The following is a 450,179-nucleotide window of genomic DNA, read 5'->3' as shown; positions in this document are numbered from 1 at the left end:
ACGTTCATCGCGGCCTCCTACCACTGACTGTTTGGATAGGCGCGCTGCAGGAACTGCATCTCCGCCAGCAGCGGGCCGAGGTGTTCACTGTGTCGGCCTTGTTTGCCGCCGTGCCGGAACGCCTGCTCGGCGGGCAGCGTCAACGTCGCCTGGCGCAGCGTCTCCTCCACCTGCGCTTGCCAGGGAGCCTGCAGCTGGCGCGGATCGACGGCGATGCCCTGTTCCGCCAGCTCAAGCTCCAGCGCGTCGGCGTGGAACAGCTCAGCGGTGAAGCGCCACAGGTTATCCAGCGACTGCTGGATCTTGCGGTGGCTGATGTCGTTGCCGTCGCCGAGGCGGATCATCCAGCCGCGGCTGAAGCGCAGGTGGTAATCGGCCTCCTTCAATGACTTGGCGGCGATGGCGGCGATCTGCGCATCGCGGCTGCGGCTCAACGCCTGATGCAGCTGCACGTGGTAGACGTCGAGCAGGAACTGGCGCACCAACGTGTCGTTGAAACCGCCGTTCGGCTGTTCCGCCAGCAACAGGTTATGAAACTGGCGTTCGTCGCGGCCGAAGGCCAGGCTGTCTTCGCTGCAGGGCGGCCCGGCCAGTTCGGCGGCGTAGCTCAGGAAGTGGCGCGCCTGGCCGAGCAGATCGAGCCCGATGTTGGCCAACGCCAGATCGATTTCCAGCTCGGGCGCGTGGCCGCACCAGGCGCACAGACGCTGGGCGAGGATCAAAGGCGTGTCGCCCTGGCGGAGCAAATAGCTGATGCGCGGATCGTTAACCGTCATGGTCGCCTCTACATGTTCTTGATGCCGTCGGGAATGGTGTAAAACGTCGGATGACGGTAGATCTTGTCTTCGGACGGATCGAAGAACGCGCCGCGATCTTCCGGCTGCGAGGCGATCAGATGGCGGGATTGCACCACCCAAATCGAGCAGCCTTCGTTGCGGCGCGTGTAGGCGTCGCGGGCGTTTTCCAGCGCCATTTGGTCGTCTGCGGCGTGCAGGCTGCCGACGTGGCGATGCGCCAACCCTTGTTTGCTGCGGATAAACACTTCATACAGCGGCCATTCAACGTGGCTCATGATCTCGGTTCCTTATGTTGGCTATGCGGCGGAAGCGGCGTTTTTCGCGGCGTGGGCCATGGCGCCGTCGCGCACCCAGGCGCCGTCTTCCCAGGCGCGGCGTTTGGCCTGCAGGCGTTCGTGGTTGCATTGGCCGCGTCCTTTGATCACTTCATGCAGTTCGCTCCAGTCGATCTCGCCGAAGCGATAGTGGCCGGCGGCCTCGTCCCAGGTAAGACTCGGGTCCGGCGCCGTCATGCCCAGCGCCTCAAGCTGCGGCACGGTGTTGTCGACGAACTTTTGCCGCAGTTCATCGTTGCTGTGGCGTTTGATTTTCCAGGCCATGCTCTGGGCGCTGTGAGGGGAGTCGGCGTCGCTCGGGCCGAACATCATCAGCACCGGCCACCAGAAGCGATCGATGGCGTCCTGCAACATCGCGCGCTGCGCATCGCTGCCGTGGGCCATCGCCATCACCGCCTCGTAGCCCTGGCGCTGGTGGAAGCTTTCCTCTTTGCAGATTTTCACCATCGCCCGCGCGTAGGGGCCGAAGGACGCGCGGCACAGCGCCACCTGGTTGACGATGGCGGCGCCGTCGACCAGCCAGCCGATCACGCCGATATCCGCCCAGTTGAGCGTGGGGTAATTGAAGATCGAGGAGTACTTCATTTTGCCGTCGAGCATCTTTTGGTAGATGTCCTGGCGCGAACAGCCGAGGGTTTCGGCGGCGCTGTAGAGGTACAGGCCGTGGCCGGCCTCATCCTGCACTTTGGCCAGCAGCACCGCTTTGCGGCGCAGCGTGGGGGCGCGCGTCAACCAGTTGGCTTCCGGCAGCATGCCGATGACTTCCGAATGGGCGTGTTGGCCAATCTGCCGAATCAGGTTCTGACGGTAAGCGTCCGGCATCCAGTCTTTGGCTTCGATAGCGATATCCGCCGCGATCTTGGCGTCGAAATGCTGCTGATACTGTGCTTCAGTTGTCATGCTCGCCTCTTGGTGATTCGTATTTTTCACATTGAATATAAAAATGTGAATCACTTTAACTAACCATAAGGCTACAAACTGATAACAAAAAGATCAAACGAGATTCATGTGGTTTTGCGAGCGCACTCACAAGTGAATTGTTTATATTATTGATTTAATTTGATAAATAAAATCAATGACTCTGTGTTAACGACAGGGAAAGCGGCTTGAACGCGCTTCTTGTTCTCTTTTTGTTAAAATTGAGTTTGGCGTAAACTGGCATTTATGTGATACGTAATTAAGCTGTAGGGTGAAAATTTATGAATTTTGGAGGGTACATGCAGCAGTTACACAGTTATCTTTCTGGCGCCTGGGTGTATGGGCAGGGAGAGAGCCGCGAGATCCGCCACGCCGTGACCGGCGAGGCGCTGTACCAGGTCTGCTCCGACGGCCTGCCGTTAGCGGCGAGCCTGAGCTATGCCCGCCGCCACGGGGGGCCGGCGCTGGCGCAAATGACGTTCCAGCAGCGCGCCCAGATGCTCAAAGCGGTGGCGAAACACCTGCTGGCGCACAAAGAGGCGCTGTATCAGATTTCCTATCAAACCGGGGCGACGCGCAGCGACGGCTGGGTCGATATCGAAGGCGGCATCGCCACGCTGTTCGCCTATGCCGGCATGGCCGGCCGCGATCTGCCGGATGATACCCTGTGGCCGGAGGATGAGCTGATCCCGTTGTCGAAACAGGCGCAGTTCGCCGCTCGCCACGTATTGACCTCGCGCCCGGGCGTGGCGCTGCATATCAACGCCTTCAACTTCCCTTGCTGGGGCATGCTGGAAAAACTGGCGCCGACCTGGCTGGCGGGCATGCCGGCCATCATCAAGCCGGCCACCGCCACCGCGCAGCTGACGCAGGCGATGGTCAGGCTGATCGTCGACAGCGGGCTGGTGCCGGAAGGGGCGCTGCAGTTGGTATGCGGTGGCGTCGGCGACATGTTTGCGCACCTGGATTATCAGGATGCGGTGACGTTCACCGGTTCGGCGCAGACCGGGCAGCGGCTGCGCGCGCACCCGCGGCTGTTGGAGAAATCGATCGCCTTCACCATGGAGGCGGATTCGCTCAACTGCTGCGTGCTGGCGGAAGACGTAACGCCGGAGATGCCGGAGTTTGCGCTGTTTATCAAAGAGGTGTGCCGTGAAATGACCGCCAAGGCGGGGCAGAAATGCACGGCGATCCGCCGCATCATCGTGCCGGCGGCGCAGGTGGTTGCGGTGCGTCAGGCCTTGTTGCAGCGCCTGGCTGGGGTGACGGTGGGCGACCCGCAGCTGGAGCAGGTGCGCATGGGGGCGTTGGTCAGCCACGAGCAGCGTGATGATGTGCAAAGCAAGGTGGAGTTCCTGCTGCGCAACGGCTGCGAACCGCTGTGCGGCGCGTCGCTGGATAAGCTGGAAATCCTGGGCGACGGCGCGCGCGGCGGGGCGTTTTATCCGCCGACCCTGCTGTATTGCGCCGATCCGTTCACCCATCAGGCGGTGCACGGCACCGAGGCCTTTGGCCCGGTGGCGACGCTGATGCCGTATGCGGATACCGAGCAGGCGATCGCGTTGGCGTTGCTGGGGCAGGGCAGCCTGGCGGGGTCGCTGGTGACCGCCGATCCGGCATTGGCCAAGCGATTCATTCGCGCGGCGGCGTGCGCCCACGGCCGCATGTTGATTCTGGATGAACAGGCGGCGGCGGAGTCCACCGGCCACGGGTCGCCGCTGCCGATGTTGGTGCACGGCGGCCCGGGGCGCGCGGGCGGCGGTGAAGAGCTGGGTGGACTGCGCGCGGTGAAGCACTATATGCAGCGCACGGCGATCCAGGGCAGCCCGGCGATGCTGGCGGCCATCGGCGGCGAATGGGTGCGCGGCGCGCCGGTCGCCGAGCACCCGGTACATCCGTTCCGGAAATACTTCGAGCAGCTGCAGTTGGGCGACAGCCTGTTGACCGCGCGCCGTACCGTGACCGAAGCGGATATCGTCAACTTCGCTTGCCTGAGCGGCGATCATTTCTACGCGCACATGGACAAGATCGGCGCCGCCGATTCGCTGTTCGGCGAGCGGGTGGCTCACGGTTACTTTGTGGTGTCCGCTGCGGCCGGGCTGTTTGTCGATGCCGCCGTCGGGCCGGTGATCGCCAACTACGGCATGGAGAATCTGCGCTTTATCGAACCGGTGAAGATCGGCGACACCATTCAGGTGCGGTTGACCTGCAAGAAGAAGATCCGCAAGCCGCAGAAAACCGCCGAAGATCGGCCGCACGGCGTGGTGGTGTGGGATGTGCAAGTATTGAATCAGGAACAGCAGCCGGTGGCGCTGTACAGCATCCTGACGTTGGTGGCGCGCCAACAGGGGGACTTCGAGGCGTGATGCGCGCTTGCCGCCGCCGGAGCTGCCGGCGGCGGCAATCTATTCAGATCAGCGGCTGACCGCGCAGCTGTTCCAGCACTTTCAGCGGCGAGCGCTGCGGATCCTGCATCTTGTTCACCGGCAGCAAGAAGGTCTGTTCCAGCATAAACTGGCCGCCCATTGCGGCGTGCGGCGTTTGATCCGAGAAGCAAATCCAGCTGCTGCCCGGCGGAAACGTCAGCGCCAGCTGCGGCCCCTGTTGTTGATAATCGCCGTCGGCCTTCATGGCGTCATGCAACTGCAGCATCAGGTGGTCATAATGGCTGCGGCGGGTTTTGGTGATGCGTACCCGGTGCTGCAGCCAGCTGCTGAAGGCGGAGTAGCGCGCCAGACGCGGCATAAAGCGTTGCGCCAGCTCAGGGAACGGTTCGCCGACGCGCCATTGGCGATGTTCACCGTGCGGATTGATGTTGGTGAAAATGCGCAGAATGCGTTCGCCGTAGTTCGGGCGCGACGGGAAAGCGTCGACGTGCAGCCGGCTGTCGTCTTTGCGCCAGGAGCTGCTTGCGCGCCAGGCCGAAACCGGATGCAAACGCAGGCTGCCGGTCGGATGGTGCAGCGCCTCCTGATACTCGGGCAACAGCCCGGCGATCAGCTGGCGGCAAGATTGGTAATAACGTTCCAGCAGTTGCTGAACCTGCTGCCGGCGCTCCGCGACGGCGACGCCGGTCAGCTTGCCGGACAGCGGTTGATAGCTGATGTTTTTGCGCTTCGGATCGACCAGCGCCGGATCCAGCAGCGGCATTTCCTGCTCAGACAGGGTGAAGGCCAGTTCGGGCAGAAACAGCACCTTGCCCTGTTCCAGTTCGCTGACCGCGCTGGATGCTTCCGCTGCCGCCCATTGTCGCAACGGCAGCGTCAGGACGGCCTGTTCACGCATAATATCGCCAGTAGGCATGAGATCTCCTCGCAAATCTATATCGCTTTATTCCCGCCTTTCAGGTTGCCGCGTGGTTGGCTGCACTGGCTTGCGCCGTGGCTGGCTGGAGCGACGCCAAAAGTCTTTGCGTCGGTCGCCCAAATGCAACGTGAAATTTATGGGTTCTATTATGGATGTATCAGCAGGGCGCAGTGCGCCGAAGCGTGCGATGGCTTCCTGATATATAGAATAGTCTTGATAAGGGTATCACCGGCAATGCCAATGAAAAGTAAACGGAGGCTAAACGAGGCTCGGCGTAGGCACGAATAATCAAAAATGGCACGAATTGTTCGCTGAATAGCGCATTTTTTATCTTATTGAATTGTAATGGAAATAAATATGCTGCTTATTTATTGGCGTTATTTCATTCCGAGAACGGGGCAAATTGGGGAAATAATGTTTCGGCGGGAAATTATTTCATTTTTGTCGTGGGAATAAATCGGGCCGCCCAATTTTGGTGGCCCGATGAGTGATTAAGCGCCGTAAATGCAGTTTTTGCCTTTTTTCTTGGCCTGATACAGCGCGCTGTCCGCCTCATTGATAAAGCTGATCGGCGTATCGTTATACATATGCGGCACTTTGGCGCAGATGCCGATGCTGATGGTGACGATGCCGTGCGGGTTACCCTGATGCGGGATCTTCAGATCGCGCACCGCCTGGATGACGCGTTCGGCGAAAATCAGCGCGCCCTGCACGTCGGTATCCGGCAGGATAATCCCCATCTCTTCACCGCCGTAGCGCGCCAGAATATCGTTGCTGCGGCACGCCAACCCTTTCAGCGTCTGGCCGATCTGCTGCAGGCACTGGTCGCCGGCGACGTGGCCGTAGCTGTCGTTGTACTGCTTGAAGTAGTCGATATCCAGCATCAGCAGCGCCACGCTGCGGTAGTTGCGCGAGGCGCGCGCCAGCTCGTTCTTCAGCGCGATGTCAAACTGGCGGCGGTTGGCCAGGCCGGTCAGGCTGTCCAGCAGCGCCAGTTCTTCCAGCATCTGGTTGATGCTGGTCAGCTGATCGCGGGTGCGCATCAGCTCGGCTTCGGTTTGCATGCTGTGCTTGATTTGCCGCAGCAGCACCGCGCCCATCGCCAGCAGGATCATCAGCAGAGAGAGGCCGCCGGCGGCGAACAGGCCGGCGTCGGTGCGCCAGTCCGCCAGCGCGTCGCGTTTCGACAGCCCGGCGGCGATCACCAGCGGAAAGCGGTTGACCCGCGAATAGCCGTAGATGCGCTCCACTTTGTCGTACAGCGAGGTGATGGTGGCGTTGCCGAATTCCGAATGCGGCAATATTTCGCTGAACAACACGCCCTTGGCGATATTTTTACCGATCGAGGCCGCCGAGTAAGGGCGGCGGTAGAGGATGGTGCCGTCCGCCAGCAGCAGATTTAGCGAGGCGTCGGTGTTGAGGGCGAAACTGTCGTAAAACTGGCGAAAATAATCGACGTACAACGTCGCCAGCACCACGCCGCCAAAGCTGCCGTCCGGGTTGTTGAAGCGCCGCGAAACGGGGATGATCAGATCGCCGGTGGTGCGGCTGCGGATCACCTCGCCGATGTACAGACCGCCGCCATCGCGGTTTTGGTGATATTTGAAGTAATCGCGATCGGCGTTGTTGGCGTTCTTGATGAATTTGCCCGAGGAGGTCGCCAGCCAGCGGCCGCTCGCATCGTAGATAAACATCCCGTGCAGCTGCGGCAGGTTGCCGACCTGGGTTTGCATCACCCGTTGCAGCCGGGTCAATTGCGAGGGCCCCAGTCCGTCGTTCTGGAGACGTTCGGTCAGATCGAGCAGATTGCCGTCTACCTGCATGAAGGTATCGTCGGCATGCTGCGCCAGCGAACGGGCGAGGTTGGCGGATTCATGCTCGGCGCTGCGCAGATCGCGCTGGTGCGCGTTCCAGATTTGCCAGCTGTTAAAGAGGATCAGCGTGGCGGCAACGATGATGACAAACACGCCGGCCTGAAATAATAATGGGGAGCTTTTAACGCTGCGCGGCGGCACGGCATCCTGTATGGGTTGCTGCTGAGTCATGTCACCCTTGTTGTTTGATTACTATTCAATTTGAGTTAAGAGCAATCTTATATTTTATGCATAAATGCGCCAGACCTCTAGCCCTTAACGTGGCGATAGGGAGAAAGGCGCCTCGCACCCCGCATTTGCGGCGGCGTGAACGCGAAGGAGTAAAAGAGCCATGTCGGATTACATCATTATCGCTTTACTGACGCTGGCGGTGTATTACCCCCTCACGCTGGGGGCGCTGGCGGTGATGATGTTTTTCGCCTGGCGGCGGCGACGGTCGCCTTACTGGCGGTTGGGGCTGGCGCTGTTGACGGTGTTGTTCGCGCTGTTCGCCAAAGCGGCGTATGACTGGCACCGCTACAGCTAGCGGCGCCATGCGGGGTTATTCGACGTTGATCATCCAGTTGACGCCGAATTTGTCGGTCAGCATGCCGAAGCCTTTGGCCCAGAAGGTGGCTTGATAAGGCATCGTCACCTGGCCGCCCTGCGCCAGATTATCGAACAGTTTGCGTCCTTGTTCCGCGTCGCTGGGGTTCAGCGACAGCGAGAAGCCTTTGTGGGAAGCGCCGCCGCTGTCATCCTGCGGACAGCCGTCGGAGGCCATCAGCACGCCGTCGCCAATCAGCAGACGCGCATGCATGATCGCTTCAGGATTGACATCCTGCGGCCCGCCTTGGCGGGCTTCTTCGGGCATGTCTTTAAAGCGCATGACCATTTCAATTTTGGCATTCAACTGCTGTACATAGAAGTTAATCGCTTGCTCACAGTTACCGCTGAAGAACAAATAGGGTTGTACCAGCATGACATTGACCTCGGTTGTGGCCCGACAGGCAACGACCGGCCCTCGGGCGGGAAGAAATGATTGCTGGCGGCAATAATTGCCGTCGGTGACTTATTAGTGTAGTCCCCCTGACGTAGAATGCTCGTGCGAGGTGAGCGCCTTCGCCGCCGGCAGGGCGGGCGAAGGCGCGAAGGCGATTAATACAGCGAAGGTTCGCCGGGTGGGCGGGTTTTAAAGCGGCGGTGCAACCACATGTATTGATCGGGCGCCAGCAGCACCTGTTCTTCCACCACGCGGTTCATCATGGCCGCCGCGCGCGTTTCATCGTCCAGCGGGAAGTCCGTCAGCGGCGGCTGCACGATCAGCTCGTAGCCGCGGGCATTCGGCAGACGGCGCGGCACGAATGGCACGATCGACGGCCGCCCCATACGCGCCAGGATATAGGTGCCGGTCGTCGTGGCGGCGTTTTCCACGGCGAAGAACGGCGCGAACACGCTGCTTTGCGGGCCGTAATCGTGGTCCGGCGCGTACCACAGGATTTCACCCTGCTTCAGGTTGCGGATCATGCCTTTGATATCTTTACGATCGATCATGAATTTATTCGAGCGCAGCCGGCCCCAGGTCTGCACCCATTCCATCAGCTTGTTATTGTGCGGGCGGTGTACGCCGATGCCGGGGTTTTGCATGCCGAAGATGCGCGCGCCCAGCTCCAGAGTGAGGAAATGCAGGCCGATCAGCAGCACGCCTTTCCCGTCCTGACGCGCCAACTGCATGTTTTCCATGCCGCTCACCTTAAACCAACGGGCGATGCGCCAGTCAGGCCAGAACCAGGCCATGCCGACTTCGAACAGGCCCATGCCGACGGACTCAAAATTTTTGACAATCAGCGCCTCTCGTTCGGCGGCGGGCATCTCAGGGAAACAGAGTTCTAAATTACGGCGCGCTATTTTTACCCGGCGTTTCATCAGGGGCATGGCGATTCTGCCAAGGCCGTGTCCAAGCCGATAAATGAGCGGGTAGGGCAATAACACCAATAGATAGAGTATTCCCAGCCCTATCCACAGCAACCAATAACGAGGGCGCAAGAATTCGCGCTCAAAGCGTTGGTTTGAAATCATTTTTTCTGTTCTTCCTTTAATTTCGCAATGGGACCTTAACCCAAATTGTTATGTGCGAAATGATAGAGCATTTTTTGTGAGACCGGGTTTTCCATTCATGCTTTTTTTTACGCTTTATTTAAGCGCAGACGGGAAACGGAACGAAATGAGATTTTTACCGAGGGAAGGGCGGATATTCACCGCTATGTAACCTTAGAGAAACAGCAGCGCGGCGGAACCGTCCCAAACGGCAGCCAGCGCATACAGCAGCGCGAGAATCAGGACAAAAGGGGCATTGAACATCGGCGTTTCCTCCAGGAGGCTGTGTTTAAAGTTTAGCCTGCCCAGATGACAATGGGATGAAATGCGATCGCTTTTGAAGCGGTGAAATTCAGACGGACGGAAATGGGTAAACCGCTGATTTTTTACTATAGTCATAGTGTGATGTTGTGCGTTTGTCGCCGTACGCCCCGTCTTGAACGGCTGTGGGCAGAGTGTCCAGAGCAAGATCGCGGAACGGGCGGCGCCGGACGTGAAACAGGTGACGAAGTTCTCAGAGGGCGGGTCTGTAAGGATTTGACATGTCATATGAAAATGACGATCTAAGCGGTGTTGAGCAACCGAGCGACTACGTTAAAACCACCGCCTGCGAAGTGCGCAGCGGCGTAAAGGCAGCGCTCGAGCAATCATGTGCCTGCATCAAGGATAACCCTTGGGCAGGGGTAGGCGCCGGCGCCGTCGTGGGCCTGGTAATAGGATTTCTGTTAGGCAAAAGGCAATAGGGAGAGTAAAAATGGGCATCATTTCCTGGATCATTTTTGGTTTAATCGCCGGTATCCTGGCTAAATGGATTATGCCGGGCAAAGACGGCGGCGGCTTTATTGTTACCGTTATACTGGGGATCGTGGGCGCCGTCGTCGGCGGCTATATCAGCACCTTCTTCGGTATGGGGCGCGTTGACGGTTTTAACCTGGGCAGCTTCGTGGTGGCGGTCATCGGTGCCCTGGTGGTGCTTTTTGTCTACAGGAAGATCAAAGGCTAAGCAGCCGTTGCTCAACAGGGTCGCCGCGGCGGCCCTTTTTCGTGAAATCAATCCGGCTGTGCGGCACGGGCCGCAGCGGCTGAAAGGGGAATATCATGGGTCTGTTCGATAGCGTATTGGGTAACATTCTGGGCGGCGGCGCCAACGGCAAAGGCATCGACTACATCGCCATTATGCAGTGGGTCGAGCAACAAGGCGGCCTGCAGGCCATTTTGGACAAGTTCCGCCAGGGGCAGTTCGGCGATATCGTCGGTTCCTGGCTCGGTAACGGCGAAAACCAGCCGATTACCGGCGATCATGTGCAGCAGGCGTTGGGCAGCGATGCGATCAATCAATTGGCTGAAAAGCTGGGCGTCGATCCGGCCCAGGCGTCCAGCACCATTGCACAGTTCTTGCCGACGGTAGCGGATGCCGCTTCGCCAAACGGTGAAGTGCAGCAAGACAGCAATGAACTGGGCGACATGGTCGGCAAACTGTTCAAATAATGATTATGCTCCCGGCGTCTGGCCGGGGGCATTCACTCCGCTAATTCCCTCGATCGCCGTCAACGCCTGTTGCAAATGCGCCACCCAGGCGCGCACTTTCTGCGGAATAAAACGTAAAGCGGGATAGACCGCATGCAGCGCCATGGGCGGGTAGCGGTATTCCGGCAAGACGGGAACCAGCGCCCCCGTCGCCAGCTGTTCGCCGATCAGCGGCCGCTGAGCGCCACCGATGCCGGCCCCGGCCTCGATGGCCGCCAGCAGCGATAAGGTATTGTTGGCGCGAAACGTGGGTCGCAGCGCGACCATCTCGGCGCCGTGGGGGCCGAGCAGGGTGAGCGTATCGCCATCGTTTAGGCCGCTGTAGCGAATGTGCGCATGTTTCACCAGATCCGCCGGCGAACGAGGGGCGCCATGCCTGGCCAGATAGGCCGGCGACGCGACCAGCAGGCGTTGCAGCTCACCCAACCGTTTCGCCACCATGCCGGGCGCGTGCAATTCGCCGAAGCGCAGCGCCACGTCGATGCCTTCGCCGATGACGTCGGCGCGGCGATCGTCCAGCAGCAGCTCGATGGTGAGATCCGGATGACGTTTTTGGAACGCGATGGCCAAAGGGGTGATATGCCGTTGTCCGAATCCGGTCGGCGCATGCAGGCGCAAATTGCCCTGCAGCTGGTGGTGCTGGCCGTGCAACGCCTCTTCCGCTTCGTCGACCGCCGCCATAATCGGTTTGAGGCGCTGATAGTAATCATTGCCGGCCTCCGTCAGGGTGACCGCACGCGTGCTGCGAAACAGCAGCTGCACCCCCAACTGCTGTTCCAGACCGGCGATTTGCTGACTGACCGCCGGCTGCGTCAAACGCAGATCGCGCGCGGCGGCCGACAGGCTGCCCAGCTCCGCCACCCGCATAAAGGTTTTCATTGCGTTCAGCTTATCCATGTCGATTTTGCCTATAGATATTTCTTATTAGTGTTAGTGGAAACCCTCCTCTACCGCAAGCATCGCTAATCAATAACACTCAGGGTATCGATAATCCGAGGGGTGACAAAATGAACGCAAAGCGACAGGCGCTGGTGATCGGCGCCAATGGCGTGATTGGGCGCCGATTGATTGAGGAGCTGATTGACCAAGGTTGGCAAGTGGTGGGCGTTTCGCGCCGGGGCGGCGAAACGGCGCCTGGGGTGCGCCACCTGCAGGTTGACCTGCTGGATGCGGCGGCGACGCGGGACGCGCTGCGGCCGCTGAGCGCGATTAGCCACGTTTTCTATGCCGCCTATCAAGATGCTCCGGATTGGGCGGGGCTGGTGGCGCCGAACCTGCAAATGTTGCAACACGTTGTCGAAGGGCTGGAGCCGATTGCGCCGGCATTGGAACATATCAGCCTGATGCAGGGCTATAAAGTTTATGGCGCGCATTTGGGGCCGTTTAAAACGCCGGCGCGTGAAAGCGATGCCGGGCATATGCCGCCGGAGTTTAACGTGGCGCAGCAGCAGTATCTGGAGCAGCGCCAAACAGGCAAGCGCTGGCGTTGGAGCGCCATTCGCCCGAGCGTCGTGGGGGGCTTCTCGCTCGGCAACCCGATGAATCTGGCGTTAAGCATCGCGGTTTACGCCTCGATCAGTAAAGCGCTCGGGCTGCCGCTGCGCTTTCCCGGGAAGCCGGGCGCTTACCACAGCCTGTTGGAAATGACCGACGCCGGACTGCTGGCACGCGCCACGCTCTGGGCGGCGACCGAACCTGCGGCAGCCAATCAGGCGTTTAACATCAACAACGGCGATCTGTTTCGCTGGAGCGAAATGTGGCCGAAAATCGCCGCGTACTTCGGGCTGGAATGTGCGCCGCCGTTGCCGATGATGCTGGAAAACATGATGGCGGACAAAGCGCCGCTGTGGCGCGAGCTGGCGCAACGGCACTCCTTGACAGAGCCCGATTACCGGGCGGTGGCCGGCTGGCGTTTCGCCGATTTCGTCTTTTCCTGGGACTACGACATGTTCGCGGACGGCAGCAAGGCGCGGCGTTTCGGTTTCCATCAGTTTGTCGAAACCGAAGCCATGTTTTTCTCGCTGTTCGATGCATTTCGCCGTCGCCGCATCATTCCCTGAATGCGGCATAAATGTCCCCGCAGCCCCGCTGCGGGGAAAGGTCTCAGAACGTCAGCATGATTTTGCCGATGTGCTCGCTGGATTCCATCAGCGCATGCGCGGCGGCCGCTTCTTCAAGCGGGAAAGTTTTAAAGATTTGCGGTTTCAGCACGCCGCGCTCCAGCAGCGGCCAAACTTTCTCGTGCAGCTCGGCGGCAATCTGCGCTTTGTCCGCGACGCTGCGCGAACGCAGCGTCGAACCGGTATGGGTCAAGCGTTTCAAGAGCAGCGGCATCAGGTTGAGCTCTTTTACCACGCCGTTTTGCGTGCCGATTTGCACGATACGGCCTTCCATCGCTGCGGCCTGATAGTTCTTGGCCACATAGTCGCCGGCGATCAGATCGACGATCACGTCGGCGCCTTTGCCGTTAGTGGCGTCTTTGGTGCGGGCGACAAAGTCTTCGTTGCGGTAATTAATCGCCACGTCGGCGCCCAGCGCCAGGCTCGCCTGACGCTTCTCTTCTGAACCGACGGTGGTGATCACCTGGGCGCAGAAGGCTTTCGCCAGCATGGTGGCGACCGTGCCGATACCCGAGGTGCCGCCGTGGATCAACACGGTCTCGCCGGCTTTGAGGTGACCGCGCTGGAACACGTTGACCCAGACGGTAAAGAAGGTTTCCGGCAGCGCGGCGGCCTCGGTCAGGCTCAGGCCCGCCGGAACCGGCAGCGCATTGCTTTCATGCACGGCGCAGTATTGCGCATAGCCACCGCCGGCGATGAGGGCGCAAACCCGATCGCCGATCGCGAAGCGGGTCACGCCTTCACCGATGGCCACCACTTCGCCGGCAATTTCGAGGCCGGGAATATCCGAGGCGCCGGGCGGTGGCGCATAGTTCCCCTGACGTTGCAGCACGTCGGGGCGGTTAACGCCGGCGGCGGCGATTTTCACCAGAAGTTGGCCCGCTTGCGGAACCGGCACCGGACGTTCGGCGACGACCAGAACCTCGGGGGCGCCGGGTTGGCTGATCTCAATCGCTTTCATCGTGTCGGGCAGCGGTGCATTCGTTGACATGGTTACTCTCCTCATCGTGGCGGACGCGGTTATCAGGTGGCGCGTCCACAATAAAGTCTGCTGTTAGCTTAGCGAAATCGAATGAGGTGCGCGTGGTCGAATAGAGCGGTTTTGCGAGGAATGAGGAGGAGACGCCGCCGCGATGGGCGGCTGGGTATCAATCGTTAGGGGGGATGCGGAACCCTTTCAATGAAACGATAAAGTGTTCTTTTCCCTTGGAGATCTTGGCGCCTTTATCGCACCACAGGCTGGCAAGCTGGAAGAAATCGTCGCTGCCGATGTCGTAAGCCAGTTCAATTTTCTTGGCTGTGCCGGCGCGGATGAGCTTTTCTGCTTCCTGGTGGTTTGCAGCTTTAATTATGGTCATGGGCGAAATCCTTGGTGTTAAGCCAGAACGGATAATCGCTAATCATCATATGGCCATATTGTGACAGTTTTGTGATGAAAGGATGACGATAACCGCAGGCGCGGCGTGCGGCGTGCCGCGCCTTTGCGGTGAAAATGCGTTGTCGGTTACCGATCGTGCGGGCGAACGAATGCGCTTTTCTTCTGAGATTTGAAGTGTTTATAGAGCGCATAGCCCGCAATGCCGGCCAAGACGGCCAGGAGGGCAAGAGATCCTGTGGCCATGAACATCACCTCCGAATAAGAATGGCAAGGAGGCGTATTTGTGACATTCATCACTTTGCAGGGCAATGAGACCAATCTGTAATCGGGAAGGCGTGATGCGAGAAGGGCAAAAAAAAAGCGCCTATAGGGAGGCGCATAAAGATTTGCAACACAGCTTGTCATGTTCAACACCAGGAGGAGTGGTGAACTGACGCCATTCTAAGCGGCTGTGATTGCGGGAGGTATAGGCATTACTCCGAAAGCGTCATTACCACTCATAGCCTAACTGAATGTTGTAATCGGGATCCTGGTTGGTGGAATAAGGATCGGATTGGCGGCGGCGATCGGTTTTCTTCACCGGGCCGTCATACGCGGGATAAGGTTTGGTGCGCGGCTTGCTGCAGCCCGGATGATCGCACTCGATGTCGACGCGAAAACCGTTTTTATCTCGCGCCTCTGCCCAGGTGATCGGCGGTTTCTCGGCCTTGGGCGCGGGCCCAGGCGACGCCGGCGGCTTGGGCGCGGGGGCGACGCTGGGATCGGGGGCTTGATAATTCAGCTCCAGCGCGCCAAGCGGGGCGCTGTAAGCGGCAAAGGCCAGCAGGGCGGCGGCGCTGGCGGCCGGTAATGTGAGCCATCTCGGCATGGTGGGTCTCCCTGGATGATTACGCCGGGCAACTATAAAACAGTAAAACGAGAATTACTATCATTTGACTGCGGCGTAATGGGGATTCAGCTGGCGATCCCGTAGGCAGACGGGGTCAAATCCTGTGCGTTTAGCCGAGATTAACGCCCCTGCACGGCGAAAAAGGTTGCTATTGCCGCTCGCTCGTGAGTTAATGATGTCGGCCTGTGGTACAGACCTATTTATGCACGACATTTTGAGTAAAGTAGTTCAAATTTAAAGCGTTATCCCGGATAGCCCTTCTCTGACGAATTTCCTTTCCAGTGCCTCCATAAGTAACTGATGACCGGCTATCTCGCCCATGGCGGCTAACATTATTATTGAAGGAAATTAGACATGTCCAACATGATCAAAGGTCAAGTGAAGTGGTTCAACGAAGCTAAAGGTTTTGGTTTCATCACCCCAGCAGACGGCAGCAAAGACGTATTCGTACACTTCTCTGCTATCCAGGATCAAGGCTTCAAGACCCTGGCTGAAGGCCAGAACGTACAGTTCTCTATCGAGAACGGTGCGAAAGGTCCATCTGCGGCTAACGTTACCGCTATCTAATTGGCGTCTACCGCTGATTGAATAAAACCCGCCGAGGCGGGTTTTTTTATGCCTGCAATTTGACGGCGCATAAAAAAAGCCCGCAAGTCTGCGGGCAAAAGTTCCTTGTTACTTCTTCATTTGCAAGCGCTTCTCTGGGGGGGAAACGCCTGAAGACAGGTTACGCGAGGACGGCTTAAGATTCTGCGGTCAAACCGTTAAGAAAGTGAAAATCCAGGCGGCTGCTACGCTGATAGCAGAGACCGGCAGGGCTGGGGCGGTGTCCTTCACCCGGGGTTTTGTAATACACTGATGCCAATCGCAAAGAATGGGGAAGGGTATGCAGGTTAACGATCGAGTGACGGTAAAAACAGATGGCGGCCCACGGCGCGAAGGCGTCATTCTGGCCGTAGAGGTCTTCAACGAAGGTACCATGTATCTGGTGTCTCTTGAGGACTACCCGGCGGGCGTGTGGTTTTTTAATGAAATCGACAGCCGTGACGGCACTTTTGTGGAGCCTTGCGGCGCGCCCGGACAGTAACTTCGAATAATCTCATTAATTTGCTAACGAAACTGTCTATTTTGAGATTATTTCAATGCGGTAAGAATTTTTTTATCGACGACATAAAAATACCCGTTGCGCTAGCGGGGGATAACGCAGCAGGTATTCTTTTGGTTATCCCAGCGTTTGAGAACCGGATTACGTTATCACCGGATATTTAACGATGGGTAAACAAAGTGGGGGCGTTCTCTACGGTTCAGCGGCTATTGACGAATATTCCACTAGTCAATGTGTCGGTCAAACGGACAACGTGGTAAATGATCTGCTTGTTGTGCGTTTTTATTTTCCGCTTGATGTTTCCCTTGTGGGAAGAGACCGTTTTGGCCTTTATTTGCATCTGGTCTGATATCTGGATGGTGCCTTGCCCTGACATCCACATGCGTAACATGTTCGATTCAGTTTGGCTCAGCGTCACCGGCGTTTGATCCAGAGAGGATTTCTCCACCCGTAGGGATTTTTTCTCGAGATAATGACTAAGTAGCTGATTCATAGTCTCTGGTTTGATGGATTTTGACGATATGATGACGTTCTTGCGAACATATAAATAATCGTCGAAATGTACATTGGTAATAGCCATGAAGATGAAGAATAACGTATCCGGGTGCAGTGAAATCACCCGTTTTATTCGCTCCGTGGCGTTTGCTTCATGGATGAAGCAGTCCTCGTTAATAAACACCAGGCTAGGATTCAACTTACTGCATTTTTCATGCAGGCTGTCAATGTCCTCGATGGCATTAATATGGCGCTTCTTCACGCCATGCGAAGTCAGATAGTCGGTTAACCCCAATCTGGTATAGCTACATGAATCCATGATAATCGTTGGCATATCGCACCCCCACTTAAATCCGTTTTACTGCGGTAATATGAGAAAAAGCCTAAAAAGCCGAAAGGCAAAATGGAACAATAATTCAGTGTAGCGAGTGTTCTATCAATAAACACGACGGCACTCAATGATATTTTCATACTAAACTTATTAATCGCATGAATCTATAAGTTTGGCTTAAGTCAGAGCGATCCGCTACTCGCCCGGCGTCGGCATGATGGGCCTGATTCGCGCTTGGCGCCCGCGCCTGCCGGCATTGTCTGCTGATAATCTGTTCATCATGTCACGAAACAAAATTTTAGTTTGCTAGGAAAAGTCTTAAAAAAAATTCATGTGTCTTTTTTTTGAAGTCTTTTAGCGTGCTTTTTAAGTGCTCAAAAAGCACTCACTCCTGGGTTATTCTATTTTTAATCATAAAAATCATTGCGTTATGATTGTCTTGGCACCTTTCGCTAATGATAAGCGCTTCTGTTTTTATCATAACAACAAACAAAAGTTAACATTATTGCTGGAATGTGTAGCTTAATTGTTGCCATAAATCACCATTTTACAATAGGTTATGTGGATATTTATTTCATATGAAATCATTTGTGTGAATGTTTATCGGTGATTGAGTGATTTTTCTAAACTATCGTCTTGCCAGCCGGTCGGCAGGGGCGGCGGCAGGTCGGAGTTGTTTCTGACCCGTGCCGGTTTTAATTTGCTCTTGCACCTTTCAAAAACAGGATGTCGCGGTGAGACAAAATCAATATGGGCAGCCGATAGGCGATGCCCTCCCTCATTGGCAGCCGGCAGGCATGCCCGGGCAAGCGTTACTGTCAGGGCGGTTTTGCCGCCTGGAACCGCTGAACCTCGAACGCTGGGGCGACGAGCTTTATCAGGCTTATCAAACCGCCGAGGACGACCGCGACTGGACCTATCTGTTTTGGGCGCGGCCGCAGACGCGCGAGGATTTTCAGCATTACCTGCAGGCCCTGGCGTCCAGCGCCGACAGGCGCACGATGGTGGTGATCGATCAGGCGAACGGGCGCGCGGTAGGAACCTGCGCTTTTTTGCGCATCGATCCCGCCAACGGTGCGGCTGAACTGGGCACCATCAACTGGTCCCCGCTGATGAAGCGCAGTGCGCTCGGCAGCGAGGCCATTTTCCTGATGCTGCGCCATTTGTTTGACGATCTGGGTTACCGGCGCTGCGAATGGAAATGCGATAGCCTCAATCTGCCTTCGCGTCAGGCCGCCGAGCGTTTTGGCTTTCGCTATGAGGGCACGTTCCGTCAGGCGGTCGTCGTCAAAGGACGCACGCGCGACACCGACTGGCTGTCGATCATCGATGGAGAATGGCCGGCGCTGCGCTCGGCGTTTGCCGCCTGGCTGTCGCCGGATAACATCGGCGACGACGGGCGGCAAGAACGGCGTTTGCAGGCCTTCCAGCCCGGGTGACGCGCCAGGCGTTTAGGCCGTCTCCGCCAGGCAATGGCGCAGCGAGTCCAGCGTCAGGCGAATGTCCTGTTCCTCCGTCATCCAGTTGACCAGCGCGGCGCGGATCCCCGGCTGGCCGTTATAACGCGTAGGGGTGCAACGCGCCACCCCATGCCGGCTAAGGCGTTCGAGAAAGCGATCGCGCGCCGCTTCGCTGTCGCCCTGTGGATGACTGAGGGCAAAGCACACCACGTTCATATTCACGGGCGCCAACAGATGGAAACCGTCCTCGGCCGCTAACGCCGCTCCCAGCGCCTGCGCCAGTTCGACATTGCGCTCGACGATATCTCGTATGCCGCTGCGGCCATAGGCTTTCAGCGTCAGCCAAAGCGGCAGGGCGCGGAAGCGGCGCGAATTTTCCGGCGTCAGATGCAGATAGTTGTCTGGCCGCAGCGTCGGTGCTTCCAGGTAGGCCGAATGGTTCTGAAATACCTGCATCTGCAGATCCAGATGGCGGGTAAATTGGATCGCGCTGTCATAAGGCACGTTCAGCCATTTGTGCGCATCGACGGTGATGGAATCGGCATGCTGCCAGCCCTCGAGCCTTGGGGCGTAGAGCGGCGAGCAGGCCGCCACGCCGCCGAATGCCGCATCGACATGCAGCCAAAATGGATAACGCTCTCGCAGCGCCAGCAGTTGCGGCAGATCGTCGAAAGCGACGGTATTGACCGTGCCGGCACTGGCCAGTACCAACGTTGGCTGGCCTGCGCTAGCGGCCAGCTGCCGCTCCAGCGCCGCCATATCCATGGCTTCAGACTCCGGCAGGCTGGCGACGATCGTCAATGCCTCGCGGCCGATACCGAGCATGCTGAGCGCCTTCACGCTGCTGGAATGCGGATTGGCTCCAAGAACCCGGATCGGGCCCAGCGCCGCCAGGCCTTGTTGGGCGATATCCACGCCGCGCTGTTGCCCCAGCCACTGCCGACCAATGGCCAGCCCGGTGAAATTGGCCATGGTCGCGCCGCTGACCAGGCTGCCGCTGAACGTTTCCGGCAGGCCCAGCAGGGATTTCAATTGCGTCACGGCCGCCAGCTCGATCGTGGCTGCGATGGTATCATGGCTGAGCAGGCTATTTTGGTCTGTCACGCTAACCAGCCAGTCCGCTGCGACCGCCGCCGGGGTGCCGCCGCCGGTGACGAAGCCGAAATAACGCGGGCCGGCGCTGGCGGAAATGCCGGCCTGATAACGTTGCCAAAAGCGCTCCAGCGCCGCCAGGGCGCCTTCGCCGTTTTCGTCGAGCCGATCGTCGCCCGGTTGCAGCTGCTGATGCTCGAGCGGTGGGCAGACCGAGCGTTGCTGCAGCCCAGCCAGGAAATCTTCCGCCAGTTGGCGGGTGTGATCGAGGATCTGCGGAAACTGTGCGAGGTCCTGTTGTAAACGTGGGTGCATGGCGGCTCCGAAAGCGTCAGGGATGATGGGGTAAACATAGAACATTTGCCTGCCGGTCAAAATCGATGAAAAATAACCTTTTTGGATAGCCTGGTTAACCAATGATGAGTGAACGCATTCCCTTGCATGTCTTGCCGACCTTTGCGATCGCCGCCAGGTTGGAAAATTTGCGCGCTGCGGCGCAACAGGTGCATTTGACGCACGGCGCGGTCAGCCAGCAAATTCAGCTGTTGGAGCAGGCGGTCGGCTCTCCGCTGTTTGAACGGCGCGGGCGCGGTGTGCGCTTGAATGCCGCCGGGCGAGAGTTGCTGGCGGCGGTAGAGCCGGCGCTGCAGGCGCTGCAGCAGGGCGTCGCCCGCGCCCGGCGAGCGGCGGCAAGCCAGACGCTCCGCATCAGCGTGTTGCCGTCTTTTGCCCATTACTGGCTGCTGCCGCGTCTGTCGGCTTTTCATGAGGCCTGTGCCGATATTGCGCTGGATATCGATGCGTCGCTGGCGCTGCAGGATCTGTCGCAGCGGGGGTTCGATGCGGCGATCCGCATCGGCAGCGGTCAATGGGCGGGGCTGCAGGCGCAGCGCATCGCCTCGGGGGACGTGTTGCCTGTCGCTTCGCCGGATATGGCGCGAGAATGGGGGGCGGCTTTCGAGAACGGTGGCGATATTCCGTTGCTCGAGCACGACGTCAGTCCCTGGCGCGACTGGTTCAACGCGCAGGGGCGCCCGTTATGCGGGCGGCAACAGGCGTTGTTCAACGATGCCGGATTATTGATTCGCGCGGCGGAGCAAGGGTTTGGCATCGCGTTGGCGAAAAAGCTGCTGGTGCAGGATGCTCTCGACGCGGGGAGGCTGGTGGCCTTGGCCGCGCCCTGTCGCCTGAGCGATGACGACGTTTATCTGGCATGGCCGCAGACCGCCGGGTTGACGCCGGCGGTCACCCGCTTGCTGCAGTGGCTTCAGCAGCAGTTGGCGGCGATTTAGCGGCGTAGCCATTCCGGTTGCGAGGTGCCGAGCGTGGTCGCCGGCAGCGCCCATTGCAGCGCCGTGCCCTGCAGACTCAACGGCGCGCGCAGGCGTTGCGCGGCCCCCCAGTGAGTCAGTTCCGTTTCAGGGTTCTCGTCGGCGCTTCCGGCCGGTGTCAGCGGTTCCGGCCGATAATGCGTCGGGTAGGGATGCGCCAGCAGCAGCTGCGCCGTCCGCGCCAGCGACAAGCGCGCGCGATAGCCGGTGCCGCGGTACAGGCGCTGCGTCATACCGGTCAGCACCGCCGCCGCCATCAAATAGCCGGTGGCGTGATCCAGCGCCTGTACCGGCAGCGGCACAGGCAAACTGGCGCTGCGCCAAACCATGCCCGCCTCCGCCAGCCCGCAGCTCATCTGCACCAGACTGTCGAAACCGCGCCGGGTGCGCCACGGCCCGCTCCAGCCGTAGGCATTCAGGCAGACGTCGATCAGGCCCGGCGCCAGCGCGTGCCTTTCCTCCGCGCCATAGCCCAGTTTCTCCAGCGCGCCGGCGCGGTAGCCGTGCACGATCACGTCGGCGTTTCTCAGCAGGTGCTCAAACGTATGGCGATCGCGCGCATTGGTCAGATTGAGGCGCGCGCTGCGCTTGCCCAACATCACTTCGTGTTCGACCCCGGGCTCATCCCACCCGTAAGGGTCGATACGCAGCACGTCGGCGCCCAAGCCGGCGAGAAAACGCGTGGCGATCGGCCCGGCGAGAATGCGCGTCAGGTCCAGCACCCGCACGCCGTGCAGCGGCCGGGCGACGGGCAGCGTCCAGCCGGGCGATGGCGCTTCCGGCTGCAATGCGGTGTGGATCAGCGGTTCGAGCGCCACGCTTTTACCCTGAATATGTTGTCGCCACGCGGCCGCCGAACGCATTTGGGCTGCGCAGCCGCCGGCCGCGATCACCGCTTCCTCCAGCTCGCTTTTTTTCCAGGCCAGCACACGTTCCGCCAGCGCGCCTTTCTTCGATGCCGGGCCCAGCACCTGTTCCACCGCTCGCCGATGGTGTGGCGCATTGGTATGCAGGCGTATCCAGCCGTCCGCCGTGGCGTAGTCGCCGGCCAGCGCGTCCCAGGCGGCGGGCAGCGTCCAACCCAGCGGGCGTAGCGTCCAGCCGAACCAAAGCGAGGCCAGGCGTTGATCGACCCAAACCTGCTGCGCGGCGGTACCCTCGCGCCGCAGCAGCTCGGCGCAGGCTAAACCTGCAGCGCTCCAGGCGGCGGTGGCCAATTCGGTCACGGGAAAAGCCGAAGGCAATGCGCCGGTGCCGCTTACGGTGAGGCGATCGGCGGGGGCAGGGCATTGCCCGAGGCTTTGCCAAATCTCGTCGAGCAGAGTGTGGATCAGGGGAGTCATCGGCCGCTCCTTGTGGGTAAACGGAAATATAGCCTAGCGTAGCCCACTGTCGGCGGCCTTGCTAAGGTGCGACGTCGAGAGTGCGGCCGTCGGCCAGTTTGGCGCGTACGCTGTGGGGCGCCACGCCGCCGAAAGGTTGCGCGCTGAAATTGGCGGTCAGGGTCGATCCGTCGCTGAACGTCGTCTGTTGCACCCAGCCGTCCCGATCGAGCCAGCGGAAGTCGGTTAACGCTTTATCCCACAAGGCCTGATGCAGCGGCCGGAAGGCGGCATCGGCGCGTTTTATCGCCGGTAAGCGCGCCGCCAGAGTGGTGCGGCTCAGGTGGAACATCGGCGCGGTGTTGTACAGCTGGCTGAGCAGGCTGCGGGTGGTCTGAACGTCGCTGAATTTCAGATTGTCGTAATTCCAGTGGTGGCTGCTGACGATAGCATCGTGGAAAACGGCCTGGTACAGCGGCAGGCGGTAACGCGGATCGAATTCGACGGTACGGTAGGGCTGTTTCACTTTGGCGGGGCGGAAGAAAAACGCCGGTTGGGCGTTGGGCCACCAAGCGCCGAGATAATAGGGCGAGGATTTATCCTGATTCATCTGTTTATCTCCCCAGCCGAATCCCCAGGTTTCCATGCCGTGGGCGAACATCAGGCTGCGCGCGGTCACTGCGTTACCATCCTCTGAGCCCAGCGGTAACTTAAGGGTGGCGCTGAACCAGGCGAGCCGGGCGTTGCGGGCTTCGGCCATCTGCGCCGCGCCGGTTGGGTGGTCGGGCTGATAGTCGTCGGACACCATGCCGGTGCCGTCCACATCGAGAAACAGGCTGTTCAACCCGGCCAATTGCACCAGTTCGCGCATGCGCTGTTGAGAATAGGGCAGGACACAGCCTGGATTGAGGTAATAACCCTGTTTACCGAAGCCGGGTTTCCTGCTGCCGTCTGCACGCACGATGGCGCAGGATTCCCGCAGCGTCGTCGGCAACTGCGCGGTGAGCCAGCTGTCGTTGACGCCGCGCGCGATGGCGGTATCGTAGGAGTCGTAGCTGGCGATCAGATAACCGGCCGCTTTGGCGGCGGCTACCGCTTGCGGGTGCAGGAAGGCGGCGGTCCAGTTATCGGTGCCCAACCACAGGCGCGGCAAACCGGCCTGGCGCAGCGCGTCGATCAACGGTTTGGCCAACCCTTGCCCCCAACCGTCCGCTGGGGTTAACCAGCGTCCCAGCTCCCGTTGCGCCAGCGCCCGCACTGCGGCGGCCTGGCGCTGTTGCGCCTGCAGAAAGTTGGCGTCATCCGGCGTCGCGCCAAGCGCGAACTGCGCCGTCAACGCCCGGTTGATGCCGTCGATCAGGGGCTGTTGTTGCCAGCCCTCCGGCGTTTTTCCCGCCAGCCGCAGCAGCAAGCTTCTGCTCTCGGCGTCCATCTTCTGCCGCAGCGCTTCGGCGGCGGGAGAGGCGAAGTAGTGCAGTAATCCCGGCCAATCCTTGACATCTTCCGCCGCCAGCAATTGGTCGCCCCACAGATAGATATGGGTAGCGCCGATCAGCTTTTCGCCTTCGGGCGCCTGCTTGATCTTCTCGCGCAGGCTGCTGAACCGGCCGTTTTGTTGCAGATAGTCGCGGTAACGGCGGGCGCCGGACAGCGGGGCGTTGCCGACGTGCAGCAGCACCTCGAATGCCTGTTGTTGATTGAAGCGATTGAATTGGTGGCTGGCGCGCATCGCCAGCTTTTCCTGCGCGGTGGCGAAGGCTATCTGGTTACTGAACGGCGTCAACATCAGCCAGCTGTAGACCTTACCCTGGTGTTGCAGGCTCCACAGCGGCAGTTTCAGATCCCAGTTGGTATCCAGCGGCGTCATTTCCGTCGTCAGGTAATGACGCCAGACCGCGTTGTCCAGCGGGATGCGGCTGCCTTCGCCGATCGGCAACAGCAGCGTTTCCCCCTGCGGCATACGATACCAGTTCAGGGTTTGCGGCCGATCGCTGCTGAAGCTCAGGCGCAGATCGCCGCCTTCCAGACGGGCGCTGACGTTGATTGCGCGTTGCGGCCATCGCCAGCTGGCGCGTCGTGGCGTTGCGGTAAGATCCGTTACCTGCTGCGCAGGCTGCGCCAGATTGATCGGCACCGGGCCTGCGGCGATATGCAGCGTGGCAGGGTCGAGTTCAAATTGCACGTCGCCTTGCTGCAGCAGTAAGGCATCGGCGGGAAAACTGATGAGCAGCGCCAGCGCGAGCGGGGAAAACCGTTGTTTCATCAGGGGCGTCCTTGGAAGATGAAAGAGGGCAGTTTACCGATAAGCGCACTGTCGCCCAATGTCGCCATCTTCTATTTGTGACATCGAAATATAAACGCCGTATTCCAGTTTATTTTTCGTTTAATAAATTAGCCTTTACTTCATTACCCGACGTCACTATACTCAGCCAAAATTTCAGTGGAGAAACCCAATTGGACAGTTGTAGTTGTAATAAAACAAATAAGGCAAGCTGACCAATTCTCTTCTGATTTGTTGCTTGCCGTTATCGGCGGGCAGCACCCCTCTCCAGTTATTTCTGAGCTGTGCATACCCGAATAAGAAACGTTTCCTGATGCCTGACGGTTTCAGGTGAATTGAGTTGGACGTTATTATGGTATTCTGCAGCCACAGCCTTTTCCCTCCAGGCACAGCACGCTGATTCGCTGATTTATTTTCAGCGCGATTTCGCGTGTGCTAAACAGCACATGATTTTATCTCCTGCGGTTAATTAAGGGGACAGTCATGGCTATGACTCCTTTCGTTTTGAATTTATTGCTGGCGATGTGCCTGGGCGCGGTCATTGGCGCCGAACGCCAGTGGCGCCAACGCATGGCCGGCCTGCGCACCAATGCGCTGGTGGCGACCGGCGCGGCGGTCTTTATTCTCAGCTCCATGTCCACCGATCCGGCCAGCGCCGGCCGCGTGGCGGCGCAGATCGTATCCGGTATCGGCTTCCTCGGCGCCGGCGTGATCATGCGTGAAGGGCTTAATATTCGCGGCCTCAATACCGCCGCCACGCTGTGGTGTTCGGCGGGGATCGGCGTACTGTGCGGCCTGGGCCAGCATTGGGATGCGGTGGTCGCTACGCTGGTGATCCTGTGCGCCAATATCCTGCTGCGCGAAGCCGCGCAGCGCATCAATCTGCAGCCGCATCAGCAGGCGACCGATCTGGAACTGTGCTATCGCATTCAGGTGACCTGCGGCGAGCAGGACGAAATTCTGGTGCGCACCCTGATCCTGCAGGCGCTGAACGGCGTCGCCTTGCGGCTGCAATCCTTGCGCAGCGCCGATATTTCGAGCCCGGGGCAATTGGAAGTGTGCGCGGAAATTACCGCTACGCCGGCCGCGCAAAAAGAAATCGAAGGTATTGTCTGCCGCGTCAGTCTGGAAAAAAGCGTGAGTGCCGTTCGCTGGCGCGTCGCGTCCGAATTACCGGTCTGATTAATGATATAAATATTGATTAACTTGATTATATGTTCAGGTTTATTCATGCACGCCTTGAATAACGCTGAACATTAAGGAGGCGTTATGGACGATGACCCCGGAAGGAAAATGATCCCAGCGTGGCTGACAGGGTAATTCCGCCATTTAGTCACGCTAATAAAAAATTCCAAGCTGCGCATAGTCACCTGTTTATCGGGCGGGGCTTCGCTGTGCGCAGAACTAAAATAAGAGAATAGCGTTATGACTCAGATTAATGAAAGAACGCGTCGCCGTGATAAAGACGCGGTGACCTACGCCATTGCGCAAGAGGCCACCAACAGCATCGCTCAAACGCTGGCGAACCTGAAGTGCAACCGCAACGGCTTGACCCAGGACGACGCCGATGAGCGGCTGGAGCAGTTCGGCGCCAACCAGGTCGCCCATGACAAGGCGCCGCATGCCTTGATCCAGCTGATCAAGGCCTTCAACAACCCGTTTATCTTCGTGCTGATGGTGCTGGCTGCGATCAGTTTCTTTACCGATTATTGGCTGCCGCTCCAGAGCGGTGAAGAAACTGAACTCACCGGCGTCATTATCATCCTGACCATGGTCACGCTGAGCGGGCTGCTGCGTTTCTGGCAGGAATACCGCACCAACAAAGCGGCGGAAGCGCTGAAATCGATGGTGCGCACTACCGCCACGGTGCTGCGCCGCAGCAGCTACAGCGCGCATCCGCTGACGCTGGAAGTGCCGATCCGCGAACTGGTGCCGGGGGATATCATCCAGCTCTCCGCCGGTGACATGGTGCCGGCCGACGTGCGTCTTATCGCCTCGCGCGATCTGTTCATCAGCCAGGCGATTTTGACCGGCGAGGCGATCCCTATCGAGAAATACGATGCGATGGGCAACGTGGCGCAGAAGTCGAGCGAAGGGGAAGTGTCCAGCGAGAACGCGCTGCTTGAGCTCTCCAACATCTGTCTGATGGGCACCAACGTCGCCAGCGGTACCGCTACGGCGGTGGTGGTGGCGACCGGCGGGCGCACCTACTTCGGCTCGTTGGCCAAGTCGATCGTCGGGACACGGGCGCAGACTGCGTTCGATCGCGGGGTGAACAGCGTCAGCTGGCTGTTGATTCGCTTTATGCTGGTGATGGTGCCGGTGGTGTTGCTGATCAACGGCTTCACCAAAGGCGACTGGAGCGAAGCGGCGCTGTTCGCGCTGGCGGTGGCGGTCGGCCTGACGCCGGAAATGCTGCCGATGATCGTCAGCTCCAACCTGGCGAAAGGGGCGATCGCCATGTCGCGTCGTAAGGTGGTGGTGAAGCGTCTGAACGCCATTCAGAACTTTGGCGCCATGGACGTGCTTTGCACCGACAAGACCGGCACGCTGACCCAGGACCGCATCATTCTCGAGCATCACATCGACGTCAACGGCGCCAGAGATAACGAGGTGTTGCACCTGGCCTGGTTGAACAGCTTCCATCAGAGCGGCATGAAGAACCTGATGGATCAGGCGGTGATCCGCTTTGGCCGCGGCAAACCGGGGATTGAAGCCCTGGGGCGTTTCAGCAAGGTGGATGAGCTGCCGTTCGATTTCGTGCGCCGCCGTTTGTCGATCGTGGTGGCGGATGAGAATGGCTGCCAGCAGCTGATCTGTAAGGGCGCGGTGGAGGAGATGCTGGAGATCGCCACCCACGTGCGCGAAGGCGATCAGACGCTGGTGCTGGACGACGCGCGCCGTGCAGCGTTGCAGGCGCTGGCCCGAGAATATAACGAAGACGGTTTCCGCGTGCTGGTGCTGGCGACGCGCGAGCTGGATGCGCAGCGCCCGGCCGAACCGCTGAGCGTGGCCGACGAACGCGATATGGTGGTGCAAGGGCTGCTGACCTTCCTCGATCCGCCGAAGGAGAGCGCTCAGCAGGCGATCGCCGCGCTGCAGGAAAATGGCGTGACGGTGAAGGTGCTGACCGGCGACAACCCGGTGATCACCTGCAAGATTTGCCGCGACGTCGGGCTGGAGCCGGGCGAGCCGCTCTCCGGGCTGCGGATTGAACAGATGGATGACGAAGAACTGGCGCGCGAAGTGGAACAGCGCACGGTCTTCACCAAGCTGACGCCGCTGCAAAAATCGCGGGTGCTGAAAATGCTGCAGGCCAACGGCCATACCGTCGGTTTCCTCGGCGACGGCATCAACGATGCGCCGGCGCTGCGCGACGCCGACGTCGGCATCTCGGTCGACACCGGTACCGATATCGCCAAGGAGTCGGCGGACATCATCCTGTTGGAAAAGAACCTGATGGTGCTGGAAGAGGGGGTAATCAAAGGGCGCGAGACCTTCGGCAATATCATCAAGTACTTGAACATGACCGCCAGCTCCAACTTCGGCAACGTGTTCTCGGTGCTGGTGGCCAGCGCCTTCATCCCGTTCCTGCCGATGCTGGCGATCCACCTGTTGATTCAGAACCTGATGTACGACATTTCTCAGCTGTCGCTGCCGTGGGACAAGATGGACAAAGAGTTTCTGCGCAAACCGCGCAAGTGGGACTCCAAAAACATCGGGCGCTTTATGCTGTGGATTGGGCCGACCTCGTCAATCTTCGATATCACGACGTATGCGCTGATGTGGTACGTGTTCGCCGCCAACAGCGTGGAACACCAGGCGCTGTTCCAGTCCGGCTGGTTCATTGAGGGGCTGCTGTCGCAAACGCTGGTGGTGCATATGTTGCGCACCCAGAAGATCCCGTTCATTCAGAGCACGGCGGCGCTGCCGGTCTTGCTGACCACCGGGTTGGTGATGGCGCTCGGCATCTACATTCCGTTCTCGCCGCTCGGCGCCCTGGTTGGCTTGCAGCCGCTGCCGTGGGAATACTTCCCGTGGTTGGCCGCTACGCTGGTCAGCTACTGCGTGGTCGCACAGTTGATGAAGCGTTTCTATATCCGCCGCTTCGGCGAGTGGCTCTAAGCCGCCTCGGCGTTCACTTCGGGGGCGAAATTCTTCGCCCCCGCACCGCTACAGCAGTTTGTTGACCAGCAGGCCGAGCATGATGGTCAGCGTGAAGGAAAACAGCGTGCCGAGCAGCACATACTCGGTACGCATCTTATCGTCACTTTGGCGCAGATCGCCGAAACGGAAGATAGATTTGGCCGCCAGCAAAAAACCGATCGCCGGAATTTGCCCCAGCAGCACAAAGGTCAGGATCAGCGTTCTTTCCAGATAGCCAATCTGTTTGCCCGCGCGCAGCAGCGAATCGTTGTCGGCCTTGGCCGAAGGCGGCATTTGCGGCGTCCAGCGCGCCAGCAGTTGCCCAATCAGCAGGCTCATCGGCAGATAAATCAGGCTGTAGGCCACCAGCACCAGGCCGGTTTGCCAACTCCCCAGTTGCCGTCCCAACGCCGCGAGCAGTTCACCGGCATTCGGCGTCAGCCCCAGCCACAGCAAGGCGATCACCGCCAGATGCAATCCCTGATCGAGCAGAAAGCTGCGGGCCGGGCTCAGGCGGATCATGGCGGTGACTTTCAGCAAATCGATCAGGTAGTGGCTGACGGCGATAACCAGCAGGCTGACCAGCACCTGCAGTGAAGACAGTCCGCCGTGCAGCAGGCCGAAACCGGCCACCACCCAGGCGGCCAGCACCCCATGCAGCAACGCGTGCAACAGCAGAAAACGCGAACGCGCGCGATGTTGGATTTTATCTTCCACCCAACTCAGCGGCTGCAGCGGAAAATCCGCCAGCAGATGGACGATCAACAACCAGGCCAGTAAAGGCGCATAGGTCAGATCCATAGTCAGACGATCCTGTTAATGGCGTGAATAAACCGCATGATCTCCTCATAGGCCGCGCGTTTGAGCGTGGCGGAGACCGTGGAAGCGGCTTTTTGCAGCTGCTCGGCTACGGCCGCGCCGCTGTCGGCGAACATTCTCGCCTGGACGATGCGCGCTTCGGTCTGCGACAAGCGGCCAATGACATGATCTAACATCGGCAGCAGATCGCTGACAATGGCGTTTGTCCGATCCTTGTCGGTTTTCAGAGCCAGGCGGCAATTTTTCGTCATAGCGTCCAGCGCGCTGCCGGAGTTGATAAAGGCGCTGCCGTAACCGGCGGCGTCGGGCCGTTGGCTACCCAGCCCGACGGCGATGCGCGCATCCCAGTGAGCGGTGCCCATCGCCCGCAGCGCAGTGCGAATATACACTGCCAGCAACAGCCCGTCCTCCGGCGCGGCCTGCGCCTGGAAGGCATCGCCGCGAAAGATTTCCACCTGGCGCAGCCGCCCGTCGCGCTGCAGCCGATCGAGCAGGCTGTGCAGCCCGTTGAGGTAGTTGACGGTGTCTGACCGGCGAGAATCGACCAGATCGCCGCTGATTACGCTGATTGGCGTCGGCATGGTGTGATCCGTTGTGGATGGGGGATGACTATAAATTCGCACCTGAATACGAATATGTCAATAATTCGTCTCTAAAGGCGAATTTTTCGGGTGTTGGTCGGTGGAGGCGAAACGCCGGGGGCGAAGAGAAAGGGAGAGAGACGGCCGGGAATGCGCGGACCTGTCAGGCCCGCCACCGGCGGCGTAGACGGAAAGAGGCCGGCGACCGGCCGTTCAGAAGCTTTTGACCAGCACGTCACGCGGCATTTCACTGCCGTGTTTCAGCAGGTGCTCAAACGATCTTTCGCTGTTTTTCAGCTGCTGCAAAAACTCCTGCGGCGACAGATCGTGCTTTTTGCCGCTCATGTAAGCCAGCGCCAGTTCTTTTGCCTGATAGCGGGAGAAATTGTACATAGTGTCCTCGATGCGGTGAATGTCAGTGCTCACGATTGTAGCGAAAGAGCACATAATGAACAGCCGCTTTGGCGTATGGAATCGATAGCCGAAACTTAACTTGCCGGTTGCAACAGCTCATCGCACAGGCGTTTGATGACCTGGGTTTGCGGCAGGCCGTTGTGCAACATCTGGCGGATATGCTCCGCATCGCTGACGCCCCGGCGCACATGGCGCTCGACCGCCTGCAGCACGGCCCGATCCTCCTGCCGCTCGGCGAAGCCGCTCAGCGTGTCGAGGGTGTGCAGGATATGTGCAGTCAGGCTGCAGCGGCGCAGCGTGGCGGGATCGACGTATTCGGCGGCGAAACCGCTGCGATAGGCGTTGAGCTTGTTGTAGTTGGTGAAGGCATCGTACTCCGGCGCGATCGGCGTGCGGTGTTGCAACAGAAAATCGGCCAGCAGACGGCAGTAGCCGACCAGCAGCGTGGCGTGCGCGAGGCGCAGCGGCGTATCGCAGATGCGGATCTCTACCGTGCCCAGCTCCGGTTTCGGCCGCGCATCCCAGTAAATATCCTTGACGCTGTCGATGACGCCGGCGGCATGCAGCCGGTCATAGTAGGCGTTGAATTCGCGCCAGCTGTAGATGTGTTCCAGGCAGCCGTAATTGGGGAAAGAATTCTGTGCGCTGAAACGGGAGCTGGCAAAGCGCGTATCGACGCCCTGGTACAGCGGTGACGAAGCGCTGAGCGCGATCAGCTGCGGAAAATAGGGCGTCAGCGCATGGCACAGGTACATCGCCTCGTCTCCGTCGTTGACGCCGAGGTGGATGTGTTGGCCGAATACGCAGGCCAGCTTGGAGAGATAGCCAAAACGGCTGGCCAGCTGCCTGTAGCGCGCGTTGTCGCTGATGACCTGCTTGCGCCAGTCGTTGCTCAGGTGGCGGCCGCCGCCGCAGACGTCACAGCCCAGGCGCCGTGCGCTACGCCGGACGGTATCGGTCAGGGCGCGCAGCTCGGCGTGCAGCGCATCGAGATCGCGGTGCACCGAGCTGTTCAGTTCCACCATCGACTTGGTGAGCTCATGTTTGACGCGTCGGCGGTCACCGACCGCGCTGACCACCCGGTCAGCCCGATCCGTAAGATCGTAGTGCTCGTCATCGACCAGCTGCAGCTCTATTTCGGTGCCGATGGAGAGTCTTTCCGACGGTTTGAATGTGAGCGGCATGGCGCCTCCCCCTCAATAACGCAACGTTAATTCAGTATAAGTCGCGGGGGGAGGCATTGCCGCCGAAGAGGCGTTAGTGCAGTTCGGCGCCGCTGCGATCGGCCAGCGCTTCCAGCAGCGGGGCGGAAGGCACGAAGAACAGGGTGCCGGTCACCGCGTGGCTAAAATCGAGCAGCCGATCGTAGTTGCCGGCCGGGCGGCCGATAAACATGTTTTCCAGCATCTGCTCGATCGGCTGCGGGGAGCGCGCATAGCCGATAAAGTAGGTGCCGAACTCGCGCAGGCCGGGGCGGCCGAACGGCATGTTGTCGCGCAGAATTTTCACCTCGTTGCCTTGCTCGTCGGTGATGGTGGTCAACGAACTGTGCGACGACGACGGTTTGACCGCTTCATCCAGCTCGATGTTGGACTGTTTATGGCGGCCGATGATCTTCTCCTGCGTTTCCACGCTGAGCGAATTCCAGCCCTGCATATCGTGCAGGTATTTCTGCACCAGCACATAGCTGCCGCCGCTGAACGCCGCGTCTTCGTCGCCGATCACCGTGTAGTCGAAGGCTTCGTGCCCCTCCGGGTTCTCCGTACCGTCGACGAAGCCGATCATGGCGCGCTGATCGAAATAACGGAAGCCGTGCACCTCCTCGATCACCGTCACGGCGTCGCCGAGCTTGGCGGTCAACTGAGAGGCCAGTTCAAAACACAGATCCATTTCATCGGCGCGGATGTGCAGCAGGATGTCGCCAGGCGTGGCGACCGCAACGCGCTCCCCGCTGCCGATCGGGCTGAACGGATGCAGCTGGCGAGGGCGCGGCGCGCCGAACAGCGTATCCCAGGCCTCGGAGCCGAAGCCGCAGACGCAGGTGAGATTGCCCGCCGGCGCGCGTTTGCCGACCGAACGTACCACGGCGGCGATATCGCCGCACCAGGCGCGCACCGCCGCCAGATGGGCGGGAACGGGCGACAGGGTGGCGACGATGAAAATGGCATGGCGCGTGACCGGCGTGAATACGGCTTGCGGCGGGGTGTTATTTGCATTCATTGCATTCGGCTCCAGTGTGTTCGGGTGAAATAGATCAGATCAAATTAAAGTGCTCGTCGGGTTTCATCGGCGGTGGCAGCGGGCTTTGGTCGTTCATTTCCAGCAGGTTGCGCTCGATGGTGTTGCAAATGGCGTTTAACGGCAGATGGTTGGCCGACACGCCGAACGGATCCTCCAGCTCTTCGGCCAGTGAGTCCCAGGATAAGAAGGTATAGGAAATGAACACCGAAACAAACGGTGTCATGTAATGCAGATCGGTCACCAGGGCAAAAGGCAACAGGCTGCAGAACAGGTAAACGGTGCGCTGCAGGATCAGGGTATAGGCGAACGGCACCGGGGTGCTGGCGAGCCGTTCGCAGCCGCCGAGGGTGTGAGACAGTTCGCTCAGCTTATCGTCGATCAGCCCGAAGGTGATGTCGCTCAGCAGGCCCTGACGGCGCAATTTGCCGATTTCCTGGCCCAGCATCAGCAGGATGCGGTTGGTCGGCATCGGGCTGGCGATCACCTCGGCCAGCTCGTTGCCGGTGAGATTGTGGTACAGATCGGCGGTGGGGTCGGTGCCGCGCAGCTGATGCTTCAGGCTCCAGCTAAAGGCGATCAGCAGCTTGGCGACCTTTTGCTGCACCGCCGGTTCGTCCGGCAGCAGGCTTTTGATCTGGCGCAGCAGGGTGCGTTCGGTAATCAGCAGCGAGCCCCACAGGTTGCGCGCTTCGACAAAGCGGCTGTAGCCGGCGTTATTGCGAAAGCCGAGAAAAATGGCGATGGCGATGCCCAACAGGCTGAACGGCGCGATGGTCAAATGCACGCCGAGCTGTTCGTACCATTGGTAGCTGATCACCGCCACTATCGACATCAGCACGTTCAGCGACAGGCGAAAGGTAATTTTTGACAGCACGGAACCGTGCCAGGCGAACAGGCGAAAAAACCAGTTCTGGTGCGGGCGAATTATCATAACGTGGGTGCTTCCTGGTGTCCTGCTATTGAGAATAGTCGATTCTTATCCGGCGGCGCTATGCCGCCGTTGTCGATTGCCAGAGCCGTTGCGGGTGCGTATAGACGGTGGCGCGCCCCGGTTTGCTGAAGCCCACCAGCGTCAGGTTGCTGCGCTCGGCCACTTCCACCGCCAGACGGGTGGCGGCGGAGACGGCGAACAGGATCTCGACGCCGCACATGGCGGACTTTTGCACCATTTCATAGCTTGCGCGGCTCGAGACCAGCGCCGCCCCTTGCGACCAGGCCTGTTGGCTGCGGTAACCCAGCAGTTTGTCGAGCGCCACATGGCGGCCGACGTCTTCACATCCGCCGCTGAGTGCGCCGTCCGGCTGGATCCAGGCCGCCGCATGGGTGCAGCCGGTCAGTTTTCCCACCGTTTGCACTTCCTGCAGTTGAGCCAACGCCCGGTCGAGTTGGGCCAAATCGAAACGTTGGGTGAAGGGCAGCGGTGCGATGGGCTGAGCAACCTCCTGCAGCTGCTCGACCCCGCAGACGCCGCAGCCGGTGCGGCCGGCCAGGCTGCGGCGCTTCTCTTTCAGCTGCATAAAGCGGCGGCTCGAAAGCTCTACATGCACTTCAATGCCGTTGCAGGCCGGTTGTTGACGGATGTCGTAGATATCGTCGGGGGAGGTGATGATGCCTTCGGACAGCGAAAAACCGATGGCGAAGGCCGCCAGATCTTTTGGCGTCGCCATCATCACCACGTGGGAAATGCCGTTGTACACCAGGGCGACCGGCACTTCTTCCGCCAGCCAATCCTGCTGCGCCTGTGCCAGATCGTTGCGCTGCCAGACCGCGTGGCGCGACAGGCATTCCTGTTTGATATCGTCGGTTTCTGCGAAGAGCAGGTGCTTGTTCATAACGTTCTCGTGACCGTCGGTGACGAGGCGCCGACGAGGATGAATTCTTATTAGCAGGTGTGGGGATTATACAGGATTCTGATCCCGCTCGCGTAGGGAATCACGCCCTGCAGGTTATCCACAGTTTTGGTGGATAACGTGTGTGCAAGGGGCAGTGAAACACTTAGCAGGCGTAAAAAAAAATCGCTCAGAAAATTATTATATTACGCGACAAAGCGCGATCCGCAGGGGGATAGGGGGTTGCACGCGTTCGCGTTTTGTTTATGCTTTACTGTATAAATATACAGTTTGGTTATGATTATGCTGAGCAATTCAAGGTTGTATGCTTTTTCACCAGGTGAGCCCCTGACGTTACCGCTGTTTGCCGATCGCGTGGCCTGCGGTTTTCCCTCCTCGGCGCAGGACTATGTCGAGAGCCGGCTGGATATCGGCAAACTGCTGGTGCGGCATCCTAATGCCACTTATTCGTGCGCGCCAGCGGTGAGATGGAGCGAGCAGGATGGATCAGGCACTGAATTTTTCACTCAGCTATGCGCAGCTGATCCGGGAAGCAGAAGATGCGATTAAAAAATGCAATCTGAACCAGGGCGGGATGGGTTACACCCTAGAGTTGGGTAAGGCTTCTGTCATTCTGAGTTTCTGGTACGGTCTGGCGCTGCAGGGCTATCCGGGCACAATAATGGATGAACGTGTTGATGCCGACCGGCTGCGCCTGCATGTCCTCATCTATAAGAGAGAGGAGTGACATCGTGGCAACGGTTAACGTCCGCCGGCCGTCGCCGCTGTAGCGACGGATGCTGATTGTGCTGGCCGAACCTGCGCGCCCCCTGCCTGCTGCTGTGGCGCGCGGACGGAACGATCAAGTCGCCGCCAACGGCAAAAGCCGGGAATTGAACGGGCGCATACGTTGGGTAGATACCGGGGAAAGCAGGCAGATCAGGAACGACATCAGAAAGTCCTGTACTACCGACAGATTAAGAAACTGAGCATCCGAGAAACAGCAGACGCGACAGGCTACAGTACTTCCCAAGTTTGTCGCATTCAGGCCTTCTATAAAGAAGTTGAGACTGATTAAAAAGCAGCCTTAATGTACAATAATTTTCGATATCCAAACTGACCCCATGAACAATCAATGAGTTAGAGGTGAAAGATGATTTCATACAAAAAAATCATACCTGCTCTTGTCATATTCGCTTTATCTAATGCTGTGGCATATGCGAATGATTTCGACAAATCAAATGAAGCGATGGCAATTTCAGCAATAGGTTTTTCTGGCTCAAATGCTCGTGTTGCACATGATGTTTGTGGGGCAACCAATGAGAAAATTGATAAATATAAAAAACAAATAAAAGACTCATTAACTAGAACATTAAAGTATGAACAGTCAGGATTCGATACGCATTGGGATAATGGTTGGAAAAATGCTGATTTTTTGGTTAAGTCATTAAGTAATGATGAAGCCTATAAAAAAGAATATTGCCGAGAGGTTTTAGATGGAATTAATAATCCTGAAATGAATTAAGGATTATTCCTTATTCGGGGTTCTACGCCGGAACCCCAGATTTTTCCGTCCGCTAAAATTATCCCCGGTTGAGCAGCTTTATACCGTCAGCTCGCAGTGGACCATCAGGGGAAATGTGGCGGTACAGCGTTTGTCGGGTTATCCCAAGCTCCTGGCATAACGTACTGACTTTCGTCTCTGGCCGTCCCATTGATGCCATTGCCAGTCGCAATTTTATTGGCGTCATTTTGTAAGGCCGTCCGCCGTTCCTCCCGTGGGCTCTTGCTGAGGCAAGGCCTGCCGCTGTTCTTTGCGGCGCTGTACGCAGCAGAGACCGACGGCCGCGCGCGACTGGCTCGACACCCGCTTAGTCCCGCCCTCTGGTCAAATGCAGGCTGACGTGTACAGCCTGCAGGCAGAGGATTTCGTCTGGCAACCGGTATCGCCCGCCGTCGGCGCCGTTCGCAATGACAATCCCTCACTCATCCTGCCCATCGATACGCCAACGGTCTGAGTGCCGCATTATCCACAGTTTTGGTGGATATCATGTGTGCAAACACACGTGAAGAACGCCAAAAGCTGCAGGAAAAATCGCTCAGAAAATTATTATATTACGCGGGAAAGCGCGATCCGCAGGGGGATTGGGGGTTGCACGCGTTCGCGTTTTGTTTATGCTTAACTGTATAAATATACAGTTTGGTTATGATTATGCTGAGCAATTCAAGGTTGTATGCTTTTTCACCAGGTGAACCCCTAACGTTACCGCTGTTTGCCGATCGCGTGGCCTGCGGCTTTCCTTCCCCGGCGCAGGACTATGTCGAAGGCCGGCTGGACATCGGCAAGCTGCTGGTGCGGCACCCCAACGCCACCTATTTCGTGCGCGCCAGCGGCGAATCGATGATCGACGGCAACATTCGGGACGGCGATCTGCTGATTGTCGACAGCGCCCTGACGCCGGAGCATGGCAATATCGTGATCGCTGCGGTGGACGGTGAATTCACCGTCAAAAAGCTGCAGTGCCACCCCGACGTGCGGCTGTTGCCGATGAATCCCGCCTACGCGCCCATCGTGTTCGACGACGAAGCGCAGCTGGAGATTTTCGGCGTGGTGACCTTTATCGTCTACGCGGCGCTGTAGCCATGTTCGCCCTGGTAGACGTCAACAGCTTCTACGCTTCCTGCGAGACCATTTTCCGGCCCGACCTGCGGGGGCGGCCGGTGATTGTGTTGTCCAACAACGACGGCTGCGTGATCGCCCGCAGCGCCGAGGCGAAGGCGCTGGGCGTGCCGATGGGCGCGCCTTATTTCAAGATCAAAGAGGAGATGCGCCGTCGCAACGTCGCGGTGTTCTCCTCCAACTACGCGCTGTACGCCGATATGTCCCGCCGGGTGATGGACACGCTGGAGGAGATGGCGCCGGCGGTGGAGATCTATTCACTGGACGAAGCCTTTCTGCGGCTGGACGGCGTGGCGCGCTGCGAAGCGCTGGAACCGTTCGGCCAGCGGGTGCGCGATCGCATCCGGCGCGAGCTGCATTTGACGGTCGGGGTTGGCATTGCGCCGAGCAAAACGCTGGCCAAGCTGGCCAACTTCGCGGCCAAGAAATGGCGCGGCACCGGCGGCGTGGTGGATTTATCCGATCCGGCGCGCCAGCGCAAACTGCTGGCGTTGCTTCCGGTGGAAGAGGTGTGGGGCGTGGGGCGCCGCCTGACTCGCCAACTGCAGGCGATGGGTATTCACACCGCGCTGCAGCTGGCGGACTGCGATACCCGGCTGGCGCGTAAAACCTTCAGCGTGGTGCTGGAGCGCACGATACGTGAGCTGCGCGGCGAGTCATGCCTGCAATGGGAAGATGAGGCGGCGGCGAAAGAGCAGATCATCTGTTCCCGCTCGTTCGGCCAGCGGTTGACGCACTACCCGCACATGCGCGAGGCGATCTGCAGCTATGCCGAACGCGCCGCCGAAAAGCTGCGACAGGAAAAGCGCTATTGCCGCAACGTGTCGGTGTTTATCAAAACCAGCCCGCATTCGGCGGGCGAAGGCTATTACAGCAATATGGGCACCGCCCGGCTGCAAACGCCGAGCAACGACAGCCGCGACATCATCGCCATGGCGGTGCGCGCGCTGGAGAGCATTTGGCAGGAGGGGCGGCGTTATCTGAAGGGCGGCGTGATGCTGGGGGATTTCAGCGCCGCCGCCATGGCGCAGATCGACCTGTTCGACGACTGCCCGCCGCGCCGCAACAGCGAGCGCCTGATGGCGACCCTCGATCGCTTGAATCAGGAAGGGCGCGGGCGCGTGTGGTTCGCCGGGCAGGGGATCGTCAAGCCGTGGCAAATGAAGCGCGACATGCTGTCGCCGGCTTACACCACCCGGCTGGCGGACATTCCCGTGGTGCGGCTGGGGGAGCGGGCGCCGCGCGCTGCCGAATCGAAGGAAGAAAAACGCCGCGGGTGATAACCGGCGGCGTGGGTAGGCTATGCGTTACTTCGCCGCCGCCGGATCCGGCTTATTGGGGGCGATGCCGTACAGCGCCATGGCGCGGTTGACCTCGCTGCGGGCGATACGGCCTTCGTCTGCCAGCAGTTTCAACGCGGCGAGCGCGATGAAATGGCGGTTGACCTCGAAGAACTCACGCAGCGCCTCGCGGGTGTCCGAGCGGCCAAAGCCGTCGGTGCCCAAGGCGATAAAGGTGCGGTCGGGCAAGAACGGTTTGATCTGATCGCCGACGATCTTCATATAGTCCGTCGCTACCACCACCGGGCCGGGATGCGCCGCCAGCAGGCTTTGTATATAAGGGACTTTCGGCGGATCTTCCGGATGCAGCAGGTTCCAGCGTTCGGCCGCCATGCCGTTGCGGCGCAGCTCGCTCAGGCTGGTGGCGCTCCAGATATCGCTGGCGACGCCAAAGTCGACGGCCAACAGCTCCGCTGCCGCCAGCGCCTCGCGCATGATGGCGCCGCTGGCGACCAGCTGAGCGCGCGGGCTCTCTTGGGTTGTCGCTGCGCTCTGTTTGAGCAAATACGCCCCCTGGATAATCCCGTCCTCTACGCCCGCCGGCATCGGCGGCTGCGGGTATCCCTCATTGAGCAAGGTGATGTAGTAGTAAATATCCTCTTGCTCAACGAACATCCTGCGCATGCCGCTCTGAACGATCACTGCGAGTTCATAGGCATAGGTCGGATCGTAGGAGACGCAGCTGGGGATCACGGAAGACAGCACGTGGCTGTGGCCGTCGTCATGCTGCAAGCCTTCGCCCATCAGGGTGGTTCTGCCGGAGGTGGCGCCGAGCAGGAAACCCTTGGTGCGCGCGTCGGCCGCCGCCCAGGCGAGATCGCCCACCCGCTGCAGCCCGAACATGGAGTAGAAGATATAGAACGGGATCGTCGCGACATCGTGGTTGCTGTAGGCGGTGCCGGCGGCGATCCAGGTCGATATCGCGCCGGATTCGTTGATGCCTTCCTGCAAAATCTGGCCGTCTTTGGCCTCTTTATAGTAGCTGAGCTGCCCGGCATCCTGCGGGGTATACAGCTGGCCGAGCCAGGAATGGATGCCAATCTGGCGGAACAGGCCTTCCATGCCGAACGTGCGCGACTCGTCCGGCACGATGGGCACGATCAGTTTGCCGATGTTGGGGTCTTTGAGCAGCGCGCCGAGGATATTGACGAAGGCCATGGTGGTTGACATGTTGCGCTCGCCGCTGCCCTTAAGGAGACTGTCGAAGCGCGATAACGCCGGTATCGCCAGCGGGGCGGATTGGCCGAAGCGGGCGGGGATGTAGCCGCCCAGCGCGGTGCGCGTCGCGGTGATGTACTTCGCCGCCGCGCTGTCGGGCTCGGGCTTCAGATAAGGGATCGCTTCCAGCTGCGCATCGGGGAGCGTCAACCCCAAACGATCGCGGAAGGCTTTCACCGCATCCTGGCTCATTTTTTTCAGCTGATGGTTGATGTTCTGCCCTTCACCGGCTTCTCCCATGCCGAACCCTTTGACCGTTTTGGCCAATACCACCGTCGGCCTGCCCGGGGTATGCATCGCCTGATGGTAGGCGGCGTACACCTTTTGCGGATCGTGGCCGCCGCGGTGCAGCGCCCAGATCTCATCGTCGCTCAGATCGGCGACCAGCGCGAGCAACTCCGGGTACTTGCCGAAGAAATGCTCCCGCACATAGGCGCCGCTTTGCGACTTGAAGGTCTGGTAATCGCCGTCGACGCACTCCATCATGCGCTGCATCAGCAGCCCGGAGCGATCTTTTTGCAGGAGTTTGTCCCAGCCACTGCCCCAGATCACCTTGATCACCTGCCAGCCGGCGGCTTTGAAGGTGCCTTCCAGTTCCTGAATGATCTTGCCGTTGCCGCGCACGGGACCATCCAGCCGCTGCAGATTGCAGTTCACGACGAAGATCAGGTTATCGAGCTTTTCTCGCCCGCCCAGCGCAATTGCCGCCAGCGATTCCGGTTGATCCATCTCGCCGTCGCCGAGAAACGCCCACACCTTTCTCCCCTGATGCGGTTTCAACCCGCGGTATTCCAGATAGCGCATATAGCGTGCCTGATAGGCGGCGGTCAGCGGCCCCAGCCCCATCGAAACGGTGGGATATTGCCAGAAATCCGGCATCAGCCTGGGGTGCGGATAGGAAGAAAGGCCGCGGCGCGCGGATTCGCGGCGAAAGTTGTCGAGCAGCTCCTCGTCGATGCGGCCTTCGAGATAGGCGCGGCCGTAAATGCCGGGGGCGGAGTGACCCTGGATATACACCATGTCACCGGCAAACTCATCGGTGCGTCCGCGGAAAAAGTGCGTGAATCCCACGTCGTAAAGCACCGCGGCCGACTGGTAGGTGGCGATGTGTCCGCCGACGTTGGAATGTTTGCCGGCGCGCAGCACCATCGCCATGGCGTTCCAGCGAATAAACGCATTGATGCGCGCTTCCGCGGCCAGATCGCCGGGATACGTCGGCTGCTTATAGACCGGGATCGTATTCACGTACGGCGTGGTGACCATGCTGAAGAAATCGCCGTGTTTTCGCTGATCGGCTTCGGCCATTCTTTCCAACAAAAAATGCGCGCGTTCACGGCCGTCGATGTCGGCGACCCCTTCAAATGCCTCAAGCCATTCAGCCGTCTCTTGTGGGTCAAGATCTGCTTTTACCGCGGGTTGGTTCATAAAAGCTCCAAATGTACTTACCTGATAAGGCGCTGAGCGATACAGGAATTTATTGAATTGCATATGCAAGAGTTGCAAATGCAACAATGGCGAAAGCCACTCTATCCCTTTACAATTGCAATTGCAACTCACCGCTTTTGACGAGAAAACTGACATGACAGATAAACAACCCGACCTGTGGTTCTCCTTCGTGCGCGCGCACCGGGCAATCATCAAAAAGATAGAAACGCAATTGTCGGAGGCGGGGCTGCCGGCGTACGCCTGGTATGACGTGTTATGGGGATTGGAAAGCGGGGAAAACGGCACGCGCCGCATGCATGAACTGGCGGACGTGTTGGTGATTGAGCGTTATAACCTGACCCGCCTGATGGATCGCCTGGAAAAAGAGCGGCTGGTCACGCGTTTCCGTTCGGATGACGACCGTCGGGCCTCCTTCGCCACCATCACCGAGGAAGGTAAGGCCCTGCGGAAAAAAATGTGGGAGATCTACCGCGCGGTGGTCAAAACCCACTTTCTCAATCAGTTCAGCGAAGAAGAGATCGCACGCTTCTCCGACGCGTTGGACAACGCGATGCAGCTGGCCAGAGCGTGATCAGGCATCGGGCGTGATGTGCAGAACGCGCAGCGCATCGGCGATCAGCGTCGAGGGAATTTTCTGCTCGTCGGCCAGCAGTTTGAGGGCGCATAGCGCAATCCATTCCGCCTGCGGATAGTGAATTTCGCCCCGGGTGCGAGAATCCGAACCCACCGCGGCAAAGCGTGCGGGAATGAACCGCTTGAGCTGGTTGGCAATCAGGTGCGAGTAGTCGGTAACGGCGACGACGGGGGCATTCCCGGCGCCCAGACACGTTTTCAGATGGCATTCGCCGCCGCTGTCCTGGCGCTGCATGTCGGCGAGTTCAGCATCCTGCGCCAACCGCGTGTAGCTGGGGCAGCTCCAGATTTCGGCCGCGATGCCCCAATTTTTCAACACCTCAGCCGCCTGCTGAACGCGGGCGAGCGTTCTGCCTGCGCCGCACAGGCGAACCTGCAACGGCGAGTCCGCCGCCGCCGCGACACGATACATCCCCTTGAACGCCTGCTCTGCGACAAACGGCTCACCGGAAGCGGGGGCATCATTGTCTGCGTTGGTCGCGAGATACACCATCTTTCTCGTTCCCTCCAGATAGAGCGCGTGCAGGGCGTGATGGAGTATCGCGCCGGTTTCCCGGGCATTGGCCGGATCGAAAGGCAGCCAGTCCGGCATGGCGGTGAGCTGGAGCGGGAACCAGGCCTGCACGCCTTTCGGCAAGTCGGTACTGCCGGTATCCGCATCGCTGATGAAAATCCCCTTGCGATTGGTTTCCGGCTCAAGCCCGCGGAGCATGTCCACCGAAGGGGTGTTGACGACGTAAAACAACGGTTTCTCATAACGTTCTGATTGATGGCCAAACCAGAGCGGCCAGGCGGTGGCGTAGCGGGAGCTCGGCGGTTCGGCGCGCCTTCTGCCGTCGATGAGCCAGATGTTGCCACTGGCGTTTAGTTCGCTCAAGGCTTCCGCCGTCCAGGCGGTGGAAGAGGGAAGCGCCGCGCCGGCGTTCTGGCTGACGGAGGCCATCTTGCGGATACAGGCTTCGGCCAGGGTTCTGGTCCTGGCGGAGGCGGCAGGCATTGTTATACGTTGAGGCGACATGCGGAGCATTCCCTTTAAGTTGCAAGTGCGATGATTGTAATTGCAATTCATGGCGTGTGCCAATGACTTCTGAACAGGTCGCAGCCATCCAGGCGTGACCCGCGGCGATATATTCAGGTTATGCAGACGCGATCCTATTTGTTTCACCGACCAGACAGCCGCCATCCGTTGTCCTTATTTCTGCGGTTTTTTATAAATGACGGGCAGCTAAAAACGGTTTGCCGATAGGGATAATGCGCGTGTCAATCCGCGTTAAACGAGAATATCGGCATCTTAAAAATAAAACGAAATAAGGATGAAAGCATATGCCTGGATTTAATTATGGTGGTAAAGGAGATGGGACTAACTGGAGTTCTGAACGCGGTACGGGCCCTGAGCCGGGGGGCGGCGATAAAGGCCATTCCGGCGATCGCGATCGCGGCGGCGCCGGCGTTGGCAACAGCCCGGAACAGCAACAGATAGCGGCGATCCAAAACGATCCGGCGCTGCGCATGAAGCTGGAGGCGGTGATTAAGGCGGCGCGCAGAATTAACCCGGATGCGAAATTGCATATTGAAAGCGTCAGCCCATCCGGCACGCTGAGCCTTTCCGCCACCGGTTTGACGGCCGATCAGGCGAAGCACATTGGCCTGGGGGGGCTGGTGATGGGGGTCAACGCCAAGGGGGTGACAGTGGCGATCGGGGATATCGAAACCGGCCATGCGCGCAAACCCTCACCCCCTGGCAAAGGCGGCAACAATGGCCTGAATGCCGGGCAGATCGGCGCCTCTTCGTTAGGCAGTTTCGTGACAGACTCGCATCGCGATCGGCCCGTCAGCGGCTGGCATGGCAACGGCAAAACCGGCGAATTCTCGACGACCCGCACGACCGGGAGTTACTACGGTTTTCATCATTTGAAGGTGGAAAAGCAAGACGGAGTGGCGACCTACAACCTCTACTATAAGGCCAATAAGAACCGGCCCGCGTTTATCGCCGTGGTGAGAGGGGATAACCTGAATGCCATGGAGGTGAAATATGCCAACGGCAAGCCGGTAAAATCGCCCGGCTCGGTAAAAACGATCGTTAAGGAATTCGTCGAATATCAAAATGCGGAATTAAAAGCCATCAAGGATGGCGTCAGCCTGGCCGCAGGTATCAATAAAGATATCGCGGAAAAGATCGGCGCGAAATACGCCAAACTCGCCAAGGATTTGGAAGCGGGAATTCAAGGAAAATATATCCGCAACGTGCAAGATGCGGAGAAAACCTACGAGCAATTGACGAAGGGCCTGAATAAAAAGCTCAAGGCGCAGGACAAAGCGGCGATTGTCGCCTGGCTGAAAATGATCGATGCGGAACAGTATGCCCGCAATGCGCGGGTATTGGGCAAGGTCTTCACCGGGGTGGACTGGGCGCTCAAGGGCGCGGATCTGGTAAACGCCGCGATTGAAGGTTTCTCAACCGGCAACTGGAAAGCGTTCCGCAACCAGCTCGAAGCGCTCGGGTTGTCGATCGGTGCAGGGTATACGCTCTCCGCTATCGCCGCGTTTTTCGCGCCGACGCTGGTGTCGTCGACGGTGGGCATTTTCGCCTTCGCTTACCTGTTTGGCTGGGCCACCAGTTATATCGATGCGGAACGTGCGGGGGAGCTGGAGAAGTGGGTCGCTGACCTGTAACGGCATGAGGGGGCTGGCCCCCTCATTTTATCCCTCACACCCTCTACCTCTTTCACACCACCGGCGCCACCGTCAGCAGCAGATTGGCGAAGCGGCGCCGTTCGCCGGAGGCGATCACCAGCAGCGTCCGATCCGATTTGACCGCGGCGTAAAACGCCTCGCGCGGCAGGTGCTCGATCGGGCAATGTTCTGGCAGCAGTTGCCGGTATTCGGCTTCGATAGTGTTGGTGAAGTCCGGCGGGCAGGCTATCAGCGCCGCGCTTTCCACGTTGATGCAGGCCAGCAGTTTTTCCAGGATTGGCGGGGCGGCGAGCGTGCCGGGCGCCAGGTTCAGATAGACCACGGTGGCGTCTTTCGGCGCGTGCGTCACGCAGGCGTAATTGCCGTCGGCGATCAGCACCTGGGTTTTATGCCCGCATTGCGCCAGCGCGGCGAGCAGCGGCGGGTGAGTGATGGCGGATTTGATCATAAAGCGATTCCTGAATAGGGGGCGGCTGTGCCGCCCGCAGCTGAACTACATGCGGAAGATGCCGCCGTTGATGTCGAGAGTGGCGCCGGAGATGAAGCCGTCGTATTCCGCCGCCAGGAAGGCGATGGCGCGGGCCACGTCGTCCGGCGTGCCTGCGCGGCCCAGCGGGATGCTGCGAACGGTTTCCTCCGCCGATGCCTGGGTGGTATGGCGATTATGAAAGCGGGTGCCGAGGATCAGGCCGGGCGCCACCGCGTTCACCCGGATGCCGTGCTCGCCCAGCTCCGCCGCCAGCGAGCGCGTCCAGGTGAGCACCGCGCCCTTGGTGGCGGAATAGACCAGCGAGCCGGCGTGCCCGCCGGCGCGGCCGGCCAGCGAGGCCAGGTTGATGATGCTGGCGCCGTTCGGCGCCGCCTTCAGGTGCGGCAGCGCGCTCTGGGTCACGTTCAGCATGGTGGTCATGTTTACGTCGATCACGGTTTGCCAGAAGGCGCGATCGATCTCGCCCAGCCATTTGCGCCCGACGATGCCGCCGACGTTATTGATCAGAATATCGATGCCGCCGAGAAACTCGGCGCCGGCCGAGACGCAGCGCAGCGTTTCGTCGGTGTCGATGAGATCGGCGTAGCCGTAGGCGGCCTTTTGTCCGAGTGAATGGGCCAGTGCCACCAGCGCCTTGGGGCCGCTTTCGTCGCTGTGGTAGTGAAAATAGATGTCGCACCCGGCCTTGATCAGCCGCTCTGCGGTGGCGCGGCCGATGCCCTGTTCCGCCCCGGTGATAAAGACCTTTTTGCCCGCAAGATCGCCCATGATTGACTCCTTATTGGTTCGTTAAGAATTGATGACGCCTTCACGCTGTTTGGCGCAGTAAAAAATGCAGATCAAACCGGTCGCCAGCAGGCACGAGGCCAGGAAAAACAGCCCCGGCGCGCTGCTGCCGGTCAGATCGTTCAGCACGCCCACCGCATAGGGGGCGACAAAACCGCCGATATTGCCGATGCAGCTCACCACCGCCAGCCCGGCGGCCGCGGCCGCGCCGGTGGAGATATTGGCGGGCATGGATAAGAACGGCGGCACGGCGGTGTAGATGCCGATGGCGGCAATGCACAGGAATGACAGCGCGACGAACGGGTCGTATTTAAAAAATGTCACCGCGCCCATTAGGCCGATGGCGGCGATCACCATGCTGAGGCCGGCGAACACGCCGAGCTTTTTGGTTTTGCTGGCCCACAGGCTCCACGGATACACCAGCAGCGCGGCCAGGCCGTAGGGAATGAGCGCCAGCAGGCTGACGCGAAAGATATCGCTGCCGGAAATGGCGCTGATGATCGACGGCAGCCAGGTGCCGAAGCCGTAAATGCCGCATACCATGCCGAAGTTGAGCAGCGCGTAGAGCAGGTACTTTCTGTTTTTAATGCCCTTGAGGAAGTCGCCCAGCGTGATTTTTGAGCCGGATTTGGAGCGGCCGGCGTTGCTCATCAGCCAGGCTTTTTCCTCCACGTTCAGATAACCGACGTCCTTGGGCGAGTTCTTGATCAGGAAGGGGATCAGCAGGCCGATGACGATCGGCGGCAGCCCTTCGAGGATGAACAGCAGTTGCCAGGGGGCGAAGCCGAACCAGTCATGCTGAATATTGAGAATAAAGCCGGAAATCGGCGAGCCGACCGCGTTGGACAGCGGCTGGACGATGATGAACATGCCGAGAATTTTGGTGCGGTATTTTTCCGGGAAGAAGACCGTGAAATAATACACCACCGAGGGAAAGAAACCGGCTTCGCACACGCCCAGCATAAAACGGCAAATATACAGCTCCAGCGGCGTGCGCACAAAACCGAGCAGGGTTGCGAAGATGCCCCAGGAAATTAATATTCTGGCGAACCAGATGCGCGGACCGAATTTAATGGTGCCGGCGTTGCTGGGTATTTCAAACAGGAAATAGCCGATAAAGAAAATTCCGGAAGCGAAGCCGAAAGCCGAGGCGGTCAATCCCAGATTATCTTCCAACGCTTTGGCGGCGTAGGCCATATTGTTGCGGTCGAGAAAGGCCAGGAAATACAACAAGATCATGAGGGGGACAATATGCAGCGTCAATTTCCTGATGGCACTGCGTTCAATATCCTTTGGCATTGTTTTTTTCATCATGGTTTTTCCCATGTGGTTAATCGGAATAATAGCGGCCCGGCCCAAAGTCATGAGCGGCGTGCTGAATAACGACGTTGCGTGCATAAAGCGTCGCGCCGTTTATTTATTGCGACGACGCTGTTTTTTCTGATTTTGGCTGCGGCGAGCCGGACGATGCTATCTGCGCATCGCCTGGGTAAGCCGTTTTTACCGTATTAACCGGCGGTTTTGACGGAACGCCGGCTGATGACCGTCGGCGGGAAGAGAAACTCGCCGGGCGGTTGTGAATCATTGTTGATGCGGCCGATCAGGCGTTCGACCATCAGCTGCGCCATCTCGGCCAGCGGCGGGCCGATCGACGTCAACCCCGGTTCGGCCAGGCCGGCAAGCGCGATATTGTCGATGCCGACCACCGAAATCTCTGCTGGCACCTGGACGCCGGCGGCGCGCAGCCCCACCATCAGCCCGATGCCCAGCGCATCGTTAATCGCCACGATGCCGTCCGGGCGCGGCGTCAGCGCGAGGATGCGGGATGCCAGCGTCAGCCCCAATTCGAACATCTCCGTGTCGCCGTAGGCGCTGGTGGCTTTGCCTTCGATCACCCGTTGGCGTTCGCTCAAGTTGTGCCCCAGCGCACTCAGAAAACCGTCGATCTTGTGGCTGCGCCCCACGGTCAGCGCAGCTTCGGTGGCGAACACGATATGTCGGCAGCCGCGTTCGAGCAGGTGCTGCGCGGCCAGACGCCCGGCGGCGAGATTGTCCATCGACACGCTGTCGAACAACCGGCTGTCGGCGGCCATCGGCTCGGCGAACGGGCTGTCATAGCTGACGATCTTCATGCCCCGCTCGGCCGCCCGGACAAAATGGGTCTGGCGGATGTCGCTCGCCGCCACGATGATGCCGCGCACGCCATGCAGAAACATATCGTCGATAAACGCGGCTTCCTCCTGTTCCTGCCTGTAGGCGTTGCCGAGCAAGACGCGGTAGCGGTGAGCGCGCGCCGCGCTGTCGACGGCGTGCGCCAGCGCCGAAAAACTCGGGTTAACGATCGACGGCAGCAGCAGGCCGATGATCTTCGCCTGTGGCGCGAGGTTCACTGCGGTGCGCGCCGGACGATAGCCCAGGGTGTCCATCGCCTGTTCGATGCGCTGACGGGTCTGTGCACTCATCTGGTGGCTGCGATTATTCAGCAGGTTCGACACGCTGCTGATGGACACGCCGGCCAACCGCGCGACATCACGAATATTTGCCATTTGCCGATCCCTTGCTGCCTGCCGTTAGCCTGCAATCTATAAGGGAAGGCGGGCGCAGGCAAGCCGCAACCGGGGCGAAACCCGCACGGGATCGCGCATTTGTGAGAGTCGTCAGGCGCAGGGCTGGTTGTTTACTAAACAGCAAAGGGCGGCGGCCATGGGGTGACGCGGATGAGTGAGATCTGCGAAGCATCTCTCGTTTATCGCCCTTCGGGGCGGCGGGTTCTGTACTATTGTTTTCTCTTTGCGGCACGTTCCAGGCCGATGGGGCGCTGGGCGCAACGGAGATCACAGATGAACAAACGGGAATTAGAAAGCGCGATTGTCACCGATTTTTCCAAACGCATGAGCTATGGCGACTACCTGTGCCTGGACCAACTGCTGGACTGCCAGCACCCGCTCTCCAACCCGCCGCATCATGACGAAATGCTGTTCGTGATACAGCACCAAACCTCCGAACTGTGGATGAAGCTGATGCTGCACGAGCTACAGGCGGCGCTGCGGCTGGTGCAGCAGGACAAACTCAGCCACTGTTTTAAAATTCTCGCGCGCGTTAAACAGATCCAGCGGCTGCTGTTCGAACAGTGGGCGGTGCTGGAAACGCTGACGCCGTCGGAATACGTCGAGTTTCGCGATGTGTTGGGCAGTTCGTCGGGCTTCCAGTCGCATCAATACCGGTCGATCGAGTTTCTGCTCGGCAACAAGAACGCCGCCATGCTGGCGGTGTTCAGCAGCGATGCGGAAAAACACGCGGCGCTGAAGGCGATCCTCGAAGCGCCGAGCCTGTACGACGAATACTTGCTGTACCTGGCGCGCCACGGTTTGCCGATCCCGCAGGAGTGCCTCAAGCGCGACTGGACGCAGCCCTATCAGCGCAACCCGGATCTGCTGCCGGCGTTCAAAGTGATCTACGACAACCCGCAGACCTATTGGGAAGCGTATGAAATGGCGGAGAAGCTGGTGGATATCGAAGAGAGTTTCCATCTGTGGCGCTTCCGCCATATGAAAACGGTGGAGCGGATCATCGGCTTTAAGTCGGGCACCGGCGGTTCCAGCGGCGTCAGCTTCCTGAAAAAGGCGTTGGACCTGACCTTTTTCCCCGAACTGCTGGACGTGCGTACCGAAATCGGTGCCTGAGACACTGTGAGGGGGAAGGGCGATGAGCGTGAGGATTATCGATAAAGCGGCGGAGAAGGTGGTGGGTGTCAGAGTGGTGGGGCCGTATCCACAGACCATCCCGCAGGGCTCGCAGCAACTGCTGGCATGGCGGCAGCGCCACGACGTGCCGTTCGGCAAATGGCTGGTGTTGTACTGGGACGATCCGGCAGAAGTGGCGCCGGAAAAGCTGCGCGCCGACGTGGTGATGAGCGTGGCGGACGATTTCGCGCTGCCGACGGGCAGCGCGGGTATGACCGTGCAGACGCTGCCCGCTGGGCAGTACGCGGTTTACCGCGTACGCATCAGCGATGGCGATTTCGAACGGGTATGGGGCGAGTTTTACCAGAAGCTGCTGCCGGCCAGCGGCTATCAGCCGGTTGAGGGAGTGAGCTATGAACACTATCTCAACGACTGCGAGGCCGACGGCTATTTTGACCTCGAGATTTACCAGACGGTGAAGAAGTGGTGAAGGGGAAATGATAAAGAAGGCTGAATCGATAGGGGATATCGATTCAGCCTGTGATTGTCATTCCTGTTCGGTTTAGGAGCGGTGACAAGAGGAGGGAGTGTCACTCGCACTGACGTATAGGCCGTTTGATATCTATACAGTGTAGGTAGATAGGCCAAGTCTCACTTTAGCGCCTTGGAATCAAGTGCCTTGGAATCACTCGGTGGCGGTTGTGGTGGCTATTTCCCCCAAGTTCCTTTTTGATTCATTAATATCTTACCGTTCTTTATAACTGTCAGTGTGTTATCAATTTTACTGAGCATGTAGGTCGTCGATGCATTTTTAAACTCATAACTGATTATTGGGCATGGGGCTGTATTGCAATCAGCACGTGTCACTTTTCCCTGCAAAGTTACAGCAGCACCATCTTTTTTACGCTCTCCATAATAAGTAGCATCATTACAGTTTCCTTTACTGATGCAAACAGTCATGAGCTTGATAGAGAATGACTGTGTGTCAAAGTATTCTTCCTCAGTCCTCACCTTATTTCTTTTGCTGTCTGAGGAAAAATGCATGTCTTTGAAGCGTGCAGCCCAATGCAGAATATCATTATTAATAGGGGAATCTTTATCAGATGATTTGTAATTTATGATATCAGAATCAGGTACAACCCAGGCGGCATAAATTTTCCCATCGGGATTGATGACCAGAGCAGAGGCATTTTCCAGATAAAGATCTTTTAGCCACCCTTCAACAAATAACCCACCACCTGGGGTTGAATGAGGTTCACCGAACACATCAAAGTTGTTGATGTACTTTTCATAGTCTTGACCCAGTATGCTTTTAAGATTGTCAGTGACCGCTTTATCGTTGACCAGCCCGCTTACTGTGTTGGTTTTGTTATATTGTAACAGGTCTATCGCTGATGTGGATTCAATGGAGCCAAGCAAAGAAGCAGCAAACAATGTAGGTAATAAGATTTTTTTGAACATAAATCACTCGTTTGATAATTTTAAAAATTCTTCTGCTTCCCGGGCATACCGCTTTTGAAGGCCATTACCATAACGTGCCCACCAGTTGTACTGTTTACCACCCTGCGTCGTGATGGTATCTCCATATATTGCTCTATCGTATTCTACCCGAGCTTTAAGTAAATTATCCTGAAAGCTTTCCGCCGACATACTTTCAATTTTGGCTATTGCCTCCGACGTTAAGGTATCAGCCTTAACTATTCGTCCGGACTCCATGGAGTTCAGGATCGCTTGTGCGCCAGATGAGCCACGCATATGTGCCAATGAAGTTATTGCCCCTTGTTTTCCTGGATCAGAAAAGTTCAGTGCACCTGCAGACTTCGCTGATGCGCTCATTGCTTTGGATACTTCCTCAAACTCTTCAGCGCTGCCTTGGCCGTATTGGTTACGAGCAGCAAGGATTTTGTCATAAGCATTGCCATTTCCTTTTCTGAATCCGTATAACTCACGGCGCCCACCTTGTTCTCCAGCACTCCCTTCAGAGGCCATGACCGATTCAACAACCCGATTATCAATTCTGCCGGGTTTTGTTGTCGATTGAGCATTTTGCGTGATAGATGCCGGCGCCGCTGCCGCCGCCCGAGGGGCGGCGTTAACCGGCTTTCCCGGCGTACCACTCGCCTCCTCGTTCGGGAACAGCTGATCGACGGCGCTCTGGATTGCCGCCTGATGGCCACCGCCCGGTGCGGCGGTGCGCGCGGCGCCGCCAGGCTGGTTGAGATCCAGCTGGCCGCCGGTGTTGATCGCGCCATCCTCTTTTACCGTGATATTGAAACTGGTGCCGGTGATGTTGATTTGGCCGTCCGCCAGCAGTTCGATCACGCTTTCGCCGCACTCGAGCCGCAGCGATTCGCCGGAGCCGAGGGTAAAGGCATTGACCACGGCGTCGCTGCGCGTTTTGCCGGTCAGCGCGGAGGATTCACCTTTGACGCCGGTCGCCTGATTAAGCACCACCCGTTTGATCTGGTTACCGCCCACCAGATGCGTGTGGTCGTTAGCGATGGTGTGGCTTTCATCGTTTTTCACCTGGGTGTCCATGTTGCGCTCCGCCTGGATCCACACCTGTTCGGCGCCGGCCTTGTCTTCGAAACGCAGGGCGTTGGCGTTGTCGGCGGTGCCGTCCTTGGTGCGGCTCATAAAGCCCATCTGGGTGGCGGCGGCCGGCAGCGCCCACGGCGGCATGCTGGCTTCGTTATAGACGCGCCCGGTGACGATCGGCCGATCCGGATCGCCGTTGATAAAGTCCACCACCACTTCGTCGTTCACGCGCGGGATCTGCACGCCGCCGTAGCCTTGGCCGGCCCAGGCGCTGGAGACGCGCACCCAGCAGGAGCTGCCGTCGTCTTTCGGCCCGAAGCGATCCCAGTGGAACTTCACCTTGATGCGGCCGTATTTGTCGGTCCAAATCGATTCGCCGGCCGGGCCGACCACCCGGGCGGTCTGCGGTCCGTGGGTTTTCGGCCAGGTGGCCTGCTGCGGCGGGTGCCAGGGCACGTCCGCCGGCAGGACGATGAAGTCGATGCGGTGTTCGCTGCTCTGATCGTCGCCGCTGGCGTAGCGATTCTCTTTCAGATGGTAGCTGGCCTGCAGCGTCAGATATTCGCGATTGTCGTCGGCATGCGGGGCGTTATACAGCGTGAAGGTACTGCCGGGGGCGATGCCCATGGCGGTGGCGGTGCCTCGGATCTGCTGATGTTCGGCCTGCCAGGCTTCCTGGCGCACGCGGGCGTAGAACTCCCCCTGCTGATGCTCGGTATAGCGGCCCGGCCAGTCGTAAACGTCGATTTGCCCCGGCGTCGGCGAGACCGGGTTTTGCCGCGCCTGGAACAGCCAGGCGTTCGGTTTGCGGAAATCGTAGTCGTCCAGGCTGTAGATGCCCGGCGTGACGCGATCGGACAACGTCCACTGGCTGATGCCTTCCTCGCTGGTGCTGCCGCCCGACGGCGTCAGGTGGTAGGGGATCATCTCATAGCCGGGATAGGGCTGGTGATGGTGGGGGGCGTCCCCGAGCACCAGCGTGTGTTTGCCCATTTCGTGTTTGAAATAGTAATAGATGCCCTCCTGCTCCATCAGGCGGCTGATGAAGTTGAAGCTGCTTTCGTTGTACTGCACGCAGTAGCCCCACAGACGATAGTCGCCGGTCAGCTGATCTTCCAGCTGCACGTTGTGCTCCGCCAGCAGGGTCTTGACGATCTGCGGCACCGTCTGTTCCTGGAAGATGCGGAAATTACGGTCTTTGGTCATCGGCCACAGGTCCGGCTGCACGTGCAGGTTGTACACCGCGTAGCGCGTGCCGCCGATCTCTTCGCTGCTGACGGCGATGGCGGTGATCTTACCGTTCAGGTAACGCGGGGCGCTGAGAAAGCCCTGGGTCGGAATTTCCAGCGTCAGCGGTTGGCCGAGCAGCGCTTTGCGATCGAGGCGCGCGTCGGTGCTCAGCAATTCAATAGAGAAGTCGAAAGGAGTGGAAAGCGCTTCGATACCGTCCAGCGAGCGAAACAGCAGTTGCTCCTGGCCCAGCGGCGTGTGCGCAATAATGCGATCCAACATGAGAACGTCCTCTGTGATTGACGTCATGCCCTGCATACTCCGGCGTTGCAGCGGCCTTGCCGCGCGGCCAATGAGGGGGCAGTTGCTCGTCAGTCTCATGAAATAGGGGAAACCCCGCCGAGGCGGAGTTTCAGAACGGGATTAGCCGGCAGTGGCCGGGTTAACCAGCCAGGTGCCGGCGGTGTCGATGCTGAGCTGCTGGCGGCGGAGCCGATCGTTGTGACGGATCTCCAGCTGATAGCGGCCCGGCGCCAGGTTCAGGCTGGCGAAGCCGTTTTCGCCCGGCGTCACCTGCTGCGGCTTGCCGTCGAGGCTGACCTGCTCACCCGGTTGCAGTTTGAAGTACACCAACGCCACCGGTTGCGCCGGCGGCGCCGCTTTTTCAGGTTCCGCCGCCGCAGGCTGCGCGGTTTGCGGCGCGCTCGGCTGCTGCGTCAGGGTTTTCTGCGCCGGTGACGCCTCGCTGTTTTGAGCGACGGCCTGGGCATCGTCCTTGCCGCCGCTCAGCCAGGCGATCGCGCCGATCACCAGCAGCGCGGCGACGCCGGCGCCGGCCATCATCGGGCGCGAGAATTGGGTGCCGCGCGCGGTAACGGTGCCGGCTGCGGCCGCAGCGGCGGCCGGGTTGGCGGCGACCAGCAAGTTCTCCGGCGCGGCGGCCGGGGTGCTGATGATTTCGTTTTCATCGGCGATCGGCAGATGCAACAGCTCGGCCATTTCGTCGATGGTCTGCGGGCGGTCTTCCGGCTTCAGCGCCAGCGCGCGATCGACGGTGCGCAGCAGCTCCGGCGAGTAGCCGGCGGGGCGGCGCTCGGTCAGCGGCTGGTAGCTGTCTTCGATGCTGCGCACCACGCTGACCGGCGGCGGCGAACCGACGATCAGCGTGTGCAGCACGGCGCCGAGCGCGTAGATATCGGTCCACGGCCCTTGTTCGCCGTCGCTGTTCTCGGTGTACTGCTCGATCGGCGCGAAGCCCGGTTTGAGCATGATCTCCGTTTCGTCCGACAGGTTGCCGATCTCTTTGCGCGCCGACCCGAAGTCCAGCAGCACCGGCAGCTGGCTCTCCTGGATCTGGATGTTATCCAGCGAAATGTCGCGGTGCAGATAGCCTTCCTGATGGATGGTGTTGATGGCGCTGAACAGCGGCGGCAGCAGCCGACGGATCCACGCCTCGTCGATTTTCTCCGGCTGCTGCGCCTGCAGGTTTTTCAGCGTGGTCCCGCTGTAAAACTGGGTGCCCATATAGGCGGTGCCGTTCTCTTCCCAGAAGCGCAACACGTGCAGCAGACCGGGATGCGAGAAGCGCGCCAGCAGACGCGCCTCCTGGATAAAGCTGTTCAGCCCGGCCTGGAAAGTTTTGCCGAAGCGTTCGCCGCGCAGCCCGATGCTGAGATCGTCGTTGCGTTTCGCCAGCGAGGTTGGCATGTACTCCTTGATGGCGATGGTACGTTCCAGTTGGTGATCGTAGGCGCGGTAGACGATGCCGAAGCCGCCTTCGCCGATCGCTTCCTGGATCTCGAATTCATTGAATCGATAGCCGCTCGGCAGGCTGTTCGAATTCGGTTTGGTTATCCCGGTTCCCGACATAGTGATGACTCTCTGTGTTCAAAGGGCCGCCGTCTCGGCGGCCGCGGCGTTATGCCTGAAATTGACAAATGAATTCGTTGTTCTGCAGCGCGATATGCAACTGGCGATAGCGCTGGTCGTTGGCGCTGCCGGTCAGCAGGGTGTGGCTGATCTGCGGCAGCAGGGTGTTGGTCAGGATGGCGTCGACCATGCGGCCGCCGGACTCCACCTCGGTGCAGCGGCTGACGATCTGCTCGATGACCGCGTCGTCGAAGGTGCAGGCGATGTCGTGATTCTCCGCCAGGCGACGCTGGATGCGCCCCAGCTGCAGGCGCACGATGTTGCCCAGCGTGGCGTCGGTCAGCGGGTAATATGGCACCACCAGCAGGCGGCCGAGCAAGGCGGCCGGGAACACCGACAGCAGCGGTTGGCGCAGCGCGCCGCTCAGCGCCTCCGGCTCCGGCAGCAGCTCCGGATCGCTGCACAACCCGGCGATCAGATCGGTGCCGACGTTGGAGGTCAGGATGATGATGGTGTTGCGGAAATCGATATGACGGCCTTCGCCGTCCTCCATCCAGCCCTTGTCGAACACCTGGAAGAAGATTTCATGTACGTCCGGGTGCGCCTTTTCGATCTCGTCCAACAGCACCACGCTGTAAGGACGGCGGCGAACCGCCTCGGTCAACACGCCGCCCTCGCCGTAGCCGACATAGCCGGGCGGCGCGCCTTTCAGCGTCGAAACGGTGTGCGACTCCTGGAATTCGCTCATGTTGATGGTGATGACGTTCTGCTCGCCGCCGTACAGGGTTTCCGCCAGCGCCAGCGCGGTTTCGGTTTTGCCGACGCCGGAGGGCCCGGCCAGCAGGAATACCCCGACCGGTTTGTTCGGATCGTCCAGCCGCGCTCGTGAGGTGCGCACCCGGCGGGCGATCAGATCCAGCGCATGGCGTTGGCCGATGACGCGCTGATTCAGGGTGTCGGAGAGCTGCAGCACCGCTTCAATCTCGTTTTTCACCATGCGGCCCAGCGGGATGCCGGTCCAGTCGGCCACCACCGCCGCCACGATGTTGGCGTCGACGGCGGCGAAGATCAGCGGCGCTTCGCCCTGCAGCGCGCTCAGCTGCTGCTGCAGTTCGCCCAATTGGGCGCGCAGCGCGTCGGCATCAGGGCGCGTTTGCGTCTCTTCGTCGGTGCTCGCCTCTTCTTGGGCGTGCAGTTGGGCGCGCAGCGTGATGATCTGCTGGATCAGCGCCAGCTCCTGCTGCCAACGCTCGGTCAACTGTTCGAGTTCCTGGCGCAGCGCGGTCAATTGGGCTTCAATCTCCTGCGGGCGCAGGGGATCGCCGATGCCGACCTTGGCCTCGCGGCGGGCGATATCCAACTCTATCTGCAGCGCATCGATGCGGTGGCGGCAGTCTTCGACCTGGGCGGGCTCGGCATGTTGGCTGACCGCCACGCGCGCGCAGGCGGTATCCAGCAGCGCCACCGCCTTGTCCGGCAACTGGCGGGCCGGAATATAGCGATGGGACAGCCGCACCGCGGCGTCCACCGCTTCATCCAGCAGCAGCACGCGGTGGTGTTGCTCCAGCGGGCTGACGGTGCTGCGCAGCATCAGCAGCGCTTTGTCTTCGCTCGGTTCGTGCACCTGCACCACCTGGAAACGGCGGGTGAGCGCGGGATCCTTCTCGATGTATTTCTTGTATTCCGACCAGGTGGTGGCGCCGATGGTGCGCAGTTGGCCGCGCGCCAATGCCGGTTTCAGCAGGTTGGCGGCGTCGCCGGTGCCCTGGGCGCCGCCGGCGCCGATCAGGGTGTGAATTTCGTCGATAAACAGGATGATCGGCGTCGGGCTGGATTGCACTTCGTCGATCACCGCCTGCAGCCGTTTTTCAAACTCGCCCTTGACGCCGGCGCCGGCCTGCAGCATGCCGATGTCCAGCAGGCACAGCTTCACGTCGCGCAGCTGCGGCGGCACGTCGCCGGCCACGATGCGCAGCGCCAGGCCTTCCACCACGGCGGTTTTGCCGACGCCGGCCTCGCCGGTCAGCAGCGGGTTATTCTGGCGGCGGCGCATCAGAATATCGACGATTTGTCGGATCTCTTCATCGCGGCCGGCCACCGGGTCGATCTCGCCGTTGCGCGCTCTGGCGGTCAGATCCTGGGCATACTGCGCCAGCACGCTTTCACCGCTGCGCGCCGCGCCGGGCAGGGGCTCGGCGCTGCTTTGCGCCGCCGCGTCCTGGGCGTTTTCCGCCGAGTGAGCGGTAATGGCGGCGAACTGTTCCATCAGCAGATCGGCGTTGATGCGCTCGAACTGCGGGGAAATGGCCTTCAGCAGGTGGCGCAGGCTGTAGGTTTTCAGAATGCCGAGCAGCAGGTGGCCGCCGCGGATGCGCGCCGCGCCGAACTTCAATGAGCCATAGACCCAGGCGCGTTCTACCGCGCTGTCGATGTGCTCGGACAGATCGGAGATGGCGCTGGCGCCGCGCGGCAGGCGATCGAGCGCCTCGACGATGTCGCGCGCCAGCTGCGCCTCGTCCAGCGCGAAGTGGCGAACGATCTGCTGCAGATCGCCGTCCGGCGATTGCATCAGCTGATGCAGCCAGTGCGCCAGTTCGACGTAGGGGTTACCGCGCAGCTTGCAAAACGCCGTCGCACTTTCCAGAGAGGTGAATAACAGGCTATCCAGTTTGCCGAATAATACCGAGCGGCTGATTTCAGACATGGTTTTCCTCAGGTCTCAGAGTGGCCTAGCGCCGCAGGGCGCCGGCCGAAATAGGGTCAGAACGGGTTTTCCAGCGGTTCAGGGCTGAAGATCAGATCGTCGAGATCGCGCTGTCGCCGATGGTCGGCCAGCCAACTGCTCAGGCCCAATCGCTGCACGCCGCCGAGCTGGATGCCGTGCGCCTGTTCCTTCGCCAGGATCAGGCGCACTTCCCAGACGAACTCGATGCCCAGGTATTGGCGCACCCAGTCGCGCAGTTGCCGGCACAGATCGGCGCCGGGCAGAAAGCGGTCATAGTCCTGCTGCGGCATCGGCCCCAGTTCGATGCGGAACTTGTGCTGGATATCCCGCACCGCGATGCCGAGAAAGGCCGACTCGCCGAGCCGCGGCGCGCCGCGTCCGGCCTTGAGCCGCGCCTGCTCGCGCGGCTCCACCCGCAGCCAGTGCGGCACGTTTTCGACGATGCGCACCGGCACCTTGAAATACTGCTGCAAAATTTTGCTCAGGCCTTCCGGATCGCGGCTGTGGCGAATCAGATGACCGGCCATAAAATGTTTAGCGTGGGCGTTGATGCTGTCGCGCTCTTGCTGCGCCGGCTGGCCGATGCCGATCAGGCTCGACAGGTACTCGTCGAAGCGCCGGTTGTCCGGGCGATCCAGCGATACCGTCGGCTGCGCGTCGGCCCAGGCGCGGTAAAACAGCAGCGTCAGCCGGTGATGGAACAGATTGGTGAACGCCAGCAGGGTGGTGTCCTGATGGTGGTACACCCGTTCGCGCACGTATTCGGTCAGGTGCAGCGGCAGCGGTCCGTTGGGGCCGAACAGGCCGAAGCTGAAGATCGATACGTCGTGCAGCGGGCTGTTGGCGCGCGGCGTCACCTGCGCCAGCGTGGACGGCGCGAACGACAGCGAAGGTTCCTGGCCCAGGCGCAGCATCTCGTGGCGCGGCAGCGGCGCGCGCCCCAGCAGGTAGGGTTGGCCGCCCTGGGCGTCGATGCGCCGCAGCAGTTGAAACAGATCGTGCTTGTAAGGCGCGCTGCGCAGCCGCGGCCAGAAGTCGTCCGGCAGGCGATACAGCGCGTTGATCTGCGGCGGCGCCAGTTCGGTGGCGATCATCTCCGCGTTCATATCAGCGTCCTTTTGCCCATGCGCGCCTGCCAGTGGGCGATCTCGCCGCGCTGCTGGCTGGAGAGCGTCATCTCGGTGAAGGTGTTCATCGCCACCAGGCGCGAGAACAGGCGCTCCAGCACGCTGCCGAGCAGGTAAGGACTGTTGCCGGAGAACGCCTGCTCATCGACCGTCAGATCGATGGCGATGCCGCGCGCGAACACGATGGGGCCGGGTTCAGGCACTCGCCGATAGACCGGCCGCAGGTTGCAGTGGCGCACGCCCTGGATCTGTTTGGCGATCGCCGGCTCGCTCAGGTTGCCGTACAGCCCCAGCAGCTGGCGCAGGCTGGCAGCGCCCTGTTCCGGATCGCCGTCCATCATGCTGAGGTAATTCAGCTGCAGCTGACTGATCAACCGCCAGGTGATCATCCCTTCGGCCAGCGCCGGACGCGGCGGCGTAGGGCCTTTGCGCAGCGAGACCTGCTTGATCGGGATTGAATCGGGCATCACGAAATTGCCCTGATCCTGCTGCAACAGCATCAACGGCAGGTCGCGGCTGGTGCACAGCACGTCGGCGGTGAGGTATTTCAGATCGCTGTGCCACGGCGACTGCCGTTCGTCCACCAGCGATACGAACACTTCCGAACCGGCATAGCCGGTGCGGGTGCCGTAGCGGCGGGCGTGTTCCGACAGGGTGCGCTGTTCGCGCCGCAGCGAAAAGTAGGCGCCATAGTTGCCATCGTCCGCGCTCAGGGTGCTGTAAAACGGCCGAAACTCTTGCTCGTAGCGTTTTTCGCTGGCGCTGCCGCCGAGCCGCTGCACCGAAAACACTTCGTAATCCAGCGGCCGGATATTGTCGACCACCAGATGGTATTCGTGGTTCTTTTCGTTGATCGCGATGCGTTCGGCCACTTTCGGAAACAGGTTGATCACCGGCGTGCAGTGCAGCGCCAAATGGGCAACGTCGACCACCCGTTCCAGCGCGGCGTCGTGCCTATCGAGCAGCACCACGATTTCGAACTGGCGCAGCGCCTTTTTCCCTTCGCGCACGCTTTGCAACAGCGGGCGCAGGCCGTTGACGCTGAAGAACTGGAAGCGCGCCGGGAAGGCGAAATATTCTTGCAGCAGCCGGTAGCCTTCGAAGTTGCGCAGATCGTTGGGCAGCAGCGCCTGATCGGCGGCGAAGCCTTCCTGTCGCAGCCCATCCAACGCCAGCGCCCGCCGCTGCGGCTGAGCCTCCACCGTTTGGCAGACAAGCCCGACGCTGTGCTGCATCAGCAACTCCAGCAGCTGTTGCGCCTGCATGTCCGGCCCGGCCAGGTAAAACATCAATTGGTCCAGCTGCAGGTTGTTGAGCGTCACGCTTTCGTAGCACTCGAGCCGAATGCGCAGCGCGCTGACGCAGCCGCTGTGCTGCAGCCCCAGCGAGGCCAGCGGAATATCGGCCGGAATGCCGCCCAGCTCGACGCCGGCGATGCGCACCGGCTGCAGCGTGACGTCATGCGCCGTGGTGTAACTGCAGGTGATGCCGCTTTTCTTCAGCGTCTGGCTGTCCATCATGGTGCCGCGCGGCACCACGAAGCCGTTGCTGATATCGCCTTTACTGCTGTCCGGCTGCAGCTCGGCGATCGCCATCGACGGCGTCGGCGACAGGTAGTTGGGGTAGATGATCTCCAGCAAGCGCTGAGAAAAGCGCGGGAACTCGGCGTCCATTTTCAGCTGCACGCGCGAGGTGAGGAAGGCGAAGCCCTCCATCAGACGCTCGATATAAGGGTCCGCCACGTCGATGCCGCGCATGCCGAGACGGCCCGCGACCTTCGGGTACTGTTCGGCGAACTCGGCGCCCATCTCACGCAGATAGGCCAGTTCGCGGTTGTAATAATCTAACAGTTTACTGTCCATCGCCTTACCCTATGTCTTTCAGATCGAAGTGGCCGTTTTCCAGATCCACGTCGGTACGGAACAGAAACTCCAGCGGATAGGGCACGCACCACAGGCGGCCCTTGATTTCGATCGACAGCACGTTGTGCAGCTCCAGCGAGCCGGTGTCCGAAATGCAGCGCACCTGCAACCCGTCGGGCAGAATGCGCGGCTCGAAATGGAGGATGGAATCGGTCAGCGCGCGCTGAATGTCCAGCCATTCGATGTCCGACATGCGCTTGCCCGCCAGCGAGGCGATGCCGTAATTCAGGGTGGAACGCCGCACCTGCGGAAAATCGCCGAGATCCAGATTGGATTCGCTGTTGACGCAGTTGAACAGCCACTGCAAATCGCGCAATACCCGGCGGCGCAGCTCGCTGTGCGACACCAGGTTGCGCACCTGCGCCTCCTGCTTTTTCTGCGGTTCGTCGTCGGTCAGCATATCGAGCAGCACCGGCTGCATTTTGTCGCGTGAAGTCAGGCGTTCGCTGTCCTGACGAGAGCGATAGCCCTGGCGGCGCAGATCGCCGCCGTCATAGTGGGGGGGGCGCTTGTCGTTCATGGTCAGGCGCTCGCGTCGAAGCTCAACTGCCGCAGGCTGTGCAGCGGGAATTCGTCGCTTTCGCTGAGCCAGGTCTTCAGGCCCAGCCCCGCATAGTGGGCGCCGTCGCCCAGCGGTTGCCATTCGGTGCGTTTGCCGAGCAGCAGCGCGTCGTCGCTGCCTTCGGGCAGCGGGTAACGGGCGGGCAGTTGGCATACCTGTTCGCGGCCATCGGTCAGGCGCACCAGCGCATGGCTCCACACCAGATCGATGGCGCTCTGTGGCGCCTGGAACTGGATCGCGGCGATGTCGGCAAACGGCACCCAGTAGTAAACACCGTTGAGCGCCAGCTCGCACACCGGCCCGAGGCGGCCGTCACCGTCGGTCAGCCAGTCGAAACTCAGCTGCCGCTCTTGGTCGCCTTCGGCCAACATTAACCGCCCGGCGCCGGCCGGGGCGGCCTCCAGCGCCTCATCGCGCAGCGTCTGGGCCTGCTCGGCCGCCCCTTGCGCATCCTGATGCAGCGCCTGCACCATCAGTTTCAGCCAGGGATGCGCCTGCCGCAGCAGCGTCGGCGCGGCCGTGCCGGCGAATACTGCCTGGCGTTGCAGCTCGGCGTTGACCGACTGCATCAGCAGCAAGGTGGTTGGTTGGGCGATCGGTTTCAGCGCCTGCCAGGATTTCAACTGCGCGTTGGCGCGCGTCCAGTTGCCGCTCAGACACAGCAGTTGCACCAGCGCGGCGCGCAGGTCGGCATCCGCCGGTTTTGCCTTGATATCGTTCTCGACGGCGGTGATGGCCGCGGCGATCGACTGGCCTTGCAGCATGCTTGCTAATGATTTCACAGGCTTTCCTTATAATCAGTGAGTGGCGCCGTTAACCGACAGGTAGCTGCCGCTGGCGGGATCGACCCGGTCTGCGGCCAACTGTTCCACCAGCTTGAAGGTCAGCGGGGCGGCGGCGCTCAGCAGCGGCTGCCAGGCGGTTTGCGCCTGCTGCACGCGCTGTTTGATCTTGGTCTCGTCGGCGGCGTCGACACGCGGCATTTCAACGATCGCTTCACCGTTGAACGCCCAGGCGTGCAACTGCGGTTCGAAGGTCAGCAGCAGGAAGCTGCCCGGCGCCTGCGGGTTGCCGCCTAAAATGAGCCGTTGGGCGTTGGCGCTGACGACGGTCAGCGCACGATCGCCGTCGTTGATCTTCGCCAGCGGGTAACCTTGCAGGAACCACAGCGTCGGCGAGAGGGTTTGCCCGCCGTGTTGCAGCGTGACCGCGCCGCTGCCTTGCAGCCAGCCGTCCTCGCCGCAGCGCAGCGCGTCGCCGGCGGGAATGAACAGCGCGCCGCCGGTGGCTTCGTCACCCCAGAAGGTGCGGAAGTGGCAGCCCTGCGGCAGGCTAAAACGCTGTGGCGGTGCGGTGTCCGCCTGCGCAGAGGTGACGGCCACCGCCGCAGGAATGGTCGGCGGCGGCGGGGTTTGCGGCTGCTCGGCGGTCTCTTGTTTGACCACCGGTTTCCAGCCGCGCGCTTTGGCGGCTTCGCCGGTCGCCAGCTTCTCACCGCGCTTGTCGGTCAGCGTCCAGGGCAGATGACCGGCTTTTGGGCACTGCTTTTCCAGCAGATTGCCGACGCGGGGCAGAAAGTCGTTCAACACGGCCGGATCTTTGCCTTGCGCTGAGACGATGCGCAGCGGGATGCTTTTGCCGCACCAGCTTTCCGGATTGCTGTTCTTGACGTCATCAATAAACACTTCCAGCTTCTGGCTGGGGGAGTAAACCAGGCGATAGTTCATCGCCTGCGCGGTCGGTACCGCCATCAGGGCGACGAGCCCCGGCATCCAGTATTTCATAGTGAACCTTGCTGTGAATGTGCGCCGACTCAGTCGCGGATGAGAAACCGTTCCGCATCCGCCAGCGAATGCAGCAGGGTGGTTTCCTGCGGTGAGCCAATCCAGACGGCGATAGCGCTGTAGTTATCGCTGTTATTGTTTTTCTTCCATGCCTGCTGCATCAGGGCGATCCACTCGCTGGGGGAGTTGACCATGTGCAGCGACTGTTCCAGTTCGGCCTGGCTGAAGCTGTGCCAGAAGCCGTCGGTGCACAGCAGGAAAACGTCGCCGTCTTCCAGCTGCAGCACGTCGCTGTAGGTGGCGTCGCGCTCTTCGTTGAGCCCCAGCGCGAAATACAGCAGGTTGCTGTTGATGCCGTTGGTCTGATAACCGGCGTCCTGCATCTGTTGGATCAGGCTGTGGTCGGTGGTGACGGCATGCAGGTAGCCGCGGCGGAACAGGTACAGGCGGCTGTCGCCGGCGTGCGCCCAGTAGGCCAGCTGGTAATCGCGATCGATAAACAGACTGACCAGCGTGGTGCCCATCTTGCTGTATTCGTCCGACTGCCGCTGCTGCTGGTGGATGGCGGCATTGGCGCGCGTAATGTGCTGACGAATGCTCTGGGCGTTAAGGTGCTTTTCGCCGTCGAAGTTTTGCAAAATGGTGTCGCGCGCCAGTTTGGCGGCGATATCGCCGCCCGGAAAGCCGGCGATGCCGTCGCACACCACGAAGCAGGCGGCGCGGTTGCCGAGCACCTCGCCGGTCTGATCCTGGTTGGAGGCGCGGCCGCCCTGATTGGAGGTAGAGGCTATGGTGATATTCATTACGCGTCCGGTTTGGTCTGTGAGTCTTTGTATTGATTCACTTCAACGTCATAGGCGTGCAGGAAGGCTTCGCCGAACAGGGTGTGGAAATCGTCCTCGATCTCGCCGGAGGTTTGCTGATAGTTCTTCACAAAGTAGTCCCACAGCGCGGCCTTGCGGTTGGCGGGCAGCGACAGACGCGGCGCCACGCCTTCCTTGCGCGCTTCCTCTTCGAGGCGCTCCGGGTTGAACGACTGCAGCATGGCGGCGATGATGGCGCGAATGCCGGCGATCATCCCCAGCTGGTGCGCCTGCAGGTCGATCAGCGCATCGCGCACCGCCTGTTCCGGCGGCATAAAGCCCGGCATCTGGCTGCCGAACATCTGCATCAGCACCGTTTTCCCCGAAGGCAGCAGTTTGAACGGGTTGTTGGCCTCGTCGAGGATCATGGTCATCTCAGCCTTCACGCCGCGCTTGAGGATCGAGCGGGATGAGAGCAGGGCGACGGTGCCTTGCGAGAACAGGCTCAGCAGGCGGCCGGCCTGGCGGATCTGTTGTTCGTCGAAATGCGGCTGCGGCTGCAGATCGTCGAGACCGAGGCCTTGCAACAGCGCCGTCAGCAGCGGCCCCTCCAAGGTGTCGCCATTCGGCGCGGCGGCGTGCTGCCGCTGGGCGGACTGGTAGGCGACCGGATCGATGCCCAAGCGGTTGCCCTGGCGCGGGCGCGGAGGTTGCGCAGGCGGTTCCTGCTGGCTGAACTGCGGTGCGGGTTGGGGCTGCGGCTCGGGTCTCTGCACCGGCGGCGGCGTCGGTTGAGGGCGCGGCGCTTGCGGTTGTGCGGCGATCGGCGCCGGTGGTGGGGACGGCGGTTGTGCCGGTTCCTCCGGCTGAGCCAGCGGCACGGCGCCGCCCATCAACAGCCCCAGCGGGTCGTTGCTGTTTAACGTCTCTGGCGAAGCGGGCGCGGATGAACCGCCGAACAGCGCCAGCGGATCCAGCTCTTGTTCCGGTTGCTGCGCATTCTGGACGGGGGGAGCCGGGCGCGGTGGCGCAGCCTGCTCCGCCAGCAGCGCGCTGGGGGTGGTGTCGGCCAGGATATGCTCACGCTCAAAAGTGGAGTCGGTGTTGAATAGGGCGGCCGGATCGGTTTGCTGTTGCTGCAATTGGCGCAGATCGACATCGCCCGCCAGCTGCGCCAGCGGATCGGCCGGGTTCAGCTCGCGAGCGGGGGTATCCAGCAGCGGATGGCTGTCTGGATTGGCTACCGGCGGCGGTGTGACGGCGGCCGACGCATTCGGCGTAAATTCTTCCACCAGGCTGTCCCAGATTTCGTTGGGGATCGGCGCGGCGGATTTTTCTTTGGCGGCGGCTGCAGGGGCCGCAGCAGCGGCAACGGCCTTGGCCACCGGTTGAGCCTGCGGCGCGGCGTGCTGTTGCAGCGCGCTGACTTCAATCTGGTAATCGTCGATGCCGAGCACGTCGCCATCCTGCAGTTCAACCTGGCGGCCACGCTCCAGCGGAATATCGTTCAGCAGCACGCGGGTGACGTTGCCGCGATTGGTGATGCGGCATTCGCCGTCAGAGGAAATGTGCACGATCGCCTGCAGACGGGAAATGGCGCGCTCTTCGTCCGGCAGCACCAGGTTGTTGTCCACGCTACGGCCGATGGTGCCGCCCGGCGGCAGAAAATCGCAACTGCTTTGCGGCGGAACCTGGCCGCTTTTATTTTTTACAATGGAAAATCGCATAAGGCATTCCTGCTGATTAGATCTTATGGCCAGACAGTGAAACTCGATAACTGGATGAGTTTGACTTGATTTCTTTCCTAAGAGAGAGCTTTGAATGTGAGTGACTAAATTCTTTGGCTAACGCATTATATGGTCGAAAACTTCAATGTAATAACGTGAGGCTGTATATGTCAGGAGATGTCTTTGCTATTATTCGCATTATTCTTAGTCTTTCTTTTGTAATAGAGGTTAGTTGGTAATTGAGACAGGTAAGTAAGGGCGAATATAATACTGGCGTACCACACCTCATCATAGTCTTGAAATTTTATATTGAGAATTGGATCCAGTATCTCAGAACCATAGTTAAATACTAAACCTTGGATGATGCTTGCAAATAAATTTACTGTGGTAGCTATCACAAAAAGGGAATAGGATTTTCTATTGTTGGTTTTTTGTTTTAGGTGATAAAGCCCGACAAATACTAAGACTGACAGGAAAAAGTATAAAAACACAAATGAGTAAGAGTAGGTGGAAAGCGTGACGTCATCGATCACTGTTTTGTTTCCTCATCGATTAATTTGTAAATTCCATAGCCAGTTATGGCATTGGAAAAAACCTCTGCGCCTAATGGAACCGTGCCAAGTTTTTTCCATCCAATAATATAATCGCTGTTTATGTGTTTAAACAACCGCCAAGAGTCAGGTCTTAATGACTTGCTAAATATACCGTACCCGGATAGTGATATGTCAACGGAACTATAAACGATGTCAGCTTCATTTTTATTATAACCTAGATAGTTAGCCGCGTAGTGGTATGCCTCTCTTATACTGCCAACCTTATCTTTTCTGAAAAGTAAATAATAGCCACTTTCGTAAACATTATTTGCTCCTTGAGCCATTAACGGTACGCCAATGCCCCCGCAGGCCATGCCTGCAGAAAGTGCACAGGTTCCGATTCCGGCAAATATCTGAGAGCCGCCGCTGACAAAACCAACTTGTTTCATCACCAGGTTTGAAAATCTTTCTCTTTTTTCTTTTTTTATTGCGACAAAGAGCTTGGCTTTACCTGTATTAATGTTGAATTCTTGTTGTTTGAGGTTGTTGATTTCCTCTTCAATTATACTGATTGCCCCAGCGTAGGATGTGCAGTGTATACTGATATCCCTTTGTGCAAACTGAATAAGTTGGTCTATTTCCAGTGAGAAATTAGCTCTTGATTCGTTGGTGTATAGATACTGTCGTGAAAACGTTCTTGATAGTTTTTTTAGTTCATCGACAGATCTATCCAGATCTGCTTTTGTTTTGTATTGCATCAGGATTCCTTTCCTATTTTTCTAAACTAACATTTATTATATGTAAGGATGCGTATTTATTATCAGTTGTCGTCTTTCCCTTGGTACTTCTTGATGATGGCTTGCAACGCTTGGCTATGTACAAGATCGATGCACTTGGCCATCGTCATCGGCTCCCCAGACATGCTGTCATAGGGCTTTGCCAGAAATTCTTTTGCCAGCGCCCTGACGGCGGTATGCGCCTCCAGAGAATAATCGCCGAACTCCATGTAACCCCGAGCAGCGGCTGCGGCATCGTTTTTGACTTCTTTTGCTGAGTACCCCTCGGCGATACAGACGCTAAGCGCGTAGTTTTTGAGGTACTCAGCAGGGGAATAGTCAATTTCTGTCGCTGCATTGACGTTCAACGTTGCGGCGATGGCCACAGTCAGTGAGATTTTTTTCACTGGTTATTTCCGAGGAGGATTTTCATTTACTCTGTCCGGATTGTCTTTCACCCAATTATCATTAGGGCGCTGCACATAATCTTTCGCAAGTTTGTCAAGCTCTTTACTATGGTACATATCCATGCACTTCATTAAGTCTAAACGGCTTTTCCCATCCTTAGCATTGTAATTCTTTTGCAAATACTGCTTTGTCAGCTTGATGATAGGGGATTCTTCATCACGAATTGCATAGTATGACCAAGCATCGATACCATTCGATGAGGCAATTGCATCTTTGCTAGCCTCTGGTGATGTCTTATAAGCGACGGAAATGCAGTAGGTTAGAGCAATATCCTTGTAGTTTTGCAAATAGCTTCTGTATGCCGCTTGCGGCGGCCAATTTTCAATCGACTCTTCTTGATTTTTCTGCGCTATAGCACAAGTGGCATATAGACAAAAAAAGGAGATAAGGATTTTTTTCATCTCAACACTCCAAAATCCGTATGGTTTGTGCAGAGTAATACATAACCAGCGCATGAGTATCTCAATGCTTGATGGCTAATACCCAGTGAAAATAATTAATAAAACTCTAATTTTCTTAAGTTGATGGTTTTATAAAATTGCAACTTACAATATTAATTATTAATTAGAGTAACGTTCGAAGATGGCTTTAGCCTCACTGGAACTCTGCAGCGAAAGGCAATCTAAAGTATGATAACTTCCTTTAACTGATCCTTGACTATTTTTATTTGCGTACTGTTCAGCCAGTTTTTCGCCTTGTTCGAATGCATCCATGGGGAGTTTACTGAATTCTAAATAGGCGGAAGCGGAACGGAAGGCATCTTGCTTGGTTTTTTCTGAGTCAGTAGATTTCCCAATGCAGCGGCTAATCAGCCAATTTTCATAAATTTCGCTTTGAGGTAAGTTTTCTATTTTTATATCTTCCGCCAGCAACATAGGAGAAACGAGAAGAAGAGCAAGGGCGATGTGGGTAGTCTTCATTTTAATATCCAAAGTGATGCGACTTCAGGAACAAAAGATCCATTCTCAGGATCCCCCATGAAATGACAAGAGTCAGAGCAAATGTCACCGTTCCATAATGTGACATGTCCTCTGGCATTTCGCCAGCCATTTCCTTGTATAACCATTATCCCTTTTTTACCTGAGAATTTAGCTGGGGTAGGGGATTTCACCGTGATATCAGGCTTGCCGAAGTTCTTTTCTAAAAAGAGAATCATATCGTTAACACGATAAAGATACCATTTTTTATCTTTACCAGACACAGTCGCATAACCGGAGTTAGAGGGAATTGGTATGCCTGTATAGTTGAGTACATAACTCATTCGTATAGGACAAGCATTTTCAAAAATACCGTTTTCAATATTGCTTTCTACTTTTCCACCAATCAATGCACCCACTTTTTTTACATTGATATTGACTTCAGAAAAACGAATCCATGCGGGTCCAAATAGAGGTTTTTTCATCCTGACTCTCCATTGTATCCATGTTATGAACCCCCGGCCGTAGCCGGGGGCAGACAAATTAAGCTTCGCGGTTTTCCTTGATGTTCCAACCTGCGCTGCTTTCGGCGCCTTTGCCGCCTTTGTCGCTCTGCTCCCAGTACTGCTGTTTCACTTTCGCCGCCTGGAAGGAGTAGGTGACGCCCACGGTGTCTTCGCCGCCTGCACCGGTGTACTGCACGGCGGTGACCAGCACGTCTTCCAGGGTGATTTTTGCGTATTCAACCTGGGTGCCGCCCGCCTTGCAAACCGACAGCTCAATCTTGGTCAGGTGTTTGCCGCTTGAGCAGTGTTTCAGCAAGGCCGGGGTTGACTTGTCGATCAGCGCGTTGACGTGCAGATCGTTGAAGCACACTTTACCGGCGCCACCGCCGCCGCCAACGCCCATATTGCCTGGTTGAGAGGCGCCCCAGGAGAAAGAAGTAATGTCGGTCCAGCCTTTGTGATTCGAATCTTTGGATTCGCCGCTGGCACCTTCAACTTTCAGGAACATATCAATAGCCATAGTTTCTTCACTCTTTATTAAGGGTTAACAGTAGTATTAACGTTACGTTGAAAAACTCAGGTAATAGCAGCAGGAATTGCAAGTGTGGTAATGCATTACCAATTTATATCCTTGTGCCATGCACCTTCTTAAATACCGAAAACTATCGGTACGGGTTACCGAGCCACTATTAAGTGCTAATGGCTCAATGCTTAATTATTTCGCGTTATCTTGGTTCCACATGCGATCCGGGTTTTCTGCGATAGGCTGACGATGAGGTTAATGTATCAGCCAGGCCGCGCGATCGCGGCCTGACTCCAGTCCATCAGGACGCGTCGTTTTGCTTCAGCGAAGGCAGCTTCGACACCAGGCGCAGGGAGACGGTCAGGCCTTCCAGCTGGTAGTGCGGGCGCAGGAAGAACTTGGCGCTGTAGTAGCCCGGGTTGTCTTCGATCTCTTCCACCTGCACTTCCGCCGCGGCCAGCGGTTTGCGCGACTTGGTTTCCTGCGATGAGTTGGCCGGATCGCCGTCCACGTAGTTCATGATCCAGTCATTCAGCCAGCGCTCCATATCGTCGCGCTCGCGGAAGGAGCCAATTTTGTCACGCACGATGCACTTCAGATAGTGCGCGAAGCGGCAGCAGGCGAACAGGTATGGCAGGCGCGCGGAAAGCTGGGCGTTGGCAGAGGCGTCGGCGTCGTAGTATTCCGCCGGCTTCTGCAGCGACTGCGCGCCGATAAAGGCGGCGAAGTCGGAGTTTTTGCGGTGCACCAGCGGCATAAAGCCGTTTTTGGCCAGCTCGGCTTCGCGACGATCGCTGATGGCGATCTCGGTCGGGCACTTCATGTCCACGCCGCCGTCGTCGCTCGGGAAGGTATGGCACGGCAGGTTCTCCACCGCGCCGCCGGATTCCACTCCGCGAATGGCGGTGCACCAACCGAACTCTTTGAACGAACGGTTGATGTTGGCGGCCATGGCGTAGGCGGCGTTGGTCCAGGTGTAGTTGCCGTGGGTCGCGCCGTCGGTATCTTCTTCGAAGTCAAACTCGTCCACCGGATTGGTGCGGATGCCATACGGCAGGCGCGCCAGGAAGCGCGGCATCACCAGGCCCAGGTAGCGCGCGTCTTCCGATTCGCGCAGGCTGCGCCAGGCGGCGTATTCGGTGTTCTGGAAAATCTTGGTCAGATCGCGCGGGTTGGAGAGCTCCTGCCAGGACTCCATCTGCATCACGCTTGGCGCAGTGCCGGCGATGAACGGGCAGTGCGAGGCGGCGCCGATCTTGGCCATTTCACCCAGCAGCTCCACGTCCTGCGGGCTGTGATCGAAGTAGTAGTCGCCCACCAGGCAGCCGAAGGGCTCGCCGCCGAACTGGCCATACTCTTCTTCGTAGATTTTCTTGAAGATCGGGCTCTGATCCCAGCCGACGCCTTTATAACGCTTCAGCGTGCGGCCCAGCTCCTGCTTGGAAATGCTCATGAAACGGATCTTCAGCATCTCGTCGGTTTCAGAGTTGTTGACCAGGTAGTGCAGGCCGTGCCACGCGCCTTCCAGCTTCTGGAAATCGTCGTGGTGTATGATCTGGTTGATCTGCTGCGACAGCTTTTCGTCGATTTCCGCGATCAGCGCCTGGATGGTGCGGTAGGCGTCGGAAGAAACGGTGACGGTATTTTCCAGCGCCTGCTGCGCCAGAGTTTTCACCGCGTTCTCAACCGCTTCTTTGGCCTGATCGGTCTTCGGCCGGAACTCTTTGTTCAACAGCGCGCTGAACTCATCGCTGGAAAAAGTCTCGGTGGTTTGCAACGCATTCTGTTGCTGAGGCGAGTTGCTCATCGATTAATCCTCACGCTCGTTGTTGTCATCGTTAACCGCCGGCTTCGGCGCGTCGGTCAGGGATTTCAGCAGCGCCGGGTTTTGCAGGATCTTGGAGATCAGCTCCTCGGCGCCGTTTTTACCGTCCATGTAGGACAGCAGGTTGGAAAGCTGGGTGCGGGCGTCCAGCAGATTGTCCAGCGCGTCGACCTTGCGGGCGATAGCGGCGGGGGAGAAGTCTTCCATGCTTTCGAAGGTCAGATCGATGTTCAGCTTGCCTTCGCCGGTCAGGGTATTGTCAACCTGATAAGCGACGCGCGGCTTCAGCGATTTCATGCGCTCGTCGAAGTTGTCGACGTCGATTTCCATGAACTTGCGCTCCTCCACGCTGGCTTGCGGATCGACCGCTTTCCCCACCAGATCCGCCATCACGCCCATCACGAACGGCAGCTGGATTTTGCGCTCTGCGCCATAAATTTCGACATCGTATTCAATCTGTACGCGCGGCGCGCGGTTGCGGGCGATGAATTTCTGCCCGCTGCGGGATTTCGAGTTTGACATGATTTACTCCATCTAATGGCGATTGGGAACGCGCCTCGTCCGGCTGGGAGAGTCAGGTTCTGATTCGGGTCTGCGCAGGGGCAGACGGTATCGGGTGTCGTCAAGAGAACAAAAGTCGGCGGCTAGCTGTTCTCCTCGTTGTCGGGGCGACCGAGAATGGTCTCCAGTTGGTTAAGCCCATCGGGCGCCAAATCGCGGACGATTTGCATAAAGTCCAGCGTAATCAGTCGCTGTACCCGATCGATCATCAGCGGCGCCGGGTGGCTTGGCTCATGAAGACGAAAATAGTTTTTCACCTTGTCCAGCATCAGTTGGGCGTCATCGCGCGACTGGATCTGCGCGCTGCGCCAGTTGAGTGGGGCAGAGGCGCTTTGCACGGCGGCCGGTGGCTGCTCAGCGGCGGTTTCCTGTGTGGCGTCCGCTTCGGTGGCGGCCGGGGCCTCACTCTGGCCGGCAAGCGCCACCAGCGAAAAGACCTTGGTCAGCGCGCTCATTTCCGGCAGCGCGCTTTCACCCAGATGGCGGGTGACTTCGCTGCGAATGGCGGCCAGGGTGTTGGCGATATGCATCACCAGCGCGCCTTCGGGGCGATCCTGTTGCGCCAGCTCATCCTGCAGCCGTGCGCGGCCGCCGGGAAAGTTGGGGCACTCTTGCTTGCTGCCGTCGAGCAGGGCGCCGGCATCGCGCAGCGAGATTTCACCGGCGGCGCTTTTCAGCAGCGGCGCGGCGCGCACGCTGGCGGCCAGCGCGGCCTTGTCGCCAAGGTCGGCCAGCGCGTTGATGCGAAACAGCGGGTCGGCCTCACCGTCGAACTCCAGCGGCGGCTGCAGGGCATCCCAGTAGCGGAGTATCGCCTGGTGGATCAGCGTCAGCCCGTCGGCATAGCCCGGCAATCCGCGCAGCTGGGTCCAGGCGCGGGTGAGATACAGCATGACGCGCAGGTCTTTGGTGCGCGCCAGCAGCGAGCTTGCGAGACGCTCGACCTGCACCCAATCCGGCGCCTCTTCCGGAATGATGGTGCTGCCGAATTGCTGTTCGGCTTTGCCGGTGGCGGCGCGCGCCATGGCCAGAAAGTCGGCGTCGTATTCCAGGTTGTCGCCGCAGGGCGTGTCCGCGTCAACCGGGGCCAGCAGGGTATCGGTGTCGATAGCCATAAGATTTCCTTCAACGAGCGATGTTAATCAAACATTTGCGGGTACTGGCCGCCGCGGCCTGGGCGCGCCCAGCCGTTGGGTTCGAACAGCAATGAAAACAGCTGCACGGTGAGGTTGCCGCTGTGCACGTGGGTGTAGAGCGGGTGCCCGTCGGCCTGATTGGTCCACCAAAAGCTGGTGTACTGCGCCGGATCGAAACAGTCGGCGGCCTGCTGCCAGCCGAGGCCCGGTACGTCCGGATGCTGGAAACCGATAATCGACAAGATCTCGGAGTCCGCTTCCGCCGGCGGGCTGGGCAGCGCCGGGATCGCCTGCAGCGTGCGGTCGATCTGTTCGGCGGAGAAGCCGTTGCGCACGCCGTTCAGCAGGGTATGGCCGAGCTGTTGGTACCAGCTCGCCGCCATGTTCAGCTGTTGCGGGCGCCAATCCTGTTGGCTGAACAGGCGCAGCGCGCAGATGGGGTAACGCCGCCCGACGCGGTCGCGTGCCGGCAACAGGCAGCCCATCTGCACGTACTGGCTGCCGAGCGTGGCGGGGATCACGAAGTTCCACACCGGCGCGTTGCTGAACGGGTGATCGTTTGGCCCCTGCGCATCGCGCTGCAAATTCACCAGCCCGTTATGGAACCAGTGGGCCCAGTTGTTGACCACCGGGTCAGGCAAACGGCGTTGCAGGAAGTCACCGGCGGAAGGAAGTTTGCCGTACCAGCCGATGCTCGTCGGGGCGCTTGAATCAGTGCTCATGGTCATGTCCTTTCGGGGCTACGGGCACGAGAAGGCCGGCAGTTGGAACGGATTGCGAATGCTGTTGGGCGTGAACTCCAGCGTGACGCGGTGGCCGTCGAGATTGAACGTCGCCTGACGGCCGAGGCCGCCGGTGCCCGAAGACTGCGCCATATCCACCAGGCGGTTCAGCGCCCACGGCCCGCTGGTCACCAGACTGGCGGTGGTGCCGTTGGCCAGCGCCAGCTGCAGATGCACCTGGTTGGTATTGCGGGTGCCCGGCCAGCTGACCACCAGCGGCACCTGCGGGCCGTGGCTGTATTTGAACAGCTGCCCGTCGATATCCAGCGTCAGGTTGAGGATGTCGTTATCCATCCGCACCGGCCGCACGGTCACGCGGTAAGAGGGCGTCGCCGTGCCGTTGGCGAAAAAGGCGTCGCGGATGCGCTGCGCCTGCTGGAACGACCGCAGGATGCCTTCGCCGCCGGGCAGCGTCTTGCCGTCCACGCCGGGCGTGAAACGCCAGTTGGCGCGGGTGGTATCGACCTTGCCCTGCAGGTTGTCGCGGAAGAAGCTGTCCATCAGCCCGCTGTTCGGCGCGAACATGCGCGCCAAATCGTCCGGCGTCACTTCCTGGCGCGCCCGGGCCACCAACGGATAACGCCCGGCGATCGCCTGGCGGCAGAAGCTGCCGACCTCGAAGCTGATGCGCTTTTTCACGTTCTCCATCTCTTTGCGCTGGGTGTCGCTGCTGGCGCCGATCGCCAGCGACAGCAGCATCTGTTTGAACGGCACCGGCAAGCGGCCGGATTCGGCCTGCAGGCGCGGGATGATGTCGCTCGGCGGCGCCGACATGCCGCTGTTGGCCGCGCCTTGCACCGCCGTCAGGTAGCTGTACAGCTCATCGACCTGTTTCAGCACGCTGTCGAAAGGGATCGCCTTATTGCCTTCGCCCTGGCTTTGCGCCAGCTCAAGCAGCGGCGCGAAGTGCGCCATCACCAGCTGTTCCGGCTGGGCCGACACGTCGCCGTCGGCGTTGGCCGGCCGGTTGGTGAACAGCGCCTCCAGCGTGCGGTTGGCGTTTTGATTCAGCTTGTCTTCGGTTTTGGCCAGCAGCGAGCGGGAATCGGCGTCGCTTTTCTCGTCGCGCAGGGTGACGTTTTTGCTGACGTTAACCAGCAGATTGCGCATCGGCGACGGATTGCCGGACAGCAGGCGCGCGCTGCTGATGCGCTGGGTCAGGTTGCCGATGTTGGCCAGTTGGATATCGCCCAGCAGCTCATCCCAGGCGCTGATAAAGTCCTGCATGTACAGCTGGCGGATGGTCTTGGTCAGATCGGCGCTTTTCTGCTCCGGCGTCTGGCTGTTCAACACCCAGACGTCTTCCTTGCGCAGGGTATCGGTCACCGGATCGATGTTGTCGTTGAACGCTTTCCAATACCCCTGCGAGGTGAACAGGCCCGGCACGCCGTCGGTCACCGGTTTGCCGCTTTTGCGGCTGAACGCCAGTTCGGTCTGCGGACCGGCCAAATCGACCAGGCTGACCGGCTTGATGTCGGTCTGTTTCAGCAGCAGACGCTTAAGGCGGCCGTAGACGCGTTGCGACAGCGGCGCCCGATTGAGCGCGGCCTGCGCCTGCGCCACCAACGGCTCGTCTTTGGCGTAAGGCGAGGCCTGGATCTGCGTATCCAGCAGTTGGCTCAGGTGCCATTCGATCTGCTGCAGCTGTTTTTGGGTGCTGCCCTGCGGCAGGTTGCGCTGCAGGTTGAGCATCACCCAGGCGCGCAGGAATTTGCCGTCGTACTGCTTCGGCAGATACAGCATCTGGTAGGCCTTCAGCGCTTCATAGCTGAAGTCCGCGTCGCCGTGGTTATCGTTGCGCAGCGTGGCGGCGATCTGTTGTGCCACCTGCGGCAGCAGCAGTTCTTTCAGCGCTTTTTGGTACAGGGCATTGCCGGCGTCGCCGACCTGATCGCCGCGGAACAATCCCATGCGATAGGTGAACGGCGGATCGTCCAGCGAAAAGTTCTGGCTGTCCGGCAGATGCAGCAGGCTGTTGAGGAACGGCAGCAGCGAGAACATATCGCCGTTGCCCAACTGGGTCAGGCTTTGCCCCTGGCGCTCGACGCCGGGCACCTTGGCGGCCACTTCCGCCAGATAGGCCTTGTTGTTGCCGTAGCTGGTGAACCACAACATCGCCAGCACCGCCAGGATCACCGCCAGCGCGATGTACCCCGCCCAGTGCAGGGCGCGGTTGCGGTATTCCCACCAGCGGTTGCTGCCCGCCAGCCCGGACTCCTGGAAGACCACCGATTCCAGCGTCTCTTTCAGGAAGAAGCTCTGGCCTTTGGCTGCCGGGATCGGCGTTTCCTGGCCCACGCTGTCCCAGGCCGCGTTGGCCTGCGCCCCTGAATTGGCCGGCGGCAGCTGCAGGTAGCGGTTCAGTTCGCCCATCACCCGGTCAAACGGCAGACCTTCCTGAGTGCCGCTGGTGAAGTAGATGCCGCGTGGGGTAAAGCGGGTTTCAAAACTGGAGGTGGCGAACACCTGTTCCAGATATTGGCCGAGCAGCGGGCGCAGCGCGGCGAACTCCTGCGGGAACAGGTAGCTTTCGGCGCGTTGGCGCGCGTCGTGCTCCATCAGCAGCGTATCCGGCAGCGCCGCATCCAGCCGTTGTTGCAGCAGGGCGTATTGTTGTTCGAAGGCGGCGTTCAGGTTGAAGTCCGGCTGCCGCGAGCGCTCGTAAGGGAAGGTGAATCCCCAGATCTGGTCGCGCTGCGCTTTGTCGAAGCTGCCGAAATAGGCCATAAAGCCGTTGAGCAGGTCGGTTTTGGTCACCAGCACATAGACCGGGAAGTGAATGCCCAGCTGTTCGTGCAGTTCTATCAGGCGTTTGCGCAGCGCGCTGGCCTGCGCGGCGCGCGCTTCCGCGCTGTCGCTCAGCAGATCGGCGACGCTGATGGTGACCATCACGCCGTTGATCGGCTGGCGGGTGCGATATTTTTTCAGCAGCGCGACGAAGCTTTGCCATTCGCCGGCGTCTTCTTCGCGCTGGCTTTCCTGGGTGGTGTAGCGGCCGGCGGTGTCGAGCAGCACCGCGTCGTTGGTAAACCACCAGTCGCAGTTGCGGGTGCCGCCCACGCCGCGCAGCGCGGACTTGCCGAAGCGATCCGCCAGCGGAAAATGCAGGCCGGAGTTGACCAGCGCGGTAGTTTTACCGGCGCCGGGCGCGCCGATGATCACATACCACGGCAGCTGATACAGATATTGGCGGCTGAAGCGGGTCATCCAGCGATGTTTGCCGTCGCCCTGGCCCGGGGCGAAGCGCGCCTTTTTCAACAGCTGCGCCGCTTCGTCGAAACGCTGGGCCAGCGGATCGTCTGGTTTGATCTCGGGCTTGCCGTCTTCCGCCGGCACCGCTTCGGCGGCGCGCAGGTTGCTCAGCAGGCGGCTGTTGAACCAGGCGCTGTAGAGGCGCGGGATCAGGCGGCACAGGAACCAAATCAGGTAGATAGTGCCGATGGCGATCTGGCGGTTGAGTTCCGGCTCCAGCGGGCGATAGTCACCGATGGCGACCAGCGGGCCGATCGTCCAGATGATGAACGCCAGCGCGGTGATGCCGACAAAGCCCCACAGCAGGCGGCTGGTGATGATGGAGAATAACGTACTGAGCATTACTTTCCGGTTCCTTGCGGCAAGCCGTTGATTTCCGCCTGGGTGTTTTCCGGGGCGACCAACAGCGTAATTTCTACCCGGCGGTTCAACGCGCGGTTCACTTTGTTATCGTTCGGCGCGACGGGGTTGCTCTCGCCGCGGCCCTCGGCCTTGACCCGCTGCGGGTTGGCGAGGTGTTTTTGCAAGCGGGCGCTGACCGCTTCGGCGCGCGCCAGCGACAGCTCCCAGTTGGAGGCGAAGCGGGCGCTGCGGATCGGCACGTTGTCGCTGTAGCCGGTGACCAGGATTTTGCCGCTGACGCCGTTCATGGCGGCGGCGATGCGGTCGATGACCGGAATATAGTTGGCGCGCACCGTGGTGGCGGCGGAGTCGAACAGCCCGTCGCCTTTGAGGATCACCACGCTTTGCTGCGCTTCGTCGCGCACCACCACCAATCCTTCGGCGATCTCCTTGCGCAGGAAACTTTTCAGGCTCAGCGTCGGCGGCGCGGCCGGCGCCGGATTACCGATCGCCACCTGCGGCAGGTTGGTTTGGTAAATCGCCGCCAGCACCGGGCTGGTGTTGTCGCCCAGCCGCCAGTTGAGGGCGATAAACAGCAGCGAAGCCAGGAAGCCGGTCAGCGCCACGCAGGCCCACAGCGGCACCAGCGGACGCCACAGTTTCTGTTGTACCGGCAGATCCAACGCATGAGGCGACAGGGGCGGGGCGTAGCCGCCGCGCACCGACCGAATCAGCTGCAGCAGGCGCTGCTTCATGGTTTCCAACTGCGAGCGGCCGTTTTCCATCACCCGGTAGCGGCCTTCAAAGCCCAGCAGCAGGCAATAATTGATCAGCTCCAGCAGATTGATGTGCTCGCGCGGGCTCTGCGACAGCTTGGCCAGCAGCTGGAAGAACTTCTCGCCGCCCCAGGTTTCGTTATGGAAGGTCACCAGCAGCCCGCTGCCGGACCACACGCTGTTGCTGCCCCACGGGGTCAGCGCCGCCGCTTCATCCAGCGCGGTGCACAGACAATAACGCGCGCCGATGATCACTTCGTACGGCAGGTTGGCGCGTTGGCCGCGGATCTCGAAGCGGCGCATTTCGTCGATCAGCTGTTGGCGCAGCTGCGCCGGGTTGGCGTGCGTGGCCGATTGGCGGATCTGCGAAATGGCGTTCAGCAGCGGGTTGGCGGCGTCCACCAGCGGGTTGGCCGCCGGCGCCATGCTATTTTCCTGAGTCATAGGTTACCGGTCCGTATGGCTGCGAATCGCCCAAAATTCCATGTCCAGCCCCGGGAATTCGCCGGCCAGGTGCAGGGCGAAGGCGCTGGATTTTTCCATCTGTTTCCACAGGTCGCCGCCTTTTTCCAGCTCGAAATAGGTGTAGCCGGCGTGATAAGGGATCTGGCGCGGCGCGACGGGCATGGTGCGCAGACCGATGCCCGGCAGCTGCAGCTGCACCAGATCGCGGATGCGCGTGACCGGGGCGATCTTCATCTGCGCCGGGAAGTGGGTCAGCAACACCTCGGCGGCCACGTCGGCACGCACCGCCAGCACGAAGCCGAAGTCGCGCATCATTTTGGCGTCTTGCACGGTGGCGACGTTCAGCCCGTGGGAGCGCTCGACCAGCGTCAGCTGAATGGCGTTGTCCTCCAGCACCACCGACAGGCCCTGACGCAGCAACAGCATCAGCTTGCCGAAGCACAGCGCCAGATTGTCGTGGTCATACACCGGCAGGCGGCCTTCCGGGGTGCGCTGCGCCGAGAAGCTGGCGAGTTCGGTGGCGAATTGCAGCCAATCGGCGAACAGGCGCTCCGGGTGCAGATGGTCGAGGTGGTAGGCATGGCTCACCTGACCGAGATGGCGGTTGATCAGCTGCAGCAGCATGAAATCGACCATTTCGGAACTGCCGCCGCGGCCCGGTTGCAGCAGGCGTTGACTCATCTGCTGGCTGCGCTGTTGCAGCAACCCCTGCAGATCGTTGATGAAGGTCTTCAGTACCGGGTTGCCCTGACAGTTCAGCATCGGCGGGATTTGCGCCGTATCGAGACGCAGGCTGTTGTCGCCGCGCTTTTCCAGCACGCGGGTGACGCCGAGCGCCGTCCATTCGGCGTTCAGCTCGCTCTCCAGCATCAGCCGCAGGCGCAGGCGACCGAATTGCAAGGCCGCACTGCCCACCGAGACGGCGTTGAGATCGTCGACTTCGGTCTCATAAGCCAGATAGCGCGCCAGCGCTTCCGGGCTTTCCTGAAAGATCACGTCTTCACGCCCCGCGCGATAGGTCGGCAGAGCCAGCACCACGTTTTCACCGGTCTTGTTGTCGGCGATGGCCAGCGGCGCGGGCGCCTGCTGGGCGCCGGAGAAGCGAAACGGCGTGCCGTCGGGCATGATGCCGCTGGCGGCGTTGAGCGCGATCTTGCCCTGGCGCAGCAGCGTTTGGTCCAGATCCAGGGTGAGAAAGCCCCAGAAACAGCCGCTGTGGGCCTGGCCCCAGTTGCGCATATAGCCTTCGAGATAGTTTTCCGCCTGCTGGAAATGGTGAGGGCGCAAAAACATCCCCTCAGTCCAGACAACCTTATGAGCATCTTTCATCATCACACCTATAGTTACTTCGCTTCAGCGCAGCGGTAGGTCAGTCGACCTTTTTTACGGGGCGCAGGCCACTCACGCCCGCGACGATATGCGCTTCCAGCTCATCCGGCGAGAATTGCCATACCTTGTAGAAATTGGTTTCGGTGGGTTCCGGCAGCGGCAGTGAAATGCGCCAGGTCTTGCCGTCCAGATTTTGATATTCGGCGATCACGCCGATGTAACGTGCGTCCAATGTGCTTTGCCCACCGAGCTTTTTGCCGGTCTGGCCCGGCGTCAGGAAGAACTGATCGCTGTCCAGCAGGCTGTTGCCGAGCACGCTTTTGGCGTCGTTTTGCAGACTGAAAAAGTCGGCTTCCATGAATTCCGCATCCGAGCGCAGCAGCAGCACGCGAATTTTGATCGGCGCCGGTTGCGCGCCGGCGGCGGCGTTGACCTGGCGGTCAGCGTCGAAGACCAGGCTGTAACGCGCCGGCACGCTTTTCGCGGAAGACATGCAGCCGCCGAGCGCCAGCGCGCCCAGCAGCAGAAACAGCATCCCGCACCAGCGGGAAGCGATAGGGGTCGTCGTCATGGGAATCTCGTCGCCCGCAGGCGTGCTGACTACTGGAGGATCCAGGTGGCTGAGCCGGCGTTTTTGCACGCCTTGCTGTCGCCGCCGACTTTAACGCAGTCCTGCTTGGCGGCGCGCGCGCGGCGCGGCAGATCTTTGCGCAGCGTCGCTTTGTAGCGCGCTTCCGGCACGCCGGCGTTGGCCTGGATATACCCCACCAGATCGCCGCCGCGGATGGCGGAGATCGCCAGCCAGTTGTTTTCCACTTCGCCCAGCGCGTAGAACGCGGCGGCATTGTCCAGGCTACCGACGGCGGTGCCGGTATAATTCGGGCTGCTCATGATGCTGGCGGCGTACAGGCTGCGGTACTCCTCACCGATCGGTTTGAACTGTTTCGGTGCGCTCACCGCGGCGCGGTGCTTTAACGTGACGCCGTTGACTTCACTGCTGACGATGGCGTCGTTATTGAGCGCCGGCGGCGGTGGCAGTGGGGTGGAGCAACCGGCAAGCGTCAGGGCGGTCAACAACGTCAGGGTAATCCGTGTTTTCACAATGTCCTCTTTTTCTTGATTGAATGGCTGTGTAATAAAGCGCCGTCATCAGGGCGCAAGCAGCAACACTTTTAATTGGCTCGGCACGATGCGCATGCCGAGCGCGTTGGTGGAGTTCTGCAGGCTGAGGCTGGTCAGCCGGGTGGCCGGGGTGCCTTTGAGCAGCACGGTAAAGGCGCCGGTCAGGTGGCGGGACGGCCCCATCACCGTGCCGGAAGCGACGCCGGTGGCCACGCCGGGGTTGTCGCCGTTGGTCAGGGGCGTCACCGTCGCCATGTTGTGCGCCGGGGTGCCGACGAACAGAATGTTGAACGCGTTCGGGATGGCGGTCGGCGCCAGGGCGATATCCGGGTAGGGAATGGGCACCGGCGCCGGGCTTGGCGTCAGACAGACGTCGGGAAACGCCAGGTCCACGCCGATCATTTGGCTGTTGGCAAACATAAAAGGCCTCCGCAAGGTTATCCGACGTGGATCTGTTCCGAATCCAGCTTGGTGATGTCTTTCGAGGTAATCAGCGTGTTGCGAGCATGAATGCGGGCGTAATCTTCCGCCTGATAATCCAGCTGCCCGGCGCGCACGTGCTCGGTCTGGCGCACTTTGCGAAACAGCGAGTGGCTGATCTGGCTGACCGAATGCCACAGTGACTCGCAGCGTTTGCCGACCAGGCGGCTGATGCTGACGAAAGCCGAGAGCTCTTCGCCGCTGTATTTCATCTTGTCGACGTGGCAGTCGCCGCTGTTCGCTTGCAGGGTCATGGCGTCGCCGCTCAGGTTCAGCGCCTGCGCGCCGTGCAGCGACAGCGAGCCGTGCAGCGTTTCAATGTGCAGATCGCCTTCGACGCTCAGCCGCGCCGCGTTTTGCGGTTCCGCGCGCTCGAGGACGGCGATCGCCCACAGCTGGTGGCCGCAACCGGCGACCAGCACGCTATCGCCGAGGGCCGGCGTCAGCAGGCAGCTGGCCGCACGGCGGCAATGCCAGCCGCGGCCTTCACATTCCACCACCAGGCTGCCGTCCGGCAACAGGTTGACGACCTGGCCGGCGGCCTGTTGGGGCGGCGCGATGTTGACGGCGCGAGTAGTGTTGACAACGCTCATGGTGATCCCCTCGTGAAGTGGTCAATACGTTCAAATGCGGCTCTGGCGCTGTGCGCTCCAGATTTCGGCGGCGTACAGCTCTTCGTCGCGCTCGAGAATGCCGCTGCGGTCGCCCCAGCGCGTTTGCTGCTGGTGGGCGCGGTGCATGCGGGTGCGCATGAAGCGCGCACGCCGGAAATCGGCGGCGCCGATGTCGGCATAACAAAAATCGGCGTAGGTCAGGTCGCTGTCGCTGAAATCACAGCGCGCCGCGCGGCTGTGCTGGAACACGCCCTGATACAGACGCGCCTGGTTGAAGTTGGCGGCGTCCAGCGTCGCTTCGCTGAAAATCGCCTGATCGAACTGCCCGCTGCGGCACTGCGCCTGAGTCAGGTTGGCCTCCAGCCACAGCGACTGCTGCGCCTGCACGCCCGTCAGGTTGGCGCGCCGCAGCGAAGCGCCCTTGAAGTTGCTTTGGCGCAGCGTCGCCTGGCTGAAGTCGACGTCGTCCAATTGGTTATCGGTAAACTGGCAGGCGATCAGGCGCTGCCCGGCGTAACTTTTGCCGCGATGGTCGCATTCGAAAAACGTGACGCGGTCGAAATCTGCCCCTGCAAATTCTGTGTTACAGAGGGTTAAGCGAAAAAACGTGACAAGCGAAAGTCGGGCATGCTCCAACGTGGCGCCGTCGAGCGGGCTTTCGTAAAACGTGGTGCGATCGTGCTGAGTGGCGGAAAAGTTCGCGCCGGCCAATTGGCATGACATCCAGTGGCTTTGGGTGAGCGGCAGACGGCTGAAATCACCCTGTTCAAGCCGGCATTCGTTGAACATCGTCAGCTCGATATGACTCTCACTGAAGCGGCTGGCGGACATGGCGCACTGATTGAAGGCCGTTTGCTTGAGGTTCGCCCGAGTAAACAGAGCGTGCTCGAGCCGGCAATCGCTGAATACGCTGTCGCGCAGATCGCAATCGGAGAAGTCCACGCCGTTCAGGTTCAGGGCGTTGAACATTGCGCCGGCCAAATCCATACCCGCGAATGACAGGCCGTGCAAATCCTCACCGGAAATCGGTTCGCCGCGTTTCACACGCTGGCGTATCTGCTCTGGCGTTGAGGTCATACTTCTTTCCCGTTGTGGCGAGGCAATGTTTTCACTCTGGCGGTATAGGCATCGTCGAGCCGGGTCGCCTTGTCCACTTTCGACTGCGACAAATCGGCCCGGAACAGATTGGCGCCCTGCAGGTCGGCGCCTGACAGCACGCACTTTTGCAGGATCGCCGCAATAAAGTTGGCGTCGCGCAGGTTGGCGCGCGTCAGATCGCTGCGAATGAACAGGCTGCCGCTGCCGTTGGCCTGATTGAAGTCGGCCTCGTTCAGCCGCGTTTCCGACAGATCGCAATTGTTGAGGCGCGCGCGGCTGAAACTTGCCCGCTGCAACGGCATCTGACGCAAGTTGCACTGGTTCAGCGTCGCGTCGCTGAAATCCGCCTGGGGCAACAGCGTCTTTGCCGCAAAGGCGCAGGCCGTCAGGCGCGCGGCGCGGAAGCTGAGGTTTTGCGTTTCGGTATCAACCCAGGCGCAGCTTTCCAGCCGTGCCTGCTCGAATTTCACCGCCAGCAGCCGGCATTTGATGAAGCTGACTTTGTCGAGCCGGGCGTGACTGAATGTCAGTTGCTCCAGCTGCAGCTCCATCAGCGTAATGTTGGCCAACGTGGCGCGGCTAAAATCACACTGTCCGAGCAAGGTTTCGTACCCCAGCAAATCGCGTAAGGACGCCATCGTGAAGTCGCAGCGTTGAAACAACGTTTGTTGAATGTTGGTTTCATGCAGCTGCGCGCCGCCGAAATCCGTCGCTTCGCATTTCGCCAGGGCCAAAGAGGCGTGGCTCAGATCCGCCTGCTGCAAGACGGCACCGCAGAGATCGGCGCGCGCCAGCATTGCCTCGCGAAGGTCACAGCCCACCAACCGGGCTTGGCGCAGATTGGCGTTTTCCAGCAACGTGCCGCGCAAGGTGGCATGGCTGAGGTCCATGCCGGACAGATCGGCGCCGGTGAGGTCCAGGCCGCTGAGATCTTTATCGCGCTGCATGGCCGCGGTGACGCGTTGGCGAATGATCTGTGCCAGATCGCCGCTTAAACGCAGCGCCGGGCTTTGCGCCTGTGCCGACATTAAATACATTTGGTGCAGCGCGCGCTCGCTTTCCCCCAACTGCTTGTCGCTAAACGCGTCGGGGCGTTGACGCGCCTGTTGAAACAGCTGGTCGCGCTGCTGTTGGTAGCTTTCCGCGCCGGAAAGGTCGGCGGGGCCAGGGCCGTCAATATCAATGCCGTTTGCCTGCGCGTTATCGCGGATTTCACGGTAATGCGCTTCAGCGCGCTGTTCCATGCCCTCGACAAACTCGGCCAGCTGATCCAAAGCGGGCATCGGTTCAGCTGGCGGCGCGGCAAACATGTCGTCGATGTCTCGGCCTTCGCGCTGCAGACGTTGGCGGTGTTGTTCGCGTTGGTGATGCTCGTAGGCGGCGATGTTTTCCACCATCGGGCTTTGCTGCGTCGGCGTTTCCGTATCGAGCCAGGGGCCAATACAGCACTCCGGCAGCAAATCTTTTTCACGAAAAGCGTGCAGAGCGCCATGCTCTTTATCAAGCCGCCGATCGAGCACCTGCCGATAATGCGCGACGGTGCGGCTTTTACCCTCAATTTCCAGCGCCGGCATGAGCTGCATGACGTCTGCGGCATCGTCTTCATTGATGTGAAGGCTGCCCTGGTAGATCAACAGCATTTGTTCGCGATGGGGAAAGAACCACACGGTGGTGTGGCGCATCGCGACTTCCCCGAAATGCGCTTCGCCGCCGCGCAGCCGGTTAATGAAGCAGCGTGCGCGCCACGGCGGCAAACGGCCTTGCTGAACCGGCTCTGAAGGGTGCATGTTCCATATCCGGTAGGCAGCCTGAAGCGGCAAGCTGTCGCGTTGGGGAAACTGCTGATCGCTTTCCGCCATGTTGAACAGGCGCCAGTCGATATCGTTGGCGAAGCCGGGAAAACCGTGTTTCAACCAGTCGGCGTCGTAGTTTTTACCGATGCGTGAGAAGCGGCGCGGCCAGGTGATCTCCAACGCGTCAAAGCTTGCCGGCTGCGCGCTTTGCCGAGGAGACGCGAGGCGCTCCTGCAGCGGTTCAACATTGGGTAGGCGATGAATGCGGCCCTGCGGAAATGTTTCTGGAGTGGCGCCGATGCCGTGCGGATTATCGGCGAACTGAGCCCCGCCGTAAGCCCGGCGCCAGTCCAGACGCATTTCTGCAAAAGGGAGAGGAGAGGAGGGGCGATCGTTGATCCAATGACGATCGCCGAAAACCACCAGCGTTTTCTCCAGCGAATCAAGCTGGATCTTCACGGCGCAGGCGGTTTTGTCTTGTTGATGGTGGGTGTAAGCGTTGCCGGTGGCGAGAAACTCCGCACAGGCTTTCGGAATAGCCAAATCGAGCACGCCGCCGCTCAGCGTAAGTTCGTCGGCGGCCAACTGCCACAGCTCCGGTTCGGGGCGCAGGCGCGGGGAAGCCCCCATGTCGGCCAAGGCCAAAATGGAAACGCCCAGATGATTTTGCCCTTGCCAAGAGAAGGGGCGATGAAGCGCGCTGAGGCGCAGAGGTTTTACGACTTTCATTGTGTGTGTAAAGCTTCCTGTGGATATCAGCCGGCAGCCAGGCTGCTTGCTCAAAAACAATCCGTTTTTCGGTTTAATAGATATCAGGCTATGTCACAACAGATGAAGAAAACGATGCGGCGTCCAGAGCCGATCGCGAATGCGGGGAGCATTTCCTCGCGTCAAAGGGATTATCAAGAGGACAGTGCGTTGTCCTTCCCGCTTATTTTACGAGCCAGCAGTACGACGGCGACGGACAATGCCGCGGCGATCGCCTTGGCGGTAAATTGGCCTGTGCTCTCCAGATGATAGGGGGCAAAAAAGCCGACGCCGGCGGTGCCCAGAATCAGCAGCGCGGCGAGCGGGGCAAAACAGCACAGTTCTATCGCCAGCGCCAGTCTGCCGGGGGCCGCCGCACCCAGGTAACCCATCAAAAAACCGGGCAAAATCAGGAACCCGATCAGCTCCGCGGGCGCGTTCACCGCAGACATCACCTGCTGGTTGTACTTCAGGATCGCCAGCATCAGTGCGACAAAGATCAGCAACCGGACGGACAATGCCGCCGTTCTGCCCGCGGGTAAGACGGTCTTGCAAATGGCGGCGATCAATACGCCGCCAACCAGGATGCCTAAGAAGGTAAACAGGATTTGTCCCCAGAGGCTGTCCTGAGTCGAAAAGGCAATAAACGCGCCCATCGTGACACTTCCTTATGCAAGGTAATTTAGCGAGCTGATGGACGACAAGTCGTTTTCACAACGTTGAAATCGGATCGCGTTGATTGAAAAGGTTCTTTTCGCTCAAAGTCGGGATAACTCTTCGATCACCGCTTTTTTGGGGTTCTTGGGATCGTACTTTATCGCGGTGAAATGACCCGGCTGATAACGCGGCAGATCAACGACGCTGATCGGGCCTTTCGCGACGGCCGTATGGTTTTTTCCGTCTTGGGCGATGTATTTGACTTCCACTTCGCAGACCGGCCGATTCCCGTCCCACAGGTTGGTCTGGCGGATGCTGACGATTTGCCCGGAGGCGGAAACTCCGTTCTCCATCACGCTGAGAGAAGAACCGATGTGTTTGAAATAGCCCCAGATATCGACCGTGATGAATTTGAAAAAACCCACCAGGCTGAGAATAGGGGCCAATAAAATCAAACCGATTACGGTGAAGATATTTTTGGCTTTGGACATGGGCATCCCTACTTATAAAAAGATCGCCAGCGCCTTGCTGCTCAATCGCAACGAACCGTTGGTGATTAAGGCCCCAAGCTGCGTGAACGTCATGGGATCGTTGCTTAGCTTGAAATTGGTTTTGCTGATCGAAAGCGGGTTATGGGAAACATCGAACATCGTGTGCTTGACGCTCAGCCCCGTTAAGGCAAGGTTGGCGCCTATCGCGGTCCACTTATAGCCGTGGCAGTTATCTTTCCAGGTGGGCGCCGAAATAGACACGCCGTCCTCGCTGGTAATGCTGATGGTTTTTGCCGTGATGGTCAGCGAACCGCTAATGGTCGTTTGCTGATCGTTTTTGTAGGTTTCTTTGACATTCCCCGTGATGTCGGTGGTCTGGCCGCCGGCCTCCACCGTCAGCGTCTGACCGCCTGCGGTGACGGTAGTGGTTTGCCCGCCGGCGGTGATGGTGGTGTGCTGCCCGCCGGAGGTGATGTTGACCGTCTGCCCCTTGTTGATGGTGTTGGTCTGTTGCCCCTCGGTAATGTCGAGGGTCTGGTCGCCCTTCACCGTGACATGCTGGGTTTGCGTAATGTTTTGCGTCTGCGCGCCGTCAAGCTTGAAGGACTGATTACCGGTGATGTCAATCTTATCGCCGCCGTCGATAATCGTCAGGGCGCGGCCGCCTTTGATGTTCACCGTCTGGTGAGCGTTCAGGTTGGCGGTTTCCAGCCCATCGACGGTGGTGGTGCGTTTCGCTTTGTACAGGAACGTGGCGTCGCCGGTGACGGTATCGTTCTGCTGGCGACCGATGGTGGTGGTGCGACTGCCGTCAATATTGACGTTCTTGTCGTTTTCCACCGTCATGTTCATGTTGCGTTCGGCGTGCATGTCGAAAGATTCGTTGCCGGGCGAGTCTTCCAGGAACAGGAAGCTGGCATTGTCGACGCCGCCGCCTTTGCTGCGGCTCATAAAGCCCATTTTGGTGGCGTCGCCGGGCAGATCCCAAGGCGGCATGCTGTCTTCGTTGTAAACGCGGCCGGTGATGATGGGGCGATCCGGATCGCCGTTGATAAAGTCGACCACCACTTCCTCACCCACGCGCGGGATTTGGATCCCGCCGTATTTCCAGCCGGCCCAGGCGCTGGAGACGCGCACCCAGCAGGAGCTGGTTTCATTGCCGCTGCCGTGGCGATCCCAACGGAACTTGAGTTTCACCCGGCCATATTTATCGGTCCAGATGCTTTCGCCTTCCGGGCCAACCACTTCGGCGGTCTGCGGGCCATGGGTTTTCGGCCAGGGTGTGGTGCGCGCCGGGCGCCAGTTGATGTCCGCCGGCACCACCTGAAATTCGGTATGTTGTTCGCCAACGTCGTTATCGTTGCTGGCGTAGCTGTTTTCCTGCATGAAGTAACGCGCGCTGACCACCAGATAGGCGCGGTTGTCTTCCATGCGCGGCGCCTGGATCAGCTGAAAACGGTAGCCGGGCGCAATGCCCTGCGAACTGCCTTCGCCGCTCATCTGCTCATGCTGCGCTTCGAACTCCTGTTGGCGCACCTTGACGTAAAACTGGCCGTGGGCGTGATCGGTATAACGCCCGGGCCAGTCGAACACCTCGGCTTTGTCCTGTGCGAACGAGGCGGGATTCTGCCGGGCCTCCAGCAACCGTGCGCGCGGTTTGCGAAAATCGTAGTCATCCAGGCTATACAGGCTGGGCGTGATGGCGTCCGAGACGCTCCAGCTGTTGATGCTGTCCTTGTTTTCCACCAGACCGCCTTCCGCGAGCTGATAGGGGATGCTGGCATAGCCGGCGAGTTCCTGATGCGCCGCCGGCGCGTCGGCCAGCACCAGCGTATGGCCGTCCTGCTGGTGCGTGAAATAGTAATAGATGCCTTCATGTTCCATCAGACGACTGATGAAATCGAAATCGCTCTCCTGGTACTGCACGCAGTACCCCCAGATGCGGTAGTCGTAACTCAGACGGTTATCGATCTTCACCTGATACTGCCCCAGCACCTGGGTCAGGATGTCGGGAACGGTCTTTTCCTGATAGATGCGAAAATCGCGGTTTTGCGTCAGGTACCACAGCGTGGGGCGCAGCACGGCGCGGTAGATATAGTAGCGGTTGCCGCCGGCTTCTCGTCCGGAGAGGGTCATACGCGTGATATTGCCGTTGAGATAACGCGGGGCCATCGGGTTGCCCCGCAGCTCCAGCGTGATTTTTTGTCCCAGCAGCGATTTCAGATCGAGGCGATTGTCAGGGCTGAGCAGCTCGACGTCGAACTCGAACAGCCCGGCCAGTCTTTCCTCACCGGAAAGGCTTCTGAACAACAGCTGATGGGCGGGCAAAGGCGTGTGCGCAATGATAAGGCGATCCATACTATATCCCCGGTTTAGGCATAGCTACCGCACGAGATTTGACGCGCGATCCCGATGGCGTATCTGTCACGAATTGAGACAGGGGCTGACGAAAGATTTAACAAAGTTTACACAAAGGCACGATTTGTGCAGTCTACAATAGAGCTCTGCATTTGCAAAATAGCCTTGTGGATCAATGCTCAATTCGTTAACTCGCTCACGATCTGGTTTTTTATTATCTAAAACATATGGATACGAGAAGATCTTTTTTTATCCAAAATTATTGGGAAAATGGTAATACCAAATAATAAATCTGTAACACTTAAGTCAACGTGTTTATAAAACAACTCTTTTTTTCCGTGAAAAAAGTCACTGAGTATTTTTTATCCTTACCATTCGTTAGTTAAAGATGATCAAATATATAAATTTACCGAATGTTAATTCGGATGATTCCTATTTGGCCTGCGTGAAAAGCCCGCGGTGCGGGCCTCCGATGGTGAGTCTGAATGGTTGATAAAGCAGCAATTGATGCGGTTAGCGCGGAAGGGGATCGAGGGAAAGTCGGCTTATCAGGTCACAGAGCCAGATTAAGGCCGGGTCGCGTTGCGCCTGTCGGCCGGCGATCAGCTCAATGGGGAAAGGCGCGATGGCCAACTCCTCAGGCAGCGGGAGAATGCGTACGCGTTGCGGATCGGAAAAACGCCGGGCCACGCTGGCGGCCAGGGTGGCGATCAGATCGCTGTCGGCGACCACCGCCGGCAGGGCGACAATGTGTGAAAAGGTCACGGCGACGCGCCGCTGGCCGCCGATTTCCGCCAGGCGGCGGTCGACCAAGCCTCTGGCAGAGCCGTCGTCAGCCGGCGCGTACAGCCCGTGCGGCAGGCTGAGGTAGCGGGCCAGATCCCAGCGGCCATCTGCCAATTGCGGGTGTGAACGGCTGGCGATACAGACCAGATGCTCTTCAAACAACGTGCGCACATAGTGACTTTCTGCCCCGGAAAGATGCCCTCCCAGCGCGACATCCACCTCCCCGCTATCCAACTGACGGTAAATATTGCGGCGATCCAGACGCGAAACGCGAATATCGATGCCGGGTGCCGCCTGGCGCAAACGGCTGATGATGGCGGGCAGCAGCAAGATATCCGCATAGTCGCCGGCGGCCAGCGTAAAACGCCGCTGCCCGGCGGTGGCCGGATCGAAACGGGCAGGGGGCGCCAACGCCAGATGGATTTGCTCAAGCACCCGCTGTATCTGCGGCATAAGCTGGTGGGCGCGCGGCGTGGGCGCCATGCCGCCGCCGCCGCGGACAAACAGCGGATCGTTGAGCAGAATGCGCAGTCGCGCCAATGCATTGCTGACGGAAGGTTGCGCGCGGTTAAGACGCCGGCCTGCGGCGGTGACGTTACGAGTCTGATACAGCGCTTCAAACACCACCAGTAAATTGAGATCGACGTTGGCTAAATTCATTTTATGAATACTCTATATACAGATAATCCATTTCCAGAATCTTACAGCGTTCTCTAGGCTGGTAGCACACGTATTTAGCCTTCAATCAGGGGAAATGATGAACAAAGTGTTAATCACCGGCATTGAGCCGTTCGACGGTGACGCGGTGAACCCTTCCTGGCAGGTCGCGCAGGCATTGGCCGGAGAGCGTATCGCCGGCGCGGAGATCGCGGTGCTCGAGTTGCCGTGCGTATTGGGCGTGGCCAACCAGCAGTTGATCGCGGCGATTGAGGCATTGCAGCCGCTGGCGGTGATTTGTCTGGGGCTGGCCGGCGGTCGGGCCGAAATATCCCTGGAACGGGTAGCCATCAATTTGATCGATGCCCGCATTCCCGACAATGCCGGTAAACAGCCGATTGACGTGCCGGTGGTTGCCGGCGGGCCGGTGGGCTATTTCAGTACGCTGCCCGTCAAGGCCGCGGTGCAGCAACTGCGCCGACAGGGGATCCCGGCGGGCGTTTCTTACACGGCAGGCACCTATAACTGCAACCATATTTTTTATGGTCTGCGTCACTATCTGGAGACGCAGCATTCGCGGGCCAGGGGCGGATTCGTGCACATTCCGTACAGCCATGAACTGGCGGCGGTGCATCCGGGCAAGCCGAGTATGGCGCTGGCGACGATGGTGGAAGCGGTGCGCACTCTCGTGCAGGTGACGCTCACGGTAGAGGAAGATGTGCAATTCGGCGACGGTGCCGTGCATTGACAAGCAGGGCGTGGCGCGCCACGCCCTGATGCGCGTTATTCGTCAGCGACGCGGATCACCAGTTTGCCGAAGTTTTTGCCCTGCAGCAGGCCGATAAAGGCCTGCGGCGCCTGCTCCAGCCCATCGACGATGTCCTCGCGGAACTTGATCTTTCCTTGCTCGACCCAGCTGCTCATCTGTTGCAGGAATTCATCAAAGCGTGAACCGTAATCGTCGAAGATGATAAAGCCCTGCATACGGATACGTTTACGCAAGATCAGCCCTTCCAGCAGCGGTAAGCGGTCCGGCCCGGCGGGTAACCCGGTGGCATTGTAATGGGCGATGATGCCGCAGACCGGAATGCGCGCTTTGGCGTTCAACAGCGGCAACACGGCGTCGAATACGGCGCCGCCGACGTTCTCATAATAGATGTCGATGCCCTGCGGACAGGCGGCGGCCAGCTGTTCGGCAAAGTCGGGGGCGCGGTGATCGATACAGGCGTCGAAACCCAACTCTTCCACCACATAGCGGCATTTGTCCGCACCGCCGGCAACGCCGACGACGCGGCAGCCTTTCAGTTTGCCGATTTGGCCGACCACTGAACCGACCGCGCCGCTGGCGGCGGCGACCACCAGCGTTTCACCCGCCTGCGGTTGGCCGATATCGAGCAACCCCATGTAAGCGGTAAAACCGGGCATGCCCAGCACGCCGAGCAGGCGGGAAGGGTGCGGCAAGTGTGGGCCGAGATTGCGCAGGCCGCTGCCGTCGGACAGCGCGTAATCCTGCCAACCGTCATAGCCCAATACCCAATCGCCGACGTTGAAATCGGGATGCTGTGAGGCCGCCACGCGAGAGACCGTTCCGCCCACCATGACCTGACCGATCTCCACCGGTGGCGCGTAGGAGGGGGCATCGCTCATGCGTCCGCGCATATAAGGATCCAACGACAGATATACGGTACGCAGCAGCAGCTGGCCGGCCTCGGGTTGTGGCACGGCGACCGTGTCGAGGCGGAAATTCGCCGCCGTCGGTTCGCCGTGCGGACGCGAGGCCAGCAGAAAGCGGCGGTTCTGTTGAGAAGGGGGCATCGAAAGCTCCTTTGTGTTGCGACAAACAAGGTTCGTTAAGCCTAGTCCAGGGGCGCCAAGGCAACGTTACCGAATGTGCTTAGCCTCAGAGCGGAACGATCAGCACGTCGATATGGCTGATGTTGATGAAGCGGGCGGCGGAACAGGAGACTTTGTTCATCATACTGTCGCGGTGATTGCCGCAGAGCAGCAGGTCGAACGGCTGACGGCGGCTGGCGAATTCCAGGCTGTCGCCAAGCTCGCCATGCACGATAAGGGTATCGGCGATCGGGTAGCCGGCGCGTTGGCGCAGTTCCTCCATAAACAGCCGGGTTTCCTCTTCCATCAGCGTGCGCAAATCGGCCAGCATCGGCCCGGCGAAATTATTGTACATTTCCGGATTGGCGAGGGTGCTTAACAGGGTGATGTTGCCGCCGTAGGGGCGGACGATAGAGACGGCCTTTTCCACCAGACGATGGCTGTCAGGCGCGACGGCGACGGTAACCAGAACGTTTTGATACCCCATATTCCACTCCTTGTTGCATCCGTCGTGTTTCAGGCTGCCGCGTCGGGGCCTTGGATGAAATGCTGCGCTCGGATAAAGGGTAGAACCTGGCGGGGGGAATAAATGTGTTTCGCATCACGCGCGGCAATAAAAGCTGAGTTTGCTCCGGTTATATAGCAATAAAAGATAAAACCGTTGCCGCACGTAATTTCACTGAATTAAAGCACCTGCGCCCACAGCGTTTTCGGCACCTTGCCCAGATCGAACAATTTACCGGCAACCAGCTCGGCGCGACGGTGGTCGGCAGCGCGGTACATATTGCTCATTTCTGTATCGTTTTCAATGGAATAGTTCAGTTTGTCGTACACCTTCTCCAGGCTGTCCAAAGAGGAGCATTTACGGAATGTCAGCAGATATTCGAGCGTATCGGTCATGATTAAAATATAGCCTGTTAATAGTTAAAGCCGGGTGAATAACACATAGCGGCTCACGGCGACGCCGTCGAGGCAGCGATGTACGACCTGACAAAAATCATTTCAAGTGAATAAATTGCACTGGGTAATAATGTGACGCCGCCCGTGGCGGCGCTGGGATAAATCATAATATGCAAGTGCGGCATCAGCAATCTCATCCTGCTGATAAATGAAGAAATAGGGAAAGTCTCAGGGCGATGCGTCACGAACGAGGAGCTTAAGCGTTGACGTTTCCGCTGCGTGCAAGCGCGCGAAGCCGTGCTCGCTCTCCTTTGGCGGCGTTTTTTTCACCTGTCCGGAGGGCTGTCGCAGCACGAGGCGATGTATGTTGCCGCTGTCGGCATTGAAACTACGCCTGTTTGGCCTGCGCGATTATGGCAAGTAAAACAAAACTGCGTTTTATTTTATTGCAATGAAACGATGGGGCGCGGGAATTTTAATAACGTCTGGAACGGCGTGGTAATTAATGCGCCGGCAAAAAAGAAATAAAAAAACGCTAAAGCTTTAGGATGTGCTGCCGATATGTCGTTTTGGGGCAATTTAACGTTAAAAAACCATTCTTGCGCCGCGCTAATACGGAAACATATCGTTACGTCTATTGGCTTGTTCACTACGCCAGCGAATCATTGATAAGCCATAATCACCTGATGTTGAAAATTAGAACAACCCTCTGCGGAGGGTTTAAGTCAAATCCGATAGCTAATAACCTTATAGTTTACATTGGTTATTTTTCACCTCGGATATTTTTTAGCGGCTCAAATGGTTATTTATACTAAGATTGTTGCCTATATGCAGATTTTTGTTCTGTTATTTTGGTTTGGTGATGGTTTTGTTCGAATTGATCTAAAAAAGATAATTTTTTGGCTGATAAACATTGTTTTTAAGACGTTTTTTTACCTAAGGCGATTTTGTGAGCAAAATGCGGGTCATAAAATGTGCGAATTTAGGGGTATTTGGATTAATTATTTTTTATTTTTGTGATCTATGTCACATTGTATTTAAAATTGCCTCTCACTTACATTGTGTGTGCTAATGGTTCGGGGGTAGAGTTGCGCTGCTTTAGGAATAATCTTATTAAATTTGTAAAAATAGTTTCATGGTGACTAAACACTATCGAAGCAGAATGCTGTACATCCATACACGTTGGTTTACGCTCGTAGCAAATACTGAACAGTGGTCGAATTTAGCGATTGGCGAAAATTATAGCAGTCGTTTTTGAGAGATTAATTTGCCAACTTTGGGAAACAACCCAGGTCACGGGCGATAAAATTTATCACCCAGCGTATGTTTTTAAACATAGTCTGTCGGGATGGGGAATATGGGTACGTCTGAATTACTTAAGCATATTTATGACATCAATTTGTCATATTTACTTTTAGCACAGCGTTTGATCAACGATGAAAAAGCGTCCGCGATGTTCCGCCTTGGTATTGATGAGACCATGGCCGATGCGTTGGCGCAGCTGACTTTGCCGCAAATGGTCAAACTGGCCGAGACCAACCAGCTGGTTTGCCACTTCCGCTTTAACGATCACCAGACCATCGAACGCCTGACTAAAGAGTCGCGCGTCGACGATCTGCAACAAATCCATACCGGCATTTTGCTATCAAGCCATTTACTGCAAGAGCTATCGAGTAAAGACGCTAGCCCGACGAAGAAAAGAGCCTGATGATGGTTGAGAAAAGCATTGTTCAAGAAGCCAAGGACATTCAGCTCGCCATGGAGCTGATTTCGCTGGGGGCCCGTTTGCAGATGCTGGAGAGTGAAACCCAGCTCAGCCGCGGGCGCTTGATTAAACTTTACAAGGAGTTGCGCGGCAGCCCGCCGCCAAAAGGAATGTTGCCGTTCTCAACCGACTGGTTTATGACCTGGGAACAGAATATTCATTCCTCGATGTTTTATAACGCCTACCTGTTTCTGATGAAAAGCGGACAGTGCAGCGGGGTGGAAGCGGTGATCAAAGCCTATCGCCTCTACCTGGAGCAGTGCCCACAGCAGGCCGGTGAGGCGCCGTTGCTGGCGTTGACCCGCGCCTGGACGCTGGTGCGCTTTGTCGACAGCGGCATGTTGCAGCTCTCCGCCTGCAGCTGCTGCGGCGGCGCATTTATCACCCACGCGCACCAGCCGCTGAACGGTTTCATCTGCAGTTTATGCCAACCCCCATCCCGCGCTGTAAAAAGACGTAAACTTTCGCCGCAACTGGCCGATATTATTCCTCAACTGCTGGACGAGCAGGTCAAACGCGCCATTTGAGCCGCCACGTTGCCGGCTCTCGGCAATGAATACCGACGTGTGATACGCAGGGGCGGCATGCCGCCCCCAGACATGCAGCCTGGTCTGTCGCGCCAGGGCGCGTTTGCCCCACCTTCCATCCACATTGTTAATTTAAGGAATGCGTGTGCTAGTTATTTTGGGTTATCTCGTGGTATTGGGTGCGGTGTTTGGCGGCTACCTGATCGTGGGCGGTCATCTCGGTGCGCTCTATCAGCCGGCGGAGTTTCTGATTATCGGCGGGGCGGGGGTCGGCGCTTTCATCGTCGGCAACAACGGCAAGGCGATCAAAGCGACGCTGCGCGCCCTGCCGCGCCTGATGCGCCGTTCCAAATACAACAAAGATCTGTATATGGATCTGATGGCGTTGCTGTTCCGTCTGCTGGCCAAATCGCGTCAGCAGGGCATGCTGTCGCTCGAGTTCGATATCGATAATCCGCAAGAAAGTGAAATTTTCTCTAATTATCCGCGCATCCTTGCCGATAACACCCTGGTGGAGTTCATTACCGACTATTTACGGCTGATGGTGAGCGGCAATATGAATGCGTTCGAGATCGAAGCGCTGATGGACGAAGAGATCGAAACCTACGAGCAGGAAAGCGAAGTGCCCGCCGGCAGTCTGGCGATGGTGGGCGACTCCTTGCCGGCGTTCGGCATCGTCGCGGCGGTGATGGGGGTGGTGCACGCCCTGGCTTCGGCTGACCGTCCGGCCGCTGAACTGGGCGCGCTGATCGCTAACGCCATGGTCGGTACTTTCCTCGGCATTTTGTTGGCCTACGGGTTCATCTCGCCGCTGGCGACGTTGCTGCGTCAGAAGAGCGCCGAAAACGTCAAGATGATGCAGTGCATCAAAGTCACGCTGTTGTCGAGCCTGAACGGTTACGCGCCGCAGATCGCGGTCGAGTTCGGCCGTAAAACGCTGTATACCACCGAACGTCCTTCTTTCGTTGAGCTGGAAGAACACGTGCGCCGCGTGAAAGCGCCGGCGCAGCAGGCGACGGAAGAAGAAGAAGCATGAAACAGAATCATCCGGTCGTTTTGGTCAGAAAGCGCAAGTCGCATCATGCCGCCCATCACGGCGGCTCCTGGAAGATCGCTTATGCCGACTTTATGACGGCGATGATGGCGTTCTTCCTGGTGATGTGGCTGCTGGCGATCGCCAGCCCGCAGGAGCTGACGCAAATCGCCGAATACTTTCGCACGCCGCTCAAGGTTGCCCTGACCAGCGGCGACAAGAGCAGTTCCGAAAGCAGCCCCATTCCTGGCGGCGGCGACGATCCAACGCAACAGCATGGCCTGGTGAAAAAACAGGTCGATTCGCCGGACTCGCGCGCCGAAGAGCTGCGCCTGAACAAGCTGCGCGAAAAGCTGGATGAGTTGATTGAGTCCGATCCGCGCCTGAAGGCGCTGCGTCCACATCTGTTGATCAACATGATGGACGAAGGGCTGCGCATCCAGATTATCGATAGCCAGAACCGGCCGATGTTCAAAACCGGCAGCGCGCAGGTCGAGAGCTACATGCGCGATATTCTGCGCGCGATAGCGCCGATCCTTAACGACTTGCCGAACAAAATCAGCCTGTCCGGCCACACCGATGACATCCCTTACGCCACCGGCGAACGCGGCTACAGCAACTGGGAACTGTCGGCCGATCGCGCCAACGCGTCGCGACGCGAGCTGATCGCCGGCGGCCTGGCGGAAGGCAAAGTGCTGCGGGTGGTAGGCATGGCGGCCACCATGAGCCTGAAACAGCATGGCGCCGATGATGCGATTAACCGCCGCATCACCGTACTGGTGTTGAACAAGCAAACGCAAGAGGGCATCGAGCACGAAAATGCCGAAAGCAACGCGCTGGATATTGCCCAGCCGGACAGCCTGAAGCAGCTGGCGCCGTCGGCGACCGCGCCGGCCAGCCAAACGCCGGAATCTTCGACGACAGCCCCGGAACCCGCGGCACCAACGCCGAGCGCTCCACCGCAGGCGTCCCCGGCGATAGCCCCGGCCGACCAGGCGCCGGAACCACCGGCGGCCGCACCCGCACCGACTAACCGCGACTCACAGCCAGAGGTGACCCCGTGAGCATGGACATTAGCGATTTTTATCAGACCTTCTTTGATGAGGCGGACGAGTTGCTGGCCGACATGGAGCAACACCTGCTGGAGCTGGATCCGCTGGCCCCCGATATCGAGCCGTTGAACGCCATCTTCCGCGCGGCGCATTCGATCAAGGGCGGCGCGGCGACCTTTGGTTTTTCGGTGCTGCAGGAAACCACCCATCTGCTGGAGAACCTGCTGGACGGTGCAAGACGCCAGGAAATGAGCCTGAGCACCGAGATTATCAACCTGTTTCTGGAAACCAAAGACATTATGCAGGAGCAACTGGACGCCTATAAAACCTCGCAACAGCCTGACGCTGAAAGCTTTGAATACATTTGCCAGGCGCTGCGTCAGCTGGCGTTGGAAGCGCAACAGCAGCAGGAGGCGCCTGCGGCTCAACCCGCCGTTCAGCAGCCGGTCGCTCAGCCATCGGCCGCGCCGGCGGCGATCGAAGGCGGCATGCGCATCAGCCTGAACGGGCTGAAAGCCAGTGAAATCCCCTTGATGTTGGAAGAGCTGGGCAACCTCGGCGAAGTTAAAGACCCGCATCAGACGGAACACAGCCTCGACGTGACGTTGCTCACCTCCGCCAGCGAAGACGACATCAGCGCCGTGCTGTGCTTCGTGCTGGAACCGGAACAAATCAGCTTCTCGACGCCGACGCAAAGCGCGCCGGCCGTCGCGGAGGCGAACTTGCCGGAGACGGTCGCTGCGCCGGAACCGGCGCCAGCGCCGATCGCCAGCGCTGCGCCGCCTGCCGCCAAACCGGCGGCCGCAGCGGCGGAAGCGCCGAAAGCGCGCGCCAAGGCGAGCGAATCCACCAGCATTCGCGTAGCGGTGGAAAAGGTGGATCAGCTGATCAACCTGGTGGGCGAGCTGGTGATCACCCAGTCGATGCTGGCGCAACGTTCCGGCACGCTGGATCCGGTGAACCACGGCGATCTGCTGAACAGCATGAGCCAGCTGGAGCGTAACGCACGCGATCTCCAGGAGTCGGTGATGTCGATCCGCATGATGCCGATGGAATACGTCTTCAGCCGCTACCCGCGTCTGGTGCGCGATCTGGCCGGCAAGCTGAACAAACAGGTGGAGCTGACGCTGCAGGGCAGCTCGACCGAACTGGACAAGAGCCTGATCGAACGGATTATCGACCCGTTGACGCACCTGGTGCGCAACAGCCTCGATCACGGTATCGAAGAGCCGGCCACCCGCATCGCCGCCGGTAAATCGGCGGTGGGCAATCTGGTGCTGTCGGCCGAACACCAGGGTGGCAACATCTGTATTGAGGTCATCGACGACGGCGCCGGTCTGAACCGCGAAAAAATTCTCGCCAAGGCCGCTTCGCAAGGGCTGGCGGTGAGCGACAGCATGAGCGACGAAGAGGTCGGCATGCTGATCTTCGCGCCGGGCTTCTCCACCGCCGAGCAGGTGACCGACGTTTCCGGCCGCGGCGTCGGCATGGACGTGGTGAAAAGAAATATTCAGGAGATGGGCGGCCACGTCGAGATCCGTTCGCAGGCCGGTAAAGGCACCACCATCCGCATTCTGCTGCCGTTGACGCTGGCGATCCTCGACGGCATGTCGGTCAAAGTGAACGACGAAGTCTTTATTCTGCCGCTGAACGCGGTGATGGAATCGCTGCAGCCGCAGGCGGAAGACTTGCACCCGCTGGCCGGCGGCGAGCGCGTGCTGCAGGTGCGCGGCGAATACCTGCCGCTGGTGGAACTGTATCGGGTATTCGAAGTGGAAGGCGCCAAAACCGACGCCACCCAGGGCATTGTGGTGATCCTGCAAAGCGCCGGCCGCCGCTATGCGTTGCTGGTGGATCAGCTGATTGGCCAGCATCAGGTGGTGGTGAAGAATCTGGAAAGCAACTACCGCAAAGTGCCGGGCATTTCCGCCGCGACCATTTTGGGCGACGGCAGCGTGGCCTTGATCGTCGATGTCTCGGCGTTGCAAACCTTGAACCGTGAAAAGCGTCTGACGGACGCCGCCGCATAATAATGAGTTTATTGATTTAAAAGGTGAATGATATGGCAGGATTGGCAGCCGTCAGCAAATTGGCTGGCGAAACGGTAGGGCAAGAGTTTCTGATTTTTACCCTGGGCAACGAGGAGTACGGCATCGACATCCTCAAGGTGCAGGAAATTCGCGGCTACGATCAGGTGACCCGCATCGCCAACACCCCGGCGTTCATCAAGGGCGTCACCAACCTGCGCGGCGTGATTGTTCCCATCATCGATCTGCGGGTGAAATTCTCCCAGCAGAGCGTTTCCTACGATGAGAACACCGTGGTGATCGTGTTGAACTTTGGCCAGCGCGTGGTGGGCATCGTGGTTGACGGCGTCTCCGACGTGCTGTCATTGACCGCCGAGCAGATCCGTCCGGCGCCGGAGTTCGCGGTGACCCTGGCGACCGAATACCTCACTGGCCTCGGTTCGCTGGGCGAGCGCATGTTGATCCTGGTGGATATCGAAAAGCTGCTGAGCAGCGAAGAGATGTCGCTGGTCGACAGCGTGGCGAAAAGCGTCTGATCCAAGACTCAAGGGGGCAGGGCGCTGCCCCCTTCAACCTTCACGTTCCCTGACCTGTCGCGATGCCGCCCGCCGCGCCCGGAACCCCTACTAAAAATAGTTACTTTCCCGCATAAAGTTTTGCCGCGCTGCGCCGATAACTCTCACATTCAACGTCATCAGAGCCTGTCTGCGCGGGCTTCAACAAGGGAAATCATGTTAAATCGTATGAAGGTGGTCACCAGCCTGTTGCTGGTGTTGGTGCTGTTTGGCGCCTTGCAGTTGATTTCGGGCGGACTCTTTTTCTCCTCGCTGAAAAGCGATAAGGAAAACTTTACCGTCCTGCAAACTATTCGTCAGCAGCAGCTGCAGCTGAGCGAAAGCCGCGTTGACCTGCTGCAGGCGCGCAACTCCCTGAACCGTGCCGGTATTCGCTACATGATGGATACCAACAAGATCGGCAGCGGCGCCACCATTGATGAACTGCTGGCCAAGGCGAAGGAAGAGCTGGGCGAAGCGGAAAGACACTATGCCGCGTACGAGAAAATCCCTCAGGACCCGCGTCAGGATCCTCAGGCGGCGGAACGCCTCAAGCATCAGTACGATGTGCTGTACGGCGCGCTCTCCGAGCTGATCCAACTGCTGGGCGAAGGCAAAATCAACGCGTTCTTCGATCAACCTACGCAGAGTTACCAGGACAACTTTGAGCAGAGCTACAACGTTTACCTGGAGCAAAACGGCAAGCTGTACCAAATCGCGGTCGACGGCAGCAACAGCTCATACAACTCGGCCATCTGGACGCTGATCGTGATCCTGGTGGTGGTGCTGGCGGTGATCGTACTGGTCTGGACTGGTATCCATCACATCCTGGTACGCCCGCTGAACCGCATGATCGAGCACATCAAACAGATCGCCGCCGGCGACCTGACTCAGCAGATCGTCGTCAACAGCCGCAACGAAATGGGCGTGCTGGCGGCCAGCCTGAAACACATGCAAGGCGAACTGATTGAAACCGTCAGCGGCGTGCGCCAGGGCGCAGACGCCATCTACAGCGGCGCGTCCGAAATCGCCGCGGGCAACAACGATCTCTCTTCCCGCACCGAGCAGCAGGCCGCGTCGCTGGAAGAGACCGCCGCCAGCATGGAACAGCTGACCGCGACGGTGAAACAGAACGCCGAAAACGCGCGTCAGGCTTCGCAACTGGCGCTGAGCGCCTCTGAAACCGCGCAGAAAGGCGGCAAGGTCGTGGCTAACGTGGTGCAGACCATGCATGACATCGCCGGCAGCTCGCAGAAGATCGCCGATATCACCGGCGTGATCGACGGCATTGCCTTCCAGACTAACATCCTGGCGCTGAACGCCGCGGTGGAAGCGGCGCGCGCCGGCGAGCAGGGCCGTGGCTTCGCGGTGGTGGCCGGTGAAGTGCGTAACCTGGCGCAGCGCAGCGCACAGGCGGCGAAAGAGATCAAAGGCCTGATCGAAGATTCGGTCAGCCGCGTCGATATGGGTTCCGTGCTGGTCGAGAGCGCCGGGGAAACCATGGGCGACATCGTCAACGCCGTCACCCGCGTGACCGACATCATGGGCGAAATCGCCTCGGCGTCGGATGAGCAGAGCCGCGGCATCGATCAGGTTGGCCAGGCGGTGGCGGAAATGGACCGCGTCACCCAGCAGAACGCCTCGTTGGTGGAAGAATCCGCCTCGGCGGCGGCGGCGCTGGAAGAACAGGCCAGCATGCTGACCCAGTCGGTAGCGGTATTCCGTCTGAGGCAGGAAGGCCAGGAAGAATTTAAAGCGCCTGTCACCAGCAAGGCGACGGTAACACCGGTAATCAATCATAAGAAAATGAACGCCAGCGATCTGCAGGATAACTGGGAAACGTTCTGACCGGTATCGGGCCTCTCTCGCAGAGGCCCTTTTCCCTACGTAGGCCGGTCGCCGGCCGGCTGCAAGGAGGTTCAAGTGTTTAACCGAATCCGTATCTCTACCAGCTTATTCCTGTTGTTGATGACCTTCTGCATTCTGCAGTTGGCCAGCAGCGGCCTGTCGTATTCCGCGTTTCGCTCCGATAACCACAACCTCGACATCATCACCCTCGGCAGCCAGCAGCGCGATTCGCTCAGCCTGAGCTGGGTGTCGCTGTTGCAGGCGCGCAATACGCTGAACCGCGCCGGCACCCGCGCGGCGCTGAAACTGCCGCAGGAGCAGGTGAACGAGCTGATGAGCAACGCCCGCAGTTCGCTGCAGAAGGCCGATCTCTATTTCAATCAGTTTATGGCGGTTGAACGCAGCAGTGAACAGCAGAACCAGCAGACGGCCACCACCAAGGCCAGCTACGAGCGGCTGCGCGGCGCGCTGCGCGAGCTGATCGGTTTCCTGGAAAAGGGCGAGCTGCAGGCGTTTATGGATCAGCCGACGCAGAAAACCCAGGACCTGTTCGAGGCCGACTTCGTGCAGTACCTGCAGTTGGTGAACGGTGACATCAGCGAGGCCAGAGACGCTAATCAGTTCTCCTTCACGCTGGCGGGCCTGATGCTGGCGGGGGCGGTATTGATGCTGATCGTGGTGACCGGCAGCGCCATGTGGTGGTTGCGCACCATGCTGATACAGCCGCTGAACCAAATCCGCAGCCACTTTGAACGCATCGCCGCCGGCGATCTGGCGACGCCGATTCAGGTGTATGGCCGTAATGAAATCAGCATGCTGTTCGCCAGCCTGCAACGCACGCAGCAGTCGCTGATCGGCACCGTCGGCGCGGTGCGCGACGGGGCGGAGTCGATTCTGATCGGCCTGCAGGAGATCGCCGAAGGCAACAACGATCTCTCTTCCCGCACCGAGCAGCAGGCCGCGTCGCTGGAAGAAACCGCCGCCAGCATGGAACAGCTGACCGCGACGGTGAAACAGAACGCCGACAATGCGCGGCAGGCGTCTCAGCTGGCGCGCGACGCTTCGGCCACTGCGGCTAAGGGCGGCGAACTGGCCGGTGACGTGGTCACCACCATGCACGATATTGCCAACAGTTCGCAGAAAATCGGCGCCATCACCAGCGTGATCGACGGCATCGCCTTCCAGACCAACATTCTGGCGCTCAATGCGGCGGTGGAAGCGGCGCGCGCCGGCGAACAGGGGCGGGGTTTCGCGGTGGTCGCCGGTGAAGTGCGCAACCTGGCGAGCCGCAGCGCGCAGGCGGCGAAAGAGATCAAGGTGCTGATCGACGAATCGGTCAGCCGCGTCAAACACGGCTCGGTGCTGGTGGAAAACTCCGGCGCCACCATGCAGGACATTGTGCGTTCGGTAACTCGCGTGACCGACATCATGGGCGAGATCGCGTCGGCTTCGGATGAACAAAGCCGCGGCATCGAACAGGTGACGCAGGCGGTGACCCAGATGGACCAGGTTACCCAGCAGAACGCTGCGCTGGTGGAAGAGTCCGCTTCTGCCGCCACCGCGCTGGAAGAGCAGGCCATTACCCTGGCCGACGCGGTCGCGGTATTCCGTCTGGCGGACGATAACGTCGTCGCGCCAGGTAACAGTAACAACGCAGTTTCACCCGTGGTAAAGGAAGCCCAAGATTGTTAAACCGCATAAACAGCACGTTTTTCTCCGGTGAGGCGGCATGAAACAGGCACCGTCAACTTCTAACCGGGATACTGCGTCGATGTTGACGCAAATGGTGCAGCGCCTGCCGCTGTCGGACGTGCATTTTCGCCGTATCAGCCAGTTGATTTATCAACGCGCCGGCATCGTGCTGGCGGAGCATAAGCGCGAGATGGTTTACAACCGCCTGGTGCGCCGGTTGCGGCTGCTGGGATTGCACGATTTCGGCGACTATCTGGCGCTGCTGGAAAGCGATCCGAACAGCGCGGAGTGGCAGGCGTTCATCAACGCATTGACCACCAACCTGACGGCATTTTTCCGCGAGGCGCATCACTTCCCGATCCTGGCGGAGCATGCGCGCTCGCGGCCGAACGGCTACAGCGTCTGGAGCACTGCGGCCTCGACCGGCGAAGAGCCGTATTCGATCGCCATCACGCTGAGCGATGCCCTGGGGCAGCGGGCCGGCAGTTGCCAGGTCTGGGCCAGCGACATCGACACGCAGGTGTTGGAAAAAGCGGAAGCGGGCGTTTACCGCCAGGAAGATCTGCGCACCCTGACGCCGACCCAAATGCAGCGCTATTTTCTGCGCGGCACCGGGCCGCATCAGGGACTGGTGCGCGTGCGGCCGGAACTGGCGGCGCGGGTGAACTTCCAGCCGTTGAACCTGCTGGCGCCGGAATGGGCGCTGCCGGGGCAATTTGACGCCATTTTTTGCCGCAACGTCATGATCTATTTCGATAAGGCGACGCAGGAGCGCATCCTGCGCCGCTTCGTTCCCTTGCTTAAGCCGGGGGGGCTGATGTTCGCCGGCCACTCCGAGAACTTCAGCCAGATCAGCCGGGATTTCTACTTGCGTGGGCAGACCGTGTATGGGCTGACCAAGGAGAGGTAATGAGTAAAATCAGAGTGTTATGCGTAGACGATTCGGCACTGATGCGTCAGCTGATGACGGAAATCGTGAACGGCCACCCCGACATGGAAATGGTGGCGACCGCGCCGGATCCGCTGGTGGCGCGCGATCTGATCAAAAAATTTAATCCTCAGGTGCTGACGCTGGACGTCGAGATGCCACGCATGGACGGGCTGGATTTCCTCGAGAAGCTGATGCGCCTGCGGCCGATGCCGGTAGTGATGGTTTCTTCGCTGACCGGTAAAGGCTCGGAGATCACGCTGCGAGCGCTGGAGCTGGGCGCGGTGGATTTCGTCACCAAACCGCAGCTCGGCATTCGCGAGGGCATGTTGGCCTACAGCGAACTGATCGCCGAGAAGATCCGCACCGCCGCCAGAGCGCGCCTGCCGCAGCGATCCAGCAGCCCGGCGCCGGCGATCCTCAGCCATGCGCCGCTGCTGAGCAGTGAAAAACTGATCGCCATCGGTGCTTCCACCGGCGGCACCGAAGCGATCCGCCAGGTGCTACAGCCGCTGCCGGCCACCAGTCCGGCGCTGCTGATCACCCAGCACATGCCGCCGGGGTTCACCCGTTCGTTCGCCGAACGGCTGAACAAGCTGTGCCAGATCACGGTGAAAGAAGCGGAGGACGGCGAGCGCGTACTGCCGGGCCATGCTTACATCGCCCCGGGGGATCGCCACCTGGAGCTGGCGCGCAGCGGCGCCAACTATCAGGTGAAGCTGCATGACGGCCCGGCGGTCAACCGCCATCGTCCGTCGGTCGACGTGCTGTTCCGCTCGGTAGCGCAATATGCCGGCCGCAATGCGGTGGGGGTGATCCTCACCGGCATGGGGAACGACGGGGCGGCGGGGATGCTGGAGATGCACCGCGCCGGGGCCTATACCCTGGCGCAGAACGAGGCGAGCTGTGTGGTGTTCGGCATGCCACGCGAGGCGATCGCCGGCGGCGGCGTCAGCGAAGTGGTCGAGTTGGACAGGATGAGCCAGCGCATGCTGGCGCAGATTTCCGGCGGCCAGGCATTGCGCATTTGATTTCAGTCCGCAGGGTTTGCCCGGCGGCGATATGACCTACGGTCGCCGCGCGGCGGCCTGCGGTTTTGCATCATTAAACGGTTAACTATTTCAGGAGTAACAATGGCAGACAAGAACCTCAGATTTCTGGTTGTGGACGACTTCTCCACCATGCGCCGCATCGTCAGAAATTTGCTGAAAGAGCTGGGCTTCAACAACGTCGAAGAAGCTGAAGATGGCGCAGATGCGCTGAACAAGCTGCGCGCCGGCGGTTTCGACTTCGTGGTGTCCGACTGGAACATGCCGAACATGGACGGGCTCGAACTGTTGCAGACCATCCGCGCCGATAGCGCGCTGGCCGCGATGCCGGTGCTGATGGTGACGGCGGAAGCCAAGAAAGAAAATATCATCGCGGCGGCGCAGGCCGGCGCCAGCGGTTATGTAGTGAAACCTTTTACGGCGGCGACGCTGGAAGAAAAGCTCAACAAGATTTTTGAAAAATTGGGCATGTAAGGAGAGGGCGATGAGAGACATTCCAATGCCTGCCAGCGATGCAGCGACCGCGGGAGAGATCATCTCCCGCATCGGCCAACTGACCCGAATGCTGCGCGACAGCATGCGCGAACTGGGGCTCGATCAGGCGATTGCCCAGGCGGCAGAGGCGATCCCGGATGCGCGCGACCGTCTTGACTATGTCGTAACCATGACGGCGCAGGCGGCGGAACGGGCGTTGAACTGCGTGGAGGCGGCGCAACCGCGCCAGGCGGAGCTGGAGTCCGGCGCCAACGCGTTGAAAGGGCGCTGGGACGAGTGGTTCGCCAATCCCATCGAACTGGACGACGCGCGTTCTCTGGTCAACGACACGCGTCAGTATCTGGATCAGGTGCCGGGCCATACGGCCTTCACCAACGCTCAGCTGCTGGAAATCATGATGGCGCAGGACTTCCAGGATCTGACCGGTCAGGTGATCAAGCGCATGATGGACGTGGTGCAGGAGATCGAAAAGCAGCTGCTGATGGTGCTGATGGAAAACATGCCGGAGCAGCCGGTGAAGGAAAAACGGCCGAACGACAGCCTGCTGAACGGCCCGCAGCTCGACCAGAACGGCGTCGGCGTGATCGCCAACCAGGCGCAGGTCGACGATCTGCTCGACAGCCTCGGTTTCTGAGGCCTTTCGGGGCGCGCGACGGCGCGCCCCGACAACAAGCCACGCAGTTTTGGTCTCATCCCCTAAATAACCCGCCTTTTTCCCCGTTGTTCCGCCAATGACATCGCCAATTTTTTGGCATGCTGACCGCCATTCTTTACCCTCCCGACACAGGAACGGCGTTTCGTGGCTGAAGACAGCGATCTGGAAAAAAGCGAGGCCCCCACGCCCCACAGGCTGGAGAAGGCGCGTGAAGACGGCCAGATCCCGCGCTCCCGCGAGCTGACCTCGGTGCTGATGTTGCTCTCGGGCCTGGCGATCATCCTGATGTCCGGCAGCAACATGGCGCAACAGCTGGCGGCGATGCTCACGCAAGGGCTGAACTTTGACCACGGCATGGTCAGTAACGACAAGCAGATGCTTCGCCAACTGGGCATGTTGCTGCGTCAGGCGGTGCTGGCGCTGCTGCCGATCATGGCGGGGCTGGTGCTGGTAGCGCTCGCCGCGCCAATGCTGTTGGGGGGCATCTTGTTCAGCGGCAAGTCGATCAAGTTCGATATGAAGCGGCTAAACCCTCTGTCCGGGTTGAAACGCATCTTTTCCAGCCAGGTGTTGGCCGAGCTGCTGAAAGGGATCCTGAAAGCGACGTTGGTCGGCTGGGTCACCGGCCTCTATCTATGGCACAACTGGGCGGCGATGCTGCATCTGATGACCCAGCAGCCGCTCGATGCGCTGGGCAATGCGCTGCAGATGATCCTGTTCTGCGGTTTTCTGGTGGTGCTGGGGCTGACGCCGATGGTGGCGTTCGACGTGTTCTATCAGCTGTGGAGCCACTTCAAAAAGCTGAAGATGACCAAGCAGGATATTCGCGACGAATTCAAAGACCAGGAAGGGGACCCGCACGTCAAGGGGCGCATTCGCCAGCAGCAGCGGGCGATCGCCCGGCGCCGCATGATGGCCGACGTGCCTAAGGCGGACGTGATCGTCACCAACCCGACGCACTACGCCGTCGCGTTGCAGTACAACGACAAGAAAATGAGTGCGCCGAAGGTGCTGGCCAAGGGGGCCGGCGAAATCGCCTTGCGCATTCGTGAGCTCGGTGCGGAGCACCGCATTCCGATGCTGGAGGCGCCGCCGCTGGCGCGCGCGCTGTATCGGCACAGCGAGATTGGACAACACATTCCGGCCACCCTGTATGCCGCGGTCGCCGAAGTGCTGGCCTGGGTATACCAACTGCGCCGCTGGCGGCGCGAGGGCGGCCTGATCCCGAAAAAACCTGAACGTTTACCGGTGCCGGAAGCACTGGATTTTGCGAGAGAGAGTGACTCTGATGGCTAATTTGGCCTCCCTGCTTCGTTTGCCGGGCAATTTTAAAGATACGCAGTGGCAGGTGCTGGCCGGCCCGGTGCTGATCCTGCTGATTTTGTCGATGATGGTGTTGCCGCTGCCGGCGTTTATCCTCGACCTGCTGTTTACCTTCAACATCGCGCTGTCGATCATGGTGCTGCTGGTGGCGATGTTTACCCAGCGTACGCTCGAGTTCGCCGCTTTCCCGACCATTCTGCTGTTCTCCACATTGCTGCGTTTGTCGCTCAACGTCGCGTCGACGCGCATCATCTTGCTGGAGGGCCACACTGGTTCCGCCGCCGCCGGGCGCGTGGTGGAAGCCTTTGGCCACTTCCTGGTGGGGGGCAACTTCGCCATCGGCATCGTGGTGTTCATCATCCTGGTGCTGATCAACTTTATGGTAATTACCAAAGGTGCAGGGCGTATCGCCGAAGTGGGCGCGCGCTTCGTGCTGGACGGCATGCCGGGTAAACAGATGGCGATCGACGCCGATTTGAACGCCGGATTGATTGGCGAAGACGAAGCGAAGAAACGCCGCGCCGAAGTGACCCAGGAGGCCGATTTTTACGGCTCGATGGACGGCGCCAGTAAATTCGTGCGCGGCGACGCCATCGCCGGCCTGATGATCATGGTGCTGAACGTGGTCGGCGGCCTGTTGGTCGGCGTGGTGCAACACGGCATGGAACTGGGGGCGGCGGCGGAAAGCTATACGCTGCTGACCATCGGTGACGGCCTGGTGGCGCAGATCCCGGCATTGGTGATCTCCACCGCCGCCGGTGTCATCGTCACCCGCGTCGCGACCGATCAGGATGTCGGCGAGCAGATGGTGGGCCAGCTGTTCAACAATCCGCGCGTGATGCTGCTGAGCGCCGGGGTGCTGGGCCTGTTGGGACTGGTGCCGGGCATGCCGAACCTGGTGTTCCTGCTGTTTACCGCGGCTCTGCTGGGCCTCGCCTGGTGGCTGCGCGGCCGTGAACAACAGGCGCCGAAAACGGTGGAAGATCCGGTGATGCCGGAGAATCCGCAGGCCGCCGAGGCCAGCTGGGCCGACGTGCAGTTGGAAGATCCGCTGGGGATGGAAGTGGGCTACCGGTTGATTCCGATGGTCGATTTTCAACAGAACGGCGAGCTGCTTGGGCGTATCCGCGGGATCCGCAAGAAATTCGCCCAGGACATGGGTTATCTGCCGCCGGTGGTGCACATTCGCGACAACCTGGAACTGCCGCCAGCCAGCTATCGCATCCTGATGAAAGGCGTCGAGATCGGCAGCGGTGAAGCGCAGCCGGGCCGCTGGCTGGCGATCAACCCCGGCAATGCCGTGGGCGAGCTGGCGGGAGACAAAACCGTCGATCCCGCCTTCGGGCTGGAAGCGGTGTGGATAGACAGCGCCTTGCGCGAACAGGCGCAAATCCAGGGCTTTACCGTGGTGGAAGCCAGCACCGTGGTGGCGACGCACCTCAATCACCTGATAGGGCAGTTCGCCAGCGAGCTGTTCGGCCGCCAGGAGACCCAACAGCTGTTGGATCGCGTGTCGCAGGAGATGCCGAAGCTGACCGAAGACTTCGTGCCGGGCGTGGTGTCACTGACGACGCTGCACAAGGTGCTGCAAAATCTGCTCGCCGAGCGCGTGTCCATCCGCGATATGCGCACCATCGTCGAAACGCTGGCGGAACATGCCCCGGCGCAGAGCGATCCTTACGAATTGACCACCGTGGTGCGGGTGGCGCTGGGCCGGGCGATCACGCAGCAGTGGTTCCCGGGCAACGGCGAGATTCAGGTTATCGGCTTGGATACCCAGCTGGAGCGCCTGTTGCTGCAGGCGTTGCAGGGCGGCGGCGGTCTGGAGCCGGGGCTGGCTGACCGTCTGCTGGAGCAGGCGCGTCAGGCGCTGCAACGGCAAGAGATGCTCAGCGCGCCGCCGGTGCTGTTGGTTAACCATGCGCTGCGTCCTTTACTGGCGCGCTTCCTGCGTCGCAGCCTGCCGCAGCTCGTGGTGCTGTCCAACCTGGAGATCAACGACGATCGCCAGATTCGCATGACCTCGACCATTGGAGCCGCCTGATGAAACGCTGTCTGTCCTTGTTGTGTTTGCTGGCGCCGCTAGCCGCCGGCGCGGTGTCCGGCTCTTGGGTGGCTGAAGGGGCGGGGGTCACGCTGGAACAGGGCGGGATGCGCGATGAATCCGCCGGTTTGCGGCCGCCGAACGCGCTGCCGGACGCCAATGCGCGTATCACCAGCGTCAGTTGGCGCTACCGTTTGCTGGGGCCGGAGCCCGTGGGGCTGCAGGCCCAACTCTGCACGGTAAACCGCTGCATTCCGCTCGGCGGCGGCAGCGGCAGCAGCATCGGTCTGCAGGGCGAGCCGGCCAATGCGGAATTGCGCTTTGTCTATTACGTGCAGTCGCAAGGCGGGCTGAATCCGCCGCTGCGGGTGATTGGCAATCAGGTGATCGTCAATTATCAGTAAGATCAGGCCAGAATTTGCAGGCCGTTGCGTTCCACCAGCGTCAGCAGTTTCATCGCGGCGGAGTTCGGTTGCGCTTCGCCGCGCTCCCATTTCTGCACCGCCTTTTTGCTGACGTTGAGATACAGCGCAAACACCGGCTGACTGACGTTTTCCCGTTCGCGCAACGCGCGGATCTCGGCCGGCCCGAACTGCTTTACCGGCCGCAGGCACAGCATGTCGAAAGTGCGCATGGTCACGTCGTCGACGAAACCGGCGCGGTGCAGGCCCTGAACTTCCTGGTGGATCTCGGCAAGAATTTTACTCATCGCTTAGCCTCCGTAACTCCCTGTTGTTGACCAGCTGGTAGAGTCTGAATGGCGAATAATCCAGATACAGCGCAGCCAGATGTTTCAATCCCTGTAACTCATCCGCACTGATGTTTTCTCTCTCGCTTTTGGCAAAGCCGCGCATAAAAAACAGGCGGTCTTCATCGCGAAAAACGATCAGTATCCGATAGCCGCCACGTTTGCCCGCACCAGCCCGAGCGATGCGCTTTTTGTCTACGCAACCGCCAAGATTGGCGTCGTACAGCTGATGTTGCATCTCTCGCGCCGCTTTCACTATCGTGGCGTCGCTAATGCGCTCGCGTGCGGCAAAACCCTGAAAGGTTTTGGTGAGATAAATGTCGACCATTCGCTCTCCCTGCGAATCTATACCCGTTAAGGGTATATTTCAAGTGGTTTAAAAATAACCACAGGGTGACAAGCGGCCAAAGGGAAAGAAACAGCGAAATTCACGCCATGCGCAGCCTGGCGCAAAGCCTTAAGTGAATTCAAAGAGTAATAGGGTGAAAATGTGACGGGATGCGCAGAAGTCGGTTAACGCATGCCCGGTGATAGGCTCACCGGGCAAATGAGTCAGGTCAGACGCCGATTTTTCTGCCGAGCAGGCTGCCGGCGTGCGACTGGCCGTCCGGGCCATACAGCGATTTGTTGTTTTTGCTGAGGATGGCCAGCGCCTGAGCGTTATGGTCGATCTGCTGATTGAGCAGCAGGCCGTTGTGCTGGTTCTTTTCGCGCAGCGTTTGGCTCAGCAATTGAACGCGCTGCCAACGGTCGGCCAGGGGAGCGTGGCTGGCATAGGGCGCGCGTTGCCCGCAGGTTTTTTCCTGCCCCAGGCGCTGTTGCTCGAGGTAGGCGACCGTCGCCAGCAGTTGGCTTTTGGCATCGGTTACGCGCTGCAAGGCCACGCCCGGCAGCTGGCCGGAGCATAACAGATCGTGCTCTTCTTCCAGCACGCCATTGAGCGCCTGCAGCGTTTCCAACAGTTTGTCCAGCAGTTGTGCCAGCTTTTCCATAGTGATGACTTATCCTTTACCGCTACCCGCCGCCGCGTTGTCAGTCGCGTCCGGCGATCCATTGAACATCGCTCTGCGCGTCTTGCAGCAGTGCGTCGGCGATTTTGCCGGCGTCCATCTTCAGTTCACCGTTGCGGATCGCCTGCTTGATGGCCTCGACCCGGCCCATATCGATATCCTGGGTGCCCGGCTGCATCAGGCGCGCCTGCGCTTCGCTCAGTTTGACCTGCGTACCGCTGACGGCGGTTTCGGCCACGGCGGCCTTACGCGGCTGGAGCGGGTTGTCGGCCGGGGTTTCACGCGGTTGCACAGTGGAAACCGGCTGTAACCGCTGGGTGCGATCGATACTCATGGTCCATCTCCGTTTACGCCGTGACCGCTCTCGGGCGACGACGCTGCAATGAAAGTGTTGCGGCCCTGATGGCCAATAAAATGCTGCTTGATTTGTCTTATCGGCAAGGTTTGCGGAACCTTTACTTTTTTATAACGTAATGCGAATCGCGCCGTCGTCCCCGACCACGCCACTGACGATTTGCCCGGACGCCATGCGCACGCGCACGCTGTCTTCGGCGGCGGCGTTGTTCATCGCCTTGCCCGCGCCGCTAATGCTGAATCCTTCGCCCTGTGCATTGACCTGCACCGGTTGCCCGGCCTTGATAATCCAGGCCCGGCGCAGCATGGCGAGGGTCAGCGGCTGGCCGGGGCTGATGTTGCGCAGGCTGACGGCGCCTAACGCTTTGCCCGCTTCGGTCAGCGCGCGCGGCGGCAGGGTATCGAGCCGACCTTCTTTCAACGTCAGGTCCGCCGCCGTCAACCGGCTGCCGGCGGTGATGCCGCGCGCCGAAACGAGATAGCGGCCGAACACCTGCACCTGCGTCTGGATAAAACGCCGCTCCTGGCCACAGCGCGCCGAAATGCTGACGTTGCCGCCGATCCGCGCGTTGGGCGGCAGCGACAGCTGCGGCAGTTCGCAAGCGGGCCATTGGTTCGGCGGCGTGCGCACCCGCACTTTTACCTGTACCGGTTCGCCGCTGAACTTGCCTTGGATGAAGCTTTCGATTTGCGTCGCCAGATCGTCGGCGCGCGCGTTCAGACTGCACAGCAGGCCGATAAGCAGCAGCATTTTACCTTTCATCGTCATCTTCTCAAGCTTCATCGGGATACGCGTAAGTGTACCCGCAGCGCGCGCAGGCTAAGCAGATAAATAGCGCCCCATTTTGCGTTTATTCCCGCGATAGGGTAGCGCGGGGGGCGTTTATGCTGTCGACTCCAAATTCTAACCTCGCGGAGGGAGCATGCTCGACAAACTGGACGCGGCTCTGCGCTTTGGCCAAGAGGCGCTGAACTTGCGCGCCCAGCGGCAGGAAATTCTGGCCGCCAACATCGCCAACGCAGACACACCGGGTTATCAGGCGCGGGATATCGATTTCGCCAGCCAATTGAACAAAGTGATGGAGCAGGGGCGCGTCAGCGGCAACGGCATGGCGCTCAACCTGACGGCGGCGCGCCATATCCCGGCGCAGACCCTGCAGCCGCCGCAGCTCGATCTGCTGTTCCGGGTGCCGGATCAGCCGTCGATGGACGGCAACACGGTGGACATGGATCGCGAACGCACCAACTTTGCCGATAACAGCCTGAAATATCAGACCGACCTGACGCTGCTCAACGGTCAGATCAAAGGGATGATGTCCGTACTGCAACAAGGATAAGGCGCATGTCTTTACTGAATATTTTTGATATCTCCGGCTCGGCGTTATCGGCGCAATCCCAGCGCATGAACGTCAGCGCCAGCAACATGGCCAACGCCGACAGCGTGACCGGCCCGGACGGCGAACCTTACCGCGCCAAGCAGGTGGTGTTCCAGGTCGCAGCGGCGCCGGGACAGCCGACCGGCGGCGTGCGCGTTGCCCAGGTGGTGGACGATCCGGCGCCCGAGCGTTTGGTGTATCAGCCGGGCAACCCGCTGGCGGACGCCAAGGGGTATGTGCGCATGCCGAACGTTGACGTAGTGGGGGAAATGGTCAACACCATCTCCGCTTCCCGCAGCTATCAGGCCAACGTCGAGGTGCTCAACACCACCAAGTCGATGATGATGAAAACCCTGACGCTGGGTCAGTAACCGGAGGTTTCCATGGCTATCGCCCCAACCACGAACGAGTCGTTGGACAATACCGTCATCGGTAACAACAGCAAAAATACCAACAGCCAGGATCTGCACAACAGCTTCCTGACGCTGCTGGTGGCGCAGTTGAAAAACCAGGACCCGACCAATCCGATGCAGAACAACGAACTGACCTCGCAGCTGGCGCAGATCAACACCGTTCAGGGCATCGAAAAACTCAACACCACGCTGGGGTCGATCTCCGGTCAGATCAACAGCAATCAGTCGCTGCAGGCCACCGCGCTGATCGGCCACGGCGTGATGGTGCCGGGCAGCAACATTCTGGTCGGCAGCAAGGACGGCAAAGTCAGCACCACGCCGTTCGGCGTGGAACTGGAGCGCGCCGCCGATCAGGTAACCGCCACCATCACCAACGCCAGCGGGCAGGTGGTGCGCACCATCGAAATCGGCGGTCTGACCGCCGGCGTGCATGCCTTCACCTGGGACGGTTCGCTGGATGACGGCTCCACCGCGCCCGACGGCGCCTACAAAGTGGCGATTAACGCCAAAGGCAACGGCGAGCAGTTGGTGGCGCGCAGCCTGCACTTCGGCCTGGTGAACGGCGTGATCCGCGACGGCAACGGCGCCAAGCTGGATCTCGGTCTGGCGGGCAACGCCACCCTGGAAGACGTGCGACAGATCTTATAACCCTAAGCATCAGGCTCAATCGGACGATAGCCTGACCACTATTCGGAGAATAACATGGCCTTTTCTCAGGCAGTCAGCGGCTTGAACGCGGCAGCAACCAACCTGGACGTGATCGGTAACAACATCGCCAACTCCGCGACGGCGGGCTTCAAATCCGGCAGCGTCTCCTTTGCCGACATGTTCGCCGGTTCGCAGGTCGGTCTGGGCGTCAAAGTGTCCGGCATCACCCAGAACTTCAAGGGCGGCACCACCACCGGCACCAGCCGTTCATTGGATGTGGCCATCAACGGCAACGGCTTTTTCCGCATGCAGGATAAAGACGGCGGCATCTTCTATACCCGCAACGGCCAGTTCAAGCTGGACGAGAACCGCAATCTGACCAACATGCAGGGTCTGCAGCTGACCGGCTATCCGGCGGCCGGCTCCCCGCCGACCATTCAGCAGGGCGCCAACCCGGTGCCGTTGAGCATTCCTGAAGGCATGATGAACGCGAAAGCGTCCACTTCCGGCCAGATGGTCGCCAACCTGATGTCGACCCATAAGGTGCCGGAAAACAAGACCTTCGATCCGACCAAACAGGACAGCTACAACTATACCAATACCATCACCGCCTACGACTCGCTGGGTAACGCGCACAACATCAACGCTTACTTCGTGAAGACCGAAGACAATAAATGGCAGGTCTACACCCAGGACGGCAGCGCAGCGCCAGTGAACGCCGGCACCATGGAGTTCAGCACCAGCGGTACCCTGGTGAAAACCACCAGCACCAACGGCGCGCCGGGCGAGTTCAGCATGGTGATCCCGATGACCGCCAAAGACGGCGCGCCGGCGCAAAACTTCACCCTGAGCTTCGCCGGCAGCATGCAGCAGAACGTGAGCAGCGACTCGGTGAGCAAGGTATCGCAGGACGGTTATGCCGCCGGTGAATACACGGGCTATCAGATCAACAACGACGGCACCATCGTGGGCGTCTACTCCAACCAGCAAACCCAGCTGTTGGGCCAGATCGTCATGGCTAACTTCTCCAACCCGGAAGGACTGGCGTCGCAGGGCGATAACGTTTGGCAGGAAACCGGCGCGTCCGGCCAGCCGCGCGTCGGTCTTGCGGGCGGCGGCGGCTTAGGCAAGCTGACCAGCGGCGCGCTGGAGTCTTCCAACGTCGATCTGAGCCAGGAGCTGGTGAACATGATCGTCGCACAGCGTAACTATCAGTCCAACGCCCAGACCATCAAGACGCAGGACTCCATTCTGCAGACGTTGGTTAGCCTGCGCTAATAGGGTCGAGTTATGGATCACGCGATTTATACCGCGATGGGCGCGGCTCGCCAAACGCTGGAGCAGCAGTCCATTACCGCCAACAACCTGGCCAACGCGTCGACGCCGGGCTTTCGCGCCCAGCTCGCCGCGCTGCGCGCTGTGCCGGTTGACGGGCCGAGCCTGGCGACGCGCACCTTGGTGGCCGCGTCGACGCCGGGCGCCGACATGAGCCAGGGGGCGCTGAACTATACGGCGCGCCCGCTGGATGTGGCGCTGCAGCAGGACGGTTTCCTGGCGGTGAGCCTGCCGGGCGGCGGTGAAGCCTATACCCGCAACGGCAACATCCAGATCTCCTCCAACGGGCAGTTGACGGTGCAGGGGCTGCCGGTGATGGGCGACGGGGGGCCGATCGAGGTGCCGCCGTCGGCGGAGATCACCATCGCCGCCGACGGCACCATTTCGGCGCTGAACGCCGGCGATCCGCCGAACACCATCGCGCAGATCGGCCGCCTGAAGCTGGTGAAAGCCGACGCGCGTGAAGTGATGCGCGGTGACGACGGGCTGTTCCGCCTGACGCCGGAAACCCAACAGCTGCGCGGCAATCAGTTGCAAAACGATCCGCAGGTGCGGGTGATGCCCGGGGTGCTGGAAGGCAGCAACGTCAAGCCGATGGAGACCATGGTCGACATGATCGCCAACGCCCGCCGTTTTGAAATGCAAATGAAGGTCATCCACAGCGTGGATGAAAACGAACAGCGTGCCAACTCACTGCTCTCAGTGAGCTAAGCAGCAAGGAAATAACCGATGATTCCATCCTTATGGATTGCCAAAACCGGTCTGGACGCGCAGCAGACCAACATGGACGTGATCGCCAACAACCTGGCGAACGTCAGCACCAACGGCTTCAAACGCCAGCGTGCGGTATTTGAAGATCTGCTGTACCAGACCATGCGTCAGCCGGGGGCGCAGTCCTCCGAGCAGACCACGCTGCCTTCCGGTCTGCAGATCGGCACCGGCGTGCGTCCGGTGGCGACCGAGCGGCTGCACAGCCAGGGCAACCTGTCGCAGACCAACAACAGCAAAGACGTCGCCATCAAGGGGCAGGGGTTCTTCCAGGTGATGTTGCCGGACGGCACCCAGGCCTACACGCGCGACGGCTCGTTCCAGATCGATCAGAACGGCCAGTTGGTCACTTCCAGCGGTTTCCAGGTGCAGCCGGCGATCACCATTCCGGCTAACGCGCTGTCCATCACCGTCGGCCGCGACGGCATCGTCAGCGTCACCCAGCAGGGGCAAACCGCCGCCCAGCAGGTGGGTCAACTGACGCTGACGACCTTTGTCAACGACAGCGGTCTGGAGAGCGTGGGCGAGAATCTGTATCAGGAAACCGAAAGCTCGGGCGCGCCGAACGAAAGCACGCCGGGGCTGAACGGCGCCGGTCTGCTGTATCAGGGCTACGTGGAGACCTCCAACGTTAACGTGGCGGAAGAGCTGGTCAACATGATCCAGACTCAGCGCGCTTACGAGATCAACAGCAAAGCGGTATCGACTTCCGATCAGATGCTGCAAAAGCTGACGCAACTGTAATCTGTCATTGACGGGCCCGGCTTGCCGCGCCCGTCATTCTCTTTCGTGAAACAAAGGCGATACCCGTGGTAACCACATATTCGATGGCAATCCTGCCGCGGCAGGGACAACGCTGGCTGGCGGGAATGGTGATGCTGACGCTGAGCGGCTGCGCTTATATTCCGCATAAACCGCTGGTGGACGGTGCGACCACGGCGCAGCCCGCGCCGGCCAGCGCGCCGATGCCGAACGGCTCGATCTTCCAGACGGTGCAGCCGATGAACTACGGCTATCAGCCGCTGTTCGAAGACCGCCGTCCGCGCAACGTCGGCGACACCCTGACCATCGTGCTGCAGGAAAACGTCAGCGCCAGCAAGAGCTCCTCCGCCAATGCCAGCCGCAACGGCGCCAGCAAGTTCGGCGTCGCCACCTCGCCGCGCTACCTTGACGGCCTGTTGGGCAATGCGCGCGCCGATATGGACATTTCCGGCGACAGCACCTTCGGCGGCAAGGGCGGCGCCAACGCCAACAACACCTTCAACGGCACCATTACGGTGACGGTCAACCAGGTGCTGGCCAACGGCAACCTGCACGTGGTGGGGGAAAAGCAGATCGCCATCAACCAGGGCACCGAATTCATTCGTTTCTCCGGCGTCGTCAACCCGCGCACCATCAGCGGCAACAACTCGGTCACCTCGACGCAGGTGGCGGACGCGCGGATCGAATACGTCGGCAATGGCTATATCAACGAAGCGCAGACCATGGGCTGGCTGCAGCGCTTCTTCTTAAATGTTTCACCGTTCTAAGGATTGACTGATGCTGAAAAAATGGTTTATCGCGCTGTGCGTCGGGCTGGTGTGCTTGCCGGCGGCGGCGGAGCGCATCCGCGATCTGGTGACGGTGCAGGGCGTGCGAGACAACGCCCTGATCGGCTACGGCCTGGTGGTGGGGCTGGACGGCTCCGGCGACCAGACCATGCAGACGCCGTTCACCACCCAAAGCCTGAGCAACATGCTGTCGCAGCTGGGCATCACCGTGCCGCCGGGCACCAACATGCAGCTGAAAAACGTGGCGGCGGTGATGGTGACCGCCAAACTGCCGCCGTTCTCGCGCGCCGGGCAGAATATCGACGTGGTGGTCTCATCAATGGGCAACGCCAAGAGCCTGCGTGGCGGCACCTTGCTGATGACGCCGCTGAAAGGCGTGGATAACCAGGTCTATGCGCTGGCGCAGGGCAACGTGCTGGTCGGCGGCGCGGGCGCGGCGGCCGGCGGCAGCAGCGTGCAGGTCAACCAGCTGGCGGGCGGGCGCATCAGCAACGGCGCCACCATTGAGCGCGAGCTGCCGACCACCTTCGGCAGCGGCGGCGTACTCAACCTGCAGCTGAATGACGAAGACTTCACGCTGGCGCAGCAGATCAGCGACGCCATCAACCGCCAACGCGGCGGCGGCACCGCGACGCCGCTCGACGCCCGCACGATCCAGGTGCTGGTGCCGCAGGGCAACAGCTCTCAGGTGCGCTTCCTGGCGGAGATTCAAAACATCACCGTCAACGTCGGCGCGATGGACGCCAAAGTGATCATCAACTCGCGCACCGGGTCGGTGGTGATGAACCGCGATGTGATCCTCGATTCCTGCGCCGTCGCCCAGGGCAACCTGTCGGTGGTGGTCGATCGGCAAAATACCGTCAGCCAACCGACGACGCCGTTCGGCGGCGGCCAAACGGTGGTGACGCCAAACACCCAGATTTCGGTGCAACAGCAGGGCGGGTCGCTGCAGAAGGTGAACGCCAGCGCCAACCTGAACAACGTCATTCGCGCGCTGAACGCGCTGGGCGCCACGCCGATCGATCTGATGTCGATCCTGCAGGCGATGCAGAGCGCCGGCTGCCTGCGCGCCAAGCTGGAAATCATCTGATGGCGGGCGATCTGATGGCGATGTCGGGCGCGGCCTATGACGCCCAGGCGCTGAACGGCCTGAAGCGCGACGCGGCGGCCGACCCGCAGGGCAACCTCAAGCAGGTGGCCCAGCAGGTGGAAGGCATGTTCGTGCAGATGATGCTGAAAAGCATGCGTTCCGCCTTGCCGCAGGACGGGGTGTTGAGCAGCGATCAAACGCGGCTCTATACCTCGATGTACGATCAGCAAATCGCCCAGCAGATGTCGCAAAAAGGGCTGGGGCTGGCCGACATGATGGTCAAGCAGATGAGCAACGCCAACGCGGTGCCGAGCGAAACCGCGGGCATGTCGCCGATGGCGCTGGACAACGAGGTGCTGCAAACGCTGCCGAACCAGGCGCTGGAGCAGATGGTGCGCCGCGCGATGCCGAAAGCCCCGCCGGCCGCCGCGCCGCTGTCGCTCAACAACGGCAACTTCGTCGCTCGTCTGTCGATACCGGCGAAGGTCGCCAGCCAGCAGAGCGGCATTCCGCATCAGCTGATCGTCGCGCAGGCGGCGCTGGAATCCGGCTGGGGGCAGCGCGAGATCCCAACCTCAGACGGCACGCCGAGCTACAACCTGTTCGGCATCAAGGCCGGCGGCAGCTGGAGCGGGCCGGTGACGGAGATCACCACCACCGAGTTCGAACAGGGCGCGGCGAAGAAGGTGAAGGCGAAGTTCCGCGTTTACGGGTCGTACGTCGAAGCGATCGCCGATTACGTCAAACTGCTGACCAACAACCCGCGCTACGCCGACGTGGCCGCCGCGCGCAGCCCGGAGCAGGCGGCGCATGCGCTGCAGCGCGCCGGGTACGCCACCGATCCCCAGTACGCCAGCAAGTTGGTCAGCGTGATTCAGCAGATGAAGAGCGCGGGGGAACAGGCGGTGAAAGCTTACACCCACGATCTGAAAGATTTGTTCTAAATCCCCGTCATTCTTGACGCCGCTGCGGCGCCAATTATTTAGGGGGTAGGCGGCAATGGAGGCTCGCTGGATGCTGACCGCATTGCCGCTTTTTTTCCTCAAGTTCTTCTCATTTTTGCCGATAACCGAAACAGGCTGAGCGAACAGGCTCAGCAGCTCAATTAAGAACCCTGTGGGCCACCGGCGCCGCAGCATAAGGAATTCCGATGTCCAATAGCTTAATCAATACCGCGATGAGCGGGCTGAATGCGGCTCAGGTGGCGCTCAGTACCGTCAGCAACAACATCTCCAACTACAACGTGGCGGGCTACAACCGTCAGACCGCGATCCTGGCGCAGAACGGCGGCATGGCCACCATGAGCGGCTTTATCGGCAACGGCGTGACCGTCACCAGCGTTAACCGCGAGTACAACCAGTTCATCACCAACCAGCTGCGCGGCGCGCAAAGCGCGTTCGGGGCGCAAAACGCCTATTACGAGAAGATTTCGCAGATCGACAACCTGTTGGCGAGCAAGACCAACCCGCTGTCGACCAACATGCAGGATTTCTTTACCAACCTGCAGAACCTGGTGAGCAACGCCGGTGACGACGCCGCGCGCCAGACGGTGCTGGGCAAGGCCAACGGCCTGGTGAACCAGTTCAACAACACCGACAAATTCCTGCGCGACATGGACAACGGCGTCAATCAGCAGATCAGCGATACGGCGCAGCAGATCAACAGCTACGGCCAACAGATCGCCAAGCTGAACGACGAGATCACCCGTTTGCGCGGCAGCGCCGGCGGCGAACCGAATGCGTTGCTGGATCAGCGCGATCAGCTGGTCACCGAATTGAACCAGCTGGTGGGCGTACAGGTCACGCAACAGGACGGCGACGCCTATACCGTTTCCTTCGCCAACGGTTTAACCCTGGTGCAGGGCAGCAATACGTATCAGGTGGAAGCCGTGCCTTCCAGCAGCGATCCTTCCCGTCTGACCATCGGCTATAACCGCGGCAACGGCGCCAGCGAAGTGCCGGAAGGCCAGATCACCAGCGGCACGTTGAGCGGCGTGCTGAAATTCCGCAGCGAAACGCTGGACGGCGTGCGCAATCAGCTGGGCCAGTTGGCGCTGGCGATGGCGGACAGCTTTAACCAACAGCATCGCGCCGGCTTCGATCTGAACGGTGACGCGGGCGGCGACTTCTTCAGCTTCAGCGGCGGCCGGGTGGTGGATAACACCCGCAACACTGGCGACGCGTCGCTGTCGGTCTCTTACACCGATACCGGCAAGGTGAAGGCCAACGATTATCGCGTCGAGTTCGACGGCAGCAACTGGCAGGTCAGCCGCCTGCCGGACAACGTGAAAGTCAACGCGACGCCGGGCACCAGCGCCGACGGTAAACCGACGCTGAACTTCGACGGGTTGGAAGTGAGCATCGACGGCAATGCGCAGGCCAAAGACAGCTTCACCGTGAAACCGGTCAGCGACGTGGCGGGCAACCTGAAAGTGGCCATCACCGATTCGTCCAAGATCGCCGCCGCCGGTAAAGACGACAGCGGCCGCGGCGATAACGAGAACGCCAAGAAACTGCTGGATCTGCAAACCAAAAACCTGGTGGACGGCAAAGCGACCCTGAGCGGCGCTTACGCCGGCATCGTCAGCGGCGTCGGCAACCAGACCGCCGCCGCCAAGGCCATCGCCACGTCGCAGGCCAAAATCGTCACCCAGCTGGGCGCGCAACAGCAGTCGATGTCCGGCGTCAACCTTGACGAAGAGTACGGTGAACTGCTGCGTTTCCAGCAGTACTACATGGCCAACGCGCAGGTGATTCAGACCGCCAGCTCGCTGTTCGACGCGCTGCTGAACATTCGTTGATTTCATTGTTAATCGGCGCCGATAACGGCGCCGGTCGCTCAGAGTAAGGAACCCACAGCATGCGCATGAGTACCGGCATGATGTACCAACAAAACATGAACGGCATCACGGGCAACCAGTCGCTGTTCATGAAGGCCGCCGAGCAGCTTTCCTCCGGCAAGCGAGTGATCAACCCGTCCGACGATCCATTGGCGGCGTCGCGCGCGGTGATGCTGTCGCAGTCGCAGGCGGAAAACAGTCAATACACGCTGGCGCGCACCTTCGCCCGTCAGAACGTGTCGATGGAAGAAACGGTATTGGCCGGCGCGACCTCCACCATCGCGGACATGAAGGCGTTGATCGTCAACGCCGGCGGCACCGAAAGCGATAACGATCGCCAGTCGCTGGCCACCCAGCTGCAGGGGTTGAAAGATCAGCTGCTGAACCAGGCCAACAGCACCGACGGCAACGGCCGCTATATGTTCGGCGGGTATGTGAACGACAAGGCGCCGTTCGTCGACAACGGCGGCACCGTCAGTTACCAGGGCGGCGACAAGACGGTTGAGCAGAAAGTGGACGCTAACCGCACCATGACCATCGGCCATACCGGCAACGCGGTGTTCATGTCGTTGACCAGCAATCCGAAGCCCGAGCCGGACGGCAGCGCGCCGGTCAGCAACGTATTCGAGAGCATCGATATTGCGCTGAACGCGCTGAAAACCCCGCTGCAGGGCGCCGACGAGGCCACCAAGCAGCAGGTGAACGATGCGCTGGCGAAAGCCAACCGCGGTCTGGACAACTCCTACAACAACGTGCTGAGCGTGCGCGCCGAGCTGGGCAGCCAGCTGCAGGAGATGGATCAGTTGGACAGCATCGGTAAAGAGCGTGACATGACCAATCAGATCCAGATGAGCGCGCTGACGGATGCCGACCTGGCCGAGTCTATCTCGTCCTACTTCATGCAGCAGGCGGCGCTGCAGGCGTCGTACAAAACCTTCAGCGATATGCAGGGCATGTCGTTGTTCCAGATGAATCGTTAAGAGCAATACCCCGTTGCCTGACCGCGACGGGTTTCCCTTTAGTGCGCTTAGAAAACGCCTTCTCCGCCCCGCGGGGAGGGAGGCTTCTTGAAACCGGGCGCACTCGTTTGGCGCGTCGCTCGTTCTCCCACTACTGACTGAGTGACGCGCCTTTTTTTCATCAGGGAAGAAATAATACGATTGTCACCCCTGTTTAATGCGCGATGACATTATTGAAATCAGCGGTGGAAAAATCACGATGGATATTATTTCCCTGACGATAAATATCGGTGCTATTTCTTTTTCTTCACCACTTTCCATTTTTCACCGGCGGCCGTTTCGCTGATGGCAACTTTAAATTTGTTGCTTTTCCAGTGGGCCATGCCGAATAATCGGCGTGCTTTGCGGTTGCTTTTCGCTTTAATCATGATCTCGCTCCTGTAGTTAGCAAAGGTCGATGCTGCGCCCTGCAACCGGCAGGCTGCCGGACGCATTTATTCAGGGTGTAAGTTATCTGCCGCGCATTTAACTCTGCGTGGCTGCGTTATTTTATTTTTCTCTAACCAATAAGTTTATATTATCGCTGCGGGTGACTGATGGGGTGCGGGCGATATTTTCTACCGGGTCTATTTTAGGTTGGGGTTTTATTTATTCAAGCCGCCGGAGACATTTGAACCTTAATCCGGATAAAAGACGTTTCTCAGGCTTTTGTCCCAAGAAAGCGTTTTTATTGCCATTTTGTCTCAGGCGGAAGAGGGGGAAAGGAAGGAGCCGCAGGGGCTCAGAAGGTCATGCCGCCGATCACCGCCGCCAGTCGATCGAAGATTTCACCGAACAGGTGCTCACAGAACGGCGCCAACATCGGCATCATCATACCCAGCGTCATGATGCCGAAGGTCATGGTGACCGGGAAACCGATCACGAAGACCGACAGCTGTGGCGTCATGCGGTTGAGCAGGCCGAGCGCCATGTTGAGCGTCAACAGCAGGCAGATCAGCGGCAATGCCAGCATCATGCCGTTGATGAAGATCAGCGAGCCGACCTGAGTCAACACCAGGAAGCCGTTGCCGTTCAGCGGCTGCGTTTGGATCGGCAGGGTATGGAAGCTGTCCGCCAGCAGCGAAATCAGCCACAGATGGCCGTCAAAGCTGAGGAACAGCAACATCGCCAGCAGGTTGAGCAGGCGCGCCAGCACCGGCATGTTCGGGCCGCCGCTGGGATCGAAGAAAGTGGCGAACGACAGTCCCATCTGCATGCCGATCACTTCCCCCGCCAGGCGCACCGCCGCGAAGGCGAACTGCATGGTCAATCCGAGCGCCACGCCGATCAGAATCTGCTGAATCGCCAGCCACAGGCCGGCGGCGGAGAAGATGGGAATATTGCTGGCGGGCAGCGTCGGCGCAATCAGGATGACGATCAGCCCGCCAAGGCCGATTTTGACCTTTTTGCTGATTTGCTTTTCGCTGAATATCGGCGCGGTGCTTATCAGCGCCAGAATGCGCAGCAGCGGCCAAAAGTAGTGGCTGAGCCAGACGGTGAGCTGGGCGCTGTCGAAGGTGAGCACGGTCAGCCGATCAGGGTAGGCAGGTTGCTGAACAGGGTGCGCATGTAGTCCAGCAACAGATTCAACATCCAGGGGCCGGCGATGATGATGGTGGCCACCACCGCCAGAATTTTAGGGATGAACGACAGCGTCATTTCGTTGATCTGGGTGGCGGCCTGCAGCAGGCTGACGACCAGGCCGCTGATCAGCGCCGCCAGCAGCAGCGGGGCGGCCAGCGCCAGCGCGACTTTCATCGCCTCGGTGCCGAGCGCCATAACCGATTCAGGTGTCATCTCGCTTTCTCCGGTCAGGGGTTACGAATAGAAGCTCTGCGCCAGCGAGCCGAGCAGCAGCTGCCAGCCATCGACCAGCACGAACAGCATCAGCTTGAACGGCAGCGAGATGGTGGCGGGCGGCACCATCATCATCCCCAGCGCCATCAGCACGCTGGCGACCACCAGATCGATAATCAGGAACGGAATGAACACCGTAAAGCCGATCTGGAAGGCGGTTTTCAGTTCGCTGGTGACGTAGGCGGGCAGCAGGATGCGCATCGGCACCGCCTCCGGGCCGGCCAGCGGCGGCTGATTGGCCAGTCTGGCGTACAGCGCGAGATCGGTTTCGCGCGTTTGCCGCAGCATGAATTCGCGCAGCGGCTGCGCGCCTTTATCCAGCGCGACTTCCAGCCCGATTTTGTCCTGGCTGAACGGCAGATAGGCATCCTGATAAACCTTGTCGAACACCGGCGACATGATGAAGAAGGTCAGGAACAGCGCCAGCCCCAGCATCACCTGGTTCGGCGGCGCCGACGGCGTGCCCAGCGCGTTGCGCAGCAGGCCGAGCACGATGATGATGCGGGTGAAGCTGGTCATCATCAGCAGCATGGCCGGCAGGAAGGTCAGCGAGGTCAACAGCACCAGCGTCTGCACCGGCAGCGACCAGCTCTGGCCGCCGTTGGCCAGCGGCTGGCTGATCAGCCCCGGCAGTTGCGCGAAAGCCGCCGGGCTGATGAACAGCAGGGCGGCAGGGAGCCAAACCGCCGGGCGGCGGACGAGGGTATGAAGAGTCGAGGTCATGCCGATTTTTCCGGGCGTTTCAGAACTTTTTGCATCAGTTGGCGGAAGTCCGCCGGTGTCGCCGCGTCGGCCTCGCCTGCGTCTTTCGGCGGAGCGGGCAGGGTGTGCAGCGGGGTGATCTGCTGGGCGGTGACGCCCAAGACCAACAAGGTGTCGTCGACTTCCACCACCACCACGCGCTCGCGCTGCCCGACCTGGCAACTGGCGCGCAGGTTAAGCAGTTTGTTGTTGCGCGCCTGCGGGGCGAAACCCAGCCGACGGAACAGCCAACCGGCCAGCAGGATCAGCAGCAGAATGCCGCCGAGCGCGCTGCTGACCTGCATTAACACCGAACCGGCCGGCAGGGCCGGCGCGGCGGGGTGTTGGGTGCTTTGGACGGTAACGGGCGCCGCGGCGGTCATCAGCGGCTCAGTCGACGCATGCGTTCGGATGGGGTGATGATGTCGGTGATGCGCACGCCGAACTTGTCGGCCACCACCACCACTTCACCTTGCGCGATCAGGTAACCGTTGATCAGGATATCCAGCGGTTCGCCGGCCAGGCCGTCCAGCGCCACCACCGAGCCTTGCGACAGGCGCAGCAGCTCTTTAATGGTCATCTTGGTGCGCCCCAGTTCCACGGTCAGCTTGACCGGAATATCCAGGATCAGGTCGATATCCTGCAGGCTGCCGAGCGCATCCTGAGCTTCCAGCGACTTGAACACCCCTTCGGTGCTCGCGCCGGATTTCTCTGAAGACTGCTGCTCGTTAAACGCATCAGCCCACAGATCGTCTACGGATTCCTTTCCTTCGCCAGACGGTTGCTTAGGATCACTCATTGGGCTGTTCCTCACTCAGAGCATTCAAAATAGGGTTAATCAAATGTTCAACACGCAGGGCGTATTGCCCGTTTAACGTGCCGTATTGGCTGGTCAGAACCGGTACGCCGTCCACATGGGCGATCAGGCGTTCCGGCTTGTCTATCGGTAATACATCGCCCGGTTGCAGCTTCAGGACTTTCGACAGCCGCATCGGGATATCGACGAAGTTGGCGATCAGCTCCAGTTCGGAGTGCTGCACCTGCTTCACCAGCGTTTCGCGCCAGTGGCTGTCTTCCTGCCGCGAATTTTCCAGCGGCGGGTTGGTCAACAGTTCGCGCAGCGGTTCGATCATCGCGAATGGAATGCAGATGTTGAACTCGCCGGTCAGCGCGCCGATCTCCACCTGGAACGGCGTGGTGACCACGATGTCGTTCGGCGAGGTGGTGATGTTGGTGAACTTCACCTGCATTTCGGCGCGCACGTACTCCACGTCGATCTTGTAGATGGCGCTCCAGGCGTCGCCATAGGCGTCCAGCGCCAGGCGCAGCATGCGCTTGATCACCCGCTGTTCGGTCGGGGTGAACTCGCGGCCTTCGACCTTGGTCGGGAAGCGGCCGTCGCCGCCGAACAGGTTATCGACGGCGATGAACACCAGGCTCGGCGCGAACACGAACAGGGCAGTGCCGCGCAGCGGATTCAGGTGCACCAGGTTCAGGTTGGTCGGCACCGGCAGGTTGCGGGCGAACTCGTGATACGGCTGGATTTTGATCGGGCCGACGGTAATGTCCGGGCTGCGGCGCAGCAGGTTGAACAACCCCATGCGGAACTGCCGGGCAAAACGTTCGTTGATGATTTCCAGCGCGTGCAGTCGCTCGCGCACCACGCGGCGCTGGGTGTTCGGATCGTAAGGCTTGACCTCGCTCTCTTTGCCGACCACCGCTTCGGGTTCATCACCCGCGCTGTCGCCGTTGAGCAAGGCGTCGATCTCTGCCTGTGAAAGAATGCTATCGCCCATAGTGATTACCGCAGTATGAAGGCGGTGAACAGCACGTCGCTGACCACCTGCTTCGGTTGTCCCTTAACCAGCGGCGGGCTGAGCACGTCCTTAATCTGCGCCACCAGCTGTTGCTTCCCTTGTTCATTGGCCAACTGACTCGCTTCCTGACGGGAAAGCAGCATCAGCAAGCGGCTGCGCACCTCCGGCAGAAAATCGTTCAGCTGACGGCGGGTACTTTCGTCCGGCAGGCGCAGCGTGAGGCCGATATACAGCACGCGATCCGGGTTGTTGTCCGGCGTCACCAGGTTGACGGTAAAGGTGTCGAGCGGCATGAACACCGGCGCGGCCGGCGGTTGCTGTTTGACGGCGGCCGGTTCGGCGCCGTTTTTATGCTGTTGCAGCAGCCACCAGCTGTAGCCCGCGGCGCCACAGGCGACGACGCTGATCAATACCAGCAGGATGACCAGAAGGGGGCGTTTCGGTGCTGCCGGAAGGGAGTTCTGAGACATAGCCAAATCTAATTCCTGTTGTTCCACCCGCGGCCTGCGTGGCGGCGGGCATAGCGCGCGGCAAAGCCGCACGCATGACATGTAAAGGTATTATCGCGTCTATCGCGGCGTGCAATAGCCTGAATAGACGCGCAAATGGGTGCCAGCTTGGGCGTTTGCGGCGGCTCAGGCGAAAATATCGACGCCGTTGACCGCACTGGCCATGCGCTGCAACGCCACCGGCGCGCTGACGCCGTCGGCGGCCGCAGCCTCGCCGCCAGCGTGTTCAGCATAGCTGGAACGCCCCTGGCCATTGGAAGCCTGCTGCTGCGCCTGTTGCCATTGCGGGGTGGACTCGCCGCCCACGCTGCTCTGCCCCAGGTTGATGCCGCTCTCGGCCAGCGCGTGACGCAGCTGCGGCATCGCCGCTTCCACCGCCGCGCGCACCTGACCGTGGGCGGAGGCAATGTGCAATTGCGCCTGCTGATCGTCCAGTTTCAACGTGATCTGCAAGGCGCCCAGCTCCTGCGGGTGCAGGCGCAGCTCGGCGCTTTGCTGGCCGTTGCGGTGGAACATCAGCACCTGTTGGTTCAACGCCTGCTGCCATTCCGGGCTGCCCAGCTGCGCGTTTAACTGCGGCGTAGGCGGCGCCGTCACCAGCGCGCCGGCCGGGGCGGCCGTTTGCGTGGGGCTGGCGGCGGCCAGGGCGACGGCGTGATTGAGCGTCGTCGGCTGCTGCGTATCGCTCGCCGGCAGCGGTTGAGCGGCACTGGCGCGCTCGCCGCTGGTCGGCTGCGGGAGCGCCGCCGTGGCGCTATCGCCGTCCGGGGCCGGCGTTTTCGCGCCTGTCACTGCTGGAGCGGGGGATGCCGATGAACGCGCGGCGGTTTTATCACCGGCCGCCGCAATGTTCAGCAAGCCGTTGCCGGGCTGCAGTGCAGTCGCCTCGTCAGCGCTTTCCACCGGCAGCGAGCGTTGGCCTTCGGTCGGTTGCGCCTGGGCGACGATCGCGGCCGGCAGCATGGCGTACAGCGCCTGCAGCGTTGCGGCATCCAGCTCTTTGGCGGCGGCGATCGGCGGCTGCGCCGGTTTATCGCCGGCGACGGGCGCGTCGGCCTCGGGGCGTTCAGATGAAAGCGCATCGGCTGAGATTGCCGGGTTCTCCAGCAGGCCGCCGCGCTCGCCGAAGGCGGCCAGCAGTTGATTGAGCTGGTTGCGGCTCAGGGCCGGGGCGCGTTCATCGTCCGCGCTCAGCGTGACCGGCGGCTGTTTGCCATCGGCGGCGGGCGCGAAACGCGCGCCGAGCAGCTGGGCGAATGCCGTCGACAGTTGACTCTCATCCAGCGCCGACGTCAGTTCGGCCAGGCCGCCGGCATCGCCGGGTAAGGCCAGGCCGGGCAGGGCGTTCAGATTCATGGGTTGATATTCCTTTGTGCACTGCGTTGAGCGAACTCATCCATCAGTTTTTGATCCCGTTTATTCTCCTGCTGCTGCTCCGCATTTAAGGTGCGGGTATGCAGGGTCTCGAAAGCGTTCAACCGCTGTTGTTTGTCTTGCCATTGCTTCACCGCATGATCCACTTTCTGCCCCCACTGCAGCAGCTGCTGGCGGTGCTGGTCGATGGCCTGTTCCAGCGTGCCGATAAACTGCTGGTAGTTTTGCCAGCGTGAGCTGTCCATGCCGTCGCAGAGCGTATGATTCAGCTTCTGGCGGTATTCGTCCTGATAGTTGAGCAGCATCGACAGCTGTTGCTCCGCCGCCTGCTGCGCCTGCCGAACCTGGCCCAGCTGTTGCGCGGCTTGTTCTACCGCGTCCTGCGCCAGATCGCGCAGGGTAATCAGGGGTGACTGTGATTTCATCGCTCTGCGCCTCTGTGACGTTAAACAATCAACTGCTGCAGCTGTTGACAGGCTTCATCATAGCCGCTGCGTTCAAAGATGCCCTGTTGCAGGTACGCCTCCATCTGCGGGTACAGCGTCATCGCTTTGTCCAGCAACGGATCGCTGCCGGCCGCGTAAGCGCCGACGCTGATCAGATCGCGGTTGCGCTGATAGCTGGCCAGCATCTGTTTGAAGGTGCGAACCCGGCGATAATGCTCCTCGTCGATCAGCGACGTCATGGCGCGGCTGATTGACGCTTCGATGTCGATAGCCGGGTAGTGGCCGGCCTCCGCCAGGCGTCGGGACAGCACCACGTGGCCATCGAGGATGGCGCGCGCCGAGTCGGCGATCGGGTCTTGCTGATCGTCCCCCTCGGTCAACACGGTGTAGAAGGCGGTGATGGAACCGCCGCCGCTGATGCCGTTGCCCGCGCGTTCCACCAGCGCAGGCAGTTTGGCGAAGACCGAAGGCGGATAACCTTTGGTCGCCGGCGGTTCGCCGATAGCCAGGGCTATCTCACGCTGCGCCATGGCGTAGCGGGTGAGGGAATCCATGATCAGCAACACGTGCTGCCCGCGATCGCGGAAATCCTCGGCGATGCGGGTGGCGTAGGCCGCCCCCTGCATGCGCAGCAGCGGCGATACGTCCGCCGGCGCGGCGATCACCACCGAGCGCGCCCGGCCTTCGGCGCCGAGAATGTTCTCGATAAAGTCTTTGACCTCGCGGCCACGCTCGCCGATCAGGCCAACGACGATCACATCCGCCTGGGTGTAACGGGCCATCATGCCGAGCAGCACGCTCTTGCCGACGCCGGAACCGGCGAACAGGCCCATGCGCTGGCCGCGACCGACGGTCAGCAGACCGTTGATGGTGCGCACTCCCACGTCCAGCACCTGCTCGATCGGCGTGCGCTGCAACGGGTTGAACGGCGCGGTGATCAGCGGCGCGCGGTAACCGGTTTCCGGCGACGGCAGGCCGTCGAGCGGTTTGGCGCTGCCGTCCAGCACGCGCCCCAGCAGCGCCGGGCCGAGCGGCAACTGCTTGCCGGCGCTTTGGCCTTCCGGCGCGATGCGGGCGTAAACCCGCGCGCCCGGCACGATGCCTTCCACTTCTTCCAGCGGCATCAGGAACAGCCGCTGGCCGTTGAAGCCGACCACTTCGCTTTCCACTTCCTGCACTTCACCGGCGTCGTGCCGTTCGATGAGGCAGGTCGCCCCGAGCGGCAGCTGCAGCCCGGTGGCCTCCAGCACCAGCCCGGTGGCGCGGGTCAGGCGGCCGTAGCGGCGCACCGTCGGCGCGCGGGCGATACGTTTTTCCAACGTATCCAGAGAGCTCAGCCAGCGGCCGAGACGCGCGGTCATCAGACTTCTCCCGGTGCCGCCAGGCGACACAGTTCATGCCAGCGCGTCGCCAGACTGGCGTCGAGATCGCCTTCTTCGGCGCTGACCTTGCAGCCGCCCGGGTGCAGTTCGCCGTCCGCCAGCAGGCGCCAGCCGTGCAGGCTGAGGGTAACCCCCAGTTGCTGCTCGACGCGGGGGTAGTCGTCCGGGTGGACCCGCAGCTGCGGTTTGCCGTTGAACATCGGCTCCTGCTGGATCAGCTGTTGGATCTGCGCGAGCAGGGCGGTGCCGTCGCACACCGGCGGCTGGCCCAGCACCTGTTTGGCGGCGGTCAACGCCAGCTGCATCAGCCGGGAAGCGATCACGCTGTCGAGCGCGTCCAACGTGTGCTGGAATTCGGTGACCAACTGCTGCCAGTGGGCGGTCAGCGGCTGTTGCTGCTGCTGCGCTTCCAGCAGCCCTTGCTGACGGCCTTCTTCCAGACCGGACTGAAAACCGGCCTCATAGCCTTTTTGCTGGCCGTCGGCATAGCCCAATTGCTGGCCCTGTTGCTCGGCCTGCAGCCGCAGCGTCGCCAACTGCTGTTGCAATTCGGCCTGCGCGTCCGGCGACGGATCGCTGTGTTCGAGATCCGGCAGCGGCGGCAGTTCGAACGCCGGTTTCTGTTCGCCCAAATCGTTGAGCGACCAGGGCTGCCAGGGCAGGGTGTTAATGCGATCAGACATAGGTGTCCTCGCCGCCGCCGATGATCATTTCGCCGGTTTCCGCCAGGCGTCTCACCACCAACAGGATGGCTTTCTGCTCGTTCTCCACCTGCGACATGCGAACCGGGCCACGGTTGGCCAGATCGTCGCGCAGGATGTCGGCGGCGCGTTGCGACATGTTCTTGAGGAACTTCTCGCGCAGCGGCTGTTCGGCGCCTTTCAGCGCGATCAGCAGCGACTCGCCTTCCACTTCTTGCAGCAGGCGCTGGATGCTGCGATCGTCGACTTCCACCAGGTTTTCGAACAGGAACATCTCGTCGATGATCTTCTGCGCCAGCTCGCCGTCGTATTCGCGCATCGCGTCGATGACCGCTTCTTCCTGCTGGGTTTTCATCAGGTTGATGATCTCGGCGGCGGTGCGCACCCCGCCCATTTTGCTGCGTTTGAGGTTCTGACCGTCGAGCAGGTTGTTCAGCACCTCGGTCAGCTCCGCCAACGCCGCCGGCTGCACGCCGCCGAAAGTGGCGATACGCAGCATCACGTCGTTGCGCAGGCGTTCGTCGAACAGGGCCAGAATATCCGCCGCCTGGCCGCGTTTGAGGTGCACCAGAATGGTGGCGATGATCTGCGGGTGTTCGTCGCGGATCAGGTCGGCGGCGCTCTGCGGCTCCATAAAGTTGAGCGTTTCCATGCCGGTGGTGGTCTCGCGCGATTCGAGAATGTCTTCCAACAGGCTGGCGGCGCGCTCTTCGCCCAGCGCCTTGACCAGCACCGAACGCAGATAGTCGCTGGCGTTGACGCTCAGCGCCGCGTATTGCTCGGCGTCGTCTTCAAACTCGGTCAGTATTTCGCCGAGCTGTTTGTGCGACACCTGGCTCATGCCGGCCATGGTGCCGCTCAGCAGCTGTACTTCGCGCGAGGAGAGGTGCTTGAACACCTCCGCCGCGCGATCTTCACCCAGCGTCATCAGCAAGATGGCGCTTTTGTCGGTTCCGGTCAGGCTCATATCTCGTTACTCATCCATTGGCGGATTACCAGAGCGACCACGCGCGGGTCTTTGTCAGCCAGATCGCGGATCCGCTGGCTCTGGACTTCTGCGCTGACGCGCTGCTGCGATTTACGACGCTGCGCCAGCTCCTCGTTGCTCGGTTTGCTGCTGTCGACCGCTTTGGCGGCAGGCGCGTTGGCGGCGGCGATGGCGGCCTGTTGCGCCGCCTGGCGCTGTTGCAGCTGCGGCCGCACCAGTTTGCGCCACAGCAGCCAGGCAACCAGCAGCACCAGCAGATAGCGGCCCGCGTCGATCAGGCGATCGATAAACGACTGGCTCTGCCAGAACGGCAGTTCGCCACCGGTCACCTGAGCGTCGGTAAACGGCGTGTTGACCACGTTCAGGGTATCGCCACGGCTGCTGGAGTAGCCCATCGCTTCACGCACCAGCGCTTCGATCTGCGCCAGCTGTTCTTTGCTCATCGGTTGCGGTTTGCCGTCTTTATCCGCGCCGAGGTAGTTGACCACCACGGCGACCGACAGACGCTGCACGGTGCCGGCTTTTTGCTGGGTATGGCGGATGGTGCGATCGAGCTCGTAGTTGGTGGTCGCGTCGCGACGGGTATTTTGCGGCACGCCGCTGGCCGCCGCGCTGCGGGTGGTCGCGGCGTTTTGCGCGGTGGCGTTGGCGTTATTACCCGCCGCCGGCTTGGCGGTTTCAATCGGCGCCGTAGGCGGAGCGCTCGGTTGGTTGGACAGTGCGCCCGGCACACCGCCGACCTGCGGCCCGCCGATCTGCTCGCTCAGGCTGGTTTGCTGTGAGCGGATGGCGGCTTTATCCGGCTGCTGGTTAGGTTGGTACTGTTCATCGGTTTGTTCGCGCGTGGCGAAGTCGATCTGCGCCGTGACCTGCGCACGCACGTTGGCACTGCCGACCACCGGGGCGAGGATCGCTTCGATGCGGCGCTGGAAGCCGTTTTCGACTTCGTTGGCGTATTTCAGCTGCGAAGCATTGAGATCGCGCCCGGTCCCGTCGGACTGAGTCAGCAGGCGGCCGGCCTGATCGACCACGGTCACGTTGCCCGGCGGCAGACCGGCGACGCTGCTCGACACCATATAAACGATGGCGTTGATCTGGCCGTCGTCCAGCGCACGGCCGGGTTGCAGGGTCAGCGTTACCGAGGCGGAAGGGGATTTTTGTTCGCGCACGAACAGCGAAGGTTTAGGCAGCGCCAGGTGAACGCGGGCGTTTTGCACCGGCCCCAACGACTCGATAGTGCGCGACAGCTCGCCCTCGAGGGCGCGCTGATAGTTAATCTGCTCGCTGAACTGGCTGATGCCGAATTTTTCCTGATCCAGCAGTTCGAAGCCGACGGCGCCGCCTTTCGGCAGCCCCTGCTGCGCGAGGCGCAAACGGGTTTCATGCACCTTTTCCGCCGGGATCAGCAGCGCTGCGCCATTCTCGGCGAAGCGATAAGGGATATTCATCTGCGTCAGCTGGGTGACGATGGCGCCACCGTCGCGGTCGTTCAGATTGCTGTACAGCACGCGGTAGTCGGGGCTTTTCACCCACAACAGCAGTGCGACGACGATCGCGATCGCGGCGGAAGCGGCGACCAGCAACGGAATTTTCGGGTTGGCGCGCAGACGGTTCCAGATGGCCTGCAGGCCGTTGTCGCGGCTTTCGCCGGCGGTTATCGAAGCACTCATTTTAGGTCTCGTCCTTCAATGGCGCTCACGATCCCGTACGGGCCGCTGAGCAGCTCCCTGCCAGGCTGATGAACGGTATGGTTAGCGTTGTGTGACAAAACAGACTCCCTGATACACATATCTTCTAAATAGCGGCGCTCCCATTTCTGGGCAGGCCATTATTCGCCTTATCAGACAATTCCGATTGCCCGATAAGCCGGGTTTTTTGCAGTTAATTAACCGCTTTAGGTCCGAAAACGCTGTGCTAGGGTGTGCATCATTGGAGAAGTACAGGGTGAAAACGTCACCCGGCGAGACGAGAGGATTGAGGACCAGATGGCGATTCAGGGCATTGAAGGGGTACTGCAGCAGATGCAGACCATGGCGGTTCAGGCCGGCAAGATGGGGCAAAATGCGGCGCCGCAGGGCGTCAGCTTCGCCAGCGAACTGACCGCGGCGCTCGGCAAGATCAGCGACACCCAGCAGACGGCGCGCAAACAGGCGCAGGACTTTGAGCTGGGCGTGCAGGGCATCAGCCTGAATGATGTGATGGTCGATCTGCAGAAATCGTCGGTGTCTTTGCAACTGGGTGTCCAGGTGCGCAACAAGCTGGTGGCGGCCTACCAGGACATCATGAATATGCCGGTGTGATGAACGTGCCGTCCATTTTTCAGTGAAATTTGGCTCGGCGCTGTTAGCCTATGGCGATGGTTATAGGAGGGATAGGATAATGTGTAAATCGCTGTGCCTTGCTCTGGCCATGATGGCGTTATCTGGATGTGCCGGCCAGAATGATGACTATCCATCGGCGCAAAAAACGGCGCCTCATCAGGATGCCGGCAAAGAGTGGAAGGCGTTTGTCGCGCCGCTGTCGGTGAAGACACAGTCGCCCGGCGAGCGTGAAATGAAACGCGCCGCCCGGTAAGACTGAAGCCGTGACGCCAGTCGATGGACAAAAAAAGCCAGCTATCGAAATAGCTGGCTGAAGGTGCGATAAAACATTTATGTGATGTAGGAGCGCCGACGCACGTTCGAGGTGCATCAACGCGAACATCATATTTGTTATATTATAACAAATCAATGCTGCCGTGCGTTTGCCTCAGCCCGCTAACGCCACGATGCGCTGGTGGGCGCTTGCCAGCCCCTGGTCGCGGCCGTGCGGCTTCATGTCCAGCCCTTCGGCATAGATGAATTGCACGTCGCCGATCCCCATCAGCCCCAGCACCGAGCGCAGGTAGGGCGTTACGGCGTCGGTCGGATGCCCGGCGTGCATGCCGCCGCGTGAACTGAAGACCACCGCATTGACGCCTTCCACCAGCCCCACTGGGTAGGTGGCGGTATAGTTGAAGGTCATCCGGGCGCGGGCCACCAGATCGAACCAGTTTTTCAGCTGAGTCGGCACGTTGAGGTTGTACATCGGCGCCCCGATCAGCAACAGGTCGCTCTCTTTCAGTTCGGCAATCAGTTGATCGGAGAGCGCCACCGTGGCTTTGGCGCGCGGGCTGACATTTTCCGCACCGCGCAGCGCGCTGAACAGCTCGCCGTCCAACACCGGCAGATCCAGCGCCGTCAGATCGTGTTCGACGATCTGATCGTCGTATCCTTTCGCTTTGCGCGCCGCCAGATAGCGGTCAATCAGGTTATTGGTCTGCGAGTTATTTCCCATAATGCTGGATTTGAGAGCCAGTATTTTTTTCATGCTGCTGTCCTCTGACGGTAATCTGTGGTTTTCACCGGGGACTCCGGAATGACTGCAGGTTATCATTGCTTAAGGTTCACCAGTGGTGATAGGTTTTCACCTAATTGATTCCATATTGGCAACATTAAGATGAAAAGCGATCTGAGTGCGCTGCCGGCCTTTGTTGCCGTAGCGGAAGGCGGCAGTTTCGCCGCCGCCGCAGAGAAACTGCATCTGACGCGTTCTGCGGTCAGCAAAATCGTGTCGCGTCTGGAGGCGCGGCTGGGCGTGATGCTGTTTATGCGCACGACGCGCAGCCTGAGCCTGACGGACGAAGGCGCGCTGTACTATGAACACTGTCGACAGGCGTTGGCGAACGTTCAGGCGGCGGAAAACCAGCTCGACAGCGGCAAGATGCAGGTCAGCGGCCGGCTCAGAGTCTCGGTGCCGGTGCTGTTCGGCCACCTGTGCATTGCGCCCTTGTTGACGGCGCTGGCGAATGAGCATCCGTTACTGACGCTGGAAATCTCATTCAGCGACCGCAGGATCGATCTCGTCGACGAGGGATTCGATCTGGCAGTGCGCATCGGCGAACTGGCGGACAGCGGCAGTTTGGTTGCCCGACGTCTGGGCGAACATGGCATGCTCCTGTGCGCGTCGCCCGACTACGTGCGGCGCTGCGGCGAGCCGAGCACGGTGGAAGCGTTAAGCCGGCATCAGGCGGTGGGGTATCTGCACGCCGGCGCCGTGCTGCCGTGGCAGCTGCGTGGCGAAAACGGTGAGCTGCAATCGTTCAGCCCCCCGGCCAAGATGATGATGGATGATATGCAGGGGATCGTCGATGCGATATCCGCCGGCGCCGGCATTGCCTGGCTGCCGGAGTGGCTGGTGCGCGAGCGGCTGATGGCGGGGACGTTGGTGGAGATCATGCGCGGTGAGTCCAACCTCAGTTTCCCGGTCAACGTGGTGTGGCCCTATATGCCTTACCAGCCGCTCAAGGTGCGGCTGGCGGTGGACAAACTGGTGGCTGAGCTGCCCGCAAAATTGGCGCTTGTGCCGCCGCCGTTATCGCAGCGGTAATCACCGCGTCGCAACCGACAGGAAATGGGGGCAATGTCCCGAATAGAGGGGCGAACATTGTGCTGTCAGGCTTATTGAATGTGCCGGTGAGCGTTTATTATGGCCTTATTAGTAGGGTTATTATTCGAGGCAGGTCAATGAGCAGTAAAAGCGAATCCAGATGGCGCCTGATCAGTATTTTAATGCTGGCGGTGTTAGTCGCGTTAATTGGCGTGTTGGTCAAACTGGATTGAAGTCTGACCAGGCGATAAAAAACCTGGCCGTTTTATTGTGCGGCCAGTAAACGCATCATGTCTTCTTCATACAGTAAGGCTAACAGCCACACCCCCAACAACATTATTGCCAGAGAAAATAATCGCTTTTCATTGCGCATCGTTTAATTCGCTTTCGGCGGATAGACGTGGCTTAGCGTATCTCAGCGTTGTTACAACCGTTAGGGACTTGTGTTAAATAAAGCCATTTTGTTGCGCGTCTATTTATGTTTCTCCGGCGACCATCGCCTCAACGCCCTGAGAGCCGGGTTCCATAATCCTTTGGTGGCCGCGAATGGCGGTAGGCGCGAAACCGAAGCGTTTGCGAAAACGTTCGGCGAAACGCGACGCGCTTTCATAACCCACATGCTGCGCGATGGCGGAAATCGGCCAGTCGGTCGATTGCAGCAGGGCCAGTGCGCTGCTCATCCGGACGTCGATCATCAGGTTGCGCAACGCGGTGTTTTCCATCGACAGTTTGCGGCGCAACATCACCTCACTCATCGACAGGCTCTCCGCGACTTTGGCCGCCGTCCAAATGCTGTGCGGATCGGTCGCGAGGCAGCGACGCACCCGCTGCGTCAGATCCTTGGCTTCGTTGTGAATAAAGCGAATGCCGAATTGGGCCAGCCACAGCAGAATTTCCAGCATTTTGTGCCGCACGATGATGGTGGGAAAGCGTTGCCGCAGCGTCAGCGCCAGGCCGGTGGTTTCAAAACTGTGCTTTAGGGCGCAGGGCAGATTGCGCAGCGCTAGGACGGCATCGAACGGCATCGCCGCCGGCGTTTCCTCGGCCGGAGGTTGGACGGTGAGCAACAGGGGATCGCAGGTCAGCAGTTGGCAACTGAATACGCCGTCTTCGGACGGGCCGTTAATAATGTCCACCGTTTGCCCGCCGTCGATAATCAACAGCTCGCCGGGATGAGCGACCACTTCGTGTTGTTGCCAGCGTACGCGCTTATGGCCTTGTTGTATCAGATACAGATGTGGTTGCTCAAAATAGACTGAAGGGAATAATAATTCAGTATACTGAATGATGTGCGCTGAGGCGCCAATTCCAGGACAGAGATTAATTGTACGTTCCATCGATATTCATTTCGCAGCCATTATCTGGGAATATCTTTACGCTTTGATCCGCGCTGGAGCAACATTTTTCCATGGGCCGTGAAACACAGCGGCGAGTTTTATCTATCAAAAATCAATTTCCTGATGAACAGAAAACGTCCGTGTCGGGATGATGTTTATCCATTAAAGTGAGAGCCAGGCTCGAAGCGCGCATTTTACCAATTACCCATAAACTGAATAATTCAAATGCCATAGATTAATATCCTAACGTAACCCGAGGGTAATAGCGCATAGTGCTATTTAATCCATTTTCGTCAGTATTGTCGATCTTATCGGACCTGTGGCTCTCCCAGCAGCAGCGCGCGGTCATGAAACTGGCCGTAGGTGTTGTTGACCACGTTTTGGCGCGTTGACTGTTCAATAAGCGTTTTCAGCTCATCCATCCGTTGCTGCAACAGACGTTTGAGCTCGGTTTCGTTGTCGAGGATCTGTTGCAGCTTATTGCGCAACATCTCCTGCAACGCCATGGACGGGCCGGCTTGCCCGGTAAAGGCGGCGGTTTTTTCCACCGCCGTCACGTAGGCGAACTCAAGCTCGACGAGCTCTTCCCAGCGCCCGGTTTGCGCCAGCGCGATCATTTGGCTGCTCAGGGTGTAAATTTGTTGATAAGCGGCTAACAGCTGCTGTTGACGTTCCATTACACGGCGTCCTGCGAAGGTTGGTAGTTGGGGCCGATCTGGCGCCAGGCGTCGGCGATGTTTTCCAGCAGTTTGACCACCTCGGCAATCGCCGCTTCGTCGTTGTGCAGATTGGCCTGCATCAGGCGACGCTTCATATAGTCGTATAACGCCGCCAGGTTTTCGGCGATCTCGCCGCCCTGCTGAGGATCGAGGCCGCTTTTCAGGCCGTTGTCGATGATGTTGATGGCTTTGGAGAGCGCCATGCCTTTGCCAGCGATATCGCCCTGGTTCATCAGGATGCGTGCGCGAAGCAGGGCGCTGAGCGCCCCGTCGAACAACATCACGATTAACTGGTGCGGGCTGGCGCTCATGGCGCCGCTTTCCAGACTGACCTGTGCATAGGCCTGAGTGCCGCTACGGTTATACATGCTGTTTTCTTTGCCTTGTTAAAGGGTTACTTGAACTGTTGAGCCAAATAGTTACTGGTGCCGTTCATTTTCGACATCATGGTATCCAGCTGAACGAACTGTTGTTTATAACGATCGATGGTGTTTTGAATGCTGGCCGTGACCGTGGTGATCTGGCTGTTCAGGCGATCGAGGTTAGTGTTGATGCTTTTGGTCGAGTTCTCGATGATGCCGCCGGATTTGATGTAGCTCTGGATCTCGTTGTGGATCTCGGTGGCCATGCCGGTGTCTTTGCCGTTACCGACGAAGAAGTTGCTGACCTGATCCGGCTTCTCATCCATCGCTTTCTTCAGCTTGGCGCTGTCGATTTCCAACTTGCCGGTTTTGGTGTTGGTGGAAATGCCGAGGTTGCCCAGGCCTTTCAACTCCGGGTTGTCCTGGGCGGCGCTCAGCGCGCTTTTGATCGACGACTGAATGCCGCGCAGGGTGTTGTCGCCCAGCAGCGGGCCGTTGGTTGGGTTTGGCGCTTCGCCGGTTTTCACCGGGGTGAACTTGGACAGCGAGTTGAAGGTGTCCAGCAGCGAGTTATAGCTGTCGACCCACTCTTTGATCTTGTCGGTGGTGCCGGCGGTGTTGGTGCTGATCACCAGGTGTTGCGGTTCATCGGTTTTGGTTTTGGTTTTCAGATCGATGGTGACGCCCTGCAGGGCATCGCTGATCGAGTTGGTGCTGCGTTTGATGGCCGTGCCGTTCACCATCAGCTCCGCGTCCTGCGGCGCGACCGTCTGCTTCATGGCGGTGGTGGTGCCGCGGGTGGCGTTGTAGTTCAGGATATCGCCCAGTTTGTCGTCATTGTCGACCTGGAGGGAGATCTTGTTGTTTTCGCCGGTGGTGGAAGAGCTGATCGCCAGCTGGTAGTCGTTGTCGCCGACGCGCATGATGCTGGCGGTGACGCCGGCCTTGGCGCCGTTGATGGCGTCGCGCATCTCAACCAGCGAGGTTTGATCGTCGCTGAGCGGGATTTTGGTTTCTTTCGGCGGGTTGCCGGCGGTGATGGTCAGAGAGCGGTTGGTGATGCCTTCTTTACCTAATTTTTCGCCCTGGTCGCTGACTTTCGCCTGAGTGGTCAGGGTTTGCGCCTGCGCCAGGTTCTTCACTTCCACCACATAGTTGCCCGGCACCGCCTTGGCGTTGGTGGTGATCTTGAAGGCGTCATGTTCGGTGGCGGTGGTGGCCTTGAAGAAGTCCTCTTTCGCCATCTCTTTGCTGAGGTTGTCGAATTTTTCCAACGCGCCCTTCAGCGTGCCGTAACCGGTCAACTGGGCTTTATAGCTGGATTGTTTGGTGGTGTAAGGGGTCAGGCGCTGTTGTTCCGCTTTAGTCAGCTTGTCCAGCAGGCCATTGAGGTCGAGTCCTGAGCCGAGACCTAATGAACTGATCGTTGCCATGGGTAATTCTCCTTGATTATGACTTTATTCGCTCTACGCGTTATCGGCCCAGTGATGAAAAAGTTTACCGAAAAAAACAAAAAACCGATGGCGCAATAGAAGAGGGAAAAACCGCGTTATTTCCGCCATTGCGGCGGACGCAAAAAAAATTAAAAAAATTCTAAAGGTTGTTAGGGGAGGGCCGATACCTGAGGGGACGGTGGTTGACGCCGTGGGCAAACAAGCCCGAACCTTTTAACTGTGTTGCGAAGAACGCAACTGACTCGTAAGGAAAGCAAACAATGGCACAAGTAATCAACACTAACAGCCTGTCTCTGATGGCGCAGAACAACCTGAACAAATCTCAGTCTTCTCTGGGCACTGCGATTGAGCGTCTGTCTTCCGGTCTGCGTATCAACAGCGCGAAAGACGATGCTGCGGGTCAGGCGATCTCCAACCGTTTCACCGCTAACATCAAAGGCCTGACTCAGGCTTCCCGTAACGCCAACGACGGTATCTCTCTGGCGCAGACCACTGAAGGCGCACTGAACGAAGTTAACGACAACCTGCAGAACATCCGTCGTCTGACCGTACAGGCGCAGAACGGTTCTAACTCCACCAGCGACCTGAAATCCATCCAGGACGAAATCACTCAGCGCATGTCGGAAATCAACCGTATCTCCGAGCAGACTGACTTCAACGGCGTGAAAGTGCTGAGCAGCGATCAGAAACTGACTATCCAGGTTGGCGCTAACGACGGTGAAACCATCGATATCGACCTGCAGAAGATCGATTCTGGCAAACTGGGTCTGACTGGTTTCGATGTAACCGAAAAAGGCACCAAAATTGGCTCTGCAATTGCCGATAAAGCCATGGTTAAAGATGACACCGGTAAAGATGTTGCTTTCGACCTGGCTGAATCTTCCAAAACTGGTGGCGCTTTAGAGAAAGCGACTCTGGTTTCCGGTAAAGACAAAGACGGTAAAGAAGGTTACTACATTCAGACTACTGATGCAGCGACTGGCGCAAAAACCTACGCTACTGCGAAAATCGACGACAAAGGCGTTGTAACCAAGGGTGCTGACGTTACTGACGTTAAAGATCCACTGGCAACCCTGGACAAAGCGCTGGCACAGGTTGACGGCCTGCGTTCTTCTCTGGGTGCGGTACAGAACCGTTTCGATTCTGTTATCAACAACCTGAACAGCACCGTGAACAACCTGTCCGCTTCTCAGTCCCGTATTCAGGATGCTGACTACGCGACCGAAGTGTCCAACATGAGCCGTGCCAACATCCTGCAACAGGCTGGCACCTCTGTTCTGGCACAGGCTAACCAGTCTACTCAGAACGTTCTGTCCCTGCTGCGTTAATCGTCTCTCCCGATTAACTGTCGCAAAGAAACCCCGCTTCGGCGGGGTTTTTTTATGCTCGCGCACCGCGCGGTTATTACATGGCGCAAATAAAGCCCGTTTTGTGCGACTGTTCAGCCGATTGGCATTTCGCCCCCTACGCATAATAGCGCTGACTCTCTTATCCGCAGGTTTAAGACATAGTGAGCGATCTGTATACCGCCGAAGGCGTGATGGACAAAAATTCTCTCTGGCTGCGCTACGTCCCGTTAGTGCGCCACGAGGCGCTGCGCCTGCAGGTCAGGTTGCCCGCCAGCGTGGAGCTTGACGACTTGCTGCAGGCCGGGGGAATCGGGTTATTGAACGCCGTTGAGCGTTATGACGCCCTACAGGGAACCGCCTTTACCACCTATGCGGTGCAGCGCATTCGCGGCGCGATGCTCGACGAGCTGCGCAGCCGCGACTGGGTGCCGCGCAGCGTGCGGCGCCACGCGCGCGAGGTCGCGCAGGTGATGCGGCAACTGGAACAGCGTTATGGCCGGCCGGCGAGCGAGACGGAAGTGGCGCAGACGCTGAATATCTCGCTGGATGAGTACCGTCAAATTCTGTTGGACACCAATAACAGCCAGCTTTTCTCTTACGACGAATGGCGCGAGGAGCATGGCGAAAACGCGGAACCGATGCTGGAAGGGCATGAAGAGGCCAACCCGCTGCATCACCTGTTGGAAGGCAGCCTGCGCCAGCGAGTGATCGACGCCATCGAGGCGTTGCCGGAGCGCGAAAAAATGGTGCTGACGCTGTATTACCAGGAAGAGTTGAATCTCAAAGAGATCGGCGCCGTGCTGGACGTCGGGGAATCCCGCGTCAGTCAACTGCACAGTCAGGCGATCAAACGGCTGCGTGCGCGGCTGGCGAACGATACCTGACGGCGGGCTGCCGCCCCCTCAACTCGATGACTCATGCGACAATCGGACTGCCCCTTATGCCAGGAATACTGTTGAAGAAACGGCCGCTTAGCCGTTACCTGAAAGATTACAAGCACAGCCAGACCCATTGCTCCCAGTGCGGTAAATTGTTGGACCGCATGGCGCTGGTGTTTCGCGGCAAGATAATCAATAAAGAAGCCATCGCGCGCATGGACCAGCCGATCGACGATGCGGTCTGGCAAAACGTGCAGCATGAGCTGACCGCGCTGTGCCGCTTTTGCAGCGAGATTTCCTGCAACAGCCACCCGAGCTATTTCGACATCATGGCGTTCAAGCAGTATCTGTTCGAACAGACCGAGATGAGCCACAGCACCATTCGCGAGTACGTGGTGCGGCTGCGCCGGCTGGACGAAATGCTGGTGGCGCGTAATTACCCGGCGGACAAGTTCGCCAACTGCGCCAGCCATCAGCGCATTATCGACGATCTGCCTACCGCAGCGCACAACAACTACCGCATTGCGCTGCGCAAATACGATCAGTATCTCGCCTGGCAGCGCAGCTACTGAGATTTTCCCCGGCCGCTGGGCCGGGGTCTGCGGATCCCCCCGTGATAAAGGATGATTATTCAGTTCACATCTGCTAAATCTATCGGTTATCAGATGTTGATACTCGATTCCCTGGGGGGAAGTAGTGAACCTGCAACAACAACTGGCGCAATTTCCGCGTCTGGATCTGGTTGGCGTCGCCACGCCGCTGGAAAAACTGTCCCGTCTCTCCGATTATCTCGGCCGTGAAATCTACCTTAAACGTGACGATGTCACCCCTATGGCCCTGGGCGGCAACAAGCTGAGAAAGCTTGAGTTTCTGGCTGCCGATGCGCTGAGGCAAGGCGCCGATACGCTGGTTACCGCCGGCGCCATTCAATCCAATCACGTGCGCCAGACGGCGGCGGTGGCGGCGAAACTGGGCCTGCACTGTGTCGCGCTGCTGGAAAACCCTATCGATACCCGCGCGGAAAACTACCTGACCAACGGCAACCGCCTGTTGCTCGGCTTGTTCAACGCCGAAGTGGTGATGTGCGAAGCGCTGCACGATCCGCAGCAGCAACTGGCGGAGCTGGCGACGCGCCTCGAGGCGCAGGGCTTCCGGCCTTACGTGGTGCCGGTGGGCGGCTCCAATGCGCTGGGCGCGCTGGGATACGTGCAGTGCGCATTGGAAATCGCCGAACAGAGCCAACGCAGCAACGTGGCGTTCAGTTCGGTGGTGGTGGCGTCCGGCAGCGCAGGCACCCACGCCGGGCTGGCGGTGGGACTGCAACAGCTGCTGCCTGAAACCGAGTTGATCGGCGTGACGGTCTCGCGCACCGTGATCGATCAGTTGCCGAAGGTGGAACAAATCCAGAAAGCCCTGGCCTGTTCGCTGAATATCGACGAACTGGCGCCGATCGCGCTGTGGGACGATTACTTCGCGCCGCAGTACGGCATGCCGAATGAAGAAGGCATGGCGGCGGTGCAGCTGCTGGCGCAGCAAGAGGGGGTATTGCTGGATCCGGTATATACCGGCAAAGCGATGGCCGGTTTGATCGACGGCATCGCCCAGCGGCGTTTCCGCGACGAAGGGCCCATCCTGTTCGTTCACACCGGCGGTGCGCCGGCGCTGTTCGCCTACCATCCGCAGGTGTAAATGCCGCTTGTTATTCCATTTTGAACTATATTTATAAAGTTATATTCCTTTATGCGGGCGGTCGCACTGTTAAAGTGCTGATATCAAAAAAGATAAATAACACACAGGGGTGTTTATGATGTTTGCGAAAGTTCGTCGTCAATGGTTGTTGGGCGTGGTGGGTATTGCGTTGGCCGCCGGTGTGACGACGCAAACCTACGCCGCCGATAACCTGCTGCAGCAGGTGAAACAGCGTGGCACGCTGATCGTCGGGCTGGAAGGCACCTATCCGCCGTTCAGCTTCCAGGGTGAAGACGGCAAGCTGACCGGTTTTGAAGTGGATTTCGCCAACGCGCTGGCGGAACATCTGGGCGTGAAAGCCAAGCTGAACCCGACCAAGTGGGACGGCATGCTGGCGTCGTTGGACTCGAAACGTATCGACGTGGTTATCAACCAGGTCACGCTCTCCGATGAGCGCAAGAAGAAATATGACTTCTCCACCCCGTACACCGTTTCCGGTATTCAGGCGCTGGTGAAAAAAGGCAACGAAGGCACCATCACCAAGCCGGAAGACCTGAAGGGCAAGAAGGTTGGCGTGGGCCTGGGCACCAACTATGAGCAATGGCTGCGCGCGAACGTGCAGGGCGTGGACGTGCGCACCTACGACGATGACCCGACCAAGTATCAGGATCTGCGCGTTGGCCGCATCAACGCCATTCTGGTGGATCGCCTGGCGGCGCTGGATCTGGTGAAGAAAACCGGCGATACGCTGGCGGTAGCCGGCCCGGCGTTCTCTCGCCAGGAATCCGGCGTGGCGCTGCGCAAGAACAACCCAGAGCTGCTGGCAGCGATTGACCAGGCGATCGCCGAGATGCAAAAAGACGGCACGATGGCGAAGATCTCCGAGAAATGGTTTGGCGCGGACGTAACTAAATAATGCACGAAAGTATTCAACTGGCGCTGGATTCAGCGCCATTTTTATTGAAGGGCGCAATACTGACGCTTCAGCTCAGCCTGGGCGGTATGGCGTTGGGGTTGCTGCTCGGTTTTCTGCTGGCGCTGATGCGCCTTTCACCGCTTTGGCCGCTGTCGTGGCTGTCGCGTATCTACGTGTCGCTGTTCCGCGGTACGCCGTTGATCGCCCAGCTGTTTATGATCTATTACGGTCTGCCGCAGTTCGGCATCGAGTTCGATCCTTTCCCGGCGGCGCTGATTGGCCTGTCGCTCAATACCGCCGCCTACACCTCGGAAACGCTGCGTGCGGCGATTTCGTCGATCGACAAAGGGCAGTGGGAAGCCGCCGCCAGCATCGGCATGACCCGTTGGCAAACCCTGCGCCGAGTGATCCTGCCGCAGGCGGCGCGCACCGCCTTGCCGCCGCTGGGCAACAGCTTCATCGGCCTGGTGAAAGACACCTCGCTGGCCGCCACCATTCAGGTGCCGGAACTGTTCCGTCAGGCGCAGCTGATCACCTCGCGCACGCTGGAAGTGTTCACCATGTACCTGGCGGCATCGCTGATTTACTGGGTGATGGCGACCCTGCTTTCCGCACTGCAAAACCGTCTGGAAGCCCACGTTAATCGCCAGGATCAGGAGTAGCGCATGAGTGCCATTGAAGTTAAGCAATTGACCAAGCAGTTCAAGGGTCAGACGGTACTGCATGGGATCGATCTGGCGGTGGACGCCGGCGAAGTGGTGGCGATCATCGGGCCGAGCGGCTCGGGGAAAACCACCTTATTGCGCTGCATCAACCTGCTGGAGGAGCCGGATTCCGGCACCATTCGCGTCGGCGATATCCTGATCGACGGCAGCAAGCCGCTGAGCAAACAGAAAAATCAGGTACGAGCGCTGCGCCAGCAGGTCGGTTTCGTGTTCCAGAACTTCAACCTGTTCCCGCACCGTTCGGTGTTGGAAAACATCATCGAAGGGCCGGTGGTCGTCAAGGGCGAGGCGAAAGCCAGCGCGGAACAGCGCGCCCGCGCGTTGCTGGCCAAAGTGGGCCTGAGCGGCAAAGAGGCGGCTTATCCGCGTCGGCTGTCCGGCGGGCAGCAGCAGCGGGTGGCTATCGCGCGCGCGCTGGCGATGCAGCCGGAGGTGATTTTGTTCGACGAGCCGACGTCGGCGCTCGATCCCGAGCTGGTGGGGGAAGTGCTCAATACCATGCGCTCACTGGCGGAAGAGAAACGCACCATGGTGATCGTCACCCATGAGATGAGCTTCGCTCGCGACGTGGCCGATCGGGTTATCTTTATGGATCACGGCCGCATCGTCGAACAGGGCCCGGCGAAAGCGCTGTTCGCCAATCCGCAGCATCAACGCACCCAGCAATTCCTCGACAAGTTCCGGAATCAATAAGGCGGCGGGGGCGTTTCCCCCGACCGCATTCACTCCGCTTTCAACCATTCGTTTCGCGCGGCGGCGGCGAGAAATCCGCTGCGGCTGCCGTATCCCGGATATTACCGAACCCGAAAGCCAATGCGTTTCGTAGCGCTCTGACGCGGCTTTCAAGCAGAGTAATCCATCGTCCATGAGCGATGCCCCACCCTGTAAGGATAACAAGGCGCTAACGGCCGATCGGCCTGCGGACAATAAAAAACCCTGCACGAGGCAGGGTTTGCGTAGCGGTAAGCCCATCAGGCTGCAACGCGTGCAGCCTTGAGGATGCGTTAACCGATGGTCATCAGGCTGGCGTTACCGCCGGCGGCGGCGGTGTTGACGCTCAGGGAACGTTCGATCAGCAGGCGTTCCAACAGGATGTTGGTTTCACCGTGGGCGAAGCCCTGTACCGAGACGATGGCGCCGCCGCGCTGGGCGATCTGCTCGCACAGGGTGCGCAGCTGGTCGGCATCGCCGTGGTAGATGGCGGCGTCGAACTCGACCTTGTCCTGCTGCCAGTCTTTGCTGAAGGCGATGCGCGCCTGCACATCGTTCGGCAAGCGGCGGAACAGATTGCGTTGCAGTTCCGCTTCCGGCCACAGTGCGCAGCTGCCAACCGCCAGCACGGCGGCCAGCTGGATCAGCGCGTCGGTTTCGTTATCCGCCAGGCACAGCACGCGTTCACGCGGCAGCAGGGCATAGGTGTTGCGCTCGCCGGTCGGGCCCGGCAGCGGACGTACGGTGCCGCCCTGGCCCAGTTCCGCATAACGTTGCGCCAATGCCGCCAGTTCGCCTTGTTGGCTGGTGACCGCCCACTTCTCCAGCGATTGCAGCGCGCCCAGCAGCTGCGGCCGCGCGGTGGCTTCCATCGGGCGCTCTTCGTCCTGGCGGTGCAGCGTACGTTGCAGCGCGTCGTCCGGACGGTTGGCCAGCAGACGGTACAGGTACAGCGGGCCGCCGGCTTTCGGGCCGGTGCCCGACAGGCCTTCGCCGCCGAACGGCTGTACGCCGACCACCGCGCCGACCATGTTGCGGTTGACGTACAGGTTGCCGACCTTGGCGCGTTCGGTCACCCGGGCGATGGTTTCATCGATACGGGTGTGAATGCCCAGCGTCAGGCCATAACCGGCGGCGTTGATCTGATCGACCAGCGCGTCCAGATTGTTGCGCTGGAAGCGCACCACGTGCAGCACCGGGCCGAAGATCTCTTTCTGCAGCTCGTCGAAGCTGTCGAGCTCGATCAGCGTCGGCTTGATGAAGGTGCCGCGCGCCCACTCTTTCTCATCCTGCGCGCTGCCTTTGGCGGCCTGGTACACCTTGCGGCCTTTGGCGCGCATTGCCTGGATGTGGCGTTCGATGCCGGTTTTGGCTTCGGCGTCGATCACCGGGCCCACGTCGGTGGACAGGCGTTCCGGGTTGCCCATGCGGCATTCGGCCATCGCGCCGCGCAGCATTTGCAGCGTGTGCTCGGCCACGTCTTCCTGAATGCACAGGATACGCAGCGCGGAGCAACGCTGCCCGGCGCTGTCGAAGGCGGAGGCCACCACGTCGGTCACCACCTGTTCGGTCAGGGCGGAGGAGTCGACGATCATGGCGTTCAGGCCGCCGGTTTCGGCGATCAGCGGCGTCGGACGGCCTTGCGGATCCAGACGACCGGCGATGCTGCGCTGGAGAATGCCGGCGACGTCGGTGGAGCCGGTAAACATCACGCCGCGGACGCGGGCGTCGTTAACCAGCGTTGAGCCGACGGTTTCACCCTGGCCCGGCAGCAGCTGCAGCACGCCTTGCGGAATGCCGGCTTCCAGCAGGATACGCACCGCCTGCGCGGCCACCAGCGGCGTTTGCTCGGCCGGTTTGGCCAGCACGCTGTTGCCCGCCGCCAGCGCGGCGGCGATTTGGCCGGTGAAGATCGCCAGCGGGAAGTTCCACGGGCTGATACAGACCACCGGGCCCAGCGGGCGATGGCTGTCGTTGGCGAAATCGTCGCGTACCTGGCCGGCGTAGTAGTGCAGGAAATCGACCGCTTCACGCACTTCGGCGATGGCGTTGTTGAAGGTTTTACCCGCTTCGCGCACCAGAATGCCCAGCAGGCTTTGCAGCTGGCTTTCCATCAGCTCGGCGGCGCGTTCGAGGATCGCGGCGCGCTCCGTCGGCGGTGTGGCGAACCAGATTGGGCCGGCGGCCGCGGCGGCGTCGAGCGCGCGGCTGACTTCGCCTTCGGTGGCTTCACGCACGTAGCCGACCACATCGCCCGGTTCGGCCGGGTTGATCACCGGCTGTTCGACGCCCTGATCCAACTCGGCGTCGATGATCGGTTCCGCGCGCCATGGATGGCTGGCGCTGGTGAGCAGGGCGCTGGACAGCGAAGCCAGACGCTGTTCGTTGGACAGATCCAGACCGCTGGAGTTGGTGCGCTTCTCGCCGTACAGCTCGCGCGGCAGCGGGATGCGCGGATGCGGCAGGCCAATTTGACCTTCGCTGGCCGCCAGCGCTTCCACGGCGCTGACCGGATCGGCCACCAGCTCGTCGAGTGGCAGGGTGGCGTCGGCGATGCGGTTGACGAACGAGGTATTGGCGCCGTTTTCCAGCAGGCGGCGCACCAGGTAAGCCAGCAGCGTTTCATGGGTGCCGACCGGCGCGTAGATGCGGCAAGGGCGGTTCAGTTTGCCGTCGGCCACTTTGCCCACCACCTGTTCGTAGAGCGGTTCACCCATGCCGTGCAGGCACTGGAACTCATACTGACCAGGGTAGTAGTTGTTGCCGGCCAGGTGATAAATGGCGCTCAGCGTATGGGCGTTGTGGGTCGCGAACTGCGGATAGATAAGGTTCGGCACCGACAGCAGCTTGCGGGCGCAGGCCAGATAGGAAACGTCGGTGTACACCTTGCGGGTGTATACCGGGTAGCCTTCCAGGCCGTCCATCTGGGCGCGTTTGATTTCGCTGTCCCAGTAGGCGCCTTTCACCAGACGGATCATCAGGCGACGGCGGCTGCGTTGCGCCATGTCGATCACAGCGTCGATGGCGAACGGACAGCGTTTCTGGTAGGCCTGAATCACGAAGCCGATGCCGTTCCAGCCGGCCAACTGCGGTTCGAAGCACAGCTTCTCGAGCAGATCGAGCGAGATCTCCAGACGGTCGGCCTCTTCGGCGTCGATATTGATGCCGATATCGTACTGGCGTGCCTGCAGGGTCAGCGACAGCAGGCGCGGATAAAGCTCTTCCATCACGCGTTCGTACTGCGCGCGGCTGTAGCGCGGGTGCAGGGCGGACAGCTTGATGGAGATGCCGGGGCCTTCATAGATGCCGCGGCCGTTGGAGGCTTTGCCGATGGCGTGGATAGCCTGCTGATAGGAAACCAGGTAGGCCTGGGCGTCGGCTTCGGTCAGGGCGGCTTCCCCCAGCATGTCGTAGGAGTAGCGGAAGCCTTTTTCTTCCAGCTTGCGCGCGTTGGCCAGCGCCTCGGCGATGGTTTCGCCGGTCACGAACTGTTCGCCCATCAGGCGCATCGCCATATCCACGCCTTTGCGGATCAGCGGCTCGCCGCTCTTGCTGATAATGCGGTTCAACGAGCGGGACAGATTGGCTTCGTTATGGGTCGACACCAGCTTGCCGGTGAACAGCAGGCCCCAGGTGGCGGCGTTGACGAACAGCGACGGGCTGCGCCCCAGGTGCGAGTGCCAGTTGCCGTTGCTGATCTTGTCGCGGATCAGGGCATCGCGGGTCGGTTTGTCCGGAATGCGCAGCAGCGCTTCCGCCAGGCACATCAGCGCTACGCCTTCCTGCGAGGAGAGGGAGAACTCTTGCAGCAGGCCTTGCACCATGCCGGCGCGGCCGTTTGCACTTTTTTGGTTACGCAACTTCTCGGCGATGCCGTAGGCCATTTTGTGAGTAGCCTGTGCAAGATCGGCGGGTAATCGCGCCTGTTCGAGCAACATCGGCACCGCTTCGGTCTCCGGGCGGCGATACGCGGCGGTGATGGCGGCGCGGGTCACCGACTGCGGCAGAATTTGTTCGGCGAAATCGAGGAATGGCTGGTGTGACTCTTCCTGCGCTTGCGGCATAATGTCGTCCGCTTCAGGCTGGCCCGCTGCGGCCAGCGCTGGAATTTCAGGAATATCGGTACCGCTCTCGAGACGCTCGAGGTAATTAAAGATGGCCTGCTTGATGAGCCAGTGCGGCGTGCGATCGATGCGCTGCGCGGCGCTCTTGATCCGGTCGCGTGTTGCCTCGTCGAGTTTCACGCCCATTGTGGTAGTGCCCATGCCTGTCCAACTCCTGTGTTTAGAACCTATCCCATCAGGCTAGACAAACAGCAGGCCGGAAAGCCTGTTGGGATAGGTTCGTGAGATGTGTGGTGTCAAGAATGCAGACAATATCCTGCATGTTGCAACTTTGTGCAACCTTGTTAAATCAGGCGGATGAGCGAAGTGTGAGTTTCATCGATTTTTTAACACGGGCAGTTGGCACGAATGTTGCGTTATTGAGCGAACGCGGCGGGGTTAATGATGCCGCAGGCGCTTTACCTTGCGGTATATAAGGGTAATAGCAAGGTGCAACTCATTTTGCTTGTCGTGAGTGCAACCTTTGAGCCCGGTAAATGTGACGCAGGGTAAACTTTGTGTAACTTTGTTGTTAAATATCTTGTTGGTTGATGAAAGGCTCATCTAGGATAACCGACGGTCAACAATTACGGGCAGAAACTATTTTACCTGCACTTGCTCGCAGGCTGCGCCACGTTCCGGCGCGGCGGCCAGTGAAATGCATTGCGCGTGGGTTTACCGGCGCCGGCTTGGCCGGAGCGAAACGCGAATAATAATGAAAGTGGAGAATTAAATGACAATGAGCACACCTATGCTGGTGACCTTCCTGGTATACATTTTCGGGATGGTGCTGATCGGCCTGCTTGCCTACCGGGCAACCAATAACTTTGATGACTATATTCTCGGCGGCCGCAGTCTGGGCAGCGTGGTGACCGCGCTGTCCGCCGGCGCTTCCGACATGAGCGGCTGGCTGCTGATGGGCCTGCCGGGCGCCATCTTCCTCTCCGGCATCTCCGAAAGCTGGATCGCCATCGGCCTGACCATCGGCGCTTACCTGAACTGGAAGCTGGTGGCAGGAAGGCTGCGCGTGCATACCGAAGCCAACAACAATGCCCTGACGCTGCCGGATTATTTCACCAGCCGTTTTGAAGACAACAGCAAGCTGCTGCGGGTGATCTCGGCCATCGTCATCCTGGTGTTCTTCACCATTTACTGCGCCTCCGGCATCGTGGCCGGCGCGCGTCTGTTCGAAAGTACCTTCGGCATGAGCTACGAAACCGCCCTGTGGGCCGGCGCCGCGGCGACCATCCTGTATACCTTCATCGGCGGTTTCCTGGCGGTCAGCTGGACCGACACCGTGCAGGCCAGCCTGATGATTTTCGCGCTGATCCTGACCCCGGTGATCGTGATCTTCGCCGTCGGCGGCATCGATACCTCGATGCTGGTGATCCAGGCGCAGAACCCGGCCAACCTCGACATGCTGAAGGGGCTGAACTTCGTCGCCATCCTGTCGCTGCTGGGTTGGGGCCTGGGCTACTTCGGCCAGCCGCACATCCTGGCGCGTTTCATGGCGGCGGATTCTCACCGCACCATCCGCAGCGCGCGCCGCATCAGCATGACCTGGATGATCCTGTGCCTGGCCGGCACCATCGCCGTCGGTTTCTTCGGTATCGCTTACTTTGCCAATAACCCGGATCAGGCCGGCAACGTGTCGCAAAACGGCGAGCGCGTGTTCATCGAACTGGCGATGCTGCTGTTCAACCCATGGGTGGCGGGCGTGCTGCTGTCGGCGATTTTGGCGGCGGTTATGAGTACCCTGAGCTGCCAACTGCTGGTCTGTTCCAGCGCAATCACCGAAGACCTGTACAAAGCGTTCCTGCGCAAAGGCGCCAGCCAGCGTGAACTGGTGTGGGTCGGCCGCGTCATGGTGCTGGTGGTGGCGTTGGTCGCCATCGCGCTGGCGGCCAACCCGGAGAACCGCGTGCTGGGCCTGGTGAGCTACGCCTGGGCCGGTTTCGGCGCCGCCTTCGGCCCGGTAGTGCTGATCTCGGTGATGTGGTCGCGCATGACCCGCAACGGCGCGCTGGCCGGCATGTTGGTCGGCGCGGTGACGGTGATCGTCTGGAAACAGTACGAATGGCTGGGCCTGTACGAAATCATCCCGGGCTTCATCCTGGGCTGTCTGGCCATTGTGGTGGTGAGCCTGATGGGCCGCCAGCCGTCTTCCACCATGACCGAACGTTTCGATCAGGCGGAAGCCGAGTACAAAACGGTATAACGCCGTTCACTGTCAGTCAGCAAGGGGCGCTCAGAGCGCCCCTTCTTTTTGCCTGTTCGCCACTGTCATTCAGCTGTAACACCTGGCGACATTTGATTAGAAAAAATCACGCTTGCGCCTCTTGTATTTCTTTTTGGCAGAATGATAATCACTCTCGTTGTATTTTACGTTTCTTTACATACTCGCCGCGGCTCATTGCGAGCCGGTTTTCTCTGCCGCCGCGGTCTTTTCAGGGGTGATTAGTTATGTTCGTTCCCTTTCTTATCATGTTCCGTGAGGGGCTGGAGGCCGCGCTGATCGTCAGCCTGATCGCCAGCTACCTGAAGCGCACGCAGCGCAGCCAATGGCTGGGCGCGGTGTGGATCGGCGTGATTGTCGCGGCGGCGCTGTGTCTGGCGCTCGGCATCTTCATCAATGAGACCACCGGCGAGTTCCCGCAGAAACAGCAGGAGCTGTTCGAAGGCATCGTGGCGGTGGTGGCGGTGCTGATCCTCACCTATATGGTGTTCTGGATGCGCAAAGTCTCCAGGTCGGTCAAGGTACATCTGGAAGGGGCGATCGATCAGGCGCTCAGCGCCGGTAAAGGGCAGGGGTGGGCGCTGGTGGCGATGGTGTTCTTCGCCGTGGCGCGCGAAGGGTTGGAGTCGGTGTTCTTCCTGCTGGCGGCGTTTCAGCAAGACGTGGGCGCCGCAGCGCCGATCGGTGCGGTGCTCGGCCTGGTCGCCGCCATTGTGCTGGGCATGATGATTTACTGGGGCGGGGTGAAGCTGCATCTGGCCAAATTCTTCAAATGGACCAGCCTGTTCATTCTGTTCGTCGCCGCCGGGCTGGCCGCCGGGGCGATCCGCGCCTTCCACGAAGCCGGTCTGTGGAACCACTTTCAGGACATCGCCTTCGATTTCAGCAGCACCCTGTCGACCCATTCGCTGTTCGGCACCCTGCTGGAAGGCATCCTAGGTTATCAGGAAGCGCCGACGGTCAGCGAAGTGGCGGTCTACTTCCTGTATTTGATCCCGGCGCTGATTTTCTTCTTTCTGCCGCAACGCGCGGAGCCGGCAGCGGCCCCGGCACAACGTAAAATCAATCATTAATGTTTAATAGGGAATCTCGTATGTCTACTCCGTTATTTCGCCGCAAGGCGTTGCACGCAGCATTACTGGCTATCCCGGCGTTTGCGCTGAGCATCGACGCCTTGGCGGCGGACGTGCCGCAGGTCAAGGTCACGGTCAACGACAAGCAGTGCGAACCGATGCAGCTGACGGTGCCGGCCGGCAAGACGCAGTTTGTGGTGCACAACACCAGCCAGAAAAACGTCGAATGGGAAATCCTGAAAGGGGTGATGGTGGTGGAAGAGCGTGAGAACATCGCGCCGGGCTTTACCCAGAAAATGACCGCCACGCTGGAGGCGGGCGAATATGACATGACCTGCGGGCTGCTCAGCAACCCGAAAGGCAAACTGACTGTCACCGCAGCGGCCAACGGCGCCACCGACGGCAAGCCGAACGCGCTGGACCTGGTCGGCCCGATTGCCGAATACAAGGTTTACGTCACCAAAGAAGTCGATGGGTTGGTGAAACAGACCAAGCTGTTTACCGACGCGGTGAAGGCCGGCAACGTGGAACAAGCGCGCAAGCTGTATGCGCCGACCCGCCAGCACTATGAGCGCATCGAGCCGATCGCCGAGCTGTTCTCCGATCTGGACGGCAGCATCGACGCCCGCGAAGACGACTACGAGAAGAAATCGGCGGATCCGAACTTCACCGGTTTCCACCGTCTGGAGAAGGCGCTGTTTGCCGACAACTCCACCAAAGACATGGGTAAATATGCCGATCGCCTGTACCACGATACCGTAGAGCTGCAAAAGCGCGTGAGTGAACTGACCTTCCCGCCGAGCAAAGTGGTGGGCGGCGCCGCCGGGCTGATCGAAGAGGTGGCGGCAAGCAAGATCAGCGGTGAAGAAGATCGCTACAGCCGCACCGATTTGTGGGATTTCCAGGCCAACGTCGACGGCGCGCAGAAGATAGTCAATCTGCTGCGTCCTTTGCTGGTCAAGGCCAATAAGCCGCTGCTGGACAAGATCGACGCCAACTTCAAAACCGTGGACACCATCTTGGCGAAGTACCAAACCAAAGACGGCTATGAGTCCTATGAGAAGCTGACCGATGCCGATCGCAATGCGTTGAAAGGGCCGATCACCACGTTGGCGGAAGATCTTTCCCAACTGCGCGGCGTATTGGGTCTGGACTGAGGCATACGGTTATGAGCAACAAGGCAGACCCGAATAACGGGCCGCATCCGCACTCTCAGGGAGCGGCGTCGCCTTCGCGGCGCCGTTTGCTGCAAGGGCTGGGGCTGGGCGCGCTGGCGTTGGGCGGCAGCCGCCTGGCGCAGGCGGCGGGTAACGCGGCGGAGCCGTTGGCGACGCCGCAGGATGAGCGCTGGCAGAAACAGCCGTTTTATGGCCGCCATCAGGCCGGCGTGCTGACGCCGCAACAGGCGGCGATGATGCTGGTGGCGTTCGATGTGCTGGCGACCAGCAAAGCGGATCTGGAGCGCCTGTTCCGGCTGCTGACCGATCGCATCGCCTTCCTGACCCACGGCGGCAAGGCGCCGGAGGTGGACGCCAAGCTGCCGCCGCTCGATTCCGGCATCATGGGGCCGGAGATTTACCCGGACAACCTGACCATCACCGTCTCGGTCGGCGCATCGCTGTTTGATGAACGTTTTGGTCTGCAGGCGCACAAACCGCTGCGGTTGCAGAAGATGACGCGCTTCCCCAACGATGCACTGGACGCCGCGCTTTGCCACGGCGACCTGCTGCTGCAGATCTGCGCCAACACCAACGAAACCGCTCTCCACGCGCTGCGCGACATCATTAAGCATTCGCCGGATCTGCTCAGCGTGCGCTGGAAGCGGGAAGGGTTCATCTCCGCGCACGCGGCGCGCAGCAAAGGCAAAGAGACGCCGATCAACCTGTTGGGGTTCAAAGACGGCACCGCTAACCCGAAAACCGACGACAAGCCGCTGATGGATAAAGTGGTGTGGGTCGGCGACAGCGTCGGTGAACCGGCGTGGACGGCGGGCGGCAGCTATCAGGCAGCGCGCATTATTCGTTTCCGCGTCGAGTTTTGGGATCGCACGCCGCTGCAGGAGCAGGAAACCATTTTCGGCCGCGAGAAGCACAGCGGCGCGCCGCTGGGCATGAAGCATGAACATGACGAGCCGAATTACGCGAACGATCCCGACGGCAAGGTGATCCCGATGGACGCGCACATTCGCTTGGCTAACCCACGCACGCCGGAAAGCCAAAGCAATCTGATGCTGCGACGCGGCTACAGCTATTCACTGGGGGTATCCAATGCCGGCCAGCTGGAAATGGGGCTGCTGTTCGTCTGCTATCAGGCCGATCTGGAGAAAGGTTTCCTGACGGTGCAAAAAAGGCTGAACGGCGAAGCGCTGGAGGAATACATCAAGCCGATTGGCGGCGGGTATTTCTTCGTGCTGCCGGGCGTGAAAGAACGCGGCGATTATTTGGCCAGCGGTTTGCTCAAGGCCTGAGCGCGCAATGACGAGGCGGGCTCGCCTGCCTCGTTTTACTTTGTGTTGCCTGCCGTACGGAAGATTGAGCGTCGAAAGTCAATTCGACACCTGGCCTATGGATTAAAAAGCACACACCGCCCGCGTTTTTGGGCTGTGCAAAATTTAATCAGGAAACCAAAGTGTCATTCGCGGTTTTTAATTGTAATTCGTTGAAATTTATATGTTAAAAATTTTTATGGAATGACGTGTCGCGCGTGATATAGTGTTTTAGCGATAACTAAAAACAAAACATATAAAATTTTTTTACATTTTAGTAACGCGACAGGATTGAATGTCATTATACTGTAATCATCTGGCGGTAGTTTTCACACGGTGCACAGCTTGAAGCTGTAAATATCACTGCGGGGATCGCTAATGGTAAAGTCCTTGGTTGGGCTGGAAAGAAAAAATAACACATCTCCCCTGATTTCTCGTTGTAACGAGGGTTCTCTCTCCGACTCTCTTTTACCGGCAACTCCGCACTCTTATCGCTACCGAATCTCACCACTTTTTACTCCACGTTTATTGATGCAGTCCGCGTTGTCCCGTGAAGCAACGGCGCTTAAGCGTTGCCGTCAATTCACATTGTCCCTTGGCTCTTATTGGCTCGGAGGAGGCCAAAACCTAATACGTGTGTGAAACATAATCGCACGGCCTGGCCGTTGCGGTAGGTGAAACAAACTGTAAGGTGCCACTATGGGTAGACAGAAAGCAGTGATCAAAGCACGTCGTGAAGCGAAACGCGTTATTCGTCGTGACGCTCGTAGTCATCGCCAGCTGGAAGAAGAGTCTGTGACCTCGCTGGTGCAAATGGGGGGAGTCGAGTCTATCGGCATGGCGCGAGACAAGCGCGATAGCTCACCCATCGAGGCTAGAACCGAAGCTCAGGGTCATTACTTATCAGCCATAGAGAATAAGCAGCTGATCTTCGCCACCGGCGAAGCCGGCTGTGGCAAAACATTTATCAGCGCCGCCAAGGCGGCGGAGGCGCTGATCCATAAAGAGGTGGATCGGATTATCGTTACCCGTCCTGTTTTGCAGGCGGATGAAGACCTCGGTTTCTTGCCGGGGGATATCTCCGAGAAGTTCGCCCCTTATTTCCGCCCGGTGTATGACATTCTGGTACGTCGTTTAGGATCTTCCTTTATGCAGTACTGCCTGCGCCCGGAAATCGGCAAGGTGGAGATTGCGCCGTTCGCTTATATGCGCGGACGCACCTTCGAAAATGCGGTCGTTATCCTGGATGAAGCCCAGAACGTGACCGCCAGCCAGATGAAAATGTTCCTGACCCGCCTGGGGGAAAACGTGACGGTTATCGTTAACGGCGACGTGACCCAGTGCGACTTGCCGCGCGGCGTGAAATCCGGTCTCAGCGATGCCCTGGAGCGCTTCGAAGAGGACGAGATGATCGGCGTTATCCGCTTTGAAAAACAGGACTGCGTACGCTCCGCTTTGTGCCAGCGCACGCTCAACGCTTACAGTTAACCTATCCGCTAATGGAAAGGCCGCTTCGGCGGCCTTTTTTATCACCCCCCATTTCCGCTCTCGTTTCCGCTCTCGTTTAACCTTTGTGTAAATTATTGTGGTTTTCTGTATAGATTTTCGTTGAGTTAGCGTTAATGATTAATGGGTTCCAGATTGGCGCGCAGTTTGCCTGCGCCGCCAAAAGGACATTTTCTGGGGTGTGCGCCGCGCGGCGCATTGAGTGTGGGTTCCTTGCTGCGATTCAAACATGAAATACATCATTCTGATTTTGCTTATTTTATGCGTCGTCTATGTGCATTACCGCGGACGGGTGCGCTACAACGTTTGGCGGCAGCTGTCTGACCATTCCACCTTTACCGCACCGCTGAACGTCTTCATGTATCTGTTTTCTCGTGTGCCGACTACGCCGTACCTGAAGCCGGAGCAGTTCCCTGAGCTGGCGGTACTGCGGGAGAACTGGGAAACCATCCGCGACGAAGGACAGAAGCTGATGGAGATCCAGCAGATCAAAGCGTCCGATCAATTCAACGATGCCGGTTTCAACTCGTTCTTCAAGACCGGTTGGAAGCGCTTTTACCTGAAATGGTATGAAGACAGCCATCCTTCCGCCATGACCCTGTGCCCGCAGACCACGGAACTGCTGCGCAGCCTGCCTTCGGTCAAGGCGGCGATGTTCGCCGAACTGCCGGACGGCAGCCGTTTGCCGCGCCACCGCGATCCTTACGCCGGTTCGCTGCGTTATCACCTGGGGTTGATTACCCCCAACGATGACCGCTGCTTCATTGAGGTGGACGGTGAGCGCTACAGCTGGCGCGACGGTGAAGGGGTGATGTTCGATGAAACCTATCTGCACTACGCGGAAAACCAGAGCGGGCAGAATCGTCTGATCCTGTTCTGCGACATCGAACGGCCGATGCGCTACCGCTGGGCGCAGGCGGTGAATCACTGGCTGGGGCGCAACCTGATGAGCGCCGCCACCGCGCCGAATGAAGAGGGCGATCGCACCGGCGGCGTCAACAAGATGTTCAAATACATCTATGCGATACGCCGGGTGGGGAAACGCCTGAAGGCCTGGAACCGCACCGGTTATTACATCATCAAGTGGATTTTGTTCGGGGGGATCGCCGCGGCGATATTCTTCTCGGTATAACGAAGGCAGGGGCGCACAGAGTGCGCCCCTTTTTGATCAGGCGAAGATAGTCATCATGTAGGCGGCGAACAGCGCCAGGTGGGCGGTGCCGTTCAGCACGTTGGTGCGGCCGGTTGAGAACGACAGCTGGCACAGCAGCAACACCGTCAACATCACCACGATATGCGGCGTTTGCAGGCCGAAGATCAGCGTCTGCCCGGTCAGAGTAGCGATGATGGTCACCGCCGGCACCGTCAGGGAGATGGTCGCCAGCACCGAACCGAAGAACAGGTTCATGGCGCGTTGCACCTGATTGTTCAACACGGCGCGCAGCGCGCCCAGGCCTTCCGGCGACAGGATCAACAGCGCCACCAGGAAACCGGTGAACTGCGCCGGTGCATTCATCTTGGTTAGCAGGCCTTCCAGCGGATTGGCGTTGAACTTGGTGACGGCGATAACCGCGATCAGGTGCACGATGAGCCAGGCGGCGTGCCAGGCGCTGCTGTGGGAAGAGGGTTTGCCGTGGTGCGGGTCGCCATCGTCGTCTTCATGCTCGTACACGAACAGGCTCTGGTGGGTTTTGGTCTGGATCACCAGGAACACGCCATACATGGCGGCGGAGATCAACGCCACCAGCAGCGCTTGCCCGGTGCTGAAGTTGCCGCCTGGCAGCGCGCTCGGGAACACCAGCACGATCACCGCCAGCGGGAAAATCGCCATCAGATACTGTTTGATGCCGCCCAGGTTGACGTACTGGGTGGCGAACTTGCGCCCGCCGAGCAGCAGCGCAAAGCCGACCAGGCCGGCGGAAACGATCATGATGATGGAGTACAGCGTGTCGCGCATCAGCGCCGGCGCGGCGTCGCCGGTGGCCATCAGCGCGGAAATCAGGCTGACTTCGAGGATCACGACGGACAAACTGAGGATCAGCGAGCCGTAGGGTTCGCCCAATCGGTGAGCCAGCACGTCGGCGTGGCGCACCACGCTGAAGGCGCTGCTGAGGATCCCCACCAGCGCGAGAATATTGATGCCGACGATCAGCAGAAAGTTATCGGTGCTGCCCCATAGATTTAACACCACCAGCGCGGCGATAGGGAAGATCAGCGAGTATTCGGTGTGGCGAGATTTGGTGGATCGGCCAGGATCGTGTTGCGACTTCATGAGGGTGGCACTCCTTCTCAAACAGCGTAGCCCGTCAGCGCCGGTCGCCGTGATACGGCAACGTTGCGTTTCCAGTAGGTATTTTATATTAGGATACACCCGCGGCGCCGGTGTGATGTTGTTTTATCTGAGAAAGCAATTGCTTGCTTATGTGATCAGGGTAACAAAAAAACCGCACGGGGTGCGGTTTTATTTACTTACTTTTACGCAATAACGCCAATTTTTAGCGTTAGATTTGAGAAAAGTCGTGTTTACTTGTTTAGCTCGTGGTTAATCAAGGAAAATGAGACCGTCAGTCGTCAATGTTGTCCATGATTTCATGCCGTTTATTGTGGTAACCCTCTTCATTTAGCCCCTCACGCCAGTAAGGCACGGCATAAAGACGATTACGATCGCATTGACGTTCGCGACGCAGGTAGCGGCGCAGCTCTACCACCAGGCGATCTTCACCGGCGAGCCAGAAGTGGCTTTCGCCCTGCGGCAGGGACTGCGCGCGGAACCGAGCGACCAACTCGTCGGTCTTCTCCGTGCCGCCGACGACCCAATTGACCTCAACGTCGGCGGGTTTCTTCAGGTCAATGACGTCAGCGTTGCTGTCGACGCGGACGAAAGCGCGTCCGGCACTGTGTGGCGGCAGGTTTTCCAGCAGTGCGGCCAGCGCAGGCAGTGAGGAAGGATCGCCCGCCAGGCAGTAGAAGTCGGCGGCCGGCAGCATCGGCTTGGGGCCGCCCGGGTTGCTGATGCCGATTTTATCACCGGCTTTCGCCTGGCGTGCAAAGTCCACCGCCGGGCCCTGATGATCATGAATGGCGAACTCGATGTCCACTTCCGCCAGTTCCGGACGCACGGCGCGGATGGAATAGGTGCGCACGATCGGGCGCACGGCGTCCGCAGCCCAACGCGGGCCGTTTTCGGTCAGCGTCGGCAGGTCCGGCTGCGTCTGGCCGGCGAGCGGCAAAAAGACTTTGATGTGTGCAGCGGCGGCATTGGCCGGGTAGTAACGCAGATCGGGAGCGGTAAAGGTAATGCGGCGCAGGTGCGGCGTCATGTCCTGTACGCGGCTGACGGCGATCAGGTAGGGGGCGCGTGAGCGAGGGGCTTCGGTAGTCACGGGATTCTCCTTATAGTTCGTTTGGCGGTGAGTATAACATGTCGTTTGATAATGAGAATTGTTTGCTAATTGAGACGAAACCGCATGTGGGCTAGGCTTAAGGTTCACTCATCCTGAAAGGGGAGGCCATATGCCCTACCACAGCACGAACGACTTGCCGGACAACGTTAAGCATGTGCTGCCGGAACATGCGCAGGCGATCTATAAAGAAGCGTTCAACAGCGCCTGGCAACAATACCGGGATCCCGATGAGCGGCGCGGTGACGACAGCCGGGAAGAGACGGCGCATAAGGTGGCCTGGGCGGCGGTCAAGCAAAGCTATCGCAAGGGCGACGACGAACGCTGGCATAAAAAGTAACGAATTATCACGCAGTAAAATCGCGCAGACATTATGTGGAGCCCGGCAATTAATATTATTGCTGCTCAGTACAAATACTTTTTCACTTTAACGCCGCTTTGTAACTTGATTGCACGTCAGGAAAAGAATAAGGTCATTCTTATAAGGCGCGGTGATTGAATTAATAAAAATCCGCAGCCGAAAATAAAACATCAAAGGTTCAGCAGTGGCGAGGGAAGGCGAGAAATCGTATTCCCGGGAGGTAATATCAGTGTTAACGCGAGATTTTCTGCAAAAAGCGGATTGCAAAACTGCATTCGGCGCTATTGAGGAGTCGTTGTTGCTGACGCCTGAACAGCGTGCAGCCTCGTTGGATTGCACCTTATCGCGCCGGCCGGATCACAGCCCCGTATGGATATTCGGTTACGGTTCGCTGATGTGGAATCCAGTTTTCGAATCGGAAGAAGTGCGGCCGGCCACGCTGCAGGGCTGGCACCGGGCGTTCTGCATGCGCTTGACCGCCGGGCGCGGCACGCTGCATCAGCCGGGGCGCATGCTGGCGTTAAAAGCCGGCGGCCACACCACGGGCCTGGCGTTTCGTTTGCCGGAAAGCAAGTTGCGTGAAGAGTTGGAGCTGCTTTGGAAGCGTGAAATGGTGACCGATTGCTACGTGCCCACCTGGTGCGAGCTGCAGTTGGATGGCGGCGAGAAGGTTACTGCGTTGGTGTTCGTGATGAACCCGCAGCATCCGCTGTTTGAAGAAGACACCAGCTACCAGGTGATTGCGCCATTGATCGCCAGCGCCAGCGGCCCGCTGGGCACCAACGCGCAATATCTGTTTGCGCTGGATAACGAGTTGAAGCACCACGGCATGCAGGATGATTGCATCGGCGATCTGGTGCGCTGTGTACAGCAGTGGCTGCAGCAGAACCGCACCGGCGGCATCGGCAGCGAGGCCACCGCCTGAGGCTGCTGCGGGAATGCGAACGGTGAGGGGCTCAGCATGCTGAGCCCTTTTTTATATCTAATGCCTATATTTAATAACTTTAATTTGCGCAGCGATTGAAGGCATGCTTTTATTGTGGTTATCTATCCCGTTATTTTTAAAGTCATTAGCTGTTTTTTGTCAGTTTCCCACCCCACCTGCGAAGCAGAATGATCGACTTAGTATTAAATTGCATAAGTAAAGGTTATTTCTTATTTGTTCAGACTCGTCGGACTCCGTATCAATATGGCTAACGCTACTGGAAGAAACAGGGAGACGGGGATGAACTTTCAACAATTAAAAATTATTCGTGAATCGGCGCGCTGCAACTACAACCTGACTGAGGTCGCCAATACGTTATTTACCTCGCAGTCCGGCGTCAGTCGGCATATTCGCGAGCTGGAAGAAGAGCTGGGCATTGAAATATTCATTCGCCGCGGCAAACGGCTGCTGGGCATGACCGAACCCGGCAAAGAGCTGTTGGTGGTGGCGGAGCGCATTCTCAACGACGCCAACAACATCCGTCGCCTGGCGGACGTTTTCAGCAGCAACGACTCGGGGCAGCTGCATATCGCAACGACGCACACTCAGGCGCGTTACAGTCTGCCGGGGGTGATCAAAGAGTTTCGCGCGCTTTATCCGCGGGTGCGGGTGGTGCTCAATCAGGGCAGCCCTGAGGAGATCGTCTCGATGTTGGCCGCCGGAGAAGCCGATATCGGCATCGCCAGCGAACGGCTGATGAGTGACGAATCGCTGGCGGCGTTCCCTTACTACCGCTGGCATCACACCATCCTGGTGCCGGAAGGGCATGAGTTGACGCGTCAGCCGCAGGTGACGCTGGAGATGCTCAGCACCTTGCCGCTGATCACTTACCGCCAGGGCATTACCGGGCGCGCGAAGCTGGATGCGGCGTTCAAAGCGGCGGGCCTGACCCCGGACATCGCGCTCAGCGCGCAGGACTCCGACGTGATTAAAACCTACGTCGAGCTGGGGTTAGGCGTGGGCGTGCTGGCGGACATGTCGTATGAAAAAGAGCGCGATCGCGGCTTGGTCAGTCTCAACGCCGAGCATTTGTTTGAGCCTAATACGGTATGGCTGGGCCTGAAACGCAGCCAGCTGCAGCGCAACTATGCCTGGCGCTTTATCCAACTGTGCAACCCGACGCTGTCGCTGACCGAAATAAAGGACAAGGTCTTCTCGTCGCAGCTGGACGCGGTGATTGATTACCAGATTTAACAGCGCGTCATTGCCCTGCCGGACCGGATTGCTTGCGGGCTAATGCGGGATCAGTCGTCGGTACGTTCGATCAGATGACGTTTACTTTTTCTGAACGGGCCGATGGCTTCCCATTCCGGGAGTTCTTCGGGGGGGCGAGGGTTGGCCATCTCCCAGCGATGGTACTGACGTAGAATCTCTATGGCGATGCGTTTTTGCTCTTGAATGGAGAGCGTCGGGTCGGTCAGATCCTTATTTTTCATTTTTGCTTCCTTTTTGCGCGTTATTTGTACGCACCTTATCACATTTGGCACCGTATTTTTCCAGCGATTGTATGTACTTTTTCAGTGCGTTGAAGCTGGTTTTACATGTCATGGTACCGGGTATCACTTCAAAGGCGGCCTGACGGGTATACAGCGCCAACACGCGGTGATTAATGGCGTGGCTGATCAGCATGTCCGGCGGAGACGCCGGCGTCAGCCCCTGCTCTTGCAGGTTCAGGCCATACAGATACAGAGCCTGCAAGCAGTTGCGCAGCATATTGCCTTTCAGTGGATGTTGCGTTTCGCGCAAGGAGAAATTCTCCAGCGCGACAAGTTCGATAACGTTCTCGGCCTGGAGATAACGGCACAGACAAAAGCCTGCACGGCTCAGCGGGCTGGTTATTCGCCGGTAGACAAAAGCGAAACTTATGGGCATTTGGGCATGATATTTAAAGAGAGAGCGCCAATTTAACGTATGGCCGTTTTTCTGCCTTTTTGCCAGCGCCGGTCTTGTACCGTCAGACGAGTCATAAAGAGATCCGACTCAAGCAGCACGCTGTTCATATCTGCCAATGTTTGCTCTATCGCTCTCTCATGCCGGAGTGAGAAGCCATTTTCTGATGGATGGTTTTCCATTTGCCCGTCCTTTGGGTGACCGAGCTCACGTTAATCACCCGATGAAACAGACTCAAACCTCGACTTTCATCGCTGCGAATCGCGCCGCAAAGACAATGGGCAATTGCTGCGAGGTGCCGCGAGAGTGCGATCGGCCGCGCAATCCTCGCTCTAATAATCAAAACCCCATCTATATACATAAAAAGAATATCTATAGTGATTTAAGTACCTTCAGCTGCCGATCGCGCTCGCATACACTCGCGAAATTATTATAAATTCCATCCGCTTGGAGAGTTTCAGATGAAAGCGCTCGTTCCTTCTTTGCTGTTTTTGGCCGTGGCGGCCAGCGTTGACGTACAGGCGGCGACGCCGGCCAACACGTTGGTGATCGCGCAGTCTATCGATGACGTGGTCAGCTTTGACCCGGCTCAGGGATTTGAGTTAACCACGGTGCAGTCGTTCAACAGCCTGTATCAACGTCTGATCCAGTCCGATCCGCACAATCCCGTCGATCTCAAACCGACCCTGGCCAGCCGTTGGCAGGCCGGCGCCGATAACCGCAGCCTGACCTTCAGCCTGCGCCCGGACGCCAAATTCGCCAGCGGCAACCCGCTGCGGCCGGAGGACGTGATCTTTTCGCTTTCACGGGTGGTGAAACTCAATCTCGAACCGTCGTTTATCCTGACGCAGCTGGGCTGGAACGCGAAGAACGTGGATCAACACCTGACCAAGGTGGATGACCATACGGTAAAAATCAGCTGGGATGAAAACGTCAGCCCGGCCTTCGTGCTCAGCCTGCTGTCGGCGCCGGTATCCTCGATCGTCGACGCCAAAGAGGCGCTGGCGCACCAGCAGGGCGACGATCTGGGGCACCAATGGTTGAACAGCCACTCCGCCGGCAGCGGCCCTTACAAAATCCGCACCTATGTGCCGCACGAAGTGGTGGTGTTGGACGCGAACCCCGGCTCGCCGGAAGGGGCGCCGACGTTGAAAACCATCCTGATCAAAAACGTGCCCGATCCGGCCGCGCGCCGTTTGCTGATCGAGCAGGGCGATGCCGATATCGCCCGCAACCTGGGGGCGGACCAGATGGCGGCCCTGAAGGGCAAGGCGGGCGTCAAACCGTTGGCCATTCCTTACGCCTCGCTTTATTTCCTGCAGTTCAACGCCAAGGCATCGCCGGCGCTCGGCAACCCGGCGTTTTGGGAGGCGGCGCGCTGGCTGTTCGATTACCAAGGCATCGCCGACGATCTGCTGAAAGGGCAGTTCCAGAGCCATCAGGCATTCTTGCCGGACGGTTATCTGGGCGCGCTCAAGGATAGGCCGTACAGCTTCAATCCGCAGAAAGCCAAAGAAATACTGGCCAAAGCGGGGCTGAGCAACGTCAGTTTCCGTCTGGACGTCAACAACCAGCCGCCGTACCTGGATATCGCTCAGGCGCTGCAGGCCAGTTTTGCTCAGGGCGGCGTGAAGGTCGAACTGGTGCCGGGCATCAGCTCACAGGTCTCCACCAAGGTGAAAGCGCTTAACTACGATGCGACGCTGACCTCCTGGGGGCCGGATTACTTCGACCCCAACACCAACGCGGCCGCCTTTGCCTACAACCCGGAGGACGGCAGCAAGACGCTGGCCTGGCGAGCCAACTGGCAGATCCCGGCGCTGAGCAAGTTGACGCTGGCCGCCACCGCGGAAAACGACACCGCCAAACGAGTGGCCGACTATCAGCAACTGCAAAAACAGGTGCAGCAAAGCTCGCCGTTCGTTATCGGCCTGCAGGCGCGCAGCCTGATCGCGGTGCGTGACAACCTCAAGGGCTATGTGCAGGGCATCAACCCTGACATGGTGTTCTACAGCAAGGTCAGCAAGTAATGGCCGCTGAACTCTCCGCCTCCGCCGGGCTAGCCCGGCGGTATTGGCGCTGGGGCGGGCGGCTGCTCGGCGGCGCGCTGTCGCTGGCGTTAACGCTGCTCGGCCTGCTGCTGTTCACCTTTATGCTGTCGCACCTGGCGCCGATCGATCCGGCGCTGCAGGTGGCGGGCGATCACGCCAGCGAAGCCACCTATGCGCAGGTGCGTCATGACCTGGGGCTGGATCAGCCGCTGCCGGTACAATTTTGGCGCTATCTGGTGCACCTGGCGCAGGGCGATCTGGGCATTTCGCGCATTACCGCCCAGCCGGTGCTGACCGATCTGTTGCGTACCTTCCCGGCAACGGTGGAACTGGCCACCTGCGCCATTATTCTCGGCGCGTTAGGCGGCATTACGCTGGCGTTTCTGGCGGTGCTCAAACCGGGAAGCTGGCTGGATAATGCGGCGCGGTTGCTGTCGCTGGTGGGTTATTCGGTGCCGATTTTCTGGTTGAGCCTGCTGGGGCTGCTGCTGTTCTACGCCACGCTGCACTGGTCGGCGGGGCCGGGGCGCCTGGATGACATTTACTTGTACAGCATGGAGCCGCGTACGGGTTTCGTGTTGATTGACAGCTGGCTGTCCGGCGATCGCGAGATGTTCTACAACGCCATCAGCCACCTGTGGCTGCCGGTCGTGGCGCTGGCGCTGCTGTCGATGGCGGGCATCACCCGGCTGCTGCGCGCGGCGATGCTGGAAGAGTGCAATAAGGAATACGTGACGCTGGCGCGTTCCAAAGGCGCCGGCCGCCTGCGCATTCTGCTGCGCCACGTGTTTCCCAACGTGCTGGGGACGTTGATCACTGTACTGTCTCTCTCCTATGCCAGCCTGCTGGAGGGCGCGGTATTGACCGAAACGGTGTTCGCCTGGCCCGGCGTCGGGCGCTATCTGACCTCGGCGCTGTTTGCCGCCGACACCCCGGCGATCCTCGGCGCCACGCTGCTGATCGGCACCTGTTTCGTGCTGTTGAATACCCTGGCCGATGCCTTGACCTATCTAGTGGATCCGCGAACCCGATGAGCCAATATCTCTCTGAACACGAACCGCAAAGCGAGCCGGCCGTCGGCTATCGCACCGGTCAGCGGCTGACCACGCTGACGCTCGGCGCAGCGCTGGTGGCGATCCTGATCGTCACCGCACTGCTGGCCCCGTGGCTGGCGCCTTTCGATCCCAATTTGCAGCATATCGAGCTGCGGCTGCTGCCGCCTTCCGCCACGCATTGGTTGGGCACCGACGGTTTCGGCCGCGACTTGCTCTCCCGCGTGATTTACGGCGCGCGGCCGACGCTGATTCTGGTGTCGCTGATTCTGGTGCTGACCATTCCTATCGGTCTGCTGGTGGGCATCTGCGCCGGTTATCTCGGCGGCTGGGTAGAGCGTATTTTGATGCGTCTGACCGATATTTTCCTGTCGTTGCCGAGCCTGGTGATCGCGCTGGCGTTCGTGGCGGTGATGGGGCCGGGGCTGATGAACGGCGCGCTGGCGCTGGCACTGACCAGCTGGCCGGCCTTTGCCCGTCAGGCGCGGGCCGAAACGCTGGCGCTGCGCCGCAGCGATTATCTGGCGGCGGCGCGCATGCAGGGCATCAACGGGCTGCGGCTGATGGTCGGCCACATTTTACCTTTATGCCTGCCCAGCGCGGTGGTGCGCGCGGCGCTGAGCCTGGGCGGCATCATCCTGTCCGCCGCCGGTCTGGGGTTCCTCGGCATGGGCGTCGCGCCGCCGACCGCCGAATGGGGCTCGATGGTGGCCGAAGGCAGTAAAGTGATTTTCGATCAATGGTGGGTCGCCGCCGCACCGGGCGGGGCGATCCTGTTCGCCAGCCTGGCCTTTAACCTGCTGGGCGATGGCCTGCGCGATAAAATGGATCCTCGTCATGGGCACTGATAACACCTTATTGACCGTTGAACGTTTGGCGATCGGCGTGCCGGGGCCGCAGCCGGCGGCGCTGGTGAAGAATATTTCGTTCAGCATGGGGCGGGAGCGGCTGGCGCTGGTCGGTGAGTCCGGCTCCGGCAAATCGTTGACCGCGCGTGCGCTGATGGGGCTATTGCCGCCGCCGTTGCAGCTGCGGGCGCAGCGCCTGACGCTGGGCGACGAAGACTTGACGCGCCTGAGCGAGCGCCAGTGGAGCCGCCTGCGCGGCGACCGGGTGGCGATGGTGATGCAAGATCCCAAGCATGCGTTGAATCCCAATCAGCCGATTGGCCGTCAGGTGGAGGAGCCGCTGGTGTTGCATGCCAAGCTGAGCCGCGCCGAGCGGCGTGAAAAAGTGCTGGAGATGCTGGCGGCGGTGGGCTTGCCCGATCCGGCGGCGCTGTGTCGCCGCTATCCGCATCAGCTCTCCGGCGGGATGGGGCAGCGGGTGATGCTGGCCATCGCCCTGATCAACGATCCGCAGCTGCTGATTGCCGACGAACCCACCTCGGCGCTGGATCACCAGATGCGCGATCAGGTGCTGCAGCTGATAGAAAATCTGGTGGCGCAACGTAATATGGGGCTGATCCTGATCAGCCACGATCTGCAGCAGGTGGCGCACCACTGCGAGCGGGTACTGGTGATGTACAAAGGCGAGCTGTTGGATCAGCTGCCGGCAGCAGAGCTGGCGCAGGCCACGCACCCTTATACTCGCACGCTGTGGGCGTGTCGGCCGAGCCGCGAGACGCGCGGCAAGCCGCTGCCGGTGCTGGATCGCGCGCTGCTGGAGGCATTGAAATGAGCGTGATTGCACTGGAGAACCTCAGCGTCAGCCATCGCCAGGGCTATGAACAGCGCACCGTGGTGCACGACGTTAACCTGCGTATCGAACCGGGCGAGTGCTTCGGCCTGGTGGGGCCTTCCGGCTGCGGCAAGTCCTCGCTGCTGTGGGTGTTGGCCGGGCTGAACGACAGCTGGCGCGGCGGTTTTGAACTGCTCGGGCGGCGGCTGCAGCTGGGGCAGGCGTTCACCGGCGGACTGCGGCGTGAAGTGCAGATGGTGTTTCAGGATCCTTATGCTTCGCTTCACCCCAAGCACCGGCTGTTGCGCACGTTGTCGGAACCGCTCAAACTGCTGCAGGAAAGCGACATCGAACGCAAAATCAGCGCGGGCTTTCGCCAGGTAGGATTGGATCCGCGCCTGCTGGATCGCTATCCGCATCAGCTGTCGGGCGGCCAACGGCAGCGCGTGGCGATCGTGCGCGCCTTGCTGTTGCGGCCGAAGCTGCTGCTGCTGGATGAGCCGACCTCGGCATTGGACATGTCGGTGCAGGCGGAGATCCTCAACTTGCTCAACGAGCTGAAACAGGCGGGCGATCTGACTCTGGTGCTGGTCAGTCACGATGCGGATGTGATCGACCATATGTGCGATCGCGCGGTGGCGATGGCGCACGGCCGTCTCCTTGCCTGAGCCAATGCCCGTCAATGCGGCGGGCATATCCATCTTGGTAATAAATAAAGCAATTTATCGTCGTTCTTCTGTTAATTCTTACCCCCTACACTCGAAAAACAACGCAACCGCGTGATTGTGGAGAGTGTATCGATGAAACGGTTAATCCCAACCTTATTGTATGGCGCGCTGGCGACCGCTTTCGGCGCGCAGGCCGCCACCCCGCCGGATACCTTGGTGGTGGTCAGTTCGCTCGAGGGCATCATCAGCCTCGATCCGGCGGAGAGCTTTGAAACCGTCAGCTCGGCCAATCTGGTCAATCTCTATCAGCGCCTGGTGGCGCCGGATCGCGGTGCGCCGCAAAAGTTGGTGCCGGACGCCGCCGCCCGTTGGCAAGCGGGCGCCGATGGGCGCAGCCTGATCTTTACCCTGAAGCCGCAACAACGTTTCGCTTCCGGTAATCCGCTGCGTCCCGAGGACGTGATTTACTCACTGGTGCGTGCGGTGAAGCTGAACAAGGCGCCGTCCTTTATTCTCGCTGAGTTTGGCTGGACGCCGGATAACGTCGAGCAGCAGCTAAAGAAGATCGGGGATAACCAGGTGCAGCTCAGTTGGTCGGCCAACATCGGCAGCGAGCTGGCGCTGCGGCTGCTGACGGCGAACGTGGCTTCGATCGTGGATGAGAAGCTGTTGAGCGAACACGCGCAGCAGGGGGACTTCGGGAACGCCTGGCTGCGCAACCATTCGGCCGGCGGCGGCCCGTATCGGGTGAATAACTATGTGCCGCATGAGGCACTGCTGTTTGGCCGCAACGATTACGCGCCGTCGCCGGCCCGGTTGAAAACGGTGTTATTCAAGAACGTCAGCGATGCCGGCACCCGCCGTTTACTGTTGCTGAAGGGGGATGCCGACGTGGCCTACGATCTGGGCGCTGACCAGTTCGACTCGCTGCGCAAAGCGCCGGGCGTGCGCATTGAGCAGGCCGATGCGCCCAAGGTGTATTACCTCGGTTTCAATACCGGCAGCAAAGACAACCCGGCGCTGGGCAATCCGGCGCTGTGGCAGGCCGCGCGCTGGTTGGTGGATTATCAGAGCATCGCCGAACGGTTGCTGAAAGGGCAATATCGCGTGCATCAGGCCTTCTTGCCGCAGGGCTTGGACGGTGCGCTCGACGAGCGGCCGTTTAAGCTCGATGTGGGCAAGGCCAAACAGATCCTGCGCGATGCCGGCATCGCCGAGGGCACAAGCATCAGCCTGATCGTCATCAACCAGCCGCCGTATACCGACATCGCGCAGGCGCTGCAGGCCAGCTTTGCGCAGGCTGGGCTACGGCTGGACATTCATCCGGTGGTGGAGAGCGATCTGTGGGGCAAGATGCGCGGCCGCGATTTCCAGGCGATCTTCACCTATTGGGGCGCCGACTATCTGGATCCGAACACCAACGCCAGCGCCTTTGCCTACAATGTGCCGGGCGGGCCGAAGACCCTGGCCTGGCGCACCCAGTGGAGCATTCCCGCCATCAGCGCGGAAACGCGTGCGGCGGCTGCGGAAGGCGACAGCGCAGCGCGCAGCGCACGTTACGCCGCGCTGCAACGGGAACTGCAGGCCAGTTCGCCTTATGTGCTGGCGCTGCAGGGGCAAACGCTGGTGGCATTACGGGACAATGTTGAAGATGCCCGGGTGGATATCGCCAACAGCATGCTGTATTTGGATCGGGTGAATAAAACGCAGCCGTGAACGAAAAATGCCCCCTCGCCGCCGAGAGGAGAGGGGGCCTGGCCGGTGTTAACGCGGCGAGCTCACCACGGCGTGCCGGCGAGATTCAGCTTATTGAGGATTGTCGGCAGGCTGTCGGTCACCAGCGCCTGCAGATCGCCGTACCAAAACTGCTGCACGCCGACCTGGTTGATATACAGATAGGACGCGATGCCCAGAGAGAAGCACAGCAACGTTAGCAGCACCCGGCTTACCGCGTCTTTCAGATTGCCGCATACCATCACCATAAAGATCAGCACGAAGATCATCATGTTGAATGAATAACGGTTGGCCACCTCTTCAAAGCTGATGGTGGCGAAGAACACCGCGCAGTTATAAAGGAACATCAGGCGCACGGCATAGGCGGCTTGTACAAACTGAGGCGATGGCGCGCGGAACTTGTAGCGGGCGAATTGATACAGCGCCTCCACCACGCCGACGTACAGCAGCGTGATTTGGATTTTGCGCACCGGGTTATTACCGAAGTCGCCGCTGACGTAGGCTTCGGCGCGCGAGGCCAGAAAGTCGTTGCCGACGACGGCAATCAGTTTAGGCATCAGCACCGCGCCGCCGAGGTAACAGGCGGCGAACAGCGCCAGCACCGGCAGGGTGCCCACGGTGCGCCAGCGCGCGGGCAGCAGCAGATAGGGCAGAAACAGGAAAGCGGAAAAATGGCTGAAGGACGCCATCACGATCCAGAGCAGCATGCGGCCGCGGTGCTGCTCCGACACGGCCAGCACCAGGAAAGAGAGCGCCAGCCCCTGCCGCAACAGGTTGCCGTACAGCCCCTGGAAATTGTACTGGCAGCAGAACAAAAACAGGATCACGGCAAAGTAAGTGCGCGACAGGCGGTAAACGCCCAGCGCCAGCAGCGAAAAGCTGATAAGGAAGAAGGCGGCGAATGCGCCATTACCGACGCCAAACCAGGTGGCAGTCAGTTTAAACAACAGGTGCGAGACAAAGTCGGTGCCGGAAAACTGCGCCAACCAGTCCATCAGGCCGTAGCCGCTGTACTGCTGCATCTCAAGGTAGTAGTTCACCTTGTCGTTCATCACCGGCTCGAGGTTCTTCGTCGCCAGCGGCACCGCGGATATCACGGTCAGCAGCAGGAAGGCGGTGAGATTCAGCACGCGATCGGGTTGCTGGCGCAGCAGCATAAAGGCGGCGATCAAGCCGCTGCAAATCACCAACGATAAATAGGGGGCGAACCAAACGCCTGTGATGGCGACGGCGCCCAGCAGCAGCCATTGCACGGAAGAATGCGCCTGTTCGCTGTCGGGAAGGGCGGCGAGTGGCCTGACCGGGTTTTGCATGGGATGCTCCATGGCGTGATCCAGCTGGGGAACATAACACCGGGGCCTAAAGGGACACAGTGAGTTTTGGTGAAATAGGCAAAATTTCACCGGGTTATCATCCCTTGCCGGCAGCGGAAAAATGGCCGTCGGCGAGGCTGGGTAAAAACGGTGCGAAACGCGCAGAACCGCGTTCTGCCTTGATTTCATGTGGGGTTGATGCTGTGAAATAAATGAAATACCACTGCGGGCCAGGTGAGACGGGACCGGTCAGCAGGCATAGCCAGCCGGCCGCCGCTAACCCGATACCGAACGGTTGCGGCGTTCGCCAGGCACGGCGGTTGTGCAGGCCACGCGCCAACGCGACGCCCAATCCGAACGCCGCCGCCAGAAAGACCAGCAGCGGCAACATTGTCCAGCCGAGCCAGGCGCCCAGCGCCGCCAGCAGTTTGAAATCGCCCTGGCCGATGCCGTTGCGCCGCCGCGTCAGCCGGTAGAGCGCATTGAGCAGGCATAACGCGCCGTAACCGGCGACGGCACCCAGCACGGCGTCTTCCAGCGGCGCCCAGCGAGCGTCAAGGTTGCATAGCAGCCCACCCCACAGCAGCGGCTGAGTCAGTCGATCCGGCAGCCACCGATGGCGCCAGTCCAGCCAGGCCAGGGCGATCAGGAGCGCCGCGGCCGGCACTAACCCCCATCGAGGCGCTGCAGCCAGGCTCAGAGGCAACGTCGCCAACGCCAGCCCAAGTGCCGTCAGCAGCGGCCCCTGAAGGCGCAACCTCTGTGGGCGACCGTTGACGCCCTCCACGCGTTCCAGCCACGTAATGAGCGCGAAGGCGATCAGGCCCGCCGACAGCAGCGCGGTGAAAAACAGCGCGTGCCACAGTAAAGAAAGCAACATCCGGACTCCGCCAGTCGTAGAACAGACGGCTAAAATAACGGCAAAATGCGTATTTCATCAGGGGAAAACGCGGTTGGTTGTGAGGAATGCGCAGGCGTTCGCATCGCCACGCTGCGTATTGCAGGGGTGTACACTGCCCTGCGCGGTGGCGCGCAGCCACGGGGTACTGTGCTTTTTATCGGCAAAATCGGCGCTAAAATGCGGTGAATTCACCTGGCGGCCGGAATGGATCGGTAAAGGGTACAAGTGACGACGTCACTGGGGAGCGATTGGGGTTTATCCTATTGTTTCTGCTCGTCAAGCCGTTAGGCTATGAGGACATAGGCGCCCCCGCCGGGCTGGGGGGCGTGAGGTTTTTCAGCGCTGTCGCGGGAATGGCGGCGGCAAAGCAGTGGGTTGGCGTGCTCCAGGAAGGAGGGAAGCCAACGGTGTCATGAAAGACGTCATTCAGGCAGTACTCATCAAGACTAAAAAACGATTCTGGCGCCGACGCCAGACGGCGTGGCTGGCCGGGCCGCTGGTGTGGCTGGCCGGCGCGGCGCCCGCGTGCGCCGAATCCCCACCGGCGCCGGACAGCGTTATCTCTTCCGAACAGGCCGGCGCAGATCCGGCGGCGAACTTGCCCGAACTGGGCGGTGCGCCCGACGACGCCGCGCGCGAGAAGCAGTGGGCCGAGATGGCCAAACAGCTCGGCGAAAAAGATCTGAACAACGTTTCACGTCAGCAGATGCGCAGCCGCGCTGAAGACTATTTGCTGGGCCAGGCGACCGGCGCGCTGCAGCAACAGGCGCAAGAACTGCTGTCTCCGTTGGGAACTGCCCGGCTGTCGCTGAAGATGAACGGCGAGGGCGATTTTACCGGCAGCAACGGCCAGCTCTTCAGCCCGTTGTACGACGTCGACGGGTTGTTGACCTACAGCCAAATCGGCTGGCTGCAGCAAAGCGCCGGGGCGCTCGGCAATGTCGCGCTGGGGCAACGCTGGATCGCCGGTGACTGGCTGCTGGGTTACAACACGGCGCTCGACAGCGATTTCGCCCGGCAGCGCAATCGCGGCAGCGTGGGGGCGGAAGCCTGGGGGGACTACCTGCGTTTCTCCACCAACTATTACTATCCGCTGTCGGCGCTGTCGCAACAGCCCGGCGATGGGGTATTTTTCAGCCGTCCGGCGCGCGGTTACGACATCACGACGCAGGGCTATTTGCCGTTCTATCGCCAAATCGGCGGTTCGCTCAGCTATGAACAGTACCTGGGCGAGAATGTCGATCTGTTCGGCAGCGGCAAGAAACAGAACGATCCGCGCGCGATGCAGCTGGGGCTCAACTATACCCCGGTGCCGCTGGTGACGATGAAGGCGTTGCATAAGATTGGTGCGGGCGGGCAGAGCCAGGATCAGGTGGAATTGGCGCTGAGCTACCGGCTCGGGGTGCCGCTGGTCAAGCAGATTTCGCCGGAGTATGTGGCGCAGGCCAAGTCGCTACGCGGCAGCCGCTACGATCCTGTCGAACGTAAAAACGTGCCGGTGCTGGAGTTCCGCCAGCGCAAGACGCTGCAGGTGTTCCTGGCCACGCCGCCGTGGAGCCTGCAGGCGGGGGAAACCGTGCCGCTGGTGTTGGAAATCAAGGCGTTGCACGGGATTTCTCACGTCAGCTGGCAGGGGGATACGCAGGCGCTGAGCCTGACACCGCCGCACAATGCCAACGACCCGCAGGGCTGGACGGCGATCGTGCCGCCGTGGGATGACGCCCCGGGCGCCGCCAACAGCTATCGGCTGTCGGTCACGCTGGAGGACGACAAACAGCAGCGCGTGACGTCCAACTGGATAGAACTGAAAGTGGCGCCGCCGCTGACGGCGACCGCCGGTGATGAAGCGGATCAGCCGCCGATCCAAACCCTGACGCCGCCGCCGATCCCGGCGCAAACCGGGCCGCTGTACGGCGACGATTAACCGTTTTTACCCTGCAACACCCACACGGCGGCCTCGACGCGGGATTTCAGCTTCATCTTTTTCAGCAGGTGTTTGACGTGTACCTTGACGGTGCTTTCCGTGATGGTCAGGCGGCGGGCGATCAGCTTGTTCGGCAGCCCCTGGGCGATCAGCTTCAGGATATCCCGTTCGCGCGGCGTCAGTTGCTGAATATCGCGCTCGGCGCTCGGGCGGTTTTCCCGCAGGCTGGCGGCGAGGATCGGCGTCAGCGTTTCGCTGAGCACCATCTGCCCGGCCGCCGCCTGATGCAGCGCCTTAAGCAGATCCTCCGGCTCCATGTCTTTCAGCAGATAGCCATCGGCGCCCCGCTTGAGCGCGCTGACGACGTCGTCTTCATGGTTGGATACGCTGAACACCACGATGCGCCCCGACAGGTCGGTCTGGCGCAGGCGATCCAGCGTTTCCAGCCCGTTGATGCCGGGCATGTTCAGGTCGAGCAGGATCAGATCCGGATCGTGCTGCTCCGCCAGCGCGACCCCTTGTTCACCGTTGCTGGCCTCGGCGATGACCTGCAGGCGAGCGTCCATGCCGATCAGCTGTTTTACGCCGTTGCGCAGCATGGGGTGGTCGTCGATCAGTAAGATGGTGGCGGCGGTTTCTGTCGTCATGGTGTCTCCGTTAGTCGATGGCGTGGTTATCCGGCGTGAAGCTGACCCGCACCTCGGTGCCGCCGCCGCTGCGCGGTAAAATGTCGCAGCGGCCGTGCAGGCTCTTGGCGCGATCGCGCATGATGATCAAGCCGTAATGGTCGGGGCGAGAGGTCTCGGCCGGCAGGCCGCGTCCGTTGTCGCATACGCTCAGGGTCACTTCGCCGCGTTTATTGATGACCTGAATGCTTACCTCGCTGGCGGCGGCATGCTTAAGGATGTTGCTGAGCGCCTCGCGGGCGATCTGCAGCAGGTGTATGGCCTGATAGGCCGGCACCGTGCGCGGCCCCAGCTGATAATCGAGGCTGATGGTCAGGCCCAGTTTGGGGTTGAACTCCGCCACCGTCGATTGCAGCGCCGCCAGCAGACCCGGTTCGGTCAACTGCAGACGGAAGGTGGTCAGCAGTTCGCGCAGTTGGCGATAGGCGCCGTTCAGCTCTTCACGCATCTGTTGCACCAGCGCCTGGCTGGCGGCAGAGAGCGTTTCCCCCTGCATCTGCAGACAGGCGATCTGCATTTTCAGGCAGGAGAGCGATTGGGCGATGGAGTCGTGCAGCTCGCGGGCGATCGCCGCCCGCTCCTCCATCAGCATCAACTGCTGCTGGTGGTCGACCTGACGTTCGATGGCCAGCACGCTGGTCAGCTGTTCCACCAGGGTATTGATCAGTTGGCGATGTTCATCGTTCAGCGGTTGCTGCGGCGCATGTTGCGCCACGATCACGCCGTAGTCGCCGAGCTTGTCGCTCAGGCTCCAGCTCAGCGACGGATTGTTGGGATACTGGCGGTCGCTGTCGTTCAGGCAGGCGCTGCACACCGGGTTATGGCAATGCTCCGGCCTTAGCGGTTGGTTGCCGCTCAGCTGCAGCAGCGGTTCCCGGCTGTCGTTTTCATACAGCCGCACCTGAATGGCGCGCAGCGGCGTCAGGGTTTGCAATTGGTTGAGCAGCGGCGTCAGGCGACTGCACAGCGGCTCGCTGGCGTGCAGCTGGCGGCTGGCGCGATAGAGGAAGCTCAGCACCTGATTTTTCTGCTGCAGGTCGGCGGTCTTCTCGGCCACGCGCTGCTCCAGCCCGCTGTAGGTGGCCGACAGCTCGTCGGACATGGTGTTCAACGCGCCGCCGAGCGACGCCATTTCATCCTGATGGCCGCGCTGCGCAAAGCGGCGGCTAAAATCACCGCGGCCTACCGCCAGGGCCATCTCCACCAGTTGCCGCCAGGGATGCAGCAACCGGCGCCGCAGGTAGCAGGTGGTGCCGATCAACAGCAGCAGCGTCAGCGCAATAAAGCCGGCCTGCACCAGCGTCACCATCAGCAGGCGGCGTTCGGTTTGCCTGTCGATATCCGACACCAGCTTATCCAACAACCGCACGAAGTGCGCGACCTGGGGCGCGGCGTCGGCCGGCTGCTGCGCGCTGCGCAGGCGAGGTTGCAGCGTCTGTTGCCAATAGTCGCGCAGGGCGTTGAAAGGCTGCGTCAACCCTTCCTGCTCCACCGAACGCTGCAGGTCGGGGCTGTTTTCGTCGCGCTCCAGTTCCCGGATCAGCGCTTCGTGCCGTTCATCCAGCGGCACCTGCGCCAGCAGCCGGTAGCTTTGCATGCGCAGCGAGCCGGCCTTGTTGATGGCGTGCGCGTTGCCCTGAATGCTTTGCGACATCCAGGCGGAAATCCCCATGCCGGCCACGCCCAGCATGCCCGACAGCAACATCAGCAGGGCGACCTGATTCACGATCGAAAGCGGGGCCAACAGGCGTTTCATAAGTGCGGATTCCTGGCGTTTGGCGCCGCTGAAGCTCAGGGGCGAAGGCGGCGATGGGACTAAACAAGTCACGATTCAGCCGTATTTTTGATTATCCCTGCGCATAACCCCATACCTCGAATGAAGTACCCATTAGTTTCCAGGGGCGCGTCGAGACGGCAAGAAAACGAAAGTGATAGTGATTAGTTGATTGATTTAAATAGATTTAATTTTTGGTTAGGGCGTACCCCTAAGGGGATGAAGGCGCTATTTCCGCCGCCAACTACTTGCATGCGGGTTGATATACATCAACTTTGCCGCCGGGGCCGCCCCCTAGGGTGTGCGGAATGATCCCCCGTGTCTGAGGTTTTTATGTCGCAACTTGCAACGCCTTCATCAAAGAAAACCGGTGCGCTGATTCAGGACTGGCGCCCTGAAGACAGCGCTTTTTGGCAGCAGCGTGGCCAGCGCATCGCCACCCGCAACCTGTGGATTTCCATTCCCTGTCTGCTGCTGGCCTTCTGCGTCTGGATGCTGTTCAGCGCCGTCGCGGTCAACCTGAACAAGGTCGGCTTCAATTTTACCACTGACCAGCTGTTTCTCCTGACGGCGCTGCCGTCGGTCTCGGGCGCCATTTTGCGCGTACCGTATTCCTTCGTGATCCCGCTGTTTGGCGGCCGTCGCTGGACCGCCATCAGCACCTGTTTCCTGCTGGTGCCCTGCCTGTGGCTCGGGTTTGCGGTGCAGGACAGCAGTACGCCGTACAGCGTGTTCGTCATTATTTCCCTGCTGTGCGGTTTCGCCGGCGCCAACTTTGCCTCCAGCATGGCCAACATCAGCTTCTTCTTCCCGAAAGCGCGTCAGGGCGGGGCGTTGGGGCTCAACGGCGGGTTGGGCAATCTGGGCGTCAGCGTCATGCAGCTGGTCGCGCCGCTGGCGATTTCCTTCAGCCTGTTCGGCCTGTTTGGCGGCACGGCGCAAAACCAGGTGGAGGGAGGCCAGCTGTGGCTGGAAAACGCCGCCTGGATCTGGGTGCCGTTCCTGCTGGTCGGCACGTTGGCGGCCTGGTTCGGCATGAACGATCTGGCGGCGGCCAAGGCATCGCTGCGTCAGCAACTGCCGGTGCTCAAGCGTGGGCATCTGTGGATGCTGAGCCTGCTGTATCTCGCGACCTTTGGCTCTTTCATCGGTTTCTCCGCCGGCTTCGCCATGCTGTCGAAGACGCAGTTCCCCGACGTAGTGATCTTGCATTACGCGTTTTTCGGGCCGTTCCTGGGGGCGCTGGCGCGGCCGGTCGGCGGCGCGTTGTCTGACCGTTTCGGCGGTGTGCGGGTGACGTTGATCAACTTTGTGGTCATGGCCGTTTTTGCCGCGCTGTTGTTCCTGACCTTGCCGAGTGCGGGCGAGGGCGGGTCGTTCATCGCCTTCTACGGCATCTTTATGGTGCTGTTCCTCACGGCGGGGCTGGGCAGCGGATCGACTTTCCAAATGATCGCCGTTATTTTCCGCAAAATCACCGTCGATCGCGTTAAAGCGGCCGGCGGCAGCGATGAAAGCGCGCAGCGTGAGGCGGTAACCGATTCCGCCGCCGCGTTGGGCTTTATCTCGGCGATTGGCGCCGCCGGCGGCTTCTTCATTCCGCAGGCCTTTGGCACCTCACTGGCGCTGACCGGTTCACCTGCGGGCGCGATGAAAGTGTTCCTGGTATTTTACATTTTGTGCGTCGTGATCACCTGGGCGGTGTATGGCCGCAAGAAAAAAGCCTGAGTGTCAAACGACTTTCTCTATCCCTCCCGACAGGGGAGGGATATTTCGTTCATACCGAAACTTCTCTCTTCTCCTCCTCAGTGAAATTTTCTGCCTTTAGGTAAAATTCTCACCCCCGCTTGCCGTTTTTTTCTTTTTTTATAGTTATATCTCTCAATGTATGAATCCTTTCTCACAAAAGGTTTATATTATTCACGCGGTTTTTTCGTTTTGTTGAGCGTGTTCTTACTATTAAACAATTAATGCTTTTTCCTGCGTTTAAATGAAATTGCTTAGGAGAATACCTAATTGATGTGCGTATTATAAAATCAGCAATAGGGTTTTGTCTTAGATGCTGCGCCCGTTGGATGGAATGAACGCCGGAGTTAAATCAGATAACTCTCATTCTGTTTTTTCCGTCTTTTTGTAGTCTATCTGACGTTCAGATTAGGTGGAAAAACAGAATGAATTCAGGGCGAAGAATGAAATTTCACAATTTCATTCGATTAACAATCAAGCAACGCCGTTAGTTTTTTCTTTCTAAATCAAAGAGGTGCTAGTTTGAATTTTACGGTAGCCAGGAAAGAAATCCATGTTACCAACAGGGAAATAGAGTCGTTTGGATAAACGGAACATCCTGAATCAGGCTTAATGTAAAAAATGAAATCAGAAAATTTTTATAAAAGCCAATATCCGATGAATGCAACCTGTTGAGTTTACATTTAATTTCTTGAACATTTTTTGATATTTCTATACAAAGTGTGCAGGACAGGCACGCTAAGGAAATTAAAAGTGAATCTTGATAAAAGAATAAAGATTAGGAATCTCGATGTTCTGACTCCTGCCGGGGAGAAATTCCGTCTGCGTTGGAAGGAGTATCAAATTCTTTCGCTGCTTGTCGCCAGATCCCCCGAGCTGGTTACCCGAACGGAAATTATAGAAAATATCTGGAAAGGAACCTATTGTTCAGATTCAACGATAAATCAAACAATTAAATCCATTCGTCAGAAAATTAGCGATTCGGAACACACGCTTATCAGAACCATTCCACGCTTGGGTTACAAGGTGGAAAATCAAGCGGCTTTTCACTTTATATCTGAAGATGAAGACTACGCCGATGATGATATATTAAACGGTAACGATGATATTGACGTTGATATTCAAGCGGAACTTTCTGAAAGTGAAAATGAATCGCCTGTAGCCAACGACGAGAAAATAGTTAAGCCGCGTAAATCGACCCTCGTTTCTGCGCCTGTTGCGGCGATGGATTCCTCTCAAGATCCGGCGCATGAAAAAAAGTCGCTATCCGTGCGCCGCTTTTTCAGCATGCCTGCCAGTCGCGTGGTGAAATACCTGACGGTGTTCGCCTCGTTACTGGTTATTTCACATTTTTCATATGTCCTGGGCAACCAAACCCGTCCGCCGGTGATCAATGATATTCAGAACAACACGCGCGTGGTGTTGACGCTGACGCTGAATAATCCCCATACCAACAGCCCGCAAACGCTGTTCTGTCTGTACCAGGGAGAGAACATGGATCAGGCCACCATCGAATGTGTCGATCCTAAACAAGGCCAGCTGAAATTGCCGGTAAAATATGAGACCTCTTCCTCCACCGGTAAAGGTCGGATTAATCTCATATTGCCGAATAAAACCTTGCAATATCAAGTTGCTTACGATGTTAAAAATTAGCGCTGAATGAGGTTTTATCTATAGCGATAATTTTACATTTGATGAAATCTTTTATTTCATTATTTGTTATTTGAAAGCCAGGTTCGATTTGTCCAGTCTGGAACTCATTACCTAACGCGTATTAGCGCCTGTCCCAATCGGGTGACGGGAATAATGAGAACCTGCTGAGTGACAAATTATGGATAAGCGTAAAGTAGCTATTATCGGGGGTTCCGGTTTTATCGGAACACGCCTGGCGAAACGTCTCAGTAAGCGCGATGATCTGACATTGGTCATCGTCGATAAGCAACCCAGTGCACATTTTCCATCCCTTTATCAGTATGGCGATGTGACTCAACCTCAGACTTTGCAAGAACCGCTGGCGGGCTGTGACGCCATCATTAATCTGGCGGCGGAGCATCAGGACAATGTCGATCCCATTTCGCTCTATTATCAGGTCAATGTCGAAGGCGCACGTCATGTCTGCATGACCGCCTCTGCATTGAATATCCGCCAAATCATTTTCACCTCCTCGGTCGCCGTTTACGGGTTCGTCAAGCAGGAAACCGGCGAAGAAGGGCGTTTCGAACCTTTCAACCATTACGGCAAGTCCAAGCTCGAGGCGGAATATGTTTATGAGGCCTGGCGCAAGGCAGACGCCGCAAATAAATTGACCATCATCCGTCCGACGGTGGTGTTCGGCGAAGGCAACCGCGGCAACGTGTATAACCTGTTCCGCCAGATCGCCAGCGGCCGTTTCGTGATGATTGGCAGCGGCAATAATATGAAGTCGATGGCTTACGTCGAGAATATTGCTGCACGGCTGGAGCATGCGTTGGATCAGCAGTCCAGTTATCAGGTCAGTAACTATGTCGATAAACCGGACTTTACGATGAATCAGCTGGTCGACGTTATTTCCTCTTCATTGGGCAGGGAAAATAAGACGATTCGCATTCCTTACGCCTTGGGAATATGCGGCGCAACCGCATTGGATGTCGTGAGTAAAATAAGTCGCAAGAAATTTCCAATCAGTCGCGTCAGAGTGCAGAAATTCTGCGCCAGAACGCAATTTAAAAGCAATGTGCAGAATAATTTCGTGGCGCCGGTCGAACTTGATTCGGCAATCGAAAGAACCATTAAACATGAGTTTTCTGATAGATAACTTAATCGCACGCTGACGTTATTTCGATATTTTCGCTGACAAGCGGATAAATCTGCATTTTCAGGATTAGCGCATGCTGACTTATATCCTGGCCGGATCAATTTTGTTTTTGTTAATAGCGCATTGGGAGCTGTAACTCAAGGGCGGTAGCGTGCTTATTCGCTGGAGGAACGATGTTATATCAACTGAGCGTGATATTTGTGCTGGCGGTGGCGTGGGTGCTTATTGCCCGCCGCGCCGCCTTGGTGGTGGGGTTAGTGGATAAGCCCAATGCGCGCAAGCAACATCTGGGGCACATTCCGCTGGTCGGCGGCATCGCCGTGTACCTGACGCTGATGCTGATGACGCTGTGGCAACCCGCCTGGCTGCCCGAAAGCACGATCTACCTGCTGTGCATAACGGCGCTGGTGGTGTTGGGCGTGCTGGATGACCGCTTTGATCTGCCCGTGGCGCCGCGCGTCATGGTGCAGGGAGGGATCGCGCTGGCGATGATGCTGGCGGCAGGGATGCAACTCTCCTCGCTGGGTTATGTCTGGGGGCATCAGGAAGTGATGCTCGGCTATGGCGCGTTGCTGCTCACGCCGCTGGCGGTATGGGGAGCGATCAATGCCTACAACATGGTGGATGGCATCGACGGACAGTTGGGCGCTTTGTCCTGCGTCACCTTCGTCGCGCTGGCCATCGTGTTCGGGCTGGGCGGCCGGGAAGACCTGGCGCTGTGGTGTCTGGGCCTGATCGCCGCTCTGGCGGCTTATCTGCTGTTCAACCTGAGTCTGTTCGGTGCGCGTAGCAAGATCTTTATGGGGGATGCCGGCAGCATGGTGATTGGCTTCAGCGTGCTGTGGCTGGTGTTGCTGGCGACCCAGGGACCGCAGGCGGTGATGCGCCCGGTGACCGCGCTGTGGCTGATCGCCATTCCTCTGATGGACATGGTGACGGTGATGGTGCGCCGCCTGCTGCGCCGCCAAAGCCCATTCAAAGCGGGGCGCGATCATTTGCACCATATTCTGATGCGTCGCGGACTGAATGCGCGCCAGGCGCTGGCGATGAGCACCATGCTGGCGGTGACGCTGGCCTGCATCGGCATCTGCAGCGAAGTGCTGAAACTGCAAGAGAGTTTGATGCTGGTGGCGTTTCTACTCTGTTTTTGCGGCTATTTCGTCCTGTTGCGCGAGCCGCGTCAGGCGACGGTGTTCAGCGATAATCCGACCGTCGGCCGTTAATCCCCTCACGGGCTGCGGCGGCAGCCCGTTTATCACGGTACTTCCATGAATTTTCATTTGCCTCTTTTGATGCCGTTGGCCTTTACCTCCGCGCTGTTGAGCGGGTGTACGGTGATTCCCGGCTCACATTTACCTACCAGCGGAAAAGCCGTCGTCGTGCAGCAAGACGACGGTTTTGATTTGAATAACCAGGTGCAGGTCTACCGCATGTCGCCGATGTTGCTGCAGAAAATGCGGCGCGTAGAACCGGTCGCCCGGCCGAACCCGGCGCTGGATCAGCGGCTGCAGAACTATCAATACCGTATCGGCGTCGGCGACGTGTTGAACGTCACCGTCTGGGATCACCCTGAGCTGACTACGCCGGCCGGGCAGTACCGCAGCGCCAGCGACACCGGTAACTGGGTCCATGCCGATGGCACGATTTTTTATCCCTATATCGGGCGAGTGGCGGTGGTGGGCAAAACCGTCACCGAAGTGCGCAGCCTGATCGCCGGCCGTCTGGCGCAGTATGTGGAAAGCCCGCAGGTGGATGTCAGCATCGCCGCTTTCCGTTCGCAGAAGGCTTATGTGACCGGTGAGGTGAAAACCTCCGGCCAGCAGGCGATCACCAACGTGCCGCTGACCATCCTGGATGCGATCAACGCCGCCGGCGGCCTGACGGAGAACGCCGACTGGCGCAACGTGGTGCTGACCCATCAGGGCAAGGATCGGGCCATCTCGCTGCAGGCGCTGATGCAGCGCGGCGACATCAGTCAGAACGCGTTGCTGCAGCCGGGTGACATCCTTTACGTCCCGCGCAATGACGAACTGAAAGTGTTCGTGATGGGCGAAGTGGGCAAGCAAGCGACGCTGAAGATGGATCGCAGCGGCATGACGTTGACCGAGGCCCTCGGCTCTTCCGAAGGGATCAGCCAGACGGTCGCGGATGCGACCGGGGTATTCGTGATCCGGCCGAGCGGCGGCAAAACGCCGCAGCGGCTGGCGACGCTGTATCAGTTCGATCTTTCCGACGCCAGCGCGCTGGCGATGGGCGCTGAATTTCAGCTGCAACCTTACGACGTCGTGTACGTCACTGCGGCGCCGGTCGCGCGCTGGAACCGTTTGATCAGCCAGCTGGTGCCGACCATCAGCAGCTTTAACGATCTCAGCGAGGCTACCTTGCGCGTGCGCAACTGGTAAATCCGCAGGATGAATAAGGAACAGAAGATGAAGAACAATGCGCTGTCCGTGATGGTGGCCGAACAAGATGAAAAGCTGGAGTGGGAGCGTCTGGTAGGGCCGCTTTGGGATAACCGCTGGCGGATCGCCGTCGTAACCGGCGTGGCCGGCGCGCTGGGCGTCGCCTATGCCCTGTTGGCGACCCCGGTGTATCAGGCCACGGCGGTGGTGCAGGTGGAGAAACAGCTGTCCGGCGACTCGCTGCTGCGCGAAACGCTGGACAGCTCGATGGGGCAGAATTCGGCGACGCAGGATGAAGTGACGCTGGCCAAGTCGCGCTACGTGCTCGGCAAAACGGTGGATGCCCTTGGCCTGACGGTGCGCGTCGAGCCGGACTATTTCCCGGTATTCGGTAAAGGTTTTGCCCGACTGAGCGGCGAAAAGGCGCCGGTGCTGGATATCGCCACGTTAACGACGCCGCCGGAAATGGAGGGCGAAGCGCTGACGCTGACGGTGCGCGATGGGCAGCATTACGAGCTGAGCCATGACGGCGCCAAACTGTTCAGCGGCGCGGTCGGGCAGCCGGTGGCGCAGGGCGGATGGAACATGGCCGTCTCGGCACTGGACGCGGCGCCGGGCGCCAGCTTCACGGTGGTCAAAGTCGCGCGCCAGAAAGCGGTGGACGATCTGCGCAAAAATCTTGACGTAGTGCCGGGCGGTAAAGACAGCGGCATCATGACCTTTACGCTGCCGAGCGAAGATCCGCAGCGCGCCGAGGCGGTGCTGAAGAACATCACCGACAACTACCTGCAGCAGAACGTGGATCGCAAAACGGAAGAGGCGCAGCGAATGCTGGCGTTCCTGCAAGAGCAACTGCCGCAAACGCAAACCTCGCTCAACAACGCCGAAACCCAGCTCAATCAGTTCCGTCAGCAAAACGACTCGGTGGATCTGTCGCTGGAAGCCAAATCGGTGTTGGACACGCAGGTGCAGCTCGAAGCGCAGCTCAATGAACTGACCTTCAAGGAAGCGGAGATCTCCAAGCTCTATACCCGCGCGCACCCGGCTTACCGGGCGCTGCTGGAAAAGCGCGCCACGCTGGAAGCGGAAAAGGCGCGGCTGGGCAAACAGGTGCAGACGCTGCCGAAAATGCAGCAGGAGATCCTGCGTCTCACCCGAGACGTGCAGGTGGATCAGCAGGTTTACATGCAGCTGATGAACAAGCAGCAGGAGCTGAGCATCAGCAAGGCCGGCACGGTAGGCAACGTGCGCATCATCGATGAAGCGGAAACCGCCATTCGGCCGATCCAGCCGCAAAAGATGCTGATCGTGCTGTTGGCGCTGCTGCTGGGCGCCGGGGGCGCCGCCGCGGTGGTGCTGTTGCGCGCGGCCTTCCACCGCGGCATCAATGATATCGATACGCTGGAGAAACGGGGCATCAACGTCTACGCCACCGTGCCGCTGTCGCCGTGGCAGGTGAAGCGCAACCGCGAGCAGCGTCATCTGTTGCCCAAATCCGGCGGCCGGCGCCTGCCGATCCTGGCGGTGGCCGAGCCGACGGATCTGTCGGTGGAGGCAATCCGCAGCCTGCGCACCAGCCTGCATTTCGCCATGCTGGAAGCCAAAAACAATATTCTGATGGTCTCCGGCGCCAGCCCGGAAAGCGGCAAGAGCTTCACCAGCACCAACCTGGCGGTGGTAGTGGCGCAGGCCGGGCAGCGGGTGTTGCTGATCGACGCGGATATGCGCAAAGGCTTTCTGCATCGCTGGCTGGCCGAGGATGGACATCGCGGTTTGTCCGACATGCTGGTGGGCGACGTGATGGCGGAACAGGCGGTGCGAAAAACCGCCATCGCCAACCTGGACTTCGTGCCGCGCGGCCAGGTGCCGCCGAATCCGTCCGAACTGCTGATGCATCGCCGCTTCGCTGACTTCCTGCGCTGGGCCGGGCAACACTACGATCTGGTGCTGATCGATACGCCGCCGATTCTGGCGGTGACGGATGCGGCGATCGTCGGTCATCACGCCGGCACCTCGCTGCTGGTGGTGCGTTTTGAAGTGAACACCGTCAAGCAGATCGAAACCAGCATGCGCCGTTTCGAACAGAATGGGGTGGCGATCAAAGGCGTGATCCTCAACGGCATGGTGAAAAAATCCGCCGCCGATGCGGGTTACTACGCCTTTGCCTATCCGAGCCATCAGGAAGAAAAGGTGCCGTAAGCGCATGAAAGCGATGCTGATGAACTCTTTGTGGCTAATGCTGGAGCGGGTATCGCTGAGTCTGTCGGGGATTTTCGTTTCGGTGTACGTCGCGCGCTATCTCGGGCCGGCGCAATACGGTTTGATTAACTACTTGCTGTCGGTGATCGCCATCGCCGTGCCGCTGGTGCAGCTGGGGGCGGACGCGGTGCTGTTCAACCGCGTCGCCAAACGGCGCCGGAGCGGCATGCGGCTGATGCTGGCTTCGATGCGCATCCGCCGCCAGCTGTTTGCGCTGATCGCGCTGCCGCTGATGGCCTGGACGCTGTTGACGCAGGATCGCACCAACCAAATCATGATGCTGCTGATGTTGATCAGCGCGTATTTCTCCGTGCAGGACGTCTACAAAATCTATTACGACGCGCTGCTGAAGTCGAAGTTGAACACGTTGATCAACAACGTCGCGCTGTTGCTGTTGATCGTGATGCGGCTCGGCCTGGTGTACGCGCAATTGCCGCTGGTGTGGTTTGCGCTGCCCTATGTGCTGAGCAGCCTGCTGCCTTATGCGGTGCGCTGGGTGCTGTTCCGTCGCGAGCAGGCGCAGATGCCGGCGATCAGCGGCAGACACAAACGGCGCTACGGCCGCTACCTGTTCAGCGTCGGCTTGCCGCTGGCGATCTCCAGCCTGTCGATCGTCATTTATACGCGCATCGATCAGATCATGCTGGGCAACTATTTGGGAGAACACAGCGTCGGGCTTTACAGCGCCGCCATCACGCTGAGCCAGGGGTGGGTATTCGTGCCCATCGCGCTGATCATGTCGATGATGCCAGGCGTGGCGAATGCCGGTTCGGAGCAGGAACAAGAGGCGCGCATTCGCCAGCTGTATCTGATGGTGCTGGTGCTTTCGATGCCGGTGATAGCGGTGCTGTCGCTGTTTCCGCAGCAGATAGTCGCGCTGATGTTCGGCGAAAGTTACCGGCAAACGGCGACCATTTTGGCGCTGTGCTCGGTGACGTCGCTGTTCTCGGTGATGGGAACGGTGTCTTACCGCGCCATCGTGCTGTTCAGCGGCTATCGATTCATCGCCATCAAAATGCCGCTGGCGGCGTTGGCCAACGTGGTGATGAATTTCATCCTGATCCCGCGCTACGGGATCATGGGCGCGGCGATATCGACGTTGATCACGGAGTTTATTTCATTCTTTGTGCTCAACAGCTTTTTCAGAGGAGGAAAAATTACGCGTTTGCAGGTGACTTGCTATCGGTGTTTTCCGCAATTAATAGGGAAGGTACGAGAAATATATGTTAAATAATCTGGTGAAAGGGTTATACCGACGTATGCCCGATGCAATATATCATCAGTTAAAATACGCAATGTTTTTCCGCAAGGTGCCGCATCTGGCTCATCCGGTGGGGTACAGCGAAAAACTGATGCGTAGGAAAGTTTATCCACTGGCGATATATACGCAGCTATCTGATAAATATCGGGTGAGAGAGTATATCGAACAGCTATGGGGTAAAGAGTATTTGATCGATCTTTACGCGCACGGCAACGAATTTACGGAAGAGATGTATCAGCAGCTGCCCGAGTCGTTTGTGATTAAAGCCAACCATGGCAGCGGATATAACAAGCTGGTATTTGATAAAAGCCAAACCGGTTATAACGAACTGCGGGTGTTGACCAACAGTTGGCTGCGGCAAAGTTTTTATCAGGTTTATCGCGAGCGGCATTATAAAGATATTCCACCTTGCATCATGGTGGAAAGAATGCTGATCGACGAAGGGCAAATACCGAACGACATCAAGATCCACTGTTTTAATCTTGACGGTGAGGTGCGCTTCTTTATTCAGATCGATTATCAGCGCTTTATCGATCATCGCCGCGATTTCTTTGATGCGGACTGGAACCGCACCGAGATCCGCATGGGCGTGCCGAACAGCGACGTGCCGATGTCGCGCCCCAGCGGGCTAAAGGAGATGCTGCGGCTGGCGCGCCAGGTGGCGGAACAATTCTCGTACGTACGCGTCGATTTTTATCAGGTGCAGGATCGCATTTATTTTGGCGAGCTGACTTTCACCCCGGGGGCCGGATTACAACGGCTGATGCCAGAAACGATTGAACAAGAATGGGGAGGGTATTTTCATACGTAGCTGAAACAGGCCGTTGGCTGCGCGTACTCGACCCGAGGCGGGGGGATAACCGGGCAGGGATATGCTGCGATAACAAACTTTTTCTCTGGCATCAGGCTGCACTCGCCAGTTGATAATAGCTTTTGAGGTATTAAATGGACTTATCAATTGTTATTCCCGCTTTTAATAATTCAAACCATCTCGCCGCCACGCTGGCGCGCATGACCCATTATTGCGCCGGTTTTGATTATGAAATTATCGTGGTCGATTATTCATCGGAAGCCGGTGAGTCGGAAAAGATACACGGACTGTTGGCGGCGAATCATCGCGCCAGGCTGCATGAAAGCCGGGTGCGCGGCAATATCGCCGTCGCCTGCAATATCGGTTTTCGCCTGGCGCGTTCTGAGGTGGTTTTTTTTCTGGAACCGGAAGATATGTTTGGCACCAATTATATCATCCGGCGCTTGAGACGGCATGAGGACACGCGGATCGATATCGTGTTCGGCAATTACACCACGGTCAACGACAAGAATGTGCGCAGCTACGTGTTTAATTATCAAGAGGGCGTGGCCGGGGAAGATTTCTTATTTATCGAGATGGGGGATATTCGCACCTCGACCATCAGCGTGCGCAAGAAACAAGACCGGCGGTTTTTATTTCCGGAGTTTTTGGCCCGTTACCAGGACTGGGGGTTTTTGGTCAACGCCACCAACCTGGGCGCCCGGGTGGTTCACGATCAGGGCGGTGGGGTGTTCATCCGCTGCGGCGACGAGGATCTGAACCGCTGCCGATTGAACATCGACGCCAGCGAACGCTTTATCGATACCTATCTGCAGGCCAGCGGCCGTTACATCAGCGGCTTTGCCTGTAAACACCTGCTGGCTTCGCTGTACAGCGAAGATCTGCAGGCTTTCAACTACTACTCATCGCGCATGGAGCGCCACACCCTGAGCGGCAAATTCAAGGCGATCAAGCTGTATGGCGACTGTCTGGCCAGGCTGGGACTGTTTCCATTGGGGGGGAGGCTGCTGCGCACGGCCCGCGAGGGATTACGGAGGTGACATGCAACCGCGGAAAATTGCAATTGTAATCGAAGACATCGGCGGCAAAGGCGGCACCGAACGGGTGGCCAGCAGCCTGGCCAATGCGCTGACCACCCGCTTCGGCCACCAGGTCGAACTGATATCCATCTGCGGGGATCGGGCGTTCTATCCGCTGGAGCCGGCGGTGACGCTGCGCTTCATGCGCGGTAAGACGCTGCTCTGGCCGTGGCGCCTGGCGCTGTTCTTACGCCGCGGCCGCTATGACGCCATCATCACCGTCTCGATGGGGAAACTCTCGGTGATCATGGTGCCTTACCTGCGGCTGTTGTGTCCCGGCAGCCGCTTGGTGCTGAGTGAACATGTCAGTTTCCACCAGTATCCGTGGCCGATGAAGTGGCTGAAGGTGCTGATCTACCGGCTGGGCGATCGCACCGTGCTGCTGACGCAAAAAGATCTGGCGAATATCGGCCGCTGGGTGCCCGCCCGCAAATGTCGGGTGATTGAGAACGTGTCGCCGTTTCCGCTGAGGGCGCCGCATCCGGAACAGCAACAGCCGGTGGCGCTGGCGGTCGGCCGACTGTGCCACCAGAAAGGCTTCGACCGGCTGATCGCCGCCTGGCGGCAGGTGGCGCAGCAGGCGCCGGAGTGGCGGCTGCACATCGTCGGCGATGGCCCGGATCGGGCGGCGTTGCAACGGCAGATCGCCGATTACGGGCTCGACGATCGGGTGCAGCTGCTGCCGGCCACCGCCGATATCGCCGGGCATTACCGGCAGGCGAGCCTGTTGCTGATGACCTCTCGCTACGAAGGCCTGCCGATGGTGCTGATCGAAGCCATGAGCTTCGGCCTGCCGCTGGTGGCTTTCGACTGTCTGACCGGCCCGGCGGAGCTGATCGACGATCGCGAGAACGGTTATCTGGTGGCGGACGGCGACGTCGACACCTTCAGTCAGCGCGTCCTGGCGCTGCTCGGCGACGGCGAACTGCGTCGTCGCTTCTCCCACCGTGCGTTGGAAAAGGCGCAGCGGTTTGTGCCTGAACGTATTTACCCCCAGTGGCAAGAGCTCATCGTCTGAGGTAATCATCATGGAAAAAGTGTCCGTCATTATGCCGGCTTATAACGCCGCCGGTTTTATCCGCGAGTCGATCCTTGGCGTATTGAATCAAACTTATCAGGACTATCACCTGTATGTGATTGACGACGCCTCCACCGACAACACCGCCGAGGTGGTCAAGCCGTTCATTCACGATCGGCTGACCTACATCCGCAACAACGCCAATCAGGGGGTGGCCGAAACGCGCAATATCGCCATCGAGGCGGCGCGCGGTGACTACATCGCGTTTTGCGACAGCGACGATGTTTGGCACCCGAATAAGCTGGCCCGCCAGGTCGGCATCCTTAAAACCCAGCGTTACGACGTGGTCTGCTCGCACTATTACACCTTCGAGAATGACCTGGCGCAGGTGAAAAATTACCGCGGCGCCGGGGAGATCATCGCCTACCGCGACATGTTGAAAAGCAACTGGATCGGCAACCTGACCGGCATGTACAACCAGCGCCGGGTCGGCAAGGTCTACCAGCGCAAGGTCGGGCACGAAGACTACGTGATGTGGCTGTCTATTCTGGAGCGCGCGCGCAATCGCCTGGCGTACTGCATTCCGGAGCCGCTGGCGTTTTACCGGCTGTCCGCCAATTCGCTGTCCGGCAACAAGATCCGCGCGGCGGACTGGCAGTGGCAGATCTACCGTCGTCATCTGGGGCTCTCTTATCAAAAATCCTGCTATCTGTTCTTCTCCTACCTATACAGCGCGGTGATGAAAAGACAATGACCAGCAAAATCTTGAACGCAGCCTGCGTGCTGATCGGATGCGGGCTGGCGGCTCAGGCCGGGGCGGCGGGCTGCGAGACCAATCTGCTGACCAACCCCGGCTTTGAGCAGGGACAGACGGGCTGGTCGCTGCCGCCGGCCAAGGTGGTCTCCGGCGGCCGCAGCGGCCGTGCCAGCCTGTACTACAGCAATCCTGACCCGGCGGAGTATCACCAGATGCTGCAAACGCTGCAGGTGAAAGCGGGCCAGACGATCGCGTTCGGCGTGTGGGTGCGCGGCGATAACCTGCGCGGCAAAGGCGATCAGCCGGGCGCCGGGGTGTACGTCGAAAGCTATGACGCCAAGGGGCGCCACCTGGCCGGCAGCTACCCGCAAGGCCTGCTGGGCAGCAGCGGTTGGCAGCCGGTGGAAGGCAGCTTCACCGTGCCGGCAGAGGCCACCACCACCGTACTGGGGCTATATATGCGCAAGGGCACGACCGGCAACGCCTGGTTCGACGATGCCTACGTTTGCAGCCAGCCGACGGCGCCGGCGTTGTATCAGATGCGCGCCGGCGGGCAATCGGCCTCCAGCCTGATCGAAGTGCAGCAGCCTCAGGAAGTGCAGGTGGAAAGTACGCTGCTCGATAGCCAACGCACCGCCGTGCGGCAGGAGAGCCGCCGCTACCATGTCGCCGAGCGTCAGCGCGTAGAGTTCTCGCTGCCGGCCAACCTGGCCGCCGGCGAGTACCGCCTGCAGCAGCAGGTGACGGACGTGGCGTCGAAGCACAGCCGGAGCAGCGAAATGCCGGTCAGCATCGGCGAGGCGCCGCCGAAAGTGGCGTTGGACGAGCAGGGCTATACGCTGCGGCAGGGCAAGCGCTTCTTTCCGCTGGGCATCTACATGTACGGCAACATGGCGACCGATGAGCATCTGGCGCGCATCCGCGACGCCGGTTTCAACACCCTGCTGAATTACAACTACGGCGCAGGGCGCGACCCGTACGCCTATTTCCGCAAAACGCAGCAGTACGGGCTGCAGGTGATTTTCTCGCTGAAGGATTTCTACCCCGGCCTCGACTCTGCGCCGAAAACGCGCCTGAGCTACCCGCAGTTGACGGCGTCTTATGTGGAGAAGTTTAAAACTCAGCCGAACCTGCTCGCCTGGTACATCAACGATGAGCTGGCGCCGAAGTACGCGCCGCAGATAGAGCAGATGCATCTGCAGGTGAAGCAACAAGACCCTGACCATCTGACCTTTCAGGCGCTGAATCAGACCGGCGCGCTCAACGCCTATTTCAACAGTTCCGACGTGTTGGCCAGCGATCCTTATCCGGTCGGACGCGATGCCGACATGACGCGCACGCTGGAATACTCGCGCCTGACGGTGCAGGTGGCGCGCCAGGCGAAGGGCGCCTGGCTGGTGATGCAGATCATGGATCACGCCGCCTATGAGCCGCACCGCAAGCCGCGCCAGCCGAGCGAAGCGGAGATCCGCAACCAGGCCTGGCTGGGGCTGATCGGCGGCGTCAAAGGGCTGCTGTTCTACTCCTATACCGACCTGTTCTACAAGCGCCGCAGCGGCGATTTCAACCAACAGGAATTCGACGGTATCTGGCAAGGGGTTGCCCGCGTGGCGCAACAGATCGACAGCTTCACGCCGTACCTGCTCTCGGGCGAAAGTGCGACGCTGTCCGGCAACAACACCGCCGTACCGGCGCGGCTGTTTATCGACGGCGAGCGCGGCCTGGTGCTGATCGCCAACCCGTACTATCGGCCGATGGCCGCCCGTTTTGACCTGCCGCCCGGCTGGCGCTGGCAGGGGCAGCCGCAGATCGACGCCAAATTGCCCGCGGTGGGCAGCAGCGCGCTGTGGGTGCAACGAGACACTAGCAATCAATAAGGATACCCGTTCATGACTATCACGCTAAGCCTGATCGTCCCGGTGTATAAGGTGGAAGCCTACATCGAAGCGTGCCTGGACTCGGTGCTGAGTCAATTGCCCGACTGGGCGGAAGTGATCCTCGTCGATGACGGCAGCCCGGACGGCTCCATCGCCGTCGCGCAAGAGGTGCTGTGCCGTTATCCGGCATTGAAAACGCAGGTCAGCATCCTGCGCCAGGATAACCAGGGGTTGAGCGCCGCGCGCAACGCCGGGATCGCCCATGCCGAAGGCGAATATCTCGGTTTTCTGGACTCCGACGACGTGCTGCTGCCGGGCTATTTCAGCATTTTGGGGCGCCTGCTGGCGGATAACCCGCAGGTAGAGATCGTGGCGTTCAACGCCCAGCGTTTCTCGCGGCTGAAAAACGGCAAGATAGAACCGGATGGCCTGATGGCGATCGTGCCCGGCAACGCCGCGCCACAGGAGCGCGAGCCGCATATGGCGCTGCTGGCTGACAGTTTTAACCGCAGCCTGTGGTACGCCTGGGCGCGGATTTATCACCGTTCGCTGTTCAACGACGCCGCGTTTCCGGCGGGGCGCAACTTCGAGGATATCCAGCTGATCCCGCAGCTGTATCTGAAAGCGAACCGCATCGTGGTGTGCGACACGCCGTTGGTAGGATATCGCGCTAACCCCAACGGCATCACGCGCGCGCCGAAGCGGCGGGATTTGGACGATCTCGATTACGCCATCGAGCGCGCTGACAGCGGGCGTCGCCGCGAGGGGGGGAAGGGATTCCACTCGGTGCTGTTCGTCACCACGCTGAAGGCGCGCCTGCTGGTCGGGCTGGACTTCTTCGGCCTGCGTGACGCGCTGCGGGAAACCGCCGAGCTGAAACGGCGCTATGCCCGGCTGCGGGCGGAGGAGCGGCAAATGCTGAGCCGCAAGAACCGCCTGTTCTACCGCAGTCCGCTGGTCTACTACCTGATGGCCAGTCTCTACAACCGTTTCGGGTGAATCTGACCGTGCCCGAACGACGATAAACCCGTGTGGAAGCCCATTATGAGTATCAAAGTCAGCGTCATTATTCCGACCTATGGCCGCAGCGAACTGCTGGCGCGCGCCATCGACAGCGTCCTGGCGCAAACCCATCAGCCGGTGGAGATCGTGGTGGTGGACGATAATCCGCCGGACCATCCGCAGCGCCAGGCCACCCGCGAACGGCTGGCCGGCTATATTGCCGCCGGGCAGATCGTCTATTGCCCGCGCGCGCGCAACGGCGGCGGGGCGCGGGCGCGCAACAGCGGCATCCTGCGCGCCACCGGGGAATACCTCACTTTTCTGGACGACGACGATTACTACCACCCGGAGAAGATCGCCCGTCAGCTGGCCTTTATGCAGCGCGGCGATTACCCCGTCAGCCTGTGCGATATGGATATTCTGCAGGATGGCCAAATCAACGCCGAGCGCTATTACCGCGCCCGCTGCGACGGGCTGGAGGACTTCATGCTGGCCGGCGTCGCTTACACGCCGATGATCATGCTGCGCCGCGAGGCGGCGATCGCGGTGCGCGGGTTCTTCAATACCCCGCGTTATCAGGATCATATCTTCATTTATCGCCTGCTGGCGGCGGGCATGCGCATCGGCACGTTGCACGAGCGCCTGGCGGTGCATAACGATCACGACGGTGAGCGTATTACCTCCAGCCCGAAAGGCATCATCGGCTATCACAACAAAATGCAGTTCGAGCGCCGGTTGATGCCGCAGATTTCGCCGCGGGCGCGCAAGGTGATGCGGCTGCGCCACACCTGCATCACGTCGCGCATCATCACCGACAGCCGAAGCCGTCTCGGCGGCGTGCTGCACGGCATGAAGGGCATCATCTATGTCAACAGCGGGGTGATGGCCGGCGTTTACATGAAGAACATTCTGCGCAACGTCTTCTTCCGCGGCGTCCCTTTCTGAAACCTGACGCGGGGTTTTCCCCCGCGTCCTACCCCCAAATACCCCGTCTTGCCTCCCGCCCGTTCACCTTCATCTTGATATTCTGATTTATTCGTTTTAATTCAAACAATTAATCCTATTCCTCGCCCCTATACTTTGGTGGTATTTCCCGCCCGACGCACGCGTCGCCCGCCGCTTTCTCTTGATCGCAATCAATTTGCCGCCGGTTGGCCGTCAGTAGGCTGGCGGCAGATTGAGCATGTCTTCTTATAACGACAAGAGCCTTCAGGAGCATTCCGGATGAGCAAATTTTTAGACCGTTTCCGCTATTTCAAGCAGTTGGCGGAGCCTTTTTCTGGCGATCACGGCCAGACCTTGAACACCAACCGCGACTGGGAAGACGGCTACCGCAGCCGTTGGCAGCATGACAAAGTGGTGCGTTCCACCCACGGCGTGAACTGCACCGGTTCCTGCAGTTGGAAGATCTACGTGAAGAATGGTCTGGTGACCTGGGAAACCCAGCAAACCGACTATCCGCGCACTCGCCCCGATCTGCCCAACCATGAACCGCGCGGCTGCCCGCGCGGCGCCAGCTACTCCTGGTACCTGTACAGCGCCAACCGGCTGAAATACCCGCTGATGCGCAAGCGGCTGCTCAAACTGTGGCGCGAGGCGAAAGCGCAGCACAGCGATCCGGTCGAGGCCTGGGGATCGATCGTCGGCGATGCGGAAAAAGCCAAAAGCTACAAGGTGGCGCGCGGCCGCGGCGGTTTCGTCCGCTCCAGCTGGCAAGAGGTCAATGAACTGATCGCCGCCGCCAACGTCTATACCGCCAAAACCTTCGGCCCTGACCGCATTATCGGCTTCTCGCCGATCCCGGCGATGTCGATGGTGTCCTACGCCGCCGGCGCTCGGTACCTGTCGCTGATCGGCGGCGCCTGCCTGAGCTTCTACGACTGGTATTGCGATTTGCCGCCGGCTTCGCCGATGACCTGGGGCGAGCAGACCGACGTGCCGGAGTCCGCCGACTGGTACAACTCCTCCTACATCATCGCCTGGGGCTCCAACGTGCCGCAGACGCGCACCCCGGACGCCCACTTCTTTACCGAAGTGCGCTACAAGGGCACCAAAACCGTGGCGGTGACGCCGGACTACGCCGAAGTCGCCAAGCTGTGCGACCACTGGCTGAATCCGAAGCAGGGCACCGACAGCGCGATGGCGCTGGCGATGGGCCATGTGATGCTGAAAGAGTTCCATCTCGATCGCGAAGTCGGCTACTTCCGCGACTACGTGCGCCGCTATACCGACATGCCGATGCTGGTGCTGCTGGAGCCGCGTGAAGGCGGCCACTACGCCGCCGGCCGCCTGCTGCGCGCCGCCGATCTGGTGGACGGACTGGGCCAGGAAAACAATCCCGAGTGGAAAACCGTCGCTATCGACAGCCGCAGCGGCGAGCTGGTGGCGCCGCAGGGCTCCATCGGTTTCCGCTGGGGCGAGAAGGGCAAGTGGAACCTGGAGCAGCGCGAAGGCAAGTCGCAACAGGAAGTCGAGCTGCAGCTCAGTCTGCTGGGCATGCATGACGACGTTGCCGAGGTGGGCTTCCCGTACTTCGGCGGCGCCGACAGCGAGCATTTCAACAGCGTGGCGCTGGACGAAATCCTGCTGCACAAGCTGCCGGTGAAACGCCTGCGGCTGGCGGACGGCAGTGAAGCGCTGGTGACCAGCGTGTATGACCTGACGCTGGCCAACTACGGCCTGGAGCGCGGGCTGGGCGACGCCAACTGCGCCGCCGACTATGACGAGGTCAAGGCTTACAGCCCGGCCTGGGCCGAGCAGATCACCGGCGTGTCGCGCCACAACATCATCCGCATTGCCCGCGAGTTCGCGGAAAACGCCGAGAAGACCCACGGCCGTTCGATGATCATCGTCGGCGCCGGCGTCAACCACTGGTATCACATGGACATGACCTACCGCGGCCTGATCAATATGTTGATCTTCTGCGGTTGCGTCGGCCAGAGCGGCGGCGGCTGGGCGCACTACGTCGGCCAGGAAAAACTGCGGCCGCAAACCGGCTGGCTGCCGCTGGCGTTCGGCCTTGACTGGCAGCGCCCGCCGCGCCACATGAACAGCACCTCGTTCTTCTACAACCATTCCAGCCAATGGCGCTATGAAACCGTCGGCGCCGATGAGCTGCTGTCGCCGCTGGCGGACAAATCGCGTTTCGGCGGCAGCCTGATCGACTTCAACGTGCGCGCGGAGCGCATGGGCTGGCTGCCGTCGGCGCCGCAGTTGGGCGCCAATCCGCTGCGCCTGGCGGAGCAGGCCCGTGCTGCCGGCCAGTCGCCGGTTGAGTTCACCGTCGACAGCCTGAAGAGCGGCGCGCTGGGCTTTGCCGCCGAGCAGCCGGACAATCCGCAGAACTTCCCGCGCAACCTGTTCGTCTGGCGCTCCAACCTGCTGGGTTCTTCCGGCAAGGGCCATGAATACATGCTCAAATACCTGTTGGGCACCGAGAACGGTATCCAGGGGAAAGATCTCGGCCAGCAGGGCGGCGTGAAGCCGCAGGAAGTGGAATGGCGCGAGCAGGGCGGCGAAGGCAAACTGGATCTGGTGGTGACGCTCGATTTCCGCATGTCGAGCACCTGCCTGTATTCCGACGTGGTGCTGCCGACCGCCACCTGGTACGAAAAAGACGACATGAACACCTCCGACATGCATCCGTTCATTCATCCGCTGTCGGCGGCGGTCGATCCGGCCTGGGATTCGAAGAGCGACTGGGAAATCTACAAGGGCATCGCCAAAGCCTTCTCCGAGGTGTGCGTCGGCCATCTGGGCCAGGAAACCGACGTGGTGACCTTGCCTATTCAGCACGACTCCGCCGCCGAGCTGGCGCAGCCTTACGGCGTGCAGGATTGGAAGAAAGGCGAGTGCGAACTGATCCCCGGCAAAACCGCGCCGCACATCATCGCGGTGGAGCGCGATTATCCGGCCACCTACGAGCGTTTTACCGCCTTGGGGCCGTTGATGGACAAACTGGGCAACGGCGGCAAGGGCATCAACTGGAACACCCAGACCGAGGTCGATTTCCTCAAGCAGCTTAACTACGTCAAGGCCGACGGCCCGGCGGCGGGGCGGCCGAAGATCGAGAGCGCGATAGACGCGGCGGAAGTGATCCTGTCGCTGGCGCCGGAAACCAACGGCCAGGTGGCGGTGAAAGCCTGGGAAGCGCTGAGCAACGTCACCGGCCGCGATCACCGGCATCTGGCGCTGAACAAGGAAGACGAGAAAATTCGCTTCCGCGACATTCAGGCGCAGCCGCGCAAAATCATCTCCAGCCCAACCTGGTCCGGCCTGGAAGACGAGCACGTCTCCTATAACGCCTGCTACACCAACGTGCATGAGCTGATCCCGTGGCGCACCCTCAGCGGCCGTCAGCAGCTGTATCAGGATCACGAGTGGATGCGCGCCTTCGGCGAAAGCTTGCTGGCGTATAGGCCGCCGATCGACACCCGCGCCGCGCAGCCGCTGCTCAACAGCAAACCGAACGGCAACAAGGAGAAGGCGCTGAACTTCCTGACGCCGCACCAGAAGTGGGGCATCCACTCCACCTACAGCGACAACCTGCTGATGCTGACGCTGTCGCGCGGCGGCCCGATCGTCTGGCTGAGCGAAGACGACGCCAAAGATCTGGGCATCGCGGACAACGACTGGATTGAGGCCTTCAACGCCAACGGCGCGCTGACGGCGCGCGCGGTGGTCAGCCAGCGTATCCCGGCGGGGATGACTATGATGTACCACGCGCAGGAGCGCATCGTGAATCTGCCCGGCTCGGAGATCACACGCCAACGCGGCGGCATCCATAACTCGGTGACCCGCGCTTGCCCGAAACCGACCCACATGATCGGCGGCTATGCGCAGCTGGCCTACGGCTTCAACTACTACGGCACCGTCGGCTCTAACCGCGACGAGTTCGTGGTGGTGCGCAAGATGAACCGTATTGATTGGTTGGACGATGAAGGCAACGACTACGCGCAGGGCAGTCAGCAGGAGAACAACAAATGAAAATTCGTTCGCAAGTCGGCATGGTGCTGAATCTGGACAAGTGCATCGGTTGCCACACCTGTTCGGTCACCTGCAAGAACGTCTGGACCAGCCGCGAGGGGATGGAATACGCCTGGTTCAACAACGTGGAAAGCAAGCCCGGCGTCGGGTATCCGCACGCCTGGGAAGATCAGGAAAAATGGAAGGGCGGCTGGATCCGTAAAATCAACGGCAAGCTGGAGCCGCGCATGGGCAGCCGCGTCGGCGTGCTGGCGAAAATCTTCGCCAACCCGGACGTGCCGGCGCTGGATGACTACTACGAGCCGTTCGATTACGACTACCAGCACCTGCACACCGCCAAACAGGGCAAACACCAGCCGGTGGCGCGCCCGCGCTCGGTGATCACCGGCCGGCGCATGAACAAGATCGAAAACGGCCCGAACTGGGAAGAGATCCTCGGCGGAGAGTTCGAAAAACGTTCGCAGGACAAGAACTTCGACAACCTGCAGAAGGCGATGTACGGCCAGTTCGAAAACACCTTCATGATGTATTTGCCGCGCCTGTGCGAGCACTGCCTCAACCCGGCCTGCGTCGCCACCTGCCCGAGCGGGGCGATCTACAAGCGCGGCGAAGACGGCATCGTGCTGATCGATCAGGACAAGTGTCGCGGTTGGCGCATGTGTCTGACCGGCTGCCCGTACAAGAAAATCTACTTCAACTGGAAGAGCGGCAAGTCCGAGAAGTGCATCTTCTGCTACCCGCGCATCGAAGCCGGGCAGCCGACGGTCTGTTCGGAAACCTGCGTCGGCCGCATCCGCTACCTCGGCGTGCTGCTGTACGACGCCGATCGCATCGAACAGGCGGCGGCGGTGGAAAACGACAAGGATCTGTACCAGAGCCAGCTCGATATCTTCCTCGATCCGCATGACCCGAAGGTGATTGCTCAGGCGCTGGCGGACGGCGTGCCGCAGGGCGTCATTGAAGCCGCTCAGCAGTCGCCGGTGTACAAAATGGCGATGGACTGGAAACTGGCGCTGCCGCTGCACCCGGAATACCGCACGCTGCCGATGGTGTGGTACGTGCCGCCGTTGTCGCCGATTCAGTCGGCCGCCGACGCCGGCGAGCTGGCGCACAGCGGCGTATTGCCGGACGTCGAGAGCCTGCGCATTCCGGTGCAGTATCTGGCGAACCTGCTGACCGCCGGCGATACCGAGCCGGTGCTGCTGGCGCTGAAACGCATGCTGGCGATGCGCCACTACAAACGGGCGGAAACCGTCGACGGCGTGGTGGACATCAGCGCGCTGGAGCAGGTCGGTCTGAGCGAAGCGCAGGCGCAGGAGATGTATCGCTACCTGGCGATCGCCAACTATGAAGATCGCTTCGTGGTGCCGTCGAGCCACCGCGAGCTGGCGCGCGAAGCCTTCCCCGAAAGCAAAGGCTGCGGTTTCAGCTTCGGCGACGGCTGCCACGGCAGCGACGGCAAGTTCAATCTGTTCAACAGCCGTCGTATCGACGCCATCGACGTGACCGCGAAAACCGCGCGGTCGGAGGATGCCTCATGATCAGCCTGAAAGTGATCGCCCGCCTGCTGGATTACCCGGAGCAGGCGCTGTTTGACCATCAGCAGGCGCTGATTGAAGCGCTGGAACCGGCCAGCGAGCTGGATCTGCACCATAGCGCGTTGCTGATTCTGTTTATCCGCCGCCTGTGCGCGCGCCCGTTGCTGGACGCGCAGGCCGACTATTGCGAGCTGTTCGATCGCGGCCGCGCCACCTCGCTGCTGCTGTTTGAGCACGTGCACGGCGAGTCGCGCGATCGCGGCCAGGCGATGGTTGACCTGATGGCGCAGTACCGCGCCGCCGGGCTGGAGATCGACAGCCGTGAGCTGCCTGATTTCCTGCCGCTGTACCTGGAGTATTTAGCCAGCCGCAGCGCGGCACAGGCGCGGGAAGGGCTGCAGGACATTGCGCCGATCCTGGCGCTGCTGGGCGCGCGCTTGCAGCAGCGCGAAAGCCCGTACGCGGTGCTGTTCGATCTGCTGTTGGCGCTGTCCGGCAGCGATGCGCAGGCCCAGGCGCTGAAGACGCAGGTGGCGCAAGAGGCGCGCGACGATACGCCGCAGGCGCTGGATGCGGTATGGGAAGAGGAGCAGGTCAAATTTCTCGGCGAGCAGGGCTGCGCCTCCGCCCAGCAGACGGCGCACCAGCGGCGCTTCGCCGGCGCGGTGGCGCCACAGTATCTGGACCTGACGGATGCGTTAACCGGAACCAAAGGACGCTAATCATGCAATTTTTGAATCAGTTCTTCTTCGACATCTACCCTTATCTGGCCGGCGCGGTGTTCCTGATCGGCAGCTGGCTGCGCTACGACTACGGGCAGTACAGCTGGCGCGCCGGCTCCAGCCAGATGCTGGATAAAAAGGGCATGCGGCTGGCGTCCAACCTGTTCCACATCGGCATTATCGGCATCTTCGCGGGCCACTTCCTCGGCATGCTGACGCCGCACTGGATGTATGAGGCCTTCCTGCCGATCGACGTGAAGCAGAAGCTGGCGATGATCGCCGGCGGCGCCTGCGGCCTGATGACGCTGATCGGCGGCGCGCTGCTGTTGAAGCGCCGGTTGACCAACCCGCGGGTGCGCGCCACCAGCAGCGTCGCCGACATCCTGATCCTGACATTGCTGGTGGTGCAGGTGTGCCTGGGGTTGCTGACCATTCCGTTCTCCGCCCAGCATATGGACGGCAGCGAAATGATGAAGCTGGTGGCCTGGGCGCAGGCGGTCGTGACCTTCCACGCCGGCGCCTCTGCGCACCTGGAAGGCGTGGCGCTGATCTTCAAGCTGCATATGGTGCTGGGCATGACGCTGTTCGTGCTGTTCCCGTTCTGCCGCCTGGTGCATATCTGGAGTGCGCCGGTAGAGTACCTGACCCGCCGTTACCAGCTGGTGCGCAACCGCCGCTGAGCCTGACCCCGCCGCCGCCGCCGATCGCCAGCGGCGGCGCTATTCCGATAATTCCCCCGCCGTCTGCCCATTCTCGTCGCCTTGTCGTAAACTCACTATCTCAGTTATGTTACGTTTATGCTTCCGCCGACGGACGTCGGCCTGTGGTAGCCGATAACAAGAGATACCGCCTTGATGAAAGGCATTTTGGGACATAAAAACCGGGGATGATCCGTGTGGCCTTCGCGCCGTACGGGAGAATCGCTTTATGGATAGTCAGGTTAATCAATAACAATAATGACCACACAATTACGTTCACCCGAGCTGCTGCCTCTGAAAATCATCGCCACCGGGGCCGCGTTGCCGCCTAACCGCGTGGCGTCCTCTGCGCTCGACGCTCGGCTGGGGAAACCGGCCGGCTACGTTGAAAAACGCTCGGGCATCGTTTACCGCTATCACGCCGCCGACGATGCCAGCCAGGCCGAACTCGCCGCCGCCGCGCTGCAAGATGCGCTGGTTCGCCGCGCCATGCCGGCGGACTCGATCGATCTGCTGATCTCCGCCTCGGCGATTTCGGTGCAGGCGCTGCCGTGCACCGCCGCGCACATTCTCAAGGTGGCGGGGCTGGCGCCGGGCACGCCGGGCTTCGACATCAACAGCAGCTGCGTCAGCTTTATCTCTGCGCTGCAGGTGGCGGCAGGGCTGCTGAACGCCGGGACGTATCGACGCATCGCCATCATCTCGGCAGATCTCGCTTCACGCGGCATCGACTGGCAGCACGAAGAGTCGTCGCTGATCTTCGGCGACGGCGCGGCCTGCGCCATTGTGGAGCGCGGCGACGGCGCCAGCGGCATCCTCGCCAGCCTGGTGGAAACCTACCCCGCCGGCAGCGAACTGTGCGAGATCCGCGCCGGCGGCACGCGTCGCAACCCGCGCGCCGGCATGTGTGAGCAAGACTTCCTGTTTCATATGCAGGGCAAGCCGCTGTTCCGCCAGGCCTCGGCGCTGATTGAGGGTTACCTCGATCGGCTGTTGAGCGCCAGCGGCCTGACCCTGGCGCAGATCGCCACCGTGGTGCCGCATCAGGCCAGCCATCTGTCGCTCGAACATATGCGCAAACGGCTGCACGTCTCCAGCGAGGCGCTGGTCGATATCTACCGCCATCATGGTAATCAGGTGGCGGCGTCTATCCCGACGGCGCTGCATGCCGCCGTGACCACCGGGCGCTTCAATCCCGGTCAGCCGGTGATGCTGATCGGCACCGCCGCCGGGCTGGCGCTGGCCGGCATGGTGTTGCTGCCATGAGGGTGCTGCTCACCGGGGCGACCAGCGGGCTGGGACGCAACGCGGCGCAGTGGTTGCTGGAGGCCGGACATCAGGTGCGCGCCACCGGCCGCGATGAACGGGCCGGCGCAACGCTGCGTCAGCTGGGCGCCGAGTTTTGCGCGCTCGATCTGGCGCAGGCCACGCCGCAGCAGTGTCGGGAGCTGGTGACCGACTGCGAATGGGTCTGGCACTGCGCGGCCAAGTCTTCGCCCTGGGGCGGCAAAGCGGAGTTTCACCGCATCAACGCCGCGGCGACGGAGAAGCTGGCGGAGGCGGCCGGGCGCTGCGGCGTGCGGCGCTTCGTGCATATCTCCACGCCGGCAATCTACTTCGATTTTCAGCCGCATTACGATCTTGACGAGGGTTACCGCGCCCGGCGCTTCGCCAATCACTATGCCGCCAGCAAGTATGCGGCCGAGCAGCGCCTGTTGGCGCAGGCGAAGATCTATCCACAAACCACCTATATTATGCTGCGGCCGCGCGGCCTGTTTGGCCCGCACGATCGGGTGATCGTGCCGCGGCTGTTGCAGCAGCTCGAACGCGACCGCGGGGTATTGCGATTGCCCGGCGGCGGACAAGCGCTGCTGGATCTGACCTTCGCCCCCAACGTGGTGCACGCGATGGATCTGGCCAGCCGGCAGCGCGGATTGCCGTCCGGCGCCGTGTACAACATCACCAACCACCAACCGCAGCGGCTGGCGGAGATGCTGGATGCGTTGCTGCGTCAGGAACTGGGGCTGAGTTACCGGCTGCAGGCCGTGTCCTATCCGCTGCTGCATACGCTGGCCGGCGGCATGGAGCTGTGGGCGGCGCTGAGCGGCAAGGAACCGCTGTTGACGCGCTACAGCGTGGCGGCGGTGCATTTTGACATGACGCTGAGCCAGACCCGTGCGATCGAAGAGCTGGGTTACCGGCCGCGTTATTCGATGGAAGAGGGCATTCGTCTGACCGGCGAGTGGCTGCGGCGGCAAGGAGGCGGACAGCATGGCTAAGGTCACCGTGTTTGAAGTGGGCTATTGCACGCATATCGGCTGCATGGCGCTGCGCGGCGCCGGATTCCGGGTGTGCAAATTCCCGGCGCGCGCCTATCTGCTGGAGGTGGGGGAGCGCCGCTGGCTGTGGGATACCGGCTACGCGCGTTATTTTCAGCAGCACACGCAGTCGGGGCTGTTCAGCCTTTACCGCCGCATGACGCCGGTCTATTTCGATCCGGCCGAGTCGTTGGCGCATCAGCTGCGCGAAGCCGGTTATGCCGAGGGGGATATTCAGGCGCTGATCGTCTCGCATTTTCACGCCGATCACATCGCCGGGCTGCAGGATTTCAGCCAACTCGACTTTATTTGCTCCGGCGAGGGCTGGCAGCAAACCCGTGGGCTGCGCGGTTTCGCGGCGCTGAAGCGCGCCTTTATTCCCGGCCTGATCCCGGCGGATTTCGAGAGCCGTCTGCAGTTTATGGAGTCTTTTCCTGCGGTGGCGTTGCCCGCGCTGTTGGCGCCGTTCGATCGCGGTTACGCGCTGCCGGGCAGTGAAGGGCAGATCGTGCTGGTGCCGTTGCCGGGGCATGCGGCCGGCCATATCGGCGCCTTTATTCTCACCGACGCCGGCTGGACGCTGCTGGCCAGCGACGCCGCCTGGTCGCCGCAGAGTTACCAGACGCTGCGCGGGCCTTCGCGCCTGGCCAATCTGGTGATGGACGACGCGGCGGCTTACACCCGCACCCTGGAGCGGCTCAACCAGCTGTGGGCGGGCGGCCAGGTCAACATTTTGCTGTGCCACGAGGGGGACCTGTGATCCCCTTCATGACCCTTTGGCACTATTTCCGCGCCCGGCGCCTGCGCTTTGGCGATCGTGCGGCGCTGGAGGCGCATCAGGCCCGGCAGCTTGAGAGCTTTGCCCGCCGGGTGCTGAGCAAGAGCCCCTATTTTCAGCGTTTCAGCCGCCGGCCGTTCGCCGAATGGCCGCAGATGGACAAGGCGCTGATGATGGCGCAGTTCGACCGGATGAACACCGCCGGGCTGCAGCGCGATGCGGTGCTGGCCTGCGCGCAGCGCAGCGAGGCGGATCGCGATTTCACGCCGAAGATCGGGCGCTACAGCGTCGGATTGTCGTCCGGCACCTCCGGGCAGCGCGGCGTGTTTGTCGTCAGCCCGCGGGAACAGCAGGTGTGGGCCGGCGGCATGCTGGCGAAAATGCTGCCGGACGGGCTGTCGGCGGGCGAGCGCGTCGCACTGTTTCTGCGCGCGGACAATAATCTCTATCACAGCGTGAACAACCGTTGGCTGAGCCTGGCGTTTTACGATTTGCTCGCGCCGTTCAGCGGCCATTTGCCGGCATTGGAACGGCAGGCGCCCAGCATCATCGTAGCCCCGGCGCAGGTGCTGCGCGCATTGGCGTTGGCGGTGCTGGCCGGGCAGGTGACGCTGTCGGTCAAAAAAGTGATCTCGGTCGCCGAGGTGCTTGAAGAACAGGATCGCTGCCTGCTGCAGCAGGTGTTTCCGGCGGTCGGCGAAGTGTATCAGGCTACCGAGGGGTTCCTCGCCGCCACCTGCGCGCACGGCACCTTGCACCTGAACGAGGAGTTTTTGCATATCGAGCCGCAGTGGATCGACGAACTGCGCTTCACGCCGCTGATCACCGACTTTACCCGCAGTACGCAGCCGATCGTGCGTTATCGGCTGGACGATGTATTGGTGCTGCGCAAGGAACCCTGCCCATGCGGGCAACCGACGCGGGCGATAGCCCGTATCGAGGGGCGGCGCGACGATCAGCTGATGCTGCCCGATGCGCAGCGGCAACCGCAGGCGGTGTTCGCCGATGCCTGTAGCCGAACGATCGCCAATGCGTTGCCGCTGACCAGCGATTACCGCCTGATCCAGCATGGCGAACGGCGGTTGGAGCTGATTGCCGATTGTAGCCCGGCGGCGTTGGCGCACTGTCAGGCGCAGCTGATGGCGCTGTTCGCTCGTCAGGGCATCGCCACCGATCGCCTCGAATGGCGGTTGACGGCGCAAGCGGTGCTGCCGCAGTTCGATCGCAAGCGGCGGCGCATCGTGCGCCGGGCGGAGGCGGCATGAAAAGCGCACTGTTCAGGCTATGGCACATGCTGCTGGGATGGGGCACGGTCGGCGTGGTGTATAGCCTGACCGATCGCCTGCAGGGGGCGGGAACCCTGTTGCCGCCGTCGGCGCTTGATCGGGCGATCCCGTTCAGCCCCACGGCCATCTGGCTCTATCTGTCGTTCTTCCTCATCGTCCCGGCGGGCTATCTGCTGGCGCCGCTGCCGCGGATCAAATGGCTGACGCTGGCGATGCAGCTGACCGCGCTGGGCGCCGGGGCGGTTTATCTGCTGTGGCCGACCACCATGGCCTATCCGCAGAACGATGGCGTCGGGATCAGCGCGCAACTGCTGGCGGCGTTAACCCGGGTGGACTCGCCGCAAAACTGCCTGCCTTCGTTGCATATGGCGCTGACGGTGCTGGCGGTGTGGGCGCTGAGCGACGGCGAGCGCAAAGTGCGCACGGCGCTGTGGATGCTGTGGGGCGTGGCGATCGCGTTCTCGATTCTGCAACTGCGTCGGCATTTGTTTGTCGATTTGGCCGGCGGCGCGCTGCTGGCGCTGTTCGCCGGCTGGGTGGCCCTGCGCATGAAAACCCTGCGCAGGCGCGTCGTTAAAGGAGAAATGGGATGAGCGATCTGGCATTGCCGATAGTGTTCATGCTGTTCATCGTGGTGGCCGAGGCGGTGGCGCTGCAGTGGGGGCGTCGCGAGCCGGTCAACTGGCACGATCTGGTGTTCAACCTGAATTCCGGCCATATCATGCTGTGGTTGTTCCGCGGGTTGGAGATCACCTGCTACGGCTACGTGGCCGCGCATTTCAGCCTGGGGCTGCTGGATGCCTGGCCGCCGCTGCTGATGTGGCTGTTCGCCCTGCTGGCGTGGGACTTCGGTTTCTACTGGCTGCACCGTCTGCACCATCGTTTCCGCCTGCTGTGGGCGGTGCACGTGGTGCACCATCAGGGCGAGCACTTTAATCTGTCGCTGGGGGTGCGCAACTCCTGGTATTCGTCGCTGACGTCGATCCCGTTCTTTTTGCTGCTGGCGCTGGCGGGGGTGCCGCTGTCGGTGTTCGTTGCGGTCTCTATTTTTCATTACAGCATTCAGCTGTTTAACCACAATGCGCTGACGCCGAAGCTCGGCGTGCTGGAAAACATCCTGGTCACGCCGGCGCATCACCGGGTGCATCACGTCAAGGACATGGCGTATTCCAATAAGAACTTCGGCGGCAGCTTTATCTTCTGGGACAAGCTGTTCGGCACCTTTTGCCCGGCATTGCCGAGCACGCCGTTCAGCTATGGCGTCGGCGGCGACAGGCCGTCCGCCAACCCATTCTGGGCGAGCAATCTGCCGTTCCTGCGCTATTTGCGCCTGGCATGGCGCCCGGCGCCGGGCCGGCCACGCGACCGCCGTTCGGCGTTCAGCGTTTTCAGCGGCGCCATGCTGTTGTTCTCGCTGGTGGTCGGTTACGTCTACCAATACGGTTACGGCTATAGCGACATCAGCTGGCCGCAAATGGCGCTGTTGGCGCTGCTGGCGTTGGGATCGGTGGCGCTGGGCGGCATGACGGAAGGGCGGCGGTGGGCGAGCGCCCTCTGGCTGCTGATCGCGCTGGGCATGCCGCTGCTGTTTATCGGCTATCTCGGTTGGCCGCAGCGCTATTGGCATATCGCCATGGCCGCCGTGGCGTTGCATGCCCTGTGCGTCGCGTTGGGCTGGGGAAGAGTAGCCGCACCGGCCGCCGTGGAGGAACCGCATGGCTGAATCATTGCCGCCGCTGCGTTTTCCCGCCGATGGCGAACAGGCCTTCCACCGCGATCTTAAGCGCGCGGCCCACGCCTGTCTGGCGGGCGATCATCGCTATGCCGATGCCGCGCGATTGGCCAAGGCCGCGCTGTTGCTGGCGTTGTGCGTCGGGTTTTACGCGCTGAGCCTGCTGCAGCATCAGCCCTGGGCGTTTTTCCTCTGCTATTTCCTGTTCGTGACCATGGGCATGCTGCTCAATGTCAACGTCAACCACGATGCTTCGCATAACGCTTTCCTGCGTGCGCCCTGGGCCAATCGGCTGGTGGGGCGGTTGGTGACGCTGCCGCTGGGCGTCGATCCGGACTACTGGCGCACGCGGCATGTGGATTACCACCACGTTTACGCCAACGTCGAACATTACGATCTGGATACCGAAGAGAACGGCTTTTTCCGCCAGACACCGTTCCAGCGCTGGCGGCCCCATATGCGCTATCAGCATCTGTACTGGCCGCTGATCGCCGCGCTCTCGCTGCCCTATATCGCCTGGATTTTCGATTGGTCCGATCGGCTCGATAAAACGCCGCTGCGGGAAAAACGCGTGCTGGCGGGGCGCGGCGGTTGGGCGCTGTTCGTGCTGTGCAAGCTCGCGCATCTGGCGCTGGTGCTGGTGGCGCCGCTGGTCGTGGGCCACTTGCACGGCATCGGCTGGGGCTGGGTGTTGCTGGCTTACGCGCTCAGCCAGATGTGCGCTTCGCTGCTGGTGGTGTTCTTGCTGCTGGGCACCCATTGGGCGCAGGCCGAGTTTTACCCGGCGCCGACGGGCGACAGCATGCCGCAAGGCTGGTATCGGCACAATTTCGCCACCGCCTGCGACTGGCAGCCCGAACCGCGCTGGCTGGAGCATCTGACCGGCGGGCTGAACTATCACCTGACCCATCACCTGTTTCCCGGCTGGAATCATCGCCACTATCCGGCGCTGGCCGCCGTGGTGGCGGAGGTCGCGCAGCGGCACGGCATGGCGTACCGCTGCATCGGCTATCGCGAACTGCTGGCGCAACAACAGCGTTTCTTACGCCGGATGGGACAGCCATGAAACCGCTGCGTCCGTTAGCCTATCGGCGCGACGACAACGGGTTGCACCGCGCGCTGATGCAGGCCGCACAGCATTATCTGGCGGCCAACGGCGATCACCGCTTCGCCGACGGCGGCATGCTGGCGAAGGTCGCGCTGCTGCTGGCGCTGTGCGGCCTGTGTTACGGGTTGAGCCTGCAGCAGCATAACGGCTGGGCGTTTTTCGCTTGTTATTTCGGCTTTATCTTTATCGGCATGTTCCTGACGGTGAACGTGGTGCACGACGCCTCGCACAACGCGTTTTTCCGCCGCCCCTGGGCCAACCGCTGGCTGAACGCACTGGTGAGCGTGCCGCTGGGGCTGGATCCCGACTGTTGGCGCGTGCGGCATGTGTTGTTCCACCATGCCCATAACAACATCGAACATTACGACCCCGACATCGACGCCAATGGCGTGCTGCGGCAAACGCCGTTCCAGCGCTGGCGGCCCTTTATGCGCGCGCAGCGTTACTATTGGCCGTTGGTGGCGGCGCTGACTTTTCCGTACTACATCTGGCTGTTCGATTGGTTGGACAGGGCGGGCCGCACCCGCGTGGCGGCGCGCATGGCGCAGCAGGGCGTACGCGGCTGGAGCGGGTTTCTGGCGGGGAAGGCGGCGCACCTGCTGCTGGCGCTGGCGATCCCATGTTGGCTGTTGCCGCCGGCTATCGGCATCGGGCAAATTCTGCTGGTCTATTTGCTGAGCCAGATGCTTTCTTCATTGCTGTTCGTGATGTTGATCATCGGCACCCACTGGGCCAAGGCCAACTTTTATCAGGCGCCGGCGCAGGGCGCGATGCCGCACGGTTGGTATCACCATGTGTTCGCCACCACGTTCGACTGGCAGACTCGGCCGCGCTGGCTGGGTTATTGGCTGGGCGGGGCGAACCTGCATTTGACGCATCATCTGTTTCCGCACTGGAGCCACCGCCATTACCCGGCGCTCAGCCGCATCATCGGCGAGGTGGCGCCGCGCTTCGGCATCGACTACCGCCTGCTGGAGCTGGAGGAGCTGTTGCGTCTGCAGCAACGTTTCCTCAGCGCGATGGGCCGCAAGCCGCACTAGCGTTGCATGCGAATTGTGCGAGGCGTTACGCAGTTCACTAATTGAACGATATTTGCCCTTCCAGTAGACTTTCCCTCTGTGAATCAACGGCCACAGGAGGTGGACTATGCGCAGCTTGCCGATTCGGTTATCGAACAAAATTGATGATGATCTGAACGATATCGCCCGGCGTCACGGGATGGAAAAAACCGAGGTAATCAAAATGGCGTTTGCACTGATTACCCTTGCCGATAAGTACTGGATGAAACAGGATGGTACTTCTCTTGGCATTGTACGGGAGAAGGGTGAACAGCTTGAAGCGGTGGGGCGGGTCGTGGAGATCTTCCCATGAACATCGAAAGCCGTAATCTGCGCGATGAGGCCAGCCAGGTTTATCTGGAGCAGGTCTTGGTCTTCGACGAAATGGAGCGGCTGCGCCTGGCACGCCAGGTGCTGTGCGGGATATTCGCGGTCAGCGTGGGCGTATTCGCCGCCCACGCGTATTGGGAGAAAAACGAAGCGCTGAATCAGGTGTTTGAGCTGGTGAAGATCGGCGCCTTGCCGCTGGTCACGCTGGTGGTCTCTTTTTACTTTCCCAACAGCGCGTCCAGATAAGGCGCCGCGTCAATGCGACTTCATGCCCGCCGCAGTCATCAGCAGGCGGAACAGCGAGGCAACCACGAACAGCCCCAGCACGCTGGCGCTCCAGATGATCACCAGCCAACCGATGCGTTTCCACCAGGGCGCCGGAGCGGCGGCTGCCGTTTTATCTTGCATAGCGTCCTCCTTCCTCAGTGATAGCCGTGTTCATGGCTGATCTTGCCGCGGAACACGTAGTAGCTCCAGAAGGTGTAGACCAGAATGATTGGGATGATGAACAGCGCGCCCACCAGCATAAAGCCGAGGCTCTGCGGTGGTGCTGCGGCGTCCCATAGGCTGATGGCCGGCGGGATCAGGTGCGGCCAGATGCTGATGCCAAGCCCGCTCAGGCCGAGGAACACCAGCAGCAGCGTCAGCATAAACGGCGAGTAGTGCGCGCCGCGTTTCACTCCGCGTTGAATTCCCCAGGCGCTGAGCAGCACTAGCAGCGGTACCGGCAGCAGCCAGAACAGGTTAGGCAGCGTAAACCAGCGCGCGGCGATTTCGGGATGCGCGATCGGCGTCCAGATGCTGACCGCAGCCAGCACCAGCAGCAGGATCGCCAGCAGCGGCGTCGCCAGGTGATACATGCGCGCCTGCAGGTCACCGGCGGTTTTCATCACCAGCCAGGTACAGCCGAGCAGGGCGTAGGTCACCACCAGCCCCAGCCCGCAGAACAGCGCGAACGGCGTCAGCCAGTCCAGTGCGCCGCCGGCGTAGGTGCGGCCTTCTACCGGGAAGCCGTTGATCACGGCGCCCACCACCACACCCTGGCTGAAGGTGGCGAAGAGAGAGCCCCAGATGAACGCTTTATCCCAGATATGGCGCTTCTCCGGCGTCGCCTTGAAGCGAAACTCGAAGGCCACGCCGCGGAAAATCAGCCCGATCAGCATCAGCGTCAGCGGGATCGCCAGCGCGTCGAGGATCACCGAGTAGGCCAGCGGGAAGGCGCCGAACAGCGCCGCGCCGCCCAGCACCAGCCAGGTCTCATTGCCGTCCCACACCGGGGCGACGGTGTTCATCATCAGATCGCGGTCGCCGCTCGCCTTCACCCACGGAAACAGAATGCCGATGCCCAAATCGAAACCGTCCATCACCACGTACATCATGGTGCTGAACACGATGATGACAAACCAAATCAGCGGAAGATCGATACCCATGTTCAGCTCCTGTCGTCCAGAGTGTCGTTGACCGCGGACAGCGGACGCGCCGGGCGGCCCTCGGTATTGTCTTCTTGGTGTTCATGCGGCTGCGGCCCTTTGCGGATCAGGCGCATCATGTAGGAGTAGCCCACGCCGAACACCGAGCAGTAGACGATGATGAACGCCAGCAAGCTGATGCTCATGTGCAGATCGCCGTGCGCGGACACCGCATCCTTGGTGCGCAGCAGGCCGTACACCACCCACGGCTGGCGGCCTATCTCGGTGGTGAACCAGCCCGCCAGCAGCGCCAGCAGCCCGGAAGGGCCCATCCACAGGATGAAATACAGGAACGGACGCGACTGATACAGCCCGCCGCGCCAGCGCAGCCACAGGCTCCACACCCCGGCCAGGATCATCAGCATGCCCAGCCCGACCATGATGCGGAACGACCAGAACACCACGGTGGAGTTGGGGCGATCTTCCGGCGGGAACGATTTGAGCGCCGGCACCTGCTCGGTCAGGCTGTGCGTCAGGATCAGGCTGCCGAGGTAGGGCACTTCCAGCTTGAAGCGGGTCTCTTCACGCTGCATGTCCGGCCAACCGACCAGGATCAGCGGCGTGGCTTCGCCCGGCGGGTTTTCCCAGTGGCCTTCGATGGCGGCGATCTTCGCCGGCTGATGTTTCAGCGTATTCAGGCCGTGCGCATCGCCGATCAGCGCCTGCACCGGCGCGACGATCAGCGCCATCCACATCGCCATCGACAGCATCTTGCGCATCGCCGGCGTGTCGCGGCCGCGCAGCAGATGCCAGGCGGCGGACGCGCCGACGAAGAACGCCGAGGAGAGGAAGGCGGCGGTGGACATGTGCAGCAGGCGATACGGGAAGGACGGGTTGAAGATGACCTTCAGCCAGTCAACCGGCACCACCTGGCCATTGATGATTTCATGCCCTTGCGGGGTCTGCATCCAGCTGTTGGAGGCCAGGATCCAGAAGGTGGAGATCAGCGTGCCGAGCGCCACCATGCAGGTGGCGAAGAAGTGCAGGCCGGGGCCGACGCGGTTCCAGCCGAACAGCATCACGCCGAGGAAACCGGCTTCGAGGAAGAAGGCGGTCAGCACTTCATAAGTCAGCAGCGGCCCGGTAATGCTGCCGGCGAACTCGGAGAAGAAGCTCCAGTTGGTGCCGAACTGGTAAGCCATCACCAGCCCGGATACCACGCCCATGCCGAAGTTAACGGCGAAAATCTTTGACCAGAAGTGATAAAGCTCACGATAGGCTTCATTGTGCGTTTTCAACCATAATCCTTCCAGCACCGCCAGATAGCTGGCTAAACCGATGGTGATGGCGGGGAAAATGATATGGAAAGACACGGTGAAGGCGAACTGTATTCTGGCAAGTTCCAGTGCATCAAGACCCAGCATGGCGCCTCCTAGGGTTGAACATAAATTAACCTCTTGAGTATAGCTGTCATTTTTATGTGAAATGCTTGGCGTTAAGTTAAGCACGGAGTACAGTGCCTATAATAGTGACAGTTATTTTACTTTTTCATATAACAGTTAATGGTTATGACCCGATACGAGCAGCTTGCGCAGCAGATTAGAGAACAGATCCAGAACCGGGTGTGGCGGGCGGGCGACAAGCTGCCTTCGCTGCGTGAGAGCGGCAAACGCGCCGGATTGAGCCTGATGACGGTGGTGCAGTCTTATCAACTGCTGGAGAGCCAAGGGTGGATCGTCGCCCGGCCGCAGTCGGGCTACTATGTGGCGGCGCGTCCGCAGCCGCTGCCGCAGCCTTCGCGCGGCGAGAAACTGCTGCTGAGCGAGCAGGTGGACATCAACGCCTTTATTTTCGACGTGCTGCAGGCCTGCAAGGATCCGGACATCGTGCCTTTCGGTTCGGCGTTTCCCGACGCCACGCTGTTCGCCCAGCCGAAGCTGGCGCGGGCGCTGAGCAGCGTAGCGCGCAAGTTCACGCCGCACAGTTCGCTGGTCAACCTGCCGCCGGGCAACGACGCGCTGCGGCGGCACATTGCCCAACGCTATGCGCTGAGCGGCATGCAGGTCGCGCCGGACGAGATCGTCATCACCGCCGGGGCGATGGAGTCGCTCAGCCTCAGCCTGCAGGCGGTGACCCAACCGGGCGACTATGTGGCGATCGAGTCGCCGGCGTTTTACGGCGCGCTGCAGGCGCTGGAACGGCTGCGGCTGAAGGCGGTGGCGATCGCCACGCATCCGCAGGACGGTATCGATCTGGACGCGTTGCAGCAGGCGGTGGAGCAGTATCCGATCAAAGCCTGCTGGCTGATGACCCACTTCCAGAACCCGCAGGGCGCCACCCTGCCGGAGGCCAACAAGCAGCGTCTGGTGGCGCTGCTGCGCGAACGGCAGATCTCGCTGATCGAAGACGATGTCTATGGCGAGCTGTACTTCAGCGCCGAACGGCCGTTGCCGGCGAAGGCGCTCGACAGCGGCGGCCAGATCCTGCACTGCTCGTCATTTTCCAAATGTCTGGCGCCGGGCTTTCGCGTCGGCTGGGTGGCGGCGGGGCGTTATGCGCAACAGATCCAGCGTTTGCAGCTGATGAGCACCGTTTCCACCAGCGTGCCGACCCAGATGGCGCTGGCGGATTATCTGCTGCACGGCGGCTACGACACCCATCTGCGGCGGCTGCGACGTCTGCTGGCCCAGCGCCAAAGCGCAATGCGTCAGGCGATCGCCCACCATTTTCCGCCGACGGTGAAAGTCAGTCAGCCCGACGGCGGGTATTTCCTGTGGCTGGAACTCGACCCGGCGCTGTCGTCGATGGAGCTGTACCGGCGCGCACTCGCACGGGGCATCAGCATCGCGCCGGGGCGCATGTTCACCACCGGCGACCATTTCAACCACTGCTTCCGTCTCAACGCCTCATTTGAATGGAATGACCGCTTTGAAGAGGCGATAAAAACCTTAGCCAAACTTATCCGGGGGCTGGCGGCGGCCGGCTGAATCGCGTTTTTCCCGCCGCTTCGCCCCAGAAAAATTCATAATGCTTTTTTCGGCAATGGAATGCCGGTTTCGTTGTTAGACAGCCCTCCAGCCGCCCATTACTCTGCGATAAATTTTGTCACATTTTTATCAACGGGTAGACGAGGGGCAGTGGGTGAGTGGAATAAAAAATAAGCTAAACAAACTGTTGCGCTATCGGCTGACGCCGCTGGCGTTGGTCTGCGCGCTGGGATTGAGCACCGCCGCGCAGGCGGAAACGCTGGCCGAAGGCATTACGCCGGCCAGCGACGCCGCTCGGGTGCCGGCCGCCGCCAAACTGCGCAAAGATACCGTCGTGGCGGGCATCTCGGAGCCGCAGGGGATTTTCAACCCGTATCTGTTCACCAACGGCTGGGACGAGAACGTGACCGACGTAATCTTCAGCCGGCTGATCGGCCTGGACAGCCAGGGCAAACCGGAAGGGCGCCTGGCGGAGTCCTGGCAGGTCAGCCCCGATAATCTGACCTACACCATCAAGCTGCGGCCGAATCTGGTCTACAGCGACGGCTCGCCGCTGAAGGCCGACGATATCGCCTTTACCCTGACGCTGCTGCATGACCCGGCCTATGACGGCGATACCGATATCACGCCGGCGCACATTCAGGGCGGCGCCGAGTATAAAAACGGCACCGCGGCCGGCATCAGCGGGCTGAAGGTGATCGACGATCGCACCATTCAGATCGTCACCACCCAACCGGGCGCGACCACGTTGCAACTGATTGGCGGGCCGGTATTGTCGCGGGCTTACTACGGCAAAGACTATCAGCGCGGCAAGCTCGACGGCGTGCGCGCCTTGAACGGCAAGCCGCTCGGCAACGGCCCCTACATTTACGACAAGTACGTGCCGGGGCAGGAAATCCGCTTCCACGCCAACCCGAACTTCTACCTCGGCCCGCCGCCGATGGCGCGCTTTATCTATCGCGTCACCAACCCGGCCACCAACTTCCAGCTGTTCCAGACCGGTGAGACCGACTACGACGCCTTTACCGCCAAGCCGGACGATATCGAACAGCTCAAGCTGCTCGGTTTCGCCAATATCAACCTTTACAGCTCGAGCGATTACAGCCGGGTTGATTTCAACCTCAGACGCCCGGCGCTGCAGGACAAGCGGGTGCGTCAGGCGCTGATCTACGGCCTCGATCGGCAAAAACTGATCGCCGTGGTGTACCAAGGGTACGGCAAGGTCGCCAACCAGCCGATTTCGCCGATCTCCTGGGCTTACGACGCCAACGGCATCAATCCTTACGCTTACGATCTCGATAAGGCCAAAAAGCTGTTGGACGAGGCAGGCTGGCAGGTGGGCGCTGACGGCATCCGGCAGAAAGACGGTAAAAAGCTGGAGCTGACGCTACTGGTGACCAAAAAGCTGATCAACGACGCGCTGGTGCCGATCGCCAAGGATAACTACCGCCGGCTCGGCGTGGTGCTGAAACCGCAGGTATTGGATTTCAACGCGCTGCTGGCGCAGCGCAAGGCGGGCAATTACGACCTGGCGTCTCTCAGCACCAGCACGCTGAACGATCCGCACGACGGCGTACGCGACTTCATCAGCCGCGAGAGCGAGACCGGCTACCACAACCCGCAGGTGGACGCGCTGATCGCCAAAGCCAATGCCACGCTGGATATCGCGCAGCGTAAGCCGCTGTACCATCAGCTGTATCAGGTGCTGGCGGACGATCCGCCGGTGATCCTGCTCGGCAACCGCGAAATCTTGAGCGCCAGCAGCGCGCGCGTCACCGGCTTTAAACCGGATATCTACAACGGACTGGTCGGCAGCCTGCCGAACGTCAAACCGGCGCCGTAACGCCCCGATGCCGCCGCGCCATTCCGGGCGGCGGCGATGGAATTCGCGATGAGAAATTTTATCCTGCGCCGTTTGTTGCAGACTATCCCGATGCTGTTGCTGGCTTCATTGCTGATTTTTTGCATCTTCGCCCTGGCGCCCGGCGACTTTATCGACGGCAATATCAACCTGACCGCGCAACGCGCCGCCGAGCTGCGGGCGCTGTATGGGTTGGATCAGCCCTTGTTCAGCCGTTACCTGCATTGGCTTGGCCGGCTGTTGCAGGGCGATCTCGGCTTCTCGCTGCAGTATCAGATCCCGGTCAGCACGCTGCTGAATCAATACATCTGGAACTCGTTCCTGCTGGCGGCGGTGGCGATGGTGCTGTATTGGGGCATCGCGCTGGCGGTGGGAGTGATCTCGGCAATGAAGCCCTATTCGCTGTTCGATCATCTGATCACCGTGGCGGTGTTCGCCGCCATGTCGTTTCCGACGTTTTTCCTTTGCCTGTTGCTGATCAAATGGTTCGCCGTCGATCTGCACTGGTTGCCGGCGGGCGGCATGTTGCGCACCGGCAGCGAAGCGAGCGGGCTGGCCTGGGCGCTGGAGGTGGCGGCGCACCTGCTGTTGCCGGTGCTGGCGCTGGTGATGCTGCAGGCCGGCAGCCTGACGCGCTATTTTCGCGCCAGCATGCTGGAGGTGATCCGCATGGACTATATCCGCACCGCGCGCGCCAAAGGGCTAAGGGAGAAAACGGTGATCCTCAAACACGCGCTGCGCAATGCGCTGTTGCCGATCATCACCCTGCTGGGGTTCGAGCTGCCGGGATTGTTCTCCGGCGCGCTGATCACCGAAAAAATCTTCAACTGGCCGGGCGCCGGGCATATCCATATCGATTCGCTGGCGGCGCGCGATTATCCGGTATTGATGGGGTTCACGCTGTTTCTGGCGGCGCTGACCATTCTCGGCAATCTGCTGGCGGACATTCTGTACGCCTACGCCGATCCACGCATTCGCTTGAGGTAATACGATGTGGGTAACGCTGTTTTTCGGGCGCCGTCGCCGCTGGCGCCAGGCGCAGTTGCCGGCGCTGGCGCAGCTGTCTCCGCCGCCCGTCGCGCAGGCCTGGCGCCGTCTGCGCCGCCATCGACCGGCGATGATCTCGCTGGCGCTGCTGGTGCTGTTGGCGCTGCTGTGCCTGATTGGGCCGTCGCTGTCGCCGTGGCCTGACGACGCCGGCGATGTGCTGAACATCAATCAGGCGCCGAGCGGCGCGCATTGGTTGGGCACCGACTTTCTCGGCCGCGATATTTGCACCCGGCTGCTGCTGGCGGGGCGAATATCGCTGACCATCGGCCTGGTGTCGATGCTGCTGTCGGTGACGCTGGGCTATGTGCTGGGGGCGTTCGCCGGTTATCTGGGGGGCGTGGCGGATCGGCTGATCATGCGCTTCGCCGATCTGTTGATGACCATTCCCGGCCTGCCGCTGCTGATCATCATGGGGGCGATGCTGACCGAACTCGACGTGTCGCCGGACTACCGTATCTACATGGTGATGATCATGCTGAGTCTGCTGGGCTGGCCGTCGCTGGCGCGGCTGGTGCGCGGCCAGATCCTGTCGCTGCGCGAGCGGGATTTCATGTTGGCCACCGAAGTGCTGGGGCTCTCCACTCGGCGGCGCCTCTTCGGCCATCTGTTGCCCAATACCGTGCCGATTTTGGTGGTGGTCGCCACCATGGCGGTGGCCAACGCCATCCTCAGCGAGTCGGCGTTGAGCTACCTTGGGCTGGGCGTGGTGCCGCCGACGCCGTCGTGGGGCAACATGATGGACGCCGCCAATAGCCTGATCGACTTTCAGCGCCGCCCCTGGCTGTGGATGCCGCCGGGGCTGGCGATCTTCGTCACCGTGGTGGCGATCAACATCTTGGGCGACGGCCTGCGGGACGCGCTCGATCCGAAAATGAGCGGGGTAAAACGATGAGTCAACCGCTGGTGGCGTTCGACCGATTGTCGGTGTCGTTTCATGGCGAGCAGGGGCCGGTGCGGGCGGTGCAGCAGGTCAGCCTTGAACTGCAGGCCGGGCAAACGCTGGGGATCGTCGGCGAATCGGGCTGCGGCAAAAGCGTGACCGCCATGGCGCTGATGGGGCTGTTGCCGCAGCCGCTGGCGCAGGTAGACGGCGGTGAGATTCGCTTTGAAGGGCAAAACCTGCTGTCGCTGCGGGCATCCAAGATGGCCGATTTGCGCGGCAACCGGCTGGCGATGATCTTTCAGGAGCCGATGAGCGCGCTGAATCCGGTGTTGACCCTCGGCGAACAGCTGGTGGAGCCGCTGATTCGCCACCTGACCCTGTCGCCGAAAGCGGCCTGGCGCCAGGCGATTCAACTCTTGACGGAAGTGGGGTTGGCGCGCGCGGAGGCGCTGATGCGCTGCTATCCGCATCAGCTTTCCGGCGGCATGCTGCAGCGCGTGATGATCGCCATGGCGATCGGATGCCGGCCGGCGCTGCTGATCGCCGACGAACCGACCACGGCGCTCGACGTTACGGTGCAGGCGCAGATCCTGGCGTTGCTGCGTGAGCAGAGCCGGCGACACAACATGGCGATGATCTTGATCACCCACGATCTCGGGGTGATCGCCCAGATGGCCGATCGGCTGGCGGTGATGTACGCCGGGCGCGTCGTCGAGCAGGGAACGACCCGGGAAGTGCTGGACGAGCCGCGACATCCCTATACGCAGGGGCTGATCGCCTCGCGGCCGGTGCCGGGGCAGCGGCGACGCCGCTTGTACTCCATTCCCGGTCAGGTGCCGGATCTGGCGCGGCTGCCGGAGCATTGCGCTTTCGCCGAGCGCTGCGCGCAGGCCTCCGCTCGCTGCCGCGACGGCATTCCGCCGCTGTACGGCTCCCGTCAGCGTCAGTCCGCCTGTTTTCTCAATGCCGGAGGGCATCCGTATGTCGACTGAACCTTTGGTGGAGGTAAAGGGGTTAAAGAAATATTTTCCGCTGCGCGACGGGCTGTTCGGGCGCACCACCGGCCAACTGAAGGCGGTGGATGATGTCAGCTTCAGCATCCGCAAGGGGCGCGTTTTCGGGCTGGTGGGCGAGTCCGGCAGCGGCAAAACCACCGTTGGCCGCACGCTGCTCGGCCTGCACGACAAAACCGCCGGTGAGGTGCTGTTCAAAGGGCAGGCGTTGGACGGCCTGAGCAAGGACGCGTTGCGCGCCCTGCGGCCGAAAATGCAGCTGGTGTTTCAGGATCCTTACAGCTCGCTGAATCCGCGTCTGCGCGTGGGCGACGCCATTGGGGAAGCGCTGTTGCAACACGGCCTGGCGAGCAAGGCGGAACTGCGCGAACGGGTGCTCGATACCCTGGCGATCTGCGGGTTGTCCTCACAGCATTATGGGCGGTTTCCGCATGAGTTTTCCGGCGGCCAGCGGCAGCGTATCGGCATTGCGCGCGCGTTGATCCTGCAACCGGAATTTATCGTCGCCGATGAGCCAATATCGGCGCTCGACGTGTCGATTCAGGCGCAGATCATCAATCTGTTTTCCGATTTACAGGAGCGGCAGGGGGTGACGCTGCTGTTTATCTCGCACGATCTCGGCGTGGTGGAGCATCTGTGCCAGGATGTGGCGGTGATGTATCTGGGGCAGATCGTTGAGAGCGCCGATCGCGATTCGCTGTTCCGCCAACCGCTGCATCCCTACACGCAGGCCTTGTTGGCGGCGGTGCCGACGTTGGATGCGCAACGCGCGCCGGCGTGGGTGGCCGGCGGCGAGCCGCCGAACCCCGCCAACCCGCCGCGCGGCTGCCGTTTCCATCCCCGCTGCCCGCTGGCCACGGCGCAGTGCCGCGAACAGGCGCCGCAGCTGCGCAGCGTGGCGCCCGGTCATCAGGTGGCTTGCCACCTGGTCGGTTAGCGTCAGGACAGGTAGTGTTTCAACGCGCGCCCGGCCTGGTGGATCGCCGAATGCACCGCCGGGACGTGGGCGAGCGGGTTCAACAGGCCGTAGTCGTGGATTAGCCCGTTGTAGCGGGTAGAGGTGACCTCGACGCCGGCGGCGTCGAGCAGACGCGCGTAGGCTTCGCCCTCATCGCGCAGCACGTCCAGCTCGGCGGTTTGCACCAGCGCCGGCGGCAAGCCCCGCAGCTGTTCCGGCGTAGCGTTGAGCGGTGAGGCGTAGATGTCTTTGCGCTGCGCCTTATCGGGCGCATAGCTGTCCCAAAACCACTTCATCATATTGCGGGTCAGGAAATGGCCTTCGGCGAACTGATGATAGGAATCGGTATCAAAATGGGCGTGCGTAACGGGCCACAGCAGGATCTGGCAACGCAATGCCGGTAGGCCTTTCTCTTTGGCCATCAGGCTGACCACCGCCGCCATATTGCCGCCGACGCTGTTGCCGACCACCGCCAGCCGTGAACCGTCAACGTTGATTTTTTCGCCATATTCGGCCACCCATTCCGTGGCGGCGTAAGCCAGATTGATCGCCTGCGGATAGTGCGCTTCCGGTGAGCGGGGGTAGTTGACGAACACCGCCGCCGCGCCGGAGCTGTAAACCAGATCGCGCACCAGCCGTTCATGGGTGGGAAAATCGCCCAGCACCCAGCCGCCGCCGTGAAAGAACATGAATACCGGCAATGTCTCCTTGACCCTGGCCGGCCGCACCAGCTGCAGCAGAATATCCTGGCCTTCTACGTGAATGGTTTTCTCGCTGATCTCCACCTCGCGCAGCGGCACGTCTACGCTGCGCTGCGCCGCTTCCAAAACTCTGCGCGCCTCTTTGGGCTTCATTTGTTCCATAGGTTTACCGCCAGCGGCATTCAGCGTCTCGAGAAACGCGCGGATGTCGTGCTGGAGGAGAGGCCGGCTGAGATCGACGGTTCGTTTGGGCATGGTGACTCCTTGTGCGCAGAAGAAAAAGTGCGGTCAGAATCACAGTGTAGTCGTTGGCGCATAAAGCGGGAGCCGCGGCCGGCGGCGATCGGCGCGGTTCGTTTTCCGGGGCGCTGCCGATGGAATAGGCGCTTCGTCGCCGCATTGCCCGATCCTGGCGCAGCGCTGCACCGGGTTGGGGCAAAAAGTGTGATGGCGAGCAAATCGGATGAAATTATTTTTGCGAGCGCGATCAGAAATCCTGAAGTTTTTCGCAATTGAATAGGATTTCGCGAGCAATGATGATTTTAGGCCTTATTTTTTAAATTATGCATTGCAAATGCATATAAAATGAATAAATATGCATTATAAGCCGTTGTTTTAACGTAAAAAATAGCAAAATCCGGCAAAAATCCCGTTTTGGCACGATAGCTGCTCTACACTCTTTATCAAACGACATGTATTTTAACTGCTCGTTAACATTTACTCCCCGCTCAGGGACCGGATAAGCGCCATAAATAGTGAAAAACCGATTTTATGTAACAGATTTGTTTCTAAATCAGCGGTGAGAGACAGCATTTTCTCCGCCGGGAAAGTCGGTTTTGAACAGCGGTTTTTTTGCATTGTGGCGGCCTAGCCGGGCTTGCGCGGTCCTTACAGTCAAAATTCAGCCTTTGCTGAGATTATGAGGTCACTATGGAACAGCCAATCGCAGTTACCCGCCAGTCTTTTGATGACTGGATGGTCCCGGTTTATGCCCCTGCCGATTTTATTCTGGTGCGGGGTGAAGGATCGCAGGTGTGGGATCAACAGGGTAAGTCTTACATCGATTTCGCCGGCGGCATCGCGGTTAACGCGTTGGGCCATGCGCACCCGGCGGTCAAGGCGGCGCTGGTGGAGCAGGCGGGCAAACTGTGGCATCTGGGCAATGGCTATACCAACGAACCGGTGCTGCGCCTGGCCAAGAAACTGATCGATGCCACGTTCGCCGACAAGGTGTTTTTCTGTAACTCGGGCGCAGAAGCCAACGAAGCGGCGCTGAAACTGGCGCGCAAACATGCGCACGACCAGCACGGCGCCGGTAAAGATCAGATTGTGGCGTTCAACAACGCGTTCCACGGCCGTACGCTGTTTACCGTGTCCGCCGGCGGCCAGCCAAAATATTCGCAGGACTTTGCGCCGCTGCCGGGCGGCATCACCCATACGCCGTATAACGATCTGGCCGCAGCGGCCGAGCTTATCAACGATCGCACCTGCGCGGTGATCGTCGAGCCTATCCAGGGCGAAGGTGGCGTGCTGCCGGCGGAAGCCAGTTTCCTGCAGGGGCTGCGTGAACTGTGCGATCGCCATAACGCGCTGCTGATCTTCGACGAAGTGCAGACCGGCGTCGGCCGCACCGGCCATCTGTATGCCTATATGCAGTACGGCGTGGTGCCGGACGTGCTGACCACCGCGAAAGCGCTGGGCGGCGGCTTCCCGATCGGCGCCATGCTGACCACCGATGCGCTGGCGAAAACGCTGGGCGTCGGCACTCACGGCACCACCTACGGCGGCAACCCGCTGGCGACGGCGGTGGCGGGGGAAGTGTTCTCCATCATCAATACCCCGGAAGTGCTGGAAGGCGTCAAGCAGCGCCACCAGTGGTTCATCGACGGGTTGAACGACATCAACCGTCAGTATCCGATCTTCGCCGAGATTCGCGGCGGCGGTTTGCTGATCGGCTGCCAACTGAAGAAAGACTATGCCGGCAAAGCGAAGCAGATCACCCAACTGGCCAACGAAGAAGGCGTTATCGCGCTGATCGCCGGCCCGGACGTGGTGCGTTTCACGCCGTCGCTGATCATCCCTGAGCAGGATGTGAAAGAGGGGCTGGCGCGATTCGCGCGCGCCGTGGCGCGCATTTGCAGCTAATCAGCGGGCTGCGCCTTTATCGGCGCAGCCTGATTCAGAAGAGGTTCGCATTATGATGATTATTCGCCCTATAGAGCGCCGCGATTTGGCGGATTTGCTGACGCTTGCCGGCAAATCCGGTATCGGTCTCACGTCGCTGCCGCAAAATGAAGATACCCTGTCGGCACGCATTGAGCGGGCGTTAAAAACCTGGCAAGGCGAACTTCCGCAAAGTGACCAGTGTTATTTGTTCGTGTTGGAAGACAGCGAGCGCCGGCAGGCGGTGGGGGTCTGCGCGATCGAAGTGGCCGTCGGCCTGGCGGAACCCTGGTACAGCTTCCGCGTCGGCACGCAGGTGCACGCTTCCAAACAGCTGAACGTCTATAAATCGGTGCCGACGCTGTTCCTCAGCAACGACCATACCGGGCATTCGGAACTGTGCACGCTGTTCCTCGATCCGGACTATCGTCACGGCGAGAACGGCAAGCTGCTGTCGAAGGTGCGTTTCCTGTTTATCGCCGCGTTCCGTGAACGCTTCTCCCGCCGTCTGATCGCCGAGATGCGCGGCTTCTCAGATGAAAACGGCCGTTCGCCGTTCTGGGAGAGCGTCGGGCATCGTTTCTTCTCCATCGAGTTCGCCAAGGCGGACTACCTGAGCGGCACCGGACAAAAGGCGTTTATCGCCGAACTGATGCCGAAACATCCGCTGTATGTCGATTTCCTGGCCGAAGACGCGCAGAAGGTGATCGGTGAAGTGCACCCGCAAACCCTGCCGGCGCGCCGCCTGCTGGAGGCGGAAGGCCTGAGCTATCAGGGCTACGTCGATATCTTCGACGGCGGCCCGACGCTGGAAGCCGAAATCGACCACATCCGTGCGGTGAAGCAGAGCCGCTTGGTCAAAGTGGTGCTGGATGACACGCCGATGCGCGCCGATGCGCCGGTTCATCTGGTCGCCAACGACAACTATCAGAATTACCGCGCACTGTTGGTCAATGCCGATCTGTATGACGACCGCCTGCATATCAACGCCGCCACCGCTGCGGCGCTGGGCGTCGAGCAGGGCAGCCCGGTGCGGGTACTCCCCCTTATTGCACAGGAGAAAGCATGATGTCCCATCCTGCACTGTTGATTAACGGCGTCTGGCGGCAGGGCCGCGGCGCGGAGTTGGGCAAGGCCGATCCGGTCGGCAATCAGCCGCTGTGGCGCGCCAACGCCGCCGACGCCGATGACGTCGCCGCCGCCTGCGAAGCCGCGCGCGCCGCATTCCCCGGCTGGGCGCGTACGCCGTTCGAGCAGCGTGAACAGCTGGTGAAACGCTTCGCCGCTTTGCTGGAAGAACATAAACAGTCGCTGGCGGAAACCATCAGCCGTGAGACCGGCAAACCGCGCTGGGAAACCCTGACCGAAATTCAGGCGATGATCGGCAAGGTGGGCATTTCACTGCAGGCCTATCAGGCGCGCACCGGTTTTAGCCAGACGGCGATGGCCGACGGCGCTTCGGTGCTGCGCCATCGCCCGCACGGCGTGCTGGCGGTGTTCGGGCCTTACAACTTCCCCGGCCATCTGCCGAACGGCCATATCGTGCCGGCGCTGCTGGCCGGAAACTGCGTGGTGTTCAAGCCGAGCGAACTGACGCCGCTGACCGCCGAGGAGACCCTGAAGCTGTGGCTGAAGGCCGGTCTGCCGGACGGGGTGATCAATCTGGTGCAGGGCGGCCGGGAAACCGGCGAGGCGCTGGCGGCCAGTGCGGATATCGACGGCCTGTTGTTCACCGGCAGCGCCGGCACCGGTTACCACCTGCATCGCCAATTGGCGGGGCAGCCGGAGAAGATCCTGGCGCTGGAGATGGGCGGCAACAACGCGCTGATCGTCGATGGTTTCGAGGATCGCGACGCGGCGGTCAACCTGGCTATCCAGTCGGCGTTTATCTCCGCCGGCCAACGCTGCACCTGTTCACGCCGCATTTTGGTTAAGCAGGGGGCGGAAGGCGACGCGTTTATCGCGCGTTTGGTTCAGGTGGCGGGCGAGCTGCGCGTCGGCCGTTGGGATGCCGAACCGCAGCCGTTCATGGGCGGCGTAGTGTCGGCGGCCGCAGCGGAAAACATGCTGAAAGCGCAGCAGCGCTTGCTGGCGCTGGGCGGTAAATCGCTGCTGGCCATGCGTCTGCTGGAGCCGGGCAGTTCGCTGCTCAGCCCGGGCATCATCGAGCTGACCGGCGTGGCCGGCGTGCCGGACGAAGAGTACTTCGGGCCGTTGACCACGATCGTGCGTTACCGCGATTTCGACGAGGCCCTGCGGCTCGCCAACCAGACGCGCTACGGCCTGTCGGTGGGATTGGTCTCGCCGCAGCGCGAGCTGTTCGAGAGGCTGCTGCTGGAAGCGCGCGCCGGCATCGTCAACTGGAACAAGCCGTTGACCGGGGCGTCCAGCGCGGCGCCGTTCGGCGGCGTGGGGGCTTCCGGCAACCATCGCCCAAGCGCCTTCTATGCGGCGGACTATTGCGCCTGGCCGATGGCGTCGCTGGAAAGCGAAAGCCTGTCGCTGCCGGCGACGCTCTCGCCGGGCTTGTCGTTCCGTTAATCGTCTGCGGCGGCGTCATGGCGTCGCCGCAGGCCATCCCCAGGGGATAGCCATGTCAGGATATGAAGTCAATTTCGACGGTTTGGTGGGGCCGACGCACCACTATGCCGGGCTGTCGTTCGGTAACGAGGCCTCTACGCAGCATCAAAACAGCGTATCGAACCCGAAGCTGGCGGCGAAGCAGGGTCTGCTGAAAATGAAGGCGCTGGCCGATCTCGGTTTCCAGCAAGGGGTATTACCGCCGCAGGAGCGGCCGCATTTGCCGATGCTGCGTCGCCTGGGTTTCAGCGGCAGCGATGAGGCGGTGCTGGCGCAGGCGATGCGTCAATCGCCGCGTTTGCTGTCGGCGCTCAGCTCGGCGTCCTGCATGTGGACCGCCAATGCGGCCACGGTGTCCCCCTCGGCGGACAGTGCAGACGGCAAGGTGCATTTCACCGCCGCTAACCTGAACAATAAATTCCACCGCGCCATTGAAGCGGAAACGACCACCGATGTTTTGCGGGCGATGTTTAACGACGACCGGCATTTCGCCCACCATGAAGCGCTGCCGCAGGTGGCGTTGTTCGGGGACGAAGGGGCGGCCAACCATAACCGGCTGGGCGGCGATTACGCCAGGCGCAGCGTGCAGGTGTTCGTTTACGGTCGCCAGGAGTTTGGCGGTGAAACGGCGCCGGCGCGTTATCCCGCGCGCCAGACGCGCGAAGCCGGTGAGGCGATCGCTCGCCTGCACCAATTGGACGAGCAGCATACGGTCTTCGTACAGCAAAATCCGGCGGTGATCGACCAGGGCGTGTTCCATAACGACGTGATTGCGGTCAGCAACCAGAACGTGCTGTTCCACCACCAGCAGGCGTTTTACCGCCAGCAACAGGCGCTGGATGAAGTGCGCCGCAAGATGGCGACGCTGGACAGCGAGCTGGTGGCGATCGAAGTGCCGACGGAGCGCGTCTCGGTGGCGGACGCGGTGGCGACTTATCTGTTCAACAGCCAAATTCTCACCAAGCCGAACGGCAAGATGATGATCGTGGTGCCGGAAGAGTCGCGCCAGCATGCCGGCGTGTGGCGTTATCTGAACGAGATGGTCGGCAGCGGCGGCCCGATCGATGAAATCCGCGTGTTCGATCTGCGCGAAAGCATGCGCAACGGCGGCGGCCCGGCCTGCCTGAGGCTGCGGGTGGCGCTCAACGATCAAGAGCTGCGGGCGGTGAATCCGCGCGTCATGATGAACGATCGGCTGTTCGCGACGTTGAACGAGTGGGTGGATCGTCATTACCGCGATCGCCTGACGCAGGATGACCTGGCCGATCCGCTGCTGCTGCGCGAAGGGCGCGAGGCGTTGGATTCGCTGACGTCGATCCTCGGTCTCGGGTCCATCTATCCGTTCCAACGTTAAGGGAGGCTGCATGATCGATCTACTGCCCCTGACGCTGGAGGGGAAAGAACCCGCCGAATGGCAGGGCGAAACGCCGCAGCTGCGCTGGCGTTGGCTGGGGGAAGGGGTGTTGGAGCTCACGCCGCGGCAGCGTTATCGCCAGGCGTTGGTGGTGTCGGCGGGCGTACACGGCAACGAAACCGCGCCGATTGAACTGCTCAATCAGTTAATCGGCGATCTGTTGAGCGGCCGCTTGCCGCTGGCGGTGCGGCTGTTGGTGGTGCTGGGCAACCCGGCGGCGATGCGGGCGGGCAAGCGCTATCTGCACAGCGACATGAACCGCATGTTCGGCGGCCGCTACCGCAACTTCGCCGCCAGCGGGGAAACCGCGCGCGCCCAGCAGTTGGAGCGCACGCTCGCCGCCTTTTTTGATGGCGAACAGGCGGCGCGCTTCCATTACGATCTGCACACCGCCATTCGCGAGTCGCATTTGCCGCGCTTTGGCATTTTGCCCTTCCAGAAGCGCCCGTACAGCGAACCGATGCTAAAGCTGCTGGATGCCGCCGATCTGGATGCGCTGGTGGTACACAGCGCGCCGGGCGGGACTTTCAGCCACTATTCCAGCGAGCATCTCAATGCGGCGAGCTGTACGCTCGAGCTGGGTAAAGCGCGGCCGTTCGGCAGCAACGATCTGCAGCAGTTCGCCGCCATCGATCGCGCTCTGCGGGCGGCGGTCAGCGAGGTGCCGTTGCCGGAGCGCGCGGGCGAGGCGATCCGGGTATTCCGTGTGATGCACTCGTTGATCAAACACAGCGAGGATTTCAAGCTGCATCTGGATGATGACACCGCCAACTTCACCGAGTTGAAACCGGGGATGTTGCTGTGCGAGCAGCCGCAGGAGGAGTATCGCGTTGGCGAAGAGGGCGCGTGGATACTGTTTCCTAACCCCACTGTGGCGCTGGGCCTGCGCGCCGGCATGCTGTTGAGCGAAGTTTCCCGTTCTACGTTGTATTGATTTATCCACGGCGGCGCCGTCAGCGCGCTGCCGTTTATTCCTTTCATTATTTTAATCTGCTATTTCCCGCTATTTAAATGGCCATAAATCGAATTTTATTCGTCCTATAGGGATTTCTTTACGTGAATGAATAAAGGCCGTATTCAGCCGTTATCGGAAAGCCTTAATTGCCTGGTGACTTTGTTAAGATAAAAATGTGAAATAAGTAACGTTTTTAATAACCATGCTAATCTTGTTGTTACTTTTGAATCGCGCAGAAAGCACGCAAAACGAAACCAAAATGCACTAAATTGGTGCGTTGCACCGTTTTGGTTATAAGTTATGTGATAAAAATTTCTTATATTCAATGGGTTATGTATTCTCTTTTTTGAAATATATGGTTACAAATAAACATGCTTTCTCCTCGTTGTTTCATGAACTTTTTGATTTTAAGTTTTGATTCATGATGCTAATGTCACATCACCCCAGCATTAGGGGAGCTCATAAAATACCAAAAGATAAAATCACAGCCCAAATTATAAATTGGGCGTGACGGGCAGGGTTCTAATTATAATATCTAGGAAAATAAATGATGAAACGCAGTGTATTAGCCTTAGCTGTCGCCCTCGGGGCGGTCACCTCCTTCGCCAACGCGGCTGAAATCTACAATAAAGATGGCAATAAACTCGACCTGTACGGCCGCGTTTCGGCCAAACACGTTTTCAGTAAAGATAAAAGTGAAGACGGAGATAAAACGTACGTTCGTCTGGGCTTTAAAGGCGAAACCCAGATCAACGATCAGTTGACCGGTTACGGCCAGTGGGAATACAACGTTCAGGCCAACCACGATGAAGCACAGGGCACCACCGGCACCAAAACCCGTCTGGGCTTCGCCGGCCTGAAGTTCGCCAACTATGGCTCGTTCGACTACGGCCGTAACTACGGCGTGGTGTACGACGCCGAAGCTTATACCGACATGCTGCCGGAATTCGGCGGCGACTCCTACAGCTACACCGACAACTACATGACCGCGCGCTCCAACGGCCTGGCGACCTACCGCAACCGTGACTTCTTCGGTTTGGTGGAAGGCCTGAACCTGGCGTTGCAGTACCAGGGTAAAAACGACGGTGACGGCCGCAGCGTGACCAAGCAAAACGGCGACGGTTACGGCATGTCTCTGGACTATCAGGACATCGGCGGCACCGGCATCGGCGTCGCGGCGGCGTTCTCTGATTCCAACCGTACTAGCGACCAGAAAGCGCTGAAGTATGGTAAAGGGGATAAGGCCACCGCCTGGACCACCGCAATCAAATATGACGCCAACCAGGTCTATCTGGCGGCCATGTATGCCGATACCCGCAACATGACGCCGATCAGCGGCAATGGCGTCTCCGGCTTCGCCAACAAAACGCAGAACTTCGAAGTTGTGGCCCAGTACCAGTTCGAAAACGGTCTGCGTCCGTCTCTGGCCTACGTGCAGTCGAAAGGCAAGGATATTGAAGGGATTGGCGATGTCGATCTGGTGAAATACGTGGAAGTGGGCGCGACTTACTACTTCAACAAAAACATGTACACCTACGTCGACTACAAGATCAACCAGTTGAACGACGACAACAAACTGAAGCTGAGCACTGACGACATCGTTGCCGTCAACCTGACCTACCGCTTCTAAGCTGCAATTCCATTACCCTCATCCTGTGTCGGGATCGGTAATCAGGCAGGGCGCAAGCCCTGCCTTCGTTTGTATCGCGCGCTCAGCCTTTTGGCGCCAACCCCACCAACTCGATGGCCGAACGCAGCGCGGCAAACCGCTGCTGATCCTGCTCTCGCTCTATCTCTGTCACCAGCTGCGAAAGAATATTGCCGCCGGATACCTTTTTATGGTTTTTGATTAACTGCAACACTGCGTCGCCTAACGCCAGGCTGACGTTGCGCAGCAGAATTTCATATTGCTCGTTGGAATGAGCCGATGCTGACATGACCTTTCTCTGTCTTTCTTCTTCGGGAGCCGCAATTTAGCAAAACAGCGGCCTTATGCCTCGGAGGAAGATGCAGTTTCCGATGAAATCAGAAATTCCTCAGCATCAGGCGGGGAGGGGATCAAAAATCCGAGTATTCGCTGGCCGGCAACCAGAAGCCGTCAATAAATTCTTCCATGGGATAACAGCCGGCGTGACGCAGGTTCTGTTCCTTCATTGCCACCAGGCATTGCGGTTCGTCGCGCAATATGTCCACCACCATTTCACTGCAGCCGCCATCCAGATAACAGACAAACATCACCAATGCGTACATCTTGCAGCCTCCTTCGTCGAGCCGCCTTGTCTGCAACAGTGTAGGTAAAAAAGCGCGATTTTTCAGCATCATTGCGCGATAAAACGCCAATGAGGCGCCGCAGACGGCACTTTCGGAATTCTCTAGCCGTTTCTGGGGGCGAGAGCGGATGGCAGATCCTTTTGACGATGCTAAGCTTAACAAGCCTTACATCAACGCATTAGTGCAACCATCAAAAGGAGTGAATATGGGCTTGTTTAACTTTGTCAAAGAAGCGGGCGAAAAACTGTGGGACACAGTCACCGGCAATGCCTCCGCCGAAGATCAAAGCGCCAAACTCAAGGAGCATCTCGATAAGAGCGGCCTGCCGGGCACCGACAAAGTCGATGTGCAGGTGGTCGATGGGAAAGCGGTGGTGACCGGCGATGCCGTCAGCCAGGAGCTGAAAGAGAAGATTCTGGTGGCTATCGGCAACGTAGCGGGCATCAGCGGTGTGGAAGACAAGGTGGCGGTAGCGCAATCCGACGCCGAGAGCCGCTTCTATACCGTGAAGAAGGGCGATACGCTGAGCGCAATCTCCAAAGAGATGTACGGTAACGCCAATCTCTACAACAAAATTTTCGAAGCCAACAAGCCGATGCTGTCGAGCCCGGACAAGATCTATACGGGACAGGTGCTGCGTATCCCGCAATAACGCCTCTGTCTCCCCTGGCCCGGCGATGTGCCGGGCTTTTTTTTGCCTCCGCTATAAGCATCTCTTATTTCCCTTCCCTCTAAATAAAAGTTACACATACCGTGTGCCTGCGCTCGCCGGCCCGCGGCGGCGGTGTTGACCCTGGGGGGGAAAGTTGGTAGCGTCATGGCCCGGTTGCGGACTGAGCAGCCGAAGGGGGATTTCGCTCCCCCATTCTGAGGGGGTGTCTTGCCCCATCAAACAGCAATGCAGCAGTTGAACGAGTGAAAGCCGATTTAGTGAAACAGCAGCGTAACGCCTTGACGGATAAAAACTACAGAGAAACCTTGGGTGATGCGCAATTTGCGATCGTCGTTTTGGCGATTGCGTCCTGCTCACTGATCATTTTTACGTTGGCGGTCACGCTGTGGCTGACCTGACGTCATTAACTAGGGGAGAGAAAATGGAGCCCAATCTCCACGATGAAACCAAACTGTTGGCGATTATCGGCCTGTTGGTTTCTGTACTGCTGGTCGTGTCGATTCTCTTCGGAGTGACTTATTTCTCCGATCTCAGGCATGCCCACGACGATATCGATATTAAAAGCTGCTACATCAAAACACCTTAATCCGCGTGAGCGCGGCTGAGCGTCGTCGCTCTCCAGGGGGCGTTGTCCTGTGCTAAGCTCGGGCGATTATCCTTGGCGAATCGGCGCCATTCAGGAGGTCTTTGCGATGAGTCAGTCACGTCCTACGCGCTTTTCACCCTCACGCGAGTGCCCTGTCGTTGACGGCGCGCGCCAGATCCAGCGCATTGCCGTGCGCAATGCCGAAGTGGGCGGCATTCCTATCAACCGCGCGTTGCCAACCCGGGAGCGGCGCACCGTCGGCGCCTGGTGTTTTCTCGATCACGCCGGCCCGACGGTATTCAACGGCACCGCGCCCGGCATGGACGTAGGGCCGCATCCGCACACCGGTCTGCAAACCTTTACCTGGATGATCGAGGGTGAGGTGCTGCACCGCGATAGCCTCGGCAGCGAACAGTTGATCCGTCCGGGGCAGGTCAATCTGATGACCGCAGGGCATGGCATCGCGCATACGGAACAGTCGGTGGGCGAGGACCGACGGCTGCACGCCGCACAATTGTGGATTGCGTTGCCGGCCGAATATGCCGACATGGCGCCGCGATTCGATCATTATCCCGATTTGCCGCAGTGGCGGAATAACGGCGTGAATCACCGTTTGCTGGTCGGGGAATTTGGCGCTTATCGTTCACCGGTGTTTACTCTTTCGCCATTAATCGCCATTGATATGGAATGGCAAGAGGCGGCGACGGCGCAATTGCCGCTGCGCGATGATTATGAAATCGGCTTTTTGCCCCTGATTGGTGCATTTGAACTTAATGGTGAAACATTTTCACCTGACGCATTCGCCTATTTAGGCATGGGTAATAACTCTATTGAGTTAAATGCAGAGAAGGGCAGCCGGGGATTATTAATCGGTGGAGCGCCGTTAAATGAAGAGATCCTTATCTGGTGGAACTTCGTTGGCCATACCAAAGCGGAAATTATTCAGGCTCAGCGCGATTGGGAGCAGGAAACGGATCGTTTTCCGGCGGTCAGCGGTTATTCCGGTGAGCGCATGGCCGCGCCACGCCTGCCGTGGAGCGAAGTTTGATAGCGTTAGGATATAATCGCCGAGATTATTCGACTTATTTCGCTCTAATAACGCGCAATAAATGTGATCGCGGCTCCAGCTTCACGACAATATAAAGTTTCTCAACGAAATAGTGATCTGACGCATATAATGATAAACGGAAGAAGATTAGGATAATCCTCAGGAAGTCAGGTTGTCTCCCGTTAGTCTGATGTCAGTGAGGTCATTATGAGCCAAGTTCTTTATCGTGCAAGACTGTCCCATGTCGTGGTTGCCACGGCGCTGTTTTGGGTCTCTGTCGCGGCATTGTTGGTTGCCGTATTACACTAACCTCAAAAAATGACTCCTGCATAAACCCGCTTCGGCGGGTTTTTTTATCTTGGATGGTGAGCGATATTCACCCATCACTTATACTTGACGGCATCCCCATTTCGCTATTTGGATAATCATGAAGCTCATTGCCGACTTTGTTCTGCTGCTTATCGCGGCGCTCCACCTTTATATCCTGGTATTGGAAATGTTCCTGTGGCGCGCGCCGATCGGCAGGCGAGCATTCGGGACGACGGCGGAGTTCGCCGCAGCCACGCGGGTCTTGGCCGCCAACCAGGGACTGTACAACGGTTTTCTGGCGCTGGGCCTGGTATGGGGCTATTGGCGTGAAGATGTGGCGCTGCAGCTGTTCTTTCTCGGCTGCGTGCTGGCGGCCGGCGTGTTCGGCGGGCTGACCGCCAGCCGCAAGATCCTGTGGGTGCAGGCGTTGCCGGCCGCGATCGCGCTGCTGGCGGTCTGGGGCGCGCGTTAACCCGCCGGTTGGCGGCGGGCGAAAATCAGGCGGATTTTTGATGAATGACGTGCAGCGGCGGATCGATATGCAGATCGACGCTCAGATCCTGGCGGAAATCGTAAGGCGTGATATTAAAACGCTTTCTGAACATGTAGGTGAAGTGGGACTGTGAGCCGAAGCCAAAGTCCAGGGCGATATCGAAAATCGACGCTTCACTGCTGCGCAGTTGATAGACCGCGCCGGCCAGACGGCGTTCACGAATGTATTTGCCCAGCGAAATCCCTGTCGCTTCTTTGAACAGCTTCTGCATGTGCCACAGCGAGTAGCCGGAGTACTCGGCCAGCTCTTCGAGATGGATCACTCGTCCGAGGTGAGTTTCGACCCATTTGCTGAGGGCGCAGACCAATGAGAGATGGTGTTCTTGTATCATCAGTGCGTCAGTGTGAGATCTACATAGCGGTGAAGTATACACAACTTGCCGCCGCGGACAAAAAACGCCGCCGATGACGGGGCATGATTCGGAAAAACCGTTGAACCGCCGCTTGTCAGCCGAAAGGAAAAACGGCTAATCTGAGACTGTCGCCGCCGCGGTGGGTGACGCGGAGCAGACCGCAGCAAGAACCGCCAAAACAGAGTCAGCCGTAACAACTCAACGTTGATGGGGTGATCGCATGTTAATGACAGTGATTATTACTCTGGTTGTAATCGTGGGCGTCGGCGCTTTTATGGCGACGCCGGTGATGAGCATGAAAAATGCGGAAGGTGTGGGAGGTGAAGAACCGTGAGAGCAAGCAGAGATGCACGCCGCTGAGCGGGGTGAGCGCTAATCGGGAAAGCCTGGGCCAGAAACCCGGGCTTTTTGTTGCCTGGCGGCTTAAACGTTTTTACGCTCGACGGTTTCCTCTCCCCAATAAAGCTGGTCTGCGGTGGTTTTGGCAAAAGCCTTTTCCAGCGCTTCATCGCTGCCTTCTTCCCAGATCTTCTGCGCCAACACTTCATCGTTCCCTGCCAGTTCAAAAATAGCTTCGGCAATTTCCACCGAAGTTTCACGCACTGTTGCCCAGGATTTCACATTGTGATTCGCCATAACTATCTCCTGTTGGTTGTGGCTTAGGTTACGGATGTTTTTATCACCGTCATGCTGCAAGTATAGGCTAATCTGCCGCGGGCTTTTGCCCGGCGGTGCGCAGAATGGGGAAAAAGGCGGGGAGGGCGGGCAATGGCGCAGGCGGCATGCTATTCTGTGCGGCGTTTGAATCAAGAGGGAAAGTTATTATGTCTGACATGCTGAGCAACGAGCAGGAATTGGCTTCCGATCTGGTCGCTTGCCAACTGGTCATTAAACAGATTCTGGACGTTATCGACGTGATTGCGCCGACCGAAGTGCGCGACAAGATGGCGGGCCAGCTCAAAAGCATCGATTTCTCCACGCATCCCGCTGGCGCCGATCCGGTGACCCGCAGAGCGATTGACAAGGCGATTGCGCTGATCGAGTTGAAGTTTACCCGCGATTGAGGCGGAGCCGCCGCAGAGCGACGGCGTCGGGCGGTGGCGGTTAATCCACCACCGTTTCGATTTTCTTGAACAGCGGGCAGTCGGTCACGCCGATGAAACCGTTGTCGCCATTGACGTACTGGGCGATCGCCACGTTGCGCGCCGTCAGGTATTTGCACTGCAATCCCAATCCGCCGACGTTCTTGTTGCTGCCGATCAGCACGCCGTAGCCCGAGATCAAAAAGCCGCCGTAAATGACCGCCAATACCAGTACCCACTTAATCAGTCTGCTCATTGCGTTTCCTCGTTATCCCTGAGGGTTCATCTAGCCACGGCGCCAGCGCGAGGGCAAGGGTAACAGTCTGAAAATCGGGCGATAGCCAGAAATCTAAACGACAAGTTAAACTTCGTTTAACTTTGCTGTGATAACATGCGCGATAGACCATCCTGATAACAATGAGGCTGCTAAATTTGTTGCGAAAAAAAATCCTCGTGATAATGACGGCCGTCGCTGCCTGCCTGTTTTTCTACCTGTTGGCGCTGGACAGTTATTGCGACGATGGTGGAAATTTTGCGCTGGGCATCTGTTCGGTGACGCGCTTCGTACCCTGGTAAGCAATTTTTGGCAGGGATGTTCGCCCGGCCGCCGCGAGTGTTAAGATGGCGGCCTGAATTTCGCAGTAGATAGGGTTGTCCATGTACGATTTAGGTTTTGGCCAGAACGGCCTGTTGTCGTTGGCTCTCGCCGCCGTGGCGTTGCTGGTGGGGCTCTGGGTTTGGTTCCTTGTGAACCGCGCCAGCGTGCGCGCCAACGAGCAGATTCGCCTGCTGCAGGAAATTGCCGAGCAGCAACGTCAACAAACGGCGCTGTTGAAGCGTTTGGCGCACAGCGCTCGCGCCGACGGCGGCGATGCTGATGACGACGATCTCAGCCCCGCGCTGGATTTCAAAGGTTTTATCCCCGAACGTTGAACACCTTGCTCCGGCCGGCGCTGCGCCGCCGGGGCGCTTCAGTAAAATACCATGCCCTGATACGGTTTTTCCCGGCATGCCGCCAGGCGGCTGGCCAGATCGCCGGCATGGATCTCCAACTGATGCCCATCAGGATCGAGAAAATAGAGCGACTCGCCCTCGCTGCGATTGCTTTTCCACTCTTCTGCGCCGCTCTGGCGCAGCCGCTCCCTGACCCGTTCAATGTGTTCCGGCGCGACGCTGAAGGCGTAATGGGTGTAATCACGCGCCCGTGGTTGCGTGCGGGCCTCATCCAATGACAGGCACAGCCACAACGCCCCCAACGACAGATAGGCGCCGCCTTGCCAGCGGGCGTGAGGGGTAAACCCCAACAGATGACGGTAAAAATCGAAGCTGCGATCGAGATCGCTGACGGCGAGCGTCAGGTGGTTGAGGCCGGTCAACATGCGTGCGTTTCCTGGGCGCTAAACAGACGAAAAGTGTACGCAGAAGGGGAGAAAAGTTAAAGGGGGCGAAACATTAGTGCAGATAATGTGAAAACCGGCGACGCTGTCATAAAACTGTCTTACAGACATCGTAATGTAGCGCGAACCTTACAAAAGATGGATAAAGCCGATGATTAAATGGTACGAAGAAAGCGATGCCGAAGTGAACCGCAGCATTGCGCTGCTGACCGGGGAGAACCCGGACAAGTGGTATCCCTACGGCGGCGTGAAAGGTAAAGATTACTGCAAGAATCCCTCCGACGCCTGGCCGATCATTTGCGCCAACAAAATCAGTCTGAACCCCGACAACCACAGCGACAGCCCACAGTGGCAGGCGCGCATGAGCACCCAGGGCGGTGAATGGCAGGCCGACAGCGCCAGCCCGCTGCGCGCGGCGATGATCTGTTTTCTGATGAGCCGACAGGCTAACTGATTCGCAAAAATACCGGTGATTGGTAAGAGTTTCTCCTTTTTCTAATAACAGAGCTGTCGTTGGCGGAGGCTGTTTATGAAGCGCATTATCAAAGGTGATAAAAACTTGTCTCATCTGGTGATTGCCCATGCGGCGATCGATCGTCATGCCGAAAGCTTCGGCCAGCGCCGTCAGGGCTGGCCCTCGACCTATCTGATAAAATATCAAAACGATCGCGTGGCGGTGGAAGTGGTTACGCGTCGCCAATCTTATGTCGCCACGCTGATGATCGGCGCGCGCAACCTGACCAAACTGTGCGGTATGCCTGGCTGAACGCCGCCGTTACCCGCTCTCCCTCGGTTAAAAAATCGCGCTCCGGTCTGCCGTCTCGGGGCGCTACTCCTTGATGCTCACGGGGTTAAGTGTTAAAAAGCCGCCCGCAGATACATTTATTGATTGGTGAAATCTTAGCCGATAACGGCAAGGAGGTACGCCATATGAGGATAAGATGGGCGGTCAGCATCAGGATACCCCGCTAAAACGCGGATTAAAAAACAGACACATACAGCTTATTGCCCTCGGGGGCGCCATCGGCACCGGTTTATTTCTCGGCATTGCGCAAACCATTAAAATGGCCGGCCCCGCCGTGCTGTTGGGCTACGCCATCGGCGGTTTTATCGCGTTTTTGATCATGCGCCAGCTGGGCGAAATGGTGGTGGAGGAGCCGGTCGCCGGATCTTTCAGTCACTTTGCCTATAAATATTGGGGTGATTTCGCCGGTTTCCTTTCCGGCTGGAACTACTGGGCGATGTTCATTCTGGTCGGCATGGCGGAATTGACCGCCGTCGGCATCTACATTCAGTACTGGTGGCCAGAGATCCCCACCTGGGCGTCCGCCGCGCTGTTCTTTGTGTTGATCAATCTGATCAACCTGGTGAACGTGCGCCTGTACGGCGAAACCGAGTTTTGGTTCGCCATCATCAAGGTGGTGGCGATTGTCGGCATGATCGTGTTTGGCGCCTGGCTGTTGGCCAGCGGCAACGGCGGGCCGCAGGCCAGCATCACCAACCTGTGGCAGCAGGGCGGCTTTATGCCGCACGGCTTCTCGGGGCTGGTGATGGCGATGGCGGTGATCATGTTCTCGTTCGGCGGGCTGGAGATGGTGGGCATCACCGCGGCGGAAGCCGCGGATCCGCGTCGCAGCATTCCTAAAGCGACCAATCAGGTGGTGTACCGTATTCTGATTTTCTATATCGGTTCGCTGACCGTACTGCTCTCGCTTTATCCGTGGGGGCAAGTGGTGGAGGGCGGCAGCCCGTTCGTGCTGATCTTCCATGCGCTGAACAGCAATCTGGTGGCGACGGTGCTCAACGTGGTGGTGCTGACCGCCGCATTGTCGGTCTACAACAGCGGCGTTTATGCCAACAGCCGCATGTTGTTCGGGCTGGCCAGCCAGGGCAATGCGCCGAAAGCGCTGACGCGCGTCAACAAGCGCGGCGTGCCGGTGCTGTCCATCGCGCTGTCGGCGCTGATTACCTCGATCGGCGTGCTGATCAACTATCTGATGCCCGGCAAGGCGTTTGAGCTGCTGATGGCGCTGGTGGTGTCCACCCTGGTGATCAACTGGGTGATGATCTGCCTGGCGCACCTGAAATTCCGTGCGGCGAAGAACCGTCAGGGCGTCATTCCGAGCTTTAAGGCGCTGTGGTATCCGTTCGGCAACTATCTGTGCCTGGCGTTCCTCGGCCTGATTTTGGTGATTATGTATTTCAGCGAAGGGATCCGCATTTCGGTGCTGTTGATGCCGGTGTGGGTTGCAGTACTGTGGGGCGGATTCATGCTGACGCGCCGCAAAGGCGCCAAGCGTTAATCTGCGCGCGGAGGCATATTGCGCCTCCGCGCTCTTCTCGTCAGCTGCGCGGCATAAAGGCGCGCCCCTCACCGTCACTCCGTCCCAGCAGTTTCCGGCACAGCAGCAGCAGGGTGCTGATGACGTCGATGGTCACCACGCTGAGCATCAGCAGGGTCAGCATGAAGAACCCGAGCAGCGAACCGCCAAGCAGCACCAGCGGTGCAGGCACGCGCACGCGGCGCAGCTTCATGGCGAAATACATTTTCCAGTATTGCTTCTGCGCCAGCAGCGCGCTGCGAATACGGCGCCCCAGGCCTGCGCCTGATTTGTGGGATGTCGAACGACTCATAACTTCTCCTTTTCTGTATGCCCTACAAGTCAATCACAAAGTTCTTAAGAGAGTCTTAACGGGCTCTTGGCGGCCCTGGTTGTCTCACCGAAGTGAGACAACAGCATACGGCAAAAGCTCCCTCAATGCAGCGCACGGCTGACGAAGTGCGAGCTTCATCGGGTTTGTTACACTGAAAGTCATGCCCGTGCAGGGCGCTGAGGGTCGGGAGAAGACGCTGGATGAAAAGAATCAACCGTTATTACGACGCGGCCAAGGCGCATCACACGCCGGAGGGATTTCGCAACCCGGAACCTTCGCGGCGTCAGGAGGGGGATCTTCAACGTTGGCAAGATGAGCGCAAGCGCCAGGGGTTGCCCAAGCCGCCGCAGCAGGGCTACGCGCAATTTACCGAACGCTGGTGGCAGCCAGCCGATCTCAGCGGCAGTGGCGACAGCGTCTGGTGGTTGGGGCATGCCTCGATGCTGCTGCGATTGAGCGGGCGCTATATCCTGATCGATCCGGCGTTGTCCGAACGCGCATCGCCACTGAGCTTTTACGGCCCGAAGCGCAGAACGCCGCCGCCGCTGACGGTGGAGCAACTGCCGGCGGTGGATGCGGTGCTGATCTCCCATAACCATTATGACCACCTTGACAGGCGCACGGTGCGGCAATTGGCGCGGCGTTTCCCTCAGGCCGAGTTCATCGTGCCGCTCGGCTTGAAGCGCTGGTTCCGCCGTTATCGGCTGAAGGTGCATGAGCTGGACTGGTGGCAGAGTCTGCCGTTGGGCGAGCTGACGGTCTACGCCACGCCGGCGCGGCACTGGAGCATGCGCACGCTGTGGGATCGCAATCGCTCGCTGTGGTGCGGCTGGGTGATCCACCATCCGGCGCTGCGGTTTTATTTTTCCGGTGACAGCGGCTATTCGGAACGGTTGGCGGAGATCGGTCAACGGCTGGGGCCGTTCGACGTGGCGGCGCTGCCCATCGGCGCCTATGCGCCGCGCTGGTTTATGCAGGAACAGCATATGGATCCGCAGCAGTCGGTGACGCTGTACCGTCAACTGAATCAGCCGCGCGCCATTCCCATTCATTGGGGGGTGTTCGAATTGGCGGATGAATCGCTGGACGAGCCGCCGCAGCAGTTGAACCTGGCGTTGAGTGAAGCGGGGCTGGAGCAGCATCAATTCCATCCGCTGAAGATTGGCGAGCGCATCGCGTTGCAGGGCTCACCGTCTGCGTTACCTCATCACCCGGCGGCGCTGCGGGATGAATAAAACCAACGGTTTGAAAGCGCGGCTGTAATTAGCCGAATTGATAAGCGCGGGTGGTGATTCAAATAACCCCCTTGTTTTCAGGATTTAATTCAACGTTGAACTTTCGTTATTGATAAGACTATTCCGGCTATTGAGGTTAATGATATTCGGATTATTTATGATGAACCCACCGGCAAGCGGGAGAGGTGCCGGCGCTTTGCATGTTTATGCATCCGTTGTGCAGGGCGGATGTGTTACCGCTGGCCCGTGCGCCGTGCTCGCCCGCGCCGTTTGGCGGCAGGGCTGAAAGCCGATGATGAATGGGCTTTCCGGCGGTAAATGGTCGGAGGAGCGATGAATAAATTGGCCCCCGTTCATCGATATTCAAATGTTGCATATCAAATTCCATAAAGATTCAAATTTTTTAACGCTATAAGCGGCAAAAAAGCGGAAATGATGAGACAGATAGGCGTCAATACGATGAAAGTTTTGTTAAAACGCCAGCAGAATGCGGGGTCTGGCGCAGTGATTTTGGCAAGCAGAAAATAGCCGATGCTTCAACATCTTTTGGCCTATTTAAGCAAATGTGGCTCTCGACCGTTTCAAATATGTGCGACATGTCGTTCAGTGATTAAAAATGGCTTGCCATCGCATACAGAGTATGTGATAACGCATCTGGGTAAAACGAGGTACAGTTCTGTATATGTGTGGCATTTTCAGTAAAGAAGTTCTGAGTAAAGACGTTAGCGTTGAATACCGCTTCTCTGCCGATCCTTATCTTAGTGCCTCAAGCAGTAACGACTCTAGTTTGTCTATGTAACGCCTACGGGCGGTTTAAACAATCCAAAGGAAATACTCAAGATGGCAAAGATCAAAGGTCAAGTTAAGTGGTTCAACGAGTCTAAAGGTTTCGGTTTCATCACCCCGGCTGACGGCAGCAAAGACGTGTTCGTACACTTCTCTGCAATCCAGGGTAACGGCTTCAAAACCCTGGCTGAAGGCCAGAACGTTGAGTTCGAAATCCAAGATGGCCAGAAAGGCCCATCTGCAGTAAACGTTACTGCTATCTAATCAGCGTCAGCTGTACAAAAAGCCCGCCTTCGCGCGGGCTTTTTCGTTTCCGTCATTCGGCGACGATGACGATGCCGGCGTACTGGTTGCGGCCTTTAATGCCCGGATGCGTCGGATCCTGCGCGCGCCGATGGCTGTTGCGGCGATAGCTGGTGTATTTGAAGCGCTGCGGCCGCTGCGGATCGACGTCCGGCGTGCAGATAGTGCAACTGCCTGAGCGGTCAACGGCGGCGAAGCCGAGTGCCGTCAGCTTGTATTCGGCGATCGCGGCCAGATCCAGATGCCGATAGTGCGGGCTGATCAGCGTAGCGGGCAGCGGCAGACGCTGTTTAAAGTTTTCCACCAGCGCTTCGTCAACTTCGTAACAGCACGGGCCGGCGGCGGGACCGATGGAGGCCACCCAATCGGCGGTGTCGCCGTCCTGGCGAATGCGGGCCGCCATCTGTTCCAGAATACCGTCCAGCAACCCGCGCCAGCCGGCGTGCACCGCCGCGATGGCGCCGCCGTCACGACGGCTGAACAGCACCGGCAGGCAATCCGCCGTCAGCACGCTGAGCAGAATGCCGGGCTGGCGCGTGTAGAAGCCATCGGCCTCACCGCACGTCTGCGCCGGTTGCAGCACATCGACGATGCGGGTGCCATGCACCTGCTTCTTTTCCGGCAATGTGCCGCTGTAGGGCAGCAGATGCCCCGGCAGCAGCGCGAGTTTGCTGCCGAAGCCGTGCTGAATGTGGGGCACCGCATCGAGCAGCGCGGAATGATCGCTCATAAATTATTTTCACCTGCGTGAGAAAACAGACTCTCAGTGTAGCCAGCTTTTTCCCCGCTTGGCCAGGTGTTGTTGGCGATGAAAGCGAGCGGGGATGCGCCTTGCATCAAACCGGCGCCTTCTTTAGACTAGCCGCGCCCTGTCTCTCTGGAAGCCCATTCATGTCTTATCAATGTCCCCTGTGTCATCAGCCGCTGCATTTTTCGTCTCAACAATGGCGTTGCGACAGCAATCATCAGTTCGATCAGGCCAAAGAGGGCTACGTCAATCTGCTGCCGGTACAGCACAAGCGATCGAAACAGCCGGGAGACAGCGCGGAAATGATGCAGGCGCGGCGCGCGTTTCTTGACGGCGGATATTATCAGCCGCTGCAAGCGCAGGTGGCCGAGTGGCTGGATGTGGCGCTGGCGGCCGATGCTGGCGCGTTGTTGGACATAGGCTGTGGGGAAGGGTATTACACCGCCGCCGTGGCCTCACGGCTGGCCCTGGGGCGCAATATGGCGGTCTATGGGCTGGACGTCGCGAAGGTGGCGATCCGCTATGCCGCCAAACGTTATCCGGCGGTCTCGTTCTGCGTCGCCTCCAGCCACCGTTTGCCGTTCGCCGACGGGGCGCTGGATGCGGTCTTGCGCATCTACGCCCCTTGCAAGGCGCAGGAGCTGGCGCGGGTGGTGAAGCCGGGCGGCGTGGTAGTGACGGTTTCGCCGGGCCCGCGTCATCTGTACCAGCTGAAAGAGCGGGTGTACCAGCAGGTGCAGCTGCATGCCGAACAGGACGAACAGTTCGATGGGTTCGACTGCGAGCGCAAAGAGGCGCTGGCCTATACGATGACCTTGCCGGGCGCGCAGGCCGCCAACCTGCTGCAGATGACGCCGTTCGCCTGGCGCGCCACGCCGGAAGTGCAACAGCGGTTGGCCGAGGGCGGGGAGTTTGTGTGCGAGACGGATTTCGTCCTGGCGCTGTACCGACGTCGCGCTTAAAAGGCGCGGCGTCCAGAAACAAAAAAACCTGCCGCGGCAGGTTTTTTTGCAGTTCGGTCGCCTCAGGCCAGGTAGCCGAGGTGTTCCAGCAGGATGTTGACGCCGATACCTATCAGCACCACGCCGCCGAGGATCTCGGCGCGTTTGCCGAGCAGCGGGCCGATAAAGCGGCCGATCATCATGCCCAGCGTCGCCATGATCATGGTGGCGCAGCCGATGGCCATCGCGGTGTGCACGATATTCACCTGCAGGAAGGCCAGGCCGACGCCGATCGCCATGGCGTCGAGGCTGGTGGCGATGGCGGTGGCGACCAATAACCAGAAACCATGGCGTTTGACCTTCTCTTCTTCGTCGGGCCTGTTGCGCACCCCTTCGACGATCATGCGCATGCCGAGAATGAACAGCAGCGAGAAGGCGACCCAGTGGTCCCATTCCATGATGTATTGGCTGGCGAACAGGCCGATGGCCCAACCGATGAGCGGGGTGATCGCTTCCACCACGCCGAAGATCAGGCCGGTGCGGATCGCTTCGCGAAAACGGGGTTGATGCAGGCTGGCGCCTTTGCCGATTGAAGCGGCGAAAGCATCCATGGACATGCCGAAAGCGAGAATAAGCGTTGCTGAAAGGTTCATGTGAAATAGCCTCGGCCGGGTGGCTCCATATACACGTAACCCACCCCCAACCAAACGACGGAGTTACGTGTCTATGGTCTCGCCAACCTTACCTGGCTGCCCGCACCACGTTTCATACGGCGAAACGAGTATGTTGATACGGGCGTTTCTGGTTTTTATTCTCCAGAAACCGGCTACTCCCCAATGACGGCGCAACCATACCATATTATTTCAGCCATCGACAACCTTATTCTTTGGCAATATTGGTTCTTAATTGAGACTCGTTTTCATTAATCTGAGTTCATGCGGGAATATAATGTAGCCGGGGGTAACAATGTTGCGGAAATAATAGTCAGAAAGGAAATGGCGCTGCCGATTAATTGTCCACAAGCAGCGCGGGGTTTGAGCGATAACGGAATGGATTTATTTTTATTTATTGATTATCAACGAAAAAGTGATAAATCTTCTCCAGGTCGTCCAGGTGAGTTACCTGAACCAACAGCCGGCGCTGTTCCAGGTCGATGGCCAGAATGCCATCCTCCGATAAATTCATGGCTTTAATGCGGTTATATTCGACAAACACATTGGCGAAGAAAAAACCGTGCGCTTTAAACACCATTTTGGGCGAGCGAATATAAGCGATATAGATGGCGAGCAGCGCCAAAGAAATAAGCAGGTAAGTGGTTAATGCCGCGCCGTTGGTGGTGACGTTGCGGTAAATCAGAATGGCGATCAGGCCGACGAAAATCAGGCTGTCGAGCCGGTTGCGGCGTTTGAGCGGCACTTTGAGCCGCGTTTTGCCTTTCAGCAGATCCATGCCGAATTCGTCATACAGCGAATACAGCAACAGCAGGGCGATGAACAGCATCAGTACGGCGTCGGTCAGTGACATCTCTTGCTCCACACATAAAAAAGCCGGGGGTTGCCCCCCGGCCGTTTCGAACGATTACAGGCCCAGCAGGCCAATCCAATAGCCAAAGATACCGATGACGAAGAAGCCGATGATGATCCACAGCGCGTTGACTTTCTTGCGCAGCAGCCACATGCAGGCGAAGGTCAGCAGCAACGGCACCAGGCCCGGCATCAGCTGGTCGAGGATAGTCTGCACCGTGGTGACGTTGGTATGCCCGGTCTGGTCGGTTATCTTGGACACCACCAGCGGGATATTCACGTGCGTCCACTTGTTGACCAGCGCCCCCATCACAAACAGGCCGAGAATGGACGCTCCTTCCGTCAGTTTTTGCAGGAAACCGCCGCCCATGTCGTTGACGATATCCACCCCTTTACGGTAACCGTAGGCCACGCCGTAGTAGCGGGTCAGCAGGCGCACCAGGTTGAACAGCACGAAGAACAGGATCGGTCCGAGCAGGCTGCCGCTCATGGCGATGCCGGCGCCGAGCGCGGCGAACACCGGCCGCACGGTGCCCCAGAAGATCGGGTCACCGACGCCTGCCAACGGCCCCATCAAACCGACCTTGATGCCGTTGATCGCGCCGTCGTCGATCGGCGCGCCGTTGGCGCGTTGCTCTTCCATCGCCATGGTCACGCCGAGCACCGGCGCCGCCACGTAAGGGTGCGTGTTGAAGAACTCGAGGTGGCGTTTGATCGCCTGTTTGCGATCGTCATTGTTTTCCGGATACAGGCGACGGATCACCGGCACCATCGAGAAGCAAAAACCCAGCGCCTGCATGCGTTCGAAGTTCCATGACCCCTGGAACAGGTTAGAGCGCAGGAATACGCCGCGAATGTCGGCCGGCGTGAGTTTCTTTTGAGCAGTTGTATCAACCATTTCTCTCACCTATTCCTAGTCGAGTTCGTTATCGAGATCGTTCGCGTTAGCCGGGCCGGCCTGGACAACCTGAGATTTGTTGTATTTCGGGCTGAGCTGGATATACAGCACGGCCATCACCACGCCGATGACGCCGAGCGCCACCAGGTTGAAGTTGGTGAAGGCGGCGGTAACGAAACCGAGATAGAAGAACGGCATCAGGTAGCCGGCGCGCATCATGTTAATCACCATTGCGTAACCGACCACGACGATCATGCCGCCGGCGATGTTCAGGCCGCTGGTGACCACTTCCGGGATCGAGTTGAGCAGGGCGTGTACCCCGGCGGTGCCGACCGAGATGGCGACGATGACCGCAGGGATGGCGATACGCATCGCCTGCAGCAGCAGGGCGCCGATATGGATCCAGGTGATGGCGCGCAGGCTGCCGCGCTCCGCCGCGCTGTCCGCCGCGTGCTGGAAGGCCACGGTGAGGGTGCGCACGATGATGGTCAGCACCTGGCCGGCCGCCGCCAGCGGAATGGCCAGCGCGATACCGGCGCCGACGCTCTGCCCACCGGCGATGACCAGAATGGTCGAGATGATGGACGCCAGGGCGGCATCCGGCGCGACCGCCGCACCGATGTTCATCCAGCCGAGGGCGATCATTTCCAGCGTACCGCCGATGATGATGCCGGTTTTCATGTCGCCGAGGATGAAGCCGATCAGGGTACAGGCGACCAGCGGGCGGTGGAACTGGAACTCGTCGAGGACGGAACCCATCCCGGCGATACAGGCAACGATAAATATCAGCACAATCTGAAGAGTGATGATCTCCATTGCACTTCTCCTATGACCAAAAAAGCTCTGAGTAAAATAATCAGCGGCTGGCGCCACTAATTGAGTTTGTTAATCAGGTCCATCATTTTTAGCCGGCTGTCGGACGAGACCTTACGCACCTCCAGCTCGATACCGCGGTCGTTCAGCTTCTTAAACGCTTCGATATCTTTTTCATCGACGGAAACGGCGTTGTTCACCTGGGTTTTCCCCTGACGGAACGCCATGCCGCCGATATTGACGGATTTAATCTCCACGCCGCCTTCTACCAGACGCCAAACGTCGGTCGGGTTGGTGAATAACAGCATCACGCGATCGTTGGCGTATTTCGGGTTGTTCCAGACGCGGATGGCCTTCGCCACGTCCACCACGTGAGCGGTGACGCCCGGCGGGGCAACCTGGGTCAACAAGGTCTTGCGCACATGGTCGGCGGCGACCTCATCGCTGACGACGATGATGCGGCTGACGTTGGTCTCTTTGGTCCAGCGGGTGGCGACCTGGCCGTGGATTAAGCGATCGTCGATACGCGCCAGGCCGATTTTCATGTGATCGTTCGGCCCCAACGGCGCCTGAGGAGCAGCGGCTTTCGGGGCGGGTGCTGCGGGTTTTGCGGGTTCTTCTTGCGGTTTTTTCAGCGCTTTCACGCCTTCACGGCCGGTTTCCAATGCCAGCGCCACCAGTTCATCGAAAGCGGGGTTATCGTCCCGCGCCATGAAGGTTTCCACCAGCATCGGAATGTTGACCCCGGTGACGACCTCATAGTTGTCTTTATCGACCGCAATGCGGCTGGCGGCGTTGAACGGGCTGCCGCCCCAGGTATCCACCAGGAACAGCACGCCGCCGCTGGTATCCAATCCACTGATTTTTTCGTTGTACTTGACGATTAACGTTTCGGCATTCTCACCGGGAACGAAGTCTATAAAGGCGACGTTGTCCTGCTCGCCCAATAGCATCTCCGCCGTTTTCAGCAGTTGTTCCGCTGCAGCCCCGTGTGTGCCGATGATAATAGCTATTGCCACTCGCTACCTCCTCGTTGAACTCCAGGCACGGTGTGTATCGTTCTTCCGTGCCGTCTTGGCAGTCACTTCCGCGGTTCAGATACATTATGGTAGAAAAAAAGAAACGCACGCCTAACATTTCTCACGCAGTTTCAAATGCCTGTGCGCGATACTTCACGAACGCGTCATTTATTTTAGTGAGTGAAAAAATATTTTTTGTGACGCTGCTCCGCTATTGAATGCTCGGATAAATCTTAGCGGTCGTGGGCGAGATGACAGGGCGCAACCTTAAACCGCCGTTGAAAAAGCCGCTTTGTCCGCCAGAAAAATCCTGATACAGTAATTTCCTCTTTCATCACTAAGGAGTGAAGGGCCTCAGCCCTCCCTATGGACTGTCACCGAAGTTACTGTTTTTCCAGGTTTCACCCGCCACCTGCTGGCGTTACATATGCTGTTCGGCCGCTCGGCCACCACCCGGTAATCCCATCCCGTCACCTTGCTATTGTCGACTGCGCCCATGCAGCGGCGGCATCGTCACGTCTGAGCCTCCTGCGCTCGTTCCCACTTTTCTCTGGAGTCTGATATGGAATTTTTAATGGACCCCTCTATCTGGGCGGGGTTGCTTACGCTGGTGGTGCTGGAAATCGTGCTGGGCATCGACAACCTGGTGTTCATTGCCATTTTGGCCGACAAGCTGCCGCCGAAGCAGCGTGATAAAGCGCGCATCATCGGCCTGTCGCTGGCACTGCTGATGCGTTTGGGCCTGTTGTCGGTGATCTCCTGGATGGTGACGCTGACCACGCCGCTGTTCAGCGTCGGCGATTTCAGCTTCTCGGGCCGCGATCTTATCCTGCTGTTCGGCGGGGTGTTCCTGTTGTTCAAAGCCACCATGGAGCTGCATGAACGGCTGGAAGGGCAGACGCACCAGGACGGCGCCAACCGCGGTTACGCCAAGTTCTGGGCGGTGGTGGTGCAGATCGTCATCCTCGACGCGGTGTTCTCGCTCGATGCGGTGATTACCGCAGTGGGCATGGTGAACGATCTGCCGGTGATGATGGCGGCGGTGGTGATCGCGATGGCGGTGATGCTGTTGGCGTCCAAACCGTTGACTAACTTCGTTAACGCGCACCCGACCATTGTGGTGCTGTGCCTGAGCTTCCTGTTGATGATCGGCCTGAGCCTGATCGCCGAAGGCTTCGGCTTGCATATTCCTAAAGGTTATCTGTACGCCGCGATCGGCTTCTCGATCCTGATTGAATTGTTCAACCAGATCGCGCGTCGCAACTTCATCAAGCATCAGGCGCGTCGCCCGATGCGCGAGCGCACCGCGGAAGCGATCATGCGCCTGATGGGGCAGCAGCGCGCGCAGCAGACGGACGATGCGGTCGCCTTGCCGCGGGATGAAACCTTTGCGGAGGAAGAGCGTTATATGATCAGCGGCGTGCTGACGCTGGCCTCGCGCTCATTGCGCAGCGTGATGACGCCGCGCACCGAGATTTCCTGGGTCGATTGCGAGCGCTCTCGTGAAGAGGTGCGCGAACAGCTGCTGGACACGCCGCACAGTCTGTTCCCGGTGTGCCGCGATTCGGTGGATGAGATTGTCGGCGTGGTGCGCGCCAAGGATCTGCTGGTGGCGCTGGAGCAGGGTGAAGATATCGCCGAGTTCGCCGCCCGCACGCCGCCGATCGTGGTGCCGGAAACCATGGACGTCATCAAGCTGTTGGCGGTGCTGCGTCGCGCCAAAGGGCGTCTGGTGGTGGTCACCAACGAGTTCGGCGTCGTGCAAGGGCTGGTGACGCCGCTGGACGTGCTGGAAGCGATTGCCGGTGAATTCCCGGACGAAGATGAAACCCCGGACATTGTGGCGGAAGGCGACGGCTGGCTGGTGAAGGGCGGGACCGACCTGCACTCGCTGGAACAGGCGCTGGCCTGCGATGACCTGGTGAGCCCAACCGCGGACTACGCCACCCTGGCGGGGCTGCTGTTGGCCCACTACGGCCAGATGCCGGTGGTGGGGGATACTATCGAGCTGAACCACCTGCGTTTCGATATCGTCGACGTCTCCGAATACCGCATCGAACTGGTGCGTGTCACCCGCGTCGTCTTTGACGAGCCGACGCAGTCGTAACCCGTTCGCCGGAGGCTCAGGCCTCCGGCGGATCCTCTTGCGCATGTCTGACGCGCGATTCGTACTGCTGCAACCACAGCGGGAAAACGTGGATCGGCATCGGTTTGGCGAAATAATACCCCTGCAGGGCATTGACCTCGCGTGAGCGCAGATAGTCAGCCTGTTCCGCCGTTTCTACCCCTTCAGCCACCAACTTCAGCTTCAGCCGCTGCGCCAGCGTAATGATGGTGTCGGTCACCGTGGCGTTTACCGCGTCGGTGCCGATGGCCGCGGTAAACCCGCGGTCGATCTTCAACACGTCCGGGCTGAGGTTTTTCAGGTAGCTCAGCGAACTGTGGCCGGTGCCGAAATCGTCGATGGCCAGCATGATACCCATGTCTTTCAGCGTCCGGATCTGGTCATGCTGGATGGCCGACAGCGCGGTGCGCTCGGTCAGCTCCAGCATCAGTGACGGCATTGGGTGCGCCGGCAGCCAAATCTGGCGGATATCGTCGATGATGTTGAGCGTTTTAAAATGTTCGGCCGCGACGTTGATGCTGATGTAGAACGACGGCCGCGGCGGGAATAGCTGCAGATTTTCCGTCACGGTGTTCATCAGATAACGGGTCAGCGGAATGATCAGCTCATGCTGCTCGGCCAGCGGGATAAACACGTCGGGCGAGATCCACCCCTGCCGTTTCTTTTTCCAACGCAGCAGCATCTCGACGCCGGCGCAGCGGCCGGTATCGCTGTGAATGATCGGTTGGCAGTAAACGCGGAACTCCCGGTGGGTAATGGCATGACCGATGTGATAAGACAGGCTCATACGGTTAGCGGTGAGCAGGTAGACCACGTAGGCCGCCAGCAGGCTGATCAACAGCGCCAGAGGAATATGGCGCGGCAGTGCGGAAAACGCCAGCATGCCGACCTGCGGGCCGAACAGCGAAATCGAGAACGGGTACCGCTCGGAACCGGCGGTGTAACGCAGATCGTTGGTCAGGGTGTCGCGGCGCAGGATTTCACGGCGTCCGTATTCCAGGCTGCTGTCGGCTACGTTCAGCACCATTCGCTGAACATAAGGCTCCTGCGGTTCGAGTAAAAAGTTCGATAACAGCTCGATATTGAAGACGTGCAGAACGCCGCTGGTTCTATCGCCGGGGGAGGGTGTCCACATCACCAACGTGGGCAGTCCTTTGCTCACCGCCAACGAAGGGCGCAGCGCCAGCTTGACGTTGCTGTTGACGAAAATCGGCAGCACGGCGGCCAACTGATAATGACGGGCGCCAAACAGGCTGGAGCAGTAGATGACGCCATTTTTTACCAGCAGCATGGCGCGCAGCGCCTGATTTTGCGCAGCGCGAAAGCGTAGGGTCGATGAGACGTTCTCGCAGGGTTGTTCCAGCATGTCCATACTGCGTTCCGCCTGCAGCTGTGCGGGGGACAGCAGCTGGTCAATCTTGCCGACGGTGCGGGTGGCCAACGTTTGCTGGCTCTGCTCGATGCTTTTGACCTCTTGATAGTAACGGGTATACAGCGATACCAACAGAATAGCCGCGCCCACCGCTCCGGCCAGCAGCCAACGGTAGTAACGATATTGGGACGCGGCGAGGTGGGTCATCAACATCCGGTAAATCCTTGTTCGGTAATCCAGCTCCGAGTCACGGTCAGGCCATAGATCCTTAAGTTACGCTCGGCTAATTCTAGCCTGAGGTTATACAAGATTGATGGTAACTCAGTAAATTATTTCGATTTGGCAAAACAGAAGGTCAATTTGCAGGCTAACCGCCGGATCGATGAGAAAAATGCAGGATTTTTTCTGGTGACATTGTCACAAAAACGCTCAATGAATTGATTAACCATAAAAAACCCCGCCGGATGGCGGGGTTGTCGGTCAGTCGCATTGCACCTTGATAGCCAGGCCGCCGCGTGATGTTTCTCGATACTTGGCGTTCATGTCTTTGCCGGTTTCATACATGGTCTCGATCACCTTATCCAGCGAAACGCGCGGTTCGCTGGTGCGGCGCAGGGCCATGCGGGCGGCATTGATCGCCTTGACCGAGGCGATGGCGTTGCGCTCAATGCACGGCACCTGCACCTGGCCGGCGACCGGATCGCAGGTCAGACCCAGGTTGTGTTCCATGCCGATTTCCGCCGCCACGCATACCTGCTCAGGGCTGCCGCCCAGCAGTTCGGCCAGGCCGGCCGCCGCCATGGAGCAGGCAACGCCGACTTCACCCTGACAGCCGACTTCGGCGCCGGAAATGGAGGCGTTCATCTTGTACAGCGCGCCGATGGCGCCCGCCGCCATAAAGTAGCGGATATAGATGTCCGGGCTGACGGACTCGATGAAGTGATCGTAGTAAGCCAGCACGGCAGGCACGATGCCGCAGGCGCCGTTGGTCGGCGCGGTGACGACGCGGCCGCCGGCGGCGTTTTCTTCGTTAACCGCCAGCGCGAACATGTTGACCCAGTCGATCACGTTCATCGGATCGTTGGACAGTTTATCCGACGCCACCAGCATGCGGCGCAGCGCGGAGGCACGGCGCGGCACGCGCAGCGGGCCCGGCAGCACGCCTTCGGTGTTCAGACCGCGATCGATGCAGGCGCGCATGGTTTGCCAGACGTTACCGAAGTAGGTGTCGATCTCTTGCTTGCTGTGCAGCGCCAGTTCGTTCTGCATCACCATGCCGGACAGCGACAGCCCGGTATCGCGACAGTGGTCGAGCATTTCGCGCGCGGAATTGAACGGATAAGGCATTTGCAGTTCTTGCTCGGCGGCCTTGCCGAAGTTCTCTTCATCGACGATGAAGCCGCCGCCGATAGAATAATAGGTCTTGCTGTACACTTCTTTATCGCCGGCGAAGGCGTGGACCTGCATACCGTTTTCGTGCAGCGGCAGGTTGTCGCTGCGGAAGACCATGCCGCCGTCGCGCGGGAAATCGACTTCATGCAGGCCGTTGGCCAGCATCAGGCGTTGACGTTGTTCTACATCGCGAATAAAACCCGGAATGCTATCGATATCGACGGTGTCCGGCATGTTGCCGGCCAGGCCGAGAATGATAGCGATATCGGTATGGTGACCTTTGCCGGTCAATGAGAGTGAGCCGTAAACGTCTACGGCAACACGCGTGATAGAAGGCATCAGGCCTTTATTTACCAGATCGTCGACAAACTGTTTGCCGGCTTTCATCGGTCCAACCGTATGAGAGCTGGACGGGCCGATGCCGATCTTAAACATGTCGAAAACGCTAATCACGCTAAAACTCCTTAAAGAGACGTATTGTTATGGCTGCGGCGGTTAAAAACCGCGCAGGGAACAGCGATATTGTAAAAGGGCCGTGCGGGTTCGGCTGCCTTTTTCGCATGAAATTAAATAATCCGTGGTGTCGCTTTTTTTACTGATTACCCGGGGCGAACCCTTGTGCGGGGCATCCGCTTTCGCCCAAGCTCCATTAACGGTAATCGCGCCAGCTTTCCTTGCTGAACGCCGCCGGCTTAATCCCTGTTTCTACAGTGGTTTATCTCGGACGGTGGTATTTTACAGGTATTTCGTAAGGTTTAAGAGAGGGTTTACAGTTTTTTTAAAACCATTCAACCGGAACGGTAGTTGAAAAAGCGATCAAATGAAGTGATTTCGATCGCTTTACCCGCAGCGGAGGCCGGCAACCGTGCCAGATTGCGAGTCAGATCACGCAATGCCGGCTAAATACTGACTTGTTGCGCCAGGCGGCGAATGATGGCGGCGGTCAGCCCCCAGATAAACTGGCTGTGGTACCAGGAAAGGTAAATCCGGTGCGTATGGCCGGCGCGATGAATGTCCAGCGGGTAGTAACGCGACAGGGTCAGCGCCTCCCGCAAAGGCATTTCAAACACGTCAGCCACTTCGCCTTCGTTGGCGCGGAACTGCACGTCCGGCGAGACCAGGCCGACGATAGGCGTGACCTGAAATCCGGTGCTGCTGTCGAGCGGCGCCATTTGGCCGAGTATGGTAACCGCCTGCGGCGGTATCGCCACTTCTTCCTGCGCTTCTCGCAGCGCCGTCACGATCGCCGACCCGTCTTCAGCGTCGGTTTTACCGCCGGGGAAGGCCACCTGGCCGGCATGTTTGCGCAGCGAGTCGGCGCGGCGGGTCAACAGCAGCGTCGGCTCGGCGCGACAGACGATCGGGATCAGCACTGCGGCCGGGCGCACATTGTGCGAGATCTGCGCCGCCTGCGGCAGCTGCAGTTGGAAACGGCTGATAAAGGCGTGCAGTGAAGCCGGTGCATTTGGTGGGATCACGACTGGGCGCACTCCCCGAGCTGCGGCAGAATGCGGCCAACCTTGTCGAAGGTCTCCTGATATTCCGCCTGTTCCTGGCTGTCCGCCACGATGCCGCCGCCGGCGGAACAATGGATGCGGCCGTTTTCGGTGACGAGCGTGCGAATAGTGATGTTGGTGTCCATGGTGCCGCAGGCGCTCAGGTAACCGATGCTGCCGCAATAGGCGTTGCGACGCTGCGGCTCCAGTTCTTCGATGATTTCCATCGCCCGCACCTTGGGCGCGCCGGTGATCGAGCCGCCGGGAAAGCAGGCGCGCAGCAGTTCGGTCGCCGAGGCGGTGTCCGGCAGGGTTGCGGTGATGGTGCTCACCAGGTGGTGCACCGCCGGGAACGGCTCCACGACGAACAGCTCCGGCACGCGCACGCTGCCGGGCTGGGCGACGCGGCCGATATCGTTGCGCAGCAGATCGACAATCATCAGATTTTCAGCGCGGTCTTTGGGTGAACCAGCCAAACGACGAGCCTGTGCGGCGTCTTGTTCCGCGTCCGCCAGCCGCGGCAGCGTGCCCTTGATCGGGCGGGTTTGGATGCGCTGCTGCTCCAGCCACAGGAAGCGCTCGGGAGAAACGCTCAACACGCTGTTGTGCGGCAGACGCAAGAACGCGGAGAACGGCGCGCGGTTGCTGGCGCTCAATCGGCAAAACGCCTGCCATTCATCTCCCTGATAGTCTGCGGAGAATCGCTGCGCCAGATTGATTTGGTAACAGTCGCCGCTGCGCAGGTAGTGCTGAATGCGTTGGAACTTCTCGCCGTACTGCTGCCGGCTCATATTGGCGCGCCAATCGCTCAGCAGCGTGAAAGGGCGTGCCGCAGGCGCGGTTTGGCTATTGAGCCAGCGCCAGCGCTGTTCCACGTCGCCATAGCTGAGCAGCGTCAGCGTTTGCAGCCGGTGGTCGGCGATCAGCGCCCAGTCATAAATGCCCACCGCCATGTCCGGTAAGGCGAGGTCGGCTTCGGCCAACTGCGGCAAGCTTTCCACCCGCCGCCCAAGATCGTAGCCGAACAGCCCCAGGGCGCCGCCCTGAAACGGCAGATCCGGATTAAAGGCCGGTTGCCAACCTTGCGCCACCATCTGCTGTTGCAACAACTCAAACGGATCTTGTTGCGACCGTATTGTTACGTCGTCACTTGCGATTTCTGTGGTGGCGCCATGAGTCGTGAGAGTAATGCGCGGCTGTGCGACCAGAATATCGAAGCGGTTATGCGAGTGATCGGCAAAGCCCGAGTGCAGCAGCATCGCCCAAGGCTGCGATGAAAGCGGGGCAAAAAGCGTCATCAGGGCGCTGCGATGGTAGGGCAAAGACTTTATGTTTGGGGCGGTTACGCTCATGAACGTCAATAAACCTGGCTGTGAAGACGGCAATATCTGGCGGCTAGTGTGCCATAGACGGCCATGGCATGCATGTTTTGCCATGCGAGACATGCAGCACACCTCACATAAACGGCAGTTCAATAAACCTGAAATAAGGCATTTTTTGCGCCATTGTTTATACTTCGATATGTTAAAAATTTAACGTCAAAATAACTGGAAGCATTTTTCACCGAGGGCGCAAGACCCGAGAAATATAAAGACAACTCGTTAATTTCACACTTTTATTGTTGCTCGCTGTTATTAAGCGGGCGATGCGAAACGGCTTTGCCTGTGTTTTTTACGGTGGCCGTCTTGTGAAAGTTATCCCTTGTTGTGGAACGCTTTTCTTGTAGAAAGCATGAAAAGACAAACAAGATGAATCTTATTTAGCTCGCGGCGGAAATGTGAATGTTTGCGTCATATTTCGCTCGGGCGCTGAAGCGATTTCTATTTTTCAAAAAAATAAAATTATCATTTTGTTACATTATTATTGAAGAGCTGCCTATGTCGTTAATGCTGAGCGTCATCGTCCCGATGCACAATGCGGGAGAACTGTTAGAACCTTTCCTGGCTTCGTTGCTTGCTCAACGAGAACAGCGGTTGGAGGTGATCATCGTTAACGATGGTTCCACCGACGGTTCGGGGGCGGTCGCCCACCGCTATGCGGCGGCGCATCCGCATATTCGGGTTATCGATCAGGCGAACGCCGGCGTTTCCAATGCGCGTAATGCCGGGCTCGCCGTTGCCCGAGGAAAATACGTGGCGTTTCCCGACGCTGACGATCTGCTGGCGCCGGAAATGTATTCCACACTGCTCGAGCAGGCCGAACGGCACCAATTAGACGTGATGCAATGCAATGGCGAACGCTATTTTGCCAGCCAGGACGAATTGCAGCCGATTTTTCCTCAGGAGCGTTTACGCACCACTGATGTTATCACTGGCGTTCAATGGTTCGAACGCGCGTTGAAATCGCGAAAGTTTATTCACGTTGTGTGGTTGGCGATATATCGTCTCGATTTTATCCGCCAACATCGGCTCTATTTTGAACCGGGCTTACATCACCAGGATATTCCCTGGACGACGGAGGTCATGTTTAATGCCAAGCGGGTCAAATATTTAAGCACGCCGCTGTACCGCCAACGGGTGCACGACAAGTCGATCAGCAATCGCCGCCGCACCGGCAAGGCTAACGTGGATTATCAGCGCCACTATATGAAAATCGTCGAAATGCTGGAGCGGCTCAACCTGCGTTATGCGAGCACCATCGCCATTCGGCCGGCGTTCCATTGGCAGATCACCCGCGAAGCGCTGGGGATTTGCCACAGCATTCGCCGTGAGCCGGACCCGGCCGCTCAGAATCAGATTACCGAAGAGTTTTACCAACGTGGCATCGACAGAGCGATGCTCGCCAATGCGCGCGGCGTGAAGCAGGGGTGGCATGTCATGCTGTGGCGGCACCGTTTAAAGCAGTGGCGCAACGATAACGGCTGTTCACAGCCGGCCTGAGGCATAAGACGTTGGGATCCGCCGCGTTAGCGCGTATACTCCTTCTCCCTTTTGCCGGAGAGAACGACACATGCATGCAGGTATGCCATTACTGAGCCACGCGGAGCAGCAGGAAGCGGCGGATCGCATCCATCAGCTGATGGAACAGGGCATGAGCAGCGGTGAGGCCATTGCTCGCGTTGCGCAGGAAATTCGTGAGAAGCATCAGGGCGCTCATGTCGCGGTGCTGTTCGATGACGAAGACGAACAGCAGGATGCCGCGCCGGAGGCGTCGCGGGATGACGATGTTGAAGAAGACGAAGACTATTGATGTTATCGGGGCCGCGCAAGCGGCCCCGTCAGTTTTAGTGGTTGACCGCCACGGCGGCGGCGGCCTGTTTCGCCAGCTCCACCGCGAGTTCCGTGGTGTCCGCCGTCGCCAGCGCTACACCCAGGCGGCGCTGGCCGGCGATTTCCGGCTTGCCGAACAGACGCAGCTGGTTGTGCCCGCGCAGCGCGTTTTCCAATCCGCTGAAGCGCACATCGGTGCTGGTGAGCTGTGGCAGGATCACCGCTGAAGCGGAAGGGCCGAACTGGCGGATAGCGCCGATCGGCAAACCGAGAAAGGCGCGCACGTGCAGGGCGAACTCAGACAGATCCTGTGAAATCAACGTGACCATGCCGGTATCGTGCGGGCGTGGCGACACTTCGCTGAAGATCACGTCGTCGCCACAAACGAACAGCTCCACGCCGAACAGCCCGAAGCCCCCCAGGGCCTTCACCACTTTCTCGGCGATAGCCTGGGCCCGGCTCAGCGCCGTAGCCGACATGCGTTGCGGTTGCCAGGATTCGCGATAATCCCCATCCTCCTGACGGTGCCCGATCGGCTCACAGAAATGCACGCCATCCACGGCGCTGATGGTCAGCAGCGTAATTTCAAAATCAAATCTTACCAGCCCTTCGACGATCACCCGGCCACCGCCGGCACGGCCGCCCTGTTGGGCGTAATCCCAGGCGCTTTGCAGCTGTTCGGGCGTGCGGATCAGGCTCTGGCCTTTGCCGGAAGAGCTCATCACCGGTTTGACGATGCACGGGTAGCCGATATGCTCAACCGCCTGGCGGAAGGCGATTTCACTGTCGGCAAAGCGGTAGCTGGAGGTGGGAAGACCGAGCTCTTCCGCCGCCAGACGACGGATGCCTTCACGGTTCATGGTCAGGCGTGTGGCTTCGGCACAGGGCACTACGCGGTGGCCCTGGCGTTCAAGCTCGACCAACATGGCGGTGGCGATCGCTTCGATTTCGGGAACGATATAGTCCGGCCGCTCGTGTTCGATGACGGCTTTCAACGCGTCACCGTCCAGCATATTGATGACGTGGCTGCGGTGCGCCACATGCATGGCCGGCGCATCGGCGTAGCGATCGACGGCGATCACCTCCAGACCGAGGCGCTGGCATTCAATGGCGACTTCTTTACCCAGCTCGCCGGAGCCGAGCAACATGACGCGGGTGGCGGAAGGGCGCAGGGCGGTTCCAATCGTTAACATAGTTTCGTACCTGGATCGGTGAAAGTAAGCGGATTGATGATCGGCGGGCAGTATATACGAAAACGATTGCGCGCGCAGCCGCCGCGCCGGTTTTGTTGCTAACTGGCTGTTTTTATAACAAACAGAAATATTTGCCCTGTATGAGCGATTGTGCGTTAATAACCGACGGCGAAAGAAGACCTACTTATTTAAAGGTTTTCGCGTCTCGTGCCGTCAAGGCAGGTTTATCAAGTAAAGGAAACACAAATGAGCAAGATCACTGGTCACGTTAAATGGTTCAACGAAAGCAAAGGTTTCGGCTTTATCACCCCTGCCGACGGCTCTAAAGACGTTTTCGTTCATTTCTCCGCTATCGTCAGCGATGGTTTCAAGACCCTGGCTGAAGGCCAGCAGGTTGAGTTCTCCATCCAGGACAGCCAACGTGGCCCAGCCGCAGCCAACGTCGTTGCGATTTAACGACTGCGTTGCCAAGAAACCCGCCGCCGGCGGGTTTTTTTATGCCCGCACCCCGTAACGCCGCCCATCTCTGTTATCATTTACCGCTGATTCGGCGCTTACCTGCGGGCGCGCCGCCATTCCATTCGTCACATAAGAGTTATCGCCGTGAGCACAGTTTCTTTTTCTTCCCTGCCGCTGCCAGCCGAACAGTTGGCCAACCTCAACGAACTGGGGTACGCCGAAATGACGCCGGTACAGGCCGCCGCATTGCCCGCCATCCTGCAAGGGCGGGACGTGCGCGCCAAGGCGAAAACCGGCAGCGGTAAAACGGCGGCCTTCGGCATTGGTCTGCTGAACAGTATCGTCGTCGGTCAGGTCGCCACGCAGGCGCTGGTGCTCTGTCCCACCCGCGAGCTGGCCGATCAGGTGAGCAAAGAGCTGCGTCGCCTGGCGCGTTTTACGCAAAACATCAAGATCCTGACGCTGTGCGGCGGCCAGCCGATGGGGCCGCAGCTCGATTCGCTGGTGCATGCGCCGCACATCGTGGTGGGGACGCCGGGCCGTATCCAGGAACACCTGCGCAAGAAAACGCTGCAGCTGGACGAGCTGAAGGTGCTGGTGCTGGATGAGGCCGATCGCATGCTGGACATGGGGTTCGCCGACGACATCGACGATGTGATCAGCTATACGCCGCCGCAACGTCAGACGCTGCTGTTTTCCGCCACGTACCCGGCAGGCATCGAGCGCATCAGCGCGCGCGTTCAACGCCAGCCGCTGAGCGTCGAGGTGGACGATGGCGAAGCGCAGACCTCCATCGAACAACGCTTTTATGAGACCACGCGCGATCAGCGCCCAGCGCTGCTGGTGTCGGCCATTCGCTATCATCAACCCGCGTCCTGCGTGGTGTTCTGCAATACCAAGCGCGACTGTCAGACGGTGCTTGAGGCCCTGGAGGCCCGCGGCATCAGTGCGCTGGCGCTGCATGGCGATCTGGAACAGCGCGACCGCGACCAAGTGTTGGTGCGTTTCGCCAACCGCAGTTGCCGGGTATTGGTGGCGACCGACGTCGCCGCACGCGGGCTGGATATTAAAGAGCTGGAGCTGGTGGTCAACTACGAGCTGGCGTTCGATCCCGAAGTGCATGTGCACCGTATTGGCCGTACCGGCCGCGCCGGCATGAGCGGGTTGGCGATCAGCCTGTGCACGCCGCAGGAAATGGCGCGTGCGCACGCGATTGAAGACTATCTGCAGATGAGCGTCGACTGGTCGCCGGTGTCCGAGCTGAGCGGGGCGGCCAACGGCTCGCTGGAGGCGGAAATGGTGACGCTGTGCATCGACGGCGGCCGCAAGGCGAAGATCCGTCCCGGCGATATTCTCGGGGCGCTGACCGGTGATGCCGGGCTGACGGCGGCGGAAGTGGGCAAGATCGATATGTTCCCGGTGCATGCCTATGTCGCGATCCGCAAAGCCAGCGCGCGCAAGGCGCTGCAACAGTTGCAGCAGGGCAAAATCAAAGGCAAAAGCTGCAAGGTGCGGCTGCTGAAATAAGCCAAAGGCGGGCGGCGGTTTGCCTTCCCGCCACGATCTATTTATACTGTATATAATCACAGTAATTTGAGTATTTGAGGACGCACGCATGGCGGTTGAAGTTAAATATGTGGTGGTGAGAAACGGTGAGGAAAAAATGACTTTCGCGAGCAAGAAAGAAGCCGACGCCTACGACAAAATGCTGGATCTGGCGGACAACCTTGGGGAGTGGCTGCAGCACGCGCCGCTGAACCTGGATGACGAACAGCGCGAAGGGCTGAGCTTCTTCCTGGCGGAAAACAAGGATGCGCTGGGTCTGATTCTGCGCGGCGCATCGCCGGCGGAAACCCTCAAGAAACCAGCGGAAAGCAAAGCGAAAAAAGCGGCCTCTACCCCAAAAGAGGGATCTGCGTCAGAAAAGCAGGCGGCATAATGACTTATGTTGCGGTGTTGTGATGAAAAAGGATCTAAAATGAGCCGTGAAATAACTTTCTTCAGCCGCTTTGAGCAAGACATTCTGGCCGGGCGTAAAACCATCACCATTCGGGATGCCAGTGAATCGCATTTTGAACCGGGCGAGGTATTGCGCGTCAGCCGCAATGAGGACGGTGTATTTTTCTGCTTTATCGAAGTGCTGTCGGTAACGCCGGTGCGCCTGGATGCGCTGACCGAACGCCACGCACAGCAGGAGAACATGTCGCTCGGCGAACTGAAGCAGGTGATCAAGGAAATCTATCCGGGCCTGGATGCGCTGTTTGTCATTGAGTTCGTCAAACGGTAACCCTTTGCCGAAGCCCTGTTGTGAGCCAGGGATGGGCGCCCGGATAGCGCTAATCACAACGGGAGGACATATGAAAAAAACGGGTTTGGCTATCGCCTTGTTGGCCATGATGGGAGCATCGACGACGGTGTGGGCGCAGGATCACGAACAGCGCACCGCCAAGGTGGGGCAGTGTGCGGGCCTGCAGCCGGCGGATATCGCCGCCCAGGTCAAGCGCGACTTCTTGCAGAACCGCATTACGCGCTGGGAGTCGGACAAAAAGCTGCTGGGTACCGCAACGCCGATTGCCTGGGTTAGCCCGGATGCCATCAGCGGCAAGGATCAGGTATGGCAGGTGCCGTTGACGGTGCGTGGCACCAAGGCAGATAAAACCTACAACGTGACGCTCAACTGCAACACCGGCGAAATCGCCTACAGCGCCCCACAGTAACGCTTTCCCGGCAGTAAAAAGCCCGCCGAGCGGCGGGCTTGATGTTCTCAGGCGGCGTCAGTCGCTGAACGGAATCACCAATTCACCCGGTTTCACTTCCAACCCTTTCGCCAGTTTTTTCGCCAGCGCTTCGGTTTTGCTGTTGTCAGGATTCAGCACATAAGCCGGCTTTTGGTCGAAGTAGGATTTCAGCGACTGGTTCAGATACGGCGTCAGCGCTTTCATCACCGTCTGCATTTTTTCCGGCTGCACGCTGTAATCGGTCAGCTCCATGTCCTTCAGGAAAATGGCGCCCAGCGCCCGGTCATAAACCGGCTGCGCCTTCAGCGTCAGCTTCAGATCAGCGGTCTGCGGGCCGAGAATCGACGTGATGTTGACCTTGGCGTCGCCGGAAAGGGTGACTTTACCCGGTTCGCTGCGGCCGATCTGGCTTTGCAACTGAGTCAGCACGATGTTGGCGTCCAGCAGGCCGGGCACGCCGATTTGCTTCTGATAGTCGTTATGTTTCTGCAGGTAGTCATTCACTTCCTGCTCACTCAGGGTGTACTGGGTCAGTTGATTGCAACCGGCCAATACGCCGGCGAACAGCAGGGCGGCTGCGCCCATCAGGATCTTCTTCATTAATGCCTCATTGCGACTGCTGGCGAAAAGTGCTGCAGATAATTGATTAATCATTATAAACGCTCCGCCTGCGCGTGAAAACGGCAGGCGGCGGTATGGCGGGAATAGTGCGCGTAAAACAGGGCGAGACCTATCGGATAACGCCGAAAGCGTCAGCGCCGTAATCGCAGCGCCAAGAGGATCACGCCGGCCAGGCAGGCTGCGCCTCCCAACAGCGGGAACAGCGGAATGCCCCACAGCCGCAGCGACGAATGCATCAGATAAGGCGCCAGCCCCAGGGCAAAAGCGGCGGTGACGATGGCGATGGCCAGGGTGACGGCGCTGCGCTCCAGCGCTTTGCTCAACTGACCGAGGTTCTTGACGTTAATGTCGGCATTGAGCTGCCCGCGTTTCAGGCGGCGCACCAACAGCCGCAGGGTTTGCGGCAGCTCCTCTCCGGCGTCGAGCGCTTCCCCGCCCAGGGCCAAGAGTCGTTGGCGCACGGCGTCAGGGGCATAGCGTTGCAGCACCGTTTGTTGCAGCATCGGTTTGAGCGTGGCGACGATGTCAAAGGCCGGATCCAGCCGGTGCAGCACGCCGTCGGCGGTGATTAAGGCCTTGAACAGCAGCACCAGATCCGGCGGCAGCGCCAGCTGGTGCTCACGCGCCATCACCAACAGGTCAGTGAGGGCTTTGCCGAGCGTTAGGGAGGCGGCGGCCTGCTTGTCGAGAAAGTTTTGCGCCGCCAGCTCCAGGTCCATCAGATCCAGCGGTTCGCTGTCCGACCAGGCGATCAGCGTGTTGACGATGCCTTCGGACTGACGATCGGCGATGGCCTGCAGCAGCAGGAGCAACTGGTTGCGCCGCCGTTCGGACAGCTGGCCCACCATGCCGAAGTCGATGAAGCCGACGCGATCGCCGCTCAGCGCCATCACGTTGCCGGGGTGCGGATCGGCGTGATACAGCCGGTGCTCCAGCACCATGCTCATAAAGGCGCGAGCGCCGCGCCGCGCCAGCAGCGGGCCGTCAAATCCCGCTTCCGCCAACTGCCGGGGGTTCTCCGGCGCGGTGCCGGGCAAGTATTCCTGCACTAACAGACGCGGAGAAGACCATTGCCAATAGATTTTCGGCACGACCACGTCGGGTTCACGCGCAAACATGCCGGCGACGCGATCGCAGTTATGCCCTTCATGGGTCAAATCCAGTTCATGATTGAGCGCCGTCGCCAGCGCTCTGACCATCTGCCGTGGTCGATAGCGCGCCAGCGCCTGACTCTGCTGCTCCACGGTTTCCGCCAGCGAGGCCAGCAGCCGCAGATCGGCGTGAATGGTTTTTGCCAGGCCGGGGCGCAGCACTTTCACCACCACCTGTTCGCCGCTGTGCAGGCGTGCGCGGTAAATTTGCGCCATCGACGCCGCGGCCAGCGGTGTGCGATCGAATTCGGCAAACAGCTGCTCGGGATCATCGCCGAGATCGGCGATGATCTGCGGCGCCAGCATTTCCCATGGCAACACCGCCGCCTGGCTGTGCAGACGATCCAGTTCGTCGGTCCAGGCCGGATCCAGCAGGTCAGAACGCGTGGCCAGGATCTGGCCGAATTTGACGAAGGTTGGGCCGAGCGCCTCGAGCGCTTCGCGCAGCCGCTGAGGAAGGGGCTGCGCGCTCTGCCGTGCGGGCTCACTGCGGGCGCCACGCAGCAACGCCCCCAGGCCCAGCAGGCGCAGAACGTCTTGCAAACCATAACGAATCAGAACGGAAGTAATTTCCTTCAGCCGGGCCCGATCGCGAGCGGTGGCGAGCACCATTTTCAGCATCAGTACGCCATATCCTTTTTGTGACTGTCGAACGTTATTGTTCCATATCCAGCAGCAACGGCACTTCGCTGCGCTGCGCCATGCGGTTGCGGTAGGCTTCCACGTTGTCCGGCAGGGCAACCCCGGCGACGATCGACAATGAGCGCAGCAGCGGGAACAGATGAATATCGTCCTCAGAAAGCTCGCCGTTCACGGCGTCGGCGGAGACGATCAGCGGTGACAGCGTTTGCAGGTCGGCCTCCAGTTCGGCGATCAGATCGGCGCTGTTGGCGAGATGCTCGGTGAAATCACCGATTGACGCCTGCTTTTTATCGATAAAGTAACGGCGGGCGCTGTCAGTGGCAAATTCTTCGAAATCGGCATGCGCAATACGCGGCAACAGCAATTTGGCCGCATAACTGTCGACCCGGCGCAACCACTCGGCGATGGCCGGGTTGGTGCGGCCGGTCAGCACCGGTTTGCCGTCCAAGCCATCGACATAGCGCACGATATCCAGGCTTTCCGGCATTGCTTCGCCGTCGTCTTTGATCAGGATCGGCACCATTTTTTTGCCAATCAGATTGAACGGGGTCGTCTCATCGTCGTTGAGCAACGTGACCAGGCGGATCGGAAGATGTTTCAGTCCGAAAATCATGCGGGCTTTAACGCAGAATGGGCAATGATCGTAAATGAACAGTTTCATGCTTGCTCCGGGTTGTCAGGTTTTAACAGCAATAGTTACCACAGCTTATCGAGGCTGTCTTGAAACGCGTGTGTTGGATGGTGCGTTATTGCGATATTGCCCGCGCAACAGGCGCGGGCGAGGGGTGCTATTTCTTGACCGGTACCGAGTTGAGCACATCGATCAGGTGAATGCGGGCTTGTTCCAAATCGATCTGATCGCGTTCGTTGGCGGCGGTGACGACCTGCAGCTGTTTGATAATATCGTTTTTCAGGCCGGCGTCGCTGGCGAGGATATGCGCCAGCGCCTTTTCCACCAGGGTGGAGCGCGCATAAATCATGCGCAAGTTCAGTATCATATGTTCGAGTAGTTGCGGTAATTTGGCTTCTTCGCTCATGCCGACGGGCTCCTGTGGGTGTTTTTACTAACAGGATAGCAGCTGTTGCCGATTCGGCCGGATTTCTATGGCGTTAGCCGCCGCGCAGTATCACCGACGCGTTGCGCCGCGGGCTGAATTGCCAGTACAGCGCCAGCAGCGTGGCGAAGCCGACGGCGCCGAGCAGCAACCAGGGCAGCTCCGGCATGTTCATCATCCGCCCGGTATCGTACATCCAACCGCCGCCGGTATATCCCAACGCACCGCCCAACGCCAGCCCGAGGCGGCTGAAGCCCATGTAGCTGCCGCGCGCCCGCGGATCGGCCAGTGACGCGCTGAGCGTTTCGCGCGCCGGCTCGGCGATGATCGAACCCAGATAGAAACAGCAGATCAGCGTGAACACGCCTTGCAGGCTGCTGGCAAGGCCGATCGGCAGCAGGCTGAGCGTCATCAGCAGCAGGCCCGCCATCAGGCGTTGTTCAAGCCGAAAATGTTTTTCACCCCAACGCGCCAGCGGATAGAGCAGCGACAGCGACAGCGCCGCTTCGATCGCGTACATCCATTTCACCGCCGCCGGTGAGCCGGCAATTTCATTGACCACGATCGGCAGCATCAGCATCACCTGTACCGCCAGCATATAGTAGCCGGTCAGCGTCAGGACATAGGTGAGGAAGCGGCGATCGCGCACGACCCGCAACATGCCTTCTTTCATCGGCACGCGCACGGTGGAGATGCGATAAGCCGGCAGTAACCAGGCGTTCCAGCCGGCGGCCAGCACGAAGATCGCCGCCCCGACCCAGCAGACAAAGTGGAAATCGTATTGCAGCAGCCAACTGCCGATCAGCGCGCCGACTACCGCGCCGGCGCTGTCCTGCATCATCAACAGCGAGAAAAAGCGGCCGCGTTCGTGCGGACGGGTCAGTTTGATCACCAAAGCGGTGCGCGGCGGATCGAACAGCGTGCCGCCGAGGGCGGACAGCGCGCAGGAGAACCACAGGATCCACGGCGCATCGGCCATCGCCATGGTGGCGAAACCGGCGGCGCGCAGCAGCATGCCGGTGACGATCATCGGCTTGGCGCCAAAGCGGTCGGCGACCGCGCCGCCAAAGATGCCGAGCCCTTGTTGCAGCAACTGACGCAAACCCAGCGCGATGCCGACGATCAGCGCCGCCCATCCCAGCTGATCGACGAAGCGGATCGAAATAAGCGGGAACACGACAAAGAAGCCTAAAACCACCAGCAGGTTGTCGAGCAACAGAAAATATTTACCCAAGCTGCGCGCTTGCGACACCAGAGACATGCATCACCATGAGCAATTAAGAGAGAGGGGGAAGGCAACCCCACCATTCTCTACCCAATTGGCGGACGGCGACAGGGGCGGAGTAGATAATATTTTTTTATCGTCAAGGTGTTACCTGAACTGCAAAATTGGCGGAAAAACGCCGTAAAACGCGTATTCGGCGATTTACTGAGCGGCCGGTATTTTACCTCGGGGGCGGCCTACGGTTATATTGAATGCAAGGGAGCGCGGTTCTGAGGCGCTATTGGCAACATAAAGTCATGGCCTCAGATCGGCGTCGGATAATTATCCTCGACGCTTCCTAATAAATACTTCTTATCGAACCGTTTTGACCGCGGGGGAAATGATGTTCGGCTACCGCTCTGCATCGCCAAAAGTACGTCTTACTACCGACCGGATGGTGGTCCGTTTAGTGCATGAACGGGACGCCTATCGTCTGGCGGACTATTATGCCGAGAACCGGACCTTTCTCAAACCCTGGGAGCCGGTGCGCGATGAAAGCCATTGTTATCCGTCCGGCTGGCAGGCGCGCCTGGGGATGATCGCTGAAATGCAAAAGCAGGGCAGCGCCTACTATTTTATCCTGCTCGATCCGGAAGAGCAGGAAGTCCGCGGCGTGGCGAACTTCAGCAACGTGTTGCGCGGTTCGTTTCACGCCTGCTTCCTCGGTTATTCGCTGGGGGAGAAATGGCAGGGGCAGGGGTTGATGTTCGAAGCCTTGCAGTCCGCCATCCGCTATATGCTGCGCCAACAGCGCATGCACCGCATCATGGCCAACTATATGCCGCATAACCAGCGCAGCGGCGCATTGCTGACGCGTCTGGGATTCGAACGCGAAGGTTACGCCAAAGATTACCTGCTGATCGACGGCAAGTGGCAAGACCACGTTTTGACGGCATACACCAATAGAGAGTGGCTACCCCCACGTTGAGGCCAAACGATGAAATATGAATTGAACGCCAAAGAGGCCCGGGTCATCGGCTGCCTGTTGGAAAAACAGGTGACGACGCCGGACCAATACCCGCTTTCGCTTAACGCCATTACCCTGGCCTGTAACCAAAAGACCAACCGCGAGCCGGTGATGGATCTGAGCGAAAGCGAGGTGCAGCAACTCCTCGATCTCTTGCTGCGCAAACATTTCCTGCGCACCCTCAGCGGGTTCGGCAATCGGGTCGTGAAATACGAGCAGCGGTTTTGCAATTCCGAGTTTGGCCAGCTGAAGCTCTCTCCCGCCGAACTGGCGGTGATCGCCACCTTACTGCTGCGCGGCGCGCAAACGCCGGGCGAGCTGCGCACGCGCACCAACCGAATGCACGAGTTCAGCGATGTCAGCGAGGTCGAACAGGTGCTGCAGCAGTTGACCACGCGCGAAGACGGCCCGTTCGTGGTGCGCCTGGCGCGCGAGCCGGGCAAGCGCGAAAGCCGCTTCATGCATCTGTTCAGCGGGCCAATCGATGAGGCGCCGCCGGCGCTCGAGTCGGAGATCGACGGTGAATTGAGCGCCAGGGTCAGCGCGTTGGAAAACGACGTGGCGGAGCTGAAACGGCAGGTGCAGCAACTGTTGGCGAGGGAAACGCATGACTAAATTGCGCGTGGGCGTGGTGGGGCTGGGCAGCATCGCGCAGAAGGCCTACCTGCCGATCCTCAGTCAGGCGGCGGACTGGACGCTGGTGGGCGGCTTCTCGCCTAATCAACAGAAAGCGCAGCCGCTGTGCGACAGCTACCGCATGGCCTGTTTCCCTCGGCTGGACAGCTTGGCCAAACAGTGCGATGCGGTCTTTGTCCACAGCAGCACCGCCAGCCATTTTTCGGTCATTGGCGAGCTGCTTAACCGTGGTGTACATGTTTACGTCGATAAGCCGCTGGCGGAAACGCTGGAGCAGGGCGAGCAGTTGCTTGAGTTGGCCGAGCGGCGGGGCAAAACGCTGATGGTGGGGTTCAACCGCCGTTTCGCGCCGCTTTACCGCCAACTCAAGCAGCAAATGAATCAGCCCGCCTCCATTCGCATGGATAAACATCGGGCGGACAGCGTCGGCCCTCACGATCTGCGCTTTACCCTGCTGGATGACTATCTGCACGTGGTGGACACCGCCCTGTGGCTGGCGGGCGGTGGCGAGCAACTGCTGAGCGGCAGCGTGCGCGCCAACGCTGCAGGCGAAATGCTGTACGCCGAGCACCACTTCGCCTGTGGCGATACGCTGGTGACGACCAGTATGCATCGCCGCGGCGGCAGCCAGCGCGAAAGCGTGCAGGCGGTGACCGACGGCGCGCGGTATCAGTTGACCGATATGCGCCACTGGCTGCGCGAAGATGCGCAGGGCGAGTTGGAACAGCCGGTGCCGGGTTGGCAAAGCACGCTGGTGCAACGCGGTTTCGACGGGGCGGTGCGGCATTTCCTCTGCGCCGTCGCCAATCAGAGCGCGCCGGAAACCGGCGGCGAGCAGGCGCTGGTTGCGCAGCGGGTGGTCGAGCGTTTGTTACGCGATAACTCTATGTAACATATGGCGGTAGCTATTCTTTTCCGGATGCGTAAACTGAGCCGATTGTTTCACTGACGCCTGCTGTTGCAGGCGTTGATATTTACGGTACCTATCAGACAACCACATGAACCTACTCAAATCCTTGGCTGCGGTCAGCTCGATGACGATGTTTTCGCGGGTGTTGGGCTTTGCCCGCGATGCGATCGTCGCGCGCGTGTTCGGGGCCGGCATGGCAACGGACGCCTTCTTCGTGGCGTTCAAACTTCCTAACCTGCTGCGTCGTATCTTTGCCGAAGGCGCATTTTCGCAGGCTTTCGTGCCGATCCTGGCGGAATATAAGAGCCAGCAGGGCGAGGAAGCGACGCGCACCTTTATCGCCTATGTCTCCGGGCTGTTGACGTTGGTGCTGGCGGTAGTGACGGTGCTGGGGATGCTGGCCGCGCCCTGGGTGATCTATATCACTGCGCCGGGCTTTACCGATACGCCCGACAAGTTTGCGCTGACGTCGGCGCTGCTGCGCATTACCTTCCCCTATATTCTATTGATTTCGCTGGCCTCGCTGGTGGGGGCGATCCTCAATACCTGGAACCGTTTCTCGATCCCGGCCTTTGCGCCAACGCTGCTTAACGTCAGCATGATCGGCTTCGCGCTGTTCGCCGCGCCGTATTTCCACCCGCCGGTGCTGGCGCTGGCGTGGGCGGTGGTGGTCGGCGGCGTGCTGCAACTGGGCTATCAGCTGCCGCACCTGCGCAAGATCGGCATGCTGGTGCTGCCGCGCATCAAATTGGGTGACGCCGGGGTCTGGCGGGTGATGCGCCAGATGGGGCCGGCGATCCTTGGGGTGTCGGTCAGCCAGATCTCGCTGATCATCAACACGATCTTCGCATCGTTCCTGGTGTCCGGCTCGGTGTCCTGGATGTACTATGCCGACCGCCTGATGGAGTTTCCTTCCGGCGTGCTGGGCGTGGCATTGGGCACCATCCTGCTGCCGTCGCTGGCCAAAAGCTTCTCGAGCGGCAACCACGACGAGTATTCGCGCCTGATGGATTGGGGGCTGCGCCTGTGCTTCCTGCTGGCGCTGCCGAGCGCCATCGCGCTGGGTATTTTGGCCAAACCGTTGACCGTCTCGCTGTTCCAGTACGGCAAGTTCAGCGCCTTTGACGCGGCGATGACGCAACGCGCGCTGGTGGCTTACTCGGTGGGGCTGATGGGGCTGATCGTGGTTAAGGTGCTGGCGCCGGGCTTTTATTCGCGTCAGGACATCAAAACGCCGGTCAAGATCGCCATCATTACGCTGATCATGACGCAGGTGATGAACCTGGCGTTTATCGGTCCGCTGAAGCACGCCGGTCTGGCGCTGTCGATCGGTTTGGCGGCCTGCCTGAACGCCGCGCTGCTGTATTGGCAGCTGCGCAAGCAGAAAATCTTCCAGCCACAGCCGGGTTGGGCGCTGTTCCTCACTAAGCTGGTGATTGCCGTGCTGGTGATGTCGGCCGTGCTGATTGGCTTGATGTGGCTGATGCCGGCCTGGGATCAGGGCAACATGCTGGAGCGTTTGCTGCGCTTGGCGGCGGTGGTGGTGGCCGGTGTGGTAGCCTACTTCGGCGTGCTGGCCGGGTTGGGTTTCCGCCCGCGTGATTTCGCGCGCCGGGTCGTCTGAGCCGAGTGAAAGCGTAAAAAAAAGGTCGCCACGGCGACCTTTTTGCTTTTCTGCGCGGCGCGGTTTACATGCGCTCGACGGTTTCGATGCCCAGCGTATCCAGGCCGGTTTTCAGCGTTTTGGCGGTCAGCAGCGCCAGCTTCAGGCGGCTCTGACGGGCTTCTTCGCTGTCGGCGTTGAGGATCTGGCAGTGCTCGTAGAAGCCGGAGAACAAGCCGGCCAGATCGTACAGGTAGCTGCACATGACGTGCGGCGTGCCTTCACGCGCGACGGCGGTGAGCACCTCTTCGAACTGCAGCAGGCGAGTGGCCAGCGCAATTTCACGCTCTTCGGTCAGGATCAGCGGCAGCGTCAGGCTGCTTTCGTCGATCCCGGCGCGTTTGAATACCGATGCCACACGGGTATAGGCGTATTGCATGTAAGGCGCGGTATTGCCTTCGAAGGCCAACATGTTATCCCAGTCGAAAACATAGTCGGTGGTGCGGCTTTTCGACAGATCGGCGTATTTCACCGCGCCGATACCGACCACGCGAGCGATGGTCTTCATTTCGTCTTCCGGCATGTCCGGGTTTTTGCCGGCGATCAGCTGTTCGGCGCGTTCGATGGCTTCATCCAGCAGATCGGAGAGCTTCACGGTGCCGCCTGAGCGGGTTTTGAACGGCTTGCCGTCTTTGCCCAGCATCATGCCGAACATGTGATGTTCCAGCGAGACGGACTCCGGCACATAACCGGCTTTGCGCACGATGGTCCAGGCCTGCATCAGGTGCTGATGCTGGCGGGAATCGATGTAATACAGCACGCGATTGGCGCCCAGGGTCTCGTAGCGATACTTGGCGCAGGCGATATCGGTGGTGGTATAGAGGTAGCCGCCATCCTTTTTCTGGATGATGACGCCCATCGGGTCGCCGTCCTTGTTCTGGTATTCGTCGAGGAACACCACGGTGGCGCCTTCGCTTTCCACCGCCAGCCCTTTAGCTTTCAGATCGGCGACGATGCCCGGCAGCATCGCGTTATACAGGCTTTCGCCCATCACGTCGTCTTCGGTCAGCGTGACGTTCAGGCGGTTATAGGTCAGCTGGTTTTGCGCCATGGTGATGTCGACCAGCTTGCGCCACATTTTCAGGCAGTATTGATCGCCGCCCTGCAGCTTCACGACGTAAGCGCGTGCGCGCTCGGCGAACTCGGCGTCTTCATCGTAATGCTTCTTGGCTTCGCGGTAGAACTGCTCGAGATCGGACAAGCCCATATCGCTGGCGTTTTCATTCTGCATTTTTTCCAGGTAGGCAATCAGCATGCCGAACTGGGTGCCCCAGTCGCCGACGTGGTTGGCGCGGATCACTTTATGGCCCAGAAACTCCTGAGTACGCGCTGCGGCGTCGCCGATGATGGTGGAGCGCAGGTGGCCGACGTGCATTTCTTTCGCCACGTTCGGCGCGGAATAGTCGATAACGATGGTTTGCGGTTCAACCGGCGCAATGCCCAATTTCGGTGCGTTCAGCACCTGGTCGGCCTGGCGGGCGACCCAGTCGCTGTTCAGGAAGATATTGATAAAGCCGGGGCCGGCGATTTCCACTTTACTGGCGACGTCGCCGAGATCCAGCAGTTGCACCACTTTTTCCGCCAGCTGACGGGGCGGCATGCCCAGCTTTTTGGCGACTGACATCACGCCGTTGGCCTGGTAATCACCAAACTGCGCCTTGGCGGATGGGCGGACCTGCGCTTCGCAATCGGCTGGCGCGCCAGCGGCGATCAGCGCCTGGCTGACTTTATCTGAAAGAAGAACCTGAATATTCACCGGGTTACCTTAATGACGAACGAGGGGCCGAAACCAGCCCCCGAGGGATTCAACGGTGGTGGCCAACGGCGCGCGGGCGGCGGCGACCTCCACAAAACAGCCTGCAATTGTAACCGATCTGAGGGAGCCCGTCAGCAGTTGGCGCGACCGCAGCGATGAAACAGTTGCGGAGGCGCGCGTTATTGCCGTGGGGATAAAAGATGGACAACCGAGAGAAGATATACGGTGGAAAAAATGAGGGGCTAGCGTTTTTTATTGCGGCGACCGGAATCCAGCGTATTGGTGCTGCGAGATTTAAAATGACGGTAGATGGCGTATACGGCGATAATTATCAACACCAAGGATATCGTCAGCAATAACATAATGATCATCTCTAATTTAAATTTCCCCCAAAGTAGCCGAGTTGAGTGGGTGAATCAATTGCCCGGCATTAAATTAAGATAATCCTTAGTTTTCCATCATTTTTTTCGCGGCATTCTCTTTGTTTACAATTGGTTAAGCTTCATATTTTGTGTGACTTATATAAGTGGGTGAGGTTTGATTAAGCGAAAAAAATCAATCGATTTAGCCCGCAGGTGGCGGAGGGTTTTGTGCAAAATAACTTAAATCTTACTGTCATAAGGAAATGATATAATGGCCTGCGAAAAATCCTATTTTTTATTTAATCGCCGAATTAATAAGCTGTCATCTCAATAAGCGCTGGGTTTTTCGTCCCCCATCCAGAACCGAAAATTATGCTGTACTGCCGCTGAAAAATCTCGCCACTCTGGCGAGCGCCGTCGCCACCGTGTAAATTACGGCGTTTAACTTTGCGCTCGTTGTTTTGAGGTTTCTATGACCAATCCCTTGCAGGCCATTGCCGAGCTTGACGATCTGAGGCTCGACCTGCCGCGTTTCGAGCAGGCGTTGCAACAATTCGCCGCCAGATTGCAGCTTGACCTGTCCTCGTTTACCGCCGATCACATTTCCTTGCGCTGTCACCAGAACGCGACCGCCGAACGCTGGCGCCAGGGATTGATGCAGTGCGGGACACTGTTGTCCGAATCGATGATCAACGGGCGGCCTATCTGTCTGTTTGATTTACAGCAGCCGCTGGCCGTGGGGCCGTGGCGGATAGATTGCGTCGAGCTGCCGTATCCCGGGGAGAAACGGTATCCGCATGAAGGGTGGGAACATGTCGAGCTAGTGCTGAGCGGCGATCCGCAGACGTTGCACGCCCGCGCGCTGAGCCATCTCGCTGATGAAGCGTTGCTGGCGCCGGGGATCAAACTGAAGCAAAGCTCGCCAAAAGGCGAGGGCGAGCGGTTGCCGAACCCGACGCTGGCCATCACCGATGGAACGGTCACGATCAAGTTTCATCCTTACTCCATTCGGGACATTGTCGCCAGCGAGCAAGGCTAGTCGAACAGCGTGGCGCAGGCCCGCGCCATGCGATCGAGCGCTTCATCGAGCAGAGCCCGCCGGCAACCGAAGTTCAGTCGTACAAAGCGCCGATCGCCGAAATCCAAACCGGCGCTTAATCCAACGCCCGCGCGCTCGAAGAACTGATGCGGATTGTCCACCGGCAACGCGCCGCAGTCGATCCAGGCCAAATAGGTGGCTTCAATCGGCAACAACTTCAATCCCGGCATGGCGTTGATGCGTTCTGTCACCCGATCGCGATTGGCGCGCAGATAAATCAACTGCTCGTCCAGCCAGGGTTGCCCGTATTGATAGGCCGCCTGGGCGGCGACCAGCGCCAGCAGATTGACCTCCGGCACGATGCCGCTGCGCGCGCGTTTCAGCTTTTGTCGCAGCGCCTCATTAGGGACGATCGCCATCGAGGCGCCCAGCCCGGCGAGATTAAACGCCTTTGACGGCGACATCAGCGTCACGCTGCGCTGGGCCGCGTCTTCGTTCAGGGTAGCGAAAGGAATATGCCGTGCGCCGGGTTCAAGCAGCAATTCGCAGTGGATTTCATCCGAACAGACGATTAAATCGTGCTCGCGGGCGAACTGATGGTGCTGCGACAGCTCTTCTCGACGATAAACGGTGCCTCCGGGATTTTGCGGGTTGCACAGCAGCAGGAGCTTCTCATTGCCGCTGAGCTGCCCATGCAGCGCGGAAAAATCCAGCACCCAACGTTGGCCTGTTGCCGCCAGCGGTACCGAGAGGTGCTTGCGCCCGGCGAATTTGGCCGCTTTGCGAAATGGCGGATAAATGGGGCTGGGCGCGAGCGTGCTCTGATGGTCTTCGGTGAAGGCGCGCACGCACAGGTTCAGGCCGCACACCAGGCCGGGCAGGAAAAGGATCCATTCAGGCTTGATGTGCCAGCGGTAGCGCTCTACCATGCGGCGGGTAAAAACCTCAAGAAGATCGGGGGATGGGTGCGTGTAGCCGAACACGCCGTGCGCCACGCGCCGCTGCAAGGCGTCGATGACCGCCGGCGGGGAGGCGAAGTCGCTGTCGGCGACCCACAGCGGAATGATGTCGCTGTCGCGATATTTATCCCACTTAACGCTGTCACTGTGACTGCGGTCTACCCATTGATCAAAATTGAATGCCATAGTTACAACCCTGAGCCGGTTTATGCCTAAGCATGAGCCTACGTGAGAAATGAAGAAATGAACAATTGCCGCCGTATGTTGGCCGTTATCTGGGGGTGACAATGATAAAACTGGAAGTTTGTTGCTTTAGCGTCGACTGCGCGCTAACGGCCGAACGGGCGGGCGCCGATCGTATCGAGTTATGCGCCAGCCAGAGCGAGGGCGGATTGACGCCGAGTTATGGCACGCTGCGTTTGGCGCGGGAACGGGTTTCGATTCCGGTTCATCCGATCGTACGCCCTCGCGGTGGCGATTTCTGTTATGGCGCGGTGGATTTCGAGGTGATCAAGCAGGATATCCGCCAGATCCGCGAGTTGGGATTCCCCGGCGTGGTCGTCGGCATGCTGGACGAAGAAGGGCATATCGATCTGCCGCGCATGCGCGAGGTAATGGCGTTGTGCGAGGGGATGGCCGTCACGTTCCATCGCGCATTCGACATGTGCCAAAACCCGATGGTGGCGCTGGAGCAACTAACCGACCTGGGCGTGGCGCGCATTCTGACTTCCGGTCAACAGCAGAGCGCCGAACTGGGCCTGCCGCTGTTGCGTGATTTGCGTCAGGCCAGCCAGGGCCCGGTGATCATGGCGGGCGCCGGCGTGCGTCTGAGCAATTTGCACAAGTTTGTCGATATCGGCCTGCATGAATTGCACAGCTCTTCCGGCCATCTGGTGCCATCGACCATGCGTTATCGCAAGGCGGGGGTCACCATGTGTTCCGATAACGAGTTTGACGAATTTAGCCATTATTGCGTGGATGGCGAAATGGTGGAGGCGATGAAAAACGCGCTGGCCTTGGTTGACCCCTTGGCGCAAAGCGCATAAACACGCAGCTAACCGCGTTTGATAACCGGTTTCCGGGCCGTAAGACCCCTTTGCGTGTCACTGAGCCTTCGGCGATCACGCAAGTACCAGGCCCCGGCGTTTTGCCGGGGCTTTTTTTATGCCGCGAGAGACTATTGCAACGTGTCAGGCGAGAAGTCAAAGATTTCACCCGGGCTAATGCCGCAGGCTAAAATGCGCACTGTATTATTGCCGTTACCGGGATTGATCAGGATATCGTGGATGGTGCGGTTATTATTCATGACAAACCGCGCATAATAGAGGTTCCCGATGCGCATCCAGGGGATGGCATTATTGCTCTCGATCGTGTCAGTGTAGTCATCGTTGAATGAACGGGCCCAGATACCGGTCGAGGCTTGTGCGGTAGATTGTTCACCGATATAGGATGCGATGGCCCAGAATGTCCTTAATCCCATGCTCCGATGGATGCGCTGGCCCAAACCTTTATAAGCCGGGTTGTCGCCATTGGCCGTCAGGGTATTGCTATCCGCCGTCAGATTCCCATCAATAAACCAGCCTACAGGCTGTTTGTCAGCACCGATGGCGATCATATTGCTGTTCGTCAAACAATTTAGCGGAGCCGCATGTAGCTGATAGCTGCGTTGCGCAATGCTCAGTGTGCCTCTAAGAATGTTGTAACCCGCTTCATTGTTCAGACTGCCGTTCGTCCACATTGGCATGACGGTGTTGCTGAATGAAAGTTGATACCCGCCGTTCGCTTCGAAGCGAATGGCCTGAGGGGAGAGTGAACCCTTCGGTCCATTAGCGGTAGCGAAGTTAACATTGCTGATTTGCACTGGGGTGATATTTGATTGGCCAGTAGACTTTCTTAATACCAGGAACCCTCCAACGATATCACCATAGTCATTAATATAAGAACCGTTGGCGATTTGAATATTGGCGGAGGAATCCGAGTCGATATCAATTCCGGTACCATTTCTGTCTGCCATGAAATTGCTCAGGCTAAGGCCGCCTAAATAGGAGGTTCCTTGTGTTGTAGTTTTGATAAAGATCTTTTTGCCATAAGAGAACACATTCACCATAAACGTATTGTCGTGGCGATCGAGATTGAAAGCACAAGAACCGGCTACGGCGATAGAGGCAGTCACCGCGTTTTCTGTCGGGCGCACGACGTTGGCATTGACGTGAACATTGGTAAATCTGTTGATGTCCCTGCTTTCATAAACCCTGTAGTCGCAGCGTACTGCCCAACCGTAGATATTCTCAAAGCTGTTGGCTTCTCCACGAGCTTCAACAAAATCATAGGCGCCTACATAACGGCAGTTGGCAACTGACAGAGCGCCGGTTGCGGTAATGGTGGCTCCGTATGGAACAAACGCCTCCGGCTGGGTGGCAGTATATTTCTGATCTGGATAGAGGAACGACCAACCATCAAAGACAACGTTCTTATCGCAGGCGAAACAAACCGTACCTGCCGGCTTTTTGATGATGAAAGCACTATCGTCAGCAAGGCCTGCCCGATTAGGGCCATTGTTTGTAAGACTTGCAGGGCCTTGAGCAATACCGCGGCGGGATCCTCTGACTGTGACGCCATTTGCGACGTTGATAGGTTGAGTGCTGGTCAGCAGATATTGAGCATTTTCCGAAGCATAGACCACTTTGTTTTTTAAACTCGCGGCATAGTTTAATGTGGCGCTGATTGCCGCGTCAGAGGCGAAAGTGCCACTGGGATCGGCGCCGAAGTGATCGAAGGTAAGCTTAGTGTCCAGTCGTTTCCAGCGGGCTCCGTCTGCAGTAACCACTACGGTACCGTTATTGTCCGTACTGGTTGTATCCGTTTTCGCATAATAGAATTCGCCGCCGCCGGCGAAACGTCCGGTGGAGTGAGAAACTAAAAAGACAATCTGATCGTCTGTCGCGGGTGTCAGATTACGCAATTCACTGATGTTATTCACACTAATCATATTGCCCATGATATCTCTCCTGTTGATTGGCAACATGATTCTCAATCAGGGTGGACGTTTTAAAAAGCCGATGAGGTTTGTTGGGCGCTGATACAGTATGAAGGTCAGGCTGCGGTGTTTGGAGCATGGATTAGCTTGTTACTTTGTAAAGACACCGCGCCCGTTCCTGCGCTGTTTATCGGTCGGTCAGGCGCCATCTCTTCTCTTGCGCTCGTCATGCCCTGCTGATAAGTTTATGAGTTAAAATCATTTAAATATCATAATATTAAATGATTTTTTGGTATGTATTGGCGTGGTGAATGATTTGCGCTCTGCCGCTCATTATCGCGTCTGCATTTTATACCTGTTCACCGCCGGTTTTTATGGCCGGAACATCACAGCACCAATGAGGAGAGCCGTCGGCGCAGCCACAGAGCACATCGACGGCGGACTTTACAAGGAGATAACGATAATGACCCGAACGGCACACTGTTGGACCGCTGCGCTTTTGCTGACCTTGGCCCTGACCGGCTGCCAGACCACCAAGCGGCCTGTTTCTACCTTAAGTAAGCCCCCCAGCGCAGAAGAAATTGCGGAGCAAGACAAACGGCAACGTGAGGCCGAACGCATGCAGCAGTGCCAGCGCGAGCTGGATGCCATGCGCGGCATGGATAACGAAAAATACCAAAAATTCAAACGCGAATTCGATGCTTTGATGGGCGGCGCCGCGCAGTATGCCGGGGTGCGTCAGCGGGTCAACACGGGGACGCAGGAAACCGTTGACGCCCTGTATCGTTATCGCACCAGCCGTCTGTGCGCAGACATCAGTTCTGCCATGATGACCGGTCTGGCTGAGCGTGGAGAGCGCACCCAATGACCCCGCGTGCGAGAAAGGCGTTACTGAGCCTGATGATACCGTTGGCGTTTGCGCCGGCGGTGGCCGCTGCGGATGACGATGTGCCGGCGTTATTGCAGTTTGCCGAGCGCTACCAGCGGCAGGATGCACCGGCCGCGGAGGCTGATGCCGCCGTCACGCAACCCCAGGCCCCCCAGAAGTCGGCATCCCGCCAGGTTCAAACGCGTGAGGCGACGGCGAAGAAGCAGCAGCTGGCGCAGTGGCAAAAGGCGCTGCGCGAGAAAGATGCCCGACTGGAGCAACAGCAGGCTTCCATTCAATCACTGCAGCAGGAGCTGACCGCGTTGCGCGTCGCGTCTTCCCTGGCGGCTGCCGATAAACCGGCTCCGGCGCCCGATCTGAGCGCGTTGAGCGACTTTGCCAGCGGCGTGCGACAGGCGCTGAACCTGACGCCGCAGGAGCGTAAGGCTCAGGCGCAAATCACCGAGGCGCAAGCGGCGTTAGCGCGGCAAAAGCAGCAAACCGAGGAGCGGGATCGACGCATCGCATCGCTGGAGCAACGGTTGGCGGCGTTGCCAAAACAGTCTGATAACGCGCAGCAACAGGTTTGGCAGGAGAAACTGGCGGCGGCGCAGGCTGCCAACGATAAAGCGCGCCAGCGTTATGAACAGGACCGAAAAGCGGCCGCCGCTGAACTGGAACAGCAGAAGGCCGAAGCCGCCAAGGCGCTCGGCGTACTGCAACAACAATTGGCGCAGTTGCAAAAAGAGCAGGAAAGCCAACGCCAGCAGGGTGGGCAGCAAGAGAAAAACCTGAAGATGGCGCTCGAGCAGCAAAAGGCCGAGGCCGCCAAAACGGCGGGCGAACTTCAGCAGCAGTTGGCAGCGCTGCAAAAAGAGCGTGATGACCAACGCCAGCAGGCCGAGCAGCAAGAGAAAAACCTGAAGATGGCGCTGGAGCAACAAAAGATCGAGGCCGCCAAAGCGGCGGGTGAACTTCAGCTGCAGCTGGCGCAGCTGCAGGAAAAAAACAAGACGCAAACCGAACAAGCTAAAGCGTTGGAACAACGTTTGGCGGCGCTGACGGCGGAAAGCGCGCAGGCTGCGCAGCAACGGGATAAAGCGGCGCAACAGGCGGATAAAACGGCGACGGAGCTGGCGGCCGCGCATCAGGCGCAGCAAGCCTTGCGTGAGGAACTGGACGGGCTGAGATCGCGGGCCAAATGGCTGCCGGATAGGCAAGCGCTGAAGAAAAAGCCGGAGCAACAGAGCTATGCCGCCGGTGTCGCTTTGGGGCGCGATATTCAAACGATGCTGGCGGAACGTAAAAATTGGGGTATCACGCCCGACAAAACCGCGCTGCTGGCGGGCGTGATCGATACCTTCAACGGCCATTACCAGTTGAGCGATGCGCAGTTGACCAGCGCACTGGCGGAGTCGGAAAAAGCGGTGAACGACGCCAGAAACCAGGCGGCGAAGACGCAGGCCAGCAAAGGTGAGGCGTTCGTTGCCGAGTTCCAAAAGAAGAAGGGCACGCAGAAGTCGCCTTCCGGTTTCTGGTATCGCATCGATTATGCGGGTGATGAAGCCATTACGGAAAACGCGCGGGTGGATATCGTGGTGAAAGAAAGTTTAACCGACGGTCGCGTGATTCAGGATATGGATCGCAGTGGGAAGGTGATGTCCCAGCCGCTCTCCGCCTATCCGCCGTTGTTCCGCGAGGCTATCGGCCATCTGAAAAATCACGGCTCGCTCACGATGGTGGTGCCGCCGGCGTTGGCGTACGGTGAAACTGGCTATGCGCCGCAGATCCCGCCAAACGCGACGATGGTTTATGAACTGCGGATTGTCGATGTCAGTAACGGGTGACGGTGGGCCGGCGCAGGCCGGCCCGATTAGCGTGCGCTAGGGCTTTTTGGCGGTCAGCACGGCGCGCAGCGGCGCCGGATAGCCTTCGACCGTTTTACTGCGATCGTTCGGATCGAGGAATTCGGCCAACGATTCGCTGGTCATCCAGTCAGTGCGTCGCTGCTCTTCGAGGCTGGTGACGCACATATCGGCGATCTTCACGTCGACAAAGCCGCACTTCTCCAGCCAGCATTTCAGCGCTTCGGCGGAAGGGATGAAATACACGTTGCGCATCTGCGCATAACGATCGCCCGGCACCAGCACCTGGTGACGGTCGCCTTCCACCACCAGCGTTTCCAGCACCAGCTCACCTTCAGCCACCAGCTGATTTTTCAACTGATAGAGATGATCGAGCGGCGAGCGGCGATGATACAGCACCCCCATCGAGAACACGGTGTCGAACGCCGCCAGATCCGGCAACTGCTCGATGCCGAGCGGCAGCAGATGGGCGCGCTGATCGCCGCCCAACAGTTTGCGCACGGCTTCAAACTGGCACAGGAACAGCTGCATCGGATCGATACCCACGGCGAAGTGTGCGCCGGCGCCAATCATGCGCCACAGGTGATAGCCGCTGCCACAGCCGACGTCGAGAATGGTGCGGCCGGCCAGCGGAGAAATGTGCGGCAGTACGCGATCCCATTTCCAGTCGGAATGCCATTCGGTATCGATATCGATGCCATACAGCGAGAAGGGCCCTTTGCGCCACGGCATCAGGGTGCGCAGCATTTTCTCGATGCCTTCAAGCTGGCCCGGCGACAGCCCCGGCTCCATCTCGGCGCGCACGCCGTGCAGCAGATCGAGACGGGTGGGAGTCAGCGTCGGCAAATGCTCTACCGAGTTGAACCACTGCTTGAATTTGCCGTGCAGCGATTCGCGCTGCCAGGCGCTCAGCTGAGCGGGCAGCGTATCCAGCCAGTGGCTGAGGGGGCTCTTGGCAATCCGCTGATAGAAGTCACCAAACTCGATCATTGCGCATCCCCCGCTTTCAGAGCGATCAATGAACCGAAGTTGAAGCACTGGAACCACACTTCGGCATGCTCGAATCCGGCCTGTTGCAGACGCGCCTTGTGCGCTTCCACCGAGTCGGTCAGCATCACGTTTTCCAGCATGCTGCGTTTTTGGCTGATCTCCAGCTCGCTGTACCCGTTGGCGCGCTTGAAATCGTGGTGCATGTTAAACAGCAGCTCGCCGACTTCGGCGTCTTCAAAGCTGAACTTTTCCGACAGCACCAGTGCGCCGCCCGGGCGCAGGCCACGATAAATTTTTTCCAGTAGGCGCAGGCGATCGGCAGGTTCGAGGAACTGCAGCGTAAAGTTCAGCACCACCATCGAGGCGTCTTCGATGTCGATGTCGCGAATATCGGCTTCGATGACGTCTACCGGCGTGTCGGCGCGGAAGGCGTCGATATGGCGGCGGCAACGTTCCACCATCGCCGGCGAATTGTCGACGGCGACGATAGTGCAGCCGGGCACCCTGATATTCCGCCGCATCGACAGCGTCGCCGCGCCCAGCGAGCAGCCCAGGTCATACACCCGGCTGTCGGGTTGCACAAAACGTTCGGCCAGCATGCCGATCATCGAGATGATGTTGGAATAGCCGGGAACGGAGCGTTGGATCATGTCGGGAAACACTTCGGCGACGCGTTCGTCGAAGGTCCAGTCGCCCAGTTTGGCGATGGGGGCTGAGAAAAGAGTATCGCGGTTTGGCATAGCGGCAAATCAGTTCAGAATTCGAAGCTGCGTAGTCTAACAGAAAAGCGTAAAAAAGCGGAGCGGAAGCAGGCGGCGCGGCCGCCTGATGATAAAACGGGATCAATGCAGGCTGAAAATCAGATCCCAGGGCAGATAGAAGATATTTGCCAGAACCATCAACAACAAAGAGATGTAGGTCGCGGCCATGCCCGAACGACGCCAGCGAACCTCGCGGTTGCGCAAACCGTAGTAATGCACCAGTCGCCCGGCCATCAGCATCAGGCCGCAAAGGTGGATCATCCAGATTTCTGCGCCGTTCATTTCCATAATCACCAGCAATACAGCAGCGATAGGAATGTATTCAACGGCGTTGCCATGCACGCGGATGGCGGTCTGCAATTCGTAAAAACCGCCGTCGCCGTAGGCTACGCGGTACTGCATCCTTAATCTGACAACGTCATAAGAGAGTTTGATCAACAACAATGCGCCGAGCACCACATAAAGCGCGCTTACCATTTTTAACTCCGTTCCCTAACCAAAACTGGCAGCCAGCATCATAGCCGTCATTGTATTCACTGTCGCGGGGAAATATTTGATGTTATTGGTCAGATTAATAGGTCAAAACAGTGCATCTTGCTCTGGCCAGTCCGGCGGCGCAGGCAAATCGGGGATCGCCCGGCGAAGCTGCTGCCAAATTTTTTGCGCTTGCTGGGGCGAATCGCCGTTGTCCGGCGTATGAATAAACAGATACGGTTGATGCTGTTGCTGCCACAGCGGCAGTTTTTGCTGCCAGGCTTCGAACCAGCGCAGGTTGTCGGCCAATTGGTCGCCGCCGATAAAACGCACCAGCGGTTGGTCGGCGGTGACCAGCGCGTGCACCGGCAGCTTCGGTTTTTTCTGCTGGGCATCGCACACGGCGGCGGTATGGGGGGCGGCGTGATGCACCGGGCGGCTGTCGAGGATCACCCGATTGATGCCGCGCTGATGCAGCCCCTGATTCAACGCGCGCTCTTCCTCGCCTTTGGCGAAAAATGCCGGATGACGCACTTCGACGCCGTAAGTGAACTCCTGCGGCAGGCTTTCGAAGAACTGCCACATGCGCGGCAGCTCATCGGGGCCGAAGGCTGCGGGCAACTGCAGCCACAATTGCCCGATGCGTTGATGCACCGGGCTCAGGCAGTGGTAAAACGCCTGCAGCTCGGCGGCGCAGTTGCGCAGGGCGGCCTTATGGCTGATGTCCGACGGGAATTTGAAGCAAAAGCGAAAATCGTCGCCGGTCATGTCGCGCCAGCGCTGCACGATTTCCAGCTTCGGCAGCGCATAGAAGGTGGTGTTGCCCTCCACGCAGTTGAAGTAGCGGCTGTAATCCGCCAAGTCGCGCAGCCCGATACGGTTCCAGGCTGCATGTTGCCACTGTGGCAGTCCGATGTAGATCACGGCTCGTATTCCTTTACTTGTGCTTGGCTTATCAGGCTACAACTTAACGTTACCGGTCGAGCGCGGCAAGAATTTCGCCGGTGTCGCGCACCCGCGCCAAACGCGGGAAGATGTGTTCGAACGCGAAACGGTGCATTTCCGCGTTCTGCGCGCTGCAGACGTCTTCGGCGATCACCAGCTCATAGCCGTGTTCCCAGGCGGCGCGGGCGGTGGATTCCACGCCGATATTGGTGGATATGCCGCCCAAGACTACGGATTTGATGCCGCGACGGCGCAGCTGCAAGTCCAGATCGGTACCGTAGAAGGCGCCCCATTGGCGCTTGGTGATCAGAATATCGCTGTCGCAGACCGCCAGCGGCGTGGGGAACTCCCACCAGGTGGCCGGCAAACCGCCGGCGGGCGCGGGAGCCGGTTTATCCACCGGTTGTTTCAGCGCCTCGGCGAAGGAGTCTGACCAACCGACGCGCACCAACAGCACCGGCGCGCCCAGCATGCGAAAACGCGCGGCCAGCAGGGCGGCGTTCGCCACCACCTGGTCGGCGCCGTGCGGGCCGCCGGCGTAGGGCAGAATGCCGTTTTGCAAATCGATCAGCACCAGAGCGGTGGTTTGGGCGTCAAGTTTCAGCATGGATTTCATCTCGTTGCGAAGTGGATAAAAACTGTTCGGCGCGTCGGGCGAGCTGCGTTCGGCGCAAAACCGGGGGAGAATCAGGCTACGTGAAAAAACTGTCGCAGGTTAATGGGAAATTTGTTAACCGATGTGTTGATTCGAACAAAAACGCGCCATTTAGTGCAGTAACAATGCTGTGTTCGCACTTATCGGGCGGATGAATTTCCTTTATAATGACTCCCTTTTTTCAACACTCTTTAATCCAACGACCTATGCCGATTTATGAATATGCATGTGGTGCTTGCAGCCATCGGTTAGAGAAATTGCAAAAATTTTCCGATGCGCCGCTGGCAGACTGCCCGGCGTGTGGGCAGCCCGCGTTGACCAAGTTGATTTCATCTTCCGGTTTCCAGCTTAAGGGCACCGGCTGGTATGCGACGGATTTTAAACCGGGTAACAAGTAGAATTTATCAGATAACAGCCGCGCGACAGGGGCGCACTAGCCCGGCGCGGCATCGGCTGTGTAAAAGGATAGCGTATGCGTACTGAATATTGCGGGCAGTTGAATCTGTCCCACGTGGGCCAGGAAGTCACTCTGTGTGGTTGGGTCAATCGTCGTCGCGATCTCGGCGGCCTGATCTTTATTGATATGCGCGACCGCGAAGGCATCGTGCAGGTGTTCTTCGATCCGGACGAGAAAGTGGCGTTCGACAAGGCCTACGACCTGCGCAATGAGTTCTGCATCCAGATCGTCGGCACCGTGCGTGCGCGTCCGGACAGCCAGATCAATAAAGATATGGCCACCGGCGAAGTGGAAGTGTTTGCCCACGCGCTCGAGATCATCAACCGCTCCGAGCCACTGCCGCTGGACTCCAACCAGGTCAACAGCGAAGAAGCGCGCCTGAAATACCGCTACCTGGATCTGCGTCGCCCGGAAATGGCCGAGCGTCTGAAGACCCGCGCCAAAATCACCAGCTTCGTGCGCCGCTTCATGGACAGCCACGGCTTCCTCGACATCGAAACGCCGATGCTGACCAAAGCGACGCCGGAAGGCGCCCGCGATTACCTGGTGCCGAGCCGCGTGCACAAGGGCAAATTCTACGCGTTGCCGCAGTCTCCGCAGCTGTTTAAACAGCTGCTGATGATGTCCGGCTTCGATCGTTACTATCAGATCGTCAAATGCTTCCGTGACGAAGACCTGCGTGCGGACCGTCAGCCTGAATTTACCCAGATCGACGTCGAAACCTCCTTCATGACCGCCGACCAGGTGCGTGAAGTGATGGAGAAACTGGCGCGTGAACTGTGGCTGGACGTGAAGGGTGTGGATCTGGGCGATTTCCCGGTCATGACCTTCGCCGAAGCGATGCGTCGCTTTGGTTCCGATAAGCCGGACCTGCGTAACCCGCTGGAGCTGGTGGACGTGGCCGACCTGGTCAAGGACGTCGAGTTTAAAGTGTTCTCCGGCCCGGCCAACGACGCCAAAGGCCGCGTGGCGGCGATCCGCGTACCGGGCGGCGCACAGCTGACCCGCAAGCAGATCGATGAGTACGGCGCTTTCGTCAACATCTACGGCGCGAAAGGCCTGGCCTGGCTGAAGGTCAACGACCGCGCCGCCGGCATGGAAGGCGTGCAGAGCCCGATCGCCAAATTCCTCAGCGCGGAAGTGCTGGAAGCTGTCCTGGCGCGTACCGACGCGCAGACCGGTGACATCCTGTTCTTCGGCGCAGACAGCTTCAAGATTGTCACCGATGCGATGGGCGCACTGCGCCTGAAGCTGGGGCGCGATCTGGGGCTGACCCAACTCGACAGCTGGGCGCCGCTGTGGGTGGTCGACTTCCCGATGTTCGAAGAAGACGAAGAGGGCGGCCTGGCGGCGATGCACCACCCGTTCACCTCGCCGCGCGACATGAGCCCGGAAGAGCTGGCCGCAGCGCCGGTCAACGCTATCGCCAACGCTTATGACATGGTCATCAACGGTTACGAAGTGGGCGGCGGTTCGGTGCGTATTCACCGCAGCGAAATGCAGCAGACGGTATTCAGCATTCTGGGCATCGACGAACACGAACAGCGCGAGAAGTTCGGCTTCCTGCTGGACGCGCTGAAGTACGGCACGCCGCCGCACGCCGGCCTGGCCTTCGGCCTGGACCGTCTGGTGATGCTGCTGACCGGCACCGACAATATCCGCGACGTGATCGCCTTCCCGAAAACCACCGCGGCGGCCTGTCTGATGACCGACGCCCCGAGCTTCGCCAACCCGGCGTCGCTGCAGGAGCTGGCGATCAGCGTGGTAAAGAAAGCCGGTGCGGAACAAGAGAGCGAGTGATGAGTTATAAGCGCCCTGAATCTATCCTGGTAGTGATTTACGCGAAATCCAGTGGTCGGGTGCTGATGTTACAGCGGCGCGACGATACCGAGTTCTGGCAGTCGGTCACCGGCAGTCTGGAGCAGGATGAGTCGCCGCCGCATGCCGCGCGGCGTGAAGTCATGGAAGAAGTCGGCATCGATATCGAAGCAGAGCACCTGCCGTTGTTCGATTGCCAACGCTGCGTGGAGTTTGAACTCTTTGTCCATTTGCGACATCGCTATGCGCCGGGAACCACGCGCAATAAAGAGCACTGGTTCTGTCTGGCGTTGCCCGAGGAGCGTGATCCGGTGATTACCGAGCATCACGCTTACCAATGGCTTGAGGCGGCCGAGGCCGTGAAGTTGACCAAGTCGTGGAGCAATCAGCAGGCGATTGAAGAGTTCGTGATCAATTCAGTCCAGTAGTTTTTTTCGGAGATTTTTTATGGCAGGTCATAGTAAGTGGGCCAACACAAAGCACCGTAAAGCGGCGCAGGACGCCAAGCGCGGTAAAATTTTCACCAAGATTATTCGTGAGCTGGTCACTGCCGCGAAGCTGGGCGGCGGCGATCCGGATTCCAACCCGCGTCTGCGCGCGGCGATGGACAAGGCGCTGTCGAACAACATGACGCGCGACACCATGAACCGGGCGATCGCGCGTGGCGTGGGCGGCGATGATGATACCAACATGGAAACCATCATCTACGAAGGCTACGGCCCTGGCGGCACCGCCGTCATGATCGAATGCCTGAGTGACAACCGTAACCGCACCGTGGCGGAAGTGCGTCACGCCTTCACCAAATGCGGCGGCAACCTGGGTACCGACGGTTCCGTTGCCTACCTGTTCACCAAGAAGGGCGTAATCACTTACGCACCGGGCCTGGATGAAGACAGCGTGATGGAAGCGGCGCTGGAAGCCGGTGCGGAAGACATCGTGACCTATGACGATGGCGCCATCGACGTGTTCACCGCCTGGGAAAGCCTGGGCGCGGTGAAAGACGCGCTGACCGCGGCGGGCTTCGAAGCCGAAGCGGCGGAAGTGTCGATGATCCCATCGACCAAGGCCGACATGGACGCGGAAACGGCGCCTAAGCTGCTGCGCCTGATCGATATGCTGGAAGACTGCGACGACGTGCAGGAAGTTTACCATAACGGTGAGATCTCCGACGAAGTGGCGGCGACGCTGTAATCCGGTAAAACGGGCGCCGCCATCAGGCGGCGCCGTGCATGCAAGGTGGATGTAGATATGGCGATCATACTCGGTATCGATCCCGGCTCACGCGTCACCGGCTATGGCCTTATCCGCCAGCAAGGGCGCCAGTTGAGCTATATCGCCAGCGGCTGCATCCGCACGGTGGTGGACGACATGCCGACGCGGCTGAAGCTGATTTACGCCGGCGTCAGCGAGATCATCACCCAGTTTCAGCCAGACTTCTTCGCCATCGAACAGGTGTTTATGGCCAAGAACCCGGATTCGGCGCTCAAGCTCGGCCAGGCGCGCGGCGTCGCGATCGTCGCGGCGGTGAATCAGAATCTGGAAGTGTTCGAGTATGCGGCGCGGCAGGTCAAACAAACCGTGGTCGGCACCGGCGCAGCCGAAAAGGCGCAGGTGCAGCACATGGTGCGCTCGCTGCTCAAACTCTCGGCCAACCCGCAGGCCGACGCCGCCGACGCCCTGGCCATCGCCATCACCCACTGCCACCTCAGCCAGAACGTGCTGCGGATGAGCGAAGGTCGGCTTAACCTGGCGCGCGGGCGTTTGCGCTGACGCGAAGCGATGATTGCTCAGGCTGGATATTCATCCAGCCTTTTTTATGTTATAAGCTTTACCAGCAACGGCATGGCAGGGCGCCATGCCCGGTCATTCTGCAGGAGGGTAAATGATAGGTCGTCTCAGAGGAAATATTCTGGAAAAGCAGCCGCCGCTGGTGTTATTGGAGGCGAACGGCGTGGGCTATGAAGTGCACATGCCGATGACCTGCTTTTACGAGCTGCCGGAACTGGGGCAAGAGGCCATCGTGTTTACCCACTTCGTGGTGCGCGAAGACGCGCAGCTGCTGTACGGTTTCAACGATAAGCAAGAGCGCGCGCTGTTCCGCGAGCTGATCAAGGTCAACGGCGTCGGGCCGAAACTGGCGCTCGCCATCCTGTCCGGCATGTCCGCGCAGCAGTTCGTCAGCGCGGTGGAGCGTGAAGAGATCACCGCGCTGGTCAAGCTGCCGGGCGTGGGCAAGAAAACCGCCGAACGCCTGGTGGTAGAGATGAAAGACCGCTTCAAAGGGCTCAACGGCGATCTGTTCAACAGCAGCGAGATCAGCTTGCCGTCCGCCGCTGAGAAAGCGCCTGAGGCGGATGCGGAGGCCGAAGCGGTCTCGGCATTGGTGGCGCTGGGCTATAAGCCGCAGGAAGCCAGCCGCATGGTCAGCAAAATTGCCAAACCGGGTGCCGACTGCGAGACCCTGATCCGCGACGCGTTGCGCGCTGCTTTGTAAGGCCGCTAAGAGGTAGATAATGATTGAAGCCGATCGCCTGATCTCCGCCGAACCGCTCAACGAGGAAGAAGTCCTCGATCGTGCCATTCGTCCCAAGCTGTTGACCGAATACGTGGGCCAGCCGCACGTACGCGAGCAGATGGAGATTTTCATTCAGGCGGCCAAGCAGCGCGGCGACGCGCTCGACCACCTGCTGATCTTCGGTCCGCCGGGGCTGGGGAAAACCACCCTGGCCAACATCGTGGCCAACGAAATGGGCGTGAATTTGCGTACCACCTCCGGCCCGGTGCTGGAGAAGGCGGGCGATCTGGCGGCGATGCTGACCAACCTTGAACCGCATGACGTGTTGTTCATCGATGAGATTCACCGCCTGTCACCGGTGGTGGAAGAGGTGCTGTATCCGGCGATGGAAGACTATCAGCTGGATATCATGATCGGCGAAGGGCCGGCGGCGCGTTCGATTAAGCTCGATCTGCCGCCGTTTACCTTGGTGGGTGCAACCACCCGCGCCGGTTCGCTGACCTCACCGCTGCGCGATCGCTTCGGCATTGTACAGCGGCTGGAGTTTTATCAGGTGGCGGATCTGCAGCACATCGTCTCGCGCAGCGCCGGCTGCCTGGGGCTGGAGCTGTCCGACGAGGGCGCCCATGAGGTAGCCCGCCGCGCGCGCGGCACGCCGCGTATCGCCAACCGTCTGTTGCGCCGGGTGCGCGACTTCGCCGAAGTGCGCGCCAACGGCGTGATCAGCGGCGCGGTGGCGGCGCAGGCGCTCGATATGCTTAACGTCGATGCCGAAGGCTTCGACTATATGGATCGCAAACTGCTGTTGGCGATTATCGACAAGTTTACCGGCGGCCCGGTCGGGTTGGATAACCTGGCTGCGGCGATCGGCGAGGAGCGTGAGACCATCGAAGACGTGATCGAACCGTTCCTGATCCAGCAGGGCTTTATCCAGCGCACGCCGCGCGGCCGTCTGGCGACGCAGCACGCCTACCGGCATTTCGGCCTCGAACGCGAAGCGTAAGTTTTTAATCCGCCAATAAGAAAGGGCCGCAGATGCGGCCCTTGTCATATCCCGGTTTTAATCAAGCCTGCTGTTTTTTAAACAGGCTCAGCGTGAACAGCACGGCGGCGCAGAGCACCACCGAAGGGCCGGCAGGCGTATCGTAAAACGCCGAGAAGGTCAGGCCACCGGTAACCGCCACCATCCCGAGCAGCACCGCGATGCCCGCCATCTGCTCCGGCGTGCGCGCGAAGCGGCGAGCGGTGGCCGCCGGGATGATCAGCAGCGAGGTGATGATCAGCGCGCCGACGAATTTCATCGCCAGACCGATGGTCAAGGCGGTGACCAGCATCAGCACGGTGCGCGCCCGCGCCAGATTGACGCCGTCGACGTGCGCCAGCTCAGGGCTGATGGTCATCGACAGCAGATCGCGCCATTGCCACCACAACACCAATAGCACCACGGCGACGCCGCCGGCGATCATCACGATGTCGCTCAGCGTGACCGACAGCAGATCGCCGAACAGATAGGCCATCAGATCGACCCGCACGTTGGACATCAGCGCCACCACCACCAGCCCCAGCGACAGCGCGCTGTGGGCCAGAATGCCGAGCAGCGTATCCACCGAGAGCTGCGGGCGGCGCTCCAGCCACACCAGGGCCAGGGCCAGCAGCAGCGTAATGGCGATCACCGCATAGAAAGGATTGATGTCCAGCAGCAGACCGAAGGCGACGCCGAGCAGCGAGGCGTGCGCCAGGGTATCGCCGAAGTAGGACATGCGGCGCCAGACCACAAAGGAGCCCAGCGGCCCGGCGGCGCCGGCCAACAACACCCCGGCCAGCCAGCCGGGAAGTAACAATTCGATCATGCTTCGCGGCTCCCGGTCTTCTTCAAGACAATTCTTCCCTGCAGGTCGTGACGGTGGTTGTGATGGTGGCGATACACCGCCAGCTGCTCTGCGCCGCGGTTGCCGAACATGGCGATGAATTCGGGATGCATCGACACCACCTCCGGCGCGCCGGAGCAGCAGATGTGCTGATTGAGGCACAACACCTCGTCGGTTTTCGCCATCACCAGATGCAGATCGTGCGAGACCATCAGCACGGCGCACCCCAGCTCCTTGCGCAGTTGATCGATCAGATCGTACAGCGCCAGTTGGCCATTGACGTCCACCCCTTGCGTGGGTTCGTCCAGCACCAGCAGCTGCGGTTTATTCAGCAGCGCTCGCGCCAGCAGCACGCGCTGGTTTTCGCCGCCGGAGAGCTTTTGCATGGGCTGGTCGAGCAGGTGGGCGGCGTGCACGCGTTTGAGCGCCGGCAGAATGTCGGCTTTCTTTACGCCCGGTTTCAGGCGCATAAAGCGGCTGACGGTCAATGGCAGGGTAGCGTCGAGGTGCAGCTTTTGCGGCACGTAGCCGATGCGCAGATCGGGCTCACGCTCCAGCGTGCCGGCGGTCGGTTTTACCAATCCCAGCACTACGCGCACCAGCGTGGATTTACCCGCGCCGTTCGGGCCCAGCAGGGTAAGAATGCGGCCAGGCTGCAGGCTGAGGGAAATATTCGACAGCACCTTGCGGCTGCCGAAGGCGACGGAGATATTTTTTAGCGTTATCAGTGTAGACATCTCGAGATTACAGGTTGCAGAACGAAGCGAATGTTATAATATCACGCCTTGTTGATGAAAACGATGGGATTACTGATGATGGCACAGAAAAATAAATGGCTGCAGCGCACGCTGCTGGCCAGCGCACTCGTGATGGCCGGCCCGCTGAGCAGCGCTTCCGCGGCGGTGGTGACGACGATTCGTCCGCTGGGCTTTATCGCTTCGGCTATCGCCGACGGCGTGACGCCGACCGAGGTGCTGCTGCCGGATGGCGCTTCGCCGCACGACTTCGCGCTGCGGCCTTCCGATATTCAGCGTTTGCGTTCTGCCGACCTGGTGCTGTGGGTCGGACCGGACATGGAAGCGTTCCTGACCAAGGCGCTGGTGCCTATCTCGGCAACCCGCAAGCTCGCCATCAGCGAACTGCCCGCGGTGAAGCCGCTGCTGATGAAAGGCGAAGATGACGACGATCATGATCATGCAGGCGAGGCGCATAACCATGCTGATGACGATCATGGGCATCATCACGGCGAGTACAATATGCACGTTTGGCTGTCGCCGGAGGTGGCAAAAGTGACCGCGATCGCGATTCACGACAGATTGTTGGAACTTATGCCGCAAAATAAGGACAAATTAGACGCAAACCTGCGCCAGTTCGAGAATCTGCTGACGCAAACTGACAAAAATGTTGGTAACATGCTTACGCCTGTGCAAGGTAAGGGTTATTTTGTTTTTCATGATGCTTACGGCTACTTTGAGAAACACTACGGTTTGAGTCCGCTGGGCCATTTTACCGTCAATCCCGAAATTCAGCCTGGAGCACAGCGCCTACACCAAATTCGAACACAGTTGGTTGAGCAGAAAGCGGTATGCGTTTTTGCTGAGCCACAATTCAGGCCGGCCGTAATCAATGCCGTCGCCAAGGGTACCACTGTGCGTTCCGGAACGCTGGACCCGCTGGGCATCGGCATCGCGCTGGGGAAGGACAGCTACGGGAAATTCCTGACACAGTTGTCAAGCCAGTACGTGAGCTGCCTGAAGTAAGCTTATGAGGATAATATCGAGTGCAGCAGATAGTCCGAACTATCGCTCTGGCGTATAACAACCTGCCACGGCCCCACCGCGTCATGCTGGGGTCGCTGACAGTCGTCACATTGGCCGTCGCTGTTTGGCGGCCTTTTGTTTACCACCCAGAACACAATCCCATCGCCAAGAGCGTCGAGTTAGAATCCAGCCAGTTGCGGTCATTGCTCCCCGAAGCCAGTGAACCGATAGATGCCGACCAACCCACCCCCGATGACGAAATCCCGCAGGATGAGCTGGACCAGAAGGATGCCGGCGATGATGGCGTGCATGAATATGTGGTTTCCACCGGCGATACCCTCGGCAGCATTCTGACGCAGTACGGCATCGATATGTCGGATGTCACGCTGCTGGCTTCGCAAAACCGCGATCTGCGCAACCTGAAGATCGGCCAACAGCTGTCGTGGACCGTGAACGAAGCGGGCGATCTGCAGCAGTTGACCTGGGAAGTTTCTCGTCGAGAAACCCGCACCTACGATCGCGTCGGCAACAGCTTCAAAGAGTCGAAAGAGGCGCAGCAGGGCGAATGGCGCAACAACGTGATCAGCGGCCGCGTTAACGGCAGCTTCGTCAGCAGCGCCGGCGACGCCGGGTTGAGCCGTAACGAAATCAATGCGGTGATCAAGGCGCTGCAATGGCAGCTCGATTTCCGCAAACTGCGCAAGGGCGACCAGTTCTCCGTGCTGATGTCGCGCGAACATTTCGACGGCAAGAAATCACAAAGCCAACTGTTGGGCGTGCGTCTGCGCACGGGCGGCAAAGATTACTACGCGATCCGCGCCGAGGACGGCAAGTTCTACGATCGCCAGGGCTCTGGCCTGGCGCGCGGCTTCATGCGTTTCCCGACCATGAAACAGTTCCGCATCTCCTCCAACTTCAACCCGCGCCGGGTGAACCCGGTGACCGGCCGCGTGGCGCCGCACAAAGGCGTCGATTTTGCCATGCCGGTCGGCACACCGGTGCTGGCGGTCGGCGACGGCGAGGTGGTGATCGCCAAGCGCAGCGGCGCAGCCGGCAACTATGTGGCGATCCGCCACGGCCGCCAATACACCACGCGCTACATGCACCTGAAAAAGCTGCTGGTGAAACCGGGCCAGAAGGTGAAGCGTGGCGATCGCATAGCGCTCTCCGGCAACACCGGCCGTTCCACCGGGCCGCACCTGCACTTTGAACTGTGGACCGGTCAACAGGCGGTGAACCCGCTGACGGCCAAGCTGCCGCGTTCCGAAGGCCTGAGCGGCAAAGACCGCAGCGATTATCTGGCGCAGGTGAAGGAAGTGGTTCCTCAGCTGCAACTGGATTAACGTCCCCCTTATTCCGGCGCTCCGGCGCCGTTAATTTCATCGGCCTGATTGCGGGCCGATGCTGTTTTATCTGGGCGGTTCGCGGTTGTTAATTGCAAAATTGGTGATGGCAATTATGATTAGCCGAATTGCTAAGCGAAGAGCATGTGCATGCAAAACGAGAAGAAATCGAACGTAGAGTTCATCCCGCAGTTTCAAAAAGCCTTTTTATACCCGCGCTACTGGGGCGTGTGGCTGGGAACCGGCCTGATGGCCGGCGTTTCGTTGGTGCCTGCGCGCCTGCGCGATCCGGTGCTGGGGGCGATCGGCACACTGGCCGGCAAGCTGGCGAAAGGGGCGCGTCGTCGTGCCCGCATCAACCTGCTGTATTGCTTGCCGGAACTGCCGGAAAGCGAGCGTGAGCACATTATCGACCAGATGTTCGCCTGTGCGCCGCAGTCGATGGTGCTGATGGCGGAACTGGCCTGCACCAAACCGGAAAAAGTGCTCAAGCGCGTGCGTTGGCACGGTGAAGAGGTGTTGGACAAGATCCGCGCGGAAGGGCGCAACGTGATTTTCCTGGTGCCACATGGCTGGGCGGTGGATGTGCCGGCGATGTTGATGGCCGCGCGCGGTCAACCGATGGCGGCGATGTTCCACAATCAGCGCAATCAGCTGATCGACTACCTGTGGAATGCCGTGCGTCGTAAATTCGGCGGCCGCATGCACGCGCGTAATGACGGCATCAAACCGTTTATCAGTTCGGTTCGCCAGGGATATTGGGGTTACTATCTACCCGATCAGGATCACGGCGCTGAGCACAGTGAGTTTGTCGACTTCTTCGCCACCTATAAGGCGACGTTGCCGGCGGTCGGGCGGTTGATGAAAGTGTGTCGTGCGGCGATCGTGCCGTTGTTCCCGGTGTACGACGGCAAAACCAGCATGCTGGATATTTATATTCGCGAGCCGATGGACGATCTGGCCGAAGCGGACGATCCGCGCATTGCCCGCCGCATGAACGAAGAGGTGGAGAATCTGGTGGGCCCGAACCCGGAGCAGTACACCTGGATCCTCAAACTGTTGAAGACGCGCAAGGAAGGGGAGATTGAACCCTACTCGCGCGACGATCTGTATCGTTAATCCTATCTACCGCTAACGCCGGTCGGGCCGCACCCTGGCCGGCGTCACTTCAGATGTGCACCATACAGCCGCGCGCCCGCAGGATCTCAATGACGTTGGGCGTGTGGGTGAAATCATTCCAGCGTAGATCCAGCTTGCGCAGCCGGCTCAGTTCACCGAGGCTTTCCGGCAGATCGCTCAGGCGGTTGGCGCGCAGATCCAGACTTCTCAGCGCCGTGAGCTCACCGATATTTTCCGGCAGGCGCGTCAACTGATTAAAACGCAGGTTCAGCTCGCTCAATCGCGGCAGGCGGCAGAAGGCTGCCGGCAGTTCGGTGATGGCATTGTTGGCCGCATCGAGTATTTCAAGCTCGCCGAGCAGAGCCATTTCCGCCGGCAGCGTGGTCAGGGCATTTTTCATGATATGCAACTCGCGCAGCGCGCGCAGTTGCCCGATTTCGCCGGGCAGGCTGCGGATGCGATTGTTGTATAAACGCAGCTCCTGCAACGCCGCCAGCCTCGGTATTGCCTGCGGCAAGGCGGTCAGCTGGTTATCGGTCGCGTTGAGGTAAACCAACTGCTGCAGTTGCGCCAGCGCACGCGGCAGGTCGCTAAAGCCGTTATCGCTCAGGTAGAGGTATTTCAGCCGGTGCAGCTGCCCCAATGTTTCAGGCAGTTCGCTCGCGCGGTTGTGACCAAAATCGAACATCTCGAGCTGTTGCAACTGACCAATCTCCGGCGGCAGACGGTCGAGCTGATTGCAAGAGATGTTCAGCACCCGCAGATTCTGGTGCCGGAATAGGGGAGTAGGGAAGGCCGTCAGCTGATTGTTGTACAGGCTGACCTTGCGCAGCGCGTGGCCGGCAAACAGCGATTCGTCGAGCTGCGTCAGGCCGCGTCCATCGAGCTCGAGCTCATCATAGGTCGAGGCGGGATTGTGCTGGTGGAGCATGGCGTTCTCCGTCGTAATGGCAGTGTCAGAGCAAAAAAAATGCCGGCCTAGGTGGGCCGGCCGGCATTTCGTCTGCGGTGTGAATTACTCGACGCGCAGGATACGGCTGGTATTGGTGGTGCCGACGGTTTCCATCACGTCGCCCTGAGTGACGATCACCAGATCGCCGGAGACCAGGAAGCCTTTGTCGCGCAGGCGATTGACGGCTTCGTTGGCGGCGATGACGCCGTCTTTATGGCTGTCGAAATACACCGGCGTCACGCCGCGATACAGCGCGGTCAGGTTAAGCGTGTGCTCATGCCGCGACATGGCGAAGATCGGCAGGCCGGAGCTGATGCGTGACATCATCAGCGCGGTGCGGCCGGACTCGGTCATGGCGATCAGCGCGGTGACGCCTTTCAGGTGGTTGGCCGCATACATCGAAGACATGGCGATCGCCTCTTCGATATTGTCGAACTGCACGTCCAGACGGTGTTTGGAAACGTTGATGCTCGGGATCTTCTCGGCGCCCAGACAAACGCGCGCCATTGCCGCCACGGTTTCCGCCGGGTATTGGCCGGCAGCGGTTTCCGCCGACAGCATGACGGCGTCGGTGCCGTCCAGCACGGCGTTGGCCACGTCCATGACTTCGGCGCGGGTCGGCATCGGGTTGGTGATCATCGACTCCATCATCTGAGTCGCGGTGATCACCGCGCGGTTCAGAGTACGGGCGCGGCGGATCAGTTTCTTCTGGATCCCGACCAGTTCCGGATCGCCGATTTCGACGCCCAGATCGCCACGGGCGACCATCACCACGTCGGAGGCCAGAATGATGTCGTCCATCGCTTCGTCGCTGCAGACCGCTTCGGCGCGCTCGACCTTGGACACGATCTTGGCGTTGCAGCCTGCGTCGCGCGCCAGGCGGCGAGCATAGTTCAGATCTTCACCGGTGCGCGGGAAGGAGACCGCCAGGTAGTCGACGCCGATCTTGGCGGCGGTGACGATGTCCGCCTTGTCTTTTTCGGTCAGCGCTTCGGCCGACAGGCCGCCGCCGAGTTTGTTGATGCCCTTGTTATTGGACAACGGGCCGCCAACGGTGACTTCGGTAAATACTTTCATGCCCTGAACTTCGAGCACTTTCAGCTGAACGCGGCCGTCGTCGAGCAGCAAGACGTCGCCCGGCACGACGTCGGCAGGCAGGCCTTTATAGTCGATACCGACTTTTTCTTTATCGCCTTCGCCTTTTGACAGGTTGGCGTCCAGCAGGAATTTATCGCCCACGTTGAGGAAGATTTTGCCTTCCTTGAAGGTGGAAACGCGGATTTTCGGCCCTTGCAGATCGCCAAGGATAGCGACGTGACGTCCCAGTTTGGCAGCGATTTCGCGAACTTTGTCTGCGCGAGCTTGGTGATCTTCCGGGCTGCCGTGGGAGAAGTTAAGCCGAACTACGTTGGCGCCGGCGGCAATGATCTTTTCCAGATTATTGTCGCGGTCTGTAGCCGGACCCAGGGTGGTAACGATTTTGGTTCTTCTGAGCCGTCTGGACATGTATTACTCCGTTGACTGGTGAAGCAAATATTGGTGTTGCGATAACGTCGGATAACGAAACCAGGCGTGAAATGTAATTTTACAACACTGATATTTCACCCGGGTTACCCGCATGAGCGTATTAACAGGGTACAGCCTCTGATGTCGCCATTCAAATGTCTGTTGAACGGCGACTTTTTTCTTCGTCGGGTTACGAGTCAAAACTGTTGGGAATGACTACGCCTTTATCAAAGCGCGATTCTTTGAGCGCTTCTTTGACCCGCTTCAAGTTATCTCTGAATTTAGCCCCTCTGCGCAAGGTAAATCCGGTGGCGAGCACGTCAATGAGCGTTAATTGCGCGATCCGCGACACCATCGGCATGTAAACGTCGGTGTCTTCAGGCACGTCGAGCAGCAACGCGAGGGTCGCCGCCTGGGCGAGCGGGGTGTCGCGCGAGGTGATAGCCAGTACCGTGGCGTCGTTTTCTCGCGCCAGGTGGGCCATTTCCACCAGGTTCTTGGTGCGGCCGGTGTGAGAGATCAACACCACCACGTCGCCCTCGCCGGAGTTCATGCAGCTCATGCGCTGCATGACGATGTCATCGAAGTAGACCACCGGAATATTGAAGCGGAAAAATTTGTTCATCGCGTCGTGGGCCACGGCGGCGGAGGCGCCCAGACCGAAGAAAGAGATCTTTTTTGCCTGGGTGAGCAGGTCAACCGCACGATTGATTGCGGCAATATCCAAATTTGCCTTTACTGTATCCAGGCTGGCCATCACCGATTCGAAGATCTTGCTGGTGTAGGAATCGACGCTGTCATCCTCCTCGACGTTGCGGTTCACGTAGGGCGTGCCGTTAGCCAGGCTTTGGGCGAGATGCAGTTTGAAGTCGGGAAAGCCTTTGGTATCAAGGCGACGGCAAAAACGGTTGACGGTGGGTTCGCTGACGTCGGCCATGCGCGCCAGCGTGGCGATGCTGGAGTGAATGGCGGTCTGCGGGGAGGCCAGGATCACCTCGGCGACTTTCCTTTCAGATTTGCTCAGGAGCTCCAGATGGCTCTGGATTTTGTCCAGCGTATTCATATAACGAGAGTCACTCATGGTTTTATCCCTGTGGCTTTCAAGCAACAGCGCCGAATTTCGCCCGTGTTCGCCGTGCAAGCAGACGCCAAACGAGCGGCTGTAACCTGAAATCGATAGGGTATGTCGATTGCAAACAAAGGAGAAATCAATGCCAGTTTAGTGAAAATATACTACGTGCTGGTAACCGTTGGCAGTCTCGACAGGACGTATGCAGGCTTTTTTCACCAGAATATGACCTGTGTCTAACTTTCATAATGGTAACAGAGCGTCAAAAAAGACGAAAAATTACAGTTTTGCCCGCCTGTGAGGGCGCCGGCGCGCAGTGGCGCTACCACTGAGATCTTAACGTCTTTTTTCTGCTTCTGCGCCGGGTTTGCTGGCCGTAGTCAAACAGAGTACATTAGTAATGTAAGAAAATTACAAATATCCTGCAACGAGGAGATGAACATGGCGGTAACCTCTACAGCCCAGGCGTGTGACCTGGTTATTTTCGGCGCGAAAGGTGATTTGGCGCGCCGTAAGCTGCTGCCTTCCCTGTACCAGTTAGAGAAAGCCGGACACATCCACCCGGATACGCGGATCATCGGCGTCGGCCGCGCGGAGTGGGATAAAAAAGCCTATACCGAAGTGGTCAAGGAAGCGCTTGGCACCTTCATGAAGGAAAAGCTGGATGACGAACTCTGGGCCACGCTGAGCGCGCGCCTGGACTTCTGCAATCTGGACGTCAACGACAGCAAGAACTTTACCAAACTCGGTAAAATGCTGGATCAGAAGCATCGCACCACCATCAACTACTTCGCCATGCCGCCAAGCACCTTCGGCGCCATCTGCAAAGGGTTGGGCGAAGCCAAGCTGAACCATGAGCCGGCGCGCGTGGTGATGGAGAAACCGTTGGGCACCGATCTGGCGTCCTCCCGCGTGATCAACGATCAGGTGGCGGAGTTCTTCAACGAGTCCCAGGTCTACCGCATCGACCACTACCTCGGCAAAGAGACGGTGTTGAACCTGTTGGCGCTGCGTTTCGCCAACTCGCTGTTCGCGTCCAACTGGGACAACCGCACCATCGATTCGGTGCAGATCACCGTGGCGGAAGAGGTGGGCATCGAAGGGCGCTGGGGCTACTTCGATCAGGCCGGCCAGATGCGCGACATGATCCAGAACCACCTGCTGCAGATCCTGACCATGATCGCCATGTCGCCGCCGGCGGATCTGACCACCGACCGCATCCGCGACGAGAAGGTGAAGGTGCTGCGTTCGCTGCGCCGCATCGATCAGACCAATGTACGGGAAACCACCGTGCGCGGTCAGTACACCGCCGGTTTCGTTCAGGGTAAGAAAGTGCCGGGGTATCTGGAAGAAGAAGGGGCGAACAAGAGCAGCAGCACCGAGACCTTCGTTTCCATCCGCGTGGACATCGACAACTGGCAGTGGGCCGGGGTGCCGTTCTATCTGCGTACCGGTAAACGTCTGCCGACCAAATGCTCGGAAGTGGTGGTGTACTTCAAGAATCCGCCGCTTAACCTGTTCAGCGACTCTTATCAGCAGCTGCCGCAAAACAAGCTGACCATTCGTTTGCAACCGGACGAAGGCATCGAGATCCAGGTGTTGAACAAGGTGCCGGGGCTGGATCACAAGCACCGCCTGCAGACTACCAAGCTGGATCTGAGTTTCTCGGAAACCTTCAACCAGGAGCACGTGGCGGACGCCTACGAGCGCCTGCTGCTGGAGACCATGCGGGGCATTCAGGCGCTGTTCGTGCGCCGTGACGAAGTGGAAGAGGCCTGGAAGTGGGTCGACTCCATCATGGACGCGTGGAAAGCCGACAACGAAGCGCCTAAGCCTTATCAGGCGGGCACCTGGGGGCCGGTGGCCTCGGTGGCGATGATCACCCGCGACGGCCGTTCCTGGAACGAGTTCGAGTAATGCGCAATGCCGGCAGCCCGTCTGCCGGCTTTTTTTTGCCTGCGATCTGCGCGTGGGCCACATCACTTACGGTACGGCCGGACGTTCGCGCGTTTGCGCGGAGCCCTGTGGCAGGGGCGTGCCATTGTTAACCGCGAGTAATGGAGAAAGAATGATGAAAAACTGGAAAACCAGCGCTGAACAGATCCTGACGGCGGGGCCGGTGGTGCCTGTTATCGTGATCAACACGCTGGAACAGGCGGTGCCGCTGGCGAAAGCGTTGGTTGCCGGCGGCGTGCGGGTACTGGAGGTGACGCTGCGCACTGCCTGTGCGCTGGAGGCTATTCGCGCTATCGCCAAAGAGGTGCCGGAGGCGATCATCGGCGCCGGTACGGTGATCAATCCACAGCAGCTGCGGGAGGTGACCGAGGCCGGGGCGCAGTTCGCCATCAGCCCAGGGCTGACCGACGCTTTGCTGCAGGCGGCGACGGCGGGGTCAATCCCGTTGATCCCGGGCATCAGCACCGTCTCTGAACTGATGCTGGGCATGGATTACGGCCTGCGCGAATTCAAATTCTTCCCGGCGGAAGCCAACGGCGGCGTGAAGGCGCTGCAGGCGATCGGTGGCCCGTTCCCGCAGGTGCGCTTTTGCCCGACCGGCGGCATTACGCCGAACAATTACCGCGATTATCTGGCGCTAAAAAGCGTGCTGTGCATCGGCGGCTCCTGGCTGGTGCCGGCCGATGCGCTCGAAAGCGGCGACTACGCGCGCATCACTGAACTGGCGCGCAGCGCCGTCAGCGGCGCCGCGTTGTAACCCGCGCCAGGCCTGGGGTTGGCGCTTATTTGCTCACCCGCGGATATCGCAAGGCTCAACGCTCCGTTGGGCCTTTTTTAATTTTTATCGCGATTAACTTTCTTATTTTTAACCCGTTTTTTTCTGCTTTTTTATGAAAACGGCAGTTTGCTTTCTTATTTTGGCTGTGGTAAAAATATCTCAGTTGAAAATTTTACTTTTATGAGGATATTGGGCAAATCGCACGGTGTGCGGCTGATAATAGAGAACTATTATGATGACTATTAACGGAACTACCCTCAGAACCTCTACGTGCCAACTCTTCCTGTCTGCGATCCTTGCCAGTGAGCATCACTGGTGCAGCGAGCTATAGCGTCTTTCTCCCTTAACCGGTGCTGGTAGCGGGCTTACGCCTTCGCTCTACCGTTCAGCCGGGCAAACATTCTTTTTGCGTTTGGGTCAGTTTATCCCCAGGGATCTCTGCGTCTTGCGCGCCGTACTGCGGCCGTTCGACGAGATAAATCGGGATAAATATGCCTTGGCGCGCGTTATTCGCCGTTTGGGAGAAAAATTATGATTTATTGGATCTTTTTAGGTTTGGCCATCATGACCGAAATCATCGGCACCTTGTCGATGAAATACGCCAGCGTCAATGGCGGCATGATCGGGCATATCGTGATGTACGTGATGATCACCGCGTCTTATGTGTTGCTGTCAGTAGCGGTAAAACGCGTGGCGTTGGGCGTGGCTTATGCGCTGTGGGAAGGTATCGGCATTCTGTTCATTACCCTGTTCAGCGTGCTGTGGTTCGACGAGCCCATTTCGGCGCTGAAGGTACTGGGTCTGGCTACGCTGATCGCCGGTATCATGTTGGTGAAATCCGGTACCCGCAAAGAGCGAAAACAGGTCAGCCCGCGAGGTGACAACCATGCAACAGTTTGAGTTGTACCACATTGGGTTCCTGGGATTGGCCATCGTGCTGGAAATCATCGCCAACATCTTCCTGAAGATGTCGGACGGTTTCCGTAAAATTTGGCTGGGATTGCTGTCGCTGCTGTCGGTACTCGGTGCGTTCAGCGCCCTGGCGCAGGCGGTTAAGGGCATCGATCTGTCAATCGCTTACGCGTTGTGGGGCGGTTTCGGCATCGCCGCCACCATCGCCGCAGGCTGGATCATGTTCGGCCAGCGGTTGAACGCCAAAGGCTGGATTGGCCTGGCGCTGCTGTTGACGGGGATGGTGATCCTCAAACTGTCCTGATAGCGGGCAATAAAAAACCGCAGGCGTTGCCGTCTGCGGTTTTTTTTCGTCTGCGCGTGGCTTACAGCGCGGCGATGATTTTGATTTCCACCTTGTACTTCGGATTCATCAGCTGAGCCTGCACGGTGCAGCGCACCGGCGCGCTGCCGGCGACGACCCAGGCGTCCCAGGCGGCGTTCATCGCGGCGAAGTCGGCGGTATTGGCCAGGAAGATGGTGGCATCCAGAATACGGCTTTTGTCCGACCCTACGCGTTCCAGCAGCACGTCGATGGCGGCAAGAGCGTTGGCGGTCTGCGCGGTCGCGTCATCGTCCAGATTCTCCGGCACGCTGGTGTAGTAAACGGTCTCGTTGTGCACCACGGCTTCGGACCAGCGCTGATCGGGATCAATTCTTTCGATATTCATTTGCTTATCTCCATATCATAGTCCCGCTAAGGGTAGCACAGCCGGTGATGAAAAAGCGCGGCGATAAAGTGGGTGGTAGCCGGGCGGCAGGCTTGGCATAATCACCGCTGAATGACACCGGCAGAGAGACAGCGTGACAGACGATTTTGCAACAGACGGCGCATTGGCGCAGGCTATCAAGGGATTCAAACCGCGTGAGCCGCAGCGGCAGATGGCGCAAGCCGTTACCGAAGCGATCAATTTCAAGCAGGAACTGGTGGTGGAAGCCGGCACCGGCACCGGCAAAACCTTCGCTTATCTGGCGCCGGCGCTGCGTGCCGATCGCAAAGTGATCATCTCCACCGGTTCGAAAGCGCTGCAGGATCAGCTGTATGCGCGCGATCTGCCCACCGTCGCCAAGGCGCTGAAGTACAAAGGCAAGCTGGCGCTGCTGAAGGGGCGCTCCAACTACCTGTGTCTGGAGCGTCTTGAGCAACAGTCGATGGCCGGCGGGGAGCTGGCGGGGCAGACGTTGATCGATCTGGTGCAACTGCGCAAGTGGTCGTCGCAGACCAAAGAGGGTGATATCAGCACCTGCAGCGAAGTGGCGGAAGACAGCTTCGTCTGGCCATTGGTGACCAGCACCAATGACAACTGTCTCGGCAGCGACTGCCCACTGTATCAGGATTGTTTCGTGGTCAAAGCGCGCCGCCGCGCGATGGATGCGGATGTGGTGGTGGTGAACCATCACCTGTTCCTGGCGGATATGGTGGTGAAAGAGGGCGGTTTCGCCGAGCTGATCCCGGAGGCCGAGGTGATGATTTTCGATGAGGCGCACCAAATCCCCGACATCGCCAGCCAGTATTTCGGCCAGCAGCTCACCAGCCGCCAACTGCTGGATCTGGCGAAGGACATCACCATCGCCTACCGCACCGAGGTGCGCGATGCCGCCCAACTGCAAAAAAGCGCCGACCGTCTCAGCCTGAGCACGCAAGATTTCCGTCTGAATCTGGGGGAGCCGGGTTTTCGCGGCAACCTGCGGGATGTGCTCGGCGAACCGAACGTGCAGCGCGCTTTGTTGCTGCTCGATGACGCGCTGGAGCTGTGTTATGACGTCATGAAACTGTCGCTGGGGCGTTCGGCGCTGCTGGATGCCGCCTTTGAGCGCGCCACGCTGTACCGCGCGCGTCTCAAACGCCTCAAGGCGGTGACGGAACCGGGCTACAGCTATTGGTATGAGTGCAATTCGCGCCACTTCGTGTTGGCGCTGACGCCGCTGACGGTGGCCGATCGTTTCCGCGAAATGCTGGACGAGAAGCCGGGCAGCTGGATCTTTACCTCGGCCACGCTGTCGGTTAACGATCAGTTGGGTCACTTCACCGAACGGCTGGGGCTGACCAAGGCCAAAACGCTGCTGTTGCCGAGCCCGTTCGACTATGCCAAACAGGCGTTGCTGTGCGTGCCGCGCTTTCTGCCTTCGCCGAATCAGCCCGGCGGGGCGCGCCAGCTGGCGCGCATGCTGCGCCCATTAATCGAAGCCAACAACGGCCGCTGCTTCTTCTTGTGCACGTCACACCAGATGATGCGCGAGCTGGCGGAAGAGTTCCGCGCCACGATGACGCTGCCGGTCTTATTGCAAGGGGAAACCAGCAAAGGGCAGCTGTTGGCGCAGTTCGTCGCCGCCGGTAACGCGCTGTTGGTGGCGACCAGCAGCTTCTGGGAAGGGGTGGACGTGCGTGGCGATGCGCTGTCGTGCGTGATCATCGATAAGCTGCCGTTTACCTCACCGGACGATCCGCTGCTGAAGGCGCGCATTGAAGATTGTCGCCTGCGCGGCGGCGATCCGTTCAATGACGTGCAGTTGCCGGATGCGGTCATCACCCTGAAACAGGGGGTGGGCCGTTTGATCCGCGATACCGACGATCGCGGCGTGCTGGTGATCTGCGATAACCGTCTGGTGATGCGCCCTTATGGCGAGGTGTTCCTCAATAGCCTGCCGCCTACGCCGCGTACCCGCGATCTGAAGCAGGCGATCGCCTTCTTGCAGGCCGCTGATACGTCGGCCACGTGAAAGATGAAGGGCTTACGGGGCTGTGCTACAATGCGCGCCCTGTATGAAAAACCCAGTTTTATTCCCGCCAGAGGTTGGCATGTCCACGCGAATTTTAGCGATCGATACCGCGACGGAAGCCTGTTCCGTCGCCGTCTGGAATCAAGGCGAAATCCACGCCCTGTTTGAGCTGTGCCCACGCGAGCATACGCAACGTATTTTACCTATGGTGCAGCAGGTGCTGGCGGAATCCGGCCTGGCGCTCAACCAGCTCGATGCGCTGGCCTTCGGCCGCGGCCCCGGCAGTTTTACCGGGGTGCGCATCGGCATCGGCATCGCTCAGGGCCTGGCGCTGGGCGCCGATCTGCCGATGATCGGCGTTTCTACGCTGCAAACCATGGCGCAGGGCGCCTGGCGCGTCAGCGGCGCGGAGCGTGTGCTGGCGGCGATCGATGCGCGTATGGGCGAGGTCTACTGGGGGCAGTTCGAACGTCAGGCCGACGGCCGCTGGTTGGAAAGCGAAGGCGAGGCGGTGCTGTCGCCGGCGCAGGCGCTCGAGCGTGCACAGCGCCTGCAGGGCGAATGGGCCCACGTTGGAACCGGCTGGCAAACCTACCCCGATCTGGTCAACGGTTCCACGCTGAGCGTGCGCGACGGCCAGATGCTGTTGCCGCAGGCGGAAGACATGCTGCCGCTGGCGCTGCACGCCTGGCAACAGGGGCTGGCGGTGGCGGTGGAAAACGCCGAGCCGACCTACCTGCGCAATGAAGTGACCTGGAAAAAACTGCCGGGCCGCGAGTAATCGCGGCGTTATTGTGCTGATGTTGATGCCGGGCGATGAAGGCCTGCAACTTGAGCGCTGAAACGCGGTCAAAGTTACAGGCATTTCAGGAGATTGCGACCATGTTAATCCGCACTGCAAGTAAAAAGCTGTCGCTGCTGGCCGTCGCCTGCGGCGCGCTGGTTCTGACCGGGTGCGTCACCGTACCGGATGCGATCAAAGGCTCCAGCCCTTCGCCGGTGACTCAGCTTTCCTCGGTACAAAATGCACCGAACCTGTTTACCGGCGCGGAAGCCCGCTTCGGCGGCACCGTGGTGAACGTCGCCAACGAACAAGGGCGCACGCTGCTGGAGATCGCGGCGGTGCCGCTCGACAGCGGTGCGCGGCCGATACTGGGTGAACCGTCGAACGGCCGCTTGCTGGCCACGGTGAACGGCTTCCTCGAACCGGTCGATTTCAAAGGCCAACTGGTGACCGTCGTCGGCCCTATCACCGGCCTGAAAGAGGGGCGGATCGGCATGACGCCATATCGCTTCGTAACGATGAACGTGACCGGTTTCAAGCGCTGGCATCTGGTACAGCAGGTGGTGATGCCACCTGCGCCGATGGGCCCTTGGGGCTGGCGCGGTGGCCCGTGGGGACCCGGCTGGGGCGCCGGCTATGGCTGGTACAACCCCGGCCCGGCACAGGTGCAAACCATCGTAACCGAGTAACATACGCTTGATGTGAACAAATTTGACAGGGCGGCTCAGGCCGCCCTTTTGTTTTTTGGGATAAGGAATATCCGACAATTAGTGACGTACATCGCAACCTGAGTAATGTTTAAAACCCGAACTGGTCTGCTGAGTTAAAATATTGTTATGGTTAGGCTGCGAGTTTGAGGGCTGCGATGATAATTAGTAATGATTTCAGGAGTAATACCTTGGATAAGGTCTGGTTAAAACGGTATCCGGCAGATGTGCCCGCAGAGATTGATGCCGATCGCTATTCGTCGTTGATCGAAATGTTTGAGCATGCCGTGCAGCGCTATGCCGATCAGCCCGCCTTTATCAATATGGGCGAGGTGATGACCTTCCGCAAACTGGAAGAACGCAGCCGGGCTTTCGCGGCTTACCTGCAAAATGAGCTGGGCCTGAAGAAGGGCGACCGCGTCGCGCTGATGATGCCTAACCTGTTGCAATACCCCATTGCCCTGTTCGGCATTCTGCGTGCCGGCATGGTGGTGGTCAACGTCAACCCGCTGTATACCCCGCGCGAGCTGGAGCACCAGTTGAATGACAGCGGCGCCAGTGCCATCGTCATCGTCTCCAACTTTGCCCATACGCTGGAAAAAGTGGTGTTCAACACCCAGGTCAAACACGTGATCCTGACGCGCATGGGCGATCAGCTGTCGGCTGCCAAGGGCACGTTGGTCAACTTCGTGGTCAAATACGTTAAGCGTCTGGTGCCGAAATACAATCTGCCGGACGCCATTTCCTTCCGCAGCGCGCTGCAGCGCGGCCGCCGTTTACAATATGTAAAACCGGACATCATTAATGCCGATCTGGCTTTCCTGCAATACACCGGCGGCACCACCGGGGTGGCGAAGGGGGCGATGCTGACGCACCGCAACATGCAGGCCAACCTTGAGCAGGCCAAGGCTGCCTATTCGCCGCTGTTCCGTGAAGGGCAGGAGCTGGTGGTGACGGCGCTGCCGCTGTATCACATTTTCGCGCTGACGGTGAACTGCCTGCTGTTTATCGATCTGGGCGGGCGCAATTTGCTGATCACCAACCCGCGTGACATTCCGGGCCTGGTGAAAGAATTGGGCAAATACCCGTTCACCGCCATGAGCGGGGTGAATACGCTGTTCAATGCGTTGCTGAACAACGAAGACTTCCACAAGCTCGATTTCTCTACGCTGCGTTTCTCGGTCGGCGGCGGCATGTCGGTGCAAAAATCGGTGGCCGAGAAGTGGGAGAAAACCACCGGCAAACACCTGCTGGAAGGTTACGGCCTGACGGAGTGCGCGCCGCTGGTGGCCGGTAACCCTTACGATCTTAAACACTACAGCGGCAGCATCGGTCTGCCGGTGCCGTCGACGGACATTCGGTTGGTGGACGACAACGGCCATGACGTGCCGCCGGGTGAACCGGGCGAACTGTGGGTCAAAGGGCCGCAAGTTATGTTAGGCTATTGGCAGCGCCCGGATGCCACCGACGAAGTGCTGAAAGACGGCTGGCTGGCGACCGGTGATGTGGTGACCGTGGACGATCAGGGATTTGTGCGCATCGTCGACCGCAAGAAAGACATGATCCTGGTCTCGGGTTTCAACGTGTATCCGAACGAGATTGAAGATGTGGTCAGCCAGCACCCGAAAGTGCTGGAATGTGCGGCAATCGGCGTGCCCAGCGAGGCCTCCGGCGAAACGGTGAAGATCTGCGTGGTGAAGAAAGACGCCTCGCTGACCAAGGAAGAGCTGTTGACCCATTGCCGACGCCACCTGACCGGGTATAAAGTGCCTAAAATTGTTGAGTTCCGCGATGAACTGCCGAAGTCGAACGTCGGCAAGATTTTGCGGCGAGAATTGCGCGATGAGCAAAAAGCGCCTAAGCCGGCCGATGCCGCCTAGGTTTCGCTCTCGCGTCAGCCTATCAACAACGCCGGTGAATGCCGGCGTTGTTGTGTTTGAATCCTACAAGAGAATGATGTTTTGAATTATCAGTTGATCACTACCGATGCCGGATTGCAGCAGGTCTGCGAGCAGGCGAGAAAGCATGCCCAGGTTGCGCTGGACACCGAGTTTGTCAGAACGCGTACCTACTATCCGCAGCTGGGCCTGATCCAGCTTTACGACGGTGAACAACTCTCCCTTATCGATCCTCTGCCGATCAAGCACTGGCAACCGTTTGTCGAGCTGCTGGCCGACACCGCCGTGGTGAAGTTTCTGCATGCCGGCAGTGAAGATCTTGAAGTGTTTCTCAACGCCTTTAAAACGCTGCCGACGCCGATGATCGACACTCAGATCCTGGCGGCCTTTACCGGTCGGCCGCTCTCCTGCGGCTTTGCGACGCTGGTGGCGGAGTACATGAAGGTTGAACTGGACAAGAGCGAGTCGCGCACCGACTGGCTGGCGCGCCCGCTGACTGAAAGACAGTGCGTGTATGCGGCCGCCGACGTGTTCTACCTGCTGCCGATGGCCAAACAGCTGGTGCAGGAGACCGAAGAGGCCGGCTGGACCGCTGCGGCCAATAACGAGTGCTTGCTGCTGTGCCAACGCCGTAGCGAGGCGCTGGCGCCGGAAGTGGCCTATCGCGAAATCAGCAATGCCTGGCAGTTGCGCCCGCGTCAGCTTGGGTGTCTGCAGAAGTTGGCGGAATGGCGGTTGCGCCAGGCGCGCGAGCGCGATCTGGCGGTGAACTTCGTGGTTCGCGAGGAGAACCTGTGGCAGGTGGCGCGCTTTATGCCGTCTTCGCTGGGAGAACTGGATTCGCTGGGCCTGAGCGGGCCGGAGATCCGTTATCACGGCAAAACGCTGTTGGCGCTGGTGGCCGAAGCCGAAGCGCTGGAGGAGTCCGAGTTGCCGGCGCCGTTGGCTAACCTTATCGATCAGCCGGGCTACAAGAAGGTGTTTAAGGACATCAAGGCCGCTATCGCCACCGTCAGCGAGCAAAGCGGGTTGAGCAGCGAGCTGCTGGCATCCCGTCGCCAAATTAACCAATTGTTGAACTGGCATTGGAAACTGAAGGACGGCGAGAGTCGCCCTGAATTAATCAGCGGCTGGCGCGGCGATTTATTAATGGCGCCGTTGCAGGACATACTGAAAGATTATTAATCGCTGGTTATCACCAGGGCAGGGTAGGGAAACTCTGCTCGGGTGAATATAGGCAGGAAATAATGCGTTGAAGGTAAATCTGGCCAGAATTTACTTTAAACGAGGTGGCGGCAAAGTTAATTGGGAATTGTCCCAAAGGGAAAAATCGATTTTTTGCTGCCGATAATGCTTAATAACTGGATACACATACAGTTACCCCCTGCATAAAATATACAGGGGGTAATTAATGCGTCGCAATCATTTAGCTGCTTCTTCCGATTCCGGTAATGTCACGTTAAGTTCAAGTACCGAAATATCGTCCCCTTTCTGCTCGAACTGCACATGCAGCATTTCAGGATCGATCTGAATGTATTTGCAAATAACCGCCAGAATATCGCGTTTCAAATCAGGCAGATACGGGGGCTCACTGTCCCCGCGACGACGCTCTGCGACGATAATCTGCAGCCGTTCCTTGGCTATATTGGCTGTCTGTTTTTTGCGGGACAGAAAGAAGTCTAATAAGGCCATGGTTTATCCCCCAAAAAGGCGTTTCAGGAAACCCTTCTTCTCTTCTTCAATGAAGCGGAATGGGCGTTCTTCCCCCAACAAGCGGCAAACGGTATCGTCATACGCCTTACCGGCGTCTGACTCGGCATCCAGAATGACAGGCTCACCCTGGTTGGAAGCACGCAGTACGGACTGGTCTTCCGGGATCACACCCACCAGTGGAATGCGCAGGATTTCCAGCACGTCTTCCATGCTCAGCATGTCGCCACGGCTGACGCGGCCCGGGTTGTAACGGGTCAGCAGCAGGTGTTCCTTGATAGGCGATTCGCCTTTCTCGGCGCGGCGCGATTTGGAGGAAAGGATGCCCAGGATACGGTCGGAGTCGCGTACCGAAGAGACTTCCGGGTTGGTGGTGATGATAGCTTCGTCGGCGAAATACAGCGCCATCAGCGCACCGGTTTCGATACCGGCCGGTGAGTCGCAGACCACGAAGTCAAAATCCATCTCGCCGAGATCGTTGAGGACTTTTTCAACGCCTTCACGGGTTAACGCGTCTTTGTCGCGTGTCTGCGAAGCCGGCAGGATATAGAGGTTTTCAGTGCGTTTGTCTTTGATCAACGCCTGATTCAGCGTGGCGTCGCCCTGAATCACGTTCACGAAATCATAAACTACCCGACGTTCGCAGCCCATGATCAGGTCAAGATTACGCAGGCCGATATCGAAATCGATCACGACGGTTTTCTTGCCTTTCTGGGCCAGGCCGGTAGCGATGGCCGCGCTCGAAGTGGTCTTGCCAACGCCCCCTTTACCCGATGTAACAACAATAATGCGTGCCATGAAATGGATTCCTTGTCAAAAGGGCTTAATTTAAAGGTTGTATGGTTAAAGCGTTATCCAACAGGCTGAGTCGTACGGCCTGCCCGACGTAATCGGACGGGATTTGGTCGCTCAACCAGTACTGCCCTGCGATAGAGACTAGCTCAGCCGCCAGGTGGGTGCAAAAAATCTGACATTGCGTGTCGCCTGACGCGCCTGCCAGCGCGCGACCGCGCATCATGCCGTAGACATGAATGTTGCCGTCGGCAATCAGTTCGGCGCCGGCGCTGACGCTGCTGGTCACGATAAGATCGCAGTTGCGGGCGTAAATCTGTTGGCCGGAACGGACAGGGGTGCTGATGATACGCGTTTTGGCGGGGGCGTTGTCCGCCACCACGGGCGCAGGTGCAGGCTCCGGCGCCGCCATTTTCTGGCCTCTGCCTTCGCTCAGCAACGGCAGCCCGGCACGGGCTATCGCGCGCTTTTGACGCTCATCTCTGCAACCGCTGATACCCACAACGCGCAGACCTGCCGCCGCGACAGCCTGTTGAAGTTCTTTCCAGTTCGCGTCGCCATCCAGCGTTGCGACGTTGATAACAACAGGGGCGTTTTTCAGAAAAGCGGGCGCTTGCTCAACTTTTTCCTGTAACGCCTGGCGTATTACCTCGGGCTGCGAATTATGCAAATGAACAACCGATAGGGTAAAACTGCTGCCTTTTAGCTCAATTGGCGATTGTGACATCTATCCTGACTCAGTCTCAGCAACTTTAAATCCCCGGAATACCACTCGGGGTGCGATATTCCGATGTACTATAAGCATGTTATAGTCAGAGTTATATCCAGGCAAGACGCTCCCTCAATTAAATAGAGTTAAAAAAATGCTTTGTGTGATCTATAGAAGCCCGAAACGCGATCAAACTTATCTTTATGTCGAAAAAAAAGACGATTTCTCTCGTGTGCCGGAAGCGCTGATGAAAAGTTTCGGCGTACCGCAATTCGCCATGATGCTTTCACTCGATGAACGCAAGAAATTGGCCTCGGCGGATATCGAAAAGGTGAAACAGGCGCTGAAAGACGAAGGTTATTACCTGCAGTTCCCGCCGCCGGTGGAAAACCTGCTCAATCAGCATTTGGCGGGCGACAAGGCCTGAGACCGCCGCCACGGTCAGGGGAGGCATGATGACACGTTCGGCGAGAAGTACCGCGTTGGCCGTTTGGCTGGCGCTGGGCGGTGCGATGATGCCGGGCGCACCGCAGGCGGCGCAGGAGACGACGCTGGCGACCAGCGGGCGCGATCCGGCGCAGTTCCCGGCGTATGTCGAGCAACTGAAGCGCCGGGCGCGGGAACAGGGCATCAGTCAGGCCACCCTTGACCGCGCCTTTGCGCAAATCCATTTCGTCGATCGGGTGATCAAGGCCGATCGCAATCAGCCGGAGCAGAAGATCACTTTGGACGATTACCTGCGGCGGGTGATGTCGCCCGCCAAGGTGCGGCAGGGGCGCGAACTGTACCGGCAGCGCCATGCGCAATGGCTGCGGGCCAGCGAACGCTATCGGGTGCCGGGGCGCTATATCATCGCGCTGTGGGGCATGGAGAGCGCCTATGGCAAGATCCAGGGGCGGGAGGACGTGGTGTCCGCGCTGGCGACGCTGGCGTTCGAAGGGCGCCGCGAGGCCTTTTTCAGCCGGGAGCTGCTGGCGGCGTTGCAGATAGTCGAACAGGGGCACGTTGGCGATACGTCGCTCAAAGGGTCCTGGGCCGGCGCGATGGGGCAATGTCAGTTTATGCCAAGCTCCTTCCTGCGCTATGCGGCGGACGGCGACGGTGACGGGCGCATCGATATCTGGAATAACATTGACGACGTTTTCGCGTCCACGGCCAGCTACCTGTCCAAAGAGGGCTGGCAGCCCGGCATCGGTTGGGGGCGCGAGGTCAAACTGCCCGCCGGCTTCAATCGAGCCGAACTGGGCCTGAAAGACGCGCAGGCGCGCAGCGTCAACGACTGGCAGAAACGCGGCGTGCGCCGTGCGGATGGCCGCGCGTTGCCGCACGCCGTGCAGCGCGGCTGGATCATCGCGCCGGATGATCTGCAGGGGCGGACCTTCCTGGTCTATGATAATTTCCGCACCCTGATGCACTGGAATCGCTCTTACTATTTCGCTATCGCCGTGGGTATGATGGCAGACGCGATCGGGCATTGATCCGGCACACCAATAATCGGCTTGGCGCGCCAAGCCTCTACAGTTTGGGAGAAGCGGTATGTATCAACACAGAGACTGGCAGGGTTCGCTGCTCGATTTCCCGGTGAACAAGGTGGTCTGCGTCGGCAGCAACTACGCCGATCACATCAAGGAAATGGGCAGTGCGGTGTCCGTCGAGCCGGTGGTGTTTATCAAACCGGAGACGGCGTTATGCGATATCCGCCAGCCGGTGGCCATCCCTAAAGAGTTCGGTGCGGTGCATCATGAGGTAGAGCTGGCGGTACTGATCGGCACGCCGTTGAAGCAGGCCAACGAAGATCGCGTGGCGCGTGCGATTGCCGGTTACGGCGTGGCGCTTGATCTGACGCTGCGCGATCTGCAAGCCGGTTTTAAAAAGGCCGGTCAGCCCTGGGAGAAGGCCAAGGCCTTCGACGGGTCTTGTCCGATGTCGGGGTTTATCCCGGTGGCGGAATTCGGCGATCCGCAAAACGCCGAGCTGTCGTTGACGGTCAACGATCAACTGCGCCAGCAGGGCAATACGCGTGACATGATCACGCCGATCCTGCCGCTAATCAGCTACATGAGCCGTTTCTTCACGCTGCGCGCCGGCGACATCATCCTGACCGGCACGCCGCAGGGCGTAGGCCCGATGGCTTCCGGCGACATGCTGAAAATCAGTCTGAACGGTAAAGCGCTCAGCACCCGGGTGATCTGATCGCTGTTCGCCGCCGGCATCGTCGGCGGCAAAACTTGCATCTCGCGGCTAAAATGTCTATATAGTCCCCCCTCGAACCTGTGCGCAGGTGAGTTATCCATTTACCGAAACCGGACGCTAACATGTCACAACTCGCTTTTTGGCAACAGAAAACGCTGGCGGAAATGTCAGAACAAGAGTGGGAATCGCTGTGCGACGGGTGCGGGCAATGCTGTTTGAATAAGCTGATCGACGAAGATACCGACGAGATTTATTTTACCAACGTAGCCTGCAACCAGCTCAACATCAAATCCTGCCAATGCCGTAACTACGAGCGGCGCTTCGAGCTGGAAGAGGACTGCATCAAATTGACGCGCGAAAACCTCACCACCTTCGATTGGTTGCCGCCGACCTGCGCCTATCGCCTGATCGGCGAAGGCAAGCCGCTGTTCCCCTGGCACCCGTTGCTGAGCGGCTCCAAGGCGGCGATGCACGGTGAGCGCATCACGGTGCGGCATATCGCGGTGCGCGAGAGCGAAGTGGTGGACTGGCAGGACCATATCCTCAACAAGCCGGACTGGGCCAGATAACGCCGGCCCCCTTGCGCAGCAAGGCGCGTTTTCATGCAAGAGGGCGGCGTGTCAGGACACGCCGCCCTCTGCAATTGCGCTAACCGGCAGGCGTGAGGTTATGGCATAAGCCGTCACTTCACTCCTTTTTGTCGCGGCGGCGCCAGTTGGCCAGATTTTTCAGCGGCTGCTTCACGTAAGGGCTGGCTTTAATCAGGCTGAACAGCAGTTTATTTACCGCCGTCCCCACTTTGTCCATCGGCCGGTCGATATCGAGAAACAGCACCGCACGCAGTTCGTCGGTATCATTGCGCACCTCGTGTTCATAAGAGTCATCAAACAAAATGACCTTGCCTTCATCCCAGTGCAGGATCTGATCGTCGACGCGGATCCAGAGCTTTTCCCGATCCTTTGGCACGATCAATCCCAAATGCGCGCGCACCACGGCACGAGTCGGGCCTTTGTGGGGGACGATGTGATAGTGCGGCTTAAGAATCGAGAACATGGCGGTGCGCATGCCGGGGATCTCGCTGACCGCCTGTGCGGTGTGCGGACAAATGGCGCAGTTCTCATCAACGCGCTGCCCGTAGACAAATAGCCCGAAGGTTTTCCAATTATCCCCTTTGGAGATGCGTTTCTGATCCGGTGATATTTGGTGGAACGCGGGGATGTCCTCCGGATGCTCCAGTAACCGATCCAACTCCTGGCGAATGGCAGGCCAACGGGCTTCCAGCGCCGTCACCCAATTAAATTCATGATTACCGATCCGCGGCGTGGTGGAGATGAGCGAATGGCGAGTCTGAAATTCGCCGTTCCAGCGCAGGAATTTTTTCCCTGCTTTGAGCAGCATGCGCCGCAGGAACGGGCGCTGAGACGTGGGGGGAAAGGTGCTATCCGGCATAAATCGTGTCCTTGATATCATTGGCCTACTGCATTCAGCATAAGGAAAGAATCACGGACGATTTTAATCATTAGTGCGCGAACGTTGGCCGATGAGTGATACCGCGCAGAGTTAAATTTGAATGATTTATTTAAAGGCAGCGGGGACTGACGGTTGGGGGAGAAGGAAAAAAGCCCCTGCAAAGATGAGGGGCAAGACACACAACAACACCAGGGAAATCGGTAGTACTCACTTTGCCGATACTATAAGGATTTTATGGGCAAACTTCACCAAAATATTGTGCTCTGAATGTGACAAAGACGCAGTCGTTCATAAATAACGGTAATTTATTGATGCCCGCAGGCCGTGAGGAAAGTGCCTGCACAGCATGTGTTGGCCCGCTGGCAACGCAGAAGTTTAATGTTATGTAAATTACGCGCTTAATCGAGCCAGGATGCTTCTTTTTAAACGATAAGTTGGGTAATTTGGCCGCTCTCCCGCAAGTTCGAGAGCATAACAATGAAAATGGTCCGTCTGTTTGCCGTAGCTGGGGCACTGATCGTGCTCGTTTACTTCCTTACACATACCTGAAATGGGGTTATCTCTGAATTCAACAGTAATACCCTAAAAAAACGGCGCCCTGAGGCGCCGTTTTTTGTTTGTTGGCCTATCAGCGGCCGAACAAATCGCGGCGGCGTGGGCGAACAAATTGCGCGATCAGCACAATCAGCGCCACCAGCAGATAGGCACCGAAGATACCCACCAGCCACTGTGGCATTTCCAGCGTCAGGAACTGCCATTGACGCACGGAACAGTCACCGGAAGCGTGGAACACCGCAGGCAGCCATTTATCCAGCGGCAGCCAGGACGGGAAGCTGACGAAGAAATCGCAGGTATTGAACGGCGAGGGGTGCAGTTGGATCATGGTGTGTTTCCACGCCAGCTGTACGCCTTCCCAGGCGCTGTAGATCCACAGCAGGATCGCCACATAGCGCAGCGGCGTTTTCGGCGCGATGGCGCCCACCAGTGAGGCGCCGAGGATGCCGAACAGCGCGCAACGCTCGTAAATGCACATGACGCAGGGCTGCAGCAGCATAACGTGCTGGAAATAGAGCGCGACCAGTTCCAACACCAACGCTGTCAGGGCCATCAGCAGCCAGGCGCCGCGTCCTTGTGAACAGCGGTTAAAGAATTGCAACATATCTAGATTCTTCCATGCAGTAAGCAATTGAACCGGCAGTGTAAACCAATTCCCCCTCGCTGCCAGCCACCTGGGCCGGTTTCAGCGTAAAAATAGTCGGTTTACCCTGCCGGCGCCGCATCAGTGGCCGATGGCGTCGACAGGCGGCAGCGTCAGCCAGTGCCACTGTGTCAACAGTTCGGTCGCCGGCTCCAGCGTGAACTGTACGCACAGCAGGCCGACCACGGTCAATACGATCGTATAAGGCAGGGCCATCCACACCATGCGGCCATACGACAGACGCACCAGCGGCGCCAAGGCCGACGTCAAAAGGAACAGGAACGCCGCCTGGCCGTTAGGGGTCGCGACCGAAGGCAGGTTGGTGCCGGTATTGATGGCGACCGCCAACAGTTCGAACTGTTTCAGCGCAATGGCGCCGGTTTCCAGCGCGGTGCGCGCTTCGTTGATGTAAACCGTGCCGACGAATACGTTGTCGGAAACCGACGACAGCAGACCGTTGAACAGGTAGAACAGCGAAAGCTGAGAAGCGGGCTCGGCGCGCAGTACAAACTGGATCACCGGGCTGAACAGGTGTTGCTCAATGATCACGGCCACCACGGTGAAAAATACCGTCAGCAGGGCGGTGAACGGCAGCGCCTCTTGGAACGCTTTGCCGATGGCGTGTTCGTCGTTCACGCCGCACAGCGATGTGGCGAGAATGATGACCGACAGGCCGATCAGCCCAACTTCCGCCAGGTGGAAGGCCAGCGCCAGCACCAGCCAAACGCCGATCAGCGCCTGCATCACCAGCTTGAGCCTTTCTTGCTTGCTGCGGCCTGCGGTGGCCTTGCGATCATACTCTTTCAGCACCTCACGCACCGCTTCCGGCAGTGGCGTGCCGTAGCCAAACAGGCGAAAACGCTCTACCAGCCAGCAGACCAGCAGGCCGCATGCCAGCACCGGCAAAGTGACCGGCGCCATCCGCAGGAAGAAGTCGATAAAGCCCCAGCCCGCGCTTTTGGCGATGATCAGGTTCTGTGGCTCGCCCACCATGGTCATGACTCCGCCGAGCGCGGTGCCGACGCCGGCGTGCATCAGCAGGCTGCGCAGAAAGGCGCGGAATTGCTCCAGCGTCTGCTTGCGCTCTTCGCCGGTGAAATCGCTGTCATCGCCGATGTCGCCGTCGGAGCGGTTCGACGTCACATTGTGATAGATGGAATAGAACCCCGTGGCGACGCTGATCACTACCGCGACGACCGTTAGCGCATCGAGGAAGGCGGAAAGGAAGGCGGCCGCCAGGCAGAACGCCAGCGACAGCAGCGTTTTCGAGCGGATATTGAGCAGCAGTTTGGTGAACACGAACAGCAGCAGTTGCTTCATAAAGTAGATGCCGGCCACCATAAAGACCAGCAGCAGCAGCACTTCCAGATTGTGTTCGATTTCTTGCGAAACCTGCGCCGGGCTGGTCATGCCGATGGCCACGGCCTCCAGCGCCAGCAGGCCGCCCGGCAGCAGCGGGTAACATTTCAACGCCATCGCCAGGGTAAAGATGAACTCGATCACCAACAGCCAACCCGCGAGAAACGGGCTGGCGAAAAAGAACACCAGCGGGTTGATCGCCAGGAAAATGAGAATGGTCAGTTTGTACCAGTCGGGAGATTGCCCCAGGAAGTTTTTGAGCAGGGCGCTGCGCAGGGTTGTTTCCATTGTCCTTTATGCATCCTTAAATCAGTCGTAGCACGTACCCTAACAACGCGGCGGGGGCGGGCGCAACCGGAGCTTGTTTTACGGCGGCAAATTTCTCAGGGCCGGTGTTTTTGCGCGTTTTTTGCCACTTTATGCACACTTTCGTTTATTGTTTTTCGCTCACGCTATGTCATGTCTGTGTGATCTGGTATGATGAGCTGATTACTTTTACTGATTTTATCGTCGCAACGGAACGTCAAACACATGGTCATAAAGGCGCAGAGTCCTGCCGGTTTCGCGGAAGAGTACATTATTGAGAGTATTTGGAATAATCGCTTCCCCCCTGGCTCTATTTTGCCCGCGGAGCGTGAGCTTTCGGAGTTGATTGGCGTCACGCGCACCACGTTACGTGAAGTGTTGCAACGTCTGGCCCGCGATGGCTGGTTGACCATACAGCATGGTAAACCGACCAAAGTGAACAATTTCTGGGAAACGTCCGGCCTCAATATCCTTGAGACCGTGGCTCGTCTCGATCACAAAAGCGTCCCGCAGCTGATCGATAACCTGCTGTCCGTGCGTACCAATATCGCGTCGATCTTTATTCGCGCTGCGGTGCGCAATCATCCTGAGCAGGCGCAGGAAGTGCTGGCGAAAGCCGCCGAGGTGGAAGATCAGGCGGATGCCTTCAATGTCCTGGACTATGAGATCTTCCGTGGTCTGGCGTTCGCTTCCGGCAACCCGATCTATGGCCTGATTTTCAACGGCCTGAAAGGGCTGTACACCCGCGTGGGCCGTTACTACTTCTCCAACCCGGAAGCGCGCAAGCTGGCGCTGACCTTCTACAGCAAGCTGTCTACGCTTTGCCATGAGAAGCTGTACGACCAGGTGATGGACACCGTGCGCAACTACGGTAAAGACAGCGGGGCGATTTGGCAGAGCATGCAGGGCACCATGCCGAGCGATCTGACCGAAGCGCGCCGCTGATGCCGTGCGAATGACATAATAAGGGCGCCGTGTTGGCGCCCTTTGTCGTTATGGCGGTTACAGCGGCGTAGGCCGCGGCGGGCAGCGGTCGAGCAATTCCACGCTGCCGTCTTCGTTTTGCTGCTCGAGGATCACGTCGAAGCCCCACAGGCGATGCAGGTGCTTCAACACGTCGCGGCGGCTCTTATCGAGCGGCGCGCGCTCCTGCGGGATGTAGCGCAGCGTCAGCGAACGGTCGCCGCGCAGGTCTACGTTCCAGATCTGAATGTTCGGCTCGTGGTTGCTCAGATTGTATTGAGCCGACAGCTCCTGGCGGATTGCCCGGTAGCCCGCTTCGTTATGGATCGCGGCAATTTCCAGGTAGTTGTTGCGATCGTCGTCCAGCACGGTAAACAAGCGGAAGTCGCGCATCACTTTGGGCGACAGGAACTGGCTGATAAAGCTCTCATCCTTAAAGTCGCGCATGGCGAAGTGCAACGTGTCCAACCAGTCTTTACCGGCGATGTCCGGGAACCAGTAGCGATCTTCCTCGGTCGGCGATTGGCAGATGCGCTTGATGTCCTGGAACATGGCGAAGCCCAGCGCGTAGGGGTTGATGCCGTTATAGTATGGGCTGTTGTACGGCGGCTGATAAACCACGTTGGTGTGGCTGTGCAAAAACTCCAGCATGAACCGCTCGGTCACCCGGCCTTCGTCGTAAAGATGGTTAAGGATGGTGTAGTGCCAGAAGGTCGCCCACCCCTCGTTCATTACCTGGGTCTGTTTTTGCGGGTAGAAATATTGGCTGACTTTGCGCACGATGCGCAGCACCTCACGCTGCCACGGTTCCAGCAGCGGCGCATTCTTCTCGATAAAATAGAGGATATTTTCCTGCGGTTCGCTCGGATATCGGCGCGCCTGCTCAGGCGACTCTTCGCGCTCGACGCGTGGCAGGGTCTTCCACAGCGTATTCACCTGGCTTTGCAGATACTCTTCGCGGCTTTTCTGGCGCGCTTTTTCTTCCACCAAAGAGATTTTTTGCGGGCGTTTGTACCTGTCGACCCCGTAGTTCATCAGCGCATGGCAGGAGTCCAGCAGCCGTTCCACTTCTTCGACGCCGTAGCGTTCTTCGCACTGGCTGATGTAGTGGCGAGCAAACAGCAGGTAATCGACGATGGAGCTGGCGTCGGTCCAACTGCGGAACAGGTAGTTATTCTTGAAGAACGAGTTGTGGCCATAGCAGGCGTGCGCCATCACCAGCGCCTGCATGGTGATGGTGTTCTCCTCCATCAGGTAGGCGATGCAGGGATTGGAGTTGATGACGATTTCATACGCCAGCCCTTGCTGGCCCTGTTTGTAGCGCTGCTCGGTTTCGATGAATTTTTTGCCGAAGGACCAATGGGTATAGTTGATCGGCATGCCGACGCTCGAATAGGCGTCCATCATCTGTTCTGAGGTGATCACCTCGATCTGATGGGGGTAGGTGTCGAGCCGGTAATGCTTGGCGACGCGGTCGATCTGCTCCAAATACACCTGCAGCAGTTCGAACGTCCAGTCCGGTCCATCGCTCAGACGTTTATCATCCTTAACCTTGTCATGTGTTGAAGTAGTCATCAGCGCACCCTCATTATTCACGGGCCTTGCTCAAACGGCAGACCCTGTAACAAGCATAGTTCAAGTCATAATTAACCATTGCAAATCAGTGAAATAAAAATGCCGGTACGCAAAGGGGCGAACGGCGGTCGATCCGGCGCCCGTCCCGGCAGAAGGCGGTGCAACACCGCGCATCTTCTCCGAGTATAGCCCTGCGGCAGGGGCGTGCAACACATTGCCTGCTGTGCGACAGGGATTGAAAACTGTTATGTTATATTGTAACTTTTCATTTTTCTCAATAACGGACAAGGAGCGCGTTTTGACGAGGCATTTGGGCAAATTGGCAGTGGCGCTGGCGGCGCTGTTCATCAGTGGGCAAACGTTGGCTCACGGGCATCATTCACATGGTAAGCCGCTGACGGAAGTGGAAAAAAAGGCGGAGGGAGGCGTGTTCGACGATAAAGACGTCAAAGATCGCGACCTGGCGGATTGGGAGGGCGTATGGCAATCCGTGTATCCGTATCTGATCAATGGGGATCTTGACCCGGTGTTCAAGAAGAAAGCGGCGCAGGATAAGAGCAAAACCTTCGCAGAGGTGAAGGCGTATTACCGCAAAGGTTACGCCACCGATGTGGATACCATTGGCATTGAGAACGGTATCATGGAATTTCACCGTGGCGACCAATCCAGCGCCTGTCAGTACAAGTACGCCGGGCATAAGATCCTAACGTATGTCTCCGGTAAGAAAGGCGTGCGTTATCTGTTCGAGTGCCAGGATGCCGACAGCCAGGCGCCGAAATTCGTACAGTTCAGCGATCACATTATCGGGCCGCGCAAATCGGCGCATTTCCATATCTTTATGGGCAACACGTCGCAGGAGGCGTTGCTGAAAGAGATGGATAACTGGCCGACCTACTACCCATTCCAGCTGCAGACCAAAGAAGTCGTGGACGAGATGCTGCATCATTGATGCTTCTCTCTTCTGCCACCACAAGCCCGCACGCGTGGGCTTGTGGTCAGTCGAACGACCTGATTTGCAGGTAATCGTCCGTGACGTCCATTTCAAATAGCGTTTCATCCGCCAATAAAGTGGCGCGCATACGATCCCGAGCCGCTCGGTACCGTTCATCCAGCTGAATATCACCGGCGTTTTCCCATGCCGAGCGGCTTGGCCACTGCGCATAGCCGATATATTTGCCGTTCACCTCCCGATGCAGGCGCGAGCCCAGGCTGCCGCGTTGCTGATAGATGCCCTGCGTCAATTCAAGCCAGGCCTGGCGAAAAGCGTGTTCGTGTCCGGTTTTGACTGAGAACTGATAGAGAGCGATGAACATGCGAGGTTCTCCTGAATAGCGACAGTATGAACTCTGGGCGCGGCTGGGGGCTTGAACGTTCATATCGTGCTGCAGCGAAAACAAGATGGCGCCACAGTGAACGCCGCTTTATTCCAACAGTAAAAATAAGGCTATTAAGGGCTGAAAATTTACGCGATTTTTCTGCTGCAGCGGGTGGTGCCGTTATTTGCCAGTTGTTTTGGTATTTTTTGTTTTTGTGGTTTTTTATTCTATTTATAGGTTAGCTGATATTTTTATATTCTGTTAAATCCATGTTGCTTATCACGCCAATTTTCCATGACATCAATGATAGCAATGCTAGCGAATCAGGGGTGACCTCGCGCCATAAACCCCCTTAAACCGTATCTTATCGCTATTTTCTGGCGGCTATTGCAAATGCGCGGGCCATCGACGATAAATTAATTGTGAATATTGTCACGTTTGATGACGAAGTTGTTGGACGGATTTTTTCACTGAGTTAATTTCCTGTTAGCAGAAGATTGTGCTTTGTGAAGCCTTGGGCTGGAGTCAGCGATGCGAGTGGTAATTTTAGGTAGTGGAGTGGTGGGCGTAGCCAGTGCCTGGTATTTGGCGAAGGCTGGGCATGAGGTGACGGTGATCGATCGTCAGCCTGGCCCGGCACTGGAAACCAGCGCGGCGAACGCCGGGCAGATTTCACCGGGCTATGCCGCTCCCTGGGCGGCGCCGGGCGTGCCGCTGAAGGCCATTAAGTGGATGTTCCAACGCCATGCGCCGCTGGCGATCCGTCTCGACGGCAGCAGCTTCCAGCTGAACTGGATGTGGCAGATGCTGAAAAACTGCAACACCGAACACTACATGACCAACAAAGGCCGCATGGTGCGCCTGGCGGAATACAGCCGCGACTGCATCAAGGCGCTGCGGCAGGAAACCGGCATCCAGTACGAAGGCCGTCAGGGCGGCACGCTGCAGCTGTTCCGCACCCAACAACAGTTCGAAAACGCCGCGAAAGATATTGCGGTATTGGAAGATGCCGGAGTGCCTTACCGATTGCTGGAGGCCGGCCAACTCGGCAGCGTTGAGCCTGCGCTGGCGCAGGTGGCGCACAAGCTGACCGGCGGCCTGCAGTTGCCGAACGACGAAACCGGCGATTGCCAACTGTTTACGCAACAGTTGGCGAAGATGGCTGAGCAGGCGGGCGTGACCTTCCTGTTCAACCGCAGCGTAGACCGTCTGTTGGTGGAGGGGGACAAGATCGCCGGCGTACAGTGCGGCGAGGAAGTGTTCAAAGCCGATAGCTATGTGGTGGCGTTCGGTTCGTACTCCACGGCGCTGCTGCGCGGCCTGGTGTCTATTCCGGTTTACCCGCTCAAGGGCTATTCGCTGACGATCCCTATCGTCGATGAGGCGGCGGCGCCATTCTCTACGGTACTGGATGAGACGTATAAAATCGCCATCACGCGCTTCGACCAGCGCATTCGCGTCGGCGGCATGGCGGAGATCGTCGGTTTCAATACTCAGCTGGAGCAAAAGCGGCGAGAAACGCTGGAGATGGTGGTGCGCGATCTCTACCCGAACGGCGGCAGAGTGGAAGAGGCGACGTTCTGGACCGGCTTGCGCCCGATGACGCCGGACGGCACGCCGATCGTCGGCCGCACCTCGTTGAAAAACCTGTACCTCAACACCGGGCATGGCACGCTCGGCTGGACCATGGCCTGCGGTTCCGGGCAGTTGTTGTCCGATCTGATGTCCGGCATTACGCCGGCAATCCCTTCCGATGACCTGGCGGTGGCGCGTTACAGCGCCGGATTTCGCCAGCAACACGCGGTTCCGCTGAACGACGTGCATCCCGCACGTTAATCGTCGACGCTGTCATAGACTTTTTCGGCCACGCGCAGGCGCGCGTGGCCGCTGTACGCTGCCCCAAGGAGAAGCGATGCCCCGTCCGATAACCGCCACGATGCATCTCGGTGCAATTGAAAACAACCTGCAGGTGGTGCGCCGTTTCGCCCCCGGCGCCAAAGTCTGGGCGGTGGTCAAGGCCAACGCCTATGGCCACGGCATCAAACACGTTTGGCGCAGCATGGCGCACACCGACGGCTTCGCCATGCTGGATCTGGCCGAAGCGGTGTTGCTGCGCGAGTCCGGTTGGCAGGGGCCGATCCTGTTGTTGGAAGGCTTCTTCCAGCGACAGGATCTGGCCTTGCTCGATCGTTATCGCCTGACGACGGCGGTGCACAGCGACTGGCAACTGGCGGCGATCGCCGACGCAAAGCTGAGTGCGCCGCTTGATGTCTATCTGAAAGTGAACAGCGGCATGAATCGGCTGGGGTTTGCGCCCGAGCGCCTGCATGAGGTGTGGCGCAGGGCGCAGGCTGTCGCCAATATTGCCGAGCTTACGCTGATGAGTCACTTCGCCACCGCCGACGGGCCGGAAGGCGTAACTCAACAGATGGCCACCATCGAGGCGGCGGCGGCCGATGTACCGCTGCCGCGTTGCCTGGCCAACTCGGCCGCTACGCTGTGGCATCCTGCGACCCACGGCAGCTGGGTGCGCCCTGGGATCATTCTCTATGGCGCTTCGCCGAGCGGATGCTGGAACGATATCGCATCGACGGGGTTGCAGCCGGCGATGACGCTGAGCAGCGAGATCATCGGCATTCAGCAGCTGAAGTCTGGAGATCGCGTGGGCTACGGTGGCCGTTACAGCGCCGCCGGCGCGCAGCGTATCGGCGTGGTGGCCTGCGGTTATGCCGACGGCTATCCGCGTCATGCGCCGACCGGAACGCCGGTATGGGTCGATGGCGTGCTGACACGCACCCTGGGAACGGTATCGATGGATATGCTGGCGGTGGATTTGACGCCCTGTCCCCACGTTGAACTGGGCGCCGAGGTGGAGCTGTGGGGAAAACGCCTGCCGGTGGACGAGGTGGCCACGGCGGCAGGGACGTTAGGCTATGAACTGTTGTCGGCGTTGGCGGCACGGGTGCCGGTCGTTACCGAAGCCTGAGCCGCGGCTCAGGCGACTTTTCTGATCTGTCCTTTAATCTGCTTGCTGAGCCGCCGCGCGTGCAGCGCCAGCAGGCAGCCCGCCAGCATGACCAAAGCCAGCGACAGCTTCGGTTGCAGCGGCAGCGCCATCGCCAGCAGCCCCAGCGCGGCGCCCCCGGCCATCTGTACGAAACCGACCAGTGCGGACGCGACGCCGGCCTCATTGGAGTACGGTTCCAGCGCATAGCTGGTGGCCGGGCCCATCACGAACGCCAACCCGGCGCAGGCGCTGGCGACCGGCAGCATATACGCCAGCCAGTGCGCTTGCGCCGCCGCGGGAAGCCACATGACGCCCAGCAGCAGGCCCAGGCAGCCCAACCCCATCAAAATGCCGCCGGTCGCCAGACAAACCGGGCGGCCGACTTTGTGGATGATGCGGTTAGCGAAGAAGCTGACCAACATGATCCAGAAGCCGTTGGCGCCGAACACCAACGAGAATTGCAGCGGAGTCAGGCCCGCAGTGCCCATCAGCACGTTAGGCGCCAGAGAAACGTAGGTCAGTGCCATGCCCATCGCCCCGGAGTTCACCACCGCGAAAGAGAGGAAACGCCGTTCGCTGAGGATGCGCGCGTATTGGCGCACCGGCAGCCCTTTGACCGGCACGGTGTCGGCGGGGCGAGTTTCCGGCAGGCGCAGCGCGATGAGCACCAACACCAGCAGCGCGTAACTGGCCAGGAACCAAAAGGGCGCGCGCCAGCCGAAGGCTTCGGCGAGCAGGCCGCCGAGCAGCGGCGCCAATGCCGGGATGATGTTCAGCGTGCCGTTGAGAAAGCCGAAGGCGCGGGCGGCGTCGTCGCCATTCAGCCGATCGCGCACGCCGCTGAAGGCGACGACGGCGGTGCAACAGACCGCAACCCCTTGCAACAGGCGCGACGCGATGAAGATCGTCGGGCTGGTGGCCAGTGCCGCCATTGCCGCGCCGATCGTGTAGAGAATAATGCCGGCCAGCGCCACCGGTTTGCGGCCATAGTTATCCACCAACGGACCGGCGATGATTTGACCGAGGCCGAGCACCAGAATAAACAGCGAAATGGTGGATTGGATCAGCGCTTCACTGCTGCCCAGGCCGGCGGCGATGGCGGGAATGGTGGGCAGATAGAGATCGATGCCCAATGGGCCGAGCAGCACCAGGCTGAGAAGCAGAAACAGGAACTTTTGCATAGCAGGAAAGGCACGTCCGAGTGACAAAGAGGGCTAGAGTAGAGATTCTGGCGGCAAATGAAAAGGGGCAAAGCGGGTCAGCTCTGCGCTCCCGGGCGGAGATAAAGCGCCGAGACGGTATCGGCCACATAACGGGCCTGATGGCGAGCGTCATCCAACGCGCGATGCGGCATGCCTTCGAACGGACGGGTCTTTTTCGGGTTAAAGCCGTGCAGTTCCGCCAGCGTTATCACCGTGCGCACATCCTGGGTATCCCAGAATTTCCACGGACAGGGCATCTCCAACTGCTGGAAGGCGTGTTCGAGGATCGCGCAGTCGAACTCTTTACCGTTACCCCAGACCTTTACCGTATCGGTGCTGTTCATATGGATAAAACGGCTGAGACTGCTCAGCACGCGCTTGAGGCTCTCGGTGCCGCCGAAGGCCAGCTTGCGCGCTTCATCGGATTGTTTCGCCCACCAGGCAACCGTGTCCAGGCTTATGGTTCGCCCCGGCTGATCTTTCTGGCTGCTGACGGCGGCCTCGAATTCGGCGCCAAGTTCCCCGGTGCGGGGATCGAAAAACACCGCCGCGACCACCAAAATCACGGCGCTGGGTTTTATATCCAGGGTTTCAATGTCTAACATCAGATGGTGCATCGGCGTTTCCGGTGGTTGGCGTGGTGGCTTAATGTTACTACAGAACGTGCGACGATGCGGCCAGTGCGCACATGAAATCCTTTTAAAGCGCCTCGTTCAGGTTATGATGCTGGAGATACTCTTGTCAGGTTGGTCGCTATCGGTGAGAACGCTTATCTTTATTTTGTGCATGGTTGGCTACTTGCTGCTGCTGGGCTACCTTAGCGTGTTCGTCACGGACAAGATCTGTGAGAAGGCAGGCAACTACACCAAAATATGCCGCATCGTAGACATTTCAGAGCCCCATATCCCCAGATAGCACCGCGTTTAGCCGAGGTAATCGGTGGTGATCAGCGGGGTCAGGATCGCTGCCAGCGCCGCGAGCGTCGTCCATTGCCGCCAGCCTAGGCGAGCCAGCCAGTCATGCCGCTGTGGCGGCGTGGCCAGCTGCCCGACGGCCACGGTGCCGGTCAGCAGCAGCGTCAGAATCAGCAGCACTAGGCCACGGCTCACCAACGTGAACTCAATGTGCAGCACATTGGCGTAATACAGGCGCATCAGAATAAAATAGCCCAACAAGATCCAGGCGAAAACGACGTTTTTCTTGAGCACCTGTTGCAACATCAGCGCGAGAAACAGGCTGTGAAACAGCGATAGCAGCGGGGCTTCGATCGGATGCCGAACGCAGACGTTGTAGACCGCCATGTAAATGTTGAAAACCAGCAGGATATAGATCACGTAAATATACCAGCCGTAGATCACTTTGAGTTTTTTGGCGCTCGGCGGCAGGGAGAGTGCGTCCGGTTTCATTAGGGCCTCCTGATGACGCCACGCAAACGCTGCAGTTGAAGGCGGCGCGTCGGCATCGTAATTTATAATCCACAGGGTATATATCACCCGAGCGCTAAATGAGAATTAAACGCTGAACCGGCTTTATTCCTACGTTTGCGCGGAACTATTTTTGGCCCGCAGGGTCGATTGGCGAGCGATCGCCAGGCGATTCTCGCACTGAGATGAAGCAAGCAATACGCTGATATGAAAGATTATAAAAACACGCATGGCACCAGGCTGCTGCTGATATTCACCCTGGCGTTTTACATCCTGTTGCCGCCTGTGCTGACCGCCTGCGTCTTCATCCGTTTCAATCTTAATCCCTTCGCGATCGTCAAATTCTTGCACTTTAATCCGTTCTTCGCCGATCGGGGCATACCCGGTTATCAGACTTTCCTCTACCTGCTGATGCTTTGGTTGGGGGGGAATATTTTACTATGGCTGATGGTATGGGGCTTGGGGCGGCTGTACCGCCGTTGGCGATCGCGGCGCGGCGAATAGTCTACCCCCCAAGTAAAACATTACGCGGGGAAATGGCCTTTCATTTAACAATGCGCCGTATCGTCACTTGTTTCGCCGGTGAGGGGGCAGCGTCGTCGGCTGACCCATTCCATTAGCGCGGCTGTTTAAAAGCATCCGTGGCGGCACAGCCGGTTAGGGCGTTAGAACAGCGAAAACAGCAAGACGACCGGCAGACTCAACGGCCAGGTTAACCCGATGGTCAGCGCGCTGATGCAACGAATTTTGACGGTGTCCCTGCTTACCAGGTAGGTGAAAATCATTGAAACTAACAGACCAATAAAATAACAGTATTGCGTTGCAACCCACAGCGACGACATGAAACTCGATCCCAGTTGTATTTTTACGCGCGAATTTTAGGAGCTTGGCGGGCGATAATCAATGACCGAAGGCCGTTAATTCATGCCTTTATCCATAAGAATGCATAATTTATTTCTATAAAGAATGTAAGGTTATTAACGGCTTTATGCTTATTACGAAAAGAAATCAACAACATAGTTACCGGTAACATTTTAAGGTTGTCAGCCTGATTTCAGGCGGGAACGGTGTGAAGAAGGAAAATAGTCATTCAGACGTCCGGAAACGCGACGAGGTTATAACTCATAAATATTATTGATGTTTTAGTGGGCGAGCAGACGAAGGCGAGATCGCGTTGCGCCGGCGAGCTTTGGGGGGCTTTTTAGCTGTCGGCGGGCGAATGATGGGATAGAAACATGCGGGGAGAGGGGGTTTTTAGCGCATCGTCCGGATGCGCTGCCGGTCAGCCAGGAAGGGGGGTTTGGTGTTGCTGTAGGTTTAATGAATGTTAAGACCGTAGACGAACAGCCACGAAAACAGCAGCGCCAGCAGGCATGTCATCAATACGATGGAGATCATTTCCTTCACAACTTCATTCCTTTTCCCAGTGAACCAAATTTACTTGTCTTTGTTTTTGCGTGGGATTTTAGATCGGTATGGGTAAAAATCCTAGTTTTAATCCCGTTTGTTGCACTGCCGCCACGGCGTACGCTGCCTCGGCAAGTCATGACGACGCCTGTAAACCGAGCGCCTTAACCCGTCGTAGCTATTGCCGAATGCCGCAGTGATAACTATATAAATGGAGATCGCGCGACGTCGCCGGTTGCAAGGCGCGTCCCTGTAGGGCCGCTGTTGATCTGTCTACAGCGCCTCCAAATGAGATGAAGAGGTCGGCAAATGAGCACAAAACCAACCATCGTGCTGGTGCACGGATTCTGGGGCGGCGCCGCGCACTGGAGTAAGGTGATTATCGAGTTGTCGCGCAGGGGCTATTCGGCGATTCATGCGGTGGAAATGCCGCTGACCTCACTGGCTGAGGATGCGGAACGGGCGCGCAAGATGGTCGCGCAGCAAGCGGGACCGGTATTGTTGGTGGGGCACTCTTACGGTGGCGCGGTGATCACGGAAATGGGCAACCAGCCTAACGTGGTCGGCCTGGTCTACATTGCCGCGTTTGCGCCGGATGCCGGTGAAAGCCCCGGTGGCATTACGCAAGCGCATCCTCCTGCGGCAGTCGCGAATCTGATTCCTGACAGCGATGGTTATCTGTGGATCAAGAACGACAAGTTTCACGAAAGCTTTTGCCAGGATCTTACCGCCGACGAGGCTCTGGTGATGGCGGCGACGCAGAAGGCGCCATTGGCCGATACCTTCGGCAACCCCCTCGGTGAGCCCGCCTGGAAACATAAACCGTCGTGGTATCAACTCTCCAGCGACGACCGCATGATAGCGCCGGAGAACCAACGGCGTATGGCGCAGCGGCTGCAGGCTAAGAAAGTCATGGTGCTGAAGGCCAGTCATGCCTCGCTGGTTTCCCATGCCGATGACGTGGCGGGATTGATTGACGAAGCGGCCGGTTCAAAATAAAACCCGGGCAGAAACGCGCTTCGGGCCAAAAAAGAGGCACCTTGCGGCAAAGGAGTGCTGCGCTTCACATTAGGGATAAGCGCTGATATCGCTGCCGGAGTTCATTATTAACAGCATAATCAACACCACGACGGCGGCAATAATGGCGTAGATTTCCGCCTTGCGCATATCGATCTAGCGCCCGTTAACGCCGATCATTTCTATTGCCGCGCGATGCAATTTTTGAAAATACTCGTCGTGCTGTTGTTCAACTTCCTGAATAAGACTGGCCAGCAGATTCTGTTTGGTGATCGGTTTGTTGGCGATGAGCACCAGCAGCACGCTTTTGCCGAGCAGGCAGCAGATTTGCTTATGGTATTCATCAACATCATTCTTGTTGAGGCCATAGAGGGTGTAATCGATCATGGTGTCTAACCTGCTGACAGGTAAATTGCCCGCCGAAGCGGGCTGAGAAGCCATAGAAAATAAAATGAGTCAAATTTCGCTTAGGGTGGAACCCGATGCGTGTGTTAACGATAACTGAATGGGAATATTCCCATCAAGACGCATGAGGGAGGATGTGAAGGTTTAGGAATAACCTCAGAAGAAATAATAATAGAGGTCGTCATTCGGGATAATGCGGCTTATTATTTTGCCGGTGAAGGTCAAAATTTATGTGTGAGGGATATATCAGGGTGAAAAAGAAACAGCCGGAAAACGGGTTCTCCGGCTGCTATGATTACCGCGATATTATTCACGCGGTCTGTTTGCGGAACAGTTCGCGGAATACCGGATAGATATCGTCCGGTTCGCGGATATGCTGCATGGCGAAGTTGTCGAATTTCGCTTGCAGATCTTCGTATTCGCGCCACAGCGTTTGGTGAGCGCGGCGAGTGATTTCGATGTAGCTGTAGTACCGCACCATTGGCAGGATCTTCTTCGCCAACAGCTCGTGACACAGCGGTGAATCGTCGGCCCAGTTGTCTCCGTCCGACGCCTGCGCGGCGTAGATATTCCATTGCGCCGGATCGTAACGCTCTTCGACCACGTCGTTCATCAGTTTCAATGCGCTGGAGACGATGGTGCCGCCGGTTTCCTGCGAATAGAAGAACTCCTGCTCGTCCACCTCTTTCGCCTGGGTGTGATGGCGAATATAGACCACCTCGACGTTTTTGTAGGTTCGGCTCAGGAACAGATAAAGCAGAATGTAAAAACGTTTGGCCATGTCTTTGGTGGCCTGATCCATCGAACCGGATACGTCCATCAGGCAGAACATCACCGCCTGGCTGGAGGGCTCCGGCCGACGCTCGTAGTTTTTGTAACGCAGATCGAAGGTGTCGATAAACGGCACGCTTTCGATTTTCTTGCGCAGTTCGGCAATCTCTTTGCGCAGCCGCTCTTCTTCCAGCAGTTGCACCGGCTCGGTGTTTTCCAACTGGGTCAGCGCGTCTTCCAGTTCGTGCAACGCGCGCCTTTTACCGGCGGTCATGGCGGTACGCCGCGCCAGCGAGTTTTGCAGCGAACGCACGACGCTGATGTTGGCCGGCACGCCGTTAGCGGTATAGCCGGCGCGGTGGGTTTTGAACTCGGTCAGCTGCTTGTACTGATTCTTTTTCAGGTTGGGCAGGGCGAGATCCTCGAACAAAAGATCGAGGTACTCGTCTTTGGATATCTGGAAGACGAACTCATCCTGGCCTTCACCGTCCTGGCTGGCGTTGCCCTGGCCGCCGCCACCGCCTGCGCCGCCCTGAGGCCGTTCGACGCGATCGTTCTGCACGAAGTGGTCATTGCCCGGGTGAACGCGATGGCGCGTGCCGCCGCGCCCCTGATGAAACATCGGTTCGTTGATATCGTCAGTGGGGATAGAGACTGACTCCCCGCTGTCTACGTCGGTGACCGAACGCTTGTTGATGGCTTCGGCAATCGACTGTTTGATTTGCGACTTGTAACGGCGCAAGAAGCGCTGGCGGTTCACCGTGCTCTTGTTTTTGCCGTTCAGCCGCCGGTCAATGAAATAGGCCATACTTCCCCCAAACGACGTTGCCAACTCTTCATGTCCCGGCCGCGGCAGCGCAATGTGTCAGCCCCTCCGTGGGCTGCGCTGCAACGTCCATGACTATGGACATGGCCCTGATAATGCCGCTTACCTGAGGCGTTATGAGGATTTTCTGACCCGCAGATACCATTCACACAGCAGGCGCACCTGCTTGCGGGTATAGCCTTTCTCCATCATGCGATCGACGAAGTCGTCGTGTTTTTTCTGCTCGTCCGTCGATGTTTTGGCGTTGAACGAAATCACCGGCAACAGTTCTTCGGTATTGGAGAACATCTTTTTCTCAATCACGGTGCGCAGCTTCTCGTAGCTGGTCCAGTTCGGGTTGCGGCCGTTGTTGTTGGCGCGGGCGCGCAGCACGAAGTTCACGATTTCGTTGCGGAAATCTTTCGGGTTGCTGATCCCGGCCGGTTTTTCAATTTTCTCCAGTTCGGCGTTCAGGGACTCGCGGTCGAACAGCTGGCCGGTGTCGGGATCGCGATACTCCTGATCCTGGATCCAGAAGTCGGCATAGGTGACGTAGCGGTCAAAAATGTTCTGTCCGTATTCCGAGTAGGATTCCAGATAGGCGGTCTGGATCTCTTTGCCGATAAACTCGGCGTATTTCGGGATCAGATAGCCTTTCAGGTGCTCCAGGTATTTCTCCGCCAAATCCTGCGGGAACTGTTCGCGCTCGATCTGCTGTTCCAGCACATAGAACAGGTGCACCGGGTTGGCTGCCACCTCGGCGTGATCGAAGTTGAATACCCGCGAGAGGATTTTAAAGGCGAAACGGGTGGAGAGGCCGTTCATGCCTTCGTCAACCCCGGCGTAGTCGCGGTATTCCTGATAGGACTTGGCTTTCGGGTCGGTATCTTTGAGACTTTCACCGTCATACACGCGCATTTTCGAGTAGATGCTCGAGTTTTCGGGCTCTTTCAGCCGCGACAGCACGCTAAAGCGCGCCAGCGTTTCCAGCGTGCCCGGCGCGCAGGGCGCATGGGTCAGCTCACTGTGATCCAGAAGCTTGTCGTAAATTTTGATCTCTTCCGACACGCGCAGGCAGTAAGGCACCTTGACGATATACACGCGGTCGAGGAACGCTTCGTTGTTCTTGTTGTTACGGAAGGTCACCCACTCGGATTCGTTGGAGTGCGCCAGAATAATGCCGCTGAACGGCAGGGCGGAGATGCCTTCGGTGCCGTTGTAGTTGCCTTCCTGGGTTGCGGTCAGCAGCGGATGCAGCACCTTGATCGGCGCTTTGAACATCTCGACGAATTCCATAATCCCCTGGTTGGCGCGGCACAGGGCGCCGGAATAGCCGTAGGCGTCCGGATCGTTCTGCGCGTGGTTCTCCAGTTTACGGATGTCCACTTTACCGACCAGTGCCGAGATGTCCTGGTTGTTCTCATCGCCCGGCTCGGTTTTGGCGATGGCGATCTGTTCCAGAATGGAAGGGCGCACTTTCACGACTTTAAACTTAGTGATATCGCCACCAAACTCATGCAGGCGCTTCGCCGCCCACGGCGACATGATGGTGCCGAGATAGCGACTTGGGATATTGAACTCTTTTTCCAGGATCGTGGCATCTTCCTGCGGATTGAACAGGCACAGCGGATGATCGTTGACCGGGCTGCGTTCGCCGTTGGCGCTGAGGGTGTAGATGGGCACGCGCTGCATCAGCGCTTTCAGACGTTCCGCCAGCGAGGACTTGCCGCCGCCCACCGGGCCCAGCAGGTAAAGGATCTGTTTCTTCTCTTCCAGGCCCTGAGCGGCGTGTTTCAGGTAAGATACGATCTGTTCGATGGCCTCTTCCATGCCGTAGAACTCTTCGAAGGCCGGATAGCGTGCGATCACGCGGTTGGAGAACAGGCGCGACAGGCGTGATTCTAGCGCAGTGTCGACCATCACAGGTTCACCGATAGCCATCAGCAGACGTTCGGCCGCGTTGGCATAGGCACTGCGATCTTGCCGGCAAATGGTAAGAAATTCCTGCAGTGTGAACTCTTCGTCCTTGGCAGCTTCGTAGCGCTGGCGATAGTGGTCAAATATGTTCATGATGCCCGTCCTTTCGTTATTAGCACAGGTTAAAGAGAGCGTGTGATAGTGTTCTGGCTCCCGAAAGATGAGAATACGCCTGAGTACAGCAACCCGTATGCCAACTTGGTGCGCTTATTATCGCGAGTTGCGCTGTATGCCACTGGGCCCAGGATAAATTCACCTTCTGATTTAAGCTTAGTTTGCTTGCCGGAAAATTTCCTGCCGTAGAAAAAGCTTTTTTTAAGTCATATCAATGACTCAGTTATTGCCGGGATAACCAAATGCCTTGTCTGGCGCGGCCTGCGGCATGAATCGTCATCGTTCCGCCATGATTAATTCATAATTCCGCTATAAGTTATTCGATCTTGGTCGTTTTCTATTGTAAAGATTAGGCGCGTAACTAAATTTTCACATAAACTATTGCGGCTATTAACCCTGTAATTTATGGAAAAAGAACCAGTGAAGATTTCAAAACTCAAAACGCTAGCAATTATCGCTTCCGCAATGGTTTGTGCGCAAAGTGCCCAGGCGGGAACCTGGTCACTGGGTGCTGCCGCGCTGGTTAGCCCGGACCCGTATCGCGGTTATCAGGATCGCGTTTATCCGGTGCCCGTCATCGACTATGAAGGTGACGACTTCTACTTCCGTACTCTGACCGCCGGTTACTACCTGTGGAAAGATCAAGAAAATCAGCTGAGCATCATGGGGTATTACACGCCATGGGGCTACCGTCCGGGCGACAGCGACGACGATCGCATGAAGCGTCTCGACAAGCGTCGCGGCACGCTGATGGCCGGCCTGGCCTATTCACACAACGCAGAGTGGGGCACCATTCGCACCACCTTCACCGGCGACACGCTGAACTACAGCAACGGGCTGGTGGGCGATGTGGCTTATCTGTACAAGTTTGATCTGGACGCGTTGACGCTGGTTCCGGGCGTAGGCGTGATGTGGAACAGCAAAAACCAGAACAAATATTACTATGGCGTCAGCGCCAATGAATCGCGCCGCAGCGGTCTGGACAGCTACACCCCGAGCGATAGCTGGGCGCCGTATCTCGAGCTGAGCGCCAATTACCAGATCAACAAGAGCTGGAACGCCTTCTTCCTCGGCCGCTATGTGAAGTTGTCGGATGAAGTGAAAGACAGCCCGATGGTGGATAAATCTTACACCGGTTTGCTGATGACGGGTGTGAGCTATACCTTCTAATCGCGCATTGCACGATAAGTGTGCATGGTGTGCATCAAAAAGGGGCGCGAGCGCCCCTTTTGCACATCCGTAGTGCGCTGACGCGCACGGGGTTTCAGGCCTTTTTACGGCTGCGGAAGGTCACACCCAAACGGGCGGGTTGTTCGCCGGCGGCGACCAGCGGTTTGCTGACGCGCCCGGTCTCAACGCAGACCATGGTCTTGTAACCGTCGTTCGGCATGTCTCCCATGCTGCAGGACAGCTCTACGCCGGGGTTCCAGGCGATAACGTCGCTCATATGATGGTGATGAACCTCGATGGTGCGTGCGAGCGCCGGATCGCGGATCAGGCTGAAGGCCTCCGGACGGGTATAGACGCGGTCAGTTTGGCCGACGAAGGTCACTTCGCCCGTCTGACGCGCTTCGACGCCGCCCGCCACCTTATCAATATAAGGTTCGCCCAGGCCCGCCACGCTGACCCGATCGATATCGCCAACCTGGAAGTAGCTGTGCAGCGCCGCCGTGGCTTGATAATCGCCGTGCGATTCCAGTTCGATCTCGCACTCTTCACCCAGCTTGAAGCGAGCAATCAGCGTGAAGGCGTGCGGCCACAGCTTGCGGGTCTGCTCATTGTCTTTCAGCGTAAAGGTCAGGATGACGCCGTTGTCATCTTCATCGTGCGCCGTCAGGCTCCAGGGCTGGTTGCGGGCGAACCCGTGGGAGGGTTGCGCCACCGGGCCGAACCACGGCCAGCAGATCGGCACGCCGCCGCGGATGGCCTTGCCTTTGGCGAAAGGCGTGTTGTTGCTGAGCCAAATCACCGGCTGCTCACCGCTGGGCTGCCAGGCCAGCAAATGGGCGCCCTGCAGCGCGACCGCCGCGCGCACTTTCGGGTGCGACACGACCACCACGCCCAGCTCATCGAGTTGGCGCTGGCTGATGTAAGGAGAAATCTGTTCGGAAACGGGCAGGGTGAAAATTTTCTCGTTCATTTCATAACCTATTGTTTGCCGGAAATAGAAATGGACCCTATTAGCTTTCGGGTCACAACCAGGCCCTCAGGCGCATGCTTAGACAGTGACTGAGGTGAGTGTGTGCAGCGAACAACGCTGTGACTCGAAAGATGACGGGTAAAAAAAGGGCGACAAAAAAATGTCGCCCTCATTATCAGCTTAACATCATGCCATTACTTGGAGATGTGAGCGATCAGATCCAGAACCTTGTTGGAGTAGCCGGTTTCGTTGTCGTACCAGGAAACCAGTTTCACGAAGTTGTCGTTCAGTGCGATACCGGCTTTGGCATCGAACACGGAAGTCAGCACTTCGCCGTTGAAGTCGGTGGAAACCACGTCGTCTTCAACATAGCCCAGAACGCCTTTCATAGAGCCTTCAGCGGCGTCTTTGATGGCTTTCTTGATTTCTTCGTAGGTAGCCGCTTTTTCCAGACGCACGGTCAGGTCAACAACGGACACGTTAGGGGTCGGTACGCGGAACGCCATGCCGGTCAGTTTGCCTTTCAGCTCTGGCAGAACCACGCCAACCGCTTTCGCTGCGCCGGTAGAAGAAGGGATGATGTTCTGGGATGCGCCGCGGCCGCCGCGCCAGTCTTTGTGAGACGGGCCATCAACGGTTTTCTGAGTCGCGGTGGTGGCGTGAACGGTGGTCATCAGGCCTTCAACGATACCGAAGTTGTCGTTGATGACTTTAGCCAGCGGCGCCAGGCAGTTGGTGGTGCAAGAGGCGTTGGACACGATGTCCTGGCCGGCATATTTGTCAAAGTTGGCGCCGCGAACGAACATTGGGGTCGCATCTTTGGATGGGCCAGTCAGAACCACTTTTTTAGCGCCGGCGGTGATGTGTTTACGTGCGGTTTCGTCGGTCAGGAAGATACCGGTCGCTTCAGCAACCACATCAACGCCCACTTCGTTCCACTTCAGGTTAGCCGGGTCTTTCTCTGCGGTAACACGGATGGTTTTGCCGTTAACAACCAGGTGGCCGTCTTTAACTTCTACCGTACCGTTGAAACGGCCGTGAGTAGAGTCATACTTCAGCATGTAAGCCATGTACTCTGCGTCCAACAGGTCGTTGATTGCAACGATCTCGATGTCAGAACGCTCTTGAGCAGCACGGAAAACAATGCGACCGATACGGCCAAAACCGTTGATACCTACTTTGATAGTCATATATTCCACCAGCTATTTGTTAGTGAATAAAAGGTTGGTTGTAAAATTACAAAAACCTTACCCAGCGTCAAGCGGAATCGTGTCAATACTTGCGGCAAGTCAAACCGGAAGGGTGGTTTTGCACGCTTATTGCACAGTCCATTTGCGCTCGGCCTCATCCGTTATATGGGGACAAGCCGCCAAGTATAAAGTCAGCATACGCAAGATGTGTGATCGCTATCACATATCATCGTGACGTGGCCTTTATGGGCTACAGTTTAGGCCAAAAACCCCTGCAGCGGTGTTAATTTTTTGTTATTATTAATCATTGTTTTCGTTGACATTATCCACATTCAGAGATAAGCACAAATGGCTAAAGAGACAACCCCCGCTCATCCGGTCACGGAACTGAATGAAATCCAACGTTATGTCACGCAACAGCGTGGCACCGAAGCGCCGTTTAGCGGCAAATTGCTGCATAACAAGCGTGAGGGCGTGTACCATTGTCTGTGCTGTAACCAGCCGCTGTTCTATTCCGAAACCAAATACGATTCCGGCTGCGGCTGGCCCAGCTTTTACGAGCCGGTTTCCGCCGATGCAATCCGTTATCTTGATGATAATTCACATAATATGCATCGTGTTGAAATCCGCTGTGGCCACTGCGACGCGCACCTGGGGCATGTATTCCCCGATGGCCCGCAGCCGACCGGTGACCGTTACTGCGTCAATTCCGCCTCGCTGAGTTTCACCGATGGCGAAAATGGCGATCAAACGGCCGGTTAAGCGGTAATTTAACCAACAAAATCGATTCAGCTAATTATTCTTCCGTAAGCGAGAAGGGCCCTGATGGACGTGAAAGATCTGATTGCGGCGATGACGCCCGAGATATACCAACGCCTGGTGCAGGCGGTTGAACTGGGCAAATGGCCGGACGGCGTGGCGCTGACGCCGGAGCAAAAGGAAAACAGCCTGCAGGCGGTGATGCTGTGGCAGTCGATGAACAACGTCGATCCGCAGCATATGAGCATCGGCACCGACGGGCAGATCGTGATGAAGAGCAAACAAGAGCTGAAGCAGCAGTTCGTTGCCGAGCCGCTGGTGAAACTCAAGCCGCAGTAAGGCTCCCCCCCTAAAGCGGGGCGATGTCGCCATCGCCCCGTCGATTCAACGTTTCTCGCCCTTTATGCCCAGCGATTCCGCCAGCTGCTGCGCCAGCCGGTTGTTGTCGTCTGCGCCGTATTCCCAGAACATCGCACCGCCCAATCCCTGGCTTTTAATGTAATCGGCCTTGATGGCCACCGAACGCGGGTTCTCGTACGAGATGGCGAACAGCGGCTTGCCTTCGGCGGATTGCAGCGTCAGGTATGGCACTTTGGCGTCGTCATCCCAGTGCTCGCGGAAACGCTGCTGCGGATCGTTGAGCAATTTGTTGACGATATCGCGGTATTTAAAATAAGTGTCTTTGCTGAGATCCAATCCCAGCGTGCGGAACAGGGCGATTTCTCGCGCGCTGAAGTAAGGCTGCGTCACCGGATGCTTGGCGGCGTCCGGCTTGTCCCAGTCGATGCCCGCCTCGGTCGCCCGTTTCGGTACCCGGCCGTAGAAACCGATACCCAGGTTCATCTGCGCCGGTTTCAGACCGGCGGCCAGATAATGCTTTACCACGTTATCGGCGCTGTAGCGATCGGCGGCGGCTACGGTTGGCCAACGCGTTGAATCGTACAGGTTGGCATTGAAGTACTGCGTGCCGTAAGCCATGTCGTAGGTCATCAGATTGATGTAATTGAGGTAGGGCGCAATATTTTTTACATCGACCCATTCACGTGGGCTTTTGACGTTGGCCCCGACGGCGATGGTCAACAGCTTGCCTTTACCCAGCGCCTGATGAAGCTCTTTCAGCAGCAGGGTAAAGTTGTCGCGGTCTGCCGGTTGGCTTTCCACCAAACCCCAGGCGCCGTTTACCGGGTATTCCCAGTCCAGATCGATCCCATCCAGCCGGTACTGCTCGATCACCTGCAACGCGGAGCGAATGAAAATCGCCCGGTTTTCCGCGGTGGCGGCGGCGCCGGAGAAACCGCGTGCGCCCCAGCCTCCGACCGACAACAGCACTTTCAGCTCGGGGTTCTGTTTGCGCAGCACCGGCAGACGTTGCAGATCGGCCGTGACTTTCGGCGACAGGTAGATCTGGTGGCGGCGAGCGGGGTCTTTCAGCGCCGCATTGGTTTCGTCTTTCTCGTCGTTGTAGATCAGGCCAAACGAATAGTTGAGGTGGGTGATTTGCGTCACGTCCAGCTTGTTGATGTCACCACCGGGGCCGGCGGTGACGTCGCCGCCGCCGTTGAAGTAGCCGACGGAGAGATAGGCCGCCTGAGCCGCGCTGATACCGGCGATAGCCAACTGCACCGCTGCCAGCAAAGGCAGCAGTTTTCGGGTTATTTTCATGTTTGTCTCCTTGGGATCGGCAAGGCCGACCGTACCGCCAGTAGCGGTCACAATAAAGCCGGGCTCAGCGGGCCCCGGATGCGTATAACCGATTGACGCCAAAAGCGTCGCTGCCATAACAGCAAAAGCGCCTGCCGGTCACAAGCGGCTGGAGGAGAAGAAGAACAGCATTGTGAGCGGCGTCGATATTTTCGCCGCCGCCCAGAGAGGGCGCCGATAGCGCCCGGCAGGATTTAATTGGCGAGAAATTGTGACAGGGTAACCAGTTGAGCGCCGGCGCGCGCCATCTCCTGCAGCGCCCGCTCACTGTCGTCCGGCTGCAGATTCACGCCGCGGCAGCCGTCGACGATCACCTGCGTCGGATAGCCGGCAGCCAGCGCATCCAGCACGCTGAACTTCACGCAGTAGTCGGTCGCCAGGCCCATGACAGCCAACCGCCGGACGCCCTGCGATTGCAGCCAGCCGTGGAGTTCGGTTTGCGCACGGTGGCCGTTATCGAAGAACGCGCTGTAGCTGTCGATGTTCGTATCTTGCCCTTTGCGAAAGACGGCATTGATGTGTTGCCGCTGTAACTGGGGATGAAAATCGGCGCCGAGGCTCCCTTGTACGCAGTGCACCGGCCACCATACCTGCGGCAGGCCTTCCAGCTCACCGAGGGTGCCGACCTGCGCATCGGAGTTCACCGCAAAGCTGCGGTGATTGGCGGGATGCCAGTCCTGGCTGGCCACCACCGGTTCGCCGCGCGCCAGGCAGGCGGCGATCGCCTGATTGGCGACCGGGATGACGGCGTCGCCCTCCGCGACCGCCAGCGCGCCGCCGGGGCAGAAGTCGTTTTGCAGATCAATCAACAACAGGGCCGTTTTCATCGCCGCTCCAGAGTTCAGTCGATTAACCGTTGATGCTCAGCTCGCCGCGCAGATCTTGCTGCATCAGGGCGCGGATTTGTTCCGGCGTCAGCGGCTGGCTCAACAGATAGTGCAGCTTGGTCAGAGCGGCTTCCACCGTCATGTCGAAACCGCTTATCACCCCGGCGTGCGCCAGCGCGTTGCCGGTGGCGTAGCCTTCCATATTGACGCGCCCGGAGATGCACTGCGTCAGGTTGACCACTACGATGCCGCGTTCGGAAGCCGCGCGCAACTCGTCGATCAGCTCGGCCTTCTGCGGCGCGTTGCCGACGCCGTAGGAGCGTAAGATCAGCGCCTTGACCGGCTGCAGCAGGAAGTTGCGCACCACCGCGCCGGAAATGCCCGGATAGATGGTGACGACGCCGATCGGTTGCGGCGTGATGTCATGTACCTGCAGCGCACCGTTGCAAACCGGGCTGTCGATGCCGTGCTGGCGACGAATGTGGATACCGGCTTCCAGCAGCGGCGGCAGATTCGGGGAGGCGAAGGCGTCGAAGCCGTCGGCGTGCGCTTTGGTGGTGCGGTTGCCGCGGAACAGCTTGTTGTTGAAGAACAGGCTGACTTCGTTCACCGGATGGTTGGCCGCCAGATACAGTGCATTCAGCAGATTGGTTTGGCCATCGGAGCGCAGCTCCGCCAGCGGAATCTGCGAGCCGGTGACGATCACCGGTTTGGCCAGGTTCTCCAGCATGAAGGAGAGCGCCGAGGCGGTGAACGCCATGGTATCGGTGCCGTGCAGGATCACGAAGCCGTCGTAGCGATCGTAGTTCTGTTTGATGTCGTCGGCGATGTGCTGCCAGTCTTCCGGCGTCATGTCCGAGGAATCGATGAGCGGCGCGTATTCATGAATGGTGAAATCCGGCATCTCCGGCCGATGGAATTCCGGCATCAGCGCCAGCTGACGCTGCAGGTGGCCGGAAACCGGAATATAGCCGTGCTCGGAACGCTGCATGCCGATGGTGCCGCCGGTGTAGGCGACGTAAATGGATTTCTTTTGCATGGTTATGATTTTAACAAAGATAAGATGGGCTGAATTATAGGGACATGGCGGCAGAAAAAAAGCCCGGCGGAGGCCGGGCTGCAGAATTATTTGTTAGCGGACTTCTCCGCAGGTCAGACAGATCGCGTAGCGGTTCTGCGGATCGTTCAAGTTATTGAACAAACCCGGCTGCTCTTTCACCGCATTGGCGACCGAGGCCAGCGGGGCAGGCAGCATGGCCTGAATCGCCGCCGGCAGCATGGCGTGAATGGAAACGCCGAACTGGCTGAGCACCATATCGCTCAGGCTCGGGGTGTCGACGAACCAGTCGAGCTGCCACTGTTGCAGTTTCGCCAGCTCAGCGGCTTTCTTCACCGCGTCGTCGAAATCGCCCAACTGATCGACCAGGCCGTTGGCCTTGGCGTCGCTGCCGAGCCACACGTGGCCCTGCGCGATTTGGTCAACCTGCTGCGGGGTCATCTTGCGTGATTTGGCGACCAGATCGAGGAAGTTCTTATACCCGTTTTCGATATTCAGCTGCATCATCTGCGAGAACTCCTGCGGCAACGCCTTGGTGACCGCGATATCGGCCAGCGGCGATGTCGCCACGCCGTCGGTGTGCACGCCCAGCGTATCCAGGGTTTTCTCGTAGGTATTGATGATGCCAAAAATACCGATGGAGCCGGTCAGCGTGCTCGGGCTGGCGATGATGTAGTCGGCCGGCGTTGAGACCCAGTAACCGCCCGACGCGGCCATGCCGCCCATCGACACCACCACCGGTTTGCCGGCGGCGCGCACGGCGGCCAGCTCGGAGCGGATCACTTCGGACGCGCTGACGCTGCCGCCAGGGCTATTGACGCGGAACACCACGGCTTTGACGGCCGGATCCAGACGGGCCTGACGCAGCTCGGCGGCGGTGGTGTCGCCCCCGACGTTGCCCGGCGTCTGCGGGCCGTCCATGATGGCGCCGTTGGCGAACACCACGGCGATCTTGCCACCCTGGTTGGCGTCCGGCTTCGGCTGGTAGTCGTAGATGCTGATGGCGTTAAAATCGTTCGCCTGTTTGTCCCAGCCGAAGGTTTTGACCAGCTGATTTTCGATCGCGGTGCGCGACGCCAGCTCGTCCACCAGCTTATTGTCCAGCGCATAGCGTGCGGTGTCGCCGCCTGCCGCCTGCAGGCCGCTCAGCACGCCGGCGGCGCCGGGGAACAGCTGCTGCGGCGTCAGCTGCCGGTTGGCCGCCACGGTTTCCAGATAGTTCTGCCACAGACCGCCAATCCAGCGGCTGTCCGCTTCGCGCGCCGCCGGGGACATGTCGTCGCGGATCAGCGGTTCGACCGCCGATTTATAGGTGCCGACGCGGAAGATATTGGTGGTGACCTTGAGCATGTCCAGCAACGACTTGTAATACAGGTTGTTGGTGGCGAAACCGTGCAGATCGACCGCGCCCTGAGGCGACAGGTAGACCTTGTTGGCGTAGCTGGCCAGGTAGTATTGCGTTTGATTGTAACTGTCCCCGATGGCGAAGATCGGTTTGCCGCTGTCGCGGAACTCGCGCAGCGCTTTGCCGATATAGCGCAGCGAGGGCTGATCGGCGCCGGCGAAGTCATTCAGCTGCAACACCATGCCGGTAATGTTTTTGTCGTCTTTGGCCTTGCGGATGCTGTCCACCACGTCGAACAGCGAATTCTCCTGCAGGCGGCTGCTGGAGGCGCCCAACAGTTCACGCCCCCATTGCCGCACCCGGTTGTTTACCGAAGGCTGATCGACCACCACACCGCTTAAATCGACCAACAGCGCGCCGCGCGCCGGGGCCGTCGAGGTGGAGGAACTTTGGAAGGACAGATAGATGCCGACCCCAACCAGGATCAGCAGGACCAGGAACAGGTTAAGGATCAGTTCCCTGATAAAATTCAGCAGACGCCATGTCCACCGGAAAATGCCGGCAATAATTTGCCACAATGTGCGCATGTGCTCTCCAACAAGAGTCGAGAATGTTCCGCTATCCTAATGAGCGGCCGGGTAAATGTCAGCTTTAAATCGTGGCACACAGACGCTATCGCCGAGGCTGTAACTCGCCGTTTAGCTATGTTAACGTGGCCGGAATGAAAATTGTTATCAGGAGTTTACGATGGATGCTCTGGATCTTTTATTGAATCGTCGCTCGGCTTCGCGCCTGGCGGAACCGGCGCCGGCGGGGGAAGTGCGCCAAAACATCATCAACGCGGGCCTGCGTGCGCCCGATCACGGCGCGCTGCAGCCGTGGCGTTTCGTGATGATCGAGAATCAGGGCCTGGAGCGTTTCAGTCAGCTGCTGCAGGCGGCGGCGAAGCAGGATCAGTTGGATGAAGCGGCGATCGAAAAAGCCACCAAGGCGCCGTTCCGCGCACCGCTGATCATCACCGTCATCGCGCATTGCACTGAAGAGACCAAGGTGCCGCGCTGGGAGCAGGTGGTTTCCGCCGGTTGCGCCGTGCAGGCGATGCAGATGGCGGCGCTGGCGCAGGGCTTTAACGGCATCTGGCGCACCGGCGCCTGGACCGAGCATGCGCTGGTGCGCGAAGCCTTCGGCTGCCGCGAGCAGGACGAGATCGTCGGTTTCCTCTATCTGGGCACGCCGCAGCTGAAGGCCGCCACCAAAGTGACGCCGCCGGACAGCACGCCTTTCGTCAGCTATTTCTAAGTATTATCCGACGGGGCGCGGCGAAAATGCGCCAAACCCCGCAAAATTGCATGGTTTCTGAGCAGGCCGTTCGCTTATCGGCGGCACGCTCTTATCAATCCCCTCGGCAAGCGCTACCCTATGTTATCTTGAGTGCCGTTATCGAAGGGAGTGGACTATGACATCGCCAGCGATCCGTTTAACCCAGTACAGCCATGGCGCTGGCTGCGGCTGCAAAATCTCACCGAAAGTTCTCGAAACCATCCTGCACAGCGAGCGGGAGAAATTTGTCGATCCGCGTCTGCTGGTCGGCAATGAAACCCGCGACGACGCGGCGGTATATGACATCGGCAACGGCGTCGGCATTATCAGCACCACCGACTTCTTCATGCCGATCGTCGACGATCCGTTCGATTTCGGCCGCATCGCCGCCGCCAACGCCATCAGCGACGTGTACGCCATGGGCGGCAAACCGATCATGGCGATCGCCATTCTCGGCTGGCCGATCGCCAAACTGCCGCCGGAGGTGGCGCAGCAGGTGATCGACGGTGGGCGTTTCGCCTGCCAGCAGGCGGGGATCGCGCTGGCCGGCGGCCACTCCATCGATGCGCCTGAACCTATCTTCGGCCTGGCGGTCACCGGCGTGGTCAATACCGAGCGGGTGAAGAAGAACAGCGCCGCGCAGGCCGGGGCTAAACTCTATCTGACCAAGCCGCTGGGCATCGGCGTGCTGACGACCGCCGAGAAGCAAAGCAAGCTGCGCCCCGAACATCAGGGGCTGGCGACGGACGTGATGTGCCGCCTTAACAAGCCGGGCGCCGACTTTGCCGAGGTGGCGGGCGTCACGGCGATGACCGACATCACCGGTTTTGGCCTGCTGGGCCACCTGAGCGAGGTATGTCAGGGTTCCGGCCTGCAGGCGACGGTCTGGTTCGATCGGGTGCCGAAGCTGCCGGACGTCGAGGCGTATATTGCCGAAGGCTGCGTGCCGGGCGGTACCGGGCGCAACTTCGACAGCTATGGCCATCTGGTGGGCGAGATGAGCGATCTGCAGCGCCAGTTGCTGTGCGATCCTCAGACCTCCGGCGGTTTGCTGTTGGCGGTATTGCCGGAGGCGGAAGCGCAGGTGCTGGCGATTGCCGAACAGCATGGCATTACGCTCAACGCCATCGGCGAGCTGCATGTGGCATCGGCCGATAAGCCGCTGATCGAGGTCGTGTAGTGTCCAACATGCAAGGAAGGCCGGACAGCGATGATTACCAACGCATTTTCCTGCAGGACGTGCCGCTGATTGACGTGCGCGCGCCGATCGAGTTTCAGCAGGGCGCCTTCGCTCAGGCGCTGAACCTGCCGCTGATGATCGACAGCGAGCGGCAGGCGGTGGGCACCTGCTATAAACAGCATGGGCAGCAAGCGGCGATAGCGCTTGGCCACAGCCTGGTGAACGGCAAACTGCGCGAACAGCGCACCGCCGCCTGGCTGGCGGCCTGTGCGCAGCGGCCCGAAGGCTATCTCTATTGCTTCCGCGGCGGTCTGCGCTCGCAGCTGGTGCAGCAATGGCTGCATGAGGCCGGCGTCGAGTACCCGCGTATCATTGGCGGTTATAAGGCGCTGCGCAATTATTTGCTCGGCGTGCTGGCGCAAAGCGCAGCATTGCCGATGGCCCTGGTGGGCGGCAATACCGGCAGCGGCAAGACGTTGCTGGTCAACGAACTGGCCGACGGCGTCGATCTGGAAGGTGCGGCGCGCCATCGCGGTTCATCTTTTGGTCGAACGCTGGCGGGCCAGAGCTCGCAGATCGATTTTGAGAATCGTCTGGCTGTGTTATTGCTGAAAAAACAGCATGGTGGCAGCCGCCGTTGGGTGCTGGAAGACGAAGGGCGGATCATCGGCAGCAACAATTTGCCGCTGCCGTTGTTCAATGGGATGCAGCAGGCGCCGGTGGCGGTGATCGACGATCCGTTCGACATTCGCCTGGCGCGTTTGCAGGCGGAATATATCGACGGCATGCGCGAACAGTTCGAACAGGCCTATGGCATGGAAGAGGGCTGGCGACAGTACGACGACTATCTGCACCACGGCCTGTTCGCCATACGCCGCCGCCTGGGGCTGGAACGCTTCCAGCTGCTGACGCAACGACTGGAAGCGGCGCTGCGGACACAGCGGCTCAGCGGCCAGGGCGAGGCGCACCGCGAGTGGCTGGCGCCCCTGTTGCAGCAGTACTACGATCCGATGTATTGCTATCAGTTGGAAAAGAAAGCCCAGCGGATTGTCTTCCGTGGGAACTATGCAGAAGTAAGAGAATTCTTGATGACGTTCAGCCAGAAAAACGGTGAATAATGCGACTGTTCATAGCCGAGAAACCGAGTTTGGCGCGCGCCATTGCCGACGTATTGCCCAAGCCGCATCGCCGCGGCGACGGGTATATCGCCTGCGGCAACAACGATGTGGTGACTTGGTGCGTCGGCCACCTGTTGGAGCAGGCTCAGCCTGACGCTTATGACAGCCGCTATGCGCGCTGGTCATTGGCGGATCTGCCGATCATTCCCGAAAAATGGCGGTTGCAGCCGCGGCCTTCGGTCAGTAAACAGCTCAACGCCATTAAAAAGTTGCTGCTTGAAGCCGATGAAGTAGTTCACGCCGGCGACCCGGATCGCGAAGGGCAACTGCTGGTGGATGAGGTGCTGGACTACCTGGATCTGACGCCGGAAAAACGCCAGAACGTGCGCCGCTGTCTGATCAACGATCTCAACCCGCAGGCGGTGGAGCGCGCGGTTGAACGCCTGCGCGACAACCGTGACTTCATCCCGCTGTGCGTGTCCGCCCTTGCGCGCTCACGCGCCGACTGGCTGTACGGCATCAATATGACCCGCGCTTATACGCTGCTGGGCCGCAACGCCGGTTATGACGGCGTGTTGTCGGTGGGCAGGGTGCAGACGCCGGTGCTGGGGTTGGTGGTGCGGCGCGATGAAGAGATCGAAAACTTCGTGCCGAAAGACTTCTTTGAGGTCAAGGCGCACATCGTTACGCCGAAAGAAGAGCGTTTCGTGGCGCTGTGGCAGCCCAGCGAGTCGTGCGAGCCTTATCAGGACGAAGAGGGGCGCTTGCTGCACCGGCCGTTGGCGGAGCACGTGGTCAAGCGCATCGAGGGCCAGCCGGCGCTGGTCACGTCCTATAACGATAAACGGGAATCAGATACCGCGCCGCTGCCGTTTTCGCTCTCCACGCTGCAAATCGAAGCGGCCCGGCGTTATAACCTCAGCGCCCAACAGGTGCTGGACGTTTGCCAGCGGTTGTACGAAACCCATAAATTAATCACCTATCCGCGTTCCGACTGCCGCTACCTGCCGGAAGAACATTTCGCCGGCCGTCACGCGGTGCTGAACGCCATCAGCGTGCACCAGCCTGAGCTGTATCCGCAGCCGGTGATCGACAGCGATCGCCGCAACCGCTGCTGGGACGATAAAAAAGTCGATGCGCACCACGCTATCATTCCCACCGCCCGTGCCGGCAAGATTAATTTGACGCAGGATGAACGGAACGTGTATGGGCTGGTGGCGCGCCAGTATCTGATGCAGTTTTGTCCGGATGCGGTATTCCGCAAATGCGTGATTGAGCTGGATATCGCCGGCGGCAAATTTATCGCCAAGGCGCGTTTCCTGGCGGAAGCCGGTTGGCGTACGCTGCTGGGGAGCAAGGAACGCGACGAAGAAAACGAAGGCGCACCGCTGCCGGTGGTGGCTAAAGATGATGAGCTGCTGTGTGAGCGCGGTGAGGTGGTGGAGCGTCAGACGCAGCCCCCGCGGCCGTTTACCGACGCCAGTCTGTTGTCGGCCATGACCGGCATCGCGCGCTTTGTACAAGATAAAGCGCTAAAGAAAATCCTGCGGGCGACCGATGGTTTAGGTACGGAAGCGACGCGAGCGGGGATCATCGAATTGCTGTTCAAACGGGCGTTTCTGTACAAGAAGGGACGCTATATTCACTCCAGCGAAACCGGGCGCGCGTTGATTCACTCGCTGCCGGATCTTGCTGCGCGTCCTGATATGACGGCCAACTGGGAGGCAACGCTGACGCAAATCAGCGAGAAATCCTGCCGTTATCAGGACTTTATGCAGCCGTTGGTCGGCACGCTGCAAGAGCTGATTTATCAGGCTAAGCAGAGCCGGGCGAGCATGGCGTTTCGTGGGTTGCCGCCGCCGCCTTCCAGCGGAGGCAAAAAACGCAGGAAAAGCGCCGGTAAGGCGCAGGAGAAGAGTGAATGAAGCACGGACTCAATGGGGTGCTGGCTGCCGCTGCCCTGGCGTACTGCGGCCTGGCGGCCGCCAACCGGGGCGATGTGGACGTGGTGTTGCCGGTTTCGCCGGAGATTTGGGGCACGGCGAAAAACGGCGCCAATTCGCCACCGGCGCAACCCTGCAACCGCTGTTGCGTCTACCAGAATCAAAACTATTCCGAAGGCGCGGTGCTCAAAGTCGAAGGAGAAGTGCTGCAGTGCGTGCGTGAGCCTAACACCATCGGCACCAACCCCTTGATTTGGGTGCGATTGAAGAAGTGACCATGTAACCTATCGCCGCGCTCAGCGTGCATCGCCTTGCGCGGCGATATAGTCCGCCAGCAGTGGAACGTCGGCCGGGGCCAGGGTATATTCCTGCGCCTGTTGCGGCGTGACCCACACCAGCGCTGAGTGACAATGCAGCTGCAATTCACCGGAGAACTCCGCGACTCGCCAGGCGTGTAGCCGGATGAGGCGTTCGCCTTGCTGCCACTGATTGCAGCCCACATAGTTGCCGATACGGGCGCAAATCCCCAATTCTTCATCCAGTTCGCGCGCCAGCGCCTGCGGTTGGCTTTCACCCGGCTCAACTTTGCCGCCGGGAAACTCCCACAGACCGGCCTGATCGCTGTCTGCGCCGCGCTGGGCCAGCAAAATGCGGCCATTTTTTTCCAGAATGGCGGCTACCACGTCGATAATTTTCATTGGCTTCACAGAGTAAAACCCCGGCGGACGCCGGGGTGATGGGGTTACAGCGTAAATTCCGCCCAGACCGGCGCATGGTCGGAAGGTTTCTCCATGCCGCGGGTTTGGTAATCGATGCCGGTGGCGATGCAGCGCGAAGCCAGCGGGGTGCTGGCCAGCAGCAGATCGATACGCAGGCCGCGGTTGTCGTCGAACCCTTTGGAGCGGTAGTCGAACCATGAGAACTCGTCGTTGCGCCCCGGGTTGGCGTGGCGGTAGGTATCGACCAGGCCCCAGTTCAGCAGGCGATCCATCCATTCGCGCTCTTCCGGCAGGAAGGAGCATTTACCGGTGCGCAGCCAGCGTTTGCGGTTGTCTTCGCCGATGCCGATATCGTAATCGCTGGGGCTGATATTCATGTCGCCCATGATCAGCACCGGGGATTCCGCCGACAGCTGCTGCTCCAGGTAGTTTTGCAGATCCTGATAAAAGCGTGTTTTAGCCGGGAATTTGATCGGGTGGTCGCGGCTTTCACCTTGCGGGAAGTAGCCGTTGATCACCGTCAGCGTGCCCTGCGGCGTAGCCAGATCGGCCATGATGATGCGACGCTGCGCGTCTTCTTCATCGGTCGGGAAGCCGCGGCGCACGGCCAGGGGCTCCGCTTTGGTCAGCAGCGCCACGCCGTAATGGCCTTTTTGCCCGTGATAGAACACGTGATAGCCGTGCTGGCTGACTTCTTCCAATGGGAACATGTCATCGTGAACTTTGGTTTCCTGCAGACCGATCACGTCGGGCTGGTGCTGTTCGATAATTGCCGCCAGCTGATGCGGACGCGCGCGCAGTCCATTGATATTAAAAGAGACAAACTTCATGAGCGGTGCCGTTTTCACGAGAAAAATGTGCTGTGATAGTAGCAGAGTTTGGCGGGAAATGTAACGCAGACAGCGGCGAGCCCGCTGACTGCGCAGCCGGCATTATTTCGCCCAGCGGTCGTAATTTTTGGGTTGATAGTCGTCAAACTGTTGCAGCAGCGTTTGCGCCGATTCGCTGATGTGCAGCGTACCGAGATAGTCGTGGCGCATGAAGCCCTGATCGGCGACGTGTTCGAGGAACTGGCTCAGTGGGCGGTAGAAACCGTTGACGTTCAGCAGGCCGACCGGTTTGTTGTGATACCCGATTTGCCCCCAGGTCCAGATTTCAAACAGCTCTTCCAGCGTGCCGATGCCGCCGGGCAGGGCGATAAAACTGTCCGCCAGCGCCGCCATACGGGCTTTGCGCGTATGCATGTCTGGCACCACTTCCAATTCAGTCAGGCCGCGATGCGCCGTTTCCGCTTCAACCAGGCGCTCGGGGATAATGCCGACAGCTTCACCGCCCGCCGCCAACACCGCGTCCGCCACAATCCCCATCAGTCCTTTTTTGCCGCCGCCGTAGATTAAACGGCGTCCCTGTGCGGCCAGCAATTGCCCCAGTTGGCGAGCCTGCTCGGCATAAGCGGGATTGACGCCTTCGCTGGCGCCACAAAAAACGCAAATATTGTTTCGCATCCACCTGTTCCTTACTGCACTAAAGAAGCCAGTGGTATAGCGAATTGTCGGCCGGAGTTCAAGTTACTGCTGGGAGTGAGGAGATAAAACATCAAGGTGAAAGCGGCGATAAGGGGAGATAAATTGAGTTTATTGATGCGAGGGCTATTTAATTAGATTTTTGGAGGGGCAAGAGATGGTGGTGGGGGAAGGATTCGAACCTTCGAAGTCAGTGACGGCAGATTTACAGTCTGCTCCCTTTGGCCGCTCGGGAACCCCACCATGGTATTCATGGATTTGCTGATTTTTTAAGGAATGGGCTAAATTCCTATTGTGTGCTTCTAAGGATGACCGCGCTAAAGCGCGTTGTCTCGCTGCGCTCGGCTCGAACCTTGTCGAAGCTTCTCATCCTCCCCCTCGGCGTTTAATGATATTTCAGCTTTCGCTTCAAGTTCATCAACAGAGAGAAGATGGTGGTGGGGGAAGGATTCGAACCTTCGAAGTCAGTGACGGCAGATTTACAGTCTGCTCCCTTTGGCCGCTCGGGAACCCCACCATATACATGGCTATTTAACTGGCCTTGCTTGCGAGAGCGCTGTCTCGGTAAGCGGGGCGCATCATATCAAATGAAGCGGATGTGTAAAGCATTGAAATGCAGAAAATGAATCGTTTGCCGTTTTTTTATTCTTGGCGGTGCATCCCTGAACGAAATGCACCGATTTATTGAGCGATTACAGAATAACGGTGCGATTGCCGTAGACGAAGACGCGCTGCGCCAACACCTGATACAGGGCTCGGCTGAGCACGTTTTTCTCTACGTCGCGGCCGGCGCGCATCATATCCTCGGCGGAATAGGTGTGATCGACGTGGATCACGTCCTGCATGATGATCGGGCCTTCGTCGAGATTGTCGTTAACGTAGTGAGCCGTGGCGCCGATGATTTTCACGCCGCGTTCGTAGGCCTGGTGATAAGGCCGCGCGCCGATAAACGCCGGCAGGAACGAATGGTGAATGTTGATCACCTGATTCGGATAATGTTGCACGAAGGCCGGCGTCAGCACGCGCATATATTTGGCCAACACCACGTAATCCGGCTGATATTGATCGATCTTGGCCGTCATTTCGCGGTCGTGCTGTTCGCGCGTCAATCCTTCGTGGCTCACCAGATGGAAAGGAATATCGAAACGCTCCACCAGCGTTTGCAGCGTGTCGTGGTTGCCGATTACGGCGGCGATCTCAACGTCGAGGCCGCCATAGGCGCTTTTCATCAACAGATCGCCCAGGCAGTGTGCCTCTTTGGTGACCAGCACCACGATGCGCCGACGTCCGGTGCTGTGCAACTCACGCAGCGAACCTTCCGGCAGGGCGCTGTCCAGATCGGCCAGCAGCGTGTTGTCGTTGAAAATGCCTTCCAGCTCGGTGCGCATGAAGAAACGCCCGGTGCGGTGATCGACGAACTCATTATTCTGGACGATATTGAGCTCGTGTTTGTAACAGATGTTGGTGATCTTGGCGATCAGCCCTTTGGCGTCCGGGCAGATGGTGCGTAACACTTTTCGTTGTACATTTTGGTGTGGCATGGGTTTGAGGATCCTGTCTGATACTGAACGGCCTGTCTGCGCAGGCGTTAACGTGAAGCGCTGGCCGGCTAGCGCCCGCAGCACTTCTTATATTTTTTCCCTGAGCCGCAGGGACATATCGCATTTCGGCCGGGCTGGGGCTTGCTGCCGTCGATATAATACCAACGTTGATCGCGACGAAGGAAGCGTGAGCGCTCATGCATCGCCTGGGGCTCGCCGCTTTCGCCATCGGTGAAGCGGGCGATGAATTCGACGAAGCCTTCGTCCGGCTCATGGCCGGTTTGCTCCTCGACGATCGTCAAGCCCAGCCATTCGGTGTTTTTGAAGCTGTCGACGATCGCATTGCGCCATGCTTCGGCGCCGCAGTCGGGGTGCCAGGTGGCGATCAGATAGTCGACGTTATGATTCACGTAGGCGGTGAAGCGTGAACGCATCAGTTGGCCGGGCGTCGGCGCCGGCTGACTGCCGCTGATAAAAGGGGCGCAGCACGCGTTATACGCCAGTCCGCTGCCGCATGGGCATGATTCGGGCAAAATAACTCCTGAGAAAACGAGGCTGAAAATGAATTTAGCGCATATGTTACCTAACAATATTCGTCAGTGACAATCTACCCTGAAAGCAGAGAACACCTTTTACCGAGAGGATGGCGCTATGCGGCAAATCAAGATCGGACTGGCGCTGGGGGCGGGCTCGGCTAAAGGCTGGGCGCACATCGGCGTGATCAATGCGTTAAAGAAACTGGGGATTGAGGTCGATATCGTTGCCGGCTGCTCTGTCGGTGCGTTGGTGGGGGCGGCATTCGCCAGTCACCGTTTGCCGGTGATGGAGCAGTGGGTGCGGTCGTTCAGCTATTGGGACGTCATTCGTCTGATGGATTTTTCCTGGCAGCGCGGCGGTTTGTTGCGCGGCGATCGGGTGTTCACTGCCGTCGGGCAACTGTTGAAGGTCAATGATATTGCCGAATGTACGCTGAAGTTCGGCGCCGTGACGACCAATCTCAGCACCGGCCGCGAACTGTGGCTGACCGAAGGCGATATTCATCAGGCGGTGCGCGCTTCTTGCAGCATGCCAGGCCTATTGGCGCCAGTGTGGGCCGACGGCTATTGGCTGGTGGACGGCGCGGTGGTCAATCCGGTACCGGTGTCGCTCTGCCGGGCGCTGGGCGCCGATATTGTCATTGCGGTCGATCTGCAGCATGACGCGCATTTGATGCAGCAGGATCTGTTCTCGATACGCGGCGAGGACGAACGCCCAGACGATACGCCTGCGGAGACCTGGCGCGGGCGCCTGCGGGATCGCGTCGGCAGAATGCGCAAGCGCAAACCGACGACGGCGCCGACGGCGATGGAGATTATGAGCACGTCGATTCAAATGCTGGAAAATCGCCTGAAGCGCAACCGGATGGCGAGCGATCCGCCGGACGTTTTGATCCAGCCTTTTTGCCCGCAGATCTCAACGCTGGATTTCCACCGCGCCGATGAAGCGATCGAGGCGGGGTTGCTGGCGGTTGAAAAACAACTGGATCGGTTGTTGCCGTTGATAAAAAATAGATAATTATCGGTTCTTGGTTGGCAATGCGCGGTTGGTCTGTTTCAGACGAGCATAAGTGACCTTTTTGAGCCACTATTACACTATGGAAAGGGACGAGGCTCGGCTGATGGCATTACCACTCACTCACAAGCGTATCTTGATCGTTGAGGACGAACAGGTTTTTCGTTCCGTGCTGGTCGGTTATCTGACCTCGCTGGGCGCTGAAACCGGCGAGGCGACCAACGGTTTACAGGCGCTGAGTGCCGTCGATGACTTCAAGCCGGATCTGATTCTGTGCGATCTCGCGATGCCGGAAATGGGCGGCATCGAATTCGTTGAACACCTGCGTCTGCAGGGGCTGCAGATCCCGGTGCTGGTGATCTCCGCTACCGACAAGATGGCGGACATCGCCAAGGTGCTGCGTTTGGGCGTACAGGATGTGCTGCTGAAGCCGCTGACCGATCTCAATCGCCTGCGTGAGGCGGTGCTGGCGTGTTTATACCCCAATATGTTTACCTCCCAGGCGATTGAAGAGGTTGAGCTGTTTCAGGATTGGGACGCGCTGAGCAAGAATCCTTCCGAAGCCGTCAAACTGCTTAAGCAATTGCAGCCGCCGGTGCAGCAAACCATTGCGCATTGCCGGATCAACTATCGCCAGTTAACCACGGGCGAAAATCCCGGGCTGGTGCTGGATATCGCGGCATTGTCAGAAAAAGACCTGGCGTTCTATTGCCTGGACGTCACGCGCGCCGGTGATAATGGCGTATTGGCGGCGCTGCTGTTACGCGCATTATTTAATGGGTTGCTGCAAGACCATCTGGCTAATCAACAACATCGCCTGCCGCAAATGTCGGCATTGTTAAAGCAGGTTAATCAATTATTGCGGCAGGGGAAATTAGACGGTCAATTCCCGCTGTTGCTGGGATATTATCACGCCGAAAATAAAAACCTGATTCTGGTTTCCGCCGGGCTGCATGCCAACGTCAATACCGGCGACAATCAAATTCAGCTGAGCAACGGCGTGCCGCTGGGCACGCTGGGCGCCACCTACATGAACCAGATCAGTCAACGCTGTACGGCCTGGCAATGTCAGGTATGGGGCAGCGGCGGCCGATTGCGGCTGATGCTCAGCGCTGAATAATGGGCGTTGATCGGCGATATCTTAAGCTATTCACTTATCGGTAATTAAACCGTCTATTTCTTCTCCCGATTATCAGAACGGGTAATAGTCCTAAATGTTTTCTATTTGTGTTCTGGTTAATGCCAGGCGCGCATAAGCTGGTATACTCCGAAGGTTTTTTTATATCGAGCCCAAGCTCATAAAATGAGCGCTTCAGCTTTAAGAGAGGAAATAATGCCTGCTGTAAATCGCAAAGTCAGAAAAGCCGTGATCCCGGTTGCAGGCTTGGGTACGCGGATGTTGCCGGCCACCAAAGCCATTCCGAAAGAAATGCTGCCGCTGGTTGATAAACCGCTGATCCAATACGTCGTCAATGAGTGCATTGCAGCAGGGATTAACGAGATTGTGCTGGTCACCCACTCCTCCAAGAACTCGATCGAAAACCATTTTGATACCAGTTTCGAACTGGAAGCGATGCTGGAAAAACGCGTCAAGCGTCAACTGCTCGATGAAGTGCAGTCAATCTGCCCGAAGGGCGTTACCGTGATGCAAGTCCGCCAGGGGAATGCCAAAGGCTTGGGGCATGCGATTATGTGCGCCTACCCGATGGTGGGCGATGAGCCGGTCGCGGTGGTGTTGCCGGACGTGATCCTTGACGAATACAGCGCCGATCCGAAAAAAGACAACTTGCACGACATGCTGCAGCGCTTCGAAACCACCGGCATCAGCCAGATCATGGTTGAACCTGTGCCGCATAAAGATGTTGGCAACTACGGCGTAGCCGACTGTAAGGGCGTCGAATTGCATCCGGGCGAAAGCGCGCCGATGGTCAGCGTGGTCGAGAAGCCGTCGCCGGAGAAAGCGCCTTCCAACCTGGCGATTGTCGGTCGTTATGTCCTCTCCGCCGATATCTGGCCGCTGTTGGCGAAAACGCCTCCGGGCGCCGGCGACGAAATTCAGCTGACTGACAGTATCGAAATGCTGATGCAGCAGGAAACGGTGGAAGCGTATCACCTGAAAGGCGTGAGCCATGACTGCGGTAACAAACTCGGTTACATGCAGGCCTTCGTGGAATACGGCATGCGCCATGCCAGCCTGGGCAAAGAATTTTCTCAGTGGCTGCAACAGGTTGTTGCCGCTGACAAGAAGTAATTGAGTGATCTTTCGTCTTAATTTGAAAAACTAGGATTTTCACATGAAAGTAACAGTTTTTGGTATTGGTTATGTGGGTCTGGTGCAGGCCGCCGTACTGGCTGAAGTAGGCCATGACGTTATGTGTATTGACGTCGATGAGCGAAAAGTCGAAAACCTGAAAAAAGGGAATATCCCGATTTTCGAACCGGGTCTGACGCCGCTGGTGCAGCAAAACTATGAGGCCGGCCGTCTGCATTTCACCACCGATGCCAAAGCGGGCGTGGCGCACGGGACTATCCAGTTCATCGCCGTCGGCACGCCGCCGGATGAAGACGGTTCCGCCGATCTGAAGTACGTCACCGCGGTGGCGCGCACTATCGCCGAGCACATGACCGATCGCAAAGTGGTGATCGACAAATCCACCGTGCCGGTCGGTACGGCGGACAAGGTGCGTCAGGTGATGGCTGAAACGCTGGCGAAACGCGGCAGCAACGTGCCGTTTGACGTGGTATCCAACCCGGAGTTCCTGAAGGAAGGCGCGGCGGTGGCAGACTGCATGCGTCCTGAGCGCATCGTGATCGGTACCGACAATAAAGATGTGATCGAGCCTATTCGCGAGCTGTACGAACCGTTTAACCGCAATCACGATCGTATGATCATGATGGATATCCGCAGCGCGGAGCTGACCAAATATGCCGCTAACTGCATGCTGGCGACCAAGATCAGCTTTATGAACGAAATGTCCAACCTGGCGGAAATGCTGGGCGCGGACATTGAGAAAGTGCGTCAGGGTATCGGTTCCGACTCACGCATCGGCTATCACTTCATCTACCCGGGTTGCGGCTACGGCGGCTCTTGCTTCCCGAAAGATGTCCAGGCGCTGATCCGTACGGCGGAGCAGATCGGTTACCAACCGAAGCTGTTGCAGGCGGTAGAGCAGGTCAACTATCAGCAGAAAGACAAGCTGAACAGCTTTATCAACGACTACTTCGGCGGCGATCTGAAGGGCAAAACCTTCGCGCTGTGGGGGCTGGCGTTCAAGCCGAATACCGATGACATGCGTGAAGCTTCCAGCCGCGTGCTGATGGAACAGCTGTGGGCCGCAGGCGCCATCGTTCAAGCCTACGATCCGGAGGCGATGAACGAAGTTCAGCGCATCTATGGCCAGCGTGACGATTTGAAGCTGGTGGGCACCAAAGAGGCTGCATTGCACGGCGCCGATGCGCTGGTGATCTGCACCGAATGGCAGAACTTCCGCGCGCCGGACTTCGATGTGATCAAGGGCGCGTTGAAGCAGCCGGTGATCTTCGATGGCCGTAACCTGTACGATCCGGAGCGTTTGGAAAATCGCGGCTTTACCTATTACGCAATTGGCCGCGGCGCCTCGATTAAACCGGTTATTTAAGGAGTGAGCATGAAATTCCTGGTTACAGGCGCCGCAGGGTTTATTGGCTATCACGTTGCAGAGCGTTTGTTGACCGCCGGTCATCAGGTTGTCGGCATTGATAACCTGAATGATTATTATGACGTGGGCCTGAAAATGGCCCGTCTGGATCGACTGGCGGATAAGCCGGGATTCCGCTTTATCAAGCTGGATTTGGCCGATCGTGAAGGCATGGCGGCATTGTTTGCCGAGCATCAGTTCCAGCGAGTCATTCATTTGGGGGCTCAAGCCGGCGTACGTTATTCGCTGGTCAATCCGTTGGCTTATGCCGATGCCAACCTGATCGGTCATTTAAACGTTTTGGAAGGCTGCCGTCATAATAAGGTTGAGCATTTACTTTACGCCTCTTCCAGCTCGGTATATGGCCTGAATCGCAAGCTGCCGTTCGCCACCGAAGATTCTGTCGATCATCCGGTGTCACTGTATGCGGCGACTAAAAAAGCCAACGAGCTGATGTCACACAGCTATTCCCATTTATACGGTCTCCCGACGACCGGACTGCGGTTCTTTACGGTATATGGTCCCTGGGGGCGCCCGGATATGGCGCTGTTCAAGTTTACCAAAGCCATATTGGCCGGGGAGAGCATCGACGTATATAACCACGGTGAAATGCACCGAGATTTTACTTACATCGATGACATCGCCGAGGCGATAGTGCGGTTGCAGGCGGTTATTCCGCAGGCGGATCCGTCATGGACCGTTGAACAGGGATCGCCGGCAACCAGTTCTGCGCCGTATCACGTTTATAATATCGGCAATAACACCCCCGTTAAACTGATGGAATATATCAGTGCGTTGGAGAAGGCATTGGGGGTGACGGCCCGTAAGAATATGCTGCCGATGCAACCGGGTGATGTGATGGATACCAGCGCGGATACGGAAGAGCTTTATCGTGACATTGGCTTTAAACCGGAAACCAGCGTTGAAGAGGGCGTGAAGCGCTTTGTTGACTGGTATAAGGCATTCTATCAGGTTCAATAATTGAACGCGGATAAATGCGACAGAAGGGGCCTTTGGGTCCCTTTTTTTTCGCTGCGATCTCATGTACGGCGCAAAAGCGAATTAGGATATTTACTAAAAGGAGAGAGGAATGACGGGATCAGGGTTATACGCTTTAAAAATGAAAAGGCCCCCCGCAGGGAGCCTTTCAGATACGGACTGAATCGCTATTACAGCAGGAAATCATCCAGAGATTTACCTTGCTCTTCGATTGCTTTCTTAATCACCGCAGGAGTACGGCCTTGGCCGGTCCAGGTTTTCAGTTCGCCGTTTTCGTCTTTATATTGGTATTTAGCTGGACGTGCTGCACGTTTTGCTTTGCCGGCAGCCTTGTTGGCAGCCATGGTTTGCAGCAGTTCATTTGGATCGATACCGTCAGCAATCAGCATTTCGCGGTATTGCTGCAGTTTACGAGTGCGTTCTTCGATTTCTGCTTGAGCCTGGCTGTCTTCTTCGCGACGTTCGTTCACAACAACTTCCAGTTTCTCGAGCATTTCTTCCAGCGTTTCCAGTGTGCATTCTCTTGCCTGGGCGCGCAGAGTGCGGATGTTGTTCAAAATCTTTAATGCTTCGCTCATTGTCCTAGTCTCAAATTATATTGGTGGGGGGCGTCTCGATAATAATAGAGTGCTCTTTTCTTTTCTGCAATAGCCAAATTGGCTTGAATACTCAAATTTACCTTTAAAAAAACCGTTAATCGGATCAGTCCGACTAATAATAGGAAGGGCTGTTAACTATTACCCTTGGCACGCTTAAGTCAAAATTTCAGCAGACAGGCTTTAAAAGGCGCGTATCACAAGGCTTTCATCGATAAGTTATCGTAGTAATTTATATCAATATTACAATGAGTTCTGTGGGCTTAATCACGCCACGGCAGGCCAGACATTGTAAACAATAGGGGTATATAGGTAAAGATTGCGTCAGTAAACCTTGGCGCGTCGGCGCAGGTGATTAAATGCCCGGTATTGGGCTCGCGTATAATAGACGGGGGCTCCGCCGCGGCTGCAGCGCCAGCGAGAGGGAATGGGCAAGTCGGCATTAATGGGCAAATCACCGGGCTTAACCATTAGCAAGAATTAATAGTGATGACAGGCATACATTATCCTGTAAATAGCTGTAAAAAGAACAGGCCGACAGAACGATATGTTTCGCTTGAAAGCGCATTATTACGGCGAACGCAATATTCGTTCGCTTTGGGCTGGGGCGGGGGGCAGGTTATGGTACACTTACCGTCCTAATCAACATTTTGAATATTTCTTATACCATCGGAGTTGCGGGGCCATGGCTCAACTTTATTTTTATTACTCTGCGATGAATGCCGGCAAGTCCACCGCGCTGCTACAGTCTTCATATAACTATCAAGAGCGCGGTATGCGCACGCTGGTGTTCACTGCGGAGATCGATCACCGCTTTGGCGTAGGCAAAGTCAGTTCGCGCATTGGTTTATCCTCGCAGGCGCAGCTCTATAACAACGACTCGATGCTGTACGCCATGATCCAGCAAGAGCATCAACAGCAGCCGGTGCATTGTGTGCTGCTGGATGAAAGCCAATTCCTGACCAAAGCGCAGGTTGAGCAATTATGCGATGTGGTGGACCAACTGGACATTCCCGTATTGTGTTACGGCTTGCGTACCGATTTTCTCGGCGAGTTGTTTACCGGCAGCCAATATTTGCTGGCCTGGGCCGATAAACTGGTGGAATTGAAAACCATCTGTCACTGCGGGCGTAAAGCCAACATGGTGTTGCGGTTGGATGAGAATGGCAAGGCGATGCACGCCGGCGAGCAGGTGGTGATTGGCGGTAACGAGAGCTATGTCTCCGTCTGTCGCAAGCATTATAAAGAGGCGATTCACTCCCTGGAGTAGGGGCGAAAATGCCGCCAGCGCCCGCTGAGGCGTTTTGGCGGCGGGATAAGAAAAACCGCGCGCTAGGCGCAATAAAAAACCCGCCATTCGGCGGGTTTTTTCATCGGTTCACGGAACCGTTATTTCTTGGGCTTCTTTACCGCGGTTTTGGCTGCGACCGGTGCAGCCGCTTCCTCTTCCACCGTTTCGCTGAACTCGCGGCCATAGAAGGTATCCAGCATGATTTGCTTGAGTTCGGCAATCAGCGGATAGCGTGGGTTGGCGCCGGTGCATTGGTCGTCGAAAGCGTCTTCCGACAGCTTGTCGACTTTCGCCAGGAAGTCGGCTTCCTGCACACCCGCCTCACGGATGGAAGCTGGGATGCCCAACTCGGTTTTCAGCTCGTCCAGCCAGGCCAGCAACTTCTCAATCTTCTGCGCGGTGCGGTCGCCCGGCGCGCTCAGGCCGAGGTGGTCGGCGATTTCAGCGTAGCGGCGGCGCGCCTGAGGGCGGTCGTACTGGCTGAAGGCCGTCTGCTTGGTTGGGTTGTCGTTCGCGTTGTAACGAATGACGTTGGAAATCAGCATCGCGTTCGCCAGGCCGTGCGGAATGTGGAACTCCGAACCCAGTTTGTGCGCCATGGAGTGACAAACCCCGAGGAAGGCGTTGGCGAAAGCGATACCGGCGATGGTGGCGGCGTTGTGCACGCGTTCACGGGCAACCGGGTTCTTCGCGCCTTCTTTATAGCTGGCCGGCAGATACTCTTTCAACAGTTTCAACGCTTGCAGCGCCTGGCCGTCAGAGTATTCGTTCGCCAGCACCGACACGTAGGCTTCCAGCGCGTGGGTCACCGCATCCAGGCCGCCGAAGGCGCACAGGGATTTCGGCATGTTCATCACCAGGTTGGCGTCGACAATCGCCATGTCCGGGGTCAGCGCATAGTCGGCCAGCGGGTATTTCTGCCCGGTGGCGTCGTCGGTCACGACGGCGAATGGCGTGACTTCCGAACCGGTGCCTGACGTCGTGGTGATGGCGATCATCTTCGCTTTGACGCCCATTTTCGGGAACTTGTAGATACGCTTGCGAATGTCCATGAAGCGCAGCGCCAGATCCTCGAAGTGGGTTTCAGGATGTTCGTACAGCACCCACATGATTTTCGCGGCGTCCATCGGCGAGCCGCCGCCCAGCGCGATGATGACGTCCGGTTTGAAGGAGTTCATCTGCTCGGCGCCTTTACGCACGATGCTCAGCGTCGGATCGGCTTCCACTTCGAAGAACACTTCGGTTTCGATGCCGTGTGTCTTGAGAACCTTGGTGATCTGGTCAGCATAGCCGTTGTTGAACAGGAAACGGTCGGTCACGATGAAGGCGCGTTTCGCCCCGTCGGTCGCCACTTCTTCCAGCGCGATTGGCAGTGAGCCACGGCGGAAGTAGATCGATTTCGGAAGTTTATGCCACAACATGTTTTCTGCTCGCTTCGCTACAGTTTTCTTGTTGATCAGGTGCTTAGGTCCGACGTTTTCAGAGATGGAGTTACCACCCCAGGAACCGCAACCCAGCGTCAGCGAAGGCGCGAGTTTGAAGTTATACAGGTCGCCGATACCGCCCTGAGAAGCCGGGGTGTTGATCAGGATGCGAGCCGTTTTCATTTTATCGCCGAAGTAGGCGATGCGAGCCGTTTGGTTATCCTGGTCGGTATACAGGCAAGAGGTGTGCCCGATACCGCCCATGGCGACCAATTTTTCGGCTTTGGCGACGGCGTCTTCGAAGTCTTTGGCGCGGTACATCGCCAGCGTCGGCGACAGTTTTTCATGGGCGAAAGGTTCGGACTCGTCGACCAGCTTCACTTCGCCGATCAACACTTTGGTGTTGGCCGGCACTTTAATGCCCGCCATCTCGGCGATTTTCGGCGCGGATTGCCCGACGATGGCCGCGTTCAGGCCGCCGTTTTTCAGGATGATGTCCTGCACCGCCTTCAGTTCTTTGCCCTGCAGCAGATAGCCGCCGTGGGAAGCGAAGCGCTCGCGTACCGCATCATAGATAGCGTCAACGACGATGACCGACTGTTCGGAAGCGCAGATAACGCCGCTGTCGAAGGTTTTGGACATCAGGATAGAGGCGACCACGCGTTTGATGTCTGCGGTCTCGTCCACCACGACCGGCGTGTTACCGGCGCCTACGCCGATTGCCGGTTTGCCGGAGCTGTAGGCGGCTTTCACCATGCCCGGGCCACCGGTGGCCAGGATCAGGTTGATGTCAGGGTGGTGCATCAGCTGGTTGGACAGCTCGACGGTAGGTTGGTCGATCCAACCGATGATGTCTTTCGGCGCGCCGGCGGCGATAGCGGCTTGCAGCACGATGTCGGCGGCTTTGTTGGTGGCATTCTTCGCACGCGGGTGCGGCGAGAAGATGATGCCGTTGCGGGTTTTCAGGCTGATCAGCGCTTTGAAGATCGCGGTAGAAGTTGGGTTGGTGGTAGGAACGATACCGCAAATCAGGCCGATAGGTTCGGCGATGGTGATGGTACCGAAAGTGTCATCTTCAGACAGGATGCCACAGGTTTTTTCATCTTTATAGGCGTTGTAGATGTACTCGGAAGCGAAGTGGTTTTTGATCACTTTGTCTTCGACGATACCCATTCCGGATTCTTCCACGGCCATTTTGGCCAACGGGATACGGGCATCAGCAGCGGCGAGGGCGGCAGCGCGGAAGATTTTATCCACTTGCTCTTGAGTGAAGTTGGCATATTCGCGCTGGGCTTTTTTGACACGTGCGACAAGCTCGTTCAGTTCAGCGACATTCGTTACAGCCATAATGCTCTCCTGATAATGTTAAACTCTTTCAGTAAATAAGCCGTGCGAGCCACTAGTATAGTCGTAACGGGGATAAGCGGTGATGAGAATACCGGGGTCTTCCCGCGTTATTTCTTCGCATGCTGCTGATTTGCTTAAAGAGCTTTACCCTACGCCAACCGGAGGGGCAGGCAGTGAGGAGAACGGAACCGGCGATGCTGCGGCCTACTTTGTTCTACTCCCTGACTACGACTAAGAGCTTACCCACTGTTGGGTAGTTGATTTGTGATCTAAATCATGAAAAGTGCAAGCTGACACCTTTCAGCTTGGTGTTTTTGAGAGTGATTCTCAATAACTGTGATCGGTGACTCTTTTTTCAACATAAAAAATCAAAAGGCCATACATCACTTTAACAAAGGGCATTTGTTTTGTTGCCTAACTTGCTGGTAGTCAAAAATGCTGCTCTGGCCGGATGGATTACCCGCGGCAATTCCATTACATTAGCGCGCATAGTCAGCACACCTTTACAGCAATTAACGCGGAGCCATCTGTGGGCCAATCTCTGTTGGATCTTTCCGGCTTTATCAAGTTCTTTGTCGGTCTGTTTGCGCTGGTCAACCCGGTGGGCATCTTGCCGGTGTTTATCAGTATGACCAGTTACCAGGCGGAAGCGGGGCGCAATAAAACCAACCTGACCGCCAACCTGTCGGTTGCCATCATTCTATGGACATCGCTGTTCCTGGGTGAAGGGATATTGCGGATGTTCGGTATCTCCATCGATTCGTTCCGCATCGCTGGCGGTATTTTGGTGGTGACCATCGCCATGTCGATGATCAGCGGCAAGCTGGGTGAAGATAAGCAGAACAAACAGGAGAAATCGGAGAGCGCGATCCGCGAAAGCATCGGCGTGGTGCCGTTAGCGCTGCCATTGATGGCGGGGCCGGGGGCGATCAGTTCCACCATCGTGTGGAGTTCCCGTTATCACAATTGGCAAAGCCTGCTCGGCTTTACGGTGGCGATCGCCTTATTCGCTTTTTGCTGCTGGTTATTGTTCCGCGCCGCGCCGCTGTTGGTGCGTTTGCTTGGGCAGACCGGCATCAACGTGATCACCCGTATCATGGGCCTGTTGCTGATGGCGCTCGGGATCGAATTTATCGTTACCGGCATTAAGGCGATATTCCCCGGCCTGTTGTAATCGCTCTCGCTTGGCCGCGCCTCTGACCTTGAGCGCGGCTAAAATTAATTTTAAAAGTTAAATTATTTATTGGTTCGCATTATTATAGTGCACAAGATGAATAAAATTTATGCCATTGCACTCTTATGTTGCATAAATCTCATGTTGCTGCTTAAAAAAAACGCTAAGCGTTATTTCAGACACTTTTCTTTCCCCATTTCCGCGCGTTTTCTCCTCGTTAAACGGTAAAGCTGTTGTTAAATTAATCACATCATTCTGTGGGGCTTGTCTCACTTTCATCCAGGTGTTATTAGTGATTAACCGCCTGTAGGCAGGTGTTTGTTCTTTGAATGGCTGGTTTGTTAACTGAATGTTTCTTTGTGCGGCAATGGTATTGCGTCGACAGTTTCAAATGAAACTAATTTTGAGTTTTCTCCTTTAAAATCAAAGTTTTTTTCATGTCTTCCTTTGCCCTTCATCACAAGGGCCGGATCGGGCTTGGTGCGATAAAAGAGAATTGCTTAACATTTTTGTAAAATTTATTGGCTATGGAATTTGGCTTCTGCTAATTTCCGAGCAACTTTCCCGTGGTCAATTAACTGAAATGCGCCATAAAAACGGGAATGATTTTTGCTGGTATCCGTTTATTTAGAATTCTTATAAACACTTCACAAACTTCGATAAGCGATGCTTGTCGGTGAAAAGGAGCCTCGATTATGCAGCAAACCCTGAAGCGCACTTCTTTGACCTTGTTGATTAGCGGCGCGTTGAGCGTCATTGCCGTAAATAGCAGTTTGGCGGCGGAGGTTCCGGCCGGCGTCCAATTGGCGCAGCAGCAGAATATTGTCATCAACAACGGCAGCGAAGTGGCTTCATTGGATCCGCATAAGGTCGAGGGCGTGCCCGAAAGCAATATCATTCTTAACCTGCTGGAAGGGCTGGTGAGCACCGACGCCAACGGGCATGTGGTACCGGCGGCGGCGGCGAGCTGGGAAAACCAGGATTATCGGCAGTGGACCTTCCACCTGCGCCCCGGCGCGGTATGGAGCGACGGCAGCCCGGTCACTGCGCAAGACTTCGTCTACAGTTGGCAGCGCCTGGCCGATCCGAAAATCGCTTCTCCCTACGCCAGTTACCTGCAGTACACCAAAGTCGAGAATATCGACGACATCCTGACCGGCAAAAAGAGCCCGCAGACTCTCGGCGTCAAGGCGCTGGACGATCAAACGCTGCAGGTGACCCTGAGCGAACCGGTGCCGTATTTCATCAGCATGCTGAGCCACACGTCGCTCAAACCGGTCAAACGCGCGGTGGTGGAGAAATTCGGCGATAAATGGACGCTGCCCGCTAACTATGTCGGCAACGGCGCTTACCGCCTGAAAGAGTGGGTGGTGAACGAGCGCATTGTGGTGGAGCGCAGCCCGAGCTACTGGAATAACAAGCAGACGGTGATCAACCAGGCGACCTTCCTGCCGATCGCTTCTGAAGTCAGCGACGTCAATCGCTTCCGCAGCGGCGAGATCGATATCACCAACAGCGCCATTCCGCCGTACCTGTACGTCAAAATGAAGCGCGAGGTGCCCGATCAACTGCACGTTAACCCTTATCTGTGCACTTTCTATTACGAACTCAATAACCAGCGGGCGCCGTTCACCGATCCGCGGGTGCGTGCGGCGGTGAAGATGACGCTGGATCGCGACATTATCGCCAACAAAATCATGGGCCAGGGGCAGATCCCGGCCTACAGCTTCACGCCGACCTTCACCGAAGGCGCCAACTTCACGCAGCCCGCGTGGGCCGGCTGGAGCCAGGAACAGCGCAACGCCGAAGCCAAAAAACTGCTGGCGGAAGCGGGTTACAGCGCCGCCAAGCCGCTGAAGTTCTCGCTGCTGTACAACACCTCCGATCAAAACAAACAGCAGGCGATCGCCGCCGCATCGATGTGGAAGAAGAACCTCGGCGCCGACGTCACGCTGCGCAACCAGGAGTGGAAGACCTCGCTGGAAAGCCGCCATCAGGGGCAGTACGACGTGGCGCGCGCCACCTGGTGCGGGGATTACAACGAGCCGAGCGCCTTCCTGAACCTGGTGCTGTCCAACAGCAGCATCAACACCGTGTTTTACAAGAGCCCGGCGTTCGACGCCATCATGGCCGCCACGCTGAAGGCGCCGGATGAAGCCGCGCGCGCCGCGCTCTACCAACAGGCGGAAACGCAGTTGGACAAAGACTCCGCATTGATTCCGGTGTATTACCGCGTCAGTGCGCGTTTGATCAAACCGACGGTAGGCGGGTTCACCGGCAAAGATCCGCTGGACTATACCGACGTTAAAAATCTGTACATCATCAAGCAGTAAAAGGGGTATTCCTCACGCTGAACCGCAGGGGAATATGGGGAAGGCCCGCCGCCGCATTCGTTCCGCAGCGGCGGGAAAACAGAGTCCGCTTACGGGCAACGCAGGTTCCACGAAGAGCCTGTGATAATAAAAAACTGGAGTCGATAAGTATGACCAACATCACGAAGAAAACCCTCATTGCCGCCGGCGTCATCGCCGCACTCGGCATCACAGCAACCACCTCCGCCTTCGCGGCCGACGTTCCTGCAGGCGTGCAACTGGCCGACAAGCAAGAAATCGTCAAAAACAACGGTTCCGAAGTGCAGTCGCTTGACCCGCATAAAATCGAGGGCGTGCCGGAAAACAACGTGACCCGCGATCTGATGGAAGGCCTGGCGAACAACAGCCCGGACGGTTCCATCGTGCCGGGCGTCGCGGAAAGCTGGGATAACAAGGATTTCAAAGTCTGGACCTTCCACCTGCGTAAAGACGCCAAATGGTCCAACGGCAAGCCGGTGACGGCGCAAGATTTCGTTTACAGCTGGCAGCGCGTGGTGGATCCGAAAACCGCGTCGCCTTACGCCAGCTACCTGCAGTACGCCCACGTAGAAAATGTCGATGACATCATCGCCGGTAAAAAAGACAAGTCGACGCTGGGCGTGAAGGCCATCGACGACCACACCTTCCAGGTGACCCTGAGCGAGCCGGTGCCTTATCTGGTTGAAATGACCCCACACTACGCCATGAAACCGGTCTATAAGGACGCGGTAGAGAAGTTTGGCGAGAAGTGGACGCTGCCGGCCAACTACGTCAGCAACGGCGCCTACAAACTGAAAGACTGGGTTGTCAACGAACGCATCGTACTGGAACGTAACCCGGAATACTGGGATAACGCCAAAACCATCATCAATAAAGTGACGTTCCTGCCTATTTCGTCGGAAGTGACCGACGTTAACCGCTACCGCACCGGTGAAATCGACATGACCTACAACAACATGCCGATCGAACTGTTCCAGAAGTTGAAGAAAGAGATCCCGAAAGAGGTGCACGTCGATCCTTATCTGTGCACCTACTATTACGAAATCAACAACCAGAAGGCGCCGTTCACCGATGCGCGCGTGCGTGAAGCGCTGAAGCTGGGCATGGACCGCGACATCATCGTCAACAAGGTGAAAAACCAGGGCGATCTGCCGGCCTACAGCTTTACGCCGCCATACACCGACGGCGCCAAGCTGACCCCGCCGGAGTGGTTCGGCTGGACGCAGGAAAAACGCAACGAAGTGGCGAAGAAACTGCTGGCGGACGCCGGCTACGGCCCGGGTAAACCGCTGACCTTCTCCCTGCTGTACAACACCTCCGACTTGCACAAGAAGCTGGCGATCGCCGCCGCCTCCATCTGGAAGAAAAACCTGGGCGTGGACGTGAAGCTGGTGAACCAGGAGTGGAAAACCTTCCTGGATACCCGCCATCAGGGCACCTATGACGTATCGCGCGCCGGCTGGTGCGCCGACTACAACGAACCGAGTTCGTTCCTGAACATGATGCTGTCCGACAGCAGCAGTAACACCCCGCACTACAAGAGCGCCGAGTTCGACAAGCTGATGGCCAACGTGTTGACCGCGAAGACCAAAGACGAGCGCGCCGATCTGTATCAGAAAGCGGAAGTTCAGCTGGATAAAGATTCCGCCATCGTTCCGCTGTATTACTACGTGAACGCCCGTTTGGTGAAACCTTACGTCGGTGGCTACACCGGCAAAGACCCGCTTGATAACGTGTACGACAAAAACCTGTACATCATCAAGCATTGATACGGTAAGAGCCGGCGGCGTAGGCCGCCGGCCCATGTTGAGAATAATAAGCCGTCATCAGGCTGTCGCACAGGGTTAGGGCAATGCTGAAATTTATACTTCGTCGCTTGTTGGAAGCGATCCCGACACTATTTATCCTTATTACCATCTCATTCTTCATGATGCGCCTCGCGCCCGGCAGTCCATTTACCGGGGAACGCGCATTGCCGCCGGAAGTCATGGCGAATATCGAAGCCAAATACCATTTGAACGACCCGATCTGGAAACAGTACGGTCATTATCTGGCGCAGCTTGCGCAGGGAGACTTCGGCCCGTCCTTTAAATACAAGGACTATTCGGTCAACGATTTGGTGGCCAGTTCTTTCCCGGTGTCCGCCAAGCTCGGTCTGGCCGCGTTTCTGTTGGCGGTGGTGCTGGGCGTTAGCGCCGGCGTGATCGCGGCGTTGAATCAAAACACCAAATGGGACTATACGGTGATGGGGTTCGCCATGACCGGGGTGGTGATACCCAGTTTCGTGGTGGCGCCGCTCTTGGTGCTGATCTTCGCGATTACGTTGAAATGGCTGCCGGGCGGCGGCTGGAACGGCGGCGCGCCTAAGTTCATCATCTTGCCGATGGTGGCGCTGTCGCTGGCCTATATCGCCAGCATCGCCCGTATCACGCGCGGCTCGATGATTGAAGTGCTGCACTCCAACTTCATTCGCACCGCGCGCGCCAAAGGTTTGCCGATGCGTCGGATCATTTTCCGCCACGCGCTGAAGCCGGCGCTGCTGCCGGTACTGTCCTACATGGGCCCGGCGTTCGTCGGGATCATCACCGGTTCGATGGTGATCGAAACCATCTACGGTCTGCCGGGGATCGGCCAGCTGTTCGTTAACGGCGCGCTGAACCGCGACTACTCCCTAGTGTTGAGCCTGACCATTCTGGTTGGCGCTCTGACCATTCTGTTCAACGCGATCGTCGATGTGCTGTATGCGGTCATCGATCCGAAAATCCGTTATTAATCTGGAGCACGCGAATGATGTTGACTAAAAAGAACAGCGAAGCTCTGGAGCACTTCAGCGAGAAGCTGGAAGTGGAAGGGCGCAGCCTGTGGCAAGACGCGCGTCGGCGCTTTATGCACAACCGCGCGGCGGTCGGCAGCCTGTTCATTCTGGCGCTGATCACGCTGTTTGTGGTGCTGGCGCCGATGCTGTCGCAATTTGCCTACGACGATACGGATTGGGCGATGATGTCCGCCGCGCCGAGCATGGAATCGGGGCACTACTTCGGCACCGACTCCTCCGGGCGTGATCTGCTGGTGCGCGTGGCGATCGGCGGGCGCATCTCGCTGATGGTCGGCGTGGCCGCCGCGCTGGTGGCGGTAGTGGTGGGCACCCTGTACGGCGCGATGTCCGGCTATCTGGGCGGTAAGGTCGACTCGGTGATGATGCGCCTGTTGGAGATCCTCAACTCCTTCCCGTTCATGTTCTTCGTTATCCTGCTGGTGACCTTCTTTGGTCAGAATATCCTGCTGATCTTCGTGGCGATCGGCATGGTGTCGTGGCTGGATATGGCGCGTATCGTGCGCGGGCAAACCCTTGGCCTGAAGCGCAAGGAGTTCATCGAAGCGGCGCTGGTGTGCGGCGTCTCCACGCGCAACATCGTGCTGCGGCATATCGTGCCTAACGTGCTCGGCGTGGTGGTGGTGTATGCCTCGCTGCTGGTGCCGAGCATGATCCTGTTCGAGTCCTTCCTCAGCTTCCTGGGGCTGGGCACGCAGGAACCGTTGAGCAGCTGGGGCGCATTGCTCAGCGACGGCGCCAACTCAATGGAAGTTTCACCGTGGTTGCTGCTGTTCCCGGCGGGTTTCCTGGTCGTCACTCTGTTCTGTTTCAACTTTATCGGCGATGGCCTGCGTGACGCCCTCGACCCGAAAGATCGTTAAGGAGTGCAACCATGAGCACCATTGAACATCCTCAACTGCAAACCGCCGTCGGCGTTAAAGCGTCGCCGCTGCTGGACGTGAAAGACCTGCGTGTCACGTTTTCCACCCCGGACGGCGACGTGACGGCGGTGAACGATCTGAACTTCGATCTGCGCGCCGGTGAAACGCTGGGCATCGTCGGTGAATCCGGCTCCGGCAAATCGCAGACCGCGTTCGCGCTGATGGGGCTGCTGGCCAGCAATGGCCGCATCGGCGGCTCGGCCAAATTCAACGGCCGTGAAATCCTCAACCTGCCGGAAAATCAGCTCAACAAGCTGCGGGCCGAGGAAATCTCGATGATCTTCCAGGACCCGATGACCTCGCTGAACCCTTATATGCGCGTTGGCGAACAGCTGATGGAAGTGCTGATGCTGCATAAGAAAATGAGTAAAAGCGAAGCCTTCGAAGAGTCGGTGCGCATGCTCGACGCGGTGAAAATGCCGGAAGCGCGCAAGCGCATGCGCATGTACCCGCACGAGTTTTCCGGCGGCATGCGCCAGCGCGTGATGATCGCCATGGCGCTGCTGTGCCGGCCGAAGCTGCTGATCGCCGATGAACCGACCACCGCGCTGGACGTGACCGTCCAGGCGCAGATCATGACGTTGCTCAACGAGCTGAAGCGCGAGTTCAACACCGCCATCATCATGATCACCCACGATCTGGGCGTGGTGGCCGGCATCTGCAACAAGGTGCTGGTGATGTACGCCGGGCGTACCATGGAATACGGCAGCGCGCGCGAGGTGTTCTACCAGCCGAGCCACCCGTATTCCATCGGTCTGTTGAACGCGGTGCCGCGTCTCGACGCCGAAGGCGAGGCGTTGCTGACTATTCCCGGCAACCCGCCGAACCTGCTGCGGTTGCCGAAAGGCTGCCCGTTCCAGCCGCGCTGCCCGTACGCCATGGAACAGTGCGCGAGCGCTCCGCCGTTGGAGCAATTTGGGGAAGGGCGCCTGCGCGCCTGCTTTAAACCGGTGGAGGCGTTGGTATGACAGCGGTAACCGACAAGAAAGTGCTGCTCGAAGTGGCCGATCTGAAAGTGCACTTCGACATTCATGACGACAAGCAGTGGTTCTGGCAGCCGCCGAAAACCCTGAAGGCGGTCGACGGCGTTACGCTGCGGCTGTTCGAAGGGGAAACCCTGGGCGTGGTCGGCGAATCCGGCTGCGGCAAATCCACCTTCGCGCGCGCCATCATCGGCCTGGTGAAGGCCACCAGCGGGCGCGTCGCCTGGCTGGGTAAAGATCTGCTGGGCATGAGCGACGCCGACTGGCGCAAAACCCGCAGCGATATCCAGATGATCTTCCAGGATCCGCTGGCTTCGCTCAACCCGCGCATGACCATCGGCGAAATCATCGCCGAGCCGCTGCGCACCTACTACCCGAAAATGCCGCGTCAGGAAGTGAAGGACAAGGTCAAGGCGATGATGCTGAAGGTCGGCCTGCTGCCTAATCTGATCAACCGTTATCCGCACGAGTTCTCCGGCGGCCAGTGCCAGCGTATCGGCATCGCGCGCGCGCTGATCCTCGAACCGAAGCTGGTGATCTGCGACGAGCCGGTCTCCGCGTTGGACGTGTCGATTCAGGCGCAGGTGGTGAACCTGCTGCAGCAGCTGCAGCGCGAAATGGGGCTGTCATTGATCTTTATCGCCCACGATTTGGCGGTGGTGAAGCACATTTCCGATCGCGTGCTGGTGATGTATCTGGGCCATGCGGTGGAGCTGGGCACCTATGACGAGGTGTACCACAATCCGCAGCACCCTTACACCAAGGCGCTGATGTCGGCGGTGCCGATCCCGGATCCGGACAAGGAGAAGGAAAAGCAGATCCAGCTGTTGGAAGGGGAGCTGCCTTCGCCGATCAACCCGCCGTCCGGCTGCGTGTTCCGCACCCGCTGCCCGATCGCCGGGCCGGAGTGCGCCAAGACGCGCCCGCTGCTGGAGGGCAGTTTCCGCCATGCGGTTTCGTGCCTGAAGGTCGATCCGCTGTAATGCGCCGCTAGCCGGCAACAAAAAGCCCCGCTTATTCAGCGGGGCTTTTTTTATCCGAAACGTTAGCGGTGAATCACTCTTTCCACAGAATGTGGCACAGCTTGTGGTCTTTCTCGCGGCAGATCAGCACGCGGGCGAACACGTCGTTGATCGGCTCGCCGTCGCTGTCCGCCAGACCGATCACCACTTCGGCGAAGAAGTCCGGGTTCAGGTCGTAATCCACGTGCTCGCTCCAGTCTTCGGAGGGGTCGTACAGTTCTGCGCCGCCGCGCTCTTCAAACTGCAGATTGAACAGCAGAATATCCGCCGGATCCAGATTGTCGCCGGCCAATTCGAGGAAGATGTCGTAGGCCTGTTCCAGCGTTTCGTCTTCGGTAAGGCGGTTATTCAAATCCATAAAAAAATCCTGATAACAAATGATTTGGCGCTATTAAAGCACGCTCGCCGCGGCTTTTACAGCAACGGGCTGAAAAAGTAGAACAGGCGCTCGACCAGGCGGTGCCAGAACGGCCGCTTCAGCCACTCTTTGGCGTTCAGCAGCTTGGAGCGAGCGATGTAATCTTCCTGCACGCAGGCCAGATCGCTGCCGAAGCCGTCGTCGTCGATCACCAGGGTGATTTCGAAATTCAGCCACAGGCTGCGCATATCCAGATTGACGGTGCCGACCAGGCTGAGCTGGCCGTCGACCAGCACGCTCTTGGTGTGCAGCAGGCCGCCTTCGAACTGATAGATTTTCACGCCGGCTTCCAGCAGCTCGGAGAAGAACGCGCGGCTGGCCCAGCGCACCATCATCGAATCGTTGTCGCGCGGCACGATGATGCTGACCTCGACGCCGCGCAGAGCGGCGGTGCAGATGGCGTGCAGCAGATCGTCGCTCGGCACGAAGTACGGCGTGGTCATGATCAGCTGTTCGCGCGCGGAATAAACCGCGGTCAGCAGTGCCTGGTGGATCATTTCCTCGGGGAAGCCGGGGCCGGAGGCGATCACCTGAATGGTGTGGCCGCTTTCCTGCTCGAACGGCATGATGTTGACGTCCGGCGGCGGCGGCAAAATGCGCTTGCCGGTTTCAATTTCCCAGTCGCAGGCATAGACGATGCCCATGGTGGTGGCCACCGGGCCTTCCATGCGCGCCATCAGATCGATCCATTGACCGACGCCCGCATCCTGTTTGAAATAGCGTGGATCGACCATGTTCATGCTGCCGGTATAGGCGATGTAGTTGTCGATCAGCACCACCTTGCGGTGCTGACGCAGATCCATGCGGCGCAGGAATACGCGCAGCAGGTTGACCTTCAGCGCTTCGACCACTTCGATGCCGGCGTTGCGCATCATCGCCGGGTAGGGGCTGCGGAAAAATTGCAGGCTGCCGGCGGAGTCCAGCATCAGACGGCAGTGTACGCCGCGCCGCGCGGCGGCCATCAGCGATTCGGCCACCTGATCGACCAGGCCGCCGGGCTGCCAGATATAGAACACCATTTCGATGTTGTGGCGCGCCAGCTCGATGTCGCGGATCAGCGCTTTCAGCGTGTCGTCGGTGGTGGTGAGCAACTGCAGCTGGTTGCCCTTGACGCCGTCGATGCCCTGGCGGCGGTTGCACAGCTGGAACAGCGGTTCGGCGACTTTACTGTATTCGGTGGCGAAGATGCGGCGACTCTCTTTCAGCTCTTTCAGCCAGCGCGCGGTCGACGGCCACATGGCCTTGGCGCGCTCGGCCCGGCGCTTGCCCAGATGCAGCTCGCCGAACGATAAATAGGCGACGATGCCGAACAGCGGCAGAATATAGATAACCAGCAACCAGGCCATGGCAGAGGGAACCGCACGGCGTTTCATCAAAATGCGCATCGTCACGCCGGCGATCAGCAGCCAGTAGCCGAACACCATGAGCCAACTGATTACGGTATAAAATGTTGTCATAAAGGCGAAAAATCCCGTTCGCAAACCACCAATGATGAGTGTACGCACAGATCGGTCAAGGCGAAACCTTTTATCGGCGCTTATGTTACATAAATATGATGAAGTTAAGGCACTTGCCGAAACCGAAAGGGCGGCTTTTAGCGGCGCGGCACCTGCGATGTCGCCGATAACGGCGACTTGGATCGCGGGCTGAAAGGGCTATAATGCCCGCGGTTGGCATTAGACGAACGAGTGACGGAATTATGAGACGCAGTAGAAATGAAGTGGGCCGTTGGCGAATGTTACGGCAGAGCCAACGCCGTCGGCATCGTTGGCTGGAGCGCCAGTCTTGCAGCAATCGCCATATTATCCGGGTGCGCCGTCGCCTGGACGATCAGCATCGGCGCGCGCTGCTGTTTGCGGTATCCTGCGAGTGGTAAAACGAAAACAGTCCCGTGAGGGACTGTTTTGTTATGGCGCCTGGGTTTATTTGCCGAGGTAGGCGTTAAGCATCCAGACCTGTTTTTCCTGCTCTTTGATGTAATCGCTCATCAGCGACGCGGTGCCTTCGTCGCCGGCGTCCGCCGCGACCGTCAGCAGTTCACGCTGCTGTTGCAGCAAGATTGAATACCCTTCCAACAGGCCGCGCAGCGTGCCCTTATCATCGGTCACATTGGTGTGTTCCTTGATATCGGCGGTTTTCAGATAGTCGCTGTAAGCGTGGCGCGGCTGCGAGCCCAGCGTCAGAATGCGTTCCGCCAGCTCATCCACCTTGGTCAGCAGATCGTTGTAAGTTTCTTCGAATTTCGCGTGCAGCTCAAAGAATTGCGGGCCGGTAATATTCCAGTGATAGCCGCGCACATTCATATACAGCACCTGATAATTCGCCAACAGCGCATTTAGCGCTTCGGCGAGTTTTGCCGATTGTTTACTGTCGAGGCCGATATGGGTTTTCGCTGCTTTCTTCGCCGTTGCCATAATAATCTTCTCCTGATTATTCGTTCCAAGGGTAGACAGAATCAATTTCCATAGCTGTTACAGTAACCGGATTTATCGCAGGGTTAAACACGATAACAGGCATCATTGCCATCGCTCAAACCGATGACGATAAATCCGTCGAGCAAATTGCCGAATCAGTTTACGCAGGATCCGCAGGCGAAAAAAGCCGCTTTTATCGGTTACTTGCGCAGCGCCAGTTTTACCACGCCGGCGCCCAGCGCCATTAACAGCGCGGCGGCGATCAGTACCATGATAAACGCGCGATCGAAGGCCAAACGCGCCAACTGCGTCAGCTGCTGCGCGCGATCGGCCGCCATCCCGGCCGCCAGGCGCAACGCCTCGTCGATGCTGTCGTAGGCCAACTCGCTGACCGGCAGCTCCGCCGGCAGCGCCAGACTATGGCTGTAGACCGCCGTCATCAGCCCGCCGAGCAACGTCACGCCCAGTACGCCGCCCAGCTCGTAGGAGACGTCTTCGATAGAGGCCGCCATACCGGATTTCTCCTCCGGCGCGTTCAGCATGATGGCGGTGGACGCGGCGGTGATCACGCCGCCGAGACCAAAGCCCACCAACGCCAGGCTCACCAGCTGCAGCGCTATGCTGCTTTGATACAACAGGGCGAGGCCGGCGATGCCGAAGGCGGTCAGGGCGAAACCGCCGAGGATGATGCTGCGTTCGCCATAGCGCGGCAACAGTAAACCGGCCATCGGCCCCGCCAGCGCCGAGGCCAGCGGGATCGGCAAGATGAACAGCGCCGCCTGCAGCGGACTGAGGCCGAGCACCAGCTGCAGGCGTTGGCTGAGCACCAGCTCGACGCCGATCAGGGCCACCATCGACAGCAGCGCCACGCCGATGCCGCCGGCGAACAGCCGGTTGCGGAACAGGGAGAAATCGATCATCGGGTGGGCGCTGCGCTGCTGGCGACGCACGAACAGCGCCAGGAACAGGATGCCGATCAGGGCCGCTGCGAGCAACGCGCTGACGTCAGGCGTCGGCTTACTCAGTTCCTTCAGCGCATAGATAGCGCCGACCAGACCGATCATGATTTGCACCGAGCCGACGATATCGGCGGGGCGCGGGTTATCGCCGCCGCAGCGGGGGATCAGTTTCCACGCCAGCGGCCAGACCAGCAACACCACCGGTACGTTGATCAGGAACACCGATCCCCACCAGAAATACTCCAGCAGCAGGCCGCCGACCACCGGGCCGATGGCCGCGCCGCCCGAGGCCACTGAAGCCCAGATGCCGATCGCCAGCGCGCGTTCGCGTTCGTCGGTAAAGACGTGGCGCACGATGGACAACGTGGCGGGCATCATCATTGCCGCGCCAACGGCGAGGAACACCCGTGCGGCGATCAGCCATTCGGCGGTTGGCGAAAAGGCGGCGCACAGCGACGCGACGGCAAACACCGGCAGCCCGGCGAGGAACAGCCGCTTATGGCCGACGCGATCGCTCAGCATGCCGGCGCCGGGCAGCAGCCCGGCGACCACCAGCGGGTAGGCGTTGACGATCCAGAGTTTTTGCGAGGCGCTGGCGTCCAGCGCCTGGGTTAAACGTGGCAGAGCGGTATAGAGCACCGTCATGTCGATAACAATCAGGAAAAGGGCGCTGGCGACCATCGTCAGGATCAACCAGCGGTTCTTGGCGTACATAAGTCATAATCCAGTTTACGTGGGCGGCGCGAAGGCGCCGCCATTGCGGTAACCCTCCGGCGATGCCGGGTGGTATACTGGTGATAATATATATCCATACGTTCGTATTGAAAAGAAGGGTTTCTTAATGGGACGTCAACGCAGCATCGATCGCGACAAGGTTTTGGACACCGCCGAAGAGATCGTCGCCACCCAGGGCGCCGCCGGTTTAACCATCGACGCCGTCGCCAAAGCGATGGGGATCTCCAAGGGCGGGGTGCAGTATTGCTTCGGCAGCAAAGACGCCCTGATTGACGCGATGTTCGATCGCTGGGGCAGTGCCTACGAGACGCTGTTCGCCGCTATCGCCGGCGACGATCCTTCGCCGCAGACCAGCGTGCGGGCGCATATGTTGGCTACCCAAAGTTCGGATCAGACCGCCAGCGCCAAGGCCGCCGGGTTGATGGCGACGCTGATTCAAACGCCGGAGCATCTGGCGAGCACGCGCGAATGGTATCGCAGCCGCATCGCCGGGCTGGATTTGACTACCGAAGAGGGTAAGCGCGCGCGGCTGGCGTTTCTGGCCACCGAAGGCGCCTTTATGCTGCGTTATTTCGGTTTGATGGATATCGGCCAGGCGGAATGGGAAACGATGTTCGCCGATATGCAGGCGTTGATTTTAACGGGCAGCGCCTATCGCACTGATAGCTAGTAAAGCGTGCGGCGAAAGGCGTATGTTTATCGCACAAGATATTCCCTCGAAGAACTTTTTAGCCAGCCCCTCCGTGCTGGCTTTTTTTTGCCTGCGGCAAGCTTCGGAGCAAAGGCCCCCTGAGTGCAGGGGGCGCCGGACATTACTTGCGCGCGTCCAACAGTTGCTGGGCATTCTCTGCGGTGACGACGGTCCACGGAATATAATAATGCTTCTGCGTGCCGCCTTCCCATTTCAGATCTTTGGCGTACTGTTTCCAGATATCCGACTGTGGTTGATAACTTTCCCCTTTCACGGCGCGCAGCGCGACGTCGATGGAACCCTGCATCTGGCCTTTGGCATCTTGCAGGATAGAGACCATTTCACCGGCCTGCACCGCATGAATCGCGTCGGAAACGCCGTCAACGCCGGCAATCGCGAAGTCCTTCACATTCAGGCCGGCCCCTTTAATCGCTTCGATGGCGCCCAGCGCCATCTCGTCGTTCTGGCCAATCACGCCGTTGATTTTGCCCCGGTGTTTCTGCAGCCAGTTTTCCATCAGCGGCTGCGCTTCAGCGCGTGACCAGTTGGCCGTTTTACGTTCAAGCACGGTCACCTGGCCGGCGCCGCACTCGGCAATCGCTTTATCATTGCCCTTGCCGCGCTGGATCTCGCCGCTGCCGCCTTTCGGGCCTTCGATAATCACCACGTTCACCTTCTGGTTCTTGCAGTCGAGTTTGTCCAGTACGGCTTTGGCTTCCAGATACCCGCCCAGCTCGTCATTAGACACCACTTCAGACGTCATCGCGTCCGTGTTCAGGCGCGCGTTGGTGACCACCACCGGGATTTTGGCTTCGTTGGCATTGGTGACGATATCGATATTGGCCTCAAAATCCATCGGGTTGACGATAATGGCATCGGCGCGCGTCTGGATAGCGGTGGCGGCCTGATCGTTTTGCACCGATGCATCATAACGCCCATCGTAGAAAGTCAGTACGGCTTCGCCGCTTTTCACCGCCGGGTGTTCCTTGCCGAACCTTTCCATCAATTGCACGAACTCGGCTTTGTTGCCGTACATCAATACCGCGATTTTAACCGGGGTGGCCTGAGCCGCCGACAGGCTGCCGAACAGCATGGCAGAGGCAAACAACGCTATCTTGGTCTTATTCATGGTTTTCTCCTGGTAGAGTTGGGTCTGATGTTATTAATCGCGCTGTTGCTTACGCGATGGGTCGAGCAAGACGGCAAGAACGATCAATGCGCCTTTGATAATTTGTTGGTAGTACGATTGCACGCCGAGCAGATCGAGGCCGTTATTCATCACCCCGATAATCAGCACGCCGAAGAAGGTGCCGACCAGCGTACCGACGCCGCCGGCCATGCTGGTGCCGCCGATCACCACCGCCGCGATGGCGTCCAGCTCATACCCAGCGCCGGCGTTGGTTTGCGCCGAACCGGTGCGCGCGGTGAGGATCAGGCCGGCGATGCCGGCCAGCGCGCCGCACAGCGTATACACCAGTATTTTGATGCGCGTGACGTTAATCCCCGAGGTGCGCGCGCTTTTCGGGTTGCCGCCGACGGCGTAGATGTAGCGCCCGAAGAGGGTTTTATTCAGCACGAGCCAGGCGAGGGCGAACAGCACGATGAAGATGATGACCGGCACCGGAACGCCGCCGAGGTAGCCATTGCCTAACCAGCGGAAATCGCTGTTCAATTGCGATACCGGATTGCCGTTGGTGGTCAACATGGTTAACCCGCGCGCCGCGGAGAGCATGCCCATGGTGACGATAAACGGCTGCAGCCGGTAGCGAGCCAACACTGTGCCGTTCACCAGGCCGCAGACGATGCCGATCCCCAGCGCCACGATCAGCGGCGCCATAACGGCGGTCGCGGTATCGCCGATAGCCAATCCGCTGTTGTTAGTGGCGAAGCGGGCGGCGACGATGCCGCTTAACGCCAGCACCGAGCCGACGGAGAGATCGACGCCTGCCGTGATGATGACGAAGGTCATGCCTATCGCCAGAATGCCGTTGATCGAGACCTGGCGCAGTACGATCAGGGTGTTTTCATTGCTGAGAAAATAATTGCTGCTCCAGGCCCCCTGGGCGACCTGATATTCGCCAATCAGCGCCACGATCAGGCACAGCGCGAAGAAGGCGATGATAATGCCGTATTTGTGCATACGGCGCTTATTGCGGGTGAAAAATGACATTCCTGGTGATAAGGAGTGGGCGCTGCTCATTTGTTTTTCTCTCTCTGTTAAACCGCAAGTTTCATCAGTGCTGCCTGAGTCGCATCGGCTGCCGAAAGCTCGCCGGCCAACTGCCCGTCACGAAACACCAGGATGCGATCGCTCATGCCGATAATTTCCGAAAGCTCGGAGGAAACCATGATGATCCCTTTGTTTTGCAAGGCGAACTCCGACATAAATCGATAGATCTCTTTCTTGGCGCCGACGTCGATACCGCGCGTCGGCTCGTCGAGCAACAACACCTCCGGATCCAACAGCGCCCAGCGGCCCAGCACCACTTTTTGCTGGTTGCCGCCGCTCAGGTTGCCCACGGGCTGTTCGCCATCGTGGGTTTTAACGTTAAAGCGCTGGATCATGTCGCGGGTTCGCGCCTGCTCCCGTTTCTCGCTGACGAACCCCATTCGGCTGATGCCGGCAAAAGAGGCGATATTGATGTTCTCACTGACGGAACGGCACAGCACCAGGCCGGTTTCCTTGCGATCTTCCGTCACGTAGGCAATGCCGCTATCGATGGCCTCTCGCGGGGAATGGCGGTTCAGCGTCTTGTCGCCCAAGCGAATCGTGCCGGCGTCGGCATGCTGAATGCCGAAGATAAGATCGAGAAACTCGCTGCGGCCTGATCCCACCAGGCCGTAGATGCCCAGGATCTCACCGTGCTTCAGTTGCAGGCTGATATCCTTTATCTTGCTGCGCCAACACAGGCCGTTGACCTCCAGCAAGACCTCTTCGCCGGGTTGATTGAACTTGGCGAACTCGCTGTCGTACTCGCCGCCGATAATGTGTTCGATCAACTGCTCGCGGGTAATGTCGGCGATATAGCCCTCATGGATATAGGCGCCGTCGCGGAAAATGGTGTAGCTGTCCGCGATTTGGAATATCTCGGACAAACGGTGGGAGACGTAGATAATGCCTTTACCTTTCGCCGCCAGTTGCTGAAGTGTATGAAAGATTTTTTGCGCATCCTCTTCGCCAATCGCCGAGGTGGGTTCATCCATGATGATGATGTCGGCATTGGCGTGCGACAGCGCTTTGGCGATCTCGACCAGTTGCTGCTCGGCGACGCTCAGGTTGCGCATTTTTTCTCGCGCGTCGATCTTGAAATCAAGTTCCTCGAGCAGACGGGTGGTGCGTTGGTTGAGCGTCGCAAAGTCGACGAAACCCAGGCGTCTCGGCTCGCGGCCCAGCCAAATGTTTTCTGCCACCGTCAGGTCCGGGATCGCGCTCAGCTCCTGCTGCACGATGGCGATGCCGGCATTGAGGGCTTCCCGGGGATGATGAAATTCACAGCGTTGACCATTGATAAAAATGTCGCCGCCATCGGGTTGAATAAAGCCCATCAGAATGCTGAGAAAGGTGGATTTCCCCGCGCCGTTGCCGCCGCACAGGGCATGGATGGATCCGCGCCGCAGGCAAAACTCGGCGTTCTTGAGCGCCACGACCGGGCCAAAGGCTTTCCTGACGCCGCTGACTTCCAGCAGATAGGCAGGGGCTTGCGTATAGGGATCTCGCGTCACGATTGAACCTCCGGGTATGTCCGCTGCAAACGCTGCAGGTACCGTTGATAAAGCGTCTCGTATTGCGTTTGCCTGTCGGCGTTTGGCGTCGTGCGCGTGGCTTCATCCAGGGAAACGAAGCGTTGGCACAGTTCAGCCAAGAGCCCGGCGGCGTTCTGGTGCGGGCGATCGGCCAACGACGTCGCCCACATCGCTTGAATGGCGCCGCCCAGCGCGGCGGTCTCTTTGACGTTCAGGCAGACCACCGGGCACCCCATCACGTTCGCGACGATTTGTCGCCAGGCGGTGCTGCGGGCGCCGCCGCCGGTGAGGCGGATCTCGCGCGTTTCGATGCCCTGGCGGCGAAACAGCTCGATGCCATAGCGCAGGCCGTAGGTGGCGCTTTCAACCACCGCCAGGCAGAGATTGGCGCGAGTAAAATTGTCGCTATCGAGGTTATGCAGGCTGGCGCGCGCGTGGGGCAGCGGGGGAACGCGTTCGCCGTTGAAGAACGGCAGCATCTCGACGCCGCCGGCACCCGGCGCCGCCTGCGCCAATAAGCGGTTAAAGCCGTCAAGATCTTCGTCCAGCAGCGTCTGCATGGCCGTGGTGGCCGAGGTGACATTCATGGTGCATATCAAGGGCAGCCACCCGTTGGTGCTGGAGCAGAAACTGGCAATCATGTCGGATTCCGCCACGACGGGCGCGGCGGACCAGGCGAATAGCGTGCCGGAGGTGCCCAGGCTTAGGGTAACGGTGCCGGCCTCGATGTTGCCGGAACCGATGGCCGCCATCATGTTGTCGCCGCCGCCGGTCGAGACCCGAACTGCCGGGCCAAGGCCGAGCTTTTCCGCCGCGAAGGGGCGCACCGTGCCGATGCAGCATTCCGCGCTTTTGAGCGGCGGCAGGGCATGCCATAAACGGCCGCTGTCATCGATAAGATTGACGGCGGCTTGACTCCAGCTACGGGCGCGCACATCGAACAGCCCGGTGCCGGAAGCATCGCCATATTCCGCTACACGCTCCCCGGTCAGCCAGAAGTTCAAATAATCATGCGGCAACAGCACGGTGTGCAGTTTTGCCCAGAGCGCCGGATGGTGCGTCTTGAACCAAAGGATTTTTGACGCGGTATAACCGGTGGCGAGCCGCAGGCCGAGCTTGTCCAGCGAGCCCTTGGCGCCGCCGAGCCGCTGCAGCAGTAGTTCGTTTTCCTCCGCGGTTTCGGTATCGCACCACAGCTTGACGCTGTGCAGCACGTTGCCGTCTGCGTCCAGCGGCACAAATCCATGCTGTTGGCCCGAGACCCCCAGAGCGTTAATTTCCCCGGCATCAATACCGGCGTTAGTCACGGCTTGGCGAAACGCGGTGACCAACGCCTCAATCCACCAGTCGGCCTCTTGTTCGCGCCGGCCATTGGCTTGGCTGATGAGGCGGTGAGGGGCGCTGCCCTCACCGAGGATCACGCCCTGTGTGCTGTCGACAATCACGACTTTCGTGCCTTGCGTACCGCAGTCTATGCCAGCATAGAGCGCCATAGGATCACTCCATTTCCAGCATGATTTTGATGTCCGAGGCATGTCCCGCCGCCGCGCGCTCGAAGGCGGCCACGCTGTCGGAGAATTTGTAGGTTTGGCTTATCAACGGTTGGACGCGCAATTTGCCGCTGCTCAACAACCGCAGCGTGCGCGGATACATGTTGGCGTAGCGGAAAATGGTCTTGAAGGTGATTTCCTTGGCCTGCGCGGCGACGATATCCATCGGCGCGGCGTCGATCGGCATGCCGACCAGCACGGCGGTCGCCCCTGGCGCCGCATGTTCGGCCAGCGTAGCGATAGCCGGTTTTGCGCCGCTGCATTCAAACACGATATCGACGCCATTGCCGCTGGTGAGCGCAGCCACTTTCCCCGCCAGGTCGCCGGTTTTGATATTGACGGCGTGCAGCCCTTCATAGCTGGCCGCCACGGCGAGTTTCTCGTCAAACAGGTCGCAGATAATGACGTCCGAGCAGCCACCCGCCAGCGCCGCGAGGGCGGTGACCACGCCGATCGGCCCAGCGCCGATCACCAGCGCGATATCGCCGGGTTTGATCCCGGCTTTGGTGGCCGCTTGCATGCCGATGGCCAGGGGTTCAACCATGGCGCCTTCAGCGAAACTGACGTTGTCCGGCAGTTTGAACGTGAATGCGGCGGGGTGGATGACGGTTTCGCGCAAACAGCCGTGCACCGGCGGCGTCGCCCAGAAGCGAACGGCGGGGTCCAGGTTGTAAATCCCGGCGCGCGTCTGCGCCGAGTTGAGGTCGGGAATGCCGGGCTCCATGCAAACGCGATCGCCGACGCTGAGGTGAGTGACGTTTTCACCTGTCGCGAGCACCACGCCGGCGGCCTCATGGCCGAGCACCATCGGGGCTTTGACCACAAACGGGCCAATGCGGCCATGCTGGTAATAGTGCACATCGCTGCCGCAGATGCCCACGGAATGAATTTTTATCTTTACATCGTCGGGCCCCAGCGTTTCGGCCAGTTGGACGTCCTCGATAGCGATTTCCCCCGCTTTGGCCAGCACTAATGCTTTCATATTGCCTCCTGGTGAATCATTTTTATGGTAACGGTATCATTTCAATGCGGCGATAGTGAGCTAATGCGGGTGGTTAAACTGTGATCAATGTTGGAATTACTCGACGAGAGTTAATTTTGCTGGCGGGTTGTTATTCAATATAGCGATGGTGGTCACAAAATCGGCGTGGCAATGACGGTTTTAATATCGGCCTGTTGATATCGATACCGTTACTTTGCCGGGGGAATGATGAACAAACAACAAAGCGCCAGAGCCGCTACGCTGGAGTATTTGCGCCAGGCGGACATTATCTTGACCGAAGAAGAACAGCAACGCATTGAAATTGCGACGTTTGGTCTGGCCGACTATCCCGCGTCCGGGTTGCAGCTGCTGACCTACGTCAACTCACCTCGGTATTGCGCGAAAGAGCTGGTGCTGTTTCCTGGGCAGACTTGCCCGGAACATTTACACCCTCCCTTTGCCGGCACGCCCGGCAAGCAAGAGACGTTCCGTTGCCGTTGGGGAGAGGTGTTTTTGTTTGTCGATGATGAAAATCTGACGCCCAACGATCGCGGCGGCCAACCGGTATGCCGGGTGCCAGAGGGCGCGGAGCAGTGGTATACCTGTCATCGCTATATCCTCTTGCGGCCGGGGGAACAATACACCATTGCGCCCAATACCCGTCACTGGTTTCAGGCGGGGAAGCAGGGCGCGGTGGTGTCCGAGTTCTCTTCCGAGAGCCGTGACGAGCTGGATATTTTTACCGATCCGCGAATTAACCGTCTTGCCGGCGTAAACCATTAGCGCCAAGAACAAAGTTCTGTCATGATGCCGGGAATGATACAAAATGATACCTTCAAGCTAAGGAGCTGCATTTGGCCGTGGGTCGAGGACGGAAAGCGACGCTGGCTAGCGTCGCCGCACAGGCGAACGTCAGCAAAATAACCGCTTCGCGGGCATTTTCACAGCCGGACAAGGTCCATCCGGAAACGTTGAGGAGAATTCGGGAGACCGCCGCCGAACTCGGTTACGTGGTCAATGCCGCGGCGCGCAATCTGCGGGCGAAAAGCAGCAGAACCATTGGCATCGTCAACCCCGACATGGCCAACCCATTCTTTGGCGGCCTGACGCGCCTGATGACGCTTGAAGCGCAAAAGATGGGGTACGACACGCTGGTGTTCGACTCCTATGAGTCTCAGGAAAGCGAAGACAGGATCATCGACAAACTCATTGGCTACAACGTCGATGCGATCATTCTCTCGGTCATTTCCAACGATCATCTGTACCGGCCTTCCTACCTCAAACGTCTGGAAACGCTTAATATACCGGTGGTGTTGATCGATCGGGAATTGGAGAGTCACCACTGCAGCGGGGTGTATATTGATAATCTGGATTGCGGCCTTCAGGCGGGGCGTTGGCTTCTGGAACAGCAGGCGCAGCGGGTGGTGGTGATCTCCGGGCCGGAGAATTCCAACGTTGCGCGTGACAGGGTCACTGGCTTGCAGGCGGCATTGCAAGGGAAGGTGGCTTCGCTCGACGTGCGGTATGCCGATTTCTTTATGGATGTCGCCTGGCAAGAGACGAGCCGCTGGCTGGCCAATAACCCCGCCCCCGATTTTTTCGTCGGCTGCAATAACCAGATCTCGCTGGGCATCATCAAGGCCTGTATCGAACATCGGTTGCCGTTGATGCAGGACGTGTCGTTGTTCAGCATCGATGAGGTTTCACATGCCGAGATCTACGGTTTCCATTTCCCCTGTGTGTCACACGACTTGCAAGAGATCGCCTGGCAAGCGTTGAATCTGGCGATCCGCCGTATTGCCGATCCTGAGATAAAGCCGGGCAAGGTGGTGGTGCGGGGAAAACTCGTCGTGTAACGGTGCCGGCAACGTGTAGCCGACATCTCCGTTAACCTTATCTGCCATTATTCATTTCAGCGCGTTCAGTCCGGCCCCTCATCGGGGGGCGGATAAGCAGCCACAAGCCGCTCCCCGCCGTTGCTGCGCCCAGCAGCATGGGCCAGGAAAGGGGCTCATCGAACATTAACCATGCCCAGCAGAAGGTGACGAAGGGGCTGAGGAACAGCAGGCTCGTCACACGCAATGCAGAGGTATGCCTAAGGCAGAACCAATACAAACCGTAACCGGCCAGGGTGGCCAAAAGCGCGGTCCAAAGCACGCCGATAACCAACCCTGTCGTCATGGTTGGCAGCAGCGGGCTTTCTGCGCCTGCCAGTGGGGCAAAAGCCAGCGCTGAAATCGCGCTTTGTATCCCCAACCTGGCGGGCAGGCTCACCGCTTGCGCTTGCGCTTGCGCCTGCGGCAGCCGTTGCTGCCACAGCGTCGCCAGTGCCAGTGACAGCATCCCCGCCAGCGGCAACAGGTAGCTCCACAATGGCGCACTTCCCCAGGAAATAGCACCGCCCGTCGCCAATATCACCCCGAGAGAGCCTAATGCCAGGCCGAGCCAGACGCGGCCATCGGGCAGCCGGCGTAGAAACAGCATGTTCAAGAGTGCGGTGCCGAGAGGGAGCAAATCGGCGATGAGCGCGGCCAACCCGGTCGGCACGCCGTACTCGATGCCTTTACTGACGCCGGTCAGGTATCCGGTCATGGCAAGCAGCCCGATCCCGGCATGAGCGGCTACCGACTGCGGCGAGGAGCGCCTGATGGCGCGAAGGCTAAACGGCATCAGCAGTAAAGCGACCACGACACAGCGCCAGAACGCCACCAGCAACACCGGCGCGTAATCGGCGGCGAAACGGATGCCGACAAAGCCCGAGCTCCAGGCGACGATCAGCAGGACTTCCGCTGCCGGCAACCAGACGGCGGCTTTGTCGCCCACCTTATCGCGGCAGGAAGGTGGACGAAATTCTGACAGGGGCATGGTGATCTTCTCCTTTTTCCCCAAGGGTAGTGAGCCGCTATAATTTAATAAATCGAATAATTTTCGTTCAGTTGTTTAATGGAGTTAAACCATGCGGCCAACCCTGGACATTAATCTTTTGCGCACTTTTCACGCTATCGCCCGTTTGGGGCAATTTCGTGCGGCGGCGACCTTTGTTCATCGCAGCCCAGCCGCGGTGAGCGTTCATATTCAGCGTCTGGAACAGGTCGTGGGCGGCCGCTTGCTGGAGCGCGACAATCAGTCCGTCGTGTTGACGCCCTTAGGCGACAAACTGCTGGCCTCGACGCTCGGGCTGTTGAATGCCCACGACGATATTCTGCGTGAGCTGCAGGGCGCACCGCTGAGTGGACACATCAAGCTGGGAGTGCCTGATGAATACGCATCACATGTCATGCGCGATGTGCTGCCGGCGTTTGCCACCCGTTTTCCTGCGGTGATGCTGGAGGTGTCTACGGCCGCCAGCCAGGCGTTGGTTGAACAGATCGGACGCAACCGGCTACAGCTGGCGTTAGCGGTGCTGCCGATGGGGGGACTGCGCCAGATGCCGCTTGCGGTGACTGCGCCGGTTTGGGTTGGCGGCCGCCGGTTGGCGCTGGATATGGCCCAACCGATACCATTGGCGTTGCATGCCGCCGATTGCCCTTACCGAGAGGCTATGATCGATGCATTGAGCGGGGCGGGAAGGCATTGGCGAGTGGTTGTGAGCAGCCCATCGGCCAGCGTGGTGGCTGCCGCCGTCGAGGCAGGATTGGCCGTCACGCTGCTCGACCGCGCACGCGTGACGGCGGCGATGCGGATCCTCGACGAATTGCCGTCGGTCGCTCCGCACGAAGTGCAGCTGCTGCGCTCTGCCGCTGCCGCCGGTCAATCGGCGGTGGCGATGCTGGAAAGCGTTATCGGTGAGTATTTCCGGGGCGGAACATGAATATCGACCGCGTGGGGAAGACGACCCGAGCGCGACGGTCAAGCAGAGGTGTGGCTAGCGCCGGAAACGCCGTATAGCGGGGCGTTCCCGGTATTCGGAGGGCTGGAGATCAGAACACCTGTTTGAACGGCTTCACCGTCACGTCGGCGTAGACGCCGGCGGCGACGTACGGATCCTGCTGCGCCCAGGCCTGGGCTTCCGCCAGTGAGGCGAACTCGGCGATCACCGTTGAACCGGTGAAGCCGGCGGCGCCGGGATCGTTGCTGTCGATGGCCGGGTTAGGGCCGGCGACCACCAGACGGCCGGCGTCACGCAGCGCCTGCAGGCGCGCCAGATGTGCCGGGCGCACCGCCAGACGGTTTTCCAGTGAGTGGGGAACGTCTTGCGCGTAGATCAGATAAAGCATATTTCACCTGTAAAATCATGGCTATAAAACGGTGCTACCAAGGTAGCGCAAAAGGCGCGGCAGGGGAACGGCGCGCGGTGAATTTATGGGGGGGATTGGCGCTTATGCCTTGAAGCCGCTACTTTTTATTCGTATAGTGCGGCGCGCTTAAACAGATATGCCATTGAGGTGAGGACATGACGGAACTGGTAAGGGAAAAACTCGATTTGCCTGCGGGCAAAAGCAAACTGCTGCTGCATTCTTGCTGTGCGCCCTGTTCCGGCGAGGTGATGGAAGCGATCCAGGCGTCCGGCATCGAGTACGCTATTTTCTTCTATAACCCCAACATTCACCCGCAAAAAGAGTATTTGCTGCGTAAGGAAGAGAACATCCGTTTCGCCGAAAAGCACGGGGTGCCGATCATCGATGCCGATTATGACACCGACAACTGGTTCGAACGCGCCAAGGGCATGGAACATGAGCCGGAGCGCGGCATTCGCTGCACCATGTGCTTCGACATGCGTTTTGAGCGCACGGCGCTGTATGCGCATGAGCACGGTTACGACACCATCTCCAGCTCGCTCGGCATCTCGCGCTGGAAGAACATGCAGCAGATTACCGACTGTGGCATTCGGGCGGCGGAAAAGTATCCCGATCTGGTGTATTGGGATTACAACTGGCGCAAGAAGGGCGGCGCGGCCCGCATGATAGAGATCAGCAAGCGCGAACGCTTCTATCAGCAGGAATACTGCGGCTGCGTCTATTCGCTGCGCGACACCAACCTGCACCGCAAAGCGCAAGGGCGGCCGCTGATCAAACTGGGCGTGCTCTACTATGGTGATGAAGAATAACGCTTAATCACCGCAATCCACCCGCTACGGCGGGTTTTTTATTTTTTAGCGCTGTCTGAACGTTAACGAAGCGTGTTGATTCGGCGGTAAAAAAGCAACGTTCAGGTTAATATCCTTATGAGTTTGCTGGTTTTCGCCGCGGAGACTGACGATTAAAGCGATAGTTTGTCTTTCGTTATTGAATATGATTGCTATTTGCATTTAAACTTGGCGAACCAGAGGAAACAGAATCATTATGCCGCTAAAAAAGATGTTCCTTAATCGCCGTATATCCGTGCCTTTCGTCTTGTCCGTAGGCCTGCACAGCGCCCTGGTGGCGGGACTGCTTTACGCTTCGGTAAAAGAAGTGGTTGAGCTGCCAAAGCCTGAAGAGGCGCCGATCAGCGTCATGATGGTCAACACCGCCGCGATGGCTGAACCGCCGCCGCCTGCTCCGGCAGAACCGGAGCCGCCGCAGGTGGAACCTGAGCCGGAACCTGAACCAGAACCTATTGTGGAGCCGCCGCCGAAGGCGATTGTGAAACCGGAGCCGGTCAAGCCGAAACCGAAGCCCAAGCCAAAGCCGAAGGTAGAAAAACCGGTGAAACCGGAGCCGAAGAAGGTCGAGCCGCGCGAGCCTTCGCCGTTCAATAACGACTCGCCGGCCAAACCGATCGATAAAGCGCCGGTGAAACAAGCGCCCGCCGCGCCGGTACAGGGCAACTCGCGCGAGGTCGGGCCAAAACCGATCAGCCGTGCGGAACCGATTTATCCGCCGCGCGCCAGAGCCTTGCAGATCGAAGGCAACGTGCGGGTGCAGTTCGACGTCGACAGCGATGGCCGCGTGACCAACGTGCGCATCTTGTCGGCTGAGCCGCGCAACATGTTCGAGCGTGAAGTGAAACAGGCGCTGCGCAAATGGCGGTATCAAGCCAAAGAAGCGAAGGATCTTATCGTCAATATTCGTTTCAAGCTGAACGGCACCACCGAAATGAACTGATTTCGGTTTGCGCCAAGAAAAAAAGGGTCGCCTCGGCGACCCTTTTTGCATTTGCGGCGCAGCCGCAGGCTTACTCTTCGAAGCCGACGCGGAAATTCATTTTACCCTCAGGCAGCGCGCGCGAGTTGCCTTCCGCATCGACCGCCACGTAGGTGAACACCGCTTCGGTCGCCCGGTAGCGTTGGCCGATTGGGGCGGAGGAGACTTTCTTTACCCACACTTCGATATTGATGGTGATCGAGCTGCGCCCGGTGCGGATGCAGTGCGCATAGCAGCAAACCACGTCGCCTACCGCCACCGGTTTCAGGAAGGTCATGCCGTCTACGCGTACCGTCACTACGCGCCCCTCGGCGATCTCTTTTGCCTGGATGGCGCCGCCGATGTCCATTTGCGACATCAGCCAGCCGCCGAAAATATCGCCGTTGGCATTGGTATCGGCCGGCATCGCCAGCGTGCGCAGCACCAGCTCGCCGCTGGGTAAAGGTCGTTGTTGTGTCATAGCAGTCTGCTTTTAAAAGGAGGGAATCACATCATACTGCCCGCGGCAAGCGCCGCAGGCATTAACAAATTTGTAACTATTTTTTCTGTTCTGCCGGCATGTGCCGGTAAATATAGATGCCGCTGAGCAGGGTGAATACCAGCGTCAGCACCGTCAGGCCAAAGACTTTGAAATTGACCCAGACGCTTTGCGGCAGCCAGAAGGCGACATAGATGTTCGCCAGGCCGCAGGCCAGGAAGAAGAGCGCCCAGGCCAGGTTGAGATTGCTCCACACTTTGTCCGGCAGCGTCAGCTCTTTGCCCAGCATGCGCTGAACCAGCGGCTTTTTGAGCACCCACTGGCTGATCAGCAGCGCCAGCGCGAACAGCGCGTAAATCACCGTCACTTTCCACTTGATGAATAAATCGTTGTGGAACACCAGCGTCAGGGTGCCGAACACCAGCACCATCAGGAAGGTGATCAGCGTCATCTTCTCGACCTTGCGGTATTTCACCCAGGTGAACACCAGCGCCAGCGCGGTGGCGACGATCAATGCGCCGGAAGCGACGTAAATGTCGTACAGCTTGTAAAAAGCGAAAAAGACAATTAACGGGAGGAAATCAAGAAACTGCTTCATAAATCAATCCATCATCTGTTCATCGGCCGACTATACCGGATTCGGCGAGTTCTGTGTACCGCCGGGCGCTGCCGATTATCGGCGTTTGGCCGGCGGATTTCTGCCGCGAAAGCAGGAATTTGCATAAACTTACGCAAGAAAGCACGGGCGCATTGCCAGCGCTGGCCGCAGATCGCATAGTAAGTGCCATAATAACCAGATAATTTACCGCGGAAAACAGCATGCAGTGGAAATCTCTCCAGGCCCTGACGCCTGGTTTGACGCATTTATTGGGCTATCAACGCAGTTGGCTCAAACCGGATATGCGCGCCGGTCTTTCCGTCGCCGCCGTCGCCTTGCCGGTGGCCATCGCCTATGCCGAACTGGCCGGGGTTAGCCCGGTGGTGGGGCTTTATTCCTGTATCTTGCCGATGGTGGCCTATGCGCTGTTCGGTTCGTCACGCCAGCTGATCGTCGGGCCCGATGCCGCCACCTGTGCGGTGATCGCCGCGGTGGTGACGCCGCTGGCGGCGGGCAATATGGAACGCCATTGGCAGTTGACCATCATGATGACCGCGATGATGGGCGGCTGGTGCCTGTTGGCCAGCCGGTTCAAGCTGGGGGCGCTGGCGGATCTGCTGTCGCGGCCGATCCTCAGCGGGCTGCTGAACGGCGTGGCGCTGACCATTATCGTCGATCAGATCGGCAAGGTGTTGGGGTTCACAGTGCGCCCGGCGCAGCTGATCGAGCGCATCTACGCGCTGCCTGCCAACCTGTTGCACAGCGACTGGCTGACGATGGCGGTGTCCTTGTTGACGCTGGTGACGCTGCTCGGATTTAAAAAATGGCGGCCTAACTGGCCGGCGCCGCTGTTCGCCATCGTGCTGGCGGCGTTCGTCACCTGGGCGGGCGGATTGCAGCAGTATGGCGTGGTGACGGTGGGCGGTTTCAGCGGCGTGTTGCCGATCGTCCAGTGGCCGGACTTTCAGCCCGGGCTGCTGCGCGACATGGTGATCCCGGCGCTCAACCTGGCGGTCGTGAGCTTTGTCAGCATGATGCTGACCGCCCGCAGTTTCGCGGCCAAAAATGGCTATGAGGTCAACGCTGACGCTGAGTTTCGCGCGCTGGGGATGGTGAATATCGTCTCCGCATTGTCGCAAGGCTTCGCCATCAGCGGGGCGGATTCGCGCACCGCGGTGAATGACGCCAACGGCGGCAAGAGCCAGCTCGTGTCGATCATCGCCGCCGCGGTGATCGCTTTCGTCTTGCTGTTCCTGATGGCGCCGCTGCAGTTTATTCCGGTGGCGGGATTGGGCGTGGTGCTGATGTATGCGGCCTGGTCGCTGCTGGATTTTCGCGGCATCTGGATCTTGCGCCGTCGCAACGCACAGGCTTTCCGCCTGGCGATATTTACCTTCCTCAGCGTCTTGTTGGTCGGGGTGATCAGCGGCATCGGGCTGGCGGTATTGCTGGGGCTGATGCAGTTTCTGCACACCGTCTTTCGGCCGACGGAACAGCTGCTGGGCGTTAACGACGAAGGCATGATCCATTCCATGGGCAACAACAATGGGGTGAAGGCGGTGCCCGGCGTCATGATGTATCGCTTCAATTCGCCGCTGACCTACTTCAACGTGGCCTACTTCAAACGCCGCATTCTCAATTTGGTCGACAGTACGCCATTCCAGCCGCGCTGGGTGGTGGTGGACGCGGTGGCCAGCTTTACCCATGCCGATATCAGCGTGCTGGCGGCCATCGACGAACTGAAACGCGATCTGTTGCAGCGTAACGTCAAACTGGTGCTGGCCGGGCGCCGCACTGAACTGACGCGCTGGTTCCGCATCAATCGGTTGGGGCGGGACAAGGAGCTGATTTTGGTGCCGGATCTCTATCTGGCGCTGAAGCTGATTCAGAGTAAGGAACAGGCGGAAGCCGCCACGGTGGGGTAAACAAAAAGGGGCGCGCCGAAGCGTGCCCCTGGGCATTTGTTGCGCCGGCGTCAGCCGCGCAGCAGCATATACAAACGGAACAGATAGATCAGCAGCAGGGCGGAGACCAGGTTGCTTAACGCGGTCAGCACGACGCTGGCCACGTTCGGCGTCAGCACTGACAGATGGCTCACTAAAAACAGCACCAGTAGCTTGGCCGCCAACCACAGCATCATCGCCGGCACAATCACGCGCGCATTGGCGAAGGCCAATTTGCTGCTCAGCTTGAGCGAAGCGAAGACGCCTTTCTTGTCGACGGAGGCGATCACTGGCGCCAACGCGAAGGCGATAGCCATGATCACGCCCGGCACCACGAACAGCGTCAGGCCGAGCTGGATCAGCAAGGTGCAGATAAACAGCAGCAGCAGCAGGCGCGGCAGATCGGGCGCCGAGGCGCCGAGCGCGCGCAGGGCGCTGGTGCGTTGCCCCTGAGACACCAGACGGATCAACGTCAGCATCCCACCGACCAGCAGCACGTTGCCGACCAGCGCGGAGAACGTGGCGGCGGCCGACACTTTCAGCAACACCATCTGCTGTTCCGGCGTCATCTGCTGGATCACGTCCTGAATGCCCATGCCGGTCGACGACGCAAAATCGCTGGTGGAGGCGGCCAGCGTCGCCAACTGTTCGGCATCGGGGCTGAAAGCTTGGTTCAGCAGCACCGAGATAAACGCCGTCAACAGCGCCAGCATCAGGATGCTGGCCAGTTGATTGCGTAAAAAGTTAAAACTGTCACGGTACAAAGCGTTGGCCGTGATAGGCATGCAGACTCCTTGGCGTCGAGAAAACAGAGATAAATCAGTGGGTGATTGTACCCTGTTCCACGCCGCTGTGGCACCCCGCGAATTGCACTACGTCTATTTCTTCAACGATCGTCGTCTCAGGCAACGACAGCGGCAAGGGCACCGGCAAGGGGGGCAGGCCGTAGCGTTCGCGAGCGCGATCGCAGGCTTCGTTGCGCAGGCCGTTTTCACCGGACTGATCGAACTCTCTGCACGGGCTTGGCCGATTAAGATAAATCGAGCACGACACGGCTTTGCCAATCTCGCCGTCCAGCGCGGTGCAGCGCGGAGACTTGCTGTTGGTCCCCTGCATGCAGCGCAGGAACGGGGTCAGAGGCTCCGTCAGGGAAAGGGGAACGGTGCCGCCGCCGTCTTCGGCTTCGGCCCAATAGAATGACACTCGAAAATAACCGCAGCATGCGCCGCAGCTGACACAGGGATTAAGGATTTCGCTCATCTTGATTGCCCGCCGACTCCTCACGGCACCAACCAAAACCAACACGGAAGATGAAATTACCTCAGCCGTATTTTTTTCCGCAACTGAAATTTGAACATGTAGATAATTTGCAACAAAATCGTTTTTTTGATGCAGATCAATCCTTGATTTATTAAGCGGTTAGGTAACCTTGTTTTTGGTGGGATTTTAAAATTTTACACATAAGATGTGATCTCGATGGGATCACAAATACCCGAAAGTAGGTATATTCCCCCTCGAGAGATTAACCACACAAATGGAATGGATAATGAAAAAGACAACTCTGGTGGTATTGGCGACGATGATGGCGCCTATGTTGGCAAGTGCGCATCAGGCCGGTGATTTCCTGTTCCGTGCGGGCACCGCGACGGTGCGTCCAAATGCGGGCTCGGACAACGTATTGGGTTTGGGATCGCTGGATGCGAAAAACAATACCCAGCTCGGTTTGACCTTCGGTTATATGGTGACGGACAACATCGGCGTTGAGTTGTTGGCCGCGACACCGTTCCGCCACAAGGTTACCTTGGGCGGCACCGATCTGGCGACCGTTCATCAACTGCCGCCTACGCTGATGGCGCAATACTACTTCGGCGACAAGCAGGACAAACTGCGTCCTTATCTGGGCGTCGGCGTTAACTACACCACTTTCTTCGACGAGAAGTTCAACGACTACGGCAAAAGCGCCGGGTTGAGCAACCTCGATCTGAAAGACTCCTGGGGCGTGGCGGCACAGGCCGGTCTGGATTACAACCTGGATGAGCACTGGATGCTGAACATGTCGGTGTGGTGGATGAACATCGAAACCAAAACGCGTTTCAACGACGCGAACGGTGGGCACCACAGCTTCGATACGCGATTGGATCCGTGGGTGTTTATGTTTGGGGCGGGTTATCGCTTCTGATGAAGGCCGCAAACAGGGAGGCATTGCGCCTCCCTGTGTCGGTATTATTTAACCTGCATGACGTTCTCAACAGATTTCACGCCGGCCACGCCGCGTGTGACCTGCACCGCACGATTGGCGTCATCGCTTGACGTCACGAAGCCGCTCAACTGCACGCGTCCTTTAAAGGTTTCCACGCTGATTTCGCGCGACTTGATGTTTTTATCCGCCAGCAGCGCCGATTTCACTTTGGTGGTGACCACGGTGTCATCGATATAACCGCCTGTTCCCTCCGATTTCGCCGTCGGTGCGCAAGCGCTCACCGCGACCGCCACAACGGCTGCCATGCACAAGGCCGAAAGGGTTTTAAACAGCTTCATAAATTACTCTCCATGCAATGTTATGGTTGAAATTCGATGCGGTTTTTTCGCCGCAGCGAGCGCATTCCCCAAATCAAATGAAGAAATGCATAGCGAACAATGTTTATTGTGAGACAAGACGCGGGTTTGTTCAAATTTTTGCTGTAAATAAATAGAACAAACTTTGAGGGGAAACAAGCTGTTAAAGCGAGCGCCGGCAAGGCGCTCGCCGAAGGGGATCACGCGCGGGTCGCGTGCTTCATCGCGCTGACGAAGGCCGCCAGCTTGGTCAGCATTTCCGCCGGGTTGGCATGGTGCCGTTCGATGATTTTGACGATTGCCGATCCGGAGATGGCGCCGGCGGCGCCGGCCTGCAGCGCAGCCTTCACCTGCTCGGGCTCGGAGATGCCGAAGCCCTGCAGCGGCGGCGCGGCGTGATACTCGCGCAGCTTGTTCACCAGGTGATGCAGCGGCAACTGCGCCCGGCTTTCGGTGCCGGTGACGCCGGAACGCGACAGCAGATAGGTGTAGCCGCGACCGTGCGACGCGATTTCACGCAGCAGATCGTCATCGGCGTTCGGCGGGCAAATGAAGATGGGCGCGATACCGTGGCGCACGGCCGCGGCGCGGAACGGCGCCGATTCTTCAAACGGCACGTCGGCGACCAACACCGAATCCACGCCCACTTCGGCGCAGCGCTGGTAAAACGCATCGATGCCTTTATGGAACACCAGGTTGGCGTACATCAGCAGGCCGATGGGAATGGTCGGGTGCTTCTGGCGGATGGCCGCCAACATCTCGAAGCACTGGGTCGGCGTGACGCCGGCGGCGAAGGCGCGCAGCGTCGCGCTTTGGATGGTCGGGCCATCCGCCAGCGGATCGGAGAAGGGAATGCCCAGCTCCAGCGCGTCCGCACCGGCTTCGATCAGGGTGTCGATAATCTGCAGCGACAGCGCCGGGTTAGGATCACCCAGCGTCACGAACGGGACGAAGGCGCCTTCCTTGCTGCTTTCCAGACGCGTGAACAGTTGCTGATAACGTTCCATCAGATTTCTCCCCGTGCTTTCAAAATGTCGTGAACGGTAAATATGTCTTTGTCGCCGCGGCCGGATAGGTTGACCACCAGGATTTGCTCTTTTTGCGGCGTTTCACGGATCATTTTCAGCGCGTGCGCCAGGGCGTGTGAAGATTCCAGCGCCGGGATGATGCCTTCATGGCGCGACAGCGCTTTGAACGCCTCCAACGCTTCGTCGTCGGTGATCGACACGTATTCGGCGCGACCGGTGCTGTTCAGGTAGGCGTGTTGCGGCCCGACGGACGGGAAGTCCAGCCCGGCGGAGATTGAATAGGATTCTTCAATCTGGCCTTCGGCGGTCTGCATCATCGGCGCCTTCATGCCGAAATAGATGCCGACGTGGCCATGCTTGAGCGGCGCGCCGTGCTGACCGGTTTCGATGCCCAGACCGGCGGGTTCCACGCCGATCAGCCCAACGTCGGCGTCATCGATAAAATCGGCGAACATGCCGATGGCGTTGGAGCCGCCGCCGACGCAGGCGATGACCGCATCCGGCAGGCGGCCTTCGCGCTCCAGCACCTGCGCTTTGGTCTCTTCGCCAATCATGCGCTGGAATTCACGCACGATGGTGGGGTACGGGTGCGGGCCGGCCGCGGTGCCGAGCATATAGTGCGCGGTTTCATAACTGCCGGACCAGTCGCGCAACGCTTCGTTGCAGGCGTCTTTCAGGGTGGCGGAGCCGCTGTGCACCGGGATCACTTCCGCGCCCATCAGCCGCATGCGGAACACGTTCGGCGACTGACGCTCAACGTCTTTGGCGCCCATATAGATACGGCATTTCAGGCCGAGCAGCGCGCAGGCCAGCGCCGACGCGACGCCGTGTTGGCCGGCGCCGGTTTCCGCGATGATCTCGGTTTTGCCCATGCGCTTGGCCAGCAGGGCCTGGCCCAGCACCTGGTTGGTCTTGTGCGCGCCGCCGTGCAGCAGATCTTCCCGCTTCAGATAGAGTTTGGTGTTGCTGCCGGCGGTGAGATTTTTGCACAGCGTCAGCGCCGTAGGGCGGCCCGCGTAGTTCTTCAACAGATCGATGAATTCCGCCTGAAACGCCGGATCGCGCTGAGCGCTGACAAAGGCTTCTTCGAGTTGTTTCAGGGCCGGCATCAGAATTTGCGGCACGTATTGACCACCAAATTCGCCGAAGTAGGGGTTAAGCAGCGTCATGAGAGTTCCCGTCATTATCCGTTATTAATGTAGAGCCGTATTCAGTAAGCGCGCAGGGTTTGGAAGACCGAGGCCAGGCGCGCGGGATCTTTGATGCCCGGTTCGCTTTCCACGCCGGAATTGAAGTCCAGACCGGCGCAGCCGAGCTTGGCCGCTTCGACGCAGTTGTCGGCGCGCAGACCGCCCGCCAGCATCACGTTAGTCAGATCTTCGCCTTGCAATACCGACCAGTCGAAGCGTTGGCCGGTGCCGCCTGCGCCGTTGTCCAGCAGATAGCGATCGACATGCTGCAGATCGCGCGCCGGCACCCGTTCTTTCACGCTCAGCGCTTTCCAGATGCGGCAATCGGCCGGCAAGCGGGCGCGCAGGGCGCTGATATAGGCCTGGTCCTCCGCGCCGTGCAGTTGCACCGCCTGCAGACCGAGGCGCTCTACGGTCAGCGCCACGGTATCGAGCTGGGCGTCGCAGAAGACGCCGACGTACTTCAGCGGCGCGCCGGAAATGACTTCGCGGGCGCGGACGATATCCACATAGCGCGGCGAGCGGCCGACGAAAATCAATCCGCCGTAGATGGCGCCGGCCTGATACGCGGCGGCGGCGTCCTGTGGGCGAGTCAGGCCGCACACTTTATTGTCGCCCAGGATCACACGGCGCACGGCGGCGCGCAGATCGGGTTCCGACATCAGCGCGCTGCCGATCAGGAAACCGTTGGCGTAGTGGCTGAGCTCGCGGATCTGCCCGTAGTTGTTGATGCCCGACTCGCTGATCACCGTCACCCCATGCGGCACGCGCGGCGCCAACTGCCGGGTGCGGTCCAGATCGATGCTCAGATCGCGCAGATCGCGGTTATTGATGCCGACCACGCGGGCTTCCAGCGCGATCGCCCGCTGCAGCTCTTCTTCACTGATCACTTCGGTCAGCACGCCCATATTGAGGCTGTGGGCCACCGCCGCCAGCTGGCGGTATTGTTCGTCGGTCAACACCGACAGCATCAGCAGGATAGCGTCGGCCTGGTAGTAGCGCGCCAGGTAAATCTGATACGGGTCGATGATAAAGTCTTTGCACAACACCGGTTGGCTGACGGTTTTGCTCACCAGCGGCAGGAAATCAAAGCTGCCCTGGAAGTATTTCTCGTCGGTCAGCACCGAGATCGCCGAGGCGAAATCTTTATAGACCGTGGCGATCTCCACCGGATCAAAGTTTTCGCGAATCAGCCCCTTGGAAGGCGAGGCCTTCTTGCATTCGAGAATGAAAGCCGTACGGGTGCCCTGCAGCGCGTGGTAGAAGCTGCGTTCGCTCGGTACGATGTCATTCTGAAAGCCGGCCAGGGGCTGTTGCTGTTGTCGCGCCGCGATCCATTGCGCTTTGTCGCGGACAATCTTGTGTAGCACGGTTTCCTGCATCATTTATCCTCTTGCCGCCAGTGCGATGACACGCTCATAGGCCTGCCCGCTGTTGATCATATCCAGTGCCTGCCGCGCATTTTGGCGCAGGTCTTCATGTCCGAATAACTTCAGAAGCAACGCGACGTTGGCCGCGACCGCCGCAGCGTGCGCCGGCTCGCCTTTACCTTGTAACAGCCGCGCCAAAATGTCACGGTTTTCTTCCGGCGTGCCGCCCAGCAAGGCCTCCAGCGGATAGGTTTCCAATCCGAAGGACTGCGGGGTAAGCTGATAACTGCAGATTTCGCCGTTGTTCAATTCCGCCACGTGCGTCGGGGCGTGGATCGCCACCTCGTCCATGCCGCCGCCGTGAACCACCGCCGCGCGCTGATAGCCCAACACGCGCAGGGTTTCGGCGATCGGCAGCACCAGTTCCGGGCTGTAAACGCCGATCAGCGCCAGCGGCGGACGCGCCGGGTTGATCAGCGGGCCCAGCACGTTGAACAGCGTGCGGGTCTTCAACTGCTGGCGTACCGGCATGGCGTGACGGAAGCCGGTGTGGTACTGCGGCGCAAACAGGAAGCACACGCCAAGATCGTCCAACGCCTTGCGCGCCTCTTCCGCCGGCAGATCCAGACGGATACCGAATGCCGCCAGCAGATCCGAAGAGCCGGAGCGGCTGGAGACGCTGCGGTTGCCGTGTTTGGCGATTTTCGCGCCGCACGCCGCCGCCACAAAGGCGCTGGCGGTGGAAATATTGATGCTGTTGGTGCCGTCGCCGCCGGTGCCGACGATATCGGCAAACAGATAGTCAGGGCGCGGGAACGGTTGAGCATCTTCCAGCAGCGCTTTGGCGGCGCCGGCGATCTCTTCCGGGCGCTCGCCGCGGACTTTCATGCTGATCAGCGCCGCAGCCAGTTGGCTCGGCTCCAGTTCGCCGCGCACGATGGCGCTGAACAGCTGCTGGCTTTCCTGCTGGCTCATCGATTCAGCGCGGTACAGTTTCTCAAGGATAGGTTGCATCGTCGTGTTCCTTTTATGACTTCGCCAGCGCCCAGGCCAGGGTCTGCTCAAGCAGGCGCGCGCCATGGGTGGTCAGAATCGATTCCGGGTGGAACTGGAAGCCGCATACGCGGCGGCGATCGTCGCGTACCGCCATCACCATCTCGCCGAACCGGGCGTTGACGGTCAGATCGGCCGGGATGTTGCTGCCGACCAGCGAGTGGTAACGCGCCACCGGCAGCGGGTTGGCCATGCCGGCGAACATGCCTTCACCGTCGTGAACGATCGCCGAGGCTTTGCCGTGCAGGATTTCCCCCGCCTGGCCGACCTGGCCGCCATAGGCTTCGACGATCGCCTGGTGGCCGAGGCAGATGCCGATGATCGGCAGCCGGCCGCGCAGGCGTTGCAGCAGTTCCGGCATGCAGCCCGCTTCGGAAGGGGCGCCGGGGCCCGGCGACAGCATCAGCACCGGCTGTTCCATCTGCGCCAGACGCTCGATGATCACCTCGGCGGCGATCTGGTTACGGTAAATCACCACCTGGTGGCCGCTGGCGCGCAGCTGATCGACCAGGTTGTAGGTAAAGGAGTCGACGTTGTCGAGCAGCAGGATATCGGCCATCAGAACACCTCCTTGGCATGGTGCGCAGTGGCGATGGCGCGCAGCACGGCACGGGCTTTATTACGGGTTTCGTCGGCTTCCGCCTGCGGGATGGAGTCCAGCACGACGCCGGCGCCGGCCTGCACGGTGGCGATGCCGTCTTCGACGTAGGCTGAGCGAATGACGATGCAGGTATCCAGATCGCCGGTGGCGGTAAAGTAGCCTACCGCGCCGCCGTAGCTGCCGCGGCGCGTGCCTTCGGAGGCGGCGATCAGCTGCATCGCCCGCACTTTGGGCGCGCCGCTCAGGGTGCCCATATTCATGCAGGCCTGGTAGGCGTGCAGCACGTCGAGATCGGCGCGCAGGGTGCCCACCACGCGGGAAACCAGGTGCATGACGAACGAATAGCGATCCACTTTGGTCAGGTCGGCCACGTAGCGGCTGCCGGCCTGGCAGATGCGCGCCAGATCGTTGCGCGCCAGATCGACCAGCATCAGGTGCTCGGCCAGCTCTTTGTGGTCGGTGCGCATTTCCAGCTCGATGCGGCTGTCGAGATCCAGATCCAGTGAACCATCGGCTCGGCGGCCGCGCGGGCGGGTGCCGGCGATCGGGTAGATTTCGATCTGGCGATTGCCCGCGTCGTATTTCAGCGCGCTCTCCGGCGAAGCGCCGAACAGGGTGAACTCGTCATCTTGCATGAAGAACATGTACGGGCTGGGGTTGTTGTCTTTCAACGTCTGGTAGGCCGCCAGCGGCGCCGGGCACGGCAGGGAGAAGCGGCGCGACGGCACCACCTGGAAAATCTCGCCGTGACGGATCGCTTCCTGCAGCCCGCTGACCACCGCGCCGTACTCTTCGTCGCTCTGGTTGCAGCTCAGCTGCATGTTTTCCAGCTTTTGGTGCGGGATTGGCTGCGGGGTTTGTTTCAATTCGGTCTGCAATTGCGCCAGACGCTGCTGCAGGCGTTGTATTTCACTCGCTTGCTCGCTGAAGACGCTGGCCTGCAATCGGGCGGAACCGCGTTGATGATCCAGCACCAGCAGGGTTTCCGCCAGATAGAAGCAGAAGTCCGGGCAACGTTGATCCTGGCGCAGCGTCGGCAGGTTTTCGAAACCGGCGACCAGATCGTAGGCGAACAGGCCGCCCAGCATCACGGCTTCACGCTCGTCCGCCGGGGAGTCGACCAGGGTCAGCAGCGTGCGCAGCGCGTCGAATACCGACAGGGAGCGCAGGCGCGCGTCTTCGTCCTGCACCTCGTCGATCGCCGGGAAGGTCAGCTCGCGGCCGTTTGGGCGCGCCTGAATGCTGACCTCGGGCGGCAGCGCTTCGTCCAGCAGCGGCAGCAGCGCCGCGCCATTGGCGGTGAGCGCCTGCACGCTGACGGTGTGACCCAGCGCGGTGATGCGCAGCGCGCTGTCGATCACCAGCAGGCTCTGCAGATTCTGTTTACTGTTGATTTCCGCCGACTCCAGCAGCAGGGTGGCCGGCCGGGCGCCGCACAGCTGGTGGAAAAGGGTGGTGGGATCGCCCCGGTAACTGGCCTGCGCCTTCAGTAATGTCAATTGTGGTTTGATGTTCATCATCGGTGGTTCCAGTGAATTCTGTCCATAAAAAAGCCCGCATCAGGTGCGGGCTCAGGAAATCTGCATTGTCAGATGACAGCTATGCGCGATTACACCGCCCGCAAGAGGGAGGTACGCCACCAACCGTGAAGAGAAATGTATGTGTTCATTTGCAGACTCTCTTTGTTAACTCTCATCCGACACGGCCACTGCCGTGAACTTGTGTACTAGTTAACTGGTTCGCGAGGGCAAAGTCAACCCCCTTTTTGTACAATGTTTTAGCGGTCAGCGTGAATTCTGTTCATCATCCCGCCCGCGCGCCCAGCCGGGGCAGAATAGATTTCCGTCCGGCCGCCGATCGCAGGTATGATAGAAAACCAAGCCATTGCCGGATAGCCGTTTTGACAGACAGTAACCCTCAATCCACCGCTTTTACCCTGTACGATCTCCACAGCCATACGACCGCCTCCGACGGCTACCTGACGCCGACGCAGCTGGTGCAGCGGGCGGTAGAGATGCGCGTGGGGGTGTTGGCGATCACCGATCACGACACGACCGCCGGGCTGGCCGAGGCCGCCGCCGCCATCGCGGAGCAGGCGTTGCCGTTGCGGTTGGTCAATGGAGTGGAAATCTCGACGCTGTGGGAAAATCATGAAATCCATATTGTTGGGTTGGGTATGGACGTCGCGCATCCGGCGCTGGTGGCGCTGTTGGCGGAACAAACCGAACGCCGCAACCGGCGGGCGCAGGAGATCGGCGTGCGGCTGGGCAAGGCGCGTATTCCCGACGCCTATGCCGGCGCCCAGCGCCTGGCCGGAGCCGGCGCGGTGACCCGCGGCCATTTCGCCCGTTACCTGGTGGAGATCGGTGTGGCGGACAATATGGCTCAGGTGTTCAAGAAATACCTGGCCAAGGGGAAAACCGGCTATGTACCGCCGCAGTGGTGTACAATAGAACAAGCCATTGATGCGATTCATCAATCGGGCGGCCAGGCGGTGATGGCGCACCCGGGCCGTTACGATTTGACCGCGAAATGGCTGAAACGCTTGCTGGCGCATTTCGCCGAACACGGCGGCGACGCCATGGAAGTGGCGCAGTGTCAGCAGGCGCCGCATGAGCGCACTCAGCTGGCGAAATACGCGCAAGACTACCGCCTGTTGGCCTCGCAAGGCTCTGATTTCCATCAACCTTGCTCGTGGATCGAACTGGGGCGCAAGCTGTGGCTGCCGGGCGGCGTCGAGCCGGTGTGGCGCGATTGGCCGCAGCCGGGCCAGGCGGTCTGATTTTACGCGCGTGGCAACGCGCGCGGGCATTATTTTAGGAGCAAGTCATGAGTCAGCTTTTTTATATTCACCCGGACAACCCGCAGCCGCGCCTGATCAACCAGGCGGTAGAGGTGCTGCGCAAAGGGGGGGTGATCGTCTATCCCACCGATTCCGGCTATGCGCTGGGCTGCATGCTGGAAGAGAAGGCGGCGATGGAGCGCATTTGCCGCATCCGTCAGCTGGACGGCAACCACAACTTTACCCTGATGTGCCGCGATCTGTCCGAGTTGTCGACCTATGCTCACGTCGATAATACGGCGTTCCGTCTGATCAAAAACAATACGCCGGGCAACTACACGTTCATTCTGAAAGCGACCAAAGAAGTGCCGCGCCGCCTGATGAATGAAAAGCGCAAAACCATCGGCCTGCGCGTGCCGTCGAACCCGATCGCGCTGGCGCTGTTGGAGGCGTTGAACGAACCGATGATGTCCACCACGCTGATGCTGCCGGGCAATGATTTCGCCGAGTCCGATCCGGAAGAGATCAGCGATCATTTGGGCAAGGTGGTCGATCTGGTGATCCACGGCGGCTTCCTCGGCCAACAGCCGACCACGGTTATCGATCTGACCGAATCCTCGCCGGAAGTGGTGCGCGAAGGCGCCGGCGACGCGGCGCCTTTCCGCTGATGTAAAATATTGCCACCTTGCCCATTGTCTGAAAAACGGCTGAAGCGACGCTATTTCGCGTGAAAGCCGCTATTCTTGAAGACTTCAGAATTGATAATGGGCAGGATGCGCAGCAATGATTAAACAGGTTTCTTTTTTAGCGGCCTTATTATTTTCCTCAATGGCGAATGCGGGTTTTTATTCGGGCAGCGGTTTGCTGGCGGAATCCGGCGGTTACGTAAAAAATAAAAGCGGTGAAGCCACCGTGGCCGAAGCGCTGAATGGCGGCATGTTTATGGGATACGTCGCCGGCGTATTCGATACCTATTCCATGCAGGGCAATCGCAATATCTGCCCAGAGGCCGGAATGAGCATCGGCGTAGCCGCCGACGCGGTAATGCAGTACTTGAACGAACATCCCGAGCAACTGCATTATTCCGCACCGTCGGTGATTATGCTGGCGTTGAGCGCCGCCTATCCCTGCGTGCGCCATTAAATTCCCATTCCAATAAGTGCGCATTTTTTCATAAGGTGCGCTCGGGTCTTTTCCGCACGAACTTCAATAGATCATGACCTGCTGCGCTGTCACCCTTAGCCCGTCGGTAATTCCCGAACGGGTCGGGGAGAGACGCGCAGGAGGTAATATGACCGCATTTCACAGTGCCAACATGACGCTCGATTATCAGGATATCGGCTCAGGGCCGCTCACGTTGGTGTTGCTGCCCGGCTGGTGCGAACCGAAAACCGTGTTTGAGCCGTTCATCGCGCTGGCGGCCGACGGTTATCGGACGATCAGCATCGATTGGCGTGGCCACGGCCTGTCGTCAAAAGCGGCGGAGATGTCGCTGACGGCGGACGATTTGCTGGAGGATGTGCGCCAATTGCTGACGGCGCTGCGTTTGGACAACGTGATCACCCTGTCGGTGGCGCACGCCAGTTGGTTGGCGGTGGCGTTGGCCGAGGCGTTGCCGCAGCAGGTGCAGGGCATGGTGTTTCTCGATTGGATCATGACGCAGCCGGAGCCGGCGTTCTTTGCGGCGGTGAGCCGCATGCAGCAGCCGCAGCAGTGGCTGGCGGCGCGCGACGCCTTGTTCGACTTCTGGCAGGGCGGCATCTGCCACGGTCGGGTCAAACGCCATCTGGAGGTCGAGATGGCGCAGGAAGATGACCGGCTCTGGCGCGCCGCCGGCGTGGCCATCGAACAGGCCTACCGGCAGTTCGGCTCGCCGCTGCAACGCCTGGCGGGAATGAGCGCGCCGCCGCCGTGCCGGCATATTTACTCGCTGGATCGCCGCGATGACTATCTGCGGCAACAGCAGGCATTTGCCGCCGAGCGGCCGTTTTTCTCCGTGGCGCGTTTAGAAGAGGCCCGCACTCACCTCGGCATTCTGGAACGGCCCGACGCGGTGCTGAGGGCGGTGGAGGACTTCTTGGCGCCGTGAACGCCGCTTGGGGGCACCGCCGATAAAGTGGGTTTCAACACCTTAGAAAGCCTGTATAATGCGCGGTTCGATCTTGATAAACGTATTATTACCGTTGCGGCGATTGGCCGCGGCGGTTATCCCCCCGACGCCTGTGAAGGCGACATTAGAGGTTGCTCAATGAGCGAAAAGTTACAGAAAGTATTAGCGCGCGCCGGGCACGGCTCGCGTCGTGAAATCGAAACCATGATTGAAGCCGGGCGCGTCAGCGTCGACGGCAAGGTCGCCAAGCTGGGCGATCGCGTTGAAGTGACCCCGGCGATGAAAATTCGTCTGGATGGTCATGTCCTGTCGATCAAAGAGTCCGAAGAGGTGGTCTGCCGCGTGCTGGCTTACTACAAACCGGAAGGTGAGCTGTGTACCCGCAGCGATCCTGAAGGCCGCCCGACGGTGTTCGATCGCTTGCCGAAGCTGCGCGGTTCGCGCTGGGTGGCGGTAGGGCGACTGGACGTCAACACTTCTGGTCTGCTGCTGTTCACCACCGATGGCGAACTGGCCAACCGTCTGATGCACCCAAGCCGTGAAGTGGAACGCGAGTACGCGGTGCGCGTGTTTGGCCAGGTCGACGATGCGAAAGTGAAGCAGCTGAGCAAAGGCGTGCAACTGGAAGACGGCCCGGCCGCGTTCCGCACCATCAGCTTCCAGGGCGGTGAAGGCCTCAACCAATGGTACAACGTGACCCTGACCGAAGGCCGCAACCGTGAAGTGCGTCGCCTGTGGGAAGCGGTGGGCGTGCAGGTGAGCCGCCTGATCCGCGTACGCTACGGCGATATCGATCTGCCGAAAGGCCTGCCGCGCGGCGGCTGGGCCGAGCTGGATCTGCCGGCGATCAACTACCTGCGCGAGCTGGTTGAATTGAAACCGGAAACGGTCAGCAAGATGCCGGTGGAGCGTGAGCGCCGCCGCGTGAAGGCTAACCAAATCCGTCGCGCGGTCAAGCGTCACTCGCAGGTGGCCGGCAGCGGCCGTCGCAGTGCGCCGGGCAGCAAACCGAGTAAATCGGGCAAACCGAGCAAACGCAGCTAATCCCGTCATTCTGGCCCCGTTCGGGGCCAGAACGTTTTGTTACCAATCGATCCCCTGTTGCGCCTTGATGCCCGCGTCGAACGCGTGTTTCACCGGCCGCATCTCCGTAACCGTATCCGCCATTTCCAGCAGCTCGCGATGGCAACCGCGCCCGGTCAGTATCACCGTTTGGTGCGCAGGGCGCTGCCGCAGCGCTTCTTTGAGCTCTTCCAGCTCCAGATAGCCGTAGGTCAACATGTAGGTCACTTCGTCCAGCAGCACCAGATCCAGGCCGCTGTCGGCCAGCATGCGTTTGCCGTGCTGCCACACCGCCTGGCAGGCGGCGGTGTCGCCTGCCTTGTTCTGCGTCTCCCAGGTGAAGCCGGTAGCCATCACCTGAAATTCAACGCCATGTTGCTGCAGCAGATTCTTTTCGCCATTGGGCCACTCGCCCTTGATGAACTGGATCACCCCGGCGCGCATGCCGTGACCGACCGCGCGGGTGACGGTGCCGAAGGCGGCGGTGGTTTTGCCTTTGCCGTTGCCGGTAAACACCAGCAGCAGGCCGCGGGTGTCCTGCGCCGCGGCGATGCGTGCATCGACCTGTTCTTTCAGGCGCTGCTGGCGCTGTTGATGACGATCTTCCGCCATGAAACGCTCCTTATTATTCGGCCGCGCCGGGTTTGCGGTTCGGCTGGGCGTCGAAGCTCATGCCGGTTTTTCGCCGGCTGTCCTCGCCCATCAGATACAGGTACAGCGGCATGATGTCAGCCGGGGTTTTCAGCTTGTTTTTGTCTTCGTGCGGGAAGGCGGATGCGCGCATTTTGGTGCGAGTTCCGCCCGGATTGATGCAGTTTACCCGCAAATTACGATTTTTGTATTCATCGGCCAATACCTGCATCATGCCTTCGGTGGCGAACTTCGACACCGCATAAGCGCCCCAGTCGGCGCGGCCGGTGCGCCCGACGCTGGAACTGGTGAACACCAGCGACCCGGCGTGGGATTTCAGCAGCAGCGGCAGCAGCGCCTGAGTCAGCATAAAGGTGGCGTTGACGTTAACCTGCATCACCTCTTGCCACATGGTTATCGACAGGTCGGCCATCGGCGCAATGTCGCCCAGCAGGCCGGCGTTGTGCAGCACGCCGTCCAGGCGCGGAATTTGGCGCGCCAGATCGTCGGCTATCTGCCGGCATTGCTCCGGCGTGGCGTGCAGCAAGTCGAGCGTGACCACCAGGGCCGGGGCGCCGCCCTGGGCCGCGATCTCTTGTTGTACCGCCAGCAGTTTGCTCTCGGTGCGTCCCAGCAGCACTAACTGGGCGCCGAAGCGAGCGTAGGTCAGCGCCGCTTCGCGGCCGATGCCGTCTCCGGCGCCGGTGACCAAAATAATGCGTTGTTCGAGTAGATCTTGTTTGGGTTGGTAATGCACGATAAATCCTCGCCTGGGTGGCTGTTCTCCCGCGTATCGTGGGGAGCAAGGGTGAAACGCGCGGCCAGGGCGGGAGCGAGAGCTCGACCTTCTGCGGGCCGCGCAGCGAATCTGTCTCATCATATTGATGAATAATGGGTGTTATATGCCTTAATCCGTACGCATTTTCAATGCGTAGCAGGCTGAAATGACATTCTTTTGTAACAAAAGCGGCGCGGCGGCGGCTTGGTTCGGCCTTGAATCGTCCCCATAGTGACGTGCAGAACGCAATGAATTTTCATTTAGCCGCGACAGCAGGCGCTGCGGTTGGCTAAAATGGAAAGAATCATACTAACAACCTGTAAATAAAGGCGGAATCTGTGGAGTTTATATCTGTTTATGGCCTGTTTCTGGCCAAGGTCGCCACGGTGGTGCTCGCCATCGCCGCGTTGGCCATCCTGGCGGTCAGTCTGGGGCAACGCAAGAGCCGTCAGAAAGGGGAGCTGCAGTTGACCGATCTCGGTGAGCAGTATCGCGAAATGCAGCGCGATATGCGCCTGGCGCGTATGGATACTGCCGAGCAAAAGGTTTGGCTGAAACAGTTCAAGAAGCAGACCAAATCTGATGACAAATTGAAGAAGCAGCGCGCCAAATCCGGCGCGGTGGAAGTGGCCAAGCCGTGCCTGTACGTGTTGGACTTCAAGGGCAGCATGGATGCGCACGAGGTGACGTCGCTGCGCGAAGAGATCTCCGCGGTGCTGGCGGTGGCCTCGGCGCAGGATGAAGTCCTGCTGCGTCTGGAAAGCCCGGGCGGGGTGGTGCACGGCTACGGCCTGGCGGCTTCGCAGCTGGAGCGCTTGCGCAAAGGCGGCATCCGCCTGACGGTGGCGGTGGATAAAGTGGCGGCCAGCGGCGGCTACATGATGGCCTGCGTCGCGGATCGCATCGTGGCGGCGCCGTTCGCCATCATCGGTTCCATCGGCGTGGTGGCGCAGATCCCGAATTTCCACCGCCTGCTGAAGAAGAACGACATCGACGTGGAGCTGCATACCGCCGGGCAGTTTAAACGTACGCTGACGCTGTTCGGTGAAAATACCGAGCAGGGGCGCGAGAAGTTCCGCGAAGATCTGAACGAAACGCACGAGCTGTTCAAACGCTTCGTGCACGAGCAGCGCCCGTCGCTGGACATCGACAGCGTCGCCACCGGTGAGCACTGGTTCGGGACCCAGGCCAAAGAGAAAGGCCTGATCGACGCCATCGGCACCAGCGACGATTTGTTGATCGCCGAGTTGGATAACCACGAAGTGATCGCCGTGCGCTATGCGCGTCGTAAACGTTTGATGGATCGTTTCACCGGCAGCGCGGCGGAAAGCGTCGATCGTTTGCTGTTGCGCTGGTGGCAGCGCGGGGAAAAGCCGTTGTTGTAAGGCGAGAAGAGCAGGAATCAACGGGGGCCAGGCGCCCCCGTTTTGTTTTCTCAATCGACCAAATGGTATTTTTCCGAAAGCAGGTGAGCCAAATGTTTAAACATATTAAATACGGCGGTGGTTTTGGCGGTGGGCAATCCATCGGCATCTAAAAAGTATTCGCCGCGAAAAACTAAAACGCCGCTTTTTTGTTCAACGTCGGTGGCGATCATGCCGTGCAGATAATCTTCGTGTTGGCGGATGATGTTATTTGCTTCCGCCAGCAGGGCCTCGCGGCCGATAGGTGCAGTATTCTTGTGCATTTATTAGACTCCAAACAAAAAACGCTGCGCATATTCTAACGCCGGTTCGCTTTTATCCGCAAACCGACTAAGGTTTATTTGCCGTCTGGATGGCCATGGGCGGCGGCCGGTTGGCGAAATCTGCCTTTCCGTGCTAATTAGGTTGCGTGACGCTTTTTATCAGGTACAGTGTGGGATTTTGCGGCGTCGGGTGGAAGGTTTTGTTTACGCCATGAATAAAAATCACGCAGCCATACTTCTGGGGCATGGGTGAATAGCAGGCAGGATCAACAACTTGCGTTCAGGTTGAGCAGTTGGGCAACCAAAAGAAAAAAATCTGTTGATCTCTTGCCAGACTGCCGCAATATAAAAAAAGAGACACGAATTGCCGCGGCACGGCGAGATAAAAGACTTCTTTTTAGAAGAAATAAATTAGGTAAAGGTAAATATGGGTAAAGCTCTCGTAATAGTTGAGTCCCCGGCAAAAGCCAAAACTATTAATAAATATTTAGGAAGTGACTACGTGGTGAAGTCCAGCGTCGGTCATATCCGTGATTTGCCGACCAGTGGCTCAGCCAGCAAAAAGAGCGCTGACTCAACCGAAGACAAAGCCAAGAAAAAAGTTAAAAAAGATGAGAAGGCGGCGCTGGTAAATCGCATGGGCGTCGACCCTTACCACGGCTGGAAAGCGCATTATGAAATCCTGCCGGGTAAAGAAAAAGTGGTCGCCGAGTTAAAATCGTTGGCGGAAAACGCCGACCACATTTATCTCGCAACCGACCTTGACCGCGAAGGGGAAGCCATCGCCTGGCACCTGCGGGAAGTGATCGGTGGGGATGACAAACGCTTTAGCCGCGTGGTGTTTAACGAAATCACCAAAAACGCGATCCAACAGGCGTTCAAACAGCCGGGCGAGCTGAACATTGACCGCGTTAACGCGCAGCAGGCGCGCCGGTTTATGGACCGCGTGGTGGGCTATATGGTCTCGCCGCTGCTGTGGAAAAAAATCGCCCGCGGCCTGTCCGCCGGCCGCGTACAGTCGGTGGCGGTGCGTCTGGTGGTTGAGCGCGAACGCGACATCAAGGCGTTCGTGCCGGAAGAGTACTGGGAGCTGCATGCCGATCTGCTGGCGAAGGGTGAAACCGCGCTGCAGATGGAAGTGACCCATGCGCACGACAAACCGTTCAAGCCGGTCAACCGCGAGCAGACGCACGCCGCGGTCAAGCTGCTGGAAAAAGCCCGCTACACGGTGCTGGATCGCGAAGACAAACCGACCAGTAGCAAGCCGGGCGCGCCTTTCATTACCTCCACGCTGCAACAGGCCGCCAGCACCCGCCTGAGCTTCGGCGTGAAGAAAACCATGATGATGGCGCAACGGCTGTATGAAGCCGGCCATATTACCTATATGCGTACCGACTCCACCAACCTGAGCCAGGATGCGCTCAACATGGTGCGTGGCTACATCGGCGACAACTTCGGCGATAAATACCTGCCGAAAGCGCCGAATCAGTACAGCAGCAAAGAGAATTCGCAGGAAGCGCACGAAGCGATCCGTCCTTCGGACGTGAACGTGCTCGCCGAGCAGTTGAAAGACATGGAAGCGGACGCGCAGAAGCTGTATCAGCTGATCTGGCGCCAGTTCGTTGCCTGCCAGATGACGCCGGCGCAATACGATTCCACCACGCTGACGGTGAAAGCCGGCGATTATCAACTGCGCGCCAAGGGCCGTACGCTGCGCTTTGACGGCTGGACCAAGGTGATGCCGGCTCTGCGCAAAGGCGATGAAGATCGCACGTTGCCGTTCGTCGAAATCGGCAGCGAGCTGGATCTGCAGAAACTGATCCCGAGCCAGCACTTCACCAAGCCGCCGGCGCGCTACAGCGAAGCCTCGCTGGTGAAAGAGCTGGAGAAACGCGGCATCGGGCGTCCGTCCACTTACGCCTCCATCATCTCGACCATTCAGGATCGCGGTTATGTGCGGGTGGAAAGCCGCCGTTTCTATGCCGAGAAAATGGGTGAGATCGTCACCGATCGCCTGGAAGAAAACTTCCGCGAGCTGATGAACTATGACTTCACCGCCCGCATGGAAGACGGCCTCGATGAGGTCGCCAACAACCAGGCCGAGTGGAAAGCGGTGCTGGACGAATTCTTCGTTGATTTCAGCGAGCAGCTTGAAACGGCGGAGAAGGATCCGGAAGAAGGCGGCATGCGGCCTAACCAGATGGTGATGACCAGCATCGACTGCCCGACCTGCGGCCGCAAGATGGGCATCCGTACCGCCAGCACCGGGGTCTTCCTCGGCTGTTCCGGCTACGCGCTGCCGCCGAAGGAACGTTGCAAAACCACCATCAACCTGGTGCCGGAAGCGGAAGTGCTCAACATCCTCGAAGGCGACGACGCGGAAACCAACGCGCTGCGCGCCCGCCGCCGCTGCCAGAAATGCGGTACGGCGATGGACAGCTATCTGATCGACAACCAGCGCAAGCTGCACGTCTGCGGTAACAACCCGGCGTGTGACGGCTATGAGATCGAAGAGGGCGAGTTCCGTCTGAAAGGCTATGATGGCCCGGTGGTGGAGTGCGACAAGTGCGGCTCGGAAATGCACCTGAAAATGGGGCGTTTCGGCAAGTACATGGGCTGCACCAACGAGAACTGCAAAAACACCCGCAAGATCCTGCGTAACGGCGATGTCGCGCCGCCGAAGGAAGATCCGGTGCCGTTGCCGGAGCTGCCGTGCGAGAAGTCCGACGCCTATTTCGTGCTGCGTGACGGCGCTGCCGGCGTGTTCCTGGCGGCCAACACCTTCCCTAAATCGCGCGAGACCCGCGCGCCGCTGGTGGAAGAACTGGCTCGCTTCAAGGATCGTCTGCCGGAGAAACTGCGCTACCTGGCCGATGCGCCGGTGGCGGATGCCGAAGGCAACAAAACGCTGGTGCGTTTCAGCCGTAAAACCAAGCAGCAGTACGTCTCCTCTGAAAAAGACGGCAAGGCGACCGGTTGGTCCGCGTTCTACGTGGACGGCAAGTGGGTCGAAGGCAAGAAGTAAGGCCGATGTCCTGCCCGCAAGATGAAAAACCAGCCCTGGCGGCTGGTTTTTTTATTGGTGAAAAGGGGCAAACGGATCTATCCTTTGCTGTTTTTATCCCTCCGACACCGCCGTTTCACGTTGATACCCATGCAAAATAATCGTTATCATAGTGTGACGCGGATCTATACTTGAAGCTGCATCGTGGTATAGTGGTTATATAAAAAGTTTTTTTATTATTAAAGCTTATTAACAACGGCGTTTTCTTCACCATCAGGGTAGAACACGGGGTTTATGGCTTGTGAGTTTCAGCATACCGGGGCGACACCGATATACCTGGCTGCGGGTAAGCCGCAGTGTTTAACCTAGGATGGTATAAGATATGAAATTGCAGCAGCTTCGTTACATTGTGGAAGTGGTTAACCACAACCTGAATGTCTCCTCGACGGCAGAAGGGCTCTATACCTCTCAACCCGGCATCAGCAAACAGGTGCGCATGCTCGAAGATGAGCTGGGCATCCAGATTTTCGCCCGCAGCGGCAAGCACCTGACCCAGGTCACCCCGGCCGGCCAGGAAATCATTCGCATCGCGCGTGAAGTGCTGTCCAAGGTAGACGCCATCAAGGCCGTCGCCGGTGAACACACCTACCCGGACAAAGGCTCGCTGTACGTCGCCACCACGCATACCCAGGCTCGTTACGCCTTGCCTAACGTGATCAAAGGCTTCATTGAGCGTTACCCGCGTGTCTCGCTGCACATGCATCAGGGCTCGCCGACGCAGATCGCCGAAGCGGTCTCCAAGGGCACCGCAGATTTCGCCATCGCCACCGAAGCGCTGCACCTGTATGACGATCTTATCATGCTGCCGTGCTACCACTGGAACCGTGCGGTGGTGGTGAAGCCCGATCATCCTTTGGCGGGCAAAAGCAGCATCAGCATTGAAGAACTGGCGGCTTACCCGATCGTCACTTACACCTTCGGCTTTACCGGTCGCTCGGAGCTGGACACCGCCTTCAACCGCGCCGGCCTGACGCCGCGCATCGTCTTTACCGCCACTGACGCCGACGTGATTAAAACCTATGTGCGTTTGGGATTGGGGGTAGGGGTGATCGCCAGCATGGCGGTGGATCCGGTGCAGGATCCGGATCTGGTGACGGTGGATGCGCGCGATATCTTCACCTACAGCACCACTAAAATCGGCTTCCGCCGCAGCACCTTCCTGCGCAGCTACATGTACGACTTCATTCAGCGCTTCGCGCCGCACCTGACGCGCGACGTGGTCGACAGCGCAGTGGCGCTGCGCTCCAACGAAGAAATTGAAGCGATGTTCAAGGACATCAAGCTGCCGATTAAGTAATCGTTGACGATATCAAATCAAACCCGGTTAGGCGCCTGCTAAACCGGGTTTTTTTAGCCCGGAAACCCGCACCTTCCTTGTTTCTCAGGATCATCCTGAAAAGCCGCCGTCCTCTTTTCAACCCGTTAGCCTCTAAGTAGACTGCAAAACGTTCGGATAATTGAGTATGGAAATTCAACGTTATGCAGATATGCAGGCTTAACTACGCTGATTTATCGAGTGATTTCCAGATCCTTCGGGATGCGCTGCTAAGGCGTAGAAAGGTGAGAGTGCCTGGAGGTCGAGGGCTGATGGCGTACGGTCGTATAGATGTTCAAGGCGAGCCTGATTACAGTAAATGCGTGGTATCACAATGAAAAAAAGTCTCTGGATTGTTCTGTTCTTGTTGCTAACCTTTTTGTTGTTGCGCTACCTGCCAGACGGAATTTTCGACAGCTTCGTTTCCAACAACATAGAAATTAGCGGTGATGGTGAAATAGGGATGAATAGTTTCGACTCGGCTGTCATTGCCATTAAATTGGGTGTCTCTGCTATCATTGCTGCAGTTGTGCTCACAGTATGTCGCCGCCTGGTGCGCAAACCCCGCTAAAGCCGCGAGATTTTCGCTGCCAAAACGCCGCCTCGTTGCGGCGTTTTCGTTGACGCGTGGCCTAACCCCTTGGCTGCGCTCGCACTTCCTTCTTCTTGATTGTTCTCACCTATCGCTGTGATCAAATCGTGTTGTTATCAAAACGTTAACTTATCTTTGTGGTATCTTTAAACAAGACCTCACTGATTACCCTGTTTTAATCACAATAAGAAATGGAGGAGCTATGTCGTCCGATCTTCGTGAAACAAGTCTGGATAAGCTGGTTGCGCTGAATAGCGAATATTACTACTACAGTCTGCCGCTGGCGGCGAAGCAGCTGGGTGATATCGACCGGTTGCCGAAATCAATGAAAGTGCTGTTGGAGAACCTGCTGCGCCATGTGGATGGCGATACCGTGCAGGTTGACGACCTCAAGGCCATCGTCGCCTGGTTACAAACCGGCCATGCTGACCGTGAGATCGCCTACCGTCCGGCGCGCGTGCTGATGCAGGATTTTACCGGCGTTCCGGCGGTGGTGGATCTGGCGGCGATGCGTGAAGCGGTGCGGCGGCTGGGCGGCAATGTCGACCAGGTGAACCCGCTGTCGCCGGTGGATCTGGTGATTGACCACTCGGTTACCGTCGATGAATTCGGCGATGACAACGCCTTCGAAGACAACGTGCGTATCGAAATGCAGCGCAACCACGAGCGCTACACCTTCCTGCGCTGGGGGCAGAAAGCCTTCAACCGTTTCCGCGTGGTGCCGCCGGGCACCGGCATCTGCCACCAGGTCAACCTCGAATACCTCGGCCAAACGGTGTGGCACAGTGACGAAAGCGGTCGCCGCGTGGCCTATCCGGATACGCTGGTGGGCACCGATTCCCACACCACCATGATCAACGGCCTGGGCATTCTCGGCTGGGGCGTCGGCGGTATCGAAGCGGAAGCGGCGATGCTGGGCCAGCCGGTGTCGATGCTGATCCCGGACGTCGTCGGCTTTAAGCTGACCGGCAAGCTCCGCGAGGGCATTACCGCCACCGACCTGGTGCTGACGGTCACCCAAATGCTGCGTAAGCACGGCGTTGTCGGCAAGTTCGTCGAGTTTTACGGCGACGGCCTGGCCGATCTGCCGTTGGCGGACCGGGCGACCATCGCCAACATGTCGCCGGAGTTCGGCGCCACCTGCGGTTTCTTCCCGGTAGATGACGTCACGCTCGGCTACATGAAACTCAGCGGCCGCAGCGCCGAACAAATCGCGCTGGTGGAAGCCTACGCCAAGGCGCAGGGCATGTGGCGCAACCCGGGGGATGAGCCGGTATTCACCAGCTCGCTGGCGCTGGATATGTCGACGGTCGAGGCCAGCCTCGCCGGGCCGAAACGCCCGCAGGATCGCGTCGCGCTGCCGAATGTGCCGCAGGCGTTCAAGGCCGCGACCGAGCTGGATATCGGCGGCCACAAGACCAAGGCAGACAGCAAACCCTTTACGCTGGATGGGCAGCAGCACGAACTGCGCGACGGCGCGGTGGTGATCGCGGCGATCACCTCCTGCACCAACACCTCCAACCCGAGCGTGATGATGGCGGCCGGCCTGCTGGCGAAAAACGCCGTCAAGAAAGGGCTGAGCAGCAAGCCTTGGGTAAAAACGTCGTTGGCGCCGGGTTCCAAAGTGGTGACCGACTACTTCGACAGCGCCAAGCTCACCGCTTATCTGGAAGAACTGGGGTTCAACCTGGTGGGATATGGCTGTACCACCTGTATCGGCAACTCCGGGCCGCTGCCGGATCCTATCGAGCAGGCGATCAAAGAGGGCGATCTGACCGTGGGCGCGGTGCTGTCGGGCAACCGTAACTTCGAAGGGCGCATCCACCCGCTGGTGAAAACCAACTGGCTGGCTTCACCGCCGCTGGTCGTGGCGTATGCGTTGGCGGGCAGCATGAAGATCGATCTGACCAAAGAGCCGCTGGGCGAGGGCAATGACGGTCAACCGGTCTACCTGAAGGACATCTGGCCGAGCAGCCAGGACATTGCTCAGGCGGTGGAAGAAGTGCGCACCGAGATGTTCCACAAAGAATACGGCGAAGTGTTCGATGGCGACGCCAACTGGCAGGCGATCCAGGTGACCGGTTCGGCGACCTATCAATGGCAGGAGGATTCTACCTATATCCGCCATCCTCCGTTTTTCAGCACCATGAAGGTGAAGCCGGATCCGGTGCAGGACATCAAGGACGCGCGCATTCTGGCGATTCTGGCCGATTCGGTGACCACCGACCACATCTCGCCGGCGGGCAACATCAAGCGCGACAGCCCGGCGGGGCGTTACCTGAGCGAGCACGGCGTGGCGCCGCAGGATTTTAACTCCTACGGTTCGCGCCGCGGTAACCACGAAGTGATGATGCGCGGCACCTTTGCCAACATCCGCATCCGCAACGAAATGGTGCCGGGCGTGGAGGGGGGCTATACCCGCCATATTCCGTCGCAGCAGCAACTGTCTATCTACGACGCCGCCATGCAGTACCAGCAGGAGCAAGTGCCGCTGGCGGTGATCGCCGGTAAAGAGTACGGTTCCGGCTCCAGCCGCGACTGGGCGGCGAAAGGGCCGCGCCTGCTGGGCGTGCGGGTGGTGATCGCCGAATCCTTCGAGCGTATTCACCGCTCCAACCTGATAGGCATGGGCATTTTGCCGCTGGAGTTCCCGCAGGGCGTGACGCGCAAAACGCTGGGGCTGACCGGGGACGAGCAGATCAGCGTCGGCGGCCTGCAACAGCTGCAGCCGGGCCAGACGGTGCCGGTACATATCACCTATGCCGACGGGCGCAAGGAGGTGATCGACACTCGTTGCCGCATCGATACCGGCAATGAGCTGACCTACTACGAAAACGACGGCATCCTGCACTACGTAATCAGGAAAATGCTGTAAATCGGGCAGTAAAAAGGGCGCCGCAAGGCGCCCTGATTGTTTTCACCGTGGCGGCGATCACTTCTGGTCGAGCAAATGGTCCATTTTGGCGGCCTTGGTGGCCAGATAGTGTTCGTTCTTCGGATTGCGGCCGACGATCAGCGGCACGCGCTCGCTGATATTGATACCGGCTTCGGTCAGGATCTCGACCTTTTTCGGGTTGTTGGTCAGCAAGCGCACCGCGTCGACGCCCAGCAGTTTGAACATGTCGGCGCACAGGGTGAAGTCGCGTTCGTCGGCGGCGAAGCCGAGCTGATGGTTGGCTTCCACGGTGTCTGCGCCCTTATCCTGCAGGGCATAGGCGCGGATCTTGTTCAACAGGCCGATATTGCGGCCCTCCTGGCGATGATAAAGCAGGATGCCGCGGCCTTCTTCGGCGATCTGCTCCAGCGCGGCTTCCAGCTGAAAACCGCAGTCGCAGCGCAGGCTGAACAACGCGTCGCCGGTCAGACATTCGGAATGCACGCGTGCGAGCACCGGCGCTTCACCGGAAATATCACCGAATACCAGCGCCAGATGATCGTGCCCGGTCGCCAGTTCTTCGAATCCTACCATCAGGAAATCGCCCCAAGGTGTCGGCAGTTTAGCCTCTGCCACCCGTTTAAGCTGCATGTCACTCTCCACAAAAACCTACGATTCAATCATTGTCGCGCATCCTAAGTCCGGTCAGTGCATTGACCAAGACTAAAACGTGCTACGCCGATCTCTATTTCGTTAATTATCGGCTATTTTGCCACAACTTCTTGCCGGGCGGTGCTCAGCAAACCAGCAGATGGCGTTTTCTGGCCACCTATTATTGCGATAGGTTGTCTATCTGTTTAATTTTTCGCGTGTTATCAATATTGCACTCTTGTTACACTGCAGCCTGATTCACGCAGAGGAAAACGGGAATGTATGAGATAGCAAAACGCACGGCGGGCGGCGCGTTGCTGCTGCTGTTGATGCCGCTGGCGGTCTGGGTATCCGGCTGGCACTGGCAACCCGGCGGCAATGACCGGCTGCTGAAAGCGCTGTACTGGGTGACCGAAACCGTGACCTCGCCGTGGGGCATTCTGACCAGCGCGATCCTCTGCGGTTGGTTTTTGTGGTGCCTGCGCTTTCGGCTGAAGCCGGCCATCGGTCTGGCGATGCTGCTTTTCGCCGCGCTGTTGATTGGGCAGGGCGTGAAGTCGTTGATCAAGGATCGGGTGCAAGAGCCGCGTCCTTTCGTGGTGTGGTTGGAGCAAACCCACGGCGTGGACGGCAAGTATTTCTACTCGCTGCAGCGCAAAGAGCGCAGCGCGCTGGTGCGCGAGCAACTGCAAGACCAGACGCTGGTGCCGGGCTGGCTGCGCAAGCACTGGCAGTTTGAAACCGGCTTTGCTTTTCCGTCGGGGCACACCATGTTCGCCGCCACCTGGGCGCTATTGGGCGTAGGGCTGCTGTGGCCGCGCCGCCATTACAAAACCGTCGCGATCCTGATGGTGTGGGCGGCCGGGGTAATGGGCAGCCGCTTGCTGCTGGGCATGCACTGGCCGCGCGATCTGGCAATGGCCACGTTGATCAGTTGGTTGCTGGTGGTGATCACCTGCTGGCTGGCGCAGCGCTGGTTCGGTCCTCTGACGCCGCCGCCGCAAGAGCAGCAGGAAATCGCGGCGCGCAAGCCGGAATAATCACTTCTTTCACAGGCGCCGTTCAGGCGCCTGCCACCAAGACCTTAACGCCTACCTTTTCAAATGCCTGCATGGCGGCATCGCTAATTCCGTTGTCGGTAATCAAATAGTCGATATGCTGCCAGTCACAAGGCAGCGCAAACATTGAAACTTTATCGATCTTGCTGGAGTCGGCCACCACATACACCGTGTTGGCTGCATTGATCATCGCCATTTTCAGTTTGATGTCGGTTTCGCTTGGGAAACTGAGCCCGTGGCGGGGCGAGATGCAGGCCGTCGCGAGGAACAGTTTTTGCGCCAGCACGTTTTCGAAGAAATTGGCGGCTTTGTCCCCGGAGGTGGAGAGCGTCGGAAATTTGAATGAGCCCCCGGTCAGCAAAATATTCACGCCCGGTTCGCCGCCCAGCTGCAGCGCAATATTGACGCCGGTGGTGATAACGGACAGTTTCTTTATGTGATTCAGGTGATTGGCGATAGCCGTGGTGGTGGTGCCCGAATCAAGAATGATGGTGTCGCCGGGTTCGATAAAACCGGCGGCGAGTTTGCCGATGCGATCTTTGGCGGTCAGGTTAACCTGGCGTTCCAGTAGCATGGCATGAGTATTTTGCTTGCCATCAACCAGGGTTGCACCGCCGTGGAAGCGCTGCACATAGCCTTGCTGCTGCAGGACGCGCAGATCGGTGCGAATGGTCGCCTCGGTCAGCTTGAAGGTATCGGTAAGCATTTTGACCGTCGCCGAGCCGTCTTCGCGGATCATGTCGAGGATCTTTTCGCGCCGTTGCTGCATTTCCGCCAACTGCTCGCTTTTGCTTTTCAATCGAAAGACTCCTGCACCTGTCAGTTCCCGCCGCGCGGTTTGCCACGGCCACTCCTTATTGATGCGCTGAATTTTAGCTCGCGATTATTGATAAAGCCACGGATAAACCCAGTTAAGCAGCATTGATTTTTATTCGAAAATCATTGGCATCCGATGAAATCAACGGTAAAAACTAAATTAAAGCAGCTGGATTATTTTTATCGTGTTGTTATTTGTTGGTTTTTATCGGTATGAGTGTTGTCTGGTAAGCGCTTTTGTTTGAAATTTGATCTTGCCCACATTAATTATCGTTTTTGCTGCATATGATTTCCATTCGAAAATCAATGATGGGTTAACGGATCGTTTTTGATGCGATAACGATAATCAAGGCGCTTAAGTAGAGGTGACGATGGACTTTCAGGCGATTAAAAATACGGCACGCCAGGCGCGCCGACATGTGGTGACCATGAACCATAAGGCAGGCAAGGGTCATACCGGCGCCGATCTGTCGGAAATCGACATCATCTGCACTTTGTATATGGCAGTGATGGATCGCAGCAATGCCCGGCCCGATCAGGATCGGTTCATTTTGTCTAAAGGGCACGGCGCCGGCGGTTTTTACTGCAGCTGTGCGGCAATGGGCTTGCTCGATCCGGCGGTGCTCGATCAGTTCATGGGCGACGACACCTTGTTGGCCGGGCATCCGGTGCGGCAGAAGTTGCCGGAGCTGGTGGAGATTAACTCCGGCGGTTTGGGGCATGGGCTGCCGATCGCCGTGGGGTTGGCGCTGGGCAATAAGCTGGCAGGGCGTGGGCATCGCCGCGCTTTCGTACTGCTGGGCGACGGCGAGCTGGCGGAGGGATCCAACTGGGAGGCGGCAATGGCGGCCAGCAAATTCAAGCTGGATAACCTGATCGCCATCGTCGATCGCAACCGGCTGCAGCTGGCGGGCAAGACGGAGGAGATCATGCCGCTGGAACCGCTGGCGGAAAAATGGCGCGCTTTCGGTTTCGAAACCGTGGAATGTGACGGGCACGATCCGGCGGCGCTGGTGGCGGCGATCCAACTTCCGAGCCAGGACAAACCGCGAGTGATTTTGGCCAATACCGAAAAGGGGCACGGCGTGTCGTTTATGGCTAACGTTGCCGCCTGGCATCACGCGGTACCGGACGAACAACAGCTGGCGCAGGCGCTGGCGGAACTGGAGGGGTAAACATGCAGGACTTACGCGATGCGGTGGTGACGGCGTTGATCGAACAGCAACGGGCGGGTGCAGATCTGAGCGTGATGGTGGCGGATTCCACGTCCACGTCAAAAATCGCGCCCTTTGAGCAGGCTTATCCGGAGCGGGTAGTGAACGTCGGTATCGCCGAACAGAACATGGTTGGCATGGCTGCCGGCATGGCGCTCAGCGGCCGTACGGTCTTTACCGCCAACGCGGCACCTTTCCTGTTCGCTCGTTCAAACGAACAGATGAAAAACGATGTTTGCTACACGGAGACCAACGTGAAAATGCTTGGCCTGAATGCCGGATTTGGTTACGGGCCACTGGGGGCGACGCACCACTGCATGAACGATATCGCCATCGCCCGTACGTTGGGCAATCTCAGCGTCTATGCGCCGGCGGATGCACGGCAAGCGGCAGAGATTGTCCGTCATGTCATCGCGCAACCCGGTCCGGCCTATATCCGCATGGACAGTGACAAGCTGCCGGTGTTGAACGCGGATTACCAATTCCGTCCGGGAGAGCCGGAGGTGTTGCACCAGGGGGAAGATAGCCTGGTGTTCTGTTTGGGCACGGTGGCTCATGAGGCGATGAAGGTGCTGGCATTGGGCGATAACCCGACCATTGTCTCTCTCCCTTCGCTCTGGCCGCTCAATGAGGAGGCGGTGGTGGCGTTGATGCGCTCGCACCGCCGGGTGCTGACTATGGAGGAGCATGCGCTCAGCGGTGGTTTAGGCACCATCATCGGTGAATTGTTGCTGCGGTATCAGCTGCCGCGGCCGTTTACCGCGCTGGGCGTGCCGGCTTACGAATTTACCCACAGCAGCAGCCGGGCGGCGCTGCGGCGGCAATATGCCATCGACGCTGCAGGATTGCATGCTCAGTTAACTCAATAGGGGGAAGCGATGGAGCGGAACGAGTATGACGTTAATTTACGCTACGGAGTAGATAGCGGACTGTCGCTGACGGGGAAGGTTGCGGTGATTACCGGCGGTTTGGGCGGCATCGCGATGGCCGCCAATCGCTTGCTGTTGGAAAAAGGCGCGCGTTTGGTGTTGATGTACCCGGCTTTTGAACAAGACAAGGCGACGGCGGCGCTGCGGGAATTAGGTGAAGAGCAGGTACTTTGCCAGGTTTGCGACGTGACGGATCCTGACTCGGTGGCCGCCGCTTTCACTGCGGCTCAACGGCGCTTTGGCCGCCTCGATATTTTGGTCAACTGCGCTGGCTACGTCAATCTGCAGCCGGCGACGGAGGTCACGCTCGAGGAGTGGCAGCGTCATTTGGCGGTCAACCTCACCGGACCTTTTCTATGCTCGCAGGCGTTGGCGCGTCGCGCGATAGCCGCCGGTCACGGAGGGAAAATCATCAACATCGCGTCGCAGGCGGCCTCTATCGCCATTGACGAACACTGTGCCTATACCTCCGCCAAGGCGGGGCTGCTGGGCATGACCAAGGTGATGGCCAAAGAATGGGCGCCGCATGGCATTACGGTCAACACGTTATCGCCCACCGTGGTGCTGACGCCTATGGGAGAGAAAGCCTGGCGCGGCGAGAAGGGCGAGGCGATGAAAAAGCTGATCCCGCTGGGGCGTTTTGCTTATACCGACGAAATTGCGGCGGCGATCCTGTTTTTTGCCAGCAACGGCAGCGACATGATTACCGGCGCGGACCTGATGATCGACGGCGGTTTTACCATTTGGTAAGCGGCAACCGCGGCGATCGCCAACACCAGACGATGTTCAACACAACGATAAGAGAACACCATCATGAAAAAAATAGCCACTTACCTCACTTTGCTTACCGGTTTTGCCTGCGCCACTGCCATGGCGGCGGAAAAAGGCACAATCGCCATTCTCGTCAACTCGCTGGATAACCCTTATTACTCCGCGGAAGCCAAGGGAGCCGAGGCCAAAGCCAAGTCTCTCGGCTACCAGACGCTGGTGCTGTCGCACGGCGAAGACGTCAAGCGCCAGGGGGAGCTCATCAGCCTGGTTATCGGCCGCAAGGTTCAGGGCATCATTTTGGATAACGCCGATTCCCAGGCCAGCGTCGCCGCCGTGCAGCAGGCGAAAAACGCCGGCATTCCGGTGGTGCTGATCAACCGTGAGATCCCGGTCGATGGCGTAGCGCTGGCGCAGATCACCCATAACAACTTCCAGGCCGGATCGGACGTCGCCAATCAGTTTGTGGAAAAAATGGGGGAGACCGGTAAATACGCCGAACTGACCTGTAACCTGGCGGACAATAACTGCGTCACACGTTCGCAATCGTTCCATAACGTGATCGACCAATACCCGGAGATGGTCAGCGTGGCGCGCCAAGACGCCAAGGGCAATCTGCTGGAAGGGAAGCGCATTATGGACAGCATCCTGCAGGCGCATCCGGACATTAAAGGCGTGATCTGCGGCAATGGTCCGGTCGCGCTGGGCGCAGTGGCGGCGCTGAAGGCCGCCGGCAGACAGGATGTCACCGTGGTGGGGATCGACGGCAGCAACGATGAGCGCGATGCCATTCTTAACGGCAGCCTCTACGCCAGCGTGATGCTGCAGGCGCAGGCGATTGCCGCGCAGGGCGTCGAGATCCTGGATGGCTACTTCCAATCCGGCAGCTATACCGGCAAGGAGCGCGTGATGTTCCGCGGCATCCTGATAGGCAAAGACAATGCGCAGCGAGTCAATGACTTCAACTTTAAACAGTAATCCGCGCTGAGCGGCGTCTTTCACCACCCCGTCCTGGCGGCGGGGTGCGATCGGAGGTGTTGTTATGTCGATGCGTATTGCGTTGACCGTCATCGTCGTTCTGGCGTTGAGCGGTTGCCGTATCGTCTCGGAGAAAAAGCTGGCGGCGCTTCGCTCCCCGGTGAATCCACATGTGGCGCAGGCGGCGGAGATTTACCGCAGCAAAATCGCCCCGCAAGCGGTCAAAACGGCGCAGCCGCTGGGTGAACTGCTCGCCCGGATCGCCCAGGCCAAGGATTTCAACAGCGCTTGCGGCCTGCTTGGGTACCGTGCTCAACCGGAGTTTCCTTGTTACTTCAACGTTAAGGTCAGCGGTGAAGTCGCGGCGGTCAACACCCGTTCACGCAGCGGAAAATTAACGCTCAAACTGACCGATGCGCCGCTCAGCAGCGTGGAGGTGCAGATCGGGCCGGTCTACCGCGGTACGGCGTTACGCGACAGCTATCGCGGCCTGAGCTACAGCGATTTCAATGACCAAGCGCTGTTCGGCGATTTTGCCAGGGCGATTAACCAGGCTTCGATCGACGAACTGGCCGGATCCCAGCCCAAGGTGGGTGACCACATTACCGTGTATGGCGTATTCAGCAGCTGGCAGGCACCTGCCGAGCCGCTGTTGATCACGCCGGTGCGCATTCAACCTTAAGGGGGCGTGATGAGCGATCCGATCATTATTCAAACGCGCAACGTTTCGCGCCTCTATCCGGGCGTCACCGCGTTGGATAGCGTGAGTTATCAAGTGTTTCGCAATCAGGTCAACGTACTGATCGGCGAGAATGGCGCCGGCAAGTCGACCATGATGAAGCTGCTGGCGGGGGTGGAAACCCCGTCCTCCGGCACTATCGAGCTGGAGGGGAAAGCGGTGACGTTAACCTCCACGCAGCAGGCGGAGCGGCTCGGGATCAGCATTATTTTTCAGGAGCTGAACCTGTTCCCCAACATGTCGGTCATGGACAACATTTTTATGGCCAACGAGTTCTTCCAGCGCGGCCGTATCAATGTGGACTATCAGTATCAGCTGGCCAAGTCCTTGCTGCAGCGGCTGGAGTTGGATATCGATCCGCATACGCCGTTGGGCAGCCTCGGTATCGGTCATCAGCAACTGGTTGAAATTGCCCGTGCCCTGGCGAAGGACACCCGGGTGCTGATCATGGATGAGCCGACGTCGGCGCTGAGTCAGGCCGAAGTGCGCACGCTGTTTCGGGTGATCGCCGATCTGAAAAAACGCGGCGTCACCATCATCTACATTTCTCACCGACTGGAAGAGCTGATGGAGATTGGCGACCGCATCACGGTGTTTCGCGACGGGCGTTTTGTTGCCGCCGAACCGGTCAGTAACGTCAGCATTCCGTGGATCATCGAAAAGATGGTGGGTGAAAAGAGCAAGCACTTCGATTATTGCGCGGCAGAACAAGGGGATGAAGTGCTGAAGGTCGAACAGCTGACGCTGCCGCGTGAAAACGGCGGCTATTGCCTTAACGACGTCAGTTTTTCACTGCGCAAAGGGGAAGTGATCGGCATTTATGGCCTGTTGGGGGCCGGCCGTACCGAACTGTTCAAAGTGCTCAACGGCGTGATGCGCCAGACGGCAGGTCGCATTTTGCTCAACGGCAAAAGCGTGGAGCGGCTGGGATTCCGTCAACGCATGGCGTTGGGCATGGCGCTGGTGCCGGAAGACAGGCAGGCGGAGGGGTTGGTGCAGATGATGTCGATCAAGGCCAACATGACCCTGGCCAGCCTGGGACGTAATGCGCTACGGCCGTTGGCATCGGCCGGGGAGTGTACGTTGGTCGATGGCATGATCGAAAAACTGGCGATCAAGGTCAGTGACCGGGAGCTGCCAATTACCAGCCTGAGCGGCGGCAATCAGCAGAAAGTGGTGTTGGGCAAGGCGCTGCTGACCGGGCCGCAGGTGGTGTTTCTTGATGAGCCGACGCGCGGAATTGACGTCGGTGCCAAAACGGACGTTTACCACCTGATTGGCGCGATGGCGCGCCAGGGGCTGGCGGTGATGTTCTCTTCGTCGGAGCTGGATGAGGTGGTCTCGCTGGCCGACCGGGTGATGGTGATGGCGGACGGGCAGCTGACAGCCGATCTGCCGCGCGAACGGGCCGATCGCGAAACGCTGATCCGCGCCTCAACCCCTCATGCATAAGGATAAGGCAATGCAAACCAAGTATCGGTTGTATATGTATTTGCTGCAGGCGCGCACCTTCATCGCCCTGTTGCTGGTGGTGCTGTTCTTCAGCAGCATGGTGCCGAATTTTCTGACCGTCTCTAATCTGCTGATCATGACGCAGCACGTGGCGATTACCGGGCTGCTGGCGGTTGGCATGACGCTGGTGATCCTCACCGGCGGCATCGACTTGTCGGTCGGCGCGGTGGCGGGTTTGTGCGGGATGATTGCCGGTGCGCTATTGACCGTCGGTATCCCGCTGTGGGATGGCAATCGGCTGTTTCTCAACGTTTTTGAAGTGATCGGCGCGGTGGCGCTGTTGGGCGTGTTGTTGGGGTTGATCAACGGCACGCTGATCACGCGGCTCGGCGTTGCGCCATTCATCTGCACCCTGGGGGCGATGTACGTGGCGCGTGGGGCGGCGTTGCTGACGGCGGACGGCAAAACCTATCCCAATCTGGTGGGCATGGAGGCGTTGGGCAACACCGGTTTCGCTGCCCTGGGGTCTGGCACCTTCCTGGGAATTTACAACCCGATTTGGCTGATGTTAGCCATCGTGTTGTTGGGGATCTATCTCACCAAGAAAACGCCGCTGGGCCGTTATATCTATGCCATTGGCGGCAATGAGCCGGCGGCGCGGCTGTCGGGGGTGCCGATTGTCAAAGTGAAAATGTTCGTCTATGCGTTTTCCGGGCTGTGTGCGGCGCTGGTGGGGCTGGTCATCGCTTCTCAATTGCAGACCGCGCACCCGATGACCGGCAATATGTTCGAAATGGACGCCATCGGCGCGACGGTGCTGGGCGGTACGGCGCTCAGCGGTGGTCGCGGCAGGGTATTCGGTTCGATCATCGGCGCCTTTGTGATCGTTTTTCTGGCGGACGGCTTGGTGATGATGGGCGTCAGCGAGTTCTGGCAAATGGTGATTAAAGGGCTGGTGATCGTCACCGCCGTGGTGATTGACCAGTTCCAGCAGCGTTTGCAAAGCAAGGTCATTCTGATGCAGCGCCAGGAAAAAAAAGCGGTGCAGCCGCTGGCTGAGGTGAGCCATGGTTAAAGCGGACTGCATTGTCGCGTTGGACGAGGGCACCAGCAACGCCAAGGCCGTGGTGGTGGATGCACAGGGTACGATCGTCGCCAGGGCCAGCAGGCCACTGACGTTGCAGACGCCGCAGCCCGGTTGGGTGGAGCAACGGGGCGAGACCTTGCTGGCGGCCTCTCTGGCGGTATTGCGGGAGGCTATTGCGTTGGCCGGAGCATCCCGCATTGCCGGTATCGCCATCAGCAACCAGCGTGAAACCGCCATCGGCTGGCGTCGCGCTGACGGCCAACCGATCGGCCCGGCTCTGACCTGGCAATGCGCGCGTTCCACCGATTTCTGCGAACGGCTGCGCCGCGATCGGCAGGAGGAAGCGGTGCGCCGCGCCACCGGTTTGCCGCTTTCACCGTTGTTCTCGGCGTCGAAAATGCGCTGGTTGCTCGATCACTGCGAAGAGGGACAGCGGTTGGCGGAGAACGGCGAACTGTGCCTGGGCACCATCGATGCCTGGTTGTTGTGGCAGTTGAGTGGGGGGCGGGCATTCGGCTGTGATGTCTCCAATGCCGCCCGAACTCAACTGCTGAATCTCGCTTCCGGGGAGTGGGACGAAGAGATGCTGGCGCTGTTCAATATTCCCCGTCAGGCGCTGCCGACAATCCATCCTTCCAGCCATCTGTTCGGCACGACGTTGGGATTGGAAGGCATTGCCGACGGCATTCCAATTGCTGCGATGGTAGGGGATTCCCATGCGGCGCTTTATGGCCATGCGCTGGGTCAGGCTGGGCAGGTCAAAGCCACCTATGGCACAGGATCATCGGTGATGGCGCCAATCGCCGAAGCGCAATGCGATACGAGCGCTCTGGCAACGACCATCGCCTGGCATGACGGTGGACGCATGCAGTACGCACTGGAGGGCAATATTCCCCACACCGGCGACGCTATCGCCTGGATGCTGGATGTCGCCGCCATACCGTCGGAGGGCGAAGCGCCGTTGAGTGAACTGCCTGTTCGCGTGCCCGACAGCGGTGGCGTCTATTTTGTACCGGCGCTGACCGGTGCCGGCGCACCCTGGTGGGATGAGCAAGCGCGCGGCGTGATTTGCGGGCTCAGCCGCGGCACGCGGCGAGAACATTTGGTGCGGGCCGCTTTTGAATCGGTGGCTTATCAAATCGCCGATGTGATCGGCGTACTGCGGCAACAACCGGGTTTTGCGCTGCAGGGGCTGATGGCAGACGGCGGCCCCAGCCGCAATGACTGGCTGATGCAGTTTCAGGCCGATCTGCTGGGTTGCCCGGTGTGGCGCAGCAACACGGCGGAACTGTCGGCCCTGGGGGCGGCTTTGATGGCGATGCGCAGCCTGTGGGGAGCTACCGATCGGCAACTGGCGGCACTGTTGCCTCAACATGATGAGTTTAAACCCGATATGCAGCGCCACCGGCAGCTGCAGGAAAACTACAGCGCGTGGCGGCAGGCGGTACAGCGCACCTTATGGCGGCCGCAGACGGCCTCATTGATGACAGGAGAACAATCATGAATCGTGACTTCACGGGGAAAACCGTGGTGATTACCGGCGCATGCCGCGGCATTGGGGCCGGTATCGCCGAGCGTTTCGCCAGTTTGGGCGCCAATTTGGCGATCGCGTCGAATGCAGAGCGCATTCTGACCACGGCGGAAACGCTGCGCCAGCGTTATCGGGCTGAGGTGATGCCGGTCATCCTCGACGTAACCGATGAAGCACAGGTGGTTGATTTTTATCGTCAGGTCTGGGAGCGATTTGGCGCGATCGACGTTTCCATTCAGAACGCCGGGGTGATCACTATCGATCGTTTTGACCAGATGCCCAAAAGCGATTTTGAGAAAGTGCTGGCGGTAAATACCACGGCGGTCTGGCTCTGCTGCCGGGAGGCGGCTAAATATATGGTCGGCCAGCGCAAGGGGCGCCTGATCAACACCTCTTCCGGTCAGGGGCGTAACGGGTTTATTTATACGCCGCATTACGCCGCCAGCAAAATGGGGGTGATCGGCATTACGCAGAGTTTAGCGCTTGAGCTGGCGCCACATGGCATCACGGTCAATGCATTCTGCCCCGGTATCATTGAAAGCGAGATGTGGGAATATAACGACCGCGTTTGGGGAGAAATTCTCAGCGGCCCGGAAAAAGCTTACGGCAAAGGGGAGTTGATGGCCGAGTGGGTGGCGGGCATTCCGCTCAAGCGTGCCGGTCAGCCCGAGGATGTGGCGGGTCTGGTGGCCTTCCTTGCTTCGGACGATGCCGATTATATCACCGGCCAAACCATCAATGTGGATGGCGGGTTAATCATGTCATAGCGTGACGATGTCACAAAAAGCGCGGCGCCAGATCGGCGCCGCATTAACCGCTTACATTTTCCCGCCATTGCAATCCGCGCCGTCGCCCCCATATCCTTATAAATTCGACGTTTTGAGAAGCTTTCTCATCAATTTGTTCGTTAAAGCCGTTTACTGCCGAATATGCCAGCAGATATGTGGTTTTATCGTGCCGCAGGGTTTCCCTGCCGCAACGGGAAATGCTAACTTAAGGGTCAGGGACGCCACGTTTTGGCATCGTTCATCCGATTCACTCGGCATCGCGGGAAAGAATGTGAAATATTTGCTGATTTTTTTGTTGGTTCTGGTGATCTTCGTGATTTCCGTCACCTTGGGTGCGCATAACGATCAGGTGGTCAATTTTAACTATCTGGTTGCGCAGGGCGATTATCGCGTATCGACCCTGTTGGCCACGCTGTTTGGCGCCGGTTTCATTCTCGGCTGGATCATTTGCGGTCTGTTCTATCTGCGTACGCGCATTGCGCTGGGCCGCGCCGAGCGCAAGATCAAAAGGCTGGAGCTGCAGCTTGAGCAGCCCGCTGAACCGGCGGCTCAGGCCGTTGTCAGCAAGGAATAACCCTCTATGTTAGAACTGCTGTTTCTGTTGCTGCCCGTGGCTGCCGCGTACGGTTGGTACATGGGGCGCAGAAGCGCTCAGCAGGATAAACAGCAAGAAGCCAACCGCCTGTCGCGTGAATACGTGGCAGGGGTGAACTTTCTGCTTTCAAACCAGCAGGATAAGGCGGTCGATCTGTTCCTCGACATGTTGAAAGAGGACAGCAACACCGTTGAGGCCCACCTGACGTTGGGCAACCTGTTCCGCTCGCGCGGCGAAGTCGATCGCGCTATCCGCATCCATCAGGCCTTGATGGAAAGCGCTTCCCTGACCTTTGAGCAGCGCCTGTTGGCGGTGCAGCAGCTGGGCCGTGACTATATGGCCGCCGGGCTTTACGACCGCGCGGAAGACATGTTCAGCCAGTTGACTGACGAAGCGGATTTCCGCGTCTCGGCGCTGCAGCAACTGCTGGTGATCCATCAGGCGACCAGCGACTGGCAGAAAGCGATCGACGTGGCGGAAAAGTTGGTCAAGCTGGGCAAAGAGAAACAACGCGTCGAGATCGCGCACTTTTATTGTGAACTGGCGCTGCAGGCGATGGGCAGCGACGATCTCGATCGGGCGATGAGCCTGCTCAAGCGTGCGGACGCGGCCGATAAACAGTGCGCGCGCGTGTCCATCATGTTCGGGCGCATTTACATGGCGCAAAACGACTACGCCAAAGCGGCAGAGTCGCTGCAGCGCGTACTGAGCCAGGATAAAGAGCTGGTCAGCGAAACGCTGCCGATGCTGCAGGAATGCTACCGGCACCTGCCGGAACAGCAGCACAACTGGGCTGATTTCCTGAAGCGCTGCGTGGAAGAGAACACCGGCGCAACCGCCGATCTGATGCTGGCCGAAATCATCGAGCAGCACGAAGGGCGCGACGTGGTGCAGGTCTATATCAACCGTCAGCTGCAGCGTCACCCCACTATGCGGGTGTTTTATCGGCTGATGGATTATCACCTGGCGGACGCTGAAGACGGCCGTGCGAAAGAGAGTCTGCTGTTGTTGCGCGATATGGTCGGTGAGCAAATTCGCACCAAGCCGCGTTACCGCTGCCACAAATGTGGCTTCACGGCGCACTCGCTCTATTGGCATTGTCCGTCGTGTCGCGCCTGGTCATCGGTTAAACCGATCCGCGGTCTGGACGGACAATAGCGCGGCGGTGAGACAAAATAAAACGGGGCGATTGATCGCCCCGTTTTTCTATGTTCATCGCTTACTTTTTCTTGCCGCCTTTAGCGCCGGTTTTCAACAGCTGACGCAGCTTCTTCAGCTCTTTCTGGCTCAGAGGCTGTTCGATTTCTTCTTCGGTGCTTTGATTGTCGATCTCGCCGTGGTGCAGGTCGTCCGCTTTCTTGGCCGGTTTTTCTGCCTTGACGACGGGCGCGTTGAAGCTGCTTTCCAGGCGCTGGCACACTTCCACGCTCAATGAAAATTCGTTTTCAGCGGCGGCGGCTCGGATTTTCTCCTTCAGTGCCAGAGGAATTTTAATGGTAAGTGTCGATATCTCGCTCATTTTGAAAGCCTTTCTGCAGGAAGATGCCTTCAAGCTAAGCCACTGGCGATCGGGTGTCTAGTGTGTAATAAAAATTTAATATTTCTGTAACAATAAAGGGCGGGGTAAATGCGGAGTTTTCAAGCGGGAAACAGAGGCAGGGCCCGAAATCTCGGGCCCTGTACCGGAAACCTTATTTGTAGATGATTGCGGTGCCGCTCAACATGTTGTTACCGCCGGCGGAGATAATGCGGTAGCTGCTGGCGCCCTGAGCATCTGCTTTAGCGGCCAGTTTTTTCTCCAGGCTGCTGAGGGTGGTTGCGTGGCCTGCGGAAACGACGCCGGTCGCGGTCAGGCTATCGGCCTGCTGGCTGTTGATCGGCTCAGCGGCCAAAGTGGCGAAAGAGGTCAGTGCGATAGCGGCAGCGGCTGCAAAATATTTGATGGTTTTCATGGGTGACTCCAGTCTGTTTATTTAGGAAGGAAGCCATTCGCTTCCGATGTGGTGAATAATAAAGCATCTGGGCCGATTGAAAATCTGATAATGCTGAGCAAGTGGTTCAAAATATTTGATTGATAATTTACGCATCTTTACGGCGTTTTACGCTGCGTGGTTTATTGCTGACGCGCCATGACAAAGACGCAAGGTAACATGACAGAGCGCCGGTGCGCGCTGCGGCTGGGATTTCTGGCCCCTGGCATGTAGAATGCGGCGGTCAGTTTCGCGGGTGAGTCCCTGATTATCTCCATTTTACAGAAGGTAGAAGAAATGAAGTCTGAAAATAACACTAATAACAATGACTTAAAATCATCTCCAATCGTTGTGGCGTTGGATTACGCCGATAAGAACGCTGCGCTGGCGTTCGCCGACCGTATCGATCCGCAAGACTGCCGGCTGAAAGTGGGCAAGGAAATGTTCACGCTGTTTGGGCCGCAGCTGGTGCGCGATCTGCACGGGCGCGGCTTCGACGTATTTCTTGACCTGAAATTCCACGATATTCCCAATACCACGGCGCATGCGGTAGCCGCAGCGGCCGAGCTGGGCGTTTGGATGGTCAATGTGCATGCCAGCGGCGGCGCGCGCATGATGACTGCCGCTAAAGAAGCGCTGGTGTCATACGGGGCGGATGCGCCGCTGCTGATCGCCGTCACGGTGCTGACCAGCATGGAAGCGGAAGACCTTCGCGGCATCGGCATCGAGGCCAGTCCGGCAGAACACGCCGAGCGCCTGGCGCGCCTGACCCGCGACTGCGGGCTGGACGGCGTGGTATGTTCGGCACACGAAGCGCAGCGCCTGAAGGCTGCCTGCGGGCAGGCTTTCCAACTGGTGACGCCGGGGATCCGCCCTGAAGGCAGCGCGGCGGGCGATCAGCGTCGTATTATGACGCCGGTGCAGGCGCAGGCCGCCGGCGTGGACTATATGGTGATTGGGCGTCCGATCACCCAATCTGCGGATCCGGCCGCGACGCTGCGCGCGATCCGCGCCTCTTTGGCCTGAGGAAGCGATGATGAATGACGATAACAGCCGTCTGGTGTATTCCACGGACACCGGTCGCATCAAGCAGGAAGAGGTTAAACCGCAACGCGCCAAAGGCGATGGCGTTGTGCGCATCCAGCGCCAGACCAGCGGCCGCAAGGGGAAGGGCGTGTGCCTGATTACCGGCGTCGATCTGGATGATGCCGCGCTCGACAAACTGGCGGCCGAACTGAAAAAGAAATGCGGCTGCGGCGGCTCGGTGAAAGAGGGAGTCATCGAGATCCAGGGCGATAAACGCGATCTGCTCAAACAGCTGCTGGAAGCCAAAGGCATGAAGGTCAAACTGGCGGGCGGTTGAGGCGAATCGCCATGCCGCAGTGCAATGCTGCGGCATGGCTAGAGGTTGTTGCTGCCGGGGGTTAACCCGTTAACGGCGAAAGAACTATAGACTTAAAGTAAAACAGACCTGAAATCATCGTTATTGGTTAATACGTCAAAGCGCCGAGGCGCTTTTGCCCGCCCGTCGGCGGAGGAGCATCGGGCAGGTTATTTGCCAACCTGGTGACCGATGATGCCGCCCACCGCAGCCCCACCCAGCGTGCCCAAAGCGCTGCCGTTGGTCAGCACTGCACCGCCGACTGCACCGGCGCCGGCGCCGATAGCGGTGTTGCGATCGCGTTTGGACATGTTGGAACAGGCGCTCAGTGAAAACGCCAGAGTCAGAGCCAGAGCGGCGGTGGCGAAACGTTTATTGATAATCATCATAATGACTTCTCCTTAGCATTGGCTATATGGAAGTGCCCTATAAGTATAGGCGTTAACCATAAATCAGGCCTGCTGTTGATTCCCATACGGTATCGATATAAAAAATGGCATTTTTTGTTAACGGCCGAATAATTAGCGGGTTACGGCCCAAAAGTTACCGAAGCTGAGTATAGGTTTCTCGGGAAGGATAAACAGGTAAATAGTCTTAAAATCCCGCTGCGCAAGGGAAACGGCGGGCGGCGTGGCCCGCGCGGCGCGTTATTCGTTGACCAGCTCCACCTGTACGCCCTGACGTTTCAGCTGATGCTGATACTCCAGCGCCAAACGTGAATCGGTGATCACCCGGCTGATTTGCCCCGGCTGCGCCAGCGGGTTAGGCTGGATCTGGCCGAATTTGCTGGAATCCGTCAGCACGATATTCTCCACGCCCTTGGCCAGCACCGCGCTGACCACATCGGCGCGCATCATGTCGCGGCCGGTAAAGCCGGTTTCGGCCTGAAAGCCGTCAATGCCGATAAACGCTTTGTTGAAATGCACCTGCTGAATGCACAGCCGTGTGAGCGGGCCGACCACGGTCTCGCTTTTCTTCTGGTACATGCCGCCCAACACAATCACGTCGCAGTCGGTTTCTTTGAGTAGGTTGGCGATGTAGTGGCTGACGGTGATCAGCGTAATGCGCTTGCGTTCGGCGATGTAGCGCGCCAGCAGGGCATTGGCGCTGCCGCTCTCGATAAAAATCGTCTCGCCGTCGTTGACCTGCGCGGCGGCGTACTGCGCCAATCGTTGCTTAAGGGTGAAATTGGACATCATGCGGGCGTCGACGTCGTCGCTTTCCAACGCCACGGCGGAGCCGTGCACCCGCTTCAGATAACTGCGTTTTTCCAGCAGGTTGAGATCCTGCCGGATGGTGACTTCCGAGACGCCCGAAGCGCGCGCCAGCTCATTGACGCTGATCCGGCGGCGATCGTTAACCAACTGCAATATGGTCTGTTGTCGTAAATTCATATCGGCCTGATGATGCGGCCGCCAAGGTGCGGCCACTAAGAGTCAAAGGTTTAAAGAGTATGTTCTGTGCGCGCAATAATATCATCCTGCGCCTCAGGGGATAATGCGGTAAAGAAGGCGGAATAGCCAGCTACGCGAACCACTAAATCACGATATTGGTCAGGGTGTTGCTTCGCCGCCAGCAGCGTTTCGCGCGACACGATGTTGTACTGCACATGCCAGCCGCGATAGCTCTCGAAGAAGGTGCGCAACATCAGCATCAGCTTCTCCCGATCGCGCGGGTTGTCCAGCGTCGCCGGGTTCAGCTTTTGGTTGAGCAGCACGCCGCCGAGGATCGCCTCGGTCGGCAACTTGGCGAGCGAATTAAACACCGCCGTCGGCCCCAGGTGGTCGGTGCCGGACGCCGGGCTGGCGCCTTCCGCCAGCGGCGCGTGCGCCTTGCGGCCATCCGGCGTGGCCAGGGTGGCAGCGCCGAAGGGCACGTTGGCCGAAATCGACGAGGTGCCGGCGTAATAGCCGCCGCCGATCGGCCCACGGCCGAAGCGGGTGTTGCGATACTGCTTCAGTTCTTCGATGTAGGTTCGGTAGGCGCGCACCAGCAGCCGATCGACCTCGTCCACATCGTTGCCGTATTTGGGCGCAGCGTTAAGCAGCCGCTGACGCAGCTGCTCGCCATCCAGCCCGGCGAAGTCTTCGGCCAGCGCCGTCGCCAACTGCTGCTGGCCGATCGCCCCTTGGTCGAACACCAGTTTTCGCACCGCCGCGAGGCTGTTGCCCAGGTTGGCGATGCCGACCTGCAGACCGGACACCCAATCGTATTTGGCGCCGCCTTGTTTGATGCTTTTGCCGCGTTCAATGCAGTCATCCACCAGCGCGGAGCAGAGGATATCGTGGGCGTTCTCCTCCAGCACGCTGTCCACCACGCACTCGATCTCAATTGACTTGCGCGTGTAGTAGCGGATTTGCCGATCCCAGGCGGTTAATACCTGCTCGAAATCGGCGAAGTTTCCTTTGGACAGCGCCTGTTCCTGCGGCAGGAAAATCTGCCCGGACGTGGCGTCGCGGCCTTGTTCCAGCGCCGCCAGCAGCACGCGGGCGAAGTTGATGAAGCTCATGCCGGTGCAGCGATAGCCCCATTTGCCGCCGACGGCGGTCTCGATACAGCCGATGGCGGCGTAGTCGTAAGCGTCCTGCGGTTCGACCCCCAGCTTGATGAACTCGGGAATGACGATTTCGTCGTTATTGAATGCCGGCATGCCGAAACCGCAGCGGATCACCTGTACGCAGGCGTCGAGGAAATCGGCGCTCATCCCGGCGTGGTAACGCACGCTGAGGTTGGGCTGGGTGGAGCGCAGGCGGCCGCAGGATTCGAGAATGGCGTAGGACAGCGGATTGACCGCGTCGCACGGCCGGCCATCGACCAGTTTTTGGCCGCCGATGGTGACGTTCTGGTACAGCGGGCTGCCGGCGGAGGCCTTGGAGTGCGAGCCGGAGCGGATCTTGTTGACCTCCAGCAGCTTCAGCCAGCAGCTGTGCAGCAGCTCGATGGCGTTTTCCCGCGTCAGGTTTTGCTCCAGCTCCACGTCGCGCCGATACCAGGGATAGAGATACTGATCGAGGCGGCCAAAGGAAACCGAATGGCCGTTGGATTCGATCTGCAACGTCAGCTGGATGAAATAGCACAGCTGCAGCGCCTGCCAGAAGGTTTGCGGCGGGCGATGGGCGATCCGGTCGCAGTTGTCTGCGATAGCCAGCAGCTCGGCGCGCCGCCAGTCGCGGGCTTCGTTTTGCGCCATGTCGCGCGCCAGGCGAGCGAAGCGCAGGATGTGTTCGCTCAGCGCCGTCAGCACAATATCGATAGCGTTGAGAAACTGCGCCTTGTGCAGATCTTCCCACTCGGTCAGACGCAGGCGGCTGCGGCGCGCGCGCACCTTTTCACGCAGGCCATCGAGGCCTAACTCCAGCAGCAGCGGGAAGTTGACCGCCAGATGGGCGTCGCCGGAGGTCATATTGCCCTCGGCCTTGATGATGCCGGTGGCCAGCAACGCCTTTTGTTCGTCGGTGAACATGCCGTAGCAGCGATCCTGCACCGTTTGGCCGCGCCACCAGGGGCACAGACGATGCAAAATTGCCTTGTTCTCGTCGCTGACCGAAAAACCGGCGCCCGGCCGGTCGGCCAACTGGTCTATTTCGTTTTCTATCCAGCCGACGGTGTATTCGGGGAAGATCGGCGCGGCGCGCAGCTCGCTGGCCTGGTTGCCGACGATCAGCTCGTCGTTGGCGATCCAGATGCTGCGTTTCGCCAGATGGTTGGCCAACGCCAGGGCGCGGCGCACCGGCAGCGGCTTGTCCTGATGCTGCTGATAGGCCTCGGTATAGTGCTGCGCGCGTTCGGTGCACACCGGCGGTTTGACGATGTGAATCAGCGCATTCTTATGCGCCTGGATACGGGCGCTCAGGGTAGTCAAATCCAACGTGGTCATGGTGTTATCCTCGCAAAATGGCGGTCAGGCCCTTGGCGCCGGCATACTCTTCGGCGAAGGCCAGCAGGTCGGGTGCGTCCAGTGGCGTGCGGGCGGCACGGTAGGGTTCGCCGAGCAGGTGGTACTTGTTGATGCCGAGCGTGTGGTACGGCAGAAAGTGGATCTCCGACACGCCGATCTCGTCGGCGGCGAAGTCGACGATGGTACGGACAGAGCGGCGATCGGCGTTGAAATCGGGGATCAGCGGCACGCGTACGGTCATTGGTACGCCGTGCGCCGCCAGCCGACGAAAATTGCTCATCACCCGGCGGGCGGAACCGCCGGTCCAGGCTCTGAAGCGCGCTTCGTCGGTGTGTTTGAGATCGGCCAGCAGCAGATCCAGCCACGGCAGCGAAGGGGCGATATAACGCCATGGGACGTGCAGGCAGGATTCGACGGCGGTGTGGATGCCGGCCTCGCGGCCGCGCCGCAGCAGGTCCGCCGTGATGTCCGGCTGCATAAAGGGTTCACCGCCGGACAGCGTTAAACCGCCGCCGCTGCGCAGGTAGAAAGGCTTATCCCGCATCACCTCGGCCATGATATCGTCGGGGTTGATCGGGCTGCCGCACAGGCTGAGTGCGCCGGTCGGGCAGGCGGCGGCCAGGGCGGCATAATCGTCTGCGCTAATCAGCTCGCGTTGCAGCGTCAGCGGCCCGTCGGTGCGTTGCAGCCCTTGCGGACAACGCTCGGCGCACAGCGTGCAGCCGCTCAGGCACAGACGTTCGTCAAACAGCAGGTCTGCGTGGCGCGAGCGGCTTTCCGGGTTCTGACACCACCGGCAGCTCAGCGGGCAGCCTTTTAAAAAGACCACGCTGCGGATGCCCGGGCCGTCATGGGTCGAGTAGCGCTGCACATTGAAGATCATGAGTCACCCGTTTGGCGTTGCTGTATCTTTCGCCATTAAAGATGTTTCGAATGAAAGTTGAATTGATTTTGATCAAAAGTTAGCGCGGTTTTTGCCCTATGATGATCAGAGTTTGAATCCGCCTACAGAACATGACACAGGAGTCCGTGATGGAGCTTTATCTCGATACCGCCGATGTGACCGCGGTAAAACGCCTGGCGCGCATTCTGCCGCTGCACGGCGTCACCACCAACCCGAGCATCGTGGCGAAGGAAGGCAAGCCGATCTGGGAAGTGCTGCCCGCGCTGCGCGACGCCCTCGGCGGCACCGGCAAGCTGTTCGCACAGGTGATGGCGACCGATGCGGAACGTATGGTGGCGGAGGCGGCGCTGCTCAGCCAGCGGGTACCGGGGCTGGTGGTGAAAATCCCGGCGACCGCCGAAGGGCTGGCGGCGATTAAGAAGCTTAAAACGATGTCCATTCCGACGTTGGGCACCGCGGTGTACGGCGCTGCACAGGGGCTGTTGGCGGCCTTGGCCGGGGCGGAATATGTGGCGCCTTACGTCAACCGGGTGGACGCGCAGGGCGGCGACGGCATCGAAATGGTGCACGAGCTGCAGCAGCTGTTGAGCCTGCATGCGCCGTCGGCGCAGGTGCTGGCCGCCAGTTTCAAAACGCCGCGCCAGGCGCTGGAGTGCCTGTTGGCGGGCTGCCAGGCCATCACGCTGCCGGTGGACGTCGCGGAGCAGTTCCTGAATGCGCCGGCAGTGCAGGCCGCAGTCGAGAAATTCGAACAGGATTGGCAAGGGGCGTTCGGCAGCAATTTGTTGAGCTGATAACGGCCTGATGTGTTAATTTTCTTCCCGATCGACAATTAATTTTAAAGGATGACGCATCATGGCGTCATCCTTCCGCAGTTTCGCCATTCTTCTCATGCCGCCGTCTCCCTTATGGTTTTGTGAACCGCAGTGCCATAAAGCTGTTGATTTTTCTCCCTCGAAGCTCATAGGTAGCCGAAGAGCGTGTCGACGCTGAAAATGAGCGCTATAAGCAGCAAAACTGTGCCGGAATGAGCGCGGAAGCGTGCTCGGTGAAGATGTATACTGAGCGCCGGGAAGAGCTGAAAGATATCCTGTCGACAGGTGCCGATTTTGTACCGGTGGTTGGAGATATCAAGAGCTTTGCGGAAGCGCAGAGTGCGCTGGATTATCTGGTAGCGGCGATAGGGATTATCCCAGGTGCTGGTGATGCGGCCGGTAAGGCGATCAAGGCGGCAGAGGCGGCGCTGAAGAAGGGGGATGTCGCTGAAGCGTCCAGGTTGATTAATAAGGCCAGTGATGAGGTATCGGCAACGATCCCTATGGGAAGCAAGCGTAATCCGATGAATCAACCAAGTAATCCATCTTATCAACCCGTCAGGAATCAACCAAGTACAATCGGAAACCGAGAGTATTCAGGTCATGCCTTAGATAGGATGCAGGATCGAGGAATAACTCCTTCTGTTGTTGAGAATACAATTAAAAATGGAAAGTCGACTCCTAGCCGCGGCGGAACAACAGTCCATTTTGATCCTGAAAGCAAAGTGTCAGTGGTAACGAACGAATCAGGAAGGGTGGTAACGGTTAAATATGGCGACAAATAAGAAGGATGCTATTCGTGAGTGTGCGTTTAGTTCTCTAAATAACGTTGTTAGCTTTGCTAAGTTCGTAAGCTATGCAGAGGATTTGGCTCAATTAAATGAGTTATTTGAGGATGAAAAAAGCAGAGATAATTACCTGAGAATCTGGTTTGAACTGGAAATCATCAATGCACTTGCTCTATCAGAATGGGAGGATGAAGGACGCCCAGTAGATTGGAAAACTCAGTGGGAATCAAGCTATAAAGAAGATGCTTCCGAACTAATGAATGAGCTAATGAAGATGCTGAAGTAAATATCAACAGCCTCTGCTAGGGCACTGATGCCGCTCAGCTGTTTCCGGGCAATACCGGGAAACAGCAGCAGGATGTGGCGCAGCTAAACCGGGATACCGAGCATGCCAACGACGGCAGCATCAGCCCGATATTCAACAAGGAGAAGGAACAGAACCGGCTGAAGCAGGCGCAGTTGATTGGGGAGATTGGCGGCCAGGCAATGGACGTCATCCGCACGCAGGGTGAGATTGCCGGGCTGAAGGCGCAGAAAGACCCGGCGGCGCTGGCGCAGGCCAGGGAGCAGCTTGAGAAGAGCGGGAAACCGACGAACGATGCGGCGGTGATGAAGCAGGCGTACGACAACGCGATGCGGCAATACGGCACCGGCAGCGACCTGCAGAAGGCGGCGCAGGCGGTAACGGGGGCGCTGACGGCGCTGGCGGGCAATAATCTGGCGGGCGCGCTGGCGAGCGGTGCATCGCCGTACCTGGCGACGGAAATTAAAAAGCGGGTCGGTGAAGACAATATTCTCGGGGGCGACATCTTCAAACAAATAACGGCTGGCCTCTGAACAGTACGCTGAGAGGCCGGCCGTTTCTCCTAACGGCGAGACTCAGCTGCGGCCGGCCTCTTCCCTCAGCGCGGCGCCGACCTCGTGCGCCGTAGGCTGTTCGGTGCGCAGCGCCCGGCGGATCGCGAAGAAGGCGGCGATCAGCATGGTCACCGCCACCAGCATAAAGAACCCGCACAGCGCGGCGTTGATCTGGTTGCTGAACACGATGGTTTCCATGTCTTTCAACGATTTGGCCGGCGCAATGATCGTGCCTTGCTCGATGCCGGTGGAGAACTTCTTCGCCTGCGCCAGGAAGCCGATGCTCGGTTTTTCGTGGAAGATCTTCTGCCAGCCGGCGGTCATGGAGGTCACGAACAGCCAGGCGGTCGGCAGAATAGTCACCCAGGCGTAGCGCTGCTTTTTCATCTTGAACAGCACCACGGTGCCGAGGATCAGCGCCATCGACGCCAGCATCTGGTTGCCGATACCGAACAGCGGCCACAGGGTATTGATGCCGCCGAGCGGATCGACCACGCCCTGATACACGAAGAAACCCCAACCGGCCACCGCCACCGTGGTGCCCGCCAGGTTGCCGAACCAGGAGCGGTTATTGGCCAGCTGCGGCACCGCCACGCCCACCAGGTCCTGCACCATAAAGCGGCAGGCGCGGGTGCCGGCGTCGACGGCGGTCAGGATGAACAGCGCTTCGAACAGAATGGCGAAGTGATACCAGAACGCCATCATCGCCCGGCTGTTGAACACCTCACTGATGATGTGCGCCATGCCCACGGCGAAGGTCGGGGCGCCGCCGGCGCGCGACAGGATGGCGTTCTCGCCCACCTCTTTGGCGATCAGCGCCAGCGTCTCCGGCGTGACGATAAAGCCCCAGCTGTTAATGACCTGCGAAGCATTTTCCACCGTGGTGCCGATCAGCGCCGCCGGTGAGTTCATGGCGAAGTAGACGCCCGGATCCAGCACCGAGGCGCAGATCAGCGCCATGATGGCGACGAAAGACTCCATCAGCATGGCGCCGTAACCGATAAAGCGGATGTGGCTTTCGCGCTCCACCAGCTTCGGCGTGGTGCCGCTGGAGACCAGCGCGTGGAAGCCGGAAATGGCGCCGCAGGCGATGGTGATGAACAGGAACGGGAACAGGGCACCGGCGAACACCGGGCCGCTGCCGTCGATAAAGCGCGAGACCGCCGGCATTTTCATCTCCGGCATGGCGAAGACGATGCCGATGGCCAGGCCGATGATGACGCCGATTTTCATAAAGGTGGAAAGGTAATCGCGCGGCGCCAGCAGCAGCCACACCGGCAGCACCGAGGCGACGAAGCCGTAGATCACCAGCACCCAGGTCAGGGTGGTGCCGTGCAGCGTGAAGAACGGCCCCCAATAGGGATCTTGTGCCACGTTGCCGCCGTAAACGATCGCCAGCAGCATCAGCACGAAGCCAATCACCGAAATTTCAGCGATCTTGCCCGGCCGGATAAAGCGCATGTAGATGCCCATGAACAGGGCGATCGGGATGGTGGCGGCGATGGTGAACAGCCCCCACGGGCTGTCGGCCAACGCTTTCACTACCACCAACGCCAGCGCCGACAGGATGATGATCATCACCCCCAGCGCGCCGAGCATGGTGATCACCCCGGCGAACGCCCCCAGCTCTTGCTTGGCCATTTCCCCCAGTGAACGCCCGTCGCGGCGCGTGGAGATGAACAGCACCAGAAAATCCTGCACCGCGCCGGCCAACATAACGCCGACCAGGATCCAGATGGTTCCCGGCAGGAAGCCCATCTGCGCGGCCAGGATCGGCCCCACCAGCGGCCCGGCGCCGGCGATGGCGGCGAAGTGGTGGCCGAACAGCACCCATTTGTTGGTGGGCACGTAGTCCAGGCCGTCGTTGTGGCGTTCGGCCGGGGTCAGACGGCGGTCATCCAGTTCAAAGACCTTGTCGGCGATGAACCGGCTGTAGAAGCGGTAGGCGATGCTGTAGCAGGCGACGGCGGCGACCACCAGCCAGACGGCGTTGACGTGCTCGCCGCGGCTGAGCGCCAGCATGGCGAAGGCGAAGGCGCCGACCAACGCCACCAGCAGCCAGATAAATCCGGACCTGATGTTTCTCATGAAATAACTCCTTGGCGTGCAGAGGTAAAATCGACGTTGTTATTAGGAATGACGTTTTAACAGTAGAAGTTTTGCCGCCGAACCGCGGCAGGTCGGATGAGAAATGTGAAGCAGGTAGGGTTTTAGTGTAAAAACAACGTGATGAAACACCGCTGGCGCAGGCTGCGGCCCATGCGCTTTCCGGCAGAAGTTCATTCTGCACTTTCACTTCGCATACAGCGAATCATCGCCGTTTTTTATCTGAGCACGGCGTCTGGCGGCCTATTATTTTATCTGGCGAGGCGCGCCGAAATAAAATTACTCATGCCGTGTTATACCTTTATTTCAATTCGCAATTTTATTCATTCATTAAATAAATAATAAAGCTACGAAAGGAATTTAATTATGATAAATAAAGTCATTGAAGGGTATTTACCGCAGCTTACGGCCATCCGGCATGATATTCACCAGCATCCCGAGTTGGGTTTTGAAGAATTTCGCACCAGCGATCTGGTGGCGGATTATCTAAGCTCGTGGGGCTATGAGGTACACCGCGGATTGGCGGGCACCGGCGTGGTGGGGAGGCTGCGGGTGGGCGACGGCGTTAAACGCCTCGGCCTGCGCGCCGATATGGACGCCTTGCCGATCGAGGAAAACAACGGCAAACCCTGGAGCAGCAGCGTGGCCAACCGCATGCACGCCTGCGGCCATGACGGCCATACCACCATGCTGCTCGGCGCCGCGCGTTACCTGGCGCAAACGCGCAATTTCAACGGCACGCTGCACCTGATTTTCCAACCGGCGGAAGAGATGCTGAACGGCGGCGCGCGCATGGTCGAACAGGGGCTGTTCGAGCGCTTCCCCTGCGACGCCATCTTCGCCATGCACAACATGCCGGGGATGCCGCTCGGCGAGTTCTTCTTCCAGCACGGCCCGTTTATGGCCTCGATGGATCAGTTCAACGTGCGGGTGCAGGGGCGCGGCGGCCACGGTGCCATTCCGCAACTGACGGTCGATCCGGTGGTGGTGGCTTCGCATATCACCGTCGCGCTGCAGAGCATCGTTTCGCGCAATATCGATCCGCTGGAAGCGGCGGTGATCACCGTTGGCAGCATCAAGGCCGGCGAGGCGGCCAACGTGATCCCGGACAGCGCGGAGATGAAGCTCAGCGTACGCTCGCTGGATCGCCAGGCGCGCGCTACGCTGCTGGCGCGCATTCCGGCGCTGATCGAAGCGCAGGCGGCAAGCTTCGGCGCCCACGCGACGGTGGAACACGTTAACGGCACGCCGGTGTTGGTCAACGACGAAGCGATGACCCGTTTCGCCCATCGCGTGGCGCAGCAGCAGTTCGGCGCCGCCCGCGCACACTACGGCGCCAGGCCGCTGATGGGCAGCGAAGACTTCGCCTTTATGCTTGATGCGCATCCGCAAGGCTGCTACCTGATCATCGGCAACGGCGACGGCGAAGGGAGCTGCATGGTGCATAACCCGGGATATGACTTTAACGATGGGTGTCTGGCGGCCGGCAGCCAGTATTGGGGAGCGTTGGCGGAAGCGTATTTAAAATAAATTCGAAGAATAATAACAGGGAAGATAATGATGAGTGAAAATACGGCGGCGACGCAACCAACAATAAACGCGCCTGCGAGGGTAGGCGGCAAGAAAGTGATATTTGCCGCCTCCTTCGGCAATGCGCTGGAGTTTTTCGATTTCGGAATCTATAACTTCTTCGTTATTTATATCAGCGTATTGTTTTTTCCCCCCTCGAGCGATCCCAATTTGGCGTTGCTGTTGGCGTTCGCCACGTTTGGCGTCAGTTTTTTCATGCGGCCGCTGGGCGGCATTCTGATCGGCGCCTATGCCGATCGCCATGGCCGCAAGCCGGCGATGATCCTGACGATTTCACTGATGAGCCTCGGCACGGCGATGATCGGCTTTGCGCCGACCTACGCCAGCGCCGGTTATTGGGGAACCGTCACGCTGGTGGCGGCGCGTTTGATCCAGGGCGTGGCGGCGGGCGGCGAGGTGGGCGCATCGATGTCGTTGCTGGTGGAGTCGGCGCCAGCTAACCGGCGAGGCTTCTATTCCAGCTGGTCGCTGGCGACACAGGGCATCGCCACCGTGGTCGGCGGCGTCACCGCGCTGGCGCTCAGCACGGCGTTGCCGGCGATCTCCGGCGAGCCGAATGCCATGGCCGAGTGGGGATGGCGCATTCCGTTCTTTATCGGTGTGGCGCTGGCGCCGCTCGGTTGCTGGCTGCGTCTCGGATTGGAAAGCGACCGGCTGCCGGTGTCGCGGGCCCATGAACCGCCGGCGCAGCTGCGACGGCACTCGCGGGCGGTGGTGCTCGGCGTGATGCTGACCATTGGCGCCACCGTCGCCACTTACATCTCGATGTATTATCTCGGCACTTACGCGGTGAAATACTTAGGCATGCCGCAGGCCTACGGCTATGCCGCGATGCTGCTGGCGGGGCTGGTGACCTTCGGCGGCAGCCTGTTGGTTGGGCACTGGTGCGATCGCTATGGCCGCTTGCCACTGATACGAGGCTCGCGCATCGCTATCTTGATCGTGGCCTTGCCGGCGTTTTGGTGGCTGAGCGCCGCGCCGCATCCGGCGGTGCTGCTGCTGATTGTCGCGATATTGGTCGGATTGACCACGCTCGGCTCGGTGCCGACCATGCTGATGATTTCGGAGCTGTTTCCGCAGCGCATTCGCGCATTGGGGTTTGCGTTGGTCTACAGCCTCGGCGTGGCGATTTTCGGCGGCTTCGCCCAATATATCGCCTCGCAGTCGATCGCGTTGAGCGGCTCGCTGCTGGCGCCCGCCGTCTACCTGATGCTGGCGACGCTGGCTTCGTTGGCGGTGCTGCCATTGCTGCGTGAAACCGGCGGTAACCCATTGCGTTAGCGAGCGCGGACGAAAAAAAACGCCGGCGGTTTTCACCGTCGGCGTTTGGCGTCGCTACCGTTTCAGGCTGGCGTTCAGGCCGCCGGCCGGGCGATCACGCTGCGGGTTTCCATGCGCACTTCGGCGATGGTGACCTGCAAGGTATCGCTTTGGCGATAAACTACTTCGCCTTTGATCTGCACGGTGCCGGTTTCCTGGCTGCACTGCATCTCGTCACGCACCGCGTGAATAAACGGCGCCGGGATGAAGGCAACCGCGCCGTTGTCCAGCAGGCGTACGCGCAGGCCGCCGCGTGTCACGTCGATGATCTCGGCGTTGAAGCGGGTATCGGTACCGGCCTTGTCCTGCAGGAAGCGGGCGTACAGCCAGTCGCCGACGTCGCGTTCCGCCATGCGGTTCAGGCGGCGGCGTTCCGCCAGCTGCACCGTCACGTCATCCTGCGGTTTTTCCGCCGGCTGCTGGTTGATGATCGCCTTCAGCAGGCGGTGGTTGACCATATCGCCGTATTTACGGATCGGCGATGTCCAGGTGGCGTAAGCCTCCAGCCCCAGACCGAAGTGTGGCCCCGGCGTAGTGCTGATCTCGGCGAAGGTCTGGAAGCGGCGGATGCGGCTGTCGAGGAACTGGGTCGGCTGCGCATCCAGGTGGCGGCGCAGTTCGCAGAAACCGTCGAGGGTCAGCAGCTTCTCGGCTTCGGCTTCGACGCCGTTGGCCTGCAGTACGGTGACCGCTTGCTCAACCAGCGCAGGATCGAAACCGGTGTGCACGTTGTACACGCCGAAGCCCAGGCGATCGCGCAGCACGATGGCGGCGCAGACGTTGGCGGCGATCATGCACTCTTCAACGATGCGGTTGGCGCTGCGGCGCTGCTCGGTAACGATCTCCAGTACGTCGCCTTTTTCACCCAGCACGAAGCGGTAGTCCGGGCGATCTTTGAATACCAGCGCATGCTGGTGGCGCCAGGCGTTGCGCGCGTCGCAAACGCGTTTCAGCAGGGTGATCTGTTGCGCGATGGCGTCGCTCGGCGGT

Annotated in this window: 437 protein-coding genes, 2 tRNA genes, 6 pseudogenes, 1 riboswitch and 1 other annotated feature (2 of these 447 running past the window's edge); of the genes and pseudogenes, 239 read left to right on the top strand and 206 right to left on the bottom strand. The window is 59.1% G+C overall.

Annotated features, from left to right (window positions below; all coding sequences use genetic code 11):
- The 4 genes in view from paaD to paaA are tightly spaced (at most 21 nt apart) and all read right to left on the bottom strand, a layout consistent with a single transcriptional unit that may run on beyond the window.
- A protein-coding gene (paaD, locus tag EDY99_RS12345) for a 1,2-phenylacetyl-CoA epoxidase subunit PaaD (protein WP_033643609.1) crosses the window boundary here: on the bottom strand, positions 1 to 8 show its beginning. The gene continues 490 nt to the left of window position 1, outside the view; the window shows 8 of its 498 coding nt (coding positions 1-8); the start codon lies at positions 6 to 8; the stop codon falls past the left edge of the window.
- A 9-nt stretch (positions 9 to 17) separates the two neighbouring features.
- Positions 18 to 776, bottom strand: a complete 759-nt coding sequence (gene paaC, locus EDY99_RS12340; RefSeq protein WP_122137184.1) for a 1,2-phenylacetyl-CoA epoxidase subunit PaaC — start codon at positions 774 to 776, stop codon at positions 18 to 20.
- A gap of 8 nt (positions 777 to 784) precedes the next feature.
- Positions 785 to 1,072: a 1,2-phenylacetyl-CoA epoxidase subunit PaaB gene (gene paaB, locus EDY99_RS12335; RefSeq protein ID WP_004935173.1), complete on the bottom strand. Its 288-nt coding sequence runs from the start codon at positions 1,070 to 1,072 to the stop codon at positions 785 to 787.
- A gap of 21 nt (positions 1,073 to 1,093) precedes the next feature.
- On the bottom strand, positions 1,094 to 2,032 hold the full coding sequence (paaA, locus tag EDY99_RS12330) for a 1,2-phenylacetyl-CoA epoxidase subunit PaaA (RefSeq protein WP_042784922.1): 939 nt from the start codon (positions 2,030 to 2,032) through the stop codon (positions 1,094 to 1,096).
- 317 nt (positions 2,033 to 2,349) lie between these two features.
- On the opposite strand from paaA, the gene paaZ reads away from it, so the two are divergent.
- Entirely contained in the window at positions 2,350 to 4,416 is a 2,067-nt protein-coding gene (paaZ, locus tag EDY99_RS12325) for a phenylacetic acid degradation bifunctional protein PaaZ (protein ID WP_046687371.1), read from the top strand.
- Between the two features lie 43 nt (positions 4,417 to 4,459).
- On the opposite strand, the gene EDY99_RS12320 is transcribed toward paaZ, so the two are convergent.
- Together EDY99_RS12320 and EDY99_RS12315 are read right to left on the bottom strand one after the other, a co-directional pair.
- Positions 4,460 to 5,353 (bottom strand): Kdo hydroxylase family protein, encoded by an 894-nt coding sequence (locus EDY99_RS12320; RefSeq protein WP_089194906.1) that lies wholly within the window; start codon positions 5,351 to 5,353, stop codon positions 4,460 to 4,462.
- Between the two features lie 494 nt (positions 5,354 to 5,847).
- Positions 5,848 to 7,401 (bottom strand): sensor domain-containing diguanylate cyclase, encoded by a 1,554-nt coding sequence (locus EDY99_RS12315; protein ID WP_033650812.1) that lies wholly within the window; start codon positions 7,399 to 7,401, stop codon positions 5,848 to 5,850.
- A gap of 160 nt (positions 7,402 to 7,561) precedes the next feature.
- On the opposite strand from EDY99_RS12315, the gene EDY99_RS12310 reads away from it, so the two are divergent.
- On the top strand, positions 7,562 to 7,756 hold the full coding sequence (locus EDY99_RS12310) for a hypothetical protein (protein WP_033643602.1): 195 nt from the start codon (positions 7,562 to 7,564) through the stop codon (positions 7,754 to 7,756).
- A gap of 15 nt (positions 7,757 to 7,771) precedes the next feature.
- Here EDY99_RS12310 and yjdN read toward each other — a convergent pair whose 3' ends face one another.
- Together yjdN and EDY99_RS12300 are read right to left on the bottom strand one after the other, a co-directional pair.
- A complete protein-coding gene (gene yjdN / locus EDY99_RS12305) occupies positions 7,772 to 8,191 on the bottom strand; it encodes a VOC family metalloprotein YjdN (RefSeq protein ID WP_046687369.1) in 420 nt (139 codons plus the stop codon).
- 176 nt (positions 8,192 to 8,367) lie between these two features.
- The gene (locus tag EDY99_RS12300) at positions 8,368 to 9,288 is read right to left on the bottom strand and encodes a Kdo(2)-lipid IV(A) acyltransferase (RefSeq protein ID WP_033650814.1); all 921 of its coding nucleotides are present in this window, start codon (positions 9,286 to 9,288) and stop codon (positions 8,368 to 8,370) included.
- A 560-nt stretch (positions 9,289 to 9,848) separates the two neighbouring features.
- Here EDY99_RS12300 and EDY99_RS24905 point away from each other — a divergent pair.
- From EDY99_RS24905 to EDY99_RS12285, 3 genes are all read left to right on the top strand, one after another.
- Positions 9,849 to 10,049 (top strand): DUF883 family protein, encoded by a 201-nt coding sequence (locus EDY99_RS24905; protein ID WP_033643599.1) that lies wholly within the window; start codon positions 9,849 to 9,851, stop codon positions 10,047 to 10,049.
- 11 nt (positions 10,050 to 10,060) lie between these two features.
- Positions 10,061 to 10,309 (top strand): GlsB/YeaQ/YmgE family stress response membrane protein, encoded by a 249-nt coding sequence (locus EDY99_RS12290; protein WP_004935146.1) that lies wholly within the window; start codon positions 10,061 to 10,063, stop codon positions 10,307 to 10,309.
- Positions 10,310 to 10,404: 95 nt separating this feature from the next.
- Positions 10,405 to 10,794 carry a YidB family protein gene (locus EDY99_RS12285; protein WP_019453502.1) on the top strand — a complete coding sequence of 130 codons (390 nt, stop codon included), beginning with the start codon at positions 10,405 to 10,407 and terminating at the stop codon, positions 10,792 to 10,794.
- Between the two features lie 3 nt (positions 10,795 to 10,797).
- On the opposite strand, the gene EDY99_RS12280 is transcribed toward EDY99_RS12285, so the two are convergent.
- Entirely contained in the window at positions 10,798 to 11,730 is a 933-nt protein-coding gene (locus EDY99_RS12280; protein WP_116286300.1) for a LysR family transcriptional regulator, read from the bottom strand.
- 110 nt (positions 11,731 to 11,840) lie between these two features.
- Here EDY99_RS12280 and EDY99_RS12275 point away from each other — a divergent pair, with 110 nt between their 5' ends.
- The gene (locus EDY99_RS12275) at positions 11,841 to 12,893 is read left to right on the top strand and encodes an SDR family oxidoreductase (RefSeq protein WP_116286299.1); all 1,053 of its coding nucleotides are present in this window, start codon (positions 11,841 to 11,843) and stop codon (positions 12,891 to 12,893) included.
- Between the two features lie 43 nt (positions 12,894 to 12,936).
- On the opposite strand, the gene EDY99_RS12270 is transcribed toward EDY99_RS12275, so the two are convergent.
- The 3 genes from EDY99_RS12270 to EDY99_RS12260 all read right to left on the bottom strand — a co-directional run bounded on the left by EDY99_RS12270 (position 12,937) and on the right by EDY99_RS12260 (position 15,199).
- Positions 12,937 to 13,944 (bottom strand): NAD(P)H-quinone oxidoreductase, encoded by a 1,008-nt coding sequence (locus EDY99_RS12270; protein WP_033643596.1) that lies wholly within the window; start codon positions 13,942 to 13,944, stop codon positions 12,937 to 12,939.
- Between the two features lie 157 nt (positions 13,945 to 14,101).
- Positions 14,102 to 14,311 (bottom strand): hypothetical protein, encoded by a 210-nt coding sequence (locus EDY99_RS12265; RefSeq protein ID WP_004935132.1) that lies wholly within the window; start codon positions 14,309 to 14,311, stop codon positions 14,102 to 14,104.
- 510 nt (positions 14,312 to 14,821) lie between these two features.
- On the bottom strand, positions 14,822 to 15,199 hold the full coding sequence (locus tag EDY99_RS12260; RefSeq protein ID WP_116286298.1) for a hypothetical protein: 378 nt from the start codon (positions 15,197 to 15,199) through the stop codon (positions 14,822 to 14,824).
- 375 nt (positions 15,200 to 15,574) lie between these two features.
- Between EDY99_RS12260 and cspE (EDY99_RS12255) the strand changes: the two genes are divergently transcribed.
- Positions 15,575 to 15,787 (top strand): transcription antiterminator/RNA stability regulator CspE, encoded by a 213-nt coding sequence (gene cspE, locus EDY99_RS12255; protein WP_004935122.1) that lies wholly within the window; start codon positions 15,575 to 15,577, stop codon positions 15,785 to 15,787.
- A gap of 319 nt (positions 15,788 to 16,106) precedes the next feature.
- Positions 16,107 to 16,307 (top strand): protein DsrB, encoded by a 201-nt coding sequence (gene dsrB / locus EDY99_RS12250; protein WP_033643594.1) that lies wholly within the window; start codon positions 16,107 to 16,109, stop codon positions 16,305 to 16,307.
- A gap of 217 nt (positions 16,308 to 16,524) precedes the next feature.
- Here dsrB and rcsA read toward each other — a convergent pair whose 3' ends face one another.
- Entirely contained in the window at positions 16,525 to 17,154 is a 630-nt protein-coding gene (gene rcsA, locus EDY99_RS12245; protein WP_019453510.1) for a transcriptional regulator RcsA, read from the bottom strand.
- 794 nt (positions 17,155 to 17,948) lie between these two features.
- Between rcsA and EDY99_RS12240 the strand changes: the two genes are divergently transcribed.
- Positions 17,949 to 18,590 carry a GNAT family N-acetyltransferase gene (locus tag EDY99_RS12240; RefSeq protein WP_033643593.1) on the top strand — a complete coding sequence of 214 codons (642 nt, stop codon included), beginning with the start codon at positions 17,949 to 17,951 and terminating at the stop codon, positions 18,588 to 18,590.
- A gap of 12 nt (positions 18,591 to 18,602) precedes the next feature.
- Here EDY99_RS12240 and EDY99_RS12235 read toward each other — a convergent pair whose 3' ends face one another.
- Positions 18,603 to 20,018, bottom strand: a complete 1,416-nt coding sequence (locus tag EDY99_RS12235; protein ID WP_046688509.1) for a pyridoxal-dependent decarboxylase — start codon at positions 20,016 to 20,018, stop codon at positions 18,603 to 18,605.
- A gap of 101 nt (positions 20,019 to 20,119) precedes the next feature.
- Between EDY99_RS12235 and EDY99_RS12230 the strand changes: the two genes are divergently transcribed.
- On the top strand, positions 20,120 to 20,995 hold the full coding sequence (locus EDY99_RS12230) for a LysR substrate-binding domain-containing protein (protein WP_033643592.1): 876 nt from the start codon (positions 20,120 to 20,122) through the stop codon (positions 20,993 to 20,995).
- On the opposite strand, the gene EDY99_RS12225 is transcribed toward EDY99_RS12230, so the two are convergent.
- Positions 20,992 to 22,377, bottom strand: a complete 1,386-nt coding sequence (locus EDY99_RS12225; protein ID WP_102948119.1) for a CoA transferase — start codon at positions 22,375 to 22,377, stop codon at positions 20,992 to 20,994. The two genes, EDY99_RS12230 and EDY99_RS12225, sit on opposite strands and share 4 nt — an antisense overlap.
- Before the next feature lie 61 nt (positions 22,378 to 22,438).
- On the bottom strand, positions 22,439 to 24,619 hold the full coding sequence (locus tag EDY99_RS12220) for a glycoside hydrolase (RefSeq protein WP_060660558.1): 2,181 nt from the start codon (positions 24,617 to 24,619) through the stop codon (positions 22,439 to 22,441).
- Between the two features lie 501 nt (positions 24,620 to 25,120).
- On the opposite strand from EDY99_RS12220, the gene EDY99_RS12215 reads away from it, so the two are divergent.
- Together EDY99_RS12215 and mgtA are read left to right on the top strand one after the other, a co-directional pair.
- Positions 25,121 to 25,819 (top strand): MgtC family protein, encoded by a 699-nt coding sequence (locus tag EDY99_RS12215; protein WP_025303346.1) that lies wholly within the window; start codon positions 25,121 to 25,123, stop codon positions 25,817 to 25,819.
- A 243-nt stretch (positions 25,820 to 26,062) separates the two neighbouring features.
- Positions 26,063 to 28,762, top strand: coding sequence for a magnesium-translocating P-type ATPase (gene mgtA, locus EDY99_RS12210; RefSeq protein ID WP_033650822.1), 2,700 nt, complete (start codon positions 26,063 to 26,065; stop codon positions 28,760 to 28,762).
- Positions 28,763 to 28,810: 48 nt separating this feature from the next.
- On the opposite strand, the gene EDY99_RS12205 is transcribed toward mgtA, so the two are convergent.
- From EDY99_RS12205 to fdhD, 7 genes are all read right to left on the bottom strand, one after another.
- A complete protein-coding gene (locus EDY99_RS12205) occupies positions 28,811 to 29,584 on the bottom strand; it encodes a DUF3307 domain-containing protein (protein ID WP_033650823.1) in 774 nt (257 codons plus the stop codon).
- A 2-nt stretch (positions 29,585 to 29,586) separates the two neighbouring features.
- Positions 29,587 to 30,183, bottom strand: coding sequence for a hypothetical protein (locus EDY99_RS12200; protein ID WP_123061785.1), 597 nt, complete (start codon positions 30,181 to 30,183; stop codon positions 29,587 to 29,589).
- Between the two features lie 213 nt (positions 30,184 to 30,396).
- Positions 30,397 to 30,576, bottom strand: coding sequence for a hypothetical protein (locus EDY99_RS12195; RefSeq protein WP_103101015.1), 180 nt, complete (start codon positions 30,574 to 30,576; stop codon positions 30,397 to 30,399).
- A 95-nt stretch (positions 30,577 to 30,671) separates the two neighbouring features.
- The gene (locus EDY99_RS12190; protein ID WP_123061784.1) at positions 30,672 to 31,781 is read right to left on the bottom strand and encodes a YbdK family carboxylate-amine ligase; all 1,110 of its coding nucleotides are present in this window, start codon (positions 31,779 to 31,781) and stop codon (positions 30,672 to 30,674) included.
- 73 nt (positions 31,782 to 31,854) lie between these two features.
- On the bottom strand, positions 31,855 to 32,817 hold the full coding sequence (locus tag EDY99_RS12185) for a Dyp-type peroxidase (protein ID WP_033643584.1): 963 nt from the start codon (positions 32,815 to 32,817) through the stop codon (positions 31,855 to 31,857).
- 34 nt (positions 32,818 to 32,851) lie between these two features.
- Positions 32,852 to 33,769 carry a bestrophin family protein gene (locus EDY99_RS12180; RefSeq protein ID WP_033643582.1) on the bottom strand — a complete coding sequence of 306 codons (918 nt, stop codon included), beginning with the start codon at positions 33,767 to 33,769 and terminating at the stop codon, positions 32,852 to 32,854.
- 58 nt (positions 33,770 to 33,827) lie between these two features.
- Positions 33,828 to 34,670 (bottom strand): formate dehydrogenase accessory sulfurtransferase FdhD, encoded by an 843-nt coding sequence (fdhD, locus tag EDY99_RS12175; RefSeq protein ID WP_033643581.1) that lies wholly within the window; start codon positions 34,668 to 34,670, stop codon positions 33,828 to 33,830.
- Positions 34,671 to 34,964: 294 nt separating this feature from the next.
- On the opposite strand from fdhD, the pseudogene EDY99_RS24825 reads away from it, so the two are divergent.
- The 4 genes and pseudogenes from EDY99_RS24825 to EDY99_RS24615 form a co-directional block, all read left to right on the top strand.
- Positions 34,965 to 35,155 (top strand): annotated as a pseudogene (locus EDY99_RS24825) (DNA polymerase V); the annotation flags it as partial.
- Positions 35,156 to 35,169: 14 nt separating this feature from the next.
- The gene (locus tag EDY99_RS12165) at positions 35,170 to 35,415 is read left to right on the top strand and encodes a hypothetical protein (protein WP_016927225.1); all 246 of its coding nucleotides are present in this window, start codon (positions 35,170 to 35,172) and stop codon (positions 35,413 to 35,415) included.
- A 117-nt stretch (positions 35,416 to 35,532) separates the two neighbouring features.
- Positions 35,533 to 35,745 (top strand): annotated as a pseudogene (locus EDY99_RS24820) (resolvase); the annotation flags it as partial.
- Positions 35,746 to 35,820: 75 nt separating this feature from the next.
- Entirely contained in the window at positions 35,821 to 36,192 is a 372-nt protein-coding gene (locus EDY99_RS24615; RefSeq protein WP_126502249.1) for a hypothetical protein, read from the top strand.
- Between the two features lie 58 nt (positions 36,193 to 36,250).
- Here the strand turns inward: EDY99_RS24615 and EDY99_RS24815 are convergent.
- Positions 36,251 to 36,484, bottom strand: a pseudogene (locus EDY99_RS24815) (resolvase); the annotation flags it as partial.
- Between the two features lie 21 nt (positions 36,485 to 36,505).
- On the opposite strand from EDY99_RS24815, the pseudogene EDY99_RS24955 reads away from it, so the two are divergent.
- The 3 genes and pseudogenes from EDY99_RS24955 to umuC all read left to right on the top strand — a co-directional run.
- A pseudogene (locus EDY99_RS24955) lies at positions 36,506 to 36,685 on the top strand (hypothetical protein); the annotation flags it as partial.
- A 188-nt stretch (positions 36,686 to 36,873) separates the two neighbouring features.
- Positions 36,874 to 37,308 carry a translesion error-prone DNA polymerase V autoproteolytic subunit gene (gene umuD / locus EDY99_RS12140; protein WP_033643579.1) on the top strand — a complete coding sequence of 145 codons (435 nt, stop codon included), beginning with the start codon at positions 36,874 to 36,876 and terminating at the stop codon, positions 37,306 to 37,308.
- A gap of 2 nt (positions 37,309 to 37,310) precedes the next feature.
- A complete protein-coding gene (umuC, locus tag EDY99_RS12135) occupies positions 37,311 to 38,627 on the top strand; it encodes a translesion error-prone DNA polymerase V subunit UmuC (protein WP_033643578.1) in 1,317 nt (438 codons plus the stop codon).
- Positions 38,628 to 38,654: 27 nt separating this feature from the next.
- On the opposite strand, the gene aceE is transcribed toward umuC, so the two are convergent.
- Entirely contained in the window at positions 38,655 to 41,330 is a 2,676-nt protein-coding gene (gene aceE / locus EDY99_RS12130) for a pyruvate dehydrogenase (acetyl-transferring), homodimeric type (protein WP_123061783.1), read from the bottom strand.
- A 154-nt stretch (positions 41,331 to 41,484) separates the two neighbouring features.
- On the opposite strand from aceE, the gene EDY99_RS12125 reads away from it, so the two are divergent.
- Entirely contained in the window at positions 41,485 to 41,922 is a 438-nt protein-coding gene (locus tag EDY99_RS12125; protein WP_033643576.1) for a MarR family winged helix-turn-helix transcriptional regulator, read from the top strand.
- Here EDY99_RS12125 and EDY99_RS12120 read toward each other — a convergent pair whose 3' ends face one another.
- Positions 41,923 to 43,002, bottom strand: coding sequence for a hypothetical protein (locus EDY99_RS12120; protein ID WP_033643574.1), 1,080 nt, complete (start codon positions 43,000 to 43,002; stop codon positions 41,923 to 41,925).
- Positions 43,003 to 43,307: 305 nt separating this feature from the next.
- Between EDY99_RS12120 and EDY99_RS24930 the strand changes: the two genes are divergently transcribed.
- Positions 43,308 to 44,657, top strand: a complete 1,350-nt coding sequence (locus EDY99_RS24930; RefSeq protein WP_060660564.1) for a colicin-like pore-forming protein — start codon at positions 43,308 to 43,310, stop codon at positions 44,655 to 44,657.
- A gap of 52 nt (positions 44,658 to 44,709) precedes the next feature.
- Here EDY99_RS24930 and EDY99_RS12110 read toward each other — a convergent pair whose 3' ends face one another.
- The 4 genes from EDY99_RS12110 to EDY99_RS12090 form a co-directional block, all read right to left on the bottom strand.
- Positions 44,710 to 45,126 carry an RbsD/FucU domain-containing protein gene (locus tag EDY99_RS12110; protein WP_123061782.1) on the bottom strand — a complete coding sequence of 139 codons (417 nt, stop codon included), beginning with the start codon at positions 45,124 to 45,126 and terminating at the stop codon, positions 44,710 to 44,712.
- Positions 45,127 to 45,171: 45 nt separating this feature from the next.
- Positions 45,172 to 45,936 (bottom strand): SDR family NAD(P)-dependent oxidoreductase, encoded by a 765-nt coding sequence (locus EDY99_RS12105; protein ID WP_033643571.1) that lies wholly within the window; start codon positions 45,934 to 45,936, stop codon positions 45,172 to 45,174.
- Between the two features lie 21 nt (positions 45,937 to 45,957).
- The gene (locus EDY99_RS12100; RefSeq protein ID WP_226772921.1) at positions 45,958 to 47,193 is read right to left on the bottom strand and encodes an MFS transporter; all 1,236 of its coding nucleotides are present in this window, start codon (positions 47,191 to 47,193) and stop codon (positions 45,958 to 45,960) included.
- A gap of 269 nt (positions 47,194 to 47,462) precedes the next feature.
- Positions 47,463 to 48,500 carry a LacI family DNA-binding transcriptional regulator gene (locus tag EDY99_RS12090; protein ID WP_033643570.1) on the bottom strand — a complete coding sequence of 346 codons (1,038 nt, stop codon included), beginning with the start codon at positions 48,498 to 48,500 and terminating at the stop codon, positions 47,463 to 47,465.
- 294 nt (positions 48,501 to 48,794) lie between these two features.
- On the opposite strand from EDY99_RS12090, the gene kynA reads away from it, so the two are divergent.
- Complete coding sequence (gene kynA / locus EDY99_RS12085) at positions 48,795 to 49,637, top strand: tryptophan 2,3-dioxygenase (RefSeq protein WP_033643569.1); 843 nt, start codon at positions 48,795 to 48,797, stop codon at positions 49,635 to 49,637.
- Positions 49,638 to 49,659: 22 nt separating this feature from the next.
- Positions 49,660 to 50,127 (top strand): DNA gyrase inhibitor SbmC, encoded by a 468-nt coding sequence (sbmC, locus tag EDY99_RS12080; RefSeq protein WP_033643568.1) that lies wholly within the window; start codon positions 49,660 to 49,662, stop codon positions 50,125 to 50,127.
- 218 nt (positions 50,128 to 50,345) lie between these two features.
- Here sbmC and EDY99_RS12075 read toward each other — a convergent pair whose 3' ends face one another.
- The 34 genes from EDY99_RS12075 to EDY99_RS11905 form a co-directional block, all read right to left on the bottom strand.
- The gene (locus EDY99_RS12075) at positions 50,346 to 51,098 is read right to left on the bottom strand and encodes a hypothetical protein (RefSeq protein ID WP_096242356.1); all 753 of its coding nucleotides are present in this window, start codon (positions 51,096 to 51,098) and stop codon (positions 50,346 to 50,348) included.
- Positions 51,099 to 51,101: 3 nt separating this feature from the next.
- Positions 51,102 to 53,687, bottom strand: coding sequence for a type VI secretion system Vgr family protein (locus EDY99_RS12070; protein WP_033643566.1), 2,586 nt, complete (start codon positions 53,685 to 53,687; stop codon positions 51,102 to 51,104).
- Positions 53,688 to 53,828: 141 nt separating this feature from the next.
- Positions 53,829 to 55,274, bottom strand: a complete 1,446-nt coding sequence (locus EDY99_RS12065) for a serine/threonine-protein kinase (protein WP_033643565.1) — start codon at positions 55,272 to 55,274, stop codon at positions 53,829 to 53,831.
- 49 nt (positions 55,275 to 55,323) lie between these two features.
- Entirely contained in the window at positions 55,324 to 57,978 is a 2,655-nt protein-coding gene (gene tssH / locus EDY99_RS12060; protein WP_123061781.1) for a type VI secretion system ATPase TssH, read from the bottom strand.
- A gap of 56 nt (positions 57,979 to 58,034) precedes the next feature.
- Complete coding sequence (gene tssG / locus EDY99_RS12055) at positions 58,035 to 59,105, bottom strand: type VI secretion system baseplate subunit TssG (protein WP_046687351.1); 1,071 nt, start codon at positions 59,103 to 59,105, stop codon at positions 58,035 to 58,037.
- Positions 59,102 to 60,988: a type VI secretion system baseplate subunit TssF gene (gene tssF / locus EDY99_RS12050; RefSeq protein ID WP_033643563.1), complete on the bottom strand. Its 1,887-nt coding sequence runs from the start codon at positions 60,986 to 60,988 to the stop codon at positions 59,102 to 59,104. Before tssF ends, tssG begins: the two co-directional genes overlap by 4 nt.
- A gap of 4 nt (positions 60,989 to 60,992) precedes the next feature.
- Positions 60,993 to 61,568 carry a type VI secretion system baseplate subunit TssE gene (locus tag EDY99_RS12045; RefSeq protein WP_033643562.1) on the bottom strand — a complete coding sequence of 192 codons (576 nt, stop codon included), beginning with the start codon at positions 61,566 to 61,568 and terminating at the stop codon, positions 60,993 to 60,995.
- 2 nt (positions 61,569 to 61,570) lie between these two features.
- Positions 61,571 to 62,392: a type VI secretion system accessory protein TagJ gene (locus EDY99_RS12040; RefSeq protein WP_033643561.1), complete on the bottom strand. Its 822-nt coding sequence runs from the start codon at positions 62,390 to 62,392 to the stop codon at positions 61,571 to 61,573.
- 15 nt (positions 62,393 to 62,407) lie between these two features.
- Positions 62,408 to 63,394, bottom strand: coding sequence for a type VI secretion system-associated protein (locus tag EDY99_RS12035; protein ID WP_123061780.1), 987 nt, complete (start codon positions 63,392 to 63,394; stop codon positions 62,408 to 62,410).
- Positions 63,395 to 63,423: 29 nt separating this feature from the next.
- The gene (locus tag EDY99_RS12030; protein ID WP_033643559.1) at positions 63,424 to 64,197 is read right to left on the bottom strand and encodes a PP2C family serine/threonine-protein phosphatase; all 774 of its coding nucleotides are present in this window, start codon (positions 64,195 to 64,197) and stop codon (positions 63,424 to 63,426) included.
- The gene (tagH, locus tag EDY99_RS12025) at positions 64,197 to 65,924 is read right to left on the bottom strand and encodes a type VI secretion system-associated FHA domain protein TagH (RefSeq protein WP_060660569.1); all 1,728 of its coding nucleotides are present in this window, start codon (positions 65,922 to 65,924) and stop codon (positions 64,197 to 64,199) included. Before tagH ends, EDY99_RS12030 begins: the two co-directional genes overlap by 1 nt.
- A 529-nt stretch (positions 65,925 to 66,453) precedes the next feature.
- Positions 66,454 to 67,215, bottom strand: a complete 762-nt coding sequence (locus tag EDY99_RS12015; protein ID WP_123061779.1) for a DUF4225 domain-containing protein — start codon at positions 67,213 to 67,215, stop codon at positions 66,454 to 66,456.
- A 62-nt stretch (positions 67,216 to 67,277) separates the two neighbouring features.
- A complete protein-coding gene (locus EDY99_RS12010; protein WP_050594451.1) occupies positions 67,278 to 67,631 on the bottom strand; it encodes a T6SS amidase immunity protein Tai4 family protein in 354 nt (117 codons plus the stop codon).
- 12 nt (positions 67,632 to 67,643) lie between these two features.
- Entirely contained in the window at positions 67,644 to 68,102 is a 459-nt protein-coding gene (locus tag EDY99_RS12005) for a T6SS amidase immunity protein Tai4 family protein (protein ID WP_060660571.1), read from the bottom strand.
- Positions 68,103 to 68,261: 159 nt separating this feature from the next.
- Complete coding sequence (locus tag EDY99_RS12000) at positions 68,262 to 68,621, bottom strand: T6SS amidase immunity protein Tai4 family protein (protein ID WP_033643555.1); 360 nt, start codon at positions 68,619 to 68,621, stop codon at positions 68,262 to 68,264.
- Entirely contained in the window at positions 68,618 to 69,103 is a 486-nt protein-coding gene (locus EDY99_RS11995) for a type VI secretion system amidase effector protein Tae4 (RefSeq protein WP_071796739.1), read from the bottom strand. Before EDY99_RS11995 ends, EDY99_RS12000 begins: the two co-directional genes overlap by 4 nt.
- Before the next feature lie 58 nt (positions 69,104 to 69,161).
- Positions 69,162 to 69,644: a type VI secretion system tube protein Hcp gene (locus EDY99_RS11990; protein ID WP_004934962.1), complete on the bottom strand. Its 483-nt coding sequence runs from the start codon at positions 69,642 to 69,644 to the stop codon at positions 69,162 to 69,164.
- A gap of 304 nt (positions 69,645 to 69,948) precedes the next feature.
- A complete protein-coding gene (gene tssC / locus EDY99_RS11985; protein ID WP_004934958.1) occupies positions 69,949 to 71,454 on the bottom strand; it encodes a type VI secretion system contractile sheath large subunit in 1,506 nt (501 codons plus the stop codon).
- A gap of 3 nt (positions 71,455 to 71,457) precedes the next feature.
- On the bottom strand, positions 71,458 to 71,994 hold the full coding sequence (gene tssB, locus EDY99_RS11980) for a type VI secretion system contractile sheath small subunit (RefSeq protein WP_015378282.1): 537 nt from the start codon (positions 71,992 to 71,994) through the stop codon (positions 71,458 to 71,460).
- Positions 71,995 to 72,116: 122 nt separating this feature from the next.
- Positions 72,117 to 73,148, bottom strand: coding sequence for a type VI secretion system protein TssA (gene tssA / locus EDY99_RS11975; RefSeq protein WP_033643554.1), 1,032 nt, complete (start codon positions 73,146 to 73,148; stop codon positions 72,117 to 72,119).
- Between the two features lie 23 nt (positions 73,149 to 73,171).
- The gene (gene tagF, locus EDY99_RS11970; protein WP_033643553.1) at positions 73,172 to 73,891 is read right to left on the bottom strand and encodes a type VI secretion system-associated protein TagF; all 720 of its coding nucleotides are present in this window, start codon (positions 73,889 to 73,891) and stop codon (positions 73,172 to 73,174) included.
- 18 nt (positions 73,892 to 73,909) lie between these two features.
- A complete protein-coding gene (gene tssM, locus EDY99_RS11965; RefSeq protein WP_123061778.1) occupies positions 73,910 to 77,545 on the bottom strand; it encodes a type VI secretion system membrane subunit TssM in 3,636 nt (1,211 codons plus the stop codon).
- Positions 77,545 to 78,747 carry a DotU family type VI secretion system protein gene (locus tag EDY99_RS11960; protein WP_049272050.1) on the bottom strand — a complete coding sequence of 401 codons (1,203 nt, stop codon included), beginning with the start codon at positions 78,745 to 78,747 and terminating at the stop codon, positions 77,545 to 77,547. Before EDY99_RS11960 ends, tssM begins: the two co-directional genes overlap by 1 nt.
- 21 nt (positions 78,748 to 78,768) lie before the next feature.
- Positions 78,769 to 80,115, bottom strand: a complete 1,347-nt coding sequence (gene tssK / locus EDY99_RS11955) for a type VI secretion system baseplate subunit TssK (RefSeq protein WP_033644304.1) — start codon at positions 80,113 to 80,115, stop codon at positions 78,769 to 78,771.
- Positions 80,116 to 80,155: 40 nt separating this feature from the next.
- Positions 80,156 to 80,686 carry a type VI secretion system lipoprotein TssJ gene (tssJ, locus tag EDY99_RS11950; RefSeq protein ID WP_033643551.1) on the bottom strand — a complete coding sequence of 177 codons (531 nt, stop codon included), beginning with the start codon at positions 80,684 to 80,686 and terminating at the stop codon, positions 80,156 to 80,158.
- A gap of 29 nt (positions 80,687 to 80,715) precedes the next feature.
- Positions 80,716 to 81,216 carry a type VI secretion system accessory protein TagV gene (gene tagV, locus EDY99_RS11945; protein WP_060660574.1) on the bottom strand — a complete coding sequence of 167 codons (501 nt, stop codon included), beginning with the start codon at positions 81,214 to 81,216 and terminating at the stop codon, positions 80,716 to 80,718.
- A gap of 48 nt (positions 81,217 to 81,264) precedes the next feature.
- Positions 81,265 to 81,657: a DUF4150 domain-containing protein gene (locus EDY99_RS11940; protein WP_033643549.1), complete on the bottom strand. Its 393-nt coding sequence runs from the start codon at positions 81,655 to 81,657 to the stop codon at positions 81,265 to 81,267.
- 17 nt (positions 81,658 to 81,674) lie between these two features.
- Positions 81,675 to 82,310: a DUF3540 domain-containing protein gene (locus EDY99_RS11935; protein WP_033650852.1), complete on the bottom strand. Its 636-nt coding sequence runs from the start codon at positions 82,308 to 82,310 to the stop codon at positions 81,675 to 81,677.
- A gap of 30 nt (positions 82,311 to 82,340) precedes the next feature.
- Entirely contained in the window at positions 82,341 to 83,408 is a 1,068-nt protein-coding gene (locus EDY99_RS11930; protein WP_033643547.1) for a pentapeptide repeat-containing protein, read from the bottom strand.
- Positions 83,405 to 85,951 carry a DUF2169 domain-containing protein gene (locus EDY99_RS11925; RefSeq protein ID WP_116286290.1) on the bottom strand — a complete coding sequence of 849 codons (2,547 nt, stop codon included), beginning with the start codon at positions 85,949 to 85,951 and terminating at the stop codon, positions 83,405 to 83,407. Before EDY99_RS11925 ends, EDY99_RS11930 begins: the two co-directional genes overlap by 4 nt.
- 173 nt (positions 85,952 to 86,124) lie before the next feature.
- Positions 86,125 to 86,625, bottom strand: coding sequence for a hypothetical protein (locus EDY99_RS11920; protein WP_060660577.1), 501 nt, complete (start codon positions 86,623 to 86,625; stop codon positions 86,125 to 86,127).
- A gap of 102 nt (positions 86,626 to 86,727) precedes the next feature.
- A complete protein-coding gene (locus EDY99_RS11915) occupies positions 86,728 to 87,117 on the bottom strand; it encodes a DUF3592 domain-containing protein (protein WP_033643543.1) in 390 nt (129 codons plus the stop codon).
- Between the two features lie 12 nt (positions 87,118 to 87,129).
- Complete coding sequence (locus EDY99_RS11910) at positions 87,130 to 89,475, bottom strand: type VI secretion system Vgr family protein (protein WP_046687340.1); 2,346 nt, start codon at positions 89,473 to 89,475, stop codon at positions 87,130 to 87,132.
- A gap of 513 nt (positions 89,476 to 89,988) precedes the next feature.
- A complete protein-coding gene (locus EDY99_RS11905) occupies positions 89,989 to 90,921 on the bottom strand; it encodes a LysR family transcriptional regulator (RefSeq protein WP_123061777.1) in 933 nt (310 codons plus the stop codon).
- Positions 90,922 to 91,018: 97 nt separating this feature from the next.
- Here EDY99_RS11905 and pcp point away from each other — a divergent pair, with 97 nt between their 5' ends.
- Positions 91,019 to 91,666: a pyroglutamyl-peptidase I gene (gene pcp / locus EDY99_RS11900; RefSeq protein ID WP_069100035.1), complete on the top strand. Its 648-nt coding sequence runs from the start codon at positions 91,019 to 91,021 to the stop codon at positions 91,664 to 91,666.
- A 35-nt stretch (positions 91,667 to 91,701) separates the two neighbouring features.
- Here pcp and EDY99_RS11895 read toward each other — a convergent pair whose 3' ends face one another.
- From EDY99_RS11895 to ydgT, 3 genes are all read right to left on the bottom strand, one after another.
- On the bottom strand, positions 91,702 to 92,733 hold the full coding sequence (locus EDY99_RS11895; RefSeq protein ID WP_123061776.1) for an NADP-dependent oxidoreductase: 1,032 nt from the start codon (positions 92,731 to 92,733) through the stop codon (positions 91,702 to 91,704).
- Positions 92,734 to 92,818: 85 nt separating this feature from the next.
- Positions 92,819 to 93,238: a universal stress protein UspC gene (gene uspC / locus EDY99_RS11890; RefSeq protein WP_033650858.1), complete on the bottom strand. Its 420-nt coding sequence runs from the start codon at positions 93,236 to 93,238 to the stop codon at positions 92,819 to 92,821.
- Between the two features lie 197 nt (positions 93,239 to 93,435).
- Positions 93,436 to 93,651: a transcription modulator YdgT gene (gene ydgT / locus EDY99_RS11885; RefSeq protein ID WP_004934895.1), complete on the bottom strand. Its 216-nt coding sequence runs from the start codon at positions 93,649 to 93,651 to the stop codon at positions 93,436 to 93,438.
- Positions 93,652 to 93,930: 279 nt separating this feature from the next.
- Between ydgT and EDY99_RS24610 the strand changes: the two genes are divergently transcribed.
- The 16 genes from EDY99_RS24610 (at position 93,931) to EDY99_RS11805 (ending at position 111,047) form a co-directional block, all read left to right on the top strand.
- The gene (locus EDY99_RS24610; protein ID WP_164489277.1) at positions 93,931 to 94,179 is read left to right on the top strand and encodes a hypothetical protein; all 249 of its coding nucleotides are present in this window, start codon (positions 93,931 to 93,933) and stop codon (positions 94,177 to 94,179) included.
- A gap of 829 nt (positions 94,180 to 95,008) precedes the next feature.
- Positions 95,009 to 95,359: a flagellar transcriptional regulator FlhD gene (flhD, locus tag EDY99_RS11875; RefSeq protein ID WP_033643537.1), complete on the top strand. Its 351-nt coding sequence runs from the start codon at positions 95,009 to 95,011 to the stop codon at positions 95,357 to 95,359.
- A complete protein-coding gene (gene flhC, locus EDY99_RS11870) occupies positions 95,359 to 95,943 on the top strand; it encodes a flagellar transcriptional regulator FlhC (protein ID WP_016927281.1) in 585 nt (194 codons plus the stop codon). The genes flhD and flhC overlap by 1 nt, the downstream gene beginning before the upstream one ends.
- A 145-nt stretch (positions 95,944 to 96,088) precedes the next feature.
- Complete coding sequence (motA, locus tag EDY99_RS11865) at positions 96,089 to 96,979, top strand: flagellar motor stator protein MotA (protein WP_015378266.1); 891 nt, start codon at positions 96,089 to 96,091, stop codon at positions 96,977 to 96,979.
- Positions 96,976 to 98,040 carry a flagellar motor protein MotB gene (motB, locus tag EDY99_RS11860; RefSeq protein ID WP_033650859.1) on the top strand — a complete coding sequence of 355 codons (1,065 nt, stop codon included), beginning with the start codon at positions 96,976 to 96,978 and terminating at the stop codon, positions 98,038 to 98,040. The genes motA and motB overlap by 4 nt, the downstream gene beginning before the upstream one ends.
- Entirely contained in the window at positions 98,037 to 100,058 is a 2,022-nt protein-coding gene (cheA, locus tag EDY99_RS11855) for a chemotaxis protein CheA (RefSeq protein WP_046896583.1), read from the top strand. The genes motB and cheA overlap by 4 nt, the downstream gene beginning before the upstream one ends.
- Before the next feature lie 32 nt (positions 100,059 to 100,090).
- Positions 100,091 to 100,591 carry a chemotaxis protein CheW gene (gene cheW, locus EDY99_RS11850; protein ID WP_025303271.1) on the top strand — a complete coding sequence of 167 codons (501 nt, stop codon included), beginning with the start codon at positions 100,091 to 100,093 and terminating at the stop codon, positions 100,589 to 100,591.
- Positions 100,592 to 100,786: 195 nt separating this feature from the next.
- Entirely contained in the window at positions 100,787 to 102,457 is a 1,671-nt protein-coding gene (gene tsr, locus EDY99_RS11845; protein ID WP_033643534.1) for a methyl-accepting chemotaxis protein, read from the top strand.
- Between the two features lie 75 nt (positions 102,458 to 102,532).
- Entirely contained in the window at positions 102,533 to 104,149 is a 1,617-nt protein-coding gene (locus tag EDY99_RS11840; RefSeq protein ID WP_033650861.1) for a methyl-accepting chemotaxis protein, read from the top strand.
- Between the two features lie 37 nt (positions 104,150 to 104,186).
- A complete protein-coding gene (gene cheR / locus EDY99_RS11835; RefSeq protein ID WP_025159837.1) occupies positions 104,187 to 105,059 on the top strand; it encodes a protein-glutamate O-methyltransferase CheR in 873 nt (290 codons plus the stop codon).
- On the top strand, positions 105,059 to 106,108 hold the full coding sequence (locus EDY99_RS11830; protein WP_033643532.1) for a chemotaxis response regulator protein-glutamate methylesterase: 1,050 nt from the start codon (positions 105,059 to 105,061) through the stop codon (positions 106,106 to 106,108). The genes cheR and EDY99_RS11830 overlap by 1 nt, the downstream gene beginning before the upstream one ends.
- Before the next feature lie 102 nt (positions 106,109 to 106,210).
- Positions 106,211 to 106,600, top strand: a complete 390-nt coding sequence (cheY, locus tag EDY99_RS11825; protein WP_004934862.1) for a chemotaxis response regulator CheY — start codon at positions 106,211 to 106,213, stop codon at positions 106,598 to 106,600.
- Positions 106,601 to 106,610: 10 nt separating this feature from the next.
- Complete coding sequence (cheZ, locus tag EDY99_RS11820) at positions 106,611 to 107,255, top strand: protein phosphatase CheZ (protein WP_004934858.1); 645 nt, start codon at positions 106,611 to 106,613, stop codon at positions 107,253 to 107,255.
- Between the two features lie 165 nt (positions 107,256 to 107,420).
- Positions 107,421 to 108,572, top strand: coding sequence for a flagellar biosynthesis protein FlhB (gene flhB, locus EDY99_RS11815; RefSeq protein WP_033640021.1), 1,152 nt, complete (start codon positions 107,421 to 107,423; stop codon positions 108,570 to 108,572).
- Positions 108,565 to 110,643 (top strand): flagellar biosynthesis protein FlhA, encoded by a 2,079-nt coding sequence (flhA, locus tag EDY99_RS11810; protein WP_033643531.1) that lies wholly within the window; start codon positions 108,565 to 108,567, stop codon positions 110,641 to 110,643. Before flhB ends, flhA begins: the two co-directional genes overlap by 8 nt.
- Positions 110,643 to 111,047, top strand: a complete 405-nt coding sequence (locus EDY99_RS11805) for a flagellar protein FlhE (RefSeq protein WP_033643530.1) — start codon at positions 110,643 to 110,645, stop codon at positions 111,045 to 111,047. Before flhA ends, EDY99_RS11805 begins: the two co-directional genes overlap by 1 nt.
- A gap of 2 nt (positions 111,048 to 111,049) precedes the next feature.
- Here EDY99_RS11805 and EDY99_RS11800 read toward each other — a convergent pair whose 3' ends face one another.
- The 5 genes from EDY99_RS11800 to flgA form a co-directional block, all read right to left on the bottom strand.
- On the bottom strand, positions 111,050 to 111,352 hold the full coding sequence (locus EDY99_RS11800; protein WP_015378258.1) for a DNA-binding transcriptional regulator: 303 nt from the start codon (positions 111,350 to 111,352) through the stop codon (positions 111,050 to 111,052).
- Positions 111,345 to 111,719, bottom strand: coding sequence for a type II toxin-antitoxin system RelE/ParE family toxin (locus EDY99_RS11795; RefSeq protein WP_123061774.1), 375 nt, complete (start codon positions 111,717 to 111,719; stop codon positions 111,345 to 111,347). The genes EDY99_RS11800 and EDY99_RS11795 overlap by 8 nt, the downstream gene beginning before the upstream one ends.
- 229 nt (positions 111,720 to 111,948) lie before the next feature.
- Positions 111,949 to 112,383 carry a flagella synthesis protein FlgN gene (locus EDY99_RS11790; RefSeq protein ID WP_033650863.1) on the bottom strand — a complete coding sequence of 145 codons (435 nt, stop codon included), beginning with the start codon at positions 112,381 to 112,383 and terminating at the stop codon, positions 111,949 to 111,951.
- A gap of 40 nt (positions 112,384 to 112,423) precedes the next feature.
- Positions 112,424 to 112,735: a flagellar biosynthesis anti-sigma factor FlgM gene (gene flgM / locus EDY99_RS11785; protein WP_004934832.1), complete on the bottom strand. Its 312-nt coding sequence runs from the start codon at positions 112,733 to 112,735 to the stop codon at positions 112,424 to 112,426.
- A 129-nt stretch (positions 112,736 to 112,864) separates the two neighbouring features.
- The gene (flgA, locus tag EDY99_RS11780) at positions 112,865 to 113,518 is read right to left on the bottom strand and encodes a flagellar basal body P-ring formation chaperone FlgA (protein WP_033650864.1); all 654 of its coding nucleotides are present in this window, start codon (positions 113,516 to 113,518) and stop codon (positions 112,865 to 112,867) included.
- Positions 113,519 to 113,678: 160 nt separating this feature from the next.
- Here flgA and flgB point away from each other — a divergent pair, with 160 nt between their 5' ends.
- The 11 genes from flgB to flgL all read left to right on the top strand — a co-directional run bounded on the left by flgB (position 113,679) and on the right by flgL (position 123,754).
- On the top strand, positions 113,679 to 114,092 hold the full coding sequence (flgB, locus tag EDY99_RS11775; RefSeq protein ID WP_033643526.1) for a flagellar basal body rod protein FlgB: 414 nt from the start codon (positions 113,679 to 113,681) through the stop codon (positions 114,090 to 114,092).
- 5 nt (positions 114,093 to 114,097) lie between these two features.
- Entirely contained in the window at positions 114,098 to 114,502 is a 405-nt protein-coding gene (gene flgC / locus EDY99_RS11770; protein WP_004934826.1) for a flagellar basal body rod protein FlgC, read from the top strand.
- A gap of 12 nt (positions 114,503 to 114,514) precedes the next feature.
- The gene (flgD, locus tag EDY99_RS11765) at positions 114,515 to 115,192 is read left to right on the top strand and encodes a flagellar hook assembly protein FlgD (RefSeq protein WP_033643523.1); all 678 of its coding nucleotides are present in this window, start codon (positions 114,515 to 114,517) and stop codon (positions 115,190 to 115,192) included.
- Between the two features lie 54 nt (positions 115,193 to 115,246).
- Positions 115,247 to 116,470 (top strand): flagellar hook protein FlgE, encoded by a 1,224-nt coding sequence (flgE, locus tag EDY99_RS11760; protein WP_033643522.1) that lies wholly within the window; start codon positions 115,247 to 115,249, stop codon positions 116,468 to 116,470.
- Positions 116,471 to 116,482: 12 nt separating this feature from the next.
- A complete protein-coding gene (locus EDY99_RS11755; RefSeq protein WP_108680981.1) occupies positions 116,483 to 117,238 on the top strand; it encodes a flagellar basal body rod protein FlgF in 756 nt (251 codons plus the stop codon).
- Positions 117,239 to 117,256: 18 nt separating this feature from the next.
- Positions 117,257 to 118,039, top strand: coding sequence for a flagellar basal-body rod protein FlgG (gene flgG, locus EDY99_RS11750; protein WP_004934819.1), 783 nt, complete (start codon positions 117,257 to 117,259; stop codon positions 118,037 to 118,039).
- An 83-nt stretch (positions 118,040 to 118,122) separates the two neighbouring features.
- Positions 118,123 to 118,824: a flagellar basal body L-ring protein FlgH gene (flgH, locus tag EDY99_RS11745; protein ID WP_004934817.1), complete on the top strand. Its 702-nt coding sequence runs from the start codon at positions 118,123 to 118,125 to the stop codon at positions 118,822 to 118,824.
- Positions 118,825 to 118,834: 10 nt separating this feature from the next.
- Positions 118,835 to 119,935 (top strand): flagellar basal body P-ring protein FlgI, encoded by a 1,101-nt coding sequence (locus EDY99_RS11740; protein ID WP_004934816.1) that lies wholly within the window; start codon positions 118,835 to 118,837, stop codon positions 119,933 to 119,935.
- Positions 119,935 to 120,879 carry a flagellar assembly peptidoglycan hydrolase FlgJ gene (gene flgJ / locus EDY99_RS11735; protein WP_033643520.1) on the top strand — a complete coding sequence of 315 codons (945 nt, stop codon included), beginning with the start codon at positions 119,935 to 119,937 and terminating at the stop codon, positions 120,877 to 120,879. The genes EDY99_RS11740 and flgJ overlap by 1 nt, the downstream gene beginning before the upstream one ends.
- A gap of 206 nt (positions 120,880 to 121,085) precedes the next feature.
- A complete protein-coding gene (gene flgK / locus EDY99_RS11730) occupies positions 121,086 to 122,735 on the top strand; it encodes a flagellar hook-associated protein FlgK (protein WP_033643519.1) in 1,650 nt (549 codons plus the stop codon).
- Positions 122,736 to 122,794: 59 nt separating this feature from the next.
- Positions 122,795 to 123,754: a flagellar hook-associated protein FlgL gene (flgL, locus tag EDY99_RS11725; RefSeq protein WP_033643518.1), complete on the top strand. Its 960-nt coding sequence runs from the start codon at positions 122,795 to 122,797 to the stop codon at positions 123,752 to 123,754.
- 272 nt (positions 123,755 to 124,026) lie between these two features.
- On the opposite strand, the gene sra is transcribed toward flgL, so the two are convergent.
- From sra to fliF, 14 genes are all read right to left on the bottom strand, one after another.
- The gene (sra, locus tag EDY99_RS24735; protein WP_004934807.1) at positions 124,027 to 124,161 is read right to left on the bottom strand and encodes a stationary-phase-induced ribosome-associated protein; all 135 of its coding nucleotides are present in this window, start codon (positions 124,159 to 124,161) and stop codon (positions 124,027 to 124,029) included.
- 353 nt (positions 124,162 to 124,514) lie between these two features.
- On the bottom strand, positions 124,515 to 125,297 hold the full coding sequence (gene fliR, locus EDY99_RS11720; protein ID WP_033632754.1) for a flagellar biosynthetic protein FliR: 783 nt from the start codon (positions 125,295 to 125,297) through the stop codon (positions 124,515 to 124,517).
- Between the two features lie 2 nt (positions 125,298 to 125,299).
- The gene (gene fliQ, locus EDY99_RS11715; RefSeq protein ID WP_004934803.1) at positions 125,300 to 125,569 is read right to left on the bottom strand and encodes a flagellar biosynthesis protein FliQ; all 270 of its coding nucleotides are present in this window, start codon (positions 125,567 to 125,569) and stop codon (positions 125,300 to 125,302) included.
- Positions 125,570 to 125,590: 21 nt separating this feature from the next.
- Complete coding sequence (gene fliP / locus EDY99_RS11710) at positions 125,591 to 126,352, bottom strand: flagellar type III secretion system pore protein FliP (protein ID WP_033632755.1); 762 nt, start codon at positions 126,350 to 126,352, stop codon at positions 125,591 to 125,593.
- Positions 126,349 to 126,753, bottom strand: a complete 405-nt coding sequence (fliO, locus tag EDY99_RS11705) for a flagellar biosynthetic protein FliO (protein ID WP_033632756.1) — start codon at positions 126,751 to 126,753, stop codon at positions 126,349 to 126,351. Before fliO ends, fliP begins: the two co-directional genes overlap by 4 nt.
- A complete protein-coding gene (fliN, locus tag EDY99_RS11700) occupies positions 126,753 to 127,169 on the bottom strand; it encodes a flagellar motor switch protein FliN (RefSeq protein WP_004934799.1) in 417 nt (138 codons plus the stop codon). Before fliN ends, fliO begins: the two co-directional genes overlap by 1 nt.
- The gene (gene fliM, locus EDY99_RS11695; protein ID WP_004934798.1) at positions 127,162 to 128,166 is read right to left on the bottom strand and encodes a flagellar motor switch protein FliM; all 1,005 of its coding nucleotides are present in this window, start codon (positions 128,164 to 128,166) and stop codon (positions 127,162 to 127,164) included. The genes fliN and fliM overlap by 8 nt, the downstream gene beginning before the upstream one ends.
- 5 nt (positions 128,167 to 128,171) lie before the next feature.
- Positions 128,172 to 128,657 (bottom strand): flagellar basal body-associated protein FliL, encoded by a 486-nt coding sequence (fliL, locus tag EDY99_RS11690; protein ID WP_033643515.1) that lies wholly within the window; start codon positions 128,655 to 128,657, stop codon positions 128,172 to 128,174.
- Positions 128,658 to 128,822: 165 nt separating this feature from the next.
- On the bottom strand, positions 128,823 to 130,052 hold the full coding sequence (locus EDY99_RS11685) for a flagellar hook-length control protein FliK (protein WP_123061773.1): 1,230 nt from the start codon (positions 130,050 to 130,052) through the stop codon (positions 128,823 to 128,825).
- Positions 130,049 to 130,495 (bottom strand): flagellar export protein FliJ, encoded by a 447-nt coding sequence (gene fliJ / locus EDY99_RS11680; RefSeq protein ID WP_123061772.1) that lies wholly within the window; start codon positions 130,493 to 130,495, stop codon positions 130,049 to 130,051. Before fliJ ends, EDY99_RS11685 begins: the two co-directional genes overlap by 4 nt.
- A gap of 20 nt (positions 130,496 to 130,515) precedes the next feature.
- The gene (gene fliI, locus EDY99_RS11675; protein WP_004934781.1) at positions 130,516 to 131,877 is read right to left on the bottom strand and encodes a flagellar protein export ATPase FliI; all 1,362 of its coding nucleotides are present in this window, start codon (positions 131,875 to 131,877) and stop codon (positions 130,516 to 130,518) included.
- Complete coding sequence (gene fliH / locus EDY99_RS11670; protein WP_033643511.1) at positions 131,877 to 132,581, bottom strand: flagellar assembly protein FliH; 705 nt, start codon at positions 132,579 to 132,581, stop codon at positions 131,877 to 131,879. The genes fliI and fliH overlap by 1 nt, the downstream gene beginning before the upstream one ends.
- Positions 132,574 to 133,566 carry a flagellar motor switch protein FliG gene (gene fliG / locus EDY99_RS11665; RefSeq protein WP_004934775.1) on the bottom strand — a complete coding sequence of 331 codons (993 nt, stop codon included), beginning with the start codon at positions 133,564 to 133,566 and terminating at the stop codon, positions 132,574 to 132,576. Before fliG ends, fliH begins: the two co-directional genes overlap by 8 nt.
- On the bottom strand, positions 133,563 to 135,257 hold the full coding sequence (fliF, locus tag EDY99_RS11660; RefSeq protein WP_033650870.1) for a flagellar basal-body MS-ring/collar protein FliF: 1,695 nt from the start codon (positions 135,255 to 135,257) through the stop codon (positions 133,563 to 133,565). The genes fliG and fliF overlap by 4 nt, the downstream gene beginning before the upstream one ends.
- A gap of 315 nt (positions 135,258 to 135,572) precedes the next feature.
- On the opposite strand from fliF, the gene fliE reads away from it, so the two are divergent.
- Together fliE and EDY99_RS11650 are read left to right on the top strand one after the other, a co-directional pair.
- Positions 135,573 to 135,887 (top strand): flagellar hook-basal body complex protein FliE, encoded by a 315-nt coding sequence (gene fliE, locus EDY99_RS11655; protein WP_047574769.1) that lies wholly within the window; start codon positions 135,573 to 135,575, stop codon positions 135,885 to 135,887.
- A gap of 79 nt (positions 135,888 to 135,966) precedes the next feature.
- Positions 135,967 to 136,161 (top strand): hypothetical protein, encoded by a 195-nt coding sequence (locus EDY99_RS11650; RefSeq protein ID WP_096242343.1) that lies wholly within the window; start codon positions 135,967 to 135,969, stop codon positions 136,159 to 136,161.
- Positions 136,162 to 136,335: 174 nt separating this feature from the next.
- Here EDY99_RS11650 and EDY99_RS11645 read toward each other — a convergent pair whose 3' ends face one another.
- Entirely contained in the window at positions 136,336 to 136,935 is a 600-nt protein-coding gene (locus EDY99_RS11645) for an FMN-dependent NADH-azoreductase (RefSeq protein WP_116286286.1), read from the bottom strand.
- A 129-nt stretch (positions 136,936 to 137,064) separates the two neighbouring features.
- On the opposite strand from EDY99_RS11645, the gene EDY99_RS11640 reads away from it, so the two are divergent.
- Positions 137,065 to 137,994: a LysR family transcriptional regulator gene (locus EDY99_RS11640; RefSeq protein ID WP_046687329.1), complete on the top strand. Its 930-nt coding sequence runs from the start codon at positions 137,065 to 137,067 to the stop codon at positions 137,992 to 137,994.
- Between the two features lie 476 nt (positions 137,995 to 138,470).
- Here EDY99_RS11640 and EDY99_RS11635 read toward each other — a convergent pair whose 3' ends face one another.
- The 4 genes from EDY99_RS11635 to fliD form a co-directional block, all read right to left on the bottom strand.
- Positions 138,471 to 139,331 carry a helix-turn-helix transcriptional regulator gene (locus EDY99_RS11635; protein ID WP_033643505.1) on the bottom strand — a complete coding sequence of 287 codons (861 nt, stop codon included), beginning with the start codon at positions 139,329 to 139,331 and terminating at the stop codon, positions 138,471 to 138,473.
- 308 nt (positions 139,332 to 139,639) lie between these two features.
- A complete protein-coding gene (gene fliT, locus EDY99_RS11630) occupies positions 139,640 to 140,008 on the bottom strand; it encodes a flagella biosynthesis regulatory protein FliT (RefSeq protein WP_033643504.1) in 369 nt (122 codons plus the stop codon).
- Positions 140,008 to 140,418, bottom strand: a complete 411-nt coding sequence (fliS, locus tag EDY99_RS11625) for a flagellar export chaperone FliS (RefSeq protein WP_004934758.1) — start codon at positions 140,416 to 140,418, stop codon at positions 140,008 to 140,010. The genes fliT and fliS overlap by 1 nt, the downstream gene beginning before the upstream one ends.
- 26 nt (positions 140,419 to 140,444) lie before the next feature.
- Positions 140,445 to 141,845: a flagellar filament capping protein FliD gene (fliD, locus tag EDY99_RS11620; RefSeq protein WP_033643503.1), complete on the bottom strand. Its 1,401-nt coding sequence runs from the start codon at positions 141,843 to 141,845 to the stop codon at positions 140,445 to 140,447.
- A gap of 281 nt (positions 141,846 to 142,126) precedes the next feature.
- On the opposite strand from fliD, the gene EDY99_RS11610 reads away from it, so the two are divergent.
- The 7 genes from EDY99_RS11610 to tcyN all read left to right on the top strand — a co-directional run bounded on the left by EDY99_RS11610 (position 142,127) and on the right by tcyN (position 148,116).
- Entirely contained in the window at positions 142,127 to 143,194 is a 1,068-nt protein-coding gene (locus EDY99_RS11610) for a flagellin FliC (protein ID WP_033643502.1), read from the top strand.
- A gap of 182 nt (positions 143,195 to 143,376) precedes the next feature.
- Positions 143,377 to 144,099, top strand: coding sequence for an RNA polymerase sigma factor FliA (locus EDY99_RS11605; protein WP_004934752.1), 723 nt, complete (start codon positions 143,377 to 143,379; stop codon positions 144,097 to 144,099).
- Between the two features lie 56 nt (positions 144,100 to 144,155).
- Positions 144,156 to 144,665: a flagella biosynthesis regulatory protein FliZ gene (fliZ, locus tag EDY99_RS11600; protein ID WP_033643501.1), complete on the top strand. Its 510-nt coding sequence runs from the start codon at positions 144,156 to 144,158 to the stop codon at positions 144,663 to 144,665.
- A gap of 124 nt (positions 144,666 to 144,789) precedes the next feature.
- Positions 144,790 to 145,782, top strand: coding sequence for a D-cysteine desulfhydrase (locus EDY99_RS11595; RefSeq protein WP_033643500.1), 993 nt, complete (start codon positions 144,790 to 144,792; stop codon positions 145,780 to 145,782).
- A 115-nt stretch (positions 145,783 to 145,897) separates the two neighbouring features.
- On the top strand, positions 145,898 to 146,698 hold the full coding sequence (tcyJ, locus tag EDY99_RS11590; protein WP_089197172.1) for a cystine ABC transporter substrate-binding protein: 801 nt from the start codon (positions 145,898 to 145,900) through the stop codon (positions 146,696 to 146,698).
- Positions 146,698 to 147,360: a cystine ABC transporter permease gene (tcyL, locus tag EDY99_RS11585; protein WP_025303237.1), complete on the top strand. Its 663-nt coding sequence runs from the start codon at positions 146,698 to 146,700 to the stop codon at positions 147,358 to 147,360. Before tcyJ ends, tcyL begins: the two co-directional genes overlap by 1 nt.
- Before the next feature lie 3 nt (positions 147,361 to 147,363).
- Positions 147,364 to 148,116 carry an L-cystine ABC transporter ATP-binding protein TcyN gene (gene tcyN / locus EDY99_RS11580; RefSeq protein ID WP_101452889.1) on the top strand — a complete coding sequence of 251 codons (753 nt, stop codon included), beginning with the start codon at positions 147,364 to 147,366 and terminating at the stop codon, positions 148,114 to 148,116.
- Positions 148,117 to 148,427: 311 nt separating this feature from the next.
- Here tcyN and putA read toward each other — a convergent pair whose 3' ends face one another.
- A complete protein-coding gene (gene putA, locus EDY99_RS11570) occupies positions 148,428 to 152,399 on the bottom strand; it encodes a trifunctional transcriptional regulator/proline dehydrogenase/L-glutamate gamma-semialdehyde dehydrogenase (protein WP_046896608.1) in 3,972 nt (1,323 codons plus the stop codon).
- A gap of 571 nt (positions 152,400 to 152,970) precedes the next feature.
- Here putA and putP point away from each other — a divergent pair.
- From putP to lpxO, 6 genes are all read left to right on the top strand, one after another.
- A complete protein-coding gene (putP, locus tag EDY99_RS11565; protein WP_033643494.1) occupies positions 152,971 to 154,455 on the top strand; it encodes a sodium/proline symporter PutP in 1,485 nt (494 codons plus the stop codon).
- Between the two features lie 245 nt (positions 154,456 to 154,700).
- Positions 154,701 to 155,546: an iron uptake transporter permease EfeU gene (efeU, locus tag EDY99_RS11560; protein ID WP_033643493.1), complete on the top strand. Its 846-nt coding sequence runs from the start codon at positions 154,701 to 154,703 to the stop codon at positions 155,544 to 155,546.
- A gap of 20 nt (positions 155,547 to 155,566) precedes the next feature.
- Positions 155,567 to 156,703: an iron uptake system protein EfeO gene (gene efeO / locus EDY99_RS11555; protein ID WP_033643491.1), complete on the top strand. Its 1,137-nt coding sequence runs from the start codon at positions 155,567 to 155,569 to the stop codon at positions 156,701 to 156,703.
- Positions 156,704 to 156,714: 11 nt separating this feature from the next.
- On the top strand, positions 156,715 to 158,013 hold the full coding sequence (gene efeB, locus EDY99_RS11550; RefSeq protein WP_033643490.1) for an iron uptake transporter deferrochelatase/peroxidase subunit: 1,299 nt from the start codon (positions 156,715 to 156,717) through the stop codon (positions 158,011 to 158,013).
- 717 nt (positions 158,014 to 158,730) lie between these two features.
- Positions 158,731 to 159,519: a phosphate starvation-inducible protein PhoH gene (phoH, locus tag EDY99_RS11545; RefSeq protein WP_015378226.1), complete on the top strand. Its 789-nt coding sequence runs from the start codon at positions 158,731 to 158,733 to the stop codon at positions 159,517 to 159,519.
- Between the two features lie 247 nt (positions 159,520 to 159,766).
- Complete coding sequence (gene lpxO / locus EDY99_RS11540) at positions 159,767 to 160,669, top strand: lipid A hydroxylase LpxO (protein WP_025303230.1); 903 nt, start codon at positions 159,767 to 159,769, stop codon at positions 160,667 to 160,669.
- A gap of 36 nt (positions 160,670 to 160,705) precedes the next feature.
- On the opposite strand, the gene chaA is transcribed toward lpxO, so the two are convergent.
- Positions 160,706 to 161,809: a sodium-potassium/proton antiporter ChaA gene (gene chaA / locus EDY99_RS11535; RefSeq protein WP_046687290.1), complete on the bottom strand. Its 1,104-nt coding sequence runs from the start codon at positions 161,807 to 161,809 to the stop codon at positions 160,706 to 160,708.
- A gap of 292 nt (positions 161,810 to 162,101) precedes the next feature.
- Positions 162,102 to 162,920, bottom strand: coding sequence for a siderophore-interacting protein (locus EDY99_RS11530; RefSeq protein WP_033643460.1), 819 nt, complete (start codon positions 162,918 to 162,920; stop codon positions 162,102 to 162,104).
- A 130-nt stretch (positions 162,921 to 163,050) separates the two neighbouring features.
- Between EDY99_RS11530 and chaB the strand changes: the two genes are divergently transcribed.
- From chaB to cbl, 3 genes are all read left to right on the top strand, one after another.
- A complete protein-coding gene (chaB, locus tag EDY99_RS11525) occupies positions 163,051 to 163,278 on the top strand; it encodes a putative cation transport regulator ChaB (protein WP_033643458.1) in 228 nt (75 codons plus the stop codon).
- Between the two features lie 250 nt (positions 163,279 to 163,528).
- Positions 163,529 to 164,224: a gamma-glutamylcyclotransferase gene (locus tag EDY99_RS11520; protein WP_033643457.1), complete on the top strand. Its 696-nt coding sequence runs from the start codon at positions 163,529 to 163,531 to the stop codon at positions 164,222 to 164,224.
- A gap of 300 nt (positions 164,225 to 164,524) precedes the next feature.
- Positions 164,525 to 165,478 carry an HTH-type transcriptional regulator Cbl gene (gene cbl, locus EDY99_RS11515; RefSeq protein ID WP_033634950.1) on the top strand — a complete coding sequence of 318 codons (954 nt, stop codon included), beginning with the start codon at positions 164,525 to 164,527 and terminating at the stop codon, positions 165,476 to 165,478.
- 50 nt (positions 165,479 to 165,528) lie between these two features.
- Here cbl and EDY99_RS11510 read toward each other — a convergent pair whose 3' ends face one another.
- From EDY99_RS11510 to EDY99_RS24800, 3 genes are read right to left on the bottom strand one after another with little or no spacing between them, the layout of a single operon-like run.
- Positions 165,529 to 165,720: a hypothetical protein gene (locus EDY99_RS11510; RefSeq protein ID WP_033643456.1), complete on the bottom strand. Its 192-nt coding sequence runs from the start codon at positions 165,718 to 165,720 to the stop codon at positions 165,529 to 165,531.
- Positions 165,710 to 166,156 carry a hypothetical protein gene (locus EDY99_RS11505; protein WP_232094606.1) on the bottom strand — a complete coding sequence of 149 codons (447 nt, stop codon included), beginning with the start codon at positions 166,154 to 166,156 and terminating at the stop codon, positions 165,710 to 165,712. Before EDY99_RS11505 ends, EDY99_RS11510 begins: the two co-directional genes overlap by 11 nt.
- Before the next feature lie 32 nt (positions 166,157 to 166,188).
- The gene (locus EDY99_RS24800) at positions 166,189 to 166,356 is read right to left on the bottom strand and encodes a hypothetical protein (RefSeq protein ID WP_232094605.1); all 168 of its coding nucleotides are present in this window, start codon (positions 166,354 to 166,356) and stop codon (positions 166,189 to 166,191) included.
- Between the two features lie 279 nt (positions 166,357 to 166,635).
- On the opposite strand from EDY99_RS24800, the gene EDY99_RS11500 reads away from it, so the two are divergent.
- From EDY99_RS11500 to EDY99_RS11475, 6 genes are all read left to right on the top strand, one after another.
- Positions 166,636 to 168,204 (top strand): ABC transporter substrate-binding protein, encoded by a 1,569-nt coding sequence (locus tag EDY99_RS11500; protein WP_047574787.1) that lies wholly within the window; start codon positions 166,636 to 166,638, stop codon positions 168,202 to 168,204.
- A complete protein-coding gene (locus EDY99_RS11495) occupies positions 168,204 to 169,259 on the top strand; it encodes an ABC transporter permease (protein ID WP_123061771.1) in 1,056 nt (351 codons plus the stop codon). Before EDY99_RS11500 ends, EDY99_RS11495 begins: the two co-directional genes overlap by 1 nt.
- Positions 169,256 to 170,125: an ABC transporter permease gene (locus tag EDY99_RS11490; RefSeq protein ID WP_123061770.1), complete on the top strand. Its 870-nt coding sequence runs from the start codon at positions 169,256 to 169,258 to the stop codon at positions 170,123 to 170,125. The genes EDY99_RS11495 and EDY99_RS11490 overlap by 4 nt, the downstream gene beginning before the upstream one ends.
- Positions 170,115 to 170,957: an ABC transporter ATP-binding protein gene (locus EDY99_RS11485; protein WP_042784795.1), complete on the top strand. Its 843-nt coding sequence runs from the start codon at positions 170,115 to 170,117 to the stop codon at positions 170,955 to 170,957. Before EDY99_RS11490 ends, EDY99_RS11485 begins: the two co-directional genes overlap by 11 nt.
- On the top strand, positions 170,954 to 171,625 hold the full coding sequence (locus EDY99_RS11480) for an ABC transporter ATP-binding protein (protein ID WP_123061769.1): 672 nt from the start codon (positions 170,954 to 170,956) through the stop codon (positions 171,623 to 171,625). The genes EDY99_RS11485 and EDY99_RS11480 overlap by 4 nt, the downstream gene beginning before the upstream one ends.
- A 132-nt stretch (positions 171,626 to 171,757) precedes the next feature.
- Positions 171,758 to 173,341, top strand: coding sequence for an ABC transporter substrate-binding protein (locus EDY99_RS11475; protein ID WP_033643449.1), 1,584 nt, complete (start codon positions 171,758 to 171,760; stop codon positions 173,339 to 173,341).
- Between the two features lie 62 nt (positions 173,342 to 173,403).
- On the opposite strand, the gene EDY99_RS11470 is transcribed toward EDY99_RS11475, so the two are convergent.
- Positions 173,404 to 174,672 (bottom strand): EpsG family protein, encoded by a 1,269-nt coding sequence (locus tag EDY99_RS11470; RefSeq protein ID WP_033643448.1) that lies wholly within the window; start codon positions 174,670 to 174,672, stop codon positions 173,404 to 173,406.
- 97 nt (positions 174,673 to 174,769) lie between these two features.
- A complete protein-coding gene (locus tag EDY99_RS11465; protein ID WP_123061768.1) occupies positions 174,770 to 175,552 on the bottom strand; it encodes an A24 family peptidase in 783 nt (260 codons plus the stop codon).
- A 433-nt stretch (positions 175,553 to 175,985) separates the two neighbouring features.
- Here EDY99_RS11465 and EDY99_RS11460 point away from each other — a divergent pair, with 433 nt between their 5' ends.
- Positions 175,986 to 177,497 carry a YchO/YchP family invasin gene (locus EDY99_RS11460; protein WP_089191922.1) on the top strand — a complete coding sequence of 504 codons (1,512 nt, stop codon included), beginning with the start codon at positions 175,986 to 175,988 and terminating at the stop codon, positions 177,495 to 177,497.
- Here EDY99_RS11460 and narL read toward each other — a convergent pair.
- Both narL and narX read right to left on the bottom strand, forming a co-directional pair.
- The gene (gene narL / locus EDY99_RS11455) at positions 177,494 to 178,144 is read right to left on the bottom strand and encodes a two-component system response regulator NarL (protein ID WP_033643446.1); all 651 of its coding nucleotides are present in this window, start codon (positions 178,142 to 178,144) and stop codon (positions 177,494 to 177,496) included. The genes EDY99_RS11460 and narL overlap by 4 nt on opposite strands.
- Positions 178,145 to 178,154: 10 nt before the next feature.
- Positions 178,155 to 179,939 (bottom strand): nitrate/nitrite two-component system sensor histidine kinase NarX, encoded by a 1,785-nt coding sequence (narX, locus tag EDY99_RS11450; RefSeq protein WP_033643445.1) that lies wholly within the window; start codon positions 179,937 to 179,939, stop codon positions 178,155 to 178,157.
- Between the two features lie 351 nt (positions 179,940 to 180,290).
- Between narX and EDY99_RS11445 the strand changes: the two genes are divergently transcribed.
- The 28 genes from EDY99_RS11445 (at position 180,291) to EDY99_RS11310 (ending at position 213,763) form a co-directional block, all read left to right on the top strand.
- Positions 180,291 to 181,685, top strand: coding sequence for a NarK family nitrate/nitrite MFS transporter (locus tag EDY99_RS11445; protein ID WP_033650893.1), 1,395 nt, complete (start codon positions 180,291 to 180,293; stop codon positions 181,683 to 181,685).
- A 771-nt stretch (positions 181,686 to 182,456) separates the two neighbouring features.
- Positions 182,457 to 183,356, top strand: coding sequence for a transcriptional regulator (locus EDY99_RS11440; protein ID WP_089197162.1), 900 nt, complete (start codon positions 182,457 to 182,459; stop codon positions 183,354 to 183,356).
- Positions 183,357 to 183,534: 178 nt separating this feature from the next.
- Positions 183,535 to 184,497, top strand: a complete 963-nt coding sequence (locus EDY99_RS11435; RefSeq protein WP_033643442.1) for an NAD(P)-dependent oxidoreductase — start codon at positions 183,535 to 183,537, stop codon at positions 184,495 to 184,497.
- Between the two features lie 173 nt (positions 184,498 to 184,670).
- Positions 184,671 to 185,720: a UDP-N-acetylglucosamine--undecaprenyl-phosphate N-acetylglucosaminephosphotransferase gene (gene wecA, locus EDY99_RS11430; RefSeq protein ID WP_123061767.1), complete on the top strand. Its 1,050-nt coding sequence runs from the start codon at positions 184,671 to 184,673 to the stop codon at positions 185,718 to 185,720.
- Positions 185,721 to 185,765: 45 nt separating this feature from the next.
- Complete coding sequence (locus tag EDY99_RS11425) at positions 185,766 to 186,899, top strand: polysaccharide export protein (protein WP_033650895.1); 1,134 nt, start codon at positions 185,766 to 185,768, stop codon at positions 186,897 to 186,899.
- A 27-nt stretch (positions 186,900 to 186,926) separates the two neighbouring features.
- Positions 186,927 to 189,098, top strand: a complete 2,172-nt coding sequence (locus EDY99_RS11420; protein WP_033643439.1) for a polysaccharide biosynthesis tyrosine autokinase — start codon at positions 186,927 to 186,929, stop codon at positions 189,096 to 189,098.
- A gap of 4 nt (positions 189,099 to 189,102) precedes the next feature.
- A complete protein-coding gene (locus EDY99_RS11415; RefSeq protein ID WP_123061766.1) occupies positions 189,103 to 190,392 on the top strand; it encodes a flippase in 1,290 nt (429 codons plus the stop codon).
- Entirely contained in the window at positions 190,382 to 191,230 is an 849-nt protein-coding gene (locus EDY99_RS11410; protein ID WP_033643436.1) for an ATP-grasp fold amidoligase family protein, read from the top strand. Before EDY99_RS11415 ends, EDY99_RS11410 begins: the two co-directional genes overlap by 11 nt.
- Before the next feature lie 134 nt (positions 191,231 to 191,364).
- Positions 191,365 to 192,270 (top strand): glycosyltransferase family A protein, encoded by a 906-nt coding sequence (locus tag EDY99_RS11405; RefSeq protein ID WP_033643435.1) that lies wholly within the window; start codon positions 191,365 to 191,367, stop codon positions 192,268 to 192,270.
- 1 nt (position 192,271) lies between these two features.
- Entirely contained in the window at positions 192,272 to 193,327 is a 1,056-nt protein-coding gene (locus EDY99_RS11400; protein WP_123061765.1) for a glycosyltransferase family 4 protein, read from the top strand.
- 10 nt (positions 193,328 to 193,337) lie between these two features.
- A complete protein-coding gene (locus EDY99_RS11395; protein WP_033643433.1) occupies positions 193,338 to 194,081 on the top strand; it encodes a glycosyltransferase family 2 protein in 744 nt (247 codons plus the stop codon).
- Positions 194,078 to 195,961, top strand: a complete 1,884-nt coding sequence (locus EDY99_RS11390; RefSeq protein ID WP_123061764.1) for a carbohydrate-binding protein CenC — start codon at positions 194,078 to 194,080, stop codon at positions 195,959 to 195,961. Before EDY99_RS11395 ends, EDY99_RS11390 begins: the two co-directional genes overlap by 4 nt.
- 12 nt (positions 195,962 to 195,973) lie before the next feature.
- Complete coding sequence (locus EDY99_RS11385; protein ID WP_033643431.1) at positions 195,974 to 196,960, top strand: glycosyltransferase family 2 protein; 987 nt, start codon at positions 195,974 to 195,976, stop codon at positions 196,958 to 196,960.
- A 45-nt stretch (positions 196,961 to 197,005) separates the two neighbouring features.
- Entirely contained in the window at positions 197,006 to 197,908 is a 903-nt protein-coding gene (locus EDY99_RS11380) for a glycosyltransferase family 2 protein (protein ID WP_033643430.1), read from the top strand.
- Between the two features lie 279 nt (positions 197,909 to 198,187).
- Positions 198,188 to 201,949, top strand: coding sequence for a nitrate reductase subunit alpha (locus EDY99_RS11375; protein ID WP_123061763.1), 3,762 nt, complete (start codon positions 198,188 to 198,190; stop codon positions 201,947 to 201,949).
- Positions 201,946 to 203,490 carry a nitrate reductase subunit beta gene (gene narH / locus EDY99_RS11370; RefSeq protein ID WP_123061762.1) on the top strand — a complete coding sequence of 515 codons (1,545 nt, stop codon included), beginning with the start codon at positions 201,946 to 201,948 and terminating at the stop codon, positions 203,488 to 203,490. Before EDY99_RS11375 ends, narH begins: the two co-directional genes overlap by 4 nt.
- Complete coding sequence (gene narJ, locus EDY99_RS11365) at positions 203,487 to 204,209, top strand: nitrate reductase molybdenum cofactor assembly chaperone (RefSeq protein WP_033650904.1); 723 nt, start codon at positions 203,487 to 203,489, stop codon at positions 204,207 to 204,209. The genes narH and narJ overlap by 4 nt, the downstream gene beginning before the upstream one ends.
- Positions 204,210 to 204,211: 2 nt before the next feature.
- Positions 204,212 to 204,889 (top strand): respiratory nitrate reductase subunit gamma, encoded by a 678-nt coding sequence (gene narI, locus EDY99_RS11360; RefSeq protein ID WP_033643426.1) that lies wholly within the window; start codon positions 204,212 to 204,214, stop codon positions 204,887 to 204,889.
- A gap of 276 nt (positions 204,890 to 205,165) precedes the next feature.
- The gene (locus EDY99_RS11355) at positions 205,166 to 206,173 is read left to right on the top strand and encodes a 3-oxoacyl-[acyl-carrier-protein] synthase III C-terminal domain-containing protein (protein WP_123061761.1); all 1,008 of its coding nucleotides are present in this window, start codon (positions 205,166 to 205,168) and stop codon (positions 206,171 to 206,173) included.
- Positions 206,170 to 207,186: an NAD(P)-dependent oxidoreductase gene (locus EDY99_RS11350; RefSeq protein ID WP_123061760.1), complete on the top strand. Its 1,017-nt coding sequence runs from the start codon at positions 206,170 to 206,172 to the stop codon at positions 207,184 to 207,186. Before EDY99_RS11355 ends, EDY99_RS11350 begins: the two co-directional genes overlap by 4 nt.
- Positions 207,179 to 207,985 carry an MBL fold metallo-hydrolase gene (locus EDY99_RS11345; RefSeq protein WP_033643422.1) on the top strand — a complete coding sequence of 269 codons (807 nt, stop codon included), beginning with the start codon at positions 207,179 to 207,181 and terminating at the stop codon, positions 207,983 to 207,985. The genes EDY99_RS11350 and EDY99_RS11345 overlap by 8 nt, the downstream gene beginning before the upstream one ends.
- Positions 207,982 to 209,268: a F390 synthetase-related protein gene (locus tag EDY99_RS11340; protein ID WP_103101048.1), complete on the top strand. Its 1,287-nt coding sequence runs from the start codon at positions 207,982 to 207,984 to the stop codon at positions 209,266 to 209,268. The genes EDY99_RS11345 and EDY99_RS11340 overlap by 4 nt, the downstream gene beginning before the upstream one ends.
- Positions 209,265 to 209,882 (top strand): phosphatase PAP2 family protein, encoded by a 618-nt coding sequence (locus tag EDY99_RS11335; protein ID WP_047574823.1) that lies wholly within the window; start codon positions 209,265 to 209,267, stop codon positions 209,880 to 209,882. Before EDY99_RS11340 ends, EDY99_RS11335 begins: the two co-directional genes overlap by 4 nt.
- Positions 209,879 to 211,012 (top strand): sterol desaturase family protein, encoded by a 1,134-nt coding sequence (locus tag EDY99_RS11330; RefSeq protein WP_101452899.1) that lies wholly within the window; start codon positions 209,879 to 209,881, stop codon positions 211,010 to 211,012. Before EDY99_RS11335 ends, EDY99_RS11330 begins: the two co-directional genes overlap by 4 nt.
- Positions 211,005 to 212,087, top strand: a complete 1,083-nt coding sequence (locus EDY99_RS11325) for an acyl-CoA desaturase (protein WP_101452900.1) — start codon at positions 211,005 to 211,007, stop codon at positions 212,085 to 212,087. Before EDY99_RS11330 ends, EDY99_RS11325 begins: the two co-directional genes overlap by 8 nt.
- Complete coding sequence (locus EDY99_RS11320; RefSeq protein ID WP_122003914.1) at positions 212,084 to 213,169, top strand: acyl-CoA desaturase; 1,086 nt, start codon at positions 212,084 to 212,086, stop codon at positions 213,167 to 213,169. Before EDY99_RS11325 ends, EDY99_RS11320 begins: the two co-directional genes overlap by 4 nt.
- 106 nt (positions 213,170 to 213,275) lie before the next feature.
- The gene (locus tag EDY99_RS11315; RefSeq protein ID WP_025303190.1) at positions 213,276 to 213,500 is read left to right on the top strand and encodes a hypothetical protein; all 225 of its coding nucleotides are present in this window, start codon (positions 213,276 to 213,278) and stop codon (positions 213,498 to 213,500) included.
- The gene (locus tag EDY99_RS11310; protein WP_033643416.1) at positions 213,497 to 213,763 is read left to right on the top strand and encodes a hypothetical protein; all 267 of its coding nucleotides are present in this window, start codon (positions 213,497 to 213,499) and stop codon (positions 213,761 to 213,763) included. Before EDY99_RS11315 ends, EDY99_RS11310 begins: the two co-directional genes overlap by 4 nt.
- Positions 213,764 to 213,772: 9 nt before the next feature.
- On the opposite strand, the gene EDY99_RS11305 is transcribed toward EDY99_RS11310, so the two are convergent.
- The 3 genes from EDY99_RS11305 to EDY99_RS11295 are packed head-to-tail and all read right to left on the bottom strand — an operon-like array spanning position 213,773 to position 216,350.
- Entirely contained in the window at positions 213,773 to 213,925 is a 153-nt protein-coding gene (locus EDY99_RS11305) for a DUF2474 domain-containing protein (protein ID WP_004934619.1), read from the bottom strand.
- A 14-nt stretch (positions 213,926 to 213,939) separates the two neighbouring features.
- Complete coding sequence (cydB, locus tag EDY99_RS11300) at positions 213,940 to 214,947, bottom strand: cytochrome d ubiquinol oxidase subunit II (protein ID WP_033643414.1); 1,008 nt, start codon at positions 214,945 to 214,947, stop codon at positions 213,940 to 213,942.
- 2 nt (positions 214,948 to 214,949) lie between these two features.
- A complete protein-coding gene (locus tag EDY99_RS11295) occupies positions 214,950 to 216,350 on the bottom strand; it encodes a cytochrome ubiquinol oxidase subunit I (RefSeq protein WP_004934615.1) in 1,401 nt (466 codons plus the stop codon).
- A 144-nt stretch (positions 216,351 to 216,494) separates the two neighbouring features.
- On the opposite strand from EDY99_RS11295, the gene EDY99_RS11290 reads away from it, so the two are divergent.
- From EDY99_RS11290 to EDY99_RS11265, 6 genes are all read left to right on the top strand, one after another.
- The gene (locus EDY99_RS11290; RefSeq protein WP_042784770.1) at positions 216,495 to 217,913 is read left to right on the top strand and encodes a PLP-dependent aminotransferase family protein; all 1,419 of its coding nucleotides are present in this window, start codon (positions 216,495 to 216,497) and stop codon (positions 217,911 to 217,913) included.
- Positions 217,914 to 218,067: 154 nt separating this feature from the next.
- The gene (locus EDY99_RS11285) at positions 218,068 to 219,756 is read left to right on the top strand and encodes an ABC transporter substrate-binding protein (protein ID WP_033643412.1); all 1,689 of its coding nucleotides are present in this window, start codon (positions 218,068 to 218,070) and stop codon (positions 219,754 to 219,756) included.
- A 48-nt stretch (positions 219,757 to 219,804) separates the two neighbouring features.
- Positions 219,805 to 220,761 (top strand): ABC transporter permease, encoded by a 957-nt coding sequence (locus EDY99_RS11280; protein WP_004934604.1) that lies wholly within the window; start codon positions 219,805 to 219,807, stop codon positions 220,759 to 220,761.
- Between the two features lie 4 nt (positions 220,762 to 220,765).
- The gene (opp4C, locus tag EDY99_RS11275) at positions 220,766 to 221,716 is read left to right on the top strand and encodes an oligopeptide ABC transporter permease (protein ID WP_123061759.1); all 951 of its coding nucleotides are present in this window, start codon (positions 220,766 to 220,768) and stop codon (positions 221,714 to 221,716) included.
- A complete protein-coding gene (locus EDY99_RS11270; protein WP_123061758.1) occupies positions 221,713 to 222,699 on the top strand; it encodes an ABC transporter ATP-binding protein in 987 nt (328 codons plus the stop codon). The genes opp4C and EDY99_RS11270 overlap by 4 nt, the downstream gene beginning before the upstream one ends.
- Positions 222,689 to 223,657, top strand: a complete 969-nt coding sequence (locus EDY99_RS11265; RefSeq protein ID WP_123061757.1) for an ABC transporter ATP-binding protein — start codon at positions 222,689 to 222,691, stop codon at positions 223,655 to 223,657. The genes EDY99_RS11270 and EDY99_RS11265 overlap by 11 nt, the downstream gene beginning before the upstream one ends.
- A gap of 2 nt (positions 223,658 to 223,659) precedes the next feature.
- On the opposite strand, the gene EDY99_RS11260 is transcribed toward EDY99_RS11265, so the two are convergent.
- Entirely contained in the window at positions 223,660 to 224,634 is a 975-nt protein-coding gene (locus EDY99_RS11260) for an alpha/beta hydrolase (RefSeq protein WP_033643407.1), read from the bottom strand.
- Positions 224,635 to 225,309: 675 nt separating this feature from the next.
- Here EDY99_RS11260 and EDY99_RS11255 point away from each other — a divergent pair.
- The 6 genes from EDY99_RS11255 (at position 225,310) to ompC (ending at position 233,121) form a co-directional block, all read left to right on the top strand.
- A complete protein-coding gene (locus EDY99_RS11255) occupies positions 225,310 to 226,524 on the top strand; it encodes an aspartate aminotransferase family protein (protein WP_015378175.1) in 1,215 nt (404 codons plus the stop codon).
- 52 nt (positions 226,525 to 226,576) lie between these two features.
- Positions 226,577 to 227,611 (top strand): arginine N-succinyltransferase, encoded by a 1,035-nt coding sequence (gene astA, locus EDY99_RS11250; RefSeq protein WP_004934585.1) that lies wholly within the window; start codon positions 226,577 to 226,579, stop codon positions 227,609 to 227,611.
- A complete protein-coding gene (gene astD / locus EDY99_RS11245) occupies positions 227,611 to 229,083 on the top strand; it encodes a succinylglutamate-semialdehyde dehydrogenase (RefSeq protein WP_060660892.1) in 1,473 nt (490 codons plus the stop codon). Before astA ends, astD begins: the two co-directional genes overlap by 1 nt.
- A gap of 52 nt (positions 229,084 to 229,135) precedes the next feature.
- Positions 229,136 to 230,476: an N-succinylarginine dihydrolase gene (gene astB / locus EDY99_RS11240; protein ID WP_033650923.1), complete on the top strand. Its 1,341-nt coding sequence runs from the start codon at positions 229,136 to 229,138 to the stop codon at positions 230,474 to 230,476.
- 10 nt (positions 230,477 to 230,486) lie between these two features.
- Entirely contained in the window at positions 230,487 to 231,470 is a 984-nt protein-coding gene (gene astE / locus EDY99_RS11235; protein WP_060660611.1) for a succinylglutamate desuccinylase, read from the top strand.
- 568 nt (positions 231,471 to 232,038) lie between these two features.
- The gene (gene ompC, locus EDY99_RS11230) at positions 232,039 to 233,121 is read left to right on the top strand and encodes a porin OmpC (protein ID WP_069100978.1); all 1,083 of its coding nucleotides are present in this window, start codon (positions 232,039 to 232,041) and stop codon (positions 233,119 to 233,121) included.
- Between the two features lie 82 nt (positions 233,122 to 233,203).
- On the opposite strand, the gene EDY99_RS11225 is transcribed toward ompC, so the two are convergent.
- Entirely contained in the window at positions 233,204 to 233,428 is a 225-nt protein-coding gene (locus EDY99_RS11225; RefSeq protein WP_033643403.1) for a biofilm development regulator YmgB/AriR family protein, read from the bottom strand.
- Between the two features lie 121 nt (positions 233,429 to 233,549).
- On the bottom strand, positions 233,550 to 233,741 hold the full coding sequence (locus tag EDY99_RS11220; RefSeq protein ID WP_004934567.1) for a YebW family protein: 192 nt from the start codon (positions 233,739 to 233,741) through the stop codon (positions 233,550 to 233,552).
- A 226-nt stretch (positions 233,742 to 233,967) separates the two neighbouring features.
- Between EDY99_RS11220 and lysM the strand changes: the two genes are divergently transcribed.
- From lysM to EDY99_RS11205, 5 genes are all read left to right on the top strand, one after another.
- Complete coding sequence (gene lysM / locus EDY99_RS11215; RefSeq protein WP_033643402.1) at positions 233,968 to 234,414, top strand: peptidoglycan-binding protein LysM; 447 nt, start codon at positions 233,968 to 233,970, stop codon at positions 234,412 to 234,414.
- Between the two features lie 263 nt (positions 234,415 to 234,677).
- Positions 234,678 to 234,833 (top strand): hypothetical protein, encoded by a 156-nt coding sequence (locus EDY99_RS24605; protein ID WP_162882310.1) that lies wholly within the window; start codon positions 234,678 to 234,680, stop codon positions 234,831 to 234,833.
- A 23-nt stretch (positions 234,834 to 234,856) separates the two neighbouring features.
- A complete protein-coding gene (locus EDY99_RS24600; protein WP_162837199.1) occupies positions 234,857 to 235,021 on the top strand; it encodes a hypothetical protein in 165 nt (54 codons plus the stop codon).
- Between the two features lie 106 nt (positions 235,022 to 235,127).
- Positions 235,128 to 236,069: a pirin family protein gene (locus EDY99_RS11210; protein ID WP_033643401.1), complete on the top strand. Its 942-nt coding sequence runs from the start codon at positions 235,128 to 235,130 to the stop codon at positions 236,067 to 236,069.
- Between the two features lie 427 nt (positions 236,070 to 236,496).
- Positions 236,497 to 236,850 carry a DUF1304 domain-containing protein gene (locus tag EDY99_RS11205; protein ID WP_069100977.1) on the top strand — a complete coding sequence of 118 codons (354 nt, stop codon included), beginning with the start codon at positions 236,497 to 236,499 and terminating at the stop codon, positions 236,848 to 236,850.
- A 25-nt stretch (positions 236,851 to 236,875) separates the two neighbouring features.
- Here the strand turns inward: EDY99_RS11205 and EDY99_RS11200 are convergent, their stop codons facing one another.
- The gene (locus EDY99_RS11200) at positions 236,876 to 237,262 is read right to left on the bottom strand and encodes a helix-turn-helix domain-containing protein (RefSeq protein ID WP_004927697.1); all 387 of its coding nucleotides are present in this window, start codon (positions 237,260 to 237,262) and stop codon (positions 236,876 to 236,878) included.
- Between the two features lie 444 nt (positions 237,263 to 237,706).
- The gene (locus EDY99_RS11195; protein WP_004927694.1) at positions 237,707 to 237,919 is read right to left on the bottom strand and encodes a YccJ family protein; all 213 of its coding nucleotides are present in this window, start codon (positions 237,917 to 237,919) and stop codon (positions 237,707 to 237,709) included.
- 188 nt (positions 237,920 to 238,107) lie between these two features.
- Here EDY99_RS11195 and EDY99_RS11190 point away from each other — a divergent pair, with 188 nt between their 5' ends.
- Entirely contained in the window at positions 238,108 to 238,347 is a 240-nt protein-coding gene (locus tag EDY99_RS11190; protein WP_033643399.1) for a DUF2766 family protein, read from the top strand.
- A gap of 40 nt (positions 238,348 to 238,387) precedes the next feature.
- Here the strand turns inward: EDY99_RS11190 and EDY99_RS11185 are convergent, their stop codons facing one another.
- Entirely contained in the window at positions 238,388 to 238,621 is a 234-nt protein-coding gene (locus EDY99_RS11185; RefSeq protein ID WP_033643398.1) for a YobH family protein, read from the bottom strand.
- A 161-nt stretch (positions 238,622 to 238,782) separates the two neighbouring features.
- Here EDY99_RS11185 and EDY99_RS11180 point away from each other — a divergent pair, with 161 nt between their 5' ends.
- Complete coding sequence (locus EDY99_RS11180; RefSeq protein ID WP_004927688.1) at positions 238,783 to 238,941, top strand: PhoP/PhoQ regulator MgrB; 159 nt, start codon at positions 238,783 to 238,785, stop codon at positions 238,939 to 238,941.
- 81 nt (positions 238,942 to 239,022) lie between these two features.
- Positions 239,023 to 239,298 carry a YebO family protein gene (locus tag EDY99_RS11175; protein ID WP_033643394.1) on the top strand — a complete coding sequence of 92 codons (276 nt, stop codon included), beginning with the start codon at positions 239,023 to 239,025 and terminating at the stop codon, positions 239,296 to 239,298.
- A 38-nt stretch (positions 239,299 to 239,336) separates the two neighbouring features.
- Here EDY99_RS11175 and fos read toward each other — a convergent pair whose 3' ends face one another.
- Positions 239,337 to 239,744, bottom strand: a complete 408-nt coding sequence (gene fos / locus EDY99_RS11170; RefSeq protein ID WP_123061756.1) for a fosfomycin resistance glutathione transferase — start codon at positions 239,742 to 239,744, stop codon at positions 239,337 to 239,339.
- A 169-nt stretch (positions 239,745 to 239,913) separates the two neighbouring features.
- Here fos and EDY99_RS11165 point away from each other — a divergent pair, with 169 nt between their 5' ends.
- From EDY99_RS11165 to EDY99_RS11155, 3 genes are all read left to right on the top strand, one after another.
- A complete protein-coding gene (locus EDY99_RS11165; protein ID WP_033643391.1) occupies positions 239,914 to 240,216 on the top strand; it encodes a phage protein NinX family protein in 303 nt (100 codons plus the stop codon).
- 75 nt (positions 240,217 to 240,291) lie between these two features.
- A complete protein-coding gene (locus EDY99_RS11160) occupies positions 240,292 to 240,528 on the top strand; it encodes a DUF4060 family protein (RefSeq protein WP_025303167.1) in 237 nt (78 codons plus the stop codon).
- Between the two features lie 175 nt (positions 240,529 to 240,703).
- The gene (locus tag EDY99_RS11155) at positions 240,704 to 242,065 is read left to right on the top strand and encodes an amino acid permease (protein ID WP_033643390.1); all 1,362 of its coding nucleotides are present in this window, start codon (positions 240,704 to 240,706) and stop codon (positions 242,063 to 242,065) included.
- 40 nt (positions 242,066 to 242,105) lie between these two features.
- On the opposite strand, the gene EDY99_RS11150 is transcribed toward EDY99_RS11155, so the two are convergent.
- The gene (locus EDY99_RS11150) at positions 242,106 to 242,396 is read right to left on the bottom strand and encodes a hypothetical protein (RefSeq protein WP_069100976.1); all 291 of its coding nucleotides are present in this window, start codon (positions 242,394 to 242,396) and stop codon (positions 242,106 to 242,108) included.
- 221 nt (positions 242,397 to 242,617) lie between these two features.
- On the opposite strand from EDY99_RS11150, the gene EDY99_RS11145 reads away from it, so the two are divergent.
- The 3 genes from EDY99_RS11145 (at position 242,618) to cspE (EDY99_RS11135) (ending at position 244,702) form a co-directional block, all read left to right on the top strand.
- Positions 242,618 to 243,652 (top strand): MBL fold metallo-hydrolase, encoded by a 1,035-nt coding sequence (locus tag EDY99_RS11145; protein ID WP_069100975.1) that lies wholly within the window; start codon positions 242,618 to 242,620, stop codon positions 243,650 to 243,652.
- 682 nt (positions 243,653 to 244,334) lie between these two features.
- Complete coding sequence (locus EDY99_RS11140) at positions 244,335 to 244,451, top strand: DUF2627 domain-containing protein (protein ID WP_002211058.1); 117 nt, start codon at positions 244,335 to 244,337, stop codon at positions 244,449 to 244,451.
- 41 nt (positions 244,452 to 244,492) lie between these two features.
- Positions 244,493 to 244,702, top strand: a complete 210-nt coding sequence (gene cspE, locus EDY99_RS11135; RefSeq protein ID WP_002221949.1) for a transcription antiterminator/RNA stability regulator CspE — start codon at positions 244,493 to 244,495, stop codon at positions 244,700 to 244,702.
- A 52-nt stretch (positions 244,703 to 244,754) separates the two neighbouring features.
- Here the strand turns inward: cspE (EDY99_RS11135) and pgeF are convergent, their stop codons facing one another.
- Positions 244,755 to 245,471 (bottom strand): peptidoglycan editing factor PgeF, encoded by a 717-nt coding sequence (gene pgeF / locus EDY99_RS11130; protein ID WP_069100974.1) that lies wholly within the window; start codon positions 245,469 to 245,471, stop codon positions 244,755 to 244,757.
- Positions 245,472 to 245,632: 161 nt separating this feature from the next.
- Here pgeF and rlmA point away from each other — a divergent pair, with 161 nt between their 5' ends.
- Positions 245,633 to 246,451, top strand: coding sequence for a 23S rRNA (guanine(745)-N(1))-methyltransferase (gene rlmA / locus EDY99_RS11125; protein ID WP_123061755.1), 819 nt, complete (start codon positions 245,633 to 245,635; stop codon positions 246,449 to 246,451).
- 62 nt (positions 246,452 to 246,513) lie between these two features.
- Here the strand turns inward: rlmA and mntP are convergent, their stop codons facing one another.
- The 5 genes from mntP to manX form a co-directional block, all read right to left on the bottom strand.
- Positions 246,514 to 247,083: a manganese efflux pump MntP gene (gene mntP, locus EDY99_RS11120; protein ID WP_025159822.1), complete on the bottom strand. Its 570-nt coding sequence runs from the start codon at positions 247,081 to 247,083 to the stop codon at positions 246,514 to 246,516.
- Positions 247,084 to 247,090: 7 nt separating this feature from the next.
- A riboswitch (yybP-ykoY riboswitch) is annotated at positions 247,091 to 247,277 on the bottom strand.
- Positions 247,278 to 247,495: 218 nt separating this feature from the next.
- The gene (locus EDY99_RS11115) at positions 247,496 to 247,954 is read right to left on the bottom strand and encodes a DUF986 family protein (RefSeq protein WP_033643385.1); all 459 of its coding nucleotides are present in this window, start codon (positions 247,952 to 247,954) and stop codon (positions 247,496 to 247,498) included.
- Between the two features lie 54 nt (positions 247,955 to 248,008).
- Entirely contained in the window at positions 248,009 to 248,851 is an 843-nt protein-coding gene (locus EDY99_RS11110) for a PTS mannose transporter subunit IID (protein WP_033634889.1), read from the bottom strand.
- 15 nt (positions 248,852 to 248,866) lie between these two features.
- On the bottom strand, positions 248,867 to 249,667 hold the full coding sequence (locus tag EDY99_RS11105) for a PTS mannose/fructose/sorbose transporter subunit IIC (protein ID WP_123061754.1): 801 nt from the start codon (positions 249,665 to 249,667) through the stop codon (positions 248,867 to 248,869).
- A gap of 56 nt (positions 249,668 to 249,723) precedes the next feature.
- A complete protein-coding gene (manX, locus tag EDY99_RS11100; protein WP_089194865.1) occupies positions 249,724 to 250,683 on the bottom strand; it encodes a PTS mannose transporter subunit IIAB in 960 nt (319 codons plus the stop codon).
- Positions 250,684 to 251,245: 562 nt separating this feature from the next.
- Between manX and EDY99_RS11095 the strand changes: the two genes are divergently transcribed.
- Positions 251,246 to 252,790: a TerC family protein gene (locus EDY99_RS11095; protein ID WP_033643383.1), complete on the top strand. Its 1,545-nt coding sequence runs from the start codon at positions 251,246 to 251,248 to the stop codon at positions 252,788 to 252,790.
- A gap of 16 nt (positions 252,791 to 252,806) precedes the next feature.
- On the opposite strand, the gene EDY99_RS11090 is transcribed toward EDY99_RS11095, so the two are convergent.
- The 4 genes from EDY99_RS11090 to pabB form a co-directional block, all read right to left on the bottom strand.
- Positions 252,807 to 254,393: an EAL domain-containing protein gene (locus EDY99_RS11090; RefSeq protein WP_033643382.1), complete on the bottom strand. Its 1,587-nt coding sequence runs from the start codon at positions 254,391 to 254,393 to the stop codon at positions 252,807 to 252,809.
- 267 nt (positions 254,394 to 254,660) lie between these two features.
- A complete protein-coding gene (sdaA, locus tag EDY99_RS11085) occupies positions 254,661 to 256,025 on the bottom strand; it encodes an L-serine ammonia-lyase (RefSeq protein ID WP_033650934.1) in 1,365 nt (454 codons plus the stop codon).
- 446 nt (positions 256,026 to 256,471) lie between these two features.
- Positions 256,472 to 257,050 (bottom strand): CoA pyrophosphatase, encoded by a 579-nt coding sequence (locus EDY99_RS11080; RefSeq protein ID WP_033644292.1) that lies wholly within the window; start codon positions 257,048 to 257,050, stop codon positions 256,472 to 256,474.
- A complete protein-coding gene (gene pabB / locus EDY99_RS11075) occupies positions 257,047 to 258,420 on the bottom strand; it encodes an aminodeoxychorismate synthase component 1 (protein ID WP_123061753.1) in 1,374 nt (457 codons plus the stop codon). Before pabB ends, EDY99_RS11080 begins: the two co-directional genes overlap by 4 nt.
- Positions 258,421 to 258,945: 525 nt before the next feature.
- On the opposite strand from pabB, the gene EDY99_RS11070 reads away from it, so the two are divergent.
- Both EDY99_RS11070 and EDY99_RS11065 read left to right on the top strand, forming a co-directional pair.
- Positions 258,946 to 259,947 carry a glycosyltransferase gene (locus EDY99_RS11070; RefSeq protein ID WP_123062172.1) on the top strand — a complete coding sequence of 334 codons (1,002 nt, stop codon included), beginning with the start codon at positions 258,946 to 258,948 and terminating at the stop codon, positions 259,945 to 259,947.
- A gap of 70 nt (positions 259,948 to 260,017) precedes the next feature.
- A complete protein-coding gene (locus EDY99_RS11065) occupies positions 260,018 to 260,257 on the top strand; it encodes a YoaH family protein (protein WP_122016318.1) in 240 nt (79 codons plus the stop codon).
- 34 nt (positions 260,258 to 260,291) lie between these two features.
- On the opposite strand, the gene purT is transcribed toward EDY99_RS11065, so the two are convergent.
- A complete protein-coding gene (gene purT / locus EDY99_RS11060) occupies positions 260,292 to 261,470 on the bottom strand; it encodes a formate-dependent phosphoribosylglycinamide formyltransferase (RefSeq protein WP_123061752.1) in 1,179 nt (392 codons plus the stop codon).
- A gap of 246 nt (positions 261,471 to 261,716) precedes the next feature.
- Between purT and cspC the strand changes: the two genes are divergently transcribed.
- The 5 genes from cspC to yebF all read left to right on the top strand — a co-directional run bounded on the left by cspC (position 261,717) and on the right by yebF (position 264,646).
- On the top strand, positions 261,717 to 261,926 hold the full coding sequence (gene cspC / locus EDY99_RS11055; protein WP_004927572.1) for a cold shock-like protein CspC: 210 nt from the start codon (positions 261,717 to 261,719) through the stop codon (positions 261,924 to 261,926).
- Positions 261,927 to 262,073: 147 nt separating this feature from the next.
- Complete coding sequence (gene dbpA / locus EDY99_RS11050) at positions 262,074 to 263,456, top strand: ATP-dependent RNA helicase DbpA (protein ID WP_033643376.1); 1,383 nt, start codon at positions 262,074 to 262,076, stop codon at positions 263,454 to 263,456.
- A gap of 88 nt (positions 263,457 to 263,544) precedes the next feature.
- Entirely contained in the window at positions 263,545 to 263,868 is a 324-nt protein-coding gene (locus EDY99_RS11045; protein WP_099785903.1) for a YebG family protein, read from the top strand.
- A 39-nt stretch (positions 263,869 to 263,907) separates the two neighbouring features.
- On the top strand, positions 263,908 to 264,216 hold the full coding sequence (yqfB, locus tag EDY99_RS11040; RefSeq protein WP_004927562.1) for a N(4)-acetylcytidine aminohydrolase: 309 nt from the start codon (positions 263,908 to 263,910) through the stop codon (positions 264,214 to 264,216).
- Positions 264,217 to 264,286: 70 nt separating this feature from the next.
- Entirely contained in the window at positions 264,287 to 264,646 is a 360-nt protein-coding gene (yebF, locus tag EDY99_RS11035) for a protein YebF (protein WP_089191905.1), read from the top strand.
- A gap of 57 nt (positions 264,647 to 264,703) precedes the next feature.
- On the opposite strand, the gene EDY99_RS11030 is transcribed toward yebF, so the two are convergent.
- From EDY99_RS11030 to mdtH, 5 genes are all read right to left on the bottom strand, one after another.
- Complete coding sequence (locus tag EDY99_RS11030; RefSeq protein WP_123061751.1) at positions 264,704 to 265,267, bottom strand: lipoprotein; 564 nt, start codon at positions 265,265 to 265,267, stop codon at positions 264,704 to 264,706.
- A 152-nt stretch (positions 265,268 to 265,419) separates the two neighbouring features.
- On the bottom strand, positions 265,420 to 267,060 hold the full coding sequence (locus EDY99_RS11025; protein ID WP_060660621.1) for an AarF/ABC1/UbiB kinase family protein: 1,641 nt from the start codon (positions 267,058 to 267,060) through the stop codon (positions 265,420 to 265,422).
- A gap of 34 nt (positions 267,061 to 267,094) precedes the next feature.
- The gene (gene grxB / locus EDY99_RS11020) at positions 267,095 to 267,742 is read right to left on the bottom strand and encodes a glutaredoxin 2 (RefSeq protein ID WP_123061750.1); all 648 of its coding nucleotides are present in this window, start codon (positions 267,740 to 267,742) and stop codon (positions 267,095 to 267,097) included.
- A 127-nt stretch (positions 267,743 to 267,869) separates the two neighbouring features.
- A complete protein-coding gene (locus EDY99_RS11015) occupies positions 267,870 to 268,118 on the bottom strand; it encodes a hypothetical protein (protein ID WP_033643371.1) in 249 nt (82 codons plus the stop codon).
- Between the two features lie 73 nt (positions 268,119 to 268,191).
- Positions 268,192 to 269,397, bottom strand: coding sequence for a multidrug efflux MFS transporter MdtH (mdtH, locus tag EDY99_RS11010; RefSeq protein WP_033643370.1), 1,206 nt, complete (start codon positions 269,395 to 269,397; stop codon positions 268,192 to 268,194).
- A gap of 346 nt (positions 269,398 to 269,743) precedes the next feature.
- Here mdtH and rimJ point away from each other — a divergent pair, with 346 nt between their 5' ends.
- The 4 genes from rimJ (at position 269,744) to murJ (ending at position 273,537) form a co-directional block, all read left to right on the top strand.
- A complete protein-coding gene (gene rimJ / locus EDY99_RS11005; protein ID WP_047575604.1) occupies positions 269,744 to 270,328 on the top strand; it encodes a ribosomal protein S5-alanine N-acetyltransferase in 585 nt (194 codons plus the stop codon).
- Between the two features lie 9 nt (positions 270,329 to 270,337).
- Positions 270,338 to 270,982, top strand: a complete 645-nt coding sequence (locus tag EDY99_RS11000; RefSeq protein ID WP_042784746.1) for a YceH family protein — start codon at positions 270,338 to 270,340, stop codon at positions 270,980 to 270,982.
- Positions 270,975 to 271,895, top strand: a complete 921-nt coding sequence (locus EDY99_RS10995) for a Gfo/Idh/MocA family protein (RefSeq protein ID WP_123061749.1) — start codon at positions 270,975 to 270,977, stop codon at positions 271,893 to 271,895. The genes EDY99_RS11000 and EDY99_RS10995 overlap by 8 nt, the downstream gene beginning before the upstream one ends.
- Positions 271,896 to 272,001: 106 nt before the next feature.
- Positions 272,002 to 273,537: a murein biosynthesis integral membrane protein MurJ gene (murJ, locus tag EDY99_RS10990; RefSeq protein WP_033643367.1), complete on the top strand. Its 1,536-nt coding sequence runs from the start codon at positions 272,002 to 272,004 to the stop codon at positions 273,535 to 273,537.
- Between the two features lie 64 nt (positions 273,538 to 273,601).
- On the opposite strand, the gene argS is transcribed toward murJ, so the two are convergent.
- Positions 273,602 to 275,332, bottom strand: coding sequence for an arginine--tRNA ligase (gene argS / locus EDY99_RS10985; protein ID WP_033643365.1), 1,731 nt, complete (start codon positions 275,330 to 275,332; stop codon positions 273,602 to 273,604).
- 200 nt (positions 275,333 to 275,532) lie between these two features.
- Between argS and EDY99_RS24595 the strand changes: the two genes are divergently transcribed.
- Both EDY99_RS24595 and EDY99_RS10980 read left to right on the top strand, forming a co-directional pair.
- Positions 275,533 to 275,691: a hypothetical protein gene (locus EDY99_RS24595; RefSeq protein ID WP_154219869.1), complete on the top strand. Its 159-nt coding sequence runs from the start codon at positions 275,533 to 275,535 to the stop codon at positions 275,689 to 275,691.
- Between the two features lie 475 nt (positions 275,692 to 276,166).
- Positions 276,167 to 276,733 carry a VOC family protein gene (locus tag EDY99_RS10980; protein WP_033643364.1) on the top strand — a complete coding sequence of 189 codons (567 nt, stop codon included), beginning with the start codon at positions 276,167 to 276,169 and terminating at the stop codon, positions 276,731 to 276,733.
- Here EDY99_RS10980 and EDY99_RS10975 read toward each other — a convergent pair.
- The gene (locus EDY99_RS10975; protein ID WP_123061748.1) at positions 276,730 to 277,878 is read right to left on the bottom strand and encodes a MalY/PatB family protein; all 1,149 of its coding nucleotides are present in this window, start codon (positions 277,876 to 277,878) and stop codon (positions 276,730 to 276,732) included. The two genes, EDY99_RS10980 and EDY99_RS10975, sit on opposite strands and share 4 nt — an antisense overlap.
- A 101-nt stretch (positions 277,879 to 277,979) precedes the next feature.
- Here EDY99_RS10975 and cutC point away from each other — a divergent pair, with 101 nt between their 5' ends.
- Positions 277,980 to 278,738 (top strand): copper homeostasis protein CutC, encoded by a 759-nt coding sequence (cutC, locus tag EDY99_RS10970; protein WP_060660624.1) that lies wholly within the window; start codon positions 277,980 to 277,982, stop codon positions 278,736 to 278,738.
- A gap of 131 nt (positions 278,739 to 278,869) precedes the next feature.
- Here cutC and EDY99_RS10965 read toward each other — a convergent pair whose 3' ends face one another.
- Positions 278,870 to 280,690, bottom strand: a complete 1,821-nt coding sequence (locus tag EDY99_RS10965; RefSeq protein WP_033643361.1) for a hypothetical protein — start codon at positions 280,688 to 280,690, stop codon at positions 278,870 to 278,872.
- A 442-nt stretch (positions 280,691 to 281,132) separates the two neighbouring features.
- On the opposite strand from EDY99_RS10965, the gene EDY99_RS10960 reads away from it, so the two are divergent.
- A complete protein-coding gene (locus EDY99_RS10960) occupies positions 281,133 to 281,537 on the top strand; it encodes a hypothetical protein (RefSeq protein ID WP_089197138.1) in 405 nt (134 codons plus the stop codon).
- Positions 281,534 to 283,384, top strand: coding sequence for an FKBP-type peptidyl-prolyl cis-trans isomerase N-terminal domain-containing protein (locus tag EDY99_RS10955; RefSeq protein ID WP_123061747.1), 1,851 nt, complete (start codon positions 281,534 to 281,536; stop codon positions 283,382 to 283,384). Before EDY99_RS10960 ends, EDY99_RS10955 begins: the two co-directional genes overlap by 4 nt.
- Before the next feature lie 36 nt (positions 283,385 to 283,420).
- Here EDY99_RS10955 and cmoB read toward each other — a convergent pair whose 3' ends face one another.
- The 5 genes from cmoB to EDY99_RS10930 form a co-directional block, all read right to left on the bottom strand.
- Positions 283,421 to 284,392, bottom strand: a complete 972-nt coding sequence (gene cmoB / locus EDY99_RS10950; RefSeq protein ID WP_033643358.1) for a tRNA 5-methoxyuridine(34)/uridine 5-oxyacetic acid(34) synthase CmoB — start codon at positions 284,390 to 284,392, stop codon at positions 283,421 to 283,423.
- Positions 284,389 to 285,132: a carboxy-S-adenosyl-L-methionine synthase CmoA gene (cmoA, locus tag EDY99_RS10945; RefSeq protein WP_033650946.1), complete on the bottom strand. Its 744-nt coding sequence runs from the start codon at positions 285,130 to 285,132 to the stop codon at positions 284,389 to 284,391. The genes cmoB and cmoA overlap by 4 nt, the downstream gene beginning before the upstream one ends.
- A 102-nt stretch (positions 285,133 to 285,234) precedes the next feature.
- Positions 285,235 to 285,630, bottom strand: coding sequence for an MAPEG family protein (locus EDY99_RS10940; RefSeq protein ID WP_004932387.1), 396 nt, complete (start codon positions 285,628 to 285,630; stop codon positions 285,235 to 285,237).
- 102 nt (positions 285,631 to 285,732) lie between these two features.
- The gene (locus EDY99_RS10935; protein ID WP_123062171.1) at positions 285,733 to 286,548 is read right to left on the bottom strand and encodes a DUF72 domain-containing protein; all 816 of its coding nucleotides are present in this window, start codon (positions 286,546 to 286,548) and stop codon (positions 285,733 to 285,735) included.
- A 52-nt stretch (positions 286,549 to 286,600) separates the two neighbouring features.
- On the bottom strand, positions 286,601 to 287,179 hold the full coding sequence (locus EDY99_RS10930; RefSeq protein WP_094142736.1) for a hydrolase: 579 nt from the start codon (positions 287,177 to 287,179) through the stop codon (positions 286,601 to 286,603).
- A 215-nt stretch (positions 287,180 to 287,394) separates the two neighbouring features.
- Here EDY99_RS10930 and EDY99_RS10925 point away from each other — a divergent pair, with 215 nt between their 5' ends.
- The 7 genes from EDY99_RS10925 (at position 287,395) to ruvB (ending at position 293,020) form a co-directional block, all read left to right on the top strand.
- A complete protein-coding gene (locus EDY99_RS10925; protein WP_332105104.1) occupies positions 287,395 to 287,625 on the top strand; it encodes a zinc ribbon domain-containing protein in 231 nt (76 codons plus the stop codon).
- A gap of 74 nt (positions 287,626 to 287,699) precedes the next feature.
- Positions 287,700 to 289,484 (top strand): aspartate--tRNA ligase, encoded by a 1,785-nt coding sequence (gene aspS, locus EDY99_RS10920; protein WP_033643354.1) that lies wholly within the window; start codon positions 287,700 to 287,702, stop codon positions 289,482 to 289,484.
- Positions 289,484 to 289,930: a dihydroneopterin triphosphate diphosphatase gene (nudB, locus tag EDY99_RS10915; RefSeq protein ID WP_004932373.1), complete on the top strand. Its 447-nt coding sequence runs from the start codon at positions 289,484 to 289,486 to the stop codon at positions 289,928 to 289,930. The genes aspS and nudB overlap by 1 nt, the downstream gene beginning before the upstream one ends.
- A 19-nt stretch (positions 289,931 to 289,949) precedes the next feature.
- Positions 289,950 to 290,693 carry a YebC/PmpR family DNA-binding transcriptional regulator gene (locus EDY99_RS10910; RefSeq protein WP_004932370.1) on the top strand — a complete coding sequence of 248 codons (744 nt, stop codon included), beginning with the start codon at positions 289,950 to 289,952 and terminating at the stop codon, positions 290,691 to 290,693.
- A gap of 57 nt (positions 290,694 to 290,750) precedes the next feature.
- A complete protein-coding gene (gene ruvC, locus EDY99_RS10905) occupies positions 290,751 to 291,272 on the top strand; it encodes a crossover junction endodeoxyribonuclease RuvC (RefSeq protein ID WP_004932367.1) in 522 nt (173 codons plus the stop codon).
- A gap of 112 nt (positions 291,273 to 291,384) precedes the next feature.
- A complete protein-coding gene (ruvA, locus tag EDY99_RS10900; protein ID WP_033643353.1) occupies positions 291,385 to 291,996 on the top strand; it encodes a Holliday junction branch migration protein RuvA in 612 nt (203 codons plus the stop codon).
- Positions 291,997 to 292,015: 19 nt separating this feature from the next.
- Positions 292,016 to 293,020, top strand: coding sequence for a Holliday junction branch migration DNA helicase RuvB (gene ruvB, locus EDY99_RS10895; protein ID WP_033643352.1), 1,005 nt, complete (start codon positions 292,016 to 292,018; stop codon positions 293,018 to 293,020).
- Between the two features lie 61 nt (positions 293,021 to 293,081).
- Here the strand turns inward: ruvB and znuB are convergent, their stop codons facing one another.
- The gene (gene znuB / locus EDY99_RS10890; protein ID WP_033643351.1) at positions 293,082 to 293,867 is read right to left on the bottom strand and encodes a zinc ABC transporter permease subunit ZnuB; all 786 of its coding nucleotides are present in this window, start codon (positions 293,865 to 293,867) and stop codon (positions 293,082 to 293,084) included.
- Positions 293,864 to 294,622 carry a zinc ABC transporter ATP-binding protein ZnuC gene (gene znuC, locus EDY99_RS10885; protein WP_004932357.1) on the bottom strand — a complete coding sequence of 253 codons (759 nt, stop codon included), beginning with the start codon at positions 294,620 to 294,622 and terminating at the stop codon, positions 293,864 to 293,866. Before znuC ends, znuB begins: the two co-directional genes overlap by 4 nt.
- A 78-nt stretch (positions 294,623 to 294,700) precedes the next feature.
- Here znuC and znuA point away from each other — a divergent pair, with 78 nt between their 5' ends.
- The 3 genes from znuA to lpxM all read left to right on the top strand — a co-directional run bounded on the left by znuA (position 294,701) and on the right by lpxM (position 298,107).
- Complete coding sequence (gene znuA / locus EDY99_RS10880) at positions 294,701 to 295,645, top strand: zinc ABC transporter substrate-binding protein ZnuA (RefSeq protein ID WP_033644289.1); 945 nt, start codon at positions 294,701 to 294,703, stop codon at positions 295,643 to 295,645.
- 20 nt (positions 295,646 to 295,665) lie between these two features.
- Positions 295,666 to 296,988: a murein DD-endopeptidase MepM gene (gene mepM, locus EDY99_RS10875; RefSeq protein WP_033643350.1), complete on the top strand. Its 1,323-nt coding sequence runs from the start codon at positions 295,666 to 295,668 to the stop codon at positions 296,986 to 296,988.
- Positions 296,989 to 297,138: 150 nt separating this feature from the next.
- Positions 297,139 to 298,107, top strand: coding sequence for a lauroyl-Kdo(2)-lipid IV(A) myristoyltransferase (gene lpxM, locus EDY99_RS10870; RefSeq protein WP_042785718.1), 969 nt, complete (start codon positions 297,139 to 297,141; stop codon positions 298,105 to 298,107).
- A gap of 49 nt (positions 298,108 to 298,156) precedes the next feature.
- Here the strand turns inward: lpxM and EDY99_RS10865 are convergent, their stop codons facing one another.
- The 3 genes from EDY99_RS10865 to EDY99_RS10855 form a co-directional block, all read right to left on the bottom strand.
- Entirely contained in the window at positions 298,157 to 299,038 is an 882-nt protein-coding gene (locus EDY99_RS10865) for a leucine-rich repeat domain-containing protein (protein ID WP_101452908.1), read from the bottom strand.
- Between the two features lie 84 nt (positions 299,039 to 299,122).
- Complete coding sequence (gene pyk / locus EDY99_RS10860; protein WP_019452801.1) at positions 299,123 to 300,565, bottom strand: pyruvate kinase; 1,443 nt, start codon at positions 300,563 to 300,565, stop codon at positions 299,123 to 299,125.
- A gap of 190 nt (positions 300,566 to 300,755) precedes the next feature.
- Positions 300,756 to 301,628 carry a MurR/RpiR family transcriptional regulator gene (locus EDY99_RS10855; protein WP_033643347.1) on the bottom strand — a complete coding sequence of 291 codons (873 nt, stop codon included), beginning with the start codon at positions 301,626 to 301,628 and terminating at the stop codon, positions 300,756 to 300,758.
- 447 nt (positions 301,629 to 302,075) lie between these two features.
- Between EDY99_RS10855 and zwf the strand changes: the two genes are divergently transcribed.
- From zwf to mdtI, 4 genes are all read left to right on the top strand, one after another.
- Positions 302,076 to 303,551 carry a glucose-6-phosphate dehydrogenase gene (gene zwf / locus EDY99_RS10850; RefSeq protein ID WP_033643346.1) on the top strand — a complete coding sequence of 492 codons (1,476 nt, stop codon included), beginning with the start codon at positions 302,076 to 302,078 and terminating at the stop codon, positions 303,549 to 303,551.
- Between the two features lie 154 nt (positions 303,552 to 303,705).
- Positions 303,706 to 304,347, top strand: a complete 642-nt coding sequence (locus EDY99_RS10845; RefSeq protein WP_046896732.1) for a bifunctional 4-hydroxy-2-oxoglutarate aldolase/2-dehydro-3-deoxy-phosphogluconate aldolase — start codon at positions 303,706 to 303,708, stop codon at positions 304,345 to 304,347.
- Between the two features lie 552 nt (positions 304,348 to 304,899).
- Entirely contained in the window at positions 304,900 to 305,268 is a 369-nt protein-coding gene (mdtJ, locus tag EDY99_RS10840; RefSeq protein ID WP_004932327.1) for a multidrug/spermidine efflux SMR transporter subunit MdtJ, read from the top strand.
- Positions 305,255 to 305,584 carry a multidrug/spermidine efflux SMR transporter subunit MdtI gene (gene mdtI / locus EDY99_RS10835; RefSeq protein WP_016927446.1) on the top strand — a complete coding sequence of 110 codons (330 nt, stop codon included), beginning with the start codon at positions 305,255 to 305,257 and terminating at the stop codon, positions 305,582 to 305,584. The genes mdtJ and mdtI overlap by 14 nt, the downstream gene beginning before the upstream one ends.
- 61 nt (positions 305,585 to 305,645) lie before the next feature.
- Here the strand turns inward: mdtI and EDY99_RS10830 are convergent, their stop codons facing one another.
- Positions 305,646 to 305,990, bottom strand: a complete 345-nt coding sequence (locus tag EDY99_RS10830) for a RidA family protein (RefSeq protein WP_004932322.1) — start codon at positions 305,988 to 305,990, stop codon at positions 305,646 to 305,648.
- Positions 305,991 to 306,123: 133 nt separating this feature from the next.
- Between EDY99_RS10830 and EDY99_RS10825 the strand changes: the two genes are divergently transcribed.
- The 5 genes from EDY99_RS10825 (at position 306,124) to rnd (ending at position 312,614) form a co-directional block, all read left to right on the top strand.
- On the top strand, positions 306,124 to 308,040 hold the full coding sequence (locus EDY99_RS10825; protein ID WP_004932318.1) for an ATP-dependent DNA helicase: 1,917 nt from the start codon (positions 306,124 to 306,126) through the stop codon (positions 308,038 to 308,040).
- 79 nt (positions 308,041 to 308,119) lie between these two features.
- Entirely contained in the window at positions 308,120 to 308,821 is a 702-nt protein-coding gene (gene tsaB / locus EDY99_RS10820; RefSeq protein WP_033643345.1) for a tRNA (adenosine(37)-N6)-threonylcarbamoyltransferase complex dimerization subunit type 1 TsaB, read from the top strand.
- Between the two features lie 101 nt (positions 308,822 to 308,922).
- Positions 308,923 to 309,513: a Slp family lipoprotein gene (locus EDY99_RS10815; RefSeq protein WP_021503867.1), complete on the top strand. Its 591-nt coding sequence runs from the start codon at positions 308,923 to 308,925 to the stop codon at positions 309,511 to 309,513.
- Positions 309,514 to 309,722: 209 nt separating this feature from the next.
- Positions 309,723 to 311,411, top strand: coding sequence for a long-chain-fatty-acid--CoA ligase FadD (fadD, locus tag EDY99_RS10810; RefSeq protein ID WP_033643344.1), 1,689 nt, complete (start codon positions 309,723 to 309,725; stop codon positions 311,409 to 311,411).
- A gap of 81 nt (positions 311,412 to 311,492) precedes the next feature.
- A complete protein-coding gene (gene rnd / locus EDY99_RS10805; protein WP_046687239.1) occupies positions 311,493 to 312,614 on the top strand; it encodes a ribonuclease D in 1,122 nt (373 codons plus the stop codon).
- A 237-nt stretch (positions 312,615 to 312,851) separates the two neighbouring features.
- Here the strand turns inward: rnd and minE are convergent, their stop codons facing one another.
- From minE to minC, 3 genes are read right to left on the bottom strand one after another with little or no spacing between them, the layout of a single operon-like run.
- Positions 312,852 to 313,121, bottom strand: a complete 270-nt coding sequence (gene minE, locus EDY99_RS10800) for a cell division topological specificity factor MinE (RefSeq protein ID WP_004932303.1) — start codon at positions 313,119 to 313,121, stop codon at positions 312,852 to 312,854.
- A 3-nt stretch (positions 313,122 to 313,124) separates the two neighbouring features.
- The gene (gene minD / locus EDY99_RS10795; protein ID WP_004932300.1) at positions 313,125 to 313,937 is read right to left on the bottom strand and encodes a septum site-determining protein MinD; all 813 of its coding nucleotides are present in this window, start codon (positions 313,935 to 313,937) and stop codon (positions 313,125 to 313,127) included.
- Positions 313,938 to 313,962: 25 nt separating this feature from the next.
- Positions 313,963 to 314,658 carry a septum site-determining protein MinC gene (minC, locus tag EDY99_RS10790; RefSeq protein ID WP_033650952.1) on the bottom strand — a complete coding sequence of 232 codons (696 nt, stop codon included), beginning with the start codon at positions 314,656 to 314,658 and terminating at the stop codon, positions 313,963 to 313,965.
- A gap of 136 nt (positions 314,659 to 314,794) precedes the next feature.
- On the opposite strand from minC, the gene EDY99_RS10785 reads away from it, so the two are divergent.
- The 4 genes from EDY99_RS10785 to EDY99_RS10770 all read left to right on the top strand — a co-directional run bounded on the left by EDY99_RS10785 (position 314,795) and on the right by EDY99_RS10770 (position 317,402).
- On the top strand, positions 314,795 to 315,067 hold the full coding sequence (locus tag EDY99_RS10785; RefSeq protein WP_033643340.1) for a YcgL domain-containing protein: 273 nt from the start codon (positions 314,795 to 314,797) through the stop codon (positions 315,065 to 315,067).
- A gap of 28 nt (positions 315,068 to 315,095) precedes the next feature.
- A complete protein-coding gene (locus EDY99_RS10780; protein ID WP_046687238.1) occupies positions 315,096 to 316,118 on the top strand; it encodes a lytic transglycosylase domain-containing protein in 1,023 nt (340 codons plus the stop codon).
- 58 nt (positions 316,119 to 316,176) lie between these two features.
- Positions 316,177 to 316,833, top strand: coding sequence for a fumarylacetoacetate hydrolase family protein (locus tag EDY99_RS10775; protein WP_033643338.1), 657 nt, complete (start codon positions 316,177 to 316,179; stop codon positions 316,831 to 316,833).
- Positions 316,834 to 316,955: 122 nt separating this feature from the next.
- Complete coding sequence (locus EDY99_RS10770; RefSeq protein WP_025159803.1) at positions 316,956 to 317,402, top strand: YcgN family cysteine cluster protein; 447 nt, start codon at positions 316,956 to 316,958, stop codon at positions 317,400 to 317,402.
- Positions 317,403 to 317,520: 118 nt separating this feature from the next.
- Here EDY99_RS10770 and EDY99_RS10765 read toward each other — a convergent pair whose 3' ends face one another.
- The 3 genes from EDY99_RS10765 to nhaB form a co-directional block, all read right to left on the bottom strand.
- Positions 317,521 to 318,282: an aspartyl/asparaginyl beta-hydroxylase domain-containing protein gene (locus EDY99_RS10765; protein WP_033643337.1), complete on the bottom strand. Its 762-nt coding sequence runs from the start codon at positions 318,280 to 318,282 to the stop codon at positions 317,521 to 317,523.
- A gap of 649 nt (positions 318,283 to 318,931) precedes the next feature.
- Complete coding sequence (gene dsbB / locus EDY99_RS10760; protein ID WP_033643335.1) at positions 318,932 to 319,462, bottom strand: disulfide bond formation protein DsbB; 531 nt, start codon at positions 319,460 to 319,462, stop codon at positions 318,932 to 318,934.
- 120 nt (positions 319,463 to 319,582) lie between these two features.
- Positions 319,583 to 321,148 (bottom strand): sodium/proton antiporter NhaB, encoded by a 1,566-nt coding sequence (nhaB, locus tag EDY99_RS10755; protein ID WP_033643334.1) that lies wholly within the window; start codon positions 321,146 to 321,148, stop codon positions 319,583 to 319,585.
- Positions 321,149 to 321,391: 243 nt separating this feature from the next.
- On the opposite strand from nhaB, the gene fadR reads away from it, so the two are divergent.
- Positions 321,392 to 322,111, top strand: a complete 720-nt coding sequence (fadR, locus tag EDY99_RS10750) for a fatty acid metabolism transcriptional regulator FadR (RefSeq protein WP_033643333.1) — start codon at positions 321,392 to 321,394, stop codon at positions 322,109 to 322,111.
- Positions 322,112 to 322,168: 57 nt separating this feature from the next.
- On the opposite strand, the gene EDY99_RS10745 is transcribed toward fadR, so the two are convergent.
- Entirely contained in the window at positions 322,169 to 323,704 is a 1,536-nt protein-coding gene (locus EDY99_RS10745) for a SpoVR family protein (protein WP_033643331.1), read from the bottom strand.
- A 298-nt stretch (positions 323,705 to 324,002) separates the two neighbouring features.
- Here EDY99_RS10745 and zinT point away from each other — a divergent pair, with 298 nt between their 5' ends.
- Positions 324,003 to 324,653, top strand: a complete 651-nt coding sequence (gene zinT / locus EDY99_RS10740; RefSeq protein ID WP_033643330.1) for a metal-binding protein ZinT — start codon at positions 324,003 to 324,005, stop codon at positions 324,651 to 324,653.
- Between the two features lie 46 nt (positions 324,654 to 324,699).
- On the opposite strand, the gene EDY99_RS10735 is transcribed toward zinT, so the two are convergent.
- Positions 324,700 to 325,017, bottom strand: coding sequence for an antibiotic biosynthesis monooxygenase (locus EDY99_RS10735; protein ID WP_033643329.1), 318 nt, complete (start codon positions 325,015 to 325,017; stop codon positions 324,700 to 324,702).
- A gap of 534 nt (positions 325,018 to 325,551) precedes the next feature.
- On the opposite strand from EDY99_RS10735, the gene EDY99_RS10730 reads away from it, so the two are divergent.
- Both EDY99_RS10730 and dadX read left to right on the top strand, forming a co-directional pair.
- Positions 325,552 to 326,856, top strand: a complete 1,305-nt coding sequence (locus tag EDY99_RS10730) for a D-amino acid dehydrogenase (protein ID WP_046687235.1) — start codon at positions 325,552 to 325,554, stop codon at positions 326,854 to 326,856.
- A gap of 76 nt (positions 326,857 to 326,932) precedes the next feature.
- Positions 326,933 to 328,006: a catabolic alanine racemase DadX gene (gene dadX, locus EDY99_RS10725; RefSeq protein ID WP_033643327.1), complete on the top strand. Its 1,074-nt coding sequence runs from the start codon at positions 326,933 to 326,935 to the stop codon at positions 328,004 to 328,006.
- Positions 328,007 to 328,014: 8 nt separating this feature from the next.
- Here dadX and EDY99_RS10720 read toward each other — a convergent pair whose 3' ends face one another.
- The 3 genes from EDY99_RS10720 to EDY99_RS10705 form a co-directional block, all read right to left on the bottom strand.
- Positions 328,015 to 329,208, bottom strand: a complete 1,194-nt coding sequence (locus EDY99_RS10720) for a Bcr/CflA family efflux MFS transporter (protein WP_033643326.1) — start codon at positions 329,206 to 329,208, stop codon at positions 328,015 to 328,017.
- Positions 329,209 to 329,285: 77 nt separating this feature from the next.
- Positions 329,286 to 329,846 (bottom strand): 3'-5' exonuclease, encoded by a 561-nt coding sequence (locus tag EDY99_RS10715; protein WP_123061746.1) that lies wholly within the window; start codon positions 329,844 to 329,846, stop codon positions 329,286 to 329,288.
- A gap of 306 nt (positions 329,847 to 330,152) precedes the next feature.
- Positions 330,153 to 330,635 (bottom strand): hypothetical protein, encoded by a 483-nt coding sequence (locus EDY99_RS10705; RefSeq protein WP_033643322.1) that lies wholly within the window; start codon positions 330,633 to 330,635, stop codon positions 330,153 to 330,155.
- A 225-nt stretch (positions 330,636 to 330,860) separates the two neighbouring features.
- On the opposite strand from EDY99_RS10705, the gene EDY99_RS10700 reads away from it, so the two are divergent.
- Complete coding sequence (locus EDY99_RS10700) at positions 330,861 to 331,157, top strand: hypothetical protein (RefSeq protein ID WP_123061745.1); 297 nt, start codon at positions 330,861 to 330,863, stop codon at positions 331,155 to 331,157.
- 161 nt (positions 331,158 to 331,318) lie between these two features.
- Here the strand turns inward: EDY99_RS10700 and EDY99_RS10695 are convergent, their stop codons facing one another.
- Entirely contained in the window at positions 331,319 to 331,495 is a 177-nt protein-coding gene (locus EDY99_RS10695; RefSeq protein ID WP_033634815.1) for a GhoT/OrtT family toxin, read from the bottom strand.
- Between the two features lie 874 nt (positions 331,496 to 332,369).
- Here EDY99_RS10695 and EDY99_RS10690 point away from each other — a divergent pair.
- Positions 332,370 to 333,059, top strand: coding sequence for an alpha/beta hydrolase (locus EDY99_RS10690; RefSeq protein WP_033643320.1), 690 nt, complete (start codon positions 332,370 to 332,372; stop codon positions 333,057 to 333,059).
- 174 nt (positions 333,060 to 333,233) lie between these two features.
- Here EDY99_RS10690 and EDY99_RS10685 read toward each other — a convergent pair whose 3' ends face one another.
- The 3 genes from EDY99_RS10685 to yeaG all read right to left on the bottom strand — a co-directional run bounded on the left by EDY99_RS10685 (position 333,234) and on the right by yeaG (position 337,128).
- Positions 333,234 to 333,464 (bottom strand): hypothetical protein, encoded by a 231-nt coding sequence (locus EDY99_RS10685; RefSeq protein ID WP_033643319.1) that lies wholly within the window; start codon positions 333,462 to 333,464, stop codon positions 333,234 to 333,236.
- Between the two features lie 328 nt (positions 333,465 to 333,792).
- Positions 333,793 to 335,061 (bottom strand): YeaH/YhbH family protein, encoded by a 1,269-nt coding sequence (locus tag EDY99_RS10680; RefSeq protein WP_033643318.1) that lies wholly within the window; start codon positions 335,059 to 335,061, stop codon positions 333,793 to 333,795.
- 132 nt (positions 335,062 to 335,193) lie between these two features.
- Positions 335,194 to 337,128, bottom strand: a complete 1,935-nt coding sequence (yeaG, locus tag EDY99_RS10675) for a protein kinase YeaG (RefSeq protein ID WP_016927472.1) — start codon at positions 337,126 to 337,128, stop codon at positions 335,194 to 335,196.
- Between the two features lie 426 nt (positions 337,129 to 337,554).
- Between yeaG and EDY99_RS10670 the strand changes: the two genes are divergently transcribed.
- Positions 337,555 to 338,319 (top strand): MipA/OmpV family protein, encoded by a 765-nt coding sequence (locus tag EDY99_RS10670; protein WP_033643317.1) that lies wholly within the window; start codon positions 337,555 to 337,557, stop codon positions 338,317 to 338,319.
- A 94-nt stretch (positions 338,320 to 338,413) separates the two neighbouring features.
- On the opposite strand, the gene EDY99_RS10665 is transcribed toward EDY99_RS10670, so the two are convergent.
- Positions 338,414 to 339,289, bottom strand: a complete 876-nt coding sequence (locus tag EDY99_RS10665; RefSeq protein ID WP_033643316.1) for a D-hexose-6-phosphate mutarotase — start codon at positions 339,287 to 339,289, stop codon at positions 338,414 to 338,416.
- 194 nt (positions 339,290 to 339,483) lie between these two features.
- Positions 339,484 to 340,479: a glyceraldehyde-3-phosphate dehydrogenase gene (gene gapA, locus EDY99_RS10660; RefSeq protein ID WP_004932222.1), complete on the bottom strand. Its 996-nt coding sequence runs from the start codon at positions 340,477 to 340,479 to the stop codon at positions 339,484 to 339,486.
- A 348-nt stretch (positions 340,480 to 340,827) separates the two neighbouring features.
- On the opposite strand from gapA, the gene msrB reads away from it, so the two are divergent.
- Both msrB and EDY99_RS10650 read left to right on the top strand, forming a co-directional pair.
- Entirely contained in the window at positions 340,828 to 341,241 is a 414-nt protein-coding gene (gene msrB / locus EDY99_RS10655; protein WP_033643315.1) for a peptide-methionine (R)-S-oxide reductase MsrB, read from the top strand.
- 63 nt (positions 341,242 to 341,304) lie between these two features.
- A complete protein-coding gene (locus tag EDY99_RS10650) occupies positions 341,305 to 341,577 on the top strand; it encodes a YeaC family protein (protein ID WP_004932218.1) in 273 nt (90 codons plus the stop codon).
- A 45-nt stretch (positions 341,578 to 341,622) separates the two neighbouring features.
- On the opposite strand, the gene EDY99_RS10645 is transcribed toward EDY99_RS10650, so the two are convergent.
- The 4 genes from EDY99_RS10645 to sppA all read right to left on the bottom strand — a co-directional run bounded on the left by EDY99_RS10645 (position 341,623) and on the right by sppA (position 346,755).
- Positions 341,623 to 342,900 (bottom strand): glycoside hydrolase family 18 protein, encoded by a 1,278-nt coding sequence (locus EDY99_RS10645; protein ID WP_123061744.1) that lies wholly within the window; start codon positions 342,898 to 342,900, stop codon positions 341,623 to 341,625.
- Positions 342,901 to 343,133: 233 nt separating this feature from the next.
- Entirely contained in the window at positions 343,134 to 343,766 is a 633-nt protein-coding gene (gene pncA, locus EDY99_RS10640) for a bifunctional nicotinamidase/pyrazinamidase (protein ID WP_046687230.1), read from the bottom strand.
- 22 nt (positions 343,767 to 343,788) lie between these two features.
- Entirely contained in the window at positions 343,789 to 344,805 is a 1,017-nt protein-coding gene (gene ansA / locus EDY99_RS10635; RefSeq protein WP_033643312.1) for an asparaginase, read from the bottom strand.
- A 93-nt stretch (positions 344,806 to 344,898) separates the two neighbouring features.
- A complete protein-coding gene (gene sppA, locus EDY99_RS10630; protein WP_033643311.1) occupies positions 344,899 to 346,755 on the bottom strand; it encodes a signal peptide peptidase SppA in 1,857 nt (618 codons plus the stop codon).
- A gap of 160 nt (positions 346,756 to 346,915) precedes the next feature.
- Here sppA and EDY99_RS10625 point away from each other — a divergent pair, with 160 nt between their 5' ends.
- From EDY99_RS10625 to EDY99_RS10605, 5 genes are all read left to right on the top strand, one after another.
- The gene (locus tag EDY99_RS10625) at positions 346,916 to 347,467 is read left to right on the top strand and encodes an NAD(P)H nitroreductase (RefSeq protein ID WP_004932204.1); all 552 of its coding nucleotides are present in this window, start codon (positions 346,916 to 346,918) and stop codon (positions 347,465 to 347,467) included.
- Between the two features lie 157 nt (positions 347,468 to 347,624).
- Positions 347,625 to 348,668, top strand: a complete 1,044-nt coding sequence (gene selD, locus EDY99_RS10620) for a selenide, water dikinase SelD (protein WP_072627528.1) — start codon at positions 347,625 to 347,627, stop codon at positions 348,666 to 348,668.
- Between the two features lie 8 nt (positions 348,669 to 348,676).
- Positions 348,677 to 349,786 (top strand): tRNA 2-selenouridine(34) synthase MnmH, encoded by a 1,110-nt coding sequence (gene mnmH / locus EDY99_RS10615; RefSeq protein WP_123062170.1) that lies wholly within the window; start codon positions 348,677 to 348,679, stop codon positions 349,784 to 349,786.
- Complete coding sequence (locus tag EDY99_RS10610; protein WP_021503851.1) at positions 349,786 to 351,711, top strand: DNA topoisomerase III; 1,926 nt, start codon at positions 349,786 to 349,788, stop codon at positions 351,709 to 351,711. The genes mnmH and EDY99_RS10610 overlap by 1 nt, the downstream gene beginning before the upstream one ends.
- Positions 351,708 to 352,004, top strand: a complete 297-nt coding sequence (locus tag EDY99_RS10605) for a YnjH family protein (protein ID WP_033643308.1) — start codon at positions 351,708 to 351,710, stop codon at positions 352,002 to 352,004. Before EDY99_RS10610 ends, EDY99_RS10605 begins: the two co-directional genes overlap by 4 nt.
- 21 nt (positions 352,005 to 352,025) lie before the next feature.
- On the opposite strand, the gene EDY99_RS10600 is transcribed toward EDY99_RS10605, so the two are convergent.
- The 7 genes from EDY99_RS10600 to EDY99_RS10570 all read right to left on the bottom strand — a co-directional run bounded on the left by EDY99_RS10600 (position 352,026) and on the right by EDY99_RS10570 (position 356,045).
- The gene (locus EDY99_RS10600) at positions 352,026 to 352,427 is read right to left on the bottom strand and encodes a pyrimidine (deoxy)nucleoside triphosphate diphosphatase (protein ID WP_033643307.1); all 402 of its coding nucleotides are present in this window, start codon (positions 352,425 to 352,427) and stop codon (positions 352,026 to 352,028) included.
- Between the two features lie 44 nt (positions 352,428 to 352,471).
- Positions 352,472 to 353,278, bottom strand: coding sequence for an exodeoxyribonuclease III (gene xthA / locus EDY99_RS10595; RefSeq protein ID WP_004932192.1), 807 nt, complete (start codon positions 353,276 to 353,278; stop codon positions 352,472 to 352,474).
- Positions 353,279 to 353,380: 102 nt separating this feature from the next.
- Positions 353,381 to 353,953: a TIGR00730 family Rossman fold protein gene (locus EDY99_RS10590; protein WP_004932190.1), complete on the bottom strand. Its 573-nt coding sequence runs from the start codon at positions 353,951 to 353,953 to the stop codon at positions 353,381 to 353,383.
- Between the two features lie 176 nt (positions 353,954 to 354,129).
- Positions 354,130 to 354,214 (bottom strand) — tRNA-Tyr (locus tag EDY99_RS10585).
- Between the two features lie 189 nt (positions 354,215 to 354,403).
- Positions 354,404 to 354,488: transfer RNA gene (locus EDY99_RS10580), tRNA-Tyr, on the bottom strand.
- Positions 354,489 to 354,663: 175 nt separating this feature from the next.
- Complete coding sequence (gene purU, locus EDY99_RS10575) at positions 354,664 to 355,512, bottom strand: formyltetrahydrofolate deformylase (RefSeq protein ID WP_004932187.1); 849 nt, start codon at positions 355,510 to 355,512, stop codon at positions 354,664 to 354,666.
- Between the two features lie 68 nt (positions 355,513 to 355,580).
- Positions 355,581 to 356,045, bottom strand: a complete 465-nt coding sequence (locus tag EDY99_RS10570) for a YchJ family protein (protein ID WP_033643306.1) — start codon at positions 356,043 to 356,045, stop codon at positions 355,581 to 355,583.
- Between the two features lie 118 nt (positions 356,046 to 356,163).
- On the opposite strand from EDY99_RS10570, the gene rssA reads away from it, so the two are divergent.
- The 5 genes from rssA (at position 356,164) to EDY99_RS10545 (ending at position 361,721) form a co-directional block, all read left to right on the top strand.
- Positions 356,164 to 357,066, top strand: coding sequence for a patatin-like phospholipase RssA (gene rssA / locus EDY99_RS10565; protein ID WP_116286263.1), 903 nt, complete (start codon positions 356,164 to 356,166; stop codon positions 357,064 to 357,066).
- A 103-nt stretch (positions 357,067 to 357,169) separates the two neighbouring features.
- Positions 357,170 to 358,183: a two-component system response regulator RssB gene (gene rssB, locus EDY99_RS10560; protein ID WP_004932178.1), complete on the top strand. Its 1,014-nt coding sequence runs from the start codon at positions 357,170 to 357,172 to the stop codon at positions 358,181 to 358,183.
- Between the two features lie 213 nt (positions 358,184 to 358,396).
- Positions 358,397 to 359,314 (top strand): UTP--glucose-1-phosphate uridylyltransferase GalU, encoded by a 918-nt coding sequence (gene galU / locus EDY99_RS10555; RefSeq protein ID WP_033650221.1) that lies wholly within the window; start codon positions 358,397 to 358,399, stop codon positions 359,312 to 359,314.
- 43 nt (positions 359,315 to 359,357) lie between these two features.
- The gene (locus EDY99_RS10550; protein WP_033650222.1) at positions 359,358 to 360,701 is read left to right on the top strand and encodes a UDP-glucose/GDP-mannose dehydrogenase family protein; all 1,344 of its coding nucleotides are present in this window, start codon (positions 359,358 to 359,360) and stop codon (positions 360,699 to 360,701) included.
- Positions 360,702 to 360,710: 9 nt separating this feature from the next.
- Positions 360,711 to 361,721, top strand: a complete 1,011-nt coding sequence (locus EDY99_RS10545; RefSeq protein WP_033650223.1) for an NAD-dependent epimerase — start codon at positions 360,711 to 360,713, stop codon at positions 361,719 to 361,721.
- 188 nt (positions 361,722 to 361,909) lie between these two features.
- Here EDY99_RS10545 and hns read toward each other — a convergent pair whose 3' ends face one another.
- The gene (gene hns, locus EDY99_RS10540; protein WP_004932170.1) at positions 361,910 to 362,317 is read right to left on the bottom strand and encodes a histone-like nucleoid-structuring protein H-NS; all 408 of its coding nucleotides are present in this window, start codon (positions 362,315 to 362,317) and stop codon (positions 361,910 to 361,912) included.
- A 703-nt stretch (positions 362,318 to 363,020) separates the two neighbouring features.
- Between hns and EDY99_RS10535 the strand changes: the two genes are divergently transcribed.
- Positions 363,021 to 363,605 carry a thymidine kinase gene (locus tag EDY99_RS10535; protein ID WP_033650224.1) on the top strand — a complete coding sequence of 195 codons (585 nt, stop codon included), beginning with the start codon at positions 363,021 to 363,023 and terminating at the stop codon, positions 363,603 to 363,605.
- A 119-nt stretch (positions 363,606 to 363,724) separates the two neighbouring features.
- On the opposite strand, the gene adhE is transcribed toward EDY99_RS10535, so the two are convergent.
- Positions 363,725 to 366,397: a bifunctional acetaldehyde-CoA/alcohol dehydrogenase gene (gene adhE, locus EDY99_RS10530; RefSeq protein ID WP_123061743.1), complete on the bottom strand. Its 2,673-nt coding sequence runs from the start codon at positions 366,395 to 366,397 to the stop codon at positions 363,725 to 363,727.
- A 529-nt stretch (positions 366,398 to 366,926) separates the two neighbouring features.
- On the opposite strand from adhE, the gene EDY99_RS10525 reads away from it, so the two are divergent.
- The 7 genes from EDY99_RS10525 (at position 366,927) to oppF (ending at position 375,644) form a co-directional block, all read left to right on the top strand.
- Positions 366,927 to 367,571 (top strand): YchE family NAAT transporter, encoded by a 645-nt coding sequence (locus tag EDY99_RS10525; RefSeq protein ID WP_015378089.1) that lies wholly within the window; start codon positions 366,927 to 366,929, stop codon positions 367,569 to 367,571.
- Positions 367,572 to 368,266: 695 nt separating this feature from the next.
- Positions 368,267 to 369,904, top strand: coding sequence for an ABC transporter substrate-binding protein (locus EDY99_RS10520; RefSeq protein ID WP_103101071.1), 1,638 nt, complete (start codon positions 368,267 to 368,269; stop codon positions 369,902 to 369,904).
- 149 nt (positions 369,905 to 370,053) lie between these two features.
- On the top strand, positions 370,054 to 371,691 hold the full coding sequence (oppA, locus tag EDY99_RS10515) for an oligopeptide ABC transporter substrate-binding protein OppA (RefSeq protein ID WP_033643298.1): 1,638 nt from the start codon (positions 370,054 to 370,056) through the stop codon (positions 371,689 to 371,691).
- A gap of 83 nt (positions 371,692 to 371,774) precedes the next feature.
- The gene (oppB, locus tag EDY99_RS10510) at positions 371,775 to 372,695 is read left to right on the top strand and encodes an oligopeptide ABC transporter permease OppB (protein ID WP_004932150.1); all 921 of its coding nucleotides are present in this window, start codon (positions 371,775 to 371,777) and stop codon (positions 372,693 to 372,695) included.
- A 14-nt stretch (positions 372,696 to 372,709) separates the two neighbouring features.
- Positions 372,710 to 373,618 carry an oligopeptide ABC transporter permease OppC gene (gene oppC, locus EDY99_RS10505; RefSeq protein ID WP_033643297.1) on the top strand — a complete coding sequence of 303 codons (909 nt, stop codon included), beginning with the start codon at positions 372,710 to 372,712 and terminating at the stop codon, positions 373,616 to 373,618.
- A gap of 11 nt (positions 373,619 to 373,629) precedes the next feature.
- The gene (locus tag EDY99_RS10500; protein ID WP_016927496.1) at positions 373,630 to 374,646 is read left to right on the top strand and encodes an ABC transporter ATP-binding protein; all 1,017 of its coding nucleotides are present in this window, start codon (positions 373,630 to 373,632) and stop codon (positions 374,644 to 374,646) included.
- Positions 374,643 to 375,644 (top strand): murein tripeptide/oligopeptide ABC transporter ATP binding protein OppF, encoded by a 1,002-nt coding sequence (gene oppF, locus EDY99_RS10495; RefSeq protein WP_019452737.1) that lies wholly within the window; start codon positions 374,643 to 374,645, stop codon positions 375,642 to 375,644. The genes EDY99_RS10500 and oppF overlap by 4 nt, the downstream gene beginning before the upstream one ends.
- 73 nt (positions 375,645 to 375,717) lie before the next feature.
- On the opposite strand, the gene EDY99_RS10490 is transcribed toward oppF, so the two are convergent.
- The gene (locus EDY99_RS10490; protein ID WP_004932139.1) at positions 375,718 to 376,041 is read right to left on the bottom strand and encodes an HI1450 family dsDNA-mimic protein; all 324 of its coding nucleotides are present in this window, start codon (positions 376,039 to 376,041) and stop codon (positions 375,718 to 375,720) included.
- A gap of 56 nt (positions 376,042 to 376,097) precedes the next feature.
- Positions 376,098 to 377,558, bottom strand: a complete 1,461-nt coding sequence (gene cls, locus EDY99_RS10485; protein WP_033643295.1) for a cardiolipin synthase — start codon at positions 377,556 to 377,558, stop codon at positions 376,098 to 376,100.
- A 242-nt stretch (positions 377,559 to 377,800) separates the two neighbouring features.
- Between cls and EDY99_RS10480 the strand changes: the two genes are divergently transcribed.
- The gene (locus tag EDY99_RS10480) at positions 377,801 to 377,977 is read left to right on the top strand and encodes a YciY family protein (RefSeq protein ID WP_025159792.1); all 177 of its coding nucleotides are present in this window, start codon (positions 377,801 to 377,803) and stop codon (positions 377,975 to 377,977) included.
- 46 nt (positions 377,978 to 378,023) lie between these two features.
- On the opposite strand, the gene EDY99_RS10475 is transcribed toward EDY99_RS10480, so the two are convergent.
- Positions 378,024 to 378,515: a Dps family protein gene (locus tag EDY99_RS10475; RefSeq protein ID WP_019452735.1), complete on the bottom strand. Its 492-nt coding sequence runs from the start codon at positions 378,513 to 378,515 to the stop codon at positions 378,024 to 378,026.
- A 200-nt stretch (positions 378,516 to 378,715) separates the two neighbouring features.
- Positions 378,716 to 380,188, bottom strand: coding sequence for a multidrug efflux MFS transporter SmfY (gene smfY / locus EDY99_RS10470; RefSeq protein ID WP_123061742.1), 1,473 nt, complete (start codon positions 380,186 to 380,188; stop codon positions 378,716 to 378,718).
- A gap of 127 nt (positions 380,189 to 380,315) precedes the next feature.
- Between smfY and EDY99_RS10465 the strand changes: the two genes are divergently transcribed.
- Positions 380,316 to 380,879, top strand: coding sequence for a TetR/AcrR family transcriptional regulator (locus EDY99_RS10465; RefSeq protein WP_069100708.1), 564 nt, complete (start codon positions 380,316 to 380,318; stop codon positions 380,877 to 380,879).
- Between the two features lie 142 nt (positions 380,880 to 381,021).
- Here EDY99_RS10465 and EDY99_RS10460 read toward each other — a convergent pair whose 3' ends face one another.
- The 5 genes from EDY99_RS10460 to EDY99_RS10440 are packed head-to-tail and all read right to left on the bottom strand — an operon-like array spanning position 381,022 to position 387,176.
- Positions 381,022 to 382,029: a substrate-binding domain-containing protein gene (locus tag EDY99_RS10460; protein WP_069100709.1), complete on the bottom strand. Its 1,008-nt coding sequence runs from the start codon at positions 382,027 to 382,029 to the stop codon at positions 381,022 to 381,024.
- 33 nt (positions 382,030 to 382,062) lie between these two features.
- Positions 382,063 to 383,100: an ABC transporter permease gene (locus tag EDY99_RS10455; protein ID WP_033650230.1), complete on the bottom strand. Its 1,038-nt coding sequence runs from the start codon at positions 383,098 to 383,100 to the stop codon at positions 382,063 to 382,065.
- A 17-nt stretch (positions 383,101 to 383,117) separates the two neighbouring features.
- Complete coding sequence (locus EDY99_RS10450; RefSeq protein WP_370453984.1) at positions 383,118 to 384,626, bottom strand: sugar ABC transporter ATP-binding protein; 1,509 nt, start codon at positions 384,624 to 384,626, stop codon at positions 383,118 to 383,120.
- On the bottom strand, positions 384,620 to 386,137 hold the full coding sequence (gene xylB, locus EDY99_RS10445) for a xylulokinase (RefSeq protein ID WP_123061740.1): 1,518 nt from the start codon (positions 386,135 to 386,137) through the stop codon (positions 384,620 to 384,622). Before xylB ends, EDY99_RS10450 begins: the two co-directional genes overlap by 7 nt.
- A gap of 4 nt (positions 386,138 to 386,141) precedes the next feature.
- Positions 386,142 to 387,176, bottom strand: a complete 1,035-nt coding sequence (locus EDY99_RS10440; RefSeq protein ID WP_033650233.1) for an NAD(P)-dependent alcohol dehydrogenase — start codon at positions 387,174 to 387,176, stop codon at positions 386,142 to 386,144.
- A 228-nt stretch (positions 387,177 to 387,404) separates the two neighbouring features.
- Here EDY99_RS10440 and EDY99_RS10435 point away from each other — a divergent pair, with 228 nt between their 5' ends.
- Both EDY99_RS10435 and EDY99_RS10430 read left to right on the top strand, forming a co-directional pair.
- Complete coding sequence (locus tag EDY99_RS10435; protein ID WP_033643287.1) at positions 387,405 to 387,959, top strand: D-lyxose/D-mannose family sugar isomerase; 555 nt, start codon at positions 387,405 to 387,407, stop codon at positions 387,957 to 387,959.
- Between the two features lie 71 nt (positions 387,960 to 388,030).
- A complete protein-coding gene (locus EDY99_RS10430; protein ID WP_033643286.1) occupies positions 388,031 to 389,032 on the top strand; it encodes a LacI family DNA-binding transcriptional regulator in 1,002 nt (333 codons plus the stop codon).
- Positions 389,033 to 389,069: 37 nt separating this feature from the next.
- Here EDY99_RS10430 and EDY99_RS10425 read toward each other — a convergent pair whose 3' ends face one another.
- Positions 389,070 to 390,041: a DMT family transporter gene (locus EDY99_RS10425; protein ID WP_123061739.1), complete on the bottom strand. Its 972-nt coding sequence runs from the start codon at positions 390,039 to 390,041 to the stop codon at positions 389,070 to 389,072.
- Positions 390,042 to 390,132: 91 nt separating this feature from the next.
- On the opposite strand from EDY99_RS10425, the gene EDY99_RS10420 reads away from it, so the two are divergent.
- Complete coding sequence (locus tag EDY99_RS10420) at positions 390,133 to 390,987, top strand: LysR family transcriptional regulator (RefSeq protein WP_123061738.1); 855 nt, start codon at positions 390,133 to 390,135, stop codon at positions 390,985 to 390,987.
- Positions 390,988 to 391,096: 109 nt separating this feature from the next.
- Here the strand turns inward: EDY99_RS10420 and EDY99_RS10415 are convergent, their stop codons facing one another.
- Positions 391,097 to 391,393: a YciI family protein gene (locus tag EDY99_RS10415; protein WP_033643283.1), complete on the bottom strand. Its 297-nt coding sequence runs from the start codon at positions 391,391 to 391,393 to the stop codon at positions 391,097 to 391,099.
- 176 nt (positions 391,394 to 391,569) lie between these two features.
- On the opposite strand from EDY99_RS10415, the gene EDY99_RS10410 reads away from it, so the two are divergent.
- Both EDY99_RS10410 and tonB read left to right on the top strand, forming a co-directional pair.
- On the top strand, positions 391,570 to 392,223 hold the full coding sequence (locus EDY99_RS10410; protein WP_033643282.1) for an epoxyqueuosine reductase QueH: 654 nt from the start codon (positions 391,570 to 391,572) through the stop codon (positions 392,221 to 392,223).
- A 235-nt stretch (positions 392,224 to 392,458) separates the two neighbouring features.
- Positions 392,459 to 393,202 carry a TonB system transport protein TonB gene (gene tonB / locus EDY99_RS10405; RefSeq protein WP_033643281.1) on the top strand — a complete coding sequence of 248 codons (744 nt, stop codon included), beginning with the start codon at positions 392,459 to 392,461 and terminating at the stop codon, positions 393,200 to 393,202.
- 70 nt (positions 393,203 to 393,272) lie between these two features.
- On the opposite strand, the gene yciA is transcribed toward tonB, so the two are convergent.
- On the bottom strand, positions 393,273 to 393,701 hold the full coding sequence (gene yciA / locus EDY99_RS10400) for an acyl-CoA thioester hydrolase YciA (RefSeq protein WP_004932085.1): 429 nt from the start codon (positions 393,699 to 393,701) through the stop codon (positions 393,273 to 393,275).
- Between the two features lie 76 nt (positions 393,702 to 393,777).
- Positions 393,778 to 394,317, bottom strand: a complete 540-nt coding sequence (locus EDY99_RS10395; protein ID WP_033643280.1) for a septation protein A — start codon at positions 394,315 to 394,317, stop codon at positions 393,778 to 393,780.
- Between the two features lie 221 nt (positions 394,318 to 394,538).
- Between EDY99_RS10395 and EDY99_RS10390 the strand changes: the two genes are divergently transcribed.
- Positions 394,539 to 396,242, top strand: a complete 1,704-nt coding sequence (locus tag EDY99_RS10390; RefSeq protein ID WP_123061737.1) for a SulP family inorganic anion transporter — start codon at positions 394,539 to 394,541, stop codon at positions 396,240 to 396,242.
- Between the two features lie 50 nt (positions 396,243 to 396,292).
- On the opposite strand, the gene EDY99_RS10385 is transcribed toward EDY99_RS10390, so the two are convergent.
- Together EDY99_RS10385 and EDY99_RS10380 are read right to left on the bottom strand one after the other, a co-directional pair.
- The gene (locus EDY99_RS10385) at positions 396,293 to 397,045 is read right to left on the bottom strand and encodes a YciC family protein (RefSeq protein ID WP_033643278.1); all 753 of its coding nucleotides are present in this window, start codon (positions 397,043 to 397,045) and stop codon (positions 396,293 to 396,295) included.
- Positions 397,046 to 397,079: 34 nt separating this feature from the next.
- On the bottom strand, positions 397,080 to 397,520 hold the full coding sequence (locus EDY99_RS10380; RefSeq protein WP_033643277.1) for a YkgJ family cysteine cluster protein: 441 nt from the start codon (positions 397,518 to 397,520) through the stop codon (positions 397,080 to 397,082).
- 286 nt (positions 397,521 to 397,806) lie between these two features.
- Between EDY99_RS10380 and ompW the strand changes: the two genes are divergently transcribed.
- Positions 397,807 to 398,439 (top strand): outer membrane protein OmpW, encoded by a 633-nt coding sequence (gene ompW, locus EDY99_RS10375; RefSeq protein ID WP_019452715.1) that lies wholly within the window; start codon positions 397,807 to 397,809, stop codon positions 398,437 to 398,439.
- Positions 398,440 to 398,483: 44 nt separating this feature from the next.
- On the opposite strand, the gene EDY99_RS10370 is transcribed toward ompW, so the two are convergent.
- The 6 genes and pseudogenes from EDY99_RS10370 to EDY99_RS10340 form a co-directional block, all read right to left on the bottom strand.
- A complete protein-coding gene (locus EDY99_RS10370; protein WP_016927515.1) occupies positions 398,484 to 398,798 on the bottom strand; it encodes a BON domain-containing protein in 315 nt (104 codons plus the stop codon).
- A 218-nt stretch (positions 398,799 to 399,016) separates the two neighbouring features.
- Positions 399,017 to 399,823, bottom strand: a complete 807-nt coding sequence (trpA, locus tag EDY99_RS10365) for a tryptophan synthase subunit alpha (protein WP_123061736.1) — start codon at positions 399,821 to 399,823, stop codon at positions 399,017 to 399,019.
- Positions 399,823 to 401,028 (bottom strand): tryptophan synthase subunit beta, encoded by a 1,206-nt coding sequence (trpB, locus tag EDY99_RS10360; RefSeq protein WP_170852993.1) that lies wholly within the window; start codon positions 401,026 to 401,028, stop codon positions 399,823 to 399,825. The genes trpA and trpB overlap by 1 nt, the downstream gene beginning before the upstream one ends.
- A gap of 26 nt (positions 401,029 to 401,054) precedes the next feature.
- On the bottom strand, positions 401,055 to 402,416 hold the full coding sequence (gene trpCF / locus EDY99_RS10355; RefSeq protein ID WP_089191876.1) for a bifunctional indole-3-glycerol-phosphate synthase TrpC/phosphoribosylanthranilate isomerase TrpF: 1,362 nt from the start codon (positions 402,414 to 402,416) through the stop codon (positions 401,055 to 401,057).
- Between the two features lie 3 nt (positions 402,417 to 402,419).
- Positions 402,420 to 404,016: pseudogene (gene trpD, locus EDY99_RS24795) on the bottom strand (bifunctional anthranilate synthase glutamate amidotransferase component TrpG/anthranilate phosphoribosyltransferase TrpD).
- A complete protein-coding gene (locus EDY99_RS10340) occupies positions 404,016 to 405,578 on the bottom strand; it encodes an anthranilate synthase component 1 (RefSeq protein ID WP_033643270.1) in 1,563 nt (520 codons plus the stop codon). The pseudogene trpD and the gene EDY99_RS10340 overlap by 1 nt, the downstream one beginning before the upstream one ends.
- A 24-nt stretch (positions 405,579 to 405,602) precedes the next feature.
- Positions 405,603 to 405,706: a sequence feature (Trp leader region), on the bottom strand.
- 252 nt (positions 405,707 to 405,958) lie between these two features.
- Between EDY99_RS10340 and EDY99_RS10330 the strand changes: the two genes are divergently transcribed.
- The 5 genes from EDY99_RS10330 (at position 405,959) to rluB (ending at position 409,994) form a co-directional block, all read left to right on the top strand.
- Positions 405,959 to 406,840 (top strand): PHP domain-containing protein, encoded by an 882-nt coding sequence (locus tag EDY99_RS10330; RefSeq protein WP_042784676.1) that lies wholly within the window; start codon positions 405,959 to 405,961, stop codon positions 406,838 to 406,840.
- Between the two features lie 47 nt (positions 406,841 to 406,887).
- On the top strand, positions 406,888 to 407,508 hold the full coding sequence (locus tag EDY99_RS10325; protein WP_033643268.1) for an L-threonylcarbamoyladenylate synthase: 621 nt from the start codon (positions 406,888 to 406,890) through the stop codon (positions 407,506 to 407,508).
- A gap of 115 nt (positions 407,509 to 407,623) precedes the next feature.
- The gene (locus tag EDY99_RS10320; protein WP_016927523.1) at positions 407,624 to 407,983 is read left to right on the top strand and encodes a Rap1a/Tai family immunity protein; all 360 of its coding nucleotides are present in this window, start codon (positions 407,624 to 407,626) and stop codon (positions 407,981 to 407,983) included.
- A gap of 148 nt (positions 407,984 to 408,131) precedes the next feature.
- Positions 408,132 to 408,929, top strand: coding sequence for an alpha/beta fold hydrolase (locus EDY99_RS10315; protein WP_123061735.1), 798 nt, complete (start codon positions 408,132 to 408,134; stop codon positions 408,927 to 408,929).
- Between the two features lie 159 nt (positions 408,930 to 409,088).
- The gene (rluB, locus tag EDY99_RS10310) at positions 409,089 to 409,994 is read left to right on the top strand and encodes a 23S rRNA pseudouridine(2605) synthase RluB (protein WP_033643266.1); all 906 of its coding nucleotides are present in this window, start codon (positions 409,089 to 409,091) and stop codon (positions 409,992 to 409,994) included.
- A gap of 39 nt (positions 409,995 to 410,033) precedes the next feature.
- On the opposite strand, the gene cobO is transcribed toward rluB, so the two are convergent.
- Together cobO and EDY99_RS10300 are read right to left on the bottom strand one after the other, a co-directional pair.
- Positions 410,034 to 410,624 (bottom strand): cob(I)yrinic acid a,c-diamide adenosyltransferase, encoded by a 591-nt coding sequence (cobO, locus tag EDY99_RS10305; RefSeq protein ID WP_033643265.1) that lies wholly within the window; start codon positions 410,622 to 410,624, stop codon positions 410,034 to 410,036.
- A 13-nt stretch (positions 410,625 to 410,637) separates the two neighbouring features.
- A complete protein-coding gene (locus EDY99_RS10300; RefSeq protein ID WP_033643264.1) occupies positions 410,638 to 411,399 on the bottom strand; it encodes a YciK family oxidoreductase in 762 nt (253 codons plus the stop codon).
- 359 nt (positions 411,400 to 411,758) lie between these two features.
- Between EDY99_RS10300 and sohB the strand changes: the two genes are divergently transcribed.
- Positions 411,759 to 412,805 carry a protease SohB gene (gene sohB / locus EDY99_RS10295; protein WP_033650242.1) on the top strand — a complete coding sequence of 349 codons (1,047 nt, stop codon included), beginning with the start codon at positions 411,759 to 411,761 and terminating at the stop codon, positions 412,803 to 412,805.
- 50 nt (positions 412,806 to 412,855) lie between these two features.
- Here the strand turns inward: sohB and EDY99_RS10290 are convergent, their stop codons facing one another.
- Complete coding sequence (locus EDY99_RS10290) at positions 412,856 to 413,107, bottom strand: YciN family protein (RefSeq protein ID WP_033650243.1); 252 nt, start codon at positions 413,105 to 413,107, stop codon at positions 412,856 to 412,858.
- A gap of 427 nt (positions 413,108 to 413,534) precedes the next feature.
- Between EDY99_RS10290 and topA the strand changes: the two genes are divergently transcribed.
- The 5 genes from topA to acnA all read left to right on the top strand — a co-directional run bounded on the left by topA (position 413,535) and on the right by acnA (position 420,953).
- The gene (gene topA, locus EDY99_RS10285) at positions 413,535 to 416,132 is read left to right on the top strand and encodes a type I DNA topoisomerase (protein ID WP_015378045.1); all 2,598 of its coding nucleotides are present in this window, start codon (positions 413,535 to 413,537) and stop codon (positions 416,130 to 416,132) included.
- Between the two features lie 5 nt (positions 416,133 to 416,137).
- On the top strand, positions 416,138 to 416,272 hold the full coding sequence (locus EDY99_RS24900; RefSeq protein ID WP_255201708.1) for a hypothetical protein: 135 nt from the start codon (positions 416,138 to 416,140) through the stop codon (positions 416,270 to 416,272).
- Between the two features lie 221 nt (positions 416,273 to 416,493).
- Positions 416,494 to 417,468, top strand: coding sequence for an HTH-type transcriptional regulator CysB (gene cysB / locus EDY99_RS10280; protein WP_004930690.1), 975 nt, complete (start codon positions 416,494 to 416,496; stop codon positions 417,466 to 417,468).
- Between the two features lie 352 nt (positions 417,469 to 417,820).
- On the top strand, positions 417,821 to 418,057 hold the full coding sequence (locus tag EDY99_RS10270) for a hypothetical protein (RefSeq protein ID WP_050440103.1): 237 nt from the start codon (positions 417,821 to 417,823) through the stop codon (positions 418,055 to 418,057).
- Between the two features lie 223 nt (positions 418,058 to 418,280).
- A complete protein-coding gene (gene acnA, locus EDY99_RS10265; RefSeq protein WP_033650245.1) occupies positions 418,281 to 420,953 on the top strand; it encodes an aconitate hydratase AcnA in 2,673 nt (890 codons plus the stop codon).
- Positions 420,954 to 421,010: 57 nt separating this feature from the next.
- On the opposite strand, the gene ribA is transcribed toward acnA, so the two are convergent.
- Complete coding sequence (gene ribA / locus EDY99_RS10260; protein WP_123061734.1) at positions 421,011 to 421,604, bottom strand: GTP cyclohydrolase II; 594 nt, start codon at positions 421,602 to 421,604, stop codon at positions 421,011 to 421,013.
- A gap of 278 nt (positions 421,605 to 421,882) precedes the next feature.
- Here ribA and pgpB point away from each other — a divergent pair, with 278 nt between their 5' ends.
- Positions 421,883 to 422,644, top strand: coding sequence for a phosphatidylglycerophosphatase B (gene pgpB, locus EDY99_RS10255; protein ID WP_033650246.1), 762 nt, complete (start codon positions 421,883 to 421,885; stop codon positions 422,642 to 422,644).
- A gap of 22 nt (positions 422,645 to 422,666) precedes the next feature.
- On the opposite strand, the gene EDY99_RS10250 is transcribed toward pgpB, so the two are convergent.
- Positions 422,667 to 423,461 carry a DeoR/GlpR family DNA-binding transcription regulator gene (locus EDY99_RS10250; protein WP_072627559.1) on the bottom strand — a complete coding sequence of 265 codons (795 nt, stop codon included), beginning with the start codon at positions 423,459 to 423,461 and terminating at the stop codon, positions 422,667 to 422,669.
- Between the two features lie 388 nt (positions 423,462 to 423,849).
- On the opposite strand from EDY99_RS10250, the gene EDY99_RS10245 reads away from it, so the two are divergent.
- The 11 genes from EDY99_RS10245 (at position 423,850) to lapB (ending at position 434,717) form a co-directional block, all read left to right on the top strand.
- A complete protein-coding gene (locus EDY99_RS10245; RefSeq protein WP_047574978.1) occupies positions 423,850 to 424,653 on the top strand; it encodes a transketolase in 804 nt (267 codons plus the stop codon).
- Positions 424,654 to 424,655: 2 nt separating this feature from the next.
- A complete protein-coding gene (locus tag EDY99_RS10240) occupies positions 424,656 to 425,561 on the top strand; it encodes a transketolase family protein (protein ID WP_033650249.1) in 906 nt (301 codons plus the stop codon).
- Positions 425,562 to 425,570: 9 nt separating this feature from the next.
- Positions 425,571 to 426,371 (top strand): GolD/DthD family dehydrogenase, encoded by an 801-nt coding sequence (locus tag EDY99_RS10235; RefSeq protein ID WP_033650250.1) that lies wholly within the window; start codon positions 425,571 to 425,573, stop codon positions 426,369 to 426,371.
- A 63-nt stretch (positions 426,372 to 426,434) separates the two neighbouring features.
- Positions 426,435 to 427,367 (top strand): D-ribose ABC transporter substrate-binding protein, encoded by a 933-nt coding sequence (locus tag EDY99_RS10230; protein ID WP_033650252.1) that lies wholly within the window; start codon positions 426,435 to 426,437, stop codon positions 427,365 to 427,367.
- 64 nt (positions 427,368 to 427,431) lie between these two features.
- Positions 427,432 to 428,049 carry a DUF2291 family protein gene (locus tag EDY99_RS10225; protein ID WP_033650253.1) on the top strand — a complete coding sequence of 206 codons (618 nt, stop codon included), beginning with the start codon at positions 427,432 to 427,434 and terminating at the stop codon, positions 428,047 to 428,049.
- Positions 428,050 to 428,058: 9 nt separating this feature from the next.
- Positions 428,059 to 429,558, top strand: a complete 1,500-nt coding sequence (locus EDY99_RS10220; protein WP_046898951.1) for a sugar ABC transporter ATP-binding protein — start codon at positions 428,059 to 428,061, stop codon at positions 429,556 to 429,558.
- Positions 429,559 to 429,568: 10 nt separating this feature from the next.
- Entirely contained in the window at positions 429,569 to 430,633 is a 1,065-nt protein-coding gene (locus EDY99_RS10215; protein ID WP_033650255.1) for an ABC transporter permease, read from the top strand.
- Positions 430,626 to 432,149, top strand: a complete 1,524-nt coding sequence (locus tag EDY99_RS10210; protein ID WP_123061733.1) for an FGGY family carbohydrate kinase — start codon at positions 430,626 to 430,628, stop codon at positions 432,147 to 432,149. The genes EDY99_RS10215 and EDY99_RS10210 overlap by 8 nt, the downstream gene beginning before the upstream one ends.
- Complete coding sequence (locus EDY99_RS10205; protein ID WP_060660646.1) at positions 432,146 to 432,943, top strand: SDR family oxidoreductase; 798 nt, start codon at positions 432,146 to 432,148, stop codon at positions 432,941 to 432,943. The genes EDY99_RS10210 and EDY99_RS10205 overlap by 4 nt, the downstream gene beginning before the upstream one ends.
- 292 nt (positions 432,944 to 433,235) lie before the next feature.
- Positions 433,236 to 433,538, top strand: a complete 303-nt coding sequence (locus EDY99_RS10200; RefSeq protein WP_033643257.1) for a LapA family protein — start codon at positions 433,236 to 433,238, stop codon at positions 433,536 to 433,538.
- Between the two features lie 6 nt (positions 433,539 to 433,544).
- The gene (gene lapB / locus EDY99_RS10195) at positions 433,545 to 434,717 is read left to right on the top strand and encodes a lipopolysaccharide assembly protein LapB (RefSeq protein ID WP_019452693.1); all 1,173 of its coding nucleotides are present in this window, start codon (positions 433,545 to 433,547) and stop codon (positions 434,715 to 434,717) included.
- Positions 434,718 to 434,778: 61 nt separating this feature from the next.
- Here the strand turns inward: lapB and EDY99_RS10190 are convergent, their stop codons facing one another.
- Together EDY99_RS10190 and EDY99_RS10185 are read right to left on the bottom strand one after the other, a co-directional pair.
- On the bottom strand, positions 434,779 to 435,078 hold the full coding sequence (locus tag EDY99_RS10190) for a hypothetical protein (RefSeq protein ID WP_033643255.1): 300 nt from the start codon (positions 435,076 to 435,078) through the stop codon (positions 434,779 to 434,781).
- A gap of 172 nt (positions 435,079 to 435,250) precedes the next feature.
- Complete coding sequence (locus EDY99_RS10185) at positions 435,251 to 435,511, bottom strand: YdgH/BhsA/McbA-like domain containing protein (RefSeq protein ID WP_033643254.1); 261 nt, start codon at positions 435,509 to 435,511, stop codon at positions 435,251 to 435,253.
- Between the two features lie 315 nt (positions 435,512 to 435,826).
- On the opposite strand from EDY99_RS10185, the gene pyrF reads away from it, so the two are divergent.
- Positions 435,827 to 436,555, top strand: a complete 729-nt coding sequence (gene pyrF / locus EDY99_RS10180) for an orotidine-5'-phosphate decarboxylase (RefSeq protein ID WP_046898957.1) — start codon at positions 435,827 to 435,829, stop codon at positions 436,553 to 436,555.
- Positions 436,556 to 436,565: 10 nt separating this feature from the next.
- Positions 436,566 to 436,892, top strand: a complete 327-nt coding sequence (gene yciH, locus EDY99_RS10175) for a stress response translation initiation inhibitor YciH (protein WP_004930637.1) — start codon at positions 436,566 to 436,568, stop codon at positions 436,890 to 436,892.
- Between the two features lie 188 nt (positions 436,893 to 437,080).
- Here yciH and osmB read toward each other — a convergent pair whose 3' ends face one another.
- From osmB to EDY99_RS10155, 4 genes are all read right to left on the bottom strand, one after another.
- Entirely contained in the window at positions 437,081 to 437,299 is a 219-nt protein-coding gene (gene osmB / locus EDY99_RS10170) for an osmotically-inducible lipoprotein OsmB (protein ID WP_004930634.1), read from the bottom strand.
- A 258-nt stretch (positions 437,300 to 437,557) separates the two neighbouring features.
- Positions 437,558 to 438,304: a DNA-binding transcriptional regulator YciT gene (locus EDY99_RS10165; RefSeq protein WP_004930631.1), complete on the bottom strand. Its 747-nt coding sequence runs from the start codon at positions 438,302 to 438,304 to the stop codon at positions 437,558 to 437,560.
- 50 nt (positions 438,305 to 438,354) lie between these two features.
- On the bottom strand, positions 438,355 to 440,787 hold the full coding sequence (locus tag EDY99_RS10160) for a formate C-acetyltransferase/glycerol dehydratase family glycyl radical enzyme (protein WP_123061732.1): 2,433 nt from the start codon (positions 440,785 to 440,787) through the stop codon (positions 438,355 to 438,357).
- A 4-nt stretch (positions 440,788 to 440,791) separates the two neighbouring features.
- Positions 440,792 to 441,691: a glycyl-radical enzyme activating protein gene (locus EDY99_RS10155; RefSeq protein ID WP_122016341.1), complete on the bottom strand. Its 900-nt coding sequence runs from the start codon at positions 441,689 to 441,691 to the stop codon at positions 440,792 to 440,794.
- A 149-nt stretch (positions 441,692 to 441,840) separates the two neighbouring features.
- Between EDY99_RS10155 and fsa the strand changes: the two genes are divergently transcribed.
- From fsa to EDY99_RS10135, 4 genes and pseudogenes are all read left to right on the top strand, one after another.
- Entirely contained in the window at positions 441,841 to 442,506 is a 666-nt protein-coding gene (gene fsa, locus EDY99_RS10150; RefSeq protein WP_047026015.1) for a fructose-6-phosphate aldolase, read from the top strand.
- 260 nt (positions 442,507 to 442,766) lie between these two features.
- On the top strand, positions 442,767 to 443,312 hold the full coding sequence (locus tag EDY99_RS10145) for a DUF4258 domain-containing protein (protein WP_232094612.1): 546 nt from the start codon (positions 442,767 to 442,769) through the stop codon (positions 443,310 to 443,312).
- Complete coding sequence (locus EDY99_RS10140) at positions 443,299 to 443,601, top strand: hypothetical protein (RefSeq protein WP_033640149.1); 303 nt, start codon at positions 443,299 to 443,301, stop codon at positions 443,599 to 443,601. Before EDY99_RS10145 ends, EDY99_RS10140 begins: the two co-directional genes overlap by 14 nt.
- A gap of 56 nt (positions 443,602 to 443,657) precedes the next feature.
- Positions 443,658 to 444,110, top strand: a pseudogene (locus tag EDY99_RS10135) (hypothetical protein); the annotation flags it as partial.
- Positions 444,111 to 444,194: 84 nt separating this feature from the next.
- On the opposite strand, the gene EDY99_RS10130 reads toward EDY99_RS10135, so the two are convergent.
- Positions 444,195 to 446,261, bottom strand: coding sequence for a carbon starvation CstA family protein (locus EDY99_RS10130; RefSeq protein WP_060660650.1), 2,067 nt, complete (start codon positions 446,259 to 446,261; stop codon positions 444,195 to 444,197).
- Positions 446,262 to 446,645: 384 nt separating this feature from the next.
- On the opposite strand from EDY99_RS10130, the gene EDY99_RS10125 reads away from it, so the two are divergent.
- Both EDY99_RS10125 and EDY99_RS10120 read left to right on the top strand, forming a co-directional pair.
- Positions 446,646 to 447,809, top strand: a complete 1,164-nt coding sequence (locus EDY99_RS10125; protein WP_042784658.1) for a M20 aminoacylase family protein — start codon at positions 446,646 to 446,648, stop codon at positions 447,807 to 447,809.
- Between the two features lie 30 nt (positions 447,810 to 447,839).
- Positions 447,840 to 449,150: an MFS transporter gene (locus EDY99_RS10120; RefSeq protein WP_123061731.1), complete on the top strand. Its 1,311-nt coding sequence runs from the start codon at positions 447,840 to 447,842 to the stop codon at positions 449,148 to 449,150.
- Between the two features lie 74 nt (positions 449,151 to 449,224).
- On the opposite strand, the gene EDY99_RS10115 is transcribed toward EDY99_RS10120, so the two are convergent.
- Positions 449,225 to 450,179, bottom strand: partial view of an exoribonuclease II gene (locus EDY99_RS10115; protein ID WP_033643246.1) — the final stretch only. It continues 980 nt past the right edge of the window; only the last 955 of its 1,935 coding nucleotides appear in the window; its start codon lies off the right edge, out of view; the stop codon is at positions 449,225 to 449,227.

The organism is Serratia sp. LS-1, from assembly GCF_003719595.1.
Classification (GTDB): Bacteria; Pseudomonadota; Gammaproteobacteria; order Enterobacterales; family Enterobacteriaceae; genus Serratia; species Serratia ureilytica.
Note: the sequence above shows the minus strand (reverse complement) of the source record. Positions and strands in the feature narration are given on the sequence as shown.

Excerpts from the sequence above, each read along its gene's own strand:
- narL (WP_033643446.1), bottom strand. The coding sequence starts at position 178,144 with ATGACGACAGAAACCGCCGCCACCATCTTACTGATCGACGACCACCCC.
- fliJ (WP_123061772.1), bottom strand. The coding sequence starts at position 130,495 with ATGAAATCACAGTCACCCCTGATTACCCTGCGCGATCTGGCGCAGGAC.
- EDY99_RS10320 (WP_016927523.1), top strand. The coding sequence starts at position 407,624 with ATGATTAAACAGGTTTCTTTTTTAGCGGCCTTATTATTTTCCTCAATG.
- nhaB (WP_033643334.1), bottom strand. The coding sequence starts at position 321,148 with ATGGAAACAACCCTGCGCAGCGCCCTGCTCAAAAACTTCCTGGGGCAA.
- sppA (WP_033643311.1), bottom strand. The coding sequence starts at position 346,755 with ATGCGCACATTGTGGCAAATTATTGCCGGCATTTTCCGGTGGACATGG.
- EDY99_RS10830 (WP_004932322.1), bottom strand. The coding sequence starts at position 305,990 with ATGAATATCGAAAGAATTGATCCCGATCAGCGCTGGTCCGAAGCCGTG.
- fliN (WP_004934799.1), bottom strand. The coding sequence starts at position 127,169 with ATGAGTGATCCTAAGCAACCGTCTGGCGAAGGAAAGGAATCCGTAGAC.
- fliG (WP_004934775.1), bottom strand. The coding sequence starts at position 133,566 with ATGAGCCTGACCGGAACCGACAAAAGCGCCATCTTGCTGATGACGCTG.
- EDY99_RS10270 (WP_050440103.1), top strand. The coding sequence starts at position 417,821 with ATGAAAAAAAGTCTCTGGATTGTTCTGTTCTTGTTGCTAACCTTTTTG.
- EDY99_RS10160 (WP_123061732.1), bottom strand. The coding sequence starts at position 440,787 with ATGACCACGTTGGATTTGACTACCCTGAGCGCCCGTATCCAGGCGCAT.
- lapB (WP_019452693.1), top strand. The coding sequence starts at position 433,545 with ATGTTAGAACTGCTGTTTCTGTTGCTGCCCGTGGCTGCCGCGTACGGT.
- EDY99_RS11155 (WP_033643390.1), top strand. The coding sequence starts at position 240,704 with ATGGGCGGTCAGCATCAGGATACCCCGCTAAAACGCGGATTAAAAAAC.
- purU (WP_004932187.1), bottom strand. The coding sequence starts at position 355,512 with ATGCCACACCAAAATGTACAACGAAAAGTGTTACGCACCATCTGCCCG.
- EDY99_RS12230 (WP_033643592.1), top strand. The coding sequence starts at position 20,120 with ATGATGAGTGAACGCATTCCCTTGCATGTCTTGCCGACCTTTGCGATC.
- EDY99_RS10700 (WP_123061745.1), top strand. The coding sequence starts at position 330,861 with ATGAAAGATTATAAAAACACGCATGGCACCAGGCTGCTGCTGATATTC.
- EDY99_RS12110 (WP_123061782.1), bottom strand. The coding sequence starts at position 45,126 with ATGATCAAATCCGCCATCACTCACCCGCCGCTGCTCGCCGCGCTGGCG.
- pyk (WP_019452801.1), bottom strand. The coding sequence starts at position 300,565 with ATGTCCAGACGGCTCAGAAGAACCAAAATCGTTACCACCCTGGGTCCG.
- EDY99_RS11420 (WP_033643439.1), top strand. The coding sequence starts at position 186,927 with ATGAAGAACAATGCGCTGTCCGTGATGGTGGCCGAACAAGATGAAAAG.
- EDY99_RS10955 (WP_123061747.1), top strand. The coding sequence starts at position 281,534 with ATGACCCCGCGTGCGAGAAAGGCGTTACTGAGCCTGATGATACCGTTG.
- EDY99_RS10465 (WP_069100708.1), top strand. The coding sequence starts at position 380,316 with ATGGGACGTCAACGCAGCATCGATCGCGACAAGGTTTTGGACACCGCC.
- EDY99_RS10520 (WP_103101071.1), top strand. The coding sequence starts at position 368,267 with ATGCAGCAAACCCTGAAGCGCACTTCTTTGACCTTGTTGATTAGCGGC.
- EDY99_RS11740 (WP_004934816.1), top strand. The coding sequence starts at position 118,835 with ATGCTGAAAAAATGGTTTATCGCGCTGTGCGTCGGGCTGGTGTGCTTG.
- fliI (WP_004934781.1), bottom strand. The coding sequence starts at position 131,877 with ATGACCGCGCGTCTCGGCCGCTGGCTGAGCTCTCTGGATACGTTGGAA.
- EDY99_RS10455 (WP_033650230.1), bottom strand. The coding sequence starts at position 383,100 with ATGAGCAGCGCCCACTCCTTATCACCAGGAATGTCATTTTTCACCCGC.
- EDY99_RS10490 (WP_004932139.1), bottom strand. The coding sequence starts at position 376,041 with ATGGATTTGAATAACCGCCTTACCGAAGACGAAACGCTGGAACAGGCC.
- sbmC (WP_033643568.1), top strand. The coding sequence starts at position 49,660 with ATGAGCGTGAGGATTATCGATAAAGCGGCGGAGAAGGTGGTGGGTGTC.
- EDY99_RS10960 (WP_089197138.1), top strand. The coding sequence starts at position 281,133 with ATGACCCGAACGGCACACTGTTGGACCGCTGCGCTTTTGCTGACCTTG.
- tssK (WP_033644304.1), bottom strand. The coding sequence starts at position 80,115 with ATGAAAGATGCTCATAAGGTTGTCTGGACTGAGGGGATGTTTTTGCGC.
- EDY99_RS11990 (WP_004934962.1), bottom strand. The coding sequence starts at position 69,644 with ATGGCTATTGATATGTTCCTGAAAGTTGAAGGTGCCAGCGGCGAATCC.
- EDY99_RS12180 (WP_033643582.1), bottom strand. The coding sequence starts at position 33,769 with ATGATAATTCGCCCGCACCAGAACTGGTTTTTTCGCCTGTTCGCCTGG.
- paaA (WP_042784922.1), bottom strand. The coding sequence starts at position 2,032 with ATGACAACTGAAGCACAGTATCAGCAGCATTTCGACGCCAAGATCGCG.
- dadX (WP_033643327.1), top strand. The coding sequence starts at position 326,933 with ATGCCCCGTCCGATAACCGCCACGATGCATCTCGGTGCAATTGAAAAC.
- EDY99_RS11045 (WP_099785903.1), top strand. The coding sequence starts at position 263,545 with ATGGCGGTTGAAGTTAAATATGTGGTGGTGAGAAACGGTGAGGAAAAA.
- EDY99_RS10425 (WP_123061739.1), bottom strand. The coding sequence starts at position 390,041 with ATGCCCCTGTCAGAATTTCGTCCACCTTCCTGCCGCGATAAGGTGGGC.
- trpA (WP_123061736.1), bottom strand. The coding sequence starts at position 399,823 with ATGGAACGTTATCAGCAACTGTTCACGCGTCTGGAAAGCAGCAAGGAA.
- EDY99_RS10965 (WP_033643361.1), bottom strand. The coding sequence starts at position 280,690 with ATGGGCAATATGATTAGTGTGAATAACATCAGTGAATTGCGTAATCTG.
- ydgT (WP_004934895.1), bottom strand. The coding sequence starts at position 93,651 with ATGACCGATACGCTCGAATATCTGCTGACATTCCGTAAATGCTCCTCT.
- EDY99_RS10370 (WP_016927515.1), bottom strand. The coding sequence starts at position 398,798 with ATGAAGCTGTTTAAAACCCTTTCGGCCTTGTGCATGGCAGCCGTTGTG.
- EDY99_RS12260 (WP_116286298.1), bottom strand. The coding sequence starts at position 15,199 with ATGCCGAGATGGCTCACATTACCGGCCGCCAGCGCCGCCGCCCTGCTG.
- EDY99_RS11800 (WP_015378258.1), bottom strand. The coding sequence starts at position 111,352 with ATGAGTAAAATTCTTGCCGAGATCCACCAGGAAGTTCAGGGCCTGCAC.
- EDY99_RS11000 (WP_042784746.1), top strand. The coding sequence starts at position 270,338 with ATGAAATATGAATTGAACGCCAAAGAGGCCCGGGTCATCGGCTGCCTG.
- fliL (WP_033643515.1), bottom strand. The coding sequence starts at position 128,657 with ATGTCTCAGAACTCCCTTCCGGCAGCACCGAAACGCCCCCTTCTGGTC.
- EDY99_RS10125 (WP_042784658.1), top strand. The coding sequence starts at position 446,646 with ATGATAAATAAAGTCATTGAAGGGTATTTACCGCAGCTTACGGCCATC.
- flgD (WP_033643523.1), top strand. The coding sequence starts at position 114,515 with ATGGCTATCGCCCCAACCACGAACGAGTCGTTGGACAATACCGTCATC.
- EDY99_RS12310 (WP_033643602.1), top strand. The coding sequence starts at position 7,562 with ATGTCGGATTACATCATTATCGCTTTACTGACGCTGGCGGTGTATTAC.
- EDY99_RS11495 (WP_123061771.1), top strand. The coding sequence starts at position 168,204 with ATGGCCGCTGAACTCTCCGCCTCCGCCGGGCTAGCCCGGCGGTATTGG.
- EDY99_RS10225 (WP_033650253.1), top strand. The coding sequence starts at position 427,432 with ATGTCGATGCGTATTGCGTTGACCGTCATCGTCGTTCTGGCGTTGAGC.
- EDY99_RS10685 (WP_033643319.1), bottom strand. The coding sequence starts at position 333,464 with ATGATCGATTACACCCTCTATGGCCTCAACAAGAATGATGTTGATGAA.
- EDY99_RS24600 (WP_162837199.1), top strand. The coding sequence starts at position 234,857 with ATGGAGCCCAATCTCCACGATGAAACCAAACTGTTGGCGATTATCGGC.
- EDY99_RS11110 (WP_033634889.1), bottom strand. The coding sequence starts at position 248,851 with ATGGTTGATACAACTGCTCAAAAGAAACTCACGCCGGCCGACATTCGC.
- EDY99_RS10980 (WP_033643364.1), top strand. The coding sequence starts at position 276,167 with ATGACCAATCCCTTGCAGGCCATTGCCGAGCTTGACGATCTGAGGCTC.
- EDY99_RS12235 (WP_046688509.1), bottom strand. The coding sequence starts at position 20,018 with ATGCACCCACGTTTACAACAGGACCTCGCACAGTTTCCGCAGATCCTC.
- zwf (WP_033643346.1), top strand. The coding sequence starts at position 302,076 with ATGGCGGTAACCTCTACAGCCCAGGCGTGTGACCTGGTTATTTTCGGC.
- EDY99_RS11435 (WP_033643442.1), top strand. The coding sequence starts at position 183,535 with ATGGATAAGCGTAAAGTAGCTATTATCGGGGGTTCCGGTTTTATCGGA.
- lysM (WP_033643402.1), top strand. The coding sequence starts at position 233,968 with ATGGGCTTGTTTAACTTTGTCAAAGAAGCGGGCGAAAAACTGTGGGAC.
- cydB (WP_033643414.1), bottom strand. The coding sequence starts at position 214,947 with ATGGGTATCGATCTTCCGCTGATTTGGTTTGTCATCATCGTGTTCAGC.
- EDY99_RS10190 (WP_033643255.1), bottom strand. The coding sequence starts at position 435,078 with ATGAGCGAGATATCGACACTTACCATTAAAATTCCTCTGGCACTGAAG.
- mdtI (WP_016927446.1), top strand. The coding sequence starts at position 305,255 with ATGCAACAGTTTGAGTTGTACCACATTGGGTTCCTGGGATTGGCCATC.
- EDY99_RS11200 (WP_004927697.1), bottom strand. The coding sequence starts at position 237,262 with ATGATACAAGAACACCATCTCTCATTGGTCTGCGCCCTCAGCAAATGG.
- EDY99_RS10165 (WP_004930631.1), bottom strand. The coding sequence starts at position 438,304 with ATGAATTTACGACAACAGACCATATTGCAGTTGGTTAACGATCGCCGC.
- EDY99_RS10385 (WP_033643278.1), bottom strand. The coding sequence starts at position 397,045 with ATGCCTATCACGGCCAACGCTTTGTACCGTGACAGTTTTAACTTTTTA.
- EDY99_RS10930 (WP_094142736.1), bottom strand. The coding sequence starts at position 287,179 with ATGCTGAAACTTGACGCCCAAACCACCGCTCTGGTGCTGATCGATTTG.
- fliH (WP_033643511.1), bottom strand. The coding sequence starts at position 132,581 with ATGTCTGATCGCATTAACACCCTGCCCTGGCAGCCCTGGTCGCTCAAC.
- EDY99_RS11260 (WP_033643407.1), bottom strand. The coding sequence starts at position 224,634 with ATGCCCAAACGAACCGTCGATCTCAGCCGGCCTCTCCTCCAGCACGAC.
- EDY99_RS12320 (WP_089194906.1), bottom strand. The coding sequence starts at position 5,353 with ATGCCTACTGGCGATATTATGCGTGAACAGGCCGTCCTGACGCTGCCG.
- EDY99_RS11920 (WP_060660577.1), bottom strand. The coding sequence starts at position 86,625 with ATGGGCGCGTTTATTGCCTTTTCGACTCAGGACAGCCTCTGGGGACAA.
- EDY99_RS10690 (WP_033643320.1), top strand. The coding sequence starts at position 332,370 with ATGAGCACAAAACCAACCATCGTGCTGGTGCACGGATTCTGGGGCGGC.
- EDY99_RS10995 (WP_123061749.1), top strand. The coding sequence starts at position 270,975 with ATGACTAAATTGCGCGTGGGCGTGGTGGGGCTGGGCAGCATCGCGCAG.
- tonB (WP_033643281.1), top strand. The coding sequence starts at position 392,459 with ATGCCGCTAAAAAAGATGTTCCTTAATCGCCGTATATCCGTGCCTTTC.
- chaB (WP_033643458.1), top strand. The coding sequence starts at position 163,051 with ATGCCCTACCACAGCACGAACGACTTGCCGGACAACGTTAAGCATGTG.
- EDY99_RS10210 (WP_123061733.1), top strand. The coding sequence starts at position 430,626 with ATGGTTAAAGCGGACTGCATTGTCGCGTTGGACGAGGGCACCAGCAAC.
- astE (WP_060660611.1), top strand. The coding sequence starts at position 230,487 with ATGATCGATCTACTGCCCCTGACGCTGGAGGGGAAAGAACCCGCCGAA.
- EDY99_RS11140 (WP_002211058.1), top strand. The coding sequence starts at position 244,335 with ATGTGTGGCATTTTCAGTAAAGAAGTTCTGAGTAAAGACGTTAGCGTT.
- hns (WP_004932170.1), bottom strand. The coding sequence starts at position 362,317 with ATGAGCGAAGCATTAAAGATTTTGAACAACATCCGCACTCTGCGCGCC.
- EDY99_RS12165 (WP_016927225.1), top strand. The coding sequence starts at position 35,170 with ATGGATCAGGCACTGAATTTTTCACTCAGCTATGCGCAGCTGATCCGG.
- EDY99_RS10130 (WP_060660650.1), bottom strand. The coding sequence starts at position 446,261 with ATGAGAAACATCAGGTCCGGATTTATCTGGCTGCTGGTGGCGTTGGTC.
- EDY99_RS11995 (WP_071796739.1), bottom strand. The coding sequence starts at position 69,103 with ATGAAAAAACCTCTATTTGGACCCGCATGGATTCGTTTTTCTGAAGTC.
- EDY99_RS11065 (WP_122016318.1), top strand. The coding sequence starts at position 260,018 with ATGCATGCAGGTATGCCATTACTGAGCCACGCGGAGCAGCAGGAAGCG.
- EDY99_RS10230 (WP_033650252.1), top strand. The coding sequence starts at position 426,435 with ATGAAAAAAATAGCCACTTACCTCACTTTGCTTACCGGTTTTGCCTGC.
- selD (WP_072627528.1), top strand. The coding sequence starts at position 347,625 with ATGACATCGCCAGCGATCCGTTTAACCCAGTACAGCCATGGCGCTGGC.
- EDY99_RS11195 (WP_004927694.1), bottom strand. The coding sequence starts at position 237,919 with ATGGCGAATCACAATGTGAAATCCTGGGCAACAGTGCGTGAAACTTCG.
- EDY99_RS11385 (WP_033643431.1), top strand. The coding sequence starts at position 195,974 with ATGACTATCACGCTAAGCCTGATCGTCCCGGTGTATAAGGTGGAAGCC.
- EDY99_RS11475 (WP_033643449.1), top strand. The coding sequence starts at position 171,758 with ATGAAACGGTTAATCCCAACCTTATTGTATGGCGCGCTGGCGACCGCT.
- EDY99_RS12195 (WP_103101015.1), bottom strand. The coding sequence starts at position 30,576 with ATGTACAATTTCTCCCGCTATCAGGCAAAAGAACTGGCGCTGGCTTAC.
- EDY99_RS11755 (WP_108680981.1), top strand. The coding sequence starts at position 116,483 with ATGGATCACGCGATTTATACCGCGATGGGCGCGGCTCGCCAAACGCTG.
- EDY99_RS12205 (WP_033650823.1), bottom strand. The coding sequence starts at position 29,584 with ATGGATCTGACCTATGCGCCTTTACTGGCCTGGTTGTTGATCGTCCAT.
- EDY99_RS10185 (WP_033643254.1), bottom strand. The coding sequence starts at position 435,511 with ATGAAAACCATCAAATATTTTGCAGCCGCTGCCGCTATCGCACTGACC.
- EDY99_RS10705 (WP_033643322.1), bottom strand. The coding sequence starts at position 330,635 with ATGAAACCGGACGCACTCTCCCTGCCGCCGAGCGCCAAAAAACTCAAA.
- fsa (WP_047026015.1), top strand. The coding sequence starts at position 441,841 with ATGGAGCTTTATCTCGATACCGCCGATGTGACCGCGGTAAAACGCCTG.
- EDY99_RS24900 (WP_255201708.1), top strand. The coding sequence starts at position 416,138 with ATGTCCTGCCCGCAAGATGAAAAACCAGCCCTGGCGGCTGGTTTTTTT.
- flgK (WP_033643519.1), top strand. The coding sequence starts at position 121,086 with ATGTCCAATAGCTTAATCAATACCGCGATGAGCGGGCTGAATGCGGCT.
- EDY99_RS10720 (WP_033643326.1), bottom strand. The coding sequence starts at position 329,208 with ATGCAAAAGTTCCTGTTTCTGCTTCTCAGCCTGGTGCTGCTCGGCCCA.
- EDY99_RS12275 (WP_116286299.1), top strand. The coding sequence starts at position 11,841 with ATGAACGCAAAGCGACAGGCGCTGGTGATCGGCGCCAATGGCGTGATT.
- ompW (WP_019452715.1), top strand. The coding sequence starts at position 397,807 with ATGAAAAAGACAACTCTGGTGGTATTGGCGACGATGATGGCGCCTATG.
- motB (WP_033650859.1), top strand. The coding sequence starts at position 96,976 with ATGAAACAGAATCATCCGGTCGTTTTGGTCAGAAAGCGCAAGTCGCAT.
- EDY99_RS10410 (WP_033643282.1), top strand. The coding sequence starts at position 391,570 with ATGACGGAACTGGTAAGGGAAAAACTCGATTTGCCTGCGGGCAAAAGC.
- EDY99_RS11190 (WP_033643399.1), top strand. The coding sequence starts at position 238,108 with ATGTCTGACATGCTGAGCAACGAGCAGGAATTGGCTTCCGATCTGGTC.
- flgJ (WP_033643520.1), top strand. The coding sequence starts at position 119,935 with ATGGCGGGCGATCTGATGGCGATGTCGGGCGCGGCCTATGACGCCCAG.
- EDY99_RS11490 (WP_123061770.1), top strand. The coding sequence starts at position 169,256 with ATGAGCCAATATCTCTCTGAACACGAACCGCAAAGCGAGCCGGCCGTC.
- EDY99_RS11610 (WP_033643502.1), top strand. The coding sequence starts at position 142,127 with ATGGCACAAGTAATCAACACTAACAGCCTGTCTCTGATGGCGCAGAAC.
- znuC (WP_004932357.1), bottom strand. The coding sequence starts at position 294,622 with ATGTCTACACTGATAACGCTAAAAAATATCTCCGTCGCCTTCGGCAGC.
- fliP (WP_033632755.1), bottom strand. The coding sequence starts at position 126,352 with ATGACCTCGACTCTTCATACCCTCGTCCGCCGCCCGGCGGTTTGGCTC.
- paaB (WP_004935173.1), bottom strand. The coding sequence starts at position 1,072 with ATGAGCCACGTTGAATGGCCGCTGTATGAAGTGTTTATCCGCAGCAAA.
- EDY99_RS11305 (WP_004934619.1), bottom strand. The coding sequence starts at position 213,925 with ATGCAAGATAAAACGGCAGCCGCCGCTCCGGCGCCCTGGTGGAAACGC.
- fadR (WP_033643333.1), top strand. The coding sequence starts at position 321,392 with ATGGTCATAAAGGCGCAGAGTCCTGCCGGTTTCGCGGAAGAGTACATT.
- EDY99_RS10145 (WP_232094612.1), top strand. The coding sequence starts at position 442,767 with ATGTATACTGAGCGCCGGGAAGAGCTGAAAGATATCCTGTCGACAGGT.
- EDY99_RS11225 (WP_033643403.1), bottom strand. The coding sequence starts at position 233,428 with ATGTCAGCATCGGCTCATTCCAACGAGCAATATGAAATTCTGCTGCGC.
- EDY99_RS11335 (WP_047574823.1), top strand. The coding sequence starts at position 209,265 with ATGAAAAGCGCACTGTTCAGGCTATGGCACATGCTGCTGGGATGGGGC.
- EDY99_RS11465 (WP_123061768.1), bottom strand. The coding sequence starts at position 175,552 with ATGTTGCTTTCTTTACTGTGGCACGCGCTGTTTTTCACCGCGCTGCTG.
- EDY99_RS11925 (WP_116286290.1), bottom strand. The coding sequence starts at position 85,951 with ATGAAAGTCGTAAAACCTCTGCGCCTCAGCGCGCTTCATCGCCCCTTC.
- tssC (WP_004934958.1), bottom strand. The coding sequence starts at position 71,454 with ATGAGCAACTCGCCTCAGCAACAGAATGCGTTGCAAACCACCGAGACT.
- acnA (WP_033650245.1), top strand. The coding sequence starts at position 418,281 with ATGTCGTCCGATCTTCGTGAAACAAGTCTGGATAAGCTGGTTGCGCTG.
- chaA (WP_046687290.1), bottom strand. The coding sequence starts at position 161,809 with ATGAAGTCGCAACACGATCCTGGCCGATCCACCAAATCTCGCCACACC.
- EDY99_RS11265 (WP_123061757.1), top strand. The coding sequence starts at position 222,689 with ATGTCGACTGAACCTTTGGTGGAGGTAAAGGGGTTAAAGAAATATTTT.
- EDY99_RS10910 (WP_004932370.1), top strand. The coding sequence starts at position 289,950 with ATGGCAGGTCATAGTAAGTGGGCCAACACAAAGCACCGTAAAGCGGCG.
- yebF (WP_089191905.1), top strand. The coding sequence starts at position 264,287 with ATGAAAAAAACGGGTTTGGCTATCGCCTTGTTGGCCATGATGGGAGCA.
- EDY99_RS12000 (WP_033643555.1), bottom strand. The coding sequence starts at position 68,621 with ATGAAGACTACCCACATCGCCCTTGCTCTTCTTCTCGTTTCTCCTATG.
- EDY99_RS10765 (WP_033643337.1), bottom strand. The coding sequence starts at position 318,282 with ATGCCGGATAGCACCTTTCCCCCCACGTCTCAGCGCCCGTTCCTGCGG.
- EDY99_RS10785 (WP_033643340.1), top strand. The coding sequence starts at position 314,795 with ATGCTTTGTGTGATCTATAGAAGCCCGAAACGCGATCAAACTTATCTT.
- EDY99_RS10645 (WP_123061744.1), bottom strand. The coding sequence starts at position 342,900 with ATGAAAATAACCCGAAAACTGCTGCCTTTGCTGGCAGCGGTGCAGTTG.
- tssG (WP_046687351.1), bottom strand. The coding sequence starts at position 59,105 with ATGAACGCGGAGATGATCGCCACCGAACTGGCGCCGCCGCAGATCAAC.
- uspC (WP_033650858.1), bottom strand. The coding sequence starts at position 93,238 with ATGGGGTATCAAAACGTTCTGGTTACCGTCGCCGTCGCGCCTGACAGC.
- EDY99_RS11390 (WP_123061764.1), top strand. The coding sequence starts at position 194,078 with ATGACCAGCAAAATCTTGAACGCAGCCTGCGTGCTGATCGGATGCGGG.
- EDY99_RS11645 (WP_116286286.1), bottom strand. The coding sequence starts at position 136,935 with ATGAAAAAAATACTGGCTCTCAAATCCAGCATTATGGGAAATAACTCG.
- EDY99_RS10325 (WP_033643268.1), top strand. The coding sequence starts at position 406,888 with ATGAGTCAGCTTTTTTATATTCACCCGGACAACCCGCAGCCGCGCCTG.
- EDY99_RS11510 (WP_033643456.1), bottom strand. The coding sequence starts at position 165,720 with ATGAAAAATAAGGATCTGACCGACCCGACGCTCTCCATTCAAGAGCAA.
- EDY99_RS11470 (WP_033643448.1), bottom strand. The coding sequence starts at position 174,672 with ATGCAAAACCCGGTCAGGCCACTCGCCGCCCTTCCCGACAGCGAACAG.
- EDY99_RS10480 (WP_025159792.1), top strand. The coding sequence starts at position 377,801 with ATGAGACGCAGTAGAAATGAAGTGGGCCGTTGGCGAATGTTACGGCAG.
- cls (WP_033643295.1), bottom strand. The coding sequence starts at position 377,558 with ATGACAACATTTTATACCGTAATCAGTTGGCTCATGGTGTTCGGCTAC.
- narJ (WP_033650904.1), top strand. The coding sequence starts at position 203,487 with ATGATCAGCCTGAAAGTGATCGCCCGCCTGCTGGATTACCCGGAGCAG.
- pgpB (WP_033650246.1), top strand. The coding sequence starts at position 421,883 with ATGTATGAGATAGCAAAACGCACGGCGGGCGGCGCGTTGCTGCTGCTG.
- EDY99_RS10715 (WP_123061746.1), bottom strand. The coding sequence starts at position 329,846 with ATGCACCATCTGATGTTAGACATTGAAACCCTGGATATAAAACCCAGC.
- EDY99_RS11145 (WP_069100975.1), top strand. The coding sequence starts at position 242,618 with ATGAAAAGAATCAACCGTTATTACGACGCGGCCAAGGCGCATCACACG.
- znuA (WP_033644289.1), top strand. The coding sequence starts at position 294,701 with ATGGCACAGAAAAATAAATGGCTGCAGCGCACGCTGCTGGCCAGCGCA.
- EDY99_RS10545 (WP_033650223.1), top strand. The coding sequence starts at position 360,711 with ATGAAATTCCTGGTTACAGGCGCCGCAGGGTTTATTGGCTATCACGTT.
- EDY99_RS11115 (WP_033643385.1), bottom strand. The coding sequence starts at position 247,954 with ATGTCACTGACCGACGCCGTACTGATGCTGTTCATCGCCCTGCTGTTG.
- yeaG (WP_016927472.1), bottom strand. The coding sequence starts at position 337,128 with ATGAACATATTTGACCACTATCGCCAGCGCTACGAAGCTGCCAAGGAC.
- EDY99_RS11165 (WP_033643391.1), top strand. The coding sequence starts at position 239,914 with ATGATTAAATGGTACGAAGAAAGCGATGCCGAAGTGAACCGCAGCATT.
- EDY99_RS11350 (WP_123061760.1), top strand. The coding sequence starts at position 206,170 with ATGAGGGTGCTGCTCACCGGGGCGACCAGCGGGCTGGGACGCAACGCG.
- EDY99_RS11220 (WP_004934567.1), bottom strand. The coding sequence starts at position 233,741 with ATGTACGCATTGGTGATGTTTGTCTGTTATCTGGATGGCGGCTGCAGT.
- EDY99_RS10940 (WP_004932387.1), bottom strand. The coding sequence starts at position 285,630 with ATGGTAAGCGCGCTTTATGTGGTGCTCGGCGCATTGTTGTTGATCAAA.
- tcyL (WP_025303237.1), top strand. The coding sequence starts at position 146,698 with ATGCACGAAAGTATTCAACTGGCGCTGGATTCAGCGCCATTTTTATTG.
- tssA (WP_033643554.1), bottom strand. The coding sequence starts at position 73,148 with ATGGCTATCGACACCGATACCCTGCTGGCCCCGGTTGACGCGGACACG.
- flgL (WP_033643518.1), top strand. The coding sequence starts at position 122,795 with ATGCGCATGAGTACCGGCATGATGTACCAACAAAACATGAACGGCATC.
- EDY99_RS10695 (WP_033634815.1), bottom strand. The coding sequence starts at position 331,495 with ATGTCGTCGCTGTGGGTTGCAACGCAATACTGTTATTTTATTGGTCTG.
- efeB (WP_033643490.1), top strand. The coding sequence starts at position 156,715 with ATGAGCAACAAGGCAGACCCGAATAACGGGCCGCATCCGCACTCTCAG.
- EDY99_RS12035 (WP_123061780.1), bottom strand. The coding sequence starts at position 63,394 with ATGAAATACTGGATGCCGGGGCTCGTCGCCCTGATGGCGGTACCGACC.
- ruvB (WP_033643352.1), top strand. The coding sequence starts at position 292,016 with ATGATTGAAGCCGATCGCCTGATCTCCGCCGAACCGCTCAACGAGGAA.
- EDY99_RS10650 (WP_004932218.1), top strand. The coding sequence starts at position 341,305 with ATGGACGTGAAAGATCTGATTGCGGCGATGACGCCCGAGATATACCAA.
- fliQ (WP_004934803.1), bottom strand. The coding sequence starts at position 125,569 with ATGACACCTGAATCGGTTATGGCGCTCGGCACCGAGGCGATGAAAGTC.
- EDY99_RS11175 (WP_033643394.1), top strand. The coding sequence starts at position 239,023 with ATGTACGATTTAGGTTTTGGCCAGAACGGCCTGTTGTCGTTGGCTCTC.
- trpB (WP_170852993.1), bottom strand. The coding sequence starts at position 401,028 with ATGACGGGAACTCTCATGACGCTGCTTAACCCCTACTTCGGCGAATTT.
- yqfB (WP_004927562.1), top strand. The coding sequence starts at position 263,908 with ATGAGCCGTGAAATAACTTTCTTCAGCCGCTTTGAGCAAGACATTCTG.
- rluB (WP_033643266.1), top strand. The coding sequence starts at position 409,089 with ATGAGCGAAAAGTTACAGAAAGTATTAGCGCGCGCCGGGCACGGCTCG.
- EDY99_RS11070 (WP_123062172.1), top strand. The coding sequence starts at position 258,946 with ATGTCGTTAATGCTGAGCGTCATCGTCCCGATGCACAATGCGGGAGAA.
- EDY99_RS11255 (WP_015378175.1), top strand. The coding sequence starts at position 225,310 with ATGGAACAGCCAATCGCAGTTACCCGCCAGTCTTTTGATGACTGGATG.
- EDY99_RS24905 (WP_033643599.1), top strand. The coding sequence starts at position 9,849 with ATGTCATATGAAAATGACGATCTAAGCGGTGTTGAGCAACCGAGCGAC.
- EDY99_RS11355 (WP_123061761.1), top strand. The coding sequence starts at position 205,166 with ATGACCACACAATTACGTTCACCCGAGCTGCTGCCTCTGAAAATCATC.
- narH (WP_123061762.1), top strand. The coding sequence starts at position 201,946 with ATGAAAATTCGTTCGCAAGTCGGCATGGTGCTGAATCTGGACAAGTGC.
- EDY99_RS10775 (WP_033643338.1), top strand. The coding sequence starts at position 316,177 with ATGTATCAACACAGAGACTGGCAGGGTTCGCTGCTCGATTTCCCGGTG.
- EDY99_RS12090 (WP_033643570.1), bottom strand. The coding sequence starts at position 48,500 with ATGGCAAATATTCGTGATGTCGCGCGGTTGGCCGGCGTGTCCATCAGC.
- EDY99_RS12120 (WP_033643574.1), bottom strand. The coding sequence starts at position 43,002 with ATGTCGCCTCAACGTATAACAATGCCTGCCGCCTCCGCCAGGACCAGA.
- EDY99_RS10140 (WP_033640149.1), top strand. The coding sequence starts at position 443,299 with ATGGCGACAAATAAGAAGGATGCTATTCGTGAGTGTGCGTTTAGTTCT.
- cobO (WP_033643265.1), bottom strand. The coding sequence starts at position 410,624 with ATGGCGGAAGATCGTCATCAACAGCGCCAGCAGCGCCTGAAAGAACAG.
- cheY (WP_004934862.1), top strand. The coding sequence starts at position 106,211 with ATGGCAGACAAGAACCTCAGATTTCTGGTTGTGGACGACTTCTCCACC.
- EDY99_RS11915 (WP_033643543.1), bottom strand. The coding sequence starts at position 87,117 with ATGTCCAAAGCCAAAAATATCTTCACCGTAATCGGTTTGATTTTATTG.
- EDY99_RS11395 (WP_033643433.1), top strand. The coding sequence starts at position 193,338 with ATGGAAAAAGTGTCCGTCATTATGCCGGCTTATAACGCCGCCGGTTTT.
- tssH (WP_123061781.1), bottom strand. The coding sequence starts at position 57,978 with ATGTCTGAAATCAGCCGCTCGGTATTATTCGGCAAACTGGATAGCCTG.
- tssJ (WP_033643551.1), bottom strand. The coding sequence starts at position 80,686 with ATGACGACGACCCCTATCGCTTCCCGCTGGTGCGGGATGCTGTTTCTG.
- yciA (WP_004932085.1), bottom strand. The coding sequence starts at position 393,701 with ATGACACAACAACGACCTTTACCCAGCGGCGAGCTGGTGCTGCGCACG.
- narI (WP_033643426.1), top strand. The coding sequence starts at position 204,212 with ATGCAATTTTTGAATCAGTTCTTCTTCGACATCTACCCTTATCTGGCC.
- EDY99_RS12280 (WP_116286300.1), bottom strand. The coding sequence starts at position 11,730 with ATGGATAAGCTGAACGCAATGAAAACCTTTATGCGGGTGGCGGAGCTG.
- fliD (WP_033643503.1), bottom strand. The coding sequence starts at position 141,845 with ATGGCAACGATCAGTTCATTAGGTCTCGGCTCAGGACTCGACCTCAAT.
- EDY99_RS11160 (WP_025303167.1), top strand. The coding sequence starts at position 240,292 with ATGAAGCGCATTATCAAAGGTGATAAAAACTTGTCTCATCTGGTGATT.
- flgB (WP_033643526.1), top strand. The coding sequence starts at position 113,679 with ATGCTCGACAAACTGGACGCGGCTCTGCGCTTTGGCCAAGAGGCGCTG.
- EDY99_RS10815 (WP_021503867.1), top strand. The coding sequence starts at position 308,923 with ATGTTAATCCGCACTGCAAGTAAAAAGCTGTCGCTGCTGGCCGTCGCC.
- EDY99_RS11320 (WP_122003914.1), top strand. The coding sequence starts at position 212,084 with ATGAAACCGCTGCGTCCGTTAGCCTATCGGCGCGACGACAACGGGTTG.
- oppA (WP_033643298.1), top strand. The coding sequence starts at position 370,054 with ATGACCAACATCACGAAGAAAACCCTCATTGCCGCCGGCGTCATCGCC.
- paaC (WP_122137184.1), bottom strand. The coding sequence starts at position 776 with ATGACGGTTAACGATCCGCGCATCAGCTATTTGCTCCGCCAGGGCGAC.
- EDY99_RS10680 (WP_033643318.1), bottom strand. The coding sequence starts at position 335,061 with ATGGCCTATTTCATTGACCGGCGGCTGAACGGCAAAAACAAGAGCACG.
- flhA (WP_033643531.1), top strand. The coding sequence starts at position 108,565 with ATGGCTAATTTGGCCTCCCTGCTTCGTTTGCCGGGCAATTTTAAAGAT.
- EDY99_RS10745 (WP_033643331.1), bottom strand. The coding sequence starts at position 323,704 with ATGACTACTTCAACACATGACAAGGTTAAGGATGATAAACGTCTGAGC.
- astA (WP_004934585.1), top strand. The coding sequence starts at position 226,577 with ATGATGATTATTCGCCCTATAGAGCGCCGCGATTTGGCGGATTTGCTG.
- fliT (WP_033643504.1), bottom strand. The coding sequence starts at position 140,008 with ATGGAACGTCAACAGCAGCTGTTAGCCGCTTATCAACAAATTTACACC.
- EDY99_RS11030 (WP_123061751.1), bottom strand. The coding sequence starts at position 265,267 with ATGAAGAAGATCCTGATGGGCGCAGCCGCCCTGCTGTTCGCCGGCGTA.
- tssF (WP_033643563.1), bottom strand. The coding sequence starts at position 60,988 with ATGGACAGTAAACTGTTAGATTATTACAACCGCGAACTGGCCTATCTG.
- narX (WP_033643445.1), bottom strand. The coding sequence starts at position 179,939 with ATGAAACGCCTGTTGGCCCCGCTTTCGATCGTGAATCAGGTCGCCCTG.
- EDY99_RS11210 (WP_033643401.1), top strand. The coding sequence starts at position 235,128 with ATGAGTCAGTCACGTCCTACGCGCTTTTCACCCTCACGCGAGTGCCCT.
- flhC (WP_016927281.1), top strand. The coding sequence starts at position 95,359 with ATGATGGTTGAGAAAAGCATTGTTCAAGAAGCCAAGGACATTCAGCTC.
- aceE (WP_123061783.1), bottom strand. The coding sequence starts at position 41,330 with ATGAACCAACCCGCGGTAAAAGCAGATCTTGACCCACAAGAGACGGCT.
- EDY99_RS11380 (WP_033643430.1), top strand. The coding sequence starts at position 197,006 with ATGAGTATCAAAGTCAGCGTCATTATTCCGACCTATGGCCGCAGCGAA.
- EDY99_RS10550 (WP_033650222.1), top strand. The coding sequence starts at position 359,358 with ATGAAAGTAACAGTTTTTGGTATTGGTTATGTGGGTCTGGTGCAGGCC.
- opp4C (WP_123061759.1), top strand. The coding sequence starts at position 220,766 with ATGTGGGTAACGCTGTTTTTCGGGCGCCGTCGCCGCTGGCGCCAGGCG.
- EDY99_RS11805 (WP_033643530.1), top strand. The coding sequence starts at position 110,643 with ATGAAACGCTGTCTGTCCTTGTTGTGTTTGCTGGCGCCGCTAGCCGCC.
- EDY99_RS11400 (WP_123061765.1), top strand. The coding sequence starts at position 192,272 with ATGCAACCGCGGAAAATTGCAATTGTAATCGAAGACATCGGCGGCAAA.
- EDY99_RS11270 (WP_123061758.1), top strand. The coding sequence starts at position 221,713 with ATGAGTCAACCGCTGGTGGCGTTCGACCGATTGTCGGTGTCGTTTCAT.
- EDY99_RS10665 (WP_033643316.1), bottom strand. The coding sequence starts at position 339,289 with ATGAACGAGAAAATTTTCACCCTGCCCGTTTCCGAACAGATTTCTCCT.
- adhE (WP_123061743.1), bottom strand. The coding sequence starts at position 366,397 with ATGGCTGTAACGAATGTCGCTGAACTGAACGAGCTTGTCGCACGTGTC.
- tcyJ (WP_089197172.1), top strand. The coding sequence starts at position 145,898 with ATGATGTTTGCGAAAGTTCGTCGTCAATGGTTGTTGGGCGTGGTGGGT.
- efeU (WP_033643493.1), top strand. The coding sequence starts at position 154,701 with ATGTTCGTTCCCTTTCTTATCATGTTCCGTGAGGGGCTGGAGGCCGCG.
- mdtH (WP_033643370.1), bottom strand. The coding sequence starts at position 269,397 with ATGTCTCTGGTGTCGCAAGCGCGCAGCTTGGGTAAATATTTTCTGTTG.
- EDY99_RS11505 (WP_232094606.1), bottom strand. The coding sequence starts at position 166,156 with ATGCCCATAAGTTTCGCTTTTGTCTACCGGCGAATAACCAGCCCGCTG.
- umuD (WP_033643579.1), top strand. The coding sequence starts at position 36,874 with ATGATTATGCTGAGCAATTCAAGGTTGTATGCTTTTTCACCAGGTGAA.
- EDY99_RS11930 (WP_033643547.1), bottom strand. The coding sequence starts at position 83,408 with ATGACCTCAACGCCAGAGCAGATACGCCAGCGTGTGAAACGCGGCGAA.
- EDY99_RS11315 (WP_025303190.1), top strand. The coding sequence starts at position 213,276 with ATGCGCAGCTTGCCGATTCGGTTATCGAACAAAATTGATGATGATCTG.
- EDY99_RS11095 (WP_033643383.1), top strand. The coding sequence starts at position 251,246 with ATGGAATTTTTAATGGACCCCTCTATCTGGGCGGGGTTGCTTACGCTG.
- cheZ (WP_004934858.1), top strand. The coding sequence starts at position 106,611 with ATGAGAGACATTCCAATGCCTGCCAGCGATGCAGCGACCGCGGGAGAG.
- EDY99_RS10855 (WP_033643347.1), bottom strand. The coding sequence starts at position 301,628 with ATGAATACGCTGGACAAAATCCAGAGCCATCTGGAGCTCCTGAGCAAA.
- EDY99_RS12200 (WP_123061785.1), bottom strand. The coding sequence starts at position 30,183 with ATGCCGACGCCAATCAGCGTAATCAGCGGCGATCTGGTCGATTCTCGC.
- EDY99_RS10605 (WP_033643308.1), top strand. The coding sequence starts at position 351,708 with ATGAAGCACGGACTCAATGGGGTGCTGGCTGCCGCTGCCCTGGCGTAC.
- rcsA (WP_019453510.1), bottom strand. The coding sequence starts at position 17,154 with ATGCCAACGATTATCATGGATTCATGTAGCTATACCAGATTGGGGTTA.
- oppC (WP_033643297.1), top strand. The coding sequence starts at position 372,710 with ATGATGTTGACTAAAAAGAACAGCGAAGCTCTGGAGCACTTCAGCGAG.
- EDY99_RS11940 (WP_033643549.1), bottom strand. The coding sequence starts at position 81,657 with ATGTTTGCCAACAGCCAAATGATCGGCGTGGACCTGGCGTTTCCCGAC.
- EDY99_RS11295 (WP_004934615.1), bottom strand. The coding sequence starts at position 216,350 with ATGCTGGGTCTTGATGCACTGGAACTTGCCAGAATACAGTTCGCCTTC.
- flgG (WP_004934819.1), top strand. The coding sequence starts at position 117,257 with ATGATTCCATCCTTATGGATTGCCAAAACCGGTCTGGACGCGCAGCAG.
- EDY99_RS11905 (WP_123061777.1), bottom strand. The coding sequence starts at position 90,921 with ATGAATTTAGCCAACGTCGATCTCAATTTACTGGTGGTGTTTGAAGCG.
- cutC (WP_060660624.1), top strand. The coding sequence starts at position 277,980 with ATGATAAAACTGGAAGTTTGTTGCTTTAGCGTCGACTGCGCGCTAACG.
- mdtJ (WP_004932327.1), top strand. The coding sequence starts at position 304,900 with ATGATTTATTGGATCTTTTTAGGTTTGGCCATCATGACCGAAATCATC.
- EDY99_RS10290 (WP_033650243.1), bottom strand. The coding sequence starts at position 413,107 with ATGCACAAGAATACTGCACCTATCGGCCGCGAGGCCCTGCTGGCGGAA.
- aspS (WP_033643354.1), top strand. The coding sequence starts at position 287,700 with ATGCGTACTGAATATTGCGGGCAGTTGAATCTGTCCCACGTGGGCCAG.
- EDY99_RS10440 (WP_033650233.1), bottom strand. The coding sequence starts at position 387,176 with ATGAAAGCATTAGTGCTGGCCAAAGCGGGGGAAATCGCTATCGAGGAC.
- rlmA (WP_123061755.1), top strand. The coding sequence starts at position 245,633 with ATGTCTTATCAATGTCCCCTGTGTCATCAGCCGCTGCATTTTTCGTCT.
- EDY99_RS11635 (WP_033643505.1), bottom strand. The coding sequence starts at position 139,331 with ATGGAACGTACAATTAATCTCTGTCCTGGAATTGGCGCCTCAGCGCAC.
- EDY99_RS10395 (WP_033643280.1), bottom strand. The coding sequence starts at position 394,317 with ATGAAGCAGTTTCTTGATTTCCTCCCGTTAATTGTCTTTTTCGCTTTT.
- EDY99_RS11345 (WP_033643422.1), top strand. The coding sequence starts at position 207,179 with ATGGCTAAGGTCACCGTGTTTGAAGTGGGCTATTGCACGCATATCGGC.
- EDY99_RS10315 (WP_123061735.1), top strand. The coding sequence starts at position 408,132 with ATGACCGCATTTCACAGTGCCAACATGACGCTCGATTATCAGGATATC.
- gapA (WP_004932222.1), bottom strand. The coding sequence starts at position 340,479 with ATGACTATCAAAGTAGGTATCAACGGTTTTGGCCGTATCGGTCGCATT.
- EDY99_RS12125 (WP_033643576.1), top strand. The coding sequence starts at position 41,485 with ATGACAGATAAACAACCCGACCTGTGGTTCTCCTTCGTGCGCGCGCAC.
- EDY99_RS12105 (WP_033643571.1), bottom strand. The coding sequence starts at position 45,936 with ATGGGCGATCTTGCGGGCAAAAAGGTCTTTATCACCGGGGCGGAACAG.
- ruvA (WP_033643353.1), top strand. The coding sequence starts at position 291,385 with ATGATAGGTCGTCTCAGAGGAAATATTCTGGAAAAGCAGCCGCCGCTG.
- EDY99_RS24800 (WP_232094605.1), bottom strand. The coding sequence starts at position 166,356 with ATGGAAAACCATCCATCAGAAAATGGCTTCTCACTCCGGCATGAGAGA.
- EDY99_RS10460 (WP_069100709.1), bottom strand. The coding sequence starts at position 382,029 with ATGAATAAGACCAAGATAGCGTTGTTTGCCTCTGCCATGCTGTTCGGC.
- tagF (WP_033643553.1), bottom strand. The coding sequence starts at position 73,891 with ATGAGCACTGATTCAAGCGCCCCGACGAGCATCGGCTGGTACGGCAAA.
- EDY99_RS11650 (WP_096242343.1), top strand. The coding sequence starts at position 135,967 with ATGTGTAAATCGCTGTGCCTTGCTCTGGCCATGATGGCGTTATCTGGA.
- yciH (WP_004930637.1), top strand. The coding sequence starts at position 436,566 with ATGAATGACGATAACAGCCGTCTGGTGTATTCCACGGACACCGGTCGC.
- paaZ (WP_046687371.1), top strand. The coding sequence starts at position 2,350 with ATGCAGCAGTTACACAGTTATCTTTCTGGCGCCTGGGTGTATGGGCAG.
- wecA (WP_123061767.1), top strand. The coding sequence starts at position 184,671 with ATGTTATATCAACTGAGCGTGATATTTGTGCTGGCGGTGGCGTGGGTG.
- EDY99_RS12265 (WP_004935132.1), bottom strand. The coding sequence starts at position 14,311 with ATGACCATAATTAAAGCTGCAAACCACCAGGAAGCAGAAAAGCTCATC.
- flgA (WP_033650864.1), bottom strand. The coding sequence starts at position 113,518 with ATGAAAGGTAAAATGCTGCTGCTTATCGGCCTGCTGTGCAGTCTGAAC.
- EDY99_RS12070 (WP_033643566.1), bottom strand. The coding sequence starts at position 53,687 with ATGTTGGATCGCATTATTGCGCACACGCCGCTGGGCCAGGAGCAACTG.
- dsbB (WP_033643335.1), bottom strand. The coding sequence starts at position 319,462 with ATGTTGCAATTCTTTAACCGCTGTTCACAAGGACGCGGCGCCTGGCTG.
- EDY99_RS11480 (WP_123061769.1), top strand. The coding sequence starts at position 170,954 with ATGAGCGTGATTGCACTGGAGAACCTCAGCGTCAGCCATCGCCAGGGC.
- EDY99_RS10435 (WP_033643287.1), top strand. The coding sequence starts at position 387,405 with ATGAACAAACAACAAAGCGCCAGAGCCGCTACGCTGGAGTATTTGCGC.
- EDY99_RS11150 (WP_069100976.1), bottom strand. The coding sequence starts at position 242,396 with ATGAGTCGTTCGACATCCCACAAATCAGGCGCAGGCCTGGGGCGCCGT.
- EDY99_RS10610 (WP_021503851.1), top strand. The coding sequence starts at position 349,786 with ATGCGACTGTTCATAGCCGAGAAACCGAGTTTGGCGCGCGCCATTGCC.
- purT (WP_123061752.1), bottom strand. The coding sequence starts at position 261,470 with ATGTTAACGATTGGAACCGCCCTGCGCCCTTCCGCCACCCGCGTCATG.
- EDY99_RS11185 (WP_033643398.1), bottom strand. The coding sequence starts at position 238,621 with ATGAGCAGACTGATTAAGTGGGTACTGGTATTGGCGGTCATTTACGGC.
- msrB (WP_033643315.1), top strand. The coding sequence starts at position 340,828 with ATGGCTAAAGAGACAACCCCCGCTCATCCGGTCACGGAACTGAATGAA.
- pabB (WP_123061753.1), bottom strand. The coding sequence starts at position 258,420 with ATGAGCGTAACCGCCCCAAACATAAAGTCTTTGCCCTACCATCGCAGC.
- cbl (WP_033634950.1), top strand. The coding sequence starts at position 164,525 with ATGAACTTTCAACAATTAAAAATTATTCGTGAATCGGCGCGCTGCAAC.
- tagH (WP_060660569.1), bottom strand. The coding sequence starts at position 65,924 with ATGCGATTTTCCATTGTAAAAAATAAAAGCGGCCAGGTTCCGCCGCAA.
- trpCF (WP_089191876.1), bottom strand. The coding sequence starts at position 402,416 with ATGCAGGAAACCGTGCTACACAAGATTGTCCGCGACAAAGCGCAATGG.
- EDY99_RS11415 (WP_123061766.1), top strand. The coding sequence starts at position 189,103 with ATGAAAGCGATGCTGATGAACTCTTTGTGGCTAATGCTGGAGCGGGTA.
- EDY99_RS10235 (WP_033650250.1), top strand. The coding sequence starts at position 425,571 with ATGGAGCGGAACGAGTATGACGTTAATTTACGCTACGGAGTAGATAGC.
- lpxO (WP_025303230.1), top strand. The coding sequence starts at position 159,767 with ATGAAATACATCATTCTGATTTTGCTTATTTTATGCGTCGTCTATGTG.
- cysB (WP_004930690.1), top strand. The coding sequence starts at position 416,494 with ATGAAATTGCAGCAGCTTCGTTACATTGTGGAAGTGGTTAACCACAAC.
- cmoA (WP_033650946.1), bottom strand. The coding sequence starts at position 285,132 with ATGCCAAACCGCGATACTCTTTTCTCAGCCCCCATCGCCAAACTGGGC.
- EDY99_RS12270 (WP_033643596.1), bottom strand. The coding sequence starts at position 13,944 with ATGTCAACGAATGCACCGCTGCCCGACACGATGAAAGCGATTGAGATC.
- minC (WP_033650952.1), bottom strand. The coding sequence starts at position 314,658 with ATGTCACAATCGCCAATTGAGCTAAAAGGCAGCAGTTTTACCCTATCG.
- lpxM (WP_042785718.1), top strand. The coding sequence starts at position 297,139 with ATGCAAAACGAGAAGAAATCGAACGTAGAGTTCATCCCGCAGTTTCAA.
- rssB (WP_004932178.1), top strand. The coding sequence starts at position 357,170 with ATGGCATTACCACTCACTCACAAGCGTATCTTGATCGTTGAGGACGAA.
- EDY99_RS11290 (WP_042784770.1), top strand. The coding sequence starts at position 216,495 with ATGACCCGATACGAGCAGCTTGCGCAGCAGATTAGAGAACAGATCCAG.
- EDY99_RS11895 (WP_123061776.1), bottom strand. The coding sequence starts at position 92,733 with ATGCCCCCTTCTCAACAGAACCGCCGCTTTCTGCTGGCCTCGCGTCCG.
- EDY99_RS11425 (WP_033650895.1), top strand. The coding sequence starts at position 185,766 with ATGAATTTTCATTTGCCTCTTTTGATGCCGTTGGCCTTTACCTCCGCG.
- pncA (WP_046687230.1), bottom strand. The coding sequence starts at position 343,766 with ATGAAAACGGCCCTGTTGTTGATTGATCTGCAAAACGACTTCTGCCCC.
- oppF (WP_019452737.1), top strand. The coding sequence starts at position 374,643 with ATGACAGCGGTAACCGACAAGAAAGTGCTGCTCGAAGTGGCCGATCTG.
- pyrF (WP_046898957.1), top strand. The coding sequence starts at position 435,827 with ATGAAGTCTGAAAATAACACTAATAACAATGACTTAAAATCATCTCCA.
- EDY99_RS11685 (WP_123061773.1), bottom strand. The coding sequence starts at position 130,052 with ATGAATCTGAACGCCCTGCCCGGCCTGGCCTTACCCGGCGATGCCGGC.
- fliZ (WP_033643501.1), top strand. The coding sequence starts at position 144,156 with ATGCCAGGAATACTGTTGAAGAAACGGCCGCTTAGCCGTTACCTGAAA.
- ompC (WP_069100978.1), top strand. The coding sequence starts at position 232,039 with ATGATGAAACGCAGTGTATTAGCCTTAGCTGTCGCCCTCGGGGCGGTC.
- kynA (WP_033643569.1), top strand. The coding sequence starts at position 48,795 with ATGAACAAACGGGAATTAGAAAGCGCGATTGTCACCGATTTTTCCAAA.
- EDY99_RS12240 (WP_033643593.1), top strand. The coding sequence starts at position 17,949 with ATGCCCGGGCAAGCGTTACTGTCAGGGCGGTTTTGCCGCCTGGAACCG.
- EDY99_RS10240 (WP_033650249.1), top strand. The coding sequence starts at position 424,656 with ATGCAGGACTTACGCGATGCGGTGGTGACGGCGTTGATCGAACAGCAA.
- galU (WP_033650221.1), top strand. The coding sequence starts at position 358,397 with ATGCCTGCTGTAAATCGCAAAGTCAGAAAAGCCGTGATCCCGGTTGCA.
- astB (WP_033650923.1), top strand. The coding sequence starts at position 229,136 with ATGTCAGGATATGAAGTCAATTTCGACGGTTTGGTGGGGCCGACGCAC.
- EDY99_RS10340 (WP_033643270.1), bottom strand. The coding sequence starts at position 405,578 with ATGATGAACATCAAACCACAATTGACATTACTGAAGGCGCAGGCCAGT.
- EDY99_RS10735 (WP_033643329.1), bottom strand. The coding sequence starts at position 325,017 with ATGTTCATCGCTCTCTATCAGTTCTCAGTCAAAACCGGACACGAACAC.
- EDY99_RS10770 (WP_025159803.1), top strand. The coding sequence starts at position 316,956 with ATGTCACAACTCGCTTTTTGGCAACAGAAAACGCTGGCGGAAATGTCA.
- EDY99_RS10500 (WP_016927496.1), top strand. The coding sequence starts at position 373,630 with ATGAGCACCATTGAACATCCTCAACTGCAAACCGCCGTCGGCGTTAAA.
- fliS (WP_004934758.1), bottom strand. The coding sequence starts at position 140,418 with ATGTATAACCGTAGCGGCACTCAGGCCTATGCACAGGTCAGTCTGGAA.
- fliO (WP_033632756.1), bottom strand. The coding sequence starts at position 126,753 with ATGACCGCCGCGGCGCCCGTTACCGTCCAAAGCACCCAACACCCCGCC.
- tcyN (WP_101452889.1), top strand. The coding sequence starts at position 147,364 with ATGAGTGCCATTGAAGTTAAGCAATTGACCAAGCAGTTCAAGGGTCAG.
- EDY99_RS10625 (WP_004932204.1), top strand. The coding sequence starts at position 346,916 with ATGGATGCTCTGGATCTTTTATTGAATCGTCGCTCGGCTTCGCGCCTG.
- EDY99_RS12065 (WP_033643565.1), bottom strand. The coding sequence starts at position 55,274 with ATGTCGGGAACCGGGATAACCAAACCGAATTCGAACAGCCTGCCGAGC.
- rimJ (WP_047575604.1), top strand. The coding sequence starts at position 269,744 with ATGTTCGGCTACCGCTCTGCATCGCCAAAAGTACGTCTTACTACCGAC.
- rssA (WP_116286263.1), top strand. The coding sequence starts at position 356,164 with ATGCGGCAAATCAAGATCGGACTGGCGCTGGGGGCGGGCTCGGCTAAA.
- EDY99_RS10380 (WP_033643277.1), bottom strand. The coding sequence starts at position 397,520 with ATGAGCGAAATCCTTAATCCCTGTGTCAGCTGCGGCGCATGCTGCGGT.
- EDY99_RS24930 (WP_060660564.1), top strand. The coding sequence starts at position 43,308 with ATGCCTGGATTTAATTATGGTGGTAAAGGAGATGGGACTAACTGGAGT.
- minE (WP_004932303.1), bottom strand. The coding sequence starts at position 313,121 with ATGGCCTTATTAGACTTCTTTCTGTCCCGCAAAAAACAGACAGCCAAT.
- xylB (WP_123061740.1), bottom strand. The coding sequence starts at position 386,137 with ATGGCGCTCTATGCTGGCATAGACTGCGGTACGCAAGGCACGAAAGTC.
- EDY99_RS11015 (WP_033643371.1), bottom strand. The coding sequence starts at position 268,118 with ATGAGCGAAGAAGCCAAATTACCGCAACTACTCGAACATATGATACTG.
- znuB (WP_033643351.1), bottom strand. The coding sequence starts at position 293,867 with ATGATCGAATTGTTACTTCCCGGCTGGCTGGCCGGGGTGTTGTTGGCC.
- EDY99_RS10925 (WP_332105104.1), top strand. The coding sequence starts at position 287,395 with ATGACTCCCTTTTTTCAACACTCTTTAATCCAACGACCTATGCCGATT.
- EDY99_RS11025 (WP_060660621.1), bottom strand. The coding sequence starts at position 267,060 with ATGCTGAAAATGGTGCTCGCCACCGCTCGCGATCGGGCCCGGCTGAAG.
- minD (WP_004932300.1), bottom strand. The coding sequence starts at position 313,937 with ATGGCACGCATTATTGTTGTTACATCGGGTAAAGGGGGCGTTGGCAAG.
- EDY99_RS24595 (WP_154219869.1), top strand. The coding sequence starts at position 275,533 with ATGGACAACCGAGAGAAGATATACGGTGGAAAAAATGAGGGGCTAGCG.
- flgE (WP_033643522.1), top strand. The coding sequence starts at position 115,247 with ATGGCCTTTTCTCAGGCAGTCAGCGGCTTGAACGCGGCAGCAACCAAC.
- EDY99_RS10120 (WP_123061731.1), top strand. The coding sequence starts at position 447,840 with ATGAGTGAAAATACGGCGGCGACGCAACCAACAATAAACGCGCCTGCG.
- fliF (WP_033650870.1), bottom strand. The coding sequence starts at position 135,257 with ATGAGTGCTTCGATAACCGCCGGCGAAAGCCGCGACAACGGCCTGCAG.
- efeO (WP_033643491.1), top strand. The coding sequence starts at position 155,567 with ATGTCTACTCCGTTATTTCGCCGCAAGGCGTTGCACGCAGCATTACTG.
- ruvC (WP_004932367.1), top strand. The coding sequence starts at position 290,751 with ATGGCGATCATACTCGGTATCGATCCCGGCTCACGCGTCACCGGCTAT.
- EDY99_RS12030 (WP_033643559.1), bottom strand. The coding sequence starts at position 64,197 with ATGAATATCACCATAGCCTCTACCTCCAATCAGGGCGGCCGCGCCTCC.
- flgC (WP_004934826.1), top strand. The coding sequence starts at position 114,098 with ATGTCTTTACTGAATATTTTTGATATCTCCGGCTCGGCGTTATCGGCG.
- EDY99_RS12290 (WP_004935146.1), top strand. The coding sequence starts at position 10,061 with ATGGGCATCATTTCCTGGATCATTTTTGGTTTAATCGCCGGTATCCTG.
- EDY99_RS12225 (WP_102948119.1), bottom strand. The coding sequence starts at position 22,377 with ATGACTCCCCTGATCCACACTCTGCTCGACGAGATTTGGCAAAGCCTC.
- EDY99_RS11180 (WP_004927688.1), top strand. The coding sequence starts at position 238,783 with ATGAGGCTGCTAAATTTGTTGCGAAAAAAAATCCTCGTGATAATGACG.
- EDY99_RS12075 (WP_096242356.1), bottom strand. The coding sequence starts at position 51,098 with ATGTTCAAAAAAATCTTATTACCTACATTGTTTGCTGCTTCTTTGCTT.
- EDY99_RS10415 (WP_033643283.1), bottom strand. The coding sequence starts at position 391,393 with ATGCTTTATCTGATCTACGCGCAAGACGTTCCCCACTCACTGGAAAAC.
- tsaB (WP_033643345.1), top strand. The coding sequence starts at position 308,120 with ATGTCCACGCGAATTTTAGCGATCGATACCGCGACGGAAGCCTGTTCC.
- EDY99_RS10590 (WP_004932190.1), bottom strand. The coding sequence starts at position 353,953 with ATGCGAAACAATATTTGCGTTTTTTGTGGCGCCAGCGAAGGCGTCAAT.
- EDY99_RS11935 (WP_033650852.1), bottom strand. The coding sequence starts at position 82,310 with ATGAGCGTTGTCAACACTACTCGCGCCGTCAACATCGCGCCGCCCCAA.
- EDY99_RS12220 (WP_060660558.1), bottom strand. The coding sequence starts at position 24,619 with ATGAAACAACGGTTTTCCCCGCTCGCGCTGGCGCTGCTCATCAGTTTT.
- EDY99_RS11330 (WP_101452899.1), top strand. The coding sequence starts at position 209,879 with ATGAGCGATCTGGCATTGCCGATAGTGTTCATGCTGTTCATCGTGGTG.
- nudB (WP_004932373.1), top strand. The coding sequence starts at position 289,484 with ATGAGTTATAAGCGCCCTGAATCTATCCTGGTAGTGATTTACGCGAAA.
- EDY99_RS10390 (WP_123061737.1), top strand. The coding sequence starts at position 394,539 with ATGCAGTGGAAATCTCTCCAGGCCCTGACGCCTGGTTTGACGCATTTA.
- EDY99_RS12285 (WP_019453502.1), top strand. The coding sequence starts at position 10,405 with ATGGGTCTGTTCGATAGCGTATTGGGTAACATTCTGGGCGGCGGCGCC.
- EDY99_RS11960 (WP_049272050.1), bottom strand. The coding sequence starts at position 78,747 with ATGGCGCCGGCGGCCAACCCGCTGGTGGACGCCGCCAACCCGCTGCTG.
- ansA (WP_033643312.1), bottom strand. The coding sequence starts at position 344,805 with ATGCAAAAGAAATCCATTTACGTCGCCTACACCGGCGGCACCATCGGC.
- putP (WP_033643494.1), top strand. The coding sequence starts at position 152,971 with ATGACAATGAGCACACCTATGCTGGTGACCTTCCTGGTATACATTTTC.
- flgH (WP_004934817.1), top strand. The coding sequence starts at position 118,123 with ATGGCAATCCTGCCGCGGCAGGGACAACGCTGGCTGGCGGGAATGGTG.
- EDY99_RS12190 (WP_123061784.1), bottom strand. The coding sequence starts at position 31,781 with ATGCCGCTCACATTCAAACCGTCGGAAAGACTCTCCATCGGCACCGAA.
- mgtA (WP_033650822.1), top strand. The coding sequence starts at position 26,063 with ATGACTCAGATTAATGAAAGAACGCGTCGCCGTGATAAAGACGCGGTG.
- cmoB (WP_033643358.1), bottom strand. The coding sequence starts at position 284,392 with ATGATCGAGTTTGGTGACTTCTATCAGCGGATTGCCAAGAGCCCCCTC.
- EDY99_RS12005 (WP_060660571.1), bottom strand. The coding sequence starts at position 68,102 with ATGAAAAAAATCCTTATCTCCTTTTTTTGTCTATATGCCACTTGTGCT.
- EDY99_RS11325 (WP_101452900.1), top strand. The coding sequence starts at position 211,005 with ATGGCTGAATCATTGCCGCCGCTGCGTTTTCCCGCCGATGGCGAACAG.
- cspE (WP_004935122.1), top strand. The coding sequence starts at position 15,575 with ATGTCCAACATGATCAAAGGTCAAGTGAAGTGGTTCAACGAAGCTAAA.
- EDY99_RS10535 (WP_033650224.1), top strand. The coding sequence starts at position 363,021 with ATGGCTCAACTTTATTTTTATTACTCTGCGATGAATGCCGGCAAGTCC.
- EDY99_RS12100 (WP_226772921.1), bottom strand. The coding sequence starts at position 47,193 with ATGATCTTGTTGTATTTCCTGGCCTTTCTCGACCGCAACAATATGGCC.
- EDY99_RS12315 (WP_033650812.1), bottom strand. The coding sequence starts at position 7,401 with ATGACTCAGCAGCAACCCATACAGGATGCCGTGCCGCCGCGCAGCGTT.
- EDY99_RS10155 (WP_122016341.1), bottom strand. The coding sequence starts at position 441,691 with ATGATCTTCAATGTGCAGCGCTACTCGACCCATGACGGCCCGGGCATC.
- dsrB (WP_033643594.1), top strand. The coding sequence starts at position 16,107 with ATGCAGGTTAACGATCGAGTGACGGTAAAAACAGATGGCGGCCCACGG.
- EDY99_RS11795 (WP_123061774.1), bottom strand. The coding sequence starts at position 111,719 with ATGGTCGACATTTATCTCACCAAAACCTTTCAGGGTTTTGCCGCACGC.
- murJ (WP_033643367.1), top strand. The coding sequence starts at position 272,002 with ATGAACCTACTCAAATCCTTGGCTGCGGTCAGCTCGATGACGATGTTT.
- pgeF (WP_069100974.1), bottom strand. The coding sequence starts at position 245,471 with ATGAGCGATCATTCCGCGCTGCTCGATGCGGTGCCCCACATTCAGCAC.
- putA (WP_046896608.1), bottom strand. The coding sequence starts at position 152,399 with ATGGGCACTACCACAATGGGCGTGAAACTCGACGAGGCAACACGCGAC.
- cheR (WP_025159837.1), top strand. The coding sequence starts at position 104,187 with ATGAAACAGGCACCGTCAACTTCTAACCGGGATACTGCGTCGATGTTG.
- EDY99_RS10730 (WP_046687235.1), top strand. The coding sequence starts at position 325,552 with ATGCGAGTGGTAATTTTAGGTAGTGGAGTGGTGGGCGTAGCCAGTGCC.
- EDY99_RS11790 (WP_033650863.1), bottom strand. The coding sequence starts at position 112,383 with ATGGAAAAGCTGGCACAACTGCTGGACAAACTGTTGGAAACGCTGCAG.
- mntP (WP_025159822.1), bottom strand. The coding sequence starts at position 247,083 with ATGAACCTTTCAGCAACGCTTATTCTCGCTTTCGGCATGTCCATGGAT.
- fliM (WP_004934798.1), bottom strand. The coding sequence starts at position 128,166 with ATGGGCGATAGCATTCTTTCACAGGCAGAGATCGACGCCTTGCTCAAC.
- cspC (WP_004927572.1), top strand. The coding sequence starts at position 261,717 with ATGAGCAAGATCACTGGTCACGTTAAATGGTTCAACGAAAGCAAAGGT.
- EDY99_RS11280 (WP_004934604.1), top strand. The coding sequence starts at position 219,805 with ATGAGAAATTTTATCCTGCGCCGTTTGTTGCAGACTATCCCGATGCTG.
- EDY99_RS11500 (WP_047574787.1), top strand. The coding sequence starts at position 166,636 with ATGAAAGCGCTCGTTCCTTCTTTGCTGTTTTTGGCCGTGGCGGCCAGC.
- EDY99_RS11090 (WP_033643382.1), bottom strand. The coding sequence starts at position 254,393 with ATGTTGATGACCCACCTCGCCGCGTCCCAATATCGTTACTACCGTTGG.
- EDY99_RS10475 (WP_019452735.1), bottom strand. The coding sequence starts at position 378,515 with ATGGCAACGGCGAAGAAAGCAGCGAAAACCCATATCGGCCTCGACAGT.
- EDY99_RS12185 (WP_033643584.1), bottom strand. The coding sequence starts at position 32,817 with ATGAATGCAAATAACACCCCGCCGCAAGCCGTATTCACGCCGGTCACG.
- flgM (WP_004934832.1), bottom strand. The coding sequence starts at position 112,735 with ATGAGTATCGATCGCACCCAGCGGTTACAGCCGGTTTCCACTGTGCAA.
- phoH (WP_015378226.1), top strand. The coding sequence starts at position 158,731 with ATGGGTAGACAGAAAGCAGTGATCAAAGCACGTCGTGAAGCGAAACGC.
- sra (WP_004934807.1), bottom strand. The coding sequence starts at position 124,161 with ATGATTAAAGCGAAAAGCAACCGCAAAGCACGCCGATTATTCGGCATG.
- fdhD (WP_033643581.1), bottom strand. The coding sequence starts at position 34,670 with ATGAACAAGCACCTGCTCTTCGCAGAAACCGACGATATCAAACAGGAA.
- EDY99_RS12045 (WP_033643562.1), bottom strand. The coding sequence starts at position 61,568 with ATGAACGACAAGCGCCCCCCCCACTATGACGGCGGCGATCTGCGCCGC.
- EDY99_RS11105 (WP_123061754.1), bottom strand. The coding sequence starts at position 249,667 with ATGGAGATCATCACTCTTCAGATTGTGCTGATATTTATCGTTGCCTGT.
- xthA (WP_004932192.1), bottom strand. The coding sequence starts at position 353,278 with ATGAAGTTTGTCTCTTTTAATATCAATGGACTGCGCGCGCGTCCGCAT.
- fliE (WP_047574769.1), top strand. The coding sequence starts at position 135,573 with ATGGCGATTCAGGGCATTGAAGGGGTACTGCAGCAGATGCAGACCATG.
- EDY99_RS10215 (WP_033650255.1), top strand. The coding sequence starts at position 429,569 with ATGCAAACCAAGTATCGGTTGTATATGTATTTGCTGCAGGCGCGCACC.
- EDY99_RS10845 (WP_046896732.1), top strand. The coding sequence starts at position 303,706 with ATGAAAAACTGGAAAACCAGCGCTGAACAGATCCTGACGGCGGGGCCG.
- EDY99_RS12215 (WP_025303346.1), top strand. The coding sequence starts at position 25,121 with ATGGCTATGACTCCTTTCGTTTTGAATTTATTGCTGGCGATGTGCCTG.
- osmB (WP_004930634.1), bottom strand. The coding sequence starts at position 437,299 with ATGATGATTATCAATAAACGTTTCGCCACCGCCGCTCTGGCTCTGACT.
- topA (WP_015378045.1), top strand. The coding sequence starts at position 413,535 with ATGGGTAAAGCTCTCGTAATAGTTGAGTCCCCGGCAAAAGCCAAAACT.
- EDY99_RS24615 (WP_126502249.1), top strand. The coding sequence starts at position 35,821 with ATGATTTCATACAAAAAAATCATACCTGCTCTTGTCATATTCGCTTTA.
- EDY99_RS11640 (WP_046687329.1), top strand. The coding sequence starts at position 137,065 with ATGAAAAGCGATCTGAGTGCGCTGCCGGCCTTTGTTGCCGTAGCGGAA.
- astD (WP_060660892.1), top strand. The coding sequence starts at position 227,611 with ATGTCCCATCCTGCACTGTTGATTAACGGCGTCTGGCGGCAGGGCCGC.
- EDY99_RS10420 (WP_123061738.1), top strand. The coding sequence starts at position 390,133 with ATGCGGCCAACCCTGGACATTAATCTTTTGCGCACTTTTCACGCTATC.
- EDY99_RS11445 (WP_033650893.1), top strand. The coding sequence starts at position 180,291 with ATGTCGCAACTTGCAACGCCTTCATCAAAGAAAACCGGTGCGCTGATT.
- smfY (WP_123061742.1), bottom strand. The coding sequence starts at position 380,188 with ATGTACGCCAAGAACCGCTGGTTGATCCTGACGATGGTCGCCAGCGCC.
- tsr (WP_033643534.1), top strand. The coding sequence starts at position 100,787 with ATGTTAAATCGTATGAAGGTGGTCACCAGCCTGTTGCTGGTGTTGGTG.
- EDY99_RS10600 (WP_033643307.1), bottom strand. The coding sequence starts at position 352,427 with ATGAAAATTATCGACGTGGTAGCCGCCATTCTGGAAAAAAATGGCCGC.
- flhD (WP_033643537.1), top strand. The coding sequence starts at position 95,009 with ATGGGTACGTCTGAATTACTTAAGCATATTTATGACATCAATTTGTCA.
- fos (WP_123061756.1), bottom strand. The coding sequence starts at position 239,744 with ATGTTGACCGGCCTCAACCACCTGACGCTCGCCGTCAGCGATCTCGAT.
- ribA (WP_123061734.1), bottom strand. The coding sequence starts at position 421,604 with ATGCAGCTTAAACGGGTGGCAGAGGCTAAACTGCCGACACCTTGGGGC.
- cheW (WP_025303271.1), top strand. The coding sequence starts at position 100,091 with ATGGCAGGATTGGCAGCCGTCAGCAAATTGGCTGGCGAAACGGTAGGG.
- oppB (WP_004932150.1), top strand. The coding sequence starts at position 371,775 with ATGCTGAAATTTATACTTCGTCGCTTGTTGGAAGCGATCCCGACACTA.
- mnmH (WP_123062170.1), top strand. The coding sequence starts at position 348,677 with ATGCAAGGAAGGCCGGACAGCGATGATTACCAACGCATTTTCCTGCAG.
- grxB (WP_123061750.1), bottom strand. The coding sequence starts at position 267,742 with ATGAAACTGTTCATTTACGATCATTGCCCATTCTGCGTTAAAGCCCGC.
- EDY99_RS11375 (WP_123061763.1), top strand. The coding sequence starts at position 198,188 with ATGAGCAAATTTTTAGACCGTTTCCGCTATTTCAAGCAGTTGGCGGAG.
- EDY99_RS10220 (WP_046898951.1), top strand. The coding sequence starts at position 428,059 with ATGAGCGATCCGATCATTATTCAAACGCGCAACGTTTCGCGCCTCTAT.
- cspE (WP_002221949.1), top strand. The coding sequence starts at position 244,493 with ATGGCAAAGATCAAAGGTCAAGTTAAGTGGTTCAACGAGTCTAAAGGT.
- tssM (WP_123061778.1), bottom strand. The coding sequence starts at position 77,545 with ATGCTCAGTACGTTATTCTCCATCATCACCAGCCGCCTGCTGTGGGGC.
- EDY99_RS10865 (WP_101452908.1), bottom strand. The coding sequence starts at position 299,038 with ATGCTCCACCAGCACAATCCCGCCTCGACCTATGATGAGCTCGAGCTC.
- EDY99_RS10245 (WP_047574978.1), top strand. The coding sequence starts at position 423,850 with ATGGACTTTCAGGCGATTAAAAATACGGCACGCCAGGCGCGCCGACAT.
- EDY99_RS10670 (WP_033643317.1), top strand. The coding sequence starts at position 337,555 with ATGGAAAAAGAACCAGTGAAGATTTCAAAACTCAAAACGCTAGCAATT.
- EDY99_RS11460 (WP_089191922.1), top strand. The coding sequence starts at position 175,986 with ATGAAAGACGTCATTCAGGCAGTACTCATCAAGACTAAAAAACGATTC.
- EDY99_RS12300 (WP_033650814.1), bottom strand. The coding sequence starts at position 9,288 with ATGATTTCAAACCAACGCTTTGAGCGCGAATTCTTGCGCCCTCGTTAT.
- pcp (WP_069100035.1), top strand. The coding sequence starts at position 91,019 with ATGAACAAAGTGTTAATCACCGGCATTGAGCCGTTCGACGGTGACGCG.
- EDY99_RS11830 (WP_033643532.1), top strand. The coding sequence starts at position 105,059 with ATGAGTAAAATCAGAGTGTTATGCGTAGACGATTCGGCACTGATGCGT.
- EDY99_RS10205 (WP_060660646.1), top strand. The coding sequence starts at position 432,146 with ATGAATCGTGACTTCACGGGGAAAACCGTGGTGATTACCGGCGCATGC.
- EDY99_RS11205 (WP_069100977.1), top strand. The coding sequence starts at position 236,497 with ATGAAGCTCATTGCCGACTTTGTTCTGCTGCTTATCGCGGCGCTCCAC.
- umuC (WP_033643578.1), top strand. The coding sequence starts at position 37,311 with ATGTTCGCCCTGGTAGACGTCAACAGCTTCTACGCTTCCTGCGAGACC.
- EDY99_RS11405 (WP_033643435.1), top strand. The coding sequence starts at position 191,365 with ATGGACTTATCAATTGTTATTCCCGCTTTTAATAATTCAAACCATCTC.
- EDY99_RS11410 (WP_033643436.1), top strand. The coding sequence starts at position 190,382 with ATGTTAAATAATCTGGTGAAAGGGTTATACCGACGTATGCCCGATGCA.
- EDY99_RS10975 (WP_123061748.1), bottom strand. The coding sequence starts at position 277,878 with ATGGCATTCAATTTTGATCAATGGGTAGACCGCAGTCACAGTGACAGC.
- EDY99_RS11310 (WP_033643416.1), top strand. The coding sequence starts at position 213,497 with ATGAACATCGAAAGCCGTAATCTGCGCGATGAGGCCAGCCAGGTTTAT.
- EDY99_RS11485 (WP_042784795.1), top strand. The coding sequence starts at position 170,115 with ATGGGCACTGATAACACCTTATTGACCGTTGAACGTTTGGCGATCGGC.
- yjdN (WP_046687369.1), bottom strand. The coding sequence starts at position 8,191 with ATGCTGGTACAACCCTATTTGTTCTTCAGCGGTAACTGTGAGCAAGCG.
- EDY99_RS12015 (WP_123061779.1), bottom strand. The coding sequence starts at position 67,215 with ATGCAATACAAAACAAAAGCAGATCTGGATAGATCTGTCGATGAACTA.
- EDY99_RS10780 (WP_046687238.1), top strand. The coding sequence starts at position 315,096 with ATGACACGTTCGGCGAGAAGTACCGCGTTGGCCGTTTGGCTGGCGCTG.
- tssB (WP_015378282.1), bottom strand. The coding sequence starts at position 71,994 with ATGTCAAACTCGAAATCCCGCAGCGGGCAGAAATTCATCGCCCGCAAC.
- EDY99_RS11910 (WP_046687340.1), bottom strand. The coding sequence starts at position 89,475 with ATGGATCGCCTTATCATTGCGCACACGCCTTTGCCCGCCCATCAGCTG.